Source organism: Flagellimonas sp. CMM7 (genome assembly GCF_021390195.1).
Taxonomy (GTDB): Bacteria; Bacteroidota; Bacteroidia; order Flavobacteriales; family Flavobacteriaceae; genus Flagellimonas.
On record NZ_CP090003.1, the window covers coordinates 1,398,084 to 1,859,456 of the forward strand.

435 protein-coding genes, 3 tRNA genes and 3 pseudogenes (1 of these 441 cut by a window edge) are annotated in these 461,373 nt (G+C 37.8%); 216 read left to right on the plus strand and 225 right to left on the minus strand.

Annotated features, from left to right (window positions below):
* Nucleotides 1-4: 4 nt before the first annotated feature.
* From LV704_RS06385 to LV704_RS06410, 6 genes are all read right to left on the minus strand, one after another.
* On the minus strand, nt 5-469 hold the full coding sequence (locus tag LV704_RS06385) for a RidA family protein (RefSeq protein WP_163421183.1): 465 nt from the start codon (nt 467-469) through the stop codon (nt 5-7).
* Between the two features lie 11 nt (nt 470-480).
* Entirely contained in the window at nt 481-1,794 is a 1,314-nt protein-coding gene (locus LV704_RS06390; protein ID WP_163421182.1) for a gluconate:H+ symporter, read from the minus strand.
* Between the two features lie 275 nt (nt 1,795-2,069).
* Nucleotides 2,070-4,991: a response regulator gene (locus LV704_RS06395; protein WP_163421181.1), complete on the minus strand. Its 2,922-nt coding sequence runs from the start codon at nt 4,989-4,991 to the stop codon at nt 2,070-2,072.
* A gap of 229 nt (nt 4,992-5,220) precedes the next feature.
* Nucleotides 5,221-5,634, minus strand: a complete 414-nt coding sequence (locus LV704_RS06400; protein ID WP_163421180.1) for a lipocalin family protein — start codon at nt 5,632-5,634, stop codon at nt 5,221-5,223.
* Nucleotides 5,635-5,665: 31 nt separating this feature from the next.
* Nucleotides 5,666-7,252 carry a hypothetical protein gene (locus LV704_RS06405; RefSeq protein ID WP_163421179.1) on the minus strand — a complete coding sequence of 529 codons (1,587 nt, stop codon included), beginning with the start codon at nt 7,250-7,252 and terminating at the stop codon, nt 5,666-5,668.
* Between the two features lie 25 nt (nt 7,253-7,277).
* Nucleotides 7,278-7,898: a collagen-like protein gene (locus LV704_RS06410; protein WP_163421178.1), complete on the minus strand. Its 621-nt coding sequence runs from the start codon at nt 7,896-7,898 to the stop codon at nt 7,278-7,280.
* A 346-nt stretch (nt 7,899-8,244) separates the two neighbouring features.
* On the opposite strand from LV704_RS06410, the gene LV704_RS06415 reads away from it, so the two are divergent.
* Nucleotides 8,245-8,574, plus strand: a complete 330-nt coding sequence (locus tag LV704_RS06415) for a YegP family protein (protein ID WP_163421177.1) — start codon at nt 8,245-8,247, stop codon at nt 8,572-8,574.
* A gap of 94 nt (nt 8,575-8,668) precedes the next feature.
* On the opposite strand, the gene LV704_RS06420 is transcribed toward LV704_RS06415, so the two are convergent.
* The 7 genes from LV704_RS06420 to LV704_RS06450 all read right to left on the minus strand — a co-directional run bounded on the left by LV704_RS06420 (nt 8,669) and on the right by LV704_RS06450 (nt 18,524).
* The gene (locus LV704_RS06420; protein WP_163421176.1) at nt 8,669-10,714 is read right to left on the minus strand and encodes a DUF2231 domain-containing protein; all 2,046 of its coding nucleotides are present in this window, start codon (nt 10,712-10,714) and stop codon (nt 8,669-8,671) included.
* Between the two features lie 13 nt (nt 10,715-10,727).
* On the minus strand, nt 10,728-11,582 hold the full coding sequence (locus tag LV704_RS06425) for a chitobiase/beta-hexosaminidase C-terminal domain-containing protein (RefSeq protein WP_163421175.1): 855 nt from the start codon (nt 11,580-11,582) through the stop codon (nt 10,728-10,730).
* Nucleotides 11,579-12,616: a 6-bladed beta-propeller gene (locus LV704_RS06430; protein ID WP_233782159.1), complete on the minus strand. Its 1,038-nt coding sequence runs from the start codon at nt 12,614-12,616 to the stop codon at nt 11,579-11,581. Before LV704_RS06430 ends, LV704_RS06425 begins: the two co-directional genes overlap by 4 nt.
* Nucleotides 12,613-14,103, minus strand: a complete 1,491-nt coding sequence (locus tag LV704_RS06435; RefSeq protein WP_163421174.1) for a DUF1501 domain-containing protein — start codon at nt 14,101-14,103, stop codon at nt 12,613-12,615. The genes LV704_RS06430 and LV704_RS06435 overlap by 4 nt, the downstream gene beginning before the upstream one ends.
* A 1-nt stretch (nt 14,104) precedes the next feature.
* On the minus strand, nt 14,105-16,462 hold the full coding sequence (locus tag LV704_RS06440) for a PSD1 and planctomycete cytochrome C domain-containing protein (protein WP_233782160.1): 2,358 nt from the start codon (nt 16,460-16,462) through the stop codon (nt 14,105-14,107).
* A 254-nt stretch (nt 16,463-16,716) separates the two neighbouring features.
* Nucleotides 16,717-17,436: a LytTR family DNA-binding domain-containing protein gene (locus LV704_RS06445; RefSeq protein ID WP_163421173.1), complete on the minus strand. Its 720-nt coding sequence runs from the start codon at nt 17,434-17,436 to the stop codon at nt 16,717-16,719.
* Nucleotides 17,433-18,524 (minus strand): sensor histidine kinase, encoded by a 1,092-nt coding sequence (locus LV704_RS06450; RefSeq protein ID WP_163421172.1) that lies wholly within the window; start codon nt 18,522-18,524, stop codon nt 17,433-17,435. The genes LV704_RS06445 and LV704_RS06450 overlap by 4 nt, the downstream gene beginning before the upstream one ends.
* A 229-nt stretch (nt 18,525-18,753) precedes the next feature.
* Between LV704_RS06450 and LV704_RS06455 the strand changes: the two genes are divergently transcribed.
* The 14 genes from LV704_RS06455 to LV704_RS06520 all read left to right on the plus strand — a co-directional run bounded on the left by LV704_RS06455 (nt 18,754) and on the right by LV704_RS06520 (nt 44,905).
* Nucleotides 18,754-21,000, plus strand: a complete 2,247-nt coding sequence (locus LV704_RS06455; RefSeq protein WP_163421171.1) for a GH92 family glycosyl hydrolase — start codon at nt 18,754-18,756, stop codon at nt 20,998-21,000.
* A 19-nt stretch (nt 21,001-21,019) separates the two neighbouring features.
* Nucleotides 21,020-22,897, plus strand: a complete 1,878-nt coding sequence (locus LV704_RS06460) for a sodium:solute symporter family protein (RefSeq protein ID WP_163421170.1) — start codon at nt 21,020-21,022, stop codon at nt 22,895-22,897.
* A gap of 23 nt (nt 22,898-22,920) precedes the next feature.
* A complete protein-coding gene (locus tag LV704_RS06465; RefSeq protein WP_163421169.1) occupies nt 22,921-23,910 on the plus strand; it encodes a glycoside hydrolase family 130 protein in 990 nt (329 codons plus the stop codon).
* A 5-nt stretch (nt 23,911-23,915) separates the two neighbouring features.
* Nucleotides 23,916-25,007, plus strand: a complete 1,092-nt coding sequence (locus LV704_RS06470) for a carbohydrate-binding family 9-like protein (RefSeq protein WP_233782161.1) — start codon at nt 23,916-23,918, stop codon at nt 25,005-25,007.
* Nucleotides 25,008-25,079: 72 nt separating this feature from the next.
* A complete protein-coding gene (locus LV704_RS06475) occupies nt 25,080-27,332 on the plus strand; it encodes a GH92 family glycosyl hydrolase (RefSeq protein WP_163421168.1) in 2,253 nt (750 codons plus the stop codon).
* 1 nt (nt 27,333) lies between these two features.
* Nucleotides 27,334-29,679 (plus strand): GH92 family glycosyl hydrolase, encoded by a 2,346-nt coding sequence (locus LV704_RS06480; RefSeq protein ID WP_163421167.1) that lies wholly within the window; start codon nt 27,334-27,336, stop codon nt 29,677-29,679.
* 4 nt (nt 29,680-29,683) lie between these two features.
* Nucleotides 29,684-31,033, plus strand: coding sequence for an alpha-L-fucosidase (locus LV704_RS06485; RefSeq protein ID WP_163421166.1), 1,350 nt, complete (start codon nt 29,684-29,686; stop codon nt 31,031-31,033).
* A 30-nt stretch (nt 31,034-31,063) separates the two neighbouring features.
* A complete protein-coding gene (locus LV704_RS06490) occupies nt 31,064-33,295 on the plus strand; it encodes a GH92 family glycosyl hydrolase (RefSeq protein WP_163421165.1) in 2,232 nt (743 codons plus the stop codon).
* 296 nt (nt 33,296-33,591) lie between these two features.
* A complete protein-coding gene (locus LV704_RS06495; protein WP_163421164.1) occupies nt 33,592-36,744 on the plus strand; it encodes a SusC/RagA family TonB-linked outer membrane protein in 3,153 nt (1,050 codons plus the stop codon).
* A gap of 11 nt (nt 36,745-36,755) precedes the next feature.
* Nucleotides 36,756-38,294 carry a SusD/RagB family nutrient-binding outer membrane lipoprotein gene (locus LV704_RS06500; RefSeq protein ID WP_163421163.1) on the plus strand — a complete coding sequence of 513 codons (1,539 nt, stop codon included), beginning with the start codon at nt 36,756-36,758 and terminating at the stop codon, nt 38,292-38,294.
* Between the two features lie 140 nt (nt 38,295-38,434).
* Nucleotides 38,435-41,782, plus strand: a complete 3,348-nt coding sequence (locus tag LV704_RS06505; protein ID WP_233782162.1) for an FG-GAP-like repeat-containing protein — start codon at nt 38,435-38,437, stop codon at nt 41,780-41,782.
* Between the two features lie 12 nt (nt 41,783-41,794).
* On the plus strand, nt 41,795-43,237 hold the full coding sequence (locus LV704_RS06510) for a sugar MFS transporter (protein ID WP_163421162.1): 1,443 nt from the start codon (nt 41,795-41,797) through the stop codon (nt 43,235-43,237).
* A 2-nt stretch (nt 43,238-43,239) separates the two neighbouring features.
* Entirely contained in the window at nt 43,240-44,184 is a 945-nt protein-coding gene (locus tag LV704_RS06515) for an ROK family protein (RefSeq protein ID WP_163421161.1), read from the plus strand.
* A gap of 325 nt (nt 44,185-44,509) precedes the next feature.
* Nucleotides 44,510-44,905: a LytTR family DNA-binding domain-containing protein gene (locus LV704_RS06520; RefSeq protein ID WP_163421160.1), complete on the plus strand. Its 396-nt coding sequence runs from the start codon at nt 44,510-44,512 to the stop codon at nt 44,903-44,905.
* 29 nt (nt 44,906-44,934) lie between these two features.
* Here the strand turns inward: LV704_RS06520 and LV704_RS06525 are convergent, their stop codons facing one another.
* From LV704_RS06525 to LV704_RS06600, 16 genes are all read right to left on the minus strand, one after another.
* Complete coding sequence (locus LV704_RS06525) at nt 44,935-45,303, minus strand: hypothetical protein (RefSeq protein ID WP_163421159.1); 369 nt, start codon at nt 45,301-45,303, stop codon at nt 44,935-44,937.
* A gap of 3 nt (nt 45,304-45,306) precedes the next feature.
* Nucleotides 45,307-45,888 carry a bifunctional precorrin-2 dehydrogenase/sirohydrochlorin ferrochelatase gene (locus LV704_RS06530; RefSeq protein WP_163421158.1) on the minus strand — a complete coding sequence of 194 codons (582 nt, stop codon included), beginning with the start codon at nt 45,886-45,888 and terminating at the stop codon, nt 45,307-45,309.
* A complete protein-coding gene (locus LV704_RS06535; RefSeq protein ID WP_163421157.1) occupies nt 45,875-46,474 on the minus strand; it encodes a DUF4202 domain-containing protein in 600 nt (199 codons plus the stop codon). The genes LV704_RS06530 and LV704_RS06535 overlap by 14 nt, the downstream gene beginning before the upstream one ends.
* A gap of 73 nt (nt 46,475-46,547) precedes the next feature.
* Nucleotides 46,548-46,838: a hypothetical protein gene (locus LV704_RS06540; protein WP_163421156.1), complete on the minus strand. Its 291-nt coding sequence runs from the start codon at nt 46,836-46,838 to the stop codon at nt 46,548-46,550.
* 163 nt (nt 46,839-47,001) lie between these two features.
* Nucleotides 47,002-47,688 carry an alpha/beta hydrolase gene (locus tag LV704_RS06545; RefSeq protein ID WP_163421155.1) on the minus strand — a complete coding sequence of 229 codons (687 nt, stop codon included), beginning with the start codon at nt 47,686-47,688 and terminating at the stop codon, nt 47,002-47,004.
* A 138-nt stretch (nt 47,689-47,826) separates the two neighbouring features.
* The gene (locus LV704_RS06550) at nt 47,827-48,660 is read right to left on the minus strand and encodes a GIN domain-containing protein (RefSeq protein ID WP_163421154.1); all 834 of its coding nucleotides are present in this window, start codon (nt 48,658-48,660) and stop codon (nt 47,827-47,829) included.
* A 15-nt stretch (nt 48,661-48,675) separates the two neighbouring features.
* Entirely contained in the window at nt 48,676-51,018 is a 2,343-nt protein-coding gene (locus LV704_RS06555; RefSeq protein WP_163421153.1) for a TonB-dependent receptor, read from the minus strand.
* 17 nt (nt 51,019-51,035) lie between these two features.
* Nucleotides 51,036-51,212 carry a hypothetical protein gene (locus LV704_RS06560; protein WP_163421152.1) on the minus strand — a complete coding sequence of 59 codons (177 nt, stop codon included), beginning with the start codon at nt 51,210-51,212 and terminating at the stop codon, nt 51,036-51,038.
* Nucleotides 51,205-51,918 (minus strand): hypothetical protein, encoded by a 714-nt coding sequence (locus LV704_RS06565; protein ID WP_163421151.1) that lies wholly within the window; start codon nt 51,916-51,918, stop codon nt 51,205-51,207. The genes LV704_RS06560 and LV704_RS06565 overlap by 8 nt, the downstream gene beginning before the upstream one ends.
* A 51-nt stretch (nt 51,919-51,969) precedes the next feature.
* The gene (locus LV704_RS06570) at nt 51,970-53,058 is read right to left on the minus strand and encodes a hypothetical protein (RefSeq protein WP_163421150.1); all 1,089 of its coding nucleotides are present in this window, start codon (nt 53,056-53,058) and stop codon (nt 51,970-51,972) included.
* Nucleotides 53,039-53,584, minus strand: a complete 546-nt coding sequence (locus LV704_RS06575) for a hypothetical protein (RefSeq protein ID WP_163421149.1) — start codon at nt 53,582-53,584, stop codon at nt 53,039-53,041. The genes LV704_RS06570 and LV704_RS06575 overlap by 20 nt, the downstream gene beginning before the upstream one ends.
* Nucleotides 53,584-54,123: an RNA polymerase sigma factor gene (locus tag LV704_RS06580; RefSeq protein ID WP_163421148.1), complete on the minus strand. Its 540-nt coding sequence runs from the start codon at nt 54,121-54,123 to the stop codon at nt 53,584-53,586. The genes LV704_RS06575 and LV704_RS06580 overlap by 1 nt, the downstream gene beginning before the upstream one ends.
* 159 nt (nt 54,124-54,282) lie before the next feature.
* Nucleotides 54,283-56,232 carry an OmpA family protein gene (locus LV704_RS06585; RefSeq protein ID WP_163421147.1) on the minus strand — a complete coding sequence of 650 codons (1,950 nt, stop codon included), beginning with the start codon at nt 56,230-56,232 and terminating at the stop codon, nt 54,283-54,285.
* A 1-nt stretch (nt 56,233) separates the two neighbouring features.
* On the minus strand, nt 56,234-57,151 hold the full coding sequence (locus LV704_RS06590) for a type IX secretion system membrane protein PorP/SprF (RefSeq protein WP_163421146.1): 918 nt from the start codon (nt 57,149-57,151) through the stop codon (nt 56,234-56,236).
* Nucleotides 57,152-57,188: 37 nt separating this feature from the next.
* On the minus strand, nt 57,189-61,331 hold the full coding sequence (locus LV704_RS06595; protein ID WP_163421145.1) for a gliding motility-associated C-terminal domain-containing protein: 4,143 nt from the start codon (nt 61,329-61,331) through the stop codon (nt 57,189-57,191).
* Between the two features lie 399 nt (nt 61,332-61,730).
* Nucleotides 61,731-61,811 (minus strand) — tRNA-Leu (locus tag LV704_RS06600).
* Between the two features lie 152 nt (nt 61,812-61,963).
* Between LV704_RS06600 and LV704_RS06605 the strand changes: the two genes are divergently transcribed.
* The 3 genes from LV704_RS06605 to pth all read left to right on the plus strand — a co-directional run bounded on the left by LV704_RS06605 (nt 61,964) and on the right by pth (nt 64,291).
* Nucleotides 61,964-62,905, plus strand: a complete 942-nt coding sequence (locus LV704_RS06605) for a ribose-phosphate pyrophosphokinase (RefSeq protein WP_163421144.1) — start codon at nt 61,964-61,966, stop codon at nt 62,903-62,905.
* A gap of 17 nt (nt 62,906-62,922) precedes the next feature.
* Nucleotides 62,923-63,570, plus strand: coding sequence for a 50S ribosomal protein L25/general stress protein Ctc (locus LV704_RS06610; RefSeq protein ID WP_163421143.1), 648 nt, complete (start codon nt 62,923-62,925; stop codon nt 63,568-63,570).
* A 91-nt stretch (nt 63,571-63,661) separates the two neighbouring features.
* Nucleotides 63,662-64,291, plus strand: coding sequence for an aminoacyl-tRNA hydrolase (gene pth / locus LV704_RS06615; protein ID WP_233782163.1), 630 nt, complete (start codon nt 63,662-63,664; stop codon nt 64,289-64,291).
* A gap of 5 nt (nt 64,292-64,296) precedes the next feature.
* Here pth and LV704_RS06620 read toward each other — a convergent pair whose 3' ends face one another.
* On the minus strand, nt 64,297-64,983 hold the full coding sequence (locus LV704_RS06620; protein ID WP_163421142.1) for a hypothetical protein: 687 nt from the start codon (nt 64,981-64,983) through the stop codon (nt 64,297-64,299).
* Nucleotides 64,980-68,753 carry a reprolysin-like metallopeptidase gene (locus LV704_RS06625; protein ID WP_163421141.1) on the minus strand — a complete coding sequence of 1,258 codons (3,774 nt, stop codon included), beginning with the start codon at nt 68,751-68,753 and terminating at the stop codon, nt 64,980-64,982. The genes LV704_RS06620 and LV704_RS06625 overlap by 4 nt, the downstream gene beginning before the upstream one ends.
* A 55-nt stretch (nt 68,754-68,808) precedes the next feature.
* Between LV704_RS06625 and LV704_RS06630 the strand changes: the two genes are divergently transcribed.
* From LV704_RS06630 to LV704_RS06720, 19 genes are all read left to right on the plus strand, one after another.
* Nucleotides 68,809-69,738, plus strand: coding sequence for a bifunctional riboflavin kinase/FAD synthetase (locus LV704_RS06630; RefSeq protein ID WP_163421140.1), 930 nt, complete (start codon nt 68,809-68,811; stop codon nt 69,736-69,738).
* A gap of 1 nt (nt 69,739) precedes the next feature.
* The gene (locus LV704_RS06635) at nt 69,740-71,056 is read left to right on the plus strand and encodes an HTTM domain-containing protein (protein WP_163421139.1); all 1,317 of its coding nucleotides are present in this window, start codon (nt 69,740-69,742) and stop codon (nt 71,054-71,056) included.
* 52 nt (nt 71,057-71,108) lie between these two features.
* Complete coding sequence (gene serS / locus LV704_RS06640) at nt 71,109-72,380, plus strand: serine--tRNA ligase (protein WP_163421138.1); 1,272 nt, start codon at nt 71,109-71,111, stop codon at nt 72,378-72,380.
* Between the two features lie 78 nt (nt 72,381-72,458).
* The gene (locus tag LV704_RS06645; protein WP_163421137.1) at nt 72,459-74,243 is read left to right on the plus strand and encodes a tetratricopeptide repeat protein; all 1,785 of its coding nucleotides are present in this window, start codon (nt 72,459-72,461) and stop codon (nt 74,241-74,243) included.
* A gap of 36 nt (nt 74,244-74,279) precedes the next feature.
* Nucleotides 74,280-74,597, plus strand: coding sequence for a DUF4286 family protein (locus LV704_RS06650; RefSeq protein WP_163421136.1), 318 nt, complete (start codon nt 74,280-74,282; stop codon nt 74,595-74,597).
* A gap of 4 nt (nt 74,598-74,601) precedes the next feature.
* A complete protein-coding gene (locus LV704_RS06655) occupies nt 74,602-74,910 on the plus strand; it encodes a gamma-glutamylcyclotransferase family protein (RefSeq protein WP_163421135.1) in 309 nt (102 codons plus the stop codon).
* Between the two features lie 18 nt (nt 74,911-74,928).
* Entirely contained in the window at nt 74,929-75,801 is an 873-nt protein-coding gene (rsmA, locus tag LV704_RS06660; protein ID WP_163421134.1) for a 16S rRNA (adenine(1518)-N(6)/adenine(1519)-N(6))-dimethyltransferase RsmA, read from the plus strand.
* Nucleotides 75,788-77,143 (plus strand): magnesium transporter, encoded by a 1,356-nt coding sequence (gene mgtE, locus LV704_RS06665; protein ID WP_163421133.1) that lies wholly within the window; start codon nt 75,788-75,790, stop codon nt 77,141-77,143. Before rsmA ends, mgtE begins: the two co-directional genes overlap by 14 nt.
* A gap of 12 nt (nt 77,144-77,155) precedes the next feature.
* Nucleotides 77,156-77,521 (plus strand): cupin domain-containing protein, encoded by a 366-nt coding sequence (locus tag LV704_RS06670; protein WP_163421132.1) that lies wholly within the window; start codon nt 77,156-77,158, stop codon nt 77,519-77,521.
* Nucleotides 77,522-77,535: 14 nt separating this feature from the next.
* On the plus strand, nt 77,536-78,468 hold the full coding sequence (locus LV704_RS06675; protein ID WP_163421131.1) for a 2-hydroxyacid dehydrogenase: 933 nt from the start codon (nt 77,536-77,538) through the stop codon (nt 78,466-78,468).
* A 9-nt stretch (nt 78,469-78,477) separates the two neighbouring features.
* A complete protein-coding gene (locus tag LV704_RS20000; protein WP_163421130.1) occupies nt 78,478-78,894 on the plus strand; it encodes a response regulator transcription factor in 417 nt (138 codons plus the stop codon).
* A 98-nt stretch (nt 78,895-78,992) separates the two neighbouring features.
* The gene (locus LV704_RS06685; RefSeq protein WP_163421129.1) at nt 78,993-79,499 is read left to right on the plus strand and encodes a DUF4199 domain-containing protein; all 507 of its coding nucleotides are present in this window, start codon (nt 78,993-78,995) and stop codon (nt 79,497-79,499) included.
* Between the two features lie 6 nt (nt 79,500-79,505).
* Complete coding sequence (locus LV704_RS06690; RefSeq protein ID WP_163421128.1) at nt 79,506-79,961, plus strand: DUF1801 domain-containing protein; 456 nt, start codon at nt 79,506-79,508, stop codon at nt 79,959-79,961.
* Between the two features lie 39 nt (nt 79,962-80,000).
* The gene (locus LV704_RS06695; RefSeq protein ID WP_163421127.1) at nt 80,001-80,387 is read left to right on the plus strand and encodes a VOC family protein; all 387 of its coding nucleotides are present in this window, start codon (nt 80,001-80,003) and stop codon (nt 80,385-80,387) included.
* A 55-nt stretch (nt 80,388-80,442) separates the two neighbouring features.
* Nucleotides 80,443-80,877: a TM2 domain-containing protein gene (locus LV704_RS06700; protein ID WP_163421126.1), complete on the plus strand. Its 435-nt coding sequence runs from the start codon at nt 80,443-80,445 to the stop codon at nt 80,875-80,877.
* Nucleotides 80,878-80,971: 94 nt separating this feature from the next.
* Nucleotides 80,972-81,295: a helix-turn-helix transcriptional regulator gene (locus tag LV704_RS06705; protein WP_163421125.1), complete on the plus strand. Its 324-nt coding sequence runs from the start codon at nt 80,972-80,974 to the stop codon at nt 81,293-81,295.
* 2 nt (nt 81,296-81,297) lie between these two features.
* Nucleotides 81,298-81,795: a DUF6428 family protein gene (locus LV704_RS06710; protein ID WP_163421124.1), complete on the plus strand. Its 498-nt coding sequence runs from the start codon at nt 81,298-81,300 to the stop codon at nt 81,793-81,795.
* Between the two features lie 12 nt (nt 81,796-81,807).
* Nucleotides 81,808-82,299, plus strand: a complete 492-nt coding sequence (locus LV704_RS06715; protein ID WP_163421123.1) for a GNAT family N-acetyltransferase — start codon at nt 81,808-81,810, stop codon at nt 82,297-82,299.
* A gap of 16 nt (nt 82,300-82,315) precedes the next feature.
* On the plus strand, nt 82,316-82,738 hold the full coding sequence (locus LV704_RS06720; protein WP_205597864.1) for an arsenate reductase ArsC: 423 nt from the start codon (nt 82,316-82,318) through the stop codon (nt 82,736-82,738).
* Between the two features lie 22 nt (nt 82,739-82,760).
* On the opposite strand, the gene LV704_RS06725 is transcribed toward LV704_RS06720, so the two are convergent.
* From LV704_RS06725 to LV704_RS06735, 3 genes are all read right to left on the minus strand, one after another.
* The gene (locus tag LV704_RS06725; RefSeq protein WP_163421122.1) at nt 82,761-84,581 is read right to left on the minus strand and encodes a lysophospholipid acyltransferase family protein; all 1,821 of its coding nucleotides are present in this window, start codon (nt 84,579-84,581) and stop codon (nt 82,761-82,763) included.
* A 76-nt stretch (nt 84,582-84,657) separates the two neighbouring features.
* Nucleotides 84,658-85,908, minus strand: a complete 1,251-nt coding sequence (locus LV704_RS06730; protein ID WP_163421121.1) for an aspartate kinase — start codon at nt 85,906-85,908, stop codon at nt 84,658-84,660.
* A gap of 33 nt (nt 85,909-85,941) precedes the next feature.
* A complete protein-coding gene (locus tag LV704_RS06735) occupies nt 85,942-86,424 on the minus strand; it encodes a GNAT family N-acetyltransferase (RefSeq protein WP_163421120.1) in 483 nt (160 codons plus the stop codon).
* A 111-nt stretch (nt 86,425-86,535) separates the two neighbouring features.
* Here LV704_RS06735 and fbp point away from each other — a divergent pair, with 111 nt between their 5' ends.
* Nucleotides 86,536-87,543: a class 1 fructose-bisphosphatase gene (gene fbp / locus LV704_RS06740; RefSeq protein WP_163421119.1), complete on the plus strand. Its 1,008-nt coding sequence runs from the start codon at nt 86,536-86,538 to the stop codon at nt 87,541-87,543.
* Nucleotide 87,544: 1 nt separating this feature from the next.
* Here the strand turns inward: fbp and LV704_RS06745 are convergent, their stop codons facing one another.
* Nucleotides 87,545-87,967: a TerB family tellurite resistance protein gene (locus tag LV704_RS06745; RefSeq protein ID WP_163421118.1), complete on the minus strand. Its 423-nt coding sequence runs from the start codon at nt 87,965-87,967 to the stop codon at nt 87,545-87,547.
* 112 nt (nt 87,968-88,079) lie between these two features.
* On the opposite strand from LV704_RS06745, the gene LV704_RS06750 reads away from it, so the two are divergent.
* From LV704_RS06750 to LV704_RS06765, 4 genes are read left to right on the plus strand one after another with little or no spacing between them, the layout of a single operon-like run.
* Nucleotides 88,080-90,542, plus strand: coding sequence for a ligase-associated DNA damage response DEXH box helicase (locus LV704_RS06750; RefSeq protein WP_163421858.1), 2,463 nt, complete (start codon nt 88,080-88,082; stop codon nt 90,540-90,542).
* Nucleotides 90,539-91,171, plus strand: coding sequence for a ligase-associated DNA damage response endonuclease PdeM (gene pdeM / locus LV704_RS06755; RefSeq protein ID WP_163421117.1), 633 nt, complete (start codon nt 90,539-90,541; stop codon nt 91,169-91,171). Before LV704_RS06750 ends, pdeM begins: the two co-directional genes overlap by 4 nt.
* A 55-nt stretch (nt 91,172-91,226) precedes the next feature.
* Nucleotides 91,227-94,592, plus strand: coding sequence for a transcription-repair coupling factor (gene mfd / locus LV704_RS06760; RefSeq protein WP_163421116.1), 3,366 nt, complete (start codon nt 91,227-91,229; stop codon nt 94,590-94,592).
* Nucleotides 94,593-94,648: 56 nt separating this feature from the next.
* Nucleotides 94,649-95,353: a diphthine--ammonia ligase gene (locus tag LV704_RS06765; RefSeq protein ID WP_163421115.1), complete on the plus strand. Its 705-nt coding sequence runs from the start codon at nt 94,649-94,651 to the stop codon at nt 95,351-95,353.
* Between the two features lie 82 nt (nt 95,354-95,435).
* Here the strand turns inward: LV704_RS06765 and LV704_RS06770 are convergent, their stop codons facing one another.
* The 4 genes from LV704_RS06770 to LV704_RS06785 all read right to left on the minus strand — a co-directional run bounded on the left by LV704_RS06770 (nt 95,436) and on the right by LV704_RS06785 (nt 99,782).
* On the minus strand, nt 95,436-96,593 hold the full coding sequence (locus tag LV704_RS06770; RefSeq protein ID WP_163421114.1) for a serine hydrolase: 1,158 nt from the start codon (nt 96,591-96,593) through the stop codon (nt 95,436-95,438).
* A 73-nt stretch (nt 96,594-96,666) separates the two neighbouring features.
* Nucleotides 96,667-98,649, minus strand: a complete 1,983-nt coding sequence (locus tag LV704_RS06775) for a DUF3352 domain-containing protein (RefSeq protein ID WP_163421113.1) — start codon at nt 98,647-98,649, stop codon at nt 96,667-96,669.
* A 62-nt stretch (nt 98,650-98,711) separates the two neighbouring features.
* Nucleotides 98,712-99,371 (minus strand): aspartate kinase, encoded by a 660-nt coding sequence (locus LV704_RS06780; RefSeq protein WP_163421112.1) that lies wholly within the window; start codon nt 99,369-99,371, stop codon nt 98,712-98,714.
* 51 nt (nt 99,372-99,422) lie between these two features.
* The gene (locus tag LV704_RS06785; RefSeq protein ID WP_163421111.1) at nt 99,423-99,782 is read right to left on the minus strand and encodes a YraN family protein; all 360 of its coding nucleotides are present in this window, start codon (nt 99,780-99,782) and stop codon (nt 99,423-99,425) included.
* A gap of 169 nt (nt 99,783-99,951) precedes the next feature.
* On the opposite strand from LV704_RS06785, the gene LV704_RS06790 reads away from it, so the two are divergent.
* Nucleotides 99,952-101,448 (plus strand): DUF1800 family protein, encoded by a 1,497-nt coding sequence (locus LV704_RS06790; RefSeq protein WP_163421110.1) that lies wholly within the window; start codon nt 99,952-99,954, stop codon nt 101,446-101,448.
* A gap of 9 nt (nt 101,449-101,457) precedes the next feature.
* Nucleotides 101,458-103,170 carry a DUF1501 domain-containing protein gene (locus LV704_RS06795; RefSeq protein WP_163421109.1) on the plus strand — a complete coding sequence of 571 codons (1,713 nt, stop codon included), beginning with the start codon at nt 101,458-101,460 and terminating at the stop codon, nt 103,168-103,170.
* An 87-nt stretch (nt 103,171-103,257) separates the two neighbouring features.
* Here LV704_RS06795 and LV704_RS06800 read toward each other — a convergent pair whose 3' ends face one another.
* Nucleotides 103,258-103,422, minus strand: a complete 165-nt coding sequence (locus LV704_RS06800) for a hypothetical protein (protein WP_163421108.1) — start codon at nt 103,420-103,422, stop codon at nt 103,258-103,260.
* A 164-nt stretch (nt 103,423-103,586) separates the two neighbouring features.
* Here LV704_RS06800 and metG point away from each other — a divergent pair, with 164 nt between their 5' ends.
* The 6 genes from metG (at nt 103,587) to LV704_RS06830 (ending at nt 111,644) form a co-directional block, all read left to right on the plus strand.
* Nucleotides 103,587-105,665: a methionine--tRNA ligase gene (gene metG / locus LV704_RS06805; protein WP_163421107.1), complete on the plus strand. Its 2,079-nt coding sequence runs from the start codon at nt 103,587-103,589 to the stop codon at nt 105,663-105,665.
* A 128-nt stretch (nt 105,666-105,793) separates the two neighbouring features.
* A complete protein-coding gene (locus tag LV704_RS06810; RefSeq protein ID WP_163421106.1) occupies nt 105,794-107,122 on the plus strand; it encodes a hypothetical protein in 1,329 nt (442 codons plus the stop codon).
* 24 nt (nt 107,123-107,146) lie between these two features.
* Nucleotides 107,147-109,276, plus strand: a complete 2,130-nt coding sequence (locus LV704_RS06815; protein ID WP_163421105.1) for a Tex family protein — start codon at nt 107,147-107,149, stop codon at nt 109,274-109,276.
* 7 nt (nt 109,277-109,283) lie between these two features.
* The gene (locus LV704_RS06820) at nt 109,284-110,186 is read left to right on the plus strand and encodes a histone deacetylase (protein WP_163421104.1); all 903 of its coding nucleotides are present in this window, start codon (nt 109,284-109,286) and stop codon (nt 110,184-110,186) included.
* A 28-nt stretch (nt 110,187-110,214) separates the two neighbouring features.
* Nucleotides 110,215-111,054, plus strand: a complete 840-nt coding sequence (locus LV704_RS06825; RefSeq protein WP_163421103.1) for a phosphatase PAP2 family protein — start codon at nt 110,215-110,217, stop codon at nt 111,052-111,054.
* 68 nt (nt 111,055-111,122) lie between these two features.
* Entirely contained in the window at nt 111,123-111,644 is a 522-nt protein-coding gene (locus LV704_RS06830) for a ferritin (RefSeq protein WP_163421102.1), read from the plus strand.
* A 251-nt stretch (nt 111,645-111,895) separates the two neighbouring features.
* Here the strand turns inward: LV704_RS06830 and LV704_RS06835 are convergent, their stop codons facing one another.
* From LV704_RS06835 to LV704_RS19970, 3 genes are all read right to left on the minus strand, one after another.
* Nucleotides 111,896-112,342, minus strand: a complete 447-nt coding sequence (locus tag LV704_RS06835) for a hypothetical protein (protein ID WP_163421101.1) — start codon at nt 112,340-112,342, stop codon at nt 111,896-111,898.
* A gap of 138 nt (nt 112,343-112,480) precedes the next feature.
* The gene (locus tag LV704_RS06840; RefSeq protein ID WP_163421100.1) at nt 112,481-112,813 is read right to left on the minus strand and encodes a single-stranded DNA-binding protein; all 333 of its coding nucleotides are present in this window, start codon (nt 112,811-112,813) and stop codon (nt 112,481-112,483) included.
* 318 nt (nt 112,814-113,131) lie between these two features.
* Nucleotides 113,132-113,260: a hypothetical protein gene (locus LV704_RS19970; protein ID WP_255695641.1), complete on the minus strand. Its 129-nt coding sequence runs from the start codon at nt 113,258-113,260 to the stop codon at nt 113,132-113,134.
* Nucleotides 113,261-113,286: 26 nt separating this feature from the next.
* On the opposite strand from LV704_RS19970, the gene LV704_RS06845 reads away from it, so the two are divergent.
* Complete coding sequence (locus tag LV704_RS06845; protein ID WP_163421099.1) at nt 113,287-114,318, plus strand: hypothetical protein; 1,032 nt, start codon at nt 113,287-113,289, stop codon at nt 114,316-114,318.
* 148 nt (nt 114,319-114,466) lie between these two features.
* Here the strand turns inward: LV704_RS06845 and LV704_RS06850 are convergent, their stop codons facing one another.
* Entirely contained in the window at nt 114,467-115,402 is a 936-nt protein-coding gene (locus LV704_RS06850; RefSeq protein WP_163421098.1) for an IS1595 family transposase, read from the minus strand.
* Nucleotides 115,403-115,483: 81 nt separating this feature from the next.
* On the opposite strand from LV704_RS06850, the gene LV704_RS06855 reads away from it, so the two are divergent.
* Together LV704_RS06855 and LV704_RS06860 are read left to right on the plus strand one after the other, a co-directional pair.
* Complete coding sequence (locus LV704_RS06855) at nt 115,484-115,690, plus strand: hypothetical protein (protein WP_163421097.1); 207 nt, start codon at nt 115,484-115,486, stop codon at nt 115,688-115,690.
* A gap of 381 nt (nt 115,691-116,071) precedes the next feature.
* Nucleotides 116,072-116,575, plus strand: coding sequence for a hypothetical protein (locus tag LV704_RS06860; protein ID WP_163421096.1), 504 nt, complete (start codon nt 116,072-116,074; stop codon nt 116,573-116,575).
* A 333-nt stretch (nt 116,576-116,908) separates the two neighbouring features.
* Here LV704_RS06860 and LV704_RS06865 read toward each other — a convergent pair whose 3' ends face one another.
* From LV704_RS06865 to LV704_RS06885, 5 genes are all read right to left on the minus strand, one after another.
* Nucleotides 116,909-117,148, minus strand: coding sequence for a hypothetical protein (locus LV704_RS06865; protein WP_163421095.1), 240 nt, complete (start codon nt 117,146-117,148; stop codon nt 116,909-116,911).
* A gap of 581 nt (nt 117,149-117,729) precedes the next feature.
* Nucleotides 117,730-117,978 carry a hypothetical protein gene (locus LV704_RS06870; protein WP_163421094.1) on the minus strand — a complete coding sequence of 83 codons (249 nt, stop codon included), beginning with the start codon at nt 117,976-117,978 and terminating at the stop codon, nt 117,730-117,732.
* Nucleotides 117,979-118,107: 129 nt separating this feature from the next.
* The gene (locus tag LV704_RS06875; protein ID WP_163421093.1) at nt 118,108-120,288 is read right to left on the minus strand and encodes a xanthine dehydrogenase family protein molybdopterin-binding subunit; all 2,181 of its coding nucleotides are present in this window, start codon (nt 120,286-120,288) and stop codon (nt 118,108-118,110) included.
* A 4-nt stretch (nt 120,289-120,292) separates the two neighbouring features.
* A complete protein-coding gene (locus LV704_RS06880; protein ID WP_163421092.1) occupies nt 120,293-120,757 on the minus strand; it encodes a (2Fe-2S)-binding protein in 465 nt (154 codons plus the stop codon).
* A gap of 154 nt (nt 120,758-120,911) precedes the next feature.
* Nucleotides 120,912-121,667: a LytTR family DNA-binding domain-containing protein gene (locus tag LV704_RS06885; protein ID WP_163421091.1), complete on the minus strand. Its 756-nt coding sequence runs from the start codon at nt 121,665-121,667 to the stop codon at nt 120,912-120,914.
* Between the two features lie 180 nt (nt 121,668-121,847).
* Here LV704_RS06885 and LV704_RS06890 point away from each other — a divergent pair, with 180 nt between their 5' ends.
* The 4 genes from LV704_RS06890 to LV704_RS06905 all read left to right on the plus strand — a co-directional run bounded on the left by LV704_RS06890 (nt 121,848) and on the right by LV704_RS06905 (nt 124,289).
* A complete protein-coding gene (locus tag LV704_RS06890) occupies nt 121,848-122,687 on the plus strand; it encodes a bifunctional transcriptional activator/DNA repair enzyme AdaA (RefSeq protein WP_163421090.1) in 840 nt (279 codons plus the stop codon).
* 20 nt (nt 122,688-122,707) lie between these two features.
* Entirely contained in the window at nt 122,708-123,421 is a 714-nt protein-coding gene (locus tag LV704_RS06895; protein ID WP_163421089.1) for a 2OG-Fe(II) oxygenase, read from the plus strand.
* 62 nt (nt 123,422-123,483) lie between these two features.
* A complete protein-coding gene (locus LV704_RS06900) occupies nt 123,484-123,681 on the plus strand; it encodes an Ada metal-binding domain-containing protein (protein ID WP_370636069.1) in 198 nt (65 codons plus the stop codon).
* Between the two features lie 11 nt (nt 123,682-123,692).
* Nucleotides 123,693-124,289, plus strand: coding sequence for a GNAT family N-acetyltransferase (locus tag LV704_RS06905; protein WP_163421088.1), 597 nt, complete (start codon nt 123,693-123,695; stop codon nt 124,287-124,289).
* Nucleotides 124,290-124,294: 5 nt separating this feature from the next.
* On the opposite strand, the gene LV704_RS06910 is transcribed toward LV704_RS06905, so the two are convergent.
* Nucleotides 124,295-125,431 (minus strand): glycerate kinase, encoded by a 1,137-nt coding sequence (locus LV704_RS06910; RefSeq protein WP_163421087.1) that lies wholly within the window; start codon nt 125,429-125,431, stop codon nt 124,295-124,297.
* Between the two features lie 113 nt (nt 125,432-125,544).
* Between LV704_RS06910 and LV704_RS06915 the strand changes: the two genes are divergently transcribed.
* Nucleotides 125,545-126,249, plus strand: coding sequence for an SIMPL domain-containing protein (locus LV704_RS06915; RefSeq protein ID WP_233782164.1), 705 nt, complete (start codon nt 125,545-125,547; stop codon nt 126,247-126,249).
* 1 nt (nt 126,250) lies between these two features.
* Here the strand turns inward: LV704_RS06915 and LV704_RS06920 are convergent, their stop codons facing one another.
* Nucleotides 126,251-126,832, minus strand: a complete 582-nt coding sequence (locus tag LV704_RS06920; protein ID WP_163421086.1) for a TetR/AcrR family transcriptional regulator — start codon at nt 126,830-126,832, stop codon at nt 126,251-126,253.
* A 37-nt stretch (nt 126,833-126,869) separates the two neighbouring features.
* The gene (locus LV704_RS06925; protein WP_163421085.1) at nt 126,870-127,619 is read right to left on the minus strand and encodes an SDR family NAD(P)-dependent oxidoreductase; all 750 of its coding nucleotides are present in this window, start codon (nt 127,617-127,619) and stop codon (nt 126,870-126,872) included.
* 162 nt (nt 127,620-127,781) lie between these two features.
* On the opposite strand from LV704_RS06925, the gene LV704_RS06930 reads away from it, so the two are divergent.
* Genes LV704_RS06930 through LV704_RS06940 form a run of 3 tightly spaced genes read left to right on the plus strand, consistent with a single transcriptional unit; the run spans nt 127,782 to nt 131,874 of the window.
* A complete protein-coding gene (locus LV704_RS06930) occupies nt 127,782-130,928 on the plus strand; it encodes a glycosyl hydrolase (RefSeq protein WP_163421084.1) in 3,147 nt (1,048 codons plus the stop codon).
* Between the two features lie 9 nt (nt 130,929-130,937).
* Nucleotides 130,938-131,510: a pentapeptide repeat-containing protein gene (locus LV704_RS06935; protein ID WP_163421083.1), complete on the plus strand. Its 573-nt coding sequence runs from the start codon at nt 130,938-130,940 to the stop codon at nt 131,508-131,510.
* 10 nt (nt 131,511-131,520) lie between these two features.
* Nucleotides 131,521-131,874, plus strand: a complete 354-nt coding sequence (locus LV704_RS06940; protein WP_163421082.1) for a hypothetical protein — start codon at nt 131,521-131,523, stop codon at nt 131,872-131,874.
* Nucleotides 131,875-131,877: 3 nt separating this feature from the next.
* On the opposite strand, the gene LV704_RS06945 is transcribed toward LV704_RS06940, so the two are convergent.
* On the minus strand, nt 131,878-132,348 hold the full coding sequence (locus LV704_RS06945; RefSeq protein WP_163421081.1) for a CBS domain-containing protein: 471 nt from the start codon (nt 132,346-132,348) through the stop codon (nt 131,878-131,880).
* 121 nt (nt 132,349-132,469) lie between these two features.
* Between LV704_RS06945 and LV704_RS06950 the strand changes: the two genes are divergently transcribed.
* From LV704_RS06950 to LV704_RS06965, 4 genes are all read left to right on the plus strand, one after another.
* Entirely contained in the window at nt 132,470-134,749 is a 2,280-nt protein-coding gene (locus LV704_RS06950) for a M28 family peptidase (RefSeq protein WP_163421080.1), read from the plus strand.
* A complete protein-coding gene (locus tag LV704_RS06955) occupies nt 134,742-135,551 on the plus strand; it encodes an SDR family oxidoreductase (protein WP_163421079.1) in 810 nt (269 codons plus the stop codon). The genes LV704_RS06950 and LV704_RS06955 overlap by 8 nt, the downstream gene beginning before the upstream one ends.
* 121 nt (nt 135,552-135,672) lie before the next feature.
* Nucleotides 135,673-136,047 (plus strand): hypothetical protein, encoded by a 375-nt coding sequence (locus LV704_RS06960; RefSeq protein ID WP_163421078.1) that lies wholly within the window; start codon nt 135,673-135,675, stop codon nt 136,045-136,047.
* 125 nt (nt 136,048-136,172) lie between these two features.
* Nucleotides 136,173-136,868: a hypothetical protein gene (locus LV704_RS06965; protein WP_163421077.1), complete on the plus strand. Its 696-nt coding sequence runs from the start codon at nt 136,173-136,175 to the stop codon at nt 136,866-136,868.
* Nucleotides 136,869-136,876: 8 nt separating this feature from the next.
* Here LV704_RS06965 and LV704_RS06970 read toward each other — a convergent pair whose 3' ends face one another.
* Entirely contained in the window at nt 136,877-137,374 is a 498-nt protein-coding gene (locus tag LV704_RS06970; RefSeq protein ID WP_163421076.1) for a nuclear transport factor 2 family protein, read from the minus strand.
* Complete coding sequence (locus tag LV704_RS06975) at nt 137,364-137,819, minus strand: hypothetical protein (RefSeq protein ID WP_163421075.1); 456 nt, start codon at nt 137,817-137,819, stop codon at nt 137,364-137,366. Before LV704_RS06975 ends, LV704_RS06970 begins: the two co-directional genes overlap by 11 nt.
* 106 nt (nt 137,820-137,925) lie before the next feature.
* On the opposite strand from LV704_RS06975, the gene LV704_RS06980 reads away from it, so the two are divergent.
* Entirely contained in the window at nt 137,926-138,873 is a 948-nt protein-coding gene (locus tag LV704_RS06980; RefSeq protein WP_163421074.1) for an NAD-dependent epimerase/dehydratase family protein, read from the plus strand.
* Between the two features lie 21 nt (nt 138,874-138,894).
* Here LV704_RS06980 and moaC read toward each other — a convergent pair whose 3' ends face one another.
* The 8 genes from moaC to LV704_RS07020 all read right to left on the minus strand — a co-directional run bounded on the left by moaC (nt 138,895) and on the right by LV704_RS07020 (nt 144,327).
* Complete coding sequence (gene moaC / locus LV704_RS06985; protein ID WP_163421073.1) at nt 138,895-139,323, minus strand: cyclic pyranopterin monophosphate synthase MoaC; 429 nt, start codon at nt 139,321-139,323, stop codon at nt 138,895-138,897.
* A gap of 4 nt (nt 139,324-139,327) precedes the next feature.
* Nucleotides 139,328-139,768: a molybdenum cofactor biosynthesis protein MoaE gene (locus LV704_RS06990; RefSeq protein WP_205597863.1), complete on the minus strand. Its 441-nt coding sequence runs from the start codon at nt 139,766-139,768 to the stop codon at nt 139,328-139,330.
* Nucleotides 139,769-139,893: 125 nt separating this feature from the next.
* Nucleotides 139,894-140,976 (minus strand): serine hydrolase, encoded by a 1,083-nt coding sequence (locus tag LV704_RS06995; RefSeq protein WP_163421072.1) that lies wholly within the window; start codon nt 140,974-140,976, stop codon nt 139,894-139,896.
* A gap of 42 nt (nt 140,977-141,018) precedes the next feature.
* Nucleotides 141,019-141,330 (minus strand): hypothetical protein, encoded by a 312-nt coding sequence (locus LV704_RS07000; RefSeq protein WP_163421071.1) that lies wholly within the window; start codon nt 141,328-141,330, stop codon nt 141,019-141,021.
* A gap of 75 nt (nt 141,331-141,405) precedes the next feature.
* Nucleotides 141,406-142,161, minus strand: coding sequence for a hypothetical protein (locus LV704_RS07005; protein WP_163421070.1), 756 nt, complete (start codon nt 142,159-142,161; stop codon nt 141,406-141,408).
* Between the two features lie 5 nt (nt 142,162-142,166).
* Complete coding sequence (locus LV704_RS07010; protein WP_163421069.1) at nt 142,167-142,715, minus strand: hypothetical protein; 549 nt, start codon at nt 142,713-142,715, stop codon at nt 142,167-142,169.
* A 33-nt stretch (nt 142,716-142,748) separates the two neighbouring features.
* The gene (locus tag LV704_RS07015; RefSeq protein ID WP_163421068.1) at nt 142,749-143,195 is read right to left on the minus strand and encodes a nuclear transport factor 2 family protein; all 447 of its coding nucleotides are present in this window, start codon (nt 143,193-143,195) and stop codon (nt 142,749-142,751) included.
* A 286-nt stretch (nt 143,196-143,481) separates the two neighbouring features.
* On the minus strand, nt 143,482-144,327 hold the full coding sequence (locus LV704_RS07020) for an AraC family transcriptional regulator (protein WP_163421067.1): 846 nt from the start codon (nt 144,325-144,327) through the stop codon (nt 143,482-143,484).
* 372 nt (nt 144,328-144,699) lie between these two features.
* Here LV704_RS07020 and LV704_RS07025 point away from each other — a divergent pair, with 372 nt between their 5' ends.
* Nucleotides 144,700-146,298 carry a hypothetical protein gene (locus tag LV704_RS07025; RefSeq protein WP_163421066.1) on the plus strand — a complete coding sequence of 533 codons (1,599 nt, stop codon included), beginning with the start codon at nt 144,700-144,702 and terminating at the stop codon, nt 146,296-146,298.
* A 339-nt stretch (nt 146,299-146,637) separates the two neighbouring features.
* Here the strand turns inward: LV704_RS07025 and LV704_RS07030 are convergent, their stop codons facing one another.
* The 9 genes from LV704_RS07030 to nirB form a co-directional block, all read right to left on the minus strand.
* Nucleotides 146,638-147,015 carry a DUF6730 family protein gene (locus tag LV704_RS07030; protein WP_163421065.1) on the minus strand — a complete coding sequence of 126 codons (378 nt, stop codon included), beginning with the start codon at nt 147,013-147,015 and terminating at the stop codon, nt 146,638-146,640.
* Nucleotides 147,016-147,026: 11 nt separating this feature from the next.
* On the minus strand, nt 147,027-147,896 hold the full coding sequence (locus LV704_RS07035) for a relaxase/mobilization nuclease domain-containing protein (RefSeq protein WP_163421064.1): 870 nt from the start codon (nt 147,894-147,896) through the stop codon (nt 147,027-147,029).
* Complete coding sequence (mbpA, locus tag LV704_RS07040) at nt 147,893-148,189, minus strand: mobilization protein MbpA (protein WP_163421063.1); 297 nt, start codon at nt 148,187-148,189, stop codon at nt 147,893-147,895. The genes LV704_RS07035 and mbpA overlap by 4 nt, the downstream gene beginning before the upstream one ends.
* Nucleotides 148,190-148,692: 503 nt before the next feature.
* Nucleotides 148,693-149,070: a hypothetical protein gene (locus tag LV704_RS07045; protein ID WP_163421062.1), complete on the minus strand. Its 378-nt coding sequence runs from the start codon at nt 149,068-149,070 to the stop codon at nt 148,693-148,695.
* Between the two features lie 4 nt (nt 149,071-149,074).
* Nucleotides 149,075-149,653, minus strand: coding sequence for a bifunctional precorrin-2 dehydrogenase/sirohydrochlorin ferrochelatase (locus LV704_RS07050; protein ID WP_163421061.1), 579 nt, complete (start codon nt 149,651-149,653; stop codon nt 149,075-149,077).
* Nucleotides 149,643-151,514 (minus strand): histidine kinase, encoded by a 1,872-nt coding sequence (locus LV704_RS07055; protein ID WP_163421060.1) that lies wholly within the window; start codon nt 151,512-151,514, stop codon nt 149,643-149,645. Before LV704_RS07055 ends, LV704_RS07050 begins: the two co-directional genes overlap by 11 nt.
* Before the next feature lie 9 nt (nt 151,515-151,523).
* The gene (locus tag LV704_RS07060; RefSeq protein WP_163421059.1) at nt 151,524-152,111 is read right to left on the minus strand and encodes a DUF4202 domain-containing protein; all 588 of its coding nucleotides are present in this window, start codon (nt 152,109-152,111) and stop codon (nt 151,524-151,526) included.
* A 12-nt stretch (nt 152,112-152,123) separates the two neighbouring features.
* A complete protein-coding gene (gene nirD / locus LV704_RS07065) occupies nt 152,124-152,504 on the minus strand; it encodes a nitrite reductase small subunit NirD (RefSeq protein ID WP_163421854.1) in 381 nt (126 codons plus the stop codon).
* A 14-nt stretch (nt 152,505-152,518) separates the two neighbouring features.
* On the minus strand, nt 152,519-155,062 hold the full coding sequence (gene nirB / locus LV704_RS07070; RefSeq protein ID WP_163421058.1) for a nitrite reductase large subunit NirB: 2,544 nt from the start codon (nt 155,060-155,062) through the stop codon (nt 152,519-152,521).
* 112 nt (nt 155,063-155,174) lie between these two features.
* Between nirB and cobA the strand changes: the two genes are divergently transcribed.
* The 9 genes from cobA (at nt 155,175) to LV704_RS07115 (ending at nt 167,672) form a co-directional block, all read left to right on the plus strand.
* Nucleotides 155,175-155,954, plus strand: a complete 780-nt coding sequence (gene cobA, locus LV704_RS07075; protein ID WP_163421057.1) for a uroporphyrinogen-III C-methyltransferase — start codon at nt 155,175-155,177, stop codon at nt 155,952-155,954.
* A gap of 260 nt (nt 155,955-156,214) precedes the next feature.
* Nucleotides 156,215-157,600, plus strand: coding sequence for a CmpA/NrtA family ABC transporter substrate-binding protein (locus LV704_RS07080; protein ID WP_163421056.1), 1,386 nt, complete (start codon nt 156,215-156,217; stop codon nt 157,598-157,600).
* A 22-nt stretch (nt 157,601-157,622) separates the two neighbouring features.
* Nucleotides 157,623-158,729, plus strand: a complete 1,107-nt coding sequence (locus LV704_RS07085; protein ID WP_163421055.1) for an ABC transporter permease — start codon at nt 157,623-157,625, stop codon at nt 158,727-158,729.
* 10 nt (nt 158,730-158,739) lie between these two features.
* Nucleotides 158,740-159,579 carry an ABC transporter ATP-binding protein gene (locus LV704_RS07090; RefSeq protein WP_163421054.1) on the plus strand — a complete coding sequence of 280 codons (840 nt, stop codon included), beginning with the start codon at nt 158,740-158,742 and terminating at the stop codon, nt 159,577-159,579.
* Between the two features lie 18 nt (nt 159,580-159,597).
* Nucleotides 159,598-160,431 (plus strand): ABC transporter ATP-binding protein, encoded by an 834-nt coding sequence (locus LV704_RS07095; RefSeq protein WP_163421053.1) that lies wholly within the window; start codon nt 159,598-159,600, stop codon nt 160,429-160,431.
* Between the two features lie 39 nt (nt 160,432-160,470).
* Nucleotides 160,471-161,778 carry an alginate export family protein gene (locus tag LV704_RS07100; protein WP_163421052.1) on the plus strand — a complete coding sequence of 436 codons (1,308 nt, stop codon included), beginning with the start codon at nt 160,471-160,473 and terminating at the stop codon, nt 161,776-161,778.
* 101 nt (nt 161,779-161,879) lie between these two features.
* Nucleotides 161,880-162,563: a response regulator transcription factor gene (locus LV704_RS07105; protein WP_163421051.1), complete on the plus strand. Its 684-nt coding sequence runs from the start codon at nt 161,880-161,882 to the stop codon at nt 162,561-162,563.
* 133 nt (nt 162,564-162,696) lie between these two features.
* Nucleotides 162,697-166,230 carry a nitrate reductase gene (locus LV704_RS07110; RefSeq protein WP_163421050.1) on the plus strand — a complete coding sequence of 1,178 codons (3,534 nt, stop codon included), beginning with the start codon at nt 162,697-162,699 and terminating at the stop codon, nt 166,228-166,230.
* Nucleotides 166,227-167,672, plus strand: a complete 1,446-nt coding sequence (locus LV704_RS07115) for a rubredoxin (protein WP_317164626.1) — start codon at nt 166,227-166,229, stop codon at nt 167,670-167,672. The genes LV704_RS07110 and LV704_RS07115 overlap by 4 nt, the downstream gene beginning before the upstream one ends.
* Before the next feature lie 114 nt (nt 167,673-167,786).
* Here LV704_RS07115 and LV704_RS07120 read toward each other — a convergent pair whose 3' ends face one another.
* The 6 genes from LV704_RS07120 to LV704_RS07145 all read right to left on the minus strand — a co-directional run bounded on the left by LV704_RS07120 (nt 167,787) and on the right by LV704_RS07145 (nt 170,940).
* Complete coding sequence (locus LV704_RS07120) at nt 167,787-169,016, minus strand: site-specific integrase (RefSeq protein ID WP_163421049.1); 1,230 nt, start codon at nt 169,014-169,016, stop codon at nt 167,787-167,789.
* A gap of 237 nt (nt 169,017-169,253) precedes the next feature.
* Nucleotides 169,254-169,325 (minus strand) — tRNA-Arg (locus tag LV704_RS07125).
* Between the two features lie 48 nt (nt 169,326-169,373).
* Nucleotides 169,374-169,787, minus strand: a complete 414-nt coding sequence (locus LV704_RS07130) for a DUF6691 family protein (protein WP_163421048.1) — start codon at nt 169,785-169,787, stop codon at nt 169,374-169,376.
* A gap of 2 nt (nt 169,788-169,789) precedes the next feature.
* A complete protein-coding gene (locus tag LV704_RS07135) occupies nt 169,790-170,347 on the minus strand; it encodes a YeeE/YedE family protein (protein ID WP_163421047.1) in 558 nt (185 codons plus the stop codon).
* Nucleotides 170,348-170,449: 102 nt separating this feature from the next.
* Entirely contained in the window at nt 170,450-170,596 is a 147-nt protein-coding gene (locus tag LV704_RS07140; protein ID WP_163419782.1) for a hypothetical protein, read from the minus strand.
* A 137-nt stretch (nt 170,597-170,733) separates the two neighbouring features.
* The gene (locus tag LV704_RS07145) at nt 170,734-170,940 is read right to left on the minus strand and encodes a DUF2892 domain-containing protein (protein ID WP_163421046.1); all 207 of its coding nucleotides are present in this window, start codon (nt 170,938-170,940) and stop codon (nt 170,734-170,736) included.
* Between the two features lie 154 nt (nt 170,941-171,094).
* Here LV704_RS07145 and LV704_RS07150 point away from each other — a divergent pair, with 154 nt between their 5' ends.
* Nucleotides 171,095-171,970 carry a sterol desaturase family protein gene (locus LV704_RS07150; RefSeq protein WP_163421045.1) on the plus strand — a complete coding sequence of 292 codons (876 nt, stop codon included), beginning with the start codon at nt 171,095-171,097 and terminating at the stop codon, nt 171,968-171,970.
* A gap of 43 nt (nt 171,971-172,013) precedes the next feature.
* Here the strand turns inward: LV704_RS07150 and LV704_RS07155 are convergent, their stop codons facing one another.
* The 7 genes from LV704_RS07155 to LV704_RS07185 all read right to left on the minus strand — a co-directional run bounded on the left by LV704_RS07155 (nt 172,014) and on the right by LV704_RS07185 (nt 178,037).
* Nucleotides 172,014-172,286, minus strand: a complete 273-nt coding sequence (locus tag LV704_RS07155) for a heavy-metal-associated domain-containing protein (protein WP_163421044.1) — start codon at nt 172,284-172,286, stop codon at nt 172,014-172,016.
* Nucleotides 172,287-172,305: 19 nt separating this feature from the next.
* Nucleotides 172,306-172,650, minus strand: coding sequence for a rhodanese-like domain-containing protein (locus LV704_RS07160; protein ID WP_163421043.1), 345 nt, complete (start codon nt 172,648-172,650; stop codon nt 172,306-172,308).
* 82 nt (nt 172,651-172,732) lie between these two features.
* Nucleotides 172,733-173,116: a rhodanese-like domain-containing protein gene (locus LV704_RS07165; protein ID WP_233782165.1), complete on the minus strand. Its 384-nt coding sequence runs from the start codon at nt 173,114-173,116 to the stop codon at nt 172,733-172,735.
* A 7-nt stretch (nt 173,117-173,123) separates the two neighbouring features.
* Nucleotides 173,124-174,533, minus strand: a complete 1,410-nt coding sequence (locus LV704_RS07170) for a rhodanese-like domain-containing protein (RefSeq protein ID WP_163421042.1) — start codon at nt 174,531-174,533, stop codon at nt 173,124-173,126.
* 58 nt (nt 174,534-174,591) lie between these two features.
* The gene (locus tag LV704_RS07175) at nt 174,592-176,322 is read right to left on the minus strand and encodes a SulP family inorganic anion transporter (protein ID WP_163421041.1); all 1,731 of its coding nucleotides are present in this window, start codon (nt 176,320-176,322) and stop codon (nt 174,592-174,594) included.
* A gap of 64 nt (nt 176,323-176,386) precedes the next feature.
* On the minus strand, nt 176,387-177,019 hold the full coding sequence (locus LV704_RS07180; protein ID WP_163421040.1) for a Crp/Fnr family transcriptional regulator: 633 nt from the start codon (nt 177,017-177,019) through the stop codon (nt 176,387-176,389).
* A 127-nt stretch (nt 177,020-177,146) separates the two neighbouring features.
* A complete protein-coding gene (locus tag LV704_RS07185) occupies nt 177,147-178,037 on the minus strand; it encodes a LysR family transcriptional regulator (RefSeq protein WP_163421039.1) in 891 nt (296 codons plus the stop codon).
* Between the two features lie 161 nt (nt 178,038-178,198).
* On the opposite strand from LV704_RS07185, the gene LV704_RS07190 reads away from it, so the two are divergent.
* Nucleotides 178,199-180,844, plus strand: a complete 2,646-nt coding sequence (locus LV704_RS07190; RefSeq protein ID WP_233782166.1) for a DUF5916 domain-containing protein — start codon at nt 178,199-178,201, stop codon at nt 180,842-180,844.
* A 110-nt stretch (nt 180,845-180,954) separates the two neighbouring features.
* Nucleotides 180,955-182,103 (plus strand): PQQ-dependent sugar dehydrogenase, encoded by a 1,149-nt coding sequence (locus tag LV704_RS07195; RefSeq protein WP_163421037.1) that lies wholly within the window; start codon nt 180,955-180,957, stop codon nt 182,101-182,103.
* Between the two features lie 72 nt (nt 182,104-182,175).
* Here LV704_RS07195 and LV704_RS07200 read toward each other — a convergent pair whose 3' ends face one another.
* The 3 genes from LV704_RS07200 to LV704_RS07210 all read right to left on the minus strand — a co-directional run bounded on the left by LV704_RS07200 (nt 182,176) and on the right by LV704_RS07210 (nt 185,163).
* Nucleotides 182,176-183,690: an NADP-dependent isocitrate dehydrogenase gene (locus LV704_RS07200; protein WP_205597862.1), complete on the minus strand. Its 1,515-nt coding sequence runs from the start codon at nt 183,688-183,690 to the stop codon at nt 182,176-182,178.
* 372 nt (nt 183,691-184,062) lie between these two features.
* Complete coding sequence (gene folE / locus LV704_RS07205) at nt 184,063-184,734, minus strand: GTP cyclohydrolase I FolE (RefSeq protein WP_163421036.1); 672 nt, start codon at nt 184,732-184,734, stop codon at nt 184,063-184,065.
* A 21-nt stretch (nt 184,735-184,755) separates the two neighbouring features.
* On the minus strand, nt 184,756-185,163 hold the full coding sequence (locus LV704_RS07210; protein WP_163421035.1) for a MerC domain-containing protein: 408 nt from the start codon (nt 185,161-185,163) through the stop codon (nt 184,756-184,758).
* 134 nt (nt 185,164-185,297) lie between these two features.
* On the opposite strand from LV704_RS07210, the gene LV704_RS07215 reads away from it, so the two are divergent.
* The 6 genes from LV704_RS07215 (at nt 185,298) to LV704_RS07240 (ending at nt 190,276) form a co-directional block, all read left to right on the plus strand.
* On the plus strand, nt 185,298-185,924 hold the full coding sequence (locus tag LV704_RS07215; protein WP_163421034.1) for an ABC transporter ATP-binding protein: 627 nt from the start codon (nt 185,298-185,300) through the stop codon (nt 185,922-185,924).
* Entirely contained in the window at nt 185,921-187,201 is a 1,281-nt protein-coding gene (locus tag LV704_RS07220; RefSeq protein ID WP_163421033.1) for an ABC transporter permease, read from the plus strand. Before LV704_RS07215 ends, LV704_RS07220 begins: the two co-directional genes overlap by 4 nt.
* Nucleotides 187,194-187,634, plus strand: coding sequence for a hypothetical protein (locus LV704_RS07225; protein ID WP_163421032.1), 441 nt, complete (start codon nt 187,194-187,196; stop codon nt 187,632-187,634). Before LV704_RS07220 ends, LV704_RS07225 begins: the two co-directional genes overlap by 8 nt.
* Before the next feature lie 4 nt (nt 187,635-187,638).
* Nucleotides 187,639-188,076 carry a hypothetical protein gene (locus LV704_RS07230; protein ID WP_163421031.1) on the plus strand — a complete coding sequence of 146 codons (438 nt, stop codon included), beginning with the start codon at nt 187,639-187,641 and terminating at the stop codon, nt 188,074-188,076.
* 13 nt (nt 188,077-188,089) lie between these two features.
* Nucleotides 188,090-188,494, plus strand: a complete 405-nt coding sequence (locus tag LV704_RS07235; protein ID WP_255695643.1) for a Fur family transcriptional regulator — start codon at nt 188,090-188,092, stop codon at nt 188,492-188,494.
* Between the two features lie 99 nt (nt 188,495-188,593).
* Nucleotides 188,594-190,276 carry a PhoX family phosphatase gene (locus tag LV704_RS07240; RefSeq protein WP_163421029.1) on the plus strand — a complete coding sequence of 561 codons (1,683 nt, stop codon included), beginning with the start codon at nt 188,594-188,596 and terminating at the stop codon, nt 190,274-190,276.
* Between the two features lie 55 nt (nt 190,277-190,331).
* On the opposite strand, the gene LV704_RS07245 is transcribed toward LV704_RS07240, so the two are convergent.
* The 10 genes from LV704_RS07245 to ggt form a co-directional block, all read right to left on the minus strand.
* Nucleotides 190,332-190,916: a HupE/UreJ family protein gene (locus LV704_RS07245; protein WP_163421028.1), complete on the minus strand. Its 585-nt coding sequence runs from the start codon at nt 190,914-190,916 to the stop codon at nt 190,332-190,334.
* Nucleotide 190,917: 1 nt separating this feature from the next.
* Nucleotides 190,918-191,427 (minus strand): DUF6702 family protein, encoded by a 510-nt coding sequence (locus tag LV704_RS07250; RefSeq protein WP_163421027.1) that lies wholly within the window; start codon nt 191,425-191,427, stop codon nt 190,918-190,920.
* Between the two features lie 19 nt (nt 191,428-191,446).
* Complete coding sequence (locus tag LV704_RS07255; protein ID WP_163421026.1) at nt 191,447-192,727, minus strand: dipeptidase; 1,281 nt, start codon at nt 192,725-192,727, stop codon at nt 191,447-191,449.
* Nucleotides 192,728-192,784: 57 nt separating this feature from the next.
* Nucleotides 192,785-193,951 carry an acetylornithine deacetylase gene (gene argE, locus LV704_RS07260; RefSeq protein ID WP_163421025.1) on the minus strand — a complete coding sequence of 389 codons (1,167 nt, stop codon included), beginning with the start codon at nt 193,949-193,951 and terminating at the stop codon, nt 192,785-192,787.
* Between the two features lie 5 nt (nt 193,952-193,956).
* Nucleotides 193,957-195,360: a YfcC family protein gene (locus LV704_RS07265; protein WP_163421024.1), complete on the minus strand. Its 1,404-nt coding sequence runs from the start codon at nt 195,358-195,360 to the stop codon at nt 193,957-193,959.
* 69 nt (nt 195,361-195,429) lie between these two features.
* Entirely contained in the window at nt 195,430-195,927 is a 498-nt protein-coding gene (locus tag LV704_RS07270; RefSeq protein WP_163421023.1) for a hypothetical protein, read from the minus strand.
* 34 nt (nt 195,928-195,961) lie between these two features.
* Entirely contained in the window at nt 195,962-196,678 is a 717-nt protein-coding gene (locus tag LV704_RS07275) for a hypothetical protein (RefSeq protein WP_163421022.1), read from the minus strand.
* Between the two features lie 47 nt (nt 196,679-196,725).
* The gene (locus LV704_RS07280; protein WP_163421021.1) at nt 196,726-197,316 is read right to left on the minus strand and encodes a DinB family protein; all 591 of its coding nucleotides are present in this window, start codon (nt 197,314-197,316) and stop codon (nt 196,726-196,728) included.
* A gap of 6 nt (nt 197,317-197,322) precedes the next feature.
* On the minus strand, nt 197,323-198,546 hold the full coding sequence (locus LV704_RS07285; RefSeq protein ID WP_163421020.1) for a GTP-binding protein: 1,224 nt from the start codon (nt 198,544-198,546) through the stop codon (nt 197,323-197,325).
* A gap of 187 nt (nt 198,547-198,733) precedes the next feature.
* A complete protein-coding gene (ggt, locus tag LV704_RS07290; protein WP_163421019.1) occupies nt 198,734-200,431 on the minus strand; it encodes a gamma-glutamyltransferase in 1,698 nt (565 codons plus the stop codon).
* 163 nt (nt 200,432-200,594) lie between these two features.
* On the opposite strand from ggt, the gene LV704_RS07295 reads away from it, so the two are divergent.
* On the plus strand, nt 200,595-201,986 hold the full coding sequence (locus LV704_RS07295; protein WP_163421018.1) for an SH3 domain-containing protein: 1,392 nt from the start codon (nt 200,595-200,597) through the stop codon (nt 201,984-201,986).
* A 156-nt stretch (nt 201,987-202,142) separates the two neighbouring features.
* On the opposite strand, the gene LV704_RS07300 is transcribed toward LV704_RS07295, so the two are convergent.
* The 7 genes from LV704_RS07300 to rseP all read right to left on the minus strand — a co-directional run bounded on the left by LV704_RS07300 (nt 202,143) and on the right by rseP (nt 208,392).
* On the minus strand, nt 202,143-202,955 hold the full coding sequence (locus LV704_RS07300) for a hypothetical protein (RefSeq protein WP_233782167.1): 813 nt from the start codon (nt 202,953-202,955) through the stop codon (nt 202,143-202,145).
* A gap of 30 nt (nt 202,956-202,985) precedes the next feature.
* The gene (locus LV704_RS07305; protein ID WP_163421017.1) at nt 202,986-203,969 is read right to left on the minus strand and encodes a DUF5829 family protein; all 984 of its coding nucleotides are present in this window, start codon (nt 203,967-203,969) and stop codon (nt 202,986-202,988) included.
* A gap of 21 nt (nt 203,970-203,990) precedes the next feature.
* On the minus strand, nt 203,991-204,857 hold the full coding sequence (locus tag LV704_RS07310; RefSeq protein ID WP_163421016.1) for an alpha/beta fold hydrolase: 867 nt from the start codon (nt 204,855-204,857) through the stop codon (nt 203,991-203,993).
* The gene (gene alr / locus LV704_RS07315) at nt 204,844-206,067 is read right to left on the minus strand and encodes an alanine racemase (protein WP_163421015.1); all 1,224 of its coding nucleotides are present in this window, start codon (nt 206,065-206,067) and stop codon (nt 204,844-204,846) included. Before alr ends, LV704_RS07310 begins: the two co-directional genes overlap by 14 nt.
* 272 nt (nt 206,068-206,339) lie before the next feature.
* The gene (locus LV704_RS07320; RefSeq protein ID WP_233782168.1) at nt 206,340-206,645 is read right to left on the minus strand and encodes a hypothetical protein; all 306 of its coding nucleotides are present in this window, start codon (nt 206,643-206,645) and stop codon (nt 206,340-206,342) included.
* Between the two features lie 248 nt (nt 206,646-206,893).
* Nucleotides 206,894-206,967, minus strand: a tRNA-Asn gene (locus LV704_RS07325).
* 69 nt (nt 206,968-207,036) lie between these two features.
* The gene (rseP, locus tag LV704_RS07330) at nt 207,037-208,392 is read right to left on the minus strand and encodes an RIP metalloprotease RseP (protein ID WP_163421014.1); all 1,356 of its coding nucleotides are present in this window, start codon (nt 208,390-208,392) and stop codon (nt 207,037-207,039) included.
* A 153-nt stretch (nt 208,393-208,545) separates the two neighbouring features.
* Between rseP and LV704_RS07335 the strand changes: the two genes are divergently transcribed.
* From LV704_RS07335 to LV704_RS07365, 7 genes are all read left to right on the plus strand, one after another.
* Nucleotides 208,546-209,220, plus strand: a complete 675-nt coding sequence (locus LV704_RS07335; RefSeq protein ID WP_163421013.1) for an SCO family protein — start codon at nt 208,546-208,548, stop codon at nt 209,218-209,220.
* 79 nt (nt 209,221-209,299) lie between these two features.
* A complete protein-coding gene (locus LV704_RS07340) occupies nt 209,300-209,542 on the plus strand; it encodes a FeoA family protein (RefSeq protein ID WP_163421012.1) in 243 nt (80 codons plus the stop codon).
* Nucleotides 209,539-211,776 carry a ferrous iron transport protein B gene (feoB, locus tag LV704_RS07345; RefSeq protein WP_163421011.1) on the plus strand — a complete coding sequence of 746 codons (2,238 nt, stop codon included), beginning with the start codon at nt 209,539-209,541 and terminating at the stop codon, nt 211,774-211,776. The genes LV704_RS07340 and feoB overlap by 4 nt, the downstream gene beginning before the upstream one ends.
* Nucleotides 211,777-212,055: 279 nt before the next feature.
* Nucleotides 212,056-212,580, plus strand: coding sequence for an RNA polymerase sigma factor (locus LV704_RS07350; protein WP_163421010.1), 525 nt, complete (start codon nt 212,056-212,058; stop codon nt 212,578-212,580).
* A gap of 2 nt (nt 212,581-212,582) precedes the next feature.
* A complete protein-coding gene (locus LV704_RS07355) occupies nt 212,583-213,374 on the plus strand; it encodes a HEAT repeat domain-containing protein (RefSeq protein ID WP_163421849.1) in 792 nt (263 codons plus the stop codon).
* A 20-nt stretch (nt 213,375-213,394) separates the two neighbouring features.
* Nucleotides 213,395-214,147: a DUF4097 family beta strand repeat-containing protein gene (locus tag LV704_RS07360; protein WP_163421009.1), complete on the plus strand. Its 753-nt coding sequence runs from the start codon at nt 213,395-213,397 to the stop codon at nt 214,145-214,147.
* Nucleotides 214,148-214,165: 18 nt separating this feature from the next.
* Nucleotides 214,166-214,879 (plus strand): hypothetical protein, encoded by a 714-nt coding sequence (locus tag LV704_RS07365; protein ID WP_163421008.1) that lies wholly within the window; start codon nt 214,166-214,168, stop codon nt 214,877-214,879.
* On the opposite strand, the gene LV704_RS07370 is transcribed toward LV704_RS07365, so the two are convergent.
* Genes LV704_RS07370 through LV704_RS07385 form a run of 4 tightly spaced genes read right to left on the minus strand, consistent with a single transcriptional unit; the run spans nt 214,876 to nt 218,218 of the window.
* Nucleotides 214,876-215,268, minus strand: a complete 393-nt coding sequence (locus LV704_RS07370) for a DUF423 domain-containing protein (RefSeq protein WP_163421007.1) — start codon at nt 215,266-215,268, stop codon at nt 214,876-214,878. The genes LV704_RS07365 and LV704_RS07370 overlap by 4 nt on opposite strands.
* Before the next feature lie 24 nt (nt 215,269-215,292).
* Nucleotides 215,293-215,700, minus strand: coding sequence for a DUF2141 domain-containing protein (locus LV704_RS07375; protein WP_163421006.1), 408 nt, complete (start codon nt 215,698-215,700; stop codon nt 215,293-215,295).
* A gap of 51 nt (nt 215,701-215,751) precedes the next feature.
* A complete protein-coding gene (locus LV704_RS07380; RefSeq protein WP_163421005.1) occupies nt 215,752-216,186 on the minus strand; it encodes a hypothetical protein in 435 nt (144 codons plus the stop codon).
* Nucleotides 216,179-218,218 (minus strand): S9 family peptidase, encoded by a 2,040-nt coding sequence (locus tag LV704_RS07385; protein ID WP_163421004.1) that lies wholly within the window; start codon nt 218,216-218,218, stop codon nt 216,179-216,181. Before LV704_RS07385 ends, LV704_RS07380 begins: the two co-directional genes overlap by 8 nt.
* Before the next feature lie 63 nt (nt 218,219-218,281).
* Between LV704_RS07385 and LV704_RS07390 the strand changes: the two genes are divergently transcribed.
* From LV704_RS07390 to LV704_RS07415, 6 genes are all read left to right on the plus strand, one after another.
* Entirely contained in the window at nt 218,282-219,388 is a 1,107-nt protein-coding gene (locus LV704_RS07390) for a helix-turn-helix domain-containing protein (protein ID WP_163421003.1), read from the plus strand.
* Between the two features lie 83 nt (nt 219,389-219,471).
* On the plus strand, nt 219,472-219,990 hold the full coding sequence (locus tag LV704_RS07395) for a hypothetical protein (protein ID WP_163421002.1): 519 nt from the start codon (nt 219,472-219,474) through the stop codon (nt 219,988-219,990).
* 177 nt (nt 219,991-220,167) lie between these two features.
* The gene (locus tag LV704_RS07400) at nt 220,168-221,688 is read left to right on the plus strand and encodes a serine hydrolase (RefSeq protein ID WP_163421001.1); all 1,521 of its coding nucleotides are present in this window, start codon (nt 220,168-220,170) and stop codon (nt 221,686-221,688) included.
* 20 nt (nt 221,689-221,708) lie between these two features.
* Nucleotides 221,709-222,467 carry an SDR family NAD(P)-dependent oxidoreductase gene (locus LV704_RS07405; RefSeq protein ID WP_163421000.1) on the plus strand — a complete coding sequence of 253 codons (759 nt, stop codon included), beginning with the start codon at nt 221,709-221,711 and terminating at the stop codon, nt 222,465-222,467.
* Between the two features lie 9 nt (nt 222,468-222,476).
* Nucleotides 222,477-222,950: a hypothetical protein gene (locus tag LV704_RS07410; RefSeq protein ID WP_163420999.1), complete on the plus strand. Its 474-nt coding sequence runs from the start codon at nt 222,477-222,479 to the stop codon at nt 222,948-222,950.
* A gap of 67 nt (nt 222,951-223,017) precedes the next feature.
* Nucleotides 223,018-223,731 carry a DUF4386 domain-containing protein gene (locus LV704_RS07415; protein ID WP_163420998.1) on the plus strand — a complete coding sequence of 238 codons (714 nt, stop codon included), beginning with the start codon at nt 223,018-223,020 and terminating at the stop codon, nt 223,729-223,731.
* A 27-nt stretch (nt 223,732-223,758) separates the two neighbouring features.
* Here LV704_RS07415 and LV704_RS07420 read toward each other — a convergent pair whose 3' ends face one another.
* Genes LV704_RS07420 through LV704_RS07430 form a run of 3 tightly spaced genes read right to left on the minus strand, consistent with a single transcriptional unit; the run spans nt 223,759 to nt 225,774 of the window.
* The gene (locus LV704_RS07420; protein WP_163420997.1) at nt 223,759-224,268 is read right to left on the minus strand and encodes a nuclear transport factor 2 family protein; all 510 of its coding nucleotides are present in this window, start codon (nt 224,266-224,268) and stop codon (nt 223,759-223,761) included.
* Nucleotides 224,269-224,296: 28 nt separating this feature from the next.
* Nucleotides 224,297-225,118, minus strand: a complete 822-nt coding sequence (locus tag LV704_RS07425) for a ZIP family metal transporter (protein WP_163420996.1) — start codon at nt 225,116-225,118, stop codon at nt 224,297-224,299.
* Nucleotides 225,118-225,774 (minus strand): metal-dependent transcriptional regulator, encoded by a 657-nt coding sequence (locus LV704_RS07430; RefSeq protein ID WP_163421848.1) that lies wholly within the window; start codon nt 225,772-225,774, stop codon nt 225,118-225,120. The genes LV704_RS07425 and LV704_RS07430 overlap by 1 nt, the downstream gene beginning before the upstream one ends.
* Before the next feature lie 85 nt (nt 225,775-225,859).
* Here LV704_RS07430 and LV704_RS07435 point away from each other — a divergent pair, with 85 nt between their 5' ends.
* The 3 genes from LV704_RS07435 to LV704_RS07445 all read left to right on the plus strand — a co-directional run bounded on the left by LV704_RS07435 (nt 225,860) and on the right by LV704_RS07445 (nt 229,258).
* A complete protein-coding gene (locus tag LV704_RS07435; RefSeq protein WP_163420995.1) occupies nt 225,860-228,118 on the plus strand; it encodes a TonB-dependent receptor in 2,259 nt (752 codons plus the stop codon).
* A 61-nt stretch (nt 228,119-228,179) separates the two neighbouring features.
* Nucleotides 228,180-228,662 carry a hypothetical protein gene (locus LV704_RS07440; protein ID WP_163420994.1) on the plus strand — a complete coding sequence of 161 codons (483 nt, stop codon included), beginning with the start codon at nt 228,180-228,182 and terminating at the stop codon, nt 228,660-228,662.
* 104 nt (nt 228,663-228,766) lie between these two features.
* The gene (locus tag LV704_RS07445; protein ID WP_163420993.1) at nt 228,767-229,258 is read left to right on the plus strand and encodes a DinB family protein; all 492 of its coding nucleotides are present in this window, start codon (nt 228,767-228,769) and stop codon (nt 229,256-229,258) included.
* Here the strand turns inward: LV704_RS07445 and LV704_RS07450 are convergent, their stop codons facing one another.
* The gene (locus tag LV704_RS07450; protein ID WP_163420992.1) at nt 229,259-231,046 is read right to left on the minus strand and encodes an alpha/beta hydrolase; all 1,788 of its coding nucleotides are present in this window, start codon (nt 231,044-231,046) and stop codon (nt 229,259-229,261) included.
* A 251-nt stretch (nt 231,047-231,297) separates the two neighbouring features.
* Here LV704_RS07450 and LV704_RS07455 point away from each other — a divergent pair, with 251 nt between their 5' ends.
* Both LV704_RS07455 and LV704_RS07460 read left to right on the plus strand, forming a co-directional pair.
* Nucleotides 231,298-233,724, plus strand: a complete 2,427-nt coding sequence (locus LV704_RS07455; RefSeq protein WP_163420991.1) for a CehA/McbA family metallohydrolase — start codon at nt 231,298-231,300, stop codon at nt 233,722-233,724.
* A gap of 126 nt (nt 233,725-233,850) precedes the next feature.
* Nucleotides 233,851-234,993: a lycopene cyclase family protein gene (locus tag LV704_RS07460; protein ID WP_163420990.1), complete on the plus strand. Its 1,143-nt coding sequence runs from the start codon at nt 233,851-233,853 to the stop codon at nt 234,991-234,993.
* Here LV704_RS07460 and LV704_RS07465 read toward each other — a convergent pair.
* Entirely contained in the window at nt 234,990-235,973 is a 984-nt protein-coding gene (locus tag LV704_RS07465) for a polyprenyl synthetase family protein (protein ID WP_163420989.1), read from the minus strand. The genes LV704_RS07460 and LV704_RS07465 overlap by 4 nt on opposite strands.
* Nucleotides 235,974-236,149: 176 nt before the next feature.
* Between LV704_RS07465 and LV704_RS07470 the strand changes: the two genes are divergently transcribed.
* The 6 genes from LV704_RS07470 (at nt 236,150) to LV704_RS07495 (ending at nt 244,021) form a co-directional block, all read left to right on the plus strand.
* The gene (locus LV704_RS07470; protein ID WP_163420988.1) at nt 236,150-236,710 is read left to right on the plus strand and encodes an RNA polymerase sigma factor; all 561 of its coding nucleotides are present in this window, start codon (nt 236,150-236,152) and stop codon (nt 236,708-236,710) included.
* Nucleotides 236,694-237,107, plus strand: coding sequence for a hypothetical protein (locus LV704_RS07475; protein ID WP_163420987.1), 414 nt, complete (start codon nt 236,694-236,696; stop codon nt 237,105-237,107). Before LV704_RS07470 ends, LV704_RS07475 begins: the two co-directional genes overlap by 17 nt.
* A 223-nt stretch (nt 237,108-237,330) precedes the next feature.
* Nucleotides 237,331-237,936 carry a TetR/AcrR family transcriptional regulator gene (locus LV704_RS07480; protein ID WP_163420986.1) on the plus strand — a complete coding sequence of 202 codons (606 nt, stop codon included), beginning with the start codon at nt 237,331-237,333 and terminating at the stop codon, nt 237,934-237,936.
* Nucleotides 237,937-239,295 carry a TolC family protein gene (locus LV704_RS07485; protein ID WP_163420985.1) on the plus strand — a complete coding sequence of 453 codons (1,359 nt, stop codon included), beginning with the start codon at nt 237,937-237,939 and terminating at the stop codon, nt 239,293-239,295.
* 24 nt (nt 239,296-239,319) lie between these two features.
* A complete protein-coding gene (locus LV704_RS07490) occupies nt 239,320-240,495 on the plus strand; it encodes an efflux RND transporter periplasmic adaptor subunit (protein ID WP_163420984.1) in 1,176 nt (391 codons plus the stop codon).
* Nucleotides 240,496-240,511: 16 nt separating this feature from the next.
* Nucleotides 240,512-244,021, plus strand: coding sequence for an efflux RND transporter permease subunit (locus LV704_RS07495; protein ID WP_163420983.1), 3,510 nt, complete (start codon nt 240,512-240,514; stop codon nt 244,019-244,021).
* Nucleotides 244,022-244,095: 74 nt separating this feature from the next.
* On the opposite strand, the gene LV704_RS07500 is transcribed toward LV704_RS07495, so the two are convergent.
* The gene (locus tag LV704_RS07500; RefSeq protein ID WP_163420982.1) at nt 244,096-244,446 is read right to left on the minus strand and encodes a toxin-antitoxin system YwqK family antitoxin; all 351 of its coding nucleotides are present in this window, start codon (nt 244,444-244,446) and stop codon (nt 244,096-244,098) included.
* Nucleotides 244,447-244,771: 325 nt separating this feature from the next.
* On the opposite strand from LV704_RS07500, the gene aspS reads away from it, so the two are divergent.
* From aspS to LV704_RS07520, 4 genes are all read left to right on the plus strand, one after another.
* Nucleotides 244,772-246,520, plus strand: coding sequence for an aspartate--tRNA ligase (gene aspS, locus LV704_RS07505; RefSeq protein ID WP_163420981.1), 1,749 nt, complete (start codon nt 244,772-244,774; stop codon nt 246,518-246,520).
* A 63-nt stretch (nt 246,521-246,583) separates the two neighbouring features.
* Nucleotides 246,584-248,368 carry a chloride channel protein gene (locus LV704_RS07510; protein ID WP_163420980.1) on the plus strand — a complete coding sequence of 595 codons (1,785 nt, stop codon included), beginning with the start codon at nt 246,584-246,586 and terminating at the stop codon, nt 248,366-248,368.
* Nucleotides 248,365-248,628 (plus strand): hypothetical protein, encoded by a 264-nt coding sequence (locus LV704_RS07515; RefSeq protein WP_163420979.1) that lies wholly within the window; start codon nt 248,365-248,367, stop codon nt 248,626-248,628. Before LV704_RS07510 ends, LV704_RS07515 begins: the two co-directional genes overlap by 4 nt.
* Nucleotides 248,629-248,708: 80 nt before the next feature.
* Nucleotides 248,709-248,900, plus strand: coding sequence for a cold-shock protein (locus tag LV704_RS07520; RefSeq protein ID WP_163420978.1), 192 nt, complete (start codon nt 248,709-248,711; stop codon nt 248,898-248,900).
* Between the two features lie 57 nt (nt 248,901-248,957).
* Here LV704_RS07520 and LV704_RS07525 read toward each other — a convergent pair whose 3' ends face one another.
* Nucleotides 248,958-249,407 carry a nucleoside deaminase gene (locus LV704_RS07525; RefSeq protein ID WP_163420977.1) on the minus strand — a complete coding sequence of 150 codons (450 nt, stop codon included), beginning with the start codon at nt 249,405-249,407 and terminating at the stop codon, nt 248,958-248,960.
* Between the two features lie 100 nt (nt 249,408-249,507).
* Nucleotides 249,508-250,617, minus strand: coding sequence for a hypothetical protein (locus tag LV704_RS07530; protein WP_163420976.1), 1,110 nt, complete (start codon nt 250,615-250,617; stop codon nt 249,508-249,510).
* A 132-nt stretch (nt 250,618-250,749) separates the two neighbouring features.
* Here LV704_RS07530 and dxs point away from each other — a divergent pair, with 132 nt between their 5' ends.
* Both dxs and LV704_RS07540 read left to right on the plus strand, forming a co-directional pair.
* Nucleotides 250,750-252,531 carry a 1-deoxy-D-xylulose-5-phosphate synthase gene (dxs, locus tag LV704_RS07535; protein WP_163420975.1) on the plus strand — a complete coding sequence of 594 codons (1,782 nt, stop codon included), beginning with the start codon at nt 250,750-250,752 and terminating at the stop codon, nt 252,529-252,531.
* Nucleotides 252,522-253,577, plus strand: a complete 1,056-nt coding sequence (locus tag LV704_RS07540; protein ID WP_163420974.1) for a DUF3078 domain-containing protein — start codon at nt 252,522-252,524, stop codon at nt 253,575-253,577. The genes dxs and LV704_RS07540 overlap by 10 nt, the downstream gene beginning before the upstream one ends.
* Here the strand turns inward: LV704_RS07540 and dgt are convergent.
* Nucleotides 253,574-254,932 (minus strand): dGTP triphosphohydrolase, encoded by a 1,359-nt coding sequence (gene dgt, locus LV704_RS07545; protein WP_163420973.1) that lies wholly within the window; start codon nt 254,930-254,932, stop codon nt 253,574-253,576. The genes LV704_RS07540 and dgt overlap by 4 nt on opposite strands.
* Nucleotides 254,933-255,259: 327 nt before the next feature.
* Between dgt and LV704_RS07550 the strand changes: the two genes are divergently transcribed.
* The 3 genes from LV704_RS07550 (at nt 255,260) to LV704_RS07560 (ending at nt 259,572) form a co-directional block, all read left to right on the plus strand.
* Complete coding sequence (locus tag LV704_RS07550) at nt 255,260-256,459, plus strand: porin (RefSeq protein ID WP_163420972.1); 1,200 nt, start codon at nt 255,260-255,262, stop codon at nt 256,457-256,459.
* A 75-nt stretch (nt 256,460-256,534) separates the two neighbouring features.
* Nucleotides 256,535-258,832 (plus strand): inorganic phosphate transporter, encoded by a 2,298-nt coding sequence (locus LV704_RS07555; RefSeq protein WP_163420971.1) that lies wholly within the window; start codon nt 256,535-256,537, stop codon nt 258,830-258,832.
* 23 nt (nt 258,833-258,855) lie between these two features.
* Nucleotides 258,856-259,572 carry a DUF6503 family protein gene (locus tag LV704_RS07560; protein WP_163420970.1) on the plus strand — a complete coding sequence of 239 codons (717 nt, stop codon included), beginning with the start codon at nt 258,856-258,858 and terminating at the stop codon, nt 259,570-259,572.
* A gap of 3 nt (nt 259,573-259,575) precedes the next feature.
* Here the strand turns inward: LV704_RS07560 and nadD are convergent, their stop codons facing one another.
* From nadD to LV704_RS07590, 6 genes are all read right to left on the minus strand, one after another.
* Nucleotides 259,576-260,160: a nicotinate (nicotinamide) nucleotide adenylyltransferase gene (gene nadD / locus LV704_RS07565; protein ID WP_163420969.1), complete on the minus strand. Its 585-nt coding sequence runs from the start codon at nt 260,158-260,160 to the stop codon at nt 259,576-259,578.
* Between the two features lie 4 nt (nt 260,161-260,164).
* Nucleotides 260,165-260,764: a guanylate kinase gene (gmk, locus tag LV704_RS07570; protein WP_163420968.1), complete on the minus strand. Its 600-nt coding sequence runs from the start codon at nt 260,762-260,764 to the stop codon at nt 260,165-260,167.
* A complete protein-coding gene (locus LV704_RS07575) occupies nt 260,761-261,618 on the minus strand; it encodes a YicC/YloC family endoribonuclease (RefSeq protein WP_163420967.1) in 858 nt (285 codons plus the stop codon). Before LV704_RS07575 ends, gmk begins: the two co-directional genes overlap by 4 nt.
* Nucleotides 261,619-261,703: 85 nt before the next feature.
* Nucleotides 261,704-262,462 carry a DUF1080 domain-containing protein gene (locus LV704_RS07580; RefSeq protein ID WP_163420966.1) on the minus strand — a complete coding sequence of 253 codons (759 nt, stop codon included), beginning with the start codon at nt 262,460-262,462 and terminating at the stop codon, nt 261,704-261,706.
* 1 nt (nt 262,463) lies between these two features.
* The gene (locus LV704_RS07585) at nt 262,464-263,219 is read right to left on the minus strand and encodes a DUF1080 domain-containing protein (protein ID WP_163420965.1); all 756 of its coding nucleotides are present in this window, start codon (nt 263,217-263,219) and stop codon (nt 262,464-262,466) included.
* Entirely contained in the window at nt 263,216-264,268 is a 1,053-nt protein-coding gene (locus tag LV704_RS07590; protein WP_163420964.1) for a sugar phosphate isomerase/epimerase, read from the minus strand. Before LV704_RS07590 ends, LV704_RS07585 begins: the two co-directional genes overlap by 4 nt.
* A gap of 142 nt (nt 264,269-264,410) precedes the next feature.
* Here LV704_RS07590 and LV704_RS07595 point away from each other — a divergent pair, with 142 nt between their 5' ends.
* Both LV704_RS07595 and LV704_RS07600 read left to right on the plus strand, forming a co-directional pair.
* On the plus strand, nt 264,411-266,114 hold the full coding sequence (locus LV704_RS07595) for a GMC oxidoreductase (RefSeq protein WP_163420963.1): 1,704 nt from the start codon (nt 264,411-264,413) through the stop codon (nt 266,112-266,114).
* A 9-nt stretch (nt 266,115-266,123) separates the two neighbouring features.
* Complete coding sequence (locus LV704_RS07600) at nt 266,124-266,588, plus strand: ASCH domain-containing protein (RefSeq protein ID WP_163420962.1); 465 nt, start codon at nt 266,124-266,126, stop codon at nt 266,586-266,588.
* 46 nt (nt 266,589-266,634) lie between these two features.
* Here the strand turns inward: LV704_RS07600 and LV704_RS07605 are convergent, their stop codons facing one another.
* Genes LV704_RS07605 through LV704_RS07625 form a run of 5 tightly spaced genes read right to left on the minus strand, consistent with a single transcriptional unit; the run spans nt 266,635 to nt 271,740 of the window.
* Entirely contained in the window at nt 266,635-267,771 is a 1,137-nt protein-coding gene (locus LV704_RS07605) for a Gfo/Idh/MocA family protein (RefSeq protein ID WP_163420961.1), read from the minus strand.
* Nucleotides 267,772-267,788: 17 nt separating this feature from the next.
* Nucleotides 267,789-269,009, minus strand: coding sequence for a sugar MFS transporter (locus LV704_RS07610; RefSeq protein WP_163420960.1), 1,221 nt, complete (start codon nt 269,007-269,009; stop codon nt 267,789-267,791).
* Nucleotides 269,010-269,040: 31 nt separating this feature from the next.
* Nucleotides 269,041-270,270 (minus strand): nucleoside permease, encoded by a 1,230-nt coding sequence (locus LV704_RS07615; RefSeq protein WP_163420959.1) that lies wholly within the window; start codon nt 270,268-270,270, stop codon nt 269,041-269,043.
* Between the two features lie 9 nt (nt 270,271-270,279).
* The gene (locus tag LV704_RS07620; RefSeq protein WP_163420958.1) at nt 270,280-270,723 is read right to left on the minus strand and encodes a DinB family protein; all 444 of its coding nucleotides are present in this window, start codon (nt 270,721-270,723) and stop codon (nt 270,280-270,282) included.
* Nucleotides 270,724-270,735: 12 nt separating this feature from the next.
* The gene (locus LV704_RS07625) at nt 270,736-271,740 is read right to left on the minus strand and encodes a sugar phosphate isomerase/epimerase (protein ID WP_163420957.1); all 1,005 of its coding nucleotides are present in this window, start codon (nt 271,738-271,740) and stop codon (nt 270,736-270,738) included.
* Nucleotides 271,741-271,876: 136 nt separating this feature from the next.
* Here LV704_RS07625 and LV704_RS07630 point away from each other — a divergent pair, with 136 nt between their 5' ends.
* Nucleotides 271,877-273,595, plus strand: coding sequence for a GMC oxidoreductase (locus LV704_RS07630; protein ID WP_163420956.1), 1,719 nt, complete (start codon nt 271,877-271,879; stop codon nt 273,593-273,595).
* Complete coding sequence (locus LV704_RS07635) at nt 273,595-274,245, plus strand: gluconate 2-dehydrogenase subunit 3 family protein (protein WP_163420955.1); 651 nt, start codon at nt 273,595-273,597, stop codon at nt 274,243-274,245. The genes LV704_RS07630 and LV704_RS07635 overlap by 1 nt, the downstream gene beginning before the upstream one ends.
* Before the next feature lie 158 nt (nt 274,246-274,403).
* Here the strand turns inward: LV704_RS07635 and LV704_RS07640 are convergent, their stop codons facing one another.
* On the minus strand, nt 274,404-276,881 hold the full coding sequence (locus LV704_RS07640) for a ribonucleoside-diphosphate reductase subunit alpha (RefSeq protein ID WP_163420954.1): 2,478 nt from the start codon (nt 276,879-276,881) through the stop codon (nt 274,404-274,406).
* A 136-nt stretch (nt 276,882-277,017) separates the two neighbouring features.
* A complete protein-coding gene (locus LV704_RS07645; protein WP_163420953.1) occupies nt 277,018-278,004 on the minus strand; it encodes a ribonucleotide-diphosphate reductase subunit beta in 987 nt (328 codons plus the stop codon).
* A gap of 919 nt (nt 278,005-278,923) precedes the next feature.
* Between LV704_RS07645 and LV704_RS07650 the strand changes: the two genes are divergently transcribed.
* Together LV704_RS07650 and LV704_RS07655 are read left to right on the plus strand one after the other, a co-directional pair.
* Nucleotides 278,924-279,658, plus strand: a complete 735-nt coding sequence (locus LV704_RS07650; protein WP_163420952.1) for a LytTR family DNA-binding domain-containing protein — start codon at nt 278,924-278,926, stop codon at nt 279,656-279,658.
* Between the two features lie 108 nt (nt 279,659-279,766).
* Nucleotides 279,767-281,641, plus strand: a complete 1,875-nt coding sequence (locus LV704_RS07655; RefSeq protein ID WP_163420951.1) for a tetratricopeptide repeat protein — start codon at nt 279,767-279,769, stop codon at nt 281,639-281,641.
* Here the strand turns inward: LV704_RS07655 and LV704_RS07660 are convergent.
* Nucleotides 281,631-282,203 carry a DUF3109 family protein gene (locus tag LV704_RS07660; RefSeq protein ID WP_163420950.1) on the minus strand — a complete coding sequence of 191 codons (573 nt, stop codon included), beginning with the start codon at nt 282,201-282,203 and terminating at the stop codon, nt 281,631-281,633. The genes LV704_RS07655 and LV704_RS07660 overlap by 11 nt on opposite strands.
* 120 nt (nt 282,204-282,323) lie before the next feature.
* Between LV704_RS07660 and LV704_RS07665 the strand changes: the two genes are divergently transcribed.
* Together LV704_RS07665 and LV704_RS07670 are read left to right on the plus strand one after the other, a co-directional pair.
* Nucleotides 282,324-282,902, plus strand: a complete 579-nt coding sequence (locus LV704_RS07665) for a MarC family protein (protein ID WP_163420949.1) — start codon at nt 282,324-282,326, stop codon at nt 282,900-282,902.
* A 17-nt stretch (nt 282,903-282,919) separates the two neighbouring features.
* Nucleotides 282,920-283,123, plus strand: a complete 204-nt coding sequence (locus LV704_RS07670; protein WP_163420948.1) for a hypothetical protein — start codon at nt 282,920-282,922, stop codon at nt 283,121-283,123.
* On the opposite strand, the gene LV704_RS07675 is transcribed toward LV704_RS07670, so the two are convergent.
* The 4 genes from LV704_RS07675 to LV704_RS07690 form a co-directional block, all read right to left on the minus strand.
* On the minus strand, nt 283,120-284,748 hold the full coding sequence (locus LV704_RS07675; RefSeq protein ID WP_163420947.1) for a S41 family peptidase: 1,629 nt from the start codon (nt 284,746-284,748) through the stop codon (nt 283,120-283,122). The two genes, LV704_RS07670 and LV704_RS07675, sit on opposite strands and share 4 nt — an antisense overlap.
* Nucleotides 284,749-284,763: 15 nt before the next feature.
* Nucleotides 284,764-285,201, minus strand: coding sequence for a dCMP deaminase family protein (locus LV704_RS07680; protein WP_163420946.1), 438 nt, complete (start codon nt 285,199-285,201; stop codon nt 284,764-284,766).
* Nucleotides 285,202-285,286: 85 nt separating this feature from the next.
* Nucleotides 285,287-285,871, minus strand: coding sequence for a HupE/UreJ family protein (locus LV704_RS07685; protein ID WP_163420945.1), 585 nt, complete (start codon nt 285,869-285,871; stop codon nt 285,287-285,289).
* Between the two features lie 9 nt (nt 285,872-285,880).
* The gene (locus LV704_RS07690) at nt 285,881-286,618 is read right to left on the minus strand and encodes a TerB family tellurite resistance protein (RefSeq protein WP_163420944.1); all 738 of its coding nucleotides are present in this window, start codon (nt 286,616-286,618) and stop codon (nt 285,881-285,883) included.
* Between the two features lie 126 nt (nt 286,619-286,744).
* Here LV704_RS07690 and LV704_RS07695 point away from each other — a divergent pair, with 126 nt between their 5' ends.
* The 3 genes from LV704_RS07695 to LV704_RS07705 all read left to right on the plus strand — a co-directional run bounded on the left by LV704_RS07695 (nt 286,745) and on the right by LV704_RS07705 (nt 288,745).
* Entirely contained in the window at nt 286,745-287,155 is a 411-nt protein-coding gene (locus LV704_RS07695) for a BrxA/BrxB family bacilliredoxin (protein ID WP_163420943.1), read from the plus strand.
* A gap of 183 nt (nt 287,156-287,338) precedes the next feature.
* Nucleotides 287,339-288,070 carry a 1-acyl-sn-glycerol-3-phosphate acyltransferase gene (locus tag LV704_RS07700; RefSeq protein WP_163420942.1) on the plus strand — a complete coding sequence of 244 codons (732 nt, stop codon included), beginning with the start codon at nt 287,339-287,341 and terminating at the stop codon, nt 288,068-288,070.
* A complete protein-coding gene (locus LV704_RS07705; RefSeq protein WP_163420941.1) occupies nt 288,071-288,745 on the plus strand; it encodes an HD domain-containing protein in 675 nt (224 codons plus the stop codon). It begins immediately after the preceding gene.
* A gap of 18 nt (nt 288,746-288,763) precedes the next feature.
* On the opposite strand, the gene LV704_RS07710 is transcribed toward LV704_RS07705, so the two are convergent.
* Entirely contained in the window at nt 288,764-290,212 is a 1,449-nt protein-coding gene (locus tag LV704_RS07710) for a glycosyltransferase family 2 protein (protein WP_163420940.1), read from the minus strand.
* A 244-nt stretch (nt 290,213-290,456) separates the two neighbouring features.
* On the opposite strand from LV704_RS07710, the gene LV704_RS07715 reads away from it, so the two are divergent.
* Complete coding sequence (locus LV704_RS07715; protein ID WP_163420939.1) at nt 290,457-291,881, plus strand: Gfo/Idh/MocA family protein; 1,425 nt, start codon at nt 290,457-290,459, stop codon at nt 291,879-291,881.
* A gap of 115 nt (nt 291,882-291,996) precedes the next feature.
* Here the strand turns inward: LV704_RS07715 and LV704_RS07720 are convergent, their stop codons facing one another.
* From LV704_RS07720 to LV704_RS07785, 14 genes are all read right to left on the minus strand, one after another.
* Nucleotides 291,997-292,854, minus strand: a complete 858-nt coding sequence (locus LV704_RS07720) for a LytTR family DNA-binding domain-containing protein (protein WP_163420938.1) — start codon at nt 292,852-292,854, stop codon at nt 291,997-291,999.
* 21 nt (nt 292,855-292,875) lie between these two features.
* Complete coding sequence (locus LV704_RS07725) at nt 292,876-294,621, minus strand: serine hydrolase (protein WP_163420937.1); 1,746 nt, start codon at nt 294,619-294,621, stop codon at nt 292,876-292,878.
* Nucleotides 294,622-294,780: 159 nt separating this feature from the next.
* Nucleotides 294,781-296,034, minus strand: coding sequence for an RNA polymerase sigma factor (locus tag LV704_RS07730; RefSeq protein WP_163420936.1), 1,254 nt, complete (start codon nt 296,032-296,034; stop codon nt 294,781-294,783).
* A 57-nt stretch (nt 296,035-296,091) separates the two neighbouring features.
* Complete coding sequence (locus LV704_RS07735; protein WP_163420935.1) at nt 296,092-296,445, minus strand: YciI family protein; 354 nt, start codon at nt 296,443-296,445, stop codon at nt 296,092-296,094.
* Between the two features lie 9 nt (nt 296,446-296,454).
* Nucleotides 296,455-296,808 (minus strand): YciI family protein, encoded by a 354-nt coding sequence (locus LV704_RS07740; protein ID WP_163420934.1) that lies wholly within the window; start codon nt 296,806-296,808, stop codon nt 296,455-296,457.
* A gap of 102 nt (nt 296,809-296,910) precedes the next feature.
* Entirely contained in the window at nt 296,911-297,984 is a 1,074-nt protein-coding gene (locus LV704_RS07745; protein WP_163420933.1) for a PA0069 family radical SAM protein, read from the minus strand.
* A 47-nt stretch (nt 297,985-298,031) separates the two neighbouring features.
* A complete protein-coding gene (locus LV704_RS07750) occupies nt 298,032-298,493 on the minus strand; it encodes an META domain-containing protein (RefSeq protein WP_163420932.1) in 462 nt (153 codons plus the stop codon).
* A 53-nt stretch (nt 298,494-298,546) separates the two neighbouring features.
* Nucleotides 298,547-300,100 carry a hypothetical protein gene (locus tag LV704_RS07755; protein WP_317164624.1) on the minus strand — a complete coding sequence of 518 codons (1,554 nt, stop codon included), beginning with the start codon at nt 300,098-300,100 and terminating at the stop codon, nt 298,547-298,549.
* Nucleotides 300,101-300,123: 23 nt separating this feature from the next.
* Entirely contained in the window at nt 300,124-300,906 is a 783-nt protein-coding gene (locus LV704_RS07760) for an enoyl-CoA hydratase/isomerase family protein (protein WP_163420931.1), read from the minus strand.
* A gap of 91 nt (nt 300,907-300,997) precedes the next feature.
* Nucleotides 300,998-302,404 (minus strand): PAS domain-containing sensor histidine kinase, encoded by a 1,407-nt coding sequence (locus tag LV704_RS07765; protein ID WP_163420930.1) that lies wholly within the window; start codon nt 302,402-302,404, stop codon nt 300,998-301,000.
* A gap of 171 nt (nt 302,405-302,575) precedes the next feature.
* Nucleotides 302,576-303,124 (minus strand): CopD family protein, encoded by a 549-nt coding sequence (locus LV704_RS07770; RefSeq protein ID WP_163420929.1) that lies wholly within the window; start codon nt 303,122-303,124, stop codon nt 302,576-302,578.
* 80 nt (nt 303,125-303,204) lie between these two features.
* Nucleotides 303,205-306,327: a glycosyl hydrolase gene (locus LV704_RS07775; RefSeq protein WP_163420928.1), complete on the minus strand. Its 3,123-nt coding sequence runs from the start codon at nt 306,325-306,327 to the stop codon at nt 303,205-303,207.
* Nucleotides 306,328-306,362: 35 nt separating this feature from the next.
* Complete coding sequence (locus tag LV704_RS07780; protein ID WP_163420927.1) at nt 306,363-308,135, minus strand: DNA mismatch repair protein MutS; 1,773 nt, start codon at nt 308,133-308,135, stop codon at nt 306,363-306,365.
* A gap of 72 nt (nt 308,136-308,207) precedes the next feature.
* On the minus strand, nt 308,208-311,345 hold the full coding sequence (locus LV704_RS07785) for a glycosyl hydrolase (RefSeq protein ID WP_163420926.1): 3,138 nt from the start codon (nt 311,343-311,345) through the stop codon (nt 308,208-308,210).
* 89 nt (nt 311,346-311,434) lie between these two features.
* Between LV704_RS07785 and LV704_RS07790 the strand changes: the two genes are divergently transcribed.
* The 16 genes from LV704_RS07790 to LV704_RS07865 all read left to right on the plus strand — a co-directional run bounded on the left by LV704_RS07790 (nt 311,435) and on the right by LV704_RS07865 (nt 326,036).
* Nucleotides 311,435-312,559 carry a P1 family peptidase gene (locus LV704_RS07790; RefSeq protein WP_163420925.1) on the plus strand — a complete coding sequence of 375 codons (1,125 nt, stop codon included), beginning with the start codon at nt 311,435-311,437 and terminating at the stop codon, nt 312,557-312,559.
* Nucleotides 312,560-312,626: 67 nt separating this feature from the next.
* A complete protein-coding gene (locus LV704_RS07795) occupies nt 312,627-313,067 on the plus strand; it encodes a DUF4440 domain-containing protein (RefSeq protein ID WP_163420924.1) in 441 nt (146 codons plus the stop codon).
* 100 nt (nt 313,068-313,167) lie between these two features.
* Nucleotides 313,168-314,301 (plus strand): SPFH domain-containing protein, encoded by a 1,134-nt coding sequence (locus LV704_RS07800; RefSeq protein WP_163420923.1) that lies wholly within the window; start codon nt 313,168-313,170, stop codon nt 314,299-314,301.
* Between the two features lie 43 nt (nt 314,302-314,344).
* Complete coding sequence (locus LV704_RS07805) at nt 314,345-315,442, plus strand: DNA helicase PriA (protein WP_163420922.1); 1,098 nt, start codon at nt 314,345-314,347, stop codon at nt 315,440-315,442.
* Between the two features lie 21 nt (nt 315,443-315,463).
* On the plus strand, nt 315,464-315,967 hold the full coding sequence (locus tag LV704_RS07810; RefSeq protein WP_163420921.1) for a hypothetical protein: 504 nt from the start codon (nt 315,464-315,466) through the stop codon (nt 315,965-315,967).
* Between the two features lie 121 nt (nt 315,968-316,088).
* Complete coding sequence (locus LV704_RS07815; protein WP_163420920.1) at nt 316,089-316,769, plus strand: LytTR family DNA-binding domain-containing protein; 681 nt, start codon at nt 316,089-316,091, stop codon at nt 316,767-316,769.
* A 98-nt stretch (nt 316,770-316,867) separates the two neighbouring features.
* Nucleotides 316,868-319,090 carry a DUF5916 domain-containing protein gene (locus LV704_RS07820; RefSeq protein WP_163420919.1) on the plus strand — a complete coding sequence of 741 codons (2,223 nt, stop codon included), beginning with the start codon at nt 316,868-316,870 and terminating at the stop codon, nt 319,088-319,090.
* An 8-nt stretch (nt 319,091-319,098) separates the two neighbouring features.
* Nucleotides 319,099-319,554 carry a hypothetical protein gene (locus LV704_RS07825; protein WP_163420918.1) on the plus strand — a complete coding sequence of 152 codons (456 nt, stop codon included), beginning with the start codon at nt 319,099-319,101 and terminating at the stop codon, nt 319,552-319,554.
* Between the two features lie 20 nt (nt 319,555-319,574).
* Nucleotides 319,575-320,036: a nuclear transport factor 2 family protein gene (locus LV704_RS07830; RefSeq protein WP_233782169.1), complete on the plus strand. Its 462-nt coding sequence runs from the start codon at nt 319,575-319,577 to the stop codon at nt 320,034-320,036.
* Between the two features lie 90 nt (nt 320,037-320,126).
* Nucleotides 320,127-321,530, plus strand: coding sequence for an MBL fold metallo-hydrolase (locus LV704_RS07835; protein WP_163420916.1), 1,404 nt, complete (start codon nt 320,127-320,129; stop codon nt 321,528-321,530).
* A complete protein-coding gene (locus tag LV704_RS07840) occupies nt 321,530-322,471 on the plus strand; it encodes a PD40 domain-containing protein (protein WP_163420915.1) in 942 nt (313 codons plus the stop codon). The genes LV704_RS07835 and LV704_RS07840 overlap by 1 nt, the downstream gene beginning before the upstream one ends.
* 1 nt (nt 322,472) lies before the next feature.
* A complete protein-coding gene (locus LV704_RS07845) occupies nt 322,473-323,123 on the plus strand; it encodes an alpha/beta hydrolase (RefSeq protein ID WP_163420914.1) in 651 nt (216 codons plus the stop codon).
* On the plus strand, nt 323,120-323,584 hold the full coding sequence (locus tag LV704_RS07850) for a hypothetical protein (RefSeq protein ID WP_163420913.1): 465 nt from the start codon (nt 323,120-323,122) through the stop codon (nt 323,582-323,584). The genes LV704_RS07845 and LV704_RS07850 overlap by 4 nt, the downstream gene beginning before the upstream one ends.
* Before the next feature lie 109 nt (nt 323,585-323,693).
* Complete coding sequence (locus tag LV704_RS07855; protein ID WP_163420912.1) at nt 323,694-324,629, plus strand: SMP-30/gluconolactonase/LRE family protein; 936 nt, start codon at nt 323,694-323,696, stop codon at nt 324,627-324,629.
* 14 nt (nt 324,630-324,643) lie between these two features.
* Nucleotides 324,644-325,063 (plus strand): hypothetical protein, encoded by a 420-nt coding sequence (locus tag LV704_RS07860; protein WP_163420911.1) that lies wholly within the window; start codon nt 324,644-324,646, stop codon nt 325,061-325,063.
* The gene (locus LV704_RS07865) at nt 325,056-326,036 is read left to right on the plus strand and encodes a PD40 domain-containing protein (RefSeq protein WP_163420910.1); all 981 of its coding nucleotides are present in this window, start codon (nt 325,056-325,058) and stop codon (nt 326,034-326,036) included. Before LV704_RS07860 ends, LV704_RS07865 begins: the two co-directional genes overlap by 8 nt.
* On the opposite strand, the gene LV704_RS07870 is transcribed toward LV704_RS07865, so the two are convergent.
* Nucleotides 326,033-327,136, minus strand: coding sequence for a lactonase family protein (locus LV704_RS07870; protein WP_163420909.1), 1,104 nt, complete (start codon nt 327,134-327,136; stop codon nt 326,033-326,035). The genes LV704_RS07865 and LV704_RS07870 overlap by 4 nt on opposite strands.
* Nucleotides 327,137-327,218: 82 nt before the next feature.
* Here LV704_RS07870 and LV704_RS07875 point away from each other — a divergent pair, with 82 nt between their 5' ends.
* The 3 genes from LV704_RS07875 to LV704_RS07885 all read left to right on the plus strand — a co-directional run bounded on the left by LV704_RS07875 (nt 327,219) and on the right by LV704_RS07885 (nt 329,920).
* On the plus strand, nt 327,219-328,232 hold the full coding sequence (locus LV704_RS07875) for an AraC family transcriptional regulator (RefSeq protein ID WP_163420908.1): 1,014 nt from the start codon (nt 327,219-327,221) through the stop codon (nt 328,230-328,232).
* Between the two features lie 78 nt (nt 328,233-328,310).
* Nucleotides 328,311-329,471 carry a PQQ-dependent sugar dehydrogenase gene (locus tag LV704_RS07880; protein WP_163420907.1) on the plus strand — a complete coding sequence of 387 codons (1,161 nt, stop codon included), beginning with the start codon at nt 328,311-328,313 and terminating at the stop codon, nt 329,469-329,471.
* Nucleotides 329,472-329,497: 26 nt separating this feature from the next.
* Nucleotides 329,498-329,920 (plus strand): nuclear transport factor 2 family protein, encoded by a 423-nt coding sequence (locus LV704_RS07885; RefSeq protein ID WP_163420906.1) that lies wholly within the window; start codon nt 329,498-329,500, stop codon nt 329,918-329,920.
* A 6-nt stretch (nt 329,921-329,926) separates the two neighbouring features.
* On the opposite strand, the gene LV704_RS07890 is transcribed toward LV704_RS07885, so the two are convergent.
* Together LV704_RS07890 and hemH are read right to left on the minus strand one after the other, a co-directional pair.
* On the minus strand, nt 329,927-331,318 hold the full coding sequence (locus LV704_RS07890; RefSeq protein ID WP_163420905.1) for an MATE family efflux transporter: 1,392 nt from the start codon (nt 331,316-331,318) through the stop codon (nt 329,927-329,929).
* Nucleotides 331,319-332,350 (minus strand): ferrochelatase, encoded by a 1,032-nt coding sequence (gene hemH, locus LV704_RS07895; protein ID WP_163420904.1) that lies wholly within the window; start codon nt 332,348-332,350, stop codon nt 331,319-331,321.
* 143 nt (nt 332,351-332,493) lie between these two features.
* Here hemH and LV704_RS07900 point away from each other — a divergent pair, with 143 nt between their 5' ends.
* The 3 genes from LV704_RS07900 to LV704_RS07910 all read left to right on the plus strand — a co-directional run bounded on the left by LV704_RS07900 (nt 332,494) and on the right by LV704_RS07910 (nt 334,861).
* A complete protein-coding gene (locus LV704_RS07900) occupies nt 332,494-333,279 on the plus strand; it encodes a hypothetical protein (protein WP_163420903.1) in 786 nt (261 codons plus the stop codon).
* 38 nt (nt 333,280-333,317) lie between these two features.
* Nucleotides 333,318-333,929 carry a hypothetical protein gene (locus LV704_RS07905; protein WP_205597860.1) on the plus strand — a complete coding sequence of 204 codons (612 nt, stop codon included), beginning with the start codon at nt 333,318-333,320 and terminating at the stop codon, nt 333,927-333,929.
* Between the two features lie 131 nt (nt 333,930-334,060).
* On the plus strand, nt 334,061-334,861 hold the full coding sequence (locus LV704_RS07910; protein WP_233782170.1) for an N-acetylmuramoyl-L-alanine amidase-like domain-containing protein: 801 nt from the start codon (nt 334,061-334,063) through the stop codon (nt 334,859-334,861).
* On the opposite strand, the gene LV704_RS07915 is transcribed toward LV704_RS07910, so the two are convergent.
* The gene (locus LV704_RS07915) at nt 334,847-335,596 is read right to left on the minus strand and encodes a ThuA domain-containing protein (protein ID WP_205597859.1); all 750 of its coding nucleotides are present in this window, start codon (nt 335,594-335,596) and stop codon (nt 334,847-334,849) included. The two genes, LV704_RS07910 and LV704_RS07915, sit on opposite strands and share 15 nt — an antisense overlap.
* 10 nt (nt 335,597-335,606) lie before the next feature.
* Nucleotides 335,607-336,485: an AraC family transcriptional regulator gene (locus tag LV704_RS07920; protein ID WP_163420899.1), complete on the minus strand. Its 879-nt coding sequence runs from the start codon at nt 336,483-336,485 to the stop codon at nt 335,607-335,609.
* A 209-nt stretch (nt 336,486-336,694) separates the two neighbouring features.
* Here LV704_RS07920 and hemA point away from each other — a divergent pair, with 209 nt between their 5' ends.
* From hemA to LV704_RS07990, 14 genes are all read left to right on the plus strand, one after another.
* Entirely contained in the window at nt 336,695-337,951 is a 1,257-nt protein-coding gene (gene hemA, locus LV704_RS07925; RefSeq protein WP_163420898.1) for a glutamyl-tRNA reductase, read from the plus strand.
* On the plus strand, nt 337,948-338,874 hold the full coding sequence (gene hemC, locus LV704_RS07930; protein ID WP_163420897.1) for a hydroxymethylbilane synthase: 927 nt from the start codon (nt 337,948-337,950) through the stop codon (nt 338,872-338,874). Before hemA ends, hemC begins: the two co-directional genes overlap by 4 nt.
* On the plus strand, nt 338,852-339,517 hold the full coding sequence (locus LV704_RS07935; protein ID WP_163420896.1) for a uroporphyrinogen-III synthase: 666 nt from the start codon (nt 338,852-338,854) through the stop codon (nt 339,515-339,517). The genes hemC and LV704_RS07935 overlap by 23 nt, the downstream gene beginning before the upstream one ends.
* The gene (hemE, locus tag LV704_RS07940) at nt 339,510-340,535 is read left to right on the plus strand and encodes a uroporphyrinogen decarboxylase (RefSeq protein ID WP_163420895.1); all 1,026 of its coding nucleotides are present in this window, start codon (nt 339,510-339,512) and stop codon (nt 340,533-340,535) included. Before LV704_RS07935 ends, hemE begins: the two co-directional genes overlap by 8 nt.
* 18 nt (nt 340,536-340,553) lie before the next feature.
* Nucleotides 340,554-341,102 carry a GNAT family N-acetyltransferase gene (locus LV704_RS07945; RefSeq protein WP_163420894.1) on the plus strand — a complete coding sequence of 183 codons (549 nt, stop codon included), beginning with the start codon at nt 340,554-340,556 and terminating at the stop codon, nt 341,100-341,102.
* 121 nt (nt 341,103-341,223) lie between these two features.
* A complete protein-coding gene (locus tag LV704_RS07950) occupies nt 341,224-341,598 on the plus strand; it encodes a hypothetical protein (RefSeq protein ID WP_163420893.1) in 375 nt (124 codons plus the stop codon).
* Nucleotides 341,598-342,500 (plus strand): oxygen-dependent coproporphyrinogen oxidase, encoded by a 903-nt coding sequence (gene hemF, locus LV704_RS07955; protein WP_163420892.1) that lies wholly within the window; start codon nt 341,598-341,600, stop codon nt 342,498-342,500. The genes LV704_RS07950 and hemF overlap by 1 nt, the downstream gene beginning before the upstream one ends.
* Before the next feature lie 28 nt (nt 342,501-342,528).
* Nucleotides 342,529-343,317, plus strand: coding sequence for a PhzF family phenazine biosynthesis protein (locus LV704_RS07960; protein WP_163420891.1), 789 nt, complete (start codon nt 342,529-342,531; stop codon nt 343,315-343,317).
* Nucleotides 343,318-343,355: 38 nt separating this feature from the next.
* Complete coding sequence (locus LV704_RS07965) at nt 343,356-343,649, plus strand: four helix bundle protein (RefSeq protein WP_163420890.1); 294 nt, start codon at nt 343,356-343,358, stop codon at nt 343,647-343,649.
* Between the two features lie 95 nt (nt 343,650-343,744).
* Complete coding sequence (gene hemB, locus LV704_RS07970; protein ID WP_163420889.1) at nt 343,745-344,734, plus strand: porphobilinogen synthase; 990 nt, start codon at nt 343,745-343,747, stop codon at nt 344,732-344,734.
* Nucleotides 344,735-344,757: 23 nt separating this feature from the next.
* Complete coding sequence (locus tag LV704_RS07975; protein WP_163420888.1) at nt 344,758-346,050, plus strand: serine hydrolase; 1,293 nt, start codon at nt 344,758-344,760, stop codon at nt 346,048-346,050.
* Nucleotides 346,051-346,091: 41 nt separating this feature from the next.
* Nucleotides 346,092-347,213 carry a CNNM domain-containing protein gene (locus LV704_RS07980; protein ID WP_163420887.1) on the plus strand — a complete coding sequence of 374 codons (1,122 nt, stop codon included), beginning with the start codon at nt 346,092-346,094 and terminating at the stop codon, nt 347,211-347,213.
* Nucleotides 347,213-347,683 (plus strand): methylated-DNA--[protein]-cysteine S-methyltransferase, encoded by a 471-nt coding sequence (locus LV704_RS07985; RefSeq protein ID WP_163420886.1) that lies wholly within the window; start codon nt 347,213-347,215, stop codon nt 347,681-347,683. Before LV704_RS07980 ends, LV704_RS07985 begins: the two co-directional genes overlap by 1 nt.
* Before the next feature lie 9 nt (nt 347,684-347,692).
* Complete coding sequence (locus tag LV704_RS07990; RefSeq protein WP_163420885.1) at nt 347,693-348,406, plus strand: 3'-5' exonuclease; 714 nt, start codon at nt 347,693-347,695, stop codon at nt 348,404-348,406.
* 283 nt (nt 348,407-348,689) lie between these two features.
* On the opposite strand, the gene LV704_RS07995 is transcribed toward LV704_RS07990, so the two are convergent.
* Both LV704_RS07995 and LV704_RS08000 read right to left on the minus strand, forming a co-directional pair.
* On the minus strand, nt 348,690-350,885 hold the full coding sequence (locus LV704_RS07995) for a S8 family serine peptidase (protein WP_163420884.1): 2,196 nt from the start codon (nt 350,883-350,885) through the stop codon (nt 348,690-348,692).
* A gap of 159 nt (nt 350,886-351,044) precedes the next feature.
* The gene (locus LV704_RS08000) at nt 351,045-351,992 is read right to left on the minus strand and encodes an endonuclease (RefSeq protein WP_163420883.1); all 948 of its coding nucleotides are present in this window, start codon (nt 351,990-351,992) and stop codon (nt 351,045-351,047) included.
* 97 nt (nt 351,993-352,089) lie between these two features.
* Between LV704_RS08000 and hflX the strand changes: the two genes are divergently transcribed.
* Entirely contained in the window at nt 352,090-353,301 is a 1,212-nt protein-coding gene (gene hflX / locus LV704_RS08005) for a GTPase HflX (RefSeq protein WP_163420882.1), read from the plus strand.
* Nucleotides 353,302-353,567: 266 nt separating this feature from the next.
* On the opposite strand, the gene LV704_RS08010 is transcribed toward hflX, so the two are convergent.
* The 11 genes from LV704_RS08010 to LV704_RS08060 all read right to left on the minus strand — a co-directional run bounded on the left by LV704_RS08010 (nt 353,568) and on the right by LV704_RS08060 (nt 364,151).
* Nucleotides 353,568-354,500, minus strand: coding sequence for a DUF3078 domain-containing protein (locus tag LV704_RS08010; protein ID WP_163420881.1), 933 nt, complete (start codon nt 354,498-354,500; stop codon nt 353,568-353,570).
* Between the two features lie 64 nt (nt 354,501-354,564).
* Nucleotides 354,565-355,071 (minus strand): DUF2480 family protein, encoded by a 507-nt coding sequence (locus tag LV704_RS08015; RefSeq protein ID WP_163421846.1) that lies wholly within the window; start codon nt 355,069-355,071, stop codon nt 354,565-354,567.
* A gap of 22 nt (nt 355,072-355,093) precedes the next feature.
* A complete protein-coding gene (locus LV704_RS08020; RefSeq protein WP_163420880.1) occupies nt 355,094-355,423 on the minus strand; it encodes an SUF system Fe-S cluster assembly protein in 330 nt (109 codons plus the stop codon).
* A gap of 171 nt (nt 355,424-355,594) precedes the next feature.
* The gene (locus tag LV704_RS08025) at nt 355,595-356,017 is read right to left on the minus strand and encodes a SufE family protein (protein ID WP_163420879.1); all 423 of its coding nucleotides are present in this window, start codon (nt 356,015-356,017) and stop codon (nt 355,595-355,597) included.
* A gap of 72 nt (nt 356,018-356,089) precedes the next feature.
* On the minus strand, nt 356,090-357,316 hold the full coding sequence (locus LV704_RS08030) for an aminotransferase class V-fold PLP-dependent enzyme (RefSeq protein ID WP_163420878.1): 1,227 nt from the start codon (nt 357,314-357,316) through the stop codon (nt 356,090-356,092).
* 109 nt (nt 357,317-357,425) lie between these two features.
* Complete coding sequence (gene sufD / locus LV704_RS08035) at nt 357,426-358,742, minus strand: Fe-S cluster assembly protein SufD (protein WP_163420877.1); 1,317 nt, start codon at nt 358,740-358,742, stop codon at nt 357,426-357,428.
* An 80-nt stretch (nt 358,743-358,822) separates the two neighbouring features.
* Complete coding sequence (gene sufC, locus LV704_RS08040) at nt 358,823-359,575, minus strand: Fe-S cluster assembly ATPase SufC (protein ID WP_163420876.1); 753 nt, start codon at nt 359,573-359,575, stop codon at nt 358,823-358,825.
* 27 nt (nt 359,576-359,602) lie between these two features.
* Nucleotides 359,603-361,048 (minus strand): Fe-S cluster assembly protein SufB, encoded by a 1,446-nt coding sequence (gene sufB / locus LV704_RS08045; RefSeq protein ID WP_163420875.1) that lies wholly within the window; start codon nt 361,046-361,048, stop codon nt 359,603-359,605.
* Between the two features lie 39 nt (nt 361,049-361,087).
* Complete coding sequence (locus LV704_RS08050; RefSeq protein WP_163420874.1) at nt 361,088-361,417, minus strand: iron-sulfur cluster assembly accessory protein; 330 nt, start codon at nt 361,415-361,417, stop codon at nt 361,088-361,090.
* 118 nt (nt 361,418-361,535) lie between these two features.
* Nucleotides 361,536-362,876: a hypothetical protein gene (locus LV704_RS08055; RefSeq protein WP_233782172.1), complete on the minus strand. Its 1,341-nt coding sequence runs from the start codon at nt 362,874-362,876 to the stop codon at nt 361,536-361,538.
* Nucleotides 362,877-362,885: 9 nt separating this feature from the next.
* Nucleotides 362,886-364,151: a choice-of-anchor B family protein gene (locus LV704_RS08060; protein ID WP_163420873.1), complete on the minus strand. Its 1,266-nt coding sequence runs from the start codon at nt 364,149-364,151 to the stop codon at nt 362,886-362,888.
* Nucleotides 364,152-364,214: 63 nt separating this feature from the next.
* Between LV704_RS08060 and thiL the strand changes: the two genes are divergently transcribed.
* Nucleotides 364,215-365,261 carry a thiamine-phosphate kinase gene (gene thiL, locus LV704_RS08065; RefSeq protein ID WP_163420872.1) on the plus strand — a complete coding sequence of 349 codons (1,047 nt, stop codon included), beginning with the start codon at nt 364,215-364,217 and terminating at the stop codon, nt 365,259-365,261.
* Nucleotides 365,262-365,387: 126 nt separating this feature from the next.
* On the opposite strand, the gene LV704_RS08070 is transcribed toward thiL, so the two are convergent.
* On the minus strand, nt 365,388-365,642 hold the full coding sequence (locus LV704_RS08070; protein WP_147741543.1) for a hypothetical protein: 255 nt from the start codon (nt 365,640-365,642) through the stop codon (nt 365,388-365,390).
* 273 nt (nt 365,643-365,915) lie between these two features.
* On the opposite strand from LV704_RS08070, the gene brnQ reads away from it, so the two are divergent.
* Nucleotides 365,916-367,187, plus strand: coding sequence for a branched-chain amino acid transport system II carrier protein (brnQ, locus tag LV704_RS08075; RefSeq protein ID WP_163420871.1), 1,272 nt, complete (start codon nt 365,916-365,918; stop codon nt 367,185-367,187).
* A 104-nt stretch (nt 367,188-367,291) separates the two neighbouring features.
* Here the strand turns inward: brnQ and LV704_RS08080 are convergent, their stop codons facing one another.
* From LV704_RS08080 to LV704_RS08100, 5 genes are all read right to left on the minus strand, one after another.
* Entirely contained in the window at nt 367,292-367,915 is a 624-nt protein-coding gene (locus tag LV704_RS08080; RefSeq protein ID WP_163420870.1) for a hypothetical protein, read from the minus strand.
* A gap of 263 nt (nt 367,916-368,178) precedes the next feature.
* Entirely contained in the window at nt 368,179-368,838 is a 660-nt protein-coding gene (locus LV704_RS08085; protein ID WP_163420869.1) for a hypothetical protein, read from the minus strand.
* A 99-nt stretch (nt 368,839-368,937) separates the two neighbouring features.
* Entirely contained in the window at nt 368,938-369,114 is a 177-nt protein-coding gene (locus LV704_RS08090; RefSeq protein WP_163419781.1) for a DUF4448 domain-containing protein, read from the minus strand.
* 53 nt (nt 369,115-369,167) lie between these two features.
* Nucleotides 369,168-370,460: an aminopeptidase P family protein gene (locus tag LV704_RS08095; protein WP_163420868.1), complete on the minus strand. Its 1,293-nt coding sequence runs from the start codon at nt 370,458-370,460 to the stop codon at nt 369,168-369,170.
* A 94-nt stretch (nt 370,461-370,554) separates the two neighbouring features.
* Entirely contained in the window at nt 370,555-370,836 is a 282-nt protein-coding gene (locus LV704_RS08100) for a hypothetical protein (RefSeq protein ID WP_163420867.1), read from the minus strand.
* Nucleotides 370,837-371,013: 177 nt separating this feature from the next.
* On the opposite strand from LV704_RS08100, the gene LV704_RS08105 reads away from it, so the two are divergent.
* The 3 genes from LV704_RS08105 (at nt 371,014) to LV704_RS08115 (ending at nt 374,779) form a co-directional block, all read left to right on the plus strand.
* Nucleotides 371,014-373,857 (plus strand): glycosyl hydrolase, encoded by a 2,844-nt coding sequence (locus tag LV704_RS08105; protein WP_163420866.1) that lies wholly within the window; start codon nt 371,014-371,016, stop codon nt 373,855-373,857.
* A complete protein-coding gene (locus tag LV704_RS08110) occupies nt 373,858-374,247 on the plus strand; it encodes a DUF2721 domain-containing protein (protein ID WP_163420865.1) in 390 nt (129 codons plus the stop codon).
* Nucleotides 374,248-374,311: 64 nt separating this feature from the next.
* On the plus strand, nt 374,312-374,779 hold the full coding sequence (locus LV704_RS08115) for a hypothetical protein (RefSeq protein ID WP_233782173.1): 468 nt from the start codon (nt 374,312-374,314) through the stop codon (nt 374,777-374,779).
* Between the two features lie 6 nt (nt 374,780-374,785).
* Here the strand turns inward: LV704_RS08115 and LV704_RS08120 are convergent, their stop codons facing one another.
* The 5 genes from LV704_RS08120 to LV704_RS08140 all read right to left on the minus strand — a co-directional run bounded on the left by LV704_RS08120 (nt 374,786) and on the right by LV704_RS08140 (nt 379,007).
* A complete protein-coding gene (locus tag LV704_RS08120; protein WP_163420864.1) occupies nt 374,786-375,739 on the minus strand; it encodes a succinylglutamate desuccinylase/aspartoacylase family protein in 954 nt (317 codons plus the stop codon).
* Nucleotides 375,717-376,154, minus strand: a complete 438-nt coding sequence (locus LV704_RS08125) for an ATP-grasp domain-containing protein (protein WP_233782174.1) — start codon at nt 376,152-376,154, stop codon at nt 375,717-375,719. Before LV704_RS08125 ends, LV704_RS08120 begins: the two co-directional genes overlap by 23 nt.
* A gap of 2 nt (nt 376,155-376,156) precedes the next feature.
* Nucleotides 376,157-376,606 carry a hypothetical protein gene (locus LV704_RS08130; RefSeq protein WP_233782175.1) on the minus strand — a complete coding sequence of 150 codons (450 nt, stop codon included), beginning with the start codon at nt 376,604-376,606 and terminating at the stop codon, nt 376,157-376,159.
* Between the two features lie 113 nt (nt 376,607-376,719).
* Nucleotides 376,720-378,261, minus strand: coding sequence for a sensor histidine kinase (locus LV704_RS08135; RefSeq protein WP_163420862.1), 1,542 nt, complete (start codon nt 378,259-378,261; stop codon nt 376,720-376,722).
* Nucleotides 378,262-378,266: 5 nt separating this feature from the next.
* Nucleotides 378,267-379,007 carry a LytTR family DNA-binding domain-containing protein gene (locus LV704_RS08140; RefSeq protein WP_163420861.1) on the minus strand — a complete coding sequence of 247 codons (741 nt, stop codon included), beginning with the start codon at nt 379,005-379,007 and terminating at the stop codon, nt 378,267-378,269.
* A 250-nt stretch (nt 379,008-379,257) separates the two neighbouring features.
* On the opposite strand from LV704_RS08140, the gene LV704_RS20005 reads away from it, so the two are divergent.
* From LV704_RS20005 to LV704_RS08170, 6 genes are all read left to right on the plus strand, one after another.
* Nucleotides 379,258-379,899 carry a hypothetical protein gene (locus LV704_RS20005; RefSeq protein ID WP_262887833.1) on the plus strand — a complete coding sequence of 214 codons (642 nt, stop codon included), beginning with the start codon at nt 379,258-379,260 and terminating at the stop codon, nt 379,897-379,899.
* A 211-nt stretch (nt 379,900-380,110) separates the two neighbouring features.
* The gene (locus LV704_RS08150; RefSeq protein ID WP_163420859.1) at nt 380,111-380,779 is read left to right on the plus strand and encodes a succinate dehydrogenase cytochrome b subunit; all 669 of its coding nucleotides are present in this window, start codon (nt 380,111-380,113) and stop codon (nt 380,777-380,779) included.
* Between the two features lie 2 nt (nt 380,780-380,781).
* A complete protein-coding gene (locus tag LV704_RS08155; RefSeq protein ID WP_163420858.1) occupies nt 380,782-382,785 on the plus strand; it encodes a fumarate reductase/succinate dehydrogenase flavoprotein subunit in 2,004 nt (667 codons plus the stop codon).
* A gap of 5 nt (nt 382,786-382,790) precedes the next feature.
* A complete protein-coding gene (locus LV704_RS08160) occupies nt 382,791-383,537 on the plus strand; it encodes a succinate dehydrogenase/fumarate reductase iron-sulfur subunit (protein WP_163420857.1) in 747 nt (248 codons plus the stop codon).
* Nucleotides 383,538-383,609: 72 nt separating this feature from the next.
* Nucleotides 383,610-384,086: a very short patch repair endonuclease gene (locus tag LV704_RS08165; RefSeq protein ID WP_163420856.1), complete on the plus strand. Its 477-nt coding sequence runs from the start codon at nt 383,610-383,612 to the stop codon at nt 384,084-384,086.
* On the plus strand, nt 384,086-385,228 hold the full coding sequence (locus LV704_RS08170) for a methionine aminotransferase (protein WP_163421843.1): 1,143 nt from the start codon (nt 384,086-384,088) through the stop codon (nt 385,226-385,228). Before LV704_RS08165 ends, LV704_RS08170 begins: the two co-directional genes overlap by 1 nt.
* 26 nt (nt 385,229-385,254) lie before the next feature.
* Here the strand turns inward: LV704_RS08170 and LV704_RS08175 are convergent, their stop codons facing one another.
* Nucleotides 385,255-385,962: a helix-turn-helix transcriptional regulator gene (locus tag LV704_RS08175; RefSeq protein WP_163420855.1), complete on the minus strand. Its 708-nt coding sequence runs from the start codon at nt 385,960-385,962 to the stop codon at nt 385,255-385,257.
* Between the two features lie 143 nt (nt 385,963-386,105).
* Between LV704_RS08175 and LV704_RS08180 the strand changes: the two genes are divergently transcribed.
* A complete protein-coding gene (locus LV704_RS08180; RefSeq protein WP_163420854.1) occupies nt 386,106-386,426 on the plus strand; it encodes a hypothetical protein in 321 nt (106 codons plus the stop codon).
* On the opposite strand, the gene LV704_RS08185 is transcribed toward LV704_RS08180, so the two are convergent.
* The 8 genes from LV704_RS08185 to LV704_RS08220 form a co-directional block, all read right to left on the minus strand.
* Complete coding sequence (locus tag LV704_RS08185) at nt 386,415-386,930, minus strand: GNAT family N-acetyltransferase (protein WP_163420853.1); 516 nt, start codon at nt 386,928-386,930, stop codon at nt 386,415-386,417. The genes LV704_RS08180 and LV704_RS08185 overlap by 12 nt on opposite strands.
* 326 nt (nt 386,931-387,256) lie before the next feature.
* A complete protein-coding gene (locus LV704_RS08190; protein WP_163420852.1) occupies nt 387,257-387,910 on the minus strand; it encodes a 3-oxoacid CoA-transferase subunit B in 654 nt (217 codons plus the stop codon).
* A 2-nt stretch (nt 387,911-387,912) separates the two neighbouring features.
* Nucleotides 387,913-388,614, minus strand: coding sequence for a CoA transferase subunit A (locus tag LV704_RS08195; protein ID WP_163420851.1), 702 nt, complete (start codon nt 388,612-388,614; stop codon nt 387,913-387,915).
* Between the two features lie 99 nt (nt 388,615-388,713).
* Nucleotides 388,714-391,038 carry a transglycosylase domain-containing protein gene (locus tag LV704_RS08200; protein ID WP_163420850.1) on the minus strand — a complete coding sequence of 775 codons (2,325 nt, stop codon included), beginning with the start codon at nt 391,036-391,038 and terminating at the stop codon, nt 388,714-388,716.
* A 5-nt stretch (nt 391,039-391,043) separates the two neighbouring features.
* Complete coding sequence (locus tag LV704_RS08205) at nt 391,044-391,532, minus strand: gliding motility lipoprotein GldH (RefSeq protein ID WP_163420849.1); 489 nt, start codon at nt 391,530-391,532, stop codon at nt 391,044-391,046.
* Nucleotides 391,522-392,682 (minus strand): regulatory iron-sulfur-containing complex subunit RicT, encoded by a 1,161-nt coding sequence (locus LV704_RS08210; RefSeq protein WP_163420848.1) that lies wholly within the window; start codon nt 392,680-392,682, stop codon nt 391,522-391,524. Before LV704_RS08210 ends, LV704_RS08205 begins: the two co-directional genes overlap by 11 nt.
* Nucleotides 392,683-392,783: 101 nt before the next feature.
* Nucleotides 392,784-393,815 (minus strand): rhodanese-related sulfurtransferase, encoded by a 1,032-nt coding sequence (locus tag LV704_RS08215; RefSeq protein WP_163420847.1) that lies wholly within the window; start codon nt 393,813-393,815, stop codon nt 392,784-392,786.
* Nucleotides 393,816-394,063: 248 nt separating this feature from the next.
* Entirely contained in the window at nt 394,064-394,474 is a 411-nt protein-coding gene (locus LV704_RS08220; RefSeq protein ID WP_163420846.1) for a hypothetical protein, read from the minus strand.
* A 105-nt stretch (nt 394,475-394,579) separates the two neighbouring features.
* On the opposite strand from LV704_RS08220, the gene recA reads away from it, so the two are divergent.
* From recA to LV704_RS08250, 6 genes are all read left to right on the plus strand, one after another.
* A complete protein-coding gene (gene recA, locus LV704_RS08225; RefSeq protein ID WP_163420845.1) occupies nt 394,580-395,587 on the plus strand; it encodes a recombinase RecA in 1,008 nt (335 codons plus the stop codon).
* A gap of 95 nt (nt 395,588-395,682) precedes the next feature.
* Nucleotides 395,683-396,111: a hypothetical protein gene (locus tag LV704_RS08230; RefSeq protein ID WP_233782176.1), complete on the plus strand. Its 429-nt coding sequence runs from the start codon at nt 395,683-395,685 to the stop codon at nt 396,109-396,111.
* Nucleotides 396,112-396,159: 48 nt separating this feature from the next.
* Nucleotides 396,160-396,690, plus strand: a complete 531-nt coding sequence (locus tag LV704_RS08235; RefSeq protein ID WP_163420844.1) for an RNA polymerase sigma factor — start codon at nt 396,160-396,162, stop codon at nt 396,688-396,690.
* Between the two features lie 11 nt (nt 396,691-396,701).
* On the plus strand, nt 396,702-398,288 hold the full coding sequence (locus LV704_RS08240; protein WP_163420843.1) for a hypothetical protein: 1,587 nt from the start codon (nt 396,702-396,704) through the stop codon (nt 398,286-398,288).
* Nucleotides 398,289-398,435: 147 nt separating this feature from the next.
* A complete protein-coding gene (locus LV704_RS08245; RefSeq protein ID WP_163420842.1) occupies nt 398,436-399,473 on the plus strand; it encodes a 7TM-DISM domain-containing protein in 1,038 nt (345 codons plus the stop codon).
* Nucleotides 399,431-400,273 (plus strand): sensor histidine kinase, encoded by an 843-nt coding sequence (locus tag LV704_RS08250; RefSeq protein WP_163420841.1) that lies wholly within the window; start codon nt 399,431-399,433, stop codon nt 400,271-400,273. Before LV704_RS08245 ends, LV704_RS08250 begins: the two co-directional genes overlap by 43 nt.
* A 9-nt stretch (nt 400,274-400,282) precedes the next feature.
* Here LV704_RS08250 and LV704_RS08255 read toward each other — a convergent pair whose 3' ends face one another.
* Nucleotides 400,283-401,032 (minus strand): 1-acyl-sn-glycerol-3-phosphate acyltransferase, encoded by a 750-nt coding sequence (locus tag LV704_RS08255; RefSeq protein WP_163420840.1) that lies wholly within the window; start codon nt 401,030-401,032, stop codon nt 400,283-400,285.
* A gap of 56 nt (nt 401,033-401,088) precedes the next feature.
* Here LV704_RS08255 and LV704_RS08260 point away from each other — a divergent pair, with 56 nt between their 5' ends.
* A complete protein-coding gene (locus LV704_RS08260; protein WP_163420839.1) occupies nt 401,089-401,331 on the plus strand; it encodes a GlsB/YeaQ/YmgE family stress response membrane protein in 243 nt (80 codons plus the stop codon).
* A 54-nt stretch (nt 401,332-401,385) separates the two neighbouring features.
* Nucleotides 401,386-402,354 (plus strand): tryptophan--tRNA ligase, encoded by a 969-nt coding sequence (gene trpS / locus LV704_RS08265; RefSeq protein WP_163420838.1) that lies wholly within the window; start codon nt 401,386-401,388, stop codon nt 402,352-402,354.
* Here the strand turns inward: trpS and LV704_RS08270 are convergent.
* Nucleotides 402,351-402,713 (minus strand): annotated as a pseudogene (locus LV704_RS08270) (DNA-protecting protein DprA); the annotation flags it as partial. The gene trpS and the pseudogene LV704_RS08270 sit on opposite strands and share 4 nt — an antisense overlap.
* Before the next feature lie 39 nt (nt 402,714-402,752).
* Between LV704_RS08270 and LV704_RS08275 the strand changes: the two are divergent.
* The 7 genes from LV704_RS08275 (at nt 402,753) to LV704_RS08305 (ending at nt 409,426) form a co-directional block, all read left to right on the plus strand.
* Complete coding sequence (locus tag LV704_RS08275; RefSeq protein ID WP_163420837.1) at nt 402,753-404,423, plus strand: recombinase family protein; 1,671 nt, start codon at nt 402,753-402,755, stop codon at nt 404,421-404,423.
* A 550-nt stretch (nt 404,424-404,973) separates the two neighbouring features.
* Nucleotides 404,974-405,219, plus strand: a complete 246-nt coding sequence (locus LV704_RS08280) for a hypothetical protein (RefSeq protein ID WP_163420836.1) — start codon at nt 404,974-404,976, stop codon at nt 405,217-405,219.
* Nucleotides 405,220-405,321: 102 nt separating this feature from the next.
* The gene (locus LV704_RS08285) at nt 405,322-405,639 is read left to right on the plus strand and encodes a hypothetical protein (RefSeq protein ID WP_205597858.1); all 318 of its coding nucleotides are present in this window, start codon (nt 405,322-405,324) and stop codon (nt 405,637-405,639) included.
* Nucleotides 405,640-405,651: 12 nt separating this feature from the next.
* Entirely contained in the window at nt 405,652-405,978 is a 327-nt protein-coding gene (locus LV704_RS08290; protein ID WP_163420834.1) for a hypothetical protein, read from the plus strand.
* Nucleotides 405,959-406,870: a helix-turn-helix domain-containing protein gene (locus tag LV704_RS08295; RefSeq protein WP_163420833.1), complete on the plus strand. Its 912-nt coding sequence runs from the start codon at nt 405,959-405,961 to the stop codon at nt 406,868-406,870. The genes LV704_RS08290 and LV704_RS08295 overlap by 20 nt, the downstream gene beginning before the upstream one ends.
* Nucleotides 406,871-407,335: 465 nt before the next feature.
* Complete coding sequence (locus LV704_RS08300; RefSeq protein WP_163420832.1) at nt 407,336-407,923, plus strand: hypothetical protein; 588 nt, start codon at nt 407,336-407,338, stop codon at nt 407,921-407,923.
* Nucleotides 407,924-408,757: 834 nt separating this feature from the next.
* Nucleotides 408,758-409,426 carry a recombinase family protein gene (locus LV704_RS08305; RefSeq protein ID WP_163420831.1) on the plus strand — a complete coding sequence of 223 codons (669 nt, stop codon included), beginning with the start codon at nt 408,758-408,760 and terminating at the stop codon, nt 409,424-409,426.
* Between the two features lie 173 nt (nt 409,427-409,599).
* Here the strand turns inward: LV704_RS08305 and LV704_RS08310 are convergent, their stop codons facing one another.
* Together LV704_RS08310 and LV704_RS08315 are read right to left on the minus strand one after the other, a co-directional pair.
* Nucleotides 409,600-410,367 (minus strand): hypothetical protein, encoded by a 768-nt coding sequence (locus LV704_RS08310; protein WP_163420830.1) that lies wholly within the window; start codon nt 410,365-410,367, stop codon nt 409,600-409,602.
* A gap of 121 nt (nt 410,368-410,488) precedes the next feature.
* Nucleotides 410,489-410,728, minus strand: a complete 240-nt coding sequence (locus tag LV704_RS08315; RefSeq protein WP_163420829.1) for a helix-turn-helix domain-containing protein — start codon at nt 410,726-410,728, stop codon at nt 410,489-410,491.
* Between the two features lie 107 nt (nt 410,729-410,835).
* On the opposite strand from LV704_RS08315, the gene LV704_RS08320 reads away from it, so the two are divergent.
* From LV704_RS08320 to LV704_RS08335, 4 genes are all read left to right on the plus strand, one after another.
* Nucleotides 410,836-411,372, plus strand: coding sequence for a DUF4468 domain-containing protein (locus LV704_RS08320; protein WP_163420828.1), 537 nt, complete (start codon nt 410,836-410,838; stop codon nt 411,370-411,372).
* 344 nt (nt 411,373-411,716) lie between these two features.
* Nucleotides 411,717-412,601, plus strand: coding sequence for a restriction endonuclease (locus LV704_RS08325; RefSeq protein ID WP_163420827.1), 885 nt, complete (start codon nt 411,717-411,719; stop codon nt 412,599-412,601).
* A gap of 177 nt (nt 412,602-412,778) precedes the next feature.
* Entirely contained in the window at nt 412,779-413,651 is an 873-nt protein-coding gene (locus LV704_RS08330) for an abortive infection system antitoxin AbiGi family protein (RefSeq protein WP_163420826.1), read from the plus strand.
* A 128-nt stretch (nt 413,652-413,779) separates the two neighbouring features.
* A complete protein-coding gene (locus LV704_RS08335) occupies nt 413,780-414,451 on the plus strand; it encodes an AbiV family abortive infection protein (RefSeq protein WP_163420825.1) in 672 nt (223 codons plus the stop codon).
* 33 nt (nt 414,452-414,484) lie between these two features.
* On the opposite strand, the gene LV704_RS08340 is transcribed toward LV704_RS08335, so the two are convergent.
* Together LV704_RS08340 and LV704_RS08345 are read right to left on the minus strand one after the other, a co-directional pair.
* A complete protein-coding gene (locus LV704_RS08340; protein ID WP_163420824.1) occupies nt 414,485-414,688 on the minus strand; it encodes a hypothetical protein in 204 nt (67 codons plus the stop codon).
* 175 nt (nt 414,689-414,863) lie between these two features.
* On the minus strand, nt 414,864-415,994 hold the full coding sequence (locus LV704_RS08345; protein WP_163420823.1) for an ImmA/IrrE family metallo-endopeptidase: 1,131 nt from the start codon (nt 415,992-415,994) through the stop codon (nt 414,864-414,866).
* A gap of 513 nt (nt 415,995-416,507) precedes the next feature.
* Here LV704_RS08345 and LV704_RS08350 point away from each other — a divergent pair.
* Entirely contained in the window at nt 416,508-417,053 is a 546-nt protein-coding gene (locus LV704_RS08350) for a YegP family protein (protein WP_163420822.1), read from the plus strand.
* Between the two features lie 127 nt (nt 417,054-417,180).
* Here the strand turns inward: LV704_RS08350 and LV704_RS08355 are convergent.
* Nucleotides 417,181-417,921: pseudogene (locus LV704_RS08355) on the minus strand (DNA-processing protein DprA); the annotation flags it as partial.
* 104 nt (nt 417,922-418,025) lie between these two features.
* Here LV704_RS08355 and LV704_RS08360 point away from each other — a divergent pair.
* Nucleotides 418,026-418,970, plus strand: coding sequence for an SPOR domain-containing protein (locus LV704_RS08360; RefSeq protein ID WP_163420820.1), 945 nt, complete (start codon nt 418,026-418,028; stop codon nt 418,968-418,970).
* 60 nt (nt 418,971-419,030) lie between these two features.
* Nucleotides 419,031-419,543, plus strand: coding sequence for an acyl-CoA thioesterase (locus LV704_RS08365; protein WP_147741627.1), 513 nt, complete (start codon nt 419,031-419,033; stop codon nt 419,541-419,543).
* A gap of 3 nt (nt 419,544-419,546) precedes the next feature.
* On the opposite strand, the gene LV704_RS08370 is transcribed toward LV704_RS08365, so the two are convergent.
* The 7 genes from LV704_RS08370 to LV704_RS08400 form a co-directional block, all read right to left on the minus strand.
* Complete coding sequence (locus LV704_RS08370; protein ID WP_163420819.1) at nt 419,547-420,383, minus strand: aldo/keto reductase; 837 nt, start codon at nt 420,381-420,383, stop codon at nt 419,547-419,549.
* A gap of 3 nt (nt 420,384-420,386) precedes the next feature.
* On the minus strand, nt 420,387-421,610 hold the full coding sequence (locus LV704_RS08375; protein WP_163420818.1) for a murein hydrolase activator EnvC: 1,224 nt from the start codon (nt 421,608-421,610) through the stop codon (nt 420,387-420,389).
* Between the two features lies 1 nt (nt 421,611).
* Nucleotides 421,612-422,391 carry a DUF4292 domain-containing protein gene (locus LV704_RS08380; RefSeq protein ID WP_163420817.1) on the minus strand — a complete coding sequence of 260 codons (780 nt, stop codon included), beginning with the start codon at nt 422,389-422,391 and terminating at the stop codon, nt 421,612-421,614.
* Nucleotides 422,391-423,278, minus strand: a complete 888-nt coding sequence (locus LV704_RS08385) for a lipopolysaccharide assembly protein LapB (protein WP_163420816.1) — start codon at nt 423,276-423,278, stop codon at nt 422,391-422,393. The genes LV704_RS08380 and LV704_RS08385 overlap by 1 nt, the downstream gene beginning before the upstream one ends.
* Before the next feature lie 70 nt (nt 423,279-423,348).
* Complete coding sequence (locus tag LV704_RS08390; RefSeq protein ID WP_163420815.1) at nt 423,349-424,365, minus strand: sugar phosphate nucleotidyltransferase; 1,017 nt, start codon at nt 424,363-424,365, stop codon at nt 423,349-423,351.
* Between the two features lie 34 nt (nt 424,366-424,399).
* Nucleotides 424,400-424,834: a dUTP diphosphatase gene (dut, locus tag LV704_RS08395; protein ID WP_163420814.1), complete on the minus strand. Its 435-nt coding sequence runs from the start codon at nt 424,832-424,834 to the stop codon at nt 424,400-424,402.
* Nucleotides 424,824-426,293: a lipopolysaccharide biosynthesis protein gene (locus tag LV704_RS08400; RefSeq protein WP_163421841.1), complete on the minus strand. Its 1,470-nt coding sequence runs from the start codon at nt 426,291-426,293 to the stop codon at nt 424,824-424,826. Before LV704_RS08400 ends, dut begins: the two co-directional genes overlap by 11 nt.
* Nucleotides 426,294-426,490: 197 nt before the next feature.
* On the opposite strand from LV704_RS08400, the gene LV704_RS08405 reads away from it, so the two are divergent.
* A complete protein-coding gene (locus LV704_RS08405) occupies nt 426,491-428,149 on the plus strand; it encodes a sulfatase (protein ID WP_163420813.1) in 1,659 nt (552 codons plus the stop codon).
* A gap of 85 nt (nt 428,150-428,234) precedes the next feature.
* Here the strand turns inward: LV704_RS08405 and atpG are convergent, their stop codons facing one another.
* From atpG to LV704_RS08460, 11 genes are all read right to left on the minus strand, one after another.
* Nucleotides 428,235-429,095, minus strand: a complete 861-nt coding sequence (gene atpG / locus LV704_RS08410; RefSeq protein WP_163420812.1) for an ATP synthase F1 subunit gamma — start codon at nt 429,093-429,095, stop codon at nt 428,235-428,237.
* 78 nt (nt 429,096-429,173) lie between these two features.
* Entirely contained in the window at nt 429,174-430,754 is a 1,581-nt protein-coding gene (atpA, locus tag LV704_RS08415) for a F0F1 ATP synthase subunit alpha (RefSeq protein WP_163420811.1), read from the minus strand.
* Nucleotides 430,755-430,756: 2 nt separating this feature from the next.
* A complete protein-coding gene (gene atpH / locus LV704_RS08420; protein WP_163420810.1) occupies nt 430,757-431,296 on the minus strand; it encodes an ATP synthase F1 subunit delta in 540 nt (179 codons plus the stop codon).
* A 6-nt stretch (nt 431,297-431,302) separates the two neighbouring features.
* Nucleotides 431,303-431,803 (minus strand): F0F1 ATP synthase subunit B, encoded by a 501-nt coding sequence (locus tag LV704_RS08425; RefSeq protein WP_163420809.1) that lies wholly within the window; start codon nt 431,801-431,803, stop codon nt 431,303-431,305.
* A gap of 77 nt (nt 431,804-431,880) precedes the next feature.
* Nucleotides 431,881-432,075: an ATP synthase F0 subunit C gene (atpE, locus tag LV704_RS08430; protein ID WP_163420808.1), complete on the minus strand. Its 195-nt coding sequence runs from the start codon at nt 432,073-432,075 to the stop codon at nt 431,881-431,883.
* A 77-nt stretch (nt 432,076-432,152) separates the two neighbouring features.
* Nucleotides 432,153-433,277 (minus strand): F0F1 ATP synthase subunit A, encoded by a 1,125-nt coding sequence (gene atpB / locus LV704_RS08435; RefSeq protein ID WP_163420807.1) that lies wholly within the window; start codon nt 433,275-433,277, stop codon nt 432,153-432,155.
* Nucleotides 433,278-433,381: 104 nt separating this feature from the next.
* Nucleotides 433,382-433,786, minus strand: a complete 405-nt coding sequence (locus LV704_RS08440) for a DUF6168 family protein (protein WP_163420806.1) — start codon at nt 433,784-433,786, stop codon at nt 433,382-433,384.
* Nucleotides 433,786-434,016 carry an AtpZ/AtpI family protein gene (locus LV704_RS08445; protein ID WP_163420805.1) on the minus strand — a complete coding sequence of 77 codons (231 nt, stop codon included), beginning with the start codon at nt 434,014-434,016 and terminating at the stop codon, nt 433,786-433,788. The genes LV704_RS08440 and LV704_RS08445 overlap by 1 nt, the downstream gene beginning before the upstream one ends.
* Nucleotides 433,994-434,428: a polymer-forming cytoskeletal protein gene (locus tag LV704_RS08450; protein ID WP_163420804.1), complete on the minus strand. Its 435-nt coding sequence runs from the start codon at nt 434,426-434,428 to the stop codon at nt 433,994-433,996. Before LV704_RS08450 ends, LV704_RS08445 begins: the two co-directional genes overlap by 23 nt.
* 6 nt (nt 434,429-434,434) lie before the next feature.
* Nucleotides 434,435-436,990 (minus strand): lipopolysaccharide assembly protein LapB, encoded by a 2,556-nt coding sequence (locus tag LV704_RS08455; protein ID WP_163420803.1) that lies wholly within the window; start codon nt 436,988-436,990, stop codon nt 434,435-434,437.
* A 114-nt stretch (nt 436,991-437,104) separates the two neighbouring features.
* A complete protein-coding gene (locus LV704_RS08460) occupies nt 437,105-438,118 on the minus strand; it encodes a GlxA family transcriptional regulator (RefSeq protein WP_163420802.1) in 1,014 nt (337 codons plus the stop codon).
* A 111-nt stretch (nt 438,119-438,229) separates the two neighbouring features.
* On the opposite strand from LV704_RS08460, the gene LV704_RS08465 reads away from it, so the two are divergent.
* The 3 genes from LV704_RS08465 to LV704_RS08475 are packed head-to-tail and all read left to right on the plus strand — an operon-like array spanning nt 438,230 to nt 439,616.
* Nucleotides 438,230-438,547 (plus strand): hypothetical protein, encoded by a 318-nt coding sequence (locus LV704_RS08465; protein ID WP_163420801.1) that lies wholly within the window; start codon nt 438,230-438,232, stop codon nt 438,545-438,547.
* Nucleotides 438,548-439,207, plus strand: coding sequence for a DUF2461 domain-containing protein (locus LV704_RS08470; protein ID WP_163420800.1), 660 nt, complete (start codon nt 438,548-438,550; stop codon nt 439,205-439,207).
* 40 nt (nt 439,208-439,247) lie between these two features.
* Nucleotides 439,248-439,616: a nuclear transport factor 2 family protein gene (locus tag LV704_RS08475; RefSeq protein WP_163420799.1), complete on the plus strand. Its 369-nt coding sequence runs from the start codon at nt 439,248-439,250 to the stop codon at nt 439,614-439,616.
* Between the two features lie 98 nt (nt 439,617-439,714).
* Here LV704_RS08475 and LV704_RS08480 read toward each other — a convergent pair whose 3' ends face one another.
* Together LV704_RS08480 and LV704_RS08485 are read right to left on the minus strand one after the other, a co-directional pair.
* The gene (locus LV704_RS08480; protein ID WP_163420798.1) at nt 439,715-440,410 is read right to left on the minus strand and encodes an ABC transporter ATP-binding protein; all 696 of its coding nucleotides are present in this window, start codon (nt 440,408-440,410) and stop codon (nt 439,715-439,717) included.
* A gap of 36 nt (nt 440,411-440,446) precedes the next feature.
* Entirely contained in the window at nt 440,447-441,916 is a 1,470-nt protein-coding gene (locus LV704_RS08485; protein ID WP_163420797.1) for a DUF5687 family protein, read from the minus strand.
* Nucleotides 441,917-442,040: 124 nt separating this feature from the next.
* Here LV704_RS08485 and LV704_RS08490 point away from each other — a divergent pair, with 124 nt between their 5' ends.
* Nucleotides 442,041-443,090 carry a ferredoxin--NADP reductase gene (locus LV704_RS08490; RefSeq protein WP_163420796.1) on the plus strand — a complete coding sequence of 350 codons (1,050 nt, stop codon included), beginning with the start codon at nt 442,041-442,043 and terminating at the stop codon, nt 443,088-443,090.
* A gap of 46 nt (nt 443,091-443,136) precedes the next feature.
* Here the strand turns inward: LV704_RS08490 and LV704_RS08495 are convergent, their stop codons facing one another.
* A complete protein-coding gene (locus LV704_RS08495) occupies nt 443,137-443,925 on the minus strand; it encodes a patatin-like phospholipase family protein (protein ID WP_163420795.1) in 789 nt (262 codons plus the stop codon).
* A gap of 311 nt (nt 443,926-444,236) precedes the next feature.
* Here LV704_RS08495 and LV704_RS08500 point away from each other — a divergent pair, with 311 nt between their 5' ends.
* The 7 genes and pseudogenes from LV704_RS08500 to arsS all read left to right on the plus strand — a co-directional run bounded on the left by LV704_RS08500 (nt 444,237) and on the right by arsS (nt 453,352).
* Nucleotides 444,237-444,935 (plus strand): DUF2064 domain-containing protein, encoded by a 699-nt coding sequence (locus LV704_RS08500; protein ID WP_163420794.1) that lies wholly within the window; start codon nt 444,237-444,239, stop codon nt 444,933-444,935.
* Nucleotides 444,936-444,990: 55 nt separating this feature from the next.
* Nucleotides 444,991-448,194: a SusC/RagA family TonB-linked outer membrane protein gene (locus LV704_RS08505; RefSeq protein ID WP_163420793.1), complete on the plus strand. Its 3,204-nt coding sequence runs from the start codon at nt 444,991-444,993 to the stop codon at nt 448,192-448,194.
* Between the two features lie 10 nt (nt 448,195-448,204).
* Entirely contained in the window at nt 448,205-449,656 is a 1,452-nt protein-coding gene (locus LV704_RS08510) for a SusD/RagB family nutrient-binding outer membrane lipoprotein (protein ID WP_163420792.1), read from the plus strand.
* A gap of 16 nt (nt 449,657-449,672) precedes the next feature.
* Nucleotides 449,673-451,013: a sodium:solute symporter gene (locus LV704_RS08515; protein ID WP_163420791.1), complete on the plus strand. Its 1,341-nt coding sequence runs from the start codon at nt 449,673-449,675 to the stop codon at nt 451,011-451,013.
* Nucleotides 450,998-451,633, plus strand: a pseudogene (locus tag LV704_RS08520) (metallophosphoesterase); the annotation flags it as partial. The gene LV704_RS08515 and the pseudogene LV704_RS08520, both read left to right, overlap by 16 nt.
* Before the next feature lie 234 nt (nt 451,634-451,867).
* Complete coding sequence (locus LV704_RS08525) at nt 451,868-452,203, plus strand: arsenosugar biosynthesis-associated peroxidase-like protein (RefSeq protein ID WP_094999161.1); 336 nt, start codon at nt 451,868-451,870, stop codon at nt 452,201-452,203.
* Between the two features lie 87 nt (nt 452,204-452,290).
* Nucleotides 452,291-453,352, plus strand: coding sequence for an arsenosugar biosynthesis radical SAM (seleno)protein ArsS (arsS, locus tag LV704_RS08530; protein ID WP_163421840.1), 1,062 nt, complete (start codon nt 452,291-452,293; stop codon nt 453,350-453,352).
* Between the two features lie 72 nt (nt 453,353-453,424).
* Here the strand turns inward: arsS and LV704_RS08535 are convergent, their stop codons facing one another.
* From LV704_RS08535 to LV704_RS08550, 4 genes are all read right to left on the minus strand, one after another.
* On the minus strand, nt 453,425-453,880 hold the full coding sequence (locus tag LV704_RS08535; RefSeq protein WP_163420790.1) for a hypothetical protein: 456 nt from the start codon (nt 453,878-453,880) through the stop codon (nt 453,425-453,427).
* 64 nt (nt 453,881-453,944) lie between these two features.
* Complete coding sequence (locus LV704_RS08540; protein ID WP_163420789.1) at nt 453,945-454,511, minus strand: Crp/Fnr family transcriptional regulator; 567 nt, start codon at nt 454,509-454,511, stop codon at nt 453,945-453,947.
* A 316-nt stretch (nt 454,512-454,827) separates the two neighbouring features.
* Nucleotides 454,828-455,457, minus strand: coding sequence for a hypothetical protein (locus LV704_RS08545; protein WP_163420788.1), 630 nt, complete (start codon nt 455,455-455,457; stop codon nt 454,828-454,830).
* Between the two features lie 108 nt (nt 455,458-455,565).
* Nucleotides 455,566-456,405 (minus strand): hypothetical protein, encoded by an 840-nt coding sequence (locus LV704_RS08550; protein WP_163420787.1) that lies wholly within the window; start codon nt 456,403-456,405, stop codon nt 455,566-455,568.
* Between the two features lie 372 nt (nt 456,406-456,777).
* On the opposite strand from LV704_RS08550, the gene LV704_RS08555 reads away from it, so the two are divergent.
* Complete coding sequence (locus LV704_RS08555; protein ID WP_163420786.1) at nt 456,778-457,395, plus strand: TetR/AcrR family transcriptional regulator; 618 nt, start codon at nt 456,778-456,780, stop codon at nt 457,393-457,395.
* On the opposite strand, the gene LV704_RS08560 is transcribed toward LV704_RS08555, so the two are convergent.
* From LV704_RS08560 to LV704_RS08570, 3 genes are read right to left on the minus strand one after another with little or no spacing between them, the layout of a single operon-like run.
* Entirely contained in the window at nt 457,392-458,438 is a 1,047-nt protein-coding gene (locus tag LV704_RS08560) for a glycosyltransferase family 9 protein (protein WP_233782177.1), read from the minus strand. The two genes, LV704_RS08555 and LV704_RS08560, sit on opposite strands and share 4 nt — an antisense overlap.
* On the minus strand, nt 458,422-459,027 hold the full coding sequence (locus LV704_RS08565) for a DUF4254 domain-containing protein (RefSeq protein WP_163420785.1): 606 nt from the start codon (nt 459,025-459,027) through the stop codon (nt 458,422-458,424). Before LV704_RS08565 ends, LV704_RS08560 begins: the two co-directional genes overlap by 17 nt.
* 38 nt (nt 459,028-459,065) lie before the next feature.
* A complete protein-coding gene (locus LV704_RS08570; RefSeq protein WP_163420784.1) occupies nt 459,066-459,998 on the minus strand; it encodes a DUF6427 family protein in 933 nt (310 codons plus the stop codon).
* Between the two features lie 39 nt (nt 459,999-460,037).
* Between LV704_RS08570 and LV704_RS08575 the strand changes: the two genes are divergently transcribed.
* Nucleotides 460,038-460,259 carry a uracil phosphoribosyltransferase gene (locus LV704_RS08575; RefSeq protein ID WP_163420783.1) on the plus strand — a complete coding sequence of 74 codons (222 nt, stop codon included), beginning with the start codon at nt 460,038-460,040 and terminating at the stop codon, nt 460,257-460,259.
* Here LV704_RS08575 and purD read toward each other — a convergent pair.
* A protein-coding gene (gene purD, locus LV704_RS08580) for a phosphoribosylamine--glycine ligase (RefSeq protein ID WP_163420782.1) crosses the window boundary here: on the minus strand, nt 460,254-461,373 show its 3' portion. Its footprint extends 152 nt past the window's final position; only the last 1,120 of its 1,272 coding nucleotides appear in the window; its start codon lies off the right edge, out of view; it ends in the stop codon at nt 460,254-460,256. The genes LV704_RS08575 and purD overlap by 6 nt on opposite strands.

Below are 461,373 nucleotides of genomic sequence, written 5' to 3' on the forward strand. Positions count from 1 at the left end.
TGCTTTAACGCAATTGGAACATAGCCTCTACTTCAACGGGAATGTTGTCTGGCAACATCATTCCAACTGCGCTTCTAACTCCAATTCCATTTTCCTTTCCGAATACATCAGCCATAAGCTCGCTGAACCCATTTACAACATAGGGTTGTCTTCCAAAATCCGGGGTTGAATTGACCATCCCTAGAACTTTGACCACGCGTTTAATTTTATCCAAACTGCCAAAATGTGTCTGAATGGTAGACAGCATCGTTAATCCAACTTGGCGAGCTGCCAATTTAGCCTGATCTTCATTTAGGTCATCTCCAGCGCGACCTACCATTAAAGTTCCATCCAAATTAATAGGTCCCTGTCCAGAAATGTACAGAAAATTATCCACCACCAATAGTGGCTTATAAACTCCTAAGGGTTTAGGAGCAGGTGGAAATTGAAGCCCTAATTCTTTTATTCTTTCTGAAGGTAAATTATCCATAATACTAAAAATTAAATAAACATATTCAACGTTAACACTCCTAATAATCCAATCACACCCACCAAAGTTTCCATGACCGTCCATGTGGACAAGGTTTCTTTGACTGTAAGATTGAAATATTCTTTGAACATCCAAAAACCAGTGTCGTTCACATGGGACAACATTAGACTTCCTGAACCAATGGCCAATACCATAAGTTCTGTATTAACGCCTGTTCCCGATGCTAATGGAAGTACAATACCAGCAGCCGTTAATCCCGCAACGGTTGCAGATCCAACACAAACTCTAATGGCCGTCGCTATTAACCAGGCTAAAACCAAAGGGGATACACTAGAGCCTTTTAATAAGTCTGCGATATAATTGCTTACGCCACTATCTACCAGCACTTCTTTTAGCGCCCCAGCTCCAGCAATGATCAATAGAATCATAGTGATACTGGATACTGAGCTGGATAGAGAATCCATAACTGCTCCCATTTTTTTGCCTCTTGAAAAACCCAAAGTATAAATCGCTACCAATACTGAGATTAACATTGCAATGACTGGGTTCCCCAAGAAGACAAGAATAGTTTTAACGCTACTCTCTTGCATAAATTGATCTACAGCAATGGATAGACCTATTAACAATATAGGTAGCAAAGCAGTCAACACACTGACCATTACACTGGGCAGATGTTCATCTTTTATAACAACGGGGTTGTAAAATTCCTTTAAAGGCTTTGCCTCAATTTTTTTTATTGTTCGTGCAAAAAGTGGGCCTGCGATAATGATTGCAGGAATTGCTATAACAATACCATATATGATGGTTTTTCCGATATTGGCATTAAACATGGCGGCAATAGCGGTTGGTGCAGGGTGTGGCGGCAGGTATCCATGGGTTACGGACAAAGATGTGAGCATAGGCAATCCAACATATAATAATGGAAAACCTGTTGACATGGCAATGGTAAATACCAAAGGAATTAATATTACAAAGCCAACAGAATAAAACATTGGAATACCTACAATAAACCCAGTTAAAACCACTGCCCATTGTACATATTTAACTCCAAAAGCTTCTACCAATTTTGTAGTGATTTGCTGCGCCGCACCACTATCTGCAACTAGTTTTCCCAACATTGCTCCCAGACCTAAGATCAAGACCAAAAAACCAAGTGTATTACCAATGCCCGTCTGAATGGATTTAACAAGACCTTCTAAATTCATGTTTTGGGATATTCCCACAAACAAGGAAACAATTATAAAAGAAAGGAAGGCGTTGAGTTTAAATTTTGCGATGAGTAGAAACAATAGCAATATTCCTAATACAACAAAAACAATGGGCATAAATTTTGGTTATTGGTCGATTATAAATGTAATGATTCAGGAACAAAAAACCACCAACAACCCAATATAGATTGCTATCAAAAAAGGCGAATATTGTGATGTTTATTAAATAATATTCTTTTCAAAGATTAAAAAACCATCAACCAATTAATGATATTAGCCGAAAGCCTATATTACCTTGAATAAAAAAATAAGGTTCTTATTGAGTACACCCGCATAAACCCTTCAACAAAAACCGAAGGTTTTTCAGCAAAACAATACCTTTTAAAAAAATGTCACTTGACCGCGACATACTCTGAAGGGGAACAACCAAAGTACTGCTTAAAACAAGTGGAGAAATACGCTGGTTGATTAAACCCAACGGTGTATCCAATCTCTGAGATATTCACACCTCCATCTTTTAGAAGTTGAGCTGCAAGCTTTAGCCGTTGGGCTCTTATAAATTCTGTAGTGGAAAATCCTGTTAGAGCTTTCAACTTCCTATGCAAATGCATTCGACTTAACCCTATCTGATCAGAAAACACTTTCGCACTAAAATCTGGATCTGTCAATTGGTCATCAAGTATAATTTGAATTCTTTTAAGCAATAGAGCATCTATGGACGTCAGTTCAATTTCGTGGGGTTTAAGAAACACTTGTTGACTGAATTTTTCCTGAATGGCTGTTCTGGAGGCAATCAACTTTTCAATAACCACTCTTAATTTTTCTTCCTTAAAGGGTTTTATCATATAAGCATCAGCTCCAGTTTTAAGTCCCGCCAGTTCATCTTCTTCAGCAGATTTTGCTGTTAGCAGTACAATTGGAATATGGGACGTTCGCTCATCTGCCTTTAGACTGTTACTTAAATAAATTCCATCTTCTACAGGCATCATAATATCAGAAACTATCAAGTCTGGTATTGTCTCAAATGCCACATCCACCCCTTCTTTTCCATTTTCCGCCTGCAGTACACGATAGTCGTTTTTCAATAATGATTGTATAAAAAGTCTGATTTCTTCATTGTCATCAACTATTAGTAACAACGGAAGGGATTCATCATGAGATTGGACTTCTTCCGGTTGAGGGATGATTTCTGTATTGAACTCGGTTCTAGAATTTTCTAAAAGATCACTTGCAGAGGCTAATTCTTCCTTAGTAAATGCATTTTTGGATATGGGCAAAGTAACACTGAACCTTAAAGTTCCCCGAGTAGGTTTATCTGCCTTAACTTCTCCATGGGACAAATGGGACAACTCTTTTACCAAGGATAATCCTATACCGAATCCTTGATTAACCGAATTATTCTGATAGAAACGGTCAAACAACTTAGGTAGTTCTTTTTCGGTCAAGTTTTCATTTTCGTTGATAACGCTAATCCGCACCTCATCATTAACAATCTCTGCTTTAAAATCAATGTTACCATTTTTATCGCTGTATTTAAGTGCGTTTGACAGGAGGTTCCCCACGATTTTTTCTACTAAATCTCGGTCAAACCAAGCTTCATCAGGAAGGTTAATGTCAGTATTGAAGGTTAAGTTTTTGCGAGCGGATTGATAACTGAAAGGCTCAACGAGGTGTTTGAGAAATAAATCCAGATTTCCTTTTGATAATTTTAGTTTTCTACGTCCGGCCTCAATCTTGGACAAATCCAAAAGTTGATCTACCAAACTCAATAACCTATTTGCATTTCGTTGAATTAAACCCAAGTCCGTTTTATCATCTGATGATAATCGCTCTTTTGACAATTGATGTGCTACTGGCCCAGAGATAAGGGTAAGCGGAGTGCGGAATTCATGTGAGATATTGGCAAAAAACCTAGATTTGGCAGCTTCTAACTGTCTTAGCTTATCATTGGTTTTTTGCTTGTTCCTGAAAAGGATGTAGAGTGCTATAACTGCAAGGCCCAAAATTAAAATCCCTGCAATAAAAAGGCTTTTCTCATTTTTGGATTTTTGTTTTTCCAGCTCTGCTTGCGAGGTAAGCAATTTTATTTCCTGCTCTTTCTTTTCTGTTTGATATTTCTTCTCTAGTTCCTCAACCACCAAATGGTTTTGAAATCTTCTGATGCTATCCTCTAAAACAGCTCTTTTCTCATAGGCCACAACAGCTGCCTCAAAATCCTTCATTTTCGTATAAGTAGCTATCAAACCTTTATACGCTGCCAAAACATTAAGCCCTTCTGATTTGTTATTCTCTAAACCGCTTTTAATTTCAAGCGTTTTGTTATAATACGATATTGCTTTCCGATATTCTTTTCTAGCACTATAAAGATCCCCCAGTGCTGTGTAATTGGTAGCCAAAAATGTAATCCGTTGTGCGTCTTCTGAAAGTACATTACTTTTTAAAAGATATTCTTCCGCTTTTCCAATATCTTCCTTTAAATAACAACTGCCCAATCTCATGTATATTTCTGCAAGCATATTCGCATCTTCATATTCCTCATAAAAGTCTTTAGCCTTTAGTAAATGTTGTATAGAAGTTTTGCAATTACCTTGAAGTTCATAATGAATGCCCAAAGCCGCTTCACCATAATGCACTCCTTCTTGGTGTCCTAGTTTTTGATAGACATCAATACTCTTTTCTAGGTACTTGACTGCCTGTGAATCTTTGAGTTCAGAATATATGAGACCAATGTTTGAGTATGCAGCGGCCAAAGATTTATCCAAACTATTTTGGGCGGCGTAGATAGAGTCCAGTTTTAAGTAATAGGTTAGTGCTTCGGGGTATTGCGTGAATTGAAAACTCCTATTGCCAAGTGCTACATAAATGGAGCTCAGCAGCCGCCAGTCGTCAGTTTCCTTGGCACTTACCAACGCTTTATTGATAAATTTTAAGGAAAGAGAATCATTTCGCCAAACATCATAAATAATGGATATTTTTTTATAATTATCAGCCATGTAGGCCTTATTCCCCAGTTTTTCAGCTATGGCAGCAGCAGCTTTGATGTGAAATAGCGCACTGTCTAAATTTGACTTTGCAAAGTAGAATCTTCCACTTTGGGAATTATAAAAATAACTCCCCTCTTGATACGAATTTTTTGTTGAAACCTCTCCAATACGCTTGCGATAAAAGTCGGCAGAATCCAAAGAAGTGTATAAATACGACTCAAAGAGTTCATTTGAAATCTTAACGGTTTCTGCCGTCCCGACCTTTTGTTTTAACAGTCTTTTTAATGAGTCTATTTGCGGAGTTTCCTGACTCCAACTCAAGGAATACATTAATACTGTAATTAACAGGCAAAGGTTGGTTTTCATACTGCTTAGTGAGGTTACTCTAAAAAGATACAAAAATTGATTTTCTATCAGGCAAATAGAAGACCCATAAAATCTATTCCGTTTTTATAGTCGTCCTACCCCAAATGAACTGAATAAATCAATGCTAGAGTTAGAACATGTTCGAATATATCGTTCTTAAAATTATGGCGACAAATTTAATAGTGCCAATGTATCAACCCCGTGTTTTATCAAGTATAATTATATCTCCACTTGAGTCTGTTAGTGATAACTCACTTGCAGTAATACTATTGATAGTTGCTGAAACAATCTCAGAACCAAACGTAATTTCCAAAGACGAACCACTTAAGGTATAAGTAGCTGTGGCAGTTTCTTCTAACTCACAAGTCCCCGAATTTTCTTCAAAATTTTCCTGTACAATTGAACCATCATCATTAAATTGAAGAGAGCCATTTTTTTCACATGCTGAAAAATCGTTCGGTGTTTTGGACTCTAGATACCATTTACCAGAAGTCAGTAAATTTTCTGTTTTCTGCGTTTCGGATAAGTTGTCATCATCATTATTATCGCTGCACGCGAACGACAAAAATAAAAGACCTAGAATACTAATTGTTTTTATTGTTTTCATAATATATTTCTTAATGGTTATATTTTTCTGGTTACCTTCTTGCTGTAAAGGTTCTTTTCCTGTCCGTAAATCGATGTAACAGCTTGTCGTCATCACCTCTTTTATAAAAGTCTCCGACTGCAGTTGAACCCGTCCGCGCTTCAATTCGAATTGCATTGAGATTCCAATTGTCTCCGCCGGAACCACCTCTAAATGTAGTTTGGAGCACTACTTGCGAAATCTCGGATATATTGTAGATGTTGTTGTTAAGGGTTATATCAACCGAGTTTAAACTTCTATCCTTCCAACGGGTTCCTTTATTTACGTTGTTGATCGTTTGCTTTCTTCCGTTTCTATAATGAACTACAATATTGAGATTATCATTACCTCCTCTTAGGTCATCATCACCAGTTCGCATCCACAACCTTAGCTTATCTATTTTCTTTCTGTTAATGGGAGTTCGTTTGCCTCCGGTACCGCCTGTTCTTGGGTTTGATTGAGTACGAGCAATTGTGGGCGGATTGGGATTGATAAGTGCTCTAAAAACTTTGTCTTTCCCCGTAAAGCGTTTTAATGGCCCCCCTAATTTTTCATAAATACGCCTGTTTACATTATACCCCCTAGCATTAATTTTCAACCCATTTAAATTGAAATTGTCATTCCCAGATACCGTATTCAATTGAACTGATTTTATCTTATTTAAAGCAACTGGTGTTTTAAGGGGAATTGTGATGTACTGCGAATAATTGTCTATCCACTTATTTCCTTTGTTGACATTGTATACCCTTTGAGAAGTAGCACCATGATAATTGATGGTAAGGTTTAGATTGTCATTTCCTCCTCGTAAATCGTCTCCTCCCACACCAAATTCAAATACAAGCTCATGTATTTTCCTGTCGTTTGGATAATCCGTAAGTGAGATTCTTGCTGGCGATTTAGCTCTATAGTTTCTATCAACAAAATAGGTTCGCCATCTTTTCTTCGGATTCTCCAAATAATAAAACGTTTCGTTTTCAAAATTGGGAACCATGGTTTTAATCGCCCCTTTATAATTAGGATCATAAACGTAAATTTTCATTTTACGTTTATAATTACCGTTGGCAATATCTTGCGCTGAGCCAAAATCGTAGCCAATGGCCAAAATTTGATGATTGCCAGGATCCGATTCCTCTTCCCCTACACTTTGCATTCCCAATGGGACAGGAATACCGCGATCTATATAAGAGCGTAACTCGTTAATTCTACTGCCTCTTTTATTCTCAATGCCCCAATTGAAAAACTCACTGTTACGAGCACCATCTGGATTGAAACCAATCTCGCCCCATTTGTCCAGGTTTGAAGTGAGCGATGTCACCTGACGATTATATAAATAGCGTTGCAGCGGACTTCCTTCGGTAGGTCTGTAGCTAGTTTTAGGAATTAATCGGCCTCTTGTGTTGTAATAATCCAAAGCGGAGTATACCATACCCCCGCATAACCCTCCTGTCCTCCAGTCCAAAGCGTCCACAAAAATGTTTTTAAAGGTATTGTTGAATTTGAATCCATGCTGTTCAGGTTTAAACGAGGTCATCTTTTTAGTTTGACCTATGCCTTGGAATCCAAGCACAATTGATCCAAATAGTATAATGAGATTTTTCATTTGATTTATTTTTTGGTTTTGGTTATTAATCTGGAAGGTTGTAAAATGCTTTTACAGCTTCATAATCGTTGTAGTCCAATGCTGATTTTCCACTTACATTTATATTGCCCGGGATTATGACATAGCGGAGTCGATTATAGATAATGCCCTCAAACTGTCCAAACGTATCCCTAGTTTCAAAATCTCGATCATACCTTCTAATGGTTATCCATACATCGCCCGATATCCCTCTAACATTCATTGATCGTGAAATATTTAAAGCTCCAGTACTTGTACTATATGAGTTCCAAGGAACAAGAAAAGTAGATCCGTTATTGGTAATCCAATAAAAGAGAATTACACCATCATCGTAGTTTTCTCCAAATTCCGGGTCCGTAACAGCCATTCGTTTAGCTCTAGGGGTATCAAACTCATTCCATTCTGGAAAGAACCAATCTGAATAAATGACATTGGCATTGCCATCTTCCCCATCTGCACCAATTGGGCCTTGTTCTCCTTGTTCTCCTTGAATTCCCTGAGAACCATCTTCCCCTGGAACACCTTGAGACCCTTGTGGCCCAACAGCGCCATCCTCTGCGGAGCATCCTCCCAACCCAATCAATAAAGCGAGCACTAACAGTTTTGAAATTCCATTTAATTTTTTCATAATCAGTGTTTTAATATTATAAATTATAGATTAATGGGGGAGTTTCGTACTATTTATTGTTCTACTCAGAAATAGAACAATCACAGAACAGGATAAAAGTAGTTTGAGGTATTTTGGGTCCTTATTTGATATGTAACATAAGCTTTCGTATATGTAACATGAGGCAATTTTGCAAGCCTTGGAGGTCAGCACAATCGCAAAAAATGTTTGGTATCCTTAGACCATGGAAGAGTTCCTAAAAAATAGAGCACTATTTTTATTTATAGCTGTTTCTCATTATTTACTATGCATGATTAGCATATTTTTAATAAAAAACTTAGTTTTAGTGGAAATAAAACATAATCCCATGGGTAAATTTGAAATAAAGAAAGATAAATCTGGACAGTTCAGATTTAATTTAAAAGCCAACAACGGCCAAGTTATTTTAAGTAGCGAGGCATATACTACCAAGCCTGCCTGCGAAAACGGTATTGAGTCCGTAAGAACCAATTCTCAAGATGACAATAGGTTTGACAAAAAAACTGCAAAAGACGGTAGCCCTTACTTTAACTTAAAAGCTTCCAACGGACAAGTTATTGGAGCAAGTGAAATGTACTCCAGTACATCTGCCATGGAGAATGGTGTTGCTTCTGTAAAAAGCAATGCTCCGGATGCTTCAATTGAGGACAATTCATAATTGTTTTAAAACATCTCATATAGCAGAATATGATGTAAAAAACAAACGGCCCTATCGGGCCGTTTTCTCTTTATTAAATTTACATACAATCAAGCTAATTAAAGACTAATTCATCCAAGAAAATAAAACTATTGCCTCCAGGTTCAATGTGCCAATCAGGATTCTTCAACGGGCTTTCAACAAAAAGCCTTACCTTTTTTAGTGAAATCGGATCAAAGGCAATATTGTAAGCCATACGTTCAATATCAATGCTAGGTTCTGGCTTTGGCAGTTTTATGGTCTTTATTTTTCTAAAATTATTCCCATCTGTTGAGCCCCAAACGGTATAGCCTACAGGAAAGAAAATCCAACTAGTCGGTATGGAAAGACTCCCTACCGAGATATTTGACACTGTGGTCTGTTCTTTAAATTCTATGGTTGCTGTCATATGCTGACTTTCATACCCCACCCAATTACCGTCAACAAAATTAGTTGTTCCTCGTTTGAGATCCATAAGTGTTTTACCACCTTTAGCTTTATATTTTGGATGCGGGGTGCTTGCTAATGTTATGTTACTGATTTCCACCTGATTTTTCAAGAAATGTGCCGTACTAACTAAACTGGGCTCCCAATTGTCTGAAGTGGCGTATGTTTTTAATGTAGAAGTTTCTGTAAGATAAAATGGCGCAGAATATTCCTTCGGAATAGTATCGTTTTTCGAATTTTCTGTTATGTAAAACACCTTGGCTCCTTCAAAATATTGTTCAATCGATATTTTTACAGAGTCCTTAAAAATTTCTTGATCCGCGATGATAGTAGGAGGGGTTAACGTACTTGATGCAAAAACACTGTCCGCTATCTGACTTTGCACTAAAATCGCATCATTTTGTCTTTGAAATTCAGCAAGTCCATCTTCGGTCATTTTGGTTTGCCATACATAAAGGTTTTTTAAATTGGATAATGTTGCAAATGCGCTAAGAGCTGAATCATCCAATTCCGAACCATAGAGGTTCAATGATTCCAGAAATTCAAAATCACCGAGCATGGGCACAATTGCATTGGTTATTTCCGTATTCTGCAACTGAAGCTTGGTAAGGTGTTTAAACTGTTTTAGTTGCTTGGCCAATTCATCGGTTAAATTGGTATGCCCTAAATTCATTTCAACAATATTATCCCTATATGGTTTAAGCAAGTCAAAGTCTTGTTCACCAAGATCTTTCCTTTTCAAAAAATTAATGGATAACAGCGGAACTTCTTCTGAAGCCAACTGTGCAGAGATATTATTTTGGGATAAGGTGCCGATGAACTCTAAAGGTACAATATCCACTTTTTCGGCAATCAACGCTTTTACGGAGGTATCCTTTTCTAATGAGGCTAATATCGCGGCCAATTTTTCATCAGCAGGTAAATTCTTTACCACGCAATCAAAACAATTCTCATTCTTCATCCACCAATTCATTAAAAGTACTTCTTCTTGAGTAAGCTGTACTTTTCCCTTTGGCGGCATATGTTCTTTATCCTCAATAGGTAGATAAAGGCGATGCATTAGCAACGATGTCTTCTCCTGCTCCAGTGAATCTAAAAGTGACCCGGAATCTCCTCCTGCCAATAACTCCTTTTGCGAAGTGAGCAATAATCCTCCTTTGGCCTTACCACTATTGTGGCAACTAACACATTTTTGTTGAAGGATAGGTTGAATGACATCTGAGAATACCACCGCTTCTTCTATATCTTCAATTATGGGTTCTTCATAAGCTTCTTCAAACAAAAAGTCTTCACCATGGGTAAGACTTCCTCCATAATGTCCTGTCAGGGTAAGAAGAATCAATACTAAAACAAAAACCGGGAAATATGATTTTTGAGCCAATCCATTAGCTGATTTTTTAAGAAAAAATAGCATCAAAGCGCCCACGGAGAAAGCTACTGCAATCCACCGGTGTCTAAATAGTAGTTCTTCATCATATCCTCCGTTTTCTCCTAAAAACCAACCTGATGCAACTGAAAAGATGGCACTGAAAGCTCCTATTGCCAGCGCAAATAGAATAGTTCCATTGTCTTTTGGAGCCGGTTTTTTATAGTAATAGAGCTCCATTAAGAATGCCAAAACTAAAATCCCAATGGGCAAATGGACAAATAAGGGATGTAAATTTCCTAACTGCATTATTAGCTTTTATTTATTCAACAATAATTTCATCCACGAATACCCAAGGCAACGTTCCTTTACCTGGATGCCAATCGGGGATTTCTTTTAAAGAAGAAATAGTTATGGTCAATGTGCTGTATTTTTCTTTTTGAACGGGAATCTCAACAAAATCCATTGTTTTGCTTTTAGCTTCCTCACTACTGCTCAATTTAATAGCGCCAACAGAACCCCTTGCCGATTTAACATCTATCGATGCAGGATAAAAAATCCATGATCCTTGATCCTGTAATACGCTCACAACTATCTTTTCCACTAAAGCGGGTTCTTGAAAATTAAGGTCGACAACAATTTCATTTTCTTGAAAACCCAACCACCTTGTACCATTTCTAAAATTCACTGTTCCCTTAAGGCCGTCTATCAAGGTATTTCCTACGTTTCCTTTATAATTTTCATTGGGTCCGGGGTTAATATTTATTACGGCGCTGGAAATATCCTTGTTCATTTTACGTACAACCAGCTCCAGCTCTTTGCTAGGCTTAAAATTCTTATGAAAAGCCTTTACCTTTAAGCGGGTCGTAGTTGTAATTTTTAAAGGTCCTCCATAACGATGGGAATTTTCTGTAACACTACTCCCGTCTGTTGTATACCTAAGTATTGCATTATCAAAAGCCAAATCTACCTTTACCAATGCCGAATTTCTAAAAAGTGATGAATCCACATGAACTATTGGAGGTGACAGCTGAATAGCTGATTCATCTAAAAAAACTGGTTTCCTTGATTGGCATGAGAGAGTGGTCAAACTGAAAAAGAAAATCAAAGCTGTTGCTTTCGCAATCTTCCCAAAAGTACCAATTGCTGTATTTAACTTAAGACCTAAAACCCTCATACCCGATATAATTTTATGGGATATGTGGCAGAAGAATTCCATTGGGCAACATAAATATTCTCATCTTCATCTATACACACATCATGAGGGTGCGTAAAAATCTTTAAGGTTTGATGCATGGGATTCAGGTTGTCATTTTCATAATGCGGAATACTTCCTCCCGGAGCAGAAATCAATTTGTTGTTTTCATCCAATATTGAAATAAAACCCGTGCCTTCAGAGCCATCTCCAGACCATATTGTAGCTAGGTAAATATGGTTGTTATGTATCACCGGCCTACATATGTAAGCCCCTGGCAAATCAATGGAATCAAGGTAAGTACCATCCAATGAAAAACGCTTTAACTTATTTTGCTGGCGAGCTGTTATCAACAAGCTTGGATTTTTTGGATTACGGTCATCAATACAAATACCATGTGCATTATTGAATAGATGATCTTCATCACCTCTACCCCCAAATATGTTTTTTATGTTTCCCTTGGAATCATAGTGCGTTATAAATTGAGCCCCATAACCATCTGCAACATATATATCTCCATTTTCCGCAATTGTAGTTTCAGTTGGTATGTACTCCTCTTTTTTCTGGTACTTGCCACTTTCTTTTGGGAATGGAAGAACTTGAATCACTTTTCCATCCAAAGTCGTTTTAATTACCTCATGCCTATCATTATCCGAGATGTACAAAAATTCGGTTCCATTTTCATCATGAATGGTTAATCCATGGGCCCCGGGATATTCTTTGCCCCAAGCATTCAACAACTTTCCAGATTTATCGTAGATAAGAACATTGTTTTTGGTGTGGTTGGTCAACAGGATAATTCTACCCTTGGCATCTTGGACCATCTCATGACAGTCCTTTACCGGGAAGTTTTTGCTATTGAGCTTCCCCCAGTTTATATCCACTTTGTATTGGTGGCTTCCATGGCCAATAATAATATCTTTTTGCATACGCTCAGAAAATGATAAACTACCTAGGGATGCCAAGCCCAAAGAGGCCAGTCCTCCTTTTTCAATGAATCCCCTTCTGTTCATCATGCCAATATATCCTTTACCAGGTGCCCCTCTACATCAGTAAGTCTAAATCTTCTTCCCTGATATTTATAAGTGAGTCTTTCATGATCAATACCCAACAAATGAAGTAGTGTCGCCTGAAAATCATGAACATGCACGGGGTTGTCAACTATGTTATAGCCGAACTCATCGGTTTCACCATATACAAAACCGGGTTTAATGCCTCCCCCTGCCATCCACATGGTAAAACATCTTGGATGATGGTCTCTTCCATAATTAGTATCGGTCAAAAGGCCTTGAGAGTAATTTGTTCTCCCAAATTCGCCTCCCCATACCACCAAGGTATCTTCTAACATACCTCTTTGTTTAAGGTCAGCCACTAGAGCCGCTGAAGCTTGATCTACATCTTTTGCCTGCTTTTCAATAGCAGAAGGCAAATTATCATGCTGATCCCATCCCATATGGTATAATTGAATAAAACGAACATCTTGTTCTGCCAACCTTCTTGCCAGCAAACAATTGGCGGCGTAAGTGCCGGGTATTTTGGCATCTGCCCCGTACATTTTATAAATGTAATCCGGTTCGTTTTCTGTGTTCATTACCTCTGGAACAGAAGTTTGCATTCTATAGGCCATTTCATATTGAGCTATCCTACTTTGAATCTCATCATCCCCAAATTCCTTATACTGTTTTTCATTAAGTGCTGCTAGATTATCCAGTATGGAACGTTTGGTTTCCTTGGATATTCCTTTTGGGTCATTTAAATAAAGAACGGGGTCTTTTGCAGCCCTGAACTGGACTCCTTGATGCAATGAGTGAAGAAAACCATTACCCCACAATCTGGTGTACAATGGCTGACCGTTTGGTCTTCCCGTACCCCTGGACAATAATACTGTAAATGAAGGCAGGTTTTCATTTTCGCTCCCTAATCCATAACTTAACCAAGAGCCTATACTGGGTCTCCCAGGCTGTTGGGAACCGGTCTGGAAAAAAGTAACGGCGGGATCATGGTTAATTGCTTCAGTATACATTGATTTTACAATGCATAGCTCATCTACCATTTTTGCGGTATAAGGTAATAGGTCACTGATCCATGTTCCGTTTTTACCATGTTGCTGAAAACCAAAATTTGAACCCACCAAAGGAAACTTGTCTTGTCCCGAAGTCATTCCGGTCAAACGTTGTCCATTACGAATGGATTCGGGCAAATCTTCACCTCGCCTCTGGTTAAGCAATGGTTTGTAATCAAAAAGTTCTAATTGTGAAGGCCCTCCACTTTGAAATAGATAAATGACCCGTTTTATTTTTGCTGGATGATGAGGGGAGTTAAGAATACCCTTTATCCCCATTGGATTATCCGCTTTAGTAATTAAACTGCCTTCTTTTTGATAAAAATTACAGCCAAGAAGAGAGCCCAATGCCATTCCACCAACTCCCAACGCAGACTTTCCCAAGAAAGACCTCCGGTTCATATTGATGGCGTTGTCTGCTATTATTTTCTTTTCGCTCATATTATCCTCTTGAGATGGTTTCGTCTAAATTTAGTATTGTATGTGCCGTTAAGGCCAATGCCGTAAGATGATCTGAAGAAATATCCACATCAACAGAAAACTCTCCTATTGACAGGTATTCGTCCGTAATGACCTCGCCTGTTTTTATCTTTTCAAAAGTGTCCAAATAAAGGTCATGCAAAATTTTCAATTCTTCTTCATTTGGCTTCCTAGAAGTAGCATTTTGAAAAACATATCCTATTTGGTTCATTGGTTCCTTGCCACTTGCATCTATTGCTTTATATGCCAAAGCTCTAGCGGCCTCTATAAGTTGTGGGTCATTTAAAAGTACAAGAGCCTGCAACGGAGTATTGGTTTCTTGTCGTTTTACAGTACAAAGGTCTCTTGAAGACGCATCAAAGGTCATCATACTGGGTGGTGGAACAGTTCTCTTCCAAAATGTATATAAGCTTTTCCTGTACAAATCTTTGCCCTCGCTCTGAACATAGGTTGAAGTACTTCCTCCCCCTCCTCCTGTGGTCTCTTCCCAAATACCATCTGGCTGATAAGGTTTTACACTTGGTCCACCCACCTCAGCATTTAACAAACCACTAATTTTTAATGCTTGATCTCTAATCATCTCAGCACTCAATCTTAACCTAGAAGCTCTTGCCAAATATGTATTTTCGGGATCTAACTCTTGCATTTCTTCTGTGATATGGCTGCTCTGTTGATAGGTAGAAGAGAGCACCATATATTTAATAATCTGCTTAACATCCCACCCTTCTTTCATGAACTTGACTGCCAAAAAATCCAATAATTCTGGATGGGAGGGCAATGCTCCTTGATTTCCAAAATCATAAGAACTTTCCACCAAACCTTTACCAAATATTTTTTGCCAGATTCGATTGACGGCAACTCGAGCGGTTAATGGATTGTCTTCATGAAACAACCATTTGGAAAGTCCTAGTCTATTCCTTGGAAATTCTTCTGGGAACGGCAAAATTGCTTCAGGAGTTGAAGGAAAGACTTGTTCAGAAGGTTGATCATAAACTCCTCTATTCAAAACAAAGGTTTCTCTCTGGACCTGCATATCTTTCATAACCATTACTTCCACCTTTTGTTCAGGGTTTTTGGTCATGTTCACAAAGCTCAACACCCCTTCCATATCATCTTTTGAAACGGTTATGTATGGTTCCGGTATTTCCTGGGCATTTGCCATAAGCCCTTTCTCATCTATATTGTTAAAAAAACCGAAAAGCTCGAAATGTTCTTTTTGGCTTAAAGGGTCATATTTATGGTCATGACAACGGGCACATTCCATGGTCATTCCTAAAAACGCCGTACTGAATGTGTTTGTCCTATCCTCTACATATTCTATTCGGTATTCCTCAGGAATAACTCCTCCTTCTGCGGTTATCTTATGGTTTCGGTTAAATCCTGTGGCCAAAATGGATTCTTTGGTAGCATTGGAAAGCATGTCTCCCGCCAACTGGTAGGTCACGAATTTATCATAAGGCATGTTCTTTTCAAAAGCGTGGATGACCCAATCGCGCCAAGGCCACATGGTACGTTCAAAATCATCTTGATAACCATGAGTATCTGCATATCTTGCAACATCCATCCAGTCTGCGGTCATATATTCTGCATAAGCCGTAGTGTTGAGCAAAGAATCAACAACCTTTTCATAGGCGTTTTTAGAGTTGTCTTTTAGGAAAGTATTCACTTGATCAACACTTGGGGGCAATCCTGCAATGCTAAAAAATGCACGACGTATGAGTTGCTCTTTGGTTGCTTTTTTTGAAGGTATAAACCCTTGGAGGTTCAGTTTTTCGAGAACAAACTTATCTATTTCGTTATGACTCCACTCATCACTCTCAATTACTGGGACTTCTGGGCTAACCGGTGGCACAAATGCCCAATGTTTCTTGTACACAGCACCTTGTTCCACCCATTTTTTAAGCAATTCCTTCTCATAATCCGTTAATGAAAGGTTTGAATCTGGCGGTGGCATTTTTAGTGCTGCATCCTCTTCAAAAATCCGTTTTATCAACTCACTTTTTTCCAAATCACCAGGGACAATGGCATATCTATCCTTGTCCTCTCCAATTGCGGCATAAGCATCTTCAGACTTGTTTAACGAAAGACCACCCTCAATGGCATTTTTATCCGGTCCGTGGCATGCAAAGCATCTGTCTGAAAGAATTGGTTTTATATGAAATGAGAAATCAATATTGTCTGGGATTTGACCTAAGGATTGCTCTTGAGAAATGGTTGCGTATTCTCCTTTTTTACTCTGACAACTTATCACAAAAAAAGACATCATAATGAAATACGCCGCTTGCGATAACTTCTTTTTTAATGTCTGGAAAGAAGGCATTTGATTTGGATTTTTGATTGTTGCTTTTGAAACTAGTTAGATAACTGGAAATCCACTTAAAAAATTCGACCAATGGCAAAGCAGAAAAGACCAATGAAGTTGTATTAGCAAATTCAATTGGAATTCATTAAATAATTGAAAAACTGCACCAAATTCAAGCTTACTAGGCTAAGAAATTCAATAAATGAGCAAGTATTTTTGAAAACATAACAAAAACGTTAAAGAACATTTAGCTCTAAACATCAATCATACTTCTACGTAATTGAATCATTTAATATGCGATTTTTGGCATCATTTAAATAGCTTCTACCTATAGTATATCTGATACCATCAACTTCTAAACTATTGCCTTCAACAGCCTCAACTTTATCTATGGCAATAGTATAAGACCTATGTATTCTTAGGAACTTATCCGAAGGTAATTCATCTGTAAAACTACCTAAGGTCTTGTGGATTATATATTTTGCCGAAGTGGTCTTAATACGGATGTAGTCTTTAAGGCTCTCTACCACCACAATTTCATCCAGAAAAATCTTTTGTAGTTTCTTTTTATCTACTTTGACAAAAATACTCGGTTTTTCATTTAACGACTGCCCCCCTGCATTGGACGTCCCTTGCTTTAGGCTTATAATACGATTTACTGTTTTTAAAAACCTTGGGAAAGGAATAGGTTTTACGAGATAATCTATAACTTCCAGCTCAAAGCTTTTTAATGCATATTCTTCATGCGCAGTTGTAATAACAATCATTGGAGATACGTGTAACGATTCCAAAAAATTGAGTCCATCCAAAATGGGCATGTTGATATCCAAGAAAATAATGTCAACCTCATTTTCTTGCAGAAATGATGTTGCGTCTATAGCGTTTGAAAAAGTATTGACAAGTTGCAGTTGTTTTATCTGTTCAGCATAATTCTTTAATACATTAATTGCCAATGGCTCATCATCAATAATAATAACTCTTAGGGCTGTCATACTTTTAGTTTTAAATCTACATGAAACATATTCTCCTTCTCAAAAATAGATAGGTCATAATCTTTTGGATCATACCCCAATTCCAAACGTTTCTTTACATTGGACAATCCTATGCCCCCACTTCTGGTTGCCACTTTGCTATCCATATCATTTGTAGGAATTGTGTTGGATACATTAAAATACAAAAAATCATCTGCAACATTCACATCTATGGCAATATGCATATCACCAATATTTTTACTTGCCCCATGTTTAAAACAGTTTTCAATTAGTGGAACAAGTAGCATTGGCGCAATCATCTTATTTTCCAGATCTCCCGAAATTCCAATATCAATCTGCAATGAGTCATTAAAACGTATTCGCTCTAAGTCTATATAATTTTGAATACAGTCTATTTCACTTTTTAAGTCTTGCTTTCTTTTTCTGGTAGCATAGAGCAAATAACGCATCAGTCCAGAAAGTTTTAAAATGACTTCTGGTGCTTTATCCGACTTTTCAAGCGTAAGCGAATAAATATTGTTCAAGGTATTAAAGAAGAAATGCGGAGAAACCTGTGACCTTAAAAATTTAAGCTCGGTTGTCAACTGTCTTTTTTCAAGATCATGAAACTTACTATTTTCTCGCAACCAATCCACTGTAATTTTTATGGCAGTAGCAAAAGACACCACGTAAAGTTCCCCAAGCATGGTCTGAATGGCATAATTTAAAGTTAAGCCTTCTCCCGCTAATTCGGCCGGTCCTTCTGGCCATACATTTGTACTCACTAGATAGTAAGTAAGATTATATTTTACAAGCAACATTATAAATAGGGACAGTAATACAATGGCAGTATAGGTAATATACTTTCTTCTGTAAACATATTTGGGCATTAAAAAATAAACATTGAAGTAAGAAAGCGCTATGTGAATTGGAAAGCCAATCAGGTTGGTTTTAATGGAATATTCAAAATCATCATGCATACTCCCCCAGCGCAATGTATTGAGCCCAAAATAAATTGCCCAAAAAATGATATGATGCATATAAGTAATGCGATACGGTTGTGAGGATTCAGCCTTTAATAGCTCATCCAATTTATCATTTATGTACATGAATTTCGATGTATTTTGTTTGTACGGTTTTTCTGCTGTTTAGCTTTTGGCGTAGGTTGTTGGTCTAATTTTATTCTTCCTCAAAATAAAATTGCAAATATTTAGGAATACAATTGCACAACCAAACACAACCATTGACTTTATCTACACTACTCCCTTATTACCATAAGAAAACCAAATATATTTTGAGGAAAAGTATAAAAAATATCAATATTAATGTAATTCGCAGATGAGCAAATTCTCTTTTCCTTTCTTTTTCATAGTGCTCCTTGTAGGCTCATCATGCAAAGAAGAAAGACAAAATGACACTGCTGAAAATTTTACTGAATTTGTAAATCCTTTTATTGGCACAGGTGGTCATGGTCATACTTTCCCTGGTGCCACCGCCCCTTTTGGAATGGTGCAACCCAGTCCAGATAATGGCACAACAGGTTGGGATTGGTGTTCAGGCTACCACATTACAGATTCTATTATTTCTGGCTTTGGACAATTGCATCTTAGTGGCACAGGAATAGGTGATTTGGCAGATTTGTTGTTAATGCCAACTGGCAAAACTCTAGACGTATCCTTATTTGGCACTACAAGAGATAGTTTGCCGTATACCTCTCGTTTTTCCCATTCCAGTGAAATTGCTTCTCCCGGATATTATAAAGTCAACTTGGAAAGTAATAATATCCAGGTAGAGCTTACCGCCAATGAATATGTGTCTTTCCATAAGTATACTTATCAAAATACGAATGAACCATCTTTTGTAATTGACCTTGGCTATGCGGTAAACTGGGATACTCCAACGGAAAGTTCTATCACATTGGAAAGCGAAACTCAGATTGTGGGATACCGACACAGCACGGGTTGGGCAAAAAACCAAAAAGTGTTCTTTGTAGTAGAAACCTCGGAGCCAATTGTAAGCTCTCAATTTATGGCCAACAGTGAAACCTTGGACAGTAAAAATGAAGCAAAGGGAATAAAAACAGGAGGGCAATTCTTTTTTGACCAAGATTCAACAAAGACGGTCGAAATAAAAATCGCAGTATCTTCTGTAAGTATTGCAAATGCAAAGGAAAATCTCATTAGCCGTGGCAATTCCATTTCTTTTGATGAAGTAAAAAGTCAAACAAACAACAAATGGGAAGCATTATTATCCAAAATTAAGATAGAAACACCTCAAGATTCTTTAAAGACCATTTTCTATACCGCTTTATATCACACGCAGATAGCTCCAGTGCTCTTTAGTGATGTTAATGGCGAGTTCCGATTGCAAAATGACAGTATTGACAGTACCCAAGATTGGAATGCCTATTCAACACTTTCTCTATGGGATACATTTAGAGCAGAAAATCCATTGCTAAACATTTTACAACCAGAAAGAGCAAATGATATAGTCCAGTCCATGCTTGCCTATTATGATGAGCAGGGAAGATTACCTGTATGGACGTTATATGGGAACGAAACCAACACTATGACCGGAAACCATGGAGTATCAGTTATAACAGATACCTATCTAAAAGGAATACGTGGATATAATGTCGATAAAGCATACGAGGCCGTTCGCAATACAATGATGGGTGACATTCGGGGACTGGCTCCCTATAAGAAATACGGATATATTCCTTATACAGAGTTGGATGAATCTGTCACTATAAGTCTTGAGTTTGCATACAACGACTGGTGCGTTGCGCAAATAGCCAAGGATTTGGGCAAAGAAGAAGATTATAAATATTTCAGCAATCGTTCTAAAGCATATAAATACCTTTTCGACACCGATACTGGATTCATGAGAGGTAAATCAGGGGATGGAAAAAGTTGGAACGAACCATTTGACCCTAAATTCTCAAGCCATAGAGAGCATACTGATTATACAGAAGGTAACGCTTGGCAACACAGTTGGTTTGTATTGCATGATGTTCCCGGTTTTATAGAATTGCATGGAGGAAATCAAACTTTCACAAAAAAACTGGAGCAACTTTTCACAGAGAGTTCAGAGATTTCAGGAGAAAACGTTTCTGCAGATATTTCTGGCTTAATTGGTCAGTATGCACACGGTAATGAACCAAGTCATCATATTGCCTATATGTTCAATAGTGCAAAAGAACCATGGAAAACTCAATATTGGGTAAGACAAATATTAGATACGCAATATACCCAACAACCTGAAGGGTTAAGTGGCAATGAAGATTGTGGACAAATGTCAGCATGGTATGTTTTCAGTTCATTAGGGCTTTACCCCATGAATCCAGCCTCTGCCCAATACGAGTTTGGCAGCCCTCTTTTTGAAAAGGCCACCATCGCAATATCTGACACAAAGAATTTTACCATTATAGCAGAAAATACCTCTCCAATCAACAAATACATTCAAGCGGTTAAATTAAATGGAGAATCGTTGCAACGCACCTACATTACGCATACGGAATTAATGACAGGAGGCACTTTGGAATTTGAGATGGGTCCTGATCCCAATAAAAATTGGGGTATTTAAATATGACCAGTACGATTATATGGATGTAATAGACATTTCGATCATAGTTATTTATGTATTGTTAACCCTCTTTATTGGAATTTGGGTTTCGAAAAAGGCATCAAAAGATTTGGACTCCTATTTTTTGGGCGGAAAGAATATCAAATGGTACTTTTTGGGCTTAAGCAATGGGTCCGGGCAGTACGATGTTTCTGGAACTGCTTGGATGGTAGGTATGCTATTCCTATATGGCACAAAGAGCTTTATGCACATGTGGACATGGCCCATTTTCAACCAGGTTTTTGTAATGATGTTCTTAGCTGTTTGGATACGGCGTTCAAATATCATGACAGGTTCTGAATGGATATTGACCCGTTTTGGAGATGATCGGGCGGGTCGAGCTTCACATATTATCATTGCTATTTTCGCGGTAGCATCAGCCCTTGCCTTTATTTCTTATTTCTTTGAAGGCGCCGGAAAATTTTTAGCAGTTATTCTACCTTGGGATATCCCCTTGGAAATTGGTGAATCCGTCATTTTCACCTCAGAACAATCCTATGCGCTTATCATAATTTTTCTCACCACAGTGTACACCGTAAAAGGAGGCATGTTCTCTGTTGTTGCCACTGAAGTATTACAATACATTATCATGGTAATTGGCGGAGTTCTTATCGCGGGCTACACATTTTTTGCCATTTCAGATGTTGAAATCAATATGGTGATTTCAGAGGAATGGCGAAACATCTTTTTCAACACTGAATTAGGTCCGCATTGGAGCAGCAAATACCAAGCGTTCAATGATTTGATTGACTCACAAGGTTATAAAATGTTTGGGGCATTTATAGGTATGTCACTTTTCAAAGGTTTCTTTGCCAGTATAGCTGGTCCAGTACCAAGCTATGATTTTCAAAGAATTCTATCCACAAGAACCGTAAAGGAAGCTGCGTATATGAGCGGATTTACAAACTTGGTACTGTACATTCCAAGATATCTTCTGATTACTGGTATTGTGGTAATCGCTTTGGTGGTATTAGCTCCGGAAATGGCATCTACTACTGGGTTCTCTAATGACCATCTTGAAGTGATTTTACCCAAAATCATTAATAATCATATCCCAATAGGAATAAAAGGACTGCTACTAGCAGGTTTGCTTGCTGCTTTTATGTCTACATTTTCCGCCTTTGTCAATTCTGCCCCGGCATATATTGTAAACGACATCTACAAAAAGTATTTTAAGCCCAAGGCTACGAATAAGCATTATATAAATGCCAGTTACATTGCCTCATTTTCCGTGGTTGCCCTTGGTGTTATTATGGGATTCTTTGCAGAATCTATAAATTCTTTGACGCTTTGGATAAGCACCTCACTTTATGGTGGCTATGTGGCAGCCAATTTCTTAAAATGGATTTGGTGGCGATTTAACGGATGGGGATATTTTTGGGGTATGTTGGCTGGTTTGGTGGTGGCAACCTTACAGTTTTTCCTAGACCAAAACAAAGGTCATTTCTCAGAAGGTACATGGTATTACGATATGTCACACATGCCAGCATTTTATCTCTTTCCCCTAATATTTGGATTTTCGTTGCTAGGTTCCTTTTTAGGCACCTACCTTACAAAACCCACCAATAAGGAAGTGCTAAAATCATTTTATAAAAACGTAAATCCTTGGGGCTGGTGGAAGCCAGTCTCGGATGAAATCAAAAATGAAGATGCCTCTTTTAAGAAGAACACCGATTTTTGGTGGGATATGATGAATTGTGGCATTGGAATCATATGGCAATCCAGTATGATTTTATTACCCATTTATTTGGTGATTAGGGATTACCCAAAAACAATAGTTTCTCTAACAGTATTTATAATAACTTCTATAATTTTAAAGTACACTTGGTTGGACAAGGTTCGAAAACTCCAGAATTAAGTGACAACCAAAGTTTATAGGCTATGAGTAATCAAGTTTCAACAAAAACAAATACAATTCCTTGGCAGGAAAAACCAGCTAACATTTCTAATGTTGTTTGGAGGTATTCCGAAAACCCTATTATCCAAAGAGATGCCATTCCAAGTTCCAACAGCGTGTTCAACAGCGCTGTTGTGCCCTTTGAAGATGGTTATGCTGGAGTTTTTAGATGCGATAACAAAGCTGTGCAGATGAACATCTTTGCCGGTTTCAGTAAAGATGGAATTCACTGGGATATCAATCACAAACCCATCGATTTCGGAGCTGGAAATACCGAAATGATTGATTCAGATTACAAATATGACCCTCGTGTTACATTTATAGAAGACCGTTATTGGATTACTTGGTGCAACGGATACCATGGACCAACCATCGGTATTGGATATACTTTCGATTTCAAGGAGTTTTTTCAATGCGAAAATGCTTTTTTACCCTTCAATCGAAATGGAGTGCTCTTTCCTGAAAAAGTCAATGGCAAATATGCCATGCTGAGCAGGCCCAGTGACAATGGACACACTCCTTTTGGGGATATTTACATCAGTTACAGTCCCGATATGAAATATTGGGGCGAACATCGTTGTGTAATGAAGGCATCACCCTTTGAAGATAGTGCCTGGCAGTGCACAAAAATAGGGGCTGGCTCAGTTCCTATTCTTGTGGATGAGGGATGGTTAATGATTTACCATGGTGTCATCAATACTTGTAACGGATTTAGATATTCTATGGGTGCTGCCATTCTGGACAAGAAAAATCCAGACAAGGTAAAATATAGAACACAACCCTATCTGCTATCACCGCAAACTTCCTATGAATGCATGGGAGATGTACCCAATGTGGTTTTTCCATGTGCGACTTTGCACTCCATTGAAGAGGACAAAATCGCTATCTATTATGGCGCTGCGGATACCGTGGTCGGACTAGCTTTCGGGCATATCTCCGAAATTGTAAAGTTTACCAAAGAAAACAGTTTATAAAATGTATGATGGATAATGTTGGGAAACATAAAAAATTAATAAGCCTTGTACTTTTTTTGGTTTATGTGGGCTGCATAGTATTGTGCGCCCAAGAAAAACCGAGAACTTATGTGGCCTATAAGGCGGTGGATTCCATATTGATTGATGGAAAAGCGGATGAATCTTCATGGACAAAGGCACCTTGGTCGGATTTCTTTATCGACATCGAAGGAATTGAAAAGCCTACTTACGACACCCGAATGAAAATGCTATGGGATGAAAACAATGTGTACTTCTTCGCACAATTGGAAGAACCTCATGTATGGGGGGACATTGTTGAACACGATGCCGTGATTTTCCATAACAATGACTTTGAAATTTTTCTTGATCCGGAAGCAGACGTGCATGGCTATTACGAATTGGAATGGAATGTTCTAAATACGGTTTGGGACCAATATATAACCGCTCCATATAGAGCGGGTAATGAAACTATTAACGGATGGGAAGCCTTAGGGCTTAAATCTGCAGTATCCGTGCAGGGCACTTTGAATGATCCCTCGGACACTGACCAAGGTTGGACCATTGAAATTGCCATCCCATTAAGGGATTTGCGAACGGGATACTATCAGAATAATATGCCACAAAATCAATTTTGGAGAGTAGGGTTTTCCAGGGTCAATTGGGATTTTGATGTTACTGATGGGAAATACTCAAGAAAGAAAGATTCAAAAACTAGTGAATTTCTGCACGAAAACAACTGGGTTTGGTCTCCGCAGTATGTCATCAATATGCATGAGCCAGAAAAGTGGGGTTATGTTTATTTTTCAGAAAATGCAGTCGGGACTGCCCCCATCAATTTTGAAATTCCCAAAGATGAACACATCAAATGGTATCTGTATGAACTGTACCGGGATTTAGTTTCTGAAAATGGGCAAAAAATAGAATGGAATCAAGTAGAAAATGGCTTCCATGGTCCTTCAAAGCAGCTCTTTGGGAAAAACATAACTCCGGTTCTTGAAAAGTACACCAAAGGCTTCATCCTTTCGGCAAAAAGTCCATTTACCCAAAAACTCTTGACCGTAACCAAAGAGGGTAAGTATGAAACCTATGAAAATTAGTTATTTGGGGCTTTTGCATTTACCAATAAATATTGAAATCAATTTGATAAAACTACAGTAGAACGATTAAAGATGAAGTTGAATTTTGCATATATAGTTTTGCTGATTCTGGTGCTTGGCTGCTCACCCAACCCATCAAAAGAAGTCATCCATGAAAATCTTATTGATTTTGTAAATCCATTTATTGGAACCGATGGCCCTGGCAACACCTACCCTGGAGCCACTACCCCATTTGGCATGGTTCAGCTGAGTCCCGATATCGGTATTCCTGGTTGGGACCGAATTGCAGGATACTATTATCAAGATTCCATTATATCGGGGTTTTCCCATACCCATCTAACCGGCACCGGAGCGGGTGACCTTTATGATATTTTGGTCATGCCTACCAACAGCAGGTTCTCTGATAGCATTCCAGAGAACAATTACAAACCATATTCAAAATTTGACCACCAAAAGGAAGGTGCATCCCCAGGCTATTATTGGGTTGATTTATTGGATTTTGGTATCAAAGCAGAATTAACTGCTACAAGCAGGGTCGGAATACACAGATATACATTCCCAGAAGATAAAGACACCCAAATCCATGTCGATTTAGGATATTCCCTCAACTGGGACAAACCAACGGACACTTTCATCAAAGTTGTAAACAACTCAACACTACAAGGACATCGAATGTCTACAGGTTGGGCCAGAAACCAACGTCTATTTTTTGAAATGCACTTTTCAACGCCTTTTCAGGCTTATCAAATTATTCGTGATGATGAAGGCAAACCCTCAAAAATCATCTTGAATTATACCACTGAAGAAAGAGAACAAATTCAAGTAAAGACAGGTTTGTCTTCGGCAAGCTCAGCTGCTGCGGGAAAAGCCATTCAGGTTGAGACTTCGGAAGATTTTGACAGCATCAAGAAAAAGGCGCAGGACATCTGGGAAAAAGAGCTTCAAAAAATAAAAATAACATCTCAAGATACAGACAAGAAAAATATCTTCTACACCATGTTGTATCAGTCCATGTTAGCTCCAACCTTATATAGCGATAGTAATGGTGAATACAAGGCCGCCAATGATGCAAATGGGAAACTTAAGGTTGGAACAGATTCCATAGCAAAAGTAGAGGGCTTCAATCGATACGACACCTTCTCACTTTGGGATACCTTCAGGGCAGCCCATCCATTGTATACATTAATTCAGCCTGAAAAAGTGCCTGACATGATCAAATCCTTGTTGGCTCATTATACAGAAACGGGCATTTTACCTGTTTGGTCCATGCAAGGAAGCGAGACGAACATGATGATCGGTTACCATGCTGTTCCCGTAATTGTGGATGCCTATTTTAAAGGGTTTGAATTTGATGCAGAACTTGCATACGAAGCATGCAAGAAAAGTGCAATGGTAGATGGTCGTGAAATAGATATTTACAAAGAAAAAGGATACATTCCTGTTAATGAGGGCCACGAAAATTGGTCTGTTTCCAAAACCATGGAATATGCCTACGACGATTGGTGCATTGCCATGTTCGCCAAAGATTTGGGCAAAATGGAAGACCATGATTACTTTTTGCAGCGTTCAGAAAATTGGAAAAATCTATACAATACAAAGCGGTCCTGGCTGCAGCCCAAGGACCCCAGTGGCAATTTTATTGAACCATTCATTCCGAAGGAATACACCCCATATTTCTGCGAAAGCAATGCCTGGCATTATTACTGGTTTGTGCCGCAAGATGTAGATGGACTCATTTCAAAAACAGGAGGAAAAGAACGGTTCACCCAAAAATTAGATTCCATGTTCAGCTATGCACCAAGTCCTGAAGACAAACTGCCCTTGTTCAGCACAGGAATGATTGGCCAATATGCACATGGGAATGAACCTAGTCATCATGTTGCCTATCTGTATAATTACATTGGCCAACCTTCCAAAGCACAAAAGTTGGTGAGCACTATTTTGGAAAATCAATATAAAAATGAACCTAACGGGCACTGCGGCAATGAGGATTGTGGTCAAATGTCTTCGTGGTATATTCTTAGTTCGCTGGGATTCTATCCCGTAAATCCAGCTCAAGGTGTATATGATTTAGGAATACCCCTGTTTGAAGAAGCAATTGTGGAAGTGGCAAATGGCAAAACCTTTACAGTTAACGCCAATGGCTTGGAAGAAAATCAGTTTGTGCAAAGTGTGGCCTTAAATGGCGAAACATTAGATAGAAGCTATATCACCCATAAAGAAATTATGAACGGAGGAACTTTGGTATTTACCATGACCAATGATGCGAAATTGGCCGATAAAAATCAACTAAAAACTCCAGAAGTCAACAAAATATACAACTAGTATGAGATTGAGAAAAATTTACCAATTTAAGAAATTGATTTTCATTTTTGCTATAGCCTTAGTTGTAAGCTCTTGTGAACAAAATACAAATAAAGAATCCGCCCTGGACCAATCTGAAAACAGCAAGGAATATTTGCAATATGTGAACCCATTAATGGGAACCGATTCAGATTTCAGTTTATCCAATGGAAATACATATCCGGCCATTGCAACACCTTGGGGCATGAATTTTTGGACCCCCATGACTTCAAAAATGGGAGATGGATGGACCTATAAATATGATGAGAAAACTATTCGCGGCATCAAACAGACCCATCAACCCAGTCCTTGGATCAATGATTATGCAGCATTTTCTTTAATGGCCGTTACCGGAGATTTAAAATATAAAGAAGGCGAACGAGCTTCGCATTTTTCGCATAAGGCCGAAACTGTAAAACCAGATTATTACAGTGTTTATTTGGCAGATTATGATGTGGTGGCCGAAGTGGCACCTACAGAAAGAGCTGCTCATTTTCGATTCACCTTTCCAGAAACGGACGAAGCTTACATTATGCTCGATGCTTTTTTCAAAGGTTCCATGGTAAAAATTCTACCCGAGCAACGAAAAATCATCGGCTATTGCAGAAACAATAGTGGTGGCGTTCCAGAAAATTTCCACAATTATTTTGTGGCAGAATTTGATAAAGATTTTGAACTCACCAATACTTGGGGTGATGATTGGAAGCTAGAAGAAAATACAACTGAAAACAAAGGCGACCATGTTGGAGCCATTATAGGTTTTAAAACAAAAAGAGGTGAGGCTGTGCATGTAAAAGTGGCTTCGTCATTTATAAGTCCAGAACAAGCGCAATTGAACTTGGATAGAGAAATTGGAAACAAAAGCTTTAAAGAAATTAGAAGCGAAGCAACAAAAGCATGGGAAAAAGAATTAGGTAGAATTGAGGTAAGTACCCAAAATATAGATCACTTACGCACTTTTTACTCTTGCCTCTATAGGGTGTTATTATTTCCAAGAAAGTTCTATGAGTTTGATGCCAATGAGCAAGTGGTGCACTATAGCCCATATAATGGTCAGGTACTACCAGGATATATGTTTACAGATAATGGTTTTTGGGATACTTTCCGTGCAGTGTTTCCATTTTTTAACATGATGTACCCAGAGTTGAACAGCAACATCATGGAAGGATTGGCCAACACCTACAAAGAATCCGGATGGCTGCCAGAATGGGCCAGTCCTGGACACAGAGACTGTATGATTGGCTCCAATTCGGCCCCAATTATTGCTGATGCGCATTTGACAGGAGTTACCGGTTTTGATAAAGATTTACTTTTAGAAGCCGTAATTAAAAACGCAACTACATCCGAAGGGAGGCCTGTAAACAGTGTTGGGAGAGCGGGAGTGGATTATTATAATGAATTGGGTTATGTTCCTTACGATGTTGGCATCAATGAAAATGCCGCTAGGACTTTAGAATATGCCTATGCCGATTTTACCATAGCCCAAATGGCCAAATCATTGGGTGATGATAAACTAGCCGAGACCTACTATAAAAAATCCCTCAACTATAAGAAGCTGTTTGACCCAACTACTAACTTGATGCGTGGTAAAAATAAAGATGGGCAATTTCAAAAACCCTTCAACCCTTTAAAATGGGGAGATGCTTTTACCGAAGGCAATAGTCTGCATTATACCTGGTCAGTTTTTCACGATGTACAAGGCCTCATGGATTTAATGGGAGGAGACAAAGAATTTGTGGGAATGCTAGATGGCGTTTTTAATATGCCTCCAGAATATGATGATTCTTATTATGGATTTACCATTCACGAAATACGAGAAATGCAGATTATGAATATGGGGAACTACGCCCATGGCAACCAGCCTATCCAACACATGATCTATCTGTATAATTATGCCAAGCAACCTTGGAAAACCCAGAGCAAAGTACGCGAAGTATTGACCAAACTCTATACCCCTGCCCCAGATGGCTATTGTGGTGATGAGGACAATGGACAAACATCCGCTTGGTACGTGTTCAGCGCTCTGGGTTTTTATCCTGTTGCTCCGGCCACAAACCAGTACGTAATTGGGAGTCCGCTTTTTAGTGAGGCCAAATTGCACCTTCAAAATGGAAATACATTTACAATTACGGCAGATGGTAATGGAAAAGACAATCCATTTATCCAAAGTGCAAGCCTAAATAGCCAAAGTTTCAATAAGACTTGGATTGCTACGGAAACTATTCAAAAAGGAGGCAACTTACATTTTGAGATGACTGCCGAACCAAATAAAAATTGGGCGGTTTCAGATGATTCCTTACCCTACTCGTTAACCAACCATATTGATTAATACATTGAAATTCAAACTCTTAATATCTATAATCCTTGTTTTTAGTGGACTTGCCTCCGCACAGACTCAAAATATTGAATTAGACAATCGTTTGGATTGGTTCAAAAAAGCCAAATTGGGCATATTCATACATTGGGGCTATTATGGTGTAAATGGCGTTACTGAATCTTGGTCCATGTACCATAAAAAAATATCATACCAAGATTATATGCAACAAGGTGAAAAGTTCACTGCCAATAAATACAATCCAGAGGAATGGGCAGAACTATTCAAAAAAATAGGTGCTCAATATGTAGTAATGACCACAAAGCATCATGATGGTGTGGCTTTATGGGATACCAAGCTAAGTCATCTTAATATGATTGAAAAAACACCAGCCAAAAGAGATTTAGTAGCACCCTACGCAAAGGCATTAAGAAAAAATGGTCTTAAAGTGGGATTGTATTACTCACTTTGTGATTGGTCTCATCCAGATTATGATGTGGTCTTCCCAAGACCAAATACTAAGAAAGATTATCCTCAGAAAGGCCAAAAGAAAATGGATTCTTGGGAAAGGTTTGTTCTTTTCTATCAGGGACAACTGAAGGAGTTAAGTTCACAGTTTAACCCGGACTTGTATTGGTTTGATGGTGATTGGGAAAAATCTGAAGAACAGTGGCATTCAAAAGCTTTAAAGGATTCCCTTTTGAGTTGGAATCCAAACGTCATTGTAAACTCAAGGTTAAATCAATATGGTGATTACAAAACTCCTGAACAGGGGGTGCCTGTGGTCAGGCCAGAAGGTCCATGGGAGTTTTGTATGACTATGAACGATAATTGGGGGTACTACCCTTCCGATACCAATTACAAACCTGCTTCTCAAATTATCAGAACTTTTGTAGAAGTGATTTCTAAGGGAGGGAATTTGTTGCTTAACATTGGACCAAAACCAGATGGTACAATTGCCACAGAACAAAAAGAATTGTTAGAAACTCTAGGGGATTGGATTAACAAGCATAGATCTGCAGTTTTCGAAACCACTGCCGGACTTCCATACGGACATTTTTATGGTCCAACGCTGACATCCAAAGACCGAAAAAAAATATACCTCTGTTTGTTCGATGACCCAAAGAACTATATCCAACTAACGGGAATTCAAAATAAGGTTGCTGGAATAAAAGTATTGGGAAGTAACGAAGAATTAGCCTTTACAAGAAATGGAGGCGCAGCTTGGAACAACATACCGGTTATTTTACGCATTAATATTCCAAAAGATGAGAATCTGAATAAATACGTTTCCATTATTGAGGTTTCTTTGGAAGATGAATTGAAACTGTATCGCGGTCATGGAAATGCCGTTGAGCTTAATGACTAACTTGTTAAATACAGAAATAATTGTCTAATCATGAGACTTAAGATTACATTACTTTTTTGCTTGTTGTTTGGAACAACTTTTTCCCAGAAAGCTCCGGTTGAGTATGTAAACCCATTTATAGGCACTTCTAATTTTGGAACTACAAATCCAGGGCCTATTGCCGTTAGGGGAATGGCAAACGTTTCCCCATTTAATGTAGCTGGGGCCCAAAATCTTCCGCTGGAAAAAGATAGTCGTTGGTTATCTACACCTTATGTGAATGAGAATACTTTTTTAACGGGGTTCAGTCATATAAACTTGAGCGGTGTTGGTTGTCCAGAGCTAGGTGTTGTTATCGCTATGCCCACCACCGGAGCTATTAAAACCAACCATTTAGAATATGGAACCATGTACTCCAATGAAATATCCAAAGTTGGCTACTATTCAAACACTTTGGATAAGTATAACATTAAAGTTGAGGCAACCGCCACAACTAGAACAGGAATAAGCAAATATTCTTTCCCAGCAGGTAAATCAAACATATTATTGAACTTGGGATTGGGACTTACCAACGAGCAAGGGGCCCAAGTAAAAGTGGTTTCACCAACCGAGATAGAAGGAATCCGTTCCGTTGGATCCTTCTGTTACTATAAACCTGAAGAAGCCTATCCCATATATTTTGTGGCAAAATTCTCCAAGGTCGCCAAAGAATTCGGGGTTTGGAAAAAACCCACAACATACAGAGGGGCAGAAGCCGAGTGGATGGAATACAATGGAAAATCCCGACTGATGAAAGGATACTCTAAGGAAGTTGTCGGTGATAGCATTGGCGCCTATATGCAATATGATTTTGCGGTACCGACTCAAGTTGAAATGAAAGTTGGCGTTTCATATGTCAGTATTGAAAATGCTCGTGAAAACCTAGAAAAAGAAACACAAGGAAGAACATTTGATGAAATATTGATATCTGCAAAAAATGAATGGAATCAATATCTCTCTAAAATAGAAGTTGAAGGTGGTTCTGATGAAGACAAGACAATTTTTTACACAGCGCTTTATCATACATTGATACATCCAAGTACCCTAAATGATTTTAATGGAGAATACCCCAAAATGATAACACGTGAAACCCTAAAAACAGAGGGCACTCGCTATACTGTTTTTTCACTTTGGGACACGTATAGGAATTTACACCAATTAATGAGTTTGGTATATCCCAAACAACAATCCAATATGGTTAAAAGCATGTTGCAGATTTACAATGAATCTGGTTGGTTACCCAAATGGGAGTTAAATGCCACCGAAACGACAACCATGGTAGGTGACCCTGCTGGTATTGTAATTGCTGATTCCTATTTACGTGGAATTAGGGATTTTAATGTTGAAAAAGCATATGAAGCCATGCTTAAAAGCGCCGACCAGTTAGAAGCAAATCCCCTTAGGCCAGGAATACAGGATTACATTGAAAAAGGATACTTGACCACAAAAACAACCAATAGCGGTTCTGTCTCCACTACTCAAGAATACAACATTACCGATTTTGCCATTGCCCAATTGGCAAAGGAATTGGACAAAAAAGAGGACTACAAGCGTTTTTCAAAACGATTCATATCTTATCGTAAATTATTTGATTCTGAATTCAATTTGTTACGGCCTAAAAACCATGATGGCAGTTGGCTGTCACCATACAATCCAGAAACTGGAGCCAATTTTGAAAAAAATGTTGGATTCATAGAAGGTAATGCATGGCAATATACCTTTATGGTTCCCCATGACATTAAAGGTTTGATGAAATTAATGGGGGGTGCTAAAGCATTTACAAACAAGTTGCAAGATGTTTTTGACAGAAACCAGTTTGATATGGCAAATGAGCCTGACATTGCTTACCCTTATTTATTCAATTATGCTAAGGGACAAGAATGGCGCACTCAAAAAAAAGTTTCAGAATTGCTGAAAACCTATTTCAAGAATACACCCGATGGTCTTCCCGGAAATGATGATACCGGTACCATGAGTGCCTGGGCAGTATTTTCAATGATGGGCATGTATCCAGTAAGTCCAGCCAATCCTATATATGCGCTAACCTCTCCAAAATTTGATAAAATCATAATACATCTTGACCCGACATATTATCCAAAGGACAAAGTGATAATCACTTCCCAAACTCGAAAGGACAACGGAAAAATCTCAGAAATTTTAATTGACGGAAAAAAGCAAAATGGTTTTTTCATCTCACATGAAAACTTGACAAAGGCCAGTAAAATTGAATTTGTTTTGGAGTAAAAAAAATGTTGTTCAGCTCTATTAAAATCAAATACAGTCGATTTTATTAGAAAAATCCAAAACGATTTAAAAAAAGATTCAACCGGAAAAGACCATTTTTAAAGGCCTAACATGTTGAAAAGCATATGTTTCGAATAAATTATCTACCTCAATCGTTTTCGCTTCCATGTTCTTTAGCTTTTCAGCTTTGTTATTAGTCGAATTTTTTTTATATATAAATAAGGAATTTGAACATTTATAAAGTGAACATTAAGCTTATATTAAGCTTTCGAAACTAATAACCAAACTCAAACAGTATGAACAAAAAAATTCATTACTTCTTAATGCTTTTGTCACTTCTATGTATTCAAGGGATAATGGCACAAGGAAAAACAGTTACCGGTACGGTCTCAGATACAGATACTGGAGGTCCATTACCAGGTATTAATGTTGTAGAAAAAGGTACTAGAAATGGTACTTCTACAGATTTCGATGGTAATTATTCAATTTCGGTTTCTAGCAGTTCCGCCATTTTGGTGTTTTCGGCAATAGGGTATACTGAAAAAGAAGTAGCCGTAGGTAGCCAATCCTCAATTAACGTTACTCTAGAAGAAAATGTAGAGTTATTGGGTGAGGTTGTTGTAACCGCTTTAGGTATTAAAAAAGAAACAAAAGCGCTCGGGTATTCGGTCACGCAAGTTGGAAGCGAAGAGATTGCAACCATAAAAACACCAAATGCCATTAATTCCTTACAAGGTAAGATTGCTGGTGTAAACATTACTCAAAATTCAACTGGTGCTGCAGGTTCCAGTAGGGTTATTATTAGGGGTAACAATTCATTGACAGGTGGAAACCAACCTTTATACGTTGTAGATGGTATTCCAATTGGAAATGAAAATAATGGAGCTGCCAGTTTATGGGGTGGTAACGATGGCGGTGATGGTATTTCCAGTCTTAATGCTGATGAAATAGAATCCATCTCGGTACTTAAAGGTGGATCCGCTGCGGCATTGTACGGTTCTAGAGGTGGTAATGGTGTTATTCTTATTACCACAAAGAGCGGTAGCAAGCAAGATGGTTTTGGAGTAGAATTTACCAGTACTGCAAATTTTGATGTAGTTGACACTTCAATACAAGACTTTCAAACAACATATGGGCAAGGTCTATTAGGTGAAAAACCTGCCAACACGGCTGCAGCCCTAGAAGCTGGCCTTAATTCCTGGGGCCCTAGATTAGATGGTTCTCAGGTGGTACAATGGGATGGTGTTGAAAGACCCTATTCATATGTAGGCAGTAATTTGAAACACTTTTATAGAACAGGTACCACATTCATTAACACCGTGGCACTGTCCAGTGGAAATGAAACTACCAACATGAGGTTTTCACTTACAGACTTCACCAATGATGATATTACACCAAATTCAGGATTAAATCGGAAGATTTTTGCTTTGAATGCTGGTGCTGTAATGGCAGAAAAGTTAACTGCACAGATTAGCGCTAAATATAGTATAGAAGATGTACAAAACAGGCCTAGACTTTCAGATGCTCCGGGTAATGCGAATTTTACAGTTGGTTTGTTATCTCCAAATGTGGATGTTAGGTTTATGAATCCAGGCGCAAATGAAGATGGTACCGAACGTGGTTATTCTGATAATGTCTTTTCTCAAAACCCTTATTTCGCAGCTTTTAACTTCAGAAACGAAGACACAAGAAATAGGCTCATTGCCTCTGCTACGCTTCGGTATGATGTTTTGGACTGGTTATATATAACGGCAAGGGCAGGTATTGATCATTACACTTTACGTAGAACAAGTGTAACACCCTTTGGTACTGCATTTCAACCATTAGGTTCCATCGAAGAAGATGAATATAGATATAGCCAAGTAGATTCCGATATTATTTTGGGTGTTGAAAAGGATATCACAGATAAATTCGCGGTGAATGCATTTGTTGGAGCGAACAAAAATAGTATTGACCATGAAGTTCTAAGACAGCGAGGAGAGGATTTCATAGTACCTGGTTTAGAAGATGTGGGCAACACTGCACGCCAATCTAGGGATAGAAATTTTAGCCCCGACCTTAATAATTGGGGAGAACGAAAAATAGGATCGGTTTACGGTTCTTTGGAACTCTCTTACAACAGATATGCATATTTAACTTTTACCGGAAGAAATGACTGGTTCTCAACCCTCTCTTTTCCAGGTAAAGAAACTCCAAATAACGATTTTTATCCTTCAATTAGTGGAAGTTTAATTCTATCGGATATGTTTGAGATGCCAACATTCGTTAATTTCTTAAAACTGCGTAGTGGATTTTCCCAAACTGCAGGAGGTGCTGATCAAGCATATCAACTAGCATTGACCTATGAGATTTTTGACCAAGGACACTTAGATCAACCGTTAGGAAGGATAACAGGCGCTACTGTTCCAAATGCAGATCTTGTACCATGGAACAAGGATGAATTCGAAATTGGTTTTGATGCAAGATTTTTGAACAATAGATTGTCACTGGATTTTGCATACTATACCAATCAAATAACCAATGATATTGTAAAGGTAACTACCTCTGAAGGGTCAGGATTCAATGATGCAATATTCAATATTGGTGAAATTGAAAACAAAGGGGTTGAACTATTGATTACTGGCACACCCATCCGTACTGAAAATTTTGAATGGACAACGTCAGTTAATGCCTCATTCAATGAAGGTGTAGTTGTGGGCACAAACGAAGCTGGAGATCCTATTTTCCTTGATGAACCTCGTACAAGAAATGTTAGGATAGCACATGTTGTGGGAGAACGCTATGGAACTATTTTCGGTACTTCATATGTAAGGGACAATAATGGAACCATCGTATATGATATTGATGATGATGGTGTGCCAATAGCGCGTCAAGGAGAGCGTAAAATCCTAGGAGATGGAGTTCCACCTTGGACTATTGGTTTTTCAAATTCCATTCGTTACAAAAACGTTAACCTTAACTTTCTGATCGACGGAAAATTTGGTGGGCAATTGTTTTCAGGAACAAATACGATTGCTTACGGTAATGGATTACATCAGAAAACCGTTGAAGGCAGAGAAGGCGGTTTGGCCGTTTCTGGAATTGATGGCGCTACATTTGATGCTGATGCAGGTACCGGAGCAGCTTTTAATGCTACCGTAGCACCAGAGAATTTACAAACCTATTGGGGAAGAGTTAATGATATTGCGGAAGAATTTGTTGAAGATTCGGATTATATCAGGTTTAGACAGTTAAGTTTGGGGTATACTTTCCCAACAGCCATACTAGGAAAGACATTTATTAAAAGTGCTACAATAAATCTGTTGGCTCAAAACTTATTCTATATTAAGAGAAGTATTGATAATGTGGATCCTGAAAGTGCTTATAATGTGAGTAATTCTCAAGGATTGGAATATTTTGGTGTTCCAACCACAAGAGGTTACGGTGTAAGTCTTAACGTTAAGTTTTAAAAAAAATAATTATGAAAAAAACTATTTATATTCTATTGTTTGCGCTAGTACTTGGCGCATGCGATGAGGGTTTTGAAGATTTGAACGTTAATCCTTTAAAACCAGTTCAAGTAAATGCTGCAAATAAATTCACTGCAGCCCAACTGTTTGCTTCTAGCGAACGTTATGATAATTGGCGTGCTGGTTTGATTTATCAGTCCACCATGATGCAACATATGGCAAATACTGCCAGTTTCTGGGACGGAGATAAATATACCTGGAATAGAGGTTATGCCTCATCCTTAATGGACAGGTATTATGACAATGCAGTTAAAACATTACAAGATCTGCTATCTCAATTAGATGAGGAAGAGGCTCCTGATGAAATGAAAGCAATTGCTAGAATAATGCGTGTTTTTGTGTTTTCAAGATTGACAGACCTTTATGGAGATATTCCTTATAGTGAAGCAGGAAAAGCAGTTTTAGAAAACATCACTAAGCCTGTATACGATCCGCAGAGCGAGATCTATGCAGATATGCTTAATGAATTACAGGAAGCAGCTGCAATATTAGGTTCTGGCACCTCTGCTTATGGAGATGCAGACATCATTTATAGTGGTGATCAAGCGCAATGGAAGAAGTTAGCATACTCATTAATGCTTCGTTTAGGATTAAGATTGATAAAAGTTGATCCTGCAGCTGCCCAATCATGGGCAACTACGGCAATAGCTGGAGGGGTTATGGAATCTAATGCAGACATTTTCTTTGTTCCACATACCGTTGGACCAGCTGGTGTTAACCAAAATGGAAATGGCGAAGTCTTCCTTGCGGATGGTAGTCCCAGGTTGAGTAAAACCTTTGTTGATTTTATGGCTGACAGAAATGACCCTAGACTAACTGTTTTGGGATCATTGCCTTTAGATACAGGTGAGGATGATGCAGATGAAAACGACATAGAAAGAACTGATGCTGAACGTTTAGATGTAGCATCTCAAAAAGGCCTCCCTAATGGATTGAATAACGATATGTTACTGGACGCCACTGGTGAGGAAAACACTCAAGCCTTTACAGAGCCCAACAGATTGCTTATTACAGGAAGGGATGCACCAATGTTCTTTCAAACCTACGCTGAAGTTCAATTTATGTTGGCAGAGGCCAATGTACGCTGGGGCATAGGTGGTGATGCTGAAACGTACTACAACAATGGAGTTAGAGCCGCTATGGAAATGTTGGCAATGTATGGAGATGGAGGTATAATTGCTTCAGCTGATATTGACACCTATTTAACCAATAATCCATATGATGCTGGCAATGCCCTAGAACAGATTAATACGCAATATTGGGCAGCTACTTTCTTAAATGAATATGAGGCTTTCTCTAATTGGAGAAGAACTGGTTTCCCTGTATTGGTTCCAGTAAACTTCCCTGGTAATGTTACCAATGGAACCATTCCAAGAAGAATGTCATATTCGGAAAGTGAGCAAACCAACAATCCGGAAAATTATGCCGCGGCCGTTGCAAGACAAGGTCCAGATGAACTAACAACACGTGTTTGGTGGGACGTTCAGTAAACAAAAACCTTTTTATCATTAGTTAATTTTAATTCAGTAAGTTTTTTAATTTAATTTTAAGTAGAGTTAGTAGTTTGAATAAAGGAGAGGCAACTCTCCTTTATTTTTGTTTCAGTATTTTGTAAAGTAATTACAATGAAATGATGATAAAACGAACCATTACAAAGCTTTTTCTTTTTTTACTTGTAGCAACTCCAATATGGTTTGCTTGCTCCCAAGAGGCCAATGAGGTTTTGCGTTTTACATTAATGGAATCTCAATATACCGGCGTATCATTTTCAAATGATGTAATGGATACCACAGAACATAATATTTTAAGGTATGCGAACTTTTATGGTGGTGCAGGAGTAGGAGTTGGGGATTTCAACAATGATGGACTTCAAGATTTATTTTTTGCCGGAAATCAAGTCTCTGACAGACTCTATTTTAATAGAGGTGACTTAAAATTTGATGATGTTACAGAACAAGCTGGAATACAAAATGACGGAGGATGGTCTACCGGAGTAACAATTGCCGATATTAATAATGATGGGTATTTAGATATTTACGTTAGTAGAGAATTGTATGATGACAACCCCAAATTGCGAACCAACCTTTTATACCTTAACAATGGTGATGGTACTTTTATAGAGTCTGCTAAAAAATATGGAATCGCAAATAACCAGCGTACTCGTCATGCTACATTCTTGGATTATGACAAAGATGGTTTTTTAGATCTTTTTTTACTTACACAACCACCAAATCCTGGTAGTTTATCATCATTTAAAGGAACACAATTATTAAAACCAGAATACAGCCTAAAGCTTTATAAAAATCTTAATGGCACTTTTGAGGATATCACCAAAACCTCGGGTCTTGAACTTACAGGTTTTCCAAATGGTGTCTCCGCCAGCGACATCAACAATGATGGCTGGACAGACCTGTATGTTTCCAATGATTTCTATGCCCCTGATTTCCTTTTAATGAATAACCAGGATGGTACTTTCACCAATATTGTGGATAGTGCCTTCAACCATATTTCATACTTCAGTATGGGTGTGGATGTCGCAGATATTAATAATGATGCTCTTCTAGACATTTTTGTTCTTGATATGGTACCGGAAGATAATTTTCGCCTGAAGTCTAATATGAGTGGAATGGATCGTAACTCTTTTTGGAAGGTATATGATGATGGTGGACACTATCAGTACATGTATAACACCCTTCAGTTGAATAATGGTAACACAACTTTTAGCGATGTTGCACAATTGACAGGGATGGCTGCTACAGATTGGAGTTGGTCCAATTTGGTTGCAGATTTTGATAACGACGGCCTAAAAGATGTCTACGTTACAAACGGATTGCTAAGGGACATTAGAAATACCGACGCAGACAGTAAAGTAGCTGAATATATCAACAAAGTTCGATTAGATTGGATACAGAAACACCCAGATGGCGGTAATCTTAAATCGGTTTTTGATATTATTAACCTGGAAGATGCCCTATCCCCTATTCCATCACAACCCTTAAAAAACTATGCCTTTAAAAACAAAAGCAATCTAGAGTTTGAAAAGGTAATTGAAGAATGGGGCTTAAATAAAGAATCTTTTTCAAATGGTGCTGCGTACGCAGATTTGGACAATGATGGCGACCTGGATATCGTGGTCAACAATATAAATGAAGCTGCCTTTATTTATCGCAATAATTCAGAAAAAACCTCTGGCGCCAATTATGTTAGAGTACAGTTAACGGATAAAGATAATAGACCTGTCTTTGGAGCAAGGGCCACTATGTATGCTGGGGGTGAAATTCAAATAATTGAAACAACCAATGTTAGGGGCATATATTCTACCAGTGAACCTTACATCCATTTTGGATTAGGATCGCGTAAAAAAATAGATAGTATAGAAATAGTATGGCCCAATAATACCAAAAGCTTAAAAAAGAATATTAAGGCCAACCAACTACTTCAATTTCAAATGAATCAAGGTGTTTCATATGAAAAATTGGAACAGCTTAAAACAAAACATTTTCAAGAAACAACATCTAGCTTCCCAATAAAACATACACATGTTGAAAATGAGTTTGATGACTACGAATACCAATTGTTATTGCCTCATAAATTATCACAATTTGGTCCTGCCCTTGCTGCAGCAGATGTAAATGGAGATGGTCTTGAAGACATTTACATAGGAGGCGCAACAGGAAATAGTGGAGCTCTTTACATACAGGGTCAATCTGGGGAATTTACGTTAGCAAACGAACAATTATGGCAAAAAGAGGCACCGTATGAAGATATAGACGCCATATTTGTAGATATAAATCAAGACGGTCATAAAGATTTATTCGTGGTAAGTGGAGGTAACAAATACCCAACTAACGACCCACATTATGCGGACAGGTTATATGTAAATGATGGTAATGGAAATTTCTCTAAAGGAGCAATTCTTAATGCATTCAATATAAGCGGCTCAAAAGTAGTTGCCGAAGATTATGACAACGATGGTGATTATGATCTTTTTGTTGGAGGTAGACATCTGCCTCATCAATATCCAAAACCGACTGCAAGTAGTATCCTTCAAAACGATAATGGTCAATTGGTAAATGTTACAGACAGTATAGCACCTGAACTTCTAGATGTTGGGATGGTGACCGATGCCTTGTGGTCAGATTATGACAAGGATGGTGATAAAGATTTAATTCTTGTTGGAGAATGGATGCCAATAACCATATTCAATAATCAAGACGGTAGATTCGTAAAAGAGACAATAGAAGGTTTACCCGATAGCACAGGATGGTGGTTTAGTCTAGCCAAAGGAGATTTTGACAATGATGGCGATGAGGATTTCATTGCAGGAAACCTTGGTTTAAATTATAAATACAAAACCTCTCCAGAAAATCCTTTTGATATTTACTATAATGATTTTGATGGTAACGGCTCCTCAGATATTGTACTGGGGTATTACAATGACGAGAAGCATTTCCCTCTAAGAGGTTTTTCTTGTTCATCAGAACAAATTCCTGCCTTAAAAAAGAAAATCCAAAAATATGATTTGTTCGCCTCTCTAGAATTGGAGTCTGTTTATGGGGCAAAAAAACTAGAGAATTCGCTTCATTATAAAGCCAACACTTTTGCATCATCTTATATCGAAAATTTGGGAGAAGGTCGCTTTAAAATATCTCCATTGCCTAGAGCAGCGCAGCTATCAAACATTAATGATATGCTTATTGATGATTTTGATCAAGACGGGCATCTGGACGTATTGGTAGTTGGTAATTTATTCGTTTCAGAAGTTGAAACTCCAAGAAACGATGCTGGTACAGGTGTATTACTTTCGGGTGACGGGCAAGGTTCGTTTACAGTCAAAACTTATATGGATACAGGGTTCTTTGCAAAAGGTGATGCTAAAAAAATAGCCATAATCAAACATATGGGGCAACCTAAAATATTAGTAGCAAACAATAATGACATTCTACAATCTTTTACAATCCTGAAAAAGACCGATTAAACCACCCAATTTATGGCAATCATACCCAATAGCAATAATATAGCTGAATCTAATGATTCTGTGAATTATAGAAAACCTTTTCTCACAATCACGTTTTTGTTTTTTATGTGGGGGTTCATAACCGTTATGAACGATGTTCTGATTCCTCATTTAAAAGAAGTTTTTGAACTGAGCTATTTTCAAGCTGCGCTCATACAATTTGCTTTTTTTGGTGCTTTCTTCATCATTTCATTGATCTATTTCATTATTTCTGTGAGCAAGGGAGATCCTATCTCAAAAATTGGATATAAAAATGGGATAATCATTGGATTAATACTTTGTGGCATAGGTTGTTGTTTATTTTATCCAGCAGCAATCTTTCAGCGCTATGGCATATTTCTTAGCGCGCTGTTTGTATTGGCTTCCGGGGTAACCATTTTACAAATAGCGGCCAATCCATATGCCGCCATTTTAGGGAAACCAGAAACCGCTTCCAGTAGATTAAATCTTGCACAAGGTTTTAATTCTTTTGGAGCTACACTGGCTCCTTTGGTTGGTGCTCTTTTATTGTACAAAGTCTTTTCCAATGGAGAAATTACTGTTGACTCTCTAAAAATGCCATACTTAATTTATGGAGGATTGTTTTTCCTATTGGCTCTGATTATTAAATTCATAAAACTTCCTTCATTTAAGAATACGGAAACTCTAGAAAAAGGGCTTCGTGTATTAAAATTTAGGCATGTGGTTTTGGGAATGATAGCCATTTTTGTCTACGTAGGCGGTGAAGTTACCATAGGAAGTTTCCTAATCAACTTTTTTAAATTGGACAGCATTGCTGGAATGGATGAGGCTCAAGGAGGTGTATTCTTGTCTTATTATTGGGGAGGCGCAATGATAGGTAGGTTTTTGGGATCTATTGCTATGGGAAGTATGACAGATAAGATTAAAAAGTACCTTATTATGGCATGTGTATCCATCCTTTCCTTTATGGTGATCTATCTTATTACTGGGGTACAGAATAATGATGGGGTCTTTTCTTTAGAACTGATTCCATTTGCCCAAATACAATTCTTTGTATTCTTTTTGATCATCAATTACCTTGCTTTTTTAATAGGTGGTTCCAAACCATCAAGAGTACTAACTTTATTTGCTACAGTAGTTATCATATTACTGGCCATTATGATTCTTGCAGATGGGCCTGTGGCATTTTGGAGTGCCATAGCCATTGGCGCGTTTAACTCCATTTTATGGTCCAATATATTTACATTGGCCATCAAAGATTTGGGCAAGTATACTAGCCAAGCATCTTCACTATTGGTCATGATGATAGTGGGTGGAGCTATTATGCCCATAATACAAGGAGCGGTCGCTGACCAAATAGGCATTCAACTCTCCTTTATCATTCCAATATTCTGTTATGCCTACCTCATATTTTATGGACTAAAGGGATATCAAGTAAAACCTTTAACTGTTTAATTATGGCTCATCAAAAAGAAACATATGTAATTGGAGTGGATATTGGAGGCACACATATATCTTCCGCCGTTGTTGCTGTTCAAGAAAAGAGAATCATTGACCATACATATGCCACAAGTCATGTAGCCAATTTAGAGTCTTTGGAATCGATCATGCAAACTTGGGCAAATACCTTAAACAAAACTATAGAGGCAGCACAAGAAATTCCTTTACTGGGTATTGCTTATGCTATCCCAGGTCCCTTTGATTATAAAGAGGGAGTGGCAAAATATCCCGAAGGATTCAAGTATGGCGCTCTGTATCAAACCAAAATTGAAGAAAATCTTAATCCCTTACTATCACACAGTAGCTACTTGCCCATGCGTTTTTTAAACGATGCCACTTCTTTTGCTGTAGGGGAAGCATGGTTGTCTGAAGCAGATGGAAACAAAAGGCAGCTGTGCATTACTCTTGGAACCGGATTAGGGGCGGGGTTTATCGAAAATGGAATCCCAATAGTAACCGGAAACACTGTCCCTCCCAATGGGTGTTTATGGGATATACTGCATGAAGACGGAATGGCCGATGATTATTTTTCAACACGAGGAATTATTAGGGCCTATCACGAGGCCACCGGCAAAAATGCAAAAGGGGTAAAAGAACTCGCAGATAGTTTTGATACGGACATAAAAGTTAAAGAAGTCTTTGATGCTTTTGGAAACAATTTAGGGGATTTTCTGGCTCCATGGTTAAAAACCTTTCAAACAGATGTATTGGTTCTAGGAGGCAATATCTCAAAAGCCTATTTCTGTTTTGGTAACGCTTTGCAAGAATCTCTTAATAAAAATAATCTCACCATTCCAATCAAGATCTCCCATCATATGGAAAAGGGTGCAATTATGGGGTGCACACAAGCGTTCAATTCCAATTTCTGGGAGCATGTCAAGGACAACCTACCAAAAATATAGGCTGCTTTTCATAAAACACCGGCTATCATACATCACCCTGATCAGAATTATTCTTTTCCAATCCTATTTTCTAATAAAACCATACTTCGCGAATTAAAAAGTAATGGAATTGAAGGCATTCTAATTTGGCTTTAAACGAATCATTAGTCCAAACCACTCATTGGTTAAATGAAACAGCACATCCATAAGCTGACGAGTTTGCCTATTGTAATTCCATAGTATGTTTGCTATGTAAATAGCCGCTAAAAACTCTTTGAGTAGAATTATTGTATAACCAATTGATCTAGACGAGCTGCAACAAGCAATTGAAAAAGCAAGAAACAGGATGGATAAGAATGTATCCAGACTACAAATTGAGACTTTAATACAGAACCTTAGCCAAGAAAGCTCTAGACAAGAAAAAATATGTCTTGCTACAACTTCTGGAATGGAATTTATCTCTATTGAGGATATTATCGTTTGTAAAGCTGATGGCTCTTATACCTCCTTTATACTTAAAAACAAGAGCCCCTTACTAGTAAGTAAACATCTAAAGGAATATGAGAATCTATTGGCCGAACAACAGTTTATGAGGGTTCATAATAGTTATCTCATCAACCTAAAAGAAGTGAAGAAATATATTAAGTCGGACGGCGGTTACATTATTATGAGCAATGATATGCACGTTAGTATTTCTCCAAGAAAGAAAGAAGAACTTATTGGTGTAATGAAACGTTTGTAAGGGTACACTTATTAACTCTAAACAAAGAATTATAAGCTATTCTTTGGATTAGGGTAATTATCGGATTGATCTTCAATGGTTTCATCTAAACAGATAAAATCTTTTTCTAATAGCAGGTAAAGTGTTTTTCCGTTTTTTAAAGTCATATTGTTTTCATAACCTACTCGTGTTTCATCCATCCACTTATCGGCTTCCTTTTTAGGTAAAAACAAGGTTACGGTATTATCATGAAAATCTGCTTCCAGAGCCTCTATTCCCTCCTTTGCATGAAGCTCATAGTTAAAAGTGGTGGAGTTAAAATTCGTTTGCTCGCCGTAATGTCCTTCCCTACAAAACGTCTCAACTTCTGTTTTTGTAAGTCTAAAGCGAACGGAATCTCCTTTTATTCTTATTTTCATTTCCTATTCTTTTTTATTCACCAGGCTTTTGGTAAATTCATTTAAGGCTTCCACTTTTTCTTCAAAATCTCCTTTTATTGTTTTGCGGTATTCATTTAGGTTCTTCACTAAATCATCAATATTTTCAGGAAGCACATCTTCAAAAAACTGCCTTAACCTTTTAGCCGCTGTCGGGGATTTTCCGTTGGTGGAAATGGCAACTTTCACATTGCCCTTAGTTACAATACCACCCATATAAAAATCGCAAAAAGGAGGGTTATCTGCAACGTTGACCAAAATACTACGCTCCCTACAATCGTGATAAACCTCTTCATTTACTTCAACTTTATCTGTGCAAGCAACCACTATATGTTTTCCTTCTAAAAATTGTTTGTGATAAACATTTTTTGTGATTTCTACATCATGTTTTTCTGCCAACTGCAAAGTCTCCTCTAAAAATTGAGGCGCTATCATCTGTACTTTTGCATTTGGACTGGATTTTAACAGAAATGACAGTTTTTCCAATCCAACATTACCTCCACCAACAATAAGTATGCTTAAGTTAGATACCTTCAAAAATATGGGATATAGTTCATTCCTCTCCATCTGCAATTGCTTTTGTTATTAGTTCTTTGGCATTTTCAGAAAATGATAATTCCAAAGCCGCTTTTTGGCCTTCTAAAGACATTTTCCTCCAAGTCTTTTGAATAATATCCACTACCTTATCTTCTGGATGTTTTTGCTTAAACGGCTCAAAATAATGGTTTAAAAATACCAAACAAATAATGTCTTCCAAAGTTTGGGTTTCCTTACTTTTTTTAAGCTGTTTTTTTAATAAAAGAAATTCTACTTTATCGATTACATCTTGCGCATAACCAACCTGTCCCAATATTATGGAAGCCTTTTTTACATGGAATTTCTTAAGCTCTTGGCGCCATTTTAAATATCCAGCACGGTTTGCTTCGTAGTTACTCCTCGGAATTTCCCATCTGCAAATATGTTGGCAACGAGCAGCAAGTTTTAACGCTTCTGAAGCGTTGGGGGCAAACTCATCCAATACATCCGTCATACGCATAGCATACAACAATTCCTTTGGATAAATTTTCTTGTTATAGGTCTCTACGTTGGGATCTTTGGCATTTGCCTGATCAAAAAGATGAAAGGCTTCCAAAAGCTTTTCAGATGTTGCCATAGCAGATTTTTTCTAAAATTATTCAGAAAAATAATACCCTCAAAGCCATTCGTCTTTTTTAACCTGAAACTATTTAGTGGGTTTTCATGCGCAGTTGGTGAGGGCTGGTTTTAGGAATACGCTCAATAATACCTCTGGCTTCCAAATCCAATTTTACAGTAACAATGTACCACAACACTTTACCATCAAAACTACTTGTTAATTCTTCAATTGCTTTGTCGCTCAATTTTTCAAAAGTTATTGTTTCACTTTCTGTTACCGTGCTTACAATAAAACTTTTAATAAAATCGTATCGTCTTTTAAGAATGTTGACTCCTGCTTTTCCTTGCGGATGTAGCGTCATTATTTTTTCTTCTTTGCCCATATCTGAATTTTTAACTATTGTTGATTTATAAACTTCCAGATACCCTTGTATATGGATTGATATGAGTTGGAAGAAAAACCTCCGTGTTTTTCTCCATGTACTTTTATGAGTGTATTTATAATCTCTTTTTTATCCAGTTTCGCATGCAATTCAATGAACTGGTCTATAGGCACATTACATCCTCAGTACCATGTATACTTAATATTGGTGGCGTATTTTGAGATACATAATTGACAGGGGACATTAAATTGTAGTACCTACTGATCTCTCCATTCCACCCATTTATAATTTGCGAGGTATAGGCAGCATCATCCCAAAAATCTACCGTCTTTTTTACGTTGGTAATACCATACCAATTGATTATCCCCGCAACATTGACCTTTCTATAATTGGAAAATAGCTTTTGTTGGGTTTCTTTGTTGATCATGCCGGATAACAATGCCAAATGTCCTCCTGCTGACTCACCAGACAAATAGATTTTGTCCACATCGAACTTATATTTGTCGGCATTGTTATTGACCCAGTTAATGGCATCTAAACAATCTTTTAGACAACCTATAAGGTTCGTTTCATCCAACAATCTATAGTCCACATTTACAACGGCCCATCCTTTTTCGAGGTATGGCAATGTTTCCAAAAATCTGGAAAACCGGTCACCTTCTATCCAACCACCACCATGAAAATAAATTAATGTGGGTTTTAAGTCTTGTGATAAAATCTTCCAAGGTTCTTCACCCAATCGCTTCGAAGGAAGAAAAACATCCAATTCCAATATATTTTCGCCTACTACTTTGTATGGTATATTGCAAATGGAAGCGACACGCTCCTGTATTTTGTATATGGAATCCATGGATTTACTTTCTTTAGTGCTACAAGCAGTGTACAAAATAAGGCACACAAAACAATATCCGAAACCTTTATACATTTTTAGATAGTTTAAAATCAGGGTACTATCCTACTAAATTAAGCTTCCTCCCTTAAATAACTGTTATTTTTTGATTACCTCCCCATCACTAGACAATACCTGTCTCACAATTTCTGCATCACCTTTATAAAAAAGCTTACTATCCGAATTGGCCGTGACATCTATAGTTTTGGAAACTGAAAGATATGAATCACTATCTGATGATAACGAAATTTTCAAATCCTCCACTTGTAGTCCATAATTTTTTAGGTTACTGTCAGAGGACAGAGTTGCTTCCAAGTTTCCAATAGTTCCTATCAAGTCTACTGAAGCATCTGAAGACAGTTTAATCGTCGCTTTTTCCACATCCGATTCTCCATCTAAATCTGCACCGGAAGAAAGATTCATATAAGCATCCGTTGCCTTTAAATAAACAACCGCTTTACTATCTGAAGAGGCCCTAAATTCAAAATTATCTACAGTTATATCCCCTTCAAAATATGCATCGGAACTCAAATCAATAGTTACATGCTGTGTCTCAAGAGGTGAGTCCAAAAATATTGCAGCATCTGAAGAACCTTTAAAACTGGTAATATTTCGTGTTGTAATGAATAGATTTAAGGTTTCCTTTCCTCGTATGTTTAAATTGTTATCCAATTTAACTGTTAATCTTCCACCTTCTTTATAAACATTGATTCTGCCAAACAGATTATCATTTGCTTGAATACTCATGCTTTCTTCGGTTTCAGAAAAAGTAACATACGCCTTAAAATCGGTTGCTACGGCCAAGGACGTGATGTTATCAAAATCGTATTCCCTTGTGGATACTCCATCGGAGACCCTGATGGTTTCATTTGTGCAAGAAGCTACTGTAAAGCCTATTAGGGCAATTACAAAGATTTTTTTGATTGTTATCATGATCTTGTTTATTGATTAAAATTCTATTCTATAATTCAACAAGGGTAAAAGTTCCAGTTGGTATTCTGTTTCAATCATCCTGGTTTGGGTGTTGAAGAATTCCTCATCAACATTGAGCCTATTTGTGATGTTTTGAATATCCAACGAAATTATATGAGCCACTTTGGGCCTATTGATTCTATATGAGAAACTGGTATCTATTCTCCAGTAATCATCAAACTGTAAAGTGTTCCTTTGGTTTTGTATAAGGCGGATACGCCCAGTTTCATCAAAGAAATCTAAATCTATGGGTGTTCCCCTTTTACCCCCGTTCCATAACACTTTGGCATTGATCCCAAAAATGTTATTGCCATTCTTGCCCGCTTTAAATTCTTTACCTCCCACTATATTAAAAGTATAGTTGGCGTTGTATCTGCTATCATACCAATTGCCATCCGCAGCTCTATATTGCGAATCAAAAATCGAACTGGTCACCAAAAAATAATATTGATTGGAAAAGAATTTTTCAAACGTAAATTCCAATCCATAATTCCGGGCCTTTCCAGAATCTGTAAGCGCTCCTTGAATAAAAACCCCATTTAAAAAAGAATCGGTGAAATTTGGGCTATTTGCTATTGCCACTTTATTCAAATCCTGATAATAGGCTTCTATTTTTAAGTGCCCATTCTTTATAATGCGCCAATCATAGCCCAACACATAGTGCGTGGCTCGCATTAAATCAAGTTCTGTATTCGGTGTTGTTATGTTTCCGTTACCATCTGGGATTTCTATAAAATATTGATTTAAAGGCATTCTTCTAGAATGAAGCCCTACTCCAGCACTTAAGGTGTGTTTTGGTGAAATTTTGTATTCAAACCCTCCCCTAGGCTCTATTACAAAATCATCATTTACAGAAAATGAAGAGAGATGAAGTCCAAATGTAGACGAGAATTTTTCGTTAAACCGATATTTGGCTTGGGAGAAAAACTGAAGGAATGTACCATTGCCCTCAGCATCCACTAAGGTAGCTGTATTGGTCCCTTGGATTTCATCCGTCAAGACATCATAAGATAATCTACTATATACAAACCCCGTCTTAAGGGTTGTCTTTGCATTGAACTTTTGATTGAGATTTGTACTTATTCTAAGGGCGCTATTTCTAAGGATATCTCTTTCTTCAAAGAAATTGTCATTGGTGGTATTATCTCGCGAAAAAACATAGTCACTTTTATTACCAGAGAAAGACAGCGCGGCATCTATTGACGTATTGATATTAAAAAAATGTTTGATATTAAGTCCTCCCATGTACGTTTTTGACTCAAACAGTTCATCTTCTTCAATAATTGGGTTTACCTGATCGGCATTATCTTGGTTATCTTCACTTATCCCACCAATTCCCCATAAGGACAAATTGGTCTTTTCTCCTATTGGCAAATTCAACTTAAGTGCAATGTCCTGAAAGGTAGGTACCGATCCTTCGGAAACTTCAATGATTTCGTTTAAAACGGTCAAAGTTGAATATCGGTAATTGACCAAGTAGGATCCTTTGTAGTTTTTGGAGAAAGGTCCTTCAACCGCCAAATCGGTTCCCAATACCCCAAACTGAAAAGCATACTCGGTATTTTCAGCATTTCCGTTTCGTAGTTTAATATCAAAAACCCCTGAAGTAGCATTTCCATATTCAGTGGGAAAAGCTCCAGTGAAAAAATCAGAATTGCCCAACATATTGGTGCTCAACAAGCTTACCGCTCCCGGCGAATATCCTTCTTCTGAAAAGTGATTGGGTTCTGGCACTTCAACCCCTTCAATTTTCCATAATAACTGGTTTGGCGCATTACCCCTGATCACTATCTCGTTGGTAGTGTCATCAGTATTGGTTACACCAGCAAATGAAAGTGCCATTCTACCGGGATCACTAATACTTGCCGGAAAGCGTTTGGTCTCTTCAACCCCAAACGACCGGGCGCTTACCGTTGCCAATTTATTGTTGGGCTTAATCTGATCTTTACGTGCTTGCACCACTACCTCGCCCAACTGATTTAAAGATTCTGTTAGTCTAATAGTCAAGCTTATTTCCTTTGCAGATCCTACTAAAACCTCAGAAGCCAAAGCATCTTCATAACCCAAATAACTGCAGCTAAAAGATTGACGCCCTACTGGCACGTTCTCCATGGTAAAAAACCCTTGGGTATCTGTGATTACACCAAGTTGGGGTTCGGAATCAATAAGGATAATTGTTGCACCCATCAATGGACTCCCTGTAACTATGTCCGTAACTTTTCCTTTTACCGTTTGGGTCAAATTTTGACCATGCCCCAGAAATACGGATGTAAGAAGCAGGCCCAAAAACAAAGGGCTACTGATTTTTGATATTTTCATAATCACTCTTAGGTTGGTTAGCGAAGTTCTTTTTCCAGTTGTAATACCGGCATCCAAAAGAAGTTTATGACGGACCACTCATCCACTTCCAAATTTTGTGAGCTCCTTACAAATACGGCTCCATTTTCTGAGAATACATACCTCGATGACAGGCCCTTTAATGATTGTTCGTTGTTTTTTGATTTGTTACTCATTGCCTAGATGTTTTTTATATCTGTTTCTCCCCATGTTGAAGATGCCCACCTTAATGCCAAACCCGGCAGAAAATCCATTGATGTTTTTGATTCTATCTGGACTCAAGTCTATTTTACTTGAGAATCTATAACGCATACCAACTTCCAACTGCACATACCTTGAAAGGTTGTACAAAAAATTAACTCCTGGCTCAACCACAAAAACCTCATCCCAATCATCTCTATTTAAATCTATATCAACATCTCTATTATTATCTTCAACGTACACAACTGCCCCTGCACCAACAAGTAATGGAAAGGATAGATTTGCTTTAGACCTCCCAAAAAGAATAGGCTCTATATGAAGCCCTGCATAGCCCCCTGCAAAATCCAATGTTTCAAAGGCATCAACCCTAATATCCTGTTGGGAGTAAAACCCAACAGCCGCAAAACCAACTTCAAACTGTCTGTTTGCCACATATGCTACTTTAAATACCCCGTGATATGTGTTTTCCCCATCTATTTCCCCAAAATAGGTTCCCACTCCGAGATACACGCCGTGGACCACATTGCTCCTATCATTAAATTCAATATAGTTGTCATCTTCCTGGGTTTGCCCCCAAGAAAAACAGCTAAAAAGCAGTATTGGAAGTAGTAATTTCTTTTGTAACATTTGTCTTGTATAGGTTATCGCATTAAAGACAATCATAATTGTAAAAGGTTGCATGTTTATTACTTTTTTTTCAAATTATTTTTCAATTTGATCTATCCTTAACATTTAATCGGTGAGCACAATCACTCCTTTTATTCCGTTTATTGAGAAATCTCCATGTGTTCCAGAGCCATATGTGGCAGTTATATCCCTAATCTTTTTACCGGCATTGGTCACATTGGTTTTAATATCAGTAAAAGACTTGGGAACTCTTAAAAGTCCCTGTTCCAATGTTGCACTAAAATCAAATGACAGACCAGAAATGTTCATGTTTATATCTGAGGACTCTTGAACAATGTTTATTTCTGGGTTGGGTTTAAGGAAGTGGTGAATTTCCACTTCAGCGATTCTAAGCGTCAAAAACATTTCATCACTTATATTGTTAATATCTACATTAGAAAATTTAAAATCGCCCCTAAGACTTCCAATTTTAAACAAGTTCACCTCATCTTTACTTGAATACAGTTCTAAGTTTGACACTTCATCCAGTTTTATCTCGCTCCCACTACTTATAATTTTCAACTTCTGGGCATTTTCTATATCAATACCGCCATTGCTCATTTTAATGTTCCCGTAGCCTATTTTTCCACAATTCAATTTTCCAAAACGCATATCAATTTTTGCGGTTGATATATCCTCATTGATCCATATGTCACCATGTTGCACATCCGCTTCCAAATCTCCATTCCAATTGCCAATAATTACATCCCCAAATTTGTTTGTAATATTTAATTCTGCATTTACGGGCATGTATACCTCATAATCTATTTGGATATTAGATTTGTCAAAATCGAAAGGATTCGCTTTGTTAAAATATCTGGAAAATACGCTGGAACTTCTGTCCATAATTTCAGAAGTTACTCGAATAAAATCTCCGGCCATTGTCACCTTTGGACGAATTCTATCCAGTAATTTCTTCGCATTTTCATCCTTTCTATGGGTTACTTTTATAGCTATGGACACCTTTAACTCATCTTTGTCCCACCCATTGACAACGACATCACCATACTTATTTTCTATTTGTACGGTTCCTGAAGTTGGAAGGTCATAGCTTTTTGTCCACTGTTTAGAACGCTCACTCTGAGCCATTGCAACACTGGCAAAGCAAAACAGTAGTGCCAGGAGAACTGTGTTTTTATAAAATATACCCTTCATAATCCGTTTCATTTTTAGAAGCATTGATCTGTTTAAGTAAATTCTCAATCAGTTCAATACGTTTTTTATAATTGTTTACAATGGCTTCCAATACCAGCTCATTGTCCAAATTGTTCTGCATTTCCAATCTTAACTGTTCATATTCATCATCTAGTTCATCCATAAAGGATAAAAATTCTTCTTTGTCTTCAGCAGCTAGCGTAGGATGGTTTTTTACCAATTGTACCTGTTGAAAGACCAAGTTTTTATAGTACATGTCAATATCCAACAGTTCCTCGTTTGCGTAACCTCCATCCATTTGAGAAACTGGATTACTTACCATTAAAAAGGTTGTTAAGGATAACCCCATTAAAAGAATAATAGAGGCAGCAACTCTAAGTTTTCGGGACTTCCATAAAGGAATAACCTTAATCTTGTCATCCTCTTCCAGTTGAGAAGCAATTCCTTCCCAAAGCTTATTCTTATCCACTTTGTGGACATTAAAAGCTTCTCTATTTTCTTTAATATGTTTTTCAAAATTGTCCATTACAATTCATTTACAATTTGAATTAGTTTCTTTTTTGCTCTATGGTACTGCGACTTGGAGGTTGAGGTTGATATTCCCAATATTTCTCCAATTTCCACATGGTCATAACCTTCTATCAAGTACAGGGTAATTATCTGTTTATACCCTTCTGGTAACTGACCCAATCCTATTTTTATCTTTTCAATCTCAAAATCTTGTGTTCCTTCGTTTTCATTTTCCTCTATAGGTTCACCTTCGTTTTCCAAAGAGGATAACAACAAGCGTTTTGTTTTTAGATGATTGATGCTTTTATTGATTACAATTCGTTTTAACCAAGCTCCAAAAGTGCTTTCGAATCTAAACGAGTCCATTTTTTTGAATGCCTCAACAAAGCTCTCTTGCAATACATCTTCAGCGTCCTCCCTTATGGTCAATAATCGCATGGCAGTATTGAACATAGCATCCACGTACAGCCCATACAACTGGTACTGGGCACTCCGGTTCCCTTGTTTGCTCTGTTCTACCAAAGCTTGATGCGTAAAACGTACGTTTGCTTCCAAAAATTCTGGACGGTTATTCAATGACAGCTAAAAATAATCCTTATTCATCTATTCCAAAGACAATTCAAAAAACTAAGGGTTGCATTAAAGCCTATTTTAAATAAAAAAACCTTCAACTTGAGTTGAAGGCCTTGTATCAATACTTTTTTTTAGAAGCTATTATTCCAGTTTTACAATGATAAATTCTGACCTACGATTAACGTCATGTTCTTCATTGGTACACTTAATCCCATTGCCACATTGGTTCAACAATAATTTCTCTCCATAACCGATGGCGCTTTCCAGTCTATTTGCCTCAATACCTTGAGAAATAATGTAACTTCCAGTGGCTTTTGCCCTTTTGTCCGATAGAGTTTCATTGTAACGATCACTACCTCTTGAATCTGTATGTGCTTCTATCTTGATTACCATTTTTGGATACTCCTTCATCACCTCAACAATCTTGTTCAATTCTTGTGCCGCATCTGGACGAATATCTGCTTTGTTCAAATCAAAATAAATATTGTCAATTTTAATTTTAAGCACTCCGTTTTCACGAACAATCAACTTATTGAGCTCCTTCTTAATTTCTAAAGGAACAGTATTCATATAATCTTTCTTGTTGCTTGTCTCAAATGTTTTTTCATTAGGTAAAAAGCCCTGTTTACTTATTTTGATGTTATACTCAACTTCACAATCCAAAACAATATCGAAACTGAATGCTCCATAAGGATCTGTAATCGTTTTTCCTACGGAAGTCCCATCCGCTGAAACAAGTTCAACGTTTACGTTTACAATAGGCTGCGCATTAACTTTTCTGATGACACTGCCTCTTACAGTTTGCTCACATGCTTCTTCCAAGCGTTGAAACGAATATATATCATCATCACCCTTACCTCCTTCTCTATTGGAAGAGAAATACCCTCTATCCGTTGCTTCGTTTACAATATATGCGAAGTCATCCCTATTGCTGTTTAACGGTTTTCCTAAATTGTTCGGTGTTCCAGATCCATTTTGCCCCAATTCACTTTCAAAAATATCTAAACCTCCTAGGCCCAAGTGACCGTCTGAGGCAAAGTAGAGTTTTTCTGCTGTTACATATGGAAACATTTCCCTACCGCTTGTATTAATAGTCGGCCCTAAATTTCTTGGTTGCGAAAAACTACCATCTTGGTTAAGTTCAACAACAAAAATATCCGTACCCCCAATGCTTCCCGGCATATCGGAAACAAAGAAAAGGAATCGTCCATCTGGACTTAAAGCGGGCTGGCCTACTGAATATTCTTCACTATTGAATGAAACTTCGGTTGCCGCTGTCCATTCCCCTCCTTGAAGTTGGGAAGTATACATTTTTAAATGGTTGGTCCCTTCACTATCTCTGCCCAAGGTCTGGTTAGAGTAATTATTTCGCGTAAAATACATCACATTTCCCTCTGGGATAAAAGTTGCAACAGCTTCATGATACCTGGTATTCAGTATTTCTGAAAATGGGACAACATCTGTCAAATCCGACCCATGGTCATTGGTGTCTGCCATGAAAAAATCTAAATAAGGTTGTTTGTTCCATTCATAAACTCTGGTTTCAAACCTTAGCGAATCTCTACTCGAGGAAAAAACAATTTTATCTTTATAATACATAGTTCCAAAATCTGCTACAGGTGTGTTAATGGCCAAATTGGAAATATAAAATTGAGGCTGTCTATTCAACAACTCATCCAATGCTTCATCATTGTTTTTTAACTGTTCTACTTCAAAATCCGATGTATCCAATTTTTGGGTGTAAATCTTCATAATGGCCTTTGCCAGTTTGTAATTACCAACTCCTTTTAACGCATGAACATACCTAAAGGCATGTTCGGGTTTAAGTACATTTTCGTATTTGGAAAACAAAACACCATACCATTTAGCTGCATTTTCCATGTCTGTATTGAAAAAATAGGCATCTCCCAAACGTTGCAAAACGTGTTGCGAGTCATCCCCTTTTTGAACAATACTTTCATATTGATTTGCTGCCCTTACATATAGCAAATTGTCAAAATTGGTATCAGCGTCATTATACTTTAATTGGGCTTGCACAATGCATCCCACAAGTGAAAAAAGTATGACTATGTTGGTTTTTATAGTTTTCATCTTAGTAAAATCTTGGGGATTTAAGTCTTTTTTCCACAGTTTTAAACTCGTATCGTAAGAATATTTCATGTGTGCCACTGGTATAGCTTCTTAAATCTGATGTAGTTAAATCGTAGGCATACCCTACACTTAAATCTGGGGATATTTGAAGGCCCAAAAGCGCGGAAAAAGAATCATCCCATCGATAAGCCAAACCAGCCGTAAAAGTTTCCATTAGCATAACATTCGCAGAAATATCTGCAATAATCGGTGCTCCAGGAACCCATTTTACAAAAAAGGCAGGCTTAAATTTAACATCGGGGGTTAAATCAATAATCCTACCACCTATTAAAAAATAATGTAGTCTTTCAGAGGCTATTTCTTGTTCTTGTCCATCATAATGATCTTCTGAGAAAAAATTAGGTACGGCAAGTCCTAGATAACTTTTGGCCGTATGATAATAAATACCAGCTCCAATAGTCGGGAAAAATTTGTTTTCAATATTGTTTTGAAAAGCAACATCTGGGTTTTCCACCAATCCTTTGGAAAAATCCACATTAAAAAGTCTTCCTCCTCCTTTAAGACCAAAAGAAAGTTTGCTGTCATTTTCGTCCAGTTTTATTGTGTAGGAAACATTTGCGTCTACAAAGGCCTCGGAAGATGGACCCAAAGCATCATGGGAAAGTACCAATCCCAATCCAACATTATTGCCCATTGGGCCATCAATGGCCAAAACCTGAGAAGTAGGTGCTCCATTTACTCCAACCCATTGAGAACGATGCATTAAAAGCGCGGTAAGGTGTCCGCGAGAACCTGCGTATGCCGGGTTTACACTTAACGTATTGTACATATACTGTGTAAACTGCGGATCTTGCTGTGCAGAAACCATAAAGCTTCCCAACAGTAAGGTAATTAAACAGGTATATAATTGCTTTTTCATTCGTTGTATTTTTTGACGTTTCTGACACCCATTTCTACTATCGATTTATGTACAACCAATCCGTTCTTGGCTCAGAGCCGTCTCCAAGGTCCAGCACATAATAGTATGTGCCTACCGGCAATAAATCTCCTTTCTGCACAGTGGCACGGCCATTGGAGGTACCATCCCAATCATTACCGTAGGAGCGTTGTTCATATACAATGTTGCCCCATCGGTTATATACCTGTAACACATTGTTGGGGTATCTAGAAATACAATCAATTTTAAAGAACTCATTAACACCATCTCCGTTTGGTGAAAACTCGTTATAAATAGTTAAACAAGAAGGTTCAACAGAGGCTTGGTCAGAATCGTTTGCCGTGCTAGTATCCAATTGATCAACAAAGGCCAAGCTTGCCGTGTTCACATAATCATTTATATCCAAAACTTCAACCGTAAGTTGTAGGTTGGCTGTTTCCAAGACATCTAAATCTTCTATTTCCCAAAAACCTGAAATCTCATCATAAACACCAATTGAAGCTTGTGAAGTAACCAATCTGAAACCTGAAGGCAATTGCTCTTCAACACCAATATTGGTTGCTACCAAATTGCCCTGATTGGTTACCGTAATGGTGAACACAACCTGGTCTCCAATGTTAGGAGAATTATTGTCCACTGTTTTTGTGACAGCAATATCTGTAGTTTGTGGAGTTACAAAAGCAATAGCCTCGTCATCATCGTCCAATCCATCTGAAAGGTCATCTACATCAATCCCTTGATTTGGATTACTATTCGGATCGGATAAATCACTTGCAGATATAGTTGCTACGTTTAAATATTCATCTGTAATTCCTGTCGGTGTGTTTACCGTAGTTAACATTACCAAGGTTTCTGTGCTTTGATTTAAAATTGTACCATTAATATTCCATATTCCTGTATTAGAGTCATAGATTCCAGCTGTGGTGATATGAGATTGATATGTATAGCCGGACGGCAACAAATCAGTAATCACTACTCCTGTTGCATCACTTGATCCATTATTGTTCACATTTAAAGTGAACTCAACCACATCGCCAACATTTGGTGTTGGGTCGTCCACAACTTTGGTCAATGATAAATCTGCAAGTCCATCTGGAATTGGGACAATAGTGTCTTGGTCATCCTCGGCACTTAATTTGTTATTGGGTGTTGAATCTGGATCATAGGTGTCCAATGCAATCAACTCGGCACTATTTCTATACGCTCCAAAGGGCAATACCTCTGCTATAATAGTCAATGTTTCAGCTATCCCATCAGGCATTGTGGAGATTGCCCAAATTCCGGTAATCTCATCAAATGTTCCTGCAGAAGTGGCTGTCGAAACTAAATTATATCCAGAAGCTAAGACATCCTCAATCACTAAACCAGTAGCGGTATTAGGGCCAGAATTCATGACAGTAATGGTGAATTCAATTTGATTTCCCACAAACGGATTAAGATTATCTGCTGTCTTTGTTACAGAAATATCACTTACAAATCTTGGGGTTGTCGATTGCTCGTCCTGATCATCTTCCGAAGCAATATTGTTTCCTGGAGTTGAGTCAGGATCTAACTGTGTTGACGCTGTTATTTCTGCACTATATGTATAATCTCCAGATGTGTTGACCTGGGCAGTAATGTTTAAATCGATTTGATTTCCATTTGAAATGGTTCCCAGATTCCACAATCCGCTTATCGCATCATAGGTTCCGCCTGAATCATCTGATATATAAATATATCCTGATGGAAGCGCGTTCGAGATTACAACTCCGGATGCATCACTAAGACCATCATTGGTGACCGAAACCGTAAAAGTTACATTGGATCCAACATCCGGAAATTCATTACCTACGGTTAAATCCAAAGACAAATCTGACGACGGAATTGGGGTAGTACCTGCAGTATCCAAATCGTTTTCAAAAATATTGTTGTTGTTTGGGGTAGAGTTGGGGTCCAAGTTACTTGAAGAAAAAACCTCAGCGACATTAAAATAATCTCCAGTAGGATTCACAGTAGCTATAATATTCATGGTTTCCGTTGTTCCATTTGGAATAAGCCCATTCAATTCCCAAATACCTGTTGCAGGAATATAAACTCCCGCAGTTCTATTATTGGACACATAAGTATACCCTGTTGGCAACAAATCTAAAATCTCAACTCCCGTTACGTCACTTGGGCCATTGTTGGTTATGCTGATATTAAAAATGACTTCTTCCCCAACCAATGGACTAAGAATATCGACAGATTTGCGTAGCAAAAGATCTGATACCAAAACCGGAACGGGTGCAATGGTCTGTTGGTCATCTTCTGTGCTATCGTTATTAGCAGGTTCAGAATCGATATCTACTTCTGTTAGGCCTGTCAACTCTGCCACATTCGTATAATCCCCACTTGAAAGTACGTTGGCCGTGATCAAAATATTTTCTGAAGTTCCATTAACCAAGTTGCCTATTGCCCAAGAACCATTTAAATCATCATATACTCCATTGGATGCAACTGCATTGACAAATCCATAGCCGGATGCAAGAATATCGGTCACCACCACGTTGGTGGCATCGCTTGGACCATCATTACTTACAGTTACAGTAAATATTATAGGATCACCCACATTTGGGGTTAAATCATCGGCAGTTTTTGTAACGGAAATGTCAACCAATGGGGTTGGATTCACTGAAACCTCATCTTGATCATCTTCCACTAATAGACCGTTATTTGGTGATGAATCGATGTCCGATTGATCATGACCAATAACCTCAGCCACATTGTTGTAATTCCCTGTTGGGTTTACTAATGCAGTAATATTCAAAGTAGCTGAGCTACCTGATGCCAAGCTTCCTACATTCCAAAGTCCATTTATATCATTATAATTCAGGCCATCGTCATCTGAAACATACGTAAATCCCGATGGTAAAAGATCCGAAACCTGAACTGTAGTGGCATCGCTGGGCCCATCATTGGTCACCGTGAGTGTAAAGATCACATTGGAACCCACGAAAGGGTTTATTTCATCAACAATCTTAACCAAGGAAAGGTCTATTGCGGGTACTGGTGTCACCGAAATCTCATCCAGATCATCTTCTGATGAAACCCCATTTGCGGGCGTCGAGTCAATATCATAGGCATCCGAAGCTATTACTTGTGAGGTATTGGTATACAGGCCCGAAGGGTTTACCAACACATCAATAACCAATGTTGTTGAATTTCCATTTAAAAGAGTACCCAATTGCCAAATACCTGTAGTTTCGTCATAGACTCCTGAGGTGGCATTGTAATCTACAAAGTCGAACCCAGAAAGTAATTGATCCACAACCTCCACATTGGTCGCATCATCAGGTCCATCATTGGTAACGGTTATTTCAAAACTTATTTCTTCTCCAACACTGGGTGTAAGGTTATTGCTGATTTCAACTTTTGTTAAGGCCAAATCTGCCTGTATCGGAGCTGCTGTAATCGCATCTTCATCATCTTCGCTTTGATTTCCGGTATCGTTGTTCGGCGTACTGTCCAAATCAGATTGACCCGATAGTGTTACTTCCGCAACTTGGGTAAACTCCCCGGACGCACCTGTAGGTGTTTGAACGGTTGTATTAAAACTTAACGTCATTGTATTGATTCCCAATGGAATCGCCAATCCTGTCCAAGTTATGGTTCTTGTTCCAAAGCTATATGTTCCTCCATTGTTTATTGCAGAAATGCTTTCGTACCCAATAGGAACAATGTTCTCTATAGATACTCCGGTTGCATCAATGTCTCCCAAATTGCTCAAATTAATGGTAAACGTGACAACATCTCCTACATCAGGGGTCAAATCGCTTGCAAGCACATCCAACTCCAAATCAACTCCCAAAACTGATATTCCAACGGTATCTGAAGCTGGCGTACATAAACCATCCGATACGGTCCATTCAAAAACATAATCTCCTGCCGTGGTTCCAAATACTTCCGTGTTTTCATCATTAACGTTATCAAAAGTTGCCACACTGGGACCGGAAACCTGTGTCCATGTTCCAGTACCTACACCTGGTGTATCAGCACTCAAAAAAACCGGAACTCCTTGGTTTAAGGTTTGGTTAGAACCAGCCTCCGAGGTACATTGCCCATATCCCATTTGAAACGAAAAGAGTACGTACAAAAAAAACAGAAGAAGATTTCTCTCTTTTTTGTGGGTTAGAGGTATGTTCATAGGCAAAAATGAGGTTGATTGCGGAGTATATCTATACTCAAACATATCTACTACTATCGATTTAAAGGAAAATATGTTGTATTACATCGATCATTTGTTGTGAAACGTCGGATAATCGATGAAAGCGTTATTCAATCTTTAACATTTCACACTTAACACCAGCTACAATTACACCTAAACAAGGGAAGTTGAGGTTTTAAAACGTATTGACTACAAGGCAATTAGTCTCAAAATTGTTTTTTGTGAATTAAGGATTCTAAAAAAATTAGTAAAGCAAAATTTTGAAGTTTTGGATTGGACCAAATGTGGTTGAAATTGGATTGTTTTGGGCAGTCCAATTTTAATTTTTGAGGGCTCTGTAAAACAAAAAACCTTGCAAAGGTTGCAAGGTTTTTTCTGTACTCGAGGTGGGAATCGAACCCACACTCCAAAGGAACTGGATTTTGAATCCAGCGCGTCTACCAGTTCCGCCACTCGAGCATTAATTTTCCAAAAGGACTGCAAAGCTAAAAAATAATTTCATTCCCCACTAAAAATACCTTCATTAATCCTTTAGCAACCCGAATTAATTTTTAAATTTGCACCTCTTTTATAAAAAGACATTTTAAAAAGCTAGTTAACAACAGATTGCAATGTCATATCAAGTTCCAGAACCTAAAATTTTCGCTTGTACCCAAAGTACTGTGCTTGGCGAGAAAATTGCAGCCTCCTACGGCGCTGACTTAGGAAAGGTTCTTTTTTCCAGATATAGTGATGGTGAATTTCAACCTTCATTTGAAGAATCCATAAGGGGAACACGTATTTTTATTATTGGTTCTACCAATCCCGGTTCAGAGAATCTAATGGAAATGTTGTTAATGATAGATGCTGCCAAAAGAGCGTCTGCTAGACATATTACAGCAGTAATGCCTTATTTTGGGTGGGCAAGACAAGATAGAAAAGACAAACCAAGAGTTCCCATTGCTGCCAAATTAGTCGCAAAAATGTTGGAAACAGCTGGAGCTACTCGGATTATTACAATGGATTTGCATGCCGATCAAATTCAAGGATTTTTTGAAAAACCGGTAGATCATCTTTTTGCATCCACCTTGTTTTTACCCTATTTAGAAAGCCTTAATTTGGATAATCTATGCATTGCCTCACCAGACATGGGAGGATCCAAAAGAGCATATGCATACTCCAAAGCATTAGAGTGCGATGTTGTTATTTGCTATAAGCAACGCGCCAAAGCCAATGTAATTTCGCATATGGAATTGATTGGTGAAGTAAAGGGCAAAAATGTTGTTTTAGTGGATGATATGGTGGATACAGCTGGCACATTGACAAAAGCGGCCGATCTTATGATCGAACGAGGAGCAAAAAGTGTACGTGCCATTACTACGCACGGACTGCTATCTGGAAATGCATATGAAAAAATAGAAAATTCAAAGCTATCAGAACTGATCGTTACAGATTCTATTCCAGTTGAACACAACAAGAAAAAAATAAAGGTATTGGGCTGTGCCGATCTTTTTGCAGATGTTATGCATAGGGTTCACCACAACACATCAATATCATCAAAATTTTTAATGTAAATCAATTTTAATATATAATGAAGTCAATTACTATCAAAGGATCTCAAAGAGAAAGCGTGGGCAAGGTATCTACCAAGGCTCTACGTAATGCTGGAAAGGTCCCTTGCGTGCTGTACGGAGGGGATAAACCATTACACTTTTCAGCTGATGAATTAGCATTCAGACATTTAGTGTATACTCCTAACGCACACACTGCTGTGATTGAGTTGGAAGATGGCCAAAAATTGAAAGCTGTATTACAGGATATCCAGTTTCATCCTGTAACGGATAAAATTCTTCACATAGATTTTTATCAATTGTTCAGTGACAAACCTGTTACAATGAATATTCCTGTGCGATTAGAAGGAAATTCACCTGGGGTTAAAAACGGTGGTCGTTTGCTTTTCAGAAAAAGAAAACTTTCTATTAAAGCACTTCCAGACTTGCTTCCTGATTTTATCACTATTGATATTTCAAAGCTGAAAATTGGTGACACCATTCCGGTTGAAACCATCTTAAATGATGATTATACCATTCTTCACCCAAATAGCACTGCTGTAGTGCAGGTAAAAGCTTCTAGAACATCTGTTGATGATGAAGAAGAGGAAGAAGAGGAAGAAGGAGCTGAAGGAGCAGAAGCTACTGCGGAAGGAGCAGAAGCACCGGCAGCGGAAGCTACTGAGTAGTTTTATAAATAATTTATACAAGCATCCCGACTTTAATTTTATATAAAGTTTTGGGATGCTTTTGTATTTTTGAACAAATGGAAATCTGCAAATGTTCCAATTATTCAAGGCATTTATTAGAAAACCAAAACAGTTACTGGAAGAAACTGATATCATGAAAAAATTCCTAATTGTTGGCCTTGGAAACATTGGGTCCGAGTACGAAGAAACACGGCACAATATTGGTTTTAAAGTTTTGGATTTTTTATCTGAGCAAGAGAACTTTGTATTTGAAAGTGCAAAGCTAGGAGCCATAGCTTCTTTTAAACATAAAGGAAGAAGTATTTTATGTTTAAAACCATCCACTTATATGAATTTAAGTGGAAAGGCGGTTAAGTACTGGATGGAAAAGGAAAAAATTTCCTTGGAAAATATATTGATTGTAACTGATGACATCAATCTTGACTTTGGTACAATCCGTTTAAAGACCAAAGGCAGTGACGGCGGACATAACGGGCTAAAGGATATTCAAAATACCTTGCAGACATCTCAATACAACCGCTTTAGATTTGGTGTGGGGTCTCAGTTTGGAAAAGGAAAGCAGGTTGATTATGTTTTAGGGAAGTGGAATACTGATGAAGCAAAACAACTTTCGGAAAGGCTTAGTAAATCCGCTGATTTAATTCGATCATTTGTATTTTCCGGAATCAATAATACCATGAACCAATTTAACGGAACGTAGGGCTGTTATAATACTTTAAATTCAAATATACCGGAATCGGAAGCGTTCCCCTGCAAATCCGTAGTGACAACCTTCCAGTAATAAGTAGTATTGGATTCTACACTAACGACTAACTCCATTGCAGTAGAAGTTGTATTTCCTACTGAAACAGTTGGTGGGTTGTCTTCTGAAAAGAAAACTTCAAAATTATCTATGTCACCGTCAACATCTGCTCCCGACCATGCCAATACAACTTCGTTATCTATGCTTTTTTGCACAGTAGAACCAGATATCGGGCTTACCAATTGAGCAGGAAAAGGTGCATACGTTGTCTGAGAGCCTGCATTGTAAAACAACCATGTTTCGCTCGTAGCTACTTGATCAGATCTAGAATTGATTGAGGTAACTGACCATGAGTACGGTGTTCCTTTGGCAATGGATAAGCTTGCAGAAGTCGCTGCAGTAGAAATCGTTTGCGGCACATTGGTATCCAGATTTATTGCATTTAATGTGTAGCTATCTGTATTGGTAGAAGCTTGCCATTCAAAAGTAACCTGACTTTGTGTTTCATTGATACTTACTCCGGTTGTACATTCAGAGCTTTCCAAAGGAAAAACAAGGCTTGCACCAACTGGAGCAGGTGGTGGATCGTCATTTCCTCCACAAGAAGAGAGTAAAACAAGCACCAATAAACTTAGAAAACACTGTTTCATTCTTTAATCAATTTAAACACTTCCTTTATTTCTGAACTTTGAATGCTCATATAATAAGCTCCCGTTGACAATGATGAGAAATCCATCACAAATTCATTGCCATTTACTTCTCTCACATCAGTCATCATCAGTCGTCCATCAGAAGAAAATACCTTAATATCAACTTCTTCTGTAATTACATTAAGAAAAATTCTGGTATTTGCTCCAACTGGATTTGGATACACAATGGGTTTGGGCGAAATGAAAAATGATTCTTCGTATGTGCCTTGGCACGGTAAATTAGTTGATACTTTTAAAATATTTCGGCCAGTTTTTAAACTCAACTGAATTTCAGAATCTTCTGTTTGCGTTGTTAAACCATTTAGTTCCAAATTATAGAGACTACCTCCATTCAAAGAAACTTCCAGTACTCCTCCATTAATGATAGCCGCAGCGGTTAAAAGCTCTGGTTCTGTAATTACAATATCAAAACAAACTTCTTGATAAGTAATCGTACCATTGGTGCCCGTAATGCACAAAGAGTAGTTACCTGCTACCAAACTCTGAAAAACATGTGTTTCCGAAAAATCCATATTCAGTGTATTTCCCTCTCCATCCAAAACAGCTGAATATGTTATTGAAGTATCGGTGGCCGTCAAGGACACGGAACCATCATTACTGTTTCTGCAAGCTTCACTCTGTATCTCCACCAAAAAATTATCAGAAGCAAATCTATTAACGGGACAACCACTTGTATCAACCTCAACACCTTTTGGAGTACCCAAACACAAATCATCGCCATCATCAAAAACACCATCTTCGTCTGCATCTGGTCTAAAAGCGCCTTCTGCACAAACCTCTAATGAGATTCCCACCAACGAGCCCCCATCCCCATTAGCTCTATCTTGAATTTCCAATGTCCATTCTCCAAAAGTAGATTCTCCTCGTAAAGAGGCTAAGGAACCTAAGGGTTTCACCGTTCCAGAAATAGCAGGGTTTCCAGAACAAACGATAGCGCTCCCATCATCATCAAAAACAGCGGTTACATTATTAAGTTCTCCACAACTACCTGAAATTAAGGCAACCCTAGTGCCAGAAGGAGATATAAGGTTTATGACCAGGTCCTCTAAATAAGTATGTGTCAGCTCGAGGTTTACATTAATATCGGATATAGGTAGGTCTTCTAAGAACTGTAGTGTTGCTGATACCGTAGGTGTCTCAATATTCGAAATCTCTAATGGTAAATTTTTAAATTCCAAGTTTTTACAATTTACCTGAATTGTAGTAAAACTAAACGGTGTTCCAAAACTACCTGTGCCACAATTATTACTAGGCCGCACCCTCCAAAAGTATTCCGTCTGATCAGTCAAGTTAGTCGATTGGTAAAAATTGAATGGTACGCTAGCAGATTCCACAACATCCACAAAACCAATGTCCGTTGCAATTTCTATATCATAATTTGAGTATAACGCATTGGCTTCCCATGTAAGTTGAGTCCTTATTGGAGTATTCGCTTGAGTATCTATGGGTGAAACCAAAACAACCTCCCCAAAATTAGTGTCTCTGACCACTATAGATATCGGAACATTCTTAGTTTCGGATGCAGAAGTAGACGTAATGGTGATGGGATAAACGCCCGGCGCAACACCATTGGTATTAGAAATAGTCAGTACTACAGCTGTATCATTTGCACTTGCTTGAACAGGAACAAAAGAGGCCGTTAAGCCCACAGGTACGTTCGCTGAAAATGTTGATGTTTCATTAAATCCTCCAAAGGTCTGATAGGTAAAAGGAATAACGATATCATCCGGTTGGCAGGCTTCAAAAGATAGGTCTTGAAAATTCAAGACCACCGGAGATTGTTGAATGGAGAAATTGGAAGAATTGACAGCAAAAAAGACATTATCACTTGCTTTGACCATTATTCTGGCTGTGTTGGTAACGTTTCCCGGAATAACTACCTCCTCACTTCCATCGTTAAGTTTGTCCTCGGCTAAAGTAATGGGAAAGCTATTACCTCCATCTACTGAAAGAAAAATATCCACTGTCTTGGCATCAATAGGCAAAATATTGGTGTTGGCAACATCCCATGTTATCTGCTGAATTGAACCTCCTTCGTAAACTTCATTTGAAGCTTGTGATGTAACCGTAAATGGCCCTGCCGCATTAATCACTTGTACATCAAGCAAATCTGAAACTACTTGACCTCCTCCAACGGCATTGTCTCTAACAGTAAAAGCAAAGCTCATATTGCGCTCTATATTGGAAACTGTTTCCCAGGCATCATTGGTTGCAGGATTGGTTTGCGTTAGATTTCCTTGAATGACTCGGGATAATCTAGGAAAATATCGAGCTGGATTTGTAGTGGGGGGCAATGATCTAAAATTGGCACCACTTGGATTATCAGGCCCAAAAGTGCCCGTTGTAACCACACCATTGTCAATTTGTTCCCATGTATATGTCAGAATATCTCCTGCATCACTATCGGTCGCAATTCCTTCAAGAACAAAAGCAGTGCTTTTTGGAATGACAAAATCTCCAACTGGTGTTAGAACCGGTGGTACATTGGTCAACGGAGTTGTTTGCGCACAAGAAACCGTTTCTAAATAGTCGGATATTTGAACAATGCTGTTGTAATGATAGTAATCATCCCCATTGGGAGCTACATTGTTTCCATTTACAATTCCAGCATACCCCATAATCGTGGTACCACTTGCAGGTTCCGCTTGCACACCAGTGCCTTCAGATTCAAAAGACCAAGTATGGTTGGCTCCAAATTGATGCCCTAGCTCATGGGAAACAAAATCTAGATCAAAAACATCCCCTTGCGGTATAGAAGCAGATGAAAAGGCGCTTCCTTTTCTGTTATCTGAACAAACAGCACCTATAAAACCTGCATTTCCATTGTTTTGTGATGGTAACTCCACTTTATTAAAAAGGTGCCCAACATCATAGTTGGCTTCTCCAATGGTCGTGGTAAGGATGTTCTGTACCTCTCCATTTAAGTTGCCATTATAAGGGTCTGTGCCTGCATCCGTAAATATGATCAAATCATTATTTGGAATCAGTTCTAAGGTCACCCCTAAATCAGTTTCAAAAACTTCATTTATTCTTGTTAGTGTTGCGTTGATGGCAGCAAGAGCGTCAGCAACGGTACCACCATGAAAATCTGTATACTCTCCAGTTGTTGAAACTGCTATTCTAAACTTTCGCAAGAGTTGATCGTCCACTAAAGGAGTAATCGTTTTGGCAACACTTTGCTGCAGTTTTTCAGTATCACATACAAAACCATCTTTTCCAGAAGCTCCCGCCCCTCTTTCATAAACAACATATGAATTGCTTTTGTTGGACAACTGCTCCATAAATGCAGTTTTTCGATTTTCTACATTTACAATCATACTTTGAAGCCCTTTGTGCGAACTGCTAAGCTTTACTTTGTATTTCCCATCTAAACTATATCCAGAAAATGACTTGATATTTGGATATTTTTTTGCCAAATCTGGATGAAGAACCGAAGTTTCTTCAATATTGAATGCCACAACATTCCCTTTGTAATCTGGAAGATAGATTTGATGTTTCCCTTTTTTTGAATCTGAAAAAGACTTAAGCGTTTTTGAAAAAAGAGTTTTATCCAAAGAAAAAACCGCACTGGCCTTACTCATATCTTTAACCGATGCACTTTTAAAATTGGATTTTGCAGTAATAGTTTTCCAATATGCCTGTTGCCCAAATGCGCAAAAGCAAACAAAAAATATGGTTATTGAAAAAACAAGATGTAATTTAGCTCTCATGCATAAGGGGCGTAAGTCAAATTCAAAAATAAGCCTTTTTTATTTTCTTGATTAAGTGAAAACAGTCCAAGGCATTTCTCAGTTTACCAATACTACGTTTCAAACGGCTGTTACCATTGGCACTTTTGACGGAGTGCATCTTGGTCACCGCAAGATATTGCAACGCCTCATAAATAATGCCAAGAATATTGGTTTGAAGTCTACCGTGCTTACTTTTTTCCCTCATCCAAGGATGATACTTCAAAAGGACACAGACATTAAATTATTGAACACCTTGGAAGAGAAGATACAGATTCTAGACTCTTTAGGATTGGATTATCTTATTGTTCACCCTTTTACAAAAGACTTTTCAAGACTTTCTGCAACTGAATTTGTAAGAGATATTCTTGTAAATAATCTAAGAACCAAAAAGATAATTATTGGATATGACCATAGGTTTGGCAGAAATCGTAATGCCAACATACAAGACTTAATTTCCTTTGGAAATGCTTTGGATTTTGATGTTGAAGAAATCCCAGTACAAGAAATAGACGAGGTCTCTGTAAGTTCAACAAAAATTAGAAATGCGTTGTTGGAGGGCGATGTTAATACCGCAAACACATATTTAAATTATGCCTACATGCTTACCGGAACCATTAAAAAGGGCAAGGGTCTTGGAAAACAGTTTGGCTTCCCCACAGCCAATCTCAATATAGCTGAAGAATACAAATTAATTCCAAAAAATGGAGTATATGTTGTTAAAAGTACTTTAGGCGACACAGAATATTACGGAATGATGAATATTGGCTTTAATCCAACCGTATCAGGGACAGAAAAAAGCATAGAGGTCAACTTTTTTGAATTTGAAGGAAATCTTTACGACAAAAAAGTACAGGTATCAATTTTGCATCGTATTAGAGATGAACATAAATTTGATTCCGTACAGGAACTGAAGGAACAGTTAAAAAAGGACAGAAACCATTCGCTAGCATTAATCTCCAAATAAAATGTTCAACCACTTTCTTTTCAAAAAAATAGACAATGCCCAACTTATCATTTTCAGGATTTTTTATGGATTATTGGTAAGTGCGGAGTGTTATGGTGCTATTGCAACAGGCTGGGTACGCAGAACATTAATAGAACCCAAGTTCACCTTTTCTTTTATTGGTTTTGAGTGGCTACAACCACTCCCAGGTAACGGAATGTATATCTATTTTGCCATTATGGGAACATTGGGGCTATTAATTGCTCTTGGCTATAAATATAGATTTAATGCCTTTGCTTTTGCCATCATGTGGGCAGGGGTCTACTTAATGCAGAAAACATCTTACAACAACCATTATTATCTATTAATGTTGCTGGCTTTTATCATGGCATTTTTGCCTGCAAGTCGAGATTTTTCGTTAGACGCCAAATTAAATCCAAAGTTTCGTTCCCGTACAATGTACAATTGGGTTAGATGGATTATCATTCTACAACTGTTTATTGTATACACTTATGCTTCGGTTGCCAAGCTATATGGAGATTGGTTAGATTTTAGCATTATAGAAATATTGATGAAATCCAAAAGTGATTACTTCTTAATTGGCGAGTTGTTACAACAAGAATGGGTGCATAAGATAGTGGCGGTTTTTGGTATTCTTTTCGATTTATTGATTGTTCCTGCCTTATTATGGAAACCCACTAGGAAGATTGCTTTTGCATTTTCCATATTCTTCCATTTATTCAATAGCATCGTCTTTCAGATTGGGATTTTCCCTTATCTATCATTGGCTTTTACTGTGTTCTTTTTTAATCCACAGACTATTAGAAATATATTCCTAAAAGAGAAAACTATAACAATTGATAATAAGGTAGTTCTTCCAAAAAATGCAACATTGTTAGTGAGTGCCTTAAGCATCTATTTTTTAATACAACTCGCACTCCCTCTTAGACATCACACTTTTAAAGATGACGTATTATGGACCGAGGAAGGGCATAGATTAAGTTGGCGTATGATGTTGCGCAGTCGTACCGGCCTTGTTACATTTAAAATTTATAACAAAGAAACGGGTAAGGGAAATCATATTAATTTGGATGAATATCTTACCAAAAAACAAAAAAGAAAGGTAGCCTGTTACCCAGATTTTCTCTGGCAGTTTGCCCAGCATCTAAAACAAGAATACGCAAAGAAAGGAGAAGATGTTCAGGTTTTTGCAAGTAGTAAAGTTAGGGTCAATAAAAGTAAATACCTTGAATTTGTGGATCCAAAAGTAGACTTGGCAAGTGTACCATGGAAACATTTCTCGCACAATGAGTGGATAAGGCCATCACAAAAAGAATAATTGTTGGTCAACTTCCCTAGATTGACTTAAATTTGCGGCTCAATACAAAGTCATGCTTCAATTACAGATAATTAGAGAGAACAAGGAAAGCATCATTAAAGCTATGAAAAAGCGAAATGTTGATGCAGAGCCTATTTTGTCCGCCATCTTGGATTTGGATGAAAAAAGACGTTCCATCCAGACTGAACTGGATAGCACCTTGGCAGAATCCAACAAACTTTCTAAAGAAATTGGAATGCTTTTTAAATCTGGAAAAGCACAAGAAGCCAATGCAATAAAAGAGCAAACGGCCGGTCTTAAAGAAGCTTCAAAGCAATTGGGAGAAGATTTAAATACAACAAGTGCCGCCCTGCAGGAACAGTTATACCAACTACCCAATATTCCCCATGAGTCTGTTCCCAAAGGAAATTCGGACAAGGATAATGAAGAAATTTTTCATGAAGGTGATATTCCTGTGCTTTCAGAAGGTGCACTACCCCATTGGGAATTGGCTAAAAAGTACGATATCATCGATTTTGAATTAGGAGTAAAAGTTACAGGTGCTGGATTTCCAATTTACAAGGGCAAAGGAGCTCGCTTACAACGCGCTTTAATCTCATATTTCTTGGATAAGAATACAGAAGCTGGCTACTTAGAGGTACAACCTCCTCATTTGGTCAATGAGGCTTCAGGTTATGGTACAGGGCAACTACCTGATAAGGAAGGACAAATGTATCACACTCAAGTAGATGATCTATATCTTATTCCAACTGCCGAAGTACCTATTACAAATTTGCATAGGGGTGATATTGTTCCCCAAGAAAATTTTCCAATTAAATACACCGGATATACACCTTGTTTTAGAAGAGAAGCAGGAAGTTATGGTGCGCATGTTAGAGGATTGAACAGACTTCATCAGTTTGATAAAGTTGAATTGGTTCGTATTGAGCATCCTTCTGCCTCTTACCAAGCTTTGGATGAGATGGTAGAGCATGTTAAGAATATTCTGAGAGAATTGAAATTACCTTACCGGGTCCTTCGTCTTTGCGGGGGTGATTTGGGCTTTACTTCCGCCCTAACCTTTGATTTTGAAGTTTTCTCAACCGCTCAAGACAGATGGCTGGAGATTAGTTCTGTATCCAATTTTGAAACTTTCCAGGCCAACCGATTAAAACTCCGTTTTAAGGACGAAAATGGAAAAAGTCAATTGGCGCACACATTAAACGGTAGTTCCTTGGCATTGCCCAGAGTTTTGGCGGGAATCCTAGAAAATTATCAAACCAAGGATGGCATCAAAATCCCAGAAGTTCTGGTTCCCTACTGCGGGTTTAATGTTATTGCCTAGGAGTATCAACCTATTTATTTGGAATCACTTAACAGATTCTGGCGTTTTTCTGCGTTATATTTGAAATAAAACAAGGTATTGCGATACATCCTATTTCTTATTTCTTTTCTATTTCTGTTTTCGGTTCAGTCACAAGAAGATTTTCTGGCCAAACAGTATTTCAATGATGGTGACTATGAAAAAGCGTTGGTTTTCTACGAAAAGTTGGTCCAAAAAAAACCAAGACGCACGGATTATTCAGAAGGTCTGGTTGCCTGTTATCAACAGTTGGAACGTTATGAAGATGCAGAAAAATTCCTGCTAAAGAAAATAGAAGATACATATGCCTTCCCTACTTTTTTTATAGAACTGGGCTACAATTATACGCTACAAAATCAATCAGAAAAAGCGGTTACCTATTATGATAGTGCTATAGCAAAAATTAATGAAAATCCTAATTTTGGGTATAGTGTAGGCTATCGTTTTCAAAAATACGCACTGTTGGACAAAGCCATTTTGGCCTATACGCAGGCCATGGCACTTAAGCCTGAATTAAACTATGACTTTCAATTGGCTCGAATATATGGGGAACAGGGTGATATTGAAAAAATGTATCAATCCTACTTAAACTTGATCCACGAAGGAAGAACTTCTCGTTCCAATATCCTACGCAACATAGATGATTTTATTTCAGAAGACCCTTCCAATGCCAATAATATCCTATTGAGAAAGGTATTGCTCAAAAATGCCCAGAAAAATCCTGATATACTTTGGAACGAGTTACTTAGTTGGCTCTTTATTCAACAGAAACAATATAGCAGTGCTTTTAGTCAAGAAAGGGCAATATACAAGAGAACAGATGAGACTTCTTTGGACCGTATAGAAAACCTTGGACAGATTGCTTTGGAAGATAAAGATTATGAAAACGCCACTACAATTTTTGAATACATTGTAGATAATAGCAATAATCCCGTATCCAAATTAAATGCTGAGCTTCATTTAATAGACATTGAACTTGAAGATGCTAGCGGAAAAAAACTGGCTGCCATAGAAAAGAAATTTCAAGCATTGGTTGAGGAATATGGAAACCAAAGTAGGACGCTACAACTTCAAATTGCCTATGCCAACTTCCTAACTTTTAAAAAGGAAACACCGGGGCCAGCAGTTACAATATTAAAGGAAAGTCTAGAGCTACCTTTAGGGCGAATTGGAGTTGCCTATGTTAAACTGGCTTTGGGTGACATTTTGGTTTATGACCAAAAATTTAATCAAGCTCTAATTTATTTCACACAGATCCAAAAGAGTTTAAAGAATGATGTTTTAGGTCAAGATGCTCGTTTTAAGGTAGCACAGACCAGTTTTTACAAAGGCGATTTTGATTGGGCACTAACACAACTAAAAGTGCTTAGAGGATCTACCTCACAGCTTATTGCCAATGATGCCATGCAATTAAGTCTTTTAATCTCGGACAACTCTCTGGAAGATTCTACCCAAACGGCTCTTAAAAAATATGCAAGGGCCGACCTTCTTGCATATCAAAATAAAAACAAGCAGGCTATTGAGGCCTTGGAAGATATTTTGCAGAATCATAAAGGCGAGAAAATTGAGGATGAAGCATTGCTTAAACAAGGGCAGCTTTTGGAAGCTCAAAAATCTTATGAGAGCGCAGAATTCAATTATAAAAAAATAACGGAATTTTATGCCGATGGTATTTTGGCAGATGATGCTCATTTTGCATTGGGAGAATTGTACCGAAACATTTTAACCGAACCGGAAAAAGCAAAAACTCATTACGAAAAAATTATATACAATTATCAGGACAGTTATTACTTTCCAAAGGCCAGAAAACATTTTAGAAGACTCCGAGGCGACGCAATAAATTAAACTTCTCTACATTTAGGCCATCAAAACTTAGGGTTAATGCTCATATACAATGTTACGATCAACATAGATGAAAGTGTTCATGACGAATGGCTTATATGGATGAAAGACAAACACGTTCCAGATATGCTGTCTACCGGAAAATTTTCACACGCAAAAATGGCCAAGGTCTTGGTTGAAGAAGATATGGGAGGAATTACATATTCCGTTCAATACACAACTAAAGATCGGCAAACTCTAGAACTGTATTACAAGGAAGATGCGGAGCGCCTTAGAGCAGATGTGCCGAAATTATTTTCTAACAAATTTGTGGCATTCAGAACAGAATTGGAAATCATTAGTCAACAGATTCCCTAAGGTTTTGGATTATCTTTTCACTTATGGCACACTGCAAGATCCGCAGGTACAACAATATATTTTTGGTCGCGTTCTAAAAGGAAAAACAGATTTTTTATCTGGATTCATGCGACTGGAGAATGCGGTTTATGAAAGATATTCTTTAGTAGTGCAAACCAAAGATCTTGAAAATAAGGTTGAAGGAAAAGTCTATGAAGTAACTGCTTTAGAATTAAAAAAGGCCGACGTATATGAAACCAGTGCTTACAAACGCAAAAAAGTAAAATTAGAATCGGGTATTGAGGCCTGGTTGTATATCGAAAATTCACATTAACTTGCAAAAAAACGTCCCGTGTCCAAAAAAAATAAAAAGAAGTTTGGCAATGGTAAGCCAAAGAAATTTAAAAACGGGCAGGAAGAAAGCGCAGTAAGAGCTAAAAAGCATTTAGGGCAGCACTTTCTTATAGATGAAGATATTGCCAAACAAATTGCGGACACACTTTCCCTTAAAAATTACACGAATGTTATAGAGATTGGCCCGGGTATGGGTGTACTTACCAAATACCTACTGCTTAGAGATATAGATTTGGTTGCCATGGACTTAGACGAAGAGTCCATAGTATATCTCAATCATAGTTTTCGTTTAGAACATCCAAAAGTATTTGAAAAAAATAACCGCCTAAATATTGTAGAAGCAGATTTTTTAAAGTTTAATTTACAACAATTATACGGTGAAGAACAATTTGCCATTACTGGTAATTTCCCCTATAACATTTCTACTCAGATAGTTTTTAAAATGCTGGAAATGAGACAACAGGTTCCAGAGTTTTCAGGGATGTTCCAGAAAGAAGTAGCGCAGCGTATTTGTGAAAAACCAGGGAATAAATCCTATGGAATCCTTTCCGTGTTGGTTCAGGCATTTTATGAAGCAGAATATCTGTTCACAGTGCCTCCCCAAGTATTTGATCCGCCTCCAAAAGTACAATCGGGAGTATTGCGTTTAACCAGAAGAGAAAACTTAAAACTTCCTTGCGATGAGCATTTATTTTTCAAAATTATAAAGGCAAGTTTTAACCAAAGACGAAAGACCATTCGCAATAGCCTTAAAACTTTTAACCTATCTGATAATCTAAAAGAAGATATTATCTTTGACCAGCGCCCAGAACAGCTAAGTGTAGCTGATTTTATAGCGTTAACGCAGAAGATAGCCAATGATCCCGTTTAAACTCACAGACGAGCTAATAGAACAGATTCAGCAACTGATAGCGGACAAAAAGAACGCTAACCTTAGGTTGATGATGAAGGAGTTCCACTATGCGGATATTGCAGAAATCGCTGAAGAACTCACTAAAGATGAGGCTACCTATCTCATTAAACTTCTAGATAGTGAAAAGACCTCCGATATTCTCGCCGAAATGGACGAGGACTTACGGGAATCCATACTAAAAAACCTTTCTACCAAAGAGATAGCCGGTGAGCTGGAAGAGCTGGATACTGATGATGCTGCAGATATTGTAAGTGAACTTCCAAAAGATATTGTTCAAGAGGTCATTTCAGAAATAGAGGATCGCGAACATGCCAAAGATATTGTAGATCTTTTGCGTTATGATGAAGACACCGCTGGAGGACTTATGGCCAAGGAACTAGTGAAAGTAAAGGAAAACTGGAACGTTCTTACCTGTGTAAAAGAAATGCGCACACAAGCGGAAAGTGTTACTAGGGTGCATTCCATCTATGTGGTAGATGATGATGACAAATTAAAGGGCAGGCTTTCTTTAAAGGATTTATTGACAACCTCCACAAAGACCCATATAAAAGACGTTTACATCGCAAAGGTAGACTACGTAAACGTCAATGAAAAAGCCGAGGAAGTAGCCAAGATTATGTCCAAGTATGATTTGGAGGCCATTCCTGTAGTGGATGAAATAGGTAGATTGGTCGGACGCATTACTATTGATGATATTGTGGATGTAATCAAGGAAGAAGCAGATAAGGATTACCAATTGGCTGCAGGTATTACGCAAGACGTTGAAGCCGATGATAGTATAATTGAGCTTACTAGAGCAAGACTCCCTTGGCTTTTTTTAGGCCTTATAGGAGGTATTGGCGCTTTTGTTATTATGGAAGGGTTTGAAAAAGTTCTTGCCCAAGGCTATGCCATTTTATTTTTGTTTACTCCACTTATCGCAGCTATGGCGGGTAATGTAGGCGTGCAATCCAGCGCAATCATTGTTCAAGGTTTAGCAAACGATGACTTAAAAGGGAGTATTAACAAAAGATTGGTAAAAGAAATGTTTTTAGCCACTTTAAATGGACTCATCCTTGCCATATTCCTATTACTGTTTGTTTGGTTATGGACCAAAGAACCACAATTGGCATTGGCAATTTCCATATCACTTGTCGCTGTAATAATAGTTGCCGGCCTTATAGGTACTTTCGTTCCTCTCTTCCTTGACAAAAGAGGTATTGACCCTGCTATTGCAACCGGGCCATTTATCACTACAAGCAATGACATTTTTGGCATCTTAATTTATTTTTGGATTGCCAAATTGGTTTTAGGAATATAAATTCTTTTACTTATGAAATCCATCAATATAAAGCAAAAACATACCAAGTTTACCAAGCAGTGGCATCCACATCAAATAGCTACAGTAGATGATATGCAGGTAATCTTAGCTAAGATTAAAGGGGAATTTGTCTGGCACTCCCATGAGCATGAAGATGAACTCTTTCAGGTAGTTAAAGGCACTCTTTACATGCAGTTTAGAGATAGGACCGAAGTAGTAAAAGAGGGTGAAATTATTGTTGTACCAAAAGGAGTGGAACATAATCCTATGACGAAAAATGACGAGGAAGTACATCTATTGCTTTTTGAAAAACAAAACACAGCTCACACAGGAACTGTACAACATGAAATGACCCAAACTGAGTACCCTAAAATTTAGGGTATATTTAGCCCATGAAAGTTCTCCACCTAGACACCAACCATCCATTACTTCTTGAACAATTTACCCAGTTGGGTTTTGAAAATCATGAAGATTACACATCCTCCAAAGAAGAGGTTGAAAAGAAAATTCATTTATACGATGGGGTCATCATCCGAAGCAGGTTCACGTTGGACCAACAATTTTTGGATAAAGCAATAAATCTCAAGTTCATAGGCAGACTTGGGGCAGGTTTGGAAAACATAGACACCCAATATGCCAAACAAAAAGATGTATTTCTGGCTTCCGCTCCGGAAGGGAACCGAAATGCTGTTGGGGAACATACTTTAGGAATGTTGTTGTCCCTATTGAATAAAATGACCAAAGCCAACAGAGAGGTCAAAAAAGGAAAATGGGACCGCGAGGGCAACCGAGGCGTAGAACTGGATGGCAAGACCATTGGTATTATTGGTTATGGAAATATGGGCAAGGCGTTTGCTCAAAAACTTAAAGGGTTTGATGTAGAGATTATTTGTTATGATATCATTGGTGGTGTGGGTGATGACAATGCCAGACAAGTAGGAATTATGGAATTTCAACAAAGGTCAGATATTGTAAGTCTTCATATTCCTGAAACCGAATTGACCACGGGAATGGTCAACGAAGAATTCATTAATGCATTTCACAAACCCTTTTGGTTCTTAAATACGGCGCGTGGTAAATGTGTTGTCACCAAGGATCTGGTCAAAGGTCTTAAATCAGAAAAAATTCTAGGTGCTGGATTGGATGTTCTGGAATATGAGAAGAAATCTTTCGAGAACATGTTCCTTCAAAAACCAAAGGCATTCAAATACATACGAAAAGCCAAGAACGTTTTACTAACACCACATGTGGCAGGATGGACTGTTGAGAGCAAAGAAAAACTGGCACAAACCATTGTAGACAAAATCAAAGCTAGATTTTGCTAATTTTATTGAGTGAAAAAGACCGTTTTTGTTTTTTCTTCGCTTATCGTGGCATTACTTGTCCTTTTTAAGTTAGGTAAATACTCCTATACTTCTGGCAATGTTTCCCTTGAAATAGTAATAGCTGTCATTGCAATTGTTTTTTTTATAATCGGTGTTTACATCAACAAGAGAACAGTAAGGGAAGAAAAGCTTTCTTCTACAGTCATAGATTATAAAAAGATAGAACAGCTTGGTATAAGTAAGCGTGAATATGAAGTACTAATTCAAATTTCCAATGGCCTGTCCAACAAAGAAATTGCTGATAGGCTTTTTGTTTCTGAAAGCACTATAAAAACACATGTTTCCAACCTATTGGTAAAATTGGATGCCAAGCGTCGTACCCAAGCAGTACAAAAGGCAAAAAACCTTCAAATTCTAGCTATTTAATTGATTTAGAGTTAAAGTGCCTCAGTTTTGGTACTTTAGTATGACTCCCAAGCTTTCCTCTACCACTACTTTTGGTTTAACTTTTTAAATAACTGATCATGAAAAAAACCGTAGCAAGATTCGGACTTTATGGTGCTATCACTATTTCTATTCTTTTTTTAGCAAGCTGGTTCCTATTAAATGATTTGTCATATTCCATCCAAGAAGTACTGGGTTATGTATCCATGATTTTATCCTTGGGGTTTGTCTATTTGGGTATTAAGCATTTCAGAGACAAAGAGAATCAAGGCAAGGTAAGTTTTAAAGAAGCTTTGATTATAGGTATACTCATTAGCCTTATTACGGCCATAGCTTTTGGATTTCTTGATATTTTTTATACCGAAGTCCTCAATCCCGATTTTGCAACCCAATATTATGATACAGCTGTTGAAAAAATGAGGACTTCATTACCTGCGGACGAATTGGAAGTAAAACTGGCCGAATTGGAATCACAAAGAGAAATGTTTTCTAACCCACTTTTTTCCTTTGCCCTAATGGCAATGACCGTTTTTATAATCGGATTTATGATTACTTTAATTTCAGCTTTGCTATTGCAACGAAAATAATTTGCCATGACCATAGATGCCAGTACACCAGATGAATACATTAACAAGTTACCGGAAGACCGTAAAGTTGCTGTTTCTAAATTACGAGAAACCGTAAAAACAAATTTACCAACGGGGTTTCAGGAATGCATCAGTTATAAAATGATAGGTTATGTGGTTCCCCATTCTTTATATGAACCTGGCTATCACTGTAATCCAAAACTGCCTTTGCCTTTTATAAACATAGCCTCACAAAAGAACTTTGTAGCATTATATCATTCAGGAATTTATGCAGACAAGAAATTACTGGACTGGTTTGTTGGGGAATATCCAAAACATGTAAAAACCAAATTGGATATGGGCAAGAGTTGTATCCGGTTTAAAAAAATGGAAAACATTCCTTATGAACTTATAGCAGAACTATGTCAAAAAATTACTCCAAAAGCGTGGATTGCGCTATACGAGAAAAACATAAAACAGTAATTAGATTTCCTATCTATGGAAGCTAAAAATAGTATAATTATGAAAACTAGAGTAACAGGACTGGGAGGGTTTTTCTTTAAAACGAAAGATCCAGATAATATAAAGAAATGGTATAAAGAACGTCTAGGGATTCCCGTAGACCAATATGGTTGGAGTTTTTGGTGGAAAGACAAGAAGGGTAACGATTGCATGACCCAATGGAGTCCATTCAAGGACGATACCACCTATTTTCAACCAAGTGAAAAACAGTTCATGATGAATTTTAGGGTAGAAAACTTGGTAGAACTGTTAAAAGCCCTAAAAAGCGAAGGTGTTACTATTGTTGGTGAGATTGAAGAATTTGATTATGGTAAATTTGGATGGATATTGGATCCAGAAGGCAATAAAATAGAGCTTTGGCAACCTGTTGATAAAGCTTTCTTATAGCTATTAAAATAATCCTTATTTTTAAGACTCGTTTAACCAACAAATTATAATTACCATGTCTGAAGAAAACAAAGACTTAGGGGATAAGGCAGAAGATGCCTTTGACAAAGCCAAAGAAGCTGCAAAGGATGCTGCCGAAGATACCAAAGAAGCAGCAGGAGATTTTGCTGACGAAGCCAAAAAAACTGCCAATGAATTTGCCGAAGGCATTAAAGGTGCAGGTGGTGAGAACAAAAAAATATTAACCGGAGTTCTGGCCATTATTTTAGGTTCTCTCGGAGTACACAAATTTATGCTTGGATACAACAAGGAAGGTTTTATTTTACTTGGAGTCTCCATAGTGGCATATGTGCTTTCATGTGTTGGAATAGGGTTACTATTTGTTTGGATTCCTAGTGTAATAGGATTGGTAGAGGGTATCATCTACCTTACCAAATCAGATGATGAGTTTTACAATACATACCAGGTTGGAAAAAAGCCTTGGTTCTAATAAAAAAAGCCAGAGAAAAACGCTCTGGCTTTTTTATTTACTATTATTATCGTAATATTGCAATATAAAATTGCAAATGTTGTTATAATTACCAATGGGAGCTTCTAAGACACATATGTTCACCTTAACACAAAACGAGTTGGCACAAGTGGCCAAAGTTTTGGCGCATCCTGCACGTATAGCAATCTTGGAATATATAAGTAGACAAGAAAATTGTATCTGCAATGATTTGGTAGATGTCATTGGACTTTCGCAACCGACCATATCACAACATTTAAACGAAATAAAGAAAATAGGCCTTTTAAAAGGAACCTTTGAAGGCAAAAACCTTTGCTATTGTATCAACGAAGAACGTTGGGGAGAACTACAAAACTCCTTCAATACGTTTTTTGCCAATATTAATTATAATTGCTGTTAATCATGAATACATCAGAATTTCTATCCTTACTAAAACAACATCAGAATAAAAGTTTGCTTTTTGAATATACTGAAGGCAAATTTGTTGGAGCTAATTATCATATTACAGAAATCAAAAACATTATTGTTGATTCCGTGGATTGCGGAGCTGGAACAGATTTCTGGAAAGAGACCATTGTACAATTGTGGGAAAGTCCAAAAGAAAAAGACAAAAAAGAGTTTATGTCAGCCTATAAAGCTTTGGGTATTCTTAACAAGGTCGATGGTATTAAGCCCATGGTGAGAGATGCCGAAATCAAGTTTGAGTACAGTAACTCAGACTTTCATACGGCCCAACTTTTTGTAAATGATTATGCAATGGATGAACAATCTCTAATACTAAAACTTTCTGTAGAAAAAACAGATTGTAAAGCCAAAGAAACTTGCGGTGTTGTTGATACTTCAGAAAAAGTTGTAGCAGAAGCCGCAAGTGAGTGTGCACCAGGAGGTGGTTGCTGCTAATCTCTTATTGTTATGCAGGTACGCAAAATGAAAGCTTCGGATTGGGAAGATGTCTCCCAAATATATGCTCAAGGTATAGCAACTGGTTTTGCAACCTTTGAACAAACCATTCCCAGTTACGAAATTTGGGATCAAGCGCATGTGAAACAGTGTAGACTGATTGCCGAAGAAAATGGTGAAATTCTAGGTTGGGCCGCTTTATCTCCAGTTTCAAGTAGATGTGTTTATGGTGGCATTGGAGAAGTAAGTGTCTATATTGGAGCGACAAGTAGAGGTAAGGGTGTTGGGAAATTACTTTTGGAACAACTAATATCTGAAAGTGAAAAAGCTGGATTTTGGACTATACAATCTGGGATTTTTCCTGAAAACGAAGCAAGTATATATCTTCATAAAAAAGTTGGATTTCGGTTTATTGGCAAACGGGAACGAGTTGGAAAGCTTCATGGTGTTTGGAAGGACAATTTGTTGTTTGAGAAAAGAAGTGAAACGATAGGAACAGATTAATCATCATATCAAAAAAATGAAAAACGTATTGGTCCTTTGCACAGGAAACTCATGTAGAAGTCAAATGGCACATGGGTATTTAAATTATTTTCAAGACTCTTTAGCAAAAGTTTATAGTGCAGGGATAGAAACACATGGGTTAAACCCAGGAGCCGTATCCATAATGAAAGAAGATGGTATTGATATTACTTCCCATACATCTAACCATGTGGATGAATATCAAGGTATTGATTGGAATTATATCATTACTGTTTGTGACCATGCTAAAGAAAATTGTCCATTTATTCCAGCTAAAAATGCCGAGCGGATCCATCATAACTTTTTTGACCCTTCAAAAGTTACCGGTACTGAGGATGTAAAACATGAGGCATTCCTAAAGGCAAGAGAAGAAATAAAAGAGTTTTGCCACAACTTTGTAAAAGAAGAATTGGTTAACTAAAAGCAAAGGAAGGAGACAATCTTTAATCCATGTTGGACTGGTGGTTTCCCTCTGCCATTTTACGTTCCAGTTCAGCTTGGAATTCTTCCATAACCGGCTTGACAGTGCTTTCAGGTAAATCTGCAATCTTTATATACATTAACCCATCCACGGAATTATTAAATAGTGGATCAACATTAAATGCAACAACTTTTGCATTTTGTTTGATGTACTTTTTAATCAAAACCGGTAAACGAAGACTGCCTGGTTCTACCTCATTGATCAACTTGTCAAATTTGTTCAAGTCTGCTTGGGTGTCATCAAAAATGAATTCTTTATCAGCATCCTTCAGTTGTACTTTAAAATCTTTCTTTGGTCTTATATATTGTGCCACATAGGGATCCCAATAATTGGATTTCATAAACTCAATCATCAACGACTTTGAAAAATTGGAGAACTGATTACTGATACTAACACCTCCAATTAAATATTTATGCTCTGGGTGTCTTAAAGTGGTATGTACAATACCTTTCCAGAGCAGAAACAATGGCATTGGTTTTTGCTGATATTCCTTAACAATGTAAGCCCTTCCCATTTCAATGGATTTCTCCATCATTCCATATAGTTCTGGTTCGAAACGAAACAGGTCTTGAAGATAGAAGCCATCAATACCATATTTTTTGAATATTTGAGAACCTAGCCCCATACGATACGCTCCAACCACGGCCTTTTCCTGATCATCCCACAAGAAAAGGTGATGATAATAAGAATCAAACTCATCTAAATCAACAGCATTATTAGTTCCCTCCCCTACTTCGCGAAACGTTATTTCCCGCTGTCTTCCAATCTCATTTAAAATAAAGGGCATATCCTTTTCTTGGGCCAGATATACCTCGTAATTCTTACTTTGAAGCATTCGGCAATCTTTTTCCCTTAACTTTTCTATTTCACCCTGCAGTACTTCAGAACCAACCGCTGTAGCTATTTTTTTTGGGGGTTTAGGGATTTTTAAGGTAGTAGGTACTTTATCGATCAAACGTTCTTTCTCAAACGCATTGGCCAAGAGATAGGTTTTCTTTCTTAATAATTCTGCAAAAGATTCTAATGTTTCCTCTTCCTTTTGGGTATTTACAGATATGGGTTGCCCAACACGAACCTTTATAGGTCTTCTGTTTTGAGAAGCAACCTCTGACGGTAGTTTTGCCGTTCTAAAAACATCATTTATTTTGGACAATCTATAAAAAAGCCTGCTGTTTCTGGCATGAAAATATATTGGAACCACAGGGACCTCCGCTTTTCTAATAAGTTTTAGTGCCGCCTCTTCCCAAGGTTTATCTACCACTAATTTTCCGTCTCTATAAGTGGATACTTCACCAGCTGGGAAAATACCCAATGGGTGTCCCTCTCTAAGATGTAACAGTGCATTTTTAAAACCCGCGATACTGCTTTTAGCATCCTTATGATTTTCAAAGGGATTCACAGGCATAATGTAAGACTTCATAGGTTCAATTCTATTTAGCAAGAAATTAGCTATGATCTTAAAATCTTCACGCTCCTGAAGCATGAGTTTTAACAACAACACTCCATCTATTCCTCCTAGTGGATGATTACTGATAGTGATGTATGCTCCAGACTTTGGAAGCCGTTTTAAATCTTCCTCGGGAATCTCAAAATCAATTTCATAATGATCTAAGATAGCATCTAAAAAATCTCTTCCAGGAAGAGACTTATTCTTGTTGTAGAATCTATTTATCCCTGTAATTCTTGTGGCAACCATTAAAAGCCATCCAACAAAAGTTCCTAAAAAACCATACCTGTCCAGATTAATGACTTTTGCCACCTCTTTCGCAGAAACCAACCCCATAAAACAAAAATTAGGTAAGCGTAAAGATAGAAAATTACAGCTATTGGACTTTTAGCGTAAAATAGTTTTGTGAATTTTATTTTACAACGAGCTGAACTGTTTCTCTACCACGCTGTTCCACCAGAACAGACCTTCCATTTTGTAGTGACTTTACGGCTTTATCATTAAAATGTCTAATGGTATAGAGCGAAACATCTTCATGACAAACCACTTTGAATTTTCGTTTTAGCTCATTCAACATAAGTTCAAGTCCATTAAACTTATTATCCAAGCAAACTGAAAAACTAATAGCAGAATTCTGAATTAAATCCACTTTCATTTTATGATGGTGGAACAATTTGAATATCTCACTAATATTGTCTTCCATGATAAAGGAGAAATCAAGGGAAGATAGTTTTATCAAAACTTGATTTTTTTTTACAATAAAGCAAGGCACTTTGGGTGATATGTCTTCTCCTTTGCCAACAGTTGTGCCATCTCCATTAGGTGCAATGAACGATTTTACATGTAATGGAATCTCTTTTCTCTGCAACGGTTGAAGCGTCTTGGGATGAATTACGGAAGCCCCATAAAAAGCTAATTCAATCGCCTCTCTGTATGAAATTTGATCAAGCAATTGGGTTTCCTTGAAGTTCCTTGGGTCTGCATTTAAAACTCCTGGAACATCTTTCCAGATCGTTGCGGAATCTGCATTAAGGCAATACGCTAAAATTGCTGCAGAATAATCAGATCCTTCTCTACCCAAAGTAGTGGTAAAGTTATTATCATCACTCCCCAAAAAGCCCTGGGTAATATTTAGCTTAGACACATCTACGTTAGTGGAAACTTCTTTCTGGGTTCGCTCCCAATTTACCGAGGCATCTCTATAATTATTATCCGTTTTAATGAGATTACGAACATCTTGCCATACATTGGATATTCCAACCTCCTTGAAATACTCGCTTACAATTGTGGTGGAAACCAACTCTCCGTACCCAACCACTTGGTCATAAACAAAGCCATATTTGGGAGATTTGTTCCAGGTTAAAAACCCTTTAACCTCATCAAACAGAAGTTTTACCTTGTTATATACAGGGTGGGTCTTGTTTTCAAATAAATCTGATAAGATGTTTTCATGATAATCTATTACTTCTTGTATAGAAGGTGTAATGGACCGTTTATCTTCAAAATAAGAAGTTACTATTTTTTCCATTGCGTTGGTCATCTTACCCATCGCAGAAATTACGACCAAGGTGTCTTTATGCCCTACTTCTTCCAGTACTTTAACTATATTCCTAACACCATCAGCATCTTTAACTGAAGCTCCACCAAACTTAAAAACTCTCATCTATTCTTGGTTCTATATTTTACCTTAAGAAGGTTAATTCAAATTATCTAAATAATTACTAATGCCATTTTCATCTAACTGAACAACATCCCAATCACGCATTACCTTAGCACCCTTTTTTTCGTAAAAATTAATTGCAGGTTCGTTCCAATCCAGTACTTCCCAGCAAATTCTTCTAACGCCCAAATTGTGTCCATATTTTACCACTTCATTTAAAAGAGCAGTCCCCAGACCACTGCCTCGCATTGCCTCTGCAACAATTAAATCCTCCAAATGGATTACAGGTCCTTTCCATGTAGAGTATCGAGGATACACCAATGCAATTCCCACAATCTGTTTATCTTTTTCAGCAACAAAACAATGAAACAACTTGTTCTCTCCAAAACCATCTTTTATTAAATCTTCTTTAGTTACTTCTACAGCATTTGGATCATTCTCAAATTCTGCTAACTCATGAACAAGGTCCAACACTTGTTGCATATCTTCTTGCCTGGCATCTCTGATTGAAAAATTCATATTGTTATAAATAAAACTCAAAGTTATAAAAATCAAAAACTTTACTCCTACGAAATCGATGTAGTATCACAAAATGCCCGATATTTGTGGGCAAAACACAACCCTATTTTAATGACAAGAAAAAATCAGACCCTTGGAGAGTTCATTATTGAAAACCAGTCTTCATTTCAATACTCTTCTGGAGAGCTCTCTAAACTAATCAATGCCATTCGTTTAGCCGCTAAAGTAGTTAATCACGAAGTAAATAAAGCGGGTTTGGTTGACGTAATCGGAGCTGCTGGCGACACTAACATTCAAGGGGAAGACCAGCAAAAATTAGATGTATTTGCAAATGAAAAATTTATCCAAACACTTACCAATAGGGAGATAGTTTGTGGAATAGCCTCTGAAGAAGAAGACAGTTTTATAAGCATTAATAGCAGTGATGAAAAACATCAAAACAAATATGTGGTATTGATTGATCCTTTGGATGGTTCTTCAAATATTGATGTTAATGTTTCGGTTGGAACCATATTTTCAGTTTATAGACGTGTTACTCCTGTTGGAACTCCAGTTCAACTTGAAGATTTTTTACAGCCAGGAAATAAACAAGTAGCTGCTGGCTATGTGGTTTATGGAACATCGACAATGTTGGTTTACACCACTGGGGATGGAGTAAATGGCTTTACTTTGAATCCCGCACTGGGCACCTTTTATTTGTCACACCCTAATATGCAGTTTCCGGAAAATGGTAAAATATATTCTGTAAATGAAGGTAACTACATTCATTTTTTACAAGGGGTTAAAGATTACATAAAGTATTGTCAAGAAGAGGAAGGTGACAGGCCTTATACTTCAAGGTATATTGGCTCACTAGTTTCCGATTTTCATCGTAATATGATTAAGGGTGGAATATATATGTATCCTAAAAGTAGTATTTCGCAAAGTGGAAAACTTAGACTGCTTTACGAATGTAATCCTATGGCCTTTATTGCAGAACAAGCCAATGGTTTGGCAATTGGTGGTAAAACTCGAATACTGGATATTGAGCCTACCGAACTACATCAACGGGTACCCTTCTTTTGTGGAAGCCGAAATATGGTCAAAAAATTGGAGGATTTTTTAAATAAGTACCATTAGGTTACTTATCCATTAAATACTGGAAGTCTTCAAAAGCTATTTTACCAGTAAATATGGCAATGGATTTTTCTATAATTTGAGAAGCTTTTTCAGGCGAATAACCCAATCCTACTGCGTATTTAACAATCAGCTCCATTTGTTCCTCATCAAGACTGTTATCAGCAAAGGCCATCCCAAAGAAATCGAACAAACGCTTTAATCTTTTCTCACCACTATGGGGCGTTTCAATTGGATATTTGTTCTCTTTTTTCATCACCTCTTTATATTCAGCATCGGTGATATTTAATTTGAACGCAAACTTATCCAATATTACTTTTTCCTTTTCACTTATTACACCATCTGCAGCGGCCAAACTTGCCAAAGTAGCAAAATGGGCCAAATTATGTCTTTGTTCGCTATGTTCGTATAAATCTATAATGGGCATATACTAAAATTTGTTCGGCAAATATAAATCTTAAACTAGAAAGGACAGTAAAATTATCACCAAAAGAAATTTGTAATTTTCATAGCTCTTTATAATCCTTAACGCAATTCTCCTGCAAGAATCTGAACTACTACATATTGCCGAAAACTGGTTCCAAGAACAGAATTGGAAACCATTTCCCTTTCAAAAAGAGACCTGGAATGCTTTTTTGCAAGGCAAGCACGGACTGCTAAACGCTCCAACAGGTAGTGGAAAGACTTATGCGCTTTGGTTTCCTATAGTCTTAAACTATATTAAGCACAATCCTAATTATAAGAACAAACATAAAAAAGGACTCAAAGCAATTTGGATTACTCCATTACGAGCTTTGTCCCAAGAAATTAAACAATCTGCCGAGCGTATTACACAAGATCTACAAACCCAAATGACAGTTGGCATACGAACCGGAGATACCTCGACCAAAGAACGGGCAAGGCAAAAAACAGCAATGCCAGACCTGTTGATCACCACTCCAGAAAGTCTGCAACTATTACTTTCTTCAAAAGGGTACGACAAGGTCTTCAAAGACTGCTCCGCTATCATTGTTGATGAATGGCATGAACTTTTGGGAACCAAAAAAGGTGTTCAAATGGAACTTGGCCTTTCTAGGTTAAAAACAATATGCAAAAATCTAAGAATCTGGGGAATATCCGCCACTATTGGGAATTTAGATCAGGCACGAGAAGTTCTTCTTGGCCCTACTTCCTTGGCACATGAAAACTCGGTTTTGATAAAGGCCAAATTGAACAAGAAAATAACCGTTCAAAGTATCATTCCAAAACAGATGGAAACATTCCCTTGGCGTGGACATTTAGGCCTTCACTTACTTGAAGAAGTTGTTCCCATTATCAACAATAGCAAAACCACCTTATTGTTTACAAATACCCGAAGCCAATGTGAGATTTGGTTTCAAAAGATATTGGAAAAACATCCTGAGTATGCCGGCGAAATTGCCATGCACCATGGTAGTATCAACAAAGAAACACGTATTTGGGTAGAACAGGCCATACGGAACGAAAGTTTGAAAGCAGTTGTCTGCACTTCCAGCTTGGATTTGGGAGTAGATTTTGCACCTGTGGAAACCGTGGTGCAAATTGGAGGGCCAAAAGGGGTAGCACGATTTTTACAACGTGCAGGGCGAAGTGGCCACAGACCTGGAAAGGAAAGTGTCATCCATTTTTTGCCAACCCATGCCATTGAACTCATTGAGGCATCTGCCATGCAACAAGCCGTTAAAAAAGAAGCTGTTGAAGACCGCGTTCCATATCTAAATAGTTTTGATGTCCTTATTCAATATTTGACAACCTTGGCGGTATCCGATGGTTTTTATCCCGATGAAATTTATCCGGAGATCAAACAAACTTTTTGCTATCAAGCAATTTCAGAAGAACAATGGCAGTGGCTCTTGAACTTTTTGGTTATGGGCAGTCAAAGTTTAAAAACCTATGATGAATATAAAAAGGTAATGGTTGAAGAAGATGGAAAATTCAAGGTGAACAATCGCGGAATTGCTATGCGCCATCGTTTTCAAATTGGAACAATAGTAGGAGATGCCTCTATATCCGTCCGGTATCAAAAAGGAGGCTACATTGGTACTATTGAAGAATCGTTCATTTCTAAATTAGCCGCTGGTGATGTGTTTACTTTTGCAGGAAGAAATTTAGAATTTATTAGAATTAAAGGCATGTCTGCCCATGTGCGCAACTCTTCAAAGAGGACCAATAAAGTACCTAGTTGGATGGGGGGCCGATTGAGTTTTTCTGCTCAAATGTCAGAATTGCTACGACAAGAATTATACACCGCCGAATTGGAGTCCAAGAAGCAATCAAAAGAAATAAAATCTTTAGCTCCCATGTTTGCTAAACAACGGGAAGAAAGTGTTGTTCCAAAGCCAAATCAATTTCTTATAGAAACCTTCAAAACCAATGACGGTTACCATCATATTTTTTATCCTTTTGAAGGCAGGGCGATTCACGAGGGCATGAGTAGTTTATTGGCATATCGAATAAGTTTGCTGTCCCCTATTACCTGCTCTTTGGCTTTTAATGATTATGGATTTGAACTGTTGTCCGACAAAGAAATCAACATTCAGGAAGTATTGGACAACGATTTGTTTACCCCAGAATATATGCTGAGTGATTTACAGAAAAGTTTGAACTCCAATGAAATGGCAAAACGAAAATTTAGGGATGTTGCTGTTATTAGCGGAATGGTATTTACCGGCTACCCAGATAAAGGCATAAAAATGAAACATTTACAGAGCAGTTCACAGTTACTTTTTGATGTATTCAAAGACTTTGAGCCGGACAATCTTTTGTTTCAGCAAGCCTTTACCGAAACTTTTGAACACCAATTAGAAGAGGGTCGTTTACGCTTGGCTTTGGAACGAATTGAGCAGCAAGAGATCGTATGGAAAAAGTGTAGCAATCCAACGCCGTTTTCATTTCCGATTATTACGGACAGGCTTCGTGAAAAACTATCCAATGAGAAACTAGCTGATCGTATAAAACGAATGACCAAGATTTTGACTAGATGACTCAAACCATACATTTTAACAATCAAGAATTTGTTCTTCACCCTCTTGGAGGAATGTTTTGGGTGGAAAAATCACTGTTGCTCATTAGCGATGTTCATTTGGGCAAGGTGAATCATTTTAGAAAATTTGGGGCCGCTGTTCCAAGACAAGCCATTCATAAAAATTTTCTGTTGCTGGACAAAATCGTTGCTGATTTTAGCCCCTTTCAAATATGCTTTTTAGGAGATCTATTTCATTCATCCTTAAATAAAGAATGGGAACTTTTTGAAAATTGGGTTGCCAAAACTCCTGCAGAAATTATTCTGGTATCTGGAAACCATGACATCATCTCTCCCCTTTTATTTGAAAAATTGAATATTGAGATTTACCAAGAGTGGATTCTAGATAATTTTTTATTGACCCACCATCCGGAGGAACGTGAAAAGCTTTTTAATTTCTGCGGACATATTCACCCAGCCATCAAATTAAAAGGGTTTGGACGCCAAAACCTGAGGCTGTCTTGTTTTTTTAAAACCAAAAACCAAATGATTCTTCCCGCTTTTGGTGAGTTTACTGGAACTTATACCCTTAAACCCACCAAGAAAGATGAGGTTTATGTTATTGTTGAGGACGAAGTGGTAAAAGTTTAAATTTAGTTTTGTCCACAACTGATCTTCAATCTATATTTGCCACAAAGTTTTTGGATTGACCAAAGCCTCCGTTTCCCAACTTTTTGAACAGTCTCCACAACTTAGGAAACTGAGGAATTCCATTGCTCAAATTGAAAAAATCAACATAAAGGGCCTTACCGGCTCAGCACTATCTTTTGCCATTGCTGATATTTTTAAATCGGGAGAATTGCCTTTTCTTGTTTTATTGAATGATAAGGAGGAAGCAGCCTATTACCTTAATGATCTAGAGCAATTGATCGGCGAAAATGATGTCCTTTTTTATCCAGGCAGTTATCGCCGACCTTATCAAATTGAAGAAACCGATAATGCCAATGTTCTTCTAAGGGCAGAGGTTTTAAACCGTATAAATTCCAGGAAAAGACCCGCTGTCATCGTCACCTACCCAGATGCCCTTTTTGAAAAAGTGGTCACCAGAAAAGAACTGGACAAAAACACTTTAAAAATTAAGTTGGAGGATACCCTATCTCTTGATTTTTTGAACGAGGTGCTTTTTGAATACCAATTTAAACGTGTAGATTTTGTAACAGAACCTGGTGAATTTTCTGTACGGGGTGGTATCGTGGACGTCTTTTCTTTTTCCCACGATGAACCCTACCGTATTGAGTTTTTTGGAGATGAGGTAGAAAGTATCAGAACTTTTGATGTAGAAACACAATTATCCACAGAAAAAGTAAAGCGAATTACTGTTATCCCAAATGTTGAAAACAAATTTTTACAGGAATCCCGTGAAAGTTTTTTAAAATATATCTCACCAAAAACTGTGGTTTTTTCAAAGAACTTGAATCTGGTCTATGACAGGATAGATTCCTTTTTTGAGAAAGCAGAGGAGAGTTTTAAAAAGCTTAGTGAAGAAATTAAACATGCCAAACCAGAAGAACTTTTTGTGAACTCTGGGTTGTTAAAATCCCAATTACAGGATTTTGGTTTGGTTGAATTGGATAGTAGTATAAAACAAGACATCTCGCCTGCGCTCGATGTGACTTTCAACACCAAACCTCAGCCTTCTTTCAATAAGAAGTTTGACTTGCTTATTGAAAACATCAACGAAAATCACGAGGCAGGTTTTACCAATTACATTTTCTGTTCCACGGAACAACAAGCAAAACGTTTTCATGACATTTTTGATGAAGTAGAGAAAACGGTTCATTACAAAACTATAGTCTTTCCATTATACCAGGGTTTTATTGACCATGATTTAAAACTTGCCTGTTATACCGATCATCAAATTTTTGAGCGCTATCACAAATTCCAACTAAAGAATGGCTACGCAAAAAAACAGGCCATCACGCTTAAAGAACTGAATAAGTTGGAAATTGGCGATTATGTAACCCATATTGACCATGGCATTGGTAAGTTCGGGGGGCTTCAAAAAATAGATGTAGAAGGTAAAAAACAAGAAGCTATAAAATTGATGTATGGCGAGCGAGACATTCTCTATGTAAGCATTCACTCGTTACACAAAATATCAAAGTTCAATGGTAAGGATGGGGCTCCTCCCAAGATTTATAAACTAGGCTCGGCCGCATGGAAGAAGTTAAAGCAAAAAACAAAGAGTAGGGTCAAAAAAATTGCATTTGACCTTATTAAAGTTTATGCAAAGCGCCGTTTGGAGAAAGGATTTCAATACGATCCTGATAGTTATTTACAACATGAACTGGAAGCTTCATTTATTTATGAGGATACTCCAGACCAAGAAAAATCCACACAAGATGTAAAAAGAGATATGGAGAGCGAGCGCCCCATGGATCGCCTAATATGTGGGGATGTTGGCTTTGGTAAAACAGAAATTGCCATCCGTGCCGCCTTTAAAGCGGTTGACAATGGCAAGCAAGTCGCTATACTGGTGCCCACTACCATTTTGGCATTTCAACATAGCAGAACATTCAAAGAGCGACTTAAAGAAATGCCTGTCACTGTTGACTATTTAAATCGTTTTAGAACGGCAAAAGAAAAACGGGATATCCATGAAAGATTAGCTGCCGGGAAAATCGATATTATCATTGGCACACACCAACTGGTAAATAAGAGTGTACAATTTAAAGATTTGGGATTACTCATTGTAGATGAGGAACAAAAGTTTGGGGTCGCCGTGAAGGATAAGCTCAAATCCATTAAAGAAAATGTAGATGTTTTGACCTTGACCGCCACGCCAATTCCGAGGACTTTGCAGTTTAGTTTAATGGCCGCTCGCGACCTTTCTGTTATCAATACACCTCCACCCAACCGTTACCCTATTGAAAGTAGAGTAATCCGGTTTCAAGAAGAAATCATTCGAGATGCTGTTTCCTATGAGATTCAACGTGGCGGACAGGTCTTTTTTATCCATAACCGAATTGAAAATATAAAAGAGGTCGCCGGAATGATTCAACGTCTCGTTCCAGATGCCAAAATAGGCATTGGTCATGGGCAAATGGAAGGTAAAAAACTGGAGCAGTTGATGCTTGCTTTTATGAATGGAGAATTTGATGTTTTGGTTTCTACCACCATTGTGGAAAGTGGATTGGATGTTACCAACGCCAATACCATCTTTATCCATAACGCCAATAATTTTGGATTGAGCGATCTTCATCAAATGCGTGGACGTGTAGGTCGAAGCAATAAAAAGGCCTTTTGTTTCTTTATTACCCCACCTTACGATGTAATGACACCAGATGCTCGCAAACGTATTGAAGCTTTGGAACAATTTACGGAACTGGGAAGTGGTTTTAACATTGCCATGAAAGATTTGGAAATTCGTGGTGCAGGTGATTTGTTGGGTGGTGAACAAAGTGGATTTATCAACGAAATTGGTTTTGAAACCTATCAGAAAATATTGGCTGAAGCCATTGAGGAACTCAAAGAAAATGAGTTTAAAGAACTCTATGAAGAGGTGGAGGGCAAACAGGAAAAAGCATACGTAAAAGACACGCAGCTGGATACCGATTTTGAATTGCTTTTCCCAGATGATTACATTAACAACATTACAGAGCGACTAAATCTGTATACCCAACTAAATGGAGTAGCGGATGAGGTTGAGCTTCAAAAATATGAAGGGGAATTGGTCGATCGCTTTGGCGATTTGCCTACTCAGGCAGTGGACTTATTAAACTCTGTTCGTATTAAATGGATTGCCAATAGTATTGGTTTGGAACGTGTAATTCTAAAACAAGGAAAGTTCTTGGGTTATTTTATTGCCGACCAACAATCCGAATTCTATCAAAGTAGCGTTTTTACACATGTGCTACAATACGTTCAAGCCAACCCAAAAATTTGTCAATTAAAAGAAAAACAAACCCGTAACGGATTGCGGTTGTTGTTGGTTTTTGATGGGGTTACAAGCGTGGAGAAAGCGTTGAATATTCTTTTACCATTGAATATAAAGCAAGAAGCAGAACTTTGATTTTTTGCACCCTTGGCTTAGGTTTCTAACACAATACAAAACAATACCTTCGATTTATGGCCCAAAAACCCAAAACCTATTTTAACTGGAGTTCTGGAAAGGATTCCGCTTTGGCCCTTTACCATTTACTACAACAAAATGATTTAGAAATTGATTGTTTGTTGACAACGGTGAACTCACATTACAACAGGGTTTCTATGCATGGGCTTCGCAAGGAGGTTTTAGAAGCCCAAGCAGCAGAAATTGGTATTCCTCTGGATATTCTTGAAGTTCCGGAAAACCCTTCCATGGAAGAGTACAATGGTTTAATGGGAGATAAAATCAAACAACTTAAAGCAGTAGGGTATACCCAAACGGTATTTGGCGATATTTTTTTGGAGGATCTAAAACAGTATCGGGAGCAAATGCTGGCAAAATATGATATCAAGGCCATCTTTCCACTTTGGAAAAGAGACACTAAAGATTTAATACATGAGTTTCTAGAATTGGGTTTTAAGGCAGTGATTGTTTGTATCAACAGTTCAAAACTGGACACCTCTTTTCTTGGGAAAGAATTGTCCTTGGAGCTTATAAATCAACTACCTGAAGATGTAGATCCCTGTGGAGAGCATGGGGAGTTCCATACATTCTGCTTTGATGGTCCCATTTTTACAAATCCCATTGCGTTTGAGGTCGGAGAAAAAGTATATAAAACCTATGATGATCCTTCTGACAAAACCAAGAACATCAAATTTGGATTTTGTGATATTACACTGAAATAAAGTAATCTATTCTCATTCTTTCTCCATCACACTTCAACAAGCTCAGTGTGACAAAAAATCATTTTGATAGCGCATATTTTACCTAAAATGCGTCGTAGACTAGCTTCACAAATTCACCAATTTTATTGGGTTCCAACCATCGTGTTACCAACATGAGTCCGGTCTTTTGGTCCACCACAATAAAATTACCTCCAAAACCGGCCGCATAAAATAGATGTTCAGGAACTCCCTCCCAATGGCGCGGGCCTTTCTGATTCAACCACCACATATAACCATAATTTACATTGGGAACTGAAGGCTCTGTTGCTTTGGCAATCCAGTCTTCGCTCAATAATTGCTCACTTTTCCAACGGCCATTATTAAGGAATACCAATCCAAAACGGGCCATGTCTTCTGTGTTTATAAATAGTCCAGCACCCGAATGTCCACCTCCTGTTACGGATTTCATTTTAATGCCATCAACTTCCGTCCAAGCATGGTCATAACCATACCAGCGCCAAGTAGTAGAGGCATCTATCTTATCCATAAGATGTTCTTTTAAGACCATGGGCATAGGTTTGCGCCAAACATGGGTAAGGGAGTAGGATAGCACATTTACCCTAACATCATTGTATTCCATTACGGTACCAGGCTCATTGAGTTTTCTAAATTTCCAGTCATCCAAATCACCTTCTTTTGGTGGTCTATCTGCCCAATCTTTAAGACCCCATAGTTCTCCAGACCAATCTGAGTTTTGCTGCAAAAGATGTTCCCAGCTTACCTTACTATTATGTCGTCCATCAAAAGTGCCGTCCCAGATGTACTCCCCTACTTTATCATCGGTACTTGAAATCAACCCTTTATCCGCCGCCAAACCGGCCATAGTGGATAGAAAACTCTTGGTAACACTAAAAGTCATATCAACTCTTTTGGTATCTCCCCAAGAAGCAAGTAAATAGCCATTCTTCAGAATCATTCCTGCTGGTCCTCCCCGTTTTTTAGTTGGTCCTAAAACTTCATGAAAAGGTTCCCTCTGAAATCCTTTTAAGATTGCTCGGCGCAAATCTTTAGAACCAGAATATTCATTTGCATTGGCAAAATCGACCGCCACTTGCAATTTGTTTTCATTAAAGGAAAATTGATTTTTGGAAGCTTCTTTCCAAACGGCATTGCGTTCTGGAAAGTAAACATCTTGACACACGCCAAAATGTGCAGATAATGTAAAAACAAGCAATACGATTAGATGGGCAACATTCTTCATGTATAGTAACTCTTAGTTTGGGAAATGAAGTTACTAATTGCAAGTTACATCTTGAAATGCTTTAATGAATATCTTAAAAACGCTTCTTCCTTACCAACGCTCCAGCAGTATCAAAATACCGCCATGTACCTACTTGTTCGTCTTTTTTGAACCGTCCCGTTATTTTTTCATTGCCATTGGAATAGAACTCGTGATAACGACCATGTTTAAGGCCATCTTTTAATTCTACCTCAAATTTTACAGCCCCATTGGTGTATTTTTTTATGAATGTTTTTGCATTCAAGTCTGTTGGGTAAATAGGTTTTAAGTTAAAAACTGCGTCGGTAATCTCTTTGGTTTTTGGTGATTGAACCTTACTTTTTAAAATACCTGCACCTTCCTGAAATTGGGACTTGGTTTTTACCTCTTCCACATTTTGATAGTTGACTACCAGCCTACTTTCAAATAGGTTGTCATCCGGTGTTAATTGAAATCCTACCTGAGGGAAACAAATAATAAAATCTTTATTCTTTCGTAGTTGTATGCGAGTAGAACTATCAGCCAACGAATACATATTATCATACAAAACTGGAATATTGCTGTACACATATAGACTGGACTCACTTTTGAAGTTTTTGTCAAAGTCCTTAAAATCTTTAGAAGAAGACAGGGTTTCTTTAACCGTAAAATCATCAATAATACTTTTTAGTGTATTGGGATTATTGCTAAATACTACATATTGATCTATAAGTGTAAAATAGGGTTTGTCAAATTCTTTAAACCGATTTCCCAATAAGATTTTAAAGAACCCTTTTATGGAAAGGAAATTAATTTCATGCTCTTTATAGGTAATCGTTTTAAACTTTACGGGAGTTTTCTTTTTGATTTGTTTAAGTACAAAATCCAAATTGGTTTTGGCATCCTCAATGGCATTAGCTTTTAATACCAAGGCAAGGTCGTTTTTCCCTTTTGAAATTTCAGATTTAATTTGAAGCAATGCTATCTCATCACCGATCCAACTTATAAAATTTTCCTTTACATCTATCTTAAGGAATTTCTCCACTTTTTCAATCCCTTCTTGGTACGTATCAAACTGCTCAGGACTATCCTTCTGGACTGTTTCAAAATTCTCATAAAACTCTGAAAAGCTATCAAAGCCATAACTAACATATAATGCGGTCCTCTTGGGCGCTATGCTAGGAACTGTTCGTTGGGCTTTACCGGATTTTTGAAGTGCTTCTAAATAATTATGATTGGTTGAACTGATATTGGTGTACCCATTAGCGGTAATGGTGCTATTCTTGTCCAGGTCAAAACTAAATCCAGAGAACAAAAAATTCTCACTTATCCGATTTACCCAATCACTGGGTTTATTTGAAAAGCGTTTGTAATAGTTATCCAAAAAGTCGTATTGCAGATATAATCTGAACAAATCTTCATATCCTACTTTTTTGTTGACCTCGATAAAATTCAAATTCCTCCCCAGCAATGGTTCTTGGTATTGGTCAATAGAGGCTTCCACCAAGGTATGCGTATAAGAGGCCACTAATTGGTTTTTTACAAAAGATAGGTACATGGTCTCTTTGCTCTTACGATCATATACTTCCAAAATCTCATGGTTATGATAGTTACGTTTGCTCAGAGAGTAACTATCATTGAGCAATGTGTTCAAATAGGTTTTAAGCAATTTTAGCTTAGCGATTCGCTTTAGGTCAAGTACATAAAAAATACCATAATCCTTTTCAGAAACCATATGGATGGAAATAAATAGAGATCGTCCATCAAAAAATTCAAACAACTTATGGTTGTTGTTAAATACGGTATCTACCTTCTGAATGTTTTCTGTCAACTCCGCGAAATAGCCGTTGTTTTGAAGATGATGCCAAGCATCACTTTCGCTAACTTTCTGCCAACTTTCTACCGGTTTTTCAGATTCAATTACGAAAACTGCATCCCTAGGAATCAAATAAATGGATTGCAAATTGGTTTTTGGAGATAAAACCAAGATATATAAAAGGTAGCCAATATAAATGAGCAGTAATGCAAGTAAGGCAAAGAGAAATCTTTTTTTTACCATTGGTAGAGAAGTGTCTTTTCTAACAACGAAAAAGCGAATAATTTAGTCTATCCCTTTTATTCTTATAGCGATTTCAAATCCTTGATGGTCTTAAACGCTACATCAACTTGCTCTTCATTTACCAAAATGGTGAACTCATTGGTTGTTGAAATAACCTCGTACAAAACAATACCTTCCCAGGCCAAACGCTGAAAGATAAAATAATAGATTCCCGGTACCGAGACATTTTCCGCAGGTAATTTTACAGTAATCGATGATAAGTTTTCAGCTTTTTGGGTACAGCGTTCATGTTTAAAATACTTTTCTACCACTCCATCCATAAGATTACTGATAACGATATTAATCTCATTGACTCCTCTAGAAGAAGTATAAAACACATCTTGATTGGCATTCACTTCCTGCAAGAGTCTCGCTTGTTGTCCCAAAATAGTATCCGAAGCCAAAAATGTATAATCTGTTAAGGAAGAGCGTACCGTAATTTCTCCAATGTTCTTGAGAACTTTTACAATTTTATGGGTAGCCCTAAATTCGAGATCATCGGATAGTCTTTTAAGTGCCATTACAATAGCACCATCCTTTACATCTTTTCCCAACGCATCAGATATCTCAGGTTTTATCTGTCTGGACAATGACGTAAGGTTGATTATTCCCTGTGCTAATGCACTTTGTAAGAAAGGCTTCTTTTTAATATAATGTTCAACTACTGCAGATATGGTTTTCATGGATGGTGGTTTTAAGCAAAAATAACATATTGTTACAAATAAAACAAATGGTTAAAAATGATAGAACGCATCTTTCAAATGTTCAACCTCAAATTTCTCTCCTTTCTTTATTATGGTAATAATATCAAATCGCACTTGAACGTCTAAATCTTTTTCTAGAACATAATGGTCTGCTGCCATAGTTAAAAGTTTGATTTTTTTAGGAGTTATGGTATCTGAAATAGCCGTGAAAAATCCTGTGGTCCTAGATTTAACTTCTATGATAGCAAGTTCTTCACCTTTTTTGGCGATGATATCAACCTCAGCTTTTAGATAACGATAGTTCCTAAAAAGGATTTCATAACCTGTTGCAAGTAAAAAATCAACTGCTTTTTGCTCTCCAAGCTTCCCAAATTCATTATGTTTTCCCATGAATCTTGAAAAATATTAAAAAATATGTGCAGTTCATCGAAAAATTTGGTAGTTCAAGGCAAAAACAGCGTTTAGATTGTAATTTGTTGGCTGAATTGAACCACACCCAACGTTAACTAAACATATAGTTGCCCCAAAACTATGGACCTAATTAACGCCAGACATTGCTATGGAGTACTTCATTAATTGTAATTCCTCAACTTTGGCGCCGTATACTACTCCATTGGATGAGTTGCGTGCTGCCCATTTGTATAGGAGGCTTGGTTTTAGTGCCTCAATACAAACCATTAATGCCGCTGTTGGACAAACGGCCGGCACTCTTGTGGACAATTTAGTAAATCAGGCTCTTGCTATGCCACCAATCCCAGCTCCCTTATGGGCAGATTGGACCAATGCGGATTATCCCGCTGACGACGATTTAGCAAGACAAGTAAGAAGAGCCCAACAGGAAGAGTTTTCCATTGCCTATGGCAATTCTTTATTGGACAATAATTTACGAGACAGAATGAGTTTCTTTTGGAGCAACCATTTTGTTACCGAATTGGATGTTTATGACTGTAGTTCCTTTCTGTACTATTATATTAATTGTCTACAACGAAATTCCCTAGGAAACTTTAGAACTTTTGTTAGCGAAATAGGGCTAACAAGTGCCATGCTTTATTATTTGGATGGTGTAAGAAACCGAGGTAACAACCCAAATGAAAACTACGGGCGTGAGCTATATGAGCTCTTTACCTTAGGTGAAGGTAATGGATATACCGAAGAAGATATCATTGAGACAGCCAAAGCACTTTCGGGATATACCAACCGCGGTGAAGAAGGTTGTACTCAGGTAACTTTTGATCCTGATGATTTCAATACAGAGAACAAAACTATTTTTGGTCAAACAGGGAACTGGGGTTATGATGATGTTCACAATATCTTATTTACTGAAAGAGTCAATGAAATAGCGGGCTTTATTTGCAAAAAACTATATGAGTTCTTTGTACATCCAGATTCAACCAATGATCAAGGAGGTAATGCCCCTGACATTATAAATGGTTTGGCCCAAACTTTTGTTTCTAATAATTTTGAAATTGCACCGGTACTATCACAACTATTTAAAAGTCAACACTTCTTTGATGAAACCGCTATTGGTGTTATCATAAAGAGTCCGTTTGACCTCTATATGGGCCTAATTAAAGAAACTGGATTTACCTATGATGATAGCACTGTTTTAAATGTTATTGATGCTTCTAGAATGATTGGACAGACTATGTTTGATCCATTTGATGTAGCAGGTTGGCAAAGAGATCGCGAATGGATCAACACCAACTTTATGATTGGTCGTTGGTTGACATCAGAGGTTTTTGTTGATCGTTTCTATCAAGCCAATCCAGATCAATTTAGAACTTTTGGAATCGACGCTACCAATGCGGCGGGAGCTAATGGAAATACTGAAAACGACCCATCAGTAGTAGCTAGGGCTATAATTGATAGATTAACTCCCAAAGGACTTTTAGAGGAGGTTGAATATGATGCTGCCATTACTGTTTTTAGAGAACCTTTTGAAGACACAAACATGTTTGAAGATGGTTCCTGGAACATGACACTTGAAAATACAGATTTTCAGGTGTACCTGTTAATACAACATTTGGCAAGACAACCCGAATTTCAACTTAAATAACCTTACATTATGTGCGATACTCATCATACTCACGATACAACACCACACAAAGGCCTAGAACATGATGGCCACGATTTAGAACACAAAACATGGAGCAGGCGTTCCTTTATCCAAGCATTGGGTATAGCAGGATCGGGTTCTATGTTCTTGGGAAGTAATTTAGTTTCAGCTTCAGCTCCTTCACCTTTAACTTCTGCTGTCGCAGACGCAGAGACCGATAATATATTAATATTGATAAGGTTATCTGGAGGTAACGACGGACTAAGTACTGTAATCCCAATACAACAATATGATACTTATGCTAATGCAAGGCCAAATATCTACATTCCAGAAAGTAAAGTCCTAAAACTTACTGATGATTTCGGCGTACCTACTTATATGAATGCCTTGGAGCCTCTTTGGGGTGAAGGTCAGTTTAAAGCAGTACACGGAGTCGGTTATGACGGTCAAAGTCTGTCCCATTTTACAGGGTCGGATATTTTTGCCAACACAGATTTAAGTACTACCAATTTTACTGGGGAGAGAACCGGTTGGATGGGAAGACATTTTGAAGAATGTTTCCCAGATTACTTGATGAATCCACCAGAATCCCCAGCAGCCATCCAAATTGGTAATTTGGCCAACTTGGTTTTTCAAGGTGAGCAAACCAACTATGCTTTTGTAACCAATAATGTTGATCAATTAGAGCGTATCGCTGATGATGGTGAATACTACAGCTTAGACCCAACACTTTTTGACAATTGTATGTATGGTGACCAACTCAAATTTTTGAGAGGTGTTGCCAACACAACTGAAATTTACGCTGGTAAAATTTTTGAAGCTGCACAGTTAGGTCAGAATCAAGTAGAATATCAAGACAATGGTTTTGCAAGGCAATTAGCTTTGTTGGCCAGATTGATCAAAGGTAATCTTGGTACAAAAGTATATATGATTTCTATGGGTGGATTTGATACTCACGGTAATCAACCCCTCGCTCATGAAAGATTAATGACAAATCTTTCCATTGCCATCAACAACTTCTATGAAGACCTTGCCTTTACCCAACAAGATGAAAAGGTATTGAGCATGACTTTTTCCGAGTTTGGTCGTAGAATTTTCGAAAACGGTTCTAACGGTACCGATCACGGAAAAGCCGCACCCACCCTGTTCTTTGGGTCAGGATTAAGTGGAAGTGCTTTTATTGGCGACCACCCTTCATTGGAAGATGCCAATGGGCGTGGAAACCTAGAACATACTATGGATTTTAGAAATCTCTACGGTACGGTCCTAGCAGAATGGTTGTGTGTTCCAAGAGAAGCTGTTGAGCGTCATTTATTGGGTTATCCATATCAGGCCGTAGACTTAGGTTTCAACTGTAGTGGTGAAGTCTTTGATGATATTGCAATGGATAGTGATCCACCAACATTACCAGATACGCCCCCTAGCCCAGATGGTATGGATCCAGATCCAGATGCATTGGCAACAATTGTCCATAGACCTTACTATCCAACTGATCGCACTCCACATATTTATTTGGAAATGCCTGTTGCGGCCCATGTTGATATTCAACTGTATAATATCCTGGGTCAGAATGTAGGTACTGTTTTCAATGAAATGATGCTGGAAGGTTCCGCTGAAATTAATATTAGGGAACGAATGAGAGATAGTCTGTCCACAGGAAAATATATCTATAGAATCTCAGTGGGAGACGAAAAAATGAGTAAATCCGTAATGATCATGTAGACTAGTCGTAACGTATACATTCCAGATTCCTCCGATAGTGCAACTCCCCACCCCAAGTAAGAGCTGCATGATTCGGAGGTTTCCTTTTTACGTCAATTTTGGTTTATCCTTATCCGTTTTAAATGCCAAGGCTTTTTTCACTTCATGATTTTTGTCCTTGTATACTCGGGTTACTTCTTCTTTTTTCTCTTCTTTTAAAACTCCTTTGAATTTTTCAAGATTTTTGAACTTCTTGGGGTTACCTGTACTCATCTAATAATACTTTGTATGTGTATTCTTACAATATACTGATTATCCAGTCCTCTTTTTTTTAAAAACTACATTTTTCGATATCTGTATGCCTCTCAACAAGTCCCCAAAAGGATAGAATCACTCGAATGAAATTCAGTATTTTTGGGGCTTAATTAAATTGATTCATGTCTGAGACTACTTCTCCATCAAGATATACCATAACGGCAGCACTACCCTACACTAATGGACCAATTCATATTGGGCATTTGGCCGGTGTTTATGTTCCTGCAGATATCTATTCTCGCTATTTACGTTTAAAAGGACACGATGTTGCTTTTATTTGTGGTAGTGATGAACATGGGGTCGCCATTCCCATGAAGGCCAAGAAAGAGGGAGTTTCTCCAAAAGAGATTATTGACAAGTATCACAAGATCATCAAAAAATCATTTGTTGATTTCGGAATTTCGATGGATAATTATTCCCGTACTTCGGCGGAGATTCACCATAAAACAGCATCAGATTTTTTTGAGAAGTTATATAATCAGGGAGATTTTATAGAAGAAGTAACCGAGCAATTGTATGATGAAGAGGCCCAACAATTTTTAGCAGACAGGTTCGTTGTGGGAACCTGTCCAGTATGTGGTAATGAAGAGGCTTACGGGGATCAATGCGAAAATTGTGGTTCCTCTTTGAATGCCACCGATTTAATAAATCCAAAATCTGCCATTACCGGTAATGTACCAACATTAAAGAAAACCAAACATTGGTTCTTACCTCTGGATCGCTACGAAAGTTTCTTAAAAGAATGGATTTTAAAAGACCATAAAAACGATTGGAAACCCAACGTTTATGGTCAATGCAAGTCTTGGATAGATGATGGCTTAAAACCACGGGCCGTTACACGGGATTTAGATTGGGGGATTCCAGTTCCTGTTGAGGGTGGCGAAGGCAAGGTATTGTACGTATGGTTCGATGCTCCTATAGGCTACATATCATCTACAAAAGAATGGGCAGAAAGAGAAGGAAAAGATTGGGAACCGTATTGGAAAGATAAGGACACCAAACTGCTCCATTTTATTGGAAAGGACAATATCGTTTTCCATTGTATCATTTTCCCTAGTATGCTTAAAGCACATGGCGATTTTGTATTGCCAGAAAACGTACCTGCCAACGAGTTTTTAAATTTAGAAGGCAATAAGCTATCTACCTCTAAAAACTGGGCGGTCTGGTTGCATGAATATTTAGAAGAATTTCCAGATATGCAAGATGTGCTCAGGTATACCTTGACGGCTAATGCTCCAGAAACAAAAGACAACGACTTTACCTGGAAGGATTTTCAAGCTAGAAACAACAATGAACTAGTAGCCATCTTTGGGAATTTCATCAATCGAGTGACAGTACTTACCCATAAATATTATGATGGTATTGTCCCTTCTCCTAGCGAGCTTTCGGCAATTGACAAACAAACACTTGATACTCTAAAGGGTTTTCCTGAAATACTTTCAAGTTCTCTTGAGCGCTACCGATTTCGAGAGGCCAGCCAAGAGTTGATGAATTTGGCAAGATTGGGAAACAAATATTTGGCGGACGAGGAACCTTGGAAGCTCATAAAAACTGATGAAGAACGTGTAAAAACCGTGATGTTTGTCGCCCTTCAGATAGCAACTGGTTTGGCCATATTAAGTGAGCCGTTTTTACCATTCACCTCCAATAAACTCAAAAACATCCTAAATGTCGGGCCGAGCACAGTCGAGACCCTTAGCTGGGAAAATGTGGGCACCGCGGATACTCTCCTTCCCTCAGGTCATCAAATCAATAAAAGTGAATTGTTGTTCCGAAAGGTGGAAGACAAAGAAATTGAAGCACAGTTAGCAAAGCTGGAAGCAACCAAAAAAGCCAACGAACAAATGGAGAAAGAAATCATACCTCAAAAAGACACCATCACCTTTGATGACTTTACCAAACTGGATATGCGTGTAGGTACCATTGTTGAAGCTGAAAAAATGCCGAAAGCAAACAAACTTCTGGTGTTAAAAGTGGATACAGGTTTGGATACTCGTACCATCGTTTCTGGAATTGCCGAAAGCTTTACCGCTGAAGAGATTGTAGGTAAAAAAGTAACTGTTTTGGTGAATCTAGCGCCACGAAAACTTCGCGGCGTAGAAAGTGAAGGCATGATTCTGATGACTGAAAACCAAGAGGGGAAATTGGTATTTGTAAATCCTGATGAAGATAGCGTTGGGAATGGGGAAACCATTAATTAAAATTCATGCGTTTTACATTTACCATAATTGCCTCTCTCATTATTTACAAGTTATCTTTTTCGCAAGAGATATTTGGAAAGGTAGAAGTCGCATTAAGTTTTCCTGATTTAAAGGAAACTATGACCGTAGTGGACAACAATGGACGTCCCAATATATTTTTCGTTGACAGTAAAGAGATTACTCAGGTTATATTCAATAATGATACGGAAAAAATTGAAAAAACTTTTCCTAAACCTCCAGAGACATTCCCTAAAATTCAAGGATTTAATGTTGGAAGTGATAGCAGCATTAATCTGTATTTTTCAAATTATAGAAGTGACGGATTTTTTCTCATGTCTATTAAAGAAGGGGAGAAACTTTTTCTAAAACAATTTGATTTGGGTTTTGACAACAGAGAGCGGTTTCTTTCCACTATCAATTACAAGAATCAATTTTACCTGCTTTCTTACATTGAAGGAAAATCAATCATTAATGCATATTCCTTTGAAAAGGCAGGACATAATAAAGTAGTTTACGACTTATCCAATCATACGTTTTACAACAAAAACGGTAATGTTGTTCCTTTAAGCAACCTATTAGATAAAGATAATACTGAAGTAATTGAGGATAATATTCCATACTCCTTGGAGATTGTTTCCAAAAAAATCAAAATCTATCCAAAGGATGATTCTATAACTGTTACGCTTAACCACAAAACTGATAGAACACAAATTCTTAGCCTAAATCTTGAAAATGAATCAAATAATTCATTTTTCATTGAAAACATTGGAGCTTCAGCCACAAAAAAATCCAATTCATTTATTAGTGGTAACAGATTATTCCAACTTTTAGTTTCTAGTGAATTTTTGGTGTTAAGTATCCATGATTTGAAAACTCAGGGGAAAATTACTGAGTATTCAGTTAAGAAAGATGAAGAATTTTTCTTTAAAAACTCTCCATTCTATGAAGAAGGGGAATCACGAATCCCCAATTTTTTTAATTCTAGAACTTTAAATAATCGAACCGAGATAAAAAGCACAAAAGACTTTTTAAGAAAATTATCAAAATATAATGTTGGCGTTTATGTGCTACAAACCAAAAAGCTTACAGATGTTACAATCGGTGGTTCAAAAGAAGTTAGAATCCCAGTAGGTGGTACACATTTTGGCTCTTCATCCTCTATGTCTCCTATTGGAATATCAACAATTCCAGTATTCCAAGCATACCACTCTTATTTAAAAGGTAAGTCTTCCATATTTACTCAATCGTTATTTAATAGTAAAACGCTTGAGCATATAGCTCAAAAAGCTCAAAACAATGTATTTGACAGAATTTCATTAAAATCCAGCTATTTAAAAAACTCTGTTTTGAAAAAGAAATTAAAACTTGAAACGATTTTTAAAATGGATGATTTCTTTGTTTATGGCTTTTATAATAAGAAGGAGAAGAGTTATACCTTAATGAAATTTGAACACTAGAATATTTCTTAGAATAAAACCCAAATGCAACTCATCCCCTACATCTTAAAAAAAACGCAGCTTTCAGAAAAAAGCATTGAAAATACCGTTGCATTATTAAATGAAGATTGTACCATTCCCTTTATATCTAGGTATCGGAAAGAACGCACTGGCAATTTAGATGAGGTTCAGGTTGGGGAAATCGTAAAATTCAAAACCGACTTTGAGGCTTTGGAAAAACGAAAAGCTGCCATTATAAAAGCAGTTGAGGAGCAAGGACTCCTTACCCCAGAACTCCAAGCAAAGTTTCAAAATTGCATTGATCTTACCACTTTGGAAGATCTTTACCTCCCTTTCAAAAAAAGCAAGAAAACAAAAGCAGAGATTGCTCGTAAAAATGGTTTGGAGCCTTTGGCCAAAATCATCATGGCACAACGAAGCGATGAGATTGAATTCATTGCCTCCAAATACCTCAGCAAAGAAATTGTGAATGAAGATGACGCATTGGAAGGTGCTCGTCATATCATAGCTGAATGGATCAATGAACGCACCGATATTCGCAACCAACTCAGAAATCAGTTAGAGCGACATGCCTTGATTACCTCCAAAGTGATAAAAACCAAAAAGGAGGACGAAAAAGCCCAAAAATTTCGAGACTATTTTGATTGGAGTGAATCCTTAAATCGTTGCCCTTCCCATCGCTTTTTAGCTATCCTAAGAGCAGAAAAAGAAGGTTTTATCCGTATAAAAATTGAAATTGATAATGATAGAGCGCTTGATAATATTGAAAAGCGTATCATCAAATCAAACAATTCCTGCACCGAACACATTGAATTGGCCATCGCCGATGCCTACAAACGACTTTTATTTCCCTCACTGTCCAACGAACTTTTAAAAAATACCAAGGAGAAAGCAGATACTGATGCAATTCAGGTTTTTTCCAAAAACTTAAAGCAATTATTGCTTGGGGCTCCCTTGGGCGAAAAACGAATCCTTGCCATTGATCCGGGTTTTAGAACAGGCTGTAAAGTGGTCTGTTTGGATGCACAGGGCGATTTAAAACATAATGAGACCATTTATCCACATGCGCCACAAAATGATAGTTCGGGAGCTATCAAAAAAATAAGTTCTTTGGTAGATGCCCATAAAATTGAGGCCATTGCCATTGGCAACGGGACAGCATCCAGAGAAACTGAAAAATTGGTCAAACGCATACACTTTAAAAATCCGATTGAAGTTTTTGTGGTCAGTGAAGCTGGCGCTTCCATCTATTCCGCATCTAAAATTGCAAGGGATGAATTTCCTAACTATGATGTAACGGTTAGAGGTGCTGTTTCTATTGGTCGCCGTTTAGCCGACCCCTTGGCAGAACTGGTAAAGATTGATGCCAAATCCATTGGTGTTGGGCAATACCAACATGATGTGGATCAGACCAAATTAAAAACCTCCTTGGACACTGTTGTAGAAAGCTGTGTAAACTCTGTTGGTGTAAATATCAATACTGCCAGTGTTCCCCTACTTAGTTATGTGTCAGGCATTGGTCCCAAACTTGCCGAAAACATAGTGGCTTATCGTAACGAGAATGGTGCTTTTAGAAGTAGGTCAGAAATTAAAAAAGTACCTCGTTTGGGAGGAAAGGCATTTGAACAGGGAGCTGGATTTTTACGCATCAAAGAAGGTGAAAACCCTTTGGATGATTCTGCTGTGCACCCAGAAAGTTATGGTCTTGTTCAGAAAATGGCGAAAGACAAGGGAGTTCCATTATCGGATATCATCAGAAACAAAACCGTACTGGAAAGCATTGACCTAAAATCGTATTGTACCGAAACTATTGGACTGCCAACCTTGGAGGATATTCTTGAAGAATTGGAAAAACCAGGATTAGATCGTAGGGAAAAAGCCAAAGTGTTTACCTTCAACCAAAACATTAAACAAATTACAGACTTGCAGCCTGGTCAATTACTGCCAGGAATCGTCAATAACATTACCAATTTTGGTTGTTTTGTGGATATTGGCATTAAAGAAAGTGGCCTCATTCATGTATCGAATCTTTCTGACTCCTTTGTCAAAGATGTAAATGCCCACGTAAGCTTACACCAACAAATTGTGGTTAAAGTTTTGGATGTAGATGTGCCAAGAAAACGCATTCAATTGGCATTGCATAAAAAAGGTTGACCACATCATGCTCAAAATTGCTTTTCACCCCATCTACAAGCACCCGCTGCCAGATAAACATCGGTTTCCCATGATGAAATATGAGCTATTGCCTCAACAATTGCTTCATGAAGGCACTTGTATTGAAGATAATTTCTTTCAACCAGAAATCCCAAGTGATGAACCTATTTTGGCAGTGCATGATTCAGAATATTATAAAGCTTTGGTCAATCTAGATATTAAACCAAGTGCAGCCAGAAAGATTGGTTTTCCTTTGAGTGATGAATTGGTGCAACGGGAACGCATTATAGCAGATGGGACTATTAAAGGGTGCGAGTTTGCCTTAAAGCATGGCATAGCAATGAATATTGCTGGAGGCACCCACCATGCCTACTCTAACCGAGGAGAAGCTTTTTGTATGCTCAATGACCAAGCTATTGGAGCTAGATATCTTCAAAACAAAGGATTGAGAAAAAGAATTCTAATAGTGGATTTAGATGTGCACCAAGGCAATGGTACCGCAGAAATCTTTCAAGGTGACGATTCCGTTTTTACTTTTTCAATGCACGGAAAAGGAAATTACCCCTTTAAAAAAGAAATATCCGATTTGGATATTCCATTGGAAAAAGGGACTACAGATGAAGCATACTTACTGCAACTAAAAAAAACTCTCCCAGAACTATTGGAAAAGGTCCGACCCAATTTTATCTTTTACCTATGCGGTGTGGATGTCCTTGCTTCGGATAAATTAGGAACCCTTGGAATGACTATGGAAGGTTGTCTGGAGCGTGACCGCTATGTACTTCAAACTTGTCATAAAGCTAAAATTCCCGTACAATGCAGTATGGGGGGAGGCTATTCTCCAGATATTAAAATAATTGTTGATGCACATGCCAATACTTTTAGGGTAGCACAGGATATTTATGCCTAATTTTGCAAGTTCTTTCAGTCAATCATTTATGCAATCATTCAAATTTCTTTTTCTCCTGTTAATTACTGTTCAGCTAAACGGTCAGGAGCTAAAAATCAAAAAGGAAAAAACCCTTTGGAATAATTTCACTTACGATATGGGCAATGTCTTTGGAGGTGTTGGCCATTCCTATAGCAGACCTTTTCATTGGAAGGGTAAAGACTGGTCCCATCTGGGTTATTTAACTGCTGGTACTGCCTTTTTATTTACGGTTGATGACGAAATGGATAATTGGGTGGATGGTTTTAGGGAAGATGTCCCAAGTTTTCTTGTGAGTTATGGAAACGAGTATGGGAACCCACAAAATAATTATATGGTTACCGGAGGAGTTTATCTTGCTGGACTTTTTACCAAAAATGAAAAGCTGAGACGTACAGGAGTTTTATTGATTTCATCTGCAACCGCTATTGGCTTTTTGCAGCAGGTAAGTGCGCGTATGATTGGCAGGGCCAGACCAAAAAGTGGTGACCCATCCAGTGTATATGATCCTTTTCAAATAGCTAGGAAAAAAAATTATGATTCATTTCCTTCTGGGCACACCATGCTTGCGTTTACCAATGCATATGCCATTGCAAAACAATTTAAAAGTCCTTGGATAAAAGCTGGTATCTACACCGTGGGAATGATTCCTGGTTTTGCTAGAATTGTTGATAATTTTCACTGGGTTTCCGATGTAGCCTTCAGCACCGTTCTTAGTATTTTTATTGTAGAATCCATAGATAAGTATCTGGATAAAAAATACGATCAAAAGTATAACAACACAGGAAAGGACCTAAGCTGGAACCTATCTTTGGCCCCAAATACTGTTGGTTTGGTCATCCAATTTTAATATTTCAATAAAAATCAAGATTACAAATACTCATTTTGTAATTTTATATCTTAAACACGTATCAAGCTATGTTATCAAAGAAACTTGAAAAAGCACTTAACGATCAAATACAAATAGAAGCGGAATCTTCGCAGGTATATCTATCCATGGCATCTTGGGCAGAAGTAAAAGGTTTGGAAGGAATCGCCGGTTTTATGTACGGCCATTCTGATGAGGAACGCATGCACATGCTAAAATTGGTTAAGTATGTAAACGAGCGTGGAGGACATGCTAAAATTTCAACATTAAAAGCGCCAAAGACGGACTTTGTCTCTTTCCAGAAAATGTTTGAAGAGTTATATCAGCATGAAATCTTTGTATCCAAAAGCATCAATGATCTTGTTCATGTTACCTTGGAAGAAAAAGATTATGCCACGCATAATTTTTTACAGTGGTATGTAGCGGAGCAATTGGAGGAGGAAGCCTTAGCCAGAACCGTATTGGATAAAATCAATTTAATTGGCAATGACAAGGGTGGCCTCTACCTTTTTGATAGGGATGTACAACAGATTAATGTTGAAAGTGCAGCTTCTAATACTGCTGGCGAATAATTTTTGACAATTCTTTTATTTAGATTAATTTAAAATAACTATTTTTGAACCATCTGCAATTACGATGGGAAAAAAGAAACAGGATCTAAAGAAAAGAAACAAGGCCTTATTGAAGGAATTGCCCATTACCAACTGTAAAACAAAGTGCTGTAAAAAATTTAAAAAGGGAGAGAATAAACGGTGCAAGCGTTGCCCATGTTTTGACCTGCTTAAGAAAGTAGCATAAAAAAACCGCCAATTGGGCGGTTTTTTTATTTTCTATGTCCGGGGACTTTATCTTTTTTCTTTTGAGCAGAAGATGATTGTACCACTTTCTGGGTCTTAAGACTTAATACGTTATCCGAATTGGATACTGACAAATATTCCTTTGCTTTCTCTAAATACAAGTCGCTATGCCTGTGTTTATGATTGCAAGTTTGCATATGTTCATAGTATGCATCTTTCTTACTTTTCATATACACCAAGTATGATGTAAAGTTTGCCTTGCCCAAATGCCTTTCGTAGTTACGTTGATCTATCCAATAATCAGATTCATCTTGATTACCCAATAGTTGAAGTGATTGCTCATAATGGGCATCTCTTTCAGCAAGTTTTTCATAAAAGCGCAATCCCTTTCTATGTTGCACATCATTTTGAGCCCATGCCGACAGGCAAAAGCTACAGGTGAAAAGCAACGTAAGGGTTTGTACAGACTTCATGATACCTTCTTCTACTCTATTAGACGCACAACCTCCTAGAATGTTGCGCTATCTTATATTAAGTTAAAGTTAAAATGCAGCATAAAAAAAGAAAGGGGGTCAATTGCCCCCCTTTCTCGATAATCTGTACAAAATCAGTTACTTACCTAGCATTAGCAACTCATTACACTTAATTTCTGTTATATATCTTTTTTCTCCTTCTTTGGTTTCATAGGATCGTGATACCAGTTTACCTTCAATAGCAACTTCTTTCCCTTTTACCAAATAGCTTTCCACTATCTCAGCGGTCTTTCCCCATGCCACAACATTGTGCCATTGGGTGTCTGTCACTTTCTCTCCTTCTGCATTCTTATATGACTCATTTGTGGCAATGGAAAATTTAGCCAGTTTATTACCATTTTCCAAGATTACCATTTCTGGGTCATTTCCTAAGTTTCCAATCAACTGTACTTTGTTTTTTAGCGAATTCATAATTTTATTTTACGTGTTAAACAGTTAATACTATCGAACTCTTATCATCCGACAGGACAAACTTACTATTGGAAAAAATCATGAATAGGTTCTTAAACATTTGCTTTCGTTTGTAAACGAATGTAATTGTTTAAAAATGGGCATCTATATACAAAGTGGGACAGGATTAAATAATATTTCTGGGATATACTGGGGAAGTATTTTTTTCGGGAGTCATGAATCTTGGTTAGTTCTCCGCTAATTCAAAGAACCAGAGCGCAAAACACTATCCAGACATCAAGGAGCGTTACGGTACTTTACCAATTCTACCAACATTGGCTAGTTGCCGTCCTTCTTTTTGGGAACCGACACCTTCAGTACATCATCTAGCGTTCCCTCTATCTTGAGTTTCTTTTCGTACTCTTTGGCACGTTGTTTTTTCTTTTTTAATTCTTTTCCTTGTGACATTACATAAAGATAATTACTTTACGATTATGGAAATAACTAGATGGCAAAAAACTAAGTATTTTTTTGGCAAGTACTTGTATATAATATTGTTAGGATATTCTTTATTGTATCTTATTTTTTATTCTATTTACTACTTTAACTCTGAAGTTAATGAATTCCTAAAGGATTATGATAGGTATATTGAATACCTTAAATCATTATCATTATTTGCCTTTACTGGAGGAATATTTACTGTTGCGCTAAAGTATATTCAATACCTCAAAGTATTTGAAAAAGAGTTCGATAGGATAGTTGACTCTCCAAAATTCAATCAAAAACTAAAAGCCACAATAAGTGCAATAACTTTTTCAGAGGATTTCCTGAACAAACAAAGTGACTTAAACAATATTTGGAAGAAGGTCACTCTTTCTAAATATAAGAATGAATTTCCTGAATTATACGATAAAATTCAGAAAAACATTGAAAACGAATTATTTCAAAATAACAGCTTAACAAAGTACTATAAAAACGTACAAATAAGTTATGAGCTAGAACTCGTAGAAGGGCTTCAAATCAGGGTTAAGGAATATTCTTCATTTACAATAATAAGGAATAACACAAACTCATTCACGTGGGAATTTTTTGTATCATTTTATCGTGACTTTGAGGAGGAAATTGAGTCTGAAAGTAATTTACTCAATGTTGAGAAAACAAAAATAGATGGAACAGAAATAGATATTAAAAAGTGTAAGATTTTAAATGAAGAAGAAAATGAATTTTTTACCCGTAAAAAATATTCATACGAACTAAAAGGAAAGAAGGAGTATCACATAGAAAGATGTTTTGAATTCTCTCAAAACTTAGATGAAGATAGAATTATTAGTTTTAGTAGTAGTCATGTTATTGATGATTTATCGGTTTATATTAAAAAAGGCGATGATTTAGAGGTTGTGTTCGAACCTGTGGGTAAAAATCAGTTCTATAAGAACAATATTTTTTCAGATGCACGGTTATCATATATAAATAGAGATGTTTTCCTTCCAGGTGAAAAATATAAATTATTTGTATTCAAAACATAATTAACATAGTTTTGCACTAACTTATTTGGATATACAACTCTTAATACGTATTTTTCTGAAAACTAAAAATCATATAGCTATGAAAACCAAGACAGGAATTTAATTCATAAATATATAAATTAAAAAGCCCATCAATTGATGGGCTTTTTTACTTTTCGGTCAGCTTATCGTAACTCAAAACACTCTCCGAGTCCTCCAAAAACTGATTAAAACGCTCGTTTGAGGTCAAAGTCCTATTGTTGAACCTTGCAGCATATTCATCTAGATAACGGCTAATATGCTTATCGCTTACCTGATGATACACTCCATAAAGACCACGTTTTAAAACACTCCAAAAGTTCTCAATTGTATTGGTGTGTACTTGACCCTCTACATAGATATTAAGGGCGTGCTTAACGTTGTCATGCTTATAGGTTCTTTTCAACTGCTTGTATGCAGGGGCTTCATCTGAATAGATAGTGCTGTCAGCAGGAACATGCGTTTTAACGAAGTCTACCATATTTTGTGTGGTTTCTCCCGATACGTACCTTAAAGCAACCTTACCGTTGCGCTCAATGATCCCTATGATGGTTTTCTTTGCCTTGTAAGGCTTACCCTCATTGGTTAGGTTCTTATCCTCGTTTGAACGTCTTTTGTTAAGATGCTTGTTAGATTCCTTACCGCCAACGTATGCAGCATCAATTTCTACCATTTTGTTCTCGCCCAACATTTGCGGGGCTTTGTCCCTTAGCATTTCCCTGATACGGTGCAGAACAAACCATGCAGTTTTCTGGGTTATTCCCAAATCAATTGCAAGTTGCACACTGGAAATGCCTTTCTTATGCTCCGTTGCCAACCAGATTGCAGCAAACCAGATACGGAAAGGAATCTTTGAGTTCTCAAATATCGTACCTACCCTAACAGTAAACTTCTTGTGGCATTCTTTATCTCTACACTTCCAGCCTCTATTGGTCTTATAAGGGTTGGTGCAACCACAATGAGGACATGCAGGCTCATTTCCCCAACGAATATTTTCGTAGTACGCTATCCCCGTAGCTTCGTCTTTGAAGTAATCTAAAAGTTGTGGTAGTGACTTGAATTGCATTTTGGTTTAATTATATATACAAATATAACCGAATATATTGATATATACAAATATATTCGAATATTATTGTATCTTTGTGCTATGGTCACATACAAAGAGCGACAACAGAACAAAAAATACTACGTGCTATTGGAAAATGGCGTGCCTTTAGGTACGTTCGGTAATCTGAAAAAGATCACGGAATATATGGATGGTAAAGATTTCCCTAGTTACTGGACATTGATACGAAAGTCTGAAAACCCTTTAAAACATGGCATTTACACGATATATAAGGTAAAACATTACTAAAACACAATATCTGTTATCAAATGAAATTTTATTCTTCGTCTAAATACTGACTACCTGTGTATCAGTTATTTAAAGTGTTATATAGAATATATAGTTAACTATCACTACATTGATCGTTAATAACTCTTGAAAACTACGAGGTTTGTAGTCCATTTCCGATCTTAATATAGATTAGCTTTGTCTTAATAAAGCAAAAAAGCCCAAACTTGGCGGAGCGGACTTTTTTGGTTTTTTAGAAATGTAATAAAAAAGTAGGGGCTGTTAGATTTAATTCTTGCTGGATTCCTACCTAGTAGAAGTGGGTTCGATTCCCACCAGCTCCACTTTTTTGTTATACAAATATAGCGAATAGCTACTAAACACAGGAAAAATAAGTGCATTATGTCGAAAATATCCTTAAAAGATTTACTGGAAGAAAAGGCTCTATTGGAGAAAAAGTTGACCATTTTGAATTTGATGATTGACGCATATTCCGATGATAATTTTAATATCATGGACTTGGATTCTCCTATTGAGTTTGCTTCCACAATGATAGAAACCAAAGAGGTTCCCTATGACGATTTCCCGTACCATAAAAAATGGATTGAGCAAATATTGTATTTATTGGAAAAGAAAGGTCGGTTTTTAAGTAATCATGAATTAGCAGAGTCACTAATGCCTTATTACCATCAGTACAATATTGATAAACTAAAAAGAAAGGTATCAGTTAACATATCAGCTGCATATAAAAACAAAACTGTTGATGGATTGATTAAATTTAGAATCAACAATACCCCGAAAGGAAATGTTTGGGGCTATACAAGATGGTTGGATGATAATGGCGAAATATTAGAAAAACACCGTCCGTTTGATTTAACTGAAAGCGGGCAGATGACAATATATTAAAATTGGTGGCACCGAAAAGATAAGTCCAGATTCAAGGTTGACGAGCCGGAACTGTACATTGCTTGAAGTGCCACTTTTTAAGATACATACTCCGCAACATTAGCGGAAAACCAGACGAGAAAATTAAAGTGTGCCGTCTCCCATTAGGATAGGGCTTTGAATAATTACCGTCGGAAAAGGGGTATACTTAGCGGTGCGCCCCTTTTTTCATTGTCCAAATCTAGGGAATATCCCAATCAGATCCAAGACATTTACGATTTATTTAGCGGTGCTGGAAGTTTCCTTAGTGATGTTGTCATAGCCAACCCACTCTATCAACCCCTAGATTCATTCTTAATCTGGTTGTGGAACCAATGAGTTAGGAGGTAGTGAAGAAATCCATGCTTGTTTACCCGGCCAACCAATATTTTGATGAAAACACACAAGTGCATCTGGACCTACCGTTCCAATTCCTGTTCGTGTACTATGCTCAAAAATTATTGAGCCATCAGGCTGACGTTCCGCACTGGTGGCGGTGATATAAATAGGTTCTTCTCTTCCGGGCATAAAAATAATATACGATTTTTCGGCCATGATTATTTTTTTAAGGGTTTTCCTACAAGATAATAATTTTATTTCATCCTGTCCCATATTGTATGTAGATGCCTAAAAATGTATTTAAATGTCATACTTGGAAAATCACCCACCCTATCAACCCCTAGATTCTTTTTCTTTTCTGGTCAATTTTTTGTATATTAAGGACATGGATTTGCCAGATGAGTTTTACCAAATACTAATTTCAATTATCTTACTAAGTGTAGCGATGATTTTTGTCGGTTACTTTACAAAAAGGGGTAGGAATTTCAGAAGCAGCAGAAATAAAAAGGCAAGGAAGCAGTTCTGACCGCATCCACATCCAGAAAATTCGACCAATAATCCTCTTTTACAATTAATTAAACTCCTTTGAATCTTTTTCAATTGGTTTTGTCCCTCTTTATATATAGATGCCATATTTGGGAAATCACCCACCCCATTAACCCCTAGATTCTTTTTCCGGTTTAGGAGGGTTTTTCAAGGTTTACAATAAGTATCCCAATATCACGTTTTGTAAGTGTATTCTTTCAGGTTTTGTTAGGTTGATTTGGGAAAACAACTTCATGAGAGTACAAATAGTTCTATATATGGGATAAAGGTTGCCATACCTTTATCCCTTTTTTTGTTTTAGCTTTTGGTCCCACTATATATACACCCCTTGGTCTTTTTATATCATTTACAGTTAAATCATTAGAAAAAAGATTCGATAGTATTTCAGCATTATTTTTTCCATGAATTTTTTGATTTTTTTCATCGTCCCCCAATTTTAATGCATGCTTATCCAAAAAAATATCCCATGCCTTATTATGCAAATCGGTATCAAAAAACAAGGGGATAAAATTTAAACCTCATCAACACCATTCTTAAAGGTTTCGCCTTTAGAAAACAAACATAGAGAAGAATATTTCCGAGGCGAAACGGTGAAATTGAAATGCTCATAAAAGAGCAAAAACCTGTCATTAAACTATTGGCAATTTTCTAATTCGTTTTCCCGTAGCAGCATAAATGGCGTTTGCCAATGCCGGGATTGCTGGCGGTAAAGGAGGTTCGCCAAGACCTCTCGGAGGCAGTTCATTTTTTATAAATTCAACATTCATCTCTGGCACTTCCCCTAGCCGCATCCACTTATAATCATGAAAATTAGACTGCTGTGCCGCGCCATCTTTAAAAGTTATTTCCCCATAAAGTGCTGCACATAATCCTTCAAGGATTCCGCCTTCCACTTGAGCTCTTGCTCCGGAAGGATTTACCACTATACCGCAATCTACCGCAGCATCTACCTGTAAAATTTCAACCTTTCCACTTTCACCTACAGCTACAGTTACAACCTCGGCAATAAACGATCCAGCCCCTTTTCTAGCGGCAAATCCCCTTCCCTGCCCTTTAGGTAAGGATGTATCCCAATTGCTCATTTGCCGTACCTTATTGATTACGACAATCAAGCGTTCTACATCAAACTCATAATCACCGACCACTGGGACCATTCTCTTGGGGCCTAGGAATTTTAAAAAATAATCAATGGGATCCATCTTGTTCAAAAATGCCAGCTCATCCAAAAAACAATGAACGGAAAATGCATTGGCCGAAGACGCTACCGCACGCCATTGGCCTAAAGGAGCATCGCTCAACACGTGTCCATATTCCAATTGAAGGTTGGGAACAAATCCGGCAGGAAAGTCATATTCATCTATTTCGGTGCCGGCTGGACCTCCTTCTCTTCCTAACGATGTTTTGCGGGAAGCATTGGCCAAAATGTGCTGCCATCCCGTTACCATACCATCTTTATCCAGCGAAGCAGAGATTTTCTGCACACTTCCGGGTCTATACCAATCATGCCTGATATCCTCTTCCCTAGTCCAGGTAAGTTTAACCGGTTTTCCAATTTTCTGAGATAAAACGGCCGCGTCCATTGCATAATCCACATAATATCTTCTTCCAAACCCACCGCCTATTCTAGGCAGGTGAATTTTAATCTGCTCTGGTTTTAACCCAAACAATTTAATCAACCCATCTTGCAATGCTTCCGGATTTTGTGTTGGGGCCCATACCTCACAAATATCAGCTCTAAAATCAACCATACAATTCATTGGTTCCATGGTAACATGTGCCAAAAAAGGCAACTCATAAATAGCTTCAAAACTGGAAGCAGCACTCTGTTTTGCCCTAGCGATGTCTCCATCTTTTCTTTCGATAGATGTATTTGAAAGTTGGGCATGAAAACGCCCAAAAATCTCATCTGTATTTTCTTTTCTTGTATTGGAATTATCCCAAACTACCTTAAGCTTTTTAGCAGCTTTAAATGTGGCCCAGGTTGAATTGGCAATAACTGCAATACCATTCACAAAGTTGGGACTGTTGGGCCCAAGCAGTCTTCCACCATACTCCATATTATTAAGTTCTATGATATCGATAACACCATTTACGGACCTTGCTTCTGTATCGTCATAACTACTTACCCCACCTTCAAAAACAGGGTTTTTTACAGCGGTGGCGTATACCATTTCTGGAAGTTTTAAATCGATAGCATATTCAGCACCTCCACTCACTAACTTATCCAAACCTACTTGGGAAATGTTCTTACCAATAATTTCAAAAGAATCGGTTGGTTTAAACTCCACTTGCTCTGGCAATGGCATTTGAGAGGCTTCGGCAATAAGTGCCTCAAATGGCGTGGTATCGCCGGATTTTATATGTACTACGTTACTGTTTTCTGTAGTAAGTTCTTCAAAGGGAAGGTTCATTTTAAGCGACGCTGCCTCTATGAGTACTTGTCTCACCATTGCCCCTGCTGTTCGCATCAAATCCCAATTTAGAATAATGGCATAGCTGCCACCTGCCCATTGCTCATCGTAAATGGTATCAAAATCTGCTTGAATCACTTTCACTTTATCCCAATTGGCACCCAATTCTTCGGCTAAAATCATGGGGAGGGAAGTTTTGATTCCTTGTCCAATTTCTGGGTTCTTGGCAATGAGAGAAACCCATCCATCTGTATCAATTTGTATAAGGGGTGAAAACTCATATGTTTCTGCTACAGATTTTTTGGGAATGCACGATTGAAGATGCACTCCTGCTATAAGGGCTCCACTGGCCGAAACCATAAGTTTGATGAAATTCCTTCTTTTTAATGTGTTTTTCATTTCACTACTCTTCTAATTTGCTTGCAGCCAACTGTATGGCTTTACGTATTCTTGGGTATGTACCACATCTGCAGATATTGCCTGCCATGGCAGCATTTATTTCATCTTCAGTTGGGGCCGGGTTTTTGGAAAGTAATGCAGCAGCACTTATTATTTGACCAGATTGACAGTAACCGCATTGCGGCACGTCCAATTCCATCCATGCTTGTTGTACTGGATGGTTTAGGTCTGCGGACAACCCTTCAATTGTCGTGATGTTTTCTTCTAATGCGGCAGCAATTGGAAGTGTGCATGATCTAATGGCATTGCCTTTGTACTGCACAGTGCAAGCACCGCAAAGACCTTTTCCGCAACCATACTTGGCTCCCGTTAATCCTAATTCATCTCTTAACACCCAGAGTAATGGGGTATCGGCATCTACGGAAACCGTTTTTTCCGCATTGTTCACTGTTATTGTGTAGGATGGCATAAGTGTATTTTTGAATTCATGATTAGGTGAAGATTGATTGATGAATTTTTTGGGCCCATAAATCTGAACCCAGAATCAATCTTAAACTTACCCAATAAATAAAATGAAATTCAGGCCTTGCAGTAAACGGACAAGGTTTTGATAGCGAACGGCACTAATACGTTCTATCCTTAAAGAAAAGTGTAATCTCTTTGATAAAAGTTCTACTCACTCTTCGTCTAGTGCCATCTTTCATGATTACCTCTAAGCTATGATCACCCCCTCTAGAAAGTTCAGCTACATAGTTTACATTAATTATGGTAGAGCGGTGGATTTTCCTGAACATGTTTTGGGGAAGAATGTCAAGGAAAGATTTTAAAGGTTTGCGCATCACAAAAATACCTTTGGTAGTAAATAGCTTGGTATAATAGTTTTCCGAAGCAAGTAGATAAATTTGAGAAGGTTCGCAGAAGTACTTATTACTTCCTCTAGTCAGTTCTAACAATAATGGAGGTTTTGACTCGGCTTCTCCTGATGTCTTCAATTTGTCTATAATAAACCAAACTAGGCCAATGTCAACCAATGTCCAAAAGATAAAAAAGTAGCGATATACCCCAAACTTGGATCCTTCCAAACCTAAGTATGGACTGTATGTTGAACTAAACTTAAAAAACCAACCAAAATGCAAACAGATTAGTGTCAAACTAGTGCCAAATAATAGAAGAGTGCCAAATTTAGATTCAGTAGTACTCTTAATAATTTTATCCAATACTTTAAAACCAATAATCCAAGGAACCCAAATTGCAAATTGCCAAAGCAATACGTGGTGTAATGTCACCTGATCCCGAGTGGCATATTCTCTCCAATAAATCAATACGCCCAGTATTACTGCAATTGCAAGTATTAAGCCTATAAAATTTTTGGTTTTCATTCTATTTTAAATGCAAGACCTTAAAGATATATTATTCATATTTCCATACCCTTAAGAAATTCATATTTTTAGATAGTGTATTCCTAAATTGAGTTCTGCCAAATAAACATAAAGACAGCAAGAATCGGGTTTTACTCCGCTCTTCTCATCAGTATTTTTGAGCAAATTAAAACAGGTATTATGAACGAACAGGAAAACTTAAACTATGATCGTATAGCAAAAGCTATAACTCATATTCATACTAATTTTAAGGAACAGCCCAGTTTAGATGAAATTGCAGAACATGTTCATTTAAGCCCATATCATTTTCAGAGAATTTTTAAGGAATGGGCCGGGATTACCCCAAAAAAGTTTTTGCAGTATACCAGCGTTCAATATGCAAAACAAGTATTGGATCAGGGTACAACTACTCTTTTTGATGCGGCTATGGAAACTGGGTTATCTGGAACAAGCAGACTGCATGATTTATTTATCAGTATTGAAGGGATGACTCCAGGAGAATATAAAAATGATGGAGAAAATTTAAGCATTAACTATAGCTATGCCCATAGCCCCTTTGGACTGGTTGCTATAGCTTCTACACCTAAAGGATTATGTCATGTGGCATTTATTGATGATGAAGAGAAAGGTTTATATGAGCTTAAAAAACAATTCCCAAAAGCACAATATCATCAACGTGTAGATCAAACACAGGTTAATGCCTTGATGGTCTTTGCAAATGATTGGAGTCAGATTTCTGAAATCAAGCTTCATTTAAAGGGTACAGATTTTCAATTAAAAGTCTGGGAGTCTTTACTTAGAATACCAAAAGGGCAATTGGCCACATATGGGAAAATTGCAGATGTCATAAAAAAGCCAAAGGCTTCTCGTGCCGTAGGCACCGCAATTGGCAGCAATCCCATCGCATATTTAATTCCATGCCACAGGGTCATTCAATCTTCAGGGAACTTAGGAGGTTATCGATGGGATAGTATTCGTAAAACGGCCATTATTGGGTGGGAAGCCGCACAATCACATTAAACATTTCATTCTTGAATCTTATGGAAATCAAAAAAAGTGGATTGGACGGTATTATTTGGAAAAATGTACAAAACGAAATAGCACAAAAGGGATATGCTATTCTAGAAAATGTGCTGGATGATGCAGATTGCTCAGAATTAATCGATGCATTTACGAATTCCAGTCTTTATCGTAAGACTGTGGAAATGGAACGGTATCGCTTTGGATCAGGAACTTATAAATATTTTAAGTACCCACTCCCCAGTTTACTATCGCAGCATAGGGAAGATATTTATCCAAAATTAGTTCCTGTGGCAAACCAATGGATGGAAGATTTAAAAATGGATGTCACTTTTCCAGAAAATTTAGCTGAACTCCAAAAAAAATGCGCACTAAATGGACAACATTTAGCAACCCCATTAATTTTAAAGTATGGGAAAGGAGGTTACAATACGCTGCATCAAGATTTGTACGGAGATGTCTATTTTCCCATGCAAGCTGTTCTGTTTTTAAATGACCCAGGGACTGATTATACTGGCGGTGAATTTGTAATGACACAACAAGTTCCGCGTGCACAATCCAAGGCAATAGTCTTACGTCCAAAAAAAGGCTCCATGCTCATTTTTACAACCAATTTCAGGCCGATGAAAGGAAAAAAAGGACATTATCGTGTTAGTATGAAACATGGGGTTAGTGAGGTAAATTCTGGAGAGCGTTACACCCTAGGCATCATCTTTCATGACGCTACCTCATAGCTATCATTGAACATACAGCGCTAACCAAATCTGAGCTTTTTAGTTCCCTGAAACAGAAAAAAATACAATGGGCCGGCAATAGTAAGCTTAAAATTTATGGAACCTTGCAGTGCAAATCAGGAAAACGTCTAAAGATGGAGAACCGTGTTTTCTTTAATTCTGAGAAAGAAGCTGTTCAAGAAGGTTATCGCCCCTGTGGTCATTGTATGCGGGAAGATTACATGGCCTGGAAAAACAATACACTTATCTTTGTGGTTTAAAATCCAACAACATGGAAACATGGTTAAACCCGATTGAACTAGAAGGTGAATTGGTTAAACTGATTCCGATGGAAGCATCTCATAAACCTGATTTGTTGGCAGCAGCGGCAGATGGTAAGTTGTGGGAATTATGGTATACTTCGGTGCCTTCTTCAGAAACCATTGATACTTATATAAGTAACGCTCTTGAAGATCGAGAAAATGGCCTTGCGCTACCTTTTGTAATTATTGATAAAAAGACAAAATCTGTTGTTGGTTCTACTAGATATTGTAGTGTAGATGCTTCAAACAGAAGGGTAGAAATCGGGTATACATGGTATGCTCAAAGCACGCAACGTACAGGAATCAATACAGAATGCAAATATCTTTTATTAAAACATGCCTTTGAAGATAGGAGTGCAATTGCGGTAGAATTCAAAACCAACTTTCATAATTTTCCCTCCAGAAATGCCATTCTTAGACTAGGGGCCAAACAGGACGGTATTATAAGAAACCACCGAATTGATCAACAAGGAAACATTCGAGATACGGTTATATTTTCCATTTTAGAAAATGAATGGCCCACAGTAAAAACTTCAATACATTTTAAAATGAAAAGGACTTATTAAGTCCTTTAAGTACTATTTACCTTAAGAAGACTGGCAAAATTATAAGTGGCTTGTTCCAGGTTTTTAAAGCTATTGTTTTGGGCATCCTCAAGATTGCCAATTTCATTTAGAATTGATATGGCATACGTAAGTCCCAATCCTTTCATTTCATCAACTGAAATATCAACAGACCCACAAAAAGCAGCAACAGGTATGTTTTTCGTACTTGCCAATTTAAGCACTCCGTCGATAGTTTTTCCAGAAGAGGTTTGACCATCCAATTGACCCTCACCAGTAATGATCCAATCAGTCTCTGCCAGTGCGTTTTCAAAATCCGCCATTTCCATGACTAGGTCTACTCCAGATGTCAATACTGCATTTAAAAAAACCATTGTGCCAGCACCCATGCCCCCAGCAGCTCCAGAACCTGGTATACTTTGCACATCTACCTTAAAAGCGGACTGGATTACTTCAGCAAAATTTTTAAGCCCTTGATCTAAAAAATTCACTTCTTCTCCTGAGGCTCCTTTTTGCGGGCCATAGATATATGCTGCCCCGTTTTTGCCATATAATGGATTATTTACATCACAAGCTACTTTAAACTTTGTTTGGGAAAGTCCTTTGAGAGCTCCTTTTTCTACAATTCTCTTTACTTTAATCAAGTTTTCCCCTGTGGGATTCAATTTGTTGCCATTACTATCTAAGAATTCATACCCTAAAGCAGTTGCCATTCCCATGCCGCCATCGTTAGTTGCACTCCCGCCTATACCAAGAATTATTTCTTTTACTCCTTTTTTCAAGCCATCTGCAATTAACTCCCCCGTGCCAAAAGATGTGGTATGCATGCAGTTCATTTCATTCTTTGCAAGTAGCTTATACCCTGATGCTTCAGACATTTCTATAAAAGCTGTTTTCTTATCATTAGAAAGTAAATATCCGGCATCTATATTCCTAAAAAGAGGATCTTTGACTGTAATCTTGACTTCAGAAGCATTTAAATAATGCTTTACAACTTCTATAGTACCATCTCCCCCATCAGCCAATGGTTTCTTAATGATAATAGCATCAGGAAAAACCATTCTAATTCCACTTTCAACGGCTTCGCAAAACTGTTCCCCTGAAAGTGAGCCTTTATATTTATCTGGAGCTAATACAAACTTCATTTGAATAAAATTAGTATTTCTAAAGTTATTTAATGAATTATCTTTTTGTTATTAGAGAACGGCATATGTTTTGCACCCACCAGTAAAAGTATTTACCTTTAATTAAATTTTCGATGATGAAAAAAATTGTTGTTACTTTTATTCTAACCTGTGTACTAACCTCTGTAATGGGACAATCAAAAAACTTTCTGGACATACCGTATCTTGAAACATCTGCAAGAGTGGATACATTGGTAACTCCCGATAAAATCTATTTGAACATTACTATTAAAGAGAAAGATTCCAAAGGAAAAAAATCTGTTGAGGAGCAAGAAAACAAAATGGCCCAGAGTCTAAGGGCTTTAGGAATTGACCTTGACAAACAATTGGTAATTAAGGATCTTAGCAGCAACTTTAAGAAATATTTTCTACGCCAGAAAGATGTTTTAAAGAGCAAACAATATTCTCTTTTGGTGTATTCCGGAAAAAAAGCTGGAGAGGCAATGGTTGCCTTGGAAAAACTGGACATTGCCAATACATATTTGGAAAAAACCGAATATTCTAAAATGGATGAGTTGGAATTGGAACTTAAATCCAAAGCTGTAAAAAAAGCGAAAAAGAAGGCAGAGGCTTTAACGGCACCGTTAGGACAAAGCGTGGGTGCTGCTATTCATATTTTGGACACCTCCACTCCCTATTACCCAAGATACAACCAAGCACCACGTATGCAAATGAAAGCCATGGAAATGGATATGGCAGAAGCAGAACCTTTGGATATTGATTTTGAAAAAATAAAGGTGGAGACCTCTGTAAATGTAAAGTTCAAGATTTCCGAATAGTCTAATCGAGCACAGACAGCCCTTGTTGGACCATAAGGTTCAATTTATCGGGGTTTGAATCTACTTTTGCCAAAACCCGTAATCCGCTGAAAAGGGCAAAAAGCATTAGACCTATACTTTCAGCATTTTTTGAAGTATCAAATTCGCCACTGTTAATTCCTTTTTGAATGTAATTGATAAAAAGGGCTTCCACATTGGCTTTGTTGTCGCTCAAAACCTGATGGATTGCTTTATCACCAGGAATAAGTTCTGTAGTAGTGTTGACCACAAAACAGCCTTTGCGCGCTTCATCCGTAATTGCTTCGTCAATAGCATTATCAAAAAGCTTTTTAAGTCCTTCACGAACAGAGCCTTCCTTATCAAAAATCGCTTTTAGCGTATTTCCCGTGACACTTCTATATTGCTCAAAAGCTTTATTAAAGAGTTCTTCCTTACCTCCAAAAGTATCATATAGACTCGCCCTATTAATGCCCAAATAGGATACCAAATTCTGCATTGAAGTGGCATGGAACCCTTTTTCCCAAAAGAGCTCCATTGCCTTGTTCAATATTTCCTTTTCATCAAATTGCTTTACTCTTGGCATTATTCTGGAATAATTGTTCCAAATTTATTGAAAAAAATTATACCTGTGCAAGGCCACCATCCACAGGGATTTCAGCACCTGTAATATAGCTACTGTCGGCAGATGCTAAAAATAAAGCGGTTGTAGCCACCTCATCTGCACTACCAAACCTTCCAAGTGATACCATAGATGGAAAACCAGATGCCATTTCATCTATACTTTCCTGAGGCACATTATGCTTTCCATAGATTGGGGTGTCTATAGGGCCCGGCGCTATAGCATTAACTCTGATTCCTTTGGGACCAAACTCGCTAGCCAATGTTCTGGTCAAAGAACGTAAAGCTGCCTTACTTGATGCATAAGCCGCCATCCCGGCAAATCCTTTCACATTTACAATGGACGTATTAAAAATAATACTGGCACCTTCATTTAAATCATTGTAAGCTGCTTTTACTGTAAAAAGAGGACCTCTAACATTGATGTTATGCACTTCATCAAAAATTTCTTCCGTAAGCCCATCTATAGTTTCAACTCTAAAAACACCTGCATTTAAAAAGAGTACATCAATTTTTCCGAAAGCATCTACCGTAGTTTTAATCAATTGCTCGCTATCAGTGACACTACTTGCCTCCGCTTTTACTAAAAGAAAATCACCTTCTAATTCCGATTTTAGCGCATCCAATTTTTCTTGACTTCTTCCCGTCAATACAACTTTTGCCCCTTCTTCTAAATAGCGTTTTGCAGTTTGCAAACCCATTCCACTTGTGGCACCTGTAATTAAGGCTACTTTGTTTTCTAATTTTTTCATGATAATAATTTATTTTTCGATTTTAATTATGTTTTGGAACGTTCATTCCGATACAAACATATAAATAACGGAACGATTGTTCCAAATAAAATTCAATCTTTACATTTTTGTTAACATTCTTGTCAGGGTTTTGTATCTTCCCAGAAGCTAAATCAAATCAAAATGAAAGCATTTCAATTCTTCCTTGCCCTTCTTTTACTTATCTCTTTTGACAGTGAAGCACAACGCAGAAAAAAGAAAATCCCCTCACCCAGCATTGTTCTTAGTGATTCCATGTACCATGGTTTAAAATGGAGAAATATTGGTCCTTTTAGAGGTGGAAGAAGTGTAACATCCTCGGGTGTCATTGGGCAACCCATGACCTATTATATGGGCTCTACTGGAGGTGGTATTTGGAAAACCGTTGATGATGGTATTACTTGGAAAAATGTTTCAGATGGTTTTCTTAAAACAGGAACTGTAGGGGCCATTGCCGTTTCTGAAAGTAATCCAAATATTGTTTTTGCAGGTATGGGGGAACATGCAGCAAGGGGAGTAATGACCTCCATGGGAGATGGTGTCTACAAATCTACAGATGCTGGAAAAACGTGGAAACACGTGGGTCTTGATGAAACACGTCATATTTCTGATGTGATCATCCATCCTACAAACCCAGATATCGTTTTTGTAACTGCTCAAGGAGCGCAATACGGGCCTTCAAACCAAAGAGGCGTTTATCGCTCATTGAATGGAGGTGATACATGGGAAAATGTGCTTTTTGTAGATGAAAATACAGGAGCTTCCTCTTTATCAATGGATATGACCAACCCACTGATTCTATATGCCGCAATGTGGCAACACAGACGTTATCCATGGACAATAGAATCTGGTGGTGAAAACTCAGGATTGTACAAATCCACAGATGGTGGCACCAATTGGAAAAAGCTTAAAGAAGGCCTCCCCAAAGCATTTGGCAAAGCCGGAATTTCAGTTTCACGCGCAAATGCAGAAAGGGTTTTTGCGGTTATTGAAGCAGAAGGAAAAAAAGGAGGTGTTTACCGAAGTGATGATGCTGGTAAAAAATGGATCCAAATTAACTCAAACAGAATAAACATAGCCAGGTCTTGGTATTATATGGAGATTTTTGCAGATCCGCAAGATGAAAATGTGGTCTACGTGTTAAATGCCCCGGTAACAAAATCAATTGATGGCGGAAAATCCTTTACTCCGTTACCCACTCCTCATGGAGACAACCATCATCTCTGGATCAATCCAAACGATAACTCTAAAATGATCAATTCAAACGATGGGGGCGCCAATATTTCAAACAACGGCGGTAAAAGTTGGAGTACACAACAAAATCAACCAACTTCCCAATTTTACAGGGTAATTACGGATAATCTGGTGCCGTACAATGTCTATGGAGGGCAACAGGATAATTCTGCCATTGCCATTGCCAGTAGAACCAATGATAATGGAATTGATTGGAAAGATTGGTATTCAGTTGCTGGTTGTGAAAGTGCCTTTCTTGCGTTTGACCCAGATAATCCAGAAGTGGTCTATGGAGGTTGTTATCAAGGTATTATTGAAAAATGGGTTCGCGCCTCTAGAGAAGGAAAAGCCATAAAAGAATATCCCGAATTAGGTCTGGGCAAAGTGCCAAAAGATTTTAAATTTAGATACAATTGGAACGCCCCAATCATAAGTTCTCCACATGATAGAAACACAATTTACCATGCAGGAAATGTTGTTTTCAAGACTATGGATGGCGGTCAAAGTTGGCAAGTTGTAAGCCCTGACCTCACTAGAAACGAATTGGAGAAACAGGGCGAAGGCGGAGGTCCATATACCAATGAGGCAGCTGGGGGAGAAAACTACAATACTTTAATGTCCTTAGTTGAATCACCACACGAGCAAGGAGTACTTTACGCTGGCAGTGATGATGGTTTGGTCCATATTACAAAAGATGGCGGTGCAAATTGGCAAAATATTACTCCTCCCAATTTGCCTGAAGGTATCATCAATAGCATTGAGGTATCCCCGCATGATTCTGCAACGGCCTACATCACTGTAATGCGATACAAATCTATGGACTTGAAACCCTACATCTTCAAGACCAGTGATTATGGCAATACCTGGACCAAAATCACAAATGGTATAACGGACAAACACACTTTTGTTAGGGTAGTTAGAGAAGACAAAAAACAGAAAGGATTGCTATATGCAGGAACGGAAACGGGCTTATATCTTTCTCTAAATGATGGTCAAAACTGGCAGCCTTTTCAATTAAACCTTCCTGTAGTGCCCATTAATGACCTTACAATTCAAGATAATGATTTGGTGGCCGCCACTGCTGGACGCTCATTCTGGATATTGGACGACTTAGGAGCAATACAAAACAGTTTGGACACCTCTGAAAAGCTAAAGATTTATAAACCAAAAGATACGTATCGCATCTTTGGGGGAAGTCCAGAAAAACCAGTTCCTGGCTTGGGCCAAAATCCAAAACAAGGTGTCACCTTTGATTATTATTTACCAAAAGATTCAGATTCTTTAAATCTCAAACTTGAGATCCTTCAGAATGGGACCGTTATAAAAACGGTCAACAATACAAAACCAAAGGATTTTAAATCATGGCCAGGTGGTCCACCAAAGCCAAATGTTTTGCCTTCAAAAAAAGGACACAATCGCTTTACCTGGGATTTTAGTAAAGAACAGATTCCATCAATAGATAAAGTTTTTGTTTTTGGCGACTATAAGGGTGCAAGTGTTGCTCCTGGTGTGTATACGCTAAGATTAAGTTTGGAGAGTGAAACAGTAGAAACTGAGGCTATTGTTTTGCCTAACCCAAAAATTGATGGTACTCCGGCAGATTATGCAGAACAACAGCAGGTATTAAATCAAATAGAAAACGCTGTGTACGCAATGCACGAAGCCGTTAACCAAATGCGCTCAGCCAAAGCACAATTAAAAAGTTATGGCAAATTGCTGAAAGAAAATGAAAATGCGAGTGAGCTGTTAAAGGTTGGTGATTCTTTAATGAAACGTATTAAAATTTGGGAAGAAAACCTTATTCAACCCCAACAAAAAACTTTCCAAGATGTTATCAATTTTCACAATCAATTAAATGCTGATTTCATGCATCTTAAAGGGTTTGTGGACACTGCAGAGCCGAAAGTGACAAAAGGGGCCAAAGAACGTTTGAGGGACCTTTTAGCACAATGGAAAACATTTGAAAACGAAAAGAATAGCATTGTAAATATAGAGATGGCCAAATACAATGAGTTGTACAGCACCCTGAAATTACCTGCAATACTATTAGAAGATTAAGTTTAAAAAATGCAACAATCGTTTATCGTCGATCAAGAGTTTAAAGGTATAGACTATACCCAAAATCGATTGCCCAAGTCGGACTATGAAAACTGTGTTTTTGATAACTGCAAGTTCTCAGATGGCTATCTTGACAATCAAAATTTTATGGAATGCGAATTCATAGCATGTGATTTGAGCAATGCCAATCTAAAAAACACCATCTTTAAAGAAGTGATTTTTGTAGGATGCAAATTAATTGGCCTCCGTTTTGAAGATTGTAGTGATTTCTTAATGTCTTTTCAATTTGAAAAGTGCAATTTGAATCTTGCGTCCTTCCTTGGAATGAAACTGAACAATACCAGATTTGTTGATTGTAAGTTGGAACAGACAGACTTCGTTCAAACAGATCTAACTGGAGTACTTTTCTCAAACTGTAATATGGAGAATGCAATTTTTCAGCATTCCATTCTTGAGAAAGCTGACTTAACCACCTCATTTAATTTAAACATTGACCCTGAACAGAATCGTCTGAAAAAGGCAAAGTTCAGTAAAGACAACCTTATTGGTTTATTGAGAAAATACGATATTGTAATTACATAAGACGCTGATTATGTCTGAAAAGAAATGTCTTGAATGTGGTGAAAAACTGCTGGGTAGAATAGATAAGAAATACTGTTCTGACCATTGTAGAAATGCCTATAACAATAGATTAAATAAGGATAGTAAAAACCTAGTAAGAAATATAAACAATAGGTTACGTAAGAACTATCGCGTACTTGATAGTTTTCCTTTAAAGGATGGTAAAACAAAGACTACCAAAATGCGGCTTATGGATAAAGGTTTCGATTTTGAGCACATCACAAACCTTTATACTACCAAAAAGGGCAGTACTTATTACTTTGTGTACGATCTTGGTTATTTACCGTTGGACAACGACTACTATATGATTGTAAAACGCGAATGAGGATTATTTCCAGTTATGGGAACTGAGTTTCAAAGCAGCGACAACGATATCCTTTCGGCTTATTTGTCCTACCAGTATATCATTTTTCATTACTGGCAATCTGCGCCTTTTATGCTTATCAAAAACTCCAGCTGCATCAAAAATACTCATATCATGAGGTATGGTCTCCACATTTTTGGTCATGTAGCGCTCAACACTTTTATCTAAAATAGGTTGATTAAAATACCTGCTCTCAGAAATTTGTTTCATACAATCCGCTTCTGAAATAATTCCAACCAAAAATCCATTTTTGTCCATTACAGGTCCTCCTGAAATATGGTTTTTTGCAAATGACTCCATTACTGCCAAGATGGATTGTTCTGGTGAAAAAGTAACCAACTTCTTTGTCATATAGTCTTCCACAAGTATGGGCGCATCGTATTCTTTCTTTGAAGCCCCTTTAGATCTAACGCCTTGAAAACTCTTGATTGCCATATCGTTACTTTTTGGGTTGATTAATAAATATAGGGAATTTTAACGAATTATTTAAATTTAATACGATAAACCTACGAACCTTTCATAATTTTATACTTTTACATGCCAACTCAATCAAACTATGAAGTTTTCAAGAACGCTTGCGCTAATACTGCTTCTTTTTGCAGTGTATTGGAGCTACAAATCTTTAATGCCGCCATATCATAGTGATCAGGATAGTGGATTACAATCCTTTTCTACAGATAGGGCCTTGGTCCATGTCAAGAATCTTGCTAAAGAGCCACATGCGGTTGGCTTTCCAGGACATGCAAATGCAAGGGGTTACGTTATATCCGAACTTAAAAAACTTGGATTGGAAACTACCACCCAAGAAGGATATACCGCTGGTGACTGGGCGAACCTCAGCAAGGCTACAAACATATTGGCCAAAATTGAAGGTTCGGGTGAGGGCAAGGCACTTCTTTTGTTATCCCATTACGATAGCAACCCGCACTCATCTTTTGGTGCCAGTGATGCAGGGAGTGGGGTTGCTACCATTTTAGAAGGTGTTCGAGCATTTTTGGCAGAGAATAAAACTCCAAAAAATGATATTATCATTCTTATTAGTGATGCAGAGGAATTGGGACTCAACGGCGCTGACCTTTTTGTAAATAATCACCCATGGACAAAAGAAGTAGGGTTGGTATTAAACTTTGAGGCACGCGGCAGTGGCGGGCCAAGTTACATGCTTATTGAAACTAACAGGGGTAACGGAACCCTTATAAAGGAGTTTACAAAGGCAAATCCCAAATATCCAGTAGCCAATTCCTTGGCATATAGCATATACAAAATGTTGCCCAATGACACAGATTTGACGGTTTTTAGGGAGGATGCGGACATAGACGGTTTTAATTTTGCTTTTATCGATGATCATTTTGATTACCACACGGCGTTGGATACTTATGAGAGATTGGATAGAACTTCTTTGGCCCATCAAGGCAGTTATCTAATGCCATTATTAAAACACTTTAGTGAGACCAATCTTAACGATTTAAAAAGTTTGGATGATTTCATATACTTCAACCTTCCTTTCTTTAATTTGGTTTCGTATCCGTTTGAGTGGATTTGGCCCATGTTTGGAATTGCAGTTCTTGCATTTGTACTTCTACTCATAACCGGTTTTAAGAAGCAGAAACTTAACGTAAAAGATATCTCCATAGGTTTTCTACCCCTATTCATCACTTTAATTATAAATGGAGTATTAGGGTATTTTAGCTGGAGTGCAATAAAATGGTGGTACCCTGACTTTAATGATATGCTCCATGGGTTTACCTACAATGGACATCTCTATATTATGGTCTATGCCCTTTTATCTTTAGCGGTATGCTTTTGGGTTTACCACAAGTATAGAAAAACAAGCACATCCAACCTTTTAGCAGCGCCTGCTTTAATATGGTTGATCATATGTGGCCTTGTTGCCATCTATTTGCCAGGAGCCAGCTTTTTTATTATCCCCTTGTTTGGTTTGCTGGCAGCTTTTATGGTGACCATAAATCAAGAGGAGCCAAATCCGTTCTTGCTGGTCTTTTTAGCACTGCCGGCCGTTTTTATCCTTTCCCCTTTCATAAAAATGTTTCCCGTTGGCCTAGGTTTAAAAATGATGGTGGCGGCAACTGTTTTCACCACCCTACTTTTCTTTTTGGTACTTCCATTTTTTGGACAATTAAAAAATAAAGAACGCTTGGCGTATTTAGCAGCTTTCCTATTTGCTGTATTTAGCATTTCGGCCCATATTAAATCAGATTTTAATGAAAAACGCCCAAAACCAAGCAGTCTTTTGTACGTGTATAACACAGATAATGATTCAGCGATTTGGGCAACTTACGATTATAGGCTTATAGGCTGGAACGGTCAGTTTCTAGGAAGTGAAAAGCGAGTCCCCGAGACTGGTGAATACAAGACACTCCCCAGTAAATACCGCACCGAATTTACTTATGTTGCAGATGCTCCAAAAAAGGCCATTGCAGCACCATGGATAGATACAGTCAAAGACACTATAATTGGAAATGAGCGTATTTTAGAATTATGTGTTACTCCAAAAAGAAAAGTCAATCGGTTGGACATCTACAGCAATCCCATAAAATTAAATTCGGCAAAAGTCAACAACATCAAACTTTCTGACTATTTTCTAGAAAATCGGAAAAAAAGACTGATCACCAATTACATAACCGATAATGATTATACGGAACTAGAATTGAGTTTTCCAAAAGACTCGGTGTTGGAGCTGACATTTTATGAAGCTTCCAATGACTTATTGACCAATACGGCGTTTACAGTTCCCGAAAGACCAAAAAATAGTATTCCAATGCCTTTTGTACTTAATGATGCTATCTTGGTGACCAAAACAGTAAAATTTGAATGATAACATAGGTGTATTGGGTTGTGGTTGGCTTGGGCTGCCCTTGGCCAAGTATTTCCTTTCTCAAGGACATAAGGTTTATGGAAGCACAACTTCAGCTGAGAAGTTGAGACTTCTCCAAAAAGATGGCATTCATGCTTATCACATATCATTGTCTCCTGCCGGAATCCATGGAGATATTCAAGGTTTTTTGTCCAATATTAACATCCTGATTATTAATCTTCCACCAAAATTAAGAAGTGGTAATCAGGAGAGTTTTGTAGAGAAAATAAAATTACTGCACTCGGAAATTAAAGAGAATACTGTTCTTAAAATCATTTTTGTTAGCAGCACAGCAGTTTATGGTGAGGTAGATGGTGAGGTAACCGAAACAACAGTACCAAAACCTTCTACTGAATCTGGCAGGCAATTATTGGAATGCGAGCAACTTTTTCAACAAGACAATGCTCTAGAAACAACTATCATTCGGTTTGGAGGGTTAATTGGACCAAATCGGCATCCAGTAACAATGCTCTCAAAAAGACAAAAACTCACCAATGGGAACCATCCTGTGAACCTTATTCATTTAGATGATTGCATTCATATGATAAGCACTCTAATTGAAAACAATTATTGGAATCAGGTATTTAACGGCGTATATCCTTTACATCCAACAAAAAAGGAATATTATAGTTCGGAAGCCTTAAAAAGAGGTATTCCTTCACCCGATTATTCGGGTAGTTCCTCGGATAAATTTAGCAAGATTGTATTAAGTAAGAATTTTCTTGACAAAAATCATGTTTTTCAAACTTCAATTCTGTCTTAGTTAACCACAAAATAAAGCTGCTTCACAACAATTAAGACAATTTTAAGTTAATTAATTAACTGATTTTTAATTGATTATATCTTTCAACAGTATCTTTGTACCAGTATAATTTATTAGTGTCATGGGAAATTCAAGATTAACAACAAGAATCTTGATGGAGATGGAGAATTTGATTACAAAAAGTAGTACAAGAGAAAACATAACCTCAAGATTTCAAGATTTACATAGATCAATTCTAAGAAAACATTACAATGCTGCAGATGTGGATATAGATTATGATAGGCATCGGGTAAAAATGGATGTGGTATTAAATGATAAAGAATATGATCCAAAAACCATCAATATGGTGGTTTCCACTATACCTGTCAACCTTTTTTATAAGGATCTTAATGCCTTTTTAAAGTCTTGTTTGCTAAAAGATGTAAAAAGTCTTGCCTTTTACGCAAGTTTGCTCAAACAACATACAGATAAGGACATTTCAATGATGGCCCTTTAAAACAACAAAATTGTTATTGAAAAAGGATGTCATATGACATCCTTTTTCTTTTTGATCCTTATAGTATTCTTTAACAGCATAATACCAATAATTTTTTTAGTTTTGGCGCACTAAAGTCAAGATAAATGAGAAAGATTGTTTTATTGTTACTATTGTTCATAGGTTTCAATGGTATTTCACAGAATAAAAGTGAGCTTTTAAATCATTATGAAGCCTTTTACAAGGAGATGCGATCACAGGGAGATATAAATGGTGTTATAAGTTCATTGACCCATTTAAATGTGCTCTCGCCTTCCAAAGAGCGCAAGGACACATTGGCCTTTGTCTACATGAACAACAATCAGCACATGCAAGCTTTGAACACTATTGGTATTGAGAAGAAAGATGATGACTCTGATTTGGCCGTACAGGTAAAAGCAGTTTCCTTAAAAGCTTTAAACCAGCCCAAAAGAGCGTTAGAACATTTTGAAACGTTATTTGCACGTGTCCCATCTGCCTTTTTAGCTTATGAATTGGCCGACCTTAAAATACAAACAGGAAACAACGATGGCGCCTCTGTCAACATTGAATATGGTATTGCCAATGCCAAGGATGATATGAAATATGCCTTTTACGAAAGACAGCAACCTTACGAAGTTGCCTTAAAAGCAGCTTTCTATCACTTGCAAGGATTAGTAGCATACAACAAGGACAAAAACAATATTGATAGTGCAATTGCTTCTATAGATGAAGCCCTAAAAATTGATCCCAACTTTAATTTGGCCAGTTTAAGCAAACAGGCATTGGAATCAAGAAAGGAAAAACCTGAGGGACAAGAATAAAAAGTTATTTATTTCTTTTTAAGTCGAAGAAGTAACAGACTATCCTTTTCCTTTTTGATTTTAATCAGTTCCGCAACATTATCGTTTGGTACAGCAATAGAAAGTACATAATGGGCAATTTTCCATTGCCCATTTTCTTTTTTTATAACTCCGGAACCTCTGCAAAGCTTCATTTGTGTATCCAATAGCTCATCAAACCAAGCAAAATCTTCTGTTTTATTCATGTAGATGTTACGTTCTACAGCTGTAAAACTCCATGCTTTCCCTTTATCAAAATAAGGTTTGGAAAACTCTTTAAAAGCTGCATTTTGCCAGTTTTCCGTTGCATCCGTACCAATAAAAACTCCATCCTCGGTCATTTTACTAAAATAAGAGTCAAAATCAGCATTGGATGCTGCAAGATGCCAATCATCCAGTACCTTGTTTATGTTTTCCTTTTCGTTATTCTGTGCTTTGATCGTTACTCCTAAAATCAACAGGAGACCCAATATAATTTTACCCTTCATTTAAAATCAATTTTGTGTCCAACTGGCTATTGACCAAGACATTGAACTGTTTACGAAATGCATTGTAAGCCTCCAACATCTCTATGGTTGTTTGTGTGGCATCCCTATTATCCAAAACACTGGCTTTTACTTTTAGCATGTATGTTTTAAGAACGCGTTGCCTACTTTTAATTTGAAATTTATCAAACACTTCTGGGTATTCTCCCTTTGCCAAAAGTTTTTCTTTTTCAATAAGATCATCAATGGCCAATATTAAATCTTCATTGTTTCTGGCTTTGTACAGAACATCAACACTGCTTGACATTTTTTTAAACTCCGCCCATTCTTCAACAATGATGGTTGCCTTAGGATTTATGGTAAGTTTTTTAGGCATTTTTTGGTAATTGAAAACAAGTTCATCATTTCCAATATCCGAAGCGTTATTTCCATTTTTTTTACAACCCATCAAGATTATAAAAAAAGCTAGAATGCATGATAATTTTCGCATAGGCGAATGTACAAATTTTAATAAAAGCTATATTTACCAATTAACGAGATTAACTTCAATTTAAATGCAAAAACCCATTCTTATTCTTGGCGCTTGTGGCCAAATTGGCACAGAACTTACTATTGAATTAAGAGCTAAATATGGTTCTGAAAATGTTGTTGCCAGTGATATTAGAGAAGGTAGTGAGTCCCTAATGGCTTCTGGTCCTTTTGAGTTATTGGATGCCATAAATTATGAAGCCATTGAAGACGTGGTCATGCATTATGAAATTGATGAAGTATATCTAATGGCGGCTATGTTGAGCGCCACTGCTGAAAAATTTCCAATGCGGGCATGGAATCTAAACATGAATTCCTTGTTTAATGTGCTCAATCTGGCAAAAGACCGAAAAATAAATAAAATCTTCTGGCCCTCCAGTATAGCTGTTTTTGGTCCGAATACCCCAAAAGAGAATACGTCCCAAAATACAATCATGGAACCCAGCACCGTTTACGGAATCAGCAAACAATCTGGAGAACGTTGGTGCGAATATTATTTTAATAAGTTTGGAGTGGATGTACGTAGCGTAAGATATCCAGGTCTAATTAGTTGGAAAACGATGCCCGGTGGAGGCACCACAGATTATGCGGTAGAAATATACCATGAAGCATTAGGAAAAGGAACATACACATGTTTTTTGAATGAAAGCACCAAACTGCCCATGATGTATATGGATGATGCCATTAGAGCAACTATAAGTTTAATGCAAAGCAATCCTGAAAAACTAAGTGTTCGATCATCCTACAACTTGGGAAGCATGAGTTTTACTCCAAAAGAAATAACGCAGAGCATTCAAAAGCACATCCCTGATTTTAAAGTGACCTATGAACCGGATTTTAGACAGCAAATAGCAGACTCATGGCCTAGCAGTATTGATGATATCACTGCAAAAAATGACTGGGACTGGGAACCTATGTTCGATTTGGACAACACAACAGCAGAAATGCTCAATAATTTGAAAAAGACCTCATAATTCGAGTCTTGCTTGCTAAAATTATGTGTTTTCAATATCGGATTTTCCACCTGTCTTTTTCAACAATTTAATGTGATGTATTTCAACCCCTTTATCAATGGGTTTTAGCATATCATACATATTAAGTGCAACTACACTGGCTCCGTGCATGGCTTCAACCTCAACTCCGGTTTTATAAAAGGTTTTTACCATGACTTTTACCGTAATATCCAGACCATCTATCTCATATTCAATAGCGCAATGCTCAACAGGTAAAGGGTGGCAATCTGGCAATAAATCCGCTGTCTTTTTTACTCCTAAAAAACCAGCTGCTTTGCTAATGGAAAATACATCTCCCTTGGGCACAGTTCCTTTTTTAATGGCATCTATGGTTACCATGGAGCTTACTTTTACAACGGCTTGGGCAACTGCTGTTCTGTAAGTAGATTGTTTCTGTGTAATATCAACCATTTTCCTAGGTATTTACTTTCCATTGATAGGAATCATCTTCAAAAAGCTCTTTTCCAAAAACAGGTACATGAGCTTTTATTTCCTCGACTACAAATTCCAGTGCCTCAAATGCTGTTCTTCTATGGGGTGATGACACAAACACAAAAAGACAGATTTCGCCAACGCCGACTTTTCCCAAGCTGTGATAGATATGCATACAGGTGATGTCAAACGTATCAAAGGTCTTTTCCCTTATCTCATGGAATTTAAGGTTGGCCATTTCTTCATAAGCGGTATATTCTATAGCGCTTACAGTTTTGCCTTCTATTTCGTCAGCTCGTACCTGACCCAAAAAAATGTCATGCGCCCCTATCTGGGTTTTAGATTGGTGCTTTGCAATGGAATTTGCTATAAAGTCAGGACTTATAGCGCCTTTCCTGAATACGTTCTTTATTTTCTTTTCCATAGAAAATGAATTTATGCTAAGGTAGCTAAGAAAAGTGAAAAGTGAAGTGATTTTGTGACCCCTATGTAGATATAATCAAAGGGTAAAAACCTGCTTTTTTCGGTTTAATCAATAATGTGTTCATTCTATTTACTAGAATTGGCTTCTAAATTTTCGATGTATTCCAAAATAGCATCAGTAATGGGTCTAGCGGTACCCATATCAAAATTGGAAAATACAAAGATGCTATAACCCGTTCCAAAGTGTTTCACCCAATTTGTACTAGCTCCTCGGGCACCCCCAGCGATGCCAAAGACACTGCTTGGAAGTTCTTCACTTAATTCAACTGATCGGCTAAAAAAGAGCTTTAACCCCCTTTCATTTAACAGATGCATCTTAACTAGTGCGTTCTCAAGTCTTAGAAAATCATTTACCGTCGAGTAACCTCCTCCAGCAGGAGTTCCTTTAACAGGAATAATACTGGTATTGGCTATCAACTGACCTTTATTCTCTTGGTCAAAATACCCAATGGCTGCATTGTTCAAGGGTTTGTCACGTTCAAAAAGGCCAGTATTAAGCATGCCTGCTTTATCAAAGATATTCTGCTGAACAAAATCATCGTAAGTCATTCCAGAAACTTTTTCGATAATATGACCTAACACTTCATAACCAGTATTGCTATATCCTTCCTGGGATCCAGGTTCAAACTCTAATGGAATATCTCTTATAAACTTCATGTAATCATCAAGACTTCTGAGATTAGACATATTAGTATTGAAATAGTCATTGTTCCAATAATGGCTCCATCCACTCTTGTGAAAAAGAAGATGTTGAATAGTCACTTTTGACCCTACCTCTTTTGGGAAAATACTGGTATATGTGTCGATAGTTGCACTAAGATTAACCTCACCCCGTTCCAGAAGTTGCAGGATTGCAATTTTAGTAAATGCTTTGCCAAGGGAAGCTACATTAAATTTTGTATTAACCCTGTTTGAAATATTTCTACTCCTATCTGATAATCCATATGCATTTTCAAAGAGTATTTTTCCTTCTTTAGCCAGCAAAATGGTGCCAGAGAACTTTTCGTTTTTAGTTACACTATCTAAAAAGGTTATTAGGCCGTTTGTATCTAGATTCTCTGAGGGTTTGGGTTTCTTATTTAAACTTAAACAACTGTTTGTTATCAATAATAGCAAGCAAATTGAAGATGATTTCAGTATTTTTTTCATATCCTATAACAGTGTAATTAGTAATTTAAACTTATATACTGACTATAATTCTTTAAATATATTTACTCCTACCTCTTTTCCCTGTTCAGAGGACATTTCAAATTCCTCCTTTAGAACAAGCTTGTTATTCTCGTTTGAAATTTCGCAAATGGACGTTCCATGATCCATTATTCCATTTATTCTAATCTGACAATAACTAAAATGTAATCGGTCATTTTTTACATTACCTACCAGGTATCCCTTTCTAATCTCCCCTCCTGAATATTTTGCGGAAACTAATTCTAAGTCTTGCGTAAACTCAAATAGGGTATCCGAATTCACAATTCCATTTGGAGCTGTTTTTACCACATTCATCCTAATATTTTGAAACATCCATCAAGTTTAATTTTATGGAATAAATAGCTAACCACTTTTTAGCGTACAATCAAATTAATAGCTCAAGTACCACTTATAATTAGCATTTTGATCGTAGATTCTTTCATCAAGAGTGTCTTTGATTTTTATATCAAAATAAAACTCTTCCAGTCGTTTTTTTCCCGCTACATAAAAGGTTACTTTTTGCTCCACAAACCCTTGGCCAAGTGGCTTAAAGTTGTCATAAACCACATCCACAGTTTTATCATCATCCGTCGTGTAAATTCTTCGCATACAATAAAAGTTATTGGCATGTAACCAAATTTGATTCTTTTCATTACCAATCACATAGACGGCTTGTTCCATGAATTCGTCTTTGCGAAATGTATTGGTATCATAGCCATACTTTTGCAGTTTATCCAAAGACTCTTCTAATGAAATAAAGTACAGTCCTCCTTTAAAGACTAGATGGGCGGCTGGTTTTGCAATTTTGCTAAAAAGAGTATCCTGTCTAAAATTATATGTAGAATCGTTTCTATAAATGGTGTAAATATTTTCTTTAATATCTCTATCAATTCTAAAATGATAGGGGTAACTAACCGACTCGTACCAAACCGTCGAATCGGTTTGCTGCCCATTCTCATCAAATCGTAAAGTGTGTTGCTTAAAGGTGAAGTTTTTATACCATGAATTATCATTTTTAATCTTCATTGCCCTGAACAAGTCTTTGGTACTATTAAGCTCACCTTCTTTGTTCTCACAAGATGAAAGTGAATATCCAAAAAGAATCAATAGTAGTAAATTAGCTAAAAAAGGTTTATAGTTCTCCATGATCATTAATTCTTAGGTAAGTATTTTTCCGGTATAGGATTCTCTTCAGATTCTTGGGTAAAATAAATGTTCATGACAACCCATCTTTTTCCGGTATACATCAATTGCATGCTATTAATACCTCGCATGAAGGGTTCCGTATCATTTTTACCATTAAAACATTCGTAGGTGGAAAAAACATGAGCTATTTGTCCAAATCGTTCAGTCACTCTGTGCAACTCATTTTCAAAAAATCCGTTTTCCAGCATCCATTTTAATGATTTATCAACATAATCGTCCATAGTTACATACCGTGCGCCGTAATTGCCATTCTTTCGTTTTCCTGAGGCAATAAATTTCGCTTCTGGATGAAATAAATAGCGAAGCAGCTCATCATTTCTTTGTTGCCCTTTAGGCCCTGAAATGACTTCATACAAAGTTTTAACTGTGCTATCCAAAGTGGCTACCTTGCTTTTATATTTTTTATCAGCAACCTCATAATCTTCTTTATTGTCTTGTGCTATGGTTATAAAGCTCACAGATAGCAAAAGGAGGAATGGAATTGATTTCTTCATGGTTGTTTCTTTTAATAGTAATATGCTCGCACATTAGTGTTTTTTATCTTTTCTTTTTTCAAATTCCCAAAACACATTAATAATTTTCCAACTCCCATCTTGTTTTACAAGATGAATATATTCGATCCATCTAAGTTTCGGGTATCCGGTTTTTAGACTAGCACTAGCCATATCTCCATATACTGTAATGTTTTCGACAACATTTTGTTGATGTTCTATATCAAACTTTGGCTTTGTTAACATAAGTTCTTTTAATTTCTCTGGCGGAAAATCCTCACTTAACGTACCGTCAGGATTTAGTCCTCTTTTGGCCAGTCTCAGATGTAACGATGCATTCATCGCATCAAAATTGTTTTCAAAAAAATTTTCTATGTAGTTCAAAATTGATTTTTCTATAGCAGTGTTCTCATCCATTGTCAATTGAGCATGGGAATCTATAACAGAAATTAATGCGATGATTGCGATAAATACTTTTTTCATTGTTGTTGGCTTAATTTTGTTGACGTTTTTGTTCTAAGGCTATAAATACTCTTCGTATTTTCTTTCTAAATCTTTATTTTGAGTCTAGGTTAATGGTTCGAACGCTGCACCTAAAAAGACTTTTCTTTAAAGGTTTTGATGTAAAGCTAGATTGTTGGCAAAGAATAAGAGTCCCATTAAAAGGGTTATCAAGCTGGGAACAGTAATGTTTTGCACGCCTACTTATTTTCCGAACAAATAAAAGCTATAGCACTATTTTTATTGGGGTAAAAGTTGCTAATTCAGATTAGGATATAGCATGTTTTTTTATCGCTTTTCGGAAGTTTTTTTCGTCAGAAAAACCTATTAAACTGCACGTTTCTCTAATGGAGTAATCCTTACTCAGTAATTCTTGAGCCTTCTCCAGCCGCAATTTTAAAATGTATTGGTACGGAGATTTTTCATAATACGACTTAAAGGATCTAATGAAATGGTATTTGGATAAAAAAACATTTTTTGCTAATTCATCTATATTAATCCTATTGGTATAATTATCATCAATAAAATCTTTCGCATTGGAAATTCTCCTATATAACTCGACTTTAGTGGATTTTTTAATAGATGACAAATTTTTCAATTTTCGTTGCGACTCCAATTGATCGATGACTAGGCATTCTATAAGTGCTGTGTAAAAAGAATCAAAATCAATGTCTTTACTTTTATTATGATCTTGTATTACATGCGGGATATTACTACTTAAAAAAACTCCCGCTCTATTTTCCTTAAAAGAAAAAGTGTTTTCTAAAATATTAAAATCTCCATTTATAAATGGATTACCCAATAAATCTTCACAAGAGCTATGTCCACATCTAAATATATCGTTTACTAAATTGTGATTAGGGAAAATACAAATCCCCTCAACTCCATTTATGTCATCAACGGTTACTTCAAGATTTGAGGCTTTATCAACGATAAGGTATTTGTCAATTCCCAGTTTGTATCTATTGCCATTCACTTTATAGTCTTCAATTCCAGAAAGTACTATTTTAAAAGATAGGCTTTCCGTTGTTTTCGAAACACTAAAATGAGTACAACTGGAAAAAATGAATCGCCCATTTTCATTTTTTTCAGAAAGATTCTTAAGTCTTGTCATACAAGTGTTCATATAAATGTTCTTGAATAAGACTCTATTTTTATTTCAATGTTACATTTTGACATAAATTCGATATCCCATTTCGAATAAACCTTATATGTTTCTAAAACAACTCTTGACAAAATGCTTAAGATTAAGTCATCTTTGGAAACAGTGTGCAACTCATCCTAGACCGCTTATCAAGCTTATAGTGCTCAATAATAGCTATAGCTTTTGTAAGCAAAGGTACTTTGATCGAGTTTCTAGTTTTTTTCTTTGAGTAACTATCTAAATGCGAGTCTCATACTTTCATCGGATATTTAAGAAATACTACAGAATCTTAATACGCTTCTTTTGGATAATTTCTTATTTTGGTTTCACCAATATCTAACTATGAAATATAAGAGTCTGCTTGTCATTTTTTTGATGCTAGTTTTTAGTTGCTCCAGTGATTCCGAAGAACCAAATAATCCGCAGCCCAATCCTGACCCTCCCACTCAAGGCGATCCAGATACCACAGCACCCACAATAACAATTGGGGGATTAGAAAGTGAAGTAGAAATTCTTACAACCCTTACTGTTACCATTGCAGATGCATCAAACACTGTCAATACTGTTATTTTGGTTAATGATACTGAAGTTTTTAGCACAACAGATAAAACCATCTCTTATGAACTAGACCCTTTTGATTTTCCATCTGGAGCAACCACATTGACCATTCAATCTACTGATGACAGCGATAATCTAGGAACAGAATCGGAAACTTTTGAGTTGAAGAAATTGCTGTTTCGGTCTACCGATTTGGCAGGATTTGACCCCTCCAATGAAACCGTGGACATTTATGTTGCAATAAACTTGAAAGAAAGTGGAGAGTTAATTACTTCAAGACTAATGCAAACCTATGATGATGCTACATTTTATGCTCCTGAAGAATTTAAAAGAGAACAGATTGTTGTCACTAGATATGTTTTAGGAAAAGGCGCAATTTTCAACTTAAATGTGGGGGAGTCTTTTGCCAGTTTGGAACCTGGAATTGAAATTATGACGGTTGAGGAGGCTGTAGCAAAACTGAACTTAAATAGGGGGCCTTTGACTAGGGAAGGAAAGTTCAATTTAACTATCTCCGACGTTCCAGTCAATACCGATGTCAATGCTAATAGTTCTGATTATGTTTTAAATGGCTCAGCCTCTTCCGGTGAAGTCTTTTACAATCCACAAAACACCGAGAGTGTACTTATCTATTCTGTGCCTTCCTTTACTGATGTAGATTTAGATTCTTACAAATATTTTATTATAAATCAATTTGAAGACACTTCACTTAGTCTTAACGATTTTGAAACAGTGTCTGTTGAAAATAGAATTACAAACAATTTGCCCCCCGAAACTTTGAACTATTCTTTCCAACTTCACGGTTATACAAATATGGAACGTTATACTAAAGATAATAACCATGAGTTGTATAATGCTGTAGGTGGAGAAAACTATTTAAACAAAAACGCCAATGATTACAGTTTTCCGACAATATCTGATTTCTCTGTGCTACGCCAACGTTTTTATATTGATTTAGATGATGGACGCAAAGTTTTTGCTTCCGTCAGAGGTTTATCTGGATTCGAGGTTCCAGATTTATCTATTGATAGAGCTGGAGATTTGATTACTATAAATGGAACTTATGACACCCATACTCTTATTCAAGATATAGAAGGTCCCATTCCTGATGGCAATTCAGATTCAATTTTATTTAGGAGGTTTTATATTGATGATAATAGCAATACAGTTCCTATTCCTTTTGATGCTTTAGAAATTCCTAAAGAAATAATATTGGATTTGACCGAAAAAGGATTTTTAATTAATAGTACAAATAATACTGGGAAACTTTCGATTGACTTAATCAAAAGAGAGCAAGAAGTCCAATACCAAGATCGTATTTTTTACTTTCTCCAAAGAAACGAAGCAGGAGATACATACAGCGTTACCTTTCCATTGGATTAACATTGGGGAAGTAACCATATCAGAGAAATTGTGACCCCGGCAAGAATCGAACCTTTGCCCTAGACCCCTGTATTTAAAAGGCTCTCAGCTTTCAATGAGTTTCAATGTTGACGATTTGTGAACTTTTATGGTGTTATTTTTCCGTCATTACAAAAGTAATCGAATGATGATAAATGATTGTATTCTATGAGTAGAAAAAGACAAATCATGGTTTGAGATTGTAATTTTCGTTGGGTTGCTTGTCCCATATCTTACCCCTAAACTTTGCGCATGGATCCTATTCCGATTTTATAGCGTTCCGGGAGATAAGCGCGAAGTAAAATCGGAAAAGGGCGCAACCTACTGTTGATTTTGAAGTTCCACTTTTTCTTTCATTATGACAGCTTTTTCCTTTTTATTTAATTGGATCACTTGAAAACTCAAATAGCCAATAACAAGACCCATTACTAAAAAGAAGGTAAGTAGAAGTGCCAATTGCCATTTAGGTATGAGCTTGGCCAGTTTCAGCTTTCGATTGATATCATTTAATATTCTTGTATTCTGTGACTGAATGCTCTCTTGGTTCCTTAGGTGTTCTTTTAGATGATATTCCAACTTTGAAGTATCCACTTTTAACTCATTTAGGACCTTGGATAGACCTTCCAACTTCTTAATCGACTTTTGAAACCCATTGATTTCGTCGGTCAACAGTTCCATGATGTCATCCATTTTTTTCATTATTCTCTTTTTTAAATTCCTATGCCTTGGTCAATGGACTTTTTTATGATTTTCTTAGTGAAGCGCTTTGCCAAGGCAGTTGCGATATTGGTACTCAGTTCAATAGCTTTTCCAGCAAGCTTTAGTGTAGGGTTTTTTTGTTGTGCTATTCCCTTATTTAGATTGTCCGAGATTTGAGATATTAACTTTCCCCCAGACATGGAACGGTGTACCTCGCTTCCCTTTAGGTTCTGTCCTTTGTGCTCAAATCGGAAGCCCTGAAGTTTATTCTGTTTGTTAATACTTGGGATAACCTTGATATCCTTTTCCTTCATCAGTTTGATATAGTCATCAAGACTTTTTGGTCTTTCCGATTGTATCACTTTTTCATGTATTTGTTTTATCTCATATCTGATTTGTTTGACTTGGTTAAGTCTCTGGTTCTGGATGTCCCTTGCATTGGTCAGTCCCATCTCCCTCGCCACTTCATAGGCTTTCTGTTGGCTTCTCTTTCCGATAAAGCTGTCCTTGTATGCTTTTCCATCAAATCCAATCCTATTGGCATATAAATGGATATGGGTATGTTCCTTATCCCTATGCACAAATGCAATGGCCTGCCTTTCTTTTAGGCCCATGGCCTTAATGAACTTTTTGGCAAGTTCACTTAGTTCTTGTTTTGACAATCGGTTTCCATCCTCGATACTAGGGCTCAGCACAAAGCTCAGTGTGTTCTTCTTGGTCCTTGGGTTCTGTGATTGGACGATTCTAAATTCTTCCGTAATCTCCCTTGGGTTCTCCCCGGCCAAATGTTGACTTTGGATGATTTCAGCATCCTTCTCCTGGTTCCATCCATAGGAGATGGAAGCCTTGGTATGTGATATGGATTTTCCCTTCCCAATCATCTATTGAAGTTATAAAGGTGGTTCCTTATCTGATTGGCCAATTCCCCGACTTCCTTGGCAAGCCTAGGATCCCTTTTCTTGAACATATTGCTTATACGCTTGAAATTGTTCTTGTATTTCACCAGCATGGAATAGTATTCCAATTGTTCTGTTGTCAAGCGTTCGATGATGCTATGACTAAGGGCAGAACCACGGCAATATTCGGAAAGGGAAAGTCCTGCCCTTTTGGCCTTGAGCTTTAGCATCTTCTTCTCATAGATACTGCACCTGAACTGTATGTGTTTCTTTTTCATTTTTCCTTTTGCGACCAAGGGCCTTTAATCTAAAGGACCTTCGGGAGAAAAAGCAAGTTTGTCATGACAATGACACATCTTGAATTGCTACCTAACTTCAAAGTAGCCGTAAAGTCAAATTGAGGTAGAATGTGCCCTGTTTTTAACTGGGAAAAAGGAATTCTTTTAAAAGAATCTCAATAGAAATAGGGAAACAATACAGTTTTTAAAAAAATAAAGAATCAGTTTAATGAAAAACCTCCACTCAAAAAGGGCATAAGTAAATGCGCCCTATTTGATTTTGGTTTACGTTTATCTTTTCGAACACGACAAAAATCAAAAAGGTTCCTGTCCAGGCAAGTCCTGGTAAGGATTTGGAAACCTTTATATTGGTTATCTATTATTCACATGAAAGAAGAATTAACGATACCACGAATAAGATTAGAAATGGAACTTACAGTTTAAGTGGGTATTGAATTTAGATTATTGCATGTATAATTGGTATCTTGAATAAAATTAGATTTTCACTTCTGTTTTTTAGAAATTAAGGGATTCGGATAGTTATCTGATTGATCCTCATCAGTATTATCCAAACAAGTGAAATCTTTCTCCACCAATATTGACAGTGCAGCTGGGTCATTCCAATCAACGGAATTACTTAAGCCCACTCGGTCAGTGTTCGCCCAATCTTTTTGCTCTGATTTTGGGAAATAGATAGTTATGGAGTTGTCTACAAAATCGGCTTCCAACTCTGTAATTCCCTCTTTGGCCACAAGGGTATATGTAAAGACTTTGGACCGAAAATGGGTAATCTCAGTAAAGTTTCCGGTTTTACCAAAAGTTTCTACTTCGGTTTTAGTGAGGCGAAAGCGTACTGAGTTTCCTTTGATTCGAATTTTCATAGCATCACTTTTTATTGACTAAACCCTTGGTAAACTCATTCAAGGTCTCGACTTTTTCTTCAAAGTCTCCCTTGATGGTCTTTCGGTATTCGTTTAAATTTTTAACTAAATCATCAATGTCTTCCGGAATCACATCTTCAAAAAACTGACGCAATCGCTTTGCTGTAGTTGGGGACTTTCCATTGGTTGAAATGGCTACTTTTACGTTACCCTTAGTGACTATTCCGCCCATATAAAAATCACAATAGGGCGGATTATCTGCCACGTTTACCAAAATCGAACGTTTTCTACAGTCGGCATATACTTTTTCATTTACCTCCGGACTATCTGTTGTGGCAACCACGATATGTTTTTTCTTTAGATAGCGCTTTTTGTACTTACCCTTGCGCATCTTAACCTTATGCTTTTCGGCCAACGAGACCGTTCCCTCTCGATACATGGGTGATATCATTTCTACTTGCGCATTGGGGCTGGACTTGAGTAAAAAAGTCAACTTTTCTTCGGCTATATTGCCACCACCCACAATCAAAACCTTCATGTTGTTGACCTTTAGAAATACGGGGTATAGTTCGTTACGCCCCATGCACCAATTCTTTTTCCTGGTTCAGTTTATAATTAATGGTCACCCGAGTGCCTTCACCTATAGTAGAGTTAAAAAAGAGTCTACCGTTGATATACCCTATTCGTTCTTTCATAAAGAACACGCCCATTCCTCCTTCACTATTGTTTTTGGGTGGCTTATCCAATATTGAAGTATCGAAACCTTTACCATCATCATCAATGACCACACTCAACAAATCCTCATTCAAGTTTAATTTAACCAAAATATAGTTGGCCTCTGAATATTTAATAGCATTGTTCACAGCCTCTTGGGTAACGCGATAAATATTGGTCTCTGCCAAAGGATCAAAACGAATAGGCTCTTTGGCCTTATTTTCAAATAGTACTTTCTTACTTGTGAGCTTACTTAGTTCTTGAGTCATTTTCTGTAATGCAGGAAAAATACCATGGTCTCCCAATTCGGGTGGTGTTAGGTTAAAAGTGGCCGTCCGCACCCCTTTGATGAGCTCTGAGGTCAACTTTTTCAGATAGGCAATTTTTTCCTCAGTTTTTTCTTTTTGTTTTGGATTAATGGATTCAATATTGAATCTCAAAGCGGTAAGCATTTGTCCTATACCGTCATGAATATCTTTGGCGATGCGTTTTCGTTCTTCTTCTTGACCCGCAACCACCTGACTCGCCTGTAACTGCTTCTGTTTCATACGCTCTTCATAGTTCTGCTTGGTGAGCTGCTCTACCTTGTCTTGGGTCTTTTTGCGCTCGGTTATATCGGAACACAAAATGAGAATACTCTGCTTTTCTCGGGATTGGTAAATGGGGATTATGGACATCTCCAACCAAATGCGTTCTTTTAATTTTGTGGTAATCTCTATCTCTTCAGTGCGAATATTTTTGTTTTTAAAGGAAAGGATTTCCCTTAGATACTGCTTTTGCCCCTCATCTTGGGTCAATATCTCCGAAAGATGGGTTTTCGTGGGTTTTTCCTTTTCTCCCAATAGGTTCAAGAACTTCTTACTGATGAAAGAGGTGGAACCATCCATCGAGATGTCGGCAAAAAGTGCGGCATTGTCTATAGCAAAATTCAGTTCTTGTAGTTCATGCAAAGACTCCTCTTTTTCCTTAAATATCTTTTTGATTTGCCTATTGTCCTCTTCAGATTTAAGCTTTCCTTGAATAAGGTTGGAAATAGTTTCTCGAATCTGAATCGACATCGGACGAAAAATGAACAAAAGTTCCAACAACAAAATCAACAGCGAAACCCCTAAAAGCAAGTATTCCTTCAGCTTCAATCGCTGTAATTGCTGTTTGCTAATGGCGTCGTACTCATTCACAATAGCATCCATTTTTTGAAGAAAGGGCTGCTCATTGGCTAGAATATTCTGCAATTGCAGTTCAATATTCGGCACGATTGAATCTTCTCTATTTTGAAAAGATTCCACTATTTCCTCTCCCGACATGACCATTGCCGCATGATGGGGGGAGAGATTTTGAAAGAGTTTTAAAATTGTGGTGTTTTCCTCTTTGGGCAAACCGATACTGTCATTCCCGTTTTGTAATCCTAGATGGGAAACCTTCCAAACATGTAACGTCTGTTTTAGGGCATCCGTTACTTCTTTATAGTTTTTAGAATCAGCAAGTGAACTAAGCTGTAATGCTTCTTTTACCAGTTTTTGACTGTAGGCACGTTGTCGTCCCGCCACATTAATGACCCTAGAATCATACAATTGGGAGTCTAAATGCTGTTGAATCAGGATTTGTGCAACAATAACCGTTATGGCGATAGCGGCTAGCGCGAAGATGTACCACTTTCGAACACGTTGAAAGGTTTCCCTATCTAAACCGCGGTGTAATCCATTATCGTATGGGCGCTCTTGTTTTGCCATTTTTATTGATTATTCCAGTGCTTTGGCTATCAAACCTTTTCCCTTGCCAGAGAAATCCAATTGTAGTGCCGCTTGTTGCCCTTTTTCAGACATTTTTCTCCACGTTTTTTGCAGGATGGAAATAATTTTGTCGTCATCGTGCTTTACCAAAAAAGGGGCATAATAGTACTTGAGAAAGACCAGGCATATGACATCTTCTAACGTCTGTGTTTCTTCATCTCGCTTTAATTTCTTTTTCAATAATAAAAACCTGACCCGTTCAATCAATTCTTCTTCATAGCCTACTTTGTTCAGAATTTCACTGGCTTTTTTAGCATGGAATTTTTTGAGGTTTTGGCGCCATTGTAAATATCCTACTCGATTCATCTCATAAGACTCTCGGGGAATTTCCCAACGACAAATATGTTGGCAACGTGCGGTTAGCTGCAACGCCTCAGAGGTATCAGGTTCAAATTCGTTGAGAACAGCAGTCATGCGCTTGGCATAAAGTAGCTCTTTTGGAATAGTTTTCCCCTGAAATACCTCGGTGTTCGGGTCTTCGGAATTGGCCGCATCAAATAGTTCGAAAGCTTTTGTCAGTCTTTGGGAGGCTTCCATAAAAAAAGGTTTTTATAATTCTGAAAAACCAAGATACACAAAACCGTCTTCAATCTTTACAGGGTAGGTGGCGATTGCAGGAAGGTCTCCGTTCAGATTTTCCCCGGTTTCCAATGAAAAGGTTTTTTTGTGCAACGGACAAGCAACTTTGGCGATTCTGCTGACATCACCAATCATGCCCCGTGAGAGTACCATTTCCATTTTATGGGGGCACAGATTTTGACAGGCATACCACTTTTCTTTGCGTGTAAAGTTATATACAGCTATTTGTTTGTCTTTGTATTTCACGCATGCTCCACCATCTTTGGGAAATGCACTTATGGGAGCTACTTTGAACCAAACGTTAACGTCTTCTTCTTTAATGCTTTGGTACTGATCTATTACTAAATCCATATTGTTTTTATTGTCTATGAAATACTTGCTGCTTTTAAAGGCACTTTTTGCCATTGTTTTGGCATTTTTTGCTCACGCATGGGAACGAAAACCAGGGTGTCATCATCATCTTCACTATTTACAAAATGGTTAAAGCGCTTCATCATTTCAGGGTCATTGACCGCTTGTGTCCACTCGCATTCAAATTTGTTGACTAGGGTTTGCATTTCTTTTTCCAAATCTTCTGCAATTCCTATTTTATCATCAACAACTACTTCTTTGAGGTAATCCAGACCGCCTTCAAGACTTTCCAACCAAGCGGCAGTGCGTTGCAAGGGTTTTGCCGTTCGCATATAGAACATTAGATAACGATCAATATATCTTATGACTGTGTCATTGTCAATTTGCTCGGCCAATAATTCGGCATGACGCGGATTGGCACCACCGTTTCCACCTACATAAAGGTTCCATCCCCCTTCAACGGCTATCAAACCAAAATCCTTGCCTCGTGCCTCCGCACATTCACGAATACAGCCCGAAACACCTCCTTTGATTTTGTGTGGCGCCCGAATACCTCGATAGCGATTCTCCAATTCAATGCCAAAACTCACGCTTTCATCCATACCGTAGCGACACCAGGTAGAACCTACACAGGTTTTGACCGTCCGTAAGGATTTCCCATACGCATGACCGCTTTCAAAGCCATGAGCAATCAGTTCTTTCCAAATCAATGGTAATTGTTTTAAAGTAGCCCCAAACAAATCAATGCGAACACCACCGGTTATCTTCGTGTAGAGGTCGTATTTCTTGGCAATTTCACCAAGGGCAATAAGTTTGACAGGTGTAATCTCCCCGCCGGGCACCCTAGGAACAACGGAATAGGTGCCATTACGCTGAATATTGGCTAAAAACCGATCATTTGAATCTTGAATGGCATATTCTTTATTGGCGGTATCTGCATGAATGGTAGCCATTAATGAGGCAACAACTGGTTTACAGATTTCGCAGCCACAACCGTTGCCATGATTATCGATTACCTCATCAAAGGTTTGGTACCCCTTGACCTGAATAATATCATACAATTCTTGTCGGTTGTATTCAAAATGCTCACAGATATGGTCTTTCACTTCGATGCCCAACGACTTCAAGGTGGCTTCGGTCAGGTTTTTAACCATAGGTTTGCAGCCACCACAGCCTGTACCTGCTTTGGTGCAACTGACTACACCACCTAAATCGGAGGCCTCTCCACTTTCGATAGCCCCACAAATCTGTCCTTTCGTCACACTTTCACAAGAACATACTTGGGCCATATCGGGTAGGTCCGTAATATCTCCTAGCACTCCGCCACCTTCAGAGGTGGGTAAGATAAGCTGGGCAGGGTCTTCAGGAACGGCCATGCCATTTAAGTACATTTGGTGTAGGATGTTGTAATCTTCGGCATCACCCACTAAGATTCCACCCAGTAAGTTTTTGCCATCATGACTAATATTGATTCGCTTATATAAATGTTTGGTCTTGTTCTCAAAAATGACAGAATGCCCTTTATCCGCAGGCATAAAAGGTGTTCCAAAACTGGCCACATCAACCCCGATCAACTTTAGTTTGGTCGACATGTCGATTTCCTCGGCCATGAGTACTTCCGTATTTCCTACAATTTGGTTCGCAGCTACATTGGCCATATCGTAGCCCGGAGCAACCAAACCATAAATCATTTGATTGTATAAAGCCACTTCGCCAATGGCATATATGGAAGGGTCGGAGGTCTGCATTTTGTTGTTCACCACGATACCTCCACGGGTACCCGTTTCTAGGCCACAGCTCTTGGCAAGTTCATCACGCGGACGAATGCCAGCGGAAATAATGAGCATGTCCACATTAAGTTCATCGTCTTCGCCGAACTCCATTCCTGTAATGCAGCCATTGCCCAATATCTTGTTGGTCGCCTTGCTAAGGTGAATATTAATGCCTATTGATTCCAGGGTTAATTGTAATACCTTACTACTTCGGGCATCCAATTGCCGGGGCATTAACTTTGGGGCGAATTCCACTACATGGGGTTCCAAGCCCATATCGAGTACTGCTTTTCCGGCTTCAAGACCGAGTAAACCTCCACCAAGAATAGCAGCTTTACCATTTGATTTTTTTGAATTTATCTTATCGGCATAGGCCAACATTCCTTCTAAATCCTCAATGGTTCGATACACAAAGACCCCTTCTTTTTCTACTCCTCGAATTGGGGGAACAAATGGAACTGAACCTGTGGCCAGAACCAATTGGTCATAAGAATAGGTCTGACCCGATTTTGTTTTAATTGTCTTCACCTCTTTGTTGATATCTGTAATATATTGGCCGGTAATCAGTTCAATACCATTCTCGCTATACCAAGATGCAGGTGCCAATTCTAAAGACTTTGCGTCTTGGTTTTCGAAAAATGCACTTAAATGGACCCTGTCGTAGGCCGGGCGCGGTTCTTCACCGAACACTTTAATGTTCAAAGTTCCTGACTTAGCTAGGCCAGCCAACTTCTCACAGAATTTGTAGCCTACCATTCCGTTACCAATTACTACTATCTGTTGCATTGCTTCATATTTACAAAGCAATAATACGTATTAATACTTATTTTTTATCTAATTATATCAAAATAATTACGTATTCTTGTTGTGATTTATTCAAATCACTACGTATTTGATTATGAAGTCAAAAATCGAAAAGCAAAGAAAGGTAGCACTTGTAGGGGCAGGCCCAGGCCGCGAAGACCTCATTACCATTGCCGGGTTACGTGAAATTCAACAGGCAGATGTCATTCTTTATGATGCATTGGTCAATCCCAGGCTTTTGAATCACGCTAAGGCAGAAGCCCAACTCATATACGTAGGAAAACGTAGTGGAAAACATAGTTTAGCTCAAAACGAAATCAATATACTATTACTGGAATGCGCCTTGACCCAAAATCGAGTGGCACGATTAAAAGGGGGCGACCCTTTTGTATTTGGTAGGGCCTCTGAGGAAATTGAATACCTCGAATCATTCGGAATTTCGGTGGAAGTTATTCCCGGGGTTTCCAGTGCAATTTCGGTTCCAGCCAGTCAGGGAATTCCATTGACCAAACGAGGTATCAGTACCAGTTTTTGGGTAATGACGGCCACAACCAAAGAGGGTGGCTTTTCAAATGACCTGATATTGGCGGCACAGTCTTCGGCAACAATGGTCATACTTATGGGCGTTCGAAAAATCCATCAAATCGTAATGCTGGTAAAGGATTACCGTTCAGGACTTACCCCGATTGCCCTTATACAAAACGGTACACTGCCAGAAGAAAGCTGTATTACCGCTACCTTGAATTCTACGGAAAACGCATTTGAAACCATTGATAAAACCCAGCCTGGAATTATTGTTATTGGTGATGTGGTGGCAGACCATACCTCTTTCTACGATGAAGAAATTCAGCGCGTACTCTATTCCTATATATAATATATACTAATTCAAATAACTAAGAAGGTTATGCTCATTGGAAATGTAAATCCCATCATTTCCAGTTCTTAAAGATTTGTCGATTTGACAATTCATGACCTTGAGAATTCCAGACTGATTAAAATTCACCCCATCCTATTTCATATCCCTAAAAACTACGTGAAATACGTAATAAATATTTAAAATAAGTATATATACGTATTTTAATTACGTAGGTTTGTTTCATGATTATGAAATCAACTCTTAAAATTGATAGAACAATGAAAGCAATGCTCACAAAATCGCTAGGCCTCTGCCTTGGCCTAATGCTGGTTGCCTGTGGAGGCAAGCAAGCCAAAAAGGGTACGGAAACAGCAAAAGCTGATATTCCTACTTTAACTTTAGAAATCGAAAAGCCGCAATTGACCTTTGGCTTTATAAAATTGACCGATATGGCTCCTTTGGCCATTGCGAAAGAAAAAGGCTTCTTTGAAGATGAAGGTCTTTTTGTTTCTGTAGAGGCACAATCGAACTGGAAAAATGTATTGGACCGCGTTATCGATGGTCAATTGGACGGTTCACACATGCTTTCGGGGCAACCCATTGCGGCAGGTGCAGGTTTTGGGCGCCAAGCGGAATTGGTGACGCCATTTTCAATGGATTTAAATGGAAACGGAATTACCGTATCCAATGATGTTTGGTCAAAAATGAAGCCCAACGTTCCTAAAGATCCTGACGGCAAACCGGCCCACCCCATCGAAGCGGATGCCCTTAAACCTGTAATCAGCGAATACAAAAACAACGGTAAGCCCTTTAAAATGGGTATGGTATTTCCAGTATCAACCCACAACTACGAGATTCGCTATTGGTTGGCTGCTGCTGGAATCCATCCAGGAATGTACACAGCCGATAATGTACAAGGCCAAATTGATGCCGAGGTATTATTGTCAGTAACCCCTCCACCACAAATGCCAGCAACACTTGAAGCTGGGACCATTTACGGATACTGCGTAGGTGAGCCTTGGAACCAACAAGCTGTTTTTAAGGGTATAGGAGTACCTGTTACCACAAACTACGATATCTGGAAAAACAATCCTGAGAAAGTATTTGTGATGACCAAAAAGTTCATCGATAAAAATCCGAACACCGCCATTGCCGTGACCAAAGCCTTGATTCGCGCTGGAAAGTGGTTAGATGAACCTAGTAATCGCGCTGAAGCGGTAAAAATACTCTCCATGCCTCAATACGTAGGTGCCGATGAGGTGGTTTTAGCGAACTCTATGACCGGAACCTTCGAGTTTGAAAAAGGCGACAAGCGTTCCATGCCTGATTTCAATGTGTTTTACAAGTACAACGCCACCTACCCCTTCTACTCTGATGGTATTTGGTTCTTAACGCAAATGCGCAGATGGGGACAAATTCCCGACCCGAAACCAGCTGCTTGGTATGAAGAAACAATCAAAGACATCTATCGTCCTGATATCTGGATGAAGGCTGCCAACCTTCTAGTGGAAGAAGGCCATATTCCAGCAAGTGATATTCCTGAAACTGATGGCTACAAGCCCGCTACAGCTGACTTTATTGATGGCAACACCTACGATGCCAAAGACCCGATTGGCTACATCAACAGTTTTGAGATAGGAAATAAAGACGATTCGTCACTATAAGAATCTTTAAAAAGTTACAATCATGAAGCAAAGTGTAACCGTAAACAAATCTGAAGAATTAAAAGTGGAAGGAGTGCTCAAAACACTAGTGTCCAAAATCAACTTTAAATTACCCAAGTTTGATGGCAAGGGACTGGTAAGAAAACTGTTGATTCCATTAGCATCAATTGTTTTGTTTATTGTATTGTGGCACTTTGGTGCCAAGGCCTTGTTCAATGTTGAGGCTGATTACAAGATTCAAAAAGCATTCACAGAGCAAGGGCAAGCTGCAGCAGACCAAATGGAGGCATGTATTGTTTCAGGTGATGTCAGCTGCCAGCCCAATACGTTACCTTCACCCTCACAGGTCTGGGCCTCGTTCAACACTTTGATTGCGGATCACAAGGTCATCAGTGCTGATAAGTTGGCATTTAAGGAAAAAACTGCTGCCATCAATGAAAAGCGAACTGCCGAAGGTAAAGACCCAATTACGTATACCGGACGGCCTTCATTCGTAGACCAGATTTTTACCAGTTTAAAAACGGTTTTTGCAGGATTTGTTTTGGCCTTTTTGATTGCCGTCCCAATCGGTATTATCATCGGGTTGAGCAAAACCTTACGCAACTCCTTCAATTGGCTGATTCAGATTTTTAAGCCGGTATCTCCGGTAGTATGGTTGCTTTTGGTATTCATGATAGTTAAGACGATGACCAAAGATTCCAATTCAGACAGTGCCTTTATCATTTCGTTCATTAGCGTAGGGCTTTGTGCCATGTGGGCCACTTTGGTTAACACCGCAATGGGGGTTTCCTCAGTAGACAAGGATTATATCAATGTAGCCAAGGTATTGAAATTGGGACCGCTCCAAAAGGTTTTTAAAGTGATTTTGCCTTCCTCATTACCCTTGATTTTTACGGGGCTTCGCATTACACTTTCCGTTGCCTGGATGGTCTTGATTGCCATTGAACTCTTGGCGCAAAGTCCAGGGCTAGGCTCCTTCGTATGGGAAGAATTCCAGAACGGCGCCAATGATTCCAACTCTAAAATCATTGTAGCCATGTTCGTCATCGGTATCATCGGTTTCTTGTTGGATAGGATTATGCTCATTATTCAAAACGCTGTATCGTTTAACAAAAGCGCAATGGCTTAAACCTTAGAATATGGCGTATTTAGAGCTTAAAAATATATATAAGACCTACGGGGAAGGAGCTAACCAAACCGAGGTGCTTACTGATATCAATCTCAGCATCGAAGAAGGTGAGTTTGTAGCCATAGTGGGTTTTACCGGTAGTGGCAAGACCACACTAGTCAACCTCATCAATGGACTTTTGAAACCCACCAGTGGTGAAGTGCTGTTCAAAGGTGAGCCTGTGGTGGATACCAGTCACGAACGTGGAGTGATTTTTCAGAACTACTCACTACTACCTTGGTTAAGTGTTGGCCAAAACGTGGCTATGGCGGTTCGAGAAGCGTTCCCGAAAAGCAGCAAAAAGGAAGTCAAGGAACGGGTTGACGAGTATGTGAAAATGGTAAACCTCTATCCTGCCATTAATAAAAGACCAAAAGAACTATCAGGTGGCATGCGTCAGCGTGTGGCTGTGGCCCGGGCCTTGGCGATGAACCCTGAGATGATTATCATGGACGAACCTCTAGGGGCTTTGGATGCCTTGACCCGCGGTAACCTTCAAGATGAAATCTTGAAAATCTGGAGTAAAGACAAGCGAACAGCACTTTTGATTACCAACGATGTGGATGAGGGCATTTATATGGCCGATAGAATTATTCCGCTTCGTCCAGGGCCAAATGCCACCTTGGGTCCAGAGTTTAAAATCGATATTGAACGCCCTAGGGACAAGACCGAACTCAATGATAATCCTGAGTATAAAAAGACCCGCAACGCCATCATCGAATACCTCATGGGTATCGGTGAAGAGCGTAAATCAGCATCAAAAAAGGTATACGAACTGCCTGATTTGAGTCCGAAAAGTTATGTCGCCTAATTCAAAACCCCTTTTACAATGGAAACAACAGTAACAGAAGTAGTTGAAAAACAAGTTCATCAAAATGGCATCTTCTTTCCTTCGGATAAAGTGATGTTGGATTTAAGGGATTTGAAGAAAGTGTATCCAACTCCTAAAGGTGACTATGTGGTCTTGGAACATTTGAACCTTCAGATTCTAAAGGAGGAATTCGTTACTATCATTGGGCACTCTGGTTGTGGAAAGACCACCATGCTTTCAATGATAGCGGGTCTTAATGGGATTACAGGAGGAAAAATCTCCGTATTAGGTAATCTCATCAAAGGTCCGGGGCCCGACCGAGGGGTGATTTTTCAGGCCCCCAGTTTAATGCCTTGGATGACGGCCTTGCAAAATGTGCTCCTTGGGGTGAATCGCGTTTTTCCACATGCCACCAAAGCGCAACGGAAAGACATTGCGAAGTACTACCTACAAAAAGTGGGGTTGGAGTCTGCTTTTGACAAAAAGGCCACAGAGCTTTCACAAGGAGAACAGCAGCGCGTGGGGATTGCAAGGGCGTTTGCCATCAAACCAAAGGTTTTGTTGTTGGATGAACCTTTTGGCATGTTGGATTCACTGACCAGAGGTGAATTGCAAGACATCTTAATTGAAATCTGGAACAAAGAAAAAATTACAGCGGTCATGATTACCCACGATGTTGATGAGGCCATCTTTTTGGCTGATAGAGTGGTGATGATGACCAGTGGTCCACGTGCCAAAATTGGGGATGTGCTGGAGATTGACTTCGAGCGTCCCCGCTCAAGAAAGTCGGTTCTCGACCACGACGATTATTACAAATACAGAAAACATCTTATCGATTTCTTAGAACATTAACCAGCTAAATTATTGTAAAAACACTTAATACAACCAGTTATGAAAAGATCACTAACAATCTTATTCCTAGTATTCCTATCGATACAATCTATAAAAGCTCAATTTACCCTCGATGCTACTTTTCGTCCACGAACCGAATATCGCAATGGTTTCCAATTTTTACAGCAAGAAGGCGTTGATGCCGGCTTTGTAACTAATACAAGGGCTAGGATTGGAGCAAATTACAAGACCCCATCTTATGAGATTTACATCAATATTCAAGATGTACAGATTTGGGGTGAAAACCCGCAATTGGTTCCTGTAGACGGCAATAGCTCATTTGCACTCTTTGAGGCTTGGGCGGAGTTGCAGCTCGGCAAGGGATGGTCAACAAAGTTGGGGCGACAAGTGCTGTCTTACGATGACCAACGTTATTTTGGTGGCCTGGATTGGGCACAACAAGGGCGTTATCACGATTTGGGAATGATAAAGTACCGAACTGATGGCTTTATGTTGGATATTGGTTTGGCGTTCAATCAAGATTTAGACGGACAGGGAGGTCCATTATTTGGATTTAAAAACGTCGGCACCGAATTCAACTCGGGTAATCCATTTCAGTATAAAACAATGCAACACCTATATGCCAAGAAAAAGTTTGGTGATTTTAGTGCCAGTCTGGTCTTGGCCAATTTAGGTTTTCAACAAATCGATGCCACCACAGGAGACGCAAGTGATATCAGAAGCACATTTACCGCAGGTACGCACTTGAACTACAAAAAAGGAAAGTTTGGCTTGGCAGGTAACGCTTACTTGCAATCTGGTAAGTTCTTTAATGACGTGGATATTGAAGGGGCCTACTTATTGGGACTGGAAGCTACTTACAAAGCCGGAGCCAAAACGACTTTGGGCTTAGGTGTTGAGGCCATTAGTGGTGATGATGCCTCTACCACCGATGCCACAGAAGCTTTCTTACCACATTTTGGTACCAACCACAAGTTCAACGGTTTTATGGATCACTTTTACGTAGGCAATTGGGTCAACCGCGTTGGTTTGTTGGACATTCATGCCAGCGCTGTGTTTAACCTCGGGCCGAGAACCACCTTGTTTACCAAGTTTTTGAACTTTCAAGGTATGGAAGATACACCAAACGGGGAAAGCAGTCTTGGCAATGAATTGGATTTGGTATTGACCCAAAAATTCAATGGTTTTGCACTTAAAGTGGGCTACTCACAATTATTTGCCTCTGATGGACTTGAAGAACTGGAAACCCTTCGTTCAGGGACTACTGATTTCAAAAGTTCACAGAACTGGGCTTGGGCCATGATTATCATCAAGCCCACACTTTTTACCACCAAAAAAGACGATTAACTTCTTTATACGACTTTGCTTCGCAGGGGTCATTTTCAACAAAAGTTGAGATGGCCCCTTGCTTATGGTTAAGACCAGAAGAATTCTTTTATTTTTGTTGGATGCCTAATCACTCAAATACTATACGAATAGTTTTGGCCGACGACCATGCCCTGGTTCGTGATGGCATTCGTGCGCTTTTGGAGGAGGAAGAAAATCTGGATGTCATCGGCGAGGTTTCCAATGGACTGGAAGCTTTGGATATGGTCGACGAACTGGCCCCTGACGTGCTGATTATAGACATACGCATGCCCCAATTGGGAGGAATCGAAGCAGTGGAACGGTTGAATAAAAAGGGAGGCTCCAAAACCAAAAGTATCATTCTTTCCATGCACGATTCTGAGGAGTACATTTTAAAATCGGTGCAGGCCGGCGCCAACGGTTATTTATTGAAGGACACAGATAAAAATGAATTCATCAAAGCCATTCATACCGTAAACGGCGGGGGTAAATTTTTTAGCGGGGATATTTCGAATGTCTTGGTCAATAATCTATTTGGCACTACCACAGCGGTATCATCCCCAAAAACCTTTGCCAAACAAAACGCGTTCGACTTGACCAACAAGGAGTTACAAGTATTGGAGCTGGTGTTATCCGGGCTTACCAACAAAGAGATTTCAGAAAAATTGCAAAACAGTAAACGTACCATCGAGACCCATCGTTTTAACTTAATGAAAAAAATGCAGGTCAAAAATTTACTGGACCTTGCCAAAAAGGCACAGGAGCATAATTTGGTGGATTCATAATCCATTTTTCTTCCCCTAAAAAATTATCAATCTCTTATTTTAAGGCCTTCTTTTTATCATTTATTCACTACGTATAAGTACGTAATTTTCTAAATTTCCTGATTGTAAGAAACTGCAAGAATCAGGTTGCTTTATGCAAAGAAAAGAGCGTTTTAATACCATTTGTTCCTATTGTGGTGTGGGCTGTGGAATCACAGTGGAAAAAGATTCCAAAGGAATCTTAAGTGTTGAAGGAAACACCGAGTATCCTGTAAATAAGGGGATGCTCTGTACTAAGGGCAAGACGCTGAACTATGTGGCACAAGATACCTCTGACCGTATTTTATATCCTGAAATGCGATGGAGTAGAGGCCATAAAAAACAACGGGTTTCTTGGGACGTCGCCTTCAAACGTGCAGCGGCCGTGTTCAAAAGTATCATCGATCGCTATGGACCAGACAGCGTTGGGCTCTATGTGTCGGGTCAGTGTTTGACTGAAGAATATTATCTGGCCAATAAATTGACCAAGGGCTTTTTAGGCACTAATAACATCGATACCAATTCACGGCTATGTATGAGTTCGGCCGTTGTGGGCTATAAAAAAACGGTGGGTAATGACGCTGTGCCCATTGCTTATGCCGATATTGAATTGGCCGATTGTTTTTTGATTGCAGGGGCGAATCCCGCTTGGTGTCATCCCATTTTGTTTCGTCGTATCGAAAAGCACATGGAGGAAAATCCGAAAGTCAAAATGATTGTTGTCGATCCTCGCAGAACACAGACTTGTGAGCTGGCCGATTTACATTTACAGATACTTCCTGGTACCGATGTAATTCTGTTCAACGCCATGGCACGTTGGCTTATAGAAAAAAAGAAGGTCGATCGGGCGTTTATCAAACTACACACATCAAATTACGAAGCATGCCGTGCTAAAGCTTTTGAATTGTCACTACGACAAGCAGCTGAAAAATGCGGAGTTCCGGTAAATGACATAAAAAAAGCGGCTAAAATGATAGCTGATGCGAAAGGCTTTATCAGCATGTGGACGATGGGTCTCAACCAAAGCGTTATTGGGGTCGACAAAAATGTCTCTTTGCTTAATCTTTCCTTGCTCACTGGGCAAATCGGAAAACCAGGTTCGGGTCCATTTTCATTGACCGGGCAGCCTAATGCCATGGGTGGCCGTGAAGTTGGGGGGATGGCCAGCCTGTTAGCTGCTCATCGCGATTTGGGAAATCCCAAACACCGAAAAGAAGTTCAGGACTTTTGGGGTGGAAAGGAAATCAGCGGAGAACCCGGTCTCACGGCCACTGAAATGTTTGATGCCCTGGAATCAGGCAAAATGAAGGCTGTCTGGATTATTTGCACCAATCCTGTGGTGAGTTTGCCCAATGCCAAAAAAGTGGAAAAAGCCCTGGAAAATACCAATTTTGTAGTGGTCCAAGACATCTCACATAAATCGGAAACCACAGGCTACGCCGACCTCTTATTGCCAGCCGCTGGATGGTTGGAGAAGGAAGGTACAATGACCAATTCCGAAAGGCGAATCAGTTACCTGCCCAAGGTGATCGACGCTCCTGGCGAGGCGCTCCCAGATGCGGAAATCTTGTGGCGTTTTGCACAAGAAATGGATTTCCCCGGCTTTGGGTACAATTCAGTTAGTGACGTGTACGATGAATACTGCCTTATGACCAAAGGAACCAATATCGACATTTCGGGACTTTCACATGAACGACTTATAAAGGAAGGTAGTTTTCAATGGCCTGTGCCGCATGCCTCGCATTCGGGCACTCCCCGTCTTTTTATGGACCACAACTATTTTACCTCAAATCGAAAAGTACATTTTAATGCCCCAAAACGTTTAGAAAATGTATCGGAACAAACGAGTTCTGATTATCCTTTGATTCTCAATACGGGGCGAGTTCGCGACCAGTGGCATACCCGAACCAAAACGGGCAAAGTAAAGAGATTGCTTACCCATATCCCTACGCCCTATTTACAGATGAACCGGGTAGATGCATACCTCAGAGGTTTGAAAAACGATGATGTTGCCGTCATTAGAAGTCGCAGGGGTTCTGTTCGTGTTAAGGTCAAAATTGATTTTGATATTCGTGAGCGCGTGGTCTTTTTGCCAATGCATTGGGGTAAAATTTTAAATAATGATTTCGGCCGGGCCAATAATTTGACTGGAGAATTGATTGACCCCATATCCAAGGAACCTGATTTCAAATATTCTGCCGTTCAAGTTGAAAAGTATCAGAAACCCAAGGAAAAAGTTATTGTTGTTGGGGCTGGGGCAGCGGCCTACCGATTTATACAGTCTTTTCGCGAAAAGAACGAAGTAGATGAAATCGAGGTGTTCTCCAAAGAAGAATATCCCTTTTACAACCGGGTATTGCTTCCAGAATATGTCAATGAAGATTTGCCATGGGAAGCCCTTCAAAAATTGAAAGAAGGAGAACTTGAAAAGCTCAATGTCACCCTTTATGGTGAAAACGGAATCAACGCTATTAAGCCCAAGGAAAAAGTTATCGTTGATGCAAAAGGAATCGAACATAACTACGATAAGCTCATTGTTGCTACTGGCAGCCGAGCCTTTATTCCAAGCGATGTACGGCTTGATTTACCAGGTCGCTTTACCATGAGGGAACGTAATGATGCGGACCGGTTGAAACACTATCTTAAAGGCACCGGGTTACCGAATGAAGAGCAACACGTTATTATTGTTGGAGGAGGGTTGTTGGGTTTGGAGCTTGCCGCTGCACTAAAGAAAAAAGAGGTTAATATCAGTATCATTCAAAGGGCACCACGCTTAATGGAACGGCAGTTGGATATGGTGTCCAGTAGATTGTTGGCCGAGGATGTTCGGGATAGGGGCATACAAATCTATTTTGATAATGAGGTAAGCACCGTTTTTGAAGAGAAGGAGGGCAAAAATATGCTGAACGTCGGCCTTAAAACGGGTAGAACGCTCAGTTGCAACGCTATTGTATACGCCATTGGCACCCGGCCCAATATCGATATTTTAATAGAGGCAGGGCTCTCCACCAGGCGGGGAGTGATTGTTGATCCATATCTCAAAACAAGTGATGCCAATATCTTCGCATTAGGGGAAATTGCGGAATTTAAAAACGCATTGTTCGGCATTACCTCTGCTGCTGAGCAACAGGCCGATATCGCTGCTAATTATTTATTGGGAGATTTTAGTAGCATCTATTCAGGCTCTGTGTTGATGAACATTCTGAAATTTGAAGATTTGGACCTCTGTAGTATCGGAATGGTCAACACGCCAAAAAACGATTCCAGTTACGAAGAGATTATTTTAATGGATCTCAGCAAACGATTCTATAAAAAATGCATCGTCAAAGATGATATGCTTAAAGGGGCTATTCTGATGGGCGATAAAACGGAATTTGCCGAGTTTAAAAGATTGATTGAGGAAGAAATTGAGCTCTCCGATAAACGGGAAGAATTATTACGTGGCCAATCGAATAGCCAACCCCTAAAAGGCAGACTGGTCTGCTCTTGCGCTCAAGTGGGCGCAGGAAATCTTCAAGAAGCCATCGCGGCTGGCTGTTCAGATTTCAAAACACTCTGTACACAAACCGGTGCAGGTCTAGGATGCGGAAGCTGTAAACCAGAGGTCAAAGCCTTTTTGAACGACGCTGCAAAAACAGTTATGGCATGAGTATGAAAAATGATGATTTACATCGTATTCTAATCAAAGGTGGTGTTACTTCACCAGGGGAACTCAAAGATGGGATTTCACTTCTTAAGCAAGCTGGGCTTTCAACCATATCATTTGGTTCTCGCCAAGATTTGTTGTTTCCCCTGTCAACTTTCAAAAAATCAGAACTCGAACAGGGTCTGGGCTTCAGCACACAAATAGTATCTGATCGGAGTTATCAAAACATCGTCTCGTCTTATGTTTCGGCCGACATTTTTGACAATACCTATTGGCTTAAAGGGTCTACCTACCTCTATATTTTAGAAGAATTTGACTTTGATCCAAAGCTTAAAATTAACATCACTGACCCTAAACAACGCCTCGTTCCCATTCTCAACGGCAATTTGAATTTTATTGCTTCGGAGCAAGAGGATTATTGGTATTTAAATATTTTGCTCCCCCATTGGAAGAAGCGCGCTTACTATCCAGTTCTGGTGTACAGCTGGGATATCGTCAAAATTTCGAAGGCCATTGAAAACGTGTACGCATCCATCGACAATGTGGACCAGTTGTTTTCCATCCTAAATCAAAGTCTACAGACCAATAATCGATCTATTACCAACCCCTTGGAAGTTCCTTTTGTGACCTTCCCCTACTATGAGGGGATGAACCGCATGGGGCTGGATAAGTACTGGCTTGGATTGTATTGGCGAAACAATGATTACGACCTTGGTTTCTTGAAGGATTTTTGTGGGTTTTGTTTGGATAACAGTATTGGTAAAATCAGTATCACTCCCTGGAAATCATTCATTGTTAAGAGTATTCCCAAAGAAAGCCGGCCCGAACTCGAACGCTTTCTTGGGCAACGAGGCATCAATGTGCGACACTCACAATTGGAAATGAACTGGCATCTTCCTGTTGATGACTTAGATGCGTTGGAACTTAAAAAAGATTTGGTCAAGCACTTTAATGAAAATGATATCAGCACCTATGGGCTGACGTTTGGTATCAGCAATGACGTAGGGAAACGCTCTCATTTTTCTTCCATTATAATAGAGAAAAACCCAATTTCAGAAGCTATTAAAGAATTTAAGGGCAACCCCACATTTAATGTGCTGCACTTCAAGAATTTTGACCCTAGTTCTGATGAATATGTGCTCTATGCCCAAGACGTTGACAAAAAACAATTAGGTCAATTATTGATGGAGTTGAGCAAGAAGTACTTCAATGATTTGACTGGAACAAAAGAAAGACCAAAGGAAAATAGAAAATCGGATGAGGTTTCCCTTCGTAGTGTATTTCAGTGCCAATCATGTTTTACGGTTTATGATGAATCCTTGGGTGATTCAATTGCCAAGGTTTCTGCTGGAACTTCATTTGAGAAACTTCCAGATTCATTCGTTTGTTCAGTTTGTAATGCTCCAAAATCAGAGTTTCAAAGAACAGATTTAAAATTGGCTTAAAGGTTAAGTGCAGAGTTTAAAGAGTAGAAGAAGAAATTGGCCAATGCTTTCTTCAACTTAGCTGTTTTTATTAATTGAGAAATTAGGTGTAAACATCCTATAAATTAAGTCCTTTTAGGACTGTTCTAGTTTTTCCCTTAGAAGCTGCATATCATCAGAAACCTTTTTTTCTAGTACTTTGGCATATATCTGCGTAGTGGTCAGTTTACGATGACCTAGCATTTTAGAAATGGTCTCAATAGGAACCCCGTTGGTTAGAGTAACCGTGGTGGCAAAGGTATGCCGCGCCATATGAAAAGTAAGATTCTTTCTTACCTTGGCGAGCTTCGCAACTTCCTTCAAATAAGCATTGATTTTTTGATTGGATATTCTTGGGAAAAGTGTACCGTTAATCAATGACCTTTTATCATGCCTGTAACGTTCAATTATCTCTGATGCTTTTGAAAGCAATGGAATTTTGACTGCGTTTCTTGTCTTTTGCCGTTGTGTCATTATCCAGTTAGTTTTATCCAACCCTAGCACTAGACTTTCATTTGTTAATAGCATTACATCTATATAACTTATTCCTGTATAGCAACTGAACACGAATAGATCTTTCACTAATTTTAATCTTGTCGATTTAATTTTCAGCTCTTCTATATGTTTCAATTCCTCAGGTGTCAGAAAACCTCTGTGCGTAGGGGTTAATTTTTGTTTGAATTTCACAAATGGGTCGCGGTCAATCCATTCAAGTTGATGGGCCAAAGACACCATTCTACGTAGCCTTTGAATATGTTTCATCACGGCGTTGTTACCAATTCGTTTTTTATAATGCCGGGGACTGTAATTCCTTAGAAAACTTTCAAAACTTAGTATGAATTTATAGTCAAGACTTGAAAGTTCTAAATCATCTACCTTGTACTTTTTCTTGACAAATAGCAAAATATATTTTTGGCTGGTCAGGTAAAGTCTAGAAGTATTTCCATGAAGCTTTTGGAACATACTTGTATTGTGGTACTCAATGATTTCTCGTAATGTGTAACGCTCAATTTTGTCGTCACCTGTATACCTCAACTTTATGGTTTGAGGGGTTATCGATTTATTTTCTGACCTAAGTTCTTGATAGCATTGAAACAACTTTGCGTATACCTCATCCAAATATTGGTTAATATTTCGAGCTTTTTCATTCGTTCCATTAATTCGTTGTTTTTGGTTGTTCCAAAGACGAGTTTCCACCCGTCGTTTAAGGCTAATATTGAGCTTTTTCTTATTTACTGTTATTCTGGCGTAAATAGGTGCTTGATTGTTCTTTGATCTTTTGGTGTATACCCAAAATAGAATGGAAAATGTAGAGAGAGTTCTCATGAATTTCGTCTTTGAATTAAACTTAGTTTAGGACGAAAGTCAAATCACCAAAAGGTCGCTCGTTTAACACTTTGAACCGAACCGATTTCCAAATATGAAAACACTTAGAATAAAATGTTGACGATTTGTGAACTCGAATAGATGGTTTCAAAAGATGTCATTTGAAACTTAAAATTCGTAAAGCATTGAAAATCAATATTTTTTTATTTTTTATGAGCTCCTTTAAAACTGTAAAAGTAGCCCCGGCAAGAATCGAACTTGCATCTAAAGTTTAGGAAACTTCTATTCTATCCATTGAACTACGGGGCCATTACCACAAATGGATTGCAAAAATATGTTTTTTGAGAAAAAGAATTTTTAATGTGGCAATTTATCTTTAAGCAATCCATAGATATAGGTTCCCAAAACTGCTGATATCAGTACAACCACAATTGGAAGAAACCCAGCACCCAACAATGTAAATATTGGCCCCGGACATGCACCCGCCAATGCCCATCCCAATCCAAAAAAGATGCCTCCGACCAAATATCTTTTAAAGCCCTTTTCTTTGGGAGTAAAAACAATCTCTTCCCCATAAAAAGACTTAATATTGAATCGTTTTATCAACTGAATTCCCAATACTCCTACAACTAAGGCAGAACCTATGATCCCATACATGTGAAAGGAATCAAACTGAAACATTTCATAAATCCTAAACCAGGAAGCTGCTTCCGATTTGAACAACAAAATTCCAAAAAAAACACCAATAACCAGATATATAAAAGTTCTCATAACTAAAAAATCAAAGGGAATAAAACATGAACCATAAACAGACCTCCAATAAAAAAACCAATAACTGCAATTAGTGAAGGAACCTGCAAATTGCTCAAACCAGAAATGGCATGACCAGAGGTGCATCCGCCAGCATAACGAGCTCCAAAGCCAACAAGAAGACCTCCAATAACTAGTAAAGCCATTCCTTTAATATCTGAAAATACAGTTGTACTAAACAGTTCTGTTGGAAGGTAGGTCGTTCCTACGCTATTAAAACCCAAGGAATTTAAATCGGCCGCGGTGTCCGCATTAATATGCACGGCGATATCTGTAGACAAAAAATTGGCGCCAATATATCCTCCAATAATGGTCCCCATAACTACTACAAGGTTCCATTTTTGTGACTTCCAATCAAACCTAAAGAAACTTGCATGTTTTCCAGCCCCGCAAATAGTGCAGAGCGTTCTTAGGTTGGATGACATGCCAAAACGCTTGCCAATCATGATTAGTAAAAACATGACCATTGCAATCAATGGCCCGGACACATACCAAGGCCAAGGTTTATATATTAAATCCATTCAAAAAAATCTAGCAAATAAGTTAAACCATCAATATAGTCTCTTTTGTTCTAAGACAGTAGTTTTTAATTTGATTTGCCAGAGATTTTGGAAATATTGGAGTTAAGGTTTTTTGGGTCCTTCTTTTTTTCCACTGCTCATAAGCGCCAACACTGCTCCTACCAAAGCAATAACGACAGCAGCAAAAACACCAATCATCCAAATACCATTTTCCCAAGAAACCAATGGAATTACATGCAGTATTTTCATCTTTTTTCGATTTTATGAAAATCAAATTTAACGGGCATATTACTTTTAAAACATGATATTTCTCAGACAATCAACATTGGTAAAAATACACCTCGACAATAATTGCCGAGGTGTATTAAAAACAATCAATCAAAAAACTATTTTTTCAGCTTAATGCTATTCACCCTAAAAAGTGCATATAAAGGGCAAAAGCTCACAAAACTTGTTAAGAGAAATACTCCTGCCAAAGCCATTAATACATAGGCGAGAGTTCCTTCTATTACATTAAAGTAGTACAATACGACCACGGCTAATGCAATAATCAATCTTAGCATACGGTCAAGGCCGCTCATATTCTTTTTCATAATATTTTCGTTTATCAGTTTCCTATTAAGAAAACGTCTTTTGTTCAAAGCTACAATGCCCGCACGAGCTTTTTAGTAACCTTGGTTACACAGCCGTATTCTATTTTGTGCTACTTTTATTTTTTAGACGTTATTTTTAGTCAATTCAAATTTTATGCAAGACTATTTTGAAGCTTTTGCCAATGGTTTTTTAGGAACCACCCAATGGACTTGGAAATCTATCTTATTTGATGTGCCATGGTATACGAATTATTTTTGGGGCTTGATTGTTATTTCACTTCTTGTTTGGGGGTTAGAGATTATCTTTCCGTGGAGGAAGGAACAATCTATTTTTAGAAAAGATTTCTGGTTGGATGGTTTCTATATGTTCTTCAATTTTTTCATTTTCGCTATTGTTATTAGTGGGGTTTATAAAATGTTAGAGCTTCTATTGGGCAATATTGGAGTTACGGCCAAGAGTCTTGCAATCATTGATTTTTCAAATTGGCCAATCTGGTCTCAGCTACTTGTCTTTTTTGTTATTCTAGACTTTGTACAATGGTTTACGCACGTATTGCTTCATAAATTTCCTTTTTTATGGCGATTTCATCAAGTGCACCATAGTGTAAAGGAAATGGGCTTTGCTGCCCATTTACGCTACCATTGGATGGAAAATATTTTTTATAAGCCACTTAAGACATTTGGAGTTATGATTTTGGGAGGGTTTGAACCAGAACAAGCCTATATTGTTCATTTTGCCGCCATAGCGATAGGTCATCTAAATCATGCCAATATTAAACTCACTTATGGCCCTCTAAAGTATATTTTCAACAATCCGGTAATGCACTTATATCATCATTCCTATATACTCCCCAAGGGAAAGTTTGGGGTTAATTTTGGAATTAGTTTGAGTCTCTGGGATTATTTGTTTGGGACCAATTATATTCCTGAAAGTGGTGGTAAAATTAGATTAGGATACCCAGGGGATGAAACTTTACCCAAAAGCTTTTGGGGACAATTGGTTTATGGTTTTAAAAAACCAAAGTTGTAATCTACCGGAACGATTTTGAAAGAAAGCTAACGCTCTTAGAAAACTAATTGCTTCTGAATTTTCCGTTGGCACAGCTTACAAAAGATTTTGCTTTTTGCAGTATCCCATTTTCGTCATCAATTGCCGGATATCCCAATGCTCTCAATTTATCTTTGGCAACAAAAACAACATCACTATTTTGATGTTCAAAAATGACCGATGATGTTTCTTGTTCTATCGTTAATTTGTTTATCCCATTTAACCCGGACAACTTATCTGTAATTGTTTTGGCACAACCGCCACATTTAAGGTTTTGAATTTGAATTGTTGTTTTCATTCCAAATGATTCTTTTAGTTTAATACTTCCATGTTCTATAGCCTCCCTTTAGATCATACACTGCTCTAAAGCCCATATCCACAAGTTTTCTAGCTGCTTTTTGACTTCTATTCCCAGATTGGCAATACAGGTATACTGGTTTGTCCTTATCCATTTTAGAGAAAGTAGCCTTAAATGCGGATTGCTGGAAATAATCAATATTTTGAGCTCCTTTAATATGTCTAGAAGCAAACTCTCTAGAGGTTCTTACATCAACTAGCTGTACTCTACCATCGGAGATGGCCTTTCTATAATCTTCGGCATTCAACTCCTCTATAGTATCTGAATTGATTGGTCCTCGGAATAAAAAATTTAGGAATGACATATTCATGTTTTTTAAGAATCCTTAAAATTAAACATCATGAATACAACGGTCAGTAACGCGAGTTACATAACTAAAAAAACAACTACTCCGTGGCACTCCAATCGTTATACGAGCCAGAATAGTCAAATATTTTTTTGAATCCCATTTGTTGCATTAATTTTGAAGCTCTTCCTGTTCTGCCCCCGCTTCTGCAATAGATATAAATGGGTTGGTTCTTGTCAAATTTCTGAATATCTTTTTTGAACGTCTCTTCTTGTAAAAAATCTATATTAATGGCGTCATCAATATATCCTTTCCTATATTCCTCTGGTGTTCTTATGTCTATTAATTGTACATCCTTTCCTATTACCTCGGCTATAAGAGTTTCTTTATCAATTTTTTTGATAAAGCTTTCTTGCTCAGACTCACATGAACTAATCCATAAAAGACAAAAACTCATAAAGGCAACATTCAAAAGGCTTTTCATAATAGCTTTATTTTAAGGTTGTAGGACAGACAAAATCCGTTACTGGAATTCCAGCTTCTTTGATGGCTTTAAATCCTCCCGCCACGTCTACCAAGTTATGAATTCCTCTGCTCTTAAGGATTGAAGCTGCAATCATACTTCTATATCCTCCTGCGCAATGAACATAAAATGTTTCCTTTTCAGGAAATTCCGATAGGTGGTCATTGATGAAATCCAATGGTGCCAACATGGCATCTCCAACATGTTCTGCCGCGTATTCTGTCTTCTTTCTAACATCAAATACTGGAACTTCTTCAGATAACCTTTGTTTAAACTCATTGGCATCGATACTTTTTACGGTGTCAATTTCCTTTCCTGCACTTTTCCATGCTTCAATTTCCCCTTTTAGATATCCCAAAGTACCATCAAAACCTACTCTGGACAAACGAGTAATAGTTTCTTCTTCTTTTCCTTTTGGAGCTACTAGAAGTATAGGCTGCTTCACATCTGCAATTAAGGCCCCCACCCACGGCGCAAAGCTTCCGCCCAATCCAATAAAAATAGATCTAGGCACATGACCTTTTGCAAAATCATCCTGATGTCTCACATCTAATACTATGGCTCCAGTTTCGTTTGCAGCAATTTCAAAAGCGTCTGGCGACAACGCTTGGGTTCCTCTCTCTAAAACATCATCAATGTCCTCATAACCTTCTTTGTTCATCTTCACATTTAGTGGAAAATATTGCGGCGGAGGTAAAAGACCCTCTGTTACCTCTTTTACAAATTCCTCCTTGGTCATGTCTGAACGTAATGCATAGTTCATTTTCTTTTGATTGCCCAAAGTGTCCACAGTTTCCTTCATCATATTCTTTCCGCATGCAGAGCCAGCTCCATGAGCCGGGTATACTATAACATCATTTGCCAAAGGCATTATTTTGTTACGGAGGCTGTCAAACAACGTTCCAGCCAATTCTTCTTGGGTCATATGGGCAGCCTTTTGCGCTAAATCTGGTCTCCCCACATCTCCTAAAAACAAAGTGTCCCCACTAAAAATGGCATGGTCTTTCCCTGTTTCATCTATTAATAGAAAAGTTGTGCTCTCCATAGTATGCCCTGGGGTATGCAAAACCTTGATGGTTAACTCACCTAGTCTAAATTCTTGCTCATCCTTGGCGATAATGGCATCAAAGGAAGGGTTGGCGTTAGGGCCAAAAATAATGGGCGCTCCGGTTTCCTTGGAGAGTGTTACATGCCCGCTAACAAAATCAGCATGGAAATGGGTTTCAAAAATATATTTGATTTTTGCGCCATCCTCCCGCACTCTTTTTAGATAAGGTTTTACTTCTCTTAAAGGATCAATAATTGCTACTTCTCCCTTGCTTTCTATGTAGTATGCCCCTTGAGCTAAACATCCGGTATATATCTGTTCTATTTTCATCTGTTATAATTTTGTTGTCAAAGATAGGTTTGACCCATCCTTATTACAGTTACCAAAGTTACAAATGCTTTGTTTTAGATTGTAATGAAACCTTCTCTTGAATGCTATTTTTCTCTTTTTTATTTGTGCAGTATTCAAAGGCTTCGCTAGTCCTAACAAAAAGGTTTTCTTTCCCTATTTTTTCAATTAATCCACTAGAGAATAAAATATCACGGGTAGGTCCAATGACACCAGCAATAAGTAATTCTATATTTTTTGCTTTCAAGTCACTCACGACTTGATTCAGCATATTCAAAGCACTACTATCTATATAATTAATTGCCTCAGCATTCAAAATAATATACTTCAGCGTATTCCCTTTTTTTAGAATGTTCTTATACAACTCCGCTTTAAAATAATCCTTATTGGCAAAGTACAATTGTCCGTCAAAACGGAGCACCAAAATATTATCGGCCAATTCAATATCACTACTAAAACGATCAACGTTTTTAAAATAATCAGTACCTCTTATACGCCCTAAAATAGCAATATGGGGTTTTGAGGTTCGGTTGACCAACAATAAGAGCGAAAACAGAACTCCAAAAATTATTCCTTGGGAAATCCCTATCAATAAAGTTGTAAGAAACGTAACCAATAATAGAAAGAATTCGTCTTTACGTTGTTTCCACAATTGCTTCGGATATTTTAAATCGATCAACCCATATACCGCAACCAATATTATGGCCCCTAAAACCGATTTTGGAAGATAGTAAAAGAATGGTGTTAGAAATAGTAGTGTTAGACCTACTACCAGTACGCTAACTAAAGAGGCGACCCCCGTCTTTGCCCCTTCATTTACATTGACTGCCGTTCTTGACAGGCCAGCGTTTGCAGGAAAGGATTGAAAAAGAGAGCCAATAATATTGGAAATTCCCAAAGCCCTTAACTCTTGGTTGGGTTCGGTATGGTATTCATTGCTTTGATCCTCAACGGCCTTTGCTATCGTCATTGCCTCGGCAAAGGCAATAAAAGCCAGTGCCATTGCTGTTGGAAAAGCCTTTATTATAAGGTCAATATTCAACTGAGGCATCCTAAAAGCGGGTAATCCCTTTGGTATCTGACCAACAATGTGGACATCGGTATCATTCACCATGAAAAAAAAGATGCCCAAGATAGATAGAATAACCACCACCATTGCGGCCGGTAATTTTCTATTCAGTTTTTTTAATCCTAAAATCACCAAAATAGCAGCAAAGCCGATGCTCAAATCATAAAAATTCGTCTTTGATAATTGGCCAAAAATTGCCTGAAGGGTCTCTAAGGTATTATTGGTGGTTATCTCTAATCCAAAAAAATGTTTAAGCTGACTTATTGCAATAACGATGGCCGCTGCAGAGGTAAAACCGCTAACTACCGGTTTTGACAAGAAATTTGAGAGAAAGCCAAGACGCATAAAACCCATTACCAATTGAATGCTTCCAACAAATAGTGCTAAAAAAATAGCCATACTGATGTAGTCATCAATATTTGCCAACTTCATTGCAGCCAAACTTGAAGCAACAATCAACGAATCCAAAGCAACAGGACCTACTGCCAATTTTCTGCTTGACCCTGTAAATGCGTAGATTAAATTTGGTACTAAGGCCGCATACAAACCATAAACCGGTGGAAGACCTGCAATTAAAGCGTACGCCATTCCTTGAGGAATAAGCATAACTCCAACGGTAATACCGGCAATCAAATCCTTAAAAAGGAAAGAACGGTTGTATTCGGGTATCCATGTTAAAAATGGAAGATACCGTTTGAGCATTTAGTTAGATTTTTTGTAAAAATAAGATGTGAAGTAGTTAATTACGGTAACAAAAGACACAAACTTATAAATCGATTAGTTGAATATGACTCCTATGCAATACCAGTTTTTTCATTTTCTCCAGTTTTTTTAATAGTCTAGAAACCACAACTCTAGATGTATGTAAATCATAAGCTATCTCTTGGTGCGTATTTCGAATGCAATCATCATTTGTTACCTGGGCCTTCTTTTTAAGGTAAGCCACCAACCGTTGGTCCAAATTCTTGAATGCAATACTATCTACCGTGTGCAATAATTCGTTCAAGCGATTATGATAACTTTCAAAAACATAATTGCGCCATCCCTTGTATTTTGCCATCCACTCCTCCATTTTAGGTACGGGCACCATCACTATTTTTGCTTCAGTTTCTGTAATGGCCCTAATCTCGCTTTTTGTCTGTCCCATACAACAGGCCATGGTTACTGAGCAGGTTTCTCCTTGCTCCAAATAATATAAAAGCAATTCATCCCCTTCGTCATCTTCCCGTAACACTTTAATGGCTCCTGATAGCAATAATGGCATAGCTCTTACATAATTGCCAATATCCATTATTGTTTCTCCTGCAGGCACTTCAATCAACTTGCCTACAGTTACAATTTCATCAATAAGAGGTTGTTCAAATTGAGTTCCAAAGGTGTTTAAAAGTTCTTCTTTCATTTTATTCTAAATACCCCCATAAAGATAATCTTTTTGCAAAAGGGATTAGGGCCAAGAAAAGTGAGTTGTCTTGGTTTAAAAAGAAGAAAAGACAATCTATAACATTGCAGGTTGGCTACAAGATAGGTTACGAATCCAAAAATTCCTCTTCAAAGCTTGAAATAAAATCATGTATGTATTTTTTGTTTCGTTTCGTTTCTTTCACGACTAAATAATGGGTCCGTTTTAGGCCATACTTTCCAATACGTTTAAACCTTAAATCCTCGGATAGTTTGAAGGACTTCAATTGCCATTTTGGCGCACACATTATCCCCATATTGGCATTGATCATGGACAAGGTTAATTCTGTAAATGGAATGGCCGAGATTTTGGCTGGTGATATTTTATTTGGTCTTAAAAAATGCTCGTAAACAGAAACTCCTTCTACAGGAAAAGAATTTATGAAAAGATGTACCTGTGAAAAATGACTTGCATCTAAAAAGTCCTCTGTATTTAGCTCATGCTCTTTATGCATCAATGCAAAAATTTCATCATTACAGATTTCAATGCTACAGAGTTCCTCCGTGGCTGGTTTGGATGTTACAAAGGCAATATCAATCTCATCAGATAACACCTGCGAAATAGTTTGGTGGGTGGTTCCCAAACTCAAGTCTACCTCAATTTCTGGATACAGAATTGCCATTTTTTGAATGAACTCAGGAATACTATGAAAAAAAGATTGACATTCTGCCCGCAAACGAATAGAACCTTTAGAGCCTTCTTTAATATTCTTGATGTTGCTAAAACTTTCCTCAATGGCATCTAATAATTCATTTGCCAATTTATAAAGTTCAGAACCTTCTTGGGTAAGCTCCCAATTGTTCCTTGTTCTATGAAAAACCTTAAATCCTAGTCGCTCCTCGAGCTCTCTTAATTGATGACTTAATGCCGATTGTGTTAAAAACAAACGTTCTGAAGAATTGGCGATACTTCCCTCTTCAGCTATGGTCTTTATCAATCTAAAATACTTCAGTTCCATATCACAAATATACAATAGGCACTTGTTGACTGTAGTTGAAAATAATTCAGTTAAGGCCTCAAGACCATTCAATTAGAATGCTAGTCAGTGCTGTAAACCCCACCTAGCTTTGGCTAAAAATTAATTCTAAAATTATGTTGAATTGTCAATGGTTTGTATTTGTGACGAAAAGAGTAGCCTTGGTTATACTCTTGTTACTATCAGAAAATATAGTATCTCAAGAGAGAACAACCACAGTATCAAAAAGGATATACACAACACAAAATTTAAATGTTGATCAGACCCCAAATATTGATGGAAATCTGAACGACCCCATTTGGAACGATGATAATTGGGCCACTGAATTTGTAGAAAGAGAACCCGATGAAAACACCCCACCAGAACAACAAACAAAATTTAAAATAGTCTACGATTCCAAGTTTATCTATGTTGGAGTTAAATGTTTGGATACAAAACTCAACGGCATTAATGAAAGAATGTCTAGAAGAGATGGTTTTGACGGCGATTGGGTGGAATTGGTTTTTGATAGTTATCATGACCTCCGCTCCGCTTTTTCATTTACGGTTACCGCATCGGGAGTCAAAGGAGATAAGACCATTTCATTAAATGGGTCTAATGAAGACATTACATGGAATCCCATTTGGTATGCCAAAAGCAATATAAATGAAGAGGGCTGGACAGCCGAAATGAAAATCCCCTTGAGTCAGCTACGATTTGGGGATGCCAATAACCAAATATGGGGACTGCAGGTGGTTCGCAAATTGTTTAGGGAGGAAGAACTATCTGTTTGGCAAAGAATTCCTATTGATGCATCTGGTTGGATAAGTGAATTTGGCGAGTTACACGGACTACAGAATCTAAAACCACAAAAACAATTTGAAATTCAGCCCTTTGTAGTTACCTCTTTGGAAACCTTTGAAAAAGAACCCTTAAATCCATATAAAAATGCCAATATTAAAAGCGTAAATGCGGGGATAGATGGAAAGATTGGAGTTACAAATGATCTTACTTTGGACTTTACCATAAATCCAGATTTTGGACAGGTAGAAGCTGACCCAGCAGCCATTGCACTGGATGGGTTTCAATTGTTCTTTGCCGAACAACGTCCTTTTTTTGTGGAAAACAAGAACATATTCGATTACCGATTTTCATCACCAATCATAGGAGGAACTTTTAGTAGTGACAACCTTTTCTATTCCAGAAGAATCGGTAGAAGTCCACAAGGATTTGCGCGATCTGAAGAAGGGGAGTTTGTAAATGCCCCAGAAAGAACAACTATACTCGGAGCTGTAAAATTTAGTGGAAAGACCAAAAAAGGATTATCAGTCGGTGTGATGGAAACACTCACCTCAACGGAATATGCAGAAATAAACAATAATGATGGTACCCGCAGAACGGTTATTGAACCTTTAACAAATTATTTTGTTGCACGGGTTCAACAAGATTTCAATAACAGGAACACCTTTGTAGGGGGTATACTCACTTCCACACACAGAAAACTGGATGAGAATGTAGACTTTTTACACAAATCAGCAGTAACCGCAGGTCTGGATGTAATGCACCAATGGCACAATAGATCTTGGTATCTAGGAGCAAACTTTGTTATGAGTCAGGTAAGAGGGAGCGAAGAAGCCATTTTAAACACACAAAGGTCCATACCACATTTATTTCAAAGAGTAGGTGCCAGCCATGTTCAGATTGACTCGACCAGAACATCTTTAACTGGTACTGGAGGAGACATTAAGTTTGGAAGAGCCGGAATCGGAAAAATTAAATTTGAAACAGGGGTTACCTGGCGTTCCCCAGGTCTAGAACTTAATGATATTGGTTTTATGAGAGAGGCCGATGACATTCAAAACTATGCTGGCATTACATATAACTCATTACAACCTTTTGGTGTTTTTAGAAAAGCATCCATTGGTTACAAACATTGGTCAGCATGGGATTTTGGAGGTTCCCATAATTATTTTGATTGGGATATTGAAGCAAACGGCACCTTTAAAAACAATGGGAGTGCAACCTTAGGGGTGTTTTCCCAACCACATATTTACTCTAAATCATTGCTTCAAGGCGGACCAAGATTGTTTTTGCCCGATCAATACGGTGCTTGGTGGGCCTTTGGCAGTGATAGTAGAAAAAAACTTTTTCTTGAACTGGATGGATGGACCAAAACGGGAAACGAAGACAGTTATTTCCTATTTGAAACTGGAGTTAGAGCAACATATCAACCACTAAATCAGCTGAGTTTTTCATTAGCTCCAAGATATACCACCATTAAACATCGCTTGCAGTTCAACCAACAGGTAAGCTATAATAATGATTCCCGTTTTATTACTTCTAGGCTTGATCAAGATACTTTCAGCATGGCTTTTAGATTCAACTACGCCATCAACCCTAACCTTTCTGTTCAGTACTACGTCGAGCCTTTTATCACTGTTGGAAGGTATAATGACTTTAATTATGTCCTTAATCCCCTTGCTAAAAGTCAGGAGGAGCAATTACAATTCTTTCAACCAGCACAGATTTCTACAGAAACACCCAACGGACAATTCAATATTGATGAAGATTTAGACGGTGCCATTGATTATAGTTTCAACAACCCTGATTTCTCTTTTGCACAATTTAGGTCAAATCTGGTGATCAGATATGAATACAAACCGGGATCTGAAATCTTCCTAGTTTGGGCACAGGGCATTACCGATTTCTCATCGCCAATAGGTAGTTTATCAAACAATTTCAGAGAACAAATACTTAGCAAACAGCCAGACAATACTTTTTTAATCAAAGCAACATATCGTTTTTTTTAATTTGAAGATTTTAATCAATTTATAAATCCATCATAGTACTATTTAAATTCCACAATTAATATCAATTCGATTATAGATATTCCTAACCTACTAGTTAATAGCTGTGGTTTATGAAATACAATAAACATTATTTTTTCCCTATAGTTCTCGCCGCATTGTCCCTCCTATTTTTTAGCTGCGTAAATGACGAGAAAGCTTTGATATTTGAAAGCGAAGAAGTCAACTTTAAACTGGAAAAAGTGGCAGATAGTATCCGGGTTCCTTTTGGAATTTCATTTCTACCCAACGGAAAAATACTGGTCACCAACAGGTTTGCCGGAGAAATACTATTGGTTGATATTGATTCTGGAGAAAAAAAAGTCCTCAAAGGGGTTCCTAAATCCTATTGCAAAGGAGATGGAGGAGCGTTGGACATATTGCCCCACCCAAAATATGAACAAAATGGGTGGGTATATTTCTCACACTCGATTGGAGACAGTATCAGTAGTTCCATGGCCATTGAGCGAGGAAAGCTAAAAGGTGATTCGTTAATCAATGTGGAACGCATTTTTACGGCGTATCCATTTTATAAATCGCCCAGTCATTATGGTTCAAGGATGGTTTTAAAGGATGGGTATTTGTTTTTTACCATGGGAGATCGTTATGATCTTAAAGATTCCGCCCAGACCTTGAACAATCATTTAGGAAAAGTAATGCGCATATTTGAAGATGGACAAATACCTAAAGACAATCCTTTTGTTAACATAAAAAATGTAAAACCAGAAATATGGAGTTTTGGACACAGAAACCCTCAGGGGCTAACGCTTCACCCAAAAACCAACGAGCTCTGGTTGCATGAACATGGACCAAAAGGTGGAGATGAGCTAAATCTTATTAAACCAGGGCTTAATTATGGGTGGCCTATAATATGTCACGGTATAGACTATGATGATACGCCCATTGGGGACGGAATTACGCATAAAGAAGGAATGGAGCAACCCGTTCATTATTACACTCCCTCTATAGCGCCAAGTGGTATGGATTTTTATTCTGGGGATACCTTTAAACAATGGAATGGCAATTTATTTATTGGGGCATTGGCACTGACACATTTAAACCGATTAGTTTTAGAAAATGGCAAAGTTGTTCATGAAGAACGATTATTAAAAGACTTTGGAAGAAGAATACGAGTGGTTAAACAGGGACCAGATGGTCTTCTTTATATTGGTGTTGATGGGGGTATGATTCTTAGGTTAAGACCCATTTGGGTAAATAGATAGTGTTTTGCTTAAAAACAAAACCCATTCTAGATTAGTTTCCAGAATGGGTTTTTTAGCTGATCAAATATCTTTTTACTCCCCTTGACCTAAAGAGAAGCCTCTTTTACCATCAAACTCATATAGATTTTCTGTTTTGATTACATCAAAATCATTTTGGTGAAGCTTTGATAACAATGCGATTACCTGTTCGTACTCGATATTTTCGTACTTAGGCTCTTTCTTTTTAATTTGAGCATCATGAGCTACAAATCGGCATCTCCAATGGTCCGTACAATACGTTTCTTTTAATCCGTTTGGAAAAACCTTTACACCTCTATTAGTAATCATTTTAAGTTTTAGGTTGTGAGCGTTGATTTCATTCAACTCTTTTCCAATGATTTCTGGGTCATTGCCCTTCCAATCAATAAAAACATCGATTCCTACTAACTCTTTGGTAGATTCTTGTCGTTTGTATTCAGGGATGGTAATGGTTCCTGAGCCCTTTGACAAAACGCTTACAGGAAGTTTTTTAGGTGTAGTGCCTAGACGCTCAATAATTGCTTCGGCAAATTCTTCCGTACTTACTTTTTTACTGCTTATTGCCTTTTGGTAAACATCGGCGGTATGAATACCATCTTCTAAAGTGACCAGCCAAGCATTTTTGATATTATCGGCAACTTGAGTCTGACCAATATGTGCCAACATCATTACAGCTGCATTTAGCAAGCCTGAAGGATTGGCGATTTTCTGTCCGGCAATATCAGGAGCAGAACCGTGAATGGCTTCAAACATGGCTACGTTTTTGCCGATGTTGGCAGAACCGGCCATACCTACAGAACCTCCAATTTCAGCAACAATGTCTGAAATGATATCACCATATAGGTTTGAAGTAACAATGACATCGAAATTTTCAGGTGCAGCAGCAATTTTTGCCGAGCCTATATCTATTATTTGCGAGTTGCTTTCAATCTCCGGGTACTCCAAAGCAATTTCTTTAAAGACAGTATGAAAGAGACCGTCAGTCAATTTCATAATATTGTCTTTAACCATACACGTCACCTTTTTTCTATTATATGCTTTAGCATATTCAAAGGCATAGCGTACAATTTTTTCACAACCTGGTCTTGTTATCAATTTAAGACATTGCACTACATCTTCTGTTTGTCTGTGTTCAATACCGGCATAAAGGTCTTCTTCATTCTCTCTAATGACCACAACATCCATATTAGGGAAGTTGGTTTTTACAAACGGATACAATGCACTTACAGGTCTTACATTTGCAAACAAACCAAGTGACTTTCTTAGGGTGACATTAAGGCTTTTATAGCCTTTACCCTGTGGCGTAGTGATAGGTGCTTTTAAAATAATCTTGTTACGTGCAATAGCATCCCAAGATGTTTCCGTAATACCAGAACTATTCCCTGATAGATAAACCTGTTCCCCTATTTCCATGGGTTCGACTTGTATTTTGGCACCGGCCGCTTTCATAATTTTCAAAGTGGCTTTCATGATTTCAGGACCAATACCATCACCTTCGGCTATGGCAATTTTGGCAGTCTTGGTTGAGATGTCATTCTTTTCTGATGCTAATACTGGGCTACCCTTCATACTTTTATGATTTATTGTTACACAAAGGTTAGAAAACTAATTCATAAATTTTTATTTATATTTAATATAATATACATTAAATAAATTTATGATTTTATAAAATTTTCTACTCTGAGAATAACAACATTAGAACTGGTGACCTCTTTGAATACTTATAAAAAGCCTTCAAATGAAAAAGCGCTATCCTTTTGGAAAGAGTAAAGCCAAAATCAAGTTTCGTTAATCTGTCAAGATAGACTTCCACAAACAGGAGATCATGCTATCAAAATGGTTTAAAGACTTCGGAAAGATATGCGTAAATCGAAATAGTGAGCACCATAGCAAATTGTAAAAAGTTCCCTGCGGGATTCAATTCAGTTATCAATGCAGCAACTATTTGCTTAAATCTGTGGTGTTCTTTAGAAGATTAAAAAACTCACTACGTATGTTTTCATTAGCAAACACGCCTCCGTATTCCAAGGTGGTGGTAGAGCTCTCCCTGTCTTTGATCCCTCGAGATGAAACACAAAGATGCTTTGCATGAATCATAACAATAACATCATCGGTTTCCAATGTTTGTTGTAGGTCTTCCAGAATTTGAAGACAAAGTCGTTCCTGGACTTGGGGCCTATGGGCATAGTAATCCACTAATCGATTAATTTTCGACAGTCCAACAACATTATTTTTTGGTACGTAACCAACATGGGCGTATCCAACAATGGGTAAAAAATGATGTTCGCAAGAGGAGTGTATGGTAATATCTTGTTCCACCAACATACGTTGATAGCCATATGTATTTGGAAAAGTAGATATTTTCGGTTTATTTTTTGGATTTAATCCATAGGACAATTCCTTGATATACATCTTGGCAAAACGATACGGCGTACCAGACAGGCTTTCATCTGTCACGTCAAGTCCCAACTCTTCCATTATTTTGGAAAAATGATATTGAATGTTCTTTATTTTTTTCTCATCCGTGTGTTCAAAAGCATCTTCCCGCATTGGGGTTTTTACAGATGTGGCAATATGGTTGTCACCTAATACTTCAATTTGGGATTTATTCATGAGCAAATCTTCCAATACAAATTAATCTGCACAACAATTATCATCGTTGCAGCGACAAAAGTGTCGATTATAAAAATGAAGTAAAATCAATGCAACGGTTGGAAGGTAAATTATCTCCTCAACTAGATGCATCAGCTCAAACTTCTCATTAACAATAATAAGGGCCAGTAGCAACCAAAGACTCCAGAAAGCACGTTTTACCCATGGTTTTGAGGTCTTCTTGGCCGACCAATACACAGCAAAAAATGAAATGGCAAGAAATGCCGTATCCAAAGTACCCCACCACCATGGATGGGATTCTTCTCCTGCGACCATACCAGCTTGCGCTGCAAAAAGGAATGGTGCTGCCAAACAGTGCAAAAAACACAGCGTACTGGTAATACCACCAATGACATCGGACTTAGATCTAAGATTTACCAAGTTGGTCATGAACTAGGACTTTAACAATTTTTGTAATTGAACAACCACGCTCCTATTTTAAAATGGTAGGCAAATGTATTCAATTTTTATAAATGCAACTGAGTTGCATTTATAAATTTTTTTATTTTTGTAAAAACATTTGGATGGTCAATACATCAAATCTTTCCCATGCTTACCACAACGGTACGATGCTTACGTTCCCGGATATTGAACTCACCCCTGGAGAACATCTACTGGTGATAGGCCCATCAGGAGTGGGTAAGACCACACTTTTGTATTTGATGGCAGGACTTTTGCCTACATTGCAAGGTACCGTTTCTATTGCTGGAACAGTATTAAACTCCTTGACGCGCCGCCAACTGGATAAATTCCGCGGGGAGCATATTGGGCTTATATTTCAACAGTATCATTTTATTAAATCCCTAAATGTCGCTGACAATCTTAAACTAAGACAGTACTTTCCAAAAAATTCCATAGACAAAACAAGAAGATATGAACTTGCTGAGCGGTTAGGGTTATCTGAACATCTGCACAAGAAAATTTCGGCATTAAGTCAGGGGCAACAACAACGTCTTGGGATTGCTTTGGGACTAATTCACAGACCCAAAATTATTTTTGCCGATGAGCCCACTTCCAATTTAGATGACGTGAACTGTGCGAAGGTCATAGACCTGCTCAAAGAGGAAGCCGAAATCTGCAAAAGTAGCTTGTTGGTCATTACACATGACCAACGGGTAAAGTCTCATTTCAAAAATCAGGTTACACTATGAAATTGAGCTATCTCGCTTTTAAAAATCTGGTTTCCAAACCACTCAACTTATTATTGAGTTTGATGTTATTGTCATTGAGCGTATCGTTGGTCACCTTTGTCTTACAGTTGAGTCAGCAACTAGGTGGACAACTTAGTAAGAATATTGCTCCCTTTGATATGGTCGTAGGTGCCAAAGGAAGTCCATTGCAACTCGTATTGTCCTCTGTACTTCATGTCGACGTTCCAACCGGAAACATCAACCTAAAGGAAGTAGCCTCACTCCAAAAACACCCTTTTGTGCAAACGGCCATTCCTGTTTCCTATGGCGATAATTACAAAGGTTTTCGCATTTTAGGAACCGAAGCAGGTTATCTTAAGCATTACGATGCCCAATTGTCAGAAGGGACGCTCTTTGAAAAACCCTTTGAAGTTGTTGCGGGAATCAATGTTGCCCAACAATTAGGTCTAAAAATAGGAGATAGTTTTATAAGTTCCCATGGTTTGGCTAGCACTGGCATTGAGGCACACGACGAACACCCTTTTATCATAAAGGGAATTCTGAAGCCTACAGGGACCGTGGTAGACCAGCTTTTGGTTACCAACCTGGAAAGTATCTGGCTAGCACATGATCATGAAGACGAGGGTTCCAAAGAAGAAGGCCATCATGAAGGAGGTACAATTCATAAGGAAGATCATGGCCATGAAAATAATCACAAAGAAAATGCGGAAACTTTGGAGGTGCATGAAGAAGAAAAAGAAATCACCTCATTACTGGTTAAGTTCAAGAGTCCTTTGGGCATGGTTCAGCTGCCGCGATTTATCAACGAGAACACGTCTATGCAAGCGGCACTTCCTGGTTTCGAGGTGCAACGGCTCGTAAGGCTGCTTGGTTCAGGAGTGCAGACCATAAATGGCATTGCGTTGGCCATTCTTTTGGTATCCGGACTCAGCATCTTTATCAGTCTTTTAAAAACCATCCGAGAACGTAAGCAAGAACTCGCGCTGTTAAGAACCTATGGTCTTCGTACCGGACAACTTCTTGGACTAGCACTGTTAGAGGGACTGTTTTTAGCGCTTATTGGATTTGCGTTGGGTTGGCTTTTCGGTCGATTTGGAATATGGGGTGTTTCCCAGTACATGCAAAATACATACGGATACGGCTTACAAATTAAGGCCCCTGAGCCATCAGAAATATATCTGTTGGGCCTAATTTTGGTGTTGGCCGCAATAGCCACTTTGCTGGCTTCTCGCTCAATTTTTAAATTAAATGTTGCTAAAACCTTATCTGATGCTTAAACCATTTTTAGTAGTTTTATTCATAACTTTTGTGAGTTCATTTGGAACAGCACAAATACAGCTGACTTGGGATCATTTTGACGATGTTAGTTTTAAGCCAGAGTACAATGCCGTTTACGACATGAATTTTTTAATGCCCACGTTTGGTGACCAGATACAAGCTTTTAAAGGCGAGCAGGTTAAAATAAGGGGGTATTTTCTGGATATATCTGGAAGTGGTGATGTATTTTTAGTATCCAAGAACCCAATGGCTTCGTGTTTTTTCTGCGGAGCTGCAGGGCCAGAAACCATAATTGAGGTCCGTTTTAAAACAAAGCCTCCTTTTAAAACCGATCAAATTGTTCAGGTTACTGGTGTCCTTGAACTAAATAGAGACAATGTAGATCATTGTAATTATATCTTGAAAGAAGCTACTGGTGAGTTATTGAATTAAAAAAATGCGATTTTTTCCTTTAATGATATTGCTTTGGGTTGGAATTCCTGCCAGTGCGCAAACGGTTTTGGATTGGTCCGATCTTTCGGAAGGAATCTCCTGGGAACTCTCCTCACCGGAAGCTATTCTGCTAGACTTTCAGAAAGCAACATTCTCGTCTAAAATGAAAGCTTTGGATGGAAAACAAGTCCTAATTACTGGATATTTGTTGGTTTTAGATGGCAAACAATCGGTTTATCTACTTTCCAAAAACCCTATGGCATCCTGTTTTTTCTGTGGAAATGGCGGGCCCGAAACCATTTTAGATTTACAGTTTACCCAAAAACCATCTTTCGCCATGGACGACTTGCTTTCAGTTGAAGGAACATTCCGCTTAAATGAAAATAATCCAAACGCGTGCTATTATCGAATTGAAAATACAATCGCACTAAGTTTTAAATAAAAGAAATCTTGTGATGAAAAGTAAAAACTATGAAGAACTGCTAGCGCAGAAAGGATTAAAAAAAACTAAAGTGCGAATGGCGCTGACACAGCATTTCATGAAGATGGAGCACGCTCAATCGTACAGTGACCTACAATCAGCCTTGGCCAAAGAAGTGGATAAATCTACCCTCTACCGAAACCTTACCAGCTTTGAGCAGGCGGGAATTATCCATCGTATCAATGATCACACTGGAGTCGCCAAATATGCATTCGGGGAATCCCCGATTCAAGGAAGTGAACACGCCCATTTTGTTTGTGAATGCTGCGAAACAGTGTATTGCATGGAGGGCCTTGGTTCTCTGCAGCCCAAAGTTCCCAAAGGGTTTAAAACAAGTAAGGTTCAGACTATCATTCGGGGTATTTGTGCGGCATGCTAACAGTAAATCCTTCATATCAATACCTCACCGAAAATCTCCCTTTTACTCCTTTCGCATTAAAAACAACACTAACAATTGCCCTAAACATAGAAATTAAACATGGAATACAATCGTAGAAAATTTATCAGTTTCTTGGGAAAAGCCAGCATAGGAACCGTAGTATTACCACCTTTTTTGGTAAGTTGTGGCAACATGTCCAACCCAACGGAAAAAAATTTAAAATCTAGTAGTGAAGTACTGGATAAACTAAGAAATTTAGCAATTGAAGGACTTTTTCCATCCAACAAAGATGATTTGTTATTGGCCAATGGTTTGGATTATCATGTAATTGTCCGATGGGCTGATAAAATTTCCGAAGAAGACCATTTTGGTTTTAATAATGATTTTACTTGTTTCATCCCGTTTGATGAAGAGAATCCTACAGATGGCTTATTGTGGGTCAATCATGAGTACGTCAATCCTATGTTTGTTTCCGGGTTTGATTCCAGCAAACATGAGAATCCCGATACACATAGGACAAAGGAGCAGGTAGATAAAGAAATGTACAATGTGGGGGGAAGTATTGTTCGCATCAAGCAAACTGATGGTAAATGGAAGGTAGTACAAAACGACCCCTACAATCGTCGCATTACGGCCAAAACCCCCATTCAACTAAACTGGGACCACCCTATTAAAGGGAGCTCTACGGTTATCGGAACCCATAGCAACTGCTCAGGCGGGATTACGCCTTGGAAAACCTTTTTAACCTGTGAGGAGAATTACGACAGCTTTTTTGGTGAAACTGTTTATGATAAAGATGACCAGCCGACCCACCGTGATAGTTCGCAAGGTTGGGAAAAATTTTATAATTACCCCCCAGAACATTATGGCTGGGTGGTCGAAGTAGACCCGAAAACAGGTTCAGCTCAAAAACATATTGCCATTGGCAGGTATGCCCATGAGTGTTGTACCCTTTATGAATTAAATGACAAACGTGTAGTGGCGTATTCCGGTGACGACAAAAACAATGAGCATTTGTACAAATTTATCTCATCGAAACCGGGTTCGCTTAAAGAAGGAACGCTCTATGTTGCCGATACTATAAATGGAAAATGGCTCCCTCTCGATTGGGAATCCCAACCCCTCTTAAAAGAACGGTTTAAAGACCAGACCGAGGTGTTGATACGTGCCAGGGAAGCCGCCAAAATATTAGGAGCCACTGAACTAAATCGTCCAGAAGATATTGAAATAGACCCCCTAACGGGCAACGTTTTTGTATCACTTACCAATAATTATGGGAAAAATGATTTCCATGGATCTATTCTGAAAATAGAGGAAACAAATGGCAAATACGATGCTTTGACTTTTAAAGCCTACTCGTATATGGCCGGCGGGGAAGAAAATGGCTTCTCATGTCCAGACAACCTAGCGTTTGATATGGCTGGCAATTTGTGGTTCACCTCTGATATGTCTGGCAGCAAAATGAACAAGGAAGATGGTCCATACATGGCCTTTAAGAACAATAGTCTTTTTGTGATTCCACGGCATGGAGAAGAAGAAGGTAAGGTGATTCGACTAGCTTCGGCCCCTTTGGACGCGGAGCTTACTGGCCCCTGGTTTTCTCCAGATGGAAAAACACTGTTTTTAAGCGTACAGCACCCTGGAGAGCAAACCAAGGACCTAGCTAATCCTACAAGTGCATGGCCCTTTGATGAAGATGGTATTCCTAAACCTTCGGTTGTAGCTATTACAGGCAACCTAATAGAGAAGATGAATAAGCTTCACCTATTGGAAAAGAGCTGAAATAAGCCATCAGCTTTTAAGGGCATAAGACTGGATGAAATGGGAGGAGGTAGCTTTACCAAAACCCATTTTCCAACATTGAAATAACGGACATCCCTGCTGCAGCTCCGGAAATAAACAAGTTCCATTCCCGGTGTTTTACTTTTAGCATATGGAGAAAGAGGAAGGCTATCCCGACCACAAAAAAAACGATTAAAAGCTGCCCTAGCTCTATGCCAATATTAAACCCCAAAAGTGGTATTACTATATCCGATGGGTCCATTATAAGTGCTTTAAAGTAATTTGAAAAATCCATGCCGTGAATCAATCCAAAAAACAAGGCCATGGCATAATTCCGTTTCATTTTTACCGATTTTCCAATTTTATCAGCGCCAATGACGTTGTGTAGAGCTGTCAAAAAAATCGTAAGCGGAATTAAGAATTTAATGATGTTGGAAGGGATGGAAAGAATGTTCAACGAAACCAAAACCAAGGTTACACTGTGCCCTATGGTAAAAGCCGTGACCAAAATGAGGATTTTTCGCCATTGCTCAATTCGGTACACCGCGCACAATACCACCAAAAAAAGGATATGATCATAGCCCGCCAGGTTGGCGATATGTTCAAAACCCAATTTTAGATAGAATTCAAACGGATGCATATCAAAATTTAAGCTGGTGAACGGAAGTTTTCTTGTTGAGCATCATGCTTTTGGAAGTTCCGTTGACGTGGACATAGACAATGTTGTTTTGATCAAAGAACAAATCCGTGAAAACAGCATTTTTTACTTCCAATGAGGTCAATGGTTTGGGATGTTTGTATTCAAAGTACACCCACAAGGCGGTATTTTCTCCTTCCCCACTCAGTTTCTTCCGTTTTATGTCTAGGTGAACCGACCTTCCGTTTGCTTTAACATAGAAAAATTGGTTGACATAATCCATAAGCATTTGATTTGCCTTTAGCGATTCGTTAGCTTGGCAAAAGGCAAGTTCCTTACTGTTTGGATCAAAAACTATGGCTTCATTGACATCGGTCAGAAACAGTTTTAGATTGATGGACAACACTTGCTTGCCTGAGGAATATTCAATTTCACATAGCGACAATCTCAGCGGATGAGCCATGGCCTCCCTTGCAGTAAACAAAACGATAAAAATGAGCAACCATCGGAACACTAGCACTGGATTTAATCAACTATGCTGATTCGTTAGCCTGTATTTTGGTAGCAACAGCCTGTACCTCCTTAAAAACACGAATCAAATTACCGCCCCAGATTTTCTCAATCTCTTCTTCGGAATAGCCACGTCTTACCAATTCAATGGTGATGTTCATGACTTCGCTGGCGTCAAAGACCCCTTCTATTCCACCGCCACCGTCAAAATCGCATCCAATGCCCACATGGTCTATTCCTGCAATTTTTACAATATGATCAATATGATCGACTACATGGGTAACAGTTGCGGGAGGTGCTGGATATTTTTCATTCAAGTCTTGGAAAGACTTTCGAAGCGCAGCTCTTTCCTCCAATGTCATTTCTCCAATCGGTTTCATATTATTACGTAACGCAGTCATTGCAGAATCCCGTACAGCATTCGGCGGTGCTTCTCTAAGGTAGTCGGCCAACATAGTCAGTTGCACTACCCCACCATTTTCAGCCATAAGTTTTAGCATTTCATCTGTCATGTTTCGTTTGTGACCTGTAACCGCTCTAGCATTGGAATGGCTTGCAATAATTGGGGCCTTAGACATTTTTATGGCATCATAAAATACACTGTCGTTTCCATGGGAAATATCTACCATAATACCAAGGCGATTCATTTCCCCAACCACTTTGGAACCAAATTCGCTAATACCGCCATGTTCGGTTCCGTTATCATCCGTAGCCGAATCCGCCAAGTCATTATTCGATGAGTGGACCAGAGTAATATAGCGCACCCCTTTATTAAAATAGAGTTCGACATTGGAAAGATCTTCCCCAATGGGATATCCATTTTCTATGCCTAAATAAATAGCACGTTTTCCTTCCTTTTCCAAAGCATAGGCATCATCTGGGTTAAGGGCCAATCCCACATCAGCTGAATTTCGTTCGGTAGACGCAATTACAGAATCGATCATTTGAAGACAAAGCGCTTTGGCTCTTGTGTTCCCATCATCATCTCGAATATCTTGCGCCACAAAGGCAGCGAAAAAGATGGCATCCAAGTCTCCTTCCTTCATTCGGGGGTAGTCCACTTTCGAGCCCGTTTCGTTGGGGTCATGCCGTTCGGCCATGTCAAAGCCGGGTTCAATCATACGAAGAGGCGTATCCGCATGGGTATCCAGGGTAAGTACTTTTTTATGAATTTCAAGTGCCCGTAGCACCAATTCCTCCTCAGTTTCCACTTTGGAATCGGTTGAAGCGGATTTATCCTTGCAGCTGCTTATAAGGAGGACTAGCAAAGGTAAAACAAGATAATCAAAACGTAATTTCAACATGATTTTGGTTTGAAGATTGAAGTTGATTTAAATATACAACAATAGATGGGTTTGAAGCTATTCAAAATGGTCCGACGATAGCTCTTTTATAAGCTTATGTATCATTTCCACACCTTTTTTCAATTGATCTTTCGTAATAAACTCATCCGCTCTGTGAGCTTGCGCAATAGATCCCGGTCCACAAATGGCCGAGTGAAAGCCTTCATTGGCGAATTGTCCCGCTTCGGCTGCATAAGAAACGGTGCTTAGTTTCGAATTTCCTGATATGCTTTTGATCAACTCCACAATATCGTCATCCGCCTTGGTATCCAAATGCGGGACCGGTGGGTGGTTTTCAACCGTTTTTATGGAAAAATCAGGGAAGATGTTTTGCAATTCGGTTTCCCGTTCCCTGCAATAGGCCTCAAATTCGGCAACAATGCCATCGATATCATCCATAGGAATGGTTCTCAAATCCCAATAAAAATGGGCCTTGTCCGCAATCACATTGGGTGCAATGCCTCCTTGGACAAGTCCAATATGTATGGAGGAATGAGGGGGATGAAAGCGGTCGTCCAAACGGCCATCGGCAATCAATTGATCCATTTTGTTTTCCAACCAAAGTATCAACCGCATGGCTTCATGAATGGCACTCACCTCTTGTTTTATACGGCTGCTATGCCCGGCAGAGCCATGAACATAGGTTTCAAGGATATAAATCCCTTTTTGACCCACAATGGGTTCCATTAAAGAAGGCTCTCCAATTAGGGCATACTTAGGGGTTTCCGTATAATGGTTTCTTATGTCCCGCGCCAATTCTGGGGCGGCTAAACAACCCACTTCCTCATCGTAGGAAAAAGCAAAATAAATGGGCTTTTTAAGGTCAGATTTTACCATTTGAGGCAATGCTTCCAGGCAACAGGCCAGGAAACCTTTCATATCACATGAGCCACGACCGTATAGTTTCCCATCTCCTTTATCGGTAAGTACAAAAGGGTCCGTGGTCCAATCTTGACCAGCGACGGGAACCACATCCATATGCCCGGAAAGGATAACTCCACCATCAACCGCAGGGCCTATTCGGCAATGCAAAGAGGCTTTGTTGCCTTCCTCGTTGGGTACCAAATTCACGGCAACCCCATGAGATTCCAGTTGGTCTTTTATCCAATTTAGAAGATTCAAATTGCTTTCACCTCCAAGAACAGGAAATGACACTAGTTTTTCAAGAATTTTTTCTACGGTCATAAGAATTAACTATAATTTATTGCTACGGCTACGATTAGGGTCGTAAAGGCCAAAAAGAGTATACTGATCAATACTGGGAATATGAATCTAACCCACCGATCTATGGGCACACGGCACATGCTGATCATGGCAATAAGCCCTCCCAAGGTTGGATTGACCAAATTGGACAGTCCGTCACCTATCTGAAAGGCCAAAATGGTAATTTGACGTGTGAGTCCCAAGGATTCACCCAAGGGTAACATCACGGGTAAGGTAGCCAAGGCCTGTCCACTCCCGGAAGGGATAAAAAAGTTGATCACGGTCTGGGAAATCGACATACAAATGGCCGAGGCGTATAAGGGTAATCCTTGTAACATATTTGAAAGCTGGAAGGAAATAGTGTCACTAATACTCCCCATTTCCATGAGTACTTTAATGGAAGTGGCGAAGCCAACCATAAATGCACCCGGCGCCGCCAAGGCGACAGCTTTTAAGGTAGTTTCGCTCATGGTGGTAGCGCTCATTCGCGATACCAAACCACAAAGCAGTGCAATAATCAGGAACACCGCGGACAGTTCGTTAATGTACCAATGGAGATTGAAGACACCATACAGTACAGCCAGTAATCCGAGGAGAAAAATGGAAATGACCATCCAATTCTTTCGGTTCAATTGATACTCTTGAATAGGTCTCGACAAGGCCAATTCGTTGACATCAAGCCCTTTACCTAAACTTTTGTTGGGGTCAAGCGTAATCTTTTTAAAATACCTCACATTATAATAGGCCATTATTCCCAGGGCCGAAAAACATAGTATACTGCGGAGCAAAGCCCCTGAAAACATAGTCAGCTCTGCAATTTTATGTCCAGTTCCCACGGTATAGGGATTAATGGGTGATAGTCCAAAACCAATGGTCATGGCTCCTACCGATATCCCGGCGGCCAGTATTAAATCCCCTCCCAAAGCCAAGCTGAGTACTGCAGCAATGGGTACCATGGCAATATTGTTCTCGTAGCCCACGGCCACACCAAGAATACCATAGATAAAGGTCATGAGCACAATGATCATGTGCTTATTTTTTAGGCCCAATTTCTTCACCATAGTACCCACGGCATTTTCAACGGCCTTTGATTTTTCCATAAAACCAAACATGATTCCACCTGCCAAAACAATAAAGATGATTTCCACCGCCTCCTTAAAGCCCAAAGGTATGGCCTTGAACATATCCAATATTCCAACAGGAGTGCCAACAATGGTCTGGTACGAATTGGGAACCACGGTATTTCGCCCATCAACTAAAATCCGCTCATACGTCCCCGCGGGAAGAATATACGTTAGTACGGTTACCAGAACAATAATGCCAAACAACATGGTGATGGCATGGGGTATACGCTGAAAAAAGGATGGGACTTTGGGTTTTGATTTGCTCATTTATCTCAATGGGGCCGAGGCGAATTTCTCAGTCTGGAAACCAATTTAACTGAATTTTGTCATTTCCAATCAATTTAAACTAAAAAATTCAGTGCAGACCAAATCAGAATATATTTTATAAAACTCATGCTCCTGTTTATTATAAATTTTACCCATTATTTTTAATTGGCTAACATTTAAACCGTCCAATACGAGTTGGAGTTCTTTTATCTTATTGTTAAGGTGATATGAAAGAATGGTGAATTTACTATTGGGTTCGCTACATAAAACTTCTGAATATCCCTTTTGCCTTAAAACCTCACCATAGAAACTATGCAATCCCCTTATATCCGAAAAAGTTTGGTTTCCCAAGGCATCTTTTACAATAGGGTTATTGATTGATAGTACAAAAGAAACCTCCGTAATACCATGCTCTTGAATTAGTTGTCTTATGTTGCCCGAAGTTACATCATCAAATACAACAGAATTCCCAAGCGAGGTATAATAGTAATTTCTGTTATCAAATCGAGTGTTTATTACAGGTTCAAGACCATCTGTTGGACAAACAAAATACAAGGACTTCTGCATTGCTCGGATTTCTATATTTTGGAGGGTCTATCCATTATGCTATTGCCTTAACATCTATTACTTCAAAGTTTTTGGGCACAAAATAGTCGTCCAAGCCATAATCTGTGTTGATGATGATGCCTCCCAACAAGGTCACTGTATCCACATGAAACTCATTTTTGCATGTTTTTATATGATTATGAATCTTTCTATCGATTATCTCATAAGTTGCTTCCGTAATTGCCTTCTCCGGGTCTTCTCTATTCAAAATTTCTTCACGGTATGGAAGTAAACTTTCTTCAAGTTTCATTTGTTGATAATCGTCGTCGTTCAAAACGGGCTTGTAGTCGTCATCTTGTAATCGACTCAATGCCAACATAAGGGCTCCACAGGAGTTTCCGGTCTGTTCTTGGCGTGGGCGGTACATCTTGCCCAAATCTCCGTCAAGTGTAATTCCTATATGCGGGCCATAAAATATGAATGCGCTACCCTCATCAGGAATATGATGGGCAAAAGCGGTCATCCCGGTTTGTCCTGCAAAAGGCAATCCTCCCAACCCACCCATAATAAATGGACCGAACAACACATTGAAGAAGGTTGTGGAAGGTACGTTGATGTCATCTGAGCATACGGATGTGGCCATCAATACTTTGGAGATGTCGATATCATGCTCTAATTGCATTTTTCCTAGGTAATGAATAGAGGTGTCCTTGGCATCCATGGCATCCGGAAAGTAGGACTTAACTACTTCTGCAAATTTTCTTTGTAACATGGGTAATATTTTTAAGTAATTATTTCAGTTAGTATACATTTTGAGTGCTACCATCCATAAAAGCCTTTCGGGACAACTCCATTGAGCCGAAGGTAAGCCACACATTGCCCACGATGGTGAATGATATGGTTTTCCATAGCATAAAATAGGCGCCAAACGGGAATGGTATCCCCAGCAAATTCACAATTGGCGAGTAGTTTTTCATCTGACATCTCCTTTATGGATCTCCTAACAAAAGCGTACAAGTTTTCCAATTCCTTGATAACATCTTCCTTAGGCATCTGCACCGGAAGTTTTACATTTTCGTACGGGTTTTTTATACCTCCCCGGCCGGCTAGTTGTCCGCAAGTATAGATGACGCAGTGGCGCCATTGCTCAGAAAAAGTCATGGCCTCATCGGTGTACCTAAATGAAAAATATTCAGTGGGCATTTGCTTTACATTGGTCATGGTTATGGTTTCGGACCGACGCCAAGCTGCAATGAGTTCTTTCCTAAGGTTATTTACCGAGCTTTGATTCGGCAATGGCTCGGCGGCCAGATTAGCAGCTGATTTTGTTTTGCTATCATTCAAACGACAACCTATGGTTGAAAGCAGACCAAAGCCCAAGACATTTCTTAGAAAACGAGTTCGCTTCATGGTCTATTAGTTTAGTGCATACGTTCTTTCCAATGGCCATTCATCATGGTAACCTTGTGACCACTTTTGTGATTCAAGTTCTTCATCTGTAGCCAAGCAAGCATCGAGATCGGCTCGCATACGTTCTTCATCCATAACTTGACCTATAAATACAATTTCATTTTTTCTATCCCCAAAGGTTTTGTCCCACTCTGCTTCAATTTGTTCTTGGTTGTCCAAGAAAGCAACGTATTGGGACCGTTTTTGAAATGGCATACTGCTCCACCAAACCCCAGCACTATCAGTTCTCAAGGAACCGCCAGCTTGACCCCAGATCAATGCCTGTTCAGGTCTTGAGGCAATCCAGAACAATCCTTTACTGCGAATAACATTCATTGGAAATTCATGTTGTACGTAATGTCTAAACCGGTCAGGGTCGAAAGGTTTTTTACTACGATAAACAAAAGAGCTTATTCCGTATTCCTCGGTTTCCGGGGTATGCCCATCCTTATTCAACTCTTCAATCCAACCGGCACTTTGTTCCGCTTCTTCAAAATTGAAAAGACCTGTATTTAGTATTTCCATGGGTTTAACCTTGCCGAAGTGCGAGGTAATAATTTGAGCCGAAGGATTCAGTTTTTTAATTGTAGCGCTCAAAATTCCTAAATGTTCTTCCGAAACTAGGTCCGTTTTATTGAGTAATATCACATTAGCAAACTCAATCTGATCGGTCAACAGATTCACAATGGTTCTGTAATCACCATCAATATTGGTAAGGTCTCTGTCTATTAAAGTTTCCGGACTACCAAAATCCTTGAAAAAGTTAAAAGCGTCCACCACGGTCACCATGGTATCCACATAACTAAAGCGGGAAAGATCAATATTGTTTTCCTCATCTACAAAAGAGAAGGTTTGTGCCACCGGTACAGGTTCACTAATGCCGGTGCTTTCAATAAGAAGGTAGTCAAACCTGTTTTCCTTGGCCAAACGCTCCACTTCCACCATCAGGTCTTCCCGTAAAGTACAGCAGATACATCCGTTGCTCATTTCCACCAATTTTTCCTCCGTACGGGAAAGGGTATTTTCGCTTTTTACCAATTCAGCATCCACATTTACCTCGCTCATGTCGTTGACAATCACCGCCACTTTCATGCCTTCTTTGTTATGTAGTATATGATTTAGCAAGGTGGTTTTTCCGGCTCCCAAAAATCCGCTAAGAACAGTTACTGGTAGTTTGTTATCCTTTATCATTTTCCTTTTTTGACGTACAAGTAATTTGATCGTCGCAAATTCAAAAAGTGAAGTTAATGCGACTGAGTCGTAAAAATATATGAAAATGATTTTAAATGCAACCAAGTTGCATTTATTTTATATATAAACGCACAACAATAAAAGATGTCCATAATCCCAGTAATGGCCTCAAAATAGCTAAGGGAATCTAATAACCAGCCGCTTGTCCATCTTTGCGACTCTCTGAGGCTCCATGGTAGACCTTATTCCCATCATCCCATAAAATGGCCTGATACCCTCCATAAATCCCTCTTGCGGTTCCCATTTTATGACCTTTATCCATGAGTCCACGAATGGTGGAATACGGAACGCCGGATTCGGTTCGGATTAAGCCGGTGTCCTCGGTGGTTCTTCCCATGGGACTAGCTCCTCCAGTATGGTCCCAACGTGGTGCATCTCCAGCTTCTTGGAGGTTCATACCAAAGTCCACAAGGTTCATCACAATCTGGGTATGCCCCATCGGTTGAAAATCGCCACCCATAACACCAAAACTGGCGTAGGGTTTACCATTCTTGGTCATAAAAGCAGGGATAATCGTGTGAAATGGCCTTTTTTCAGGTTCAAAAGTATTGGCTTGACCACGCTTAAGACTGAACAATTCTCCACGGTCTTGCAGCATAAAGCCCAGTTTTGGAGGCGCCATGCCCGAACCCATTCCTCTGTAATTACTCTGGATCAGGGATATCATAGTACCCTTATTGTCCGCAACGGTCATATAAATGGTCTCTCCTGCTGAAATTTCCCCCGCGGCATAAGTGCCGGCGCGCTCACCTATCTGTTCCCTTCTTGATTTGGCATAGTCTTCGGAGAGTAATTCTTCCACCGGGACATCAAAAAAGTCCATATCAGCATAATATTTGGCACGGTCCTCAAAGGCTAATTTTTTGGCCTCAGTAAAGAGATGTAAATGCTCCGCACTACCGAATTCGATTTTGGAAAAATCATACCCTTCCAAAATTTGTAACATTTGAAGTGCTGCTATCCCTTGTCCATTTGGGGGAAGCTCCCAAACATCATACCCCCGATAATTGATGGAAACTGGTTCCACCCACTCCGATTTATGCGCCGCTAAATCCTTAGCGGATAAAAAACCTCCTTCTTCTTTGATGAATTTACCAATGGTTTTGGCGATATCCCCCTTGTAAAAAGCATCCCGTCCACCTTCAGCAATTTTTCGATAGGTGTTGGCCAAATAGGGGTTTTTATAAATTTCTCCTTCATTGGGCAGTTTTCCTCCGTTCTGCAATTTGTAGGTATCCTCAATATTGGGAAAGCCTTTAGACTCAAAAAAGGGCACGGTACGTTGGATATACCAAGCTATGAGTTCAGTTAACGGGAAGCCCTTTTCTGCATAATCGATAGCAGGGGCCAAAATCTCTGTAATGGGTTTTGAGCCAAATTTTTGATGAAGTTCAAACCACCCATCTACCGCTCCAGGAACGCTTACAGGAAGCGGTCCATGCGAAGGTATTTTCTCCATCCCTTGCTTTTCAAAGTATTCTAAAGTGAGCTTTTGGGGTGAACGGCCACTGGCATTAAGGCCATATAATTTCTTTGTGTTCCCGTCCCAAACAATAGCAAAAAGATCTCCTCCTATTCCACATCCTGTAGGTTCCATGAGCCCCAATGCAGCGTTAGCCGCTATGGCAGCATCAATGGCATTCCCACCGCTTTTAAGCATATCAAGTCCTATTTGGGTGGCCAAGGGGTGACTTGTTGCCACCATCCCATTTTGGCCCAATACCACAGATCGGGTAGCAAAAGGTTCACCTGTGATTCGGTCCTGGGCAATTGAAAACTGCGATAGAAGTAGAAAAGCAGAAAAAAATGAAAAAAACGTTTTCATAGTTAATTTTTAGGTGTCCTAAAGTACAAAAATTGGATAAGGAACTAAGTTTAAAAACCACATTGGATTTTGTTTCGTCAATATGTTTGTGAATTGATAGATTAGAAGTACTTTCCAGTCTCATTAAATTACATTTTAAGATGGACCATAAATAACAATTGCTATGCGGACCCTTTTAATAATTTTGATTTTTGGTTGTTCTTTATTTCTGGGCTGCAGAAATGGACAGAAAGAAGAACTTATCATTGAGGTCAAAACTTTTGCGCCAGATTATTTAGAATATCCAAATAATCAGGTTCAAATTCCAGATTCTCTTCAAAATGAGTTTATTGAAAATTTCTTTGTCCCATGGGAATCTACCCCTGAGAAACTTCTTGCCTCTTTAGATACATTTCCTGGAAGAGAAATAACTTATTTAGAAAAATATCTTGATGATGACGAATGGTATGGGGAGAACAAGAAACCCCATGCATCATGGCAACGAGAAGAAATTGTGAATAATATCAACACTGATAATTTTCCCAACTTTCTGCAAAAAGGAATTGTTATAGCGCATACCGATTTGAGAAGAATCCCAACAAACCGGCCAGGTTTTGACAAGTACTCAAAGGCCGGTGAGGGTTATCCATTTGATTATTTTCAGGAAACAAATTTGTGGGCCAACACGCCATTAATGATGCTTCACATTTCAAATGACAAGCAATGGTGTTATGTCATCAGTCCTTATTATAAAGGTTGGGTATCGATGCACGATGTTGCACTGGTAGATGAAGATTTTATTGAGCAATGGTCAAAAGATGGTTTCTGTATGCCTTTATCAGACCGTGTTAACTTGGCCAATACTGTTTCCAACTATGCGATTAATACCAAAATGGGAATGGTGTTGCCTTATGAAAAAAACTCAAATAACCCACACCAGATCTCCGTATACTATGCTAACGCCGATGAAAACCAAAATGCCCAAATTCTAATGGCAGAGATAGCTAGAAATAGCGTTGCGTTAAATGGCTTTGCGTTCAATGAAGCCAATATTAAGCCATTGGTTTCTAATTTAATCGGAAGGCCCTATGGGTGGGGAGGAAACTTAGAGAACAGGGATTGCTCTTCCCTGATTCGCGATTTATTAGGTACTTACCGAGTTTGGGTACCCAGGGACTCCAAAGATCAAATAGAGATAGGCCATAAATATGAATTTCCAAACATGGCAGAGGAAAAGGTGAAGTTAATAAAGGAAAAAGGAGTTCCGTTTTTAACCATTTTGAGAAAGAAGGGACACAATATGCTATATGTTGGTATTTCCCCAACAGGAGAACCCCTAATTCTACATGCCATTTGGGGGCTGAAAACGTCTTACTCCAATACACAGCTGGCAAATTTTCTCGATACTTACCCAATAGAGGGCATACACAAAGATGAGGATGGTAAACTAAAAGGGAGACATATCATAGGGGAAGCTGTCATTACAACCATAAATATTGGTGCTGGAAACAATGATGTTACCACGCCCCTGATTGATGAAATCTATGCGATGACCAACATTTTTGAACTCGATTGACAAATTATGAACGGTAGATTTAGATAAGGTTTGAGTCGTATACAGCACCTCAAAATCAGAATCGTTTCAAGGCATTGTGCAAATAAAAAAGGCCTCTCCCTGAAAACTAGAATGAGACCTTTTTACCTTTATAACAAGACAAAGAATTGTTGCCTACTATTCTGTAAGAGTCACTGTTCTGGTCACTTTATTAAATGGCCCTGGAATTAGATTTCCTTCGGCATCCACTAACTCCAACGAAATGGTAACCTCACCCATTGGCAATCCTTTAAGCACATGCGGAGCCCATTCGGAAATCATAAACTCCTCACCATTTACAGTAGCTTTCACCTTATTCCCATCTTCTGAGAGGGTGGTATTCAGTACAAAAAAGTCCAACAGCAAGTTCTCTGTGTCCTTGCCAGTATATGTTCCCTTAGGTCGACTATAAATTAAAGTAGGTGCCTCCATGTCCAATCCCAAGGAGTCCATGGCATTGGGGCCTATTTCGAGTTTCTTCACGACAACGGAGTTTTCATTCTTAACCGATTCATGGTACGACCGGCTTAAAAAGGCCACCAAATGGTGCACTCCATCGGGTATCTCCTTGGCGAAGGCAGGTTCGTAGTGAGCAGAATACGGCTGGTTGTTCAAAATAAAGTGGATGTGCTGTCCTTTCCCAGAGTTGGCCAAACGTTCGGCATTCGGACCTTCGGTCTGTGCGCCCAACTCGTAGTTGTTCATTGTAAAGATAAAGTCCACTTCCCCACCTTTGGCAATGGTCATACTCTTGGGCACCTCCAGTTGCAAAACGGCATAGGCATAGGCTGGGGACCCTCCCAATTTTTCTAAGGTGATTTTTGGTTGTTCAGTCTGGACAGGCACTTGCTCTTCAGCTTGCTCGGTATTTTCCTTTTTTTGTTTGCAAGAGACCACTATAAGCATTGTTAAAAGCATTGTGGCAAGTAAATTGGGTGTTTTCATTTTCATTTCTTTCGTTTTAAAGGGTTATTAATTGTTTTAAGGTTGATTTTTATACAAGTTCTCAAAGTTCCATATTGATTTTGTCCCAAGGTTGGTAATAGTTAGATTCCCTAAATGAGTCACACTATTATCCTCCGTATTTAACCCGCATTTAATTTGGGTGATTCTACTAAATTCAATGGCAGTTGAAGGGGTTATGGTAATAGACACATCTCCACCTGCAATGGTAAGGGTTCTTCCTTCTTTTTTCAATAGGCTACACCCCAAATGTCTCATTTCTTGAGAGATCCGTTCATAGTCTTGTGGGGTACACGTTATGGAAATTTGCTTTATCCTTTCAAAAAGGTGTTCTTTTTTATATGATTTCTTTAAAAATGCTTCTCGAGAATAATTATCATGTGTTTCATGAAACAAACTATCCAGAAATGCTGGGTTGTAGAAGGCGTACCATGTTTGGACCGAAGTTCCCTTGCTCGGGGAATAAAAGGCCTTGAACCAGATGGCTTCCTTTTCTCCAATACTCATATCCACAGTTTCTGAAGCACTTAAATAAGGTGTTCCAGATTGTTTCAATTTGGGTGCTACACCCATATGGAAATGCTCACCTCCATTACGGAGCGAAAAACCAACTCCACTTTTACCGACGGGTTCTTGGAATTTGTTATTGGGCCCAAGAAGTTCAATGTAATGTTCATGTCCTCTGAGGTAGCATGAGGTCGTCTTTTCATCAATAGATTCAAAATTTGGCAACCCTTTGTCCAACGAAGCATACGTATTTATCCAAGAATCTTCACGAGTAAATTGTGCGTATGAAACACTATCCAAAACTACGTATAGATGGTCAAAAAGTACTTCAGATACGTCTTTACCAAAAAGAACATCAACCTTTTCATGATCGATGGTGGTTATTGGTATTGAAGACCGATCCTCTTTACAGGATAACAATACAAGTAAAAAAAATGATGATATCCCATAAAGCATGTTTATATAATTCAATATGAATCTCAAAATACCATTCATAACATTCAATTGGTCTATGCTTTAAAGTTTGTTCGCAATAAAAGATTCCAATGCTGTATTAAAATGGTCTGTATTATCCCAAAATGCTGCATGACTTTCAATAGAAACACCCTTGGCCTGAGGAACATTGTTGCTTAGCCAACTCTGTCCCTCGTCATACCAGGATTCCCGAAGCATAAAAAGCATAGGTATCTTTCCATTTAAACCTATGACAATTTCATTATAATCGCTCGCCATACCGTCTATATATAGACTCAACGCAGCATCGTTTGGTGTCATCAACATTTGATTGACCATCCAATGCTCTTGAACGCTATCCAAATCTTTTAATGTCATCCAATTGACCGTGCTAGAGGCATAGGCTTTTCGGTCCGAAATCAAATCTTTTAAACTTTCACGATAGCCTTCAAAAGTTCCATAGACCCACTCGTCAGTGTTATCACCTATCCATTTGGGAGGCTCATCGATAAAAACGAGATGACTTAAGCCTTCTATTCCATACAATTGCACATATTCATAGATGGTTGCGCTGCCGCTTGACCATCCCACAAGGGCCACATCCTTGAGGTTTAGCTTTTGGATAATTCCCCTTAAATCAATGGCATGATTTTTATAGGTGTGTCCAGAACGGGTTTTTGCGGATTTGCCATGACTTCTGGGGTCGTAAGAAATGTATCGGAACTTATCCTCAAAATAGTCCCGTTGGTTCGAAAAAAATTCCGTGGTCATGGTCCAACCAGGAATAAACAGTACTGGTTTTCCTTTTCCAAAATCTTCAACATAAATAGCAGCGCTATCCTTGCCTATTTCAATGAATTGGCTCTGGCTATGCAGTACAGATACTATCAGTAGCGCTAGTGCGCATATTGGTTTTCTAATCAAAATCATCGAACACATATTTGGGTAGGGATTCTTTGTAATTGATTTGTAGGTAGTTATGTCCATCAATCAATTGGGCAAAACCTTCTGGAGTAATTTCTGGAGCATCTGGGCCGATCAAAGTTGCGGTCTCCCCTACCTCCACCTGTTTTTCCTTTCCTATCATCACGTTGCAATGGCTGGAATTGACATTAACCACAGTAAATAGTTTATCATTGATCAAGACCTTCGCCCCATTTTCGGCAGCACTGGAATAACCTTCGGCCCACCCGATGGGAATGGTTGCAATCCATTGATCTTCGGGAATCTTGTAAAACCTAGAAAAGCCAATCGTATCTCCTTTTTTAAGAAGTTCCATACGAATTACTCTTGCCCTCAATCTATAGGTTGGTCTTAGCGGAAACTGCTTTGATAGGGACATTTTTAACAATGGAAAGGATCCATGCAACAGAATTCCTGGTCGTACCAAATTCAAATATGATTCCTCTAGGTCTAGTAGGGATAGGGAAGGTGCCACATGTTGGTGTTCTACCTTGATGCCCATTCCTGCAAGCTCGTTAGCCAAGGTCTTGAACCTTTTAATTTGCTCTTTCGCAAAATCTGGCGGGGTTGTAAGAGTAGAAAACAGTCCCGTAATGCTGACATGATCTTGTTGGGCCAATTCTTTTATCCAGTCTAAATCGGCATCATATGGTATCCCCATACGCCCCAATCCGGTATCAAAATACAGCTGCACTTTAATCTTTTGTTCGTCATGTTTAGGCAAGGCCATAATTTTTTTTAACGACTCTTTGGAGAATATACTCAATGTGATGTCTTCCTTGATTAAAACCTCCCCCAAGTCTGTCGCAAAATCCCCCATCAAAAGAATGGGCTTTTTTACGCCTGCTTTTCTAAGTGCCAGACATCGGGTTTCCTTTACAAAAGCGAACCCATGAATATGAGGGCTTTCATCAAGAATTTTTGCCACTTCAACATCACCAATACCATAGGCATTGTTTTTAAGCACCGCCAGGATTGCAGTTCCCTTTGCCATTTTTGAAATGATTTCCGCATTGTGCAGATATGCATTTTTTGAAATCTCCAACCACGGATTTACTCCTTTGGTGGAGAATCGATCCCCATTTGATGCCATTGGCCAAAGCTTGCTCAGAGGTATTCCTAAACCTAGGGTGCCCAAGGAAAGTTTTTTTAAAAATAATCTTCTATAAGATTGCATAAGCTTTTGGTTTGCACCCCGAATTGGGATTAGTCATATGATTCAATGGTTTGTAATAATTAATAGATGGGTTTCATCTCTTCGTTCAACTTTCTTGAAGTCAATTGCTAAGACATTCCCACTTTGGAGGACATAACCAAACAGATAGTTAGGTGCCCTGGGGAAACCTTAATTCGCATATGTCCTGCCAATAAACAAGAGTTGCAAAACGTTGGTTTTCTGGCACAATAGATTATAAGTTCTGAGCTATCTTACGGATAAATGGGTTGGTTCTAGACCATTTGTGAAGGAGGAGGCCTAGAAAATAGACTAACGAGCTTAGCTGTATTTGTAAACGAAAATTTAGAAGAAACTATTTTCTGCTTGGAAATAACAGGCGTTAAGAACTTTTGTGGGACAGGGTTTGAAGGTATCAATCCTTCAAATTGTTGTCCATCGAAAGCCAGCAAACAATGTTCGCAATGTTCTAAAGGATTGTCTAAGTTATTTTGATGCTCGTAAACATGAAACGCAGAAACCTTGATCAGCAATAAACCGATTAGAAGAAAAGCGAAACAACGCCTTAAGATTTCTTTCATACATCTACAAATTTACTAAATTCATATTTTGTAGGATACTCAAAATCAATAATACAAACGTACAAGATGTTTAGAAGGATTTGACCAATTTTTCGGCTGTTCCGGTAAATTCTATTTTCCTATGACCTTTTCAAATTAAAGTTTACTCTCATTTTATATGAAATGGTTTTGAGAGAAAACTATGTCCTATTTATGTGCAAATAAAAAAGGCTCCAGAGTTTAATTTCTCTAAAGCCTTACTATTAATGCTCCCCCTCTTGGGCTCGAACCAAGGACCCTCTGATTAACAGTCAGATGCTCTAACCAACTGAGCTAAGGAGGAATATTTTACCCTAAGCGGGTGCAAATATAGGAGTTTCTTTAAAATGCAACAAGCAAAAAAAGTGGTTTTCTATTTAAAAAGCCATTTATACAAATCATTACCATTTGCAAACAGCAATAATCCTATTAAAAGAAAGAACCCAACCATTTGTGCATACTCCAAAAATTTATCGCTTGGCTTTCTTCCCGTTACCATTTCATACAACAAAAACATTACATGGCCACCATCTAAAGCAGGTATTGGCAAGATGTTCATAAAAGCAAGAATAATGGATATTAAAGCAGTTGTGGACCAAAAAGCTGCCCAGTCCCAAGTATCTGGGAACATACTGCCTATGGCAGCAAAACCACCAACACCTTTATAAGCACCTGTTGAAGGATTGAATATTTTTTTAAGTTGTTTTACATAGCTGGATAAGGTTGTAACCCCTTTATCTATTCCTGCCGGTATGGCTTCTAGAAAAGTATATTTTTGGGTTTGAATTCTAAAGTATCCTCTATCTTCTAGGTCCTTCATGGTAAACCCACCTATTTCTATGCCCAGCTTCGCATCATCACTTACCTTGGCCACCAAATCAGCTTCTGTTCCGTCTGCCCTACTTACTTTTATGTTGATGTCCTTACCCTTATTTTCTTCCAAAAGTGCCATCACCTGATCTCTGTAAACAGCTTCTGAGCCATTAATGGACAAAAACTCATCCTTGGCCATAAAACCTGTATTTGAGTTGTGCGAACCTTTAGAAACTTTATTTACGACAAAGGGTGCTCGCAGACTTAAAAACCTAACCTTCTCTTCGTCTTCCAGCAGCGTAGAAATAAAATCTATTGGGATTTCTTTTTCAATTTGCTGCCCATCCCTATCTATAGTTATTGTATTTCCGTTAATCAACTCAATAAAAACACTATTAAAAGTTTTTAGTTTTTCTCCATCAACAGCAATAATTTTATCACCTGTCTGTATGCCAACTTTATCCCCTATTTCCTTTTCTGTAACCCAAACACCATCGCGTAAGCTCTCCATAGGAATGTACTGGTCTCCATAGGAATAGGCCATACCGATATAAATGATAACAGCTAGGATAAAATTAACGGTTACACCGCCCAACATAATGATAAGGCGTTGCCAAGCTGGCTTACTACGGAATTCCCATGGTTTTGGCTCTTCTTTCATAGCTTCAGTATCCATGCTCTCATCAATCATACCGGCAATCTTCACATATCCTCCTAAGGGCAACCACCCAATTCCATAAACGGTTTCCCCAATCTTTTTCTTAAAGAGGGAATACTTTACATCAAAAAAGAGGTAGAACTTCTCAACCCTTGTCTTAAATATTTTTGCAGGAATAAAATGTCCAAGTTCATGAAGAACAATAAGTAGGGACAAACTAAGAAAGAATTGTATGGTCTTTATTATAATGGGGCTCATCAGCATTTATCTGTTAAAACGCACAAAAGTAAACTTTTAGCCAGTGATATAAAAACAGCAAAACCAAGCACTACTTTGTTTTAAGAAAGTTTTAGCATCAAAACTTAGGTTTTATCTTGAAGAATCCTTCCTTCAGCCGTAATTTTGCAACTGATGAGGGCTTTTTTTTCAAAATACAAATTCTTTGGAGTAACGCTTTTAGCGCTCTCGGCAGTAATTATCTATTTGTTTTACAATGCCTTACAGCCAAAAAAAATGCTTCCCGTTTTTCAACCCTCCATGGTGAGTCAAGAATTGGTGGACAGTACTTTACACTACAAAAAGAAGTACCACACCATTGCAGATTTTGAGTTGATCAATCAAAACGGGCAAAAGATTACCCAGAAAGATTATAAAAACAAAATCTACGTAGCTGATTTCTTTTTTACCACCTGCCCTACTATTTGTCCCATCATGACCAAGAACATGGCAGAAATTCAAGGTTTAATTTTGGATGACCAAGATGTTATGCTGCTTTCCCATTCGGTTACCCCTGTTATTGATTCTGTGCCTCAACTAAAAAAGTATGCACTGGAAAAAGGGGTTATGGACAGTAAATGGAATCTAGTTACAGGAGATAAAAAACAGATTTACGAGCTGGCAAGAAAATCGTATTTAGCTGTAAAAAATGATGGTGATGGAGGTCCTTACGATATGATTCATACTGAAAATTTTATTCTTGTGGATAAGGAAAGAAGGATTAGAGGGTTCTACGATGGTACCAGCAAAGAAGAAATACAAAAACTTCTGGAGGACCTTGAAGTTTTAAAGGCTGGTTATGCAGAATAATCGTTTAAAACTTTAAGAATCCTATGTGCTCATTTTTATTTACTTTTGCTCTTACTTAAAATCAATCTAAATAAGTTTAGTGGCGACTGTTGCAGATTTAGAACACGGACAAAAAGGAATCATAAAGGAATTTTCAGATAATATTCTTCCCATAAAATTAATGGAGCTAGGGTGTTTGCCCGGAAACAGCGTAGAATTGGTTCAGATTGCTCCTTTAAAAGACCCTATTTATATTAACGTAAATGGAAGCCATATAGCCATACGCCGCTCTTTGGCCAAGCAAATTGAGCTTGACATTATTGATGATACGATAGCCATATGAGCAAAAGCATAAATGTTGCACTAATTGGCAATCCCAATACAGGAAAAACATCAGTCTTCAATCAACTTACCGGACTTAAACAAAAGGTTGGAAATTACCCAGGCATTACAGTAGAAAAGAAAGAAGGTGTTTGTAAGCTTCCCAGAGGTGTAAAAGTACATATCCTAGATCTTCCCGGCACTTATAGTCTTAATACCACTTCGTTAGATGAAAGTGTGGTCGTTGAGCTATTATTGAACAAGAACGATAAAGATTACCCGGATGTAGCGGTAGTGGTGAGCGATGTAGAAAACCTAAAAAGAAATCTGCTCCTTTTTACGCAAATCAAAGACCTTAGAATTCCCACTATTTTGGTCATTAACATGGCGGATAGAATGTCTAGAAAAGGTATTTCTTTGGACATTGAAGCATTGGAAGAAAAATTGGACACCAAAATTGCTTTGGTCAGTACACGAAGGGGAAACGGTATTGAACGTATTAAAGAGCTAATCGCTGATTACAAAACCTTATCGACGGGGGCCAATGTGGATACATCCAGAATCTCTCCCGAATATTTTGGTCATTTACAAAAGGCCTTCCCAAAAGAAGACCTGTACAAACTATGGTTGGTCATTACACAAGATGTAAACTTTATGGCCATTGAAAAGAAGCGAATTCAGGATGCCACTTCTTTTTCAACTAAATCCAAGGACGAACTCAAAAAGCTTCAACACAAGGAAACTGTTTTACGTTATCAGTTTATAAATAGCACCTTGAAAGAAACGTATAAAGTAGACTTTCAAGCGGCCAAAGGATTTAGGGCCTCTCTTGATAAAGTTTTAACGCATAAGGTATTTGGCTATGTCATTTTTCTTGTCATATTATTGACCATTTTTCAGGCCATTTTTGATTGGAGCAGTTATCCACAGGATTTTATTGACCAGCAATTTGCCATGGCTGGCGAATGGATCAAAAATACACTGCCCCCAGGTGTGTTTACCAATTTACTGGCCGAGGGAATACTGGCAGGCATAGGCGGCATTGTAATCTTTATTCCGCAAATAGCCTTTTTGTTTCTGTTCATTTCACTGTTAGAAGAAACCGGATATATGAGTAGGGTTGTCTTTTTAATGGATAAGCTCATGCGCCCTTTTGGTCTTAGCGGAAAAAGTGTGGTACCACTTATTTCGGGAACAGCCTGCGCAATTCCGGCCGTTATGGCAACAAGAACTATTGAAAATTGGAAAGAGCGACTGATTACCATTTTGGTTACTCCTTTTACCACTTGTTCGGCAAGGCTCCCTATTTATTTAATTTTGATTGCCCTTGTTATTCCAAAAGGACGTGTTCTAGGCTTGAGCTACCAAGCCTTGACTTTGATGCTATTATATATTATTGGGTTTGGGATGGCCATTTTCTCTGCAATGGTTCTAAACAAGGTTTTGAAAATAAAAAGCAGCTCCCTTTTTATGGTGGAAATGCCTACTTATAGACTTCCTCTTATAAAAAATGTGGCTTATACTGTAATAGAAAAGACCAAGAGCTTTGTCTTTGGGGCTGGAAAAATCATTTTAGCCATTTCCATTGTGCTTTGGTTTCTGGGATCTAATGGATATTCGGAAGATTTTAAAAACGCGGAAAGTATAGTCAACAAAAGAATTGAAGAGGAAGGCCTTTCTAAGTATAGTAAAAACTATATTCAGAACAACATTGATGCCTACATGCGCAGCACCAAATTGAGCATTGTAGATCAATCCAATGCCATTGGTTTAAAATCGCTCCAAGACTCTGTGCAGATAATGACAGGTCAACTAAAAGAAAGAGCTAGAGCGCAGGAAATTTCCAGTTATAAACTGGAACATTCTTATATAGGGTATGCCGGAAAAGCCATTGAACCTTTGGTTAGGCCATTAGGCTACGATTGGAAAATTGGCATTGCCGTTTTAACATCTTTCGCTGCGCGTGAAGTTTTTGTTGGAACCTTGGCAACCATCTATAGTGTAGGCAATGATGAAGAGGAAACTATTAAAAGTAGAATGGCTGCAGAGTTACATCATTCAGGCAAAAAACCATTGTTCAACCTAGCATCTGGCATTTCATTAATGTTATTCTACGCTTTCGCAATGCAATGTATGAGTACGTTAGCTATTGTTAAAAAAGAGACTAACTCATGGAAATGGCCTTTGCTTCAACTAATATTTATGAGCGTTTTTGCTTATCTTGTTGCTTTGACGGCATATCAAATCCTAAAATAAATGGAAATTGTTCAGCACATACTGGTATATTTAATTTTAACAATTGCTGTTGGCTATTTGGTATTAAAATTTGTTCTTCCAAAGTCATTGATCCCTTCTAGAAAAAAAACCACAAAATCTTGTGGGCAAGACGGTTGCGGTTGCAGCTAAGTATTCCACTATATTATATCACCAACTTTTCAGTGCTTTCAGGAATTTAAATTGAAAAAATTATATTCCTGCTGTAACCTTTTATAAATTCCTGATTATATAGGTTAGAAGATCAACTAAAAACATCTTTTGAAAGAGCTCTCAGATGAAATAGTAATGCAAAAAGTTGCCGCGGGCAATCTAGATTTACTCAAGGTACTTTTTGATAAACACCATAGGCATGTGTATAATTTTTTATACAAAATGTCCGGAGACAAAATGTTGAGTGAAGATTTAACGCAAGATGTTTTTTATAAACTGATCAAGTATAGAAGCTCTTACAAAAATGGCTCTTTTAAAGCATGGTTGTTTACCATAGCAAGAAATGACTTAAAAACACATTTTACCAGAAACCATAAAAATCATGACGATATAGATGTATTGGAATATAAACAAGTGGAAAATGAAGACAATAGGCAAGAAGAATATTCCCATTTGCAAAGTGCGCTGAACAAACTGGATGCCACAGATCGTGAGTTGGTCATTTTAAACCGGTTTCAGGAAATCCGGTACGAAGAATTGGCAGAAATAGTAGGAAGCACTCCAGGGGCAGTTAAAACAAGGGTGTGCAGAATTTTAAAAAAACTAAAGAGTATTTATTTAGAAAACATATAAGCATGGAAAAAAATCATGTTACAAACTTGTTCCTGGAATATCTGGACAATACGTTGAGCAAGAAGGAAAAGGAAAGGATAGAACAACACATTGCTGGTTGCATTCAATGTAAGTTGGAATTGGATGAAATGAAAATATTGTTCAAAGCTTTTGAAGATGAATCTATTTCAGTTCCAACGGAAAGTCTCAGTGCAAAATTTGATAAAGCCTTACAGGAAGAAAAAATGGGAACGACCAAAGTGGTTCCTATTTCTTCGGAAAGAAGAAAGACGGGATGGGCTTCCAATATGCTCAAAGTAGCAGCAAGTATTGCGTTGTTGGTCGCTTCTTTTCAGATGGGAAGATTTCTCCAACAAGAAAAATCCAATGAAGATATTGCTTTCTTGCTAGATGAAAGTTTACAGTTTAAACAAACAGCAATGCTTTCCTTAATGGAGAATCAATCTGCAAGTAAGCGTATTCAAGGGGTCAATTATATTGAAGAGTTTTCAAAACCAGATGAGACCATTGTAATTGCATTGGCAAACAGATTGTTGAATGATGAGAATGACAATGTACGATTAAACGCCTTCGAAGCCTTATCCAAATTCACTGCATCAGAAACTGTAAAGACAGCATTTATAGAGGCCCTGAAAATTGAAAAAAATCCAAGTATACAAATTGCTATTATTCAATCTTTGGTTAAAATCCAAGAAAAGAAAGCGGCAGCACCGATGAAGAAATTATTAGAACAAGAGGACACACAGCCCTTTGTAAAAAATGAAATCAAACTAGGGTTACCTAAAATTATATAAACATCAAAAAACGAAAAATCATGAAACACGTAACAATTCTTTTAATCGCATTTGCATTTAGTACAATTACCACCGCCCAAAAAGGATATACCAAATCATTAAGTGGAATAGAATGGGTGAAAATTGAATCCAAATCGGATATCACTTTAAAATCATATAGTACCAATGAGTTACTGATCAAGGGCAGTAGAAGCTCCAAAACATCTGAAAAAGCCAAAGGACTCAGATTAGTTGGTGAGGGAGGCAATGACAATACAGACGTTGGTTTCTATGTAGTACAGGACGGCAATACACTGATAGTAAAAAATTTAAGAAAATCTGAAGGTGCTGAAATATTCCTTCCAAAGAACCAAAATGTATCGGTTGTAAGCACGTGGGCCGGCGACATAGAAATTGATGGTTTTTCAGGAGAAATTGAAGCAGATGCTCAGCTAAATGGCAGTATTGAAATTACTGACGTGAACGGGCCAGTGACCGCAAATGCCCTTAACGGTGAGGTTACGGTAACGTTTGGAACGGTAAAACAAGATTCCCCTATTTCAATCTACACCACAAACGGAGAGGTTGATGTTACTATGCCTTCAAGTACTCCAGCAGATTTAGCCTTGAGCACAAGAAACGGAGACATTTATACAAACTTTGAATTTAAGAGAGAGGAAAAAGATGGTTTAAAGTCAATATCTGGAAGAAAGGTAAAGGCAACCATAAATAATGGTGGTGTAAACATTTCGCTAAAGTCCACGAATGGAAATATTTATTTAAGAAAACAATAATCAACAAACAGAACAGTCATGAAAAATGTAGCAATCCTATTGGCATTGGGTTTCATCAGCCTATCTGTTAATGCCCAAAAAGTTATTGAAAAAAGTATCAATTATAACAACCAAGTTATAGATCTTGACGTGAAATTTGCTTCGGATATTGTAGTTAAAACTTGGGATAAATCCAAAGTTTATTTTAAGGCAACACTAATGACCAAAAATGACAAATACTTAGATCTGTACAAATTAAATGTGGAAGAGAACAATGGTTATATCAATATTAGTTCGGTATCAAAACCAATTATTAAGGCTTTTTATAACGAATGGAAAAAAAATAGTTCAAATAGAGAAACCACGTACTACAATACCAGCGATATGTATGAATTTAATTATGTTCTCTATGTACCCAAAAATGCAAGCTTCAATGTGACCAGCATAAATGGTGATCTTAAATCAGATATTATTGAAGCTGATTTTACAGCGGACTTGATCAACGGTAATATTGACATTAAAAAATACAATGGCAATCTTGACCTTAAAACCATAAATGGGGAAATAGATCTGGTTTTGGCAAACTCAAGACTTACCGCTGAAACCGTTAACGGTCAAATTTACGCAGATGAAAAAATGGATTTAAAGGTTACCGATCGTCATGTTGGCCAAAAAGTGGAGGGGAATTTTAATAGTGCAACCTACCGTCTGGAATTAAATACCATAAATGGCAATATGTACTTACGGCTTTAGAGCATGGGAGCTATAAAAGAATATAATAATAAGCCCCAACCTATTGCGAGCAACAATCCCCCAATAGGTGTTATGGGTCCAAGAAATCTTAGTTTTTTTCCTTTTGATGCGCTTAAACAAAGACCATAGATACTAAAGGAAAATAGTAAAGTACCCATAACAAAACAATTAACAATGTACTTGTCAATGGGCTGGTCAAACCCAAGGTTAAAGCTAAGCACCACTAACAATATGGCGTGGTACATTTGGTATTTGACCCCGGTTTCAAAACTATGAAGTTGTTCTGGGGTCAATTTCTTTTTTAATGCATGGGCTCCAAATGCTCCAAAAACAATAGCCAGAAGACCATAAAAGCTACCCATAATTTGAGCAAGTAGAATTGTTTCCATATTTGTTAAACGTATAAAATACTATTAGAAAATAACATTGACCTCGGTATCCCTAGTCACCCTAAAGCAGCATTCCTTGTATTTTGGAGGGCCAAAAGTTTTCATTTTTGATTTTGAAAAAGCTACTTTTTCCTTTGGAATTCCCAACCAATTTTTATCAAGTATATCATTGCCATTTTGATCATGAAACACCGCAACTGCATATTCGCCTGGAGGCACATTCTCTATGTTTAGCATAACCATTCCTTCTTTTGCGGCTGTAGTTCCAGTTTTGACAACCCCTTCAAAGGTCAAAAAGGTTTCACCTGAATCATAAACCGCCACATTTATGTTCCCTTCTGTTGATGGAACATTGTGTACATGAACCGAAATAGTATTCTGGGACAACATGAAAAAAGGCAACAAAAAAATGGTATAAAAGACAGTTTTCATAGGTAAAATCTAGACAAAATTATCATTGCTTGAGTAAATACGTTTACAATATCAATTTTGGCTTTTTAAGGTAGCCATCAATTTGTTGTTCAATAAATTATAAACTTCTTGGGTTTGTAAACTATCATTAAAGTTTAGGAATATTTTGAGTGAATCATGATGAACCAGCCTTATTTTTTCCTGTCTTAAGTCATCTACAAAAACATATACCTTAGATTGAGATAGAGAATCCTTGAAAACACCTTTTTCTTTGGCCATCCAAGAAAATCCATTAAAGCGCTCCATTTCTGGAAGCTTTTTTACAAGGTTAATACTATCAATTTCTGAAATAGGAATTTTCTGGTAGTACACTCCTGAAAGAACTCTAAACTTCCCTTCTTCAATTTTGTGCCAATTCTTATAATGAAGTATAAAAGCAAAAGCACAGGTTATAAGCGTGAGAACAATCAACACATTCCATAACTGGTGCCTTTTCTTTTTAGTCATTTTCTTTATCTGTTCTATACTTATCAAACCATGCAACTGTATGTGCAATTTTGGTTATCAAATTGCTTGGTTTGTTTGCAATTCCGTGGCTCGCACCGGGAATTTCAACCAACACGGTTTCAATTTTACGCAATTTAAGGGCGTGATACAGTTGTTTGGCTTCACTTGGTGGTGTGCGTAAATCGTTCATCCCCACCATTACCATAGTTGGGGTCTCTATATTACCAACGAGAGAAAGAGGGGAAAATTTCCAATACCCTTCAAAATTTTCCCAAGGCTGTCCAGAATATCTAGAATTGGCATAACCAAAATAGTTGTCGGCCACCAAGGTCTTACTAATCCAGTTCATTACAGGTTTAGCTACTACCGCTGCTTCAAAACGCTTGTTTTTTCCAATCATCCACGCTGACATGATTCCCCCAGCACTTCCACCAGTTACAAATAATTGATCTTCATGCGCAATCCCCATTTTGATACAATGATCCACACCATCCATGGTATCATCATAATCTTGGCCTGGATAATTGTTTAAAAGCAAGTTGCCAAATTCTTCACCATAACTGGTACTCCCCCTGGCATTGGGGTAAAAAACAATATATCCTGCTGAAGCATATAATTGCATTTCAATTGAAAAACGATCTCCGTAATTTGCAATAGGACCACCGTGATTTTCTACCATAAATGGATATTTTTTAGTAGCATCATAATTTGGCGGATAGACCACCCAACCTTGAATATCACGACCATCAAATGAAGATTTGTACCAAACCTCTTCTACTTTTCCTAAGGTTCTGTAATCTAAAAGTGCTTTGTTCAAAGCTGTTATTTTCTTTGGGGTTTTTGCCTTCAGGCTTAAAATTGCCAAATCTGACGGATAATCGGGTCGCGAATTTGTATAGGCAATTGTACCGTTTTTGGAAACACTGTGCGAACCGCTTCCATAAGGTCTTCCCAGTATAGTTCCTCCCCTGTTATCCGCTAGTTTTGAAATCTCTCCTGAAAGGGAAACATAGCCAATCTTGCCATTACCTTTATCGTCATAATCAAAGTAAAGTCCGTTGCTTTTAGCATCCCAATGGATATTGGAAACGGTTCTGTCCAAAGTGTCCGTTATACTTCTTTTGTTACTTCCATCTGCATTCATAATGTGCAGCTTGCGAACTTGATAGGCCTCCCTTTTATCCTCAATACCTATATAAGCAATGTATTTTCCATTTGGAGAAATCTGTGGGCTGTAATCCGGGCCATCTCTATCCGTTAACGCACTTATTTTTCCATTCTGAACCTCTACATAATAGATTTCACTATTGCGAAAATCGTATTCCCAGTTTTCATTTCTATTGGCCGAAAAGTAGATTTTACTACCGTCAGTACTCCAAGATAGCGTACCTCTATGATGCCAATCTCCGGAAGTTATTTGGCGGGGTGCCCCTCCTTCTGAAGAAATTATAAAAATATGGTTGAATCCTGGTTTTATATAACCCCTTCCATCAGCCTCGTGATATACACGGTCTGTAATTCTTGGGGCCTCTGCCCATTCTGCTCCTTTAGGTTTTTTAGGGGCTTTGGCAATAACTGGTGGAGCCTTGGGGACATTCATTGAAAATGCCAAATTTTTCCCGTTCGGCGACCATGTCAGGGAACTTGGGCTAAAAGGGAGTTGGGTCAATTTTGCAATCTTTCCAGAAGTCACCCAGTACATATAAATTTCAGAACCTTCATTTGTGCTACTTGAGAATGCAATGCGATCTCCTGAGGGAGACCATACCGGACTACTTTCACTAACCTCTCTAGAGGTCATTTTTTGATGTTGGCTACCATCTGCTTTAACCAACCACAAGTTTCCAACGGAGCGATCTTTCATAATATCATAATCCATTCTGCGATATACTACCCACTCACCATTCGGAGAAATCTGTGGGTCGGAAACATATTGTAAATCAAAAATGTCCAGATAGGAAAAGTTTTGTTTTTGTGCTGTTGAAAATTGCAGTGCACCGGTTGCAAGAAGCAAAAGAAGAAGTCTCCGCATAGTTTTGAAATTTGTAGTTTTAAAGGTAGCGGAAAACGAAGAAGCTTCAAAAAGAAATTGTGGATGCAGCTCAATATTTCCATCATTCAACTTATTACCATTTGTGCGGTTGCCAATGGGTTTATTTTTGGGTTTCTGCTATTGGAAAAAAAAGAAAATAGATTTGCCAATCGTTTTCTATTTCTTTCTTTAATCTGCATGTGCCTGACCTTTACTCCTTATATGCTGGACCCTTCTATTTGGGACACTTATAAATGGCTGGCATGGATGCCATTTTCATTATCTTATTGGATAGGTCCATCTTTTTATTTTTATGTTCGTACGCTGACCAACCCAAGTTTCCTATTTACCAAAAGACAACTTTGGCACTTCTCCCCTCTTGTCCTGAATTATGTGCATAGTATCTATCATGCCATTTTTCCAGGTAGTAGGACCCCATGGTATTGGTTTCATTTTGTGACTGAACTTTTTGAGTCGGCGGCAATCCTTTCCATTTTAATCTATATGATACTGTCTTTCAAATTGGTTAAAAAATACCAACGACAACTTTTGAACAACGTTTCCACCATTACTAAAATTAATCTTCAGTGGGTTAAAAAAACAATACTGGTCATCGTTATTTCTTTTGTATTGATTTCAATTTTTCTATTCATTAGCAGTGGCATTAGCGGCAAAGAATTCTTCTACCAATGGGACGAGTATAGGTCTGCCATTTTACTGCTCTATTCATGCGTGTTGTATTGGTTAAGTATTCGCGGGTATCAACAAGCACAAACCATAAAAATCAGTAAACCTTCGGATTCCATAGAGAACCTACCTGATAAAGAATCAACCAAAATCATTGATCAGCTTCACACCGCCATGGTCAATCAAAAACTATTTAGAAATCCTGAGTTGAGTCTTGCAAGTCTGAGCAAATCGATTTCTGTTTCTGAAAGGACCATTTCAGAAGTTTTAAACGGCAACCTAAATAAAAACTTTTATCAGTTTGTAAATGAATACCGTGTTATGGATGTTCAGGGGAAATTGAAAGACCCCAAAAACTCCCACCTAAAAATTCTAAGTCTGGCATTTGATGCAGGGTTTAATTCCAAAGCTACATTCAATAGGTTATTTAAAACATACACAGGCTTAACTCCAAAAGGATTTAAATCCCAAAACTTACGTTAAAAAACGTTTTTTGGGACTTGTGATTAGGTATTGAGACTTTTTTAAAAAGCTTCCTGACTAGATTGAGACAAAATCAATATCTCATGCAAAAGTCATTTCTTATTCTGTCGTTTATTTTAATTTCCAATTCAGCATTTTCTCAATCCATAAAGGATTTAGATTTTTTAATAGGGAGTTGGAAGGTTGTGGAAACCCTTTATCCCGGTACCGGTAAGGAGTATCAGGAGATTGGAACACGAAATTGCGAATATTACTTAAATGGAAGCTTTATTAAATGTGAATCGCTCACCGTAGATCAAAGAAATGAACGAGAACGCGCCTATGCCTATATTATTAACTACCATAAAAAGGAAGATGTTTTTTTGGTTACCTCCCTGGCGCATGACTTTCCGTTACATGGCCAACATAAATGGTTTTTAGATAAAGAGCATAAACGCCTTAATGCCATCTCTCCCAAAAATGTTATTGAGGATCGCTTTTTTAGGGGTACAATTTCATATGCGGATAAAAACAAATTGGTATGGAATGGTTGGTCCAGTAAATTTTTAAATGACAAAGAATGGATACAAATTTTCAATGATGTCACTGAAAAACTCCAATGAATATATCAATCCCTTCAATTGTTCAATCTATGTTTAAATTGATGGTCCCAACTTTATACTTATTATATTTAGGGTAAATAACCAACTGTGTCAAAATTCTTCTCAATCCACGGTATCATCAAGGTATTGAAACCAGTTTAGAATTGAACAAGGCTATTTTCTAACTAATCATTAAACATGAGAAATAAGATCTATTCGCTGTTGTTCTTACTAAGTATCGTATTAAACCTCCCTTTAAGCGCTCAACAAAAAGCAAACAATAAAAAATTGGATGCCATGATTGTTCAGGGCATGAAAGATTGGAAAGTTCCGGGGCTGGCCGCAATAGTGGTCAAGGATGGTGAAGTCGTCTTTCAAAAAACCTATGGGGTAAAAAATTTGGAAACCAAAGAAAAGGTAGATGAGAATACTTTATTCAATATGGCCTCCACTACCAAAGCAGTTGTGGCAATTGCCATGGGAATGTTGGTAGATGAAGGCAAATTAAATTGGGATGATAAGGTTGTTGATCACCTACCTTATTTCAAATTGTCCGACCCTTATAGTACGGCCGATGCCCGTATAAAAGATTTGTTCACCCATAATTTAGGTGTTGGCAATGCAGATGCTCTATGGATTGTTGATAGTACTTCAACTCGTGAAACAATACGAAAGTTTCAATTCGCAAAAAAAACGTATCCTCTCCGAGGGGGATTCACCTACCAGAACATTATGTATGCCGTAGCCGGCGAAGTTATCGCTGCAGTAAGTGGAAAACCATGGAACGAATTTGTAAAGGAGCGCATATTTGATCCTTTGGGTATGACCAGAACCCAAGCCCTTGCCAAAGATGTTTTTAGTGTTGGAAATTATGTAACCCCTTATTTAGATGACACTGAAGATGGCTTGGTAGAGGTCGATTACGGTTTTTCGGATCAAATAGGTCCAGCTGGAATGATCTGCTCTACGCCACACGATATTTCAAATTACTTGACATTCCTAGTGAATGATGGTGTTTACAAATCAGATACATTGGTAAAACCCAAGACCTTCAAGTACTTGTTTGAACCCCATTCTTTTTTAGGCTCAAATGGTACGTATCCTACAAACGCGCTTACCAAACCAAATTGGAACACTTATGGTCTAGGCTGGTTTCAGCAAGATTACAAAGGTCATAAACTAGATTTTCATACTGGAAGTCTATTTGGTCTGGTGGCCATTGCAGGAATAATGCATGAAAAAAATGTAGCGGCCTACGTATTTGCAAACTTAGATCACGCCGAACTGCGACATGCTATTATGTACAAAGCAATAGACTTGTATGGCTTTAACGATGATAGCCGTGATTGGCATACTGAAGTTTTTGATCTATATGAGGGCTTTAAAAAAGAGAATATTGAAGTATTGAAAAAGAAGGTCGCAGAGCGTGCGGAAAACACAAAACCGAGTTTGTCATTAGAGGCTTATGAAGGATCTTATAGTAATGAAATGTTGGGCACGGTCGTAGTCACAGCCCAAGACAATGTATTGAAAACCAATTTTAATGATTTTATCATTTATGATGCTGAACATTGGCATTATGACACTTTTATCACAAACAAAGATCCTCGGTTTCGCGAAAAGCTACTAATTCGTTTTGAACTCAACAATGACGGAAAGATCAATCAACTTGATTTTATGGGAGAAGTGTTTACCAAAATCACGCAAGGGGATGATTAAGTTCTTTAAAAAAATCGATCATGAATTTCAAAAATAAAAACGTTCTAATTACAGGAGCTTCTCGGGGTATAGGTAAAGCCACCGCTATGTCTTTTGCTGAAAAAGGTGCCAATGTGGGGATAAATTTCAGAAGCAACCAAAAGGAGGCTAAAAAAACCTTGGCAGAGTTAACAGGGGAAGGTCATTTTTTGTTTCAACAAGATATTTCAGAAAAAGATGGCCCAGAATCCCTGATAAAAAGTTTTGTTGACCACTATGGCCAACTGGATGTTTTGGTCAATAATGCAGGGATTTCCATTTTTCATAAAATTGATGAAGTGGATTTTGAACATTGGGCCAATGCTTGGGAGGGTACTTTTAAAACTAACTTATTTGCAGTGTCCAATCTGTGTTATTGGGGAGCAAAAGCCATGATGAAAACAGGAGGTGGTCGTATAGTAAATGTATCTTCTAGAGGTGCATTTAGAGGTGAGCCCACCAAACCAGCCTACGGTGCTAGCAAGGCTGCATTAAATTCCATGAGTCAATCCTTGGCAAAAGCGTTGGCACCCCATAAAATATACATAGGAGTAGTAGCTCCTGGTTTTACAGAAACCGAAATGGCGGCCATCACCCTAACTCCTACGGAAAGGGAAAATCTGCTTCGTGAATCCCCTTTTCAACGTATGGCGCAACCAAAAGAGGTGGCACATGCTATTCTATTTTTAGCTTCTGAGGGCGCGGAATATTCTTCGGGCACTATAATCGATGTAAATGGCGCTTCATATTTAAGGAGTTAACTTTGTTGTATGAAAGCAGCCACTGTAGTCCAAATAAAAAAAGAATTACAACATTGTTCTCCTGAAGAACTATTGCAACTCTGTCTTCGACTTTCAAAGTTTAAAAAAGAAAACAAAGAACTGCTTACCTATCTACTTTTTGAGGCTGGTAATGAAGCTGGCTATATTGAAACTGTAATGGCTGAGGTCGATGAGCTATTTTTAGACATCAATACCAACAGTTTCTTCTACATTAAAAAAAGCGTGCGAAAGATTTTACGGAATCTTAAAAAGTACATTCGTTACTCAGGAAATAAAGAAACGGAGGTTGAGCTTTTGCTCTATTTCTGCAAAAAATTAAAAGAGTTTAGACCCTCAATGAACAACAACACTCCCCTACGTAATTTGTATGATAGGCAGTTGGCATTTATTGAGAAAAAAGTAGATGCCCTTCATGAGGATCTTCAATATGATTATGGTTTGGTTCTAGAAGAATTAAAGTAGCTGCCAGGCAACCTTTTCTAAAAAAGAAGCGTCTTTCTTTTTACAAACCATATCAATCATCAAACAAATGGGCGCAAACAAAAAAACAGCACGTTTAGCTGGCTTACTCTATTTCTTAGTTGTTATAACCGGTATTTTCAGCCTACTATATGTTCCATCCCAACTTATTGTTTGGAGCGATTCCGCTGCAACAATTGCAAATATTAAATCCTCGGAATCCTTATTTCGGTTAGAAATTTTAAGCGGCCTTCTGTGTTACATTTTCTTTTTACTGTTGCCCTGGGTATTGTATCAATTGTTCAAAGGGATAAATAAAGACTATGCCGTTCTGATGGTTGTTTTGGCCGTCATTAGTGTTCCTATTTCATTTGTAAATCTAACACACAAACTGGATATTCTTTCTTTGCTCAGTGAAGCCGACTACCTGAAGGTGTATTCTACAGAGCAGATTCAGGCTCAAGTAATGCTTGCTTTGGAGTCTTACCATCATGGAAATTTGGTTGCACAAGCATTTTGGGGACTTTGGCTCTTTCCTTTTGGTTATTTGGTTTTCAAATCAGGCTTTTTGCCTAAGTTTTTAGGTCTATTTTTAATGATAGGTAGTTGTGGCTACTTTCTGGATTTTGTGGGTCGCATTGTATGCTCAAATTATGGTGATCTATGGATTTCTGATTATATCACCATTCCCGCCAGCATTGGCGAAATTGGAACTTGCCTGTGGTTATTGATTATGGGAATAAAAACTGTCACTCCTGTTGAAAAAGAAAAGGGCACAACCTAAAATGTTTCCTACAATAATTGAGATATACTAGAACTTCAAAATACTGTTCTTTGCAAAATCTGCTCCCGTAATAGGGTTCCCATTGATAGTCGCAGTATCCCAATCTTGGGTTATTTTCCATTGACCTTCAATTTTTTTAAGCACTATATGAAACTGCCCATAACTATAATTGGTCTCATCATTCTTATCTGTAAATCCAATTCTGTAAAAGCCTACTTCATACGATGTGGTTTCATTGGTACGTCGACTATCAAACCAAAAATCCAATGAGATAGATACTCCATCTGCTTTATTCTTCTTAAAGCGTTCAAGGTTTCCTGCTTTAAAAGCATTCTCTGTATCAATTCCTTGTGGAGTTACTCTAAGTACTTCTTCAGCGTAAGTAGCATTAAGTGCCTTACCATCTAAAGTTTCAAATGCTTTTTGAAAAGATTTCCATAGGCTTTTGTCAATTTCATTTTGAATTTGTTCAACATCCACTTGCGCATAACCAAAATAGGACAAGGATAAAGCGCATAGTAACACTAATTTTCTCATAATTTGTTCTTTTAATTTCTTTGAATAATTACCCCAGACCCACATCCAAAGTCATCATAATAATAAAGCCGCCAATAAAGCCCATTGTGGCCACATCTGTGTATTTGTCTCGTTGGGTTTCTGGAATCACTTCTTCCACCACTACAAAAATCATGGCGCCAGCAGCAAAGGACAAGGCGTATGGTAAAATAGGTTCAAAAGTAAGAACTGCCCAAGCTCCTAAAACCGCTGCAATGGGTTCCACTATGGCCGAAGCCTGACCGTACATAAAGCTTTTGGTTCTACTCAATCCTTGTCTACGCAATGGCATGGCCACTGCAAAACCTTCAGGGAAGTTTTGAAGGCCAATCCCCAATGCTAAAGCAACTGCTCCTCCAATGGTAGCACCATCAAAACCTGCTGCAACACCTCCAAAAAGTACCCCAACAGCCAATCCTTCGGGAATGTTATGCATTGTAATGGCCAAGGTCAATAACGTGGTTCTGTGCCAAGGTGTTTTTACCCCTTCAGCTTCACTCTCTTTGAAATTGATATGCAAATGCGGTAGAATCTTATCCAATCCAAAAATAAAAGCAGCTCCCAATAAAAAACCGACCGCAGCTGGAATTACCTTTTCAAAACCTTCTCCGGGACTCATTTCAATTCCGGGTGCCAACAAACTCCAAAAACTGGCAGCCACCATTACTCCACCTGTAAAGCCCAGCATGCCATCCAAAAGAGCTCGATTCATTGTTTTAAACAAAAAAACCAAAGCTGCCCCAGCAGCTGTCAGCCCCCAAGTAAACAGAGTGGCATAAAAAGCTGCCAAAATAGGATTTATGCTTTCAAAATATTCAATTACCTGTTCCATTACTCATTCAGTTTTATGTAGAGGTTAGACGCTATTTGATGCGAAATATGAAGTTCTTTGCCTTCCATTTTAATATGAAGTGACTGATCAAAATCTTCTTTATCCAATACTTTGATTGTGTTCCCCAAGGCAATACTGTTTTTATCCAAGAATTTGAGAAAAGCCGCTGATGTATCCTTGACCCCAACACACACACCTTCTTTTTGAAGTCGTATTTCGCTTAACAATTGTTTGTCTCGCTCCATGAACTTTCCATCCTTACTTGGAATAGGATCTCCGTGCGGGTCGTATTTGGGAAAGTCCAATAGCGCATCTATACTATCGATCAATTTTTCACTTTTAATATGCTCCAACTGCTCTGCCACCTCATGAACCTCATCCCATGAAAAATCCAACTTTTCTACTAAAAACACTTCCCACAAACGATGCTTTCTAATTATTGAAAGTGCAGTCTTAATTCCAAAGTCGGTTAAAGAAACTCCTTGATATTTCTTGTAGTTCACAAACCCTTTATCCGCCAATTTTTTGGCCATATCCGTTACAGAAGATGGCTTTGTCTCCATCTGTTCCGCAATAGCATTTGTTGAAATAAGCGCAGAAGAATTACCCCCTAAATGAAAAATAGTCTTGATGTAGTTTTCTTCCGAACGAGTCACAAAAAATAATTTTTTCAAAAATACATTTTTATTTATAAAAACAAATTTTTAGATTTGTCTAAATTTTAATTTAAACAACCAGAAATTGAAACGGTTTTTACTGGTATTTACTTTGTTAAGTTCTCTTGTTGGATGGTCTCAAAACGGCACTGTTCATGGAACTGTTTCTGAAAATGGACAAAACCTTCCTTTTATCAATATTTATTTAAAAGGCACTCAAAGTGGAACGGCTACAGATGGAGATGGAAATTATTCGATCACAGATTTGTCTCCTGGGAACTATGTATTGATTGCTTCTGCTATTGGATATGAACCTTTTAGGAAATCTTTTTTAATTGGAAAAGACGAATCAGTAACGTTAAACATTCAATTGAACCAATCTGCCGAAGCGTTGGATGAAATGGTTGTTACCGGTACGCTAAAAGCGGTAAGTCGCCTAGAAAGTGCGGTTCCTGTTGAAGTATATAAACCGAGTTTTCTAAAGAAAAATCCAACTCCAAGTATTTTTGAAGCACTTCAAAACGTGAATGGAGTGCGCCCACAAATCAATTGCAATGTTTGTAACACAGGCGACATCCACATTAATGGATTAGAAGGTCCTTACACTTTGGTTTTGATAGATGGGATGCCTATTGTTAGTGGTTTGGGCACAGTCTATGGCTTATCTGGAATACCAAACTCGTTAATTGAACAAATTGAAATTGTAAAAGGCCCGGCCTCCACACTATATGGAAGCGAAGCTGTTGGTGGGTTGATCAATATCATCACAAAACATGCGCCAAATGCTCCAGAATTTTTTGCGGATGCATATTTAACCGGTTGGGGAGAATATAACTTGGATGTGGGATCAAAAATTGAGATAGGAAAGAAAACCGATTTATTACTCGGTGTCAATTATTTTAATTATGATGAAATTATTGATAACAACGGTGACAATTTTACGGACTTAACCTTACAAGATCGTGTCTCCGTCTTTCAAAAATGGAACTTTAAACGAGAGGATGCCAAAGTGTTTTCCCTTGCCGGTCGTTTCTTTTATGAAGATCGATGGGGTGGTGAACTACAATGGACTCCAGAATTTAGGGGTGGTAATGAAATTTATGGAGAAAGCATCTATACTCGTAGATGGGAAGTTTTAGGTAAATACCAATTACCTATTGATGAAAAAGTAATGCTTTCAATGTCCTACAACGACCACAATCAAAACTCGGTGTATGGGGATGTGCTCTATTTGGCGGATCAGCGCATTGGCTTTGGTCAAATGACTTGGGATAAAACCGTTGGAAACCATGATCTACTTTTTGGCAGTGCCATTCGATACAATTATTATGATGACAACACGCCAGCCACTCTAAACGCGGATGAAGTTTGGATTCCCAGCTTGTTTATCCAAGATGAGCTGAAACTTGCTGAAAAACATTCCATTTTGGGAGGAGTGCGCTATGATTATGACCAAAGACATGGTAACATTTTTACTCCTAGAGTGGCTTATAAATGGAAGATTTCGGACAATGATATTTTTAGGGTCAATGCAGGAACAGGGTTTAGAGTGGTGAACCTATTTACCGAAGATCATGCAGCCTTAACCGGTTCTAGGGATGTAATTATTGTTGAGGAGTTAAAGCCGGAGCGTTCACTAAATGTTAACCTCAACTACCTGAAAAAAATATATGCGGACAATGGTACTTTTGTAGGTCTTGATGCTTCCGCATTTTATACCCATTTCTCCAACATTATTCTACCAGACTACGACACCAACCCCAATCAAATTATCTATGACAACTTGGATGGTAAATCCGTTTCAAAAGGGGTGAGTGCCAATATTGACTTAGTGCTTCCCAACGGGCTTAAATTTTTAGTTGGTGCTACTTGGCAAGATGTGAGCAACACAGAAAACGGAGTTACTTCACGTCAAATATTGACCGAAAGCATTACTGGAACATGGAATGTCTCTTATACCTTTAGGAGTTTAGATCTAACCTTGGATTATACAGGGAACTTATATGGCCCTATGCGATTACCAACACTTGGAGAACTAGATCCGCGACAAGATTTTTCACCTACTTGGAGTATTCAAAATATACAGTTCACCTATAAAGGATTGGACAAGTTTGAGTTCTATGGCGGTGTTAAAAACTTATTGGATTGGACTCCGAATCGAGGAAATCCCTTTATTATAGCGCGAGCAGATGACCCCTTTGATCAAAACGTACAGTTTGATTCACAGGGCAATGCTGTGGCCACCGCAGACAATCCGTTTGCCCTTACGTTTGACCCCAGCTATGTCTATGGTCCTAACCAAGGTATCCGTGGTTTCTTTGGGTTGCGGTATACGGTTTTTTAAGACCGGTCTTCTTTATTATCTTAGATGCATAGCAAGATATATAACTATCCATTGTATGCATATGAGACATCTTTCAACACTTTTGATAATTATCCTCGCATTTGCATGTCAAGGGAAACATGAAATTTCAAATGATTTAAATGAAGAATTGATCATCAATGAAATACAACAAATGTTTGACGATTATCACAAGGACATCAGATTACAGGGATTAACAGGGGAACTTAAATATTTGGATAATTCTAAGGATTTCTTTTGGGTCCCTCCTGGATATAATTCAGCATTATCATATGATTCGGTAAAAACTATTTTAGAAAAAAACGCCAAAGCTTTTAGTAGAATTGAATTTCAGTGGGACACCCTCCGAATAATCCCAATTTCAAACGAAGTTGCCAGTTATTCTGGAATAGTTGAAGGAACAATGATAGATACCTCAGGAATAAAATCCATGATGCGCATTATTGAATCAGGGACCGTTATTAAGCGAACAACTGAATGGAAGCTTCTTTGCGGACAATCCGCTAATCTGAGCGTTAAACAATAATCGCATTTCAAAAGCCGAAATTAATCGCCAATAAATATCTTAAGCGAGTATTCCGGTGGAAAAAGAATTCACAAGATGCTTATTCAATCTCATCAAAACAAAACATGAAATACACACCTAAAGATGGCTTCCCTTATTATTTTGACTTGGCAAAGGGTATGGATTGTTCATCATTGTTTTCTGATTCATCCACCAGTAGGCTCTTAAATTCTATTAGTGAGGAAAAAGCCGCTTACAGATATGCGCCGGATAAGTGGAGCATTAAACAAGTAGTAGGGCATATTACCGATCATGAAAGAATTAAGATGTTTCGAGCCTTTATGCTGAGCAGGAACGAACAATTGGAACTCTGGGGCTATGACCAAAACTCCTTGGTAGCTAACAGTCGCTTTGATAAGTTATCTTTTGAACAATTAGTAACTGACTTCGTCAATGTAAGGAAGGCGTCCATTAGTTTTGTTGATACGCTGTCTGAGAAACAATTAAGACTAAAAGGTATGGCTCGGCAACATGAAATCACCCTTGAAGATTTTCTAAAGTCTATCATTGGTCATGAAAGACATCATATAAACATTATCAGGGAAAGATACCTTTAGCTACTCTTTTGAATCTTTCAAAAACCCTCTTGCTACGAGAAATTCATCCGTAAGTTCTTTCACTTTTTCTCTTGCTTCTTTGTCCCTAAAAAAATGCCCTCCCTTTTCAAAAATTTGAAACTGAAAATCGTTTTTATACCCTTCCATAGCGGCCTTAAACTGAAAGAATTCATAGATAGGAGCCAAATAATCCTCGGTAGTATGAAACGAGAGAAATGGAGGTAACCCACTTTTTACATTTTGGACCAATGAGATAGCTTTCGCCTGACCTTTTGATACCCCATCAAACCAACCATCTCCTTTTGTTAGATCATAGCTGGATGATTGTGTAATAACCAAGTTCGGAACGGAACTAAAACCATTGTTATCCTCAGATATAAAGTCATCCACAATAGCAGTAGAGGCTGCCAAATGTGCCCCGGCAGAAAAACCTGTCGCTACAATTTTATTAGGGTCAATTCCTAGTTCAGATGCATTTGCCCTTACCCATCTAATTGCGGACTTCGCATCTTCCAAACTTTTCTGAATATCGTTTCCGTGCACATCAATCAATCTATACTCAAAAGAGATTGCCACCATTCCTTGTGCCGACATTCTTTTACAAACATCATAGCCCGCTTCTGGCATGCCTAAGCTCCATCCTCCACCATGAAAATAGAGGTATGCTGATTTTTCGTCTTCTTGTTTATGTTTTTCAGGGTAAAAAATATGGGCATCCAGCTCAATTTCATCACTAGTCTTATAAACACTAATTTTATTAGGTTCTTCTCTAACTGCCAATGCTTTTTGATAATCATTTTTGACCTTGGCAAGAAGCTGTTCATTACTGGTTTCTTTTTCAAATTGAGTAAAAATACCTTTCCAAGCTTTTGTGCTGTAATTGGTATTACAAATTTTGAAATGTTGTTCAAACAGGTAGTCCTTAATTTCTTGATCTACGGGAAGGTTTTTAATCGCTAGGTATCGGGCATTTATTTTTTCCTGTGGTTGGTTGTCATATCGTTGGTTTTTGAATTTACCAGAAGACATTATCTCCAAATATTTATCCAGATAAGCAATGTATTTTTCATCATTTAAGGATTCAGGTTTGTTTAACCCCAAAGCCATTTCATCCAAATAATCTTTAGGCAACTGTGCTGTTTTACCAGTTACAATCTCATGCCCCGATGGATATAACAATTGATAATACTTGTAATGGTTGTCCAGTGTGACCATGCAATGTTTTTCAAACACTGCAGGAATATTCTCTACACTACTGCTAAATGTATTGTAATGGGCAAGGTTGGTATTTTTCAAGGAATCTAATTGTTTCCTGAAACTAGCTTCATCCAAAGCATATAGACTGGCCAAGTTTCTATAAATATAGCCCTCTGTCTTTCCCATTTCTTCTTTCTGATTTTTTAAATAAGTGTTCAAATGAGCATTTGTGCCCGCTAAGTTTACTAGGGAATCCAAGGTAATTGCTATACTATCATTTGGTGACACATATAATGAGACATTCTCTTTTCCTAGAATTATTCTATAGAAACTGGGTTTTTCAATTTCAATTTCAAACCTAAAGCGCCCTTCATCGTCAATGGTAGTTGACACCCCAGTAAGATCAGTGACAGTAGACCATTCATTTTCTAAGGGGATTGGTTCATTTGATAAGCGAACCTCTCTTTCATCTGGAGACATTACAGTGCCACTAACAACAGCTTTGCTTTGTATTTTGGTTGAATCTCCGCAACTAAAAAAGAAAAGTAGTGTTCCAAAAGTCAATAATTGAAGTATTTCTTTTTTTACCATAATGATTGATTTAAACATCTGGCCTTGAACCAAACATGACGCCTATTTTCAAGACGTACAATTTTACAGGATGGTTGCCTCACCAAGAAAATCCATATGTTGTGGCGCTAAGGGTTTAAACCTTTGAAATTCCTATAATTAACTATCTTAGGTACCAATTGTCACATTGCATTACAAACCAGCTAAATCCAACAGATGTAATTTGCATAGCACTTTATTGAAATGCTTTGTGAACAACATTTGAAATTCCTATGAAAAACATTACCATAATTATCTGCTTTCTTCTTTTAACTTTCAATTTCACCAATGCACAATGGAAAAATAGATATCCTAAAGTGGACGGTTATCGCCATCATGTATATTTAGAAGGGTACGATCTTCCTGTATTGAATTCAGGGGCCATGGATCCCGCCCCTTCCCCGTTAAATGACCAAGTCGCGTTTTCAGCCAAAGGGTGGTTGTGGCTTATGGATATGGAAAGTTTGGAAGCTACGCGAATCACTTCTTCTGCAGGAATTGATTCAAGACCCAATTGGTCACCGGATGGAAAACAATTGGTTTTTGTTAGAGACAATAGCATGGATACCCAGATAGTTTTATTAGATTTTGACGCTAAGGAAGAAACGATATTGGTCGATACCAAGGCTTTGGATTTAGATCCCGTTTTTTCTAAAGATGGAGGGCTTGTATATTATTCTTCAGCCATAAACGGCTCGTTTGACCTTTGGCAGGTAAATCTTAACACCAATGAGCATAGTGTTATTACCGACAGGAAAAGTCTGGAACGATTGCCGGTTCCAACACTCCAAGGCGACAAAATTGTCTTCTTAAAAAAATATGGGTTCTCATATGACTCCATAGAACTATGGGATTTGGAAAAAGGCACTTCCACTCCTTTGGCTGAAGAGAATTTCACCTCTCAAACAGCCTTTTCCCTTTCGCCAGATAATCAAACCCTTGCCTACACATGGCCCAACGGAGATGACTATGAACTTCGCGTGTTGAATATTTCAATTCCTAAAAGCAATATGTTGCTCACCAAAAGTGAGGGATTTCCTTTGGCTCCTAAATTTAGTGCCAATGGCCAATACATTTATTTTGCTGAATACAATGAAAATGAAATCTCAGAACTAAAAAGAATCTCCATAAATGGGGGAACAGTTGAGAAACTACCAGTGAAAAAATGGAATTGGGGAGCTCCAACAGGAAAACTGAAGATTACCAGCAAGGTTGACGGAAAAATGGATGCAGTTAGAATGAGTATCACAGATGAAAACGGGCATCCCATTATTCCAGATAGTGGTGTTGTGCATTCTGAAGGGCAGCATGGTATTGTCTTTTTCTATTCCCCAGGAGAGATTGAAGTTGAAGCTCCGCTTGGTTCTTTGACAATAACTGCTGTACATGGGTTTTCGACCATGAAAAACATGCAAGAAATTGAAGTACACGAAGGCACATCAACAACCGAAATTAATTTAATTAAAATTTGGGATGCCAATGCAAACGGTTGGTATTCAGGAGATAACCATTTTCACTTAAACTATGGCGGAACAAATAGATTAGATCCAGAAGACATTAGTTTAGACTTTAAAGCTGAAGGCTTAGATATTGGTTTTCCGTTGGTGGCCAATCTAGGGAATCGGTTTCTTGGGCAGGACCTTTGGGGATGGAAAAATGAGGGAACACCAATTATTAGTATCGGACAAGAAGTGCGCTCTCATTTTTTAGGGCATTTAGGCCTAATCGGAACCGATGAATTGTACTGGCCATGGGTATGGGGTCCCTTTTACGATATTTATGGAAATGATGATAGACTAAATGCAGAACCGCTTCGTTTTGCCAGAAAAAATGAAGGCTTAGGAGGTTATGTTCATCCCGTTGCCGTAAAGGACCCTTTTGCAGCAGGTGAAGCTGGAAGCATTCCCATAACGTTGATTTCAGATGCTGTATTGGAAGAAGTGGACGTTTTAGAATTAGGATGTCTATGGACCGATGAAATAGGTACCGCAGCGCTGTGGCACGAATTTCTAAATATGGGCATTCCCATGGGGCAATCTGCAGGTAGTGATGTAATGAATAATCTTTACAGAACCATGGCAATCGGTGCAACAAGAGTCTATACAAAACCTAAAGGAGAATTAACTACCAAGAGTTATTTAGAAGCGTTAAAGGATGGGAGAAGTTTTGTGAGTAATGGCCCTCAGCTTATATTCGAAGTAGACGGAAAAGAAGTAGGTGATGTCATCAAATCAGACAATAAAAAGGTGAAATGGTCATTAAACGTGTATTCCCCCATTTCTTACGAAACTGTTGAAGTATTTGTAAATGGAGAAGTAGTATGGACAAAAAAAAGTAAGGGTAACAGTAATGAATCTTACAGCGGTTCCATTCAAACTCCTGAAGGGGGATGGGTGACCGCTAGGGTCTCTGGTGGCACATCTGAATGGCCAATGATGGACAGCTACCCTTTTGCTGAAAGTGCCCCTATATGGTTTACAGAGGTAGGAAGTACAAATACCGCTTCTAAAGTTGAAGCTGCGAAAAAATTATTGAAAGCCTTAAATGTTTCAGAAGAAAAAATGAAACAAGGTTATGGGCAGGCTCCAATTCCCAACCTCATTGCACATTTTTCAAAAGCAAGACAAAAACTATTGAAAATTATTGAAGAAGAACAATAGAATTGCATTGATTCAACTATTTGGATTAGACTTGAAGTGACCTAATATATAAACTTAGTAAGGGCTTACGTAAATTCTAATTTGTATTCCTTCATCTAACTATTTTCCATTCCGTATTTTTGGTCAATGTCCAACTACGACTATATCATAATTGGAGCGGGAGCTGCAGGACTATTATTGGCCGATGCCCTCGGGAATGACGATTTCTTCGCTTCCAAATCTATCTTGATTCTTGATAAAGACGATAAGACCAAAAACGATCGGACTTGGTGTTTTTGGGAGAAGGGCAATGGTAAATTTGATGATGTTCTGCATAAAAGATGGCCCAACATTTATTTTGCCGGAAAGGAGTTAAGACTCTCTACTTCCATTGGCCCCTATTATTATAAAATGCTTAGGGGGATTGATTTTTATATGTGTTTTTTAGATAAAATAAAAGAATACCCTAACATTATATGGGCACAAGAACAGGTCATCAATATTCAAGAAAATGAGAACTCAGTGCTAGTATCCACTCCGACCAATCAGTTTACTGGAGCAAAGGTGTTCAATAGTATTTTTGATTATCAACTTGTCAAAAAACAGAAAAAATACCCTGTGCTACAGCAACACTTTTTAGGGTGGTTTGTAAAAACTAAGCGGGCGGTTTTCAATAATGAAGAGGCTACTTTCATGGACTTTTCCATCCCACAAATGGGAAATACCCGTTTCATGTATGTTCTACCTTTTTCTGAAACAGAGGCCCTAGTGGAATATACCTTATTTTCAGAAGACATCTTAGAAAAAGCTGAATATGAAAATGCTATTGCAGATTACTTAGAGCAAAAATTGGGATGCACTGATTATGAAATTCTAGAAAAGGAAACAGGTAATATTCCCATGACTTCTTATAGATTTAATAAGCAAAACTCTGATAGAATCATGAATATAGGCATAGCAGGTGGATGGGCAAAAGCAAGCACCGGGTTCACTTTCTACAATACATCCAAACAGGTAAATCTCCTAGTGGAATTCCTTAAAAAGGAAAAACCATTATCCAAGTTCTATAAAAGGGGTAAGTATTGGTATTATGATTTGTTGCTACTGGATATTCTTTATAAAAATAATCATTTAGGCCAATCTATTTTTGAAGCCATGTTCAAAAAGAGAAGCCCACAATTGATTTTAAAATTCTTGGATGAGGATACTACAATCTGGGAAGATCTTCAAATAATTAGCGCTTGTCCAAAGCTGCCTTTTTTGAAAGCACTCTGGCATAGAATATTCTAAACAGTTCGTTTCATGAGGTTCTCTCCAAACTGTTTTAAAATGGCTTTGTTAGCATCTGGAACAGAAATTGTAGTTAAAGCATCAAATGCTTTTTGAGTATACGCATTGATTTCCTTTTTAGCTTCTTCCACTGCCCCGCTTTCCATAAAAATAGATTTAACCGTTTCCACCTTTGTTCCAGAATCTTCAGGCTTTAATGAATATAGATGCAAAAGACCTTCGTACTGTTCCTTTTCAGCATATTCCAAAGACTTTAGAAAAAGAAATGTTTTCTTGTTTTCAATAATATCTCCACCTACCTGTTTTCCAAAAGTTTCTGGATCTCCAAAAGCATCTAAATAATCATCCTGTAACTGAAAGGCTATGCCCAGATTTTTCCCAAACTCGTATATTGCTTCAGTATCATCCTGTGAAGCATTTGCAATGATGGCTCCCATCTTCATGGCCGCTGCAACTAAAACAGCAGTTTTATATTCAATCATTTTTAAATATTCTGGGATGGTAACATCATCCCTAGATTCAAAATCCACATCATACTGCTGACCTTCACAAACTTCAATTGCAGTTTTGCTAAAAAGCGAAGTGAGTTTTTTAAAAATTTCTGGTGAATAGCTTTCAAAAAATTGATACGAATTGATCAACATGGCATCCCCTGATAGAATACCTGTATTTACATCCCACTTTTCGTGTACAGTGGTTTTTCCCCTTCGCAATGGAGCATCATCCATTATATCATCATGCACCAAGGAAAAATTATGGAAAACTTCTATAGCTAAAGCTGAGTCCAGAGCATCTTCGAAGTTTCCACCAAACAAATCAGCAGTCATAAGTGTGAGGATAGGTCTTAATCTTTTGCCTCCTAATCTAAGGATATAGTTTATGGGCTCATAAAGATTCTTTGGTTCTTTTATTTTGATTTGACTCTGTAAATGAGAAATAAATGCAGCTCCATACTGCTCAATGGTTTTCGAATTCGTCATAAACCAAAAATACTGTCAATAAATTAAATTGTTTCGTAATTCCAGAAGAGTTTGCCCATTCCTTTTACATTTAAAAAACCAAGATTAGCAAGATTCGAAAAAAGTTTACGCAAAAAACGCAATAGATTTGAAAACCTTCGTCTTTATAGTTGAAGACAGCAAACAGCCTTTTTTGAATGGTTTCCAATAAAGAGAACTATAAAAATCTAACAACTTTTTTTGATGATGAGTATCATTCTCTAAAGGCATATGTGCGCTCAAAAGTGGATGATACAACGGAAAGAGATGCAGAGGATATTATTCAAGACGTGGCTTTACGCATATTCTCAAGGTCCGATGATTCTTCTCCCATAAACAATATTGCAGGCTTTGTATACAACTCCATTAAAAACAGAATCATTGATGTAATGCGAACCAAAAAGGATAAGGTACATCAAGATGATGATATTGATAAACAATGGGCAGATTTTGCAGAACTATTTTACGATACAACAGACAATGCGTACCCAGAAGATTCAATGCAAGCCCTTAAAAAAGCGATAAACGAACTAAAACCTTCTTATCAAGACATTATTATCGCCATTGATTTTGAAGGCTATACGTATAGAGAGATTGCAGAGCAAACAGGCATTTCTCTTGGAACATTAATGTCAAGAAGACATAGGGCACTGTCCCTTTTATCAAAAAATTTAGAAATCGAAAAAATAAGAATTAAAGAGTATGGAACATTCAGATAGATACGAAAGAAAAATGGAACGGTATGTAACCAAAGGGTTCAAGGTGTTGTTTATGGTCATTTTTGGTATTCTCATGATCTTTTTAATGGGCTTTGTGTTCATGTGGCTGTGGAATTGGTTAATGCCGGACATTTTTGGTCTTACCACGCTTACGTACTGGCAATCCTTTGGCTTGTTGGCTTTGGCCAAAATAATTTTTGGTTTTGGCAATCATTCCTCAAAAGGTGGAGGTCATAAGAAATCCAAGAGACATAGTAAATTGAAAAACTATTGTAATTCTAAAAATGGTGATTCTGACTGGAAACACTACGATCAATTTTGGAAAGAAGAAGGAGAGGAAGCCTTTAACGCCTATGTCAATAGAATTAAAAAAGAAGATCACGATGACAGAGGATAAAAAGAATAACCCATTGCAGAGAAGACAGAGCTACCGATACAGGACTTTTTTTTGGAGTTCAAACTCTAAAACAACAGTCCAGTCCAATAAAAGTTTCTTCTTTCGTCTTTTTATGGGTAGTTGACCCATTAATTCCAAAGATTTAAGCATTTGTTAAAAAAATGTAAAACTTTGGAAACTTTTTTTGTTTTTAAAGTTTCCAAATCTATTTTTGCTGCCGATTATGCGAGAAAAGATTTTACATAGAGCAACGGAGCTATTCTTAAATCTAGGGTTTAAGAGTGTAACAATGGATGATTTGGCAAACGAAATGGGGATTTCCAAAAAGACCATTTATTCTCATTTTGAAAACAAAACCAAATTAGTGGAAGAAAGCACATTGGACTTGTTTTGGTTTATTTCCAATGGTATTGATGAAATTGTTGCATTACAAAAGAACCCAATTGAAGAATTGTATGAAATAAAGCGATTTGTAATGCATCATTTAAAAGATGAAAAATCATCTCCACAGTACCAATTACAAAAATATTACCCAAGGATCCATGATACGCTCAAGAAAAAACAATTTGATGTCATGCAGGATTGCGTGGTAGACAATATTAAAAGAGGTGTGGATTTAGGTATTTACAGAGACAATCTCAATATTCAATTTGTTTCCAGAATATATTTTTCTGGAGTAATAAGTATAAAGGACAATGGTCTTTTTCCTATGACTATTTTTTCAAACAAACAATTGGAAGATGACTATTTAGAATATCATATAAGGGGTATTGTAACTCCAAAAGGAAGAAAAATATTAAACTCAATCATCAATTCAAACCAAGAATAAATGCGAACAACCTTAATTAGTTTACTGTTAATACTGCCCTTGTTTTCCCAAGCACAGGAAGACAAAAGTAGCTTTAGCCTGGATGAAGCAATAGCCTATGCATTGCAGCACAACTATTCTGTTATTAATGCAGATAGGGATATCGTGGATGCTCAAAAACAAAAGTGGGAAACCATTGCCGGTGGGCTACCTCAAATCGATGGAGCTATAAGCTACCAAAACCAGTTAAAGCAACCCCAATCACAATTTCCATCCATTTTAGTCCCTGAAGAGTTTTTACCCCCAGGAGTCGTGCAGGACCCTAATGTCTTTGTTCCGATTATTTTTGGCCAACCTCAAACTGCAACGGCCACAGTCACATTAAAACAGCAAATTTTTGATGGATCATATATAGTCGGTGTTCAAGCTACAAAAGCCTTCTTAAGCTACAGCCAGAACAACAAGGAAAAAACAGATTTAGACGTTAGAAAAGCCGTTGTAGAGGCATATGGAAATGTATTGTTGGCCCAAGAAAGTGTTTTAATTTCTGAAAACAACAAAGCCACTTTAGAAAAGAATCTATATGAAACCAAGCGGATTTATGAAAATGGACTTGGTGATGAAGAAAGTGTGGATCAATTGCAAATTACCTTGTCTTCGGTTGACAATCAGTTAAAAAATGCAAAACGATTAGAGAAAATTACCCTTCAAATGTTGAACTTGATGATGGGTCTACCCATTACATCACCAACAGAGCTTACGGAGAATCTTGATGATTTGGCCCAAAAACAAATCGATTTGGGATTGTTGGACTCTGAATTCAATATAGAGAACAATGTAGATTACAAGTTAGCTCTCAATTTGAATGAACAACGTTACTATGAACATAAGCTAGAAAAAAGTAGGGCTCTACCTTCATTGAATGCCTTTGTTAATTATGGAGGCAATTCCTTTAGCGATAGCTTTAATTTTCTAAGTAGCGGGCAAGAATGGTTTGGTCAATCTGTTTTAGGATTTGACTTAAACATTCCTATTTTCAGTTCTTTAAAAAGAAGTGCCAGTACACAACGTGCCAAAATAGCTTTGGAAAAAGCAAAAACGCAATTCACAGAATCTCAAGAACAGATTCGATTACAGTTGGAAAGTGCAAAAAGCGATTACATACTTTCTATAGAGGAATACGATACCTCTAAACAGAATTTAAAACTTGCTGAGCGTATCGAAAATAAAAATCAAATTAAATATTCTGAAGGATTGGCAACCAGTTTTGAGCTTAGACAAGCACAAACGCAACTATATTCTACCCAGCAAGAATATTTACAATCCATGGTTGATGTGATCAACCGCAAAACCGAATTGGAAATCATATTAAATCAATAGTCAAAAAAAGAAAACCATATCAACATGAAAAATTTAATATATCTAGTACTTACAGCACTTGTTTTATCTTCCTGTGGAGGAGGAAGCAATGGTTCGGTAGAAAGTGTTATCGCTGGGAATGATTTAGACGCAATCCGAGCAAAGCGAACAGAAATTACGACTCAACAAAAAGGGTTGGAGATGCAAATTCAATCTTTGGATTCTGTAATTGCGTTGTTAGATGATAATGCTAAACTTCCATTGGTTACCACTATAGAAGCAAAAACTGAAAAGTTTGATCATTATTTAGAACTTCAAGGTAATGTAACCACAAAACAGAATGTACTTGTTTACCCAGAAATATCGGGTACACTAAATCGTGTTTATGTCAAAGAAGGTCAAAAAGTACAAAAGGGACAATTGTTAGCTTCAATTGATGATGGAGGTTTATCAAGTCAATTGGCTCAAATGAAAACACAAGCTGCATTGGAAAAAACCACTTTTGAGCGTCAAAAAAGTCTTTGGGAACAAAACATTGGTTCAGAAATTCAGTATCTACAGGCCAAAACAGCCTATGAAGCTCAGGAAAGTGCTGTAAAGCAAATGCAGAGCCAAGTTTCTAAATCAACGATCAGAGCCCCTTTTTCAGGAATCATTGATGATGTGATCAAAGATCAAGGTACTGTTGTTAGTCCAGGTCCAGGGTCGGAAGTTTTCCGTATTGTGAACTTAACCAATATGTACATTAAAGTAGAAGTTCCGGAAAGTCATTTACCCAATGTTACTCCTGGAAAGAATGTTAATGTCTATTTTCCGGTACTTGGTGATAGCGTTACTACAAAAGTGAGACAGACGGGCAATTTTATAAATCCAAGCAATAGGTCGTTTACTGCTGAAATTCCGGTCCCAAGTGATGGTGGAAAGGTAAAACCAAACCTTACCGCAAAGGTTATGATCAATGATTATACTAACGAGAATGCTATTCTAATTCCTCAAAGTATCGTTTCTGAAAACGCAGAAGGAGAGCAGTATGTGTATTTAGTAAATGCGGATTCTATTTCTTCTGATGCCATAGCGCAAAAAGTAATTATCACTACTGGAAAAACCCAAGGAGATTACGTAGAAGTGCTTTCTGGTGTAAATAATGGTGATGGTATTATTGATGAAGGTGCAAGAAGCGTTAAAGAAGGGCAGAAAGTAAAAATCAAGAATGGCCAATAGCCAAAAGACATAGATTATGAGTAAGCAAAAGAAAAAAGTAGATAAAGAATTTGGGCTGGCATCATGGGCTATTGACAATAAAACAACAATGTATGTTTTAATTGCGGTGATACTTTTTCTAGGAGCATCGGCCTATTTTAGCATGCCTCGAGAGAACTTTCCAGAGATAAAAGAGACCAAGATTTACATTAGCTCGGTCTATCCAGGAAATACGGCAGAGGATATTGAAAAACTGATTACCGACCCGCTTGAGGACGAACTAAAGACGGTTAGTAATGTAGTGGAGATAACCTCAACATCTCAAGAAGATTATTCCATAATCATTGTAGAGTTTGATGAAAGCATAACGGTAGATGCTGCCAAACAAAAGGTGAAAGATGAAGTGGATACGGAGACGGCAAGCGAAGACTGGCCCACTTTTAATGGTGCAAAAGTTGAGCCCAATGTGTTTGACTTAAGCATGTCCGAAGAGATTCCTATTCTAAACATTAATATTTCTGGGGATTATCCTGTTGATAAACTCAAAGAATATGGTGAGTATTTAGAGGATGAGATTGAGAGTCTGCAAGAAATAAAACAAGTTGATATTCGTGGCGCACAAGAGAAGGAAGTAGAGGTTGCCGTTGATATTTACAAAATGATGGCGGCCCAAGTTAGTTTCGACGATATTATCAATACTATTGGTAACGGAAACACAACAATCTCTGCCGGTAACCTTATTACAAGTGGACAACGAAGAACCATAAGAATAGTTGGCGAAATTGATGATCCCAATGAACTTGAAAACTTTGTAGTAAAGTCTGAAAACGACAATCCTATTTATTTAAAGGACATTGCCGTAGTTTCTTTTAAAGAAGAGGACAAAACAACCTACGCAAGAGAATTTGGGGAACCTGTTGTAATGTTGGATGTTAAAAAACGTGCAGGAAAAAACATGGTTGCAGCAGCAGAGCAAATTCAAGTAATCGTTGAAAACGCAGTTAAGAACGTATTTCCTCAGGATCTAGAAGTAAGTGTAGCCAATGATCAATCTTCAAAAACAATAGGACAGGTAGATGATTTAGTGAACAACATCATTTTTGGGATTATACTGGTTGTTACCGTTTTAATGTTCTTCTTAGGATTTAAAAATGCCCTTTTTGTAGGTTTCGCAATTCCTATGTCAATGTTTATGTCATTGATGATATTGAGCCTTTTAGGATACACGATGAATACCATGATTCTTTTTGGATTGATTATGGGTCTTGGTATGCTGGTGGATAACGGTATTGTGGTAGTAGAAAATGTCTACCGTTTAATGGATGAAGAAGGTATGTCTCGTATACAAGCTGCCAAAAAAGGAATTGGAGAAATTGCTTTCCCTATTATTATTTCTACGCTAACTACGGTTGCAGCCTTTGTACCACTAGGACTTTGGCCAGGAGTAATGGGACAGTTCATGATCTATTTCCCAGTGACTTTATCTGTTGTTCTTGGGTCGTCATTGTTTGTGGCGATCTTCTTTAACTCGGTTTTAGTTTCTCAGTTTATGACTACAGAGGACAAGGACATGCCTATACAGCAAATCATTAAAATCACGACTATCATGGCAGGGATCGGTTTACTGATTCTGATTTTTGGCGGAAGTTATCGTGCCTTGGGTACCCTAATGATAGTGACATCTGTTTTACTATGGGTCTATAGACTCTTCTTAAGAAATTGGGCCAATGGTTTTCAGAACAAAATCTTACCAAGATGGGAAAAGTTCTATGAAAAAACACTTAGAAAGGCACTTACAGGAAGAAGACCTATTTTCATAGCCATAGGTACATTTGTATTGCTCTTTCTTGCCTTCATGGGCTTTGGAGCTTCCGTTGGCAGTCAACGTACCAAAGTGGAATTCTTTCCAGACAATACTCCCAATCAGATTATTGTTTATATCGAGTATCCTGAGGGAACAGACATTAAGAAGACCAATGAAATAACAAGCGATGTTGAGCAACGAGTTTATGCCATAATAAATGAAGATGCCTATTTGCACGGTGATTTTAATTTCTTAACTGAAAGTGCAGTTTCCCAAGTAGGTGAAGGCGCAGGAAACCCTCAAACAGATGGTGGTTCTGCAGCGGAAATGCCTCATCGTGGAAAAATTACTGCCACCATGCGCGAATATAAATTCCGTGAAGGAGCCGATAGTAACGACTTACTAAAAAAAGTACAAGAAGCCTTAAAAGATATATATCCAGGAGTTGCCATTTCTGTGGAAAAAGATGCTGTTGGTCCACCGGCAGGGTATCCCATAAACATTGAATTGGAAGGAGATGATTATACTGAGTTGATTGCTACTGCAGAAAGAATGCGTAATTATATCAACGCAAAAAACATCCCAGGGATTGATGAGCTTAAAATTGATGTCAATAAATCTAAACCAGCCATGTTGGTTGCCGTGGATAGAAAAAAAGCGGGTGAGCTTGGTGTAGCTACGGGTCAAGTTGGTCAACAGCTTAGAAACTCAATATTTGGAGCCAAGGCCGGTATCTATAAAGAAGATGGTGAGGATTATGATATTTATGTTCGCTTTAATGAGGAAAACAGATATAACACAAGTGCAATCTTTAACCAAAAAATCACTTTTAGAGATCAATCTTCAGGTCAAATAAAGGAAGTTCCTGTTTCGGCTGTTGCAAAACAGGTGAACAGTTCTGGGTTTAGCGCTATTAAGCACCGTGATGTAAAACGTGTAGTTACCGTTTACTCTGCCCTTGCCCCCGGTTTTACGGATGCAGGTGCAATTGTAAGTAAAGTTCAGGACGAAATGGAGAGTTTCAATGACCTGCCCGCTGGAATACATATTGATTACACTGGTCAGATAGAAGAGCAAAACAAACAAATGGCATTTTTGATGGGAGCATTCTTCACTGGCCTCGGGTTAATTTTCTTCATTCTGATTTTCCAGTTCAACTCTGTTTCCAAACCAGGAATCATTATGCTGGCCATCTTCTTGAGTTTGATAGGAGTATTTGGCGGTATTGTTGCTACAGGAAGTGCATTCGTGATCATGATGACCATGATGGGTATTATTTCCTTAGCCGGGATTGTTGTAAACAATGGTGTAGTACTCTTGGATTATACTCAGTTGCTAATTGATAGAAAGAGTGTGGAACTTGAGTTGGAACCAGATGAACTGTTAAGTTCTGAAGACTTCATGGAAGCCGTTGTCAAAGGTGGTAAAGCAAGGTTACGTCCTGTATTGCTGACTGCAATTACAACAATTTTAGGATTGATTCCATTGGCTACCGGATTCAACATTAATTTCTTTACCCTCTTTAGTGAGTTCAATGCAAACATTTATTTTGGAGGTGATAACGTAATTTTCTGGGGGCCTTTGGCTTGGACCGTAATTTACGGACTGCTGATTGCTACCTTTTTAACTTTAATTGTAGTTCCTATTCTTTTTAGTCTTGTCTACAGAATTAAAGTAAGAGTTAGAAAAAGTAGAGTTAAAAAAGAGGAGAACAAAAAAGAAACTCTTGATATTGCCGCTTAATTAACAAAGTTCCCTACAAACAAAAAGCCCTGGCAAATTTGCCAGGGCTTTTTTATTTTCAGTTTTTTTTTGAATCACTTATTAGTAGTCACTACTTGTGATTGGTTCCAATTTTTTACATCAACAATACGATTATCCGAATAATCAACTTCTTTCAAAATCTCTCCTTCCCAAAAGAACCACTTACCAGATTTAGTACCATTAATGTATTTTCCAGAGGCAATTTTATTGCCCTCTAAGTTATACATAAACCATTGTCCATGTAATTTACCTTCCAAGTAATGCCCAACTTGAGCTATCTGACCGTTTTCGTGAAAATATGTAGCCTTAACCATTTCACCCACTTTCTCCAAAGTAGGCTCTATACTCTGTGAATACATCCCAACTGAAAACACGACTGCCATCAAAAATATTGCTTTCTTCATATGATATGGATTTTGTGGAATTAATCTATGATCTTAACGACATAAATGTACATATTATTTTACATTAAATACATATTTTAGTAACATTAAATTTACATTAAACATGTAAGAGTCTATAATTCAATCATTTAATAAAAAAACTTTTCTCATTTATGAAGAAATAATCACTGAAATATGCTGTGTGCTATGGATTGAGATTATCTTATCATTTCCATATCTCCTGTTTTTCAATAGCACCTCCAAAGTTTAAAGCCCATCAGAAAAATCTATATATCTAGCGATATATATTTACAATCCTATTAAATTTGCCGCTCAGATAGAAATCATGTATAGAAGTAACACCTGTGGTGACTTAAGAGCATCACATATAAATAAAGAAGTAGTCTTAAGTGGTTGGGTTCATAAAGTAAGAGATAAAGGCTTTGTGATTTGGATTGATCTTCGTGATCGTTATGGCATTACACAACTGGTACTTGACCAAGACCGTACAACAACAACCCTTTTAGAAAAAGCAAAAGAATTAGGTAGAGAAACGGTTATACAGATTAAAGGTCAGGTAATTGAAAGAGCCTCTAAAAATCCTAATATCCCAACAGGAGATATAGAAGTGCTTGTAACCGAACTTCAAATATTGAATGAATCTATTTTGCCCCCTTTTACTATTGAAGATGATACGGATGGTGGTGAAGATATCCGTATGAAATATCGCTATCTGGATATCCGTAGAAATCCAGTGAAGGATAATCTCATCTTTAGGCACAAAGTAACCATGGAGGTTCGCAAATATCTTTCTGACCAGGAATTTATTGAAGTTGAAACACCTTATTTGATAAAGTCCACCCCGGAAGGTGCTAGGGATTTTGTAGTTCCAAGTAGGATGAATGAAGGCCAGTTTTATGCCCTACCCCAATCCCCGCAAACCTTTAAGCAATTGCTTATGGTTGGTGGAATGGACAAGTATTTTCAGATTGTTAAGTGCTTTAGGGATGAGGACCTAAGGGCCGACAGGCAACCTGAATTTACGCAGATAGATTGCGAAATGGCCTTCGTGGAACAAGAGGATATTTTAAATGCTTTTGAAGGATTAACCAAGCATTTGCTCAAGGAAGTTCATGGGATAGATTCAGAAGATTTTCCAAGAATGACTTTTGATGACGCTATGCGGCTCTATGGTAATGACAAGCCAGATATTCGTTTTGGAATGGAATTTGGGGAATTAAATGCAGTTGCCCAACATAAAGATTTTAATGTATTTAACTCAGCTGAGTTAGTAGTTGGAATTACTGTCCCTGGTGGAGCTACCTATACCCGAAAAGAAATTGACAAGCTTATTGATTGGGTCAGAAGACCGCAAGTAGGCGCCAAAGGTATGATCTATGTAAAATGCAATGATGATGGCACTTATAAATCTTCAGTTGATAAATTTTATGATCAAGAGGATTTGGCCAAGTGGGCAGAAGTCACCAAGGCCAAGAAAGGAGATCTAATCTGTGTGCTTTCTGGCGATACCAATGAGACAAGAGCACAGCTAAGTGCATTGCGTATGGAGTTGGCGGAACGTTTAGGTCTAAGGAAACCTGATGAATTTGCCCCATTATGGGTGATAGACTTTCCATTATTGGAATTAGATGAAGAAACAGGTGCCTACCATGCCATGCACCATCCATTTACCTCTCCTAAACCAGGACAAATGGAACTTCTGGAAACCAATCCCGGTGCAGTAAAGGCCAACGCCTATGACCTTGTATTGAACGGAAATGAAATTGGAGGTGGTTCTATTCGTATACATGATAAGGACATTCAGGCTACCATGTTTAAACATTTAGGTTTTACTCCAGAAGAAGCCAAGGCACAATTCGGATTCTTAATGGATGCCTTTCAGTACGGGGCACCTCCCCATGGTGGAATTGCTTTCGGTCTAGACAGATTAGTTTCTATTTTAGGCGGACAGGAAACCATTAGAGATTTTATTGCCTTCCCTAAAAACAACAGTGGTAGAGATGTTATGATTGATGCTCCCGCCACTATTGATGATGAACAATTAAAAGAGCTTCGTTTAAAGCTAGATGTATAAGATATTTCTGAATCCCGCTCTTAAGCGGGATTTTTTAATACTTTTAAGTGTACCATCACACTCATGCCCAACAAAAAGAAAAGTTTACTTACACGTTTCCTTAAATGGAGATATAAAAACATCTCCAATAGGACCTTTGTTCATATCATGAGCTTGGTAGTTGGCTTTTTGGCAGGGTTGGTTGCGGTTACTTTAAAAAACACCACCTATTTTATTCAATCCCTTTTAGAAAAAGGAATAGTTTTTTCTGAAAACCAGTTATACTTTATTCTACCAATTATTGGTTTGGCCCTTGTATTTCTCTATGTAAAATTTGTACATAAAAAGCCCATTCAACATGCAGTTTCTTCCATCATCTTTTCACTTTCAAAAAAAGGTGGGTTGCTAAATGTAAAGGACATCTACACTCCTTTGATTGCAGCGCCATTAACAGTTGGTTTTGGTGGGTCTGTTGGGTTGCTAGGTCCTGCAGTTAAATCTGGGTCCGCATTAAGTTCTAACCTTAGTAGATTGTTTCACATAGATGCCAAAACCCGTTCACTTTTAGTTGCTTGTGCATCCGCAGGAGCAATTTCATCTATATTCCAGTCACCCATTGCCGCCATAATTTTTGCCGTGGAAGTATTTACATTGGATTTAACGATGCTCTCCATGCTTCCGTTGCTTTTGGCTTCAATTTCTGGCGTACTTACTTCCTATTTCTTTTTGGGCAACGAAGTACTTTTTAGCTTTTCACTATCCGAAGGATTTCAACTCAAGGATACCCTTTTCTATATCTTATTGGGAGTAGGCACAGCATTCGCATCAATATATTTTACCAAGATGTATTTTGCAATTTTAGAATTGTTCAAACGCTTTAGAAGCCCTAAGTACAAACTTCTGGTTGGCGGTATTGCCATTGGGGTCATGCTATATGCAATTCCCCCATTATATGGGGAAGGTTTTGGGTTTATCAATAATTTGTTGGAAGGCGATCATTTAAAAGCTTTGGGCAAAACCCCTTTTGATGATTTCACAAACAATATTTGGGTGGTCATAGCCCTATTATTTGGTATTACCATATTTAAGGCCATTGCCATGACCGCAACATTTGCCGCCGGTGGTGCGGGCGGAATATTCATCCCAACAATGGTCATGGGTAGTGCTTTGGGCAACGTATTGGCCAAGGTTATCAATAACTTGGGGCTTGGCTTTGCGGTTTCGGAAAGCAATTTCACCCTCATTGGAATGGCAGGGTTAATTGCAGGGGTAATCCATGCTCCTTTAACCGCCATTTTCTTAATTGCTGAAATCACTGGTGGCTATCAATTGTTTGTTCCCTTGATGATTACCGCTTCCATATCTTATTTAATGACCAAAAATGCATTGGACTATACCATCTACACCAAAGAACTGGCAAAAATTGGAGCTGTTTTAACACACAATAAAGACCAGATGGTGCTGGGATTAATGGAAATGGATGATGTCATAGAGAAAAACTTTAAACCAGTTCGACCAGAAATGTCTCTTGGCAACATGCTACACGAATCAGTTTCAAAATCAAAAAGAAATATTTTTCCAGTTTTAAATGAGGAAGAAAAATTGATGGGTATTATAGTTCTGGACGATATCCGTGAATTTATGTTCGATAATGACCTTTATAATTCCGTTTACGTAAAGAACTTAATGCATGCCCCGCCAGAACACATTTTCTATGATACCGATAGCATGAAAATTGTAATGCGAAAATTTCAGGATAGCGGCGCATGGAACTTGCCGGTCATCAAAGAAGGAAAATATATCGGCTTTATTTCCAAATCAAAACTACTGACAGCATACCGAAGAAAATTAATTAACTACACCCGATGAAGTTGAAACTTAAACATATAATCGTTTTAATTGTATTGCTTTCCTTCTCTTCAATTATTTATGGTTTTACAATTAAAGAAGATGATCCTGCTACAGCAAACAAATGTATCGGATTTGGAACTGTAGGGCTTTTCCTTATAGCAATGCCTCTTTTTTTAATGAAAGAAAGCAAGGGTAAAAGCATGAAAGATTATATGTTAACCAACGAGAACGTTAAAAAAATGCAAGGTAAAGAGCAGAAAAACCCTGAAAATCAATAATTTTCACAAGATTTAAAGCTTATTTCACCTAGGTATATTTAAAATATGCTACTTTAGTATTTTAACAATTACTTAATTTAATGACTGGCACAGTAAAATTTTTTAATGGATCTAAAGGTTTTGGGTTTATTACCAACGACGACACAGGAAAAGACATTTTTGTTCATGTTACGGCATTGAACGGAGTGGAATTGAACGAAGGTGACAAAGTAGAATACCAAGAAGAAGAAGGAAGAAAAGGAGTGGTTGCTGCACAAGTGCAAGTAATCTAACAACAATATTTTATTTTGATTTGATTAGACCCTGATGGATTCATCAGGGTTTTTTATTTAATTCAAATTCCTTCTTTGAATAAAAAATCGCTTCAATAATTCTGAAGCTTCTTTTTCCAGAACACCCCCAACAAGCTCTGTTTTTGGGTGTAGTTGTCCACCAATCACATTAAAACCTCTTTCTAAATCTGCAGCTCCATATACAATTCTTGAAATCTGACTCCAATATAACGCCCCCGCACACATTTGGCAAGGTTCCAGTGTAACATACAAAGTGCATTCATGAAGATATTTGCCTCCCAAAAAATTGGAAGCTGAAGTAATGGCTTGCATCTCAGCATGTGCTGTTACATCTTTTAATCGTTCCGTTAAATTATGTGCTCTTCCAATAATTCTGTCTTTAACCACCACTACCGCCCCCACGGGAACTTCCCCATTTTCAAAAGCTATTTCAGCCTCTTGTAAGGCTTTTTTCATAAAGTAGTTGTCGTCAAAAGGGTTTTCCATAGTAATATTCAAACTTAATATACAATAGTACTTATTACCGTTATTTTAAACAAAAAACCCTCTGCTTTTGCAAAGGGTTTTACTTAATGACTAAGGTATTTTATTCTTTTTCAAAAAATGATTTAAACGAATCAGTACTACCTTCATCTATACTAAATACAAGGTAATCATCTTCAAATCTTAAACCACTTCCATCTTCAACAAATAATGCACCGTCTCCGGACTCATACTGAAAATTCTCTGTTTCACCATCATATATAATTTGCTCTTCATAAAGAATTGCAATAAACTTTTCTTCTTCTAAAAGGTAAGCCCAATTTCCATTTCCTGAATTTACATCTTCAAACTCCTCATAAACAGCACTACAGGATTCAATCGACGCATTTGTGTCAAGTTGTTTCTCAGTATCTAAAAATTCATACTCAAATGTTCCATCATCCTTGAAAATCAGTTTTCCAGAAACAGTAATATAACAGTATTCATTAGCCGTAAGAGTTTCCTGAGAAGCACATTCTATAACTCTTTCTTCTGCACAGTCCTCATCTCCAGGAAAAGAAACTACTTCCGATTCTCCATTAAATACTTGTACTTCCTTTACAATATTCCATGTTCCAACAATTTCCGAATTACCTCCCCAGCTTTCAACAGTAACGCAAACTTCCTGCGGTGCGCTAATATTACCATCAGCATCGTACACACAGATTACATAACAGAAAGTACCTGGTTCAATATTAGAATTGAAATCAACATCTAAAGTATCGTCATTTTCCTTTGCGGTAATAAATGAAGCGGTTTTGTGGTTTTTACCAATAAGCCTCTTTAAAGATTTAGAAGATGAGGAGTTTGCATCGATATCAATATCATAATAACTATCCGCCATGGTTCCATCATTTGCTTTAAATTGAAGGTAAGCCCCCGTTACAGTGGCGTCAGAATCAATAGAAACTTCAAAACCTTCTCCTAACAAGGCCGTTTTGCTTGAAGCCGAAACGTCCAACGAAATTGCTTCGTTTGGCGTAGGTGGTGTTCCATCATTCTTTGTTCCGCCTTGAATAACTACATTATTGGCAACTTCATTTGCTTGCAATGGTGTTTCTTCCAATTCTTCAATAGCTTGGTCACTTTGATTATTGTCAGACCCACTATCCTTGCTACAGGAGGCAAATGCTAACACTAGGGCCAGTGCCCAAATTTTTAGATTGTTTGTCATGTTTTTTATTGGGTTATTATTTAAACCCTAAAAATAAAGTTGAAAAATTACGTTCTAAAAACTTTGTTGTAAAGCCAATAAAAACAATTGTCAAAGTTCAAAAGATGTAGCTTTGTAAATTATTTCCATAAAATGGAGAAACCATTTCTTAAACATATCAACACTCCTGTAGCCCTTAAAAAATTATCCTTGGATAAGTTACCTCAACTTGCAAAAGAATTAAGGGAATTCATCATCGATATTGTTGCCACAAAGGAAGGGCATTTAGGCGCTAGTTTGGGAGTGGTGGAACTTACCATTGCTTTACATTATGTTTTTGATACTCCTAATGACAAATTGATATGGGATGTGGGTCATCAGGCCTATGGACATAAAATTTTGACTGGCAGAAAAGATGTTTTTAACACCAATAGACAATTGGACGGTATTAGTGGCTTTCCAAAAAGAAGTGAAAGTGAATATGATGATTTTGGAACAGGACATAGTTCCACTGCAATTTCTGCTATTCTTGGAATGGCAATGGCATCCAAGTTAAATGGAACACTTGCAAAACAGCACATTGCTGTGGTGGGAGATGCTTCCATAGCCAGTGGAATGGCTTTTGAAGGCTTAAATCATCTGGGGGTATCAGATGTAAATGCCCTTATTGTTCTAAATGACAATGCTATTGGAATTGATCCAAGTGTTGGCGCATTAAAAAAATACTTGACCAATGTAAAAGCAGGTACTGCTAAAGATGAAAATATTTTTGAATGTCTCAATCTAAACTACACAGGTCCTATTGATGGTCATAATGTAATAGGCCTAGTTAAGGAACTTGAGAGATTAAAGGCGGTCAATGGACCTAAACTTCTTCACATTATAACAACAAAAGGAAAGGGCCTTAAAAAAGCTGAGGAAAATCAGGTTGTTTATCATGCCCCAGGAAAATTTGATAAAAATACTGGTGAGCAACTTAAAAAATCAGATGCTGAACAACCTCCAAAATATCAGGATGTTTTTGGCCACACCCTAGTTGAGTTGGCCAAAAAAAATAAAAAAATCATCGGCATTACACCGGCTATGCCTACGGGAAGTTCCTTAAAATATATGATGGAAGAAATTCCGGATAGAGCTTTTGATGTAGGCATAGCGGAACAACATGCTGTTACCTTAGCCGCGGGAATGGCCACTCAAGGACTTGTACCTTTCTGTAATATTTACTCCACCTTCTTACAACGTGCCTACGACCAGGTCATCCATGATGTGGCCTTGCAAAACCTGTCAGTAATTTTTTGTTTGGACAGGGCGGGCCTTGTAGGTCAAGATGGTCCAACACACCATGGTGTATTTGATCTAGCATATTTGCGATGTGTTCCCAATCTTATTGTGTTCGCCCCCATGAATGAAATGGAACTTAGAAACATAATGTATACCAGCCAAAATGGTCTAGATTCTCCAATTGCAATTCGATATCCGCGTGGAAGAGGCGTGAATTTAGACTGGAAAAACCAATTTAATGATATTGAAATAGGCACAGCTCGTTGTTTAAAGGAAGGTTCTAAAACCGCCGTTCTAACTTTGGGTCATATTGGAAATGAAATCTCAACGATCTTGGAAGAATTAGGGCAACCTGAATCAATAGGGCATTACGATATGCGTTTTGTAAAACCTCTGGACAAGAAACTGCTAAAAACTATTTTTCAGAAGTACGAAAATATCATCACCGTTGAGGACGGTTGTAAAATAGGGGGCCTTGGGTCTGCGATTTTAGAATTCTCAAATGAGGAAAAAATTTCAAAACCTGTTAAAATTTTTGGTGTGCCTGATAGGTTTGTTGAACATGGAACAATACAAGAAACACAGCAAATAGCTGGTATAGATTTTGATGCATTAAAAACTTACGTTAAATCAACCTTAGACCAATGCGATTAATTTGTTTTTCTATTCTTTTCCTTGTTGTTTTTTCTACCCAAGCACAAGTAAATCTTCTAAAGGTATTTGAGCCCGACAGCACCGATACTGGCTTTAGAGTAGTCCGAATAAAGGATGTAAAGCTCAAATATGTACCAAGGAGTGCCAAACTCACCGACCCGAGAACTGTATTAAATCGGGTAAAGCCATTAAGTAGATGGTACAAGCGCTTTAAGCCGCAATCTTTCTGGGATAAAGTAAACGAATTTGGTCTCAACGTAAACGAAGTTGCTTTTGTAAACTGGAATGCAGGTGGCGATAACTCTGTATCTGCCTTAGCAAATATGCGCTTTGTTAGAAATTATAAGTTTAGATACCTAAACTGGGACAATGAAGTACGATTACGGTACGGTCTAAATGCCCAAGAGGGCAGGCAACTTAGAAAGACCGATGATCAGATCAGGCTCTCATCTACCGTTGGTTTTAGAAAGGATACTATTACCAATTGGTATTATTCGGTTAAATCAACTTTCAATACACAGTTTTCCAATGGATTTAAGTACCCCAACAGGACTACCCCAATTTCAAGGTTTATGGCTCCAGGTTATCTTTTTTTAGGAGCTGGAACCTCATATATTCCAGAAGGAAAAAAATTCAATTTATACATATCTCCAATTACCCAAAAAGCAACATTTGTGTTGGATGAAAATTTATCCAATCAAGGGGCATTTGGTGTTGAGGAAGGAGAACACGTATTTATGGAGATTGGTTTTCTTGTTACCAATACTTGGGAGAAAGAAGTGCTGAAAAATGTGTTTATGAACCATCGGCTAAGCCTGTATACGGATTACCTCAAAAGCTTTGGTAATATAGATGTGGATTGGGAAGTCACCTTCAATTTAAAGGTAAATGATCATATTAACGCCAATATTGGAACACACCTCATTTATGATGATGATATTAAGTTTGATGAGGTGGTCGCCGATGATGGAACCATAATAGATCCTGGGGTTGCCAGAATACAGTTTAAGCAATCCCTGGGTGTGGGGCTTACTTATGCTTTCTAAAACTGTTTCCCCATTAGTTTATTATGAATATGTACCGCAGCACTGTCAGATAGACTCGCCACAAAACAACAAGTATCCAATAGAATTTTATAGATAGATGCTTCTGTGTTTTTATAATTTTCAGGCAAACTTTGTATCAGCAGTTTATCATAATTGGTATGGACTCCTTCTTTTTTGTTCACCAAAGCAGTCGTGTAAACATCAAGTATGTCCGAAATGATTTTATATCCAGCTAATTCTTTATCAACCACTTCAATGGATTGATAAACCTTCTCAACGCTCAGTTTAATAATGTCGTCTATTTGGGCTTTATACTTTCCTTTATCCAGTAAAGCAGAGTCAAAGCTTCCAGCTAAAATTTCTGTTTCATGCTCCTCAAAAACTTCCACAGCATCCATAATCAAAGTATTTATGGCCAGTGCCCTTAAATAACTCAACCGGTCACTGGACTGCTTCATGGAATTATATTTTTTGGTGTTGATATTTTCCTTCACCAAATTGATCAAATACTCCAATGCATATTCTTCAGGAATAAGTCCCAAATTAATTCCATCTTCAAAATCAATAATAGTATAACAGATATCGTCCGCCGCTTCTACCAAATAAGTCAATGGATGCCTATAAAATCCAACACCTGTATTTTTAGGATTGGCAACCAGTCCTATCTCGTCCGCTACTTCCATAAAAAAATCTTGTTCAGACTGAAAAAACCCAAACTTCTTATCTGCGATATGTTTAGAAGGTTTCTTAGGTAATGAAGCTTTGGGATATTTCATAAATGCCCCTAAAGTAGCGTAGCTCAAACGAAGCCCTCCCGGAACACCTTCTCTGGATTCCGTTAGTAACTTAAATCCATTGGCGTTCCCCTCAAAATCAATTAAATCTTGATATTCCTCATTGGATAGCAGTGCTTTGTACTTTTTTCCGTTCCCTCTTTCAAAATAGCTCCCGATTGCCTTTTCTCCACTGTGACCAAAAGGAGGGTTTCCTATATCATGTGCTAGTGCCGCTGCCGCTACGATTGCGCCAAAATCATTAAAATGATAGCCATGAACCTCATTTAAATAAGGGTATTTTGATAAAATCTTCTGTCCGGCAATCCGTCCTAACGTCCTACCAACTACTGAGACTTCCAAACTATGTGTAAGCCGTGTGTGCACAAAATCTTTTTTGGAACCAACACTTATGGGTAGAGGAATAACTTGTGTTTTATCTTGTAAACTTCTGAAAGCGGAGGAGAAAATAATGCGATCATAATCAACCTCAAAACCCAGCCGGGTCTCCTCTTGTTCTTTTCGCAACCTTTTATGTGTATCTCCTTGTCTTTTTAAGGAAAGTAATTGTTCCCAATTCATAACCAATGCATATTAAAGTGCAATATACAGTTTATGAATGCTTCCCATCATATTAGCAAATATTACCTTGAACAAAAATCTTTATGGGTCACCTAAGTTTAAACTTAAATTAATCTTTAGGTTACAATAAATTGATTTTTCTATCGGATTTTTGTTATTGTCTTAAGGCACAACAGATTTCAGGATATATTAGTTTTTGTCGACTATTCTTTTGAAATCTAAAGTATGGCCACCTTGGCCAGGGTGGCCATTATCAAACATAACATAAAACAAACGTTAAATTAACATTGATATTAGTTATTTGCACTCGACAAAAACTAATATCAAATGAAATTAAAATTACTGGCCGTTATTGCGGTCGCTTTCTTTTGTTTTTCTTCCTATTCTCAAGTTGAGGCTCCCAAGTTTGGAAAAGGTCTCCTAAATATTGTTGGCAAAGACAGTACATGGACTATGAAATTTGCAATGCGCATGCAATTTTTAGGTATAGCTACATGGGATAAGGGAGCAGATAATGGTTTTGAAAACCCAGATCAAAATTTTCTTGTTCGTAGAGCAAGGTTAAAATTTGATGGATTTGCCTATTCACCAAAGCTTAGGTATAAATTTGAATTGGGATTGTCAAATCGAGATATTTCCGGAACCAGTGAGTTTACAAGCAATGCTCCTAGGTACATATTGGACGCAGTAGTGATGTGGAATTTTTATGAGAATTTTGAACTTTGGGTAGGGCAAACAAAACTTCCCGGCAATATTGAACGTGTTATTTCCTCTGGAAACTTACAACAGGTGGATCGTTCTTTGGTAAACAGTAGGTTCAATATTGATCGCGATATGGGCATTCAATTAAGGCATCATTTTAATCTAACCGATAAATTTTTGGTGCGTGAAAAATTTGCCCTTTCACAAGGAGAAGGAAGGAACGTAACTACTGGAAACTTAGGTGGACACCAATACACTGCAAGAATTGAGTTACTGCCATTTGGCAAATTTAAGAGCAAAGGAGACTATAGCGGTGCAGATCTTAAACGGGAAGCAACTTCAAAATTATTGTTAGCAGTTACTTACGATTCCAATCAAGATGCTGTAAGGACAAGGAGTAATTTGGGTTCTTATATGACAAATGATGTTGGTTTTTATGAAACTACCATCAATACAACCTTTGTGGATGCCATGTTCAAATACAATGGTTTTTCGCTAATGGGAGAATATGCCCATAGAGACGCCAAAGACCCAATTGCCAAAAATTCTGATGGTTCAGAAACTGGAGATTTAGTTCTTGTGGGTGACGGATTAAACCTTCAAACTGGTTATTTGTTCAAAAGTAATTGGGAAGTATCTGGCAGATACACCAATATTAATTTTGATAATGTCACCAATAGAAATACAGAAACACAATACACACTTGGATTATCAAAATATCTTTTGGGCCATAAACTTAAAGTGCAAACAGATTTAAGTTATCTTTCCGTTAACGGTGGCACAGATGAATTGATGTATCGATTACAAATGGATGTTCATTTTTAAAAGAAAACATAACTTTTAAATAACATTGAAAATCAGCAAAGTATAGACATTTGAAAACTATTTTTTAATACTATTATGGACAATATTTACTTCCTAATGATTATCGCCCTAGCTGTTTTGGCAATTGCCGATTTAGTAGTGGGAGTCAGTAATGACGCAGTTAATTTTTTGAATTCGGCTATTGGCTCCAAAGCGATTTCATTCAAATCTATAATGATTATTGCCAGTATAGGTATTGCTTGCGGTGCTATTTTCTCAAGTGGTCTAATGGAAGTTGCCCGTAAAGGTATCTTCAATCCTGGTGAGTTCTATTTTCAAGAAATCATGTTCATCTTTATGGCTGTGATGATTACAGATATCCTGTTACTGGATTTTTTTAATAGTCATGGACTGCCCACTTCTACCACGGTATCAATTGTTTTTGAGCTGCTGGGGGCTGCGGTCGCTATGTCTTTGTTGAAGATTGGTGCTGCCAATGGAGATTTTTCTGATGTAGTAAACTATATTAACACTTCAAAGGCGGTACAGATTATTTCCGGTATTTTACTATCCGTTTTTGTTGCCTTTTCCATAGGTGCTATTGTTCAGTGGATATCAAGGCTGTTAATGTCTTATAATTTTGAGAAAAAGGCCAAATGGAGCGGTGCACTGTTCGGTGGAATAGCACTATCCTCAATAGCCTACTTTATCCTGATGAAAGGAATCAAAGGAACTCCTTATGCCAGCGAAACCTTTGACATTATCGGTGGAATGAAAATCAAAGATTTTCTAGAAGCTGAGGTTGTTCCAATTATAATTGTAAATTTTGTGTTGTGGTCATTTCTTTCATACATATTGATTTATTTTACCAAGACCAATATCTATAAAGTAATTATTGGTGTGGGCACTTTTGCCCTTGCCCTTGCCTTTGCAGGTAACGATTTAGTAAACTTCATTGGTGTTCCCATAGCTGCTTGGCAAAGTTATGAGGCTTGGGTCGCTTCAGGAGTTCCAGCTACAGAATTTAGTATGGACGTTCTTTCAAAGAAAGTTCCTACCCCTACCTTACTTCTTTTTGTTTCAGGTATTATCATGGTGACTACATTATGGCTTTCAAAAAAAGCGCGTTACGTTGCCGATACCGAAATTAACCTCTCTAGGGAAGGGGAAGCAAAGGAACGGTTTCAACCTAACTTTATTTCAAGAGGTTTAGTTAGAATTGCATCCAGAACCTCTGAGTATGTAGTGAGCCTATTACCAAAAAGCCTAAAGGCAAAAATGGACAGGCAATTTGAAAAGCCAATAATTGCACTGTCACAGGACAGAACCCATAAACTTCCAGCATTTGATATGGTTAGGGCAGCCGTAAACCTTATGGTTGCGGGAATTTTGATTTCTATAGCCACCTCCTACAAACTGCCATTATCCACAACCTATGTAACTTTTATGGTTGCCATGGGCACCTCATTGGCCGATAGGGCATGGGGAGCAGAAAGTGCAGTGTATAGAGTTGCAGGCGTCCTTAACGTTATTGGAGGATGGTTTGGTACGGCAATAATTGCTTTTATTGCAGCTGGCACGGTTTTGACGCTGATAAACTTTGGCCAAGGAGCAGCAATTGCCATATTATTGTTTACGGCGATATTGCTATTGGTTCGAAATTATAGTGCCTACAATAAAAAAGTTAAAGAACAGAAAGCAGAAGATACTCTTAATAGGGCTGAAAGCAGTTCAATACAAGGAGTTATTGAAGAAAGCGCCAGTAATATTGCAAATGTTATAAAAAGAACCAATAAAATCTATACCAACTCTATAAACGGGTTGGCAAAACAAGATTTAGATCTTTTAAAAAAGAATAAAAAACAAGGTGCCAAACTTTCCTCAGAAATAGAAGATCTTAGAAACAATCTTTTCTTTTTTATCAAAAACCTTGATGAAGCAAATGTAGGAGCAAGTAATTTTTACATCAATATTCTGGGTCATCTTACTGACATTGCACAATCACTTGAATATATTGGCAAAGTAAGTCATACACACGTACACAATAATCATAAAAAGTTAAAGTACAACCAGATTAAAGAACTTAAAGAGTTAGATATTAGGCTTGAGAAATTATTCACCGATACACAGCAAATTTTTGAGAATAGAACATTTGAAGATGTGGAAAATGCATTGGGAGATAAAAATGCACTGTTCGAGCTTATGTCGGATAAAATTCAACGCCAAGTTGCCAGAACCAGAACAGAAGAATCAAGTCCAAAAAACACTACCCTGTACTTTTCCATTTTGACAGAAAGTAAAGATTTGGTTGAAGTTGTTTTTGAGCTCTTAGAGCTATATTATGTAGAACATGACAGTACCGTAGAACCGGCACGAATAGAAAAACAAGACTAGATTAACTTATCACTGTTCATTTTATGCGTTACCTTCTTTTAATCATAGTTTTTCTTGGGAGCAATGTCTTCTATGCGCAAAACATTACTGCTGAAGAATTGTTGAACAAAACCATAGCGTTCCATAATCCAAACAATGAATGGGAAAATTTCAATGGGACATTTAAGGTTCTTATGAACCGTCCAAATTCCAGTGAGCGTTTAAGCATCATTAAAATGAATTTGCCAAAACAGCAATTCTCATTGGAAATTCAAAAGGATAATGATGTCTATGGCTACGCTTTTGATAAGGAAGAATGTACCACAAACTTAAATGGCTCATCAGAAATATCTGATGAAGATAGAAAAGCCTTTAGGTTAACCTGTGAACGAGGCAAGATGATGCAAAACTACTATACCTATTTGTATGGATTGCCAATGAAGCTAAAAGACCCTGGCACAATTATCGATAGCACCGTGAAAACCAAAACTTTTAAAGGAAAAGAATACCTTGTTTTAAAAGTAAATTATGAAGAGGAGGTAGGTAAAGATGTGTGGTATTTTTATTTTGACCCTAATACTTATGCCATGGAAGTATATCAGTTTTACCATGATGAAAGTAAAAACGATGGTGAATATATTCTTCTAGAAGGATTGGAAGAAATAAACGGGGTAAAAATGCCTAAAACAAGAGCTTGGTATTACAACAAAGATGAAAAGTATTTGGCTACTGATGTTTTGCTTCAAGCGGAAGTAAAATAGTACTTACCTGTAAAAGTTCATTTCATCCATATATTTCCAAACAGAAGCTGGAAGAAGTGGCTTAACATTCTTTCCTTTCTTATGTTCTCTGCGTATAAAAGTGGACGAAATTTCCATTATCGGTGCATCCACCTTCACAACTTTTGAATGGTCATCAAATTGACTTTCCATCTTGCCTTTGGAAATTCTAGGATATACGTATATAGCATAATGCTCTAAAATGGCTTCATAATTCCTCCATTTATGAAAGCTTTTCAAATTATCTTCCCCCATAATAAGCGAGAATCCATATTCTTCGCCGTATTGTTCCTCTAAATGTAGCAGGGTATTAATGGTATAATTGGGCTGCGGTAAATCAAATTCTATTTTGCTGGGTTTCAGTTTGGGATAATCCTGTACTGCTTCAAAAACCATCTGATACCGATGATGATTATCCAATAGGGATTGCTTTGTTTTAAAAGGACTTTGAGGTGTAATGACAAACCAAACCTCATCCAAATCTGAAAACTCGACCATATGATTGGCAATCGCCAAATGGCCAATATGGATAGGGTTAAATGTTCCAAAGTATAGCCCTACTTTTTTCATTTATTCAATTTTCCTTTGAATCTGGCATTTTTGCACCAACAAAATCTGCTACCAGTTTATGCGATTCCTTAAGCGCAACATCCAAATCGTAGTTTTTGATAACCTTATCAAATTGCGGTGCAGTAGCTAGTTCCACAGATGCTTTGGCAACCCGCATATTTATTTTATCATCACTTTCAGTACTGCGTTTTTTTAGCCTTATTTTGAGTTCATCAACACTTGGGGGCTTCACAAAAACTGCTAGGGTCTCCTCAGGAAACTTCTTTTTAATTCGAAGTCCGCCTACTACATCAATATCAAAAATCACATTTTTCCCTTCCGCCCAAAGACGTTCCACTTCAGTCTTTAATGTCCCATAAAAATTGTCTCTATACACTTCTTCCCATTCCAAGAAATCTTCATTTTTAATATGTTCTTTAAACTCAGGAATAGATATGAAGTAATAATTGACACCATCCTTTTCCTCTCCTCTTCTGGGTCGGGAAGTGGCCGAAACAGAGAAGGCCAGATTGAGTTCAGGTTGTTTAAGCAGGTGCCTAACAATTGTAGTTTTTCCACTGCCAGATGGGGCAGAAAAAATAATAAGCTTTCCTCCTTCTTTCATAAGACATTAAGCATTTGCTCCTTAATCTTTTCAAGCTCATCCTTCATCTGAACTACCAATTGTTGCATGGGTGCGTAATTGGCCTTTGATCCTATGGTATTGATTTCCCTTCCTATTTCCTGAGCTATGAAACCAAGTTTTTTGCCATTGGAATCTGCAGATTTTAATGTGGTTTCAAAGTAATCCAAATGATTTGCCAAGCGTACCTTTTCCTCAGTAATGTCATACTTTTCCAAGTAATAAATCAATTCTTGTTCAAAACGATTGGCGTCCAACTCAATTTTTAAATCAGCAACGGCTTTTTCCAAACGTTCACGCACTGTATCCAAACGTTCCGGGTCCATTGTCTTTACTTCTTCAAGTAGCGCATTTAAGTTCTTTAAACGAGTTGTAAAGTCGTTTTCCAACACCTGTCCTTCTTCATTACGGAAAGTCCTGATTTCTGAAAGAGCTTTTTTCATTGCGCCTTTGATGGCTTCATATTCAGATGGGTCAATATCGCCCTTTTCCGTTTTCATGGTATCCGGCATACGCAAAGCCATTTCAAGCAACTTTACATCATCTCCTTTTGCAATATTGGCCAACTGCTGCATGTATTTTTTAACCACACCTTGGTTTACCTCAGCAGTAGTCTCTTCTCCGGTAATTTCTAAATAAAGTCCAAAATCAACCTTTCCACGGATTAGTTCATCAGCAATCATTTTCCGCAGTTCCAATTCCTTTTCTCTATAGGATTGTGGGATTCTAGCGTTTATGTCAAGGCTTTTACTGTTGAGCGACTTAAGTTCTATGGTAATTTTTTTGGAAGGAAGTTGCACTACGTGCTTTCCAAAACCAGTCATGGATTGAATCATATAGAATGATAAATTTTGGCAAAGGTAACCAAAATAGGTATTTAGCTCTTTGTTACGAAAAACTGTATTGAAGTGATTAAACAGTTTAGTCCAATTCTCTTACCCAAATGTTTCTGTAGCTTACTCTGCTATTGTCCCCATGGTCCTGTAACATTATTGGAGCCATTCCGTGCGCCTCATATTTGGGCCAACCTATATACTTGATCGTCCCTTCTATGATAAAATGATCTTGAATTAAAACCCCATTGTGCAATAGTGTGACCGTTGCTGGTTTTACAATATTTCCTCCTCGGCTAAACTCTGGGGCATGAAAAATAATATCATAGGTGTTCCATTCTCCTGTGGGCACTGAAGCCATTGCCAGAGGAACGGCTTGTTTGTAAACAGACCCAACTTGCCCATTGGTGTAGGTTGGGTTATCATTATTGTCCAACACTTGGATCTCATAACGTTGTTGTATAAAAACTCCGCTATTTGCCCTATTCTGTCCTTCCCTTTGGATTTCGGCAGGTGATTTCCATTCTATATGGAGTTGCATACTCCCAAAATTATTTTTGGTCTGGATGTTTCCGGTCTTGTCATTTACAGACATGCTGCCATCAGCATTTAAATGCCATTTTACCGCTGTGCTATCTACACTTCTGATCCATTGATCAAAGTCCTTACCATCAAAAAGAACAATAGCATCACTTGGAGCGGCATTATTTTTTCCAGGGATGACTCTTGGTGGAACTGGTTCATAAAACTCAGTGGCTTCGGGCGTGGTTGGTTCTTTTTCTTGACCAAAAGCAAAAGTTGTAACCAATACAAATAATGCTAAAAAAGTATATGAGTATTTAGACATACTATAGTTCTTTAATTTTAATATTTCTATAACCAATCACTATGGGCTCACCATGATCTTGGAATGCAATTTTCCCTGTTTTAAACTTCCCGAAGGCTTCCCAAGTAGCAAATTTAGAATTGGCCACCATAGCGTCCCAAGCTTCTCCATTTACAGGAAACTCCACAATCTTAACTCCATTTAAAACCACACTGCCTTCATTGGCTTCATGATCAATGGATATTAAATAATGATTCCATTCCCCCACTGGCTTTACCACATTTTGAGATGGCGATACCATATCATAAAGTGCTCCTGCTTGATGGCTGGTCCCATTCTTGGCATCTGGGTGATCAATATTGTCCAATACCTGAATCTCAGGTCCTGTAATATAAGGTTCTGGGTATTCTTCTCCTTCAGCCACTCCCCACATAATACCACTATTGGCTCCACTGGATACCATCCATTCTACTGAAAGTACAAAATTGGTATATTCCTTATCAGTCACAATATTGAAACGCTCTCCTCCCTTTCGTTGTTCAGAAGTTTTGTTCAAGAGCATGGCACCATCTTCCAAGCTCCAGGCTTCTTCTATCTCTCTTCCAGAATATATATGCCATCCATCCCAGGAAGATCCATCGAATAAAATGGTCCAGTCAGATTCTTCTTCTTGCACTTTTGTTTCCACAATCTCCTCTGCTTCCTTAGCACTCTCTTTAGGTTTTTCCTTGCAAGCAACAGCAACCATTAATACCGTTAATAAAACCAATTTCCTCATAATCCCAATATCTTTTTTAGTTTGTCAGTATCTGTTTCAGCTCCAGCAAAATCATCAAACGTTTTGGTAGTAGCTTCAATAATATGATCTTGAATGAATTTTGCGCCTTCTCGTGCACCCTGCTCAGGGCTTTTAATGCAGCACTCCCATTCCATAACTGCCCAAACATCGCAGCCATACTGCGTTAATTTTGAAAAAATAGTCTTAAAGTCTATTTGTCCATCTCCAAGGGAACGATAACGTCCAGCACGATCTCCCCAGTCATTATATCCTCCAAATGAGCCTTTCTTTCCTGTAGGATTGAATTCGGAATCCTTTACGTGAAAGGATTTTATAAATTCATGATAGTGATCTATATAAGTTACATAATCCAATTGTTGTAAAACAAAATGGCTAGGGTCATACAAAATGTTTACTCTTTTGTGGTTACCTGTGGCTTCAAGAAAACGTTCAAAAGTATCACCATCATGTAAATCTTCCCCCGGATGAATCTCATAACAAACATCCACTCCCTCTTTATCAAAATGATTTAAAATAGGCGTCCATCTTTTGGCCAACTCTTCAAAACCCATTTCCACCAGTCCAGGTGGTCTTTGCGGCCAAGGATGCGCAGTATGCCAAAGTAAGGCTCCTGAAAAAGTAGCGTGAGCTTTTATTCCTAATCTTCGGCTTGCCGTTGCTGCTTTTTTTACTGTTTCAATAGCCCACTCTGTTCGTGCTTTAGGGTTATTCTTTACCTTATCCGGAGCAAAATTATCGAACATAATATCATATGCTGGGTTCACCGCTACCAGTTGTCCCTGCAAATGAGTGGAAAGTTCTGTGATTTCCAATCCATAAGAGTTTATTTTCCCTTTTAGCTCATCACAATAGTCTTGACTTTCTGCTGCCTTGTCCAAATCTATCAAGAATGATTCCCATGTTGGTATTTGAATTCCTTTATACCCTAAGCCTGAAGCCCATTTGCACAATCCATCCAAAGAGTTGAATGGAGGTTGACTATCCACAAATTGTGCAAGAAATACTGCAGGTCCTTTAATTGTTTTCATTTAATTCAATTTTTAAGAATTGATAAATCCTTAACATTTTAGGATTTATCGCCTATATTTAAGAAAAAAACTATGATGTTCTTATTTTCTCTGTAGAAAGACATAAATATAGGGATTAGCTAACAATAAAAACAACCGAACAGTGAATGAAAATACAGTTTATGACGCCATTGTTGTTGGAACTGGAATAAGTGGTGGCTGGGCAGCGAAAGAGCTTTGCGAAAATGGCCTCAAAACATTGGTTTTGGAGCGCGGACCCATGGTAAAGCATATTCAAGACTATAAAACTATGAATGATGATCCTTGGGATTACCCCTTAAAAGGAGAATTGAGTGATAAAGAATTACAAAAATACCCAAAGCAACGTCGTCTGGGATGGGCCCCAAAGGAAGATGTTAAACATTTCTTTGTTAATGACTTGGAACACCCCTATCAAGAAACCAAGCGGTTTGACTGGATAAGAGGATATCATGTTGGTGGCAGATCACTAACATGGGGGAGACAAAGTTATCGTTGGAGCGATATTGATTTTGAAGCCAATAAAAAAGAAGGCATTGCGGTAGATTGGCCGGTACGTTATAAGGATATTTCCCCATGGTACGATAAAGTAGAATCTTATATTGGTGTTAGTGGCGAGAAATTAGGGCTTAAGCAATTGCCAGATGGCCAGTTTCAGCCACCAATGGAATTGAACTGTGTGGAAAAAGAGCTGAAAAGCGCTATGGAATCTGAGTTTGAAGATGGTAGAGTTTTGACCATTGGAAGGGCTGCCCATATTACTGAAAATACAACTGCTTTTGAAGGTCGAGGGCCTTGCCAATATCGAAATAGATGTTGGAGAGGGTGCCCGTTTGGAGGCTATTTTAGCAGTAATTCTTCAACCCTGCCTGCTGCTGAACGCACGGGCAACATGACATTACGTGCAAATTCCATAGTTCATGAAGTTGTATACGATGAAAAAGAAAAGAAGGCTACAGGGGTAAAAATAATTGATGCCGAAACTCAAGAAAAAATTGAATTCAAAGGCAAAATAGTTTTCTTGTGTGCTTCCGCAATGGCCTCTGTGGGGATTTTGCTTCAATCAAAATCCAAAACATTCCCCAATGGTATGGGCAACAATCATGATGAATTAGGCCGTAATATCATGGATCACCATTACCAGTTGGGAGCATCTGCAAAAGTTGATGGCCATCTAGATAAATATTATAAAGGAAGAAGGCCAAATGGATTCTATATTCCAAGGTTTGTAAACCTGGATGAAAAAACCAAAAGAAAAAAGTTTTTGCGAGGCTTTGGGTATCAAGGTGGAGCAAGCAGAAATCATTGGTCCGATATGGTAGCAGAAATGGGTTATGGAAAAGCACTCAAGGACGCTATTCTAAAACCTGGAGGCTGGGAAATTGGTATGACCGGGTTTGGTGAAATGCTACCTCATCATGATAATCGAGTAACCTTGAGTCCAGATAAAAAAGATAAATGGGGATTGCCTCAATTAGATTTTGATGTTGAATTCAAAGAGAATGAACTTCATATGCGGGAAGCCATAAAAGAAGAAGCTGTTTCCATTCTAAAGGCTGCGGGCTTTAAAGATGTTAAATCTTATGATACTGAAACCGGTCCCGGTTTAGGAATACACGAAATGGGAGGTGCACGCATGGGAAAAGACCCTAAAACATCTGTCTTAAACAAACATAATCAAGTTCATGATGTCCCCAACGTATATGTTACAGATGGTGCTTTTATGACCTCTGCCAACTGCGTAAACCCATCACTGACTTATATGGCTTTTACTGCTAGAGCGGCCAATCATGCTGCAGAACAATTTAATCAACATAAATTTTCTTAAATACCTACTATGGAAAACGCTTCTGCCCGAAATCTATGGGGTGATTTTCTAGATGCCCATCTAGAGTTTGCCTCTGAAGATGCTCCAAGAGTGATACACTTTTGTGACAACGAAAAAGACGCTAACACCTGTGCGGACTTAGCTTGTAAAGATGTTAAACGTGCCACCTCACATTCGCTATTGGCTTTACAATTACGAAAAGAAGAACTGCCCAAAATAGGAGATTTTGCTGTGGTAACGGATTGGTCTGGAAAAGCTAAATGCATTATCAGAACCACCTCAGTAAAGTTGGTTCCCTACTTTGCAATTCATTCTGAACATGCACGGTTGGAAGGTGAAGGAGATAAAAGCATAGAACATTGGAAAAAGACCCATTGGGATTATTATACCAGAGAACTTTCCGAGTTTAACAGAATCCCGTTAGAAAGTATGATCGTTGTTTTTGAACGATTCGAGAAAGTCTTTCAAAGATAATGGCCGCAATAAGCGGCCATTAAAATCTTGTTTAGGGAAAAACAAATTAATCCATTTCTACCCAAACATTACCTTGTTTGTGTGAGGCTACTGTACCTTCAATAAAGTTCATCCCTCTTACGCCGTCATCCATGGTTGGGAATTCACCATCATTGTATTCTTCTCCTCTAATGGCTTTTGCTACTCCCAGGTAAATATTGGCCATAGAATCAAAAATACCTTCTGGGTGGCCAGGTGGCATTTTTGATGCACCCAAAGAGAGTTCTGAGTTATATGCGTGTCCTGGTTTATATACTTGAACCGGGGCAGTATCGCTCATTTTATACAGGAAATTAGGCTTCTCTTGCTCCCATCTTAGCGCTCCTTTTTCACCGTAAATAGCAATGGCTAAACCATTCTCTTCACCTGTAGCAACTTGACTAGACCTAATTACACCTTTTACATGTTCATCCATTCTGATAAGAACAGTACCATCTACATCCATTTGATTGTCTTCATACAAGTAATTAAAATCGCATAACAACGATTTAACCTGTAGTCCTGTCGTAAATTCAACCATGTTAAACGCATGGACTCCAATATCTCCCATGCATGAACTTATTCCTGCCTTTGTAGGATCTAAACGCCAAACAGAAGAACGTTTTTCCTTATCATGGATTACCGTATTTATCCATCCTTGGTAATATCTAGCATCCACTTTATGGATTTTACCCAACTCCCCGTTTTTAATCATCTCTCTCATTTGCCTTACCATGGGGTAACCGGTATAGGTATGAGTTAGGGCAAACACCTTTCCAGAATTCTTATGGGCCTCTTGAAGGGTTTTTGCTTCCTCATAATCCATGGTCATTGGCTTTTCGCAAATAACATGAAAGCCATTATCTAACAACTTCTTGGCCATTGGAAAATGCAGGAAATTCGGCGTTAAAACCGAGCAGACCTGAATACGCTCATTTTCAGGAAGTTTTAATTCTTCCTCAACTAGTGTATCAAAATCTTTATAAATTCTATTGATAGGCACATCAATTTCTTTGGCAAAAGCTACATTTTGCTCATAATCTGGGTTAAATACGGCTCCTACAATTTCATAATTGTCGTTAATGAACGAGGCTACTCTATGAAGCACTCCGATAAGGGAATCACCTCCCCCACCAATTATTCCTAATCTAATTTTTTTTGGCATTAATTTTCTTTTTTGATTTAATGTTCTTGTTTTAACCTTTTTTCTTCCAGTTTATTTCTCATCAAAAATAGGATTCCGAAAAGAACAATCAGTATTACTGGAAGCCACATGATATTCCCCAAGGTAGCTTGGCCGGCCACTAAATCTGCTGTCTCCGTAGAAACTCCTGAATCTAATGCCTGAGTTCTTTCTTTGTCCAGCATTTGACCAATTTTTGGAAGGGAAATTCCTGTAATCAACATTCCAAAACCGCCAATGATAGACATTCCCAATGCTCCAGTTTTATGGCTGTACTCACTTACAAATCCAATCATAGTGGGCCAAAAATACATAACGCCACATGAGAACAAAACAGCTGCAACATATACCATTGGACCTGTTGCGCTTGATAATAAAAACAGAGCAAGAGACGCAATTATTGCTGATCCAAATAGTACTCCAATTGGATTAAATTTATGAATAATCGGACCTGCAAAATACCTTCCCACGGCCATTAATCCGGTAACAATGGCTAAAATAATAAGTGGTGGCGCCCCCGCCTGGCCCAGCAATCTTTCTATAAATTGACCCGTTCCTAATTCTGTAGTAGCCGTTAATCCCATGCATATAAGCATGAAAATAAATAATGGAGTGAACATTGATTTGACATTTTTACTGATGTCGGATTCTATATTCTCTGCCTTTGGGAACTTTTGACCTAATATTAGGTAACCATACAGCAATGTGGGTACAATCATTATGGCAATTTGTATTTGCCAAGACAGTCCAATATTCCCCATTAACTCCCCAAGTAATGCCCCAATTACAATCCCTCCTGGAAACCAAACATGGAATTTATTAAGCATTGTAGTCCTATTTTTGGTATACATGTCTGCAATCAAAGGATTACAGGCTGCTTCAACTGCTCCGTTGGCAAGGCCTATAAAAAATGTGGAAACCAGTAATGGAACAAAACTCTTTGCTATAATTGTAAGAATCAAGCCTAGTAGGTGGCAAATAAAAGCTACCCATAATATGGGTTTGGGGCCAATTTTTGGATAAATAAGCCCTCCTATTATCATTGATACAGGGAATCCATAAAACGCCATTGAATTCATCCATCCAAGTTGGGTGTCATTGAATCCAAATTCAACATTCAGTTCTCCCATAATTCCAGCTCTTAACGCAAAGGTCATTGCAGTAACTATCAATGAGACACATGAAGCCAAAAACAGTCTATTCTTATTAATATTTTCCATCAAAATGTATTTGGTTAGTTATTTATTTGGTTCAATTTTTATATTCTACTTTCTCATTTTTAAAAACTAAAGCGAACAGTAGAAAAACAACCAAGGCAAATCCTGCAGGATACATCCATATGGTTTGCCACATGTGAGTAGCGTCTTCCAATAGATATGTATCTGTTATTTTTCCAGCTATCCAAAACCCAATAAGCATTCCCACGCCATAAGTAGCAAGGGTAATTAAACCTTGGGCCGCACTCTTATATTTCTCTCCAGCTTTGGTGTCCGTATATATTTGTCCAGATACAAAGAAAAAGTCGTAGCAAATACCGTGCAGTGCAATTCCAATAATTAGCATGAAGGCAAGCTCACCTGGATTTCCAAAGGCAAACAATACATAGCGAATGGTCCATGCTAGCATCCCAGCCAAAATAGTTTTTTTAAAACCATATTTTTTAAAGAAATAAGGCAACAAAAGCATAAAAAGCACTTCAGATATTTGTCCTATGGTCATTTTGCCCGTTGGATTGCTTACACCAATTTCCGAAAGAAATGGATTGGCATTTTGATAATAAAAAGCCAATGGAATACATATTAGGACAGAAGCAATAAAGAAAATGAGAAAATTTCTATCCTTTAAAAGTTTCAAGGCATCTAATCCCAATAAACTTGAAATATTGACTTTTTCATCTTTTGATACTCTTGGAGGAGTCTTTGGAAGTGTAAAGCTAAAAAGTCCCAGAATAGCCGAGGCTATTGCCACCATTAAAAAAGTGTTCTTTAACATCCCATCTAACCTTCCCTCCGGTGAATCCCAAAGAAACACATAACTAATAATCAACCCAGCAACAATCCATCCTATGGTTCCAAATACCCTAACCAAAGAGAATTCCTTGGCCGGATCTTTCATCTGATTGAAAGAAATTGAATTTACCAAGGCCAAGGTCGGCATATACAAAATCATATATCCTAAAACATAAGGGTAAAAAACAGCAAAGTCATCTATACCATACATTTGGTACATTAGAAATGCCCCAAGGAGATGTAGAATACCTAAAATTCGTTCAGCATTAAAATAGCGATCTGCTATTAAGCCTATAATGAATGGTGCTATAATAGCTCCCCATGATTGAGTTGAAAAAGCTTTCGCTATTTCTCCACCACTAGCATTTAAGTTTTCTCCTAGAAAAGTACCTAGGGTAACAAACCAACCTCCCCAGATGAAAAATTCTAAAAACATCATAAAGGATAGTTGGAACTTTGTTTTTGAAGTCATTATCGAAATTTATCTTTTGTAAAAAATATAATCTAAAGGTTGGGGCTCAATTCCAGCTATTCTGAAATCCATCAAAATTTGACCTCTATGGTGCGTGGAGTGGTTCACTATATGAAAAAGGATATCCTTGAGTTCGTTACCAAAGGTTCTTTCCTCACTATTTTCATAATCTATCCTCTTGGCAAAATCGTCTGCATTGATTATAATTTCAAAGGAGGTTCGCTGGTTCTCATAGTGAATGTCCTCCCAATCTTCAATTTCATGTTCTTGCCAAGCACTAAACTCAATCGGTTTTCCCACAATCCTGCGATTCCATATATGATGGGCATTTAGAATATGACTGAACAGTTTTATACAGTTCTCAGGAACCTTCTCCATAGCAGTGCATTGCTCAATGAGCTTTTTATTGCAATAGAAATTATAATCAAAATGCTGATGCAAAAATCCCTTCATAAACGCAGTGTTTTATGCAGATAGATTAAGTAATTTGTTCAATAAGTTTTTGGTGGCAATTATTCCTTCTTCTTCACTGAGCTCATCCCCTTCATATTCTACTCCTACATAACCCGAATAGCCCGAATCTTTGACAATTTTCATCATGCGGTCATAATCTGTGTGTGTCTCATTGCCTTGTTCATCAAAGTCATGAGACTTGGCACTTACGGCTTTGGCATAAGGCATTAATTCACCTATACCTTTATATCTATCGTATTCCTCAATACAGGGCGTGTCAAAATAAGATCCATCTTCTCTTTTCACGCAGAAATTCCCAAAATCTGGGAGTGTTCCACAATTGGGGAGGTTCACTTTTTCCATAACTTCAACCAACATGGCTGCATTAGAGGAGAATCCACCATGATTTTCCACTATTACATTGATGTTTTTATCTTTTGCGTAGTTGGAAAGCTGTGTAAGTCCATCAATAGAAGCGGGGGTCCACTCTTCAGCGATCTTACTGCCCATTAAGTTCACTCTTACAGAATGACACCCAAGTGCAGCTGCGGCATCTACCCACTTAAAATGATCTTCGATAGCCTTTTTTCTTTCTATCTCATCTGCGGCAGATAAATCTCCTTCATGATCAATCATAATAAGTAGATTTTCCAATCCATGTTTTTCACTTTCAGCTTTTGATTTTTCTATGAATTTATCCATAGCCTCTTTAGAAAAATTAGCAGCCTTAAGTTCGTCCTCATATAATTGACTTACATATTCCAAACCAGAAAAGCCCCACCCTTTTGCTTTTTCAGCAAATAGATATGGATCTAGCCCTTCTTCTCTAATCATTCTATGTATGGACCACTGTGCTAGCGAAAGCTTGAAAATTTGCTCTGGTGCCGCTGGAGTTTCTTCTAGCATTTCTGTCTCTGTTATTTCTTTTTTCTTGCTTTGTTTACATGCATATGTACCTAACAGTGTAAGTGCAATTCCTGCTTGGGCACCATTTTGAATAAAATTCCTTCTCTTCATAAGGGTTGATTGTCTAATATTAAATAGAATTAAAAAACTACAACGTTATAGTAGTGAATTCTCAATAAACATAAGGATTAAATGTAGAAAATTAATTTAATAATTAATACATTTATGAAATAAACAATCCTATTAAATGAGTAAATTTTATTACAACGAAGAGCAGGAATCATACGATGCCATTGTAGTGGGAACGGGCATTAGTGGTGGTTGGGCTGCTAAGGAACTATGCGAAAATGGACTAAAAACACTGGTTTTGGAACGAGGTCGTATGGTTAATCATATTACTGATTACCCCACAGCAAATCTAGACCCTTGGGATTTTCCAAACAATGGGGAATTGTCTCCAGAGAAGATTGCCAGACAGGAGAAACAAAATAGAACAGGTTACACTGTAAAAGCTCCTCATAATTTTTGGTTTGTAGATGATATAGATCATCCCTATAATGAAACCAAGCGTTTTGATTGGATGAGAGGATATCATGTAGGTGGACGTTCATTATTGTGGGGACGTCATAGTTACCGTTGGAGTGAAATTGATTTTGAGGCCAATAAAAAAGAAGGCGTTGCCGTTGATTGGCCAGTACGCTACAAAGACATTGCTCCTTGGTATGATAAGGTTGAAAGTTATATAGGGGTTTCAGGAGAGTTATTGAATTTACCTCAGTTACCTGATGGGAAATTTGAACCCATGATGGAGCTCAATTGTGTGGAACAGCATGTGCGTGAAAGCGTTTCTGATCATTTTGACGGACGTGTTATTACAGCGGGTAGAGTTGCCCATATTAACAGTGATAAAAAGTTTGATGGTTTAAACCGGAGTTCTTGTAAATTTAGAAACAGATGTATTAGAGGTTGTCCTTTTGGCGCATATTTTAGCAGTAATTCTTCTACATTGCCGGCTGCTGAACGAACAGGTAATATGACTTTGCGTCCAGACTCCATAGTGCATGAAGTCATCTATGATGCAGATACAAAAAAGGCTACAGGGGTAAAAGTCATAGACCGTGTCACCAAAGAGGTTTTTGAATTTAAGGCCAAGGTAATTTTCCTTTGCGCTTCTGCTGTTGCATCCACTTCAATTTTAATGCAATCCAAGTCCGATAGATTCCCTAACGGAATGGGTAACGATTCAGGGGAATTGGGTCATAATATTATGGACCATCATTTTAAGGCTGGTGCTAGAGGTAAAATGGATGGTTTTGATGATAAGTACTATAAAGGAAGAAAGCCTAACGGAATTTATGTTCCACGTTTCAGAAACTTGGGAGGTAATAGCAATATGAAAGACTTTACCAGAGGCTACGGGTATCAAGGCGGAGCAGGAAGAGGTGATTACGAGGCTGCCATAGCCGAAGTTTCTCATGGAAAAGAGCTTAAAGATGCTATACTTAAACCTGGAGGCTGGAATATGAACATGTTAGGTTTTGGAGAAATCTTACCTTATCATGAAAATAAAATGACCCTAGACTACGACAAGAAAGATCAATGGGGTCTGCCTACGGTGACTTTTGATGCCGAGATAAAAGAAAATGAACTTAACATGCGCAAGGATATGCAGGAACAGGCGGCAGCAATGCTTGAAAAGTCTGGAGTACGTGATATTGAAACCTATGATGAAACGTATGCGTTAGGCTTGGGAATACATGAAATGGGAACTGCCAGAATGGGTAGAGATCCTAAAACTTCTGTATTAAACGGAAACAATCAAGTACATGCGGTTAAAAACGTTTATGTTACGGATGGGGCTTTTATGACATCTGCAAGTTGCGTAAATCCCTCATTGACCTATATGGCTTTTACTGCAAGAGCTGCTAGCCATGCGGCCCAAGAACTTAAAAAAGGAAACATATAATGAAAAGAAGAGTTGCACTTAAAAATATGGGGTTGGCCTTTGGGTATACCGTTGCTGCTCCAACCCTTTTGGGAATAGTACAAAGCTGTAATAGCAAGAAAGTATTAGATTGGACTCCTGAATTCTTTTCTAAAGATGAAGGAACCGTTTTACATACACTTGTAGATATCTTATTGCCAAAAACCGACACGCCTTCTGCTACAGAAGTAAATGTGCATATGTTCTTAGATAAATTTGCAAATGAAGTTCTTCCAAAGGAGCATCAAGATTTTTTAAAAATGGGCATGAGCAAGTTTACAGACAAAGTTTTGGCTTCAGCACAGAAAGAGTCTCTTGCAGACTTGGATGAGGAGGATTTAGAGCCTGTTTTTGCCACATATCTTAAGAAAAGAACGGATGAGGTTGAAGAAACCCATGGAAAAGCCTTAGAAGCTTACTTTATGGCTGTTGAAGAAAATGGCAGTGCTCAACTAGACGATGAAATCTCATGTTTCAGTTTTGCTAACTCGCTACGTGATCTTTCAATCTGGTCTTATAAGACCTCCGAATATGTAGGTGAAGAAGTTTTAGCTTATCTCCCTGTTCCAGGTGAATATATAGGTTGTGAAGATGAACAAACATTGACCCAAGGTAAGGCTTGGTCATTATAAAACATCCAACAATAATTATAAAAAAGCCCCTTTAAAAGGGGCTTTTTTATTAAATCTCTAGTTCAGAAAAATACCCCGGAAGTTGTTCTTTGTGGGGTGAACTTCTCCGAGGTATCTATTTAATAAACACTATCACATACTGATAAGTTCAGTACAAACTATGATCCACACATTAAGCAGTCATCGTCTGCTTGGCCCTCTTTGGCCCGTGCAATCATCTCTTTCATTTCTTCAGCGGTCATCGGTTGAATATCCACTTCTTGTTGGCTTGCCGATGTAGTTTCTACCTTAAGTGCTTCTGCCCCTCCTGGCGTTGCTGCTATAACTTCTGCTTCTGCAGCCACACTAACAGGAACTTCCTTCTTTTTGGTATTGTCCAAGGTGAATTTAATTGCGTCTACGGCCGCCTTGGTTCTTAGGTAGTACATTCCTGTTTTAAGTCCACTTTTCCATGCATAGAAGTGCATAGAAGTCAGCTTAGAGTAATTAGCATTTTCCATGAACAGGTTCAAAGACTGACTTTGATCAATAAAATAGCCACGTTGTCTGCTCATATCAATAATATCCTTCATGCTAAGCTCCCAAACTGTCTTGTACAGTTCTCTAATGTCTTGTGGGATGGTTTCTATATGTTGAATAGACCCGTTAGCACGCATCAATTCTTGCTTCATGTTTTCGTTCCAAAGACCCAAGCTTACTAAATCTTCCAACAGATGCTTGTTTACAACGATAAACTCCCCTGAAAGTACTCTTCGAGTATAAATGTTGGACGTATATGGTTCAAAACATTCATTATTCCCAAGTATTTGAGAAGTAGATGCTGTTGGCATTGGTGCCACCAATAAAGAGTTACGAACGCCGTTTTTCTTCACTTCTTTTCTCAATTTGGCCCAATCCCAACGTCCAGAAAGTTCTTCGTCTTTAACGCCCCAAAGATTGTGTTGAAACTCTCCTTGTTCAATGGGAGAGCCTTTATATGATGAGTACGGCCCTTCCTCTTTCGCTTGTTCCATAGAAGCGGTAACGGCTGCAAAGTATAGGGTCTCAAATATCTCTTGATTCAATTTCTTAGCTTCATCACTGGTGAATGGCAAGCGCAACATGATAAACGCGTCCGCCAAGCCCTGTACTCCAAGACCAATAGGTCTATGGCGCATATTGGAATTTTCAGCTTCTTTAACTGGGTAGTAGTTTCTGTCTATTACCTTGTTGAGATTCTTGGTAACTCTTTTTGTAACCTTGAACAATTCTTTGTGGTCAAACTCCCCATTTTTTATAAACATTGGTAAAGCTATAGAGGCCAGGTTACATACTGCTACTTCATCTGGAGAGGTATACTCTAAAATCTCTGTACATAGATTTGAAGAACGAATGGTTCCTAAATTCTTCTGATTGCTCTTACGGTTGGCAGCATCCTTGTACAACATATATGGTGTGCCTGTTTCAATCTGAGATTCTAATATTTTCTCCCAAAGATCTCGAGCTTTTACCGTTTTACGTCCTTTGCCTTCAGCTTCGTATTGCAAATACAGTTTCTCAAACTCTTCACTGTGATTTGTAAAAAGTCCTGGGCATTCGTTGGGACACATTAATGTCCATTCTTCATTCGCTTCTACCCTTTTCATGAAAAGGTCAGAAATCCACATGGCATAAAATAAATCCCGTGCACGCATTTCTTCTTTTCCATGATTCTTTTTCAAGTCAAGAAACTCGTAGATATCTGCATGCCACGGCTCCATATAGATTGCAAAACTTCCTTTACGTTTTCCTCCACCTTGATCCACATATCTGGCAGTATCATTAAAAACTTGAAGCATCGGTACAATTCCGTTAGAAGTGCCATTAGTACCAGCGATATAAGATCCCGTAGCTCGTACATTGTGGATAGATAGTCCTATACCGCCAGCAGATTGCGAAATTTTAGCCGTTTGCTTCAAGGTATCATAAATACCATCTATACTGTCATCTTTCATTGCTAAAAGAAAGCAAGAAGACATTTGTGGTTTAGGTGTCCCTGAATTGAATAAGGTAGGCGTAGCATGAGTGAAGTATTTCTTCGACATCAACTCATACGTTTCTATTGCAGCATCCAAATCGTTTAAATGAATACCTATAGAAACACGCATCAGCATATGTTGCGGGCGCTCTGCTATTTTCCCGTTCAGCTTTAACAAATATGAACGTTCCAATGTTTTAAAACCGAAGTAATCGTAGCCAAAATCACGGTTATAAATAATTGTCGAATCCAATTTTTCCGAGTTCTCAGAAATCACTGCATAAACCTCATCCGATAGAAGCGGTGCTTTTTTACCGGTTCTGGGGTTTACGTATTCATACAAATCCTTCATGGTTTCTGAGAAGGATTTTTTGGTGTTCTTATGCAGGTTGGAAACTGAAATACGAGCTGCCAGCTTTGCATAATCTGGATGCGTAGTAGTCATGGTTGCAGCAATCTCTGCTGCTAAATTGTCCAGTTCAGATGTAGTTACACCATCATAAAGCCCCTCTATGACACGCATAGCAACTTTTAGTGGATCTACCAGCCCGTTAAGGCCATAACACAATTTTCTTACTCTGGCCGTGATCTTATCGAACATGATCAGCTCTTTTCTTCCATCTCTTTTTACTACATACATGTGGCTACTATTATTTTAAATGATACGTTTGTTGGTTATACCAGCATACACTTTAATTGCGTTGGAAAATTCCAGCACGCTTAGGTTAAGATCAAGAAAACACTAGGGGATAGTGTTTTCGTAAAGGTTGGTCAATCTAAAAATCAGCGTCGAAACTGATTTTTTGTGAATCTTCATCTTTTTCTTTATTAAGAACACCTGCCTTTTGATATTCAGACACGCGCTTTTCAAAGAAATTGGTCTTGCCCTGAAGTGAAATCATATCCATGAAATCAAATGGGTTGGTAGCGTTGTATACTTTTTCGCATTCTAATTCTACCAATAATCTATCGGTTACAAACTCCAAGTATTGTGTCATCAATTTAGAGTTCATTCCAATAAGACTTGCCGGAAGTGACTCGGTAATAAATTCCCTTTCTATGTTAAGAGCATCTGTTAAAATTGCAGTAATCCGCTCTTTAGGAACTTTATTGATCAGGTGTTTGTTGTGTAAATGAACCGCATAGTCACAGTGCATGCCCTCATCCCTAGATATTAACTCGTTAGAGAATGTAAGTCCAGGCATTAAGCCCCTCTTCTTTAACCAAAAAATAGAGCAGAAAGCGCCAGAAAAGAAAATTCCCTCAACCGCTGCAAAGGCGATCAATCTTTCTGCAAAACTGGGAGACTCAATCCAATTTAATGCCCAATCCGCCTTCTTTTTAATTGCAGGAAAGTTCTCAATGGCCTTGAACAGCACATTTTTCTCCTTTTCATCTTTCACATACGTATCAATCAGCAAAGAATACGTTTCTGAATGAATGTTCTCCATCATAATCTGAAATCCGTAGAAAAACTTTGCTTCCGCGTATTGAACTTCACTTACAAAATTCTCTGCCAAATTCTCGTTCACAATACCATCAGATGCAGCAAAAAAAGCAAGGATGTGCTTTATAAAATAACGTTCATCATCATTCAATTTATTGTTCCAATCCGTCAAATCTTCATGAAGATCTATTTCTTCGGCAGTCCAAAAACAAGCCTCGCATTTTTTGTACCATTCCCAAAGGTCATCATGCTTAATTGGAAAAATTACAAATCTATCTTCATTTTCTTCTAATATGGGCTCAATGGCTGTTGACATACGTACTTGTTACAATGTTTATAATTTGGAAAGGAAATTTCCTTGTGAACAGGGCAAACAAAGATTCAAAAATGTAACCAGATTGTAAAGTTTGTTTTATCAAAACCAATGTAAAGTTTTTAACACAACATGTTGAAATCTAGGTTCGCAAGTGATGTTGATTGGGCTGCTGGGATTACGGTCTTGGTGAAGTTTTTTTGTCAAGATTCAACAATAACAAAAAAGACCAAAAAGTATATTGTAATATACTTTTTGGTCTTAATTATTTATGAAAATTGCGCTTAAAGCCACTTTATTGAATTCATTACCAAACAGTACGGCCACTTTCAGCTTTAACCTTGGAATGCACTTTAATCTTAGGTAGTTCCCCCGAAACCCAAAACCAAAATTCAGAACCTTAGTATAGCCGAAGATTTTATTTTGCAAGCAGTTTCTAAAATCAAGAGGTTGGTTGCTCGGCCGTACATTTGTTTGTTGGTAATGTATATGAACTTGTTCTGTTGAAACCTTCTAGTCTACATTGACGACTTTGTCCCAATCTGACTGCATTTTTAGTTCCTTACTCTCTAACACAGCAGCGAATATTAGAGTAAATATCAAAATCACGAATAATACAACACACTTTTTCATTGTAAAATCATTAAGGTTGTTTCTTAATTTTTGATAGAGCCAAATTATAAAAGAAAAAGCTCCGCAGGGCCTAGTATGTATAATCGGTTACATTTTATGTATAAATGGTTTTTGGCCTTTTTGGCCCTTTATAGGGTAACAAGAATAAACAGCTGCCACTTAGGTGAAGTTCTTCAAAATCTCATTACGTTCCTTTTTTTACCAATTATAAGCGTTAAATGTCCATTAGCACATATTTTTAAATACCTTATACAGAATAGTCCTAAATTTGGATTTGATAATCTAAGGAATGTTAGAAGCAGTTATTGTAGATGATGAGGTAAAGGCTTTACAAAGCTTAAGTTGGGAATTGACCAACCTGAGCGATGAAGTTGACATAATTGCGTCTTTCACAGATGCACATGAAGCCTTGGACTATCTTGAGCGAAATACACCAGATTGTCTCTTTTTAGACATTGAAATGCCGGCAATGGATGGTTTTCAGTTTATTAAGAATTTGAAAAACAAAGATTTTCCTGTTGTTATTACCACGGCTTATAATCAATATGCGCTTCAGGCTTTAAAGAATGAGGCCATTGACTATTTGTTAAAACCCATTGATACTGATGACCTTCAGGTAACCATTTCTAAAATAAAAAAGTACAACACCAAAAATTTGACCATAGACAAGTTGGAGAAAATTTTGTTGAACTTTAATGCGGAATCCCATAGTAAAAAGATAACAATAAACACCGATGGAAAGTTATTGTTCTTGAATAGTGATGATATACTTTATGCGGAATCCGATGGAAACTACAGTACTATATTTCTAAGCGATGGTCAAAAAATCCTATTAACAAAAAAGCTCAAGGAGGTAAATAATTTATTACCGGATAATAGCTTTTTTAGAATACACAATTCATATATTATCAATTTAAACAAGATAAAAGAGTTTCTAAAAACAGATGGCTATGTGGTTTTGGAATCCAACCATAAAATTCCTGTCTCTAGACAAAAAAAATCTGATTTTTTGGATATGCTATAACTTCCCAAGACACCTGTGTTTAATATACAAGCTATAAAGACCGAAAACCTACGCCCGCAAAAAAATATTATAGTATTATTTTTTTTCCTTTTTCTGGTTCCATATAGCATGCTCTCTCAAGAAATTCCAGAAGCATTCAAGGAAAAAGCCAAAAGGATTATTCAAATGAATCCCAAGAGTTATCTTTCTTTGGATACAGAGTTGAAATTCGAAAAGAGAGATACTACCTTGTTACGATATTTTGCCGATTTGTGTGAAAAGGAAAACTATTTGGAAGGACAATCCTATGCGCTAGACCAAATTGGAGCAAAATACCGCAACATTTCCAAGTTTAAGCTGGCTGTAGATCTTCATGAAAAAGCATTGGAATTAGCCGAGGAAGCGAACAATACCGAACTAAAAGTAAGAGCCCTCAACATGTTAGGCGTAGTTTACAGACGAACGGATGCAATAAAGACCGCCTTGGATTATAATCAAAAAGCCTTAGAACTTGCTGAGGAGGTGGAGAATCCATCGCACCATATTAAAAGAAACATTAATGTTTCATTAAACTGTATTGGCAATCTCTACCAAACTATAGAGCAATATGACCTTGCCATTATCCAGTTTAAAAGAGCTTTAAAATTTGAGGAAGAACTTGATAATAAACTGGGGCTTGCTATCAATTATCAAAATATTGGAAATTGCATGGAACTGAAAGATGATTTAGAAGGTGCGATGGAAAACTATAGAAAATCGCTTGCCTACAACGAAGAAATCAACTCCAACTACGGTAAAATTATCTGCAAAAACAGTCTTGCCCAGATTTATCTTAAGCAAGATATGCCTTATGCTGCATTGGTGTTATTAGAACCTCTGCTTGAACCATCAAGGTCCATAGGCGACTATTTCATTACCCCATTGGTATTTATCAATACAGGTTGGGCACATACAGAATTGGGCAATTATGACAAGGCGCAAAATTTTATTTTGGAGGGTTTGGAAATGGCACAAACTCATAGCATTCCAAGTAATATATTGTATGCTTACCAGAAACTTTCTGATTTTGAAGAAACCCGCGGCAACTATAAGGTAGCCTACGATTATTATAAAAAAGCAGATGAGTACGATGAGGAGATTTCCAGTGCTACCAATTTCAGGTACATGAATGATATCATTGTCAGATATGAAGCGGACAAAAAGAATAACCAGATCTCAGTATTGGCCAAAGAAAATGAAATTGTGCGCCTAAGGCTTAGGAAAAATCAGACCACTCTTTTGGTCAGTGCTTTAATTGTAGGGTTAATTTCTTCTATACTTTACATTCTATATCGTCAATACCAAAGTAAGAATGAGAAAAGGGTTCTTACCCTAGAACAGAACATGCTCCGCAGTCAAATGAATCCTCATTTCTTGTTCAACTCGTTGAACTCGATTAAGCTTTATATTATAAATAACGAGCAAAAAAATGCAGTACACTACCTAAACAAGTTTTCCAAGTTAATTCGAAAAATACTAGAGGCCTCTTCAGTAAAGGAAATCACTTTAGCAGAGGAGCTGGAAACCGTAGAATTATACATGAACATTGAAAACATACGCTTCTCCAATGAAATAGACTTTAAGATTTCGGTGGATAAGAGTATAAATCCAGATAGCATAAAAGTACCTTCTTTGGCATTACAACCCTTTTTGGAAAATTCGCTTTGGCATGGTCTTTCACCAAAGGAGGGTGAAAAAATTATCCATCTAAATGTAAAAAAGAAAAACCAGAGCCATGTATCCATAGAGATAGTTGACAACGGTGTTGGACGGGGCGCAGCTCAAACGAATAAGGAAAATAGAGTGCTAAAAAGAAAGTCCGTTGGGATTCGGATTACTAAAGAGCGTTTGGCCAATTTTTCCAAAGATTACCAAAACAGTTTTGAAGTGGATATAGTCGATTTATTTGACGAAAATGGTAGCCCTAGAGGTACAAAAGTAATATTGGATATCCCTACTGTTTAGCGTTTCCCAATGCCACTTGTTCCAATTCCCTATACCAATCTTCCCCAAATTTTCTAATTAAAGCTTCCTTTACAAATTTGTAGACAGGAACTTTTAGCTCTTCCCCTAAACTACAAGCAGGGTCGCAAATTTCCCACTTGTGATAATTAACAGCAGTAAATTCTGAGTATTCTCTTGTTCTAACAGGGTACAAATGACACGAAACCGGTTTTTTCCAAGTGGTTGCACCATCATTGTAAGCCTCCTCTAAACCACATTTGGAAATTCCATTCTCCGAAAAAATAACATACGCACATTCACTCTTGTTAACTAAAGGGGTTTCCCATTCTCCATCCTCTCCCTTTACAAAAGCCCCTTGTTCCATAATTGCTTCTATACCTTCTGCACGCAGATAAGGTTTAACATCCTTAAAAACATCCACAAGCACTTCTGTTTCAGAATCTTCCAAAGGGGCACCATATTGTCCATCTACACAACAAGCTCCTTTACAGGCATTTAAATTACAAACAAAATCGTTGCTAATGATTTCTTCAGAAATTATGGTTTTTCCTATTTGGAACATGATAATCGTTGCTTTTTGGGCAAAGGTAATTTAAAACCTAAAAATTGATGTTTTCTATACATTTATCTGAGATCTAAAAACGCTTTTTACCCGTAAATTTGCAAACATATTCACAATCCAATGAATTTAAATATAAAGGAGATAGTAACCGCAAGCATGATTCTTTTTGCTGTTATAGATATTTTAGGCAGTGTTCCCATTATTATATCGTTAAGAGGCAAGGTAGGCCACATTCAGTCTGAAAAAGCCTCCATTGTAGCTGCCTGTATTATGGTGGCCTTTCTTTTTGTTGGGGAAAGTATTCTGGGTTTGATTGGTATTGATGTAAACTCCTTTGCCGTGGCCGGGGCATTTGTCATTTTCTTTTTGGCCTTGGAAATGGTTTTGGGCATTACCCTCTTTAAAGATGATGAACCCGAAAGCGCCTCGGTTGTGCCCATCGCTTTCCCACTTATTGCCGGAGCTGGAACATTGACTTCTATTTTGGCCTTACGGGCAGAATATCATGTTGAAAACATTATAGTGGCCATTGTAGTAAATATTATCTTTGTATATATAGTGCTTAAGTCCAGTGCTAAAATAGAACGGATTTTAGGCAAGAATGGACTCAGCGTAATTCGTAAAGTTTTTGGGGTTATTCTTTTGGCAATTGCCGTAAAGCTTTTTGCCACGAACGTTAATCAGATGCTGGGCAACTAACATCATGTTTTTTATTTATGAACAAGACATTTAGTATCGTTTTAATTTTTTTAGCCTTAGGGTTGATTGCATATAATGTGACATTGGTGGACTTTACAAATCCTTTTCAAGGCGATAGTACCATTGCATTGATAGGCATTATAGCTTCATTATGTGCCATAGTTCTTCTTTTGATTTTTATGACATCAAAAAAAATCGACAAAAAACTTAAGGAGAATTAATCTTGTAGTTTAAGGGACCCTACTTCAGATTGGTCAAAAATTGCAGCATCCAGTACTTTGACTTTTTCCAGCATTGCATCATGGGTTCCTTTAATTTGTGCTGACAAATTGGGAGAAAATAATTGTTCGGCAATATTTGCCTTTAGATATGCCTTTATTTTTTCCTCATAGGCGTAGAAGTCCAACTTTATTTTTCTGTTCAATACAAATTGAATGAATTCGTCAAAAAGTATATCATCAATTTTAAACTCATCTAAAAATTGATTTTTAGTAAAGTCCGAGTAACGTTTACGATCTTTTTCCAAATGTTCAAAAATGAATCTTGAAAAGAATTCGTAGGTATCGTCCATACTCTCAATAGCTTCTTCTTCGTTACTGCCAATGGGAACAAAAACATCTGGAATAATACCGCCACCACCATATACAATCTTCCCTTTTGGAGTTTTAAATTTTAAAGAATCTGCAACCTTTATACTGTCAACAGAAATTAATTCACCGCTACTATACCGTTCCATAAATGTCTGGTAGTAGTCTTTGTGCCCTTTTTCATAAGATTTTTGAATGGAGCGTCCGGTTGGAGTGTAATACCTTGAAACGGTTAGGCGCACAGCAGAACCATCTCCTAAATCCATTTCTCTTTGAACAAGCCCTTTACCAAAAGATCGTCTTCCAACGATGGTTCCTATATCATTATCTTGCAGAGCTCCTGCAATAATTTCACTTGCTGAAGCTGAACGTTCATTGATAAGCACGTAAACTGGTTTATCTTCAAAATCTCCCTTTTTGGTAGCAAAAGCTTTCTTTATTCTCCCTTTTTTGTTCTTGGTATAGAGAATAAGCTTATCATCTTCTAAAAACTCATCTGCCAATTTTTCTGCAATACCAAGATAGCCCCCAGGATTATCCCTTAAATCTAGCACCAATTTTTCCGCTCCTCGTAATTTGAGTTTTCTAAGTGCATCCTTAAATTCCCCAAACGTAGATTCTGCAAAACGGTTGATCTTAATGTAACCCATATCCCTTGAAAGCATATAGTATGCATCAACACTCTTAATGGGAACCCTATCCCTGGTTACCGTAACGCTTAAGGTCCTGTTTGTAGACTTTCGAAATACTTTTAAATCAACTTTAGTACCTATTTTCCCTTTAAGTTTAGAAACAACATCATTATTTGAAGTTCTTCTCCCAAAAAGAGTATCGTTATCAGCAATCAATATTCGATCTCCAGGTTTGATACCACTCATGTAGCTGGGGCCGTTCTTTATGGTTCGTATGACCGTAATGGTGTCCCTGTACATATAAAAGCTCACACCTATGCCCACAAAATCCCCCTTCATGCTTTCAGATACTTCCCTCATTTCACTTTTTGGAATGTAAACTGAATGCGGGTCTAATTTCCCCAAAATATTGTTGACGGTAACGTCCACAATACTATCCGTGTTTATTTCATCAACATATTCGTAATCAATATAATCGATCAACCTGTTCAGCTTGTCTTTTTTGGAATTGGTAGAGAACAGTTTTTCCGGGGTATCATCAAAATGAAGTTTTCCTCCTATAAAAATTCCTACGGCTACCGCAAGAGCAATCAATGTAGGTAGTATGTAGCTATATTTTTTTTTCATAATCTAAATGGTGGGTTATACCATTTCTTCTAAAATAGGTAAGTGATGGGTAGTTACTCCAGCACGTTCTAAAAACTTTAATCCAGAATCGTCTTTGTAAGCGGTTTGATATACCACACGTTTTATGCCAGATTGATGTATCAACTTGCTACACTCCCTGCAAGGAGATAGTGTAATGTATAAGGTGGCCCCTTCACAGGATTGGGTGGATGATGCCACTTTTAAAATGGCATTGGCCTCTGCATGCAACACATACCATTTGGTATATCCTTCCTCATCCTCACAAAAATTTTCAAAACCAGTAGGGGTTCCATTGTAACCATCAGATATAATCATTCTATCTTTTACAATGATCGCTCCTACCTGTTTTCTATGGCAATAGGAAAGTTTTCCCCATTCTTTGGCCATTCTTAAATAGGCCTTGTCGTACTTTTCTTGTTTACCCTCCTTCATACTTCGGAAATAACCCGATATTTAAATAAATATACCTGCTTTGGAAGACCCTTACAACCTTATTCGATTAAATTTAACTAAGGTCCTAATTGGGAAACGTAGCAATGAGTAACGGTATTGTAATGCAAATGATTAAAATGGACGCTATGGCAATAAAATGTGTCCTTTTCACCTTTATCAAATCCTGAATCAAAAAGGCAATGCCAAGAATGGCCAATATTATAGCAACCTGTGAAAACTCAATCCCTGTTGCAAATCCTAATAATGGCGTTACCTTATCTTCTTCTTCCGCCATTAGCATTTTAAAATAGTTTGAGAACCCAAAGCCATGTATTAGGCCAAAAAAAGCGGTTGCTAATGTATGTAGATACATTCCCACGTTCTTAGCATCCTTGTACACATAAATTAAATTGAACAAACCCGTGAGTATAATGGTAACGGGAATTAGGAATTCTATCAATCCAACATCAACGGTAAAAACATCAAAGGCAGACAACGCCAACGAAGTACAATGGGCAATGGTGAAAATTGTTGCCAAGACAATGACTCTTCTCCAGCTCTTAAACGTAAAGGGAATAGCCAGAGCCGATAAAAATAATATATGGTCGTAGGCTCCAAAATCTAGTACATGTTCTAATCCCAATTTTATATAAAACCAAAATTCTTGCATAATTCTGTATTATGAAATTCCTCTTTCTTTCTGAATGGTCTCGTATGCTTTCTGGACTTCCTTAAATTTTTCTTCGGCACCTTTTTTAATGGCTTCATTTTCTGTGACCACGCGGTCTGGGTGATACTTTTTTGCCATTGTTCTGTAGGCCTTTTTTACTTCATCATCGGAAACACTTCTCTCTATTTCCAAAATCTTGTACGCGTTATCAGCAGATTTAATGAACATGGCCATGATACTTTCAAAATCATGTAGGCCAACTCTTAAATACCCTGCCAACTCTCTTAGTTTGCTTACCTCGGCCTTACTAACTTGCCCATCAGCTTGAGCAATTCCAAAAAGAAAATGCAATAATTGCAGTCTTACCTCATACCTAGTACGTTGCACCAAAAAAGCGCAGATTCGCCGTGCGGAGATTTCTCTTTTTTTGATTACATCATTAAAAGTTCGGAAAATAGCATTGGCTTTTTCCTTGCCATATGTGTTCAAAAAATACTGCCGCACATAATCCAACTCTCGCTGACTTACCTGTCCATCTGCCTTAATAACAATTGAACATAATGAAAGTAAGTTCAGTTCAAAATCTGCAGGTGAAACTGTTTGTTGGGTAAAATCACGAAAAACAGTTCTAGGTCCACTATTACTCCCCCCAAGATTGTCCAACAAGCTTCCAACAATAAATCCAAGTACTGCACCTGGGAACCTAAATACAAAATAGCCAAGAAACGCAGCTACCCACTTAATCATCCTTAAAAATATTAAAGCCCAAATATAGGGTTTTGCCCATGAAAGAAACCCTTAAACGGTGTTAAGGGTGATGAAAAAAATACGACAAAAACCGTATCTTTGAATTCGAAATAAAAAATTAAGACTATGTATCCAGAAGAATTGGTAAAACCTATGAGAGCTGACTTGGCTTCTGCTGGGTTTGAAGAGTTATATACAAGCGAAGCAGTTGAAAATGCATTAAAACAAGAAGGAACAACTTTGGTTGTTGTAAATTCTGTTTGTGGTTGTGCTGCGGCCAATGCTAGACCTGCAGCCAAGCTAAGCTTACAAAATAATAAGAAGCCTAGCCATTTGACAACTGTTTTTGCAGGGGTTGACACAGATGCGGTTGATACTGCAAGAAACCATATGATTCCTTTTCCTCCATCTTCGCCAAGTATGGCATTGTTTAAAGATGGTGAATTGGTACATATGATAGAGAGACATCATATTGAAGGTAGGCCAGCAGAAATGATTGCTGAAAATTTAATGGAAGCATACAACGAGTTCTGTTAATACCTGATTAAAAAAAAGAATTTTGGACCACTTCATTTTGAGGTGGTTTTTTATTTTTGTTAATTCTGGATAGAAAGACAATTATTATTGGAGTTACCTCAGCTATCAAAAGAAAAAAGATGGGGATTGATCGTCATAATTGTCAAGATTTTACCAAATTGGCTCTTTAAAAGAATGTAAAATATGCAAAGGCTGTTTTCTTATCCATTGACCATTCTCTTTTTTATATTCTTTGGTCTGGCTTTAATCATTTTTCATCCCATACAATGGTTTTGTTTAAACGTTTTGGGTTACAACGCACATAAAAAAAGTGTGGAAATCCTAAATTGGGTTTTGATGCGTTCCACCAACGTCCTAGGTACGCGCTATAAATTTGAAAACAAGCATGACATCCCAACAGATAGGCCCCTAATTATTGTTACCAATCACCAAAGCATGTATGATATTCCGCCTATTATCTGGTATATGCGAAAACACCATCCAAAATTTGTTGCTAAAAAAGAATTAGGCAAAGGTATTCCGAGTGTATCCTATAATTTAAGACATGGTGGTTCTGCCTTAATAGACAGAAAGGACGGAAAACAGTCCTTAACCGAAATAGCCAAATTAGGCAGTTATGTTGAAAAAAACAATCGTGCTGCCGTAATTTTCCCTGAAGGTACAAGAAGTAGAAATGGACATCCCAAACCTTTTAAACCAATGGGTTTAAAAATACTTCTTAAAAAAGCGCCATCTGCGCTTGTTGTGCCCATCAGCATAAATAACTCGTGGAAAGTATTGCGTTTTGGAAAATTTCCAATGGGCCTTGGGTCTTATCTTAAATTCGAAGTTCATCCGCCCATGGAAAATACAGGGGACGTAGATACATTGATTACTGAAGTAGAAAAACAAGTTACAAAAGGCATAAAATACTAAATGAGTCATTCACCACTTATCCAAAAAACCATCTCCTTTGTAAAAGAAACACTCAAAAATGCTGAAGGAGGTCATGATTGGTTTCATATTGAACGTGTTTTTAATACTACAAAACTAATATCCGAACATGAAAAAGTAGATGTTTTGGTCACACAGCTCGCAGCTCTTTTACATGATATTGCGGATCCTAAATTCTACAACGGTGATGAGAGCGTGGGGCCAAGAATGGCATTGGATTTTTTGAATACCCAAGAAGTAAATGAAGAGACCATTGACCATGTAATAAACATCATCAAACACATGTCATTTAAAAACAGTTTAGAAAAAAACCAAAAGGTATTTTCTTCTATAGAATTAAAAGTAGTACAGGATGCCGACCGACTAGATGCCATTGGAGCCATTGGTATTGCTCGTGCCTTTAATTATGGTGGATTTAAAAATAGAGGACTCTACGATCCAGAAATTTCCCCAAAGCTGAATATGAGCAAAGAAGAATACAAAAAATCCAATACTCCAACCATCAATCATTTTTACGAAAAGTTGTTGTTGCTCAAGGATAAAATGAACACCAAAACCGGGAAAAAATTGGCAGAAGAACGACATCAATATATGTTGGGGTTTTTGAACCAGTTTTACTCAGAATGGAATCCTCAAAGTTTAAAAACCACGAGTTAATTCAACTTAATATTGTATCTATTTTTTCTCTGAAAGACCACGCGTAAGCCAACCTCTCTTATTTGCTGTAGCAATGGCATAAGGTGTAATCCAAAATAGTCCAAAAGTGTATAAAATACTATATGAATAAGCCCAGAAAGATTCTGATAACTCATATCGCTTTGCATAAAATATCACTGGAAATGTGGACAAAACAAGGATGCTAAAAAGTGTTGAACTCACAAATAATAAAGGATGGGTTATAATAAAAAATAGCATGAACAACAAGAATGGGTAACTCATTACAATTTTTGAAGATTGACTCAAGAATAAAAGTCTTGCACCTACTTTGGAACCCTGCCTAAAATTCTTGAAGACATACTTAGACATTTCTATGTTCTCACGAACATTGCTTCTGCCCCATCTAATGAACATTTTGTATAAACTGCGATATTTTTCAGGCACATTGGTGTACGCATAGGCATTTCTTTGGAACAATACATGGTGACCTTGCTTCAATATCATGTTGGTCATTGCACGGTCCTCTCCAATGTCTGAAGGTTGCCCCATGAAAGTTTGATTGATCCATTCTGGAAGACAAGCAAAAACGGCGGACCTACGATAGGCTGCTAAAGCGCCTGGAGTACAAAGCACAGAGTTAAGACTGCTTTCTGCAGAACGAACAAACTCAAAACTCAGTACAAAACTTACATCCAACATTTTAGGAAGCAAAGCCCTCTCGTTGTTTAAAACCCTAATGTTCCCTGCCACAGCACCACATTGTTCATTTGTAATGAAAGGACTGACTAAATTTCGTAAGGTGTCCTTTTTTACAATAGAATCACTATCCACGGTTACAAAAATCTCACCTACTCCCTCATTAAAACCAAGGTACAATGCATGACGTTTTCCCATGTTTTTGGGTTGTTTATAAATCGTCAGGCTGTCTCCCAATTTTTTCTTTGCCTCCTGTATCCAGTGCCATGTATCATCTTGACTACCATCATCAATAGCCAGTAGTTGTAATTTTTCTTTGGGGAAATCGCTATCTGCCAAACTCATCAACGTATCCCAAACTTGCTTTCCCTCATTGTATGCCGGCACTATTACCGTGCAGGTTGGTAGCTCATCATTTTCAACTGATGCAATGGGTTTATATCGGAAATATTGGTATAACGTATAAAGGAAAAAACTTGCCTTAAATAAAAACAAACCTCCTGCTACAATCATAAAAGCCAATCCAAGTTTGGAGCTCATACGTTCCAAATTAAACTGAGTAAAGTCGCTTTGTAAAATATACATTAAGTAAGCAGCTCCCAACATCAAAACAAATGTGCTTCCCATTACAAAAACACCCCAAGCATTAGCAGTATCAAAAAACGAACTTACTTTGTCTTTTAAGGTCAAAGCTCTTAGGTTATGAAAATCATTGTCAGCGTTATTCTCTGATATATTTGCTTGATTGGATAAAATATTCCCCTTTTTCATTATTGCGAGATAAATAGTGTCTTTGTGTTATACGTTCTCAATATTATTTTGGATGCATTTTTTAAAATTTTAACGTAAGATTTAAGTAAACGCAAATCATCCAAAGGTTGAAAGAGGAGAGTCATGAAAATTCATGATATAACTTTTCAGAACAATTCTGTAAAAATCTAATGTAGAAGGTTCACAAGTCACAAGGTAATTACTGCTTTTTTGTATCTTCAAGCCTACAACTAATCCAATCAAAATGCAAAGAAGAAAGTTCCTTAAGAATGCGGCTGCAGCTTCGGCCGCATTTTCAATTGTTCCAAGTCATGTTTTAGGAAAAACCCATGTACCCCCTAGTGATACCCTTTATGTATCTGCCTTTGGTGTTGGCGGAAGAGGTAGCGGTGTTATACAAGGCCTTGCGGCCACAGGACATGTAAAATTTGTATCGTTCTGTGATGTAGATGATAGACGTGCACAACAGACCTACGAACTTTTTCCAGATGTAAAACGATTTAAGGACTTTAGAAAGGTATATGACAAACATTTAAAAGATATAGATGCAGTGATGGTTGCCACTCCAGATCATACGCATGCTACCATTGCGCTTCCCTTTATGCGTGAAAAGAAACATGCATATGTTGAAAAACCTTTGACACACAACATTCATGAAGCCAGATTGATGACCAGAGTTGCTGCCGAAAATGGTATTGTAACACAAATGGGTAATCAAGGAGCGTCCAGTGATGATAGCCGTATTGCACGTGAATGGGTCGAATCTGGAGTCATTGGAAAAATACATACCATTGATTGTTGGACCAACCGTCCCGTATGGCCGCAAGGTGTGCCAATACCAGTTGAAAAACAAAGGGTTCCAAAAGAATTGGATTGGGACCTCTGGTTAGGACCAGCAGCAATGCGCGATTACAATGCGGCATATTTGCCATTTAAATGGCGTGGCTGGTGGGATTTTGGAACAGGTGCATTAGGTGATATGGGCTGTCATATTATGGAAACACCATTTAGTGTATTGAATTTGGGTTATCCTAAAGAAGCAGAAGCTAGTTGTACTTCTGTTTGGGTTGGCGATTTTGTTGAAGCTGATTACAGTCCTTCATGTCCCCCTTCGTCTAAAATACATTTAAAGTTTGAACATGAACATCATGGTGATATTCAATTGAACTGGTATGACGGGGGACTAAAACCAGACCTCCCAGATGAACTTAAAGATGGGGAAACGATAGGTTCTGGCGGCGGCGGAACCATTATGTATGGCGATAAAGGAACTTTGATTTGTGATACTTACTCTCAAAATGCTCGTTTGTTACCTTCAGAAATGATGAATCTATACAAATCTCCTCAAGCTAAGTACCCAAGAGTGCCAGGCAGTATGGAGGGTCATATTGCCAATTTTGTTGATGGTTGTATGAATGGTGCTGCTACTTCTTCCGACTTTGCAAAGTCTGGACCCTTGACGGAAACTGTTCTTATGGGTAATCTAGCCGTAAAAGCCTATCAATATAAAGTCCTGCAAGAAGGGAAAAAAGTAGGTGACTGGGCTCCTTATGACTACCCCGGAAGAAGAAAGTTGTTATGGGATGGAGAAAATATGAAAATCACTAATTACGATAAGGCCAACGAATGGGTTTCAAGAGAGTATAGAAAAGGTTGGGAATTGAGTTAACCAAATTCATGCTTTTTTTCTAAAGAAACAGAAAAGTTTCGGGTATGTAGTTGTTAAAGGATTTTTTGAGAGAAAGGATAATCAGTTTATTTTTTTTTTTGAAGAACTTCAACTATTAATCCACATTATGAGTTTGTCTAAACCAGGCTCTAAATGAAGAGGCTTTGTCTCTACTGATAAAAATAGTTTCTTCAATATCGCAAGTGTTTAGGGGTTTCAGGTCCAATTCAATTTTCCCATATGAGGAGCTTTTATATGCCTTAATCGCAGTATTGGAAATAATAATCTGCCGATTCGCCCTAAAAAAATTACTTGGAACCATTTCCTCAAAATCTTTGAGTGTTTTCTCCGATGTACATTTATTAAGGTCATGGTTAATGATATATGTGGCCCCAAACTGACTATAAATACATTGTATTTCTTCAAATGAAAGTAGTACAAATGCAGTCCCATTTAAAACTTTTATCTTCATTTTAGTTGAAGCGTTACCCTCTTTATTTTTACCTCGTTCCGACATCAGATACAATCCAAAATATGCAGAATGAAACAACAGAAGAAATATTACCGCAAGGGGCACATCTTGGGTATAAAACGCAAATGACAATGAAAGGAGTTCCCCACTAAAAAAGATATTGTCAAACAGCTCATTCATAAGAACATTAAATACGACAACGGCAAGAGTGTGTGCAGTAAACTGATAAAGTACTCTCTTTACAAAATCCTTATCCAGTGGTACTTTTCTATCTAGAACCCCAATACCCAAAGCATAAAACTTAATGGTTAAAAAGCTAATGGCGAAGTCCAAGATAAAATAAAGGACAAAAAGTGCTTCGGCTTCCTTTAAGTTATAAGTAATCAAAAAATTAAGAGCGGTTATGGTCAACGGAATTAACCATATATAGGGTCTCACGAACAAAACATCTTGACCTTGAATCGGAACTCCAGTTTCTTTATTTCTTTTCCTGAAAATCATGTTGAATCAAAATCCTCTTTTTTAGTTTTTCTTCTTCAGGATGTATCCGGAAAACTTGAGTTCAGGGCTTCCATTTCCATTCAATAATTGTAAGGTTTCGCCAGCAAAAAAATCAAAGTTATAGCCAGGAATTATTGCCATCTTATTTGATATCGGTCTAAGCCCTAAAGCAAAATCCATCTTACTTGGATAACCAACATTGACATTAAGTTGTAAAATACCAGATTGGTTGATTGAAACTACAACGTTTTCTACAGTTTTGTATTCATTAACTCCATAATTGGAAACCTCATAAAGACCAACTGCATTTTTCCAGGACTCAGGAATATCAACACTGCCAATTTTAGCTCCTGCTGCTAATCTTCTTCCGCTTTTAAATTGTTCTCCAACCACAATCTCGTTATCAACTTCATCCCAAAAAATGTTCATGGCATTTATCTTTATCCCTAACTTTTTTACATAAAGTTTTATAAGATTATCGGAGTAAGGAACTCCGCTCCCCTTTAGCCCATCTGACATTAGTTCGGCGTCAAATTTCTCTCCATTCGCTTGTAACTTCAACATTCCAATCCCCGTATTGTAGACTCCTTCTAATTTTCTCATTTGTTCATTGGGCAATTTTACCTTTTTAGCATTTTGCCTTCTTTTAATGGGGCTTTGGTTCCTATTAAATTTGAATTTCTTGCTTATAAAATCGAACGCTTTGGACCAGCTATCCCAATGGAGTCTGCTTGACGAATTGGAATTAGAGCAAACAACGACGGAAGAGTTATACTCTGGAATAAAAAAGATATACGAGTAAAAAGGTTCATGTACTCCTGCTTTTTTAACTCGCTTAAATCCGCGTAGCGGCCTTACATCCCACATAAGACCAATTTTTGTGTCATAACCCAATGGAGCTTGGGTAAACTGTGGAGTCATAGCGTCCGCAATAATTTCTTGTTTTAAAAAAGCATTTTCTGCAAAAGTGGACGACTTAAAATAAACTGAGCAAAGTTTAGATAGGTCGGCAGGAGTCGAAATCACACCATCGGAACCAGAGTAGCTAAACGCATGGGTTTCTACCTCCCTAAAATCTATATAGCCCTTGGTGGTAGGGTTCTTGCCAAAATAAGAATGCTCCATTCCCAGGGGTTTAAAGATTTTGGTTTTTACATAATCTTCAAATGAAACGCCAGAAACCCGTTGTACCAATAAAGACAAAAGATCTACGCCCCAATCTGAGTATTGGTATGTTTTACCAGCCGGTGCTATGAGATATTCATCCTTGCTATAGGATAGGATACTGTCTACTGGCTCATACACCTTTTTAAGAAAGTTCTTTGCCCTTAAACGTGGTAGCCCGGCATAATGTGCCAATAAATGCCTCACCGTAAATGTAGGAGAATCTTGAAAATGACTTTTCATCTTAAAATCTGGAACATATTCCAAATAAGGCTTGTCGATATCTATCAATCCGTCCGAATACAATTTTAGAACGGCAGTGGAAGTCACAATTTTTGATACGGAACCTATGGGGTACGTGGTATGTTGGTTTGCTTTTATTCCCTGAGCTTTGTCCGAAAAGCCAAACCCTTCATTTACTACAATCTCATTGTCAATTATTACAGAAACACTTGCCCCAACCACATCGTGCTTTTTCATTTTTGAGGATACAAATGATTTAAAGGATTCTTTGAAGTTTTCCATGTCTGAGGATTGACTTTGGACATGTACCGCGAAGAACATAAGGAGGCTGCATGTGATGGTATTCTTATAAACTTTCATGACTTTGTTTTTTGGATTTGTTGATTCAGCTAAATAAACGAACAAAAGAAAATCAAAAGAAAATCACGAATTAAAATAGGGTGAACTGATATAAATTTACCAATGAACCACACTTTCCCAGTGTGGGGTTTTAAATATTACTAATTGAAGATTACGTTTTTAACGGTTTTTAAGTTTCTTTTTTAGATGCTTTTTAACCAACTCATTTTTAGTTAGCTCAATTGCCTTTTTAAGAACGGCTTCATACTCATCCTTATTATCGGTTTCCATCAAAAGCTCCGCTTTAATGGCAAAGAAAAGTCCAGAGTTTGTAAAATCTGTTTTCTTCTGCAGTGCTCTTAGTGCTTTGGTCCCTTCTGTTGCACCGTGCACTTTGGCATAGGGGATAATTTGGTTTAAAGCCAGCATCGGCGAGTATTGTTGTTTTAACTGTATATCGTAGAGTTCCAATATGCTTTTCCAATCTGTTTTTTGAAATGTTTTGGCCACACAATGGTAATATGATCGAGCGGCTTCCAAATGGTAGTTAGAGGGCAATTGATCCTCTGTTCCGGAGCTTTCCAAATGCTGAACTCCTATTCTTATGAGTTCTTGATTGTATTTGGCCCGATTTTGATGCTCCAATGTAACTAACTCGCCTTCTTTGCTCAAACGAGCATCAAACCGTGAGGCATGAAAACACATTAAGGCAATCAACGCTTCTAAATTGGGGTGTTTACAATATTTGTTATTCTTTAGCAACAATGCTAGACGTAGAGCTTCATAACAAATATCTCTTTTGAGTACGCTTGACCCAGTAGTTGCGGCATAACCCTCTGTAAACAATAAATATACAATCCGTAGCACTTTGAACAATCTGGACTGCAAGCCCATCTGTACCGGAATCTGTAAAAACTGAACTTCTTGCCTAAACTTCTTTTTAGCTCTAGTAAAGGACTTTGCCACTGTTTCTTCTTTTTTCAACAAGGCCTCTCCCAATTCTTTGTTGCTAAATCCCCCTATGAGCTTAAGGCTCAATATGACCTGATATTCTTCTGATAGTGAAGGATGACAGCAAGCAAATATCATTTTTAACTGACTATCGGATAGGGTATCATCCAAAGAAACCTCCTTCTCAAGAGAAGCCTCTCCTTCATTGTTCAGGCGTTTATCATCAAGGAAATCCATTTTTTTGCCACGCCGCAATACATCTATAAGCGCATTGTTGGCCACCCTATAAAGCCATGCCGTTGGGTTATCTGGTACAGACTTATATGCCCAAACCTGCATTGCCTTTAAAAAAGTGTCTTGTGCAACGTCCTCGATTTGTTCCAAATAGGAAATCCCAAATTTATTGGTCAAAACAGCCACCACTTTTCCGTATTCGTTACGGAACAAATGGTCTATAGTACTGGTCAGGTTGTTTTCATTCATAGTTAAACCAAAAAAAAGCCTGATATGCATCAGGCTCTCCTACATTGCTTTAGGTGGTTAAGGATTGTTCATTGATACAATTTCCCTTATTTCTAAAATACTGCCATCGAAACCAAAGTGCGGATTCCCTTTTGATATTTTCAAAGCTTCGCCCATATCCTTTGCCGAAACAATGGTATAACCTCCAATTACTTCTACACCTTCTGCAAAGGGCCCATTGGTAACAAGTTCTCCTTTTTTGTAGACCACCTTACCTTCTTGAGAAAGTGGTAATCCTTCTACAAGTTTTCCCTGTTCCTTTAGACGTTTCAACCATTTCTTCCAATCTTTAGTAAGCGCTTCCCTTTCTTCTTGGGATAACTTGTTATAGTCATCATACCCGCCCCTAAACAGATATAAAAAGTTACTCATAATCTTAATTTAATGACCGTCCATCGACATAATTTCCCTTACCTCAACATTACTTCCTTCATAATCAAAAATGGGACATCCTTTAGATATTTCAACGGCCTCTTCCATATCTTTTGCAGATACGATCAAATAACCGCCTACTACTTCAGCTCCTTCGGCAAATGGTCCGTTGGTCACTAATTCACCTCTATTATGCACTACTTTTCCATCCCCGCCCAATGGGAGTCCATCCAATAGTTGGCCTTTTTCTTTTAGACCACCCATCCATTGGCCCCAAACCTGCATATGCGCTTGTTTCTCTTCTTGAGATAATTGGTTGAAGTTTTCGTCTCCTCCACGGAATAAATACAAAAAATTGCTCATTGATTTTAGTTTTATGTTCGTCCATGACAAACTGATTTATACTTTGTTTACACCTTTATGACGAAGACTAAAGCATGCATTGGACAATCTTTATAAATTTATTTAAAATAATTTCATTTGACCATCTTTATATGGCTCATGTAACTCTTTATTAAGTTTTGGAAAATTTTTCCCTTTAAAATACCGAAGCCTGGCAAGTCTGGCCATGTCATGAATTTGAGTAGCTATCTTTCCTTCACCCCTGTTTCTAAGTCCAAATCGGCTATCATTAAGTGAGCCTCCATGGCAATCTTGAATTAAATGCAATACTTTTTCCGCTCTATCCGGCATTGCTTTTTTAATCCAATCCGTAAAAATCTGTCCTATGGCACCATTCAGTCGAACTACAGTAATAGCAAAAGACAATGCTCCATGGTCCGAAGTCGCTTTGGCCAATTTTAGAAGTTCATGGCTATTGATTCCCGGTATTATTGGTGCCAACATTGCATTTACCGGAATATTGTTTTCTGAAAGTACCTTAATAGTTTTTAACCTCTTTTGAATTGATGCTGTTCTAGGTTCTAATTTCCTTCTTGTTGCCTCTGATAAGGAGGTTACCGATACATTGACCCCAACCAATTGATGCGAATTTAACTCGGTCAAAATATCCAAATCCCTAAGAATAAGTGCATTCTTGGTAATGATTCCAACCGGGTGTCGGTATTTTAAAAAGACTTCCAGGCACTTTCTTGTTATTTCAAATTTTTTCTCTGCAGGTTGATAGCAATCTGTATTGCCGGACATAACTATGGTCTGTGTTTTCCAATTTTTGTGCTTAATTTTGGCTTCAAGCAACTCTGGAGCCGATTTTTTCACCAAGATTTTACGTTCAAAATCCAATCCAGCACTATATCCCCAATACTCATGGGCATTTCTTGCATAGCAATAAATACACCCGTGTTCGCAACCTTGGTAAGGATTCATGGAAAACATCATACCAACATCTGGGCTGTCTACTTTGTTTACAATCGTCTTAGGGAAAATAGGGATATACTCGGTCCTGTTTTTTTCGGCCTCTTCACCTTCTAGCCTGCAGAATTCCAAAAAATCCTCTCGCATTTCATACACATGCTGAAGAAATTTGTTGGGTGTATTTTTTTGGGCACCGCGCCCTTTGAGGAAGTTTTCTTTATGCAATTTATTGGATTTAATCCAAAAATATGGAAATAATCCAATAATAAACGTTAAGATTGCCTTTTTTGTAGACTTATAAATTTGAACTCTTTGAATTCTAAATTCAACATATTCTCAGCCTTAACTACAATTTCAAATTCTGAAAAACCAGTCTCGGAATTCCTGCTTTCATTGAAGGTTTCATAGAAAACGTTACCAAAATTGGTATCTGCTACCTCAGTAGTAAACATTTCTTTGATCAAAAGCCTGTTCTCGGTTGCAGAATATTCGCCTCCAAAAGTATTTGCAGATGTAGTGCCTGTAAATTTTCCGTTTTCTAAAAAAATGATTGATATGACTTCCCCTGTATTTGGGCCTAAAGTTGGCCCAGATGGGCTAGAATTATGAATAGCCATAATGTGCCACGCTCCTACTATGTTTTGATTATCAGAAACTCCTGAATCATCATTACATGTACAAATCAAGCATAAAACTAAAACGGCTATTATGGATCTTAAAGGAAACGATTTCATAAAATCGCATTTATACTTAAGAGGCAGTAAAACACGAAACGTTGCTTAAATTCCTATAGAAAAGATACTTTGACCAATTGTTTTTTGCTTCCTCTTTTTGCATAGAACAGCATATTGTCAGAGTTGCTGGCCTTAAGTGGTTTAGATACCATTAAAGGCAACCTTGCTTCTTGATTATCTATAATTTTCTCATAGTCCATAACACCATTTTCATCCAAAGAAATCATAAAGACATTACGGTTTCTGCTCAATCCTTGTTTAAAAATAAGGCGTTCGTTATTGATCAACTGTGGGTTTTCTGAGGCCGTGCATATAAAGAAATAGGTCTTTCCATCTTTACAATAAGAACTATAAGAGGCATAAGCACCATCCCCTTGGGTTACCTCCGCTTTATTTATGTTTCTGGCCCAAGCTAAATCTCCATTAGTGTTTAGTTTGGCACTGACAATGTCATTATGGTGGAAACGCTCCAGTCTAATCCGTTGTCCGGCACCGGTAACTTCCATGCCATTGGTTACAAAATACTCTTCCGCATTAAAAAAGATATCTCCTTCCTTGGTCACCTCAACGCCCTTAAAAACTAAATTCTTTATTACTTTTTCTTCATCTCTACCAAATTTATCTTCCATAAACTGTTGGGAAAATGGATTATATTTTTTGGAGTTGATACTCAAAGAGATGGGGTTCATATCAAAATAGGCAATACCATTGTATCTATTATCTTTTCTGTCCGCATAGAAACCAGTACAGACCAGTCTGTCCTTTAAAACTATTGGAAACAATCCCTCCGAATACTTTCCTGGGTCATCAAACGACTGTGTCTGGCTTCCATTTTTTGAAACCTTAATCAATTCATATTGGAATTTGCGTTCATCCACCCTAAAACGCTTCTTTTTAAAGTAAGCTTTTCCAACAATGTATGCCGTCTCTAAGTCTGAGGTAATTGCTATATTTTCAAAAGCATAGTTCTTTTCTTCAATCTCATAGGAAAAATCATGCTCAAATCTTTTGTTCAGTGAAGTATCGTAGAGGTGGATAATATGCTTGTTAACCTTTCCTTTTTTATGATGGGTACTAATTACAAAACCTGTTTTCTCCTGATTAAAAAGAATCGCGGTTGAAAATCCTTTGGAGAAATTTCTATTATAATAGTTTTTCCCTACTGGGTTCTGTACTTGTTCCGATGCAATGGACAATAGTTTTTGTGGCTTAAAATTGAAATCTATTATTGGGCTTTTGTGCACCGAATATTCATATTGACCACGCTCATAATTATAGTTAAGAAATAAAAGATTTAATTGACCATTTTTAAGGAATCCATCAACAAAATCTAATCCTTTCAACTTGTAATTAAACTCAGAAACCAATTCCAAGTTACTGTTATAACGCTCAATTAAGTATCCTTTCGGCTTTAAAATGAGTCCTTGATAGTAGGCTCTAACCAACAGATATCCTCCTTCGCCATCATCTGCAATGGTCATTAAGTTAGAGTAACGGTATCTATCACTGAATTTTTCGCCAAAATCATAGGAAACCGGCATTTTCTGGGCACTCCCAATAACTCCTATTAAAAGAAGACACAGTAATACTATTCTTTGTTTCATCATAGTTGGTTTGGTTAGACCAAAGGCTATGACCCAGGAAAATCTGCTTTTCGTTTTTCCAAGAAGGCTGAAGTACCTTCTTTAAAATCATTGGTTCCAAAGCAGGTCCCAAAAGCATCTATCTCCGCGGCATAACCATTTACATCATACTTAAAACCAGCATTTACCGCATTTATTGCATATTTTATTGCCACAGAGGAGTTATTCGATATCCTGCTTACTATTTTGTTACATAACGGTAACAATTCTTCCTGCGGAACTGTATAATTGACCAAACCATAAGCCAACGCTTTCTTAGCATCTATCATACCCGCCGTCATAATCATTTCCATTGCCCTGCCCTTACCAATAAGCTGCGGCAGCCGTTGAGTACCCCCATAACCAGGAATAACTCCCAAAGATACCTCTGGCAGCCCCATTTTTGCGTTTTCACTCGCAATTCTAAAATGACATGCCATTGCCAATTCCAATCCTCCACCTAGTGCAAAACCATTTATGGCCGCAACTACCGGAGTAGATAGATTTTCTACCATATTGAAGAGTAGTTTTTGGCCTTCCGCGGCTAATTGCCAAGCTTCTTCCACAGAAAAATGGGCAAATTCAGAAATATCAGCTCCAGCCACAAAGGCCTTTTCTCCACTCCCGGTAATTATAATAGCCTTGGTGTCCTTGTCCTCATCCAACTCCTTAAAAGCCATATGAAGTTCATCAATAGTTCTTTTGTTAAGGGCATTCAGTTTTTTGGGCCTATTGATTGTAATGGTTGCCACGTTATTTTCTTCCTCGATATAGATATTTTCGTAATCCATTTTAAGTAGTTGTTATTTGTTCGGCGTTAATGGTAAAATTAAAAAAACCCTTTTTACAAAGGGCCATTACTTTTAACTATCAATTCTAAATTTATCCTTTTGGGAATTTGACAGTAAATACAGTTCCCTTATCCACTTGAGAGGTGAAATTTATGGTCCCGTTGTAATTTTCCACAATATTCTTAACCATTCCCAAACCAAGTCCCATTCCACTGGACTTTGTAGTAAACTTGGGTTCAAAGATTTTGTCCTTAAATTCGTCCGCTATACCTACACCATTGTCCGCAACCATAATTTTAACTTGTTCATCTTCGGAGGCGACTGTAACCAAAATTCTTGGCGATTCTACTTCGGGAACCGCCTGTATTGCATTTTTAATTAAATTGGTTACAACTCTAATTAACTGCGTACGGTCCAGCTTGGCTATAATTTCCTTTTCATCTGAAATAAAATGAATATAGTCTTCATTGAAAATGTCCAAAGCCAGTTTCACAATCTTAACCACATTTAAGGTTTCGTTTTGTTGTGCCGGCATATTGGCAAAATTGGAAAACGCCGAGGCAATATTGCTCATGGTGTCTATCTGTTGAATCAACGTTTTAGAAAATTCCTTGACCTTGGTCTCGGCCTTGGGGTCTGCTGGATCAAATTTGCGCTCAAAACTTTGTACCGTCAACCTTAAAGGTGTTAATGGGTTTTTTATTTCATGCGCTACTTGTTTTGCCATTTCGCGCCATGCTTGTTCACGTTCACTACGGGCCAATTTTACAGCACTTTCTTCCAGCTCGTCTATCATTCCATTATAAGAATCCACCAATTTTCCAATTTCCTCACTTGGGTTTTCAATAAGGATTTTTTCATTGCGTTTGGTCAAGTCCGTTTGGTTCATTTTATCCGAAATAGTTTGCAGGGACCGGGTAATATATTTTGAAATAAAATAGGCTAGGATAATAGCGGAAAGCAACATCAATAAATATACTCCCCCCAACCTGAACAAAAACTCTCGAAGCTCCATATTACTAAAGGAGTTATCTTCAAAATAGGGAAGGTTTACAATACCAATGGGTTTAAATTTAGGGTCATTGATATAGGTATAAGAAGCTTGATAATTATCTCCAGCCGCCGTTTTTTTCTCAACATAGCGCTTGTTAGAACTTGACTTTAGGTTATTAAGAACCAGGGCATCCAAACAATTGGAAATAGAGTCCACTTCAAAGCTAGGGCGTGAACTCCTAACCAAAGTACCTTCCAAATCATAAATGTTAAAAGGCACATTTTGAACATCTGCTATTTTATAAATTTCATCCTTAAAAATGGCCTCTAGGTTTTCTGCAGTCGGTGGATAAGTGGTCTCTTTGAGTACATAAGAAATGCTTTGAAGAATTTGCTCTTCTTTCCGTTCCAATCTATTTTGATGGTAATCCTTACTCTGCTCGCGATATTGGTAAATGGTTACTCCTGCAATTAACACGGATGCAATAAGCACCAGTAAAATCATAGTGATAAAAATGCGGGAACGAAGTGATAGTTTTTTAAACAACCTTGAGCAAGTTTTGGAATAAAGTTAACAATTATCGAGCCAACCCAAGCACAAGTTAAAGTTCAAGCTCTAAGTTCAGTGGTTTAGGTTCTTTTTGAACTTTGAACTTAAATTTGCCCTTGGACTTACTTATGCATTGGGATTTTTATCCCTAATCCGTTTGTATAACCTTATGCCCAACATCAGCAAAATGGCCAAGACAAAAATACCAACCACACCATAAATCCAGTTAAAGGCATTCTTTAAAACCACCAAAAATACAATTGCAAAAAGCACAAGTGTGGCCACTTCGTTCCAAATCCGCATAAAACGAGAGGTGTATTTTACCTCATCTTGTTGTAATTGCTTAAAAATTTGATGACATTTTAAATGATAAAAAATAAGCAGTGCCACAAAAGTCAATTTTACATGCATCCAAGGTTGTTTCAACCAGGCTGGCATTAAAACAAGCAACCAAATAGCAAATATTGTACACAAAATTGCCGAAGGCCAGGTAATAATATACCATAACCGTTTGGTCATTAGTTTCAGTTGTTCAGCAAGGATTTCCTTATCTGGAGACAGTTTCTGCCATGCTTCAATATGATAAATAAATAACCGTGGAATGTAAAACAGACCTGCAAACCATGTCACCACAAAAATGAGATGGAGTGATTTTATGTAGTTATAATATTCCAATTACAATTCTTTTTGCATTATAGAGTCACCGCCAAGGGCCTACTGGATAACAAAAGTACGAACTCACTAACCCTAATTATCTATAACCTAATAGCACCAATGCCAGCATCCCAAAGTTTTTTATTGAACTCAGGAATTGAAGTCTTCATTAACGTGGTTGACCTTGCTTTCAAGGCTACCCATTGTGCATCAAGTGCTGCCTTTCTGTCTTTAGAGGGTTGATTAACTCTTGGAATGGTGCTATTTGTCGCATCAATTAAAAACAGATATTCCGCCGTGAATTTATTAGGGAAATTTTCCACATCATCATAGGCCTTAGACTTACGTTGAATCATATCTTTATCCCATGCATCCAATTCTTCCAGTAGTTTTTCTCCTTGAGTTTTAACTGCTGCATCTTTAACATCCTTCAAAACATCCTTTAGTTGCCCTTGCACTTTATACAGAGAATTTACCGTATTGTGCATTTCCGTCAAACGCTGTTCCATTTCCGTCATAAACGTATGGTACTCTGCATACTGTTCTGGAGTCGTTTTATATGTAGGCATGGCAACAATCTTACCTTCAATAGTCTTTGTCTCGCCAGCAGCCTTGAGTTTTACAGTATACGTGCCAGGAGGAACAACATGACCTCCAAATCGTGATTCTATATAGGCACCAGGGATTCCAGGAAGAATTGGGGTTTTCATATCCCAAACAAAACGGTTTAATCCTTCTTTCTTTGATAAAATAGGAGCTGGTCTTGGGCCTCCACCATTATGTGCTTTGTAATTTTTGTCTTTCTCTGAAGAAAAGCTTCGCATCGTTTTTCCAGAAGCGTCCAAAATATCCATAGTAATTGCGGTAGAATCATTCAATTTGGGCAATTCATAGTACAAGACCATTCCGTTGGCAGGATTTACCCCTGACAACGTATTCATCCCCGTAAAATCATCAGTATTTCCGTTCATAGGGCCATACCATGAACCGTTCATGGCATCATTGGGTTTGTATAACTTCGCCCCTTTTTGCGAAGCTTCATATTGAGATAATAGTGCTAAATCATCCAATATCCAAAATGCTCGACCTGAAGTAGCGACAATCAAATCACCTTGATGGATTTTAATATCCGTAATCGGTGTTTTAGGAAGGTTTAATTGAAACTGCTTCCAGCTTTTACCACCGTTCCATGAAAGATATAGTCCTTTTTCTGTACCTGCATAGAGCAAATCTTTTCGTAGAGGGTCTTCGCGAACCACTCGCGTAAATGCTCCATTTGGAATTCCTGAATTGATATTGGCCCAAGTTCGTCCATAGTCCGTGCTCTTATAAATCGCTGGAGTATGGTCATTGAATTTATACTTTGTCGTGGCAATATAAACGGTAGCTTTATCATGCGGAGAAACTTCAATAGCATTTACTAAAGACTCGCCTAAATTCTTCGGAGTAATATTCTGCCAACTCTCACCATTATCTTTTGTGATATGTACATATCCATCATCACTTCCTGTATAAAAAACACCAGCTTCATGAGGAGATTCCAATACATAGGCCAACGTACCATAATTTTCTGCGCCAACAGCTTCGTTAGTATACGGACCACCACCCTTACCTTGTTTCGCGTCAATATCCCGAGTTAAATCAGGAGACATTTCTTCCCAAGTGACACCCATATCTCGAGTTCTTAACAAAAGTTGCGCGCCGTGGTAAAACGTATTCTCTTCATGCTGAGAACGCAAAGTTGGTGCATTCCAGTTGTATAGGTACTTCATGTCTCTTGCCTCACGTCCTAAATACTGAATAGGTGCGGCCATGACCTGTGTTGATGCTTTGGATTCCATATCCAACACATCGATTGTTCCTAAATAACTGCCCCCAATCACATATCTAGGATTGTCCGGATCAAAGGCCAAAAAAGCACTTTCACCACCAGCGGAAGGGCTAAAATCAGACATCGTGATTCCTCCTCTTCCAACAGACATATTCGCCACCATTGCCGAAGAATAATCTTGCTGACCTGCATAAATATTATAAGGAAAGAGATTATCGGTATTAATTCGATAAAACTGGCCTGTTGGCATATTTACTTGTGAAGACCATGTTTTCCCAAAGTCAAAAGTAACTGCCGCACCTCCATCATTGGCGATGACCATGTTATGAGAATTCTTGGGGTTGATCCACAAGTCGTGATAGTCGCCATGGGTTCCTGTAATGCGTTCCCAATTTTTCCCTCCATCTAAAGAACGAAGTGCTGGAGCACTTAGCACATAAACAATATTTTCATCTTGAGGGTCGGTAAATACTTCGATATAATACCAAGCACGTTGTACCAAACGATTATCACCACTGACCATACTCCATGATTTTCCGGCATTGTTCGAAACAAAGAGACCTCCCTTGTCTTTATTGGTATCACTTTCAATCAAGGCATAAACCTTATTCGAATTTGCAGGACTCACAGAAATCGCCATCTTTCCTTTCTCTTCAGGAAGACCTTCAGTCATCTCTGTCCAAGTTTCACCTGCATCGGTTGATTTGTACAAGCCGCTTCCCTCACCTCCACTAACCACCATATTGGGTTTACGTTGGTGTTCCCACATAGCCGCATACATTACCTCTGGATAATTGGCATCCATAGAAAGTTCCACGGCTCCAGTCAATTCATTAACAAAAAGGGTATTCTTCCAAGTCTTTCCGCCGTCTGTGGATTTGTACACCCCACGCTCTTTATTAGGGCCATACAATTGTCCTTGCGCAGCCACATAAACAATATCAGGATTGGTCGGATGAATAATAATACGTGAAATATGTTGGGTTGCTTTCAAGCCCATATGCTTCCAAGTCTTTCCAGCATCAGTAGATTTGTAGACCCCATCCCCATAAGATGTCATTACACCACGAGGAGCATGTTCTCCCATGCCTACATAAACTATGTTTGTATTAAAGGTCGATACTGTTACCGCTCCTACAGAACCCATTTCAAAATATCCATCCGAGATATTGTTCCATCGCTGTCCAGCATCTTTAGTCTTCCATAAACCACCACCAGTGGTTCCCATATAATAAGTCATCGGATCACCCACTACTCCTGAAGCCGAAACAGAACGACCCCCTCTAAAAGGGCCAATATTTCTGAATTTTAAGGGTTTGAAGTATTCTTCGGCGGTTTGTCCGAAGCTTAACGTAATTGATAATAGGATTAGTAATTGTAAGGTTTTTTTCATTTTGATTGAATTCATTATTGGTATGCTAACCATTCTTAATCGACAATGCCCATTCTAGTTAGTAGAAAACTCGCATTCATATTTTGACAAACCCCTTCTTTAAAAGTATAGTCAAAGTAAAGTTCTCCATTTTTAATTTGAGCATCAAAGTAATAATTTTTGACCTCATTTAAGCTATCTGCTAAAGAACATAAGCTTAAATCATGAGTAGCAATAATACCCGAAGCTTTTAGCCGTACCAATCTTTCAATGAATTTTTTAGATCCTACAGCCTTATCAGTACTATTTGTGCCCTTTAAAATCTCATCTAAAATTATGAAATGGGGTTCTTTTTCTATGGTATCAATGATTACTTTTAATCGCTTTAGTTCGCTAAAAAAATAGCTTTCATCATCAGTTAAACTATCAGTTGTTCGCATACTGGTTATTAATTTCGCTGGATTGTAATTAACATCTTTAGCGCAAAGTGGTAGCCCAACATTGGCCATTACAATTTGAAGACCTACGGTCCTCAAGAATGTGCTTTTTCCTGCCATGTTAGCTCCCGTAATCACAAAAAACTCATCTTTACTAATTTCAAAATCATTGGCTATGGCTATTTCAGGATTTAATAATGGATGTGCAGCTCCTTTACAATCCATTGTTTTATTATTGTTTACGAGCGTTGGATAAACATATTCATCGTGATTAAAAGCGTAGTTCCCTAAACTACTATAGGCATCAAAAAAAGCAATGGTCTCAAACCATTTTGGCACTTCTTTTCTATTCTCCAGAATCCAATCTTCAATAGACTTACAGATGTACAGGTCACGTAAAAAAAAACTATTGGCCACTATGCTTATAAGAATATTATTTCGCTGATCTAGAGCATCTAGTAGTTTGGAGAATTTTTTTAATAGTGCTGAACTTGAATTCTCTTTTCGAACCACCTTATTTTGTTCTCTCTTTAAATAATTAGCATTAAACTTTTGGTTTTCTAGCAATGAGATTAATCGTGCATACTGCCGAAAAGTACTTTGAATTTGTGTAGTATGCACTGCTAATTTGTTGATGCCCTTTAAATACCTTCCGCTAATTGCCAGCCCTAGAAGAAACACTCCAAAAACAATATAACCCGATAAAAAATCTAAAAAGTAGAGTGCCCAAACGGCAATGGATAGTATAGAAAATATCGTGCTTATTAATTTTGCCCGTTTTGGCACAAAAATTTTATAATTAGCCAACCAGTCAACCACACTTTTTGCGCTTACTTCTATTTTGACCAAAGTAGCCTCAGCGCCAAATTGCTGGCGCCATTCTGGTAATGCCGCTAGCTCTTTTATTGCTCCTTGTTTTTCTTGAATGCTATCAATATTGTTAGAAAGCAAATCATGAACTAAATGTTCCGTTCCACTTTTCAAACTTGTTCTATTGCTGTATTGAAAAAAAGAGCCTCTACCAAACAAATCAATATCTTGACTAAAAGCATGATCAGCATTGGCATACTCCATACCATCTGGTAAATGATGAAAATTACGATTTAGTACCTCAAGCTCGGTTTGATTGATTTTAACTAATGCTTGCAGGAGGTCACGTTCGTAAATAAGCTTATTATGACGAAGTAATAGCACAATGAATAGAGCGCTTGTTATACCTATAATGCCTAAAATGACCTGTACATTACCCCAAACAAAATAGAGTGTAATTAGGAGGCCAACAAACACTAATAAACGCAGCGTACTTGAGGTATTTACAGCCGTTTTTAACGTTTTTAACTGTCGCTGAAACTTGATTATCCGTGATTCATAAAAAGCTTTGGGTGCCGTCATAGAAGTGTATCAAAAATAAAGCTCCCTCAAATTATTAAGATGAAGGAGCTATAAAAGCTTTTTGTGTGTTTATTAATCTTCAATAAACAAATAGTTTAATTTCAAACTATTGAACGAAGCATTAAAATCTTCTATTTCTTTATCCACCAGACTGTCAAAAGCTGATAATTGTGATTTTATCTTAGTAGAAAGCTCATTCTTAACAGCAATGTCCTGTTCTGTTGGTGGAAAATCATCAATAGAAACCAGACTGTTTAAATGCCCTAATTTATTGGTCAATCGAATTGGGAAATTTAACGGATCCTGATTACTCCTGTTTTGTGTTTGATACAACGCTTTTTCTATCTCACTAAAATCATCCTTCATTTTCGTTGCTTTCTCCACTAAATCTTTGGTTTGCTCATTATCCTTATACTGCTTAGAAAAAACCTCTAATTGCTTATTGATCTTTCGGATTTTTTTGATGGATTGATGTGCTCTATCAATAGTTTCATTAATATCTGAAATGAAATCATATTGCTTTTGCATATCAGCAACAGAAACCTCTGCTCTAGGATCTGCCAAAATCTTAAATTCTTGGGATTGTGATGTTCCATTTACATTTAAATGAGCTTTGTATGAACCAGGAACTGCTTTGGCACCACTAAAATTGGCCCACCAAAAAATCATACCTTCCAATTTTTTGGCCCCTTTACCTCGAGTATCCCAAACATGGGTATTTCCTCCTTTTTTAATCTTAAGCTTTTTATCCTTTTCTTTTGCAAAAGTGCTATAGTTGGCCAAAGTATCACCATTCATAGTGGTATAAGTGATGCTGATACTGTCTTTTTCCGACAAATCTTTTAGATAAAAATGTGTAACCACACCATTCGGATGATTTTGTCCTTCGGTCTTTGAAGGCTCTTTTGCAGCAGATCCCTTGGTTCGATAACTATCTTTTGGTTTGTACAACATCGCTGTTGCATTTTTTGCAGATGTATTCAATTGATGAAGCACCGTAAGATCATCTATCATCCAAATACTGCGACCTTGAGTGGCAACTACTAGGTTATTATCCTTTATAGTCATATCGGTTATGGGAACTATTGGTAAATTCAATTGGAATTTCTCCCATTTTTGTCCATCATTAAAGGAAACATACATTCCAGTCTCTGTTCCAGCATACAATAGGCCCTTTCTTTTTGGGTCTTCCCTGAGCACTCTTGTAAAGTGCTCATTGTTTATACCGTTCGTTATTTTACTCCAGGTCTTTCCATAATCCGTTGTTTTGTAGAGGTATGGTTGAAAGTCCCCCAGCTTATAACGTGTAGCTGCAACATAACACGTGCCTTCATCAAAAGCTGATGGCTCAATACTATTGATCATACTCCACTCAGGCATATTGGGTGGTGTAATATTCTCCCAATTTTGGCCACCATCTTTTGTAAGATGAATTAATCCATCATCACTTCCAACCCAAAGCAACCCTTCTTTTAAAGGACTTTCGTTGGCTGCAAAAATGGTGCAATAATATTCAACACTTGTATTATCTTGTGTAATGGGGCCACCACTAGAAACCAATTTTGTAGGATCATTTCTTGTAAGGTCATCACTTAACAATTCCCAACTCTGTCCTTCATTAGTGCTCATATGCACATGGTTAGAGAATGTATAGAGTTTCTTGGGATCATGTTTACTGAAAATAATTGGGAAATTCCATTGAAAGCGGTATTTCATACCTTCAGCACCATGACCCATTGGGTTGTCTGGCCAAACATTGATTCCTCTTACGGTATTGTTTTTATGATTGACACGAGTTAGAAATCCATCATAACTACCACCGTAAACAATATCATTGTTTAATGGGTCAACTGCAATATGGGCAGATTCACCACCAGCAGTTGGTTCCCAATCGTCCTCCCCAATAGAACCATCATCACTACGGTGATTAATTCTTATTGTTGAATTATCTTGTTGTGCCACATAAATACGATACGGAAACGCATTATCCGTAGTCACTCTATAGAACTGTGCTGTTGGTTGGTTATAATAGGTACTCCACGTTTCACCACCATCATAACTTACCTGTGCTCCACCATCATCACCAATAATCATTCGTTTGGAGTTCTCCGGCGAAATCCATAGGTCATGGTGGTCACCATGTGGTGCATTAAACGTATTGAAGGTCTTACCACCATCGGTAGATTTATGATACCTTACATTCATCACATAAACCACATCTTCATCCTCTGTATCTGCATAAACACGAGTATAATACCATGCCCGTTGTCTTAATTTACGCTCGCTATTGACCTGTGTCCATTTTTTTCCGCCATCTTCAGAACGGTACAAACCACCTTTTTCCTTATTCTCCACTATGGCCCAAACCCTATCACTATTTTTAGGGGAAACCGTAACTCCAATAATTCCCAGAGTGTCCTTTGGGAATCCTTCATTTTTTGAAATCTCTGTCCAAGTTTCTCCGCTATCTGTACTTTTCCAAAGTGCAGAACCATCTCCACCACTACTTAAACTATATGGCGTTCTCTTGGCTCGCCAGGTAGAAGCATATAAAATCCTTGGGTTATTTGGGTCGAAAGTCAAATCTACAGCACCAGATTGATCATTTACGAACAAAACTTGCTTCCAAGTTTTTCCACCATCAATACTTTTATATACGCCACGCTCTTTGGTTGGTTTATAAATATTACCGAGAACAGCTGCATATACGGTATTGTAATCGGTTGGATGAATTCGGATTCTGGGTACATGTCTACTTTTTTCCAATCCAGCTTTTTTCCAAGTTTTTCCTGTATCCTCTGTTTTCCAGATACCATAACCACTTGACACATTGCCACGGAGTGTTTTTTCTCCGCCACCAACATATATAACATTAGGGTCGCTTTTGGCAACTTCTACAGAACCAATACTTCCTCCAAAATAGCCATCCGATATATTTTCCCAGCTGCGACCGCCATTCAATGTTTTCCATACACCCCCGCCGGTTGCACCAAAGTAAAATAGATTTGGTTCGCCTGGAACTCCTGTTACTGCCGCAGAACGACCACCACGAAAAGGGCCTACCAAACGATACTCCAAACTGGAATAAAGTTCTTCCGGATATTCTGGAGCAGTTTGCGCGGATTTGTTGCGCCGTTGCGCCTCTATTGAAAGGGTAAAAAAGCAAAATGCCAGCAAGAACAGGCCGGCTTTGGAAAGCTGTTTTTTCATTTTTTATGTGTTAAATTAGTCGGTATTAAAAGTAACGAAAAAGAGGGAATGATTTCTGCCTATATTTCAAAAATGGTATTTTGGTAGTCATGAAAAAAAAATCGTTTACAACTCTTCTTTTTTTAGTCATTCTTTTTTCAATTTCTGCACAACAGAAACGTCTTCGTGATCACGGAATACAGATTGGGGTGCTCAAACCCGGAGCCCTAAATGCAATTACCGATGTCCCCGGAGTGCAAGTGGGTCATACAACATTAAATAAAGGTGATAGCATAAGAACTGGGGTAACCGCCATCTTACCTCATTCTGGTAATATTTTTCAGCAAAAAGTACCTGCTGCCATCCACCTTGGCAATGGTTTTGGCAAACTGGCAGGGTATTCCCAAGTAAAAGAACTGGGGAATCTGGAAACCCCGATAATTTTGACTAACACCCTTGACGTAGCAACAGCTGTAAATGCCTTAGTGGGTCATACTTTATTACTTCAGGGAAACGAGACAGTACGTTCCGTAAATGCTGTAGTTGGTGAAACCAATGATGGTTTTCTCAATGATATCCGTGGGCGCCATGTTACTGAAAAAGATGTGTTGCAAGCCATTAAAAATGCAAAGGCCAGCCAAGTTGAAGAGGGTAATATTGGAGCTGGAACGGGTACTATTTGTTTTGGTTTTAAAGGAGGAATTGGAACCTCATCCAGAATATTACCAAAAAAATCAGGAGGATATACGGTAGGTGTTTTGGCGCAAACCAACTTTGGAGGAATGTTGAAAATTGCCGGGGTCGATATCGGCAAACAAATGGGGCATTACTCTGATAATTTTAAATATGCTACCGATGGTTCTTGTATGATGATAGTGTTCACAGATGCTCCTTTAGATTCAAGAAATTTAGAGCGTTTGGCTAAACGAGCCATGTTAGGTCTTGCAAGGACGGGTGGAATTGCCAGCAACGGAAGTGGTGATTATGTAATTGCCGTCTCCACTGCCAAAGAGTGCAGAATTCCTTATGAAAGTGATCACCTCATACAAACTGTGCCAACCTTAAGAAACTCAGCAATGACCCCATTATTCTTGGCCACTATTGAAGCTACGGAAGAGGCCATTCTAAATTCTCTATTTGCAGCAGAAACCACGATTGGCAGAAATGGGCACAAAATAGAAGCACTTCCCAAAAAACAGGTGTTGGAAATGCTCAAAGCTGCTGGAAAAATTTGATGAACAATCTTCTACCGCCTTCACTTCCCATTCTTTTCATAGCTTTAATGAATCAAACTACACTATTATGAGACCACTGTTATACCTCTTTTTTCTTGCCTCATTTCTCTCATTCTCGCAATCATCAACCACGGTTGATGATAAAGCTTCCATTCTTGAAGTATTGGCAATCCAAGAAAAAGCTTGGAATAACCTTGATGTTGAACTTTTTATGGAGACCTATTGGAAATCTGATGAGCTCATTTTTTACGGGAGTTCTGGGGTAACAAAAGGATGGCAAAATACTTTGGAGCGATATAAAAAAAGCTATCCGACCAAAGAACATTTTGGCAAACTCCATTTAACCAGCAATGAAATCACCAAAATTGATAACGGAATATATTCCGTCTTTGGAGAATACCACCTTACCCGAACCGTGGGTAATACCAAGGGCATTTTTATGCTTGTACTTAAAAATATTGATGGGGCTTGGAAAATTATTGCAGATACCTCTTGTAAAACAGAATAACGATACCCTTTGTAACATTCCACATAATTTTAATACCAATAAAGCGGTAAAGGAATCTTCCTTTTTATTAGTTTTAGAACATTAACAAAAACACATTACCATGGATATTTTTAGCAAAATCAAAGAAAAACTCACCCATGAGTTTATTGATATTATTGAATGGCTCGACTATACCGATGATACTATCGCCCATAGGTTTGAGCGTTACCAAAATGAGATTAAAAACGGCGCCAAACTAATCGTTAGAGAGGGGCAAACAGCAGTTTTTGTAAATGAAGGACAATTAGCTGATGTTTTTACACCTGGAACTTATGATTTAACTACGCAAAATTTACCTATTCTTAGCACCTTAAAGGGTTGGAAATATGGTTTCAATTCTCCTTTTAAAGCTGAAGTTTATTTTGTGAACACTCATCTCTTCACTGATGAGAAATGGGGAACAAAAAGCCCTATTACTTTAAGTGATGACCGTTTTGGATTGGTGGAAATTCGAGCTTTTGGAACTTATGCCTTTAAAATTTCTGATGCTGGAAAGTTTATTACAGACATTGTTGGTACCGACAACAACTTTACCAATTTTGAAATCAATGAACACTTGAAAAGCTTAATCGCAACTCGCTTTACAGATACTGTTGGTGAAGCCAATCTGCCCATTGAACTTTATGCAGCAAATACTTCGGAACTCTCGGAAACTTGTCAAGAGGTGATGAAATCTGAGTTTCTATCGGTAGGGATTTCCTTGGAGAAATTCTACATTGAAAACGTCTCCATGCCTGAAGACCTTAAAAAAGAAATCTTCGAGTACAGCCGTATTGACAAATTGGATTTGGACAAGTTGACCAAGTTCAAAACTGCCAAAGCCATTGAAGCCGCCGCTAAAAATGAAGGTGGAACGGCTGGAGCAGGAATGGGAATGGGAATGGGCTTTGTACTTGCACAACAAATGGGCGGTATGATGAGTCCTCAAATGGGGGGCAGCCAACAAATGCAACAAGCTGGAGTGGTAGTTCCTCCTCCAATGCCGGTAGCCGTTCAGTATTTCTATGCTTCAAATGGAACTCAACAAGGCCCAGTCTCTTTTGAACAATTGCAGGCTCTTTATGCAGGGCGTACCGTTAATAGAGACAGTTTGGTTTGGAAACAAGGTATGGCGGCATGGACTGCATTAAAAGATGTTGAAGAATTAAAGTCATTTTTAGGAGGTAATACTCCACCACCTTTGCCGTCCAATTAATATTTTCTCATTGTCATTTTTGAAATGACTTTTCACCGGATACATGTCTGTAGAACCTAATATCCAAAAAACGGAGCTCAAAAAACCCTGTGTCAATTGTGGTGCGGAGCTCAAATACAAACCTGGAACCACCAATATTAGTTGCGAGTATTGCGGGCACGAGGAAGCTATCAAAATAGATGAGAATGGATTTACAGAGCTGGAGCTGTATCCTTATCTCAAAGAGATGGGTGCCCAAAAGCATAGTGAAGAAATCTCCATGCTTCATTGTAAAAACTGCGGCGCCAATCAACATGTGGAGGAGAATTACAAATCCCTTCATTGTGTGTATTGTAGCATGCCTTTGGTGATAGAAGATGCGTACAAAGAAGATTGGATTTTGCCTGGTGCAGTTTTGCCTTTTCAAATTGAAAAACAGAAATCATTTCTCATCTTTCAGAAATGGGTAAGCAAGTTATGGTGGGCTCCCAATAAGCTTAAAAAAGCTTCTTTGGACCCTCAATTTACTAAAGGACTGTACCTGCCTTATTGGACATTTGATGCACAACTTTCAGCTTCTTATACTGGACAGCGCGGAGAATACTATTATGAAACTCAGCGTTACAGAGATAGCAATGGCAAAACCCAAACACGGCAAGTTCGAAAAACACGCTGGTATCCGGCTTCAGGGAGCGTTTCTGGTTTTGTGGATGACACTTTAATAAAAGCATCCAAACAAAAGGCCGGTAGAATTCCGACTAAAATTGCACATTGGAATTTAAAAAAGTTACAGCCTTTCAATAGTGGTTTCCTTTCGGGATTTGTAACCGAAAAATATACCATCCCATTACAGCAAGGACATTTGTCTGCCAAAGGTGAAGCAAAACAAATCGCGGAGCGTTGGTGTAGGCAAGATATTGGTGGAGATACCCAAAGGGTGAGCAGTATGGATATGAATTTATCAGACGAAACCTTTAAACATATTTTATTGCCGATTTATGTCAGTGCATATCGGTACAAAGGCAAAGAATACAATTTTTACATCAATGGTGAGAACGGTCAAATCTCAGGAACAAGACCTTATAGTTTTTGGAAAATTTTCTTGGCCATTGTTTTTGCTATTTTGTTGATTTCCATTTTTGTATATTTTGGAAAAGGTTAATCAATATCAAAAATATCGGTCATGAAAAAAATGCTCCTGTTCTCCATAATAGTCGCTCTTAACTCTTGCATAAAACAACAAACTCCAAATGATTGGCAAGTTGTTCTAAAAACTGATAGAGATGGGAGTGTTCTAAAAGGGTCTAAAAAAGATTTGATGAACGCCATTAGAAATGGGCAGGATTTAAAAATTGGATGGGGCAGTAAAAGAGAGGATTTATCAATTGAGCATCTCTCTGTTCCTATTTGGTTGGCCATTCTCAGTGAAAAAGAAGTAATGGCTCATTTAGACCCACAAGTGTTGTCAAGTATTGATTGGGATAGTCTAAATGTGAATTACAAGGACTCTGATAAGTTACAACAGGAGTGGCGGGTTGTGCTTAGCACAAAAAGTAATTTTGATGCTGTCTGGTATGATAAAAAGGCAGATACACTAATTAGAAGGTGGCCCCAAAAACATATTATGACATGGTTTGCAAAAGGTGCTACGGACAAAAAAACAGTTCCTTTGTTTAACAAATCTTAAAGTCTTAGTGCACTTCTATAAGAATTACTACTTTTAAAACGTGTCAAAACGTCTATCACTAATATCTATTTTCGTTCTACTCAACATGGGTATAGGCCGAATGTTTCAAGAAAGTCTTGGTATGACCTGCTTTTCAGAACTATCAATTCTTGCTATAACCAGTTTCTTTTTTTGGAATGTTTCTGCCAAACAAATTAAAAAATGGGGCAATAAGTGGTCGATATCCTCATCAGGGAACAATATATTGGTTCAAGGTGGATTAGGTTTATCAGCTTCCGCTTTAAATATCGTTATTGGTCAGGTCTTGGTCGTTTTTTTAATGACCTCGGTGTACCAATGTACTTCACCAAGTTTTAATTTGTTAAACGCAAGCCTCACCAATAATATCGCGGTTAATCTACTTTGTTATTTTTTACTGTTGTTTTTCTTGGTTGACACCAATAAAAAAGATGCGCTGATTGAACAAAACGAGAATAGTGAGCACAATAGCCGTGTTTCGGTTTCCAAAAAAGGTTCTCAGTTTTTAATTAATCCCCAAGAAATTATTTATGTTGAAACCAGCAATAATTGCATCGTTCTTCATACGGAAAAAGGAAAATTTGTAAAATACCAAAGTCTCAAGTCTTTCTCTAAAATGCTCTGCCCAAAAACTTTTAAACGTGTTCATCGTTCGTACTTGGTAAATTCAGATTTGATAGAACACATCCAAAAGAATCATAATGGAGATGGAATGCTACATTTAAAAAATGGAGATGGTGTCAAGTTCAGCAGAACATACCATAGGTCCATCGCCAATATTTAGGATACTCCGCGACTCACCATTTTTTTGCCGCAGCTCACACAGCTAATTTATCTACCCCTACCTCAACACCCTAGTTTTGTTAGAAACTGGTTGAATCTATGCGCAATGTCATTATTATCACTTTCCTTGTTCACACTGGATTATTTTCACAAGAATATTTAAATACTATTGAGAGTATCCATAAAACAAATGAACAACTTACACTTGACGGCCTATTAAACGAAACTCTTTGGTCAGGTGCCAAAAGTTTTCCTTTTATAGAATGGCGGACAGATTGGGGCAAACCTGATAGTCTGACTACTCTTTTTATCACTTTTGATGATGATTACCTATATGTTGCTTTAGATGCCAAAGATCCACACCCAGAAAAAATAATAAGCAGAAACCTGGTGCGGGATGGCTGGTATGGTGATGACTACTTTGCATTTCAAATAGATCCCAATAGCACCAAAAAAAACGCCTTTGTTTTTAGTATTTACCCCTCGGGCAGTAGATATGATGATGCCATATACAATGACAATGTCCCTTTAGGCAATGCTCCATCAACACCTGCTTATGACATGCTCTGGGAAGGCAAAACCCAAATAACAGATGACGGTTGGCAAGCCGAGTATCGCATTCCTTTGTCTAATTTAAGGTTCGAAATCAGGAATGGAGAAGTACTTGGAGGCATCTCTGCACATCGTACAATCAATTATGAAAACAAGTTAATGGCATACCCAAAAGTACCTCAGAACATAACTGGTGGCAATAGCAAGCCCTCTTTAAAGAAGCCTGTTCGTTTTGTAGGATTGCAACCCAAAAAAGATTTGCAAATAACACCTTACCTACTGACTTCAACACAAAGTACATTTGAATTGAATGCAGCGGAAACTTCATATGAAAAAGATAATTTTAATGAGCTCGATGTTGGCTTGGATGTACGCTATGGAATTACTCCCAGTTTAACCTTGGACCTAACACTAAACACAGATTTTTCCCAAGTAGAAATCGATGATCAAATTGTTAATCTGGGCCGGGTTTCCATTTTCTTTCCTGAACGCAGAAAATTCTTTTTGCAACAATCAGGTCTTTTCGATTTTGATGTTGGCATTCTGTCCCAGTTATTTTACAGCAGAACCATTGGCATTAATAATGGGCGATTGACTCCCATTTTGGGTGGAGCAAAACTCACGGGGGAATTGGGGAATTGGGATATTGGATTACTTTCCTTACAAACCGAGGGAACTCAGATCAACAGCAATGCGTTGCCAACCGAAAACTTCTCTGTATTGCGTTTGCGCAGAAAAGTCTTCAACGATAGGTCGTTTATAGGTTTGATGGCTACTAATCGCATCCGTGAAGGATACATTAATACTGCATTGGGTATAGATGGTGTCATTAATATCTCTGAAGAAGATTTTATTATTACCTCTTTAGCTACCACTATAGATGGGGACAACTACTCTAATGCCAATTTTAATCTGACGAAAAATTCCCGATTCGCTTTTCAATATGCCAGGCGAAAACAAGACGGGTGGTTTGGCAGGGTCGCATATGAATACTCGGGAGAAAACTTTAATCCTGGAATGGGGTTTTTGTTACGCGAAAAACATCATAACTTTTATGCTGGAGTGAATCACGGTAAATTCAACTCCGATCAAGAAAAACATATGTTCCAATACCGACGTTGGATGCCCATAAATTCTGATATATATTTTACCACAGAATTTTCAGATGTCCTTACTTGGTATAATAGAAGCCAATGGACCGGTCGTTTTTTTAATAATGATCAGATTTCCTTTTTTGGACAGGTTCAGTATGAGTTTTTGCAAGAGCCATTACAATTCTCCAATGCCATTATCATTCCCCAAGGAGATTATTTTTACACTTATTTTGGGGCTTCTTATTCAAGTGCTTTTCAAAAAGCTTTAAAAATTCCTATTTCTGCTGAGTATGGAAGTTTTTTTGACGGTGAAAATTTACAGTTTGAACTGTCCCCAGAATGGAGCCTTAATGAGCACTTTACCTTAACTGGTTCTTGGCGAATAAACTACCTCAATTTCAATAACAGAAATGTGGATGAGTGGATCAATGTCCCACAACTTCGGCTAAACTGGGCATATGACCTGCACCTATCAGGAAGCATAACTGCGCAATATAATTCCATAAACAATCAAGTGTTTGCGAGCACACGTCTTAGATATAATTTTAAAGATGGACATAATCTATATGCGGTCTTTAATCAAGATTATAATACCGAAAGGAATCTATTTGAACCGATGCTTCCTAGGTTCAACAGCCAATTACTAACCGTAAAATATTTATACACCTTTTATTAATAGATCTTATGAAAAAAACAATTTTACTGTTATTGTTCCTTCTAATGTTCAGTGCATGTTCCGAAAAAAGTAAAAAAGACGTAACTGAAACTCCTATTCTAGAAAAAAAAGAATCGGGCATTGAGGGTGTTTGGGACTTAGTAAGTACCTATAGCTATGAGAACAACAAAGTTGTAGACACTTTTTATCTTCCGCCAAACCCAAGAATGGTAAAGTTTTTTTCCAAAACTAAATACATGTGGTCCCACAAGCCTAAGGATTCTCTAGAATGGCATGCCTATGGCACGTATGAACTGCTTGATGACACATTAGTATTGAAAAGGGAATATTGTTCTAAGACTATGGAAGATCACTCTCCAGAAGTCAAACTCAAATTAATACTAAAAAAAGACACTTTTCAACAAATACACTTTGACCCCAATGGCCAGGCCTTCTATGCAGAAAACTACAAACGAATAGAATAACAGACAATAATTACAATACCATGAGAAAACTACTATTTATATCAACGCTATTTTTAGTCTTGGCTTGCCAAAAAATGCCACAAGCACCAATTGCTCAGACCATAATCACGCCGGAGGACCAAGAAATTCTTAGAAATTTTAAGGAAGTCCTTTGGCCAAAAGCCTACCGTGAACAAGATACAGTTCTGTTAGACAAATTATTGGGTGAAGATTTTCAAATGGTCGATGCCAGCGGAGCTTGGACCAAAAAGACAGATGAGCTGGAATGGATTAAGCATAATGCCGCAAACTATGATTCTTTTCAATATGAAATAAAGCGATTTGATATTTTAGATAATGGAACCGCCATGATTTGTGGTACCGGACACATTTTAAACGATTCCATAGAAACAATATATCAATCAAGCAACATTCTAATAAAACGCAACGGGACATGGAAAGCAATTGCTTCACATGTATCTGGGATCAAGAAATTAGACTAGTAAGATTTCATAAATAATTCTTAAGCCTAAAGAGATTGACAGTTTTACTGCTTCCTTTCTTTACTTTTCGCTTACTATTTAAACAAAAAAATGAAAACAATAGGCGCCCTGGCTTTTGTAGTTTTACTATTTTATGGATGTACGAGCGAACTTAAGGAGAGTGAAATACTGAAAAGAATCGAAGAACATTATACAAATGATAAGAACTCGAAAGGCATTACAATTTCTTATGAACGCATTAACTTTAATCCCTATCAAAGTTTCGACTTTAGGTCTCCCGATAGTTTAACCTCTAAAAACACCATTACGATTTCCGATAACTCTTTTTTTGCCGAACGATGGGTATTCTTTCCTGGCGGTTTTAATTTTGGGTTAAAAGAATTTCAACAAAATTCTCTGGGATATCTATATGACTTAAATGGTATTCTTATGGGAAAAAGAGCCATACCACAGGATAAAGAAAGAATTAATGAAGTTAGAGATGAACTTGAAAAAATTATAGATTATAAATTTTCTCAAAGCCTCTTTTCCGAACAAAACAAAATTCTACTGGACAGTCTAGATCTAAAAAACAACTCGGTATCCCTAATTAAAATAAATGATGCAAAAGACAGCTTGTGGATAACCTTTCAAATAAATCCAATTGCATTAAAAAGTGTAATCTCCCATTCAAAAAAAGAAAAATGGGTATTCAGTAGTTTTACAGAAAATGATGGAATCGTATTTTTAGAAGATATTGATTATTATAAAAATGGCACGCTTAAGCATATCTATAGTATCAAAAATATTTCAGAAATAGAAAGTATGCCTGAAAAAGAGCTTTCCATTCCTGACGGTATAACTATCTATGAGACAATTACCAAAGAACCCGAAATTCAGGAAATTGCTCCTGATTTATATTTAATAACCCCTATCGCTGAGGACAGGAATGTCCTTTTCACAATAAATAGAGATAACATAACTGTTTTTGGTGCTCCCCTTTCAGATCGATTTTCCAATCAGGTTATAGAACTAATTAAAAATAACTTTCCAGACAAAAACATTGAATCTGTTTACGTTACGCATGCACACAGCGATCACATTGGCGGTTTAGGAGCTTATGTAAAAATAGGTGCTTCTATTTTAACAGATTCTTTCAGCATTGAAACTATAAAAAGCTTTCCTAGGTTTAAGGGTCAGATTGACTCCTTTGTTTTTGAACCTATTAAAAACAGGGAAAAAAGAGGCAGCAATACACAATTCTTTGTCATAGATAATTCGCATTGTAAGAGTCAGGGATTTGTTTATTTTAAAAATGGTCAAACTATCTATCAGGGAGATTTCCTAGAGATTCCGGAAGACAATACTCTTCCAACATACTTACCATTGACAACCCTAGAATTCTATGATTTTGTCAATAAAGAAAAGTTGAGTATTAAAAGAATAATAGCGCATCATAGAAATAACCATATTACCATGGAAACCTTTAAAAATTATTATTCAAAATTTAATTAATGTTAATAATTCATAAATTATTTCCAAGCCTTTTATTTTGCTTTTTTACTTGGTCTCTTTCAAGCCAAAGGCAGGTTGAGCAATTTTTGCCTGATTTCTTTTCAAGCTATTCCAATGTGCGGGATATTGCCATTGCACCAAGTGGTGAAGAAATCTATTTCACTCTAGATAGTTATAAAAGCGAAATTGGGTCAATCGCCTACATCCAAAAACAGAAAGCAGGTTGGAGCAAGCCAGAAATCGTCTCTTTTTCTGGAAATTACCGCGATTTGGAACCAGCATTTTCAGCAGATGGAAAAACGTTATATTTTTCTTCCAATCGCCCGGTTCACAAAGATTCTATAGCTGTTGGAAATTACAATATTTGGAAAATCAATCGTGAAGAAGATGGGTGGTCTTCGGTCATGGTTTTGGGGCCAGAGGTAAACACAGAACATAATGAGTTCTACCCATCGGTAGCCGCAAATGGAAATTTATATTTTACTTCTGACCGCCCAACAGAGATTGGCAGAGAAAATATTTATGTGAGCGATTATGACAATGGTCTCCTTAAGAAAGCTATACCCCTTGGTAAAGGCGTAAACTCAAAATATTATGAATTCAATGCTTTCGTAGCACCTGATGAAAGCTTTTTGCTATTTAGTGCCATACGGCCCAATGAAGGAATGGGCGGAGGTGATTTATACATTAGCTTAAATGAAAATGGCTGGCAAAAAGCTCAACCACTAAATTTGGTCAACACCCCTTTTCTCGATTTTTGTCCTTTTGTAGATGTAAAAACAGGTCAACTTTACTTCACAAGTCAAAAAACAGAAATCAAATCCTCTTATGGAAATCCCTTACGAGCTGATTTTTTTTCGGACCTCAAAGATTCTAAGTTACCCAAGGGGTTGAATCGAATATATACCATTGATTTTCAAAAAACCTTACCTAAGAAATGATATGAAAATTTTGCGTAATCTGTTTTTGCTCTTTTGCACGTTTATTCATTGGCAATGTCTTAATGCGCAGAAAGAGAGCGATCAAAATTACACTTTGTTATCTGAGCATTTAGGGGAAAATAGGATAATACAGATTCATGTTCCCAAAAGTTATAATAATACCGATAGAGCTTACCCTGTTCTCTTCGTTTTAGATGGCGAATATATTTTTGATTATGCGAAAGGAATCGCCAGCTTTCTGAGCAATGATTTTGGTTTTCATCCGGAAATGATTGTCATAGGTATTCCAAATACAGATAGAAATCGGGACTTATTTGTCGATTTGAAACCTGAGGGAGCCTATCACAATTTCGTAAGTTTTATAGAGGAGGAACTTCTTCCTTACATTAGTAAAAACTACCGCACTAACACATTCAAAATATTATATGGATGGTCGTCAGGCTCAAGTTTGGCCAATTACATTTTTGTAAAAAATCCAAGCTTGTTCAGAGGCTATATTTTATCCGGCGTAGGTATTGGTCCAAAAACAGAAGCTTTCATTAAAAAAGAATTGAAATCAAATGCCTATGAAAGAATCCGGTTTTTTGCCTCAACCGAGGGTAATAGTTTTAGGACTTCTGCCCTTAAAAAAATGAGCAACTTATCGAAATGAAAAAACCACAAGGGCTGGAAAAGAAGTTTCACACATATGATCAATTGAATCATACGGAAGTTTTGTCCCAGGGACTATACGATGGCCTAAAATTCGTTTTTAAGGATTTTTATATTTCGGATTCCATCAGTACAAAAGGAGCCGAGGCCACAATTTCCTATTACAAAAACTTGAATAAGAAATATGGTTTCAACACTCCTGTTCCGGTAGGAGCAATTAACGAAACTTGTGCTAAACTACTTGAAAAAAAACTAGCGAAAGAAGCTATCGCATTAATAATACACGGTATAAAAGTGCACCCAAATAACTTTGCTTTAATAGGAATTAAAGGTGAAATTCATCAATATCTTAATGAGCCCAAAATGGCAGTTGATCACTATAAAAAGGCTTCACTATTGGCACAAGAAGCCATTGTTAAAAACAAGTACAAGGTTTTGCTCGAAAATATCATGCTTCATTAAAAAAGTTAAAATGTACAGGGCGCTAGAATTTGTTTGCCAATGTGGTTTAACAAAATTTTAAAAAGGCAAGCCCAAATTATCGAGTAATTTGGAAAAAACAACATATAAGATGAAAACAATTCAATGGATTTTCTTTTTGTTATCACTTTCGATATATGCCCAGACTCCCTATAACTTAATAAACTTGACTTTTGAAAAAGACCTTATTCCGGAGGGTATTGCAGTGAATGCTCATTCAGGAAAACTCTTCATAAATAGTCTTAAGCATGATAAGATAGTTCAATCCAACCTTGATGGCACCGATGCAAAAGATTTTATCCAAAGTCATGAGCATGGGTATTTAGCAGGATTTGGAATGACTATAAAAGGTAATATATTGTATGCTTTGGGAAATAGTCTTCCAAAGGAAAACAACACCTCCATTCTTCTTTTGCTAGATGTAACTACCGGGAATTTAATCAAATCCTATCCGCTTAACCATCCCGAATTTATGTATCTAAATGATATTGCCATAAGTAAACATGGAAAAGTGTTCATTACAGACTCTGAAACCAACAACATATACACAATAAACAAATCTAGCGATGGTTTAGAAGTATTTTACTCTAACAATGAGATTAAGCATTCTAACGGAATAGCCATTTCTGATGATGATGAGTATCTTTATTTTGCCTCCTACACCAGTGGCATTAGAGTTTTAGATATTGCTGCGCAAAAATTGGTGAACCAACCCAATGAACATAAAGGCATTGATGGAATGAAATTTTATAAAAACAGTCTAGTGGCAATTGTTAATACGAAAAGGAATCGCTCAGAAAACGGGGTTTATCAATTTACTTTAAGCGAAGGAAGTTCAAAGGTTCTTGATAGTAAAAAATTGCTGGATTTAAGGCGGGAATCTGATATTCCCACAACTTTTGATTTGGTCGAAGACACCATCTACTTTATAGCTGATTCTCAAATGGACATCCTAAATCAGGAAACTCTTGAGATTATCGATGCTTCAAAACTGGATAATTACCAATTGATAGTTCAAAAACTTTAGCAAAAAAAAACGAAATGAAATCAAATACTTCTTTTTTCGGTCTTTTCTTTTTGATGTTGTGCTCGCAATTTTTGGTCGCCCAAAATCAAGAAAAAAATACGGTTTTATCAAAAAATTACTGTACAGAAATTGGACGCTTTGATTTACTTATTGATAATGACGAAGTAGCGGGGTCCTATCTCTTAATCCATAAAAATGCTTTGGGCGGAGTATGGGGAAGGTTAAAGGATACTATCATGACCGGTAGGTGGCACGACGCAGATGGAAAGGGCGACATAATTATGACTTTTTCCAAAGATTTCTCCTTTTTTACCGCAGATTATCGAAGTGATGATGAACCAGAAAAATGGTATAAAAATTCTTGGCACGGAGCTATAAGACCCAATAGCAATAATTCCTTTGATTTTAACAACAAAACCTATCGATGTGAGTAGTTCAAAACCCATTTTTTTTGCAGTAATTCTTACTATTATGAGTTGTAGGCAGGGACAAAATCCTGAAAGTGTTCCTCCAGAACATTTGGACAAAGGTGCTTTTTTTGGAGTAGTTCCTTCAGAGAAGCCGCAACTTTTGGCCCCTGAACTCTTGGCCTCACCTGTAACAGAATACAACGGCACCTTTTCCCCTGATGGAACGGAATTTTACTACACTACTGATATTCCTGAAAATGCTTATATCACCTTTACCAAATTACAAACGGATAGTACGTGGAGTATCCCTAAAATTGCTTCATTTTCCGGAGAATTTTCAGATTATGACCCTCTTTTTTCTCCTAATGGAAATCGAATTTACTTTAGTTCAAGTAGACCTAAAGGAGACAATGAAAACAGCAAGATTTGGTATGTGGAACGCCAAGGTTCCACATGGAGTGAACCAGTTCGTGTTATCTTAACTGGAGAAGAAAACAATGAATATTACAGCTCACTGACCAACGACGGAAGACTTTATTTTAATATCTGGTCCAAAGGTGATATCTACAAAGCTACCCCCACTGATTCTACATATACTATTGAAATACTTCCTGAAATTATCAACTCTGGCAAAGATAAAGGGGACCCTTTTATTGACCCAAAAGAAGAATACTTAATTTTTAGGGGGTACGACGACACCTTTGGGCGCGGTGATCTCTATATTTCCTTCAATATAAATGGTGAATGGAGCGCTCCAGAAAATCTTGGGGAACCTATTAATTCAAAAGCACATGAAATGTGCCCATGGGTAAGTCAAGACGGAAAACTTTTTGTGTTTGCTAGCGGACGTATCAACCAAAAGCTTCAAACTGCTCCTCTTGATTCTATTAATAAGGTACATGAAGTATATAACTCTTATGACAATGGACAATTGAATTTGTATTACACCTCAACCAATTTCATCCAGAAGCTAAAAGAAAAACATCTTACGGATTAATCCAAAAACTCTAAACATACTGGGCTTGGCAATGCAGTTTCATTTAAAAACTCCAGTGTTCCACTTTCTGTATCACGTGTAAAAATGGTAATATTATTGCTTCTCTGATTGGCTACCAACAGGAAGTTCCCACTTGGGTCAATAGAAAAGTTCCGTGGCCAATCGCCTTTGACTGATTCGCGGCCAACCAATTGTAACTTTCCCGTTGTTTGATCTACTTTAAAAATGACTATTGTATTTTCTCCACGGTTAGAACCGTATAAAAATTTACCATCAGCAGATAAATGAATATCAGCACAAAAGTTTTCGCCATTAAAAGAAGCATCTAAAGTGCTTTTGGTTTCTAGTTCTAAATAATTTCCATTTTCACTTTTTTGAAAAATGGTAATCGTAGAATTTAATTCATTAATGACATATAGGAATTCATTTTTCTTGCTGAACACAAAATGCCTTGAGCCAGCGCCATTGGGTAAATCCAGTGAAGCTTGTCCTGCAATAACGAACTGACCTTTTTGGTTTTGATAACGTTTTATGGCATCCAGTCCCAAGTCTGATACAAGCAGACCTTCTGAAGAAAATTTTGCCATATGGGTATGAGCTATTTTGACTGTATCCAGCACTTTATGATCAATTAGTTGTGGATTGCTTTTTAATGTTCCGTCATCTTCCAATTCAAAAATGGAGAGATTTCCTCCCGTATAATTTGAGACGGCCAAGTATCCATCATCTGATAGCGAAACATGACAGGGATGTGCGCCTCCTGTACCCATGCTGTTCTGAAGCTCTAGAAGTCCGTCCTTCAATTTAAAAGCAGTCACTCCACCTCCCAAACTATCAAAATCTGCAGTTTCCTGTACCGCATATAGGTTTGTTTGGTCTTTGGATATTTTCAAAAAAGAGGGGTTTGGCAATACCGCCGCCAAGCTCTTTTCCTCAAGTGTTCCTGAACTGGAATTAAAAATAAAGCGATAGATTCCCTCACTTTCGCCATCGGTATAGGTTCCCACAAATAAGGGATATGTTTTTGCCACTTGCTTTTTTTCGGAACAACCCATTAAAATCAATAAAGAAATGCTAAAAACTAAATATAAAAACTTCATTTGCCAAAAGGTCTTTTGCTAAAAATAGTAACTAAATGTGACATGTAAATTTTCTTTGTCTCCTTCTTTATATTTTTGAAGAGTGGATAAGGATACCGTAATATTGATTTTAAGTTCTTTGGGCATTGCCCAGGCACTTTTTCTTTCATTTTATCTCTTAACCCTCAAAAAGGGAAATAGAAATGCGAACATTTTTTTGGCACTGGCTATTTTTGGTTTGACCATCCGCATTGGCAAGTCCATACTTAATGTGCATTTGAATTTGGAACCTTGGCAGCGCAATGTGGGGCTTTCTGGCATTTTGTTGACCGGCCCATTCTTATGGCTTTATGGTAAAGTGTTGCTAAGTGCGCAAAAAAAAATCGATTTTAAGGATTACATTCATATTATTCCATTTGTTTTGTTTGTCTTTTTATGCACTATTATTCCCAACGACGGCCGTCCAATCTCTTATGTTATTTATCTTACAGTATTTGCTCATTTGGCAGCTTATATTGTTTTCTCTTCTCAAGTATTCTATAAGCATAGAACAAAAGTGCATCCGCAGCGGGCCTCGTGGTATAGAAATCTGGTTATAGGGGTTGCCTTGATCTGGCTTTTTTATATGGGTAACCTTGCAGGTTTGTTCCCCCTTTACATTGGTGGTGCTGTATTTTTCTCTGTATTGATTTATATTTTCTCTTTTCTTTTTTTGCAGAAACATGCTTTTCAATTGGGAAAGTACAACACCTCTTCTTTAGACAAATCTGCCTCGGAAGAGCTTTTGGATGCCATAAAAAAACTCTTTGCCAAAGAGGAGGTTTTTTTGGACAATACCGTTTCACTTGAAACCATTGCCGAAAAGTTGAACGTCTCTGCCAGAAAATTATCTCAGGCCATAAATGAAAACGAGAATAAGAATTTCTCTGACTTTGTAAATGGATATAGGGTTGAAAAAGCAAAAATGCTGTTGACGGATTCAAAGTATAACAAAGAAAAAATAGTTGCCATAGCGTATGATTGTGGTTTTAGCAATGCCACATCCTTTAACTTGGCCTTTAAGGCTAAAACACTATTGACACCATCTCAATACCGAAAAGAATTTGGAACAGCCTAGCTTCTTTTCGTCTTAAAAAACACGTTTCTTAAAGGATTATAGTTTCAGTTTTTCATCATTTGTATAAAAATAACAGTGATGAACAAATTGATGATTCCTTTAATGATGCTTTTGATAGGTTGTTCGCAAAACCAGAAATCTTCCACTTCAAAAGAGATTCCGCCTACTCTCCCTACCAAACACATTGTTATGGATAGTCTTAATCATCCTTGGAGCATGGCATTCATATCAAATGAGGAAGCTCTAGTTTCAGAAAAAGATGGACATCTTCTGCGCATCAATCTTAACTCAAAAGAAAAACGAATCATCAAAGGGTTTCCAACCGATTTAACCGATAGCATACGTGCTATTCATTTTGGGGACAATTCGGGGATTTTTGAGGTGCTTGTTGATCCTGGTTTTGTGAACAATAAGTGGGTCTATGTTTCCTATGCAGCTAAAAAAAAGGGGGTAGGCACTACCACAAAAGTTGTAAGGGCTCAGTTGAACAAAGACTCTCTTATTAACCATCAAATCCTGCTTGAAGCAAACCCCTTTACAAGAGAATATTATCATTATGGTGGTGGTATGACCTTTGGTCCAGATGGCAAACTATACATCACCATTGGTGAACGTCTTTTCTGGGAAAAAGATGAGCCTGAAATACCAATTGCACAAGATGTTACGGATAAACGAGGAAAAATATATCGCATTAATCCTGATGGCAGTATTCCAGATGACAATCCTGATTTTGGTCCAAACGCCGTACCAGGCTTGTATGCGATAGGTATACGTGCAGCACAAGGAATAACCGTAGAACCTAAAACGGGTAATATTTGGTTTAGCGAACATGGCACTATTCAAGGTGACGAAATCAATATCTTAAAAGCCAAGGCAAATTACGGGTGGCCCAATGTAACCTCAGGGAAATTGCGTAGTCAAGATTATACTCCACCAAAACTTGAAGATGTGACCTTTACACCTCCTGTTTGGTATTGGCACCATACCGTGGCTCCAACAGGGCTTACTTTTTACACGGGCGATGAATTCCCCCAATGGGAGAATAATTTAATTGTTCCCGGTTTATCCCGTGGAAGTCTATGGCGATTTCGTATAGAAAATGAAGTTATAAAAAGTGCCGAAGAACTGTTTATAGACGACCGTGTTCGCATACGTAAAGTAAGACAAAGTCCAGATGGAAAACTATACATCCTTACCGATGAGGATAATGGAAAACTTATTCAAATTAAAGCGCAATAAATCATCAATTCTAAACTTTATAACATATGAAAACACAATTTTTGACTTTTACACTTCTATTTCTATCGCTCTTTTTATCAGCACAATCTGAAGAGGAGGCCATTAAGCAAACACTTCAAAATTATATTGATGGTTCATCTTATAACAATCAGGAACTTATTCAATCAGCTTTTTATGAAGGTGCTGAGCTGTTTCTCTCCAAAAAAGACCAAGAATTATGGGTTTTATCCCCTGAGGAATATGCCAACTTGTTTAAGAATAGAGAACAAGGGAAGTTTAATGGTAGGAATGGCAAAATACTGATGGTTGATTATGCAAACAACATCGCATCTGCCAAAGCGGAAATCCTGATCCCTAAACAGAATCTAAAGTTTATAGACATCTTCCTATTGAAAAAACTTGATGATAAATGGAAAATCATCAGCAAAGCGGCAACTCAAATTAAGTGATAAAAGTTATTGTCCTGCAGATACTTGAAGCTTCGTTTTTACTTCTTTACCTAAATAAATTCCAGTAACTATTGTTGCTAAAACATCAGCAATTGGAAATGACAACCAAACTCCCAATTCTCCCAAAAAACTTGGGAGAATCAAAATAAGCGGAATAAAAAAGAATCCTTGTCGTGTTAGGGTCAAAAGCAAGGCAGGGATTGCTTTTCCCACAGCTTGAAAATAGGCAGCCCCAATCAATTGTAAAGCTATAATAGGTGTTGCCGCAAAGACCCATCGCATAGCTGCAGGAGCATGTTCCAGTACAAATGCATTGGTTATTAGTTCCTCAGCTGGCAAGTCCTTCCTACTGCTTAGGAACAAAGATGTTATTGCCTCTGGAAAGACCATCAACCCTATAAATACGAGTGTAGCCACCAATGCCGCGTACTTAATGGCTGTATAAATGGATTCTTTAACGCGGTCATATTTTAAAGCACCATAATTAAATCCTGCAATCGGTAAAAACCCTTGGGTAACACCAAAAACAGGAAAGAGTGCAAACATGAGCATTCTGCCTATTATAGCGTACACAGCAACCATGGCCTCCCCTCCCAAATTGAACAGAATATTGTTCATTAACAAATAGGTAATACTGGTGACCGCTTGTCTTGCCAAGGTTACAAAACCAAGAGAGCCAATTTCTTTTAAAATTGGCATGTTCAATCCAAAATGGGATAGGCTTATTTTTAGTTCCGAATTCTTGGAAAGAAAAAAATAGAAGATGTAGCCAAAACAGAGCAGGTAACCAACAGTTGTTGCCCATGCCGCACCATGCATTCCCCAGTCAAAAACATAGATAAAGATATAATCCATGAGCAGGTTCCCAACGGAAGGAATAATCATGGCTATCATAGCAAATTTTGGTTTCCCTTCGGCCCTAATAACAGTATTGCCCATCATACAAAGTGCTAAAAAAGGCACCCCGTATAAAATGATGGTATAATAAATTTTTGCAGGAGCAAATATGGTTCCCTTACCGCCAAAGGCTGGTATAAGATCATCTACAAAGTATAGCCCCAAAGCCACCATACTGATAGTCACCAAAAGGGTCAGTGTAATCTGGTTTCCAAAAGTTTTAAGGGCTTTTTCCTTATTTTCAGCTCCCAGTGCCCTAGAAATTATGCTGGAACCGCCAATACCGATTGCCATTCCCAATGCGGCAATAAAAAAAGATACGGGCAAAACAACATTAATGGCGGCTATGGCAATGGAGCCAATCCAATTTCCTACGAAAATGGAATCCACCAAAACATTCAGGGACATCACTAAAATTCCTATGGAAGCGGGTACCGCTTGCTTGATCAGTAATTTACCAATCGGCTCTGTTCCTAATTGATCAGAGGATACTTTTGCCATCTACACGGGCAGGGTTTCTTTGGACTGCCAATCATTGACCCATTTGGCCATTAGCTTCACCCATTCCTCATTATCATTTAGACAAGGGATGTGAATATAGGATTCGCCGCCGGCTTCCATAAATTGGTCCTTTCCTTCCATTGCAATTTCTTCCAACGTCTCCAAACAATCAGAGACAAATGCTGGGGTAATCACTGCCAATTTTGTCTTTCCTTCTTTTGCCAAACGTTCAAATTCAAAATCGGTGAAGGGTTTTAGCCATGGATCGTTGGGCAACCTAGATTGAAAAGAAATACTGGTTTTATCCTCTGGCAATCCTAAAAAGGTTTTTACTTTTTCAGTAGTGTCAAAACATTGGTGGCGATAACATGTATGGTGTGCCACAGAATTTGTTTTGCAACAGCTGCTATCTATTTTACAATGAAATTTTGTTGGATCCGATTTTCTAATATGACGTTCCGGAATACCATGATATGAGAACAAAACATGGTCGTAATCAAAACCCTCAAGTCCTTTTTCAATACTTTTTGAAAGCACTTCAATATAGTCAGGATTGTTATAAAAAGCCGGCAAGGTGGTAATCTGCATTTCTGGAAAATGCGTAGTCTGCACTTCCATAGTTTTAACCACAACGGTTTCAAAAGAGCTCATTGCATATTGCGGGTACAAAGGAACCAACAGTACCTCATCCACTCCTTTATCTTTTAATTCTTGTAACGCATTTTTAATGGTCATGGAGCCATAACGCATTCCAAGGGCAACGGGCATTTCGGTCTGGTCCTTTACTTTTTCAGTAAATCGTTCCGAGATAACAATCAATGGAGAACCTTCTTCCCACCAAATTTTGGAATACGCTTCCGCAGATTTTTTTGGGCGCGTCTGTAATATGATTCCTCTAACAATGATATTTCGCAACCAGTTGGGAACATCAATAACCCTCTCGTCCATCAAAAATTCATCCAAGTACGGTTTTACATCTTTTGCGGTTGGACTATCTGGAGAACCCAAATTAACCAATAACACTCCTTTCATAGCAATTTGTTAAGAGCAGTAAAAATACTACTTGAATATAAGATGATAGGTACAGAATCAAAATACTTTATTTATACTCCTATAGAGAAGTTCAATTTAATTAATTCATTGGTGCTATCTTGTTGTTGGACGAAAAATCTGTAATGCAAAACGTTATTTTCTATACTTTATCCCATAGTAAGATTCAACGTGAATACCTGGACTTTATGAAGCTCTTCAAATTTTTATCGGCATTGACTTTCCTTTTTTTATGCATCAACTGTTCTAAAAGTGAAACTCCTTCGCCTATGCCAGACCCAGATGTGGGTGGAGAGGAAGAGCCAACTCAGCCTCCTACTCCAGAAGAACCAATAAGCGAAATTTATTTTACCTTTCATATTGATGAATCCATAGATACAGATGATAATCAGGATGATTGGATAGTTTTACATGATAATAAAGGGGATTTACTCGATTATAGACCTTTTGAATCAACAGAAAGCTTGGTTTTTGAGAAACGCTCCGATAGTATTACAAATGATTTTTCCGTTTCGTTGGTAAAAATCCAGTTTCTTGCATCCGACCCTTGTATTGGAGATGTATGGCATAATATTGTAACATATCCCGGGATAGCAAAAGGAAGTGTATGGAATTACTCAAAAAAACCTATAAACAATGTGTCCCCAGAAAAAATTGGTGAATTTAATCTAGAGGTAGCTGACATTACTGGAAGTGACACTTCTTGGATTCTTGATCATAATTTTCTGTCGATATCAAAGTTTGGAATTTATGGAGGCGATGGGTCTTCCGCCGCTAACACCAATGGAACCGTGACATTACAACGCAATGGGCTTTCTCTGTATGAAAATAATAGTCCATATTTAATGTCAATAATGGACGAAGGGCTAAATTTAAAATTTTTGATAGCCCAACTATTGATGAGTCCTTAAGTTTTAACTTTAATGAATTTGAAGCATTTGACTCATATTTGCATCTTCCTGCTTTACCCCCAAATACGGGAAACAAGATTCGGTTACTAGGACAGAACAAAGATATTGCCAATAGCCATGACAAAGGTTTTCTTTTGCAAGAACTTTTTAATTCTAACATTCAATCTCCCATTCCTTTGGGTTTTTTAAATCAATTTGACTATTACAAAACCTTTTTTGAAATACATTTTGAAAATTATGAATACCACTACAATCGAAATGGCAATAAGCCAGAAATAAACATCCCAGATTACCCAAGCATGGCAATAATAAATTCTGATATCACAAATTTTGATTTTCAAATCAACCTTGAATATAAAAAAAAGGTGAACAATTGGATAAAGCGATCCGACACTCAGAGTTGTTCTTATACTTGGTGGCAAGTGCATTCAACTAAAGACAACTATCCTATTGGAATAGGCTTGCCTGCAGCTATTATGGAACAATATCCTTTATTGCTGCTTGAAGAGGCCAAACTGGAATCCTCGAAGTTTTATATAAATTCCGATTCATATGATACGTTCATTGAAAATGAATTCATTATTCCTTCTGAGCAAGCATTGAGGGATGATTTTATTGAAGAATGGATTACCCTTTTCCATAACGAATAGTTTTTCTTATCCTTAAATCTTGGTTCTTATATTTGATATATGAAAACACCTCTATTTATCAAGAGTTAAATTAGTTCAGCAGTAAAATGAATAATATATCGATACTCCTTTTATTTCTCCATACAGCTGTAATGAATGCGCAACTCATAAGCTCTTCTCCTACAGACAAATCTCTCTTTGATGCTAAAATCCTGGAGCTCCAAAAGTTAAATGTCTCTGAAATGGACAATTCTGTTGTAGACATCGGTAAATCATTTTTAGACACTCCATACGTTGAAAAAACATTGGAAATAGGCGACACAGAAACTCTGGTTGTCAACTTAAGGGGGTTTGATTGCACCACCTATGTTGAGAATGTTTTGGCCTTTGGTCTATTACTCCAAAATAATCAAACTGACTTTGAGGGTTTTACCAAAAACCTTGAAACCATTCGGTATAGAAATAGTGTTTTAGATGGTTACCCTTCTCGTTTACATTATTTTACAGAATGGATTAGAAACAATGAACAAAAGGGACTTGTTAAAAACATCACTGTAGAACTTGATGGTATTGAGACGAACAAATCCATCAATTTTATGGGTACCCATAGAGCATTGTACCCTTTTTTGAAAGATGACGAAAACTACGAGGCCATTCAAGCTGTTGAAATAGAACTTGCCAAAGAAAGCCTTTGTATCCTACCTCAGGATAAAATTGAAAGCAAGGAACATTTGATTCAATCTGGAGATATTATTGCACTTGCCACATCTATTAAAGGGTTAGATGTAACCCATACCGGATTTGCCATTAAACAAAATGGAAGAATACATCTACTTCATGCTTCCAGTTCCGGGTCTGTTAGAATAACCGAAGAACCATTAGTTGATTATTTAAAAAAAATCAAAAGTAATATTGGTATCATTGTGGCAAGACCTACTCTACTTTCTCCCTAAGCACCATTCAATACCACCTAGTAGATGTTGTCTAAAATCAGGCTCATCAAAAGAAGTTTCTGTGTGGCCGCCTCCGGTATAAAAAGCTCTTCCACCGTCAAATTCATGATACCAAGCTATAGGATGATTTTCGCCATTAGTTCCTCCTTCATAACTTTTTTCATCTAAATTAAGTAAGACAGAAACGTTGGGGTTTAGGTTTTTGTAATTGTACCATTCATCCGTACGCATCCAAGAATCAGAAAGATGATTGGTAGAACTATGTTCTTTATTCAGTACATCTATCTTAGCTTCATGCACACCGGGAGGATGGCTATCAAAATAACCACCAACCAATTTGCCATACCACGGCCAATCGTATTCCGTATCTGCCGCAGCATGAATCCCTAGAAAGCTTCCACCACCTTTAATATAATTTTCAAACGCCACTTGTTGGGTGTTATCCAAAACTTCCAATGTAGTACTAAGAAAAACCACCAATTTGTAATTTTTCAAGTTTTGGGGATTAAAGTCCGAAGACGTCTCCGTTTGTAGTACAATAAAACCATTCTCTCTACCCAATTGCCTTAGTGTTCTAACCCCTTTTTCTATGGATTCATGACGATAACCGGTAGTCTTGCTAAAGATCAAAACTAGCTCTGGGGTCTTTGGGGTACTCTCTGTTTTTGAGTCATCCTGGGCATTAATAAATAGTGTTGAACAAAGGGCAAACAAGAATAGTCTAATAGGTTTCATCAAAAGGGTTTTAAACATTTGAAGTTAAATATTTTTTTGGTGTTGTTCCATATTTCTTTTTGAAAGAAGCAATAAAATGACTGGCGGTGCTATAGCCTACCCTAAGGCCAACCTCATTTACGTTATGGCTTCCAGTTTCAAGCATTTTTCTAGCGTATTCCATTTTATAGTCAAACAAAAAACCATAAACCGAATCGCCATAAATCTGTTTGAACCCCTCTTTCAACTTCTTTAAACTTAATCCTATTTCTTTTGAAAGTTCATTCAATGTTGGTGGTTCCACCATTCTGGAAATCATGATCTCCTTGGCCATTTTTATACGGCGCACATTATCTTCATCTGCCAAGAAAGGGCATTGTTCCAAATCTGCATCCTTGGTTTTATTAAAATACAGCGAGATCAGTTCATATACTTTCCCTCTTACGTACAATTCTTTAATGGATGGATGCAGATTATAGTTCATTAATTGACTCAATACTACTGCAATTGCAGGGGAAACAACTTCTTGGGAATAGTATTTTTTTTCTTTATTGTCTTCGCTCAAAAATGGAATGTAATTGGCCTCATTGGAAAAAAGAGAATGAAACTTTCTAATGGTCATGATAACAGATAACAACCAGGTGTTAGGGGAAACATTCAAATTTAATGGCAAATCTTTCTGCGTATTGTACAACAAAAGGGAGTTCTCTTCAGATACTTCCAATGCATAATGTCCATGATTAAAATTAAACCGAGATCCACCCTTCAGACAAAAATGAAATTGAATAAATGAGCTGTCAATTTCCCGTTCAATAACATTAATTTCTTCTGTATCGTTCTGAATTTTAAGTATATAAAACCCATCTTCCACTAAAATTTCCTCATACGAACCTTTGGCGACATTTTCCATTGCTTAATGCTGTTTTTTAAAGCAATTAATTCTATTTAGAATGACTCTAAATTGTTTTTGCTAATTCAAATTTACCAATAAAAGCAGTGTTTTTGAAGTATTTAGTCAAAAAGTGACCATAATTGTGCAAAGGCTGTTATTTATAGTTCCGCTAGCGTTATTTTTTAAAATATAGTGCCCCTATTTTTGTGACACGATTTTTATCCTTTATGAGGAGTTACCACATTTCAAAACATAATTCTTTTTACGCCATAGGGCTAAGCTACAAGAAAGCAGATGCCGAAGTAAGAGGAAAGTTCAGTCTAGATGTTCCAGCAATAGATTGCATTATGGTTCAAGCTAAGGAGCAGGGCGTAGATGGTCTTTTGGTAATCTCCACTTGTAACCGGACCGAACTATACGGTTTTGCGCAACACCCGTTTCAACTTATTAAATTGCTTTGTGATCAAACTGCGGGTAATGTTGAGGAGTTTCAAGAGGTTGCTTATGTTTACAAAAACCATGATGCAATTTCGCATATGTTTAAAGTGGGCACTGGCTTGGACAGTCAAATTTTGGGTGACTTTGAAATCATCAGTCAAATCAAGCAAGGTTTTTATCGCTCCAAAAAGCAGGATATGGCAAATCCGTTTATCGAGCGCCTGTGCAACGCTGTTATCCAAGCAAGCAAACGCATTAAAAACGAAACCGAATTATCTTCTGGTGCCACATCTGTTGCTTTTGCCTCAGTCAAATATATCTTAAATACAATTTCAGATATCTCTGAAAAGAACATTTTACTTTTTGGGACTGGAAAAATAGGAAGGAACACTTGCGAAAACCTCATCAAACATTCTAAAAACTCCCATATTACTTTAATTAATAGAACTCGGGAAAAAGCTGAGGCCATTGCGGGGAAATTTGATTTAACCGTAAAAGATTATGGTGATTTACAAACGGAGATTAGAAAAGCTGATATTCTTGTTGTAGCTACAGGAGCTCAATTGCCCACAATTTCCAAAGCATTGATCTATCCAAAAAAGCCATTGCTCATTTTAGATCTTTCGGTCCCAAAAAACGTATCGGATGATGTTTTGGAATTAGACAATGTATCCTTGGTCCACTTGGACCAACTTTCTCAAATTACAGATGATACCCTAACCAAAAGAAAAGAATTTGTTCCCAAAGCGGAGGCTATTATTGAGCAGGTTAGAAAAGAGTTTTTGAAATGGTTAGAAACTAGAAAATTTGCCCCGGTAATTAACGCGCTTAAAGAGAAACTTAAAACGATGAAGGCTGAAGAAATTGACTTTCATTCAAAAAAATTATCCGATTTTAACCAAGATCAAGCAGAAATTATCTCGGAAAGAATTATTCAAAAAATTACAAAACAGTTTGCTAACCATTTAAAGAGTTCTGAGGTTGATACACAAGATAGTTTGGAACTTATTCAAAAGGTTTTCCAGTTAGAAATTGATTCAAAATGAGCAAAATCATACGAATCGGAACCCGCGATAGCGAATTGGCATTGTGGCAGGCAACAACAGTACAGCAAAAAATTGAAGATTTAGGGTTTGATACAATTTTGGTCCCTATAAAATCTACGGGTGACCAAGTCCTGGACAAACCTCTTTACGAACTTGGAATTACGGGGATTTTCACCAAAACATTGGATGTAGCCTTGTTAAAAGGTCAGATTGATATTGCAGTGCATTCCATGAAAGATGTGCCAACCCAATTACCACAGGGAATTGTTCAAACCGCCGTTTTGGAGCGTGCTGTTACCAGTGATATTTTGGTCCATAAGGGAGTAAGTTTTCTTCAATCTGAAAACTCAGCTACAATCGCTACGGGTAGTTTAAGAAGAAAAGCACAGTGGCTACATAAATACCCTCACCACAAGGTTGCGGATTTAAGAGGTAATGTTAACTCTAGACTTCTGAAACTGATTGAGAATGATTGGAACGGTGCCATTTTTGCACAGGCAGGTTTAGAGCGTATCAAGCTTTTACCAAAAGATGCCATATCCTTGGACTGGATGATTCCGGCTCCTGCACAGGGAGCAATGTTAATAGTTGCTTTGGAGAAGGATGCATTTTCAAGAGAAGTAACCCAAAAGCTAAATCACAAAGATTCAGAAATTACAACAACCATTGAACGTGAGTTTTTAAGAGCCCTAGAAGGTGGTTGCACCGCTCCTATTGGGGCATTGGCCAATATAAAAGACCAATCGGTCCATTTCATTGGAACAGTGTTCTCTTTGGATGGAAAACAAAAAGTTGACATTGAAAAGACCATCCCAGTAAAGTCCGCCAAAGGATTTGGAGAAATATGTGCACAAGAAGTTTTAAGTAATGGTGGAGATAAACTCATGGAAAGTATCAGAAATGAAAACAGTACTCTCCACTAAAATACTCTCACCTTCACAAAAGGAATTGTTCTTAAACTCTGGTCTAGGTTTAGTTGAATATAATGCCTTGCAAATTGAGTTTTTAGATGTGACAATTGCTCTTCATTACCAAAACTATATTTTCACAAGTAAAAACGCGGTAAAAGCTTTTTTAAGACATTCAAAAAAAATAGACACCTCTGATTATAAAGCTTTTTGCGTTGGCGAAAAGACTAAAGTTATACTGGAAGAAAATGGTTTAAAAGTTATCAAAAACACTGAAAATGCTTCAGATTTGGGTGATTTTATAGTCAAAAACCATCAAAATGAAGAATTTCTTTTTTTATGTGGAAACATAAGAAGAGCGGAGTTGCCAGAAGTTTTATCAAAAAATAACATTCGGTATACTGAAATTGAAACATATAAAACCCATTTGGTTCATAGAAAGTTCAACCGTCTTTTTGATGGTCTACTTTTTTTTAGTCCAAGTGGCATAAAAAGTTATACAAAGGAAAATTCTATTTCAGAACAAATGCTTTTCTGCATTGGTAACACCACTGCGACAGAAGCTAAAAAACACACAGATCAAATTATAATTGCTAACAAGCCAACAGTAGAAAATGTGTTGGTCCAGGCTATAAAATATTTTAAAAAGCATGATTAAAAACGACTTGTTCCTAAGAGCTTTAAAAGGTGAAACCGTAGATAGACCTCCTGTTTGGATGATGCGCCAGGCCGGCCGTTATCTTCCAGAGTTTATGGAACTAAAAGAGCAGTACGATTTCTTTACTCGATGCCAAACTCCAGAATTGGCTTCAGAAATAACCGTGCAGCCCATTAGGCGTTATGGAATGGACGCAGCTATCCTATTCAGTGATATTTTGGTGATTCCGCAAGCTATGAATATTGAGGTGCAAATGAAACCGAACTTTGGACCTTATTTACCCAACCCAATTAGGACCGCTAAAGATTTGGATCGTGTTATCATTCCTAGCATTGAAGAATCCTTAGGATATGTGTTAGATGCCATTACTATGACCAAGGAAAAATTGGCAGATGAAATTCCATTGATCGGTTTTGCAGGGTCTCCTTGGACCATACTTTGTTATTGTGTTGAAGGACAAGGCAGCAAAAGTTTTGATAAAGCACGTGGATTTTGTTTTACACAACCCGAAGCCGCTCATCAGCTGCTTCAGAAAATAACAGATACCACCATAGCCTATTTAAAAGCCAAGGTGAGGGCAGGTGTAAATGCCGTCCAAATTTTTGATTCATGGGGAGGAATGTTATCACCAGTGGATTATCAAGAATTTTCATGGAAATACATTCAACAAATTGTAGATGCATTAAAAGATGAAGCGCCTGTAATTGTTTTTGGAAAAGGCTGCTGGTTTGCTTTAAAAGAGATGTCACAATCTGGAGCTTCGGCTCTTGGAGTGGATTGGACTTGCTCTGCTCAAAATGCTCGATACTTGACCGGAGGAAATATTACGCTGCAAGGGAATTTTGATCCTGCTCGACTACTTTCTCCTCCAGAAGTCATCAAAAAAATGGTCACTCAAATGATCCGTGAGTTTGGCAAGGACAGATATGTGGTGAACTTGGGGCATGGTATTCTACCGCACATCCCAGTAGAAAATGCAAGAGCATTTATTGATGCAGTTAAAGAATATACCGATTAGCCTTTTTAAGTGTTGAAGATGCAACTTGACTTTGAAAACTATAGCATAAGTCCTATCCAAGAAAAAGATGCTTGGAGACTTTGCAATTTTGTAGTTTCAAATTCAGAACGGCTTAAAGCTTATTTTCCGCAGACTTTACAACAAAATCTCACCCCCACTTTGGCACAATTGTTCGTTGCGAAAAAGGTTAAAGAATATATGGCCAAAGAGGAGTTTCTCTTCACCATAAAAGAGAATACAAACCATACTATAGTTGGATTGCTTTATGTAAAAAACCTTCGTAAAATTCAGCACCAGGGAGAGTTGGCCTATTGCCTAGGGTATCAATATGAAGGTAAAGGCATCACAACAACAAGTATTAAAAAATTGATCCCATGGTGTTTTAATGAAGCTGAATTGCACACACTACAAATCATTGTTCACCATAGCAATTTAGCGAGCAAACGAATTGCAGATAAAAATGGATTTGTTTGGAAACAAACCTTGCCTCAAGAACACACCACAAGCAATGGAGAGGTTTTGGATATGGAACTATACGAACTTCATAATCCCAAAATTCACGCTTGAAACCATGAATCTAATTAAAACATTGAGAAGATTAGATTTAAAAAGTATCTGGGTTTTGACAAAATTATGTTTACGATTTCCCTTGTTTATTTTCCCTACACTGTCTGCCACTAAAAACTGTATGTCAATTTCAACGCAACATTACGGCCGTTCACATTATAAGAATGGCCCAGCGAATGCTTTCCGGCATGCCTTCTGGAATTACCTAATTGCTAAAAAGTGTCACCATACCATTAAAAATGAAGCTGTAGTACTTACTTGGGTAGAAAAAATTACTGATTGGCATGAAGAAGCTTTTCCAAACCGAAAATTGGCAAGAAAGATGGATTTGCACAATAATGAAGTAGGTCGTTTTGTTTTTTTAAAATATTCATCCCAAACAGTTCATAATGTGATAGTCATTTTAAAAAAAATGGCTCTCACATCTTCCAAAGTGAATACAAATTCCAACTTTGCTAATTTTAAAAACAAACTTGTTCATATAATTGATGAATAATGAAAGATAAATTCTACGCATATATACAAACGCTTCAAGATACCATTACCTCAAAACTTGAAGAAGTTGACGGAAAAGCTAAATTCCAGGAAGATCTCTGGAAACGCCCTGAAGGTGGCGGTGGCAGAACACGAGTTATAGAAAACGGAGCTGTTTTTGAAAAAGGTGGAGTCAACATTTCCGGAGTTCATGGGGAGCTGCCAAAAAGTATGCAGCACTATTTTGGAGTTCAAAATGCCGATTTTTTTGCCTGTGGATTAAGTCTTGTTCTGCACCCAAAAAGTCCTATGGTTCCAACGGTACATGCCAATTGGAGGTATTTTGAAATGTACGATAAGGAAGGGAATATAATAGACCAATGGTTTGGAGGTGGCCAGGACCTTACTCCCTATTATTTGTTTGAAGAAGATGGTAAGCACTTTCACACCATTTGCAAAAAAGCATGTGACACACATGACCCTGAGTTTTATCCCAACTACAAGAAAAGATGTGATGAATATTTTTGGAACACCCACAGAAATGAAGCACGAGGCTTGGGCGGTCTTTTCTTTGATTATTGCAAAACAACCGATACCATGAAAATGGATAACTGGTATAACTTTGTAACTGAGGTCGGCAATAGCTTTCTAGAAGCATATATACCAATCGTTTTAAAAAGAAAAGAGCTGTCATACACTGAAAAACAAAGGGACTGGCAAGAAGTAAGACGAGGGCGTTATGTAGAATTTAATTTGGTTCACGATAAAGGAACTTTATTCGGATTAAAAACAAATGGACGTATTGAAAGCATTTTAATGAGTCTTCCGCCACATGTACAATGGAAGTATGACCATCATCCTGAAAAAGGAAGTGAGGAGGAAAAATTGATTCAGGTATTGCAAAATCCAAAAGATTGGGTTTAATATGTAGCTTTGTGTTCAAACCAAACCTATGAAACAAAAAATTTACCAAATAGACGCTTTTACCGATACCGTTTTTGGTGGTAATCCAGCTGCTGTATGCATTCTTGATGAATGGCTTGATTCCGGTTTAATGCAAAAGATTGCCCAAGAAAATAATCTAGCTGAAACGGCTTTTGTAGTGCAAAAAAATGCCACTTATGAATTGCGCTGGTTCACTCCCGAAACCGAAGTAGACCTATGCGGACATGCTACCTTGGCAACGGCTTACGTGCTGTTTAATTATCATGGCCATCCAGAAAATACCATTCGTTTTTATTCCCATAGAAGTGGTGAGCTTTTAGTAGAAAAAGCTGCAAATGGCTATATGACAATGAATTTTCCAACCGATGAAACGGTTTCCTTAAGAAGTATTTCAGAAATTAATGAGGCTATTGGGCTAACTCCCCTTAAAACCATAAAAGGAAAGACAGACTATTTGCTCATTTATAACTCACAACAAGAAATTGAAGCCATATCACCCAATTTTTATCTATTGGATAAATTGGATTGCCGAGGTGTAATTGTATCAGCACCTGGTGATAGCGTAGATTTTGTGTCACGCGCATTTTTTCCTCAATGTGGTATTCCAGAAGACCCAGTAACCGGTTCAGCGCATACCACTTTGACGCCTTACTGGACAAATGTCTTGGGTAAAACTAAAATGACTGCGAAGCAGATTTCTCCAAGAGGTGGCGACTTATTCTGCGAATACTTGGGAGAACGTGTAAAAATATCAGGTAAAGCCGTGCCATACCTTATCGGTGAAATTGATATCTAGCTATAAGTTAAAAGTTGATGGTTATAAGTGTTTAATTTATGGTGAATTATAAAAACTATAAGGTTTGGCAACGGTCGCACGATTTAGTTCTTAAAATTTATCGTGCGACCGAACAATTTCCAAAGTCAGAACAGTTTGGATTGGTTTCACAAATAAATAGAGCGTGTATTTCAATCCCGACGAACATAGCGGAAGGTTGTGGTAGGGAAACACAAAAGGAACTCGTTCGATTTCTTTATATTTCTTCTGGTTCAGCACATGAATTAGATTACCTGATTCTTGTTTCTAAAGAACTTGGTTTTATAGATTCAAAAAAACTGAAGAATTTCTGATTGAAATTGATGAAATAAAGAAAATGTTGGCCTCCCTCATAAAAACAATAAAAAAGACACTCTAAACTTTTAACTTAGAGCTTATAACCCAAAATATGTACCCACTAGTTAGAAATAGAAGATTGCGAGCATCAGAATCCATTAGAAGATTGGTTCGCGAAACGATCATAACTCCAGATGACTTTTTAGTGCCACTCTTTGTAGTAGAAGGGAAAGGAATAAAGGAAGAAATTCCATCCATGCCCAATTACTATAGATTGAGTTTGGACAACCTAGAAAAAGAAACAAAGGAACTTTGGAAAATGGGACTTTGTGCGGTATTACTTTTTGTAAAAGTACCAGACAATCTAAAGGACAATAAAGGCACTGAAGCGCTGAATGCTGAAGGTTTGATGCAACGCGCCATCAAAACAGTAAAAGATGCTTGTCCAGAGATGTTGGTGATGACGGATGTTGCACTTGACCCCTATTCCGCTTATGGTCATGATGGTATTGTTGCTGAAGGACAGATTCTAAATGATGAAACTGCGGAGGTTTTAGCAGAAATGAGTGTTTCACATGCACAGGCAGGGGCTGATTTTGTTGCACCAAGTGATATGATGGATGGCCGTATTCTAACCATTCGTGAAGCTTTGGAAGATGAAGGTTTTCAAAACACAGGAATCATGAGTTACTCTGCCAAATATGCCAGCGCTTTTTATGGCCCTTTTAGAGATGCTTTAGATTCTGCCCCAGTAGATATTGCCAATGTTCCAAAGGACAAGAAAACCTATCAAATGGATTTTGCCAATAGGTTTGAAGCCATTCGAGAAACCCAAATGGATATAGATGAAGGAGCAGATATTGTGATGGTAAAACCTGGACTGGCGTATTTGGATATTGTTCGCGAAATTAAAAATGAAGTGGACGTTCCCGTAGCCGTTTATCAAGTTTCAGGAGAATATGCCATGTTAAAAGCTGCCGCCGAAAAAGGCTGGCTAAATCATGATGCCGTAATGATGGAGCAGTTGATTGCCATTAAAAGAGCTGGCGCCAACATTATTGCCAGTTATTTTGCCAAAGATTTCATTCAGGTAATTAGTTAACTTTTTCCATTAAAACATAAACCATGAAAAATCTGGTTTTAGCTACCCTCTTTCTTTTTCTGTTTGTACAAACAAACAATGCTCAGCAATACGTAGCGAATGAAATTCCTTCTGAACCAGCTTTTGATGAGGCATCTGTTGCCATAGAGGTAGATTCAATAATGACTCATGGTATAAAAAACAATGCTTTCCCGGGAGCACAATTATTGGTTGCAAAAGACAATCAGGTGATTTTTCACAAAGCATATGGTTATCACACGTACGATAGTATTCAAAATGTAGGTTTAAATGACATATACGACCTAGCTTCTGTTACTAAAATTACAGGGCCACTCCCTGCAATCATGAAGTTGGTTGATGAGAAAAAACTCGACTTGGATGTCCCGTTCAGTACGTATTGGAAGCCTTGGAGAAAAAGAAAGAGCAAGAAAGATCTTACACTAAGACAAATCTTAAGTCATCAAGCTGGTTTGGTCCCCTACATCGTTTTTATGGCAAAAGTGATGAAAGATGGAAAAATTAAAAACCGATTTATAAGGAAAAAGCCGAACCCACGATTTCAAAAACAGGTTTATGATGGACTTTATATCCGAAATCGATTTCAGCGAAAAATGCATCGTATCATTAATCGCTCAAAAGTATCAGATGATAAGGTCTATAAATATTCTGGACTCTCCTTTCTTATTTTTCCTGAGTTAATCTCCCAACTCACCCAAATGGAATATGAAACATACCTAAAAGAGAATTTTTACACTCCGTTAGGTTGTAAGACCTTAAGTTTTAATCCAACCAACAAAAACTTTCCTAATGCCATAGTTCCTACAGAAAAGGATACGCTTTTTAGAAACGATCTCGTAAAAGGATGGGTACATGACGAAAATGCTTCGCTCTTAGGTGGGGTTTCAGGAAATGCAGGATTGTTTGGTACCGCAGAAGATATGTCAAAAATCATGTCCTTCTATCAAAATTATGGCTCCTATTCAGGCATGCAGCTTATTTCTGAAGAGACGGTCAAGGAATTTACAAAAATTCAATTTCCAGATAATGAAAATAGGAGGGGATTGGGTTTTGATAAACCATTAATTGGGAATGATACACTAGACTTAAAAGATGCCTATCCGTCACCCATGGCAAGCAACACAAGTTTTGGGCATTCAGGGTTTACGGGCACTTTTATTTGGGCAGACCCCGAAAACCAATTGGTATTTATTTTTCTTTCAAACAGGGTATACCCCACAAGAAACAATAGAAATCTTTACAAATTAAACATCAGAACCGCTCTGCAAGATGTTTTTTATAAAGCAACTTTAAATTAACAGGCATCAATTCATTATCTTGGTGTTTATAGCTAAAACCAATGGGAATTCTACTTTTTTATGCCTTTATCTCTATATTCTTTTCATTTCTATGTTCCATTCTGGAAGCAGTATTGTTAAGCATTACCCCGACCTTCATTAATATAAAAAAACAAGAGGGCAAAGAGTACGCCAGCGAGCTGGAACTTCTTAAAAAGGATGTGGACAAACCCCTGATTGCCATTCTTACCCTTAATACCATTGCGCATACTGTAGGTGCCATTTTGGTTGGTGTTCAAGCTAAGGTTGCTTATGCAGAACTGTATGGGACCTCTACCCGTACTTTTATGGGGTTTGAATTTACCGAGGACCTTATGGTTGGCGTTGTGTCCACCCTAATGACTATTTTAATTTTGGTAGCCTCAGAAATTATTCCAAAAACGATAGGTGCAACCTACTGGAAACAGTTATCCAATTTCACGGCAAAAGCTTTAAACGTGATGGTCTTCATTCTTAAATGGACTGGCTTGCTATGGCTTCTGCAACTATTTACAAAACTTATAGGAAAAAAGGGGCATCATGGGAGTGTGTTAAGTAGAGAAGATTTTACAGCAATGACAGATATTGCCCATGAAGAAGGTGTTTTTCAGGAATCGGAATCCAAAGTGATTAAAAATCTTTTGAAGTTTGATGAAATCTTGGCCAAAGATGTAATGACACCAAGAACGGTGCTGAAAATTGCCTCTGAGGAAACTACTATCCAAGATTTTTTCGAAGCCAATAGGCCACTTCGCTTTTCAAGAATCCCGCTTTATAAAGATCGAATGGATAACATAACCGGCTACTTCCTAAAAGATGAGCTTATGGAGGCCATTATCAACAAAAAAGGCAAACAAGCTGTCTCTACTTTAAAACGCGAAATTTTAGTTACTGACCGCGCAAAACCCATTCCAGAACTATTTGAAAAGTTCGTAGCACAAAGAGAGCATGTTTCTTTAGTGGTTGATGAATATGGTTCGGTCAGTGGTTTGGTTACCATGGAAGATGTGATTGAAACATTGCTTGGGTTGGAGATTATGGACGAAAGCGACAACGTTGAAGACCTTCAAGTACTTGCTAGAAAGAACTGGGAAAGCAGAGCAAAGCGCATAGGAATTATTGAAGAAAAAGATGATATAAACTAATGGAAGTTGCTTATTTACAAACTCCCATGGGTATGGCAGAGCTTCAAGGTGACGAAAACGGACTTGCTTCAGTATCTGTTTTAAACGAAGAAAAACCTATTGGTATAATTCCCGAGGTTTTAGAGGATGCCATATATCAGTTTCAAGAATATTTTCAAGGAACCAGAGAGTATTTTGATTTAAAACTAAACCCCTCTGGAACTGATTTTCAAAAAAAGGTATGGGATGCCCTTTGTGAAATCCCCTACGGAAAAACAGTTTCTTATCTTGAGCTTTCTAAAAAATTGGGTGACCCCAAAGCCATACGCGCCGTAGCCGCCGCCAATGGTAAAAACCCACTCTGGATTATTGTTCCATGCCATCGAGTAATCGGAAGCAATGGAGATCTTGTTGGTTACGCCGGTGGGCTACACCGCAAGAAATGGCTTTTAGAACATGAGAGTCCTGCCAAGCAGATGACTCTCTTTTAATATTTTAATATGCTTTATAAACTTAACCTAGAACATATCCTCTTTTTGGATATTGAAACTGTACCCCAAAAACCAAGTTTCGCAGATTTAGATGAAACCACCCAAATGCTCTGGGAGCAAAAATCTCAGTACCAACGTAAAGATGAATTTACCCCAGAAGAGTTTTATGAACGTGCAGGAATCTGGGCTGAATTTGGCAAAGTAATCTGCATCTCTGTTGGTTACTTTATTGTTAAAGGCGATACCCGAAACTTTCGAGTCACTTCCTTTTACGGAGAGGAACTAGAACTCTTAAAACAGTTTAAACAATTGCTTCAGGAACATTTTAATCAGACCAGACACCTCCTGTGTGCCCATAATGGCAAAGAGTTCGATTTTCCCTACATAGCTCGTCGGATGGTCATTAATGGAATGAATTTGCCCTATAAATTAGATTTATTTGGCAAAAAACCTTGGGACATCCCTCATTTAGATACCATGGAGCTATGGAAGTTTGGGGATTACAAACATTTTACCTCGCTAAAATTGTTGGCCCATATATTGGGTATCCCTTCGCCCAAAGAGGATATGGATGGCAGCATGGTTAAAGGTGTTTTTTATGAAGAAAATGATTTAAATCGAATTGTTTCTTATTGCGAATTGGATGTTGTCACCACCGCTCAAGTTTTCTTGAAACTGCGAAATGAATCATTGCTTACTGAAGAAGAAATTAAAAAAATATGACCGTTACTAGGATAGGGATTTTACTTAAAATAAGAGAGAGATTTTCTGAATACCAATAAAAGTGAACATTGTCACTTCGAGCGCAGTTGAGAAGTCTTTAAAACTCCACTTTTTAAGTAGGTCTCGACTGCGCTCGACCTGACATGAGTCTCTATAAATTACAATCAAATGACAAAGATTTATCCTTGTATCGAACTCATATTAGTTAAGTAGAACGGGGGTTTTTCTGAAAAATCGTTTGCAACTATTCTACCCGTTTTAAGAAAGTATATGAAGGATATCCTTAGTTTTTATAAAATTTAGAGCTTTTCATACCAGAATGATCTTGAACGACCAAAACATACAGTCCAGAAGCTAAATCGGAAACATTTATCGCTTCTATTGGGGTGCCTTTCTTAACGATGTTGCCAGAAGAAGTAACAATAGAGTAAACTGCATCCTCAGACAGTTTTGCATCAACGGTAAGCCATTCTACTGCTGGGTTTGGATACAACATAATTTCCAGCTCTTCACCCACTTCAAAAGGTTTGTAGACAATAAGCTGCGTTTCTGCGCCATTAAACTCAAATTTAATTTCCTCCGAAAAATCGGATACCACGTTCTCAGTACAAATGGAACGAATCCTTGCTTCATAAGTAACTCCCTCTTCTAGGTTGGAGAATTCAAAACTGTTTTCCCAGACCAATTCACTGTTCCAATTGTTTTCATTTGAGGCCTTGTATTGAACTTCAAAAAGAGTCTCCTCAGCATCTGACCATGAAATGGTTGAGCTATCCTCTGTTGAGAAAAGCAATTCAATATTTGAAGGGATTTCTATGTTGCATTTTGAAACTTGGGCTCCAGAAACCAGTAATGAAAAATCTTGAAATCCGTTTACCAATGTCCCTTTATGCGAAACGGTAATGGTATACTCTCCTCTAGCATTATCAATTTCCACTCGTTCAAAAGGATCTACTAAATTGTCTCCTTTTGTAGCCGCATCATTTACTCTGGCAGCATTCAATTTCCAAGGGTAGTAGGTAGCTCCGTTTTTGGTGATTCTAATATCCAAATCGTTCATCAATGCTGGGGTTGTACCATTTAAATCTCCTCTATTGATGTATTCTCCTTCAGGATCTGTCCAAGAAATGGAAGCGAACAGAGTTTCATTTCCATTTGCATTAATGGTAATAGAAAAAGTATTACCATTTGTTAAACTTTCTTCTTCAATAAGGCTACTATAGCCTTTGTTTTGTAAAACTTCTGCAGCTGACTTTGCATTCATTATTCCCCATCCCATTTTGTAATCTGGCCCGGGAGCATGCACATCATCAGCAGTGTGCAAAGCAAGTCCTTTAAGTGTGGCCGCTTTCATAAAACCGTCATATAATTCTTCATGGTATTGCTGCAACAACAAAAGAGCCCCTGTTACCCCTGGTGCTGCCATTGAGGTGCCTGCGGAAGCATCGTAACTTGTATTGGTCGTAGAACTTGTAGAAAATATGGAAGACCCATCACCGGCAAGATCTGGTTTTATTCTGCCGTCATCAATGGGACCTTGACTGCTGTATGCTGCTATGTTGGCTTCAAGCAATTCTCCTTTACTTCCAATTTTTGTATTTGCCCCTGCAATGGTAAGCCCGTTTTTAGAAGTTGCAAATCCGAGTAATAAATCAAACCCATCAGCAGTTGTACCAAAATTGGGAGTTTCATTATCAAAAGATTTTTGGGCGTTACCCGCCGCTGTTACCTTTAAATAATATGGTGCATTGTACATGATTTTATCCCAATCTTGGGATACTTTAATATAAGATCCAAAATACCAATCAGGAACACGATCAGATTTTATTCCGTAGGAATGATTACTTAACAAAAGGCCATTAGCGGCAGCTTCTGCCACTTCAATTTTATCTCTGGTCCAATCATGGGAAAGTGCTTCAGCACCATATGCCACACCCTTTGCATTTGGTTTTATCCCAGAGGAGATAAGATTTCCGGTCACCAAGGTAGCGTGGAAACCTGTTTCTTCAGAGGCATCGCCATTTTTCGCTCTGCCATCAAACTCTTGGTGTGTTGTTAGTGCAACTCCAGCATCCCAAACACCTACTTGCAGTCCGCTTCCATCCAATCCTAAATTTAAAAGCCCATCTGAGTATAATACATTTGCTCTAGAGACTTGCCTTGATGGGTCGTTTAAGGTTGTATAAAACAGAGGTGTCCCGTCAGTTCCAATATCTTTAAGTGCTACTACCGTCCCGTCTGCCAGTTTTTCAGACCTTTTCCAATTATTGGTTTTTAGGATTTGATTTATTTTGACTTCTTTGGATTGTTGTTCGGCCTCCATCTTAGACACAAATGAGCCAATTTTATTTTGATTGTAGGTAGATTGAATAAAATCCTTTTCGGATTTTGATTGTCCAAAAGCAGAAAAAATGCTTAAAACTGAGAATAAAAAGGATGAAAAAATTCCTCTTGCCCAAGCAGGTATTTTGCAATCCATGATAATTGGTTAAGTAAGATTTGGACTACAAAGATATTATCGATTTAACATCTATCGATGAAAAACCCTTTTATTTCGACGAATTACATAGTGTTTAAAGATGAGCTGTTGTGAAACTACATTTTTATGTGGTGTAGTATTTTTCTTTCTTTTAAAAGCTTATTCATTTTCTTTTAAAACCACATAAACTGGGAAGTGATCACTATAGCCTCCCAGGTATTTTTTACCTGCAAAAGTCCTGAATGGATTGCCTTTGTATTTCCCTTTCCATTCCTTAAGAAATTTAGGGGCAAAAACTTTAGCCTTTCTAAAACTATGTGTCCCCTTTTCATAGTTTAAAAAACTATGTGAAATTAAAATTTGATCAAACAGACTCCACTTGCCTTTGTAATTGGCGCTTCCCGAATTTGGAGACAACAATTTCTGCATGGGGTTTACAAACGCCCCTGTTTCCATAATTTTTTGGATACTTTCAGAGTTTGGGTCATCATTAAAATCCCCCATGATAATGCAATTGAAACTCTCCATGGGCATATTGCCTATTTTTTGCAACACGGTTTCCGCGGCTTTTACTCTTTTATAACTGGTCTCATCTGACCCATCTCTTCGCGAAGGCCAGTGATTTACAAAAACATGAACCTCCTCTTCATGTAACATTCCATGTACGTATAAAATATCTCTTGTTAAATCTTGATCTCCATTGTTATTGGCCACCAATAAAGGAATGGTCTCTGAATCTAAAACCTTAAAATGGTCTCTATTGTAAACAAGGGCAGTATCTATTCCTCTTTCATCTGGCGAATTAAAATGCACATAAGCGTAATCAATTTCTTTTAGGGCCTTGGTATTTAGCAGTGCGTCAATGGCATTCTTGTTTTCAACCTCTGCAATTCCAATTAAAACTGGAGGTATACTACTCGCTTCTGCACCTATCAATGATATTGTCTTAGCAAGCTTCTTAGTTTTCCTGCTAAATTTGGACTCATCCCATCTCTTCATGCCATCCGGTGTAAAATCATCATCCAATGTATGGGGGTCATTCTTGGTATCAAAAAAGTTTTCGAGATTGTAAAACGCAATGGTAAACTGGTTTTCAAGGTTTTTCAATTTAAGATAGCTTAGGTGAGTTTCTGAAATTATAAAAATCCAAAGTACAAAAAACAGCTTCCAAAACATTGATTAGATTTGCACTTTAATTGATTCAATGCTAGAAAAGAAGGATACGGATTATGAAAAGGCGGTACTTATTGGTGTCATCAATAAGGATCAGGATGAAACCAAGGTCAAAGAATATTTGGACGAATTGGAATTTTTAACCTTTACCGCAGGCGGTGAGGTCACGCATAGATTTACCCAACGCATGGACGTTCCCAATCCTAAAACCTTAATAGGTAGTGGAAAAATGGAGGAGGTGGAGCAATATGTAAAGGCAAATGATATTGGCTCTGTAATTTTTGATGACGAGCTTTCTCCTGCACAACAACGAAATATTGAAAAACAACTTCGTTGTAAAATTATAGATAGGACAAGTTTAATCTTAGATATTTTCGCCCAAAGAGCGCAAACCAGCTATGCCAGAACTCAGGTAGAATTGGCACAATATCAATATCTATTGCCAAGACTAACTGGATTATGGACTCACCTGGAGCGGCAAAAAGGGGGTATAGGGATGCGTGGTCCTGGAGAAACCGAGATAGAAACGGATAGACGTATTGTACGAGATCGTATTTCACTCTTAAAAAAGAAGCTTACCAAAATAGATCGGCAGATGGAAACCCAACGAGGTAACCGTGGTGCTCTGGTCAGGGTCGCTCTAGTGGGCTATACCAATGTTGGTAAATCTACCCTAATGAATGTTATAAGCAAGAGTGATGTCTTTGCCGAAAATAAATTGTTTGCCACCTTGGATACTACAGTCAGAAAAGTGGTCATAGGTAATCTTCCTTTTTTGTTAAGTGATACCGTAGGTTTTATACGAAAGCTCCCTACTCAATTGGTGGAAAGCTTTAAAAGTACTTTAGACGAAGTCCGGGAAGCTGATCTCCTATTACATGTTGTGGATATTTCGCATCCACAGTTTGAAGAACATATAGATTCTGTCAATAAAATATTGGACGAGATTAAAAGTGCAGACAAAAAAGCCATCATGGTCTTTAATAAAATAGATCAATATCAACATGAGATTATAGATACTGATGATTTGGTAACTGAACGCACTTCTAGACATTTTACTATTGAGGATTGGAAAAAAACCTGGATGGAAAAAGTAGGTGATAGAGCGCTTTTTATCTCTGCATTGAACAAGGAAAATTTAGATGAGTTTAGAAAACGGGTATATGATGAAGTACGAGATATTCATGTGACCCGTTTTCCATATAACAACTTTTTGTATCCAGAGCATTTGGATCAATATTGAAAGCTCATTAGATGATGTGTTTTAGTTTACCGATGAAATACAATCGTTAACATTTTCCACCACATGTTTTTAGTTGTTCACAACAAAAATTTAAGGACAAGCAACAGAAAAGCTAATTTCATCCTGTTTTTAAGTGTTAACGTTACGACCTAGTCTTCCATAAGCTTAACCTACTTAGACCATGGTTTTAAAAACACAAAAATTACGCATAACCCCATAAAAAAAGCCCTCCAAATTGGAGGGCTTTTTTGTTGCAGTATATTTCTTTAAAAGGCGTAGCTCAATCCTAATGTCCAATAGGTTTGCAACTCATTATCAATAGTATCAAAAGTAGCGGTTGGGTCAGGAGTTGGTGCATTGTTCACAATGTAGTTAAGTGTTTCCTGCTTGTTGTTGCGCAATCCAAAATCAAAACCTACACCTATTACTTTCCATAGGGTATATGCAAAAGAGTTTGTCCAGGTCCAATTGCTCAAATCTCCACTTTCATAACTCTGAAACATGGAAAGATTACTCTTAAAGCTTACAGCTCCAATTTGTTTGGTATAATCTGCAACAATCTTTGCCCCCAATGAAGAATTGAAAATCGTATCCTCATTGCTAAAAACAAAATTGTAGTTTAAGGGATGGATCACTACCACTAAATCTGGTATGGGTGTCCAAGTTGCCCCTACCCCTAGATCCAAATAACCAGGGTCATTAAAATTACTTAAGATGGTAGTCCTGTATTCTGCCAAACCGGATATGGCAAACTTGTCACTCAATTTTCTTCCGTACAATGAGGAGATATTGAATACATCCGTAGATTCTCTAAAACCATCATCATCCGTTGGGTCATCCTTATCATCCAGTTTTACCCAGTTTAAGTTAATATTTGCGGCATTTCTCCAGAAGAATTTTTCTTCTTGTTGATTTGCAAATGCATTTACAGTAAAACCAATAGTCCCAGAAGAGTTATTGGGAATGCCTTGTGAAAACCAATTGTTAAACCCAGAAAGACTTCCGCCAATGGTTCCAAAGGCGCCTATTTTCCATCCAGGTAATGCATCTAGCTGCGATTGTAGTGCATTAACACGACCTTGAATTGCCGCAATGGAATCTTTCTTGGGACCAATTTGAGATTTTAATTCTTCTTCTGTTTGCGCTTTGACAGCAATGAGCAAAAAAAATGCTGCCACTGTAAAAAGTAGTTTTTTCATAGAATATGGAGTTTAGTGTTTAGAACCCCAAAAATAAGAAATGTCACATTTAAACGGATATTATTTACTTCTTCTTAAATAGGGGGACTGAAGAACAGGCCTCGCCATACATTACGCTTTTGGCCACCTGCTGTATTTTGGTGGTTGCCATAATGTAGGCATTTTGCGGCACGGGTTTATTGGAGCACCCTTTAATGATTACAGGCTTGTCCTCAAATTGGGAAACGTCCAAATTTTCGAGTACCGTTTGATAGAGTGCAGTTTCCAAATTTTCCAAAGTTCCTACTACTACTTTCTGGGCATATGGCGCTAGCTTCGAGGTCACCAACATATAAGCCCAACCTGGGACTATGGCATCTGTGGAACAACACAATGCCACATAGGTTTCTTTGTAAACTGACCAATTATGCTCCTCCAAGTATTTTCTGAATTCTTTCTCCCTTAAGATAAAGCCTTCATAGAGCCAGTCCTTAATATCAAGTACCACTCTCTGTCCTTGTGGATATAAATCCTCAAGGTCAAAGGTTATAAGTTTGCTTTGCGCAACTCTGTTTACTATTTCAGACATAATATTCCTGAATCTTTAACATACATTAAAGCATGCCCAACTCAAGTTTGGCTTCTTCACTCATTAGCTCTTGGGTCCAAGGTGGGTCAAAAGTAATTTCAACTTCCACATCTTTTAAGGCATCCAAAGATTTAACTTTTTCTTCCACCTCAACTGGTAACGTTTCAGCTACAGGGCAATTGGGTGATGTTAGGGTCATTAAAATCTTGACATCATTATCTTCATTTACAAAAACATCGTAAATAAGACCTAACTCATATATATCAACCGGGATTTCTGGATCGTAAATGGTCTTAAGGACCCTCACTATTTTCTCTCCCAATTCTTGTGTATCCACTACAATTTCTTCACTCATTTTTCTCAATTTAATTGTGTTTGATAAACACTTTTAACTACTAAAGTATTGCTCACCTAACAACTCCTATTTATGTCAGGTCGAGCGCAGTCGAGACCTTATTGTAATTCCAAATTCTAAGTACCTCTCGACTGCGCTCGAGGTGACAAATTCCACTTTATTGAACTCCCATTAATTCAACTGTGTTTGATAAGCTATGGCATATAATTTTAATTGCTTTACCATACTTACCAGCCCGTTTGCCCTTGTTGGCGAAAGATGTTCTTTAAGGCCTATTTCATCAATAAAACCTGTATTGGCATCAATAATAGCTTGCGGTTTCTGATTGCTAAACGCTCTTATTAAAATGGCAATGATTCCTTTTGTAATTATTGCATCGCTATCTGCGGTAAAGACCAGTTTATCATTATCCAATTCAGCATGAACCCATACTTTACTTTGACAGCCTTTGATAATATTATCGTCTGTTTTATATTGCTCATCAATCAACGGAAGTGATTTGCCCAATTCAATCATATACTCATACCGCTGCATCCAATCATCGAACATGGAGAACTCATCTACAATCTCTTCCTGTATCTTTTCTATGGTCATGTGTCAGTTTTGTTCAAAAATACAACTAGGATAGTTGCTAGTCAAACGTTTAAGATAAAGATAACTTCTATGTTAAAGCAACATATTTCTAGCTCGCTTTACGCCTTCAACCAAAACATCCACCTCTTCTTTTGTGTTATAAAAACTGAAGCTGGCCCTAACGGTGCCCGGTATTTGGTAAAAGTCCATAATGGGCTGCGCGCAATGATGACCAGTACGAACAGCTATACCTAATTTATCTAAAATACTACCAATATCATATGGGTGGATTCTTTCAACATTAAAAGAGATAACAGAAGTCTTATTTTTTGCGGTTCCGTATATTTTTAATCCATCGATTGCTAGCAATTGTTCGGTAGCATATTTAAGTAGTTCTTCTTCATATTGTGCAATAGCCCCAAAGCCTATACTGTTCATGTAATCCAAAGCGGCACCAAAAGCTATTCCACCGCAAATATTAGGGGTCCCCGCTTCAAACTTATGCGGCAAGTCGGCGTACGTTGTTTTTTCAAAAGTGACCTCGGCAATCATTTCGCCACCACCTTGATATGGAGGCAATTTATTCAACCATTCTTCTTTACCATACAACATTCCTACTCCGGTTGGCCCACAAATCTTATGCGCCGAAACTGTATAAAAGTCAACATCCAAATCTTGCATATCTGCTTTTATGTGCGGTGCTGCCTGCGCACCATCTACTAAAACCGCTGCTCCGACTTTATGGGATGCTTCAATAATTTCTTCTATGGGGTTTATCGTTCCCAAGGCATTGGACACATGATTGCAAAACACCATCTTGGTCTTGTCTGAAAGTAACTCATGAAATGCCTCCATAACCAACTCCCCATTCTGGTTCATTGGGATTACTTTTAAAATAGCTCCAGTACGTTCGCAAAGCATTTGCCATGGCACTATATTGGAATGGTGCTCCATGGCCGAAACAAGGATCTCGTCTCCTTCTTTTACAAAAGATGTAAATCCATTGGCCACCAAATTAATACTATGCGTAGTCCCAGAAGTTAGAATTACCTCATAGGTATTAGCGATGTTATAGTGTTTCTGAATTTTAATTCGTGCCGCTTCGTATGCATCCGTAGCTTCTTGTGAAAGACTATGTACCCCTCGGTGAATATTGGCATTGTAATTTTGGTAATAGTCAACAATAACATCAATCACCTGCTGTGGTGTTTGCGACGTAGCGGCATTGTCTAAATACACCAATGGTTTTCCATTAACTTCCCTATTTAGAATGGGAAAGTCTTTGCGGATTTTATCAACCTTAAACTTTGTTTCCACCATATTTTTAATTTGTCATTTTGAACAAAGTGAAAAATCTAAAATGTTATGGGATTTCTCGCTTTTCCTTCGACTGTGTTCAGGATGACAGCTCGAAATGATACTGAATGCATTACAATTCAAACCCAACACGAACGCCAAGTTTATTGGCTATAATCTTGTTGATTCTTGTTTTAAGCTCAGGAATTCTAACACTTTCCAAAACGTTATTGGCAAAGGCATACATTAACAAAGCTGTTGCCTCTTTCTTGGGAATACCCCTAGATTGAAGATAAAACAAGGCATCCTCATCTAACTGTCCAATGGTACATCCGTGCGAGCACTTAACATCATCGGCAAAAATTTCTAGTTGCGGTTTCGTGTTGACGGTAGCCTTATCACTAATCAATATATTATTGTTCTGCTGAAAGGCATTGGTCTTTTGGGCAATCTTGTCTACAATAATTTTTCCATTGAAGACTCCAGTAGATTTCTCACCAAAAATTCCTTTGTAATCTTGATGGCTTTCACAATTTGGTTGTGCATGGTGCACCAAAGTATGGTGATCTACATGTTGCTTTTCACCTAAAATGGTAACTCCTTTAAGCACAGAGTCCATATATTCTCCATTTTGATAAAAGTTCAAATTGTTCCGAGTGAGTTTTCCTCCAAACGAAAAGGTATGCACACGAACAATGCTCTTATCCTTTTGAGAAATATAAGTATTGTCAATCAGCGACGCAGTATTTTCATCATTTTGAACCTTGTAGTAATCCACATTGGCATCCTTTGCCGCAAAAATTTCTGTCACAGAATTCGTAAGTACTTCGTTGCCCGTTAAACTTTGGTGGCGTTCTATAATTTGTACTTCAGCATTTTCTTCAACGATAACCAAGTTGCGCGGCTGTAACATTAAAGCAGCTTCATTACCTGTTGCCAAGTGCACTATTTGAATGGGTTTCTTAGGCACCTTATTTTTCGGAATATAAATGTAGGCTCCCTCTTTGCTAAAGGCTGTATTCAAAGTGGTCAAAGATTCGTCTTTTGACGCTACTTTGTTGAAATATACATCTATAACCTGCTTGTATTGTGGCTTGGTCAATGCAGCGCTCATTAAGCACACATCCACACCATCATGAGTGGTCTCAGATAGATATGAACTATAAACACCATCAATAAATACAATTTTGTAGGTATCTATTTCATGAAGGAAATACTTTTTAATATCCTTGTATTCAAGCGTGTTTTCCTTTTTTGGGAAAATACTAAAGTCCACTTTTTGAATGCCGTTCAATGACGTATATTTCCAAGCTTCTTCCTTTTTGGAAGGAAAACCTTTTTCTTCAAAATTCTTGATGGCTTCGGAACGAACCTCATGTACTGGATGATCCAAGTCCACGTTGTTCTCAAAAGCTAAAAATGAAGAAAGTAATTTATCTTTTAAATCCATTGTTTATCAGTTGTCAGTTGTCAGTCGCCAGTTATCAGTTTTTCAACACCCGGTTTCTGACATCTGAAATCTTATCTCTGTTATACTACCGTTTCCTGTTTTATCCAGTCGTATCCTTTCTCTTCCAATTCCAAAGCCAGTTCCTTTGTGCCAGACTTTACAATTTTTCCATCATGCAACACATGCACAAAATCAGGAACAATATATTCTAACAACCTTTGGTAGTGAGTAATCACGATAATAGCATTGTCTTCTCCCCTAAGCTTATTGACCCCATTGGCCACAATACGAAGTGCGTCAATATCCAGTCCAGAATCTGTCTCATCCAAAATGGCCAACTTAGGCTCCAGCATTGCCATTTGAAAAATTTCATTCCTTTTCTTCTCTCCTCCTGAAAATCCTTCGTTAAGGGAACGTGACAAAAATTTTCTGTCAATTTCCAACATTTCAGACTTCTCACGAATGAGTTTCAGCATTTGGTTTGCTGGCATATCCTCCAAACCTCTTGCATTTCTAGATGCATTAATTGCCGTCTTCATAAAATTGGTCACAGAAACCCCCGGAATCTCAACCGGGTATTGAAATGATAAGAAGATTCCTTTATGTGCTCTTTCTTCTGGATCTAATTCTTCCAAATCCTCACCATCCAAAGCAATACTGCCTTTCTTTATCTCAAACTCTTCTTTTCCGGCAATTACAGATGCCAAGGTACTCTTACCAGAGCCGTTTGGTCCCATAATAGCATGAACCTCTCCTGCGTTCACGTCAAGGTTGATTCCGTTCAAGATTTTCTTATCTTCTATGCTTGCGTGTAAATCTTTAATTTCTAACATCGTGTCTTGTTCAATAATGTTTAATGGTTATCCCACTGAGCCTTCAAGGCTTATTTCCAATAATTTTTGAGCTTCTACCGCAAACTCCATTGGGAGTTTGTTCAAAACCTCTTTGCTAAATCCGTTCACAATCAAAGCAATGGCTTTTTCTGTATCTATACCTCGTTGATTGCAATAGAAAATTTGGTCCTCCCCAATTTTACTGGTTGTGGCCTCGTGTTCTATCTGAGCTGTTTTGTTTTTGGCTTCTATATACGGGAATGTATGTGCTCCACAACGATTCCCCATCAACAACGAATCGCACTGTGAAAAATTTCTGGCATTTTCCGCCCTGCTATTCACCTGTACCAACCCTCGATAACTATTCTGTGATTGACCCGCAGAAATTCCTTTGGAAATAATGGTACTCTTGGTGTTTTTGCCCAAGTGAATCATTTTTGTTCCAGTGTCTGCTTGCTGAAAATTGTTGGTCACGGCAATTGAATAAAATTCCCCTACTGAGTTATTTCCTTTTAAAACGCAAGAAGGGTATTTCCAGGTTACGGCTGAACCTGTTTCCACCTGAGTCCAAGAAATTTTTGCATTCTCCTCACACAAACCTCTTTTGGTTACAAAGTTGTAAACCCCGCCTTTTCCTTCTTTATCTCCAGGAAACCAATTCTGAACGGTAGAGTATTTAATTTCAGCGTCATCTAAAGCAATAAGTTCAACCACTGCTGCATGTAATTGATTTTCATCTCTTGATGGAGCAGTACAGCCTTCTAAATAACTTACATAACTACCTTCATCTGCAATCACCAGGGTACGTTCAAACTGGCCTGTCCCCCCTTCATTAATTCTAAAATATGTTGATAGTTCCATGGGGCATTTTACCCCTTTTGGAATGTAACAGAAAGAACCATCTGTAAATACAGCAGAATTTAAGGCTGCATAAAAGTTATCCGTTTTTGGGACAATAGTTCCCATGTATTTTTTTACCAATTCTGGGTGTTCTTGTATTGCTTCGGAAATAGGCATGAAGATGATTCCTTTTTCTGCCAATGTCTTTTTAAAAGTGGTTGCTACCGAAACAGAATCCACTACAATATCCACAGCAACATTTTGTAATCTCTTTTGCTCATCGACAGAAATTCCCAATTTTCGGTACATCTCCAATAAATCAGGATCTACATCGTCCAATGATTTATTGGGGTCCGCTGATTTGGGAGCTGAATAGTAACTGATTGCTTGAAAATCCGGTTTCTCATAATGAACATTTGCCCATTCTGGCTCTTCCATTTTTTCCCAAACACGAAAAGCTTCCAAACGCCAATCGGTCATCCAATCAGGTTCGTTCTTTTTCTTGGAAATTGCACGAACAATATCTTCGTTTAATCCCTTTGGAAAAGTATCCGATTCAATATCTGTGTAGAAACCATACTCATATTCCTTGGTTTCCAATTCTTTCTTTAATTCTTCTTCTGTATATGCCATGTGTTCTCCGTTAGTTTATTGGCAATTGACAATCAACGGTTATAATGAAAAGCTTTCCCCGCATCCACAAGTGCGCTGGGCATTTGGATTATTGAAGACAAAACCTTTCCCGTTCAATCCACCTGAATACTCTAAGGTGGTACCAACCAGGTATAAAAAGCTCTTTTTATCAACGATTATTCGAACAGCATTGTCTTCGAAAACTTTATCGGTATCCGTTGAGGATGTATCAAATTTTAATTCATAGGATAATCCACTGCAACCTCCGCTTTTTACACCTACACGTACAAAATCTGTAGAAGCATCAAAGCCTTCTTCGGTCATCATCGTCACCACTTTATGTTTGGCTGTTTCTGAAACTTTAATCATTCTTACTTGGATTTAATCTAAATAGCTAACAAATATAGTTTATAAGTAGGGTTTTTCAACACTTCCTAACATTATAATAACGAATAATCGAATAGGTGTTATCTATTGAAAACGAGGGCTATTTAATTTTGATGACCACAAGATCGGTCATGCCCCTTAATTGAATGCCTGGAAAGTCGTCACTAGCGGTTTCCCCTACTAGAATTAGGCTACCATCTTCAGTTTCCAAAGTATCAAAACCATAATCCAAGCCCGACCCCCCAAAAGTACTTTGATACGCTATGTTCCCTTCGGAATCTGTTTTTATGACCCAAAGGTCATTTTCTCCATTGTTCTCACTGAGGTCACCATCAGAGCTCTTGGAATTTCCTGCAATTACAAAGCCCCCATCTGAAGTTGAGCTTAACCCTCTAGCTGCATCAAAACCAGCTCCACCATAGTTTTTTTCCCAAACAAGATTGCCATTGTCATCAATCTTTATCAACCAAACATCTGACTCTCCGTTATTTTTTGAAACATCCGTATCTGTACTGAAGGTGTTTCCTGTAATAACGTATGAGTTATCATTGGTTTTTACAATATCATAGGACTTGTCTATTCCCGTTCCCCCAAAAGAGCTTTCCCATAATAGCGTTCCAGTACTGCTCACTTTTACCACCCAAAAATCATAGCTTCCTTTGGAGTTAGAAATATCAAAGTCATTACTTTCTGATGCTCCCGCCATCAATAGCCCTCCATCATTTGCTTCCAATACTCCAAAAGACCTGTCATTATTTGTGCCCCCAAAATATCTACGCCAAACCAGGTTTCCGTCAATATCCAATTTTGTGCCCCAAAACTCCCCCACTCCATGACGGGTCAAATAGTTTCCTTTTCCTGTATTTCCTTCTCCCCCAGAAGAGGTAACATCCAAAAATCCAGCAAAGAAAAGTCCACCATCTGAGGTTTCGGTTACATCATAGGAATGGTCATGTCCAGAAAAGCCAAAACTCTTCTCCCAAAGAATATTTCCACTAGCATCTAGGCGCAAAATCCAATTGTCATGAAACCCTTCATTGTTACTGCCATCGCCATCATCACTCATGGCATACCCTACAATGGCATAACCTCCATCCGAAGTTTGTACCACAGATTGGCCTCTGTCATCCTTGCTTCCTCCGTAAGTTTTATTCCATTGTAAATTGCCTTCAGCGTCTAATTTTAGCAACCAATAGTCATTTACCGCTGTGGTTTTTCTTACTAAGTCCCCATCAGTACTATTGCTATACCCTAAAACTGCATATCCTCCATCTGAAGTCTGAACAACAGCTTGCGCGGTTTCTTCACCTGTACCTCCAAAATTTTTAACCCAATCCACCTCACCTAAAAAGGTTACTTCCTCTATAGGGTTTGGTTCCGTATCATCATTAGTGCATGATCCAAAGACCACTAATGCAAAAACCATCAACATCTTTTTCATAGCTAAAGTCTAATTGGATTTTTGAACTACAAATAGTCCTGAGTCAGTATCATTTATAATAATCTTTCCACTTTCAAAAAAGGGATAGACACTCCACACGCCATTAAACCGAGCAGTGTCATTGGAAGGATATGTATCAAAAAATGCTATTTCTGTAATGGTTTCGTTTTCAATATCCGAAATATCCAAAACACGCATTCCTGCCGTGTAATTGGCCAGGAAAAATTCATCGCCCAATACATATCCATTATGATCAATAGCACCTGTTGGGCCAAGATATGTGGTATGTAAAGTTGGGTTATCCAAATCCGTTAAATCAAAAACAAGGGTCCTGGAATTGAATCCGAAATCTGTTTCATCAAGCTCGTCTCCCAAAATAAAGTACCGCTGGTCTTCTGTAAACCAACCTTGGTGGGTATACCCGATATTACCATACATCAATGTTCCTATCTCAACAGGGTTGTCTTTATCCGTAATATCGGCTATTGCAATTTGGTTCTCGTTGGCTCCAATAAATATTTCGCGCCCAGTATAATCTGCATCTGGACCATTATAGGTGATTACTTGAGCATCGTGCGTGTAGCCGTTGGTCCCATACCCTCCTACTCCGTTGGGGCTTGTTGGATTTTGAATATCAATAAAATGAACCCCTCCGTTGAAAGCATCATTACGAGCTGTTCCAACTGGGTATGCAAAACCTATTTCTTCATTGATTACAATGTTATGTGCATTTCCTATTCCCTCATATCTGGCATCCGCAGTAAATTGTTGGGGCGGGTTTTCAACATTCCGCAATTTGGTAAGGTCAAAAACTTGCATGCCGTGGTTTGTCGCCTCCGCAACAATAAAAGCATGATTGCCATATACTTTAACATCTCGCCAAGTACTAGCCACGGTAGCAGTTAAAAGTTTTCCCAGATAGACAGGGTTTTCGGTATCGGTAATATCAACAAAGGCTGTTCCATTGTCCAAACCTATTACGGCATACTCTCTATTGTTTGGAGTATCTGTCCATCCCCAAATATCATTTGCTGCGGAAGCCCCAAAGGCATTTAGGTCCATTTGAAATAATAGGTCGTAACCGTTACAAGGGTAGATTGAAGCGGTACCGCCTTGGCATGGTGATGAACTTGTAGTTACAAGACCGGTACCCAAATTGGGGCCATCACCATTGTTCATATCACCATTGCCCGAGTTGGGATCACCTCCATCATCACTTGAACACCCAAAAATAAGAAACGCCGCAAGGAGCGTTAATAAAGTAGGTCTCAACATTCTATAGCAATTTTAAGTTTCTACTAAAGATACAATTTATAATTATCCTCTTATTTTTGCCGAATGATAGAAGATAAGAATCCGCAAAGAACATCGCTTGAGAATTTAGGGGAATTTGGATTGATTAAGCATTTGACCAAAAACTTTGAGTTAAATCAAGATTCATCAGTTGTAGGAATAGGTGATGATGCCGCCGTCTTGGATTTTAAAGACAAAAAAACAATAGTTACCACGGATATGCTGGTAGAGGGAGTTCATTTTGACCTCAGCTATATGCCTTTAAAACATTTGGGCTATAAATCTGTCATTGTAAACCTTTCGGATATTTATGCCATGAATGCAAGGGCAACTCAAATTACCGTTTCCATTGCGGTCTCCAACAGATTTCCGTTAGAGGCACTTGAAGAATTTTACGAAGGTGTAGCAATGGCTTGCCAAATGTACAAGGTGGATTTGGTTGGTGGAGATACTACCTCATCTACAAAAGGTATGCTGGTTAGTATTACCGCTTTGGGAATTGCTGAGGAAAATGAAATCGTTTATAGAAACGGTACCAAACCAAATGAATTGTTGGTCGTTACCGGCGACTTGGGTGGCGCCTATCTTGGGCTTCAAGTTTTGGAACGTGAAAAAGAGGTCTTTAAAGTAAACCCGAACAATCAGCCAGACCTTGAACCTTATTCTTATGTTGTTGAGCGTCAATTAAAACCAGAGGCCAGAATGGATGTTGTTGAACTATTGGAAAAACTTGAGGTGAAGCCTACTGCAATGATCGATATTAGTGATGGCCTCTCTTCTGAGATTTTGCACTTATGTGAACAAAGTGGTGTGGGCTGTAATCTTTTTGAAGATAAAATTCCTTTGGATCCTACGGTCATCTCAGCAGCAGAAGAATTTAAAATGGACTCTACCATGATTGCTTTGAGCGGTGGTGAGGATTATGAATTGTTAATGACCATTGATCAAGCAGATTTTCCAAAAATAAAGGGCAATCCCAACCTAACGGTTATTGGGCATATGGCATCTAAAGAAGAAGGAGCGCATTTAATTACTAGGGGAGATACAAAAATTCCATTATCGGCACAGGGATGGAATTCATTTACATCATAAAAAAATCCCGAAAACCAAGAGCATTTCTCGCTAGACGGTCTTGGGGCACAGGACTGAATAGACAAAGCGCTTTCTTAATTTCCGGGAATAAACCTTGAAATTATTTCTCAGAAAGTAAAACGTAAATTACGCTACTTGCGGAACTTGTCTATTATGTCTTTTACGGTACATGTCTTCTAAAGTACTGTTGATGTCTTGCATTTGAGGAGTCAATGCAGATAATTTACCACTTACATCTGTGGTAACTTCTTTTTGACAATGTAAACACTTGTACTCTTTAATGTGTTGTGTAACTCTTTTGGACACTACATAGTGATGCCCGAATAAGTTACAGAAGAAAGAAGAGAATTTGTTGCCATGTTGGGTAGTGGATGTCTTCATAAGTTAGGTTTGTTTGGGAAGCGCATTAGTACGATTTGGGAATCGAAAAACGCAAAAACATTTTACTGTAATTTTATGTTATAAGAATTGAATTTTAATTAGTCCTTATTTTAGCAACGCATGTTAATAACTTTTTATTTCATCAACTTTTTTCTAAAGTCATTTTTTCGATGAAATACACCCTTATCGATAAAAAGTTATATTCAAGCGTTGAAATACAATGCTCTAATATAGTTTTTTGATTTATTTTAACAAAAAAATTATTAACAATACATGAATCGTAAAACCATCGCCATAACCGCTTTTGCCCTTTTCTCTTTATTTTTTGGTGCAGGCAATCTTATTCTTCCCCCGCAATTAGGATTTAAGTCTGGTGACCTTTGGTGGCTAGTCGCTTTTGGGTTTTGTCTTTCCGCTGTTCTAATTCCCATTTTGGGCATTTTGGCTCATGCCAAGTTACAGGGGACTATGTTCGATTTTGCCAAGAAAGTATCTCCAATATTCAGTTTGGTGTATTGTTATCTAGTGTATGCGATTTCCATTTCGTTGCCCTCACCAAGAACAGCTTCGGTTACGCACGAGATGGCCATTCAACCTGTATGGGATTCCTCTTCGTTGGTTACCAGTATTATATACTTTGCATTGGTCTATATTTTTGTGGTCAATCGTTCTAAGATTTTAGACGTGGTAGGTAAGTTTCTTACCCCTGGAATATTGATTATCCTCCTCCTTATTATAGGAGCGTCCATCTTTACTTTGGATTTTGACTTTGGAACAACCGAATTCGAAAGTCCATTTACCCATGGAATCTTGGAAGGATATCAAACCTTTGATGCTATTGGTGCCGTAGTGGTGGGTGGGGTGATTATTATTTCCATAAATCTAAAAGATGATGCGGCGTCCTATGAGGTCAAAAGAAGCTTGATTCGCAAAGTAGGTTGGTTGGCCGGACTTGGTCTCTTTTTAGTCTATACCGGACTTATTATTACTGGAGCATTGTTTCATGATTCCTTTGATGCTGAAGTTTCCAGGACTGCCCTTTTAAGCGGTATAAGTTTAAAGACCTTGGGGGGCACTGCCAATCTAATGCTCAGCATTTTGGTAAGCCTTGCCTGTTTTACCACGGCGGTTGGTATTGTAACGGGAACAGCAGATTTTATTAAAGGACGTTTTAATGATTCTAGACAGGCTTATATTATCACAGCCATCATTGGCTGTATTCTTGGAGTATTAATGGGGCAGTTTAATGTGGGGTATATTATTGCTGTGGCCCTACCTGCTTTAATGTTTATCTATCCTATTACCATTATCCTTATTCTTTTGAATGTGGCACCTGAGAATCTTGCCTCAGCCAAAGTATTTAAATGGGTGGTCGCAGCAACCATTCTATTTAGCATCCCTGATTTTTTGGGAAGCATTGGTTGGGGCGAATATATCTCTGGAATTACGCCATGGATTCCGTTAAGCCAATTTCATATGGGATGGGTATTGCCTGCTTTGGCAGTTTTTGTTTTGGCTAATTTTATTGGGAAAACATCGGGATAGGTTTTTTGGAATGGCACTTATTGGTCATGTGTATGATTAGTTGCGGATTTTTCAGCAGAAAATGTCCTCCTGCAATCAATTATACACCGTGTTGTGGTGCGTATTTATTCCATTATTTCTATTTCCATCTCCGTTGGGGGAGGTGGAGGAGGTGGAGGAACGATGTATTCTTCATAGGGATTCAGCCATATTTTTAATTCCTTGTGCTCATTGGTGACTCTTGAATATGAGTTAGTCAAAATGTCCAATGTCAAGGGTAATTTGGCAGGTCCATTTTCGACATAAGAGATTTGAATTAAGTATTTTTTTGGGCTGTCGGCCAAAATTGGATTTCGTCCCTTGTTTTCAAGGTCTTTGCGTAAAGTCTTTTCTAAACTGTCAATTGGTGAAAATGAAGAACGTGTCTTTGTTATTGAGTCATTTACTATTTCTAGTGTATTCTTTCGTTTTATTAAGATACAACCAAAATTGTCCCAACAAGGATTTTGCAAATAGACTATTTTGACTTCTTTGTCCTTTTTCAAGGTTATTTTTGGTAAGCTATCATTACAGGCAATCTCCTCAGTCCGTTTGATTAAATCCTCCCATGTTTTGAAATTGGCTGGTTGTAACTCTACACTCAAACTGTCGCTTTGCCCATCCAAAAGTCCGAATTCCTTTGGAATTACTTGCTGATTTTTTTGTTCTGAGTTTTTACAAGAAACTACTCCTGCAAACAGCAGAATCAAAATTGATATTTTATTGAAGTTTTTCACTTTTCTTATATGCACCACAACATTAAGCTAAAAATCGTTTTAATGATTCTTTAGCGACCGATAAGTGAAGTTAGCTGAATTTAAGTTTAAAATCAAAGAAAGATTGATGGTTTGAACTCGCCAAAAAGCCAAGCCCAATTTACATTTGACAAGGCAGACTGAGGTAGGACCTATACTTAAGAAAAAAGAATTTCCTTGTGGGAATATCAAATGGGGTGGTTTTAATTTTCAACCTGTTACTTGGTAATTTTATATCTAAACTCAAGTTTAATGGTGTCTTGAGTTTCATTGTTTATTCCATTGAGAACCTCCCAATTTGTAAAAGGAACAATCTGGGGTTTATACGGAATCTCTAAATAATGTTCAGGTGTCTCATATCCATTAGATCTGATGTAAAACTTTCTTCCATCCTCATAAAAAATAGCATTCCTGTTTTCATACACATATAAACCTCCTTCTACTTTTTCATTCCTTATCTTACTATGTGATCCTCCCTTGGAGCTTCTGAATGAAAAGGTTCCACCTTTTAAGCTTTCCGCTGTTCTAATTTCAAATGTTAGCCTATGTGCTTGTTTTTCTATACTTACTTGCCTGGGCGTTCCTATTTCAAAAAATGTAACAGCAAGTATTAACAATGGCAGCGTTATAGGGACGAAAAAAAGAAATTTAACCCAAGTGGAGGTAATACCCTTGAAAAAAAAGGCGTTTACAATGGTAAGAACAACTGCAATTAAAAGTAATATTCCCAGACCATAAAAAAAGGTCAGCCCTTTTGCCATTCCATTTCCTGCGGCATCACTCCCGGTAAATTGTTGATTTGAGAAGTCTATATACATAATAACCAGTACGATGACATAAATGACTACCGAGGTAATAATAATTTTATTTGATGTCATATAGTTTTACGTCTTTCAATGTCTTCCCATTATATTTTACAACAAAAAAGGGAGCTTGCATAAGTAACCCAAGAAGAGAAAAGGATTTAGAGTCACAAATCAAGAACCCCTCTTCTTTTTATTATGGTAGTAAATAGCATAAGCAATTCCAATCAGTACTACAAAAGGCAGATACGACCCAATAACAACCCCTATCTCATAGCCACTATCTGGAGCCTCTTTTATTTTTTCCTCAATATTGGGCTGTTGCGTTACTATAAAGGCTATCCATTTCATACTAAAAGTACATTTCTCACATTCATTTTATTCAGTGCAAAACGCCTCTAAGCTTATGCCTGCATCAATTCTTCAATTTCTTCAACTTCAATGGGAATGTTTTTCATCAAATTAAAAGGTTCTCCTGTTTCTTGGATGACCACATCATCTTCTAGACGGATACCCATTTTTTCCTTTGGAATGTAAATACCAGGCTCTACCGTAAAGACCATATTAGGTTTCATTGGCATTTTTAGTTCCCCATAATCGTGGGTGTCCAATCCAATATGATGGCTGGTGCCGTGCATAAAGTATTTTTTATAAGCAGGCCAATTCTTATCCTCGTTCTGTACATCAGCTTTGTCCAACAATCCAAGACCCAATAATTCTGAGGTCATAATTTTGCCAACTTCTTTATGGTATTCTGCCCAAATGGTTCCAGGGACCAGCATTTTGGTCGCTTCATTTTTTACCCTGAGCACCGCGTTATAAACCGCTTTCTGTCTATCAGTAAATTTTCCGTTTGCAGGAATGGTCCGTGTCATGTCACTAGAGTAATTGGCATATTCCGCTGCAACGTCCATCAAAATTAAATCTCCATCTTGTACCTGCAAGTTGTTCTCTATATAATGTAACACATTCGCATTATCTCCAGCGGCTATAATTGGGGTATAGGCAAATCCTTTGGAACGGTTTCGTATAAACTCGTGTAGGTATTCTGCTTCCATTTCATACTCCCACACTCCCGGCTTGGTAAATTGTAAAATCCTTCGGAATCCTTTTTCCGTAATATCACAGGCTTGTTGCATCAATGCAATTTCCTCTGGTTCTTTTACCCCTCGTATTTGTTGTAAAATGGGGTTGCTCTTTGCCCATTGATGGGCAGGAAATTCTTTTTTACATCGTTCTATAAAACGATCTTCCCTAGTTTGAGTTTCTACCGCCTGACGGTAATGCTCGTTGGTATTAAAATAAATGGTATCTGATTCCGTCATCAAATCAAAAAATACCTTGTCAAAATCAGAAAGCCAATAAATAGTTTCAATTCCTGAAATCGCTGTCGCTTTTTCCTTGGTCAATTTGGCTCCTTCCCAAACCGCAATATGTTCATTGGTCTCCCTTACAAATAAAACTTCCCTATGCTTTTTGTCCATTGCATCAGGAAACAAAACCAAAATGGTCTCTTCTTGATCTGCTCCGCTTAAATAAAAAATATCGCGGTGCTGTTCAAAAGGCATGGTGCTATCAGCACTAACAGGATAAATATCGTTGGAATTGAATACCGCAATACTCTTTGGCTTCATTTGGGCCATGAATTTTCTGCGGTTTTTTATAAAAAGCTCATTTTTAATTTGATGGTACTTCATTATGTGCCGTTGTTTTTCCAAATGTAGAAATTTGGTTGTGGGCCACAAACAAAAAAGGAGCCATAAAGGCTCCTTGAATACTTTTTTTATGTACTTATTTGGACATCGCATTCTTTATGGCACCAATAATTGCCATAATAATGCCACCGCCAACACCTCCACCAGCAACACTTCCAAGGATTCCAGAAACATCCATTCCGCCATCAGTTCCCAAACCAAGCATTCCTAGCAAATATCCTCCCAATCCCCCACCGAGGATTCCAGAAATTGAATTGCCCAATGTTCCTAAATTTAACTTGGGCAATAATTTTGCAGCTAGATTTCCGCCAGCGGCACCAGAAATTAGTTGAATAATCAACGGTAAATACTCTTCCATAATTTATAGTTTAATGGTTAATTAGCAATAAATAAACATTTTTTTAATGGATTTGACAAAAATGAAGCTTTTAAATTTTGATTTTATCAATTATTTCAGGCCATAAATTCCATTTTGACAGTTTGTGCCAGCAATTTCTTATTCATACCTTGACCAAAGAATTAAAACCCAATTTTGATGAAAAAACTTCTGTTTTTTTGCTTGATTTTACCTCTTCAGGCAATCCTTGCCCAACAATCTTCAACTTCTGTTGAAAAAGTTATGGAAGCGTTGGAACAAAAAGCTAAAATGGCCGAAACTTCATTGGTCAAAAACATCCTTTTAAAAAATATTGGGCCTTCTGTAATGAGCGGTCGTGTGGTAGATTTGGATGTTAACCCAACCAACCCCACCGAATTCTATGTGGCCTACGCATCTGGCGGATTATGGCATACCGCAACCAACGGAATTTCATTTACACCAGTTTTAGATAGTTCCGATACCCAAAACATAGGAGATATTGCTGTGGATTGGACAACGGGGACCATTTGGGTTGGAACAGGAGAAAACAATTCTTCGCGTTCTTCGTACGCGGGAATTGGAATGTTAAAATCCACGGACAATGGAAAGACCTGGCAAAATATGGGCTTGCATGATTCCCATCATATTGGCAGAATTTTAATCAACCCAAATAATGTCAACGAGGTTGTGGTAGGAGTAACTGGCCACTTGTACTCTTCCAACCAAGAAAGAGGTGTCTATAAAACTTCTGATGGTGGAAAAACCTGGAACAAAACTTTGTTTATAAATGACGCTACCGGTATTATTGATATGGCCTTTGCACCAAATAATTTCAACATACAATATGCGGCGGCCTGGCAAAAAGACCGTAAAGCTTGGAACTTTGAAGGTAATGGCGCTGCATCTGGAATTTATAAAAGTGTAGATGGAGGTAGCAACTGGTCTTTGGTTACAACTCCAGAAAGTGGGTTCCCCACAGGAGAAGGAGTTGGTAGAATTGGACTTGCTGTTTTTGACGATAATACGGTTTATGCCGTGCATGACAGTCAGTTTAGAAGAGAGAAAAAAGCAACAGAGAAGAAAGATGAGCTTATCAAAGATGATTTTAAAACTATGGACAAGGAAGCTTTCCTGGCTTTGGATGTTAAAAAACTCAATGATTATTTGAAGACCAATGGCTTTCAAGAAAAGTACAGAGCAGAGAACGTAAAACAAATGGTGCGTAGTGGTGCAGTAAAACCAGTTGATCTTGCCAAGTATTTAGAAAATGCCAATTCCCTTTTATTTGACACCCCAGTTGTAGGTGCCGAAGTATACAGAAGTGATGACGCTGGAGCCACTTGGAAAAAGATGAATGAAAATTTTATAAATGATCTGTTCTATAGTTATGGTTATTATTTTGCTCAAATAAGAGTTGACCCAAGCAACAAGAATCGTATTTATTTGGCAGGGGTTCCCTTGATTAAATCTGAGGATGGTGGAAATACATACACCTCCATTGGAAAGGAAAATGTGCATGCGGATCATCACGCTCTTTGGGTCAATCCAAAAATGCCAGGTCATCTTATAAACGGGAATGATGGTGGCTTAAATATTTCGTATAATGATGGTCAACATTGGATGAAAAACAACTCACCTACCGTGGCTCAGTTCTATGCCATAAATGTGGATAATGAAAAACCTTATAATGTATATGGCGGTCTACAGGATAATGGTGTTTGGAAAGGCGCACATAATAACAAACAGGATAGCCATTGGCACCAAACCGGAGAAAACCCATGGAAGATGATCATGGGCGGTGATGGTATGCAGGTACAGATTGATAATAGAAATGCCAATATCGTGTATACTGGTTTTCAATTTGGAAACTATTATCGTTTGGATTTGGAAAATAACAAACGAAAATACATTCAGCCCAAACATGAGTTGGGCGAATCTCCATATCGATTCAATTGGCAAACACCAATCTTATTGTCCCCGCACAATCAAGACATTCTTTATTTGGGAGGAAACAAGTTACATCGTTCTTTAAACCAAGGTGATGATTGGGAGGCCATTTCTGAAGACTTAACACAAGGAGGTAAAAAAGGTAATGTTGCATACGGTACCATAGCAACTATTTCAGAATCCACATTCAAATTTGGTTTGATCTATACAGGTAGTGACGACGGTTTGGTTCAAGTTTCCAAAAACGGTGGTGGAAGTTGGGAAAATATCTCTTCCTCTTTCCCTAAAAATTTATGGGTGAGTGAAGTTGCTGCATCCAAACATAAAAAGGAACGGGTATATGCTACCTTGAACGGATATCGTTGGGATGATTTTGCCCCGTATGTATTTGTAAGCGACAATTATGGGAAAAGCTGGAAAAACATTTCTGGTAATATTCCAGCTTCTCCAGTAAATGCTTTAGTAGAGGATTCAGAAAACGAAGACCTTTTATTTGTAGGAACGGATAATGGTCTTTATGTAAGCTTCAATCGTGGAGATACATGGGAGTTGTTCCAAAACGGCATGCCAAATGTGGCAGTGCATGATCTGGTAATTCAGCCAGAAGCAAAGCATTTGCTTATTGGCACGCACGGACGCAGTATTTACAAAGCAGATATTGCGGCATTACAGCAAATAAACCACGAAGTACTCTCCAAAGATTTGGTGGTTTTTGGTGTTGAAGACATAAAACATTCGAAAAGCTGGGGTAACTCATGGAGTTCTTGGATAACGCCAGATACCCCCGGATTGGATGTGAACTTTTATTGTGCGGCACCAGGTACATGCACTGCCAAAGTACTTACAGCTAACGGTACGGAAGTAAGTTCAACAGAGATGGATGTAAGCAAAGGTTTAAACGTCCTTTCCTATGATCTGGCATTTTCCAAGAAAGGAAAAAGTAATTTTCTAAAGAAGAACAAAATGAAGCTTACCGAGGCCAAAAATGGAAAGACCTACCTTCCAAAAGGAAGCTACGTGGTAGAAATCTCTGTAAATGGTAAGGTTGAAAAAATTGAATTTAAAATAGAGTAAATGCAATTGTCACTCAGCATTCCAGCGCTTTTGTTTCCGGCCATTTCATTGACCATGTTGGCTTACAACGCGCGCTATTTGGCCATTGCCGCACTAATTCGGCAATTACACAAACAATATGCAGACGATGCGACCCAGCCGGTGAAAAAACAAATAGAGCAATTGCGCAAAAGACTGAGCATTATTAAAAACATGCAAGCCACTGCCATAATTAGTTTTCTGCTGGCTGTAATTACAATGTTTCTCATATATGTGGAGCAGAATATCTGGGCCAATATCATCTTTGGCGCCAGTCTTATCGAATTGATCATCTCTTTACTTTTATCACTTATAGAAGTACAATTGTCCACCAAGGCATTGGGCATTCAGTTAAAGAATATGGAGAATTAATATTAAAAAATAAGTATTATAGTACAAAAACTCAGGAACTTTACTGTAGTTCGAAAGCTTTTCCTTGCAAGAAAAAATCAAGATTATTAATATCTTTACCGTTGCTATGAAGCGTGTGACGGATTTAGACTTTTTTAAAAACATAAGGGAGATAAGGGAATTTGAATTTGGAATTTTCTATTACTTCGAAGGATTGGTCATTTCTGAAATGAAAGAAGGGGTCACTATGAATTGGAATATGGCCCAAAAAGCTGTTGCTGCCGCCCATGAAATTTTTGGAGAGGACAAACCCCTTGCTTACATCTCTAATCGTATTAACAAGTATTACGTAGTGCCTTCGGATTGGGCAAAGTTCTATAAGCATCGACATCAACTTAGTTTTTATTCTGTTGTGGGGGACACAAAAGGTAGTTTTGCAAGCCTTGTGCTTGAGCGTATGTTCTTTCAAAATTCCATTAAGCAGTTTTCAGATTTGGAAGAAGCCGTTGAGTGGAGCCTTGCAAAAATTGAGAAGCAAAAGCAATTGGTTTAGCGGATTTTATTTCCCTATATGAAATAGGGCATCTCCTTGATTTACTACAGCCTGATTATTTATACAAAACACAAATCCATCAAAAGGGGCTTTTATTTTTTTGCTTTTTTTGGCATAGGTATCTGTAATAGCTCCCAATATTTGTCCTTTTAAAATAGGACTGCCGTTTTTTACCTTAGGAATAAACATTCCTGCTCTAGATGCACGGATCCATCTAGTTGAATCAAACTGAATTGAAGCTTTCTTTGGTGCTTTTCCTGAAAGCATTTCCAACCCGATCAAAATATTTTTTACACCTCGAATTCCAATTTCTATGGATTGTTCATCAAAACGCATACTCTCCCCTGCTTCATAAACAATAATTGGTTTCCCCATCTTAAAAGCAGCTTTTCTAAAAGAACCTCCTATCAATCTAGAAGAAAAATGAAAAGGAGCATTAAACAATAACGCCAAGTCTTTGCTCTGCTGATCTTCCAATGTATACCTAATTTGAGGGAAATTATGACGTAGTCCTCCTCCAGTATGCAAATCAATACCGAAGTCTATTTGGGGTAGAATTTCATTGGTATAGTGATACGCAATCCTACTTGCCAGTGATCCTGTCCTACTTCCTGGAAAGCTTCTATTTACATCTTTGCCATCTGGCACATCTCTGGAAAAATGGATAAATCCAAATACATTTAAGATGGGAACAACGATAACTGCTCCTTTTTTTATTTTAAACTGATTGTCCTGAAGTAACCTGCGCAGTGTTTCCACTCCGTTTATTTCATCGCCATGGAGTCCTGCCTGTACCAAAATTGTAGGGCCAGCTTTTTTCCCATTGAACACATGTACAGGAATATCAATTAAGGTGCCCGTTGGTAGGCGAGCAATATTAATCTGAACCAATTTGTTTTGGCCTGGCAAAATTGCATCACCATTTATAACTATCGTTTTATTTTCTACTTCTGTGGGCATTTTTTTCAACAAATTGAATTATATGTTTAGCTACATTAATTCCAGTAGCAGCCTCAACCCCCTTTAGACCGGGAGAAGCATTTACTTCAATTAAAACTGGTCCTCTTTTGGAACGCATTAAGTCTACACCTGCTACACCTAAACCCAAATACTTAGTGGCATTTAAAGCAATAAACTGTTCTTTTGCCGTTGGCTTTATGGCCACTGTATCTGCTCCGCGATGTACGTTGGATCTAAAATCATCCAAATCGCTTGTGCGCTTCATGCTGGCAACCACTTTGTTTCCAACGACGATTATTCGAATATCCTCCCCATTGGCTTCTTCTATGTATTGCTGAAGCAAAATACTGGTGTCCATTTTATAAAAGGTATCTATTATGGATTTTGCCGATTTCTTGCTTTCGGCCAAAATCACCCCTAAGCCTTGGGTACCTTCCTGTAGCTTGATAATAACAGGAGCCCCCCCAACAGTTTTATTTGTTCTTCAATATTATCAGGGTTTATGGAAAACACTGTATCTGGAATGGGAATCCCCTTTCTTGCCATAATCTGAAGTGTGCGTACTTTGTTCCTTGCCCGAGTTATCCCCAAAGAACGGGCCGTACTAAAAACATTGTTCATTTCAAACTGCTTCACTATAGCAGCTCCATGTCTGGTTACCTTAGCTCCTATTCTAGGAATAATGGCATCAAACTCATTCGTTACATTTTCATCTCCCAAATAAATCTGAGGTTTTCCATCGCCTAACTTAACAGAGCATTTTGTATGGTCAATTAATTCTACATAATGACCGGCCGCTTGGGCTTCTTCTGCTATTCTGCTTGTTGAATGTACATTAAGACTTACGGATAAGATGGCAATGTCCACAGGATTGGTTTAGCAATTTTTAAACTAGCCTTCAATATCGGTAAAAATTGTAATATGCCTTACAGGTAATTACTTTAAAATCAGCAAAAAGAACTTATTCAAACTCGCAAGTACTATGTTGCAACTGTTTCTGGAAGTTGAATTAACACCAAAGTTCCTGTGGGCTTCTTTGTGCTAGTACTAATCAAATCTTGAATGGTGTATTGATATGTCTTTCCAAATTTTTTAGAAAATAAATCTAGCCTGTCCCTTACCAAAGTAAGCCCTAGAGATTCTTTTTTAAATGGGTTCTCTGCATTTCGTTCTCGGGTCACCTTTCTGCCAACACCATTATCCTCTATTTTGATTTTTACGGTTTCATGAGCTTTATCCCTTTCAATCTTAAGGCTCAATAGTTTCTTTCCCTGTTTGGTGGAAAGGCCATGCCAAATAGCATTTTCCACAAATGGTTGTAGAAAAAGGGCTGGAACCAAAACCTTTTCTGTGGCTATGGATTCGTCTATGACTATTGTAAATTCAATATCATTTTTAAATCGGTCACTTTCAATCTCAACATACATCTTGAGAATATCCAACTCTTCTGCCAGTGAAATCTGTTCCTTTCTAGAGCTTTCCAGAATACTTCTGATCAATTTTGAAAACTTGGTCAAGTAAAAAATAGCCTTGTCCCGATTGTTTTCAATAAAATATGACTTGATTGAATTGAGTGCATTGAAAATAAAATGAGGGCTCATTTGACTTCGTATGGCATCCAACCTAAGCTGAGAGAACTTGTTTTCAAATTTCATGGTCAACTTTTCTGTTCGTTCCCGTTGCGCTTCTGCGGTAATATCTTCCATCTCAAAACGGGTCTGGGTCAATTCATCAGAAAGCGTCCTATTGATACTTTCTTTTATTGCGTGGTTTTCCTCCAGTTGTTTTATATATTTTTCCTGTACTACCGCCTTTTCTTTGTAAACAACTTTTTGTTCCAACCCAATGGCCAACGCAAAAAGCAGACTCTCTATTAAAATGCCAATGTAGAAAACATACAAGGTCTGGTTATTTGCGCTTAGGTTTTGAAAGGAATAAAAGAAAATGATAAAATACGTAATTGCCAAAACAAGCATGCCCGTCAAGATGTACCATTTAATGGCAACTTTTTGTTTAAAAACCATATAAAGCACCCAAAAAAACACCAAATAACCGACAGGTATAAAAACAAATGCATGAAAATAATCTATCAAAAATGAGCCTCTATCTATTGCAAAGACAATCCATAAGCTCAAGTAGATTATGGATAAAGTCAAAAAGTAATAGTTGATGATTTTTACAGCTTTCGGGTATCCCTTTTTAATTTGCATAATCTCCAAAATGAAGTAGGTAAAAAGCATGGTCCCAAAAAGCTGAGATGGGTAGTGAGACCAAACAACAAAGTTTTTGCCTGTAGCAGAATCAAAATAACTTGAAAAAAAAACGCCATCAATATATTTAAGAAGACCCACTCCATTAATTAGTGCGTACAAACTGTAGAGCAGGTAAAACCGTTTTTTATGTTGAAAAAACTGAATTAGGAAAAAAACAAAAAGATAGAACAGCACTGTAACCACCAAAAAGCCGAAGCCATTTTGATTACTATTCTCCAAAAGGTTAAGAAAGCCTGTTGTCTCCTTCATGTTTATTAGAGCGACATTTTATTCAGAAAGGCTTCTTTCTTAAGACGGGATACTGGTATTTTTTTCTTGTTTGAGAGCACTACATAATTTTCTGTCCTAAGGAATTCTGTGACTTTCAATGTATGTATTATATATGAGTTATGTACCCTGAAAAAGGTTGAATTTGTCAGCATATCTTCCAACTCCTTGAGTTTTTTAGAAACATAAAGACTTTCTGATGATTCAAGATGTATTTTTGAATAATTGCCGTCAGACTCACAGTATATAATATCATTTGCGCGTATAAATAAAATTTTACCATTAACAGGAATCTGCAACATTTGGGGAGCACTTGCCTTGGAAAGTGCATCAATTGTTTCCTGAAAATGAACTTGAAAGTTATCGGCCTCATTTGTCTTCTTCAATTTTTCAACTACCGCTTTGATCTCATCACCATCAATAGGTTTTAGCAAATAATCCAACGCGCTTTCCTTTATGGCCTGAATAGCATATTGATTGTATGCTGTGGTAATAACAACTGCAAAATTGCGATAATCCAATTTCTGGAGTAAGGCAAACCCATTCATCTCTGGCATTTCAATATCCAAAAAAACACAATCAGGTTTCAGGTAATTAATTCCTGAAAGGGCTTCTTTGGCAGAAGTAAATGTTTCTACAACGGTTAAGGTATCTGAAAATTTACGCAACTCCCAAGTAAGGCTATTAATAGCAGCAATTTCATCATCCACTACGATTGCTCTCATCATATCATAGATTTTGATTCAAAATACATGCTGTCACACTCATTTGATTTGGTATTGTTATCAATGACCAAAATTGATGTACAAATGGTTGCTTATGCGTATAAGCTGCAGAATGGGGTTTTAAATCGTTATATGCTCCGGTTATACAATAAAAGTACGCACAAATAAATTGGTTGACACATACTATCATACTCATCTAAGTTTCTGTTTCCAAACCATTTTAAATTCGATGACTTAACAATAAATGTTTATTATGAAAACAAGAAAAATCAGAATTCTAATCCATGTGGCAGTACTTGGATTGTTAATAGCATCATGCTCGGCAGAAGACGGAGCAACAGGTCCCATTGGACCGGCAGGTCCACAAGGTGAACAAGGAACAGCAGGAGCGGATGGTGCTGACGGCGCTGATGGCGCTGATGGCGCTGACGGAGAGCAAGGTGACCAAGGAGACACAGGCACTGCCAATGTAATCTATTCCGATTGGATTGATTCTGAGTTTGATGCCAATATAACCGACCCGGCGGCTGGTATTGACCTTGATGCTCCTGGCCTCACCCAAGAAATCATTGACCAAGGAACGGTTTTGGTTTATGGAAGAAATATAGTGCTTCCCTCAAATGAAATTTTTCCTTTGCCACAGATTATAAGTAATGATAATCATGGCTTTAGGGTCAATAGTCCTGAAAATATCCGACTTACCATTTCATCCTTGAATGGAGCTGCAGTAGGATCTCGGGTTATTGAAGATTATCGCTATATCCTTATTCCCGGTGGGCAACCAGCTGGCGGCACCACAATTGTTATTGGAAGCAAAGCCTCAAAACAGGAGATACCCGATTATTCTAAAATGTCTTACCAAGAAATCATGGAATTTTTTGGCATTGAAGAGTAAATTGCTTGTTTTCCCCCTCTGTAACTTTAAACAAAAGGCCCACTTTTTGGGCTTTTTGTTTATGTATATACCTTATTTTGCCAATAAATGTGTCTGCTCATTCCACAAAATCCATTTATCCTTATATTCATTCTAAATAGAACCTTTTAAAATATTCAAAGCTTGTTAAAAACTTACTTGTGCCGTAAATTTGTAAGTAAAACCAGCACTAATGAGTGGATTGATAAAATCTTCGATTGCCCGTAAAGTAGTGATGGCACTTTCGGGCCTTTTTCTAGTATTTTTTCTTACACAACACTTTGTCATCAACATTACCTCGGTCATAGACCCAGAAATCTTTAACTCTTGGTCCCACTTTATGGGGTATAACCCACTAGTACAATTTGTTCTGCAACCGATTTTAATTGCCGGTGTAATTATTCATTTTGTTATGGGTTTTGTTCTAGAAATTCAGAACAAAAAAGCAAGAGGCATCAACTATGTAAAGTACAAAGGAAGCGCTAATGCTCCTTGGGTATCTAGAAACATGATTTATTCCGGACTGGTCGTATTGGCTTTCTTATTCCTTCACTTTTATGACTTCTGGGTACATGAAATGACATATAAATATGTGGAATTCTTACCTCAGGACCCTTCTCGTTATCATGCCGAAACTGTAGAAAAGTTTGCGCCTTTTTGGAGAACCATTATTTACATAGTATCATTTTTTTTATTGACGTTACACCTATGGCACGGCTTTTCATCTTCTTTTCAGACCATGGGGGTCAATAATAAATACACTCCAGCGATAAAGGCATTCGCTAAAATATTTTCAGTGGTAATTCCTTTGGGCTTTGCATTCATTGCCCTTTATCACCACCTTAACCCAATAACACATTAATTATGGGCATATTGGATTCTAAAGAGCCACAAGGGCCATTGGCCGATAAGTGGACCAAACATAAAAATGAAATTGACCTTGTTAACCCTGCAAACAAACGTAATATTGATATTATCATTGTTGGAACAGGTCTGGCAGGAGGTTCTGCGGCAGCCACTTTAGCCGAATTGGGTTATAATGTAAAAACCTTTTGCTATCAAGATTCCCCAAGAAGAGCACATTCCATTGCTGCACAAGGAGGCGTTAATGCAGCTAAAAATTATCAAGGTGATGGCGACAGTGTCTATCGTTTGTTTTATGATACCGTAAAAGGAGGGGATTACCGTTCCCGTGAATCCAATGTGTATCGTTTGGCTGAAGTTTCTACCAATATTATTGATCAATGCGTTGCTCAAGGTGTTCCTTTTGCGCGGGAATATGGTGGTCTGCTGGACAACCGTTCTTTTGGTGGGGTTTTGGTTTCTAGAACTTTCTACGCTAAGGGCCAAACCGGGCAACAATTACTTTTAGGTGCCTATGGCGCTATGAACAGACAAATTCAAAGGGGTAAAATAAAATCCTATACACGTCATGAGATGTTGGATTTGGTTCTTGTGGATGGGAAAGCAAGAGGAATCATTGCAAGAAACTTGGTCACAGGAGAAATTGAAAGACATTCGGCACATGCTGTGGTTTTGGCCACCGGGGGTTACGGAAATCTATTTTTCCTATCCACCTATGCAATGGGGGCCAATGTAATGGCAGCTTGGCGAGCACACCGAAGAGGTGCTTTCTTTGCCAATCCATGTTTTACTCAAATTCACCCAACATGTATCCCAGTTTCAGGAGATCATCAATCCAAATTAACATTGATGTCAGAATCCTTGCGAAATGATGGTCGTATTTGGGTTCCAAAACGAAAAGAGGACGCTATAGCAATTAGGGAAGGTAAATTAAAACCTGTTCAATTAAGCGAAGAAGAAAGGGATTATTATCTGGAAAGACGTTATCCTGCTTTTGGAAACCTAGTGCCGCGAGATGTTGCCTCCAGAGCAGCAAAAGAAAGGTGTGATGCTGGTTTTGGAGTAAACAAAACTGGTGAAGCCGTATTCTTGGATTTCGCTTCGGCAATTATGCGTTATGGAAAAGAGAAAGCATTGACTTCTGGTATGAAAGATCCTGACGACAATACTATTAGAGAACTCGGGGAGAAAATCGTTGAAGCCAAGTATGGTAACCTTTTTCAGATGTACGAAAAAATAGTGGATGCAAACCCATACAAAACTCCTATGATGATTTATCCGGCGGTACATTATACCATGGGTGGTCTTTGGGTAGATTATAACCTTCAAACCACAATTCCTGGCTGCTATGCTGCCGGTGAAGCTAATTTTAGTGACCATGGAGCCAACCGTTTGGGTGCTTCTGCACTAATGCAGGGCTTGGCGGATGGTTATTTTGTATTGCCATATACCATTGGGGATTATTTATCCGATGATATTAGAACAGGTGCTATTCCTACAGATTCGCCAGAGTTTGATGCCGCAGAAAAAGATGTACGCGATCGAATGGAGAAGCTAATGTCTGGGACAGGAATCCATTCCGTAGATTATTATCACAAGAAATTGGGTAAAATCATGTGGAACAAATGTGGAATGTCCCGTAATGAAAAAGAATTGAAAGAGGCTATAAAGGAGATTGCTGAGTTACGAAAAGACTTCTGGGAAAATGTAAAAATTCCGGGGAGGCCAGATAGCAAAAACCAGGAGCTTGAAAAAGCAGGAAGGGTTGCTGACTTCTTAGAGTTAGGAGAACTTTTTGCAAAAGATGCTTTAGAACGCAAGGAATCTTGCGGCGGACACTTTAGAGAAGAATACCAAACTCCAGAAGGAGAAGCATTGCGGGATGATGAAAACTTCAAATTTGTCTCTGCTTGGGAATACATGGGAGAACCAAGTACGGCAAAACTGCACAAGGAAGATTTGGTCTATGAAAACATCAAACTAAAAACACGTTCTTACAAATAAAAGCTATGAAATTATACTTAAAGATTTGGAGACAAAAAGATGCTTCTGCTAAGGGTCAAATGGTGGATTATACCTTGGACGGTGTGGAAAGTGATATGTCCTTTTTGGAAATGTTGGACATTTTAAATGAAGAATTGATTTCCAAAGGAGAAGAACCTATTGAATTTGACCATGATTGCCGTGAAGGTATTTGCGGTACGTGTTCATTACAAATAAACGGCAGACCTCATGGGCCAGATACCATGATTACCGTATGCCAATTGCACATGCGTAGCTTTAATGACGGTGATGAAATTGTAATTGAACCATGGAGGGCAAAAGCGTTTCCTGTTATTAAAGATTTAATTGTTGATCGCAGTGCTTTTGATAGGATTCAACAATCAGGCGGTTACATTTCTGTGAATACCTCTGGAAGACCTGTGGATGCCAACGCAATCCCCATTGAAAAACATATAGCGGATACAGCAATGGATGCAGCTACATGCATTGGTTGCGGAGCTTGTGTTGCCGCTTGTAAAAATGCAAGTGCCATGTTGTTTACCTCAGCCAAAGTCTCTCAATTTGCCCTACTGCCGCAAGGTCAAGTAGAAGCTGCAGAGCGTGTTCAAAACATGGTTCGCCAAATGGATTTGGAAGGTTTTGGAAACTGCACCAATACAGGAGCTTGCGAAATTGAATGTCCCAAAGGGATTTCTTTAGAGAACATTGCACGTATGAATCGTGAGTATCTTTCTGCAAGTGTAAAGGGATAAACCACTTCCTAAATAAAAACTAAAGGCCCAAATTCCTGATATAGGAGTTTGGGTTTTTTGTTATCTTCAAACATGCCTAAAAAATACTCAGAAGAACGCATCAAAGTTCCTCGATTTAATGAGGAATCTGGATTTTACACTACTCCACAGCGTTCAAAAATCATGAGTAAGATCAGGGGCAAAAACACCAAACCAGAACTTGCTTTCAGAAAAGCTTTATGGGCAGCTGGATACCGTTACCGTATTGATTATAAAAAATTGATCGGGAAACCAGATATCGTTTTAAATAAATACAAGACGATCATTTTTATAGATGGGGAATTCTGGCATGGCCATAATTGGAAGCAGCGAAAAGAAAAAATAAAGACCAATCGCGAATTCTGGATCCCAAAAATTGAACGTAATATTCAACGAGATAAAGAAGTGAATGCAGCTTTGGAAAATCTTGGTTTTACCATTTTTCGTTTTTGGGAAACTGATGTAAAAAAGAACCTAGATGCCTGCTTACAAAAAGTATTGATTTCACTAGAGAAATACCATATAAAATGATCAAAATTGATTCCAAATTACCCAATGTGGGCACAAACATATTTACCGCTACTGGTAAATTGGCAAACGAAAACAATGCCGTAAATCTGTCTCAGGGGTATCCAAATTTTGGTGCGGATCCAAAACTTCTGCAATTGGTTGATGATGCTTTAAAAGGCGGTTACAACCAATACGCACCTATGCAGGGTTCAGTTTCTTTACGTACCATAATTTCAGGGAAAATTGAAAATTTATACAAAAAAACATATCACCCAGAATCTGAAATAACCGTTACGTCTGGAGCAACGCAAGCTATTTTTACAGCCATCTCTGCCTTTGTAAGACCTGGTGACGAGGTCATTGTTCTAAAACCGGCTTATGATTGTTATGAACCAGCAATTGAAGTTTTCGGTGGTAAAACGGTTCCTGTTCAGTTGGAAGGTTTAGATTATACCATAAACTGGGATACGTTTAAGGCTGCCATTTGCTCTAAAACTAAAATGGTCATCATAAATACTCCCCATAATCCTGCTGGAACCATTTGGTCTAAAAATGATATGCTTCAGCTCCAGAAAATCCTTAAGGACACCAATATTATTTTACTGAGTGACGAGGTGTATGAGCATATTGTTTTTGATGGCAAGGAACATGAGAGCGTTGCCAAATATCCCGAACTAGCGTCACGGAGCATTATTTGTTCTTCTTTTGGAAAAACATTTCATGTAACCGGTTGGAAAATTGGCTACTGCGTTGCTCCTAAGACTTTGATGACCGAGTTTCAAAAGGTGCATCAATTTAATGTGTTCTGCGTAAACCATCCCACTCAAGAAGCATTGGCAAAATATTTAGAAACTCCGGAGCATTATCTTAACCTTGGACCATTCTATCAGGAAAAGCGAGATTATTTTTTAAACGCTATCAGCAGTTCACGTTTTAAAATGATTCCCTCATCTGGAACCCACTTTCAAATATTGGACTATTCTGATATTACCACTGAAGGGGACACTGAATTTGCGGAAAGGTTGATCAAAGACTATAAATTGGCGAGCATTCCCGTTTCAGTGTTTAATTTGAATAATCTTGATAATAAGCAACTTCGTTTTTGTTTTGCAAAGACCAAGGATGTTCTGGATGAAGCAGCAGAAATTCTAAACCGAATTTAAGGAGTTTTCCAATTCGTGATTAAGTGTTAAAGTTGCTTTTTAATTACTTTATAGACTTGTAAAACATCTTTAAAAGGCAATTCAAAATCTTGGTACTCTGGAGATTTGTTCAGGTTTTGACAATAAATGGTGTTCTTTTTCTTGTTGAAACCTGTAATCCATTTACAAATAATTCTATCCCTACAAACCAATACATAAGATTTATTAAATACCATACCATCCTCTTTGGCAAGCAAGTCTGCATTGAGTCTTAAACCTAAAACAATTGCTTTGTTGGGGATTGCAGCAATACTATTGTCATTCATTGAATCTCCTGCAATTTCAAAAGCCCTATGTGCTTCTTCATGCAAAAAGTCTACAATAAACCCAGTTTGAAATGTATTTTTACCCGAATCGTCAACAGCAAGGTCTTTAATATATTCCTTTTGTTTCTCCATTAGCACCAATGGTGCCATAATCAGGTATTTTCCATACTCCAAAGGGTAAAAAACACTTCCGTGTTTTGTAAAAGGTTGCCTTTTCACATAGGTCCCTTCTAAATCATTTACCTCATGCAAATACAATTCTGCAATGCTCTTTCCAAAGTACTCCGAAATTTTGGTGAGGTTTTTAATTGGAATATTAGCATCCTTTCTTTCATAAAGCTGTATTGTGCGCAGGCTAACACCAATCTCTCTGGCCAAATCTGATTGGCTGATGTTTTTTTTGCGCCTTAATTGTTTTATGATGTACATATTATTGCTATATTGTGTAATATTATTGCGTATATCGTGTTTTATGCAATAAAAAACCTCATTTCTGTAATTCAATTACAATCAAATATAGAAAATTGAATTCGACCACGATTCATTAATCAATAAGTACATATACAATTGTTATGGGTTCAATCAAACATTTTGACCTTGTTATCAATAGCGATGACATTTTTTTAAATGAAGATTATGGGAAACCAATCAGCGAAAGACTCTCTATAGTTCTGCGGAGGAATGTCTCAAAAAACGATTTTGCCAATATTGCCATAAGAAGTAACATTAGTTTTTCCACTATTAGAGATGTAGTGTATAGAACTAACAGCTTAACCAAGGCCAATGCCAAGGCAATTTCGCTATTGATTCATGCCGCTTTTGAAAATGCCATTGCTTTTAAGTTACAGGCCGAAGGTGACATTCTATTTCTGAACAGTCTTCTAAAAGTCTAGTCTAAGGAGCCAATCTGTTTGCTTATCTTTTCCTATGTAGTAGGGATGTGTATCAAATTTTTTAAAGCCATGTTTTTGATAAAATCTAATGGCAGCGGTATTTTTTTCCCACACTCCAAGCCATAGATAATCCTTGCCTTCTTTTTGGGTAAGCTCCAAAACTTGCTGTAATACCCATGCTCCAATTTTTTTTCCTTGATGCGCCCCTACTACATAAATGCGTTCCAATTCAAAAGAGTGCTTATCCTTTATATCTGTTTGTGCTTCGTTCTTATTTAACTTAAAATATCCTACCAATTCATCTTTCTCAAACACAAAGTAAAATCTAGAGTTTTCATTTTCCAGTTCTGATAGCAACTTCTCATTGTTGAAGGCAAAATCCATATACCTCTTAAAATCTTCTGGGTCGTTAGCCTGTTCAAAAGCAGCTGCAAAAGTCTCTCTGGAAATATCAACCAATTCTTCTAAATCCAAATTTGTACACCTACGAAAAGTCAAGTTCATCCATGTTCGTTTCTAACTTAAAAATACGGCAAAAAAAAGAGCCAACATATTAGTTGACTCTCAAGTTTTTTGTGATTTGATTGTTCTTAAAGCATGAAAAGCTTTTTGATCAATAGCATAAATCCTGTAAAGAAATCGTTTCGGTAGACTTGAATACTGTCTTCCATAGATGTTTGGTTTAATTTGGGTGCCATGATGTAAATTTTTATGGTGTTAATTTGGGTAAAAAAATCGATAAAAGCAAATATAACATCGACGTACTACCAAAAACAAAAAAATGTTGTGAAATAATCCAATCTTGTGGTAAACAAACTAATCGGTATTTACTATACCTCCATTTCAGGTATTTCTCCTTCCACCAGTAGTTTACCATCTGTTGCTTTTATAATGGTATCCACAGCAACTCCAGGGGCTCTTTCCAATAGTTTGAAACCTTCTGTTGTAACTTCCATAACAGCTAGATTGGTCACTATTTTTTTTACACAACCAACCCCCGTTAAGGGAAGCGTACATTTTTTCAACAGTTTGGATATTCCAGCCTTGTTGGTGTGCATCATGGCAACTATAATATTTTCAGCAGAAGCAACAAGATCCATGGCCCCACCCATTCCTTTGACCATTTTACCTGGAATCTTCCAATTGGCAATGTCCCCATTTTCAGCAACTTCCATTGCTCCCAAAATGGTCAAGTCCACATGTTTTCCCCTTATCATACCAAAACTCATTGCAGAATCAAAAAAAGAAGCTCCCGGAAGGGTCGTTATCGTCTGTTTTCCCGCATTTATGACATCTGCATCTTCTTCTCCTTCAAAAGGGAAAGGGCCCATCCCAAGCACGCCGTTCTCGCTTTGAAACTCTACACTGATATCATCCCGAACAAAATTCGCAACCAAGGTGGGGATGCCAATACCCAAGTTCACATAATATCCGTCTTTGACTTCCTTTGCAATTCGCTTTGCTATTCCGTTTTTATCCAACATATCTATCCTTTTTGCCTAACGGTTCTTTGTTCTATTCTTTTTTCATAATTGGTGCCTTGAAAAATACGCTGTACAAATATTCCTGGTACATGTATTTCATTGGGATCTAAGCTTCCTGCCGGTAAAAGTTCTTCTACCTCTGCAACGGTAATCTTTGCCGCACCGCACATACAAGGATTAAAATTGCGTGCGGTTCCCTTAAATATAAGATTCCCTGCCTCATCGCCTTTCCATGCCTTTACAAATGAAAAATCTGCTTTAAATGCTGGTTCTAACACATGCATTTTCCCATCAAACTCCCTAGTTTCTTTTCCTTCAGCTACTTCGGTTCCATAGCCTGCTGGAGTATAAAAAGCGGGGAAGCCAGCTTGTGCAGCTCTACATTTTTCTGCAAGCGTTCCCTGCGGAGTCAATTCAACCTCCAACTCACCACTCAACATCTGCCTTTCAAATTCATCATTTTCACCTACGTAGGATGAAATCATTTTTTTTATCTGATGTTTTTGTAATAATAAGCCTAGTCCAAAATCATCAACTCCTGCATTGTTAGAAATACAGGTAATATCATTTATCCCCAACTTCACCAATGCTGCAATTGCATTTTCCGGAATTCCACATAGTCCAAAACCGCCTAACATAAATGTCATCCCATCGGCCACTCCTTTAAGTGCACCTTCTACATTCGGAACTGTTTTTTTAATCATCTGTTCTTATCTTTTCTAATGGATTGAAATTACGATTTAAATAAAAAAGCCCCAAGATATAAATGCATCTTGGGGCAAAGTTTTTAATATGATTGAAGATTAAAATCCGACATCTTCTAAATCGTCCTCAGTATCCAAATCGTCTTGAAGATCCTTGAGCACTTTTGTACAGTCTACGTTAATCGACATATTTTCTGGTTTTTCAAAAGCGTCTTTGGAAACTCCCAGTTCTTCGTTTTCATAATTTTGTTTCATATACATAGCCCATATGGGTAACGCCATTGACGCTCCCTGGCCGTAGGCAAGTCTTTTAAAGTGAATGGACCTGTTTTCTCCGCCTACCCAAACACCTGTTACCAAATTGGGCACCATTCCCATGAACCAACCATCACTTTGGTTTTGTGTAGTACCTGTTTTACCAGCAATGGGATTGGTCAATTCATATGGGTATCCTGTAATAACTTCTTTGTATACGTCCTGGTTTTTGGCAAAAGAATGTCTTAACCTACCTCCAGAACCATATTGGGTTACTCCTTCCATTAAATTTACCATGGCATAGGCAACATCTTTACTTAAAACATCTTTTGTTTTGGGCACATATTCATAGAGTACAGCGCCATTCTTGTCCTCTATTCGTGTTACCATAACCGGCTTTACATAAACTCCTTGGTTTGCAAAAGTTCCATATGCCCCAACCATTTCATAAACATTGACATCTACTGTTCCCAATGCTATGGAAGGAACTTCTAGAATCTCTCGGGTGAATCCCATACTTTTTGCAATTGCCACCACAGAACTAGGCCCAACTTTATCTATTAATTGAGCTGTAACCGTGTTCACAGAGTTGGCCAATGCATTCTTCAATGTTAAATTCTCCCCAGAGTATTTTCCATCTGAATTCTTTGGACACCAAGCTTCCATGTTTCCATGTTTTAAGGGCTCTATGCAGTATTGGTTGTCAGGAAGGGAATCGCATGGAGAATACCGCAGCTGATCAATAGCCGCAGCATATGCAAAAGGTTTAAAGGTTGAACCCGCTTGTCTGGCTCCTTGGATTACATTATCGTATTGGAAATGCTTGTAGTCAACACCTCCCACCCATGCTTTTACATGACCTGTTTGAGGTTCCATGGACATCATGGCTGTTCTTAAAAACGTTTTATAATACCTAATGGAGTCCATGGGGGTCATTATAGTATCTTTTTCAAAGGAATCGCTGTTCCAATCAAATACCGTCATTTCAGTTTCCTTTTCAAATGACTCCCTTATTTCTTTTTCTGTTTTACCCGCTTTGGTCATGATTCTCCATCTATCTGAGCTCTTCATTGCACTGCTCATAATGGTATCTATTGCACCTTTGGTTAAATCAAGAAAAGGTGCTGTACGGTTTCTATCTGGGGTATTCTGATGAAAAAACTCGGCTTGTAGATTTTTCATATGTGCTTGGACAGCATTCTCAGCATTCTGCTGCATTCTGGAATCAATTGTTGTATAGATTTTTAATCCATCCAAGTAGATATTGTAGTTTTCTCCGTCTGGCTTTGGGTTTTCCTTTACCCATTTGTTCAACCAGCGTTGCATATACATTCTAAAATAGGTGGCCAGTCCTTCCCTATGAGACTCCGGATTAAAATTGATATTCATTTTAAGTTGCTGAAGCGAATCTTTCTCTTTTTCAGAAATGTAATCATACTTGGCCATTTGAGATAGGACCGTATTTCTTCGGTTAAAAACCAGTTCTTCCCTTCTTAAAGGGTTGTATAGCGAAGAATTTTTGAGCATCCCAACAAGGACTGCAGATTCTTCTATCTTTAAATCTGTTGGCTCTTTTCCAAAATAAATTCTGGCAGCGGAACGTATCCCATCCGCCGCATAGCCAAAATCATAAATATTAAGATACATGGCTATTATCTCTTCTTTGGTATAATTGCGTTCCAATCTAGTGGCAATGACCCATTCCTTTATTTTTTGGGTATACTTTGTCCAGTCTTTTGCCCGTATTCCTACAAATAGCTGTCTGGCCAATTGCTGAGAAATAGTACTTGCGCCACCTTTAGAACCTAAATAGGCAAATGCCCTTATGGTTCCCCTAGCATCAATCCCTGAATGATTATAATAACGTGCATCTTCTGTAGCCACAAGTGCATTGACCAGGTTCTGCGGAAGCTTTTCAAAAGAAACCGGTGTTCTATTGTCATCTAGATAAAGCTTACCTAATGTTTCCCCATCTGAAGAAATAAACTCTGTGGCAAGATTGGTCTGTGGGTTTTCCAAACGCTCAAAAGTGGGCATTTCACCAAACACTCCCCATGAAGCCAAAAGAAAAATCAGTATAATTAAGAATAAACCAGATCCGAAAAGAATCCAAAACCACTTGATGTATGTAAAGAAACCTTTTTGCTTCTTTTGCTTAGCCTTTGTCATTGTTCTTATTGAGTGCTTTTTTCAATTTCTAAACCAACGTCCGTAATGCCATCCAACACATAAATACCATCTACATCTCCATTTTTGCGCATGGCATGGGAAATACTTACTCTATATACGCCAGAATCACTGAAAACGACTTTTTCTTGAAACCATAATTTATTTTCCTTAATGCTCCCAAGCCCTTTCCCCAGCCACTCGCCATTTGGCTCGGCCATCTTAAACTCCAAAGTGTCTTTCAATGTATTTCCATTGGGATACTCCAATTCTGTTATCAAAAAAAGATTATTGAACTGGAAGGTATTATCATTTCTAATGTTGATGAACATATTATGCGTCTGAATGGAATCCAAATTTGAAAATTCAAAATTTACTGGATTATCAATTCTCCATGATCCGTTCTCCATTGCCTTGTAATCTGAAAAGGTCAGATTATTATTGCATGAAGCCAGGGATAAAGAGAAAACCAAGACAATGAGGAATTTATTGTGCATTGGAAGAAGCTTTTGGTTTATTTTTTCTTCTTTTTTTATTATTTCGTTTCTTTTTTCTAGGCCTATCAAATCTGGTAAGGCTATCTTGACCTACCACATTTTCGAAGACCATTTTTTCTTCGCTCACATTGTCTTGGGCGTATTCTTCCAAGCTGGCAATCTTTTCATTCTTTTTGTTGATTTCCAGAATTTCCAATACATGGTCTTTCCCCAAAGCATGCCAAGTGGCTGGGTCATCTTTATAAGAAAACCACAATGTTTCTTTAAAAATATCCGCTTTTTGACAAAAGGCTATCCCCTTTTTGGTCATGATCTTGCTGTCTTGAGGCGGAAAGTCATTCAACGCTTCAAGGTACATATCCAACTCATAATTGAGACAGCATTTTAATTTACCACATTGCCCGGCCAATTTTTGAGGGTTTAGGGCAAGTTGTTGGTACCTGGCAGAGGCTGTGCTTACAGACCTAAAATCTGTTAGCCAAGTAGAGCAGCAAAGTTCCCTCCCACAAGATCCTATCCCGCCCAGGCGTTGAGCTTCTTGACGATATCCTATCTGGCGCATTTCAATTCGGATACTAAAGGCTTTTGCCATATCCTTTATCAATTGCCTAAAATCTACACGGTCTTCAGCGGTATAATAGAATGTTGCTTTTGATCCATCTCCTTGAAATTCAACATCGCTAAGCTTCATTTGAAGTTTTAATGAAATAGCAATTTCTCTAGATCTTTTCTGAATTTCAGGTTCTTTGTCTCTGCATTTTTGCCAAATGTCTATATCTCTTTGAGATGCTTTCCTATAAATCTTTGGTATTTCATTATCGCCTGGTGCAACCTTCTTTTTTTTCATTTGCACTTTTACCAATTCTCCGGTAAGCGTTACAATTCCAACATCATGTCCAGACTTTGCTTGCGTAGCCACAACATCCCCTATTGCCAAAGAGAGGTTATCCGCATTTCTAAAAAACTCTTTTCTACTATTCTTGAAACGTACCTCAACACAATCAAAAGGTTTTTGACCGTTGGGTAGCGACATATTGGAAAGCCAATCAAAAACTGTTAGCTTATTACAACCATCAGTGCCGCAAGTACCATTGTTCTTGCAACCACGCGGTTGTCCATCCTTGCCGGTTGAACAACTGCTACATCCCATATTTTGTATCTTGATTTAAAGAAATGATAACCATTTCCTTAAAAAAGGGTTCATAAATAACTAGTTGTAAATATAGCACAAATTGTCTCAGAAGAGAAATGCTACTTTTTATACTTTAATACTTCTGATCGCCCTTTTTTAAAAATTTTGTTGCTTGCTTTTTTGCCTTTACGCAATGCCTTTTGTTCCTCAAATGGCAAAGAGTGGGTTTCCTTGCAATCTATGGAGCAACAGTCCTGCATAGTTTCAGCACATGCTTCACATTGTATAAAAAGCAGATGACATGCCTCATTTGCACAATTGACATGGGTATCACAGGGTTTTCCACATTGATGACAATTAGAGATAATGTCTTCAGATATGCGCTCTCCTCTTCTATGGTCAAAAACAAAATTCTTTCCTAAGAATTTGTTCTCCAAATCTTGGTTTTTGACCTGACGCGTGTATTCGATAATACCTCCTTCTAATTGGTACACATTTTTGAAGCCCTTGTGTTTATAATACGCACTCGCCTTTTCACATCGAATTCCACCGGTACAGTACATGACCAATTTTTTATCCTCCTTGTGTTCAGCAAGGTCTTTTTCAATAATGTCCAGGGAATCCCTGAAGGTATCCACATCTGGGGTGACCGCATTTTTAAAATGCCCTATTTCACTTTCATAGTGATTGCGCATATCTACCAGAACGGTTTCTGGGTCTTCAATTAGTTCATTGAATCTTTTCGCCCCTACATGGATTCCCTTGTTTGTGACATCAAAGGTTTTATCATTCAATCCATCCGCTACTATTTTTTCACGAACCTTTACCTTCAGCTTAAGAAATGATTTATTATCCTGTTCTATCGCAATGTTAAGGCGCACATTTTCTAAAAAAGTGATGCTATCCAAATGCTTTTTAAATGATTCAAAGTTTTCTGCAGGAACTGACAGTTGCGCATTGATCCCCTCAAGAGCCACGTAAATTCTGCCCAGCACTTCTAATTCATCCCAATGGATAAATAGATGGTTTCTGAAAATTCTAGGATTTGCTATATGTGCATATTTGTAGAAAGAGATGGTAAGCCGTTCTTTACCGGCTTCCTCAATAAGTTTTTCCCTTTCTTTTGCACTTAATGTATTGTACAGTTGCATGCTATACCAATAGTTTAAGTTAAAGAATAGTCTAAATAATAAAACGGATGCAAAGGTAAAAATTCTTCATTCTTAAAAAGAAAAAGGCCCCTTAAATTTAAGGGGCCTTTTTTACCACATGTTTCTTTTCATAGCGCAAATTTCCCTTTTGCCTTGTGGCCGCAAATTCCAGAATGGAATCCACTATTTTGTTTATTCGAGTTAGTACTGTGTAGATACCGTCTTTTAAAAAGGTTGCGTAACTGCTATTACCCACCAAACCCACAGATGGGTGTTTCTGGCCAAATAGCAGTCCTATTCGTTACTTTTTCACTTGCAATGAAGTCTCTTTCTTGGCTGTTTGTATAATCTATGTAACCTAAAAAATCACCAGAACAATCAAGGACTTCTGGAGGCAGTGAATTACAGAAAGGACAACAGTTTCCAAAAACAAACACTGTTTCGCCTTGATAATTTCCTTTAAAAACAAAAAGATAATCTTTGACAATTGATGTGTCGTTGACAAGTAATTCTATTTTTTCCTTAATTACAGTTGAAGGGTTTTCTCCACAATTTCCTTCAATTATTCCTGACAATGAATTAGTATCAATGGTATTATCCTGATCCTTTGAGCAAGAAAACAAAACTACCAGCAGAACAATCAACATGTATCTTTTCATTGGTTGGTGTTTTTAGTTAGAAGATTTCCTTCTTTTAAAAAGGTTGCGTCCCTTTTGCCGTATGTAGAAAGAAATGGTAATTTAGCCTTCCTAATAACGAGAACAATGAGCAACGAAAAAGAAGCAAAACTAAAAGCCTTAAAGCTTACACTGGATAAATTGGATAAGACCTACGGAAAAGGTGCTGTCATGAAAATGGGAGATAGCGTAGTTGAAGATGTTGAGGTGATTCCTTCTGGATCGTTAGGACTAGATATTGCCTTGGGCGTAAGCGGTTATCCAAGAGGTAGGGTTGTTGAGATTTATGGCCCAGAATCTTCTGGTAAAACTACATTGACGCTACATGCAATTGCCGAAGCTCAAAAAAATGGAGGTATTGCTGCTTTTATTGATGCAGAACATGCTTTTGACCGTTTTTATGCTCAAAAATTAGGCGTAGATATAGACAACCTTATTATTTCTCAACCAGATAATGGTGAGCAGGCATTGGAAATAGCAGATAACCTTATACGATCAGGCGCTATTGATATTGTTATTGTTGATTCTGTTGCCGCACTTACTCCAAAAAGTGAAATTGAAGGAGAAATGGGAGATTCTAAAATGGGACTTCATGCCCGTTTAATGTCTCAAGCATTGAGGAAATTGACTTCTTCAATCAGCAAAACCAATTGCACTGTAATCTTTATTAACCAATTGCGAGAAAAAATTGGGGTCATGTTTGGAAATCCGGAAACTACCACGGGTGGAAATGCGCTTAAATTCTATGCTTCCGTACGTTTAGATATCAGGAGATCTACACAAATAAAAGATACAGACGGAGCTGTACTAGGGAACAAAACGAGAGTCAAGGTGGTAAAGAATAAAGTTGCACCTCCTTTTAGAACTGCAGAATTTGACATCATGTATGGAGAAGGCATCTCTAAAATTGGAGAAATCCTTGATCTTGGGGTAGCCTATGAAATTGTAAAGAAAAGCGGTTCTTGGTTTAGCTATGGAGACACAAAGCTTGGTCAAGGAAGAGATGCCGTAAAATCACTACTTGCAGACAATCCGGAATTATCCGATGAATTAGAAGCAAAAATTAGAGAGGCCATTAACGCAGTTAACGCCTAAATCTCGCCTGGCTTATATTCCAGTTTTCCTTAGGTTGTGAAAATCCTACGCAACCCTTGTATATACATTTCATCTAAGGGTTAAAAAAGATTTTTATGATGAAAAAGGGAATTGTGCTATTTATTCTTTTGGGGATAAACCTATTGGTTACCTCCTGCGATTTGGATGATGATGGCCAAAACTTTCATTTTACAACACTTGCTGGAGTAGAAGCTAATTTTCCTGACTCTTTTGAGCTAAATGAAACGTATGACATAGAGGTCACTTATCTTAGACCCAATGGATGTACTTTTTTTGAAGGGTTCGATGTGGTCAAAACAGGGGAAACAGACAGGGATGTGGTTGTAATTGGTTCCGTATTTACGGACAATGATACTGCTTGTACAGAAGCGATAGAAGAAGTTGTCGCCATTTTAAAATTCAATGTGATTTTTACAGGAGAATATCATTTTAGGCTTTATGCAGGAATAGATGAAAATGAGGACGCGGTTTATGTAGAATATACAGTTCCAGTAGTTCAATAATTACCGTGCCAACAAACTTAATATCAACAATCCAAAAATGACCAACATTTGGATATTGAAGAGCTGATACATAATTGTAAAAAGGGCAAACGACAAGCGCAAGCTGAATTATACCGGAAATATTCCAGTATTCTTTTCGGTATGTGCCTTAAATACTCCCGTAATAAAACTGAGGCAGAAGACAATCTGCACGACAGTTTTATGACAATTTTCAACAAAATAGAGCAATTCAATTTTAATGGTTCTTTTGAAGGTTGGATTAAACGAATCACAGTAAATACAGTACTACAGAAATACAGAAAAGAACAACATCTAAATGTGGTTTCTGAAAATGTTGGTGAAGAAATAGATGTAGACGTAGAGCAAGCAGATATAAGCCTGAGCACGTTATTGGGATACATTCAAGAGTTGCCAAATAAGTATAGGTTAACATTCAACCTGTATGTTTTGGACGGGTATAGCCATAAAGAAATAAGTGAGATGTTGGGGACATCCACTGGAACTTCAAAATCTAACCTGGCCAGGGCCAAAATGATTTTAAGGGAAAAAATAGAAAAAGAAAATATAAACATTGCTTAAATGATTTAAGAATGGGGAAAAAGGATTTAGAGCAATTGTTCAAAGAAACCTTTAAAGAGTTTCATGAAATTCCAGAAGAAAAAGTCTGGAGTTCCATTGAAGATTCTTTGGACAAAAAGAAACAAAAGAAAAGAGTTATTCCAATATGGTGGAGCCTGGGAGGGGTGGCCGCGCTATTGGCAATTTTATTTTATGTTATCAATCCATTTGATAAAGCAACTAATGATGGAGAAATCATTATTACAGAAACCAAAGACAATACTGTTCCTTTTCAGGAAGACAGTGTAATCAAGGAATCAGAAAAGTCCAACCAAGAATCACAATTGAATAACACAGAGAAGTTGGCGGAAACATCCAATGAAAATAATGAAGGTGCCGAAGGTGGTTCGGTAACAGACACTGAAAAAGATGCTGAGAATTCTATCATCAGAAATCAAAGCGTAAAATTTCAAGAGCAGCAAATAACATCGAATACAAAAGAAGAAGGAATTAAAAACAAAGAACCATTAAAAAATTACTTGACGCAGGACAATAAATCAAATGTTACCAAGAATGCAGATCAGAACGTTACTGTAGCAAGTACTGAAGGAATTAAAAACAGAGAGGAGAATTCTGAACAATCTGATATAATAAGTCTTTCCAATGAGAAAAAATCTGACGCTATTGCAACAACTCAGAAAGAAGACAATTACAACGTATTCCCTTCAGATAAAACTCAAAAAGAAGTAGTACAAGAGGAAAGAGTATTGGAAAAGATCACAGAAGATGGGGCTGTCGCGCAAAATGATGAAGAAAGTGAAAAACGATCAATTTTTGAAGTGATTAAAGAACAGGAAGAAGAAGTCATTGCTGAAAATACAAAAGGAAAATGGTCTGTTGGGCCCTCAGTTGCTCCTGTTTATTTTAATGCCACTGGTGAAGGTTCTCCTATTCATTCCAATTTTGCATCGAACTCAAAATCTGGAAATGTCAATTTAAGCTATGGTGTTACCGTTGCTTACAATGTGGGCAAAAGACTTAAAGTGCGTTCTGGTATCCACAAAGTTGATTTTGGCTATGACACCAATGAAGTGTTATTCTCTTCTTCCCTGGAGGGTTCTACTAACGAATTGATCGATAATATCAGTTACAGTCAAACTTCTAGAAATCTTGTTCTACAAAGCAAGAACAGTGTGCCACGGGAAGCTGCAACGAACGATGCCTTTTTGGAACTGTCAGCTAATGAAAGTCCCGCTTTAGATGGTAAAATGGTGCAGCAATTAGGCTATATAGAAGTGCCTTTAGAACTGAACTATGCCCTCATTGATAAAAAATTTGGGGTTAACCTTATTGGAGGAGTCAGCTCTCTTTTCCTTGTGGACAATTCTGTTTTATTAGAATCAGAAGGCTTGGTTACAGAAGTAGGTGAAGCAAATAATGCAAACTCTGTAAACTTTAGCACTAATGTAGGGGTTGGTCTTAATTATGAGTTTTCTCCAAAAGTGGAGCTTAATTTGGAGCCTGTTTTTAAATATCAATTGAACACCTTTTCTGAAACCGCTGGCGCATTTAGACCATTTTCAGTTGGCGTTTATAGTGGTGTTACTTTTAAGTTTTAGTTATATAAAGAAGTTGGTTAGGAAGGTTGCCCCTTTAGGCAATCAATTAAACACCCCACTTTTTGGGGTGTTTTTTTATAGGCATTATCTGACCAAGAATAGTAGGAAGTATCTCAACTATGAGAATTCCTTACTTTTAATTTAAGTATGCCTATTAGATTAAGTGCTTTCCTAATTCCTATATTTCTTGTAATATCCTTTTTAGGTTTTGGACAGGAACGCAACGTTCTGGAAACTTTTGAAAAAGAAATTCCATTTCATGTATTTGAAACACAGGACAGGAATTTAGACTTTAACCATATTCTAAACTCCAAGAACAGATTTAATGATCCGAGCGTCTTTACAGAAAAAACTGATCCAGACCATGTATACTGGATAAAACTGGACTTTGAAAATCTGCTTTCCAATGACACCTTAGACAAAGATTTCTACTTAAAACTAAATACTTTTGATTATGGGGAAGTTTTTTATCAAGCAGATGGCGCCACTTCACAAAAACCCATAGGACAATTTGAGAAAGAACGCATAACCAAGAAAGTAAATTTTTCCAACTACCTATCATACTTCCATATATACCCCAAAGATTTGTTCGATGGTCGTTTTCTTGTGTTGCAAATCAGACGTGTTACCTTTAAGGACGAAGTAAAAAACTGGCATTTCACACTTCAGAACCTCCACCCGAATATCTCCCTCGATACAAAAAGTGTAACCCAACAAGTGCCCTTTCTTTTCTTTACAGGTGTTTGTTTTATTATGTGGTTTTTTTCCCTTTCAATGTATGTTTTTAGGAAAAATCGGGAATTTCTCCATTACTCACTATACCTCGTCGCTTTATTTGTTTACTTAACAGACAGCCATTTTAACGTTCTAGAATCATTTCTAAATACGAATTCTTCAGGATACTATTGGGTGCGTCAGAGTTTTCTATTCATATCATACGTTTTCTATGCGTTCTTCATTATTTATTACCTGAACACCAAAAAAAATTATAAGATTCTCTATACCCTTTGTTTATGGGCAGTAGTTTTAAACGTTGCCATTATTGGCTTAATGGGTGTTTTTTACGTATTTGATTATTACAAGGGTTTGATTTTTGTTGTTTCCAATTGCCAGAAGCTGTTGAACATATATGGCTTAACAGCTTGTGTACTATTGTTGTTTTTGCAACTATTGCCCTTGCTCTAGGAGGGCTGGCCCGTTACTATTGGGCTGCCCCAGAAGATGGCTTACATCTTGATAGCCTTTATTATATGATCATCGGATCGTCCATCGAAGTGATCATATTTGCATTTGGTCTTAACTATAAGGCCAATACAGAATTTAGGGAAAATTTTAGGCTCAAGGAGGAAGCCCTGGTCAATAAAACCAAAGCGCTTAGAGCACAAATAAATCCGCATTTCATTTTTAATTCTTTAAATTCCATTCAACACTTGGTAACGAAAAACGATAAAGTTTCTACTTTAAAATATATATCAAAGTTTGGTAGGCTAACCCGGAATGTTCTTGAAAATTCAATCGACACCGATGCAATATTGGGAGAAGAAATTAAAATACTTGAAGACTATTTGGAATTGGAATCGCTCCGTTTTGACAAAGCCTTCTCCTTTAAGATTAATGTAGATCCAAATTTAGATGTTGAAGATGTTAAAATGCCTTCTATGATATTACAGCCCTTTGCGGAAAACTCCATTGTCCATGGATTGCTGCCAAAAAAAGATGGTGTTAAGGCGCTTACAATTAATTTTAAAAAAGGGAATGGTGTTGTTATTTGTGAAGTAGAGGACACCGGTGTTGGAAGAGAAGTAGCAAAAAAAAGAATACATACTTATCAAAAAGAAAAGAAATCCAGAGGATTGGAGGTGACAAAACAACGTTTGGAGTCTTTTGGTGAAGCTTTAAATCCCTTGGAGATAATAGATATACAAGATATCAATGGCAATGCTTTGGGAACAAAAGTGATTATTAGAATTCCAATAACTATCTAATTGAATTAATCAACTGCGTTCCGGATCTTGAGCCAACGCTTTCAAAATAACTTCTCGTACCTCTTCCCGCAAGGTGGACTTATCTTCTTCTCCTAAAATACCCGTTTCAAAAAACTGATGGACTTTTGCCCTTATTACACCTGGGGCTCCACTTAAAAATGTGAAGGAAAAGCGTTTTTTGTTATCATAAAACGTAATTGGAACAACTGGGATTTTATGCGCTATGGCCATTTTAAAAGCGCCATCTTTAAATTCGTCCAAAGTAATATGTTCTTCGGGCACTCCTCCTTCAGGAAAAATACAAATACTCAATCCTTGATCTAATCTTCTTTGTGCCCTTCTATACACGCCAGTTCTGCTTTTAACACTGTCTCGGTCCACCAAAATACAGACTCGCTTATAGAAAAAACCAAATACCGGAATCTTCACCAATTCTTTTTTGCCCACAAATACAAAAGGGTTTTTGCTCACCACAAGCATGAACATTATATCCAACATGCTGGTATGGTTGGCCACTAGCATATAACTTTTGCCTTTTACCATCCTTTGTTCTCGCATAATTTTGGGAAAACATCCCATTCCATATAGGATGGTTTTGGCCCAAAGATTCCGAGCTAACCAAAAGAATTGTTTATAGGTTTTTTCAGAAAGTGTGGTCAATAATAAAAAAGGGAAGAAAACAAAAATGGGAAGCGCCACCAGCATATAAAACCAAATTCTGTATAAACCATATCCTATGTTCTTCAAAAAAGAATGCATTCGCCAAAAGTAGAATTTTTGAATATCTTTATTGGAATAACCAAAAAATCTTAAAAATGGGATTACTATATGCTTTATTGATTGGGGCCGCTGCGGGATGGCTTGCTGGTAAAATTATGAAAGGTGGTGGCTTCGGCGCACTCATTAATATTATACTCGGTATCGTAGGAGGTATGGTGGGTAATTGGCTATTTGGTGTTTTGGGAGTTCACATAGGTTCTGGAATTGTCGGAGACTTAATCACTGGGGTTATTGGAGCAGTTGTTGTTCTCTTTGTTGCTGGGCTCTTTAAAAAATAAGTTCATCTTTTTTTATCCCATTCGGATGCTTACATTTACGGGCAAAAATTAGGTATGGCCCGAATTTTAACCGGAATTCAAAGTACAGGCACTCCCCATTTAGGAAATATTTTGGGGGCGATTATTCCTGCCATTCAAATGGCACAAGATCCCAAAAATGAATCCTTTCTTTTTATTGCGGATATGCATTCTCTTACCCAAATAAAGAATGGGGAAGAGTTGAGAAATAATACCTATGCAACAGCAGCTACCTGGCTAGCCTTTGGCTTGGATATAGAAAAAACCGTTTTCTATAGACAAAGCGATGTTCCACAGGTAACAGAGCTCGCATGGTATCTAAGCTGTTTTTTTCCATACCAGCGCCTAACGCTGGCACATTCCTTTAAAGACAAGGCAGATCGATTAGAAGATGTCAACTCAGGTTTGTTTTCGTACCCAATGTTGATGGCGGCCGATATTTTATTGTACGATGCAAATATTGTTCCCGTAGGCAAAGATCAGTTACAGCACCTTGAAATGACCAGAGATGTCGCATCAAGGTTTCACAATCAATTAGGGGAAACTTTCGTAATGCCCGAAGCCAAGGTACAAGAAGACACCATGTATATACCAGGCACCGATGGCCAAAAAATGAGCAAGAGCAAGGGGAATATTATAAACCTCTTTCTACCAGATAAGAAATTACGCAAACAGCTCATGGGTATCCTGACCGACAGTATTCCCATGGAAAAGCCTAAGGACCCAGCTAAGGATAATGTTTTTGCTTTATATAAAATCTTGGCATCGCCAGAACAAATAGAGGAAATGAGCGCTAATTATTTAGCTGGAAATTATGGATATGGTCATGCCAAACAAGCACTTTACGAGGTCATCCTAAACAAATTTCAAGAGCCTCGTGAAAAATTTGAGTACTACATGAACCACTTAAATGAGGTGGATGAAGCCTTGGCCATTGGAGCAGAAAAAGCCAAAAAAGTAGCCGATGGGGTTTTGGATAGGGTTAGGGGGAAATTAGGGTATTAAATCGCCTCGAACAATTTACCTGGTAAAGGACGTATAACACTTTTCATTTCCATATTAAAAAGCGTGGACGATGTTCTAAAAATGGGCAGATTGCACTCCAGAGCAATGGTATCCAGTAACTGTTTACCATTCAATTGTAAGTAAGAATAGATAGCTTGTTCTGTTTCATCCAATTCTACAAACAGTTGTTTTTGAATAGTAGTTTTCTTTTCTTTTTCTTCCAATTCCCACCCCAATAAATAAACCAATTCCGCTGCCGAAGTGAGCATATGAGCTTTTTGGCGTTTAATCAAGTCATTGCATCCTTTACTATACTTATCTGTAGACCTTCCCGGAACGGCAAATACTTCTCTATTGTAGCATAATAAATTTGGTATATTGCAGTTCGTATATACAATATGAAGGCAGTAATATACATACGTGTAAGTACCAAAGAACAGGACGAGCAAGGCCAGATAGATACCTTGTCCAGTTATGCAAAAAGCAAGGGCCTAAATATCACTAAGACCTTTCTTGACAAAGTAAGTGGCTACAAAATAGAATATGGCCACCGAGAGCAGTTCAATGAAATGCAAGACTATATTGATACGAACGATATAAAATGTATTGTGGTATCAGAAATCAGTCGTATTGGAAGGAAGCTGATTGAAACCTTAAAGTTTATTCAGCATTGTACAGATAAAGGTATCTGTATTCATATAGTGAAAGACAGCATCATTACCATCAATAATGATGGAACTAAAAATTGGATGTTAGATATAATGCTTCCAGTATTGGGTTCTATGGCACAAATGGAGAGTGAGCAGTTAGCTTACAGGGTCAAATATGGACTTAATAACAGATATAAAGACGGAAGAGGTTTCAATGCTCGTATTGTTGGTTACAAAAGGGATAGTGAGGGCAGGCCAATTATTGATCCTGAACAAAAACACATAGTCAAAGATATTTTCAAGCAGTATTTAGAACATCGTAGTCAGTACACAGTGGCCAATTATGCCAATAACAAATATGGACACATTAAACGCTTTACTGAGGGTGGAATACGTAGTATGCTCCGAAACGAAATCTACATTGGCAAATGGAAGATAGCGGAATATGTCAACGAAGTTGAGCCAATTATACCTGAGAATTTGTTTTATGATGTTCAGGACATAATGGACAACCGCAAGCGCACCAACCTTGGGAACAAACACATAAATCCGTTTGCAGGAATATTGAAATGTGAAAACTGCAATACGCTGATGCGGCAATATGTAGCCGACAAACCTCAACATAGACTTAACAAATATGGATGCCCAAATAAGAAATGTAATTCCAAGGCAGTTAGCCGGACACACTTAATACATCAGGTAAAATTCATTTTGGAACGTTACCACAAGGCAGAAGGATTTGAAAAGCAAAAGGCAAAGGTCAAGGAAAAGTTGACAGTACTTGAATCCAATAAAAATGAGATTGAGAAAAAGATAGGTAGTACCAAAAAGCGTCAAGATAAATTGTTGGATAGTATGTTGGATGGAACTGTGCCTAAAGAACAATACAAGTCCAAAAATGATGATTTGGAATCCATTAAAAACAGGGAGTTGAACCGTTTGGATACCATTAATATAGATATTGCGAGTGCGGAAAAATTTTTAACGGGGGATATACCCACAAACCAATTGGAATCCCTTGCCGATTTCAAAGACGTTGTTCAAAAAAGTGTCAAATATGTTATAGTCGGGGAACAATTCGTAAAGGTGAAAATAAAAGGAGGTTTTGATTACATACTGCCCATTTACAGACTTGGCAAACTTCAAAAATTCAACAACGGTAATCTTAAAATGGGAGTCGATAAGAATGTAGAAACAGATATGCTGACCTTGATGGAACTGCTGTCCGATAACCAAAGACATACCCCCGAAGAACTTCAGGAAGCAATGCGACAACAGGCAAAACATAATGATGCATTGGAACAACCATACGACCCGTTAGAACACGGAATACTGATTACCAAATATGAGAAAATGTATTCTGAAGAACTTATGGAATACATAAAGGAATCTGGCCTTGATTACCTTTTGAACGACTAAAATTCTACCCCTCCAAACCAAACGTTCCTCCTCTCCAAGTTGAAAACAATCCCGGTACGGCGATACGCTCTGTTTTTCATCTGACCACATCGTCCAAATCTATTTTTGGTATGGTAATACCACTCTTCAAAAGATAACGACATACATCGTCGTATTCTTCCTTACTCCAATTTCAGGGTAGCGTAACCCTGCCAAGCACGGCCTAAAAACTGCATGACGAAAAATCATCCCAATACCACCCTTAAATCATTGTGCTATAAATGATTGGGTGTTGGGTAATTGGAAAAGTGCGTTGAGGTAAGGGTAAAAGACGCATTCAGGTTACGCCTTGAACTTTTCATAAGGCCATAAAACCCACGGCTAGGAACAATATCCGGTACCTCATCCAGCTAGACGAAAGATCACTTCCAAAACACTTGGTAGCCCAACAAAAAGAGGACTTGTTGAAAATCTATACCGAAAAGTGGTTCTGACAGCTTGGGTAAAAGACGCATTATGTTTTTTACTCATCAGGCAAGTACCCCCCTAAATATTAAAACCTACATTCAAAATGAAAACAATACAAAACCTAAATCTACATCTAGTAGTTGAAGCCAAGGCAATTCGATTCGTACAATATCTGCAACGGCACAACGGGTTTGTTGAACTCACCAAGAAGCAATTAACGGCAGAATACGGAAGTAAGTACAGAAAGTTTCTTGACCCGTTAATAAAAGCTGGAATTGTGCAAGTTGACCACAGCTACAGCAGTTATCTACAAATCGGCAAAAAGTACAGAGCCACAAACTTAACCTAGTATAATACAATAGTCCGCCTAAACGCAAAAAGTCAGGCCTTCGCAATCCCTTCTTTGAAGTTTACGGGCGGACTATTATTTAATTAAATCACAAGAAGAAAAATGAACGAATTAGAAAAATTTCCCCTGAAGATCAAGATGACCAGCGTACTGGCGAACCAAGAGCTTGACGGCAACGAGAAAATAGTGTTGCTAGCACTCTTTATGGATCATAAACGAAAGTATAGCAAGAAGATCACCCGTATTAGCGAGGATAAATTTGAAAAAGACACAGCTATCGATTGGGAATTATTATTGCAGGTGGTCGAAGGGTTACAACAAAAGGAGTTGATTGTAATAGAAGGTACAGGGGTCAATCGTTATTACAGACTCAACTACGAACTATTGGAAAAAGAGGGTTTAATCCAGATGAAAAGATAAAATCAATATAGCATGGGAAAATTTATGTACAAGACAAAACGTTATAATTCCAAATTGGAATTGATGTCCGAAAATAATTTAACACCCGAACGGTTTAAATCCTTAGAGGCTATGGGTCGAATCCAAAAAACCACAGAGGATGATATGGTAGACTTTGCAGGTGTTCACATTGAACAGAAAAATAAATACAAGTACAAAGGAATAGAATACCGTGATATGGCACACGTTTGTAATTCGCTTGGCTTTAGCCGTAGGAAGTACAGCGCACTAAGAAAATCAGGGCAGATAAAAAGTATCAATAACCAAAACGTCGAGACCGATGAACACAAAAAAGTATAAAAGGAATCCAAAGCAGAACTTCAAGGTAAATTGGAGCGAGATTATTGTAAGTGATAAGCTTAACAGCAATGAAAAAATGCTGCTAATGTATATCCTAAGGCATCATAAAAATCATTGTAAATTCGATTACAAAAAGCTGTTCAACGCTCAAATTTGTAAGGACTTGAATATTAGCAAGCCCACTTTGAATACGCATCGCAAAGGATTAGAGGATAAAAACTTCATTGAGGTTAAGACCAAAATGAACGGCAGACTTGTCAAGCTTTCCAGAGAAAATCGAAAGAGTTCACCGCTTATCTATCAGCCAAAATTTGCCAAGTTGAAGAAGTTGAACCTCATTAAGGAGGAGAAAAGTTCTTTTAAGGAAACCTACGATAAAAAGGCAGGTAATGCTTCATCATTGAAACTTAGCAACGGACAGGATATTACATACACAGACCTTTCCAAATTAAGTGACACTAAATTGTATTGGATAAAAATGCATGGTAAGTACGAAAACCGTAATACCAAAGCTCTTAAGAGCACAATAATTTCGATACAGCGTTCCTATCAACGGCATAACCAGGAAGCAGGAAAAATAGTGAGTAGATTGTTCTACAAAGAGGGAGAACGCTCTTATTTCACTGTGCCTCCTGCTGGAGAATTACCAAAAACTAATGGTTCAGAGGAAAGTAATGATAATAAAACCAGTACCATTATAACTGTCGAGAGTAAACCCGAAAGCAATAAAAGTGAGTCGGATAAACAAATGGATAAGTATTTGGAAAGTGTATCAAATAAGAGCTCCGAGCCAAAAGACGAACCTATGACAGAAGAAGAGCAAACGGAAAAAGCTATGGTCGAGGCGGCTGCTATGGTTGAATCGATAGAACATAATAGAAGGAGGAGATAAACCAGTATAATTTCAGCATTTGACATCAATTTTTAAAATTGCTGGAAACATCAGTAAAATTTATGCTTTGCAAGATTGATAGTAAAGAAATTTTACTTCTATTTTGTTTTAAAATCTTTGCAAATCCTAGTATTTACTGACACTTTCCAGTTTGCTAGTAAAGATTCTTTACATAATTATACTAACGTATAATAGTATATTATATATACGCCTTACGGCGATATATTGAATACAAAGTAGTATCCGTAAAAGTTTTTAAACTCAGTTGTAAACGAAAAAGAAGAAATGATTGGCAAAGGGGAGGCACTGAAGGTGCCGAAACCATTTGACAATTCATTTTGGATTAACGATGTACAACAAATTGAGTGGTGCGCCCGATTTTTCTAAATGAAAATTTCGGGTGTTTTTATATCAGATCGGCAGATAAACTAAGCTGCCAACAATTAATTTTAAATCATAAGAAGAATGAAAGATTTTAGAAGAAAGGTCATCAAGACCAATGAAATCGAAAAACAGAATTTAATCAAGGAATTTGGCAATCTGTCCAATAATGTAAATCAGCTTAAACTGGATTTAAACGCCAAGTTAGATCCTACCTTTAACCTTGCGGACGTGGTGGACTTCATTGAAAATCCAAAATCATTGGAAACTCTTTTCAAAGAGGTGGAAAAATCCGCCATAAAGCAAAGGGCAAAGAATCAGGGCGTAACATTGGCTCAGCTAGAGCAGCTAGAAAACGTGGAGCTGAACAAACAGCAATTGGACTTCCTAGCAAGAGCCAATAAGTTAAAAGGCTCTAATCTGTTTGCAAAAGGAATGACAAGTGAGGATTGGCTGGTCAACAATGAAATAAAAATAACTGAAAAGGTGGATGAGGTGTTCACAGCACTCACCACCACTTATACATCCAGTGAACAGGCCAATGATAGATTAGAACTGGTAGAGCTATTTAATAGATATATAGACAAGTATGGTGATAGCCATACAATCAAAAGAATCCTTACCAGTGGCAACAGACCAAACTTGGACTTTATCAATTACGGCATACAATAAATCTTCTTCTGTGATTAAAATGGTATCGGAGCCTTTGACCCTCTGGTGCTTTTTTCATGTTAAGGAAGCGCATAGTTAATTCTATGCGCTTTTTTTGCGCATTGCTCACCAACTATACCACAGGCCGGACAACGGCGAACGTAATCGTCTGAAAATTCCGACTGGAAGGAAGATAGATGTACACTTTGCCAACGATGCAATTTTTCACCCGTGGAAAGAAAGTCCGTATTACGGCCACTTTAGTCTATAGTTACAAATACAACATTCTGTTCAATAAGTAACAAATATCACAACGTGCGAAAGCCGATTATTGCCAGTAAATTCCAAAAAAATTCGGGAGCTTTTTTGATTTTTTAGCCAAGAAAATTAGCTGACTCAAGGAAAAAAGACGTTAAAAATCGGAGCACTCCCAATTATTGATACAGACGATAACAGCGTATCAAATGCTCAAAAGAGGTGTACATACCAAATTCACAAAAAACAGATGCAGGGCGACTAATATCATCCTACATTAATCCGCTAGAAAATAAAATGAAGTCTTTTTTTAAAAAAGGTAGGTGGTGTCCTCCTTCTTATATGGGCTTATGAGGTTACAGCACGTAGGTTACGTAAGATTTCAATATAAAATTACCACTTCTTTGCCATTCATTAAAGAAAATACGTTAAGTCAAAGAATAAAAGCGTTCAATTTCAATCATCTGAATTTCAACTAATTAATTCCTGAAATCAACGTCAATTGATAATATTTTCGTACGGGTAAGGTTATTTTTATAGTGTTACATAACATAAACGCCCGTTTAAGTTTTGTATCAAATTATCTAAAGCCTGTCAATTATGGAAAAATATGTCGCTTACTACAGAACCTCAACTTCGGACCAAAATTTAGGACTGGATGCACAACAAAGTCAAGTGCTGGCACATTTGACCAGAAATAGCGATAACCAATTATTAAAAGAATTCCAAGAGCAGGAAACTGGAACCAATAAGAAACACCGACCAAAGTTGGCCGAGGCCATCGCACTGTGTAAACAAGAGAATGCAACGCTGATAATAGCTAAACTAGACAGGCTTTCCCGTAACGTTGCGTTTATATCCTCATTGATGGACAGTAAGGTGAAGTTTAAAGCCCTTGACCTGCCTGATGCCACCAACCTTACCATACACATATTCGCAGCCATTGCACAGCATGAGGCCGACCTTATATCGCAACGTACAAGGACAGCACTACAACAATTAAAGAAGCAAGGGATAAAGCTTGGTAACCCCCAAAACCTGACCCAAGAAGCTAGAGAACTAGGGGCGTTTGCCAATAGGACAAAAGCCAAGGAAAATCCAAATAACGTAAAGGCAAACGCCCATATAGCACTACTAAAGAAAGAGGGGCTTACCCTACGCCAAATGGCTTGCAAACTCAACGAATCTGGCTTTAAGACAAGTACGGGCAAGCAATTCGGAGCTAATACGGTACGCCGATTGCTGAACAAACTAAAGCAGACAGCATAATTCTAGGCGAAAACAAAGGCATCACATAAATAAATAGTCGTGAGTTGCAACGTTAACATGACCCTTTAATCGGTTCTATAAAAGTATTATCAGCTCTCGTTACTAATGATCCCCATTTGTCTTTCTCATCCCAATATGCGGTTAGTATTCCATAACAGTTACATTCTATCAAACTAATCGCAAATAGTAGTGCCAAAAAACTTCTTTTGGTAAAATCGAATCCTTTCTTCATCTTCTTGGGTTGTATCGGGCATCGTTAGTTCAAAACATAGAATCTCTTGTAAGCTTCTTCTTTCTTCTTTATGAGGTACAATGTTATTTAGTTCCAGAGGTCCAAAGCTCTTTTCAATTTCCATGAAAAAATAATCAATTAATTTCCAAAGTTTTTGCTTGAATAGTGCCAAATAAAGACTTCCGCTTGGAACTTCAAGTTCAGAAATGTCCATACAAATTGTTCTTGAAGCAAATACCAATGTCATGTTAGCAGCTAACGGCGCAATCTTTACCATAACTGATCTTGGGTTAGTCGATTTTGTCTCGAACTTTTTATGCTGCTCTTTTGAGAAACAAGCTTTAAGTAAATGCCGATTAAGCTCTTTAAGAAAAGCGGAATCGGTAAAAATATCATTTAGTTCGCCACTGTATTTTGCAGAATTATCTGCTCCGGAATTTGCAGATATTTTTACGTCAGCCGCAGTATAATATTCTGTCAAGGAACCATGCTCATCCCTAAATAGATTTTGATAAACCTGCTGCAATCCTTCAACACCTTTTTGTTTTATTAGAGGACAATTGCAGTCCGCAAGGACTTTTGCCAACTTTTCATTTGAGTATGTAGTGTGGTTCACGTATTTGAAACCTTGTTTTTTTTCTAGTTGAAATGGCTGACTTTTTACATACATAAATGTAAATAGCAGAAAAAGCAATGGTAGTCCTTTCATTGTTCTGGTCTTTAATTTACTGAACCTTTTTATAACACTAAGATACCTAACCTTTTTAAGTACTTTTATTAACAATAGATTGGCGAAAATCTATATATAAGGGTTCAAGCTGAATTTTATTTCACTCCTTTTCATACCCTAACAATTCATTGTAATCAATTTCAAAGGCCTCTGCAAACTTGACAATGGTGGATAATCTTGGCTCTTGTAAACCCTTTTCGTATTTCCTGATGTTTTCTCTATCAATGCCTATTCTTGCTCCTACATCCATTTGAGACATCTCTCTTTTCAATCTAATCTCTAATATCTTTTCAGCAAACTTTCTTAAAGGTTCGCTGGTATCTTTTTTATTATCAGCCATTTATTCGCAACATTAAATGGCAATTTGACAACAAAAGCGAGTAAACAAGGGATTGTTTACTCGGCAAAATTATATCTTTGATTGGTAATCTAAAAAATCAAAACCTTATGAAAAGTACGACCAGCTTAATCATGTTATTGTTTTCAATATGCCTTACGGCACAGGATGCCACAAAATTTGAGTATCAGGAAAAGGGACTGAACGATTACGTTATTACTTATACGGAGGGTAAAACGGCTGATGAAATTTATACTAGCGCACTTAATTGGATAAAGGAAACCTACAAAAACCCAGACGAGGTACTTAAAGCGACTATCGGGAGTAAAAAAATCAGGTTAACAGGGGTTGCATCCAATTTATTGATTATAAAGAAGAAGCATACTTTTCCTTTAAAATACACTGTTGAAATTGCTGTAAAAGATGGACGTTACAAATTTGAAATCTTTTCCATAGAGACTCCTCCCAACGAGTATGGAAGTGGGGCTGATTATAAAAACATAGAGGGTATTAAGACCAAAAAAACCATGGTAAAGAACTTTGGCGGATCACCTAGCAGAATTGAGAATTACTTCAATGACCTTAACGAAAGCCTTAAAAACTATATCGGATCAGGAAGTCTTGGAAGGGAGGATGAGGATTGGTAAATATTTAAGTACTGCCCAAAAGGTAAATAAGTTTATGTAAGAGCAAAAGATGTAACAAATTAAGGCTAGGTAAGATTATACATTCAAGGCCTTACCTCAGCTCCCAATAATGCCATAACAATCCGTATGCATCTAAAGTATGGCCTGATTTTAATATAGTAAGGAACACATTGCTTTTAACTTTCCCTCTAAAATATTGAAAACTAGTTTTTATCGGGTTTATTCTTATTTTGGCGGTATATAGATGTAAAATACATCTATATAAACAAGTTGTGCGGAACTAAAACTTAACTTATAGAATATCACTCCCGCCTAAAAAAACAATTAATTGAGTCCGACAAAAAATGATTTTCGAATACAAAGAATTCTCAGATCCAAGTGATATTTATAATAATCCACACGATCGCAAATGCGAGTTTTGCTATGAGAAATTAAATGTAGTTGACCTTTCAAATGATACATGGTTAATTAAGGACAGTGAGATTATAGATGCCCACGGAACTATAAGAGAAGGTTATAAAGAGGAGGGCTTGGAAGATTGCTATCTCAATCTTGACATGGATACAAAGAGCGCAGAAACGTGGATGGATTTTTGCGACACATGCGGTTGGTGGAGAATATTCAAAAATTTCACAATTTGTGCTGAAGTATGGCAAGTTTGGGATATTTTTTTTACTTGTACCGGCTCACTTAGGAACTTAGAGGCAATTAACATAAATGCACCATTAAATGAAGTTTCTCAATATCTAATTGCAAAATACCAAGACAGATTTTCTATTAACCCAAGACTATTCGAGGAGGTGGTAGGTAGCGTTTTTAAGGGCGTCGGTTATAATGTTCATGTGACCGGATATAGCAATGATGGAGGTATCGATGTTGTGCTTGGCAGTTCCTCTCAAAAAATGATTGGAGTTCAAGTAAAGCGTTATAAAAATAAAATCAAAGTGGAGCAAATACGTGCATTCGCTGGCGCACTTTTACTTAACGGTTATAACAAGGGGGTTTTTGTAACTACATCTGACTATCAACCGGGAGCAATTTCAGCAGCTGAGTCATTCAAGAAAAAAACTCTGCCAATACACCTATTGAACTCTCAACAGTTTTATGACTCCTTAAAAATTTCTCAAAAATCCAAATTTGACCCATCAGAAATTCTTCAAATGATTTCAGATAATCAAATTAAACGGCTGCCATATTCCGGCTGGGTAACGCCACAGGCTAGTCTTTAGTATTGTTTGTCAAAGTAATTAAAGCTACGCACAACATTGGCTATAATTCATTGCTGCATTCTTGCTAACTTTAAACCAAATAACAAATAAACGGCTGGATTTCATAGGGACAATTTCCGTTGGAAATGTCCGCAACGAAATCATAGCCGTGACCGTTACCAGTAATTTGAAGAAACATTGAAACAAGTAGATAATTTATTACATATAACAAACGACTTATCTACGGTTAAAAACATCGTTACGCAAGGATTTAAAGCTTCGTATGCAGTTGAAAATTTAGGTGGTAGAAGAATTCTAATTCCAATGGTTTCTTTTAGCAATTTGCTGTTTAGAGATATTGGAGAGGAAGAAGTTGTCGATTATGGAAATTATGGAGTTGTCATTAACAGGGAATTTGCAGTACAAAATGGACTGAATCCAGTAATCTACATTTACGAAAATAGCATAGTAGATAAATCAATTACGAACTTACTGAATCTCTCACTTGTTCCACAAACACTTGACATTCTTAAAGACATATCTAAAGGAAAAGGATTTATTAAAATAACTGACCATATCAAGTTTAATCCATTACCAAAAGAAGTTAAAGAATTGATTAATTCCATAGACAAACACACAGATGATAATTTAATTTTAGCCATTAAAAAGTATGCAGAAGAAGCTCATCAAAATGTTTTTTTTCAAATTCTTCTTTCTAAACCTTATAAAGTCAAAAACAAAAATAATCAGACAAGAATTGCTTACAACGAAAGAGAATGGAGAAAAGGATTCCTTAATTTAGGTATCATCTTTGAAACAAAAATGAGTGGCGAAAAAAATCCAGAATTCGAAAAGTGGATTGGAACTGATAAGCCTCATTTTAACGAGCCGAAAAACATACTAAAAATTGACATTGAAAATATAACACATTTAATAGTTGAAAAAGAAAGAGAAGTTTCAGAACTAACTGATTTTATCAAAGATGAGTTTTCTGTTAAAAAAATAGATAGTTTATTAGCGACTGAATCATTAAAGATTGGAACTCTTGAAAAGTTTAAAAAATCGGAATAAAAACTACTGGCAACAACGTGCTATAATTCATTGCTAGTACTTGCTTACTTCTGATTGGTTTGTATTTGCTAATTTAGTTGCTAAAACTCGCAACGAGTCATACACAGAACCGTTGTGGGTAATTAAAAATGAGAGGGAAACAATATAATTCTAGACTAGACCCAAAAACCGCCTCAGAAGGAATTAGGTTGGCTATAGAAAACGCTGATTCCTTAGTTAAGGATGCGCAACTTCTATTTGACAACAATCGTTATGAAAGGTGTGTTGCAATTGCAATATTATCAATTGAAGAAGCAGGCAAATCTAGCATTATTCGCTCTATGTTATTAACGGACGACAAGAAGGAGCTAAGCAATAATTGGAAAAGGTATAGGAGGCATACTGAAAAAAATCTCGCGTGGATAATGCCAGAATTGTATGCAAAAGGAGCACGAAAAATAGATGACCTTAAATGGCTGTACAATAAAGAAAGTTCTCACGGACAGACTTTGGATAATTTAAAGCAATTATCATTTTACACAGATATTTTTTCCTCAAAAAAATGGAGTTCCCCATCAAATGTAATTGACAAAGAACTTGCTGAACAAATTTTGAAATCAGCCAGAATACTAGCCAAAAAACATCCTATTGGAATAAACTCTGAGGAAGGACTTAAATTATGGGTAAAACACTTAAAACCTGTTTACAAAAAAGACTTGTTGGAAATGAAACAAGCACTAATAAATTGTTATTGTGAAGCCGAGGAACTAGGAATAATAGAAAAGGGTAAAACTGATGAGATGACAAGTTTTGTGTTATAAAAACTTCCCAAAACAAAAGCTATAATTCTTAGCTTAGTTGCCCTGTCTTAGAACATCCCTAACTAATCTCATGGCAGATGCTACGTGCTGAACATCCTTGCGCTCAAAAGTATCCTCCTCCAAATAGAACAGCATTTCGATTCCTAAATCAAGCACTGCTGCCAACTGTTCCGGAGAACCATAGGCCTCTTTAATAAACTCGGATAGGTCAGGTGAACCATTTAAAGTTTTGGACATTGTTGTAAAGAATGTTTACGCCAAAGTAAACCTTTACGTCTATTGATCATAATTTATTCTGACCTTGTTCCAGTAGAATTTGTCCATTTTTATTCCGCACTAGTAACTATAGGACAATGAATAGCTATGGTCTTACCATGATGGTTAAATTTCTGTCTCGTACGTTAGCGCTTTTTCAATCTGCACGATAAGTATTGGGTATTTTATCCCTTATGGTTTCTTTGAATCTATGTGAAGTCGAGTAAGATATCATATCATTATATGCTAAACTGCCAACTACAATTGAAGGATGAATTTTATTGTCTTCTGAGAATTCCAATATCGTATCCTCAGGAATATAACCGAGATATTCATCAAAAAAGTTTAGAATCTTCTCACTCATTAATATTCGTTCTGCTCCGGCATCTGCTTCTTGTTCAATTTTTGCTTTTCGATTGCTTTTTTTTGCTGTGTCATCAATGAATATTGATTTAGCGTTGCTTGAATCTAAGTGATTTGTTACGTGAATTATTTCGTGTGAGATAGTAAACCAAAAATTATCTACTCTGTCATATCGACCAGTCATTCCAATAACAGGCCCCTCAGAAGACATGAAAGCCGCTCCATCCAAGTATGTTTTCGAGAGATGTGAAAGGTACACAAACTTAACACCCGTTTGTTCCAGTTCCTTAAGAAACAATTTCACTCCATTTTTCCTATAGGAATACTCTGGAATTAAAACCGATAATTCCTCAAGCTTCTTTTTATCATAGGGATATGATTTTAATTTATTTGAGTGATTAAGAGTTTTTTGATGCCAAATAAGTGCATTGTATGATTGAAAGCCTTTGTGAGCTTCTGACTTTCTAAAAGCCAAATTTTGCACTCCCTGTTCCAAAAAAGAAAAATCTAGCTCGTCATTTAAATCAATCTGCCAGAACTTTTTTAATTGAATTTTAAGCTCATCTATATCTTTATACTTATTGAGCCAGCCCTTTCGAATAAGTTCGTTTACAGGCATATACTTGTAAATATCTGCTTTTAGAGCAACACTGTTTTCTTTATCAATGACCTCCTCCGTTCTATTTTGGAGTCGATATATAGCGTCCAAAAGAACCCAGTCTCTAGCTTCTGGTTCAAAAACTTTATTTAAAAGTGAAGCCATTTCAACGGATACAGATTTTTTATTTTTTATAATTTCATTCGTATGTTTTGTTGAAATAGAGAGAATTAGGGCCAAGTCCTCCTGAGTCCACCCCTTTGCCTTTAGGCAATGTTTTAAGGCTTGGCCAGGACTATCAAAGTTTTCCCAAAGTTTTGACTTCAAAAGATAAATTTTTTAGAGTGAACAAAGACCGCAATATAACACTTCAAGAGAAGTTTAACCTCTTCAGTTAGGTAAAAAATCATTCTTTGTAAGTTACCGAATAATGTAAGTTGTTGATAGATTGCCAATTAAAGTTATCAACAAAACAGTTAATAACTATTTTTCATTTTTTACCATTTTGGTTAAAATCAAATAATTGATCTTGTATATTTGAAAAAAAAATCAGGAAGATATGAGACCGACCTGATTTTTGGATAAAATTTTAGAAACTTTGGACTGATGAATCCAATGAGTCTTTTCAATTTAGCAATTCAAAAGTACTTTATTTTCTGACTTTATCCAAAGGTCGTTCCCATTCAACATAGAATTAAACAAATTTCGCTTCATCTATTTATTTAATAATTACTCGTTTAACTTTTCAAAACCGAATAGTCCTGAAAAGTTATGCCTCAGTTTCAGGGATTGAGACTAGGTCAATTTTGGGCGAATATGTTTAATTAAAAAATAAAAATCATGCTTAAAGAGCGATACACCGTCTTCGAAGGTAAGAACGGTAAATATTATTTTAATCTAAAAGCTGCCAATCACAAAATCATATTGAGAAGCAGCGATAGCTATTCTTCTAAGAAGGATGCAACAAAGGCCATTCTTTGGATACAGTCGAATTGTACAAATCCTCAATTCTTCGAAAGAAGGGTTGCAAAAAATGGGGAGCCTTATTTTGTATTTAAAGATGATACTGGTGATATTTTGGGTGTAAGCGAGACTTACAGTTCCAAGTATGCAATGGAAAATGGTATCAAATCGGTACAAAAGAACGGTATCACAAAAACCATTTTGGGAATTGATGATGTATTCTTTGAAGTCATAATAAACAAGCGTCAATTTGATTTACAAAAAGGTCGCTACGGGCGTTCCCATTTTCTTGAATTGGGAGGATATGTTGGACCAAGGTTTTGTTTATTTCAATTGAATGGCTTCGGCAGACGTGAGATTCTTCCTAATCAGCAAGTGGATGTTGTGGGCTGCCTTGAGTTTGAGGTAGTCAGAAATGACTAAATTTTCTGAATTGTAATTAAATGCGGCAGCTTTCAAGAGTTTGCCGCATTTTTTATATTTTATTTTAGTTTGAATTCGCTTTTTAAAGATATTTTTACTGCAAAAACTCTAGATTATAATGCTACCCATTTGCAATATCTGCAGTAACAAAGCTGCCTCCTTTTTCCGCAGATTCAATTACAATGGTAGCTTCACTTATGCCTGCAATGATTCTGTTTCGTTTTAAAAAATTCTCCCGATCTGGATTACTTGTACTCCAAAATTCCGTTAAGAACCCGCCGTTCTTTTCTATTGGCGAAACATACTTTTTATGTGCCTTAGGGTAAACTTGATTTAATCCATGTGCCAAACAACCAATGGTCTGTAATCCTTTTTCATTTGCTGCTTTTTGAATTGTGATATCCACTCCATAAGCAAAGCCACTTACAATAATGGGGTCTAGTGCGCTAATCTCCTCAATAAAACTTTCACAAAACGCAATGCCATAACTGGTGATATTTCGAGTGCCCACTACGCTGATGATTTTTTTATTCCTCAAATCGATATTACCGCTTTGAAAAAACAATATGGGGCCATCTATACAATGCTGAAGATACTTTGGGTAATCTTCATCCATAAAGTAGATAAAGTCAACGTTCTCTCTTAAAAGAAAATCATATTCTGCTTCAGCTTCTTCTAGATGAATTGCATCATGGAGTCCTTTCAGTGTTGTTTGCCCAATTCCCTCAATCTTTAGTAAGTTTTGCTTTTTGTCCTTAAAAACTGCTTTTGGGTTACCACAATGGGAAATCAGTTTTTTTGCCGTTACGTCGCCAATATTTGGAACTTTCTGCAGTCTAAGTGCAGCAAGAATTTCATCCTCAGTCATTTATATAAGTGGTTAAGTTGTTCACAAAATACAGAATTTCAAATGTTAATAAAAAGTGATCCTCTCTATTTTGTTCTCTTGGTTTTTTTTCAATATTTGTGACGATGCAGATTGAGTCTTACATAGAAGAATTATTATACAATTACAATTGTGTTGTTGTCCCAGGATTTGGAGCCTTTTTGGCACATGGAAAATCTGCGGAGCTTGATAACCAGACGAATACTTTAATACCTCCTTCCAAAACAGTTTCTTTTAACTCGCAATTGTCCAAAAACGATGGCTTGCTTGTATCCCATATTGCCAAGGAAAAACATCTTGGTTATGAAGAATTGTTGCAAGAGGTTGAAAATGTAGCAGAAACTTGGAACAAAAAATTGCAGCGTGGAGAAAATATTGAACTCTTTGGTGTTGGCAAGTTGTGGTTGAACAGAGAGCAAAGAATTCAGTTTCAACCTGAAAATAAAATCAACTACCTAACCTCTTCTTTTGGTCTTTCCACCTTTGCTGCAACGCCCATTCAACGAGAAGTATTAAAAGAGGAAGTTGAAGAATTGGAGGAAAAGATTCCATTTATCATAACTCCAGAAAAAAGAGAGCAATCTTCTTTTAGACCATGGTTAAAATATGCTGCAGTTTTGCTTTTGGCTGTCTCTTTAGGTTCTACTTCCTATACAGCTTATGACGGTATTCGGCAAAATCAAGTAGCGGCACAGCAAGATGCTCAAGAACAGGTTTCCAAACTTATTCAGGAAGCTACTTTTTTTGAAACTGCCCCATTAGAGTTTCCTGCAATAAACATCAAAGTCAATAAAAAGCAACTTGGCAAACATCATGTAATTGCCGGGGCTTTTAGAGTTGAACAAAATGCTGAAAAGAAAGTAGCACAGCTCAAGAAAAAGGGATACAATGCTATTTATTTGGGTGCAAACAAGTTTGGTCTACATCAAGTGGCCTATGACAGCTTTGAGAATCCGAAGGAAGCCCTTTCCTTTTTAAGAAAGATTAAGAGAACAGAGTCTGCAGACGCTTGGATGTTATCCGAGAAATAATCCTTGTTTCTTTAAAACCATATTCCACACTTCAATATCTTTGCGCAAAATTAAAAAGCTATGCGCACAAAAACTCCGAGTGAATCACGTACTGTAATGACGGATATGGTATTGCCAAGTGAAACCAACCCCTTGAACAATCTTTTTGGAGGTGAACTTTTAGCCCGTATGGATAGAGCGGCAAGTATAGCTGCTAGAAGACACAGTAGAAGAATTACGGTCACAGCAGCTGTAAACCATGTTGCATTTAACCGTTCTGTGCCATTAGGAAGCGTAGTAACCGTTGAAGCTGCCGTTTCAAGAGCTTTTAAAAGCTCTATGGAAATATTTATTGATGTTTGGATGGAAGATCGTTTTACAGGCGAACGAGCCAAAGCAAATGAGGCAATTTACACTTTTGTGGCAGTCGATGATACTGGAGTACCAACTGAAGTTCCACAGTTAGACCCTCAAACAGATTTGGAAAAAGAACGTTTTGCAGCCGCATTGCGTAGAAAACAGCTTAGTCTGGTCTTGGCAGGAAAAATGAAGCCGTCAGATGCTACCGAATTGAAAGCTTTGTTTACTTCTTAAGGTTTAGAAATCAAAATTATCAGGGTCTGGACCAAATCTTTTGTCTTTATTTAGGCCATCAAGCAATTGGACATCCTCTTTGGAAAGTTCAAAATCGAAAATGGCAGCATTTGAGATAATGCGTTCTTTCTTTGACGATTTTGGAATGGTAACCACTCCTTTCTGAAGATCCCAACGCAAAACAATTTGGGCAACTGTCTTATTGTACTTTTTTGCCAAATCCTTCAACGCAGGAATATCAAAAATATTCCCTTGCATCATAGGGGACCATGCTTCGTACTGAATTCCATTTTTATGACAGAAATCAATCAAATCTTGCTGCACTAAATACGGATGGAACTCCATTTGGTTGACCATGGGTGTTATTTTTGCCTCCGTCAACAAATCCTCTAAATGGTGCTGCATAAAGTTACTCACCCCAATGGCTCTAACCTTCTTTTCATCATACAAACGCTCCATGGCCCTCCAGGTATCTTTAGATTTATTCCCCTTAGGCCAATGAATTAAATAGAGATCCAAATAATCCGTCCCCAATCTTTCTAGGCTATCATCGAATGCTTTTAGCGTAGTATCGTACCCTTGATCATCGTTCCAAACCTTGCTTACAACAAAAATATCTTTCCGATCTACACCACTTTGCTTGATGCCTTCGCCCACACCATTTTCGTTCTTATAAATTGAAGCTGTATCTATATGTCTGTAGCCATGGTTTAAGGCATCCTTAACGGCATTTACAACTTCGTCGCCATCTTTTGATAAGTACACCCCCAAACCAAAATAGGGCATTAAAACGCCGTTGTTCAGCTCAAACGTTCCGTTTAAATCTGTAATTGTTCTCATGTTTTACAATTGATATATCCAATCCTCCGGATTTAATCGATTGGAATCTTGATAAAGGTAGAATTTCAATTTTGTTGTACCGTCAAACCGATTGGTATAAATGTCTCCAAGCACTTCCTTTACGCCTACTCTGTCTCCTTTTTTTACATATACATTGGATAGGTTGTAGTATGTGCTAATGTAATTTCCGTGCTTTATCTGCACTCCTCTGCTACCTCCGGGAACCGTTAAAATAGCAATAACTTCGCCTTCAAAAATTGCCCTAGCCTTACTGCCTTGGTCAGTAGCTATAGTAACCCCGTTGTTTCTGTGTTTTATTCCCGGGTAAAGTTTATCGCTGTAAACACCATACCCCTGGCTTTTTATTCCTTTTTCCACAGGCCAAATAAGTTTCCCTTTATTTGCGGAAAAGTTGTTGGCAACCAATTTAGCTTCAGGAGTCAGTACAAATTTCGTTCTACTGGACTTCCCTGCTTTTTTATTGGTGCTTACAATAGCACTTTTTATTAGTCGTTCTATTTCTCTGTCAATTTTACGGGCTTCCTTCTGTTTTTCTGCAATTGCCGCTGTGTATTTTGTTTCATTTTGTCGAATACTGCGCAACAAATTCTTTTGGGATTCTATTTCGTTGAACAGCTCGTTTTTTACCTTTCTATTTTCAACCAATAACTGTTCTTTGGTCTTTCGTTGCGTTACCAAATCTTGATTTAGGGTAGCAAGCTCATTGGTTTTTATAATGATATCTTCACCTTGTTTTTTTCTATGCTTTGCATATTGCTCCATGTACTGAAGTCTCTTAAATGCTTGATAAAAGTTTTCTGAGGACAAGAGAAACATTAGCCGATTACTTTGCGCCTTATTCTGATATGATTTTTGAATAAGATTGGCATAATCATTTCTTAGAATTTTAAGATCTTCTCTAAGCTTGCTAATACTTCTAATGTTTACGTTTATCTGTCTGTTGAGTAAATTGGATTGTTGGTTGGTAACCCTGATAAGCTCTTGCCTTACATTAATTCTCTTATCCAGAGCTTCCATTTGATCCAAGACAGTCCCTTTTTCCTTCTTTTCGGCAAAAAGTAATCTATTGATTTCCTTGATTTCTTGCTGCAACCTCTCTCGCTTGGACTCCAAAGCCTTTTGCTCACTGGTCTGCGCAGTGGCAGAAATTGAAAAGAAAATCGTAAAAACCAGACAGCAAATGCAATATGAAATCTTATCTATCATATTACTTTAATATAATTTCATCAAATCCCTTTGGAACCTTATAAGGAAAATTCAAGTTTCTATTCATCTCCAGGTTTTTAAAACTTAAATCGATGATGGTTTTATCCTGTTCTTCAGCAGCCACAATCTGAATTTCGTTTGGAAATATCTTGCCTGAAATATCCTGATAGGTATATTTTGCCTGCAACTGTCTATCTTCCTCCGGCTGCGAAATTTCTTGGGAAGAAATCTTAAAGTTTCGAGGCTCTAATTGAAACAATATTTTAAATAGCTCTTTGGCCTTTTTTGGTTTTAATTGATAATCTCCTTCACTGATTGCAGAAGTATATTTCTCCTTTCTCAAATCAAAAACTGCATTCCCCAGCAACAGATTTTGAACTTTGTCAAAATCAAGCTCCGTGCCTAAGAGTTCACTTAAGTAACCAAAGTCCCCATCAAAATATTCTCCTTGTAGTTTGTTATAAAAGGAAACTCTTTCTGGAGTTATATGTGCCTTTACTACACCTAATGGAGCACTGATCCAAATCACCTTGTTTTTTTCCATTCTAAGGCTCACACTTACTCCTTGGTTTTTTTCCCCATCCGAGTAATCAATTTTTACCCTTCCACTCAAGGTTTTAAAATCGACCTGGTTGGCATAATGATTTTCAATAATACGTTTTGTAGAAATTCCTGAATCAACTTCACCCCCAACAACACTCTTTGTGCTTTTACATGAGCTAATAACTATAGCGCATAAAAACAAAAATGTGAACCGTTTCCTTATTTGCAATAACCGCATTACAGACCTGTTTTTATTTTGTTCAAGTATTCGTTTGCCTTAGAAGCGTTGCCAATAGTTGTATATGCTTTTGATAATTCTGCGTAAATCTTGTTGGCCAAGGGAACATCGTCTAACAGATAATCCAGAGCGCTTTCTAAAACTTCCACCGCTTTGGTAGATTTTGAAGTTCTATTAAGTGCTGTTCCATATGCATAGTGAAAATATGGCTGAAGTGGATAAGAATCCAAAGCTTCTTTAGAAACCTCTTCCATATTCTTGAAATCCCCTTTTACCAAAAGTTCTTCTATTTGCGATTGATATTGAGCTATTGGGCTATCCTCCTTTTGCAGCTTCTTTTCCGGCTTAACCACAGCAGTTAATTTTTCGTTTATTCGTTGTATGGAATCATTGATTTTTAAAGTTAGATTTGTGGCAAATTTTGAGTCGCCAAGACCTTCCAAAACCTTTAATGCGTCATTATATTTTCTCTTTTTAAAATAGAAAACAGCAAGGTTCTCCTGCAACTTGTTGTTGGAAAAAGGAAGTTGTTGCTGAACTGCATCAATGGAAGTTCCTTGTTTTTCCAAAACCCGTAACAAGGTTTCTAAATACCAAAAATCCATTGGTTTTGCATTCAAGGCATCAATAGCAAATTCCTGAGCCTGAATATATTGCTTATCTAAAAAATAAGCTTTTGCCAATTCATAATCAATGACGCTATTTGAGGAATCCAATTGCTTGCATTCTAAAAAAAAGTCAATGGCTCTATCATAGTTTTGAATCCCTTTTTGTTTTAATGCTTCAAAAAAACTTTCTTGAAACTCATCGGTATATTCTTCTAAAAAAACCTCAGCGCTTTTCTCTTCTTCTTGGGCATATGTCCCAAGAGAAAGCAAGAATATCATTATATATGTGCTTACTTGTTTTTCCAGTTTACATAGAATTTTACGTTTTATCTAAGCAACTTTTGGATAACTATTCCATAACGGAATAATCCCCAATACTAATGGTCTCAAAATTACCATCAAAAACTACATGGTTGCCAATCATGGCATTATCCAAATTAGCATTTTTGATGGTGCTTTTACTTTGAATTAAGCTATTTTTAACGGTTGAGTTTTCAATAACCGTATCTGCGCCTACTGATACATAAGGACCAACTGTAGTATTTTTAAGCATTACATTTTCACCAATAAAACAAGGTTCAATAATATTTGCATTTTCTTTTTGAATAGAATCTGCAATCAATCCCTCTCCATCTTTTTCTAAAAAGCCAAGCATTCGTTGATTTGTTTCCACGGTCACATTTTTGTTTCCGCAGTCCATCCACTCATCTACCTTTCCTGGGACAAACTTCATGCCCTTCTCCATCATTCGTTTTATTCCATCATTAATTTGATACTCTCCACCATTGATAATATCATTGTCCAAAACGTATTGCAATTCATTTTTAAGAACACTTACATCCTTAAAATAGTAAATACCAATTACAGCCAGGTCCGAAACAAATTCTTCGGGTTTTTCAACCAACTCCACTATCTCATTTTCTTCGCTTAGTTTTACCACTCCGAACGCCTCTGGTTTATCCACTTGTTTCACCCAAATGACACTGTCTGCAGATTTATCCAAATCAAAATCAGCACGTATTAGTGTATCCGCATAAGCAATAACTGCAGGGCCGCTTAATGAATCCTTTGCACTCATAATAGCGTGTCCAGTCCCTAAGGGTTCATCTTGTCTGTAAATTGATCCTTTGGCGCCAAGACTCTCCGCCAATTGCATAAGGCTTTCCACAACATCATCTCCAAAAAAGGCTGGATCACCCAAAATAAAAGCAACTTCTTCTATCTGCCCTCCCAATACTTTGGCAATATCACTCACCAGACGATGGACAATAGGTTTGCCTGCAACCGGAATTAATGGTTTTGGAACTGTTAATGTATGTGGTCTTAATCGGGAACCTCTTCCCGCCATGGGTACAATAATTTTCATATGTTCTCTAATATAACGTAGTTAGTGTTTAGATTTATTGTGTTCCGGTACTGCCAAAACCTCCAGCGCCCCTATCCGTCTCAGAAAGAGAATCCACCTGTATCCATTCCGCGCGTTCGTGTTTAGCAATAACCATTTGGGCAATACGTTCCCCGTTTTCAATGGTAAAATCATCTTTAGAAAGATTTACTAGAATAACGCCCACCTCGCCTCTGTAGTCGGCATCAACTGTTCCCGGAGCATTTAGCACGGTAATCCCTTTTTTTGCTGCAAGGCCACTTCGAGGTCTTACTTGCGCCTCATAACCGACAGGCAATTCTATAAAAATTCCTGTGGGAACGATAGCTCTTTCGAGTGACTTTAACGTAATGGGTTTGGTAATATTTGCCCTTAGATCCATGCCTGCTGAAGCAAGTGTTTCATAATGGGGCAATTGATGATTTGAGGTATTGATTATTTTAATTTTCACGCTGTAGAAATATGGTCTTTAACTTGTCTCCTTCCATTTTGTAAACTAGCATCAAAAATAGCAAAAGTAAGACCCCACCTGCTATTAAATTTCGATTAAAAGCATAAAAAGACAAGGCAGAAAACAATATGGAGATGGATAGGTAGAATGTTATTTTGCGCATATTATAGGGAACTGGATAATACTTTCTTCCAAAGTAATAAGAAAGTAACATCATACTTGCGTATGCAGACAAAGTGGCCAATGCCGAAGCCATGTACCCTATTTTTTCAATGAAAGCAATGTTTACAATCAAGGTAATCAACGCTCCTATGGAAGAAATATAGGCTCCAAACTTGGTTTGATCCGTAATCTTGTACCAGACGGACAGATTATGATAGATTCCCAAACATAAACTGCCCAACAATATAATGGGAACTACATCCAATGCTTCCCAATAAGTGGCGTTTCTAATTAAAAGCTTCCCCAATACTTCTATAAAAACCACTACGGCAAGCAGTATGATGCTTCCCAATATCACAAAATAATTGGTGATTTGGGCGTATGTCTTTTGGGGTTTTTCAGTTTTGGCATGACTAAAGAAAAAAGGCTCAACACCCATTCTAAATGCGGTTCCAAACAAGGTCATAAAAAGTGCCAGTTTGTAACATGCACCATACTTGCCCACCTCTGCAGCCGCCGTTTCGGGCGGCAAAAGCTCAGTTAATAAAATCTTATCCACCACCTCGTTTATGGTGAACGCAATCCCCGCTACCATAATAGGTCCGGAATATTTAAGCATTTGCTTCCATAGGGAAGAATCAAATTTATAGGAAATTTTGAAGTATGTCGGCAAAAGCAATAACAAGGTAACAGCACTTGCAATAATGTTAGAGATAAATATGTACTGGATTTCCCAACCTTCTCTGTATATGGAATTTAAAAACCCTTCATTGGTATCTTGAACGGCTTTTGGCAGAATGAGCAAGAAAAAAACGTTGAAGCCCAAATTAATGGCAACATTCACCGTTTTTAGGATTGCATATTTCATTGGTTTTTCCTGAGCTCTTAAAAGTGCAAAAGGAATAATGACCAATGCATCTAAAACCAAGATATAGGTGGTAAACTTAATATAGTCAACATTGATGTTGGTAAAGTCCGCCAAGCTTTCCTTTACTACTAGTGCCAACACTAGAAATAATAGCGATGATACCAATAAAGAAATTATAGAGGTGGAGATTACGGATTTCTTATCTTCTCTTTTATGGTAAAAGCGGAAAAAAGCAGTTTCCATTCCGTACGCCAAAAAGACATTGAAAATGGCAATCCAAGCATATATGTTTACATACTGCCCATAGCCAGAGGCATTTTCAAAAACGGAAGTGTACAGCGGGAGCAAAAAGAAGGAAATGACCCTTGGCAAAACAGTAGCCAAGCCATAAATAAAAGTTTGTTTAAAAAGTCTTTTTAGTGGGTTCAATAGGAATTTGTTCTTTAAGAAAACCTCTAACAAGGTGGGCACAAGTTACGCAAAACCCCTTAGTTATTGGTGTGCAACCTTAACTTGTATTTTTCATTCCTCGTAAATTTATGAATACCCCGCTTCAAACTAAAACCTGTTCTTCAATCATATTGAAGCAAATAATTAATATCTTTTCAGTGCAAACAATTCAACCAATGAAAACTTTATCAAAACAAATAGCGGCCATCCTACTTCTTCTAGCATTAGTATCCTGTGTTGAGAAGAAAAAAGAAGCTGGCCCAGTGGTCCACGAAAAACCCAATATCATCTTTATCATGTCAGATGATCATGCGTACCAAGCCATAAGCACTTATAGTGATCATTTGATAGAGACCCCAAACATTGATCGCATTGGTAAAGAAGGTATTGTATTTACAAATGCCTCCGTAACCAATTCTATTTGTGCTCCATCTAGAGCCACTATCTTAACTGGGAAGCATACACACATCAATGGCAAAGTAGATAATCAGATGCCTTTTGATACGACCCAGGTTACCTTTCCTCAAATTTTCCAACAGGCAGGTTATCAAACAGCAATGTTTGGAAAACTCCACTTTGGCAACAACCCCAAAGGTGTGGATGAATTTATGATTCTACCTGGTCAAGGAAATTATATCAACCCAGATTTTATTACAAAAACTGGGGATACCACTAGAATTGAGGGATATGTGACCGACATCATTACGGACCTGACCTTAAACTGGCTGGACAAAAAAAGAGATACTTTAAAGCCCTTTATGTTGATGTATCTCCACAAAGCACCGCATAGACCTTGGTGGCCAAGACCGGACAAGTTTAAGGAGTTTTTGGGCAAAAAATTTCCAGAGCCCGCTACGCTTTTTGATGATTACAAAAATCGAGGAACAGCAGCTAAAACTGCGGAAATGAATTTACTGTATGACATGATGTACAGTCACGATAGCAAGATTCGTCCTGAAACTGTAGCCAGAATGAAGCATGTAACCCCAGATGTAAGAGAGTATCCTGGGGGATGGGAAAATCCTTATATAAACAGAATAACTGAGGAACAAAAAGCCTTGTATGAGCCTGTTTTAGATGAAATCAATAAAGATTTTGAAGAGAATTGGCCATCGATGACGGATAAAGAAAAAATGCAATGGAAATACCAGCGATACATGCAGGATTATTTGGCCTGTATTTCTTCTGTGGATGATAATGTAGGGCGTGTTTTAGAATACTTGGATGATAGCAAATTATCTGATAATACCATGGTGGTCTACACTTCTGACCAAGGTTTTTATTTAGGTGAGCATGGTTGGTTTGATAAACGCTTTATTTATGATGAATCGTTTAAGACTCCTTTATTGGTTCGCTGGCCAAACAGGATTGAGCCAGGAATAACAAGCGAAGAAATGGTGCAAAACCTAGACTTTGCACAAACTTTTTTAGAGGCTGCGCAAATTGAAGCTCCTGAGGATATGCAAGGTGAAAGTCTGATGCCTCTTTTAACATCCAATAACGCCGAATGGACAAGAGATGCAGTGTATTATCATTACTATGAATATCCTGCAGTACATCAGGTAAAAAGGCATTATGGGATAGTGACCATTGATTATAAGTTAGCTCATTTCTACTACGATGTTGATGAATGGGAGCTTTATGACCGCAAAAAAGACCCACAAGAAATGAACAATGTGTATGATGATCCTGCTTATAAAGATGTGGTAACAGAACTCAAGAAAAAACTAGAAGAGCTACGTGTTCAATACAAAGATTCGGATGAATTGAATCAGCAGTATATCGATATTCATCACGCAAATAGTATTGATTCGCCTTTGAATAAGAAAGGCTAATATAGTTATCGACTACGCTCGAACTCACTAAAAGCAAAAAAGCCACTTCCAAAGAAGTGGCTTTTTATAAATATCTATATCAAGCTTAATTGTTCAATGCCTCGGCACCACCAACAATCTCCAAAATTTCATTGGTAATGGCAGCTTGTCTTGCTTTGTTATAGGTTAATTTTAATTGATCTCTAAGCTCTGTAGCATTGTCTGTTGCTTTGTGCATCGCTGTCATACGCGCTCCATGCTCACTGGCAAAAGAATCGCGAACAGCTTTGTACAATTGTGTCTTTAATGATTTCGGAATCAATTGCTCCACAATCTCAGGCTTGGAAGGCTCAAAAATATAATCCGCAGCACCAGATGTATCTCCTTCAACAGGGACAATAGGTAAAAACTGCTCCGACATCACAATTTGAGTAGCAGCATTTTTGAACTTATTGTAAACCAATTCTATTCTATCGTAATTGCCTTCGGTAAAATGATTCATCAAATCTTGGGCAATTACAGCTACATTATCAAAGGTTAAATCATCATAAACTTGACTGTGATTGGCAATTACATTGCCCTTCTTCCCAAGGATATCATTTCCTTTTTTTCCAATAGCTAAAAAATCGACCTGCTTTCCTGCATAAGTATCCTCAATCAAAGCAACGGATTGTTTAATAATGTTGGTGTTGAAAGCACCACATAATCCACGGTTAGAGGTAATGGCTACAACTAATACTTTATTAACCGCTCTATTATCGGCAAACTTGCTTCCTGTGTCACCATCTAAACTTGCACTAAGATTTTGCAATAACTCAGTAAGCTTATTTGCATAAGGACGCATTGCGGTAATAGCATCTTGGGCTTTTTTCAACTTGGCAGCAGAAACCATTTTCATGGCACTGGTAATCTGCATGGTCGATGATACCGTAACTATCCTATTTCTTATTTCTTTTAGATTCGCCATTATATTTTTTTGTCATTCCGCACTTGATGCGGAATCTATTTAGTTATGGATTCCTGCTTTCGCAGGAATGACAATCGTTTACCCTCTATACTTTCCTGAAAGGTCTTTACAAACAGCAGTTAATGTATCTGTTACCTCATCTGTCAATTTTCCAGCCTTTAAGGTATCTAATACATCCCTGTGTTTGGCATTCATAAACTCAATGAAATCTGTTTCAAATTCTTTTATCTTATCAACAGGAACATCTCTCAAAAGGTTTTTAGAACCTGCAAAGATAATGGCAACCTGATCTTCAACTGTAAAAGGATCGTTTTGCGCTTGTTTCAAAATCTCAACGTTTCTACGTCCTTTTTCAATTACGTTCAATGTAGCCGCATCCAAATCAGAGCCAAACTTTGCAAAAGCTTCAAGTTCACGGAACTGAGCTTGATCCAGCTTCAATGTACCCGCTACTTTTTTCATCGCTTTGATCTGAGCATTACCTCCAACACGAGATACCGAGATACCCACGTTAATTGCAGGTCTTACCCCTTGGTTGAATAAATCTTGCTCTAAGAATATTTGACCATCTGTAATAGAAATTACGTTGGTTGGTATATATGCTGATACATCACCCGCCTGTGTTTCAATAATAGGTAGTGCTGTTAAAGAACCGCCACCTTTTACCATAGGCTTCAAGGTATCTGGAAGGTCATTCATATCCTTTGCAATAGTGTCATCATTGATCACTTTTGCCGAACGTTCCAATAGTCTTGAGTGAAGGTAGAATACATCCCCAGGATATGCTTCACGTCCCGGTGGTCTTCTTAACAAAAGAGAAACCTCACGATAAGCAACCGCTTGTTTTGATAAATCATCATAGATAATCAAAGCTGGTCTACCCGTGTCTCTAAAGTATTCTCCAATAGCAGCACCTGCAAATGGAGCATACACCTGCATTGGAGCAGGATCAGATGCGTTAGCCGCAACTATAGTAGTATAGGCCAAAGCACCTTTATCTTCTAGAACCTGGGCAATAGCTGCAACAGTAGAAGCTTTTTGTCCTATGGCCACATAGATACAATATACAGGCTCACCTGCATCGTAAAATTCCTTTTGATTCAAAATGGTGTCAATACAAACCGTAGTCTTACCTGTTTGACGGTCACCAATTACCAACTCACGCTGACCTCTACCTACAGGAATCATAGCATCAATTGCTTTGATTCCGGTTTGTAATGGTTCGGTTACCGGCTCACGGAAGATAACCCCAGGTGCTTTACGCTCCAATGGCATTTCAAAAGTTTCGCCTGAGATAGGACCTTTACCATCGATAGGAACACCTAAAGTATTTACCACACGACCAACAATGCCTTCACCAACATTAACAGAAGCAATCGTCTGTGTTCTTTTTACAACGGAACCTTCTTTCACATCACGTGAAGGGCTCAATAGTACAACACCAACGTTATCTTCTTCCAAGTTCAAAACGATACCTTTCAGTCCGCCTTCAAACTCAACTAATTCTCCGTATTGTACATTGGATAAACCGTATACACGTGCGATACCATCACCTACTTGCAATACTGTACCTACTTCATCCAAAGAAGCGGTAGCTTCGAATCCTGATAATTGTTTCTTTAAAATTGCTGATACTTCAGCGGCTTTTACTCCTGCCATTTTTATAGACTATTTGTAAATTCTCTTTTTAATCCGTTCAATTTGTTTGTTACGCTGGCATCATATTGTAAATCCCCAACACGCAACACAAATCCTCCTATGATGCTTTCGTCAACTTTGTTTTCTATAGTGACCTCGTTTTTGGTCATTTTAGCAACCTCGGCCAATATTTTCTTTTCCAGCTCTCCTGTTAAAGGAACTGCTGTGGTAACATAGGCAATATCCTCTCCCTTTAATTGCTCATGGAGAATAATGTATTTTAATGCCACTTCTTGTAGCAATGCAATCCTCTTGTTGTCTGTTAAAGTACTAATAAGCCCTTTGGTAATTTCTTGGGAACCCTTGAAGATTTCATGTAACGAATTCTTTTTTGCCTCACCTTTAACCACTGGGCTTTCCAAAAGATTTTGAAGCTCCACGTTTTCTGCGATTACAGCTGCTATTTCTCGCATATCTTTTTCAACGGCATCTGCCGCTTTCTTTTCGATAGCGAAATCTAAGGTTGCTTTTGCGTAGCGTATGGCTGCTCTACTCTCGTTCATGCTTATCTAGTTCAATTTGATATCACCCAACATATCATCTACCAACTTCAGTTGCTTCTTCTTGTCGGACAATTCTCCTTTGATGATTTTTTCTGCAATGTCTACTGAAAGATTGGCTACTTGCGTTTTTATCTCTGCAACAGCCGCATTCTTTTCACTTTCAATGGTTGCTTGTGCTTGCTTCACCATTTTATCACCTTCTACCTGAGCTTGGTCTTTGGCATCGGCAACAATTTTATCTTTGATTTCACGAGCCTCCTTAAGCATCGCCTCTCTTTCAGCTCTTGCTTCTTTTAAAAGCTTCTCGCTATCTGCAGTAACATTCTGCATTTCTTTTTTGGCATCTTCAGCTGCATCAAGAGCATTCTTAATACCATCTTCACGGTCATTTATAGCTTTTAGGATAGGTTTCCATGCAAACTTCCACATGAGGAACAACAATAGTCCAAACAACAGTGTTTGCCAAAAAAACAGTCCTAATGAAAACTCTTCTAATAACTTTGCCATAATTACTTTCTATTAGTATAACTTTTTAAACAAGGTTTGGCTGCAACCAACCGTTACAGCCATAACCCTAATTAGATTTAGTTTACTGCGAATAAAGCAGCAAAACCAATTCCTTCAATCAACGCTGCTGCAATCAACATCGCTGTTTGGATTTTTCCGTAAGCTTCAGGCTGACGTGCTATAGCATCCATTGCAGAACCACCGATTCTACCGATACCCATACCAACACCAATAACTACTAAACCTGCACCTACCATTACTGGAATTTCCATATCTATCTAGTTTAAAAATTAAAATTCAATTTTCAGCACTTCTCGACTACGCTCGAAGTGACAATTTTGTTCATTTATTAATGGGCAACTTCTGCCTCATGCTCATGCTCGTGTTCTTCAGAGGCAAATCCAAAATACAGAGCGGATAACATGGTGAAAATATATGCTTGTAGCAATGCTACCAATACTTCAATCAATGAAATGGCGAAGGCAAGTCCAAAAGACAATGGACTACCCAACCAACTTTTAAAGATGAACATTAAACCAATCAAACTCATCAATACAATATGTCCTGCCTGCATGTTTGCATACAAACGAATCAACAATGAGAATGGCTTAATGATCAATCCCAATAATTCAATAGGAACCAAAATAATGTACAATGGAATTTTACCATACCAAGGCAATGATTTTCCTAGAGGGTCAAATTGGTGCATCCAATAATCCTTTGTTCCTGTTAAATTGGTAATTAAAAAGGTCATGATTGCCAAAGAAACTGTTATGGCGATATTACCTGTTACGTTAATCCCTAATGGAGTCAATCCAAACATGTTCAAAAACCATATAAAGAAAAATATGGTCAACAAAAATGGCATGTATTTTCTATAACGCTTTTCTCCAATATTAGGTCTTGCGATATCATCCCTTATATAAAGTACTATTGGTTCAAAGAAACGACCGGCACCTGTTGGTACGCCATTGTTCTTTGCATAAGATCTAGCCAAGCTCGTAAACAACCACAACATCAACAATCCTGTAACGATAATCATCACAACATTCTTGGTGATTGAAAAATCCAATGGCTTTACGTTGGTTGCATGGTGCTCTTCATCATAATGAATAGTACCCTCTGCATCTGTTTTATATATTTTACCATGGTAAAGCTTATAATGGTTGCCTTCTGCCTCAGCCAATGTCTCACCATGATGAAATTTTGAAGAGGAAAAAATCTTTAGTCCATTGTCCCATAAAATAACAGGCAATGGAAAGCCAACATATTTATGCTCGCCATTTTCTTTGGTATAAGAAAACAAAGAAAAATCATGTGCATCCTGAAGGTGATGGGAGATATATTCCTTAATTTCTGTCTTAAGGTCCTTACCGTGTTCGCCGGCCTCTTTTTCCGTATCACTCGCAAAAGTGAACTGACCTAAAAATAGTGCAACTACAAGAAGAAATCTAGTCAAAGTGTTTTTTTGCATTTCGCTCAAAATATCGGTCTCTCAAAATCGGTGCAAATGTAAGTCTTTCTTACAAAAAGAAAAAAGCTTTCAAACTTTTATTTTTGAGGATTTTGAGGGCTTAATTATTTGCTGGATTCTTCTAAATTATTCAGCATTTTTGAAGTAAAAAAAGTCTCTAAAAAAAGACAAACCAAATATGGGACAAAAAAGGAGGCAAATTCTAAACCAGACATGTCTCCATCACTCTTGTATGTTGGATAAAACAGCAGGAAGAAAAAGATAAATTTTAAGAAGCTTCCACCCATAAACAAAAACCCTATCTGGTTTTTCAGTTTTAACCGAAACCGATACAGCAATAAGAATATAATGGCAGCCAGAAGGGCGTTTACTAAATAAGAACGGACAATAAGATTATCGAAAACGGGTAGGTTCTTACTAGTAAGAATTAGTATATGTGCCCCAAAGGAAAGCAATACTAAAAATATTAGAAGAACAAAAAATTGTGTTGGTAAATTTAGTTTTGGCATCAATATTTAATACGTTTCAACTGCTGCAAAACTACCCAAATTGAAATTGCCACTCCTAACAAAGTGGCAATAACTGTGAAAATATTTTTTTCGTTTTCATAGTGGACATCCAACCACTTTCCGCCTTTTACGGCCAAAAAGATAATGGCGCCCATTTCAAAAGCAATGCCAGATAGCATTGCCGCATTCTTGAAATTGTTTTTCTTCTTAGGAGACTTTTGCTGGCTCATTGGTCTTTGTGGACTGCAATCTTTGCGCCGGTGCTGAAGCTGTTGTTGTAGCTCCTTTGCCCATGGTACAAGCAGCATTAAATGTTGCTCCTGGCTCAACGGCCAACTTGGAAACACTTACTGTTCCTTCTATAATGGCAGATGCTTTTAAAGAAAGTAGGTCGTTGACTAAAAGTTCGCCATTAAACTTTCCTTCAATATCTGCATTTACACACTCTACTTTTCCGTTAATGTAGCCATCTTTACCAATAACTACTTTACCGGATGTTTTTACATTACCCTCCAATTTACCGTCAATTCTAAAATCGGCTTCGGATGTAATATTTCCTTTAATTTTTGTATTCTTCTCAATTCTATTGGGCTGTCCTCCAAATTCTGTCATAGGGCGAGGTTTTTTGTTGTCAGAAAACATTGTGTTCTAGGGTTTTGGGGTTAAAATTTGTTCTTTGTAAGTCTCTAAATTTTTATGGACCTGTATGATTTTGTAATTGTCCGATAAAACTACAAAATTCTCATCTTTGATACGGTAGTCCTTATTCTTTTTTATAAGCTCGGTATAGCCCAGTGCAAAATCTTTGGATTTAAAACCGTGCACCACTACAAATTGGTCTTCTAAATTGTAGATGTCCTTGGATATTATATTCTTGTACTTTAAGTCCTTAATGACTTCTTCTAGTCTCTCTTTAAGTTTCAACGCTTTTTCATTGTCCTTTATTTTAAACTGGAAGACAACTTTCCAATTGCCTGCTCCTGTGGAGCCAATTTCTGGTGAAAATTCTTTAGCCTCCAGCTTTGGCAATTGATCCGCCACCATCTGCTCGGCCTTTTTTCCTTCAGGGTTGTTGGGATAGGTTAATGCCACATAGTTAAGCGCTTCTTTAAAGGATTCAAAACCTTGAAGGCGACCAATGGCATTGGCTTTCAACATTTCAAATTTGGGAACTATTGGATCACCGGTGAATCTGTTAATGTACTCTTGCGATTTTGTTATAACCTGAAGGAATTCTTGCTCCTGATAAAGTTTATACAATGATGCATATCTTGCATCTGGACTATCTGTATTTCCTTCAAGAATAGCTTGTGGGTTCAGAAGAATCTCCGCATAACGCGTATCTGGATGATTGGCAATAATATCCTGCTTCATATTTAAAGCCAAGGGGCTTCCCGTTTCTTCGTAAATTTTAAAGAGGTTGTACTTTGAAGGCAGAATCAATCTTTCTTCTGGACTGGAAACCAATACGCGCTCCAATTTGCCAGCCGCCAGAAAATTATCCTTAAACTTTTCCTTATAAATAAGACCCAATTGATAGTTTGCAAAATTTCTTTCGGTTTTCAAACTATCAATTACGGTAACATCAGTAGGAACTTGTTCCAAATAAAAGTCCAGTGAATATTTTTGTTCGTCGGTAACCTCAGCAGCAGGTTGGCCATTGGCTAAAATATCTTCTCCTGTAGCCTCGGAAGGCAATGCGCGGTTTTTGTTGCTCCATCTCCAATCATCTTCAAGTATGCGATCGCCCCAGCGTGTCTTAAAATCATTTTTACCATATCCTAAGCTGGTGATGTTGTAAAAATAAAATTTGCCCTTATTCTCCTTGCCTCCTTTGGTTTCTGAAAATGCGGCAAAACCTGCTGTTGTTCTTTTCAATTCTTTTTCTGCGGCCTCTTCTTCTTTCCGTTTTAACTCCTCAATATACTCTTCAAAATATGCTTTGCGTTCAGCTTCCGGCATATCATAAACAGTAATAACACTATCGGCATGCTGCACAATGTCCTCATATTTAATAACATCTTCAAGGTTGTCCAGCTTCTTTTTTATTCTGCGGTATTTTCTAGTGTTTTCAGTGAGGTTGGTCAACGTACTGTCATAATAGGCTCCGGCAACTTTATACTCATCTTGATCAAAGTTATAATCCGCTAAACTTTGGTAGTTTAAAGCGTTTAACTTTCTTTCGCCTTGATTTGCTTTAAGTGATTTGTTATAGTATACAATCGCCAAACTATCAGATTGGTTGGCCATATGAAACTGCGCTATCTCTCTATAAATTTTGTCTAAAAAAGGCCTGTTCTCCCTGTTCTCTTCTAAATCCGTCAAATACTCCAATAACTCTTCCCTATTGGTATCTGTGATTTCTGTATTCTGAATTTTCTTTAAATGGGAGTTGATCATATAGACCCTCGGCGATTTTCGATTAAGTGCAATCACTTTGTCAAAAGCATAGTTTGCACTGTCCTTATGTCCCATTTGATTATACAGTTGGCCTATGATGAATAAGTACCGTCCTTTTTCCGAATTTTTTTTGGTGTACCCTTGTGCTATTTTTAGTTTTTGAATAGCAGTATCAGCGGCTTTTAGATTCATATAACATTGAGCCAATACAGCATTGGCATCCGCGTATTCTTGGTCTTTTAGGGTTTCAAACTTGAAGAGTCGTCTTAAATTCTTGATTGCCAACTCTGGATTGTCCAAACGCATATTGGTTTTCTCACGCCATATTGTGGCTTCATTCAACTTGTCGCTTTCTATATATTTTCTAAGAACATAGTTGAAGGACTCTAATGCAGGAATATATCGCTGGTCAAAATATCTTGCCTTACCCAACAGCAAAAAAGCTTCATCAGTCTGGGGATTGCGTTCTTCATCCTTAATGTCCATACTGTGCTTTTGGATAGCCTTAGTGGCTTTTTCCTCTGCAATGATAAAGTTGGGGTTGTTGTTTTCTGAATCCAGTTTAATTTCTTCAGTAACTTCTAAACGTTCTACTGGAAGGATCTCCCAATAATCATCCCTGTAACTGGAGTTCAATTCTTCGCGTCCTTGTTCAAAAGCAATATTACCGTTGTACAGTGTATTATACTTGGTGTTTAGCGCATGCCAATTACGGTTAATGAACTTATCCTTTTTGGTGGAGCAAGCGTTAAAAACCAGTCCCCCTAAAATGGTCGCTATTAAAAGTGTTTTCTGAAGCTTCAAAATTATTGATAATCGTATCTAATCTTAACTTAAAAACGGTCAGATTATTATAAGGCTCATCGGTAAAATGCAATATTTTTTTCTAGTAACGGAAACATTAGCAAAAACAATGTTCTACCAAGCAGTAGGTCTCTCAAAATTCACCCTACCTCTATTGTACTTTGTCTTATACGCTACCGGAGATAGTCCTGCGTATTTTTTGAACACCGTTCTAAACGCTTTTTGATCTGCATAACCCACTTGGTACATGACTTCGTTTACATTTTGCTCCGTGGACTCCAGACTGCGTTTGGCAGCTTCTATTTTTACACGTTGAATATATTCCAAAGGAGTATTTTGGGTCGCTTTTTTAAATCTACGCACAAAATTACGGCTGCTGATAGCATACTTCTGCGCCAACTTTTCTACCGAAATCTTATCTTTTACATTGCTCTCAATATATTTTTGCGCTTCCTTTATCGCAATATCATCATGGTCTTTTTGTCCCTGAAAAATAGCAAACTGGTTCTGATCTACCCGATCCATATCAATTTCAAAAAACTTAGAAATGTAAATAGCCACTCCACGACCACAGTGTTTCTCCACTAAATGTAGCATTAGGTTTAAAAAGGAAAATGCTCCTCCGCTAGAGTAGATTCCATCTTCATCTGTCACAATTTTGTTGGAAACCATATTAACTTGTGGAAACATTTTTTTAAACATTTCCATAGCTGCCCAATGTGTTGCACATTGTTTTCCATCCACCAGCCCCGTTTGTGCCAATACAAAAGCACCCATACACATGCTTGCAACCTCAGCATTATGTTTGTTACGTTGGTGCAAAATCCAAGGAACAAAAGCTTGGTTGCTCTCTAGGTCTTCAGCCAACTTATCTGGTCTTAGCGCGGGTATTAAAATTAAATCCGTTTTTTCAATATCATCAATTGTACTATCACAATGAATACTGAACATACCGTTATATAATGAATAATCATGTTCAAGACCTACTAAATGAGTTTCAAAAAAATCATCGGTTCTTGCTCCCGTCTGTTTTAAAAACTGATTTACTGCCATTAATACCTTAAATGGACCAACAACATTGCTTAAAATGGCATTCCCCTTGGGCACCAAAATACTTACGTGTTTCATTGTCAACGTTTTTAGCACCATAAATGTAGTAGTAATACTTGGCACAATCAACCCTTAAAAGTGTCTTATTCGCCCTTATACCTGCTTGAACTCCTTTTGTAGCTTTGGAATATGGAGTTTGAAAAATTCAAGGAAATTCGTGAGCTATTCTGTTTGAAGCATCCTGAAGTAACCGAGGGAAAAATGATGAGTTCTCCCGCTATTCATTATAAGAACAAAGTGTTTGCATTCTTTTCAAAAAAGGATAAAATGGTATTCAAATTAGGAAAGGGCTATGCTTTGGAAAAGCACAATTTTGAGCTTTCCGAATTCAACCCATTTAAAACTAAAAAACCATTGGCAGGCTGGTATGAAGTTGATTTTGAACATCATGAAAAATGGAAGGAGCTTTCTAAAATAGCCCTAAATCAAATAAAAATTAGCGTATAAATGATTACAAAAGCTCATACTAGTTTTTTTAAAGAACTTGCCAGAAACAATACCAAGGAGTGGTTTCATGCAAACAAAAAGCAATATGAAAATGAAGTGAAAACTCCTTTTTTGGATTTGCTGGATAGTTTGTTGCCCAACTTAACAGAATGGGATGGTCGTATACTTCCAGATGCTAAAAAGGCTATGTTCCGCATTAATAAGGATGTTCGTTTTTCAAAGGATAAAACACCCTATCATACCATTTTAAAAGCTGGTTTTTCACCAAACGGAAAAAAATCCGTTTTGCCTGGTTACTATTTGGGTATTGATGCCGATAGTATTCATGTTGGAGGTGGACTTTTCATGCTAAGACCGCCAGAACTTGCTTTGATCAGAAACCATATTGCCAAAGATATTTTGGCTTTAACTAAAATCGTTGACAAACCATCGTTCATCCAAAATTTTGGGAGGCTTAAAGGAGAAAAGTCCAAACGATTGGATAAAACTTTGCTTCCCTTTGCAGAAAAAACAGACTTAATCTATAACAAACAATTCTATGCCATGGCAGAATTTCCATTGGAGCCTTTTTACAACTCTGATGAATTAAGCAGTGAAATCTTAAACCATTTTAAGGCCATTAAACCATTGAACACTTATTTAAGCCAGGCATTTGACTAATCATTGAGTTTATTTATTAATCATAAAAACAGAGACAAAAATGACAACACAAGAAGTTGCGGACAAATTAGTGAGCCTTTGTAGAGAAGGCAAATACGATCAGGCTTATGGCCTTTACGCCCAAGATGCCGTTAGCGTTGAAATGCCCGGAGTGCCAAACGAAGTAACCGAAGGATTAGACAATATCTTAAAAGGTTTTGAACAGTGGGCCAATAACATTCAAGAAGCACATGGCGGAACTGTTGGAGATGCTATTGTTATGGGCAATCATTTTGTAGTACCCATGACCAGCGATGTTACTTTTAAACAGGGAGGTAGAGTGAATATGGAAGAGCTTTCCATGTATCAGGTAGAAAATGGGAAAATTAAGAAAGCACAATTCTTTTATGACCCTTCAGCCATGTTTTAGATAAGAATATTGTCCGTTCGAGCGCAGTCGAGAATTTTTAAAAGTAGCTATTGCAAGATAGCTCGACTGCGCTCGACGCGACAATTAAATTTTGATAATCATCCTGCAAAAAAGGTTTCCAATTCTTTAAGCGTTTCCGCAGAAGTTTGAATGTCCTTTACAATTTCGCCTTTGTTCAATACAACTATACGCTCACACACCTCAGTAACGTGTTGCAGATCATGACTTGAAACCAAAACGGTTACTTCGTTTTTAGCGGCCAGTTCCTTAATGATACCCTTTAGACGTATCTGCGTAGTAGGATCCAAATTAGCAAAAGGTTCATCCAACACCACTACTTCTGGGTTGCCAATAAAAGAGGCAACTATCCCTGCTTTTTTTTGGTTTCCTTTGGATAGATCACGTAGGTACTTTTTCTGACCTAAAATTTCGCCATGGAAAAAGTCTTCAAAGTTGGACAGTAATGCATCCACATCGGCTTTGTTCCTTCCCCTTAAATCTCCTATAAAATAAAAGTATTCCTCGGGGGTTAAATACCCAATAAGGAAGGTTTCATCAATAAATGAAGATGTAAATGGTTTCCATCCTTCGCTTTTATTCACTTGAACATCGTTGTTTATAATATGACCAGAGGTTGGCTGAATCAAATCCAATAAAAGGCTAAAAAAAGTGGTCTTGCCTGCACCATTGTTCCCCACCAGACCAAAGCTTTGGCCTTTAGGTATTTCCAAAGATTCAATATTCAAGACAGTTTGAGATCCGTATTTTTTGGAAAGGTTTTCCGTTACAATCATCTATATATTCTTTATTTTCACTTTCGTGAATTTTATTTAACTGTTCTTTTCCTTAAAGCCAGCAATCATTCCGTATTTCTTTTTTCTATATTGTTCTGTAATCTTGTCCAGCAGATAATTCTTTAGCGCAAAACCTATAACTCCCAAAAGAGAAAGTGTTATGACCGCAGCTTCCATTGATATGAGATAATAAAGTGCAGTAAAAATTAAAATGGGAAGACCCAGCACCGGCAACATAATCAAAAACTGAGTCGCGCTAGTTCCTTGCATATTGCCAAAGGGGCTTTTATCCAAGTCTATTCTTTTTTTATTGAAAGATCCAAAGAACAGTATCACAGGAATATTTACGCCCAGATTATACAGTGCGCTTCCAAAATTTATGGCCAGGGCATCCCAGCCAAAATAGACATAAGGAATGGTCAGTATAAACATTACCAACACACTAACAGATATAAGAGTTGCTTTGGACTCCAAATATTTTCTAAGTGGTATGTTCTGTGCCATCATCATACTATAGTAACCACTATCCCATGCAGGAATAAATTGCCCAAAATTGCTTAAGAAAATTCCCGTCATGAAGATTCCCAAAAAAGCAAACATCGGAATCATGTTGGCATAAACCTCTTGGGTATAAAATATTAAACCGTAAAACACAAAAAGGAGGGAAATAAAAACTTGGGCTTTGGTTCTTTTGTTGCGCCAAATCATTTTAAGGTCTAATTGTAAAAAAGTGCCCATGTCACCAAAGCGTTTTGTCCATGACAAATCGGACGTCTTTACCTCTTTCGTTTTGGACTTTAAAGAAGCATCCAAAAAGAGTTTGTTTTTAAGGAGTCTATAATTTAAAGCATATGCCAAGATGGACAGCCCCAGGGGTATTAGTAGAGTAATGGGGTATTGATACAATCCGTGAAAAATAGGTCCAAAAAATTCTTTTACGGGTAATAATTGAAAATAATCGAGTCCATATAGGACAACTATAATGCCTCCAATAATTCCCAATGCCTTGTCACTTTTGTTAACAAGAAAATTGACATAGTTGATGCACAGCACTATAGAGAAAATTGACACAAGCCATAACACTACATTCAAAACAGGATATCCATTAAACAAAAGCACAATGCCAAAAGGGATAAAAAAGAAAAGTGCCAACAAATTGTAACCAGACACACCTGACCTGCCCAATATATAATGTGCTATGGTGCTTTTTTTAATCGGAATCAACAATAGTGGTTTAATGTCCATCACCGGAAGCTTCTGCAAAAAATACCTAAAAAGCAGTTCTATTAGGACCCAATAAACCAAATACCCACTAAGTACCCACATTGGAGATTGGTCTGGAAAGGTTTTTCTAAGGATTTCATATAGAAACCCTCCAACAAACACCAAGGCCCCGATCATGTAAATACCAAAAAAAAACATTACAATCTTCAGTGCCAACCCCTTCCTAAATGAAGAGGATCTAAAAAAAGATTTCCATTGAAGATTGATGAAACGTTTAAACATGGGCTGGTGATTTTCTAGATGTTTGTACCTAAAATACTTGATTTGTTACAAAAGGAACGCTTTTTTTAAAATCTGCCTTTCAAAATTACATGAATGCTTAGTTTTGCAAAAAAATTGATATTCCATGAATGACTTTCATGCATTAAAGATTGCTGCAGTTGATACCTTAACTCCAAATGCAGTAGCGCTTACTTTTGAAGTTCCCGAAAACCTTAAAAACGTCTTTGCTTTTACTGCAGGTCAGTACATTACCATAAAACATAAAGTTGATGGAAAAGAATTGCGCAGGGCATATTCCATTTCTTCAGCTCCATCTTCCGGAAAACTTACCGTTGGCATTAAAAAAATGCCAAAAGGCACATTTTCTGTTTATGCAAATGAACGCATTAAAGCAGGAGACGTTTTAGAAGTTATGCCTCCGGAAGGGCGATTTGTTTTTGAAAGTGTTTCTGAAGCTAAAAACGTGGCGGCATTCGCTGCGGGAAGCGGAATAACTCCTATTATGAGCATTGCTCAAACCGTTTTGGAAAGTCATGCAGAAAGTACTTTTGTTTTGGTATTTGGAAACCAATCTCCTGAAGAAACCATGTACCTAAAGGCCGTACAAGAGCTTCAAGATAAATACACCAATAGATTTTTTGTTGAATATATCTATAGTCGTTCGCAAGCAGAAAATGCGCTGTTTGGTAGAATTGAAACCTCAACGGTGAATTTTGTAATCAAAAATAAGTTCAAGGATGTTTCTTTTGATGTCTTCTATTTATGTGGTCCAGAAGAAATGATTACCACAGTTTCCGATACCCTAAAAAATAATGGGATCTCTGAAGAGAAAGTCTTGTTTGAACTGTTCACAAGTCCTGATACGGAAGATACGTTGGCAGAAGAATTGGATGGTAAAACAAAGGTTGAAGTACTTGTAGACGACGAGACCTTTTCTATTACTATGGATAAGAAAGAATTGGTGCTTGATGCCGTTCTTAAGCAGGATATTAATGCTCCCTATTCCTGTCAAGGTGGAGTGTGCAGTAGTTGTATTGCAAGGATTACTGAGGGGAAAGCCGAAATGGTCAAAAACCAAATACTAACGGATGGGGAAGTTGCAGAAGGATTGGTTTTAACATGCCAGGCACATCCTTTGACCCCAACACTTAAGGTTGATTATGATGATGTGTAAATAATTGAAAGCCGCGTCGAATCTGCTGTAAATTTTCTATTTCATTTTACTTTTTTGCTTTTAATTGCCCTTCTATGGCTCTACTGCCATGGTCGTAACCAATTGTAAAAGCTTTTTGAATACCCTTTTTATCGAGGAACCCTATTTTCTCTAATGCTTTGGGCTCAATAAACAAATCACATTCTTGTAGTTTTTGGTGACATGAGGCATAAATCATCAAGCCTGTAACACGTCCCGCCAATTGAAGGGAATTTCTAAGGTCTTTCTTTTGTACTTCTCCAGCTATAGAAACATTGCTTCCAATAATAAAATCAGCCCTCCCATCTACGTACTCTTTGGGAAAATTGTTCATTACCCCTCCATCTGCGTATAGGGTTCTGTTTATTTCAACGGGGCTAAATACTGGAGTTAGGGCCGCAGAGGCCAACAAAGGTTTAATAAGCGTCCCTTTATAAAATACTTTTTCCTCTCCTTTGAGCAAATCGGTAGCCACGACATATAGAGGCTTTTCTAAACCTTCAAAGGAGTTTTGGGGGAAATAACTTTTAAAAATATTAAAATACCTTTCGGTATCTATAAAGCCAGGTTTACTAATTGCAAAGAAATTATATTGGAACAAGGGAGTGTCCTTAAAAAACTGTAACATATCCTCCACGGAGTTTCCATTTGCATATAAAGCACCTACCAAGGCGCCCACACTAGAACCTGCTATTACTTTAGCATCCAGTCCAAATTCCTTCATGGCTTTTATCAATCCAATATGAGCCATTCCACGAATTCCTCCTCCCGAAAGAACCATTCCTATAGATTTTGCTCCGGTAATTGTTGTGTTCATGAGATAAGTAGATTAAAAGCATTGCAAATTTAGTCTCTAGAGGCTAAAACCAAGGTTTTACAATTGTTTTTTAAGAGAACATTACCGACTTGCCAGTCTGTTACCTCCAAATATGATCATCATTTAGACAGTTCGTCGATCCCTCTTCGATTTTAATCTTTACTTATTGATATGCATCCAATTCCAAAACCGACTAGCCGGTCGGAATGTTAAAATTGACATTTATCAAAGAAAAATGTAATCTCTAACCCTCCTTTTCGACCAAAGCCTAGATAGATATTTATCGTAAGTTTACGATAGTATAGTAAACCTTGAAAAACACTTTCTCAAAAGAAACGGCAATCTTGATTTTTGCGAATTCCGCAGTTGCGGAAACTCGCCATAAAAAGACTGTGGCAAATTTAGATTTGTTCCGTGCATTAAATGAGCGCGCGGTTAAAACTGCCAAAGCTTCCGCATTACCTTATTTCCACTTTACCGAAAAAGAACAACAGGGCACAACTTTTGGAGAACGTTTTTCCAATGCCATCCAAGCAATTTATGACAAGGGCTATAAAAATGTTATTACCATTGGTAATGATAGCCCTCAATTAAAGGCCTCGCATATTATTGAGGCTGAAAAGCAATTACAACTTGGTAAAACCGTACTAGGACCTTCTTCTGATGGTGGTTTTTATCTGATGGGGCTCCATCATTCAAATTTTGACCCAACCTTATTTCTAAGATTGCCTTGGCAACGTTTTGGGCTTTTCAATAAGATTTCCCAATTATTTGAAAGTTATGATTCGCATCTATATAGGCTTCCTGTTTTACACGATATTGATACAGTAGCAGATATCAGGACCTTATTAAACTTTTCCAAAACGGTTGGTTCTTCCATTTTAAAAATTCTAGATTCCTTCATAAAAAGGAGTGTTCGTATTGTTTCCAAAAACGTTCAAATACTCCAACATCATTTTACCTCTCTTCATTTTAACAAGGGTTCACCTGTCTTGATGCAATTTTCCTAAGCATTAATAAGTAGTGACATTTCTGTCATGCAAAGACTAACGATTAAACCCATAAATGAAATATATTTTATTGGCCATGGCGTTGCTCATTGGAGTGAGCCATCAAGCACAACAAACCATCTCTGGTAAGGTTACGGATGTAAACAATGTCCCTGTTCCCTTTGTCAACATTATTTTGGTTGGCACAGCAACAGGCACAACTACTAATCAGCAAGGAAACTATTCTATTGATATTCCTGCTTCTTCATCCGTTCTTGAATTTTCTGTTCTAGGATACCAAACGCAAACCATCACCATAAACAATAGGACAACAATCAATGTTCAACTTATTGAATCCTCCGAACAATTAGAAGAAGTGGTATTGACCGCTTTAGGTTTAAAAAGGGAAACCAAAGAGTTAGGTTATGTAGTACAAAGCCTTGATACTAAAGGTGTCACAGAAGTAAAGGCCGTTAATTTTCTGGATAATTTAGCAGGGAAACTGGCTGGTGTAACTATTAGTCAAGGCGCAACGGGAGTTGGTTCCACTTCGCGAATTAGTATTCGAGGTGAAGCTTCTTTCTCTAACAACAATCCGTTGTTCGTGGTGGATGGAGTGCCCATAAATAACAATTCCGTTTTTAATTTTACCAATGAGGCCGCCGCAGGTTTTCAAGAGGTTGATTTTGGTAATGGTGCCATGGAGGTAAACCCAGACGATATTGCCGAAGTTTCGGTGCTTAAGGGTCCAAGTGCCGCTGCACTTTATGGAACGCGAGCAGCCAACGGTGTTATTGTTATAGAAACCAAAGATGGCTCAAAAAGCAAAGGTCTTGGCATCAGTTATAATACCAGTTTTTTTGTGGACTCTGCTTTTAAGTTACCTGAATTTCAGAATCAATACGGACAAGGACAGTCCGGAGTGTTTGAATTTGTTGATGGGCTAGGAGGTGGAACTAGTGATAATATTACCTATAGTTGGGGGCCAAGGCTGGATGTTGGTAACCTCATTCCGCAGTTTGATAGCCCCGTTACCCTGCCGGATGGAACTGTGGTAAGGGGAGGTGACACTTCATTATATAATGGGTTGCCCATTACTCCCACCGAGTTTCGTTCAAATCCTGATAATTTGAAGGATCTTTATGAAACCGGAACAACTTTCATCAATAATCTAGCAATTTCATCTGCTTTTGACAAAGGAAACTTTCGTCTTTCATTTACAGATTTACGCAGTGAGTCCATTATTCCAGGTGTCAACTTGGATAGACAGACAATAAGTGCCAGACTTACTTTTAAGCCAACGGAAAAACTGCTTATCAATTCATCCATCAGTTACGTAAACTCGCAAAGTGATAACAGACCATCTAGTGGTTACGGCTCTGAAAATGTGAATTACTCTTTAGTTGCATGGGGGCCTCGCTCCTTAAATATTGATAGTCTTAGGGATTATTGGCAACCTGGCCTGGAAGGTGTACAGCAATTTTCATACAACTATACTTTCTTTGATAATCCGTTTTTCATCCTGTTTGAAAATAGAAACTCATTCAATAGAGATAGGGTATTTGGCAATGTTTCCGCTTCCTATGATATTTCCGATAACATAACCGCCACCATTAGGACAGGTATGGATTATTCTGATGAGCTTCGCCAATTTAGGCGCTCCTTTAGTTCCAACCGCTTTGCCAATGGAGGGTATGCCGAGCATGATGTGTTCTACAGAGAAATCAATACCGATTTCTTGTTAAATTATAACAACACCTTTGGTGACTTTAAAGTTGATGTTTCCCTTGGCGGAAATCGTTTGGACCAAAAAGCGTTCACCTCACAATCGCAAGCAACCAGTTTGGCACAACCCGGTATTTTTAGGCTATCAAATGCTGCATCTCCTCTCGAGGTTTTCGAATTTGAGTCCAACAAACGTATCAATAGTTTTTATGGTCTGGCAAAGTTTGGCTACAAAGATTTCCTCTTTTTGGACATCACAGGGCGCAACGATTGGTCGAGCGCATTGGCCACACCATTTTCTGTAGATAACACTTCGTTCTTTTACCCATCGGTCTCCAGTAGTTTTATTCTTTCGGAAGTAATTGAATTGCCTCAAGCCGTTTCATTTGCAAAACTACGTGCTAGCTGGGCCCAGGTTGGGAATGACACAAACCCCTATCAAACTACAGGGGCTTTTGTAGCGCAAACCCCATTTAATGGGCAACCTACTTTTAGTGATCAGAATGTCATAGCAAACCCTAATCTAAGACCAGAACAGACCTCTTCTTTTGAAGTTGGAGCAGATGTTCGGTTGTTTGGAGATCGGTTGAATTTTGACATCTCATATTACAATGCGGTTACAAAGGATCAAATTATTTCTTTACCTATTGGCATTTCGTCAGGTTTTACCCAGCAAGTCGTCAATGGTGGTAGGGTACGGTCCAAAGGACTTGAGATTATAGCCGGTCTTACCCCAATCAGCAATGAAAACTTTAGCTGGAACAGCACCTTCAATTTTAGTAGAAACCGGGCCACTGTAGAAGATTTGCCGCAAGAAGCGGGTCGATTGACTTTGGCTTTTTCCAGAATCTATGACAGTCAAAACCAAACGGTATTTTTACAGGTTGAAGAAGGCGGTAGGATCGGTGACCTATACGGAACAGGGTATTTAAAAAATGATAATGGCGATTTCATTTTAACTGATGAGGGTCGATTTATTCCTGATAACACATTGCAAAAATTAGGGAATAACAATCCAGATTTTATGTTGGGTTTCAACAATCAATTTCAATACAAGAATTGGGATTTAGGTTTTCTGTTGGATTGGCGCCAGGGCGGAATCATTGTATCTAGGACCAGAGCATTAGGTAATGTTGGTGGGCAATTGGCAGAAACCGCATTTAGACCTGAAGAAGGCATTGTTCCAAACGGAGTGGTGAATGTAGGAACCACAGAAAATCCTGTTTTTGAACAAAACACCGTTGCAGTTTCCGCAGAAAGTTATTACAGGCAGTTTTTTGACCGAAACCATGAAGAAAACAATGTCTACGATGCTTCTTTTTTAAAGCTAAGGCAGGTATCCATTGGGTACACGTTCAAAAGTTTTCAATTGTTCCAAAATGATGCGAGCTTAAGACTATCCCTAATTGGCCGTAACCTTTTTGCCATAACAGAAAACCCACATTTTGACCCAGAGCAGTTTGCCGTGCAAGGAAACAGTTTTGTTGGAGGAGTAGAAGATTTATCCTATGCCACATCAAGAAGTATTGGATTTAAAGCCGGGTTTAATTTTTAAGATGAAGAATATGAAAAACACATATAAAACAATAACATCTTTAGTTTTGGCTTTGTTACTTGTTGCTTCATGTACCAAAGATTTTGAAGAAATAAACACCAATCCCAATCAGCCTTTGTCTGTACAACCAAGTTTGTTGCTTAGACAGGTTATCTATGACTATGGAGAGCAAATGTCTTATGAAGGATTTACTGCTGGTAATCTTCTAGGGCAATATACTACAGCTCTGGATTTCAATCTTTTTGATCGCCACGATTTAAAATCGCCGCAATTGGGAGGTAACCCATGGCCTATATTTTTCCAAAACCTAAGGGATAATGAAAGTATAATCCAATTGGCAATGGAAAACGAGACCTTTGCTGTGTACGAAGGCCCTTCCCGGATTCTAAAAGCATATATGGCGGCGGCACTTACAGACCTTTTTGGGGATGTCCCCTATTTTGAAGCATTTAGAGGAAAAGAAGGAACAGTTACCCCTATTTATGATTCCCAAGAAACCATTTATACTGGTGATGATGGAATTTTGGACAACCTAAACAAAGGTATTGCTGCTTTGGAAAATTATTCTGGAAGTATTTCTCTGGAAGGAGATATTCTTTTTAATGGAGATTTAGAGGGATGGATTCGTTTTGCGAATTCCCTTCGGATAAAATCCTTAATGCGAATTTCAAATCAAACAGATGTTTCCAACGATTTACAGTCGATTTTTACAAGCGGAAGTTTTATAGCTGTGAATGCTGAAAATGCCATTTTCAATTTTACGGATGGCGAGCCTAATAATTTCCGTTTGGCAAGATTGCGTATTGGCGACTTTAACAATTTTGTCCTATCAGAAACTATGGAAGAGGTTCTTGTTGGGTTTAACGATCCAAGAATTGAAACACTTTTTAGACCTTTTAGCAACAGTGATTCAGGGGAGTTCAATGGATTGCTCAATGGTATTGATGCTACTCAAAATGCTGCAGTATTGGCTGATTTTTCTCTGGCAGGAACCGTTTTTAGGGAAAACACAGGACAATTGGACGCCAATTTTATAACAAGCTGGGAAACTCATTTTCTTTTGGCGGAAGCAGCAGAACGGGGTTTGATTACGGCAGACCCGCAACAACTTTATGAGATAGGAGTAACACAGGCTTTCGAATATTGGCAAGTGGATCTTCCTGCGGATTACTTAACTAGCAGTGCGCCTTACGGCACAGGTGGAGATACCTCGATTCAGCAAATCATCACTCAAAAATGGATTGCAAATATCATCAATGGTTATGAAGGTTGGATTGAGTACCGCAGAACTGGCTTTCCACAGTTAAAGACGATATCCGCAAGTTTAAACAATGATATCATTCCTGTTCGCATGCCTTATCCAGCTGAAGAAGAAGCGCTCAATAGTGTTAACTATGCAGATGCAGCTTCAAGAACAGATGGAAATAGTATAAACGTTCCTGTTTGGTGGGACAATAATTAGTAATTAAGAGAAGTAAATGACTGAGGCAATTTTTTGGCAATGGAGTTTGGTAATAGCATCTAGCTTGGTGCTGTTCCTAATCTCTCCTTTGGCTAAAAATACCAATCAGTTTTTTAATGCTGTTTATCAAAAAAAGACCCCTAACAGCTTTGTGCTTATGGGGTCTTTGGTCATTTCATGGATCTTTGCAAAAAGTATAACCAATGCCGCCAATCTAGGTTTGGAATTTGGTATAGTTGGGGGCGCAGCCTACGCTGCATATTATCTCTCTTTTGCCGTAGCAGGTATTGTTATTTATAGAATGCGAAAGTCTGGAGGTTTTAAAAGCATTCACCATTTTCTTATTTCAAAATTTGGAAAAACCGCGGTAGCTGTCTTTTCAATTTTAATTACCATTCGTTTGTTCAATGAGGTTTGGAGCAATACAATGGTAATCGGTTCTTATTTTGGGGATATGGGCTCTACGCCATATTACTTATCCATATTGGTTTTTACCGTGTTGACCTTGGCCTATGCCCTAAAAGGGGGATTGAGCAGCTCCATCTTTACGGACAGCATTCAAATGGTGTTGTTCTCCATATTGCTTCTAGTGATTTTATGGAATGTTTTTGCCGCAGATAGCACCTTTTCTGGAGGAACGGTGATAACCTCAGGGGTTTGGTCTTTTGAAACTGGGCTCAATTTGCTTTTTGCTGCGGTCCTTCAATCGTTTAGTTATCCTTTTCATGATCCTGTATTAACAGATAGGGGGTTTTTAAGTTCTCATAAGATTACATTAAAGAGTTTTTTATGGGCCAGTATTATTGGAGGGTTATGTATTGTTTTATTTAGCATTATTGGTGTCTACGCACAGCATCAGGGCTTTGCAGGTCAGGCTGCCGTTGTTGTAGGCCAGTCCTTTGGCATTGTTATTTTATTGGTCATCAACTTTATCATGATCACTTCGGCGGCATCAACGTTGGATTCTACCTTTTCATCTTTTTCAAAATTACTTTCAATAGACCTGCAGCTTGGAAACAGTTTAACTTTTGGGCGCATTGCAATGGTATTGATTGCGTTCTTAGGAACAATTCCCGTTTTTTTGGATGCTGAAATTCTTTCGGCTACTACTATCAGTGGGACTATGGTCATAGGATTGACACCCGTTTTTATGTTTTGGAAGAAATCACCTCCTAAAATAAGTTTTCATTTAAGTGTTTTCTGCGGGTTGCTATTTGGCTTTTTATTGATTTTTGACTGGTTTCCCAAATCATTGATTTTTACCACAGGAAAGTATGCAGATTTGCTTTGGATTAATTTCTGGGGCATTCTATGTTGTATCACCTTATATTTGACGCCTTTATGGATAAAGAAATAAAACATATCGGCACAAAAAGTGGAAAGCTGTTGCTCTTTGGTGGGGTCTACAGCAACCTTCAAGCGTTGGAACAATTGATATCCATAGCAAAAACAGAAGGGGTTACTCCTGAAAATTGTATTTGTACCGGAGATATCACAGGGTATTGTGCCCAACCGGAAGAAACTATAACCGCTTTTAAGAATTGGGGCGCCTTGAGCATTACTGGCAACGTGGAATTACAGCTGGCCAATGATAGCGAAGATTGCGGATGCGATTTTAAAGCAGGTGGCAGATGTGATAGTTTTTCCAAAATGTGGTTCCCCTTCACCAAAGCACATCTATCAGAATCATCCTTGGAATGGATTTCCCATCTTCCGGAATTTATCACTTTTGACTATAGCGGTAAAAAGGTGACTGTGGTACATGGCAGTTATGAAAATGTTTCGGAATTCATTTTTGAATCCACTTCAGAAAACATTAAAAAAGATTGCTTGGAACAAACCAAAAGCGATGTGGTTATCGCCGGACATTGTGGATTACCGTTTAGTCAAGCCATTGGCAACAAATTTTGGTTAAACCCTGGCGTTATTGGTATGCCGGCCAATGATGGTACCCAACGGGTATGGTATATGCTTTTGGAAATTGAAAACGGTGAATTAAAATATACTCATCGGTCTTTTGAATATGATTATCAGGCAGCACAACAATCAATGTACAAAAACCATCTGCCCGAGGCATATGCAGATACACTGGCTTCCGGTATTTGGGACAATATGGAAATCCTCCCCGAGCTGGAAAAAATGGGTCAGGGCATTCCAATTAATTTTGATAACAATTCAATACAAAATAAAGAACCTAAAACACCTAAAAAGATGGCAGATTCGTATTACGACCCTAAGGACTTAAGAAAATTTGGGAAAATCACTGAATGGAGCGAGGAACTCGGAACCAAATTCTTTGACTATTATGGTAAGGTTTTCGAAGAAGGTGCACTAAGTGCAAGAGAGAAGTCTTTGATTGCCTTGGCAGTATCTCATGTAGTTAAGTGTCCTTATTGTATAGATGCCTATACAAAGGACGGTTTACAAAAAGGCATCACCAAAGAAGAAATGATGGAAGCCGTGCATGTAGGAGCAGCCATTGAAAGTGGTGCTACCTTGGTACATGGCGTGCAGATGATGAACAAATACAATAAACTATCAATGTAAAGGCGGAATCCAATTCAAAACAAGAATTGTGTCTTCTACTTTATAGCTATAAAATAATGCGTTATGAGTGAAAGCATATTACCTCAAATGAAAAAGGCCAAAAAGTCCATGAAAGCTCAAGAAAATGAGTTGGCTGCAATCAATAAGCAATTAGAAATTCTTAATGGTGGCGTTTTTGCAGATGGTGAGCTTCCTTATTTTAAGGATAAAATTGCAGAAATAGGGCATTTTCCGTTACGCCCCAATAAGTTGGAAATTCTACAGATCAATGTTGGTTATATGTGTAACCAGGTTTGTGAACATTGCCATGTAGATGCAGGACCTGACCGTAAGGAAATCATGACGCGTAAAACGATGCAGCAGTGTTTGGAAGTCATTAAAAATACAGGGGCGCATACCTTGGACCTTACCGGTGGGGCACCAGAGATGAATCCAGATTTTAGATGGTTTGTGGAAGAAGCGGCCAAAGCTGGAATCAAAGATTTTATTGTTCGTTCCAACCTAACCATTATCCGTGCGAACAAGAAGTATTACGATTTACCAGACTTCTTTAAAAAGCACAATGTTCATGTAATTTCTTCCATGCCGCATTATACCCGTGGCAAAACCGATAAGCAGCGTGGGGACGGGGTTTTTGATAAATCGATAAAAGCCTTGCAAGAATTAAATGCCAGAGGATACGGCATGCCTGGCAGTTCTTTACGTTTGGATTTAGTCTATAACCCATCTGGTGCTTATTTGCCCGGAGACCAAATGGCGATGGAAAAAGATTTTAAAAAGGCTTTGGACGAAGATTTTGGAATTCAGTTCCACAACTTATTTGCCATTACCAATCTGCCTATTGCCCGTTTTCTAGATTACTTAGTCGCCTCTGAAAATTATGAAGATTATATGTACGCCCTGGTTGAAGCCTATAACCCGGCCGCGGTGGCGAATGTAATGTGCACCAACACTATTTCCATAAGCTGGGATGGTTGGTTGTATGATTGTGATTTTAACCAAATGCTGGACCTTAAGGTCGCCAGTAAAGTAAAGCACATTAAAGACTATAATGAAGATATCTTAAACGATAGGAACATTATCATTTCGCAACATTGTTATGGGTGTACCGCAGGCGCGGGGAGTAGTTGTCAGGGGACGGTGGCTTAGTGTTGTAAATAGAACTTGGCTTAAAGAGAGTTTGCACGAGTTATAAACTCGTGCCAGCGAGGGGCTTTTTCATTACAACATTCGGATTGAACTGATATACGTCCAAACAATAAACAGCACTTGCAATGGTATTCTGAACCATAAATACGTAAGTCCATGACCGTCAAAGGTTCCTTTTTGATAGTTTATATGATGCATGGTAGCATAAATATTCGCTGGTAACATCAATACGAGAAAAACAATCAAAGTCCATCCACTAATCACTTTTAGTTTAGGGATAAGCAAGCCAATGGCCAAAAGGAATTCAAAGAGTCCGGTGAGGTGAACAAAGCTTATCTTGAATGGAATAGGTTCAGGTATCATCATAGACATACCTTTGGTATAGACAAAATGTCCCATAGCCGTAAAACACAACATGATGGATAGGGCTATTCTTGCCGATAGCGCAAAATCATATTGCTTGTTCACAATTCTCACCACAAAAATGGCAATCACAAAGCTGGATAGAAGTACGAGTAATGGTTTCATAAGGTCTTGCTTTAACTCATTTACAAAATTCATAAATGATTTTAGGCCAGACAATGAACCTAGGTTAAGTAATTCGCTTTCGTATTCTGCTCAAGGCTTGAGGTGTAACCCCAATATAAGAGGCAATGTATTTTAACGGAATCTGTTTCAACAATTTGGGGCGTTCCTGAAACAGGTTCAAATAGCGTTCTTCTGCTGTTTTGCTCAGTAGGGAAATTTCTCTTTTCGACTTAATCAAAAACATATTTTCTGCCATTCTCCGCCCAATTATGTTTCCGCTTTCGGTTTTTTTATACACCTCTTGCAGGTCTTTAAACGATATGCGCCACAAGGTCGCGTTGGTCAGCGTTTCGATTTGATAGGGAGAAGGTGTTTGGGTGATAAAGGAATCATAGGCCGTAACAAATTCGTTTTCAAATAAAAATCCAACAGTTAAGTCACTTTCTTCTTGGGGAATATAAAACCGCACTATCCCTTCGGAAATAAAAGACAGGTAGTTCTCAATTTCACCGATTTTTATAAGCGGTGTGTTTTTCTTTACGGTTTGCTTCTGCAGTTTTGAAGAAAAGAAGTCCCAGTCAGCACTATGCATTGGATAGATACGGTCAATGAACTTTTTGATTTCTTCCATGCTATATTTTTGCTAGTGGGAACGCCCGATACGTGAAGTTCGAGAATTTTTTGTTGGAAATCAAGGTATAATTGATTGGTCCCTATTATAAATTGATGTGGGTTTTGTTAGAAAACAGGAACAATTAGATACAAAACCACCCAACATTCCTTTGGTTGGTTTTTTAGGTTTTGGGGATGTCACTTTTCGTATCGGCTATAGTTGGTACTTGAGTTAAAAGCGCTAAACTTTGGGTTAAACACCAAACACGTATTACCCATAGCCTTTGTTGGCATTAGTTACTATTTTCTGATTTCATCAAAAAATTCTATTATGATTATTCTTTGATTTCAATTAAAGGGTCCGTGTCAAATAATTCAGGATGGTCAGGCGCTTGGGCGTAACTTCCTTCTATTGACCCCATACACTCTTTACCCGTTGTTTTACTTATGAAGTATTTTCCAAACGCCATTTCGTTATCTATATAAATGCAATACATGTCTGGGTTTTCAACAATGCTATTATTGAACCCAAAACGTGGTAAGTCAAATGCCTTTATAACAAAATCAATCTTCTCTTGTTCTTGGGTTGTCGGAAAATAAAATCTATCAAATCCCCAAGTATCAAATGGTAAAATATTCTGGTTAGTTAGGTTAACTTCAAAATCGTAGGTTAAATTCACATCCTTTTTGTCAAAAGGAGTAAACCTTATTATTCGTCTGTAGTTAACGGTTATTTTTTTAGAGTTTTTCCATGCTGTGATTTCATACAATAAAGGATCGAATACAAAATCAGGGTATTTGGAACTAATAATTTTATTGGCTTGATCTATAAGTTGATTTTTATCCAAGTCCATTGCTTTTTTTATGGAATCTTCATTTTTCGTGACTTTGTCATTCTTTGCGTTCTTTTGAGCGAAGCCTGACAAACTAAAAATAAGTATTAATAGTATGGATAGCCTAATCATATGTATTGTTTACTCTTATTACTTCCAACTAAAAAGGATATGAGTTGGTTTTAACGACGTATATCTAACGATGAGTGAAGTTCAGTAATCTTATCTTAAAAGTCAACACTAAAACCCTTCAACACCATTTGGCCCTTCCACCCAGTATGAGCTTCTGTACCATTTATTTTTAAAATACATCGCTATGATTGAATACATATATGCAGAATCCTCATCACCTTCTTGAGTAATAGTATCTTTTACCTCTTCATGGTACATTAAGACTTCGTTCTGACCATCATTATTAAAATCTATTCCGGTTTTGTACAATATTCCTGGAAAATCTTTTCCTCCAAAATTTATGGTATCTCTATTTATTTTCGCTCTTTCAAGATCTACATGTTCCATGAAATTACATGTGACAAATAGTACAGGAGACCTGAAGTCGAACTGATTTGCTTGCCCATATACTATTGGGGCCATTCCTTTATCGATAATGTCATATTTTCCATATGGATAAAAGGTAGGGTACCTTAGGCCTATTAGAGAATCCAAAGTCATTTTAACGAGCTTATCATTTTTAATCGTTAAAACATGAAGCGGTTTTTCAAATTCGATTGTTTGAATTTGCTTTCCGAATCGACTTTCCCAATGAGCTGGGTTTGAAATTGGTTGATTTTTAGCTAGACTGTTTATAACATCGATTTTAAGGAAGTAATCCAATTCATTCCTGTTGATTATTATTTTATCGTCATCAAGAGTTGATTTTGGCAGTATTTGTTCCCAAAGATTATCTTCTAGAGCCGATTCTGATTTTATTTCAAACTCCCATCGTTTAATTTCGTTGCCCCATAAGCTTCCAAACCTAGAACAAGAATCTAAATGGAATCTATTTTCAAACGACTCCTTTTGGGCAAGACATTCAACACTGCAGCATAAAATTGTTATCCAAACTAAAGTACTTTTCATTTTCTATAGATATTATGGGCAATTCTGAAAATATGTTTAGCTCAACTAAGTGAAGTTCGTAGGTTTTTGATTAAACTAGTCACCAAAATTGACAGATAGGTGTTCTGAGTAAACTTATAGTGTTAAATCCTAGTGCTTTTTATCACCATTAAAATGGATATCAATCATTTCCGCCTGTCATTTATCCAATAAATGAATCTGTTAAACAGACTCGCCGGTCGGTTCACTTTTTAAGGACTCCCTCTTTTAGTCCCTTTTTTTGCTTTTCACCGATTTTTCCTACAACTACATCCTCATTTCTTTCTGTTGGTTTCAATCTGCCGAATCTTTGTTACAGACTTAACGGTCTATTTAACCCAAAACCTAAATCTTATGGAAAAGAACCTAAAAAGACGCGAAACCATGCATCGTTTATGTGCCAAAGGCCTAGAAATATTTCATGAAAAAGGCTATTACAATACCAGTTTAGATGATATTCTAAAAGAACTAGAGCTTTCTAAAGGTGCATTTTATCATCACTTTAAATCTAAAGAAGATTACTTTATAAGCATTATACAAAACCTTGTGGTTCAAAAAGTATACGCCTTATTGGTTGAACCTTTGAACACTCATGATAATCCATTGCCCATTATTTTAGATAGTCTAGAAAATGCTTTGGAACCTGGCAAGCGCAATGAAATGGCCTATGGGTTTATGTTAAATGACTTCCTGACCGAATTCAATAAGCGTAATTCAGAAATCAGCAAGTACCTTAAGGATATCCTTAAAGTATGGGAGGTAAATCTGGTCTCTGTGTTGAAAAAAGGCAAAATTGACGGCCATATAGCACGCCATATCGATTGTGAAGGAGTGGCTACCTATATTATTGCTTCGTATTTGGGAATGCGTTCCCTATTAATGGATAGTACTAACAGGCAATTAAAGTACCAGTACGTACAACAGTTAAAACACTATTTTAGTTCTATTGCAGAACGCAACGTGATGGCTTAAGAAGCTAACAGCTGGCTTATTTTGGTGACTACCTGCTCTGGAGTTATGGATTGCATGACATTATCATATCCTTTTGGAAGTTTGTTGCCATACACAGAGGTTGGAATCAATGGAAACTGTTTGCGGTCTGCCAGCAATGCATTTTCCAAAGATTGATTAAAGGGGTAAAACCCGGCATAAGGATGCGTAAGCCCCCAAAGCGTTACCACAGGAATACCATAATTTGCTGCCAAATGTGCATTGCCACTATCCATGGAGAGCATTAGATCCAAATTTGAAATCAGCGATAATTCTTCAGACAGGTTAAGCTTTCCTGCCATGTTAACTACGCCTTCGAGTTCTTTTTCAATACCTTCTAACTGATTGATTTCATTGGCGCCACCACCAAATAACGCTATTTTATACTTTTCGGTATCGTTTAGTTTTTTGATTACCTCTTTCATCAAACTGAGTGGATACATTTTACCTTCATGGGCGGCAAAAGGAGCTATACCCACCCATTTTTTAGTACCCTGCCCAACCAGTTCAAGTACTTTTTTTGAAAGTGGTTGACGATCCAATAATTTTGTGTTGGATAAATCTATTGGAAATCCCAACTCCGTAAAAACATCTGCATAGCGTTGATGGGTGCTTTTTAATTGTTGGAAGATTTTATTTTTGGAACGCGTAAGTGCTTTTTTATCCGTGCGACCCTTATCAATCTGAACAAAAGGTGTTTTATCCAACGCAAAATACTTTTTCAGAATTTGGCTACGGAGTACATTGTGCAGGTCTGCAACATAATTAATATCCAATTTTTTCAATTCCTGATATAAGCGCCATAATCCAACTAGACCTTTATGGTTTTTTTTCACATCAGCCTCGTACACCTCAACATTTTTCAATGCAGAAAAAATGGGGGTAAATGGTTTTTTAGTAAGAACGGTAATCTTTAGTTCAGGATTTTTGGCCAGCAATGCAATCAGAACAGGAATGGTCATCGCCACATCTCCCATAGCAGATAGCCTAATGACCAAAATATGGGACTTACCCTTTTTGTCCACGGAGTACCGGGTTTAATTCGTCATCATTGTACATTTTCATCTGTTTATAGACTTTCATATACTTATTTCCCGCTTCAATATCCGTCAATAATTGGTCAATGGCTGTTGAAAGGTCTTTCTTTTGTTCCAATAGCACAGCCAACTTATCATTGCATTTGGCAATGTGTTCGGGAGAAGCATCCGTTCTGTTTGCCTCTTCTTGCATGTGGTAAATCTTCAACGCCAAAATGGAAAGTCGGTCAAAAGCCCAAGCTGGGCTTTCAGTATTTATTGTGGCCCCTTCTTTTATCTCCACAGATTGGTATTTATTCAAAAAATAACCATCGATGTATTCCACCAAATCCGTTCGGTCTTGATTGCTTGCATCTATTTTTCGTTTAAGAACTAGAGCATCATCCGGATTTATAGATGGATCACGAATAATATCCTCATAATGCCATTGCACTGTATCAATCCAATTTTTTCTGTATAACAAATGTTCTACCTTATCCTTTGGGTAGGGATTCACAAATTCTTGGTAGACATCATCTTTAAGATGATATGTACGTATACTTTCCTGAAAAATATTGAAGGCAAATGAGCTAAACATGGACCAATTAATTTAGCACAAAGATATTGCTTTATGGTTTACAGATTAAGTTCTACCAGAAAAAGGACAAAGGACAAAGCAACACATATTACTACTACAACTTCCTTGAGCTTGGCCTTTTTTATGGTCTCTATATAATTGGTTAAAAAAACCGCCGCTGGAAAAAATGTAATTAAAACGGGAGAGGCATCAACAGATTTGAAAAGGTTGATGAAGGCCCCAAAAATAAAAGCCAAGAAAACAATGCGCAACGGTACTAACTTTCCGCCCCCTTTCTTTCTTACTTTTAAGAAAACCAAAGACATCACCACTACTAATAAAAAGACATAGATCAATAATTTTATTATCGCTGGTTCTGTAAAAAAATCAGTTTTTAAAAAATCTATTGAAAATCTATAATGGTCCGCAAAAAAAGAAAGTTCTCCGTTCACCTTTAAAAAGGTAAAAACCAATATGAAAAAGGTTAAAATACCAACGATTGGGACCAACCAGTTCTTAAATGTCTTTCTATCGTAAACATTGATGACAAAAAATACCAAAAGAAAAAACACCACGGCCCAATCGTAAAAAAGACTTGCAATACAGATTAAGAGTGATGCATCAAAAATCTTATGCTTAACATTTTTGATGGATTTAACCGCCAATAACCTCCAGACAGCGAGCAGTAAAAAAAAGTTGCAGAAAATAGCATTTTTATCTCCAAGGACCTTTGAAAAAGCAACGAACAGCAAAACAAAAAAAAAGATAGCATAGGAGCTGAAATCAGTTACCTTTTCAACACGAACAATTCTACTGATAATATAAATAGAGAGCAAAAGTGTCCCTCCCGTTAAAACATCTAACGGAATCGTATCCACATTAATCTCTTGATTTGCTTCAAAAAAAACAAAAACGCTGTAAAAGAGGAATAGGAAAACCGATAGAACAATATAGTTTATGGGTTTTGTTTTTCCGAAAAAGCTTGAAATCATGTTTGGTTTTACTACTTTTGTAAAGTAAATATAGCTAAGATGAGCAAGTTTTTTTACGGCATTGAAGACTTATTTGTAAATGGTCTTTTTGCTCCTTATGATTTTTTCCGTTTTATGCAAAGTTGGTGGTCTTCTAACGCTGTGAACTGGGTTTTTGCAATTATTGGTTTTGTAGCCATGGTCTATTGGATGAACCAGTTGAAAATTTTCAACGATAGCGGTGAAGAGGACAAGAGCATTACCTCTCATTCATATCTATAAATCGAACCCGAGGTCTTTTCTGTAGTACATTCCATCAAAATGTAATTTTTCTATATTTTGATAGGATTTTTGTAGCGCTTCCTGAAAATCATTTCCAAGGGAGGTAATGGCAATAACACGCCCTCCGTTGGTAACCACCTTTCCGTCACTTTTCTTTGTTCCAGCATGAAAGACCAAGGAATCTTTTATATTTTCAATCCCTGTGATTTCTTTTCCTTTTTCATATGCCTCTGGATAACCTCCTGAAACGGCCATTACCGTTGTAGCGGTTTTTTGATCTATATCAAGATTGATTTCATTTAATTTTCCTTTGGCCATCGCTGTAAGGATATCAACCAAATCATTTTTAATTCTAGGAACAACAACCTCAGTCTCTGGATCGCCCATGCGTACATTGTACTCTATGACCTTTGGTTCTTCCCCAACTTTTATCAATCCTATAAAGATGAATCCTACATATGGTAAATTATCCTTTTTAAGACCTTCTACGGTAGGCTTCACTACTTGTTGCTCTATTTTGTGTAAAAAGGATTCGTCTGCAAAAGGAACCGGGGAAATGGCTCCCATGCCCCCTGTGTTAAGGCCCGTGTCTCCTTCACCAATGCGTTTGTAATCTTTTGCGGTAGGAAGTATTTTATAATTTGTGCCATCAGTTAGCACAAAACAGCTTAATTCTATCCCGTCCAAGAATTCCTCAATCACCACGGTTGCACTAGCGGAACCAAACTTGGAATCCAATAGCATGGATTTAAGCTCTGCTTTTGCTTCGTCTAAATCTTGAAGAATCAACACCCCTTTGCCAGCAGCTAATCCATCTGCTTTAAGAACGTACGGCGGCCTTAATGTTTCTAAAAAGGCGTATCCTTTCTCTACCGTTTCCGAAGTAAAACTTTCATATGCAGCTGTTGGAATCTGATGGCGCATCATAAACTCTTTGGCAAATTCTTTACTCCCTTCCAGTTCTGCAGCAGCTTGTTGTGGCCCTATGACTGAAACATCTTTTAGCGCATCATCATTCAAGAAAAAATCATGAACTCCATTGACTAATGGATCCTCTGGACCAACCACAACCAAATCTATCTTTTCGGCCAAAACCAATGCTTTAATACTTTCA

What these genes read in the sequence shown, in the direction of transcription:
- LV704_RS07690 (WP_163420944.1), bottom strand. Translation starts at nt 286,618, where the DNA reads ATGATTAAGTGGGTAGCTGCGTTTCTTGGCTATTTTGTATTTAGGTTC.
- LV704_RS08385 (WP_163420816.1), bottom strand. Translation starts at nt 423,278, where the DNA reads ATGATATTCTTGCTTTCTCTTGGGACATATGCCCAAGAAGAAGAGAAA.
- LV704_RS07845 (WP_163420914.1), top strand. Translation starts at nt 322,473, where the DNA reads ATGAAAATTTTGCGTAATCTGTTTTTGCTCTTTTGCACGTTTATTCAT.
- LV704_RS07490 (WP_163420984.1), top strand. Translation starts at nt 239,320, where the DNA reads ATGAAAAATTTAATATATCTAGTACTTACAGCACTTGTTTTATCTTCC.
- LV704_RS07395 (WP_163421002.1), top strand. Translation starts at nt 219,472, where the DNA reads ATGCAAAAGTCATTTCTTATTCTGTCGTTTATTTTAATTTCCAATTCA.
- LV704_RS06700 (WP_163421126.1), top strand. Translation starts at nt 80,443, where the DNA reads ATGTCTGAAGAAAACAAAGACTTAGGGGATAAGGCAGAAGATGCCTTT.
- LV704_RS06620 (WP_163421142.1), bottom strand. Translation starts at nt 64,983, where the DNA reads ATGAAACAGTGTTTTCTAAGTTTATTGGTGCTTGTTTTACTCTCTTCT.
- LV704_RS07720 (WP_163420938.1), bottom strand. Translation starts at nt 292,854, where the DNA reads ATGATTTTCAGGAAAAGAAATAAAGAAACTGGAGTTCCGATTCAAGGT.
- LV704_RS07095 (WP_163421053.1), top strand. Translation starts at nt 159,598, where the DNA reads ATGGAAACAACAGTAACAGAAGTAGTTGAAAAACAAGTTCATCAAAAT.
- LV704_RS06460 (WP_163421170.1), top strand. Translation starts at nt 21,020, where the DNA reads ATGGATGTAATAGACATTTCGATCATAGTTATTTATGTATTGTTAACC.
- LV704_RS06430 (WP_233782159.1), bottom strand. Translation starts at nt 12,616, where the DNA reads ATGATGAACAGAAGGGGATTCATTGAAAAAGGAGGACTGGCCTCTTTG.
- LV704_RS06730 (WP_163421121.1), bottom strand. Translation starts at nt 85,908, where the DNA reads ATGAGAGTTTTTAAGTTTGGTGGAGCTTCAGTTAAAGATGCTGATGGT.
- LV704_RS06995 (WP_163421072.1), bottom strand. Translation starts at nt 140,976, where the DNA reads ATGAAAAAAATACTGAAATCATCTTCAATTTGCTTGCTATTATTGATA.
- LV704_RS07760 (WP_163420931.1), bottom strand. Translation starts at nt 300,906, where the DNA reads ATGGATTACGAAAATATCTATATCGAGGAAGAAAATAACGTGGCAACC.
- LV704_RS06520 (WP_163421160.1), top strand. Translation starts at nt 44,510, where the DNA reads ATGGATAAGAATGTATCCAGACTACAAATTGAGACTTTAATACAGAAC.
- LV704_RS20005 (WP_262887833.1), top strand. Translation starts at nt 379,258, where the DNA reads ATGAAAACAAGAAAAATCAGAATTCTAATCCATGTGGCAGTACTTGGA.
- LV704_RS07805 (WP_163420922.1), top strand. Translation starts at nt 314,345, where the DNA reads ATGTCTGTAGAACCTAATATCCAAAAAACGGAGCTCAAAAAACCCTGT.
- LV704_RS07870 (WP_163420909.1), bottom strand. Translation starts at nt 327,136, where the DNA reads ATGAAGTTTTTATATTTAGTTTTTAGCATTTCTTTATTGATTTTAATG.
- LV704_RS08480 (WP_163420798.1), bottom strand. Translation starts at nt 440,410, where the DNA reads ATGATTGTAACGGAAAACCTTTCCAAAAAATACGGATCTCAAACTGTC.
- LV704_RS07790 (WP_163420925.1), top strand. Translation starts at nt 311,435, where the DNA reads ATGAAAAAAAAATCGTTTACAACTCTTCTTTTTTTAGTCATTCTTTTT.
- LV704_RS07615 (WP_163420959.1), bottom strand. Translation starts at nt 270,270, where the DNA reads ATGACTTCAAAAACAAAGTTCCAACTATCCTTTATGATGTTTTTAGAA.
- LV704_RS08120 (WP_163420864.1), bottom strand. Translation starts at nt 375,739, where the DNA reads ATGCCCACAGAAGTAGAAAATAAAACGATAGTTATAAATGGTGATGCA.
- sufC (WP_163420876.1), bottom strand. Translation starts at nt 359,575, where the DNA reads ATGTTAGAAATTAAAGATTTACACGCAAGCATAGAAGATAAGAAAATC.
- LV704_RS06515 (WP_163421161.1), top strand. Translation starts at nt 43,240, where the DNA reads ATGGCTCATCAAAAAGAAACATATGTAATTGGAGTGGATATTGGAGGC.
- LV704_RS07470 (WP_163420988.1), top strand. Translation starts at nt 236,150, where the DNA reads ATGGTTTCCAATAAAGAGAACTATAAAAATCTAACAACTTTTTTTGAT.
- LV704_RS06880 (WP_163421092.1), bottom strand. Translation starts at nt 120,757, where the DNA reads ATGCCATCCTACACAATAACAGTGAACAATGCGGAAAAAACGGTTTCC.
- LV704_RS07810 (WP_163420921.1), top strand. Translation starts at nt 315,464, where the DNA reads ATGAAAAAAATGCTCCTGTTCTCCATAATAGTCGCTCTTAACTCTTGC.
- LV704_RS06780 (WP_163421112.1), bottom strand. Translation starts at nt 99,371, where the DNA reads ATGAAAACCATATCTGCAGTAGTTGAACATTATATTAAAAAGAAGCCT.
- LV704_RS08285 (WP_205597858.1), top strand. Translation starts at nt 405,322, where the DNA reads ATGAACGAATTAGAAAAATTTCCCCTGAAGATCAAGATGACCAGCGTA.
- LV704_RS06690 (WP_163421128.1), top strand. Translation starts at nt 79,506, where the DNA reads ATGACCATAGATGCCAGTACACCAGATGAATACATTAACAAGTTACCG.
- LV704_RS07110 (WP_163421050.1), top strand. Translation starts at nt 162,697, where the DNA reads ATGCAAAGAAAAGAGCGTTTTAATACCATTTGTTCCTATTGTGGTGTG.
- LV704_RS07900 (WP_163420903.1), top strand. Translation starts at nt 332,494, where the DNA reads ATGCAAAACGTTATTTTCTATACTTTATCCCATAGTAAGATTCAACGT.
- moaC (WP_163421073.1), bottom strand. Translation starts at nt 139,323, where the DNA reads ATGGTTGATATTACACAGAAACAATCTACTTACAGAACAGCAGTTGCC.
- LV704_RS07225 (WP_163421032.1), top strand. Translation starts at nt 187,194, where the DNA reads ATGCTTAAACCATTTTTAGTAGTTTTATTCATAACTTTTGTGAGTTCA.
- LV704_RS07765 (WP_163420930.1), bottom strand. Translation starts at nt 302,404, where the DNA reads ATGATTTTACTGGTGCTTATTGCATCCGTGTTAATTGCAGGAGTAACC.
- LV704_RS07385 (WP_163421004.1), bottom strand. Translation starts at nt 218,218, where the DNA reads ATGCGGAGACTTCTTCTTTTGCTTCTTGCAACCGGTGCACTGCAATTT.
- LV704_RS06575 (WP_163421149.1), bottom strand. Translation starts at nt 53,584, where the DNA reads ATGGACAATTTTGAAAAACATATTAAAGAAAATAGAGAAGCTTTTAAT.
- LV704_RS07680 (WP_163420946.1), bottom strand. Translation starts at nt 285,201, where the DNA reads ATGAAGGAGGGTAAACAAGAAAAGTACGACAAGGCCTATTTAAGAATG.
- LV704_RS06855 (WP_163421097.1), top strand. Translation starts at nt 115,484, where the DNA reads ATGGTCACATACAAAGAGCGACAACAGAACAAAAAATACTACGTGCTA.
- LV704_RS07220 (WP_163421033.1), top strand. Translation starts at nt 185,921, where the DNA reads ATGAAATTGAGCTATCTCGCTTTTAAAAATCTGGTTTCCAAACCACTC.
- LV704_RS06820 (WP_163421104.1), top strand. Translation starts at nt 109,284, where the DNA reads ATGCTCAAAATTGCTTTTCACCCCATCTACAAGCACCCGCTGCCAGAT.
- LV704_RS07715 (WP_163420939.1), top strand. Translation starts at nt 290,457, where the DNA reads ATGCAAAGAAGAAAGTTCCTTAAGAATGCGGCTGCAGCTTCGGCCGCA.
- hemE (WP_163420895.1), top strand. Translation starts at nt 339,510, where the DNA reads ATGATTAAAAACGACTTGTTCCTAAGAGCTTTAAAAGGTGAAACCGTA.
- atpG (WP_163420812.1), bottom strand. Translation starts at nt 429,095, where the DNA reads ATGGCGAATCTAAAAGAAATAAGAAATAGGATAGTTACGGTATCATCG.
- LV704_RS08020 (WP_163420880.1), bottom strand. Translation starts at nt 355,423, where the DNA reads ATGAGTGAAGAAATTGTAGTGGATACACAAGAATTGGGAGAGAAAATA.
- LV704_RS07485 (WP_163420985.1), top strand. Translation starts at nt 237,937, where the DNA reads ATGCGAACAACCTTAATTAGTTTACTGTTAATACTGCCCTTGTTTTCC.
- LV704_RS07910 (WP_233782170.1), top strand. Translation starts at nt 334,061, where the DNA reads ATGAATGCGCAACTCATAAGCTCTTCTCCTACAGACAAATCTCTCTTT.
- LV704_RS06790 (WP_163421110.1), top strand. Translation starts at nt 99,952, where the DNA reads ATGGAGTACTTCATTAATTGTAATTCCTCAACTTTGGCGCCGTATACT.
- LV704_RS07335 (WP_163421013.1), top strand. Translation starts at nt 208,546, where the DNA reads ATGAGGGCTTTTTTTTCAAAATACAAATTCTTTGGAGTAACGCTTTTA.
- LV704_RS07635 (WP_163420955.1), top strand. Translation starts at nt 273,595, where the DNA reads ATGAAAAGAAGAGTTGCACTTAAAAATATGGGGTTGGCCTTTGGGTAT.
- LV704_RS08485 (WP_163420797.1), bottom strand. Translation starts at nt 441,916, where the DNA reads ATGTTTAAACGTTTCATCAATCTTCAATGGAAATCTTTTTTTAGATCC.
- LV704_RS07965 (WP_163420890.1), top strand. Translation starts at nt 343,356, where the DNA reads ATGGTGAATTATAAAAACTATAAGGTTTGGCAACGGTCGCACGATTTA.
- LV704_RS06940 (WP_163421082.1), top strand. Translation starts at nt 131,521, where the DNA reads ATGTCTGAAAAGAAATGTCTTGAATGTGGTGAAAAACTGCTGGGTAGA.
- LV704_RS07755 (WP_317164624.1), bottom strand. Translation starts at nt 300,100, where the DNA reads ATGATGAAACAAAGAATAGTATTACTGTGTCTTCTTTTAATAGGAGTT.
- LV704_RS06605 (WP_163421144.1), top strand. Translation starts at nt 61,964, where the DNA reads ATGTCATATCAAGTTCCAGAACCTAAAATTTTCGCTTGTACCCAAAGT.
- LV704_RS08175 (WP_163420855.1), bottom strand. Translation starts at nt 385,962, where the DNA reads ATGTACATCATAAAACAATTAAGGCGCAAAAAAAACATCAGCCAATCA.
- LV704_RS07230 (WP_163421031.1), top strand. Translation starts at nt 187,639, where the DNA reads ATGCGATTTTTTCCTTTAATGATATTGCTTTGGGTTGGAATTCCTGCC.
- LV704_RS07685 (WP_163420945.1), bottom strand. Translation starts at nt 285,871, where the DNA reads ATGCAAGAATTTTGGTTTTATATAAAATTGGGATTAGAACATGTACTA.
- LV704_RS06540 (WP_163421156.1), bottom strand. Translation starts at nt 46,838, where the DNA reads ATGGGCAAAGAAGAAAAAATAATGACGCTACATCCGCAAGGAAAAGCA.
- LV704_RS07705 (WP_163420941.1), top strand. Translation starts at nt 288,071, where the DNA reads ATGAGTCATTCACCACTTATCCAAAAAACCATCTCCTTTGTAAAAGAA.
- LV704_RS07255 (WP_163421026.1), bottom strand. Translation starts at nt 192,727, where the DNA reads ATGTTGAAATTACGTTTTGATTATCTTGTTTTACCTTTGCTAGTCCTC.
- LV704_RS06590 (WP_163421146.1), bottom strand. Translation starts at nt 57,151, where the DNA reads ATGAAAAAGCAATTATATACCTGTTTAATTACCTTACTGTTGGGAAGC.
- LV704_RS07280 (WP_163421021.1), bottom strand. Translation starts at nt 197,316, where the DNA reads ATGAAGCGAACTCGTTTTCTAAGAAATGTCTTGGGCTTTGGTCTGCTT.
- LV704_RS07160 (WP_163421043.1), bottom strand. Translation starts at nt 172,650, where the DNA reads ATGTCATTCCTAAATTTTTTATTCCGAGGACCAATCAATTCAGATACT.
- recA (WP_163420845.1), top strand. Translation starts at nt 394,580, where the DNA reads ATGAGCAACGAAAAAGAAGCAAAACTAAAAGCCTTAAAGCTTACACTG.
- LV704_RS07950 (WP_163420893.1), top strand. Translation starts at nt 341,224, where the DNA reads ATGTCAATTTCAACGCAACATTACGGCCGTTCACATTATAAGAATGGC.
- LV704_RS07555 (WP_163420971.1), top strand. Translation starts at nt 256,535, where the DNA reads ATGGACAATATTTACTTCCTAATGATTATCGCCCTAGCTGTTTTGGCA.
- LV704_RS07025 (WP_163421066.1), top strand. Translation starts at nt 144,700, where the DNA reads ATGAAATATAAGAGTCTGCTTGTCATTTTTTTGATGCTAGTTTTTAGT.
- LV704_RS07165 (WP_233782165.1), bottom strand. Translation starts at nt 173,116, where the DNA reads ATGAAAAGCCTTTTGAATGTTGCCTTTATGAGTTTTTGTCTTTTATGG.
- LV704_RS08300 (WP_163420832.1), top strand. Translation starts at nt 407,336, where the DNA reads ATGAAAGATTTTAGAAGAAAGGTCATCAAGACCAATGAAATCGAAAAA.
- LV704_RS06505 (WP_233782162.1), top strand. Translation starts at nt 38,435, where the DNA reads ATGATGATAAAACGAACCATTACAAAGCTTTTTCTTTTTTTACTTGTA.
- LV704_RS07575 (WP_163420967.1), bottom strand. Translation starts at nt 261,618, where the DNA reads ATGATTCAATCCATGACTGGTTTTGGAAAGCACGTAGTGCAACTTCCT.
- LV704_RS06840 (WP_163421100.1), bottom strand. Translation starts at nt 112,813, where the DNA reads ATGAATTCGCTAAAAAACAAAGTACAGTTGATTGGAAACTTAGGAAAT.
- LV704_RS06830 (WP_163421102.1), top strand. Translation starts at nt 111,123, where the DNA reads ATGTTATCAAAGAAACTTGAAAAAGCACTTAACGATCAAATACAAATA.
- LV704_RS07175 (WP_163421041.1), bottom strand. Translation starts at nt 176,322, where the DNA reads ATGCTCAAACGGTATCTTCCATTTTTAACATGGATACCCGAATACAAC.
- LV704_RS07850 (WP_163420913.1), top strand. Translation starts at nt 323,120, where the DNA reads ATGAAAAAACCACAAGGGCTGGAAAAGAAGTTTCACACATATGATCAA.
- LV704_RS08240 (WP_163420843.1), top strand. Translation starts at nt 396,702, where the DNA reads ATGGGGAAAAAGGATTTAGAGCAATTGTTCAAAGAAACCTTTAAAGAG.
- LV704_RS07465 (WP_163420989.1), bottom strand. Translation starts at nt 235,973, where the DNA reads ATGACGAATTCGAAAACCATTGAGCAGTATGGAGCTGCATTTATTTCT.
- atpE (WP_163420808.1), bottom strand. Translation starts at nt 432,075, where the DNA reads ATGGAAATTCCAGTAATGGTAGGTGCAGGTTTAGTAGTTATTGGTGTT.
- LV704_RS07295 (WP_163421018.1), top strand. Translation starts at nt 200,595, where the DNA reads ATGCGGACCCTTTTAATAATTTTGATTTTTGGTTGTTCTTTATTTCTG.
- LV704_RS07320 (WP_233782168.1), bottom strand. Translation starts at nt 206,645, where the DNA reads ATGAAAGAAATCTTAAGGCGTTGTTTCGCTTTTCTTCTAATCGGTTTA.
- LV704_RS08025 (WP_163420879.1), bottom strand. Translation starts at nt 356,017, where the DNA reads ATGACCATAGAAAAGATACAGGAAGAGATTGTAGATGAGTTCTCCATG.
- LV704_RS06945 (WP_163421081.1), bottom strand. Translation starts at nt 132,348, where the DNA reads ATGGCAATCAAGAGTTTTCAAGGCGTTAGATCTAAAGGGGCTTCAAAG.
- LV704_RS07620 (WP_163420958.1), bottom strand. Translation starts at nt 270,723, where the DNA reads ATGAAGGGATTTTTGCATCAGCATTTTGATTATAATTTCTATTGCAAT.
- LV704_RS08215 (WP_163420847.1), bottom strand. Translation starts at nt 393,815, where the DNA reads ATGCAACTGTACAATACATTAAGTGCAAAAGAAAGGGAAAAACTTATT.
- LV704_RS08310 (WP_163420830.1), bottom strand. Translation starts at nt 410,367, where the DNA reads ATGAAAGGACTACCATTGCTTTTTCTGCTATTTACATTTATGTATGTA.
- atpH (WP_163420810.1), bottom strand. Translation starts at nt 431,296, where the DNA reads ATGAACGAGAGTAGAGCAGCCATACGCTACGCAAAAGCAACCTTAGAT.
- LV704_RS08280 (WP_163420836.1), top strand. Translation starts at nt 404,974, where the DNA reads ATGAAAACAATACAAAACCTAAATCTACATCTAGTAGTTGAAGCCAAG.
- nirB (WP_163421058.1), bottom strand. Translation starts at nt 155,062, where the DNA reads ATGCAACAGATAGTAGTAATTGGTAACGGAATGGTAGGCTACAAATTC.
- LV704_RS07020 (WP_163421067.1), bottom strand. Translation starts at nt 144,327, where the DNA reads ATGACAAGACTTAAGAATCTTTCTGAAAAAAATGAAAATGGGCGATTC.
- LV704_RS07275 (WP_163421022.1), bottom strand. Translation starts at nt 196,678, where the DNA reads ATGTTACAAAGAAAATTTGCAGAAGTAGTTAAGTCCTACTTTCCGGAT.
- LV704_RS06860 (WP_163421096.1), top strand. Translation starts at nt 116,072, where the DNA reads ATGTCGAAAATATCCTTAAAAGATTTACTGGAAGAAAAGGCTCTATTG.
- mbpA (WP_163421063.1), bottom strand. Translation starts at nt 148,189, where the DNA reads ATGAAAAAGAAACACATACAGTTCAGGTGCAGTATCTATGAGAAGAAG.
- dxs (WP_163420975.1), top strand. Translation starts at nt 250,750, where the DNA reads ATGGAGAAACCATTTCTTAAACATATCAACACTCCTGTAGCCCTTAAA.
- LV704_RS08335 (WP_163420825.1), top strand. Translation starts at nt 413,780, where the DNA reads ATGAGAGGGAAACAATATAATTCTAGACTAGACCCAAAAACCGCCTCA.
- serS (WP_163421138.1), top strand. Translation starts at nt 71,109, where the DNA reads ATGCTTCAATTACAGATAATTAGAGAGAACAAGGAAAGCATCATTAAA.
- LV704_RS07180 (WP_163421040.1), bottom strand. Translation starts at nt 177,019, where the DNA reads ATGAAAGAAGAACTTTTAAACACCTTTGGAACTCAATTTGAACAACCT.
- pdeM (WP_163421117.1), top strand. Translation starts at nt 90,539, where the DNA reads ATGACTCAAACCATACATTTTAACAATCAAGAATTTGTTCTTCACCCT.
- pth (WP_233782163.1), top strand. Translation starts at nt 63,662, where the DNA reads ATGTTCCAATTATTCAAGGCATTTATTAGAAAACCAAAACAGTTACTG.
- LV704_RS07265 (WP_163421024.1), bottom strand. Translation starts at nt 195,360, where the DNA reads ATGAGCAAATCAAAACCCAAAGTCCCATCCTTTTTTCAGCGTATACCC.
- LV704_RS08325 (WP_163420827.1), top strand. Translation starts at nt 411,717, where the DNA reads ATGATTTTCGAATACAAAGAATTCTCAGATCCAAGTGATATTTATAAT.
- LV704_RS06890 (WP_163421090.1), top strand. Translation starts at nt 121,848, where the DNA reads ATGAACGAACAGGAAAACTTAAACTATGATCGTATAGCAAAAGCTATA.
- LV704_RS07530 (WP_163420976.1), bottom strand. Translation starts at nt 250,617, where the DNA reads ATGACAAACAATCTAAAAATTTGGGCACTGGCCCTAGTGTTAGCATTT.
- LV704_RS06980 (WP_163421074.1), top strand. Translation starts at nt 137,926, where the DNA reads ATGCAAAAACCCATTCTTATTCTTGGCGCTTGTGGCCAAATTGGCACA.
- LV704_RS06845 (WP_163421099.1), top strand. Translation starts at nt 113,287, where the DNA reads ATGGAAATAACTAGATGGCAAAAAACTAAGTATTTTTTTGGCAAGTAC.
- LV704_RS07820 (WP_163420919.1), top strand. Translation starts at nt 316,868, where the DNA reads ATGCGCAATGTCATTATTATCACTTTCCTTGTTCACACTGGATTATTT.
- LV704_RS07060 (WP_163421059.1), bottom strand. Translation starts at nt 152,111, where the DNA reads ATGGAAGCCTCCCAAAGACTGACAAAAGCTTTCGAACTATTTGATGCG.
- LV704_RS08370 (WP_163420819.1), bottom strand. Translation starts at nt 420,383, where the DNA reads ATGAGAACAATTACAGATTTAAACGGAACGTTTGAGCTGAACAACGGC.
- LV704_RS07415 (WP_163420998.1), top strand. Translation starts at nt 223,018, where the DNA reads ATGGGCGCAAACAAAAAAACAGCACGTTTAGCTGGCTTACTCTATTTC.
- nirD (WP_163421854.1), bottom strand. Translation starts at nt 152,504, where the DNA reads ATGGATTTAGTAATAGATCAGTACCAAAGCATTAAAGAAGAAGACGTT.
- LV704_RS07740 (WP_163420934.1), bottom strand. Translation starts at nt 296,808, where the DNA reads ATGAGCAATTTTTTGTATTTATTCCGTGGAGGAGACGAAAACTTCAAC.
- LV704_RS08440 (WP_163420806.1), bottom strand. Translation starts at nt 433,786, where the DNA reads ATGCCAAAACTAAATTTACCAACACAATTTTTTGTTCTTCTAATATTT.
- LV704_RS06550 (WP_163421154.1), bottom strand. Translation starts at nt 48,660, where the DNA reads ATGATAACAATCAAAAAAATCTTTGTAATTGCCCTAATAGGCTTTACA.
- LV704_RS06555 (WP_163421153.1), bottom strand. Translation starts at nt 51,018, where the DNA reads ATGAAAATATCAAAAATCAGTAGCCCTTTGTTTTTGGGCCTGCTTCTT.
- LV704_RS08275 (WP_163420837.1), top strand. Translation starts at nt 402,753, where the DNA reads ATGAAGGCAGTAATATACATACGTGTAAGTACCAAAGAACAGGACGAG.
- LV704_RS08290 (WP_163420834.1), top strand. Translation starts at nt 405,652, where the DNA reads ATGGGAAAATTTATGTACAAGACAAAACGTTATAATTCCAAATTGGAA.
- LV704_RS07640 (WP_163420954.1), bottom strand. Translation starts at nt 276,881, where the DNA reads ATGTATGTAGTAAAAAGAGATGGAAGAAAAGAGCTGATCATGTTCGAT.
- LV704_RS07420 (WP_163420997.1), bottom strand. Translation starts at nt 224,268, where the DNA reads ATGAGAAAATTAGTGTTACTATGCGCTTTATCCTTGTCCTATTTTGGT.
- LV704_RS06770 (WP_163421114.1), bottom strand. Translation starts at nt 96,593, where the DNA reads ATGAAGAATGTTGCCCATCTAATCGTATTGCTTGTTTTTACATTATCT.
- LV704_RS07945 (WP_163420894.1), top strand. Translation starts at nt 340,554, where the DNA reads ATGCAACTTGACTTTGAAAACTATAGCATAAGTCCTATCCAAGAAAAA.
- LV704_RS06450 (WP_163421172.1), bottom strand. Translation starts at nt 18,524, where the DNA reads ATGTACATAAATGATAAATTGGATGAGCTATTAAAGGCTGAATCCTCA.
- LV704_RS07460 (WP_163420990.1), top strand. Translation starts at nt 233,851, where the DNA reads ATGTCCAACTACGACTATATCATAATTGGAGCGGGAGCTGCAGGACTA.
- LV704_RS07215 (WP_163421034.1), top strand. Translation starts at nt 185,298, where the DNA reads ATGGTCAATACATCAAATCTTTCCCATGCTTACCACAACGGTACGATG.
- LV704_RS08425 (WP_163420809.1), bottom strand. Translation starts at nt 431,803, where the DNA reads ATGGCAAAGTTATTAGAAGAGTTTTCATTAGGACTGTTTTTTTGGCAA.
- LV704_RS07730 (WP_163420936.1), bottom strand. Translation starts at nt 296,034, where the DNA reads ATGAATGAAAACAACCTGACCAGTACTATAGACCATTTGTTCCGTAAC.
- LV704_RS06465 (WP_163421169.1), top strand. Translation starts at nt 22,921, where the DNA reads ATGAGTAATCAAGTTTCAACAAAAACAAATACAATTCCTTGGCAGGAA.
- LV704_RS06675 (WP_163421131.1), top strand. Translation starts at nt 77,536, where the DNA reads ATGAAAGTTCTCCACCTAGACACCAACCATCCATTACTTCTTGAACAA.
- atpB (WP_163420807.1), bottom strand. Translation starts at nt 433,277, where the DNA reads ATGCAAAAAAACACTTTGACTAGATTTCTTCTTGTAGTTGCACTATTT.
- LV704_RS07710 (WP_163420940.1), bottom strand. Translation starts at nt 290,212, where the DNA reads ATGAAAAAGGGGAATATTTTATCCAATCAAGCAAATATATCAGAGAAT.
- LV704_RS06905 (WP_163421088.1), top strand. Translation starts at nt 123,693, where the DNA reads ATGGAAACATGGTTAAACCCGATTGAACTAGAAGGTGAATTGGTTAAA.
- LV704_RS07915 (WP_205597859.1), bottom strand. Translation starts at nt 335,596, where the DNA reads ATGAAACCTATTAGACTATTCTTGTTTGCCCTTTGTTCAACACTATTT.
- folE (WP_163421036.1), bottom strand. Translation starts at nt 184,734, where the DNA reads ATGAATAAATCCCAAATTGAAGTATTAGGTGACAACCATATTGCCACA.
- LV704_RS07050 (WP_163421061.1), bottom strand. Translation starts at nt 149,653, where the DNA reads ATGGGGCGTAACGAACTATACCCCGTATTTCTAAAGGTCAACAACATG.
- LV704_RS08060 (WP_163420873.1), bottom strand. Translation starts at nt 364,151, where the DNA reads ATGTTGAGACCTACTTTATTAACGCTCCTTGCGGCGTTTCTTATTTTT.
- LV704_RS08380 (WP_163420817.1), bottom strand. Translation starts at nt 422,391, where the DNA reads ATGCGGTTATTGCAAATAAGGAAACGGTTCACATTTTTGTTTTTATGC.
- LV704_RS08475 (WP_163420799.1), top strand. Translation starts at nt 439,248, where the DNA reads ATGACAACACAAGAAGTTGCGGACAAATTAGTGAGCCTTTGTAGAGAA.
- LV704_RS07375 (WP_163421006.1), bottom strand. Translation starts at nt 215,700, where the DNA reads ATGAAAACTGTCTTTTATACCATTTTTTTGTTGCCTTTTTTCATGTTG.
- LV704_RS07150 (WP_163421045.1), top strand. Translation starts at nt 171,095, where the DNA reads ATGCAAGACTATTTTGAAGCTTTTGCCAATGGTTTTTTAGGAACCACC.
- LV704_RS06560 (WP_163421152.1), bottom strand. Translation starts at nt 51,212, where the DNA reads ATGAGTAACAAATCAAAAAACAACGAACAATCATTAAAGGGCCTGTCA.
- LV704_RS08100 (WP_163420867.1), bottom strand. Translation starts at nt 370,836, where the DNA reads ATGGAAGAGTATTTACCGTTGATTATTCAACTAATTTCTGGTGCCGCT.
- LV704_RS06715 (WP_163421123.1), top strand. Translation starts at nt 81,808, where the DNA reads ATGCAGGTACGCAAAATGAAAGCTTCGGATTGGGAAGATGTCTCCCAA.
- LV704_RS07520 (WP_163420978.1), top strand. Translation starts at nt 248,709, where the DNA reads ATGACTGGCACAGTAAAATTTTTTAATGGATCTAAAGGTTTTGGGTTT.
- LV704_RS07890 (WP_163420905.1), bottom strand. Translation starts at nt 331,318, where the DNA reads ATGGCAAAAGTATCCTCTGATCAATTAGGAACAGAGCCGATTGGTAAA.
- LV704_RS07630 (WP_163420956.1), top strand. Translation starts at nt 271,877, where the DNA reads ATGAGTAAATTTTATTACAACGAAGAGCAGGAATCATACGATGCCATT.
- hemC (WP_163420897.1), top strand. Translation starts at nt 337,948, where the DNA reads ATGAGCAAAATCATACGAATCGGAACCCGCGATAGCGAATTGGCATTG.
- LV704_RS07975 (WP_163420888.1), top strand. Translation starts at nt 344,758, where the DNA reads ATGAAAAATCTGGTTTTAGCTACCCTCTTTCTTTTTCTGTTTGTACAA.
- LV704_RS08200 (WP_163420850.1), bottom strand. Translation starts at nt 391,038, where the DNA reads ATGACAAAGGCTAAGCAAAAGAAGCAAAAAGGTTTCTTTACATACATC.
- LV704_RS08190 (WP_163420852.1), bottom strand. Translation starts at nt 387,910, where the DNA reads ATGTTGGATAAAAACGGAATAGCAAAGCGAATTGCAAAGGAAGTCAAA.
- hflX (WP_163420882.1), top strand. Translation starts at nt 352,090, where the DNA reads ATGCTAGAAAAGAAGGATACGGATTATGAAAAGGCGGTACTTATTGGT.
- LV704_RS08375 (WP_163420818.1), bottom strand. Translation starts at nt 421,610, where the DNA reads ATGATAGATAAGATTTCATATTGCATTTGCTGTCTGGTTTTTACGATT.
- LV704_RS08085 (WP_163420869.1), bottom strand. Translation starts at nt 368,838, where the DNA reads ATGACATCAAATAAAATTATTATTACCTCGGTAGTCATTTATGTCATC.
- LV704_RS08210 (WP_163420848.1), bottom strand. Translation starts at nt 392,682, where the DNA reads ATGGGATGTAGCAGTTGTTCAACCGGCAAGGATGGACAACCGCGTGGT.
- LV704_RS07650 (WP_163420952.1), top strand. Translation starts at nt 278,924, where the DNA reads ATGTTAGAAGCAGTTATTGTAGATGATGAGGTAAAGGCTTTACAAAGC.
- LV704_RS08575 (WP_163420783.1), top strand. Translation starts at nt 460,038, where the DNA reads ATGAGCAAGTTTTTTTACGGCATTGAAGACTTATTTGTAAATGGTCTT.
- cobA (WP_163421057.1), top strand. Translation starts at nt 155,175, where the DNA reads ATGAAGTCAAAAATCGAAAAGCAAAGAAAGGTAGCACTTGTAGGGGCA.
- LV704_RS07195 (WP_163421037.1), top strand. Translation starts at nt 180,955, where the DNA reads ATGAAATACAATAAACATTATTTTTTCCCTATAGTTCTCGCCGCATTG.
- LV704_RS06490 (WP_163421165.1), top strand. Translation starts at nt 31,064, where the DNA reads ATGAGACTTAAGATTACATTACTTTTTTGCTTGTTGTTTGGAACAACT.
- LV704_RS07090 (WP_163421054.1), top strand. Translation starts at nt 158,740, where the DNA reads ATGGCGTATTTAGAGCTTAAAAATATATATAAGACCTACGGGGAAGGA.
- LV704_RS07400 (WP_163421001.1), top strand. Translation starts at nt 220,168, where the DNA reads ATGAGAAATAAGATCTATTCGCTGTTGTTCTTACTAAGTATCGTATTA.
- nadD (WP_163420969.1), bottom strand. Translation starts at nt 260,160, where the DNA reads ATGAAAAAAGTAGGGCTATACTTTGGAACATTTAACCCTATCCATATT.
- LV704_RS06495 (WP_163421164.1), top strand. Translation starts at nt 33,592, where the DNA reads ATGAACAAAAAAATTCATTACTTCTTAATGCTTTTGTCACTTCTATGT.
- LV704_RS08070 (WP_147741543.1), bottom strand. Translation starts at nt 365,642, where the DNA reads ATGAAGACATCCACTACCCAACATGGCAACAAATTCTCTTCTTTCTTC.
- LV704_RS06725 (WP_163421122.1), bottom strand. Translation starts at nt 84,581, where the DNA reads ATGGGGTTGGTTTCTGCGAAAGAGGTGGCAAAAGTCATTAATCTGGAC.
- LV704_RS07795 (WP_163420924.1), top strand. Translation starts at nt 312,627, where the DNA reads ATGAGACCACTGTTATACCTCTTTTTTCTTGCCTCATTTCTCTCATTC.
- LV704_RS08055 (WP_233782172.1), bottom strand. Translation starts at nt 362,876, where the DNA reads ATGAAAAAGATGTTGATGGTTTTTGCATTAGTGGTCTTTGGATCATGC.
- LV704_RS07015 (WP_163421068.1), bottom strand. Translation starts at nt 143,195, where the DNA reads ATGAAAAAAGTATTTATCGCAATCATCGCATTAATTTCTGTTATAGAT.
- LV704_RS08160 (WP_163420857.1), top strand. Translation starts at nt 382,791, where the DNA reads ATGAAATTATACTTAAAGATTTGGAGACAAAAAGATGCTTCTGCTAAG.
- LV704_RS07310 (WP_163421016.1), bottom strand. Translation starts at nt 204,857, where the DNA reads ATGATTTTGATTAGAAAACCAATATGCGCACTAGCGCTACTGATAGTA.
- LV704_RS07665 (WP_163420949.1), top strand. Translation starts at nt 282,324, where the DNA reads ATGAATTTAAATATAAAGGAGATAGTAACCGCAAGCATGATTCTTTTT.
- alr (WP_163421015.1), bottom strand. Translation starts at nt 206,067, where the DNA reads ATGCAATCTTATAGAAGATTATTTTTAAAAAAACTTTCCTTGGGCACC.
- LV704_RS08245 (WP_163420842.1), top strand. Translation starts at nt 398,436, where the DNA reads ATGCCTATTAGATTAAGTGCTTTCCTAATTCCTATATTTCTTGTAATA.
- LV704_RS06545 (WP_163421155.1), bottom strand. Translation starts at nt 47,688, where the DNA reads ATGGATTCCATATACAAAATACAGGAGCGTGTCGCTTCCATTTGCAAT.
- LV704_RS07475 (WP_163420987.1), top strand. Translation starts at nt 236,694, where the DNA reads ATGGAACATTCAGATAGATACGAAAGAAAAATGGAACGGTATGTAACC.
- LV704_RS07080 (WP_163421056.1), top strand. Translation starts at nt 156,215, where the DNA reads ATGAAAGCAATGCTCACAAAATCGCTAGGCCTCTGCCTTGGCCTAATG.
- LV704_RS07510 (WP_163420980.1), top strand. Translation starts at nt 246,584, where the DNA reads ATGCCCAACAAAAAGAAAAGTTTACTTACACGTTTCCTTAAATGGAGA.
- LV704_RS08550 (WP_163420787.1), bottom strand. Translation starts at nt 456,405, where the DNA reads ATGAAAAGTACTTTAGTTTGGATAACAATTTTATGCTGCAGTGTTGAA.
- LV704_RS07045 (WP_163421062.1), bottom strand. Translation starts at nt 149,070, where the DNA reads ATGAAAATTCGAATCAAAGGAAACTCAGTACGCTTTCGCCTCACTAAA.
- LV704_RS08305 (WP_163420831.1), top strand. Translation starts at nt 408,758, where the DNA reads ATGGAAAAATATGTCGCTTACTACAGAACCTCAACTTCGGACCAAAAT.
- LV704_RS07285 (WP_163421020.1), bottom strand. Translation starts at nt 198,546, where the DNA reads ATGATAAAGGATAACAAACTACCAGTAACTGTTCTTAGCGGATTTTTG.
- LV704_RS08515 (WP_163420791.1), top strand. Translation starts at nt 449,673, where the DNA reads ATGACTGAGGCAATTTTTTGGCAATGGAGTTTGGTAATAGCATCTAGC.
- LV704_RS07590 (WP_163420964.1), bottom strand. Translation starts at nt 264,268, where the DNA reads ATGAAAACAATTAAAGGACCTGCAGTATTTCTTGCACAATTTGTGGAT.
- brnQ (WP_163420871.1), top strand. Translation starts at nt 365,916, where the DNA reads ATGAATCGTAAAACCATCGCCATAACCGCTTTTGCCCTTTTCTCTTTA.
- hemF (WP_163420892.1), top strand. Translation starts at nt 341,598, where the DNA reads ATGAAAGATAAATTCTACGCATATATACAAACGCTTCAAGATACCATT.
- LV704_RS08095 (WP_163420868.1), bottom strand. Translation starts at nt 370,460, where the DNA reads ATGAAGTACCATCAAATTAAAAATGAGCTTTTTATAAAAAACCGCAGA.
- LV704_RS08195 (WP_163420851.1), bottom strand. Translation starts at nt 388,614, where the DNA reads ATGATTAAAAAAACAGTTCCGAATGTAGAAGGTGCACTTAAAGGAGTG.
- LV704_RS06835 (WP_163421101.1), bottom strand. Translation starts at nt 112,342, where the DNA reads ATGAAGTCTGTACAAACCCTTACGTTGCTTTTCACCTGTAGCTTTTGC.
- hemH (WP_163420904.1), bottom strand. Translation starts at nt 332,350, where the DNA reads ATGAAAGGAGTGTTATTGGTTAATTTGGGTTCTCCAGATAGTCCAACC.
- LV704_RS07100 (WP_163421052.1), top strand. Translation starts at nt 160,471, where the DNA reads ATGAAAAGATCACTAACAATCTTATTCCTAGTATTCCTATCGATACAA.
- LV704_RS06480 (WP_163421167.1), top strand. Translation starts at nt 27,334, where the DNA reads ATGAGATTGAGAAAAATTTACCAATTTAAGAAATTGATTTTCATTTTT.
- LV704_RS07830 (WP_233782169.1), top strand. Translation starts at nt 319,575, where the DNA reads ATGAGAAAACTACTATTTATATCAACGCTATTTTTAGTCTTGGCTTGC.
- LV704_RS06825 (WP_163421103.1), top strand. Translation starts at nt 110,215, where the DNA reads ATGCAATCATTCAAATTTCTTTTTCTCCTGTTAATTACTGTTCAGCTA.
- LV704_RS07130 (WP_163421048.1), bottom strand. Translation starts at nt 169,787, where the DNA reads ATGAGAACTTTTATATATCTGGTTATTGGTGTTTTTTTTGGAATTTTG.
- LV704_RS08205 (WP_163420849.1), bottom strand. Translation starts at nt 391,532, where the DNA reads ATGCACAATAAATTCCTCATTGTCTTGGTTTTCTCTTTATCCCTGGCT.
- LV704_RS07155 (WP_163421044.1), bottom strand. Translation starts at nt 172,286, where the DNA reads ATGAAAACAACAATTCAAATTCAAAACCTTAAATGTGGCGGTTGTGCC.
- LV704_RS06510 (WP_163421162.1), top strand. Translation starts at nt 41,795, where the DNA reads ATGGCAATCATACCCAATAGCAATAATATAGCTGAATCTAATGATTCT.
- LV704_RS08110 (WP_163420865.1), top strand. Translation starts at nt 373,858, where the DNA reads ATGCAATTGTCACTCAGCATTCCAGCGCTTTTGTTTCCGGCCATTTCA.
- LV704_RS07500 (WP_163420982.1), bottom strand. Translation starts at nt 244,446, where the DNA reads ATGAAGAAAGCAATATTTTTGATGGCAGTCGTGTTTTCAGTTGGGATG.
- LV704_RS06910 (WP_163421087.1), bottom strand. Translation starts at nt 125,431, where the DNA reads ATGAAGTTTGTATTAGCTCCAGATAAATATAAAGGCTCACTTTCAGGG.
- LV704_RS07455 (WP_163420991.1), top strand. Translation starts at nt 231,298, where the DNA reads ATGAAAAACATTACCATAATTATCTGCTTTCTTCTTTTAACTTTCAAT.
- LV704_RS08505 (WP_163420793.1), top strand. Translation starts at nt 444,991, where the DNA reads ATGAAATATATTTTATTGGCCATGGCGTTGCTCATTGGAGTGAGCCAT.
- LV704_RS08350 (WP_163420822.1), top strand. Translation starts at nt 416,508, where the DNA reads ATGCTTAAAGAGCGATACACCGTCTTCGAAGGTAAGAACGGTAAATAT.
- LV704_RS08105 (WP_163420866.1), top strand. Translation starts at nt 371,014, where the DNA reads ATGAAAAAACTTCTGTTTTTTTGCTTGATTTTACCTCTTCAGGCAATC.
- ggt (WP_163421019.1), bottom strand. Translation starts at nt 200,431, where the DNA reads ATGAAAACGTTTTTTTCATTTTTTTCTGCTTTTCTACTTCTATCGCAG.
- LV704_RS07985 (WP_163420886.1), top strand. Translation starts at nt 347,213, where the DNA reads ATGGAAGTTGCTTATTTACAAACTCCCATGGGTATGGCAGAGCTTCAA.
- LV704_RS07105 (WP_163421051.1), top strand. Translation starts at nt 161,880, where the DNA reads ATGCCTAATCACTCAAATACTATACGAATAGTTTTGGCCGACGACCAT.
- LV704_RS06800 (WP_163421108.1), bottom strand. Translation starts at nt 103,422, where the DNA reads ATGAGTACAGGTAACCCCAAGAAGTTCAAAAATCTTGAAAAATTCAAA.
- LV704_RS06500 (WP_163421163.1), top strand. Translation starts at nt 36,756, where the DNA reads ATGAAAAAAACTATTTATATTCTATTGTTTGCGCTAGTACTTGGCGCA.
- LV704_RS07990 (WP_163420885.1), top strand. Translation starts at nt 347,693, where the DNA reads ATGCTTTATAAACTTAACCTAGAACATATCCTCTTTTTGGATATTGAA.
- LV704_RS08540 (WP_163420789.1), bottom strand. Translation starts at nt 454,511, where the DNA reads ATGGAAGAAATCAAAAAGTTCATTGACCGTATCTATCCAATGCATAGT.
- LV704_RS06445 (WP_163421173.1), bottom strand. Translation starts at nt 17,436, where the DNA reads ATGACAGCCCTAAGAGTTATTATTATTGATGATGAGCCATTGGCAATT.
- LV704_RS07675 (WP_163420947.1), bottom strand. Translation starts at nt 284,748, where the DNA reads ATGAAAAAAAAATATAGCTACATACTACCTACATTGATTGCTCTTGCG.
- LV704_RS07170 (WP_163421042.1), bottom strand. Translation starts at nt 174,533, where the DNA reads ATGAAAATAGAACAGATATATACCGGATGTTTAGCTCAAGGGGCATAC.
- LV704_RS06785 (WP_163421111.1), bottom strand. Translation starts at nt 99,782, where the DNA reads ATGGGAAAACATAATGAATTTGGGAAGCTTGGAGAGCAAAAAGCAGTT.
- LV704_RS08510 (WP_163420792.1), top strand. Translation starts at nt 448,205, where the DNA reads ATGAAAAACACATATAAAACAATAACATCTTTAGTTTTGGCTTTGTTA.
- LV704_RS07445 (WP_163420993.1), top strand. Translation starts at nt 228,767, where the DNA reads ATGAAATACACACCTAAAGATGGCTTCCCTTATTATTTTGACTTGGCA.
- LV704_RS08525 (WP_094999161.1), top strand. Translation starts at nt 451,868, where the DNA reads ATGGCAGATTCGTATTACGACCCTAAGGACTTAAGAAAATTTGGGAAA.
- LV704_RS08140 (WP_163420861.1), bottom strand. Translation starts at nt 379,007, where the DNA reads ATGATGAGAGCAATCGTAGTGGATGATGAAATTGCTGCTATTAATAGC.
- LV704_RS06475 (WP_163421168.1), top strand. Translation starts at nt 25,080, where the DNA reads ATGAAGTTGAATTTTGCATATATAGTTTTGCTGATTCTGGTGCTTGGC.
- LV704_RS06920 (WP_163421086.1), bottom strand. Translation starts at nt 126,832, where the DNA reads ATGCCAAGAGTAAAGCAATTTGATGAAAAGGAAATATTGAACAAGGCA.
- LV704_RS07645 (WP_163420953.1), bottom strand. Translation starts at nt 278,004, where the DNA reads ATGTCAACAGCCATTGAGCCCATATTAGAAGAAAATGAAGATAGATTT.
- LV704_RS07370 (WP_163421007.1), bottom strand. Translation starts at nt 215,268, where the DNA reads ATGGAAACAATTCTACTTGCTCAAATTATGGGTAGCTTTTATGGTCTT.
- LV704_RS07700 (WP_163420942.1), top strand. Translation starts at nt 287,339, where the DNA reads ATGCAAAGGCTGTTTTCTTATCCATTGACCATTCTCTTTTTTATATTC.
- LV704_RS07725 (WP_163420937.1), bottom strand. Translation starts at nt 294,621, where the DNA reads ATGAAAGTTTATAAGAATACCATCACATGCAGCCTCCTTATGTTCTTC.
- LV704_RS06395 (WP_163421181.1), bottom strand. Translation starts at nt 4,991, where the DNA reads ATGTATTCCTTGAGTTGGAGTCAGGAAACTCCGCAAATAGACTCATTA.
- LV704_RS07515 (WP_163420979.1), top strand. Translation starts at nt 248,365, where the DNA reads ATGAAGTTGAAACTTAAACATATAATCGTTTTAATTGTATTGCTTTCC.
- aspS (WP_163420981.1), top strand. Translation starts at nt 244,772, where the DNA reads ATGTATAGAAGTAACACCTGTGGTGACTTAAGAGCATCACATATAAAT.
- arsS (WP_163421840.1), top strand. Translation starts at nt 452,291, where the DNA reads ATGAAAAAGGCCAAAAAGTCCATGAAAGCTCAAGAAAATGAGTTGGCT.
- LV704_RS07920 (WP_163420899.1), bottom strand. Translation starts at nt 336,485, where the DNA reads ATGGAAAATGTCGCCAAAGGTTCGTATGAGGAAATTTTAGTGGAAGAT.
- LV704_RS07655 (WP_163420951.1), top strand. Translation starts at nt 279,767, where the DNA reads ATGCTCTCTCAAGAAATTCCAGAAGCATTCAAGGAAAAAGCCAAAAGG.
- LV704_RS06735 (WP_163421120.1), bottom strand. Translation starts at nt 86,424, where the DNA reads ATGAATTTTTCAATCAGAGATGCCAGGCAAGAAGATATGCAACAAGTG.
- LV704_RS06765 (WP_163421115.1), top strand. Translation starts at nt 94,649, where the DNA reads ATGGCCCAAAAACCCAAAACCTATTTTAACTGGAGTTCTGGAAAGGAT.
- LV704_RS07815 (WP_163420920.1), top strand. Translation starts at nt 316,089, where the DNA reads ATGACCTGCTTTTCAGAACTATCAATTCTTGCTATAACCAGTTTCTTT.
- LV704_RS07085 (WP_163421055.1), top strand. Translation starts at nt 157,623, where the DNA reads ATGAAGCAAAGTGTAACCGTAAACAAATCTGAAGAATTAAAAGTGGAA.
- LV704_RS07200 (WP_205597862.1), bottom strand. Translation starts at nt 183,690, where the DNA reads ATGAAGGGTAGCCCAGTATTAGCATCAGAAAAGAATGACATCTCAACC.
- LV704_RS08050 (WP_163420874.1), bottom strand. Translation starts at nt 361,417, where the DNA reads ATGATTAAAGTTTCAGAAACAGCCAAACATAAAGTGGTGACGATGATG.
- LV704_RS06925 (WP_163421085.1), bottom strand. Translation starts at nt 127,619, where the DNA reads ATGAAAAAATTAGAAAACAAAGTAGCCTTAATTACAGGTGCCACAAGT.
- LV704_RS07245 (WP_163421028.1), bottom strand. Translation starts at nt 190,916, where the DNA reads ATGCATCCGTTTGAATTCTATCTAAAATTGGGTTTTGAACATATCGCC.
- LV704_RS06935 (WP_163421083.1), top strand. Translation starts at nt 130,938, where the DNA reads ATGCAACAATCGTTTATCGTCGATCAAGAGTTTAAAGGTATAGACTAT.
- LV704_RS06875 (WP_163421093.1), bottom strand. Translation starts at nt 120,288, where the DNA reads ATGAAAAACACATTAAAAAGAAGGAATTTCATCAAACTTATGGTTTCG.
- mgtE (WP_163421133.1), top strand. Translation starts at nt 75,788, where the DNA reads ATGATCCCGTTTAAACTCACAGACGAGCTAATAGAACAGATTCAGCAA.
- LV704_RS07670 (WP_163420948.1), top strand. Translation starts at nt 282,920, where the DNA reads ATGAACAAGACATTTAGTATCGTTTTAATTTTTTTAGCCTTAGGGTTG.
- LV704_RS06420 (WP_163421176.1), bottom strand. Translation starts at nt 10,714, where the DNA reads ATGCAGTTAGGAAATTTACATCCCTTATTTGTCCATTTGCCCATTGGG.
- hemA (WP_163420898.1), top strand. Translation starts at nt 336,695, where the DNA reads ATGAGGAGTTACCACATTTCAAAACATAATTCTTTTTACGCCATAGGG.
- LV704_RS08565 (WP_163420785.1), bottom strand. Translation starts at nt 459,027, where the DNA reads ATGTTTAGCTCATTTGCCTTCAATATTTTTCAGGAAAGTATACGTACA.
- LV704_RS07880 (WP_163420907.1), top strand. Translation starts at nt 328,311, where the DNA reads ATGAACAAATTGATGATTCCTTTAATGATGCTTTTGATAGGTTGTTCG.
- LV704_RS07185 (WP_163421039.1), bottom strand. Translation starts at nt 178,037, where the DNA reads ATGGAACTGAAGTATTTTAGATTGATAAAGACCATAGCTGAAGAGGGA.
- LV704_RS06415 (WP_163421177.1), top strand. Translation starts at nt 8,245, where the DNA reads ATGGGTAAATTTGAAATAAAGAAAGATAAATCTGGACAGTTCAGATTT.
- LV704_RS08340 (WP_163420824.1), bottom strand. Translation starts at nt 414,688, where the DNA reads ATGTCCAAAACTTTAAATGGTTCACCTGACCTATCCGAGTTTATTAAA.
- LV704_RS07115 (WP_317164626.1), top strand. Translation starts at nt 166,227, where the DNA reads ATGAGTATGAAAAATGATGATTTACATCGTATTCTAATCAAAGGTGGT.
- LV704_RS08570 (WP_163420784.1), bottom strand. Translation starts at nt 459,998, where the DNA reads ATGATTTCAAGCTTTTTCGGAAAAACAAAACCCATAAACTATATTGTT.
- LV704_RS06595 (WP_163421145.1), bottom strand. Translation starts at nt 61,331, where the DNA reads ATGAACATACCTCTAACCCACAAAAAAGAGAGAAATCTTCTTCTGTTT.
- LV704_RS06795 (WP_163421109.1), top strand. Translation starts at nt 101,458, where the DNA reads ATGTGCGATACTCATCATACTCACGATACAACACCACACAAAGGCCTA.
- hemB (WP_163420889.1), top strand. Translation starts at nt 343,745, where the DNA reads ATGTACCCACTAGTTAGAAATAGAAGATTGCGAGCATCAGAATCCATT.
- LV704_RS07580 (WP_163420966.1), bottom strand. Translation starts at nt 262,462, where the DNA reads ATGTCTAAATACTCATATACTTTTTTAGCATTATTTGTATTGGTTACA.
- LV704_RS08090 (WP_163419781.1), bottom strand. Translation starts at nt 369,114, where the DNA reads ATGAAATGGATAGCCTTTATAGTAACGCAACAGCCCAATATTGAGGAA.
- LV704_RS06635 (WP_163421139.1), top strand. Translation starts at nt 69,740, where the DNA reads ATGTTCAACCACTTTCTTTTCAAAAAAATAGACAATGCCCAACTTATC.
- LV704_RS06570 (WP_163421150.1), bottom strand. Translation starts at nt 53,058, where the DNA reads ATGAAGGGTATATTTTATAAAAACACAGTTCTCCTGGCACTACTGTTT.
- LV704_RS06965 (WP_163421077.1), top strand. Translation starts at nt 136,173, where the DNA reads ATGAGAAAGATTGTTTTATTGTTACTATTGTTCATAGGTTTCAATGGT.
- LV704_RS07380 (WP_163421005.1), bottom strand. Translation starts at nt 216,186, where the DNA reads ATGACTAAAAAGAAAAGGCACCAGTTATGGAATGTGTTGATTGTTCTC.
- LV704_RS07980 (WP_163420887.1), top strand. Translation starts at nt 346,092, where the DNA reads ATGGGAATTCTACTTTTTTATGCCTTTATCTCTATATTCTTTTCATTT.
- LV704_RS08010 (WP_163420881.1), bottom strand. Translation starts at nt 354,500, where the DNA reads ATGAAAAAACTACTTTTTACAGTGGCAGCATTTTTTTTGCTCATTGCT.
- gmk (WP_163420968.1), bottom strand. Translation starts at nt 260,764, where the DNA reads ATGAAAGAAGGAGGAAAGCTTATTATTTTTTCTGCCCCATCTGGCAGT.
- LV704_RS06685 (WP_163421129.1), top strand. Translation starts at nt 78,993, where the DNA reads ATGAAAAAAACCGTAGCAAGATTCGGACTTTATGGTGCTATCACTATT.
- LV704_RS06405 (WP_163421179.1), bottom strand. Translation starts at nt 7,252, where the DNA reads ATGAAAAATCTCATTATACTATTTGGATCAATTGTGCTTGGATTCCAA.
- LV704_RS06425 (WP_163421175.1), bottom strand. Translation starts at nt 11,582, where the DNA reads ATGAGGGTTTTAGGTCTTAAGTTAAATACAGCAATTGGTACTTTTGGG.
- LV704_RS07135 (WP_163421047.1), bottom strand. Translation starts at nt 170,347, where the DNA reads ATGGATTTAATATATAAACCTTGGCCTTGGTATGTGTCCGGGCCATTG.
- LV704_RS06400 (WP_163421180.1), bottom strand. Translation starts at nt 5,634, where the DNA reads ATGAAAACAATAAAAACAATTAGTATTCTAGGTCTTTTATTTTTGTCG.
- argE (WP_163421025.1), bottom strand. Translation starts at nt 193,951, where the DNA reads ATGACCGTAGAAAAAATTCTTGAAAAACTAGTGTCATTTCCTGTTCTT.
- LV704_RS06950 (WP_163421080.1), top strand. Translation starts at nt 132,470, where the DNA reads ATGAAGTTTTCAAGAACGCTTGCGCTAATACTGCTTCTTTTTGCAGTG.
- LV704_RS07860 (WP_163420911.1), top strand. Translation starts at nt 324,644, where the DNA reads ATGAAATCAAATACTTCTTTTTTCGGTCTTTTCTTTTTGATGTTGTGC.
- LV704_RS08390 (WP_163420815.1), bottom strand. Translation starts at nt 424,365, where the DNA reads ATGAAAATTATTGTACCCATGGCGGGAAGAGGTTCCCGATTAAGACCA.
- LV704_RS06670 (WP_163421132.1), top strand. Translation starts at nt 77,156, where the DNA reads ATGAAATCCATCAATATAAAGCAAAAACATACCAAGTTTACCAAGCAG.
- LV704_RS06850 (WP_163421098.1), bottom strand. Translation starts at nt 115,402, where the DNA reads ATGCAATTCAAGTCACTACCACAACTTTTAGATTACTTCAAAGACGAA.
- LV704_RS07270 (WP_163421023.1), bottom strand. Translation starts at nt 195,927, where the DNA reads ATGCAGAAGTCCTTGTATTTTGTTTGTCCAACAGATGGTCTTGAACCT.
- LV704_RS06435 (WP_163421174.1), bottom strand. Translation starts at nt 14,103, where the DNA reads ATGAGCGAAAAGAAAATAATAGCAGACAACGCCATCAATATGAACCGG.
- LV704_RS07360 (WP_163421009.1), top strand. Translation starts at nt 213,395, where the DNA reads ATGAAACACGTAACAATTCTTTTAATCGCATTTGCATTTAGTACAATT.
- rseP (WP_163421014.1), bottom strand. Translation starts at nt 208,392, where the DNA reads ATGAGCCCCATTATAATAAAGACCATACAATTCTTTCTTAGTTTGTCC.
- LV704_RS06535 (WP_163421157.1), bottom strand. Translation starts at nt 46,474, where the DNA reads ATGGCAACATCTGAAAAGCTTTTGGAAGCCTTTCATCTTTTTGATCAG.
- LV704_RS08135 (WP_163420862.1), bottom strand. Translation starts at nt 378,261, where the DNA reads ATGAAGGAGACAACAGGCTTTCTTAACCTTTTGGAGAATAGTAATCAA.
- LV704_RS06975 (WP_163421075.1), bottom strand. Translation starts at nt 137,819, where the DNA reads ATGGGTTGTAAAAAAAATGGAAATAACGCTTCGGATATTGGAAATGAT.
- LV704_RS07775 (WP_163420928.1), bottom strand. Translation starts at nt 306,327, where the DNA reads ATGAAAAAAACCTTACAATTACTAATCCTATTATCAATTACGTTAAGC.
- LV704_RS07005 (WP_163421070.1), bottom strand. Translation starts at nt 142,161, where the DNA reads ATGGAGAACTATAAACCTTTTTTAGCTAATTTACTACTATTGATTCTT.
- LV704_RS07120 (WP_163421049.1), bottom strand. Translation starts at nt 169,016, where the DNA reads ATGAGAACTCTCTCTACATTTTCCATTCTATTTTGGGTATACACCAAA.
- LV704_RS07625 (WP_163420957.1), bottom strand. Translation starts at nt 271,740, where the DNA reads ATGAAGAGAAGGAATTTTATTCAAAATGGTGCCCAAGCAGGAATTGCA.
- LV704_RS08185 (WP_163420853.1), bottom strand. Translation starts at nt 386,930, where the DNA reads ATGAACTTGACTTTTCGTAGGTGTACAAATTTGGATTTAGAAGAATTG.
- LV704_RS06720 (WP_205597864.1), top strand. Translation starts at nt 82,316, where the DNA reads ATGAAAAACGTATTGGTCCTTTGCACAGGAAACTCATGTAGAAGTCAA.
- LV704_RS08260 (WP_163420839.1), top strand. Translation starts at nt 401,089, where the DNA reads ATGGGATTACTATATGCTTTATTGATTGGGGCCGCTGCGGGATGGCTT.
- LV704_RS07140 (WP_163419782.1), bottom strand. Translation starts at nt 170,596, where the DNA reads ATGAAAATACTGCATGTAATTCCATTGGTTTCTTGGGAAAATGGTATT.
- LV704_RS07550 (WP_163420972.1), top strand. Translation starts at nt 255,260, where the DNA reads ATGAAATTAAAATTACTGGCCGTTATTGCGGTCGCTTTCTTTTGTTTT.
- LV704_RS08555 (WP_163420786.1), top strand. Translation starts at nt 456,778, where the DNA reads ATGGAAAAGAACCTAAAAAGACGCGAAACCATGCATCGTTTATGTGCC.
- LV704_RS08230 (WP_233782176.1), top strand. Translation starts at nt 395,683, where the DNA reads ATGATGAAAAAGGGAATTGTGCTATTTATTCTTTTGGGGATAAACCTA.
- LV704_RS08460 (WP_163420802.1), bottom strand. Translation starts at nt 438,118, where the DNA reads ATGAAACACGTAAGTATTTTGGTGCCCAAGGGGAATGCCATTTTAAGC.
- LV704_RS07780 (WP_163420927.1), bottom strand. Translation starts at nt 308,135, where the DNA reads ATGACGGCACCCAAAGCTTTTTATGAATCACGGATAATCAAGTTTCAG.
- LV704_RS06565 (WP_163421151.1), bottom strand. Translation starts at nt 51,918, where the DNA reads ATGCAACCTTTTACAATTATGATTGTCTTTAATGCGATAACCTATACA.
- LV704_RS06470 (WP_233782161.1), top strand. Translation starts at nt 23,916, where the DNA reads ATGATGGATAATGTTGGGAAACATAAAAAATTAATAAGCCTTGTACTT.
- LV704_RS06695 (WP_163421127.1), top strand. Translation starts at nt 80,001, where the DNA reads ATGAAAACTAGAGTAACAGGACTGGGAGGGTTTTTCTTTAAAACGAAA.
- LV704_RS07585 (WP_163420965.1), bottom strand. Translation starts at nt 263,219, where the DNA reads ATGAGGAAATTGGTTTTATTAACGGTATTAATGGTTGCTGTTGCTTGC.
- LV704_RS07600 (WP_163420962.1), top strand. Translation starts at nt 266,124, where the DNA reads ATGGAAAACGCTTCTGCCCGAAATCTATGGGGTGATTTTCTAGATGCC.
- LV704_RS08320 (WP_163420828.1), top strand. Translation starts at nt 410,836, where the DNA reads ATGAAAAGTACGACCAGCTTAATCATGTTATTGTTTTCAATATGCCTT.
- LV704_RS06410 (WP_163421178.1), bottom strand. Translation starts at nt 7,898, where the DNA reads ATGAAAAAATTAAATGGAATTTCAAAACTGTTAGTGCTCGCTTTATTG.
- LV704_RS06990 (WP_205597863.1), bottom strand. Translation starts at nt 139,768, where the DNA reads ATGGAAAAGAAAATAAAGAACGTATTCAGGAAAGGCGCTATAAGTCCT.
- LV704_RS07450 (WP_163420992.1), bottom strand. Translation starts at nt 231,046, where the DNA reads ATGGTAAAAAAAGAAATACTTCAATTATTGACTTTTGGAACACTACTT.
- LV704_RS07405 (WP_163421000.1), top strand. Translation starts at nt 221,709, where the DNA reads ATGAATTTCAAAAATAAAAACGTTCTAATTACAGGAGCTTCTCGGGGT.
- LV704_RS19970 (WP_255695641.1), bottom strand. Translation starts at nt 113,260, where the DNA reads ATGTCACAAGGAAAAGAATTAAAAAAGAAAAAACAACGTGCCAAAGAG.
- LV704_RS06585 (WP_163421147.1), bottom strand. Translation starts at nt 56,232, where the DNA reads ATGAAAACTATAAAAACCAACATAGTCATACTTTTTTCACTTGTGGGA.
- atpA (WP_163420811.1), bottom strand. Translation starts at nt 430,754, where the DNA reads ATGGCAGGAGTAAAAGCCGCTGAAGTATCAGCAATTTTAAAGAAACAA.
- LV704_RS07935 (WP_163420896.1), top strand. Translation starts at nt 338,852, where the DNA reads ATGAAAACAGTACTCTCCACTAAAATACTCTCACCTTCACAAAAGGAA.
- LV704_RS07035 (WP_163421064.1), bottom strand. Translation starts at nt 147,896, where the DNA reads ATGATTGGGAAGGGAAAATCCATATCACATACCAAGGCTTCCATCTCC.
- LV704_RS07660 (WP_163420950.1), bottom strand. Translation starts at nt 282,203, where the DNA reads ATGTTCCAAATAGGAAAAACCATAATTTCTGAAGAAATCATTAGCAAC.
- LV704_RS07800 (WP_163420923.1), top strand. Translation starts at nt 313,168, where the DNA reads ATGGATATTTTTAGCAAAATCAAAGAAAAACTCACCCATGAGTTTATT.
- sufD (WP_163420877.1), bottom strand. Translation starts at nt 358,742, where the DNA reads ATGGATTTAAAAGATAAATTACTTTCTTCATTTTTAGCTTTTGAGAAC.
- LV704_RS06385 (WP_163421183.1), bottom strand. Translation starts at nt 469, where the DNA reads ATGGATAATTTACCTTCAGAAAGAATAAAAGAATTAGGGCTTCAATTT.
- sufB (WP_163420875.1), bottom strand. Translation starts at nt 361,048, where the DNA reads ATGGCATATACAGAAGAAGAATTAAAGAAAGAATTGGAAACCAAGGAA.
- metG (WP_163421107.1), top strand. Translation starts at nt 103,587, where the DNA reads ATGTCTGAGACTACTTCTCCATCAAGATATACCATAACGGCAGCACTA.
- LV704_RS07240 (WP_163421029.1), top strand. Translation starts at nt 188,594, where the DNA reads ATGGAATACAATCGTAGAAAATTTATCAGTTTCTTGGGAAAAGCCAGC.
- LV704_RS08495 (WP_163420795.1), bottom strand. Translation starts at nt 443,925, where the DNA reads ATGAACACAACAATTACCGGAGCAAAATCTATAGGAATGGTTCTTTCG.
- LV704_RS06610 (WP_163421143.1), top strand. Translation starts at nt 62,923, where the DNA reads ATGAAGTCAATTACTATCAAAGGATCTCAAAGAGAAAGCGTGGGCAAG.
- LV704_RS08445 (WP_163420805.1), bottom strand. Translation starts at nt 434,016, where the DNA reads ATGAGCCAGCAAAAGTCTCCTAAGAAGAAAAACAATTTCAAGAATGCG.
- LV704_RS07540 (WP_163420974.1), top strand. Translation starts at nt 252,522, where the DNA reads ATGCGATTAATTTGTTTTTCTATTCTTTTCCTTGTTGTTTTTTCTACC.
- LV704_RS06455 (WP_163421171.1), top strand. Translation starts at nt 18,754, where the DNA reads ATGAGCAAATTCTCTTTTCCTTTCTTTTTCATAGTGCTCCTTGTAGGC.
- LV704_RS08470 (WP_163420800.1), top strand. Translation starts at nt 438,548, where the DNA reads ATGATTACAAAAGCTCATACTAGTTTTTTTAAAGAACTTGCCAGAAAC.
- LV704_RS07425 (WP_163420996.1), bottom strand. Translation starts at nt 225,118, where the DNA reads ATGGAACAGGTAATTGAATATTTTGAAAGCATAAATCCTATTTTGGCA.
- feoB (WP_163421011.1), top strand. Translation starts at nt 209,539, where the DNA reads ATGAGCAAAAGCATAAATGTTGCACTAATTGGCAATCCCAATACAGGA.
- LV704_RS07235 (WP_255695643.1), top strand. Translation starts at nt 188,090, where the DNA reads ATGAAAAGTAAAAACTATGAAGAACTGCTAGCGCAGAAAGGATTAAAA.
- LV704_RS06710 (WP_163421124.1), top strand. Translation starts at nt 81,298, where the DNA reads ATGAATACATCAGAATTTCTATCCTTACTAAAACAACATCAGAATAAA.
- LV704_RS07735 (WP_163420935.1), bottom strand. Translation starts at nt 296,445, where the DNA reads ATGAGTAACTTTTTATATCTGTTTAGGGGCGGGTATGATGACTATAAC.
- LV704_RS06885 (WP_163421091.1), bottom strand. Translation starts at nt 121,667, where the DNA reads ATGAAAACCAAAAATTTTATAGGCTTAATACTTGCAATTGCAGTAATA.
- LV704_RS07840 (WP_163420915.1), top strand. Translation starts at nt 321,530, where the DNA reads ATGTTAATAATTCATAAATTATTTCCAAGCCTTTTATTTTGCTTTTTT.
- LV704_RS08405 (WP_163420813.1), top strand. Translation starts at nt 426,491, where the DNA reads ATGAAAACTTTATCAAAACAAATAGCGGCCATCCTACTTCTTCTAGCA.
- LV704_RS07010 (WP_163421069.1), bottom strand. Translation starts at nt 142,715, where the DNA reads ATGAAGAAATCAATTCCATTCCTCCTTTTGCTATCTGTGAGCTTTATA.
- LV704_RS06530 (WP_163421158.1), bottom strand. Translation starts at nt 45,888, where the DNA reads ATGGAGAGGAATGAACTATATCCCATATTTTTGAAGGTATCTAACTTA.
- LV704_RS08490 (WP_163420796.1), top strand. Translation starts at nt 442,041, where the DNA reads ATGAATGACTTTCATGCATTAAAGATTGCTGCAGTTGATACCTTAACT.
- LV704_RS07305 (WP_163421017.1), bottom strand. Translation starts at nt 203,969, where the DNA reads ATGAATGGTATTTTGAGATTCATATTGAATTATATAAACATGCTTTAT.
- LV704_RS06775 (WP_163421113.1), bottom strand. Translation starts at nt 98,649, where the DNA reads ATGGTAAAAAAAAGATTTCTCTTTGCCTTACTTGCATTACTGCTCATT.
- LV704_RS06865 (WP_163421095.1), bottom strand. Translation starts at nt 117,148, where the DNA reads ATGGCCGAAAAATCGTATATTATTTTTATGCCCGGAAGAGAAGAACCT.
- LV704_RS08535 (WP_163420790.1), bottom strand. Translation starts at nt 453,880, where the DNA reads ATGAAACCATTACTCGTACTTCTATCCAGCTTTGTGATTGCCATTTTT.
- LV704_RS07560 (WP_163420970.1), top strand. Translation starts at nt 258,856, where the DNA reads ATGCGTTACCTTCTTTTAATCATAGTTTTTCTTGGGAGCAATGTCTTC.
- LV704_RS07750 (WP_163420932.1), bottom strand. Translation starts at nt 298,493, where the DNA reads ATGAAATCGTTTCCTTTAAGATCCATAATAGCCGTTTTAGTTTTATGC.
- LV704_RS08220 (WP_163420846.1), bottom strand. Translation starts at nt 394,474, where the DNA reads ATGAAAAGATACATGTTGATTGTTCTGCTGGTAGTTTTGTTTTCTTGC.
- LV704_RS07300 (WP_233782167.1), bottom strand. Translation starts at nt 202,955, where the DNA reads ATGAAAATGAAAACACCCAATTTACTTGCCACAATGCTTTTAACAATG.
- LV704_RS08180 (WP_163420854.1), top strand. Translation starts at nt 386,106, where the DNA reads ATGGGTTCAATCAAACATTTTGACCTTGTTATCAATAGCGATGACATT.
- LV704_RS07495 (WP_163420983.1), top strand. Translation starts at nt 240,512, where the DNA reads ATGAGTAAGCAAAAGAAAAAAGTAGATAAAGAATTTGGGCTGGCATCA.
- LV704_RS07885 (WP_163420906.1), top strand. Translation starts at nt 329,498, where the DNA reads ATGAAAACACAATTTTTGACTTTTACACTTCTATTTCTATCGCTCTTT.
- LV704_RS06815 (WP_163421105.1), top strand. Translation starts at nt 107,147, where the DNA reads ATGCAACTCATCCCCTACATCTTAAAAAAAACGCAGCTTTCAGAAAAA.
- LV704_RS06440 (WP_233782160.1), bottom strand. Translation starts at nt 16,462, where the DNA reads ATGCCTTCTTTCCAGACATTAAAAAAGAAGTTATCGCAAGCGGCGTAT.
- LV704_RS07145 (WP_163421046.1), bottom strand. Translation starts at nt 170,940, where the DNA reads ATGAAAAAGAATATGAGCGGCCTTGACCGTATGCTAAGATTGATTATT.
- LV704_RS07960 (WP_163420891.1), top strand. Translation starts at nt 342,529, where the DNA reads ATGAAACAAAAAATTTACCAAATAGACGCTTTTACCGATACCGTTTTT.
- LV704_RS08295 (WP_163420833.1), top strand. Translation starts at nt 405,959, where the DNA reads ATGAACACAAAAAAGTATAAAAGGAATCCAAAGCAGAACTTCAAGGTA.
- LV704_RS07210 (WP_163421035.1), bottom strand. Translation starts at nt 185,163, where the DNA reads ATGACCAACTTGGTAAATCTTAGATCTAAGTCCGATGTCATTGGTGGT.
- LV704_RS06960 (WP_163421078.1), top strand. Translation starts at nt 135,673, where the DNA reads ATGGGAAATTCAAGATTAACAACAAGAATCTTGATGGAGATGGAGAAT.
- LV704_RS07995 (WP_163420884.1), bottom strand. Translation starts at nt 350,885, where the DNA reads ATGGATTGCAAAATACCTGCTTGGGCAAGAGGAATTTTTTCATCCTTT.
- LV704_RS07695 (WP_163420943.1), top strand. Translation starts at nt 286,745, where the DNA reads ATGTATCCAGAAGAATTGGTAAAACCTATGAGAGCTGACTTGGCTTCT.
- fbp (WP_163421119.1), top strand. Translation starts at nt 86,536, where the DNA reads ATGACAAGAAAAAATCAGACCCTTGGAGAGTTCATTATTGAAAACCAG.
- LV704_RS07440 (WP_163420994.1), top strand. Translation starts at nt 228,180, where the DNA reads ATGAGACATCTTTCAACACTTTTGATAATTATCCTCGCATTTGCATGT.
- LV704_RS06970 (WP_163421076.1), bottom strand. Translation starts at nt 137,374, where the DNA reads ATGAAGGGTAAAATTATATTGGGTCTCCTGTTGATTTTAGGAGTAACG.
- LV704_RS08155 (WP_163420858.1), top strand. Translation starts at nt 380,782, where the DNA reads ATGGGCATATTGGATTCTAAAGAGCCACAAGGGCCATTGGCCGATAAG.
- LV704_RS06705 (WP_163421125.1), top strand. Translation starts at nt 80,972, where the DNA reads ATGGGAGCTTCTAAGACACATATGTTCACCTTAACACAAAACGAGTTG.
- trpS (WP_163420838.1), top strand. Translation starts at nt 401,386, where the DNA reads ATGGCCCGAATTTTAACCGGAATTCAAAGTACAGGCACTCCCCATTTA.
- LV704_RS07525 (WP_163420977.1), bottom strand. Translation starts at nt 249,407, where the DNA reads ATGGAAAACCCTTTTGACGACAACTACTTTATGAAAAAAGCCTTACAA.
- LV704_RS08255 (WP_163420840.1), bottom strand. Translation starts at nt 401,032, where the DNA reads ATGCATTCTTTTTTGAAGAACATAGGATATGGTTTATACAGAATTTGG.
- LV704_RS07835 (WP_163420916.1), top strand. Translation starts at nt 320,127, where the DNA reads ATGAAAACAATAGGCGCCCTGGCTTTTGTAGTTTTACTATTTTATGGA.
- LV704_RS08450 (WP_163420804.1), bottom strand. Translation starts at nt 434,428, where the DNA reads ATGTTTTCTGACAACAAAAAACCTCGCCCTATGACAGAATTTGGAGGA.
- LV704_RS08545 (WP_163420788.1), bottom strand. Translation starts at nt 455,457, where the DNA reads ATGATTAGGCTATCCATACTATTAATACTTATTTTTAGTTTGTCAGGC.
- LV704_RS07410 (WP_163420999.1), top strand. Translation starts at nt 222,477, where the DNA reads ATGAAAGCAGCCACTGTAGTCCAAATAAAAAAAGAATTACAACATTGT.
- LV704_RS07030 (WP_163421065.1), bottom strand. Translation starts at nt 147,015, where the DNA reads ATGAAAAAAATGGATGACATCATGGAACTGTTGACCGACGAAATCAAT.
- LV704_RS08360 (WP_163420820.1), top strand. Translation starts at nt 418,026, where the DNA reads ATGCAGATTGAGTCTTACATAGAAGAATTATTATACAATTACAATTGT.
- LV704_RS06390 (WP_163421182.1), bottom strand. Translation starts at nt 1,794, where the DNA reads ATGCCCATTGTTTTTGTTGTATTAGGAATATTGCTATTGTTTCTACTC.
- LV704_RS07855 (WP_163420912.1), top strand. Translation starts at nt 323,694, where the DNA reads ATGAAAACAATTCAATGGATTTTCTTTTTGTTATCACTTTCGATATAT.
- LV704_RS06915 (WP_233782164.1), top strand. Translation starts at nt 125,545, where the DNA reads ATGATGAAAAAAATTGTTGTTACTTTTATTCTAACCTGTGTACTAACC.
- LV704_RS08165 (WP_163420856.1), top strand. Translation starts at nt 383,610, where the DNA reads ATGCCTAAAAAATACTCAGAAGAACGCATCAAAGTTCCTCGATTTAAT.
- LV704_RS06650 (WP_163421136.1), top strand. Translation starts at nt 74,280, where the DNA reads ATGCTCATATACAATGTTACGATCAACATAGATGAAAGTGTTCATGAC.
- LV704_RS07605 (WP_163420961.1), bottom strand. Translation starts at nt 267,771, where the DNA reads ATGCCAAAAAAAATTAGATTAGGAATAATTGGTGGGGGAGGTGATTCC.
- LV704_RS07365 (WP_163421008.1), top strand. Translation starts at nt 214,166, where the DNA reads ATGAAAAATGTAGCAATCCTATTGGCATTGGGTTTCATCAGCCTATCT.
- LV704_RS08150 (WP_163420859.1), top strand. Translation starts at nt 380,111, where the DNA reads ATGAGTGGATTGATAAAATCTTCGATTGCCCGTAAAGTAGTGATGGCA.
- LV704_RS06745 (WP_163421118.1), bottom strand. Translation starts at nt 87,967, where the DNA reads ATGCCCATTATAGATTTATACGAACATAGCGAACAAAGACATAATTTG.
- LV704_RS06930 (WP_163421084.1), top strand. Translation starts at nt 127,782, where the DNA reads ATGAAAGCATTTCAATTCTTCCTTGCCCTTCTTTTACTTATCTCTTTT.
- LV704_RS07000 (WP_163421071.1), bottom strand. Translation starts at nt 141,330, where the DNA reads ATGAATGTGGTAAAAACAGCTCCAAATGGAATTGTGAATTCGGATACC.
- LV704_RS08030 (WP_163420878.1), bottom strand. Translation starts at nt 357,316, where the DNA reads ATGGTGGAAACAAAGTTTAAGGTTGATAAAATCCGCAAAGACTTTCCC.
- LV704_RS07825 (WP_163420918.1), top strand. Translation starts at nt 319,099, where the DNA reads ATGAAAAAAACAATTTTACTGTTATTGTTCCTTCTAATGTTCAGTGCA.
- LV704_RS07480 (WP_163420986.1), top strand. Translation starts at nt 237,331, where the DNA reads ATGCGAGAAAAGATTTTACATAGAGCAACGGAGCTATTCTTAAATCTA.
- LV704_RS08365 (WP_147741627.1), top strand. Translation starts at nt 419,031, where the DNA reads ATGCGCACAAAAACTCCGAGTGAATCACGTACTGTAATGACGGATATG.
- LV704_RS08315 (WP_163420829.1), bottom strand. Translation starts at nt 410,728, where the DNA reads ATGGCTGATAATAAAAAAGATACCAGCGAACCTTTAAGAAAGTTTGCT.
- LV704_RS08465 (WP_163420801.1), top strand. Translation starts at nt 438,230, where the DNA reads ATGGAGTTTGAAAAATTCAAGGAAATTCGTGAGCTATTCTGTTTGAAG.
- dgt (WP_163420973.1), bottom strand. Translation starts at nt 254,932, where the DNA reads ATGAATTGGGAACAATTACTTTCCTTAAAAAGACAAGGAGATACACAT.
- LV704_RS06525 (WP_163421159.1), bottom strand. Translation starts at nt 45,303, where the DNA reads ATGAAAATAAGAATAAAAGGAGATTCCGTTCGCTTTAGACTTACAAAA.
- LV704_RS07055 (WP_163421060.1), bottom strand. Translation starts at nt 151,514, where the DNA reads ATGGCAAAACAAGAGCGCCCATACGATAATGGATTACACCGCGGTTTA.
- thiL (WP_163420872.1), top strand. Translation starts at nt 364,215, where the DNA reads ATGATAGAAGATAAGAATCCGCAAAGAACATCGCTTGAGAATTTAGGG.
- LV704_RS07785 (WP_163420926.1), bottom strand. Translation starts at nt 311,345, where the DNA reads ATGAAAAAACAGCTTTCCAAAGCCGGCCTGTTCTTGCTGGCATTTTGC.
- LV704_RS07390 (WP_163421003.1), top strand. Translation starts at nt 218,282, where the DNA reads ATGCAGCTCAATATTTCCATCATTCAACTTATTACCATTTGTGCGGTT.
- LV704_RS07610 (WP_163420960.1), bottom strand. Translation starts at nt 269,009, where the DNA reads ATGGAAAATATTAATAAGAATAGACTGTTTTTGGCTTCATGTGTCTCA.
- LV704_RS07355 (WP_163421849.1), top strand. Translation starts at nt 212,583, where the DNA reads ATGGAAAAAAATCATGTTACAAACTTGTTCCTGGAATATCTGGACAAT.
- LV704_RS06625 (WP_163421141.1), bottom strand. Translation starts at nt 68,753, where the DNA reads ATGAGAGCTAAATTACATCTTGTTTTTTCAATAACCATATTTTTTGTT.
- LV704_RS06895 (WP_163421089.1), top strand. Translation starts at nt 122,708, where the DNA reads ATGGAAATCAAAAAAAGTGGATTGGACGGTATTATTTGGAAAAATGTA.